The sequence below is a fragment of the Paenibacillus sp. JNUCC-31 genome, from assembly GCF_014844075.1.
Lineage (GTDB): Bacteria > Bacillota > Bacilli > Paenibacillales > Paenibacillaceae > Paenibacillus.
Window position 1 is genome coordinate 7,033,787 of sequence record NZ_CP062165.1, and the last position, 461,373, is coordinate 7,495,159.

Genomic DNA, 461,373 nt, shown 5'->3' on the forward strand with positions numbered 1-461,373 from the left:
GGTGTGGTGACGGGTACAGCGATTTCACTGCAACTGGCCCTGGTGTGGCCGAATTTTATGAAACTGGCAGGGAATGTAATTGCACTCCCACTATTCATGGAAGTGTTTGCGTTCTTTTTTGAAGCCATCTTCCTGGGCATTTATTTGTATACGTGGGATCGATTCAAAAATCCGTATATTCACTGGCTGCTGACGATTCCAATCGTCACCGGGGCAGGCATGTCGGCTGTGTTTATTACAACAGTGAACGGATTCATGAACCAGCCTGGAGGCTTCGTCATGGAGGCAGGCCAATTCACAGCGGTTAACCCGGTACAGGCGATGATGAATACGGCAACGTTCTCCAAGGTGTTTCATGTATTAAGCTCGGCCTATTTAACAGGAGCTGCCCTGTTAGCAGGAATTGCAGCCTTTGCACTGCTGAGAAAAGGGGCTTCTGCCTACCATAAAAAAGCTTTAAACCTCATGATGGCAGTGGTTTTGCTGTTCGGCTTGCTGAACACGTTAGCAGGAGATGTGTCCGCCAAGTTCTTGGCAGAGCATCAGCCGGAGAAGCTTGCAGCGGCAGAATGGCATTTTGAGACGGAAAGCGGCGCGGATTTAATTTTATTAGGCTGGCTGAATGCAGAGCATGAAATTATAGGAGCTCTTCACCTGCCGAAACTGCTTAGCTTCCTGGCCTTTAGTGACTTTAATGCAGAGGTAACCGGACTGGAGGAGTTTCCGAAGGACGAATGGCCGCCGCTGCTCGTTCACTACCTGTTTGATTTAATGGCCGGAATCGGATTCGCTCTGCTCTCCATCTCGGTTCTGTATTTCCTGTTTGTGTTCTGGAAAAAGCGCAATGAATTGAACAAGTGGCTGCTTGGAATCATTGCCCTGGGCGCACCAATGGCTTTTCTCGGGGTTGAGCTGGGCTGGTTCTATGCTGAACTTGGACGACAGCCGTGGATTATCCGGGGATATATGCGTGTAGAGGAAGCCGCCACTTCATCACCCAACATAAGAATGATCTTTTTCTTCTTCCTGCTTCTCTACATCGTTCTGGGAGTCATGTGTGTTCTCGTGTTAAGACGGTTGTTCAACAATAATCCGGCAGAAGTCGAGATGGAGAAATGGATGAGGGAAAAGGAGAAGGAGAAGAGCAATCAGTCTACAGAAAAGGGTGAGCGTACATGATGAGTTACGAGCTGATTGGCATCTCGGTACTCTGGCTGTTCCTGTATGGCTATTTAATTGTAGCCTCCATTGATTTCGGAGCGGGCTTCTTTGCCTTCTATGCACGCTTGACGAAACAGGATCACCTGATTAATCGTCTGATCTCCCGTTATTTATCACCGGTATGGGAGATTACGAATGTATTTTTTGTCTTTTTCTACATTGGGATTGTTGGATTCTTTCCGGACACGGCCTATTACTACGGATCAGCACTGCTCGTACCGGGAAGCATTGCGGTCATTTTGCTCGCCATTCGCGGGTCATTTTATGCTTTTGAGAACTATGGTTCCAAAAATAACATTGTGTATCTGTTTCTATATGGAGCTTCGGGTTTGCTTATTCCAGCCTCATTATCAGTGGCGCTAACGCTGTCGGAAGGCGGCTTTATCGTGAAGGAGGGTTCGACGGTTTCTCTGGATTACTGGACGCTGTTCACCAATCCGTTATCGTGGAGCATCGTGGGATTGGCGATTGTGTCTGTCTTGTTCATTAGCAGTTCATTTCTGGCCTTTTATGCATCCCGGGCAGAGGATCATTCTGCGTTGAAACTGGTGCGGACCTATGCCCTGTTCTGGAGTACACCGACGATTATCATCGCACTGACTGCATTTATTTATTTGGGACAGCACAATGAGCGACATTTTCAAAATATGATGGATTTATGGTGGCTGCTTGCACTTTCCGTTGCGTTCTTCATGATTGCGATGTGGCTGATCTATAACGGACGACGCTACGGATTAGCTTTTGTATGCATCATGCTTCAATTTTTCAGTGCCTTTTTCGCATACGGAATTGGACAATATCCGTATATCCTTGATCCGTACATTACGATTCAAAACAGCGTCACCTCACCAGCGATGGGCTTCGCACTGGTTGTTGTGTTTATCGGTGGCATGTGTATGTTGATTCCTTCTCTGATTCTGGTCTTCAGACTGTTTCTGTTTGATGCGGATTATGTAAAGGGAAAAAAATAAATTGAATACATTTATGCGATGTAAGGGAGCAATCTCATAAGCATTCATAGAAAGGAGGGGAGTTTGCATGAAGAGGAAAACAAGTCTGATCTCTCAACAAATGTCTGGCCAGCGAAAACGTCTCGTGCTCCTGGCGCTCATTTCACTCGCGCTGGGTGCAGCCATTGTGAGTCAGGCCGCACTGCTTGCTGAAGCAGTCCAACGGATTTTCGTGGAGAAGGCCTCCCTCTCGTCGGTCGTCATGCTGCTCGGGCTGCTTCTGGCTGTCATGGTCGTGCGCACAGGGCTGTCTTATGGTAACGGGAAAGTTGGTTTGCATATGGCTGCCAGTGCCAAGACGAATATGCGGACAGCTGTACTGCAAAATTTGACCCATGCGTCGATGCGTTCAACTCTCCGCGGACAGACCGGGGGAAAGGTCAGTGTTGCTCTTGATGCTGTGGATGAGGCTGAAAGTTATTTTAGTCTGTATATGCCGCGCATGATGGAGGCAGCCATCATTCCGATTCTGATTTTGGTGGTAACGTTTATGCAGCATGCCAATTCAGGCTTCATTATGCTGTTTACGGCCCCGTTTATCCCCTTGTTTATGATTTTAGTGGGACTAAAAACGAAAAACAAATCGGAGGAGAAATATGCCCAACTGGCCGAGTTCTCCGGTACGTTCCTGGATTCTCTTCAAGGGCTGGTAACGTTGAAAATATTTGGACGGGCTCATCGCCAGCAGCAGGAAATTGAACGAAGCAGCCTCGGTTACCGTGATGCCACGATGGGCATTTTGCGCATTGCGTTTACGAATACGTTCATGCTTGAATCGATCGTAATGCTAAGCATCGGAGTTGTGGCTCTCGAGCTGGCCATCCAGCTGCTTGTTTTCAAATCGATGGCGTTCCACACCGCATTTCTCGTTTTGCTGCTGGTTCCCGAGTTCTACAGTCTGTTGAAAAATACGGGAACTGCCTTTCACAGCGGGCGTACAAGTATGGGAGCAGTTCGTAAGGTAGAGCAGATGCTTGAGGAAACGGTTGTGGAGAGCAAGTCGGTAGATGGAAAAGAGGGACAAGGTACATCCGTTGGGATTGACGAGATCAATAGCATGGATGATCGGATTGCACGGAAGGCCAAGGAAGGCACATTGCAAATTCCTCGTTCTAATGATCGTTCCATGCCGCCATTCATTACATTGGACCATCTCCATTTTCGTTATGCGCCGGATTCATTCAAGCTTGAGACTGAACGGGTGCAGCTTCGTCCGGGAGAACACATTGCCATTGTAGGCAAAAGCGGCTCAGGGAAAACGACGTTGCTCCATCTGATTGCAGGTTTGCTGAAACCGACTTCGGGAGAAGTTCTGGTGAATGATCGCCCATTACTGCAATACGGTGAGACCGCTTGGTTCGAACGTATAAGCTACATTACACAGCATCCGTATATCTTTGCAGGCACACTTGCTGAAAATATTGCGATTGATGCGGGGCGGAACGTGTCCAGAGCTGAAATGGAGCAGGCAGCAGACGAAGCTGGACTTACTGCATTAGCCGCTCAGTTGGAGGACGGATTTGATACCTTGGTTGGTGAAGGAGGCCGTGGCCTGTCTGGTGGGGAAAAGCAACGACTTGCCTTGGCACGCGCATTTTTGAAGCGGCCTGCCGTTATTTTATTTGATGAACCCACAGTGGGACTGGATCTGCATACGGAGCGTGTTCTCCAGCGCTCCATTGCCACATTGGCAAAAACAGCAACGATGATTACGGTCGCTCACCGATTGTATACGATACAACATGCCGACAATATTTGGTTTATGGACCAAGGTGTATTAGTTGATTCAGGGCGGCATGAGGAACTTCTGGAGCGCCTGCCCCAGTATGCCGAGATGATTAATATTCAACGAAAAGGAGGCTTAGCATGAACGAGCTGGCGATTTTGTCCAAAGCAATGATTCAGGAGCGGAAGGATATTATTCTTTCGATTCTAGGTGGGTTTATTGCCGGCATAGCTGGCGTGGCTCTCTTCTCGGCGAGCGGCTATCTGATTTCGCAAACGGTATTTGCTCCACCGCTGTATACCTTAATTGTACTCACCTCACTGGTTAAGCTGCTTGGTCTGCTTCGGGCAGCGAGTCGTTATGGAGAACGCTTGTATTCTCACCGGGCGACGTTCTCCATGCTTAGCCGTTTGCGTACCTCCTTTTTTGCCAAGCTTATTCCGTTAACGCCAGGTATATTGAACAAAAATCGAAGCGGAGATTTGCTTGCGCGGATCGTCGGCGATGTGGAAAGCTTGCAACATTATTTTTTGCGCGTTGCTTATCCGCCAATCATTGTTGTCATGGTCTTTTTGGCGACCATGTTGTTTACTTCTGCTTTTTCCTTCTGGATTGCGGGTCTGTTTGCACTAGGAATGCTCATAACCGCATTGGTTGTGCCGGGAATCGTCCTAATTGGGCAGCAGAAAATACATGGCCGTGTTCGTCAGCAACGCGCATTACTTTCCACAGAAGTTACCGAAGTGTTGTATGGTTTCCGGGATTTGAAAATATACGGCCAACTGGCACAGCGGGAGCAGCAGCTTCAGCAGGCTTCCGCTGCATTAACAGAGGAGCAGCAACGGGCAGCCGCTCACTTGCTGCGCGGGCAATCCATGCACGCTCTGGTTACATTCCTCATCTCCTGGGGAGTGCTGGTGCTTGGAGCCTATCTCATTATCGACGGAGCACTTGCTGGCGTATTTCTTGCGATGCTGGTCATGGCCTCGCTAACGGTATTCGAAGAAGCAGCGGCAATGGCGACATTACCCTTGTATAAACAGGATAGCGAACATGCAGCCAAACGACTGTCGGAAACGGTACAGACCGAAACCATCCAGACCACTGATGTACATGTTCCTGCTAAGAGGAATTTTGATTCCAGTGAGGTTCTCTCTGGTGACAAAGGCGTTTCCCTTGAGCTTTCCGGTGTTACCTTTCAATACGATGGGGAGTGGAAACCTGCTTTGAAGGATGTTTCGCTGCATATATTACCAGACTCCAAAACAGCGATTGTCGGACCGAGCGGGTCAGGTAAGTCAACAATAATTGAATTGCTGCTTAAGCTACGTGCACCAACGACAGGCGAACTCCGATTAAATGGTGTTTCGGTGGAGGAACTGGATGAGCAGAGCATTTGGCAAACAGCCAATGTGGTGTTACAGCAAAGTCATTTCTTTCGGGGAACGATCCGGGATAACCTCATGCTGAATGAAGAAGAACATTCGGATGAACAATTGCTGGATATTCTGGTTAAAGTGCAGCTGCCCAATACCTCATTGACCGATGTCGTATATGAAAAAGGAGAGAATCTATCAGACGGCGAAAAGCAGCGGTTGGCTCTGGCACGGGCGATGCTTCGCAAGGGACGGTTATGGCTACTGGACGAACCTACATCCTCACTGGACTATGTTACAGAAGATCGTGTGTTGAAACATCTCTACGCGCAAGCTGCCGAAGATACCGTTCTCCTGATCTGTCATCGTCTAACCGGCCTGGAAGAGATGGATCGCATTATCGTTATGGACCAAGGAAGGGTAGTGGAAGCAGGTTCCTATGCAGAGTTAATGGAGCAAAAAGGCTATTTTTATGAGATGAAAAGCATCGAGGGACAACTGATTGGAGAAATTAGAGCGTAAAAACAAGAAATAACTTTAAACGGATGATTAAGAAAGGTGTTTAATCTGGTCTAAGAACGGCTTCTGGTGAAATAACGAGGCCGTTCTTGGGCCTTTTTTGCCATTTAACGAACTAAGCGTACCCTCTTGGACCCCATTTTACAGGTTCAGCATTGTAACGAATCGTAGGCGCTTTATTTCCTCGCTGTATGCCTTCATTAGCTGGAATCTGCGGGAATCTACCCGAATAACGTCGTTCAACTTATCGAGATCTGCAACAAATCTGTCCAGAAAGTCTGGCAGCTCCCCTGAGTTACCCAATTAAAGAAATTCAACGAGCCGATTACGGTTCTAGCAAAATGATGGCAGAAGTATCGAAGGAGTCTTCCAGAAACGAAGCTTGTTTGTTGTTCATCATTTTAGTGTTGATGCGTTCATGCTGGGCATAAGCGTTGTATCCGTCCGCAGGGCGGTTTTTTTTCGGTGTATCATTCTCAAAGGAAAAGAATAGCTCGGCAGGACTTCGCTTTTGTTTGACAAATCTGCCCGGAGAGATTCCGGCGACCTTGGTGAAACTGCGAATGAAGTTGGCATAGTCGCTGAATCCCGACTGAAAGCAGGCATCTGTAATGCTCATCCCGTCCGACAGGTAATATCTGGCGAGCTCAATACGCCGATTCAGGATGTAAGAACGAAGCGTCAGTCCGGTATGCTTTTTGAACTGCCGGCTAATATAGGTACTGTTCAGATAAAACGTCTCGGCAAGCTTCGGAAGTGTAATCTCCTGCGTAATATTCGCTTCAACATAATCCATCGTTTGACGAACAATCTCTGGCATGATGTCCGTAGGAATGAAGGTTGTATCGTGAAACGACTGATTAATCAGTACAAGCAGCTGCGCAATCGTTGCGTTGATTTTGATGTCCATTCCATACGCGTCCGAAGCAAGAGCATACTCCAGCTCTTCAGCCAGCTGAAGGAACTGCTTCATTTGGCAATCATGCAAATGTACGATATTTCCTTTTCCCTTTGGACGGTAATCAAAACATGCGGACAGATTTGTTGCTGTAGTGGAGAGCCGTTGCAAGTATGATTTCTTGAGATTAATGGTAATTCGTTCATATTCGGATTCGTCCATGATAAAAGAACGGTGCATTTCTTCCGGAGAAATGACAAGCAAATCGCCCGGTTCCAAATGGTAACAGCGATTCTCAATATAAAAGTTAACGTTACCACGAAGGAAAAGGTAGATCTCATAGGCATCGTGGCGATGATAAGAGGTTTCCAGCTTATATGTGGTCACGCGGTGCAGATATAAGAGTTCCGGCTGGATGGGATCATACAAATAAAGTCCGTTCACAAAACACCTCGTCCTTTCACGCAATAAACAGAGCAGAATATGCAATGAAAATGCACTCGGTTTACCTTAAAATGTAATCATCCTATCATGATGCTCCCATTCTTGCAAACGGTTTCTTATATAACTTGTACCTGAGACAAGGATAATGCAGCTCTATTCATGGGTCATACATAACTTTTAATGGAGGAATCTTTCAATGAAAAATAATTCGGTTTCAAATGCCAGTGAACAAACGGAAAAAAGCGAACAGTCTACCTATGTGTCAAGTATTAAGGCAGCTATCGGTAAAATGCCTCAAAACGGAAATCCACTGGTTGCCCATAAGTTTGGAGCCGATCCCTATGCCTTAGTGTTTAATAATCGGGTCTATTTGTATATGACAAGTGATACACTGGAGCACGATGCGGACGGACTTCCTCAGAATAACAGCTTCAAATCCATCAATCGGCTTACCATCATCTCCTCAGATGATTTGCTCAACTGGATCGACCACGGCGAAATTCAGGTTGCCGGACCGCAAGGTGCAGCTACATGGGCTACGCAATCCTGGGCGCCCGCTGCTGCCCATCAAATCATGGATGGTGAGGACCGATTTTTCCTGTATTTCTCCAATAATGGAAGCGGTATTGGGGTGCTGTCTGCTCCAAGTCCGGTAGGACCCTGGACAGATCCTATTGGTAAAGCACTCATTACCAGCGAGACTCCGGGGGTTGAAGGTGTGCCGTGGGTATTCGATCCGGCCGTGCTTGTCGATGATGATCACAGAGCTTATATCTATTTCGGGGGTGGAGTTCCGGAAGGAAAAGCAGAGAGGCCCGACACGGCAAGAGTCATGCCATTGGGAGAAGATATGACCAGTGTAGTAGGCCGGGCCAAGGTTATCCCTGCGCCGTACATGTTTGAGGATGCGGGGATACACAAATATAACAACATTTACTACTTCACGTACTGCTCCAATTTTCACGAAGGCATCCGCCCAGAGGGCAGTCCGCCGGCTGGTGAAATTGCTTATATGACAAGCGACCAGCCAATGGGACCTTGGACGTATAGAGGAAGTATTCTCAAAAATCCGGGGCACTTTTTTGGCGTCGGCGGCAATAACCATCATGCCATTTTTCAATTTGCGGAGCACTGGTACATGGCTTATCACGCCCAGACTTTATCCCAAGCTCTGGATGTCCCTGACGGCTATCGTTCCACACATCTGAACCGAATTCACTTCGGTGAGTCTGACGGACACATCTATGAGATGGATGCAGATTATCAAGGGGTTGATCAGGTAAAGCTGTTTAACCCATTTCAGCGCGTAAATGCTGCGACCATGGGATGGAGTGCGGGAGTGAAGACGGTGAGAGTCAACTCATATGGTACTGAATCTTCCCGTGATGAATCGGAGGTTATCGTCACGGATATGGAAAATGGCAGCTGGATCGCTCTGTCAAAGGTTGATTTTGGTCATGAAGGAGCAGCCAGCTTTAGCGCAACGATCTCCAATAGCGGTACCGAGGGTTTTGTAGCCCTTCACCTGGATCATCCTGACGGACCATTAATCGGACAGCTTCTCATCCAAGCATCAGACATGAACCATACGTGGCAGGAATACTCAGCCCCAGTTACAGGCGCACAGGGCGTTCATGATTTATATATTGTGGTTGGTGGAAGAACGAATGAGAAGCCTCTCATTCACATGAGCCAATGGAGATTTGATCAAAAATAAGATTGAACTTGACCATGGTTCCGCCGGCAATGAGCTTCCGGCGGAATTTTTATGTCGATTGAAGGAGGATATTCTGCAAGCCCTTTAGGACGGAGACATGATGGATCTGCGATAACTGCGCGGTGTACAGCCGACCACTTGTCTGAATTGCCTGGAGAAATGCTCCACATTCCGATAACCGCAAAGTTCACTGATGTCTGAAATTCTGGACTGGCCATGGATCAGTCTTTCTTTGGCGAGACGAATTCTGGATTGAATGACATCTTCCATACAGGAGATGCCAAATGTGGTCTTATATAATGATTGCAGATAGCCTGGACTAAGATGAACATAGTCAGCCATGATAGAAACGCTCCATTCCAGGCCCGGATTGTGGTTAATGGCTTTCCGCAAATGAAGAAGATCCTGATAATGAGGCTTATTTTCGATGGACTGAGAGGCTTCCAGAAGCTTGTTAAACATAATCCGAAACAAATAATCAATGGAGAGCTCACGGTAGTCACACTGAAGAAAATTTTCGGTAGCCAGCAATTGAAACAACTGATGACAATAACCGGGATCCGGAAGAAGAATGGGAGTGCCCAACGGGATAGCTGTTTCCAGTACATACGATTCATCGGAAAGAAAACGAACCCAGTCATTCACGTATTGATCCGAGCATGCACGATACATGATTTTCTGATAAGGCGGGTATAAGACGGCACAATTGGCCGGATATGCTTTTATCTCACCGTTTACCCAGAATTCTGCTGGAGTCTGTGTAAGAATGAGAAGCCAGAAATCATGACCTTCGGGTATGTCATAAATGAAATCAGCAGGATGAGCGGCATCGTAACCGACATAAAAAATAGTATTCATAAGATTCTCCAATCTTGGAATAGATCAATTTTGCGTTAGCATATATCATTCTTTGAACGGCACTTCTATTCTATAATTTTAAGGGAAAACCATTAAGAAATCATTCATTAATCAGTAGAACCTTACGGCTATATCGACGGATAAGTCTTTGAAATGATCAATAAAGGGGACATATTATGATAATATCAGAAGTGGAAAAGGAAAAGGAGTATCACTATATCCTCTCCTATACCCGTTCTCCTCAAGAAAAAAAGATCTACGCACCCAGGCTTGCCTACAGCATGCACCTTGCCTACAGTGAAGATGGATCAAATTACCGTGCGCTCAACCATAACTCAGGTGTATTGTTTGCAAAGGCAACGGAAAATGAGAATGGCACCTTGAATGCCAAAAGTTTGCATAATCCATATATATTCATTCTTCAAGATGGTACATATGGCGTTGTTGCAGTGCGAACAGAAGCCGAAGGACAACACGATACAGAGAGCAAGGGAGCTGTGTTGTTTTTTCATTCATCTGATCTGCTGCATTATAGAGAAATCGGTCTAATTGACCTGAAAGGCGGTGTACATGTCCATGACGTGATGTGTGAATATAATGAGTTAACCCATTCCAATGTGATCCGATGGAGAGATGAGCATGGCTGCTTTTTTCAAAATACGATGCAGAATCTCTTTCGCCTAACAAGTGCTTCCACCCCGACAAGGACAGAGGCATTTGTACTGACATCGGCATCCCCGGATATTGAAGGAATCATTCCGCGCAATGTGCTTCGGGTTCCACGTCAAGTTGCACAGCGCGCAGTCCACCGACTAACACCGCCTGCTAATATAGCGATCCAAGTCCCGGACCGTATCATAGCCACATCCACTGAAGATTTGAAAGCGCTTAAGGCAATCGCAAAATACAGCGATGGTACGACTTCCCTCAAGAAAGTGGATTGGAATGGGGACATGGTAACGTGGGAGGAGGAAGGCACTTATCTTGTGACAGGTACGGTTGTACAGGAGCATTATGCATTTCCCATCGCTGCCAACCGTGCAGATCCCTGCATTACAAAATGGAAATCCAAGTACTATTTTGTAGCAACAAATGATGAAGATCATAACCAAACGCTGTATATTCGGGAATCGGATACGATAGCGGGTCTCGTTGAAGCCCGGGAAACCTTGATTCTGGACACCAGCACATATGACGATATTAAAGGTTTGTTGTGGGCGCCTGAGCTGCATATCATTGCAGATGAGTTATACCTTTTTCATGCAGCTACCTCGGGTGATTTTCTGAATGAAGAATGCCATGTGATGAAACTGAGAACTGGTGGTAACCCAACTCATGCAGCGGATTGGTCCAGACCCCAGCGCGTGCTTCGAAATGATGGAACCTATCTGTGTGAAGCCGGAAAAGTAATTTCCCTCGACATGACGGTTTTTAAATGGAACGATGAATATTATGCGTCGTGGTCTGAGCGCCAGTTTGTACCTGTAGATCGTGGAGCATGGCTTTACATTGCCAAACTTGATTCCAAAGAGCCATGGAGGTTGAGCAGTGAACCCGTCTTGTTGTCCAAACCGGATTACGGCTGGGCAAACAATCACACGTATGTCGATGAAGGGCCGTTCGCCCTCATCCGAAACGGCAAGCTGTTTTTAACATTTGCGAGTGCAGCTGTAGACGCCACCTATTGTGTAGGGCTTCTAACCCTGAATACAAATGGCGATTTGCTGAACCCGGAGCAATGGACAAAATGGAATTATCCTCTGTTAACTTCCAGGAGTGTTACAGGAGAATTTGGACCGGGACACAATTCCTATGTATTGGATGATGAAGGGATTACATGGAATGTTTACCATGCCAGACCCGGCTTGGATGCACCTCGTGCTTGCGGAATTCGCCGTGTCCATTTTGACATCGATGGATATCCGGTTCTGGATTTAACCGAGGATCGCGATCTAAAACGAGAATTTGTTAATGTATCTGTTGAGGTAGTGGTGAAACATGACTAGAAAGGGGAGAACAGAAAATATGTTTGCAAACCCGATTATTTGGGCTGATTATCCGGATCTGGATGTGATTCGGGTCGATGATACCTATTATATGGTCAGTACAACGATGCATATGATGCCAGGCTGCGTCATCCTGCGATCCTATGATTTGATTCATTGGGAGACCGCTACTTATGTGTACGATAGACTTGATGACACACCCGCCCAGCGTTTGGAGGAAGGCCAGCAGATTTACGGCAAAGGCATGTGGGCTGCCTCGCTTCGACGCCATAACGATACGTTCTACGTCATTTTTGTTGCCAATGATACGCAAAAGACATATTTGTACACTGCCCAGGAAATAACGGGTCCATGGACGAAGCAGTATGTGGAAGGTTTTTATCATGATTGCTCGCTGTTTTTTGACGATGATAATCGAGTTTACCTGATTCATGGAAATGCCGAGATTTATCTGACTGAATTAAGTTCCGATCTCTCTGGACCCAAAGAGGGCGGAGTACATCGCATGATCGTAAAAGACAAACAGCCTTATTTCCTTGGCTATGAAGGTGCCCACTTCTATAAAATTAACGGGAAATATGTTGTGTTTCTGATCCACATTTCCAAGGCTTCCGGCAGAAGATCACAGGCTTGTTATACGGCTGATTCACTGGAAGATGAGTTTGTTGGCGGGGAAGTATTCAATGATGATATGGGGTATTTCAATTCAGGGGTAGCCCAGGGAGGAATCGTAGATACGCCGGTCGGAGACTGGTATGCCATGCTGTTTCAGGATCATGGTGCCATCGGACGCATACCCGTGCTGGTCCCGCTGCACTTCGAGAACGATATTCCGGTGTTTGCCAAGCAAGCGCCGAAGCAAATCCTGATTCCGAGCACGAGACCGGATTATACATACAAACCTCTGGTTGGGAGCGACAGCTTTTATTATGAACCCGGCGATGACGGAAGTGTACGACTGAATGATTTTTGGCAATGGAACCATAGCCCGCACGATGACCTCTGGTCCGTTACCGACAAACCGGGCGTTTATCGAATTCAATCCGGTCATATTCGTCCCAATCTGACCTTTGCTGTTAATACGCTGACGCAGCGCGCAATGGGACCCGTATGTGAAGCCATTGTCACACTGGATGGAAGCGGCCTGAAGGACGGTGATTATGCAGGACTGTGTTTTTTGATTGGCACATATGGTTTGATTGCACTTACGAGGAATGAAGGCCGTTTTTATCTGGTCATGCTGGCAAGAAGCAGTGAAGATTCAAGCATCTTCGGTAATCTGATCGATGCGGAGCCAGCCACCGAATACGCAAGAATCCCTATAGGGGAAACAGAAGTTAAGCTCAAGGCCATTGGGAATTTTGTGGACAATCAGGACGAGTGCACGTTCTTCTATCTGGAAGGCACGGAGTGGAAGCCGCTGGGTATCACTCACAAGATGATTTATAAGCTGGATCATTTTATGGGATGCCGGATCGGGTTGTTTTTATATTCGACAACAATGATCGGGGGAATGGCTGATTTTTCGAATTTTGAATATCAGGTGCTGCTGCCGGATAAGCAGAATGAATAGAATTGAAGTCGCCGAGCTGGCGACTTTTTTTAACAATATATTGACTCTTTCTGCTTCGGTGAAGCTATTTCATGTACAATGAGAACAGATTCCAGTATCAGGAAAAAGCGTTTATTTCAGCCGAATAGGGGTGCATCATATGCGCATCACTGTATTAACCAAAACAAAATTGGTCGTCATTCTACTGCTCAGCGCATGCATACCAACAGGACATACGCGTGGATATTCGCAACAAGACTTTATTGGTATGGATGTGCAGGCTGCGGATCATGAGCCGAATTTTGGAAAATACAGCTCTCCGGTGCAGGTATCTTTTGTCAGAGAAACAGGGGACGATCTGGAACAAATGATCAGCCAGCTGCCCGGGGAGACAATGCTGGACAATCGCTGGACCAGGTTATATGAGCAGGAGTTGGGGATTCAGCTTCAATATGACTGGATTGCCAAAGGAGATGTGTACGGACAGAAGCTGGGCGTCTCTCTTGCTGCCGGACGTATTCCTGACATTGTCAGGGTAAATCCATACCAGCTAAGGCAGTTGAGTAATGCAGGGCTAATTCAGGATCTGTCCGAAGTGTACCAAACCTATGCCTCTCCTCTTGCGAAGAGCATATTGGAAGCAGAAGGAAGTGGTCCGTTTGACGCGGCAACCATTGATGGCAAGTTGATGGCTATACCTGAAACGGCATCCTCCATTGAAACAGCCCAGTTCTTGTGGATCAGAACGGATTGGCTTAAACGCCTGCAACTTCATCCGCCTGTATCAATAGAAGACGTGCTTGAGATTTCGAAAGCGTTTACAGATGGAGACCCCGACGGTAATGGTCAACGGGATACGTACGGACTTGCTTTAACGAATCATTTGTGGGACCCGGTCATGGGAGCTGCCGGCCTGATGGCCGGGTATGATGCATATCCGAATATTTGGATTAAAGATGCGGAGGGCAAGCTCGTATACGGAGGCATACAACCTGAAGTTCGAAAAGCGCTGCAAGTCTTGCAAAAAATGTACCTGGAGGGCCAGATTGACCCCGACTTTAGTTATAAAAAAGGAACAAATGAAGCACGCCTGATCCAGAACGGAAAAATCGGCCTGCTTTATGGTGAACAATGGACTCCTTTTATGATCCAGTCGAGTCGGGAGAGCGATCCAAAAGCCGAATGGCAGGCTTTTCCCATCCCAGCAGCATCCGGTAGATTGGCCAAGGTGCCCCTTCGCACCAATACCTGGAAGTACTTCGCCGTTAGAAAAGATTACGCTCATCCTGAAGTCATCATGAAGCTCATGAATTTGCATTTGGAGACCAACTGGGGCGATCAGGCAGAGTACGAAACCTACTACAATGACGATTCCAAGGCCGTGTGGATGCTCTCGCCAGTCACCCCTTTTCCAGGAACCAAAAACCTGGACGCCTATCGCCAAATTCAGGAAGCGAACCGCTCAGGGGATCTTTCGGTCCTCCAAGAGGAAGCATTGGCTATTCAAAAAAGAATTCAAGCTTACATCCATGAAGACGTGGAGAGCGGTTGGGGATGGAATCAAACCTATGGGTCGTCTGGAGCGTTCAGCATTGCTGATGGCTACGAAAGAAACGAACAGCTGCTATACGATCAATTCACGGGAGGAATTACAGATACGATGATTGATCGACAGATGATACTGAATGATCTCCAGCTTGAAGCCTACCTGAATATTATTTTGGGCAGACCCATAGAAGAGTTCGATCAGTTTGTGACCAATTGGAAAATGTTGGGCGGAGATCAGATCACAGCGGAGGTTAATGCGTGGCACGATACCAAAAATACAAAAACGGCATTGGAACGTTAAATCCCTCCTCAAGGGTGCGTTCAGGCAAGAAGGCAATCCGTATGCTGGAGGGGATGAGTTGATTAAATTCCCGGCCCAATCATGGCGCAGCAGCATCTTCGCACGACTGGTCGTGACCTATCTGATCTTTGTTCTTCCGCTAATCCTGTTAGGGACGTATCTGTACAACTGGAGTTATGACAATGCCAGCCAGGAAATATCATCATCAACGGAAAGACGGCTTGCCCGTTATCTCGAAGAACTGAATCGAGAAATGGAATGGATGGAGTTGCAGCAGTTTGACATTGTAGAAGACAGAAAGCTGAACAGGCTTGCCATTCTTTGGAACATGATGGATCAGGTAGATCGTCGAGAAACACTGAACTATCTGGCCGAAAGGCTGGCTACATTTAAAAATAGCAGTGTCTATATCAAGAATGTCCATGTGCATATTCGCACGATTGGCAAAAGCGTCTCTGCTACCTACGGAATTGATGATTACAACAGCGATTCCTATAACTACTTCAGCTCAGGCGACCAGGGGAAAGGAACCCGTTTTAGAATAAAGGACGGTGGAATGAACCTGAGTGCCGTGAAGCAGGCTGGAAAAAAGGGAGAGGCTCCGTTATTCGCGGTCCAGGTTGAGCTGGATACAGAACAATTTCAACATGCACTGACCCAGCTTAATCTTTACTCTGACAGCGGTTCTTTCCTGATGGAGGAAAAAACGGGTCTTATCATTACAGACCTTTCGCAGCATGATTTTATCCTCTCTGAATATCGCGACCATATAGCCAAGAAAGACTATGGTGCATTTCAGGTGAAGGTGGATGGCATACGCTATTATGTCAGTCAGAGCCGTATGGAGCCTCTCGGCTTGTCTGTAGCCACGTATTTGCCGGAAGAGAGTGTGAAGAGGCCACTCAGCAAGTTCTATCATTGGGCCTGGTTGTTTGCCATTACATCATTTGTTGCTATTTCGGCCTTCCTATATTCCAGTTATAAGCTCATCCACATTCCTCTGCTTTTGCTCGTCAAAAGGTTTAAAAAAATGGAGACCGGGGTGCTGGATATTCCTATCGTGCACGAGCGTAAGGATGAGTTTGGCTTCCTGTATACCCGTTTTAATCAGATGCTTGAGAAGCTTCAGTTGCTGATCGATCGGGATTTCAAACAAACGATGATGACGCAGCGTGCCGAATTGAAGCAGCTTCAGTCCCAGATTAATCCCCACTTTTTATATAACAGTTTCTTTATCCTCAATTCACTTGCAAGAACAGGGGATACGGAGCGAATTGAACAATTCACCAACATGCTTGGCGAATATTTCAGGTTTATTACCCGGAACGAAACGGATCAGGTAAGGCTGGAAGAAGAGGCATCCCATTCACGGATTTATACCGAAATCCAGAAGCTGCGTTTCTCCAGACGCATACAGGCAGATTTCGGGGATTTGCCAATGACAATGGAGCGCATTCGTGTTCCCCGATTGATCATACAACCAATCATTGAGAATGCTTATGAGCACAGTCTGGAAAAAATGACCGATCCGGGCATGCTTCGAGTTCGGTTTGGCATCAAGGAACAGATCGCAGAGATTAGTGTGGAGGACAATGGCCATGAATTGGAGGATCACCATATTGAGGCGCTTCAACGACGTATACTGGAAAAAAGCGACTCGGATGAAATGACCGGTTTAATAAACATCCATCGACGCCTGGTGCTGACATACGGGGAAGAAAGCGGGTTGTTTTTGACAAGAAGTGAACTGTCGGGATTAAAGGTCACAATCCGAATTCATTTGGAAGGAAGGGAAGATGGATGTATCGACTTTTGATAGTGGATGATGAGGATATTATTACGGATGCTCTATATGAAACCTTTGCAAGATATATGCCTGACCGCCTTGATGTGTGCAAGGCTTATTCAGCGAGTGAGGCATTAGCCTGGCTGGAACGCTCCAGAATAGATATCGTTTTGACCGATATTCGCATGCCAGGTATGAACGGTCTTGAGCTGACGGAGCAGGTTCAGGCCTATTGGTCGCACTGCCGCGTTATTTTTCTAACAGGCTACAGCGATTTTAACTATGCTTACAGGGCTTTTCAGATGCCCAATGTCCGTTATTTGCTCAAAACAGAAGGTTATGACAAGGTGTTATCCGTTGTGAAGGAAGTAATGGAAGAAATCAGGAAAAGCCACCACATGCATGAGCTGCTGGAGAAGTCATACGAGATTACTTGTAAGCTGGATCTGCTTCAGCAGGAAGAGTATCTACGGAATCTGCTGCAGAACAGCCAGGCGTATGAGAGCTCTACTTGTGAAATCCAAAAACAATTGGATCGCTGGGACCTTGGGATGCATACTTCTTCCCTCGTATATGTTGTGCTTGGCCGGATTCATTCCAGGGATAAATATGCCCATACGGAACGCGCCAACATTCAGGCATCGATGCAATTGATCGTTTCCTCCCTGATGGATGAGCAGACTCATCACGTGAGCGTACCGGACCATTACGGGGATATGGTATGGCTTATTCAGCCCAAGCAGATGGAAACCGAGCCGAGCAGTTCCCTTGTCCGATATCTTGAGGGTACATTGGAATTGGTCCAGGAAGCATGTATGAATTCACTTGACATAGCTGTGGCATTTGCATTGGCTGGAAACAGTTGTTACTGGTCCGGAATTCCACGACAATACGAGAGGTTGAGACAGCTTCATTGGATGAAGATTGGCGATGGAATTTCCATGGTGCTTCGGGATTATGATGAGGTTTTGCCGAATCAGGGCCTAAAGGAGCTCACACGGGTCAGTAACCGGATCGATCTGATGTCAGGGTATTTGGAGACGGGGCGAATCCAGCAATTTTACGAAGTGTTTGAGGAATTGGCTAATGAACTGATGCAACAGGATGTCACCTTGGAGAGGGCTATGGAAACCTACTATAATCTGGCGCTTCATCTGTATTCAACCATCAATCGTTGGGGTCTGCATCAGGATATACCCGATCAGCGCAGACTGCTACATCTCAATGAGTATACGTGTATGAAGGATGCGGTGCAGTTTCTGTACCAGGCAGCCGACCAACTGGTTCGCTTCAAAAGCTCGAATGAAAAGGATCGGGCAAATGCCGTAATTCATTCCCTCTGTACTTACATCACAGAACATCTGGAAGAAGACCTTTCCCTTGTCAGACTGGCAGAGCTTTATCATTTCAATCCATCGTATCTGTCCCGTTTCTTCAAACAGGAGATGGGTATTAACCTCTCCGAATTCATAGACGAGCTGCGAATACGAAAGGCGAAGGATCTGCTTCGGAATGCGGATTTCATGGTTCGTGAGGTTGCACTTCAGGTCGGCTATGAGGCAGCTCATTCTTTTACCCGTTTTTTCAAAAAGGTGACAGGTATGACTCCCCAGGAATTCAGGGAATCTTTAATGGTTCGTTAATGAGGAAGAGAAGTAAGGTCACGGGCTTGAATCTCCAGTGGCCTTACTTTTCTTTTGGTTTAACGGCTGGCTAAGGTAATTTTCCCAAATTAAGCGGTGAACGTTTTTAGTTTACGATAGGCATTGGGACTCACGCCTGTGTAAGCCCTGAACTTTTTATAAAACCAGTCTGTATCCATATATCCGACCCCGGCTGCAATTTCATAAATCCGCAAATCGGTGGATTTCAGCAGCAGTTTGGCTTTTTCCATTCGTTGCTGAAGCAAGTAATCATTGAAGGACATGCTCTCTTCCAATTTGAATTTTTGCCCAAGGTATGCACAGTTAAAGTGAACCATATCGGAAATTTTTTTCAATGTGATATCCTCACTCAGATGATCGAGGACATAAGCTTTGATGATCTTGACCACCTGAGCGGAATGCACCTGTTTACCCTCAAGTTGAATGAGTGATCTTATTGAGGACAGATTTCGTTTGGGCTGCTCCGGCTCAAGTCTGAAGCGGAGTCTGTTGAGACTATTGAGGAGGGCAGAGGCATTGAACCGGCCGGGCAGATAATCGCTTACCTGATAGGCTAGTGCTTTACGGACAAGCTGAAAATGATCATGGCCTCCCATGATCAGTATGGGAATCTGGCTAATTTTTCGAATGTGTTGACATACCCACAACCCTGCAGCAGCACATCCTCCGGTGCTTATGAGCACTACAGTGAACTGCTGCTCAGACAATGCAGATACCGCAGACTGGGCAGAATCAACACAATCTCCAATGATATATTCAGAGTTGCTGCGGCGCAGCAGCTGTTGAATATCCCCGAACACACAGCGACTAAAATCCACAAGCAAGATGTTATGCATGAAGCAATCCCTCGCTTTCAATTGATATATACCGACTCCCCGCTCCTCAATACCTGAATGACAAATGTCTTAATTTCATTATGAGAAAAAAAGAAAGCGCATACAATGTGCATTTATTTGCAGAGGGAGCAATTGTTTACCAATTAAATAGGTAAATGCTTCAATCTGTATTCAAATTGCCAAAACCTATAATTTGCCAGGGTAAACACCTGTAATTAGACATGTTGTTTGCGCTTTCATTTAAAAGCTACACTTTGATGGAAAACGACTAAACCACATTCAGGGGGGACAACAATGAGAAAAAACATGTTCATGCTGATGAGTCTGCTTCTAGCAGTCATGCTGTTGATGAGTGCTTGCAGCAACGGCCCCAGCGCCCAGACAGAGCCAGAAACAAAGGCACCGCAGGAGGAGCAGGCCACGAACGAAACAGAAACGGAACCAAAGAATGAGAAATCTACCCCAGAGATGGATTTTGACATGGGGGGAAGAACCATCAAGGTGGTTGCCTGGTGGGATATGAAAATGACAGATAGCAACCCCGACAACATTCAGCGAATCGAGAATTTGGAGGCGTTGAAAAAGAAGCATAACTTTGACATCGAATACATTTCGATTGATTTTGGTGAGTATCAGGAGAAGGTCGTGGCTTCCCTGATGGCAGGTGAGCCGCTGGGTGACATTGTGCGGCTGGGCAAAGACTATGCCATTCCGGCACTGACCAAACAGGACCTGTTATGGCCCATTGATGAATACACCAAGAATGATAAGGTATTCAACCAGAAAACGACGAACCAGTACATGCAGTATGAAGGCAGAGGTTATGGATTCACTGAAGATCAATCTTCATTTATCAGTGGAATCTTTTACAATCGGACACTCATGCAGGAGCTTGGCATGAAGCCGTTGCAAGAATATGTGGACGAAGATCAATGGAACTGGGATACGTTCGTTGAAGTAGCCAAAAAGGCGAACAAGGATCGTAACAACGATGGAAAACTTGATACGTGGGGATTGGCCCAAACGGGACTGCTTGAGCCTGTACTGTATTCCAACGAGGCCTCTCTGACCAAGGCTGACAAACAAAATTTGGAGGACCCAAAAACAAAAGAAGCGCTAAGCTTTGTTTCCAAATTGGCGACAGAAAAGGTAGGAAGACCTACGGAGGGCGGAGACTGGACGGAACCGGCGACCTTCTTCCGTCAGGGTAATACGCTCATGTATTCGGGAGCCATGTATGAGATCGAAGGCATTCGTACAGATATGAAGGACTACGATATCGGTTTTGTTCCTTTTCCAAAAGGACCAAGTGCTACAGCGTACCACTCCGGGGAATCGCGTTATCAGGCGCTGACAATTCCGAAGGCAGTCGAGCATCCGGAACAGCTGATGTATATCTGGGAAAAAATCAACGAGATTGACTCCATATACGATTACCCGAGTCAGTCCACCCTGGAGACTCACCTGACGGAAGAAGCCGACATTGAAAATGCCAAAACCGTTGCCGAAGGTATGCTGGTGCTGGACCACAATACGTTCCCGTCACTGCCATTCTGGGATTTCAATGGTGAGCTGCTTGAAGGTGTATCCGTATCAACGGTCATTGAAAAATACAAGGCACCTTTCCAAGCTTCCATTGATGAAGTCTACAAATAAGCGTACTTAGCTGCTCTCTCGGGACGAAAACGCGTCTCAGGCTTAGGTCCCGAGAGGCCATTTCTATCTATAACATTCATACTCCACGGCAGAAGGAAGGGGGACGTATTCGAACATGCGGTCACGAAAGAAAAAGGCACTGATCCTGCTGCTCGCCATGGTGATGATCCTCTCATTATGGAGCATTTACTTTACAAGGGATCGTGGTCCCGGCATCGTTCAGGCACGCGAGGATTTCGAAGCGGTATCCGGTACAGAAGACTCTCGCAGCTATGAGCATTACCTTTCCGTTCATGCTGACGCAGACAAGCCGGAGCAGAAAATACGGATTGAGGGAGAGTCGTTCACCCAGGCTGTGAACGGGGAGTTCGAGATCGTCAATGCGTATGCCGGTTTGGACGGGAAAGCCGTCGTCACTCCGGAATCCGGCACCATCAGTTGGGAAGTTCCTGTTCAAGCCAGCGGGTTATACCAGTTACGAATACATTATTATCCTGCAACAGGCAAAAGCTCAGGGATTGAACGGCAGTTGGCGCTGAATGGAGAGGTTCCGTTCAGAGGAGCCGATGTGCTGTTATTTGACAGGGTATGGGGGAATCGCGATGACAATGTTCGCAGGGATGATCGCGGCAACGACCTCCGGCCACGGCAGGTTGAGCAACCAGCCTGGCAGCTTGCTTCTTTTAAAGACAGTGCGGGTTACTTCGAAGAGCCATACCAATTTTATTTTGAAAAGGGAACACAAACATTGTCGCTGACTTCGCTGCGCGAAAGCATGGCGATCGATTATATCGAGCTGTACCAGGAAGAGAGCATTCCAACCTACACAGAGCTTCAGGCTACTTATGAAGCAGCAGGTCTGAAGCCGGCTGATCCTGTCATGATCAAGGTACAGGGGGAGCAGGCAGTGAGTAAATCCTCGCCAACCCTCGCCCCGATCTCCGATCGTTCAAGCCCGTCTTTGGAACCGTATGATGTATCCAAAATCCGTGTCAATGCCATTGGGGGCATCAACTGGAAGCTTCCTGGTGAATGGATCGAATGGGATGTGGATGTACCGGAGGACGGCCTGTACCAAATGGGGCTCAAAGTAAAACAGGATCAGCTTCGCGGCGTGTATGCCACACGAAGTTTGACGATCGACGGCAAAATTCCTTTTGAAGAAATGAAGCGCATTCGATTCAACTACAGCCCGGAATGGCAGACAAGGGTGCTAGGCCCGAGTGAGAGTGAGCCATACCTGTTTCATTTGGAAAAAGGAACTCACCGTTTGCGCATGACCGTTACGCTCGGCGATATCGCTCCACTGCTGCGTACAGTGGAATCAAGCGTGCTGGAGTTAAACGAAATGTATCGCAAAATTCTGATGATTACCTCCAATAAACCGGACCCGATGAGGGATTATCAACTGGAAACTCGGATTCCGGAGATGATTGAGGTATTCAAGCGGCAGGCAGGCATTCTTCGATCGGTTGCTGACTATTTGGAGAAGGCGACAGGTGAACAAAGCGACAAGGTAGCCATTCTCCATGCCATGGTTATTCAGTTAGAGGACATGGCGGCAAGGCCCGAAACCGTGCCCAAACGTCTGGATACTTTTAAGATCAATGTGGGCGGGTTAGGTACATGGATTCTATCCGTACGTGAACAGCCTATCTCACTGGATTACGTCCTGGTATCCTCACCGGATCAGGAGATGCCGAAGGCAGAGGCGACCATGCTGCAGCAGATGAAACATGAAATGGGAGCCTATGTCGCTTCTTATACGGAGGATTATGACAGCATCGGAAACGTTGAACAGAATAAGGATTCCATCACGGTATGGATTACAACGGGACGCGATCAGGCACAGGTTCTGAAAGGTCTGATTGATGATTCCTTTACACCGGAAACGGATATATCCGTTCAATTGCGCCTCGTTCCGCCTAATATTCTGCTGCCTGCTACGCTTGCCGGGGAAGGACCGGATGTAGCCATGCAGATGGGCGAAGATATTCCGGTTAATTATGCCATGCGGAATGCAGCGGCTGATCTGAGCCAATTCCCGGATTTTGAGCAGGTTGCAACCCGATTTCGCGCAAGCGGACTGACGCCTTACCAATTCAATAACGGAGTGTATGCCCTGCCGGAGCAGCAGCATTTTCCGATGTTGTTTTATCGAAAGGATATTCTGAATGAGCTTGGCCTGGAGCCGCCAAAAACGTGGCAGGATGTGTATAATGCCATTTCGGTGCTGCAAAAGCACAACATGGAGTTCTACCTTCCGATTGAGGATACGACGAACAATGCCAACATGGTACCTAACGCGACCTTTGCCATGCTGCTCTACCAGAACGACGGCGAATTTTATTCAGAAGATCAGAAGGAAAGCGCATTGAATTCGGAGATTTCCATGGATGCATTCAAGCGTTGGACGCAATTTTATACCAATTACAAATTCCCTCTCAAAGCTGACTTTCCAAACCGCTTCCGTACCGGGGAGATGCCGATTGGCATTGCGGATTACACCACCTACAACATGCTGACGGTCATGGCACCGGAAATTCGCAATCTTTGGGATTTCACGATCGTTCCCGGCACGCAGCTGGAGGACGGGTCCGTAAGGCATGAGGTGGCAAGTGCCACGAGTGCGGTGATGATGCTGGAAAACGCCAAGAACAGAGAAGCTGCCTGGATGTTCATGAAGTGGTGGACCGACAAGCAGACTCAGATCGATTATGGCAGAGAGATGGAAGGACTCATGGGGGCAGCGGCGCGTTATCCGACTGCCAATATTGAAGCGCTGGAGCAGCTGCCATGGCCAGTTAAGGATTATCAGAACCTGAAGAAACAATGGGAGTGGGTAGAGGGCATTCCTCAAGTTCCCGGCGGATACTTTACGGGCCGACATCTCGATAACGCATTCCGCAAGGTGGTTAATGCCAATGAGAATCCGCGTGAAGCCTTGGCTGATTATGTCCTGTACATTGATGATGAAATCGAGCTCAAGCGCAAGGAATTCAATCTGAAGTAGAGAGAAGGGAGGGTAACGGTTGCACGCAGAAACCACCAAGTCATCCACTGCTCCTGCCATCAACACAAGGCAGAGCAGCTGGTGGTCCCTTTTGAAAAGGGATTTATACCGAAGCAGGCACTATTATGTGCTGATGGCACCGTTTATGCTGATCTTTTTCATGTTCACTGTCATTCCGGTGGGCATCTCGCTGGGCCTCAGCTTTTTTCACTTCAACATGCTGGAGCTGCCCCGATTTGTCGGCTGGCAAAATTATTCACGGCTGTTCCTGAACGATGATGTTTTTTTGATTGCACTTAAAAATACGCTGCTGTTTGCCGTGATTACGGGGCCAGTCAGCTATATTGCCTGTTTTTTGTTTGCATGGATTATTAATGAGCTGTCACCCAAAATTCGTGCAATCATGACACTTGTCTTTTATGCACCATCCATTTCAGGAAACGTTTTTTTCATCTGGCTAATCGTTTTCTCGGGAGACAGTTACGGATACATGAATGGTTTTCTAATGCGCCTCGGCGTTATTCTCGAACCGATTCAATGGCTGTCGAATGAGAAATACGTGCTGGCTATCGTCATCATCGTACAGCTGTGGCTCAGTCTCGGCACAAGCTTTCTTGCCTTCATTGCCGGACTTCAGACCATCGATCGTTCCCTGGTGGAGGCGGGTACGGTGGACGGTATCAAAAACCGGTGGCAGGAGCTTTGGTATATTACGCTGCCTTCGATGAGACCACAGCTGATGTTTGGTGCTGTCATGCAGATTACAGCCTCGTTTGCCGTGGCCGAAATCTCCATTGCACTGGCTGGCTTCCCGAGCGTTAACTATGCAGCACATACCGTAGTAACCCATTTGATGGACTTTGGAACCATTCGGTTCGAGATGGGCTATGCGTCCGCAATCGCAACCGTTTTGTTTGTCCTGATGCTGGGAACGAACGTGCTGACACAAAAAATGCTTAGAAAGATAGGTGAATGACAATGACCAGCAAGGTACGTGCCGTTTTCGGCATGCCGAGAAGACTTAATCGGTCATTTACCGTCAGTCTGATGTTGTTTGCACTGCTGGGTCTGTTCGGGTCATTTATGGTATTGCCATTGATCTATACGATCAACAATGCCTTCAAACCTTTGGATGAGCTGTTTATTTTTCCGCCGCGATTCTGGGTGAACAATCCGACGATGGAAAATTTTGCGGATCTGATCAATCTGATGGGCAACTCCTGGGTTCCTTTATCCAGATATATTGCCAACACGCTGTTAATTACGTTGCTGGGAACGGCAGGGCATATCCTTCTCGCTTCCGCAGCGGCTTATCCGCTGGCCAAATACCGATTTCCCGGCTCAAATGTACTGTTTACCATCGTCATCCTGTCGCTGATGTTCTCACCGCATGTTACGGCAATTCCGAACTACATGGTGATGTCCTGGCTTGGATGGATCAACACCCATGCGTCCATCATTGTGCCTTCTCTCGCATTTTCTCTTGGGCTGTTCCTGATGAAACAGTTCATGGAGCAGATTCCGGATGCGCTGCTGGAGGCCGCCAAGATCGACGGGGCGAACGAATACCGCATATTCTGGAGCATCGTCATGCCTAACGTGAAGCCTGCTTGGCTCACGCTTATGATTTTACAATTTCCAGCATTATGGGGAACAGACGGCGGAAGCTTCATCTACAGTGAAAACCTGAAAACGCTGCATTATGCGCTCAGTCAGATTATCCAGGGGGGGATCGCCCGGGCAGGTGTCGGTGCTGCGGTAGCTCTGCTGCTCATGATCGTGCCTATTACCCTGTTTATCATCTCTCAGAGCAGTGTCATGCAGACGATGGCAACTTCCGGAATGAAAGAGTAGAAGGGGGGCAGCAACATATTGAACAGCGTGTGGAAAAAAAGCGGATGGCTCACCCTGGGTCTTGCCTGCCTCCTGTGCTTGGGAAACGCAGCGTCAACGGCTTTCGCCGACGGTCAGACGAATGCGTACAATTATTCCTACTGGGGAGATGCGGTTCGTTCTCCTGCCGCTTATGAGGCGACGGGAATTGTTACGGGCAAGGAACTGGATATTGGACCATTTAAAGAACCGAACGATATGCACGTCACTGCTGATCAGCGGGTGTATGTGCTGGATTCGGGCAACAGCCGTATTGTCGAGCTGAATCAAGAGATGAAGCTGACAAGGGTTATCGATTCTTTTGATCATGATGGAACGAAAGACAAATTCAAACTTCCGCAGGGATTATACGTATCGGACAGCGGGCAACTGCTCATTGCGGATACGGGTAACCAGCGGGTTGTGCATCTGGATAAGCAAGGTCAACTGATCAAAATTGTGGAACAGCCACAATCCGAGCTGCTAAAGCCAGACTTTCAGTTCAAACCACTGCGCGTTGTTATGGATAAAGGCGAACGGATCTATGTCATGGCCGAAGGCGTATTCGATGGTTTTATGGAATTTAATTCTGATGGAACCTTTGCTTCCTTCATTGGAGCCAACAGAGTCCAGGTTGACCCGGTGGTGTACTTGTGGAAACGGTTCGCAACTCGGCAGCAGCGCAGCCAGATGGTCATGTTCACACCCACCGAGTTCACCAATATGGACATGGACGGAGAGGGCTTCATCTATGCAACCAGTGGAGACAAGACCGGATTACCCATCAAAAAACTGAATGCACAGGGCTTGGACATTTTGAGAAGAGAAGGATATTATCCACCCCAGGGTGATTTGCTGTACAGCAATGAAAAGGGGCCTTCACGTCTCATTGATGTCGACGTTGGAGACAGCGATATGTATTCCGTACTGGATGCCAATATGGGACGGATCTTCACCTATAACGGGGATGGATATTTGCTGCACATGTTCGGAGGTATCGGAAATCGGCTTGGACAATTCAACACCCCTGTTTCTCTGGAGCGTGTGGGGGATCGTATGCTTGTTCTGGACAAAGCGCTCGGAGAAATCACCGTTTTTCAAACCACAGAATACGGACGTACGCTTCATGAAGCTGTACGCAGTTATTTCAATGGGGACGAGGAGGGTTCTGCGGCGAATTTTGCCAAAGCAGCAGATATGAATGCCAATCTTGAATATGCCTACGCAGGTATCGGAAAAGCGCTTTTGCGTCAGAAGGATTATGCGGAATCCACGCAATACTTTAAGCGAAGCATGGAACGAGAAGGGTATTCCAAAGCGTTTCTCCTGTATCGAAAAGAACTGCTCCGCGAGCATTTTTCATGGATCATGTCCGGACTGTTACTGGTCATTGTCATGGTGGTGATCGCATTCATAGTCCGCAGGCAGAGAAGGGGGAGCACACATGCAAGCATCAAGTAGACAGCTGATCCAATATCCGCTTCATCTTATTTTTCATCCATTTGACGGGTATTGGGAACTGAAGTATGAACGAAATCAGAGAACAACACTGATGATCGCATGGATCATTCTTGCAGCACTCATGGTGACAACGATTCTTCAGGCCCAATACAGCGGTTTCCTGGTCAATTTCAACAACCCGAAACGACTCAACAGTCTGATGGAAATGGTCTATGTCATTGTCCCGGTGCTGTTCTGGTGCACAGCGAATTGGTCCTTAACCACACTTATGGACGGCGAAGGCAAATTTTCAGAAATCTTCATGTCCACCTGTTTCGCACTGGTTCCGCTGATTCTGGTACAGTTTCCCTGGATTTGGCTAAGTCTGATCATTTCCAATCAGGAAACCGCCTTTTATTATTTCTTTAACATGGCTGCCACGGCCTGGACGGTATACCTGTTATTTGTCGGCAATATGACGGTGCATCAATACTCACCCGCCAAAACGGTGCTGACCATGCTGTTGACGCTGGTTGCCATGGCATTCATGGCCTTTCTCTGCCTGCTGTTCTTCAGTCTGGTGCAGCAGATTGTGTCCTTTGCAGCCACCATCTATCAGGAACTTGTACTCCGGGGCTAAGGAAGGAGAATGGAGATGAACTATGACATGGTCAAAAAAATGATCGTGATCCTGCTCGTGTTCGGCCTGTTTCTTGGCGGATGTCAATCCGATTCTGCGCCGGTAACCAGGATGTCGACGAATACAGATGAGCAAGCGGAAGTGCCTGTGCTTCCACCTGGAGAGAAGCTGGCATCGTCTTTCAGTGTTGCCCGTCTGCCGGATATGCTCGGTCTAGCTCAGAATGATGAGCTGCAGCTGCTCATCCAGGAGGATACAGCCGAGATTGCGGTGGTTCACAAGCAAAGCGGGCAGGTCTGGCGCAGTAATCCCAAAGAGCGAAATCTGGATGCGCTTGCGACAGGAATTAACAAAGACCTGCTGTCGGCGCAAGCTAAGCTCACTTTTTATAACAGCTTGGGACAGAGCAACTCGGTCAATTCCTATACGGATAGTGTATCCCACCAGCAAGTAAGCTACGAATCATTGCCAAACGGCGTTCGGGTGAATTACCAGTTTGGAAGCGATGAGCGCTCGATCGATGATCTGCCTGTAAAAATCAGCAAAGAGCGTTTCGAGCAGAAGCTGCTTGCTACGCTCGACAAGGCTGGGCAGCGGGCTTTGAAGATTGGATATGCGCAAGATAAGAATGAAGATGTTTATGTACGAATCGACAAGGCGATGCAGGGGCTTCAGCTAACGCGTGCTTTGAAGGCTTTTGAGACAGCCGGATACACCTCCGAGGACCTTGAACTGGACAATGCCGAGAACGGTGTTGAACAGGAGAAAAGCGGCCCCCGAATGTTCATGGTTTCCATCGAATACGAGCTGGACGGGGAATCCCTGGTTGTACGTGTTCCAGCAGCAGGCATCCATTTTCCAGAGCAATATCCGATTAACAGCATTTCAGTACTGGATTACTTTGGGGCAGGTACAGCAGATCAGGAAGGGTCTTTGTTTGTACCTGACGGGTCAGGAGCGCTCATTCATTTCAACAATGGAAAGGTTCAATACCCTTCTTATCAGCAGGACGTGTACGGACCCGATCTAACGATGAAGCTTCGTGAAGTGGACTCTTCCGAGGAAAGAGCCAGACTACCGGTATTTGGTCTCATTCGTGAAGGCGGCGCATTTCTGGGCATTATTGAGGAAGGTGCAGCAGCGGCCGTTGTGAATGCAGATATCAGCGGAAAGCTGAATAGCTACAACAATGTGTATCCAAGCTTTTACGTTGTAAACAAGAGTGATGTCACACTTCAGGCCAGCGATATGGTACGGACACTTCCCAAGTTCCAGAAGACGCCGACCGCATCCGATTTTGTCGTTCGTTATGCTTTTGCTGGAGAAGAGAAAGCCTCTTACTCTGGTCTGGCTTCCTTATACCGTGACTACTTAATCAAGACAAATGGCCTTCCAGCGAAGCAAATGGCTGAGGGGGACAAAGACATTCCGTTTTACTTGAAACTTATCGGCGGAATGACGACCCAAAAACATATGCTGGGCATTCCTTACGACTCCACCGAAGCGTTGACCACCTTTGATGAAGCCCAGCAAATCTTGTCGACCCTGAAGGAAAAACAAGTATCCAACCTTCAGGTTCGTTATGCGGGATGGTTTAACGGGGGACTTCAACACCAGATGCCGGATTCCATTCATGTGGATGGAGCGATTGGAGGACGAAAAGGCATGCAAGCGTTCAGCGAGTACACACATGAGGAGGGAATTGGCTTTTATCCCGATGTTGCTGTACTAAATGTACACTCCAAGAAAGGGTTCAGTCCTTCCAAGGAGGCTTCACGTACCCTGACGCAGGAACCGGCGCTTCTGTATCCCATGGACCCGGCAAGATTGCGGCGTGATCGGGACCGACTCCCGTCCTATATCTTGTCTCCACGTTTGCTGAGTGATGTGACTCAAGACATGCTGGAAGCACTCCAGCCCTTTCAGCTAGGTGGATTATCGCTGCGTGATCTGGCTGAGCAGTTGAACAGTGACATGAATCCGAAAAAACTGCTGGATCGTACAGGGGCGCAAGTTGCAGCCACCGAAACCTTGAAACAGATTGCACAGCAAGGCATGCCCGTTGTCGCTGAAGGAGGCAATGCTTATGCCCTGCCATATGTGACAGGTCTGACGGATGCACCCATGTCCAGCAGCCGCTTCAAATTGGAGGATGAGGAAATTCCGTTCTTCCAACTGGTGACACATGGGGGAATCAGCTATACGGGAGCAGCCTATAATCTGTCCACGTATACCGACGCGAGACAATACGTGCTGAAACTTGTAGAGTACGGGGCAAGTCCTTACTTCACTTGGTTTAACGCGCCGAATCATGTTGTGAAGGAAACGGATTACGATTATCTGTATGCTGCACATTATGAGCAGTGGCTGGATCTCGCAGCCGAAATGTATAAAGAGGTCAATCAGGCGAATCGTGCATTCGCAGGATCTCACATGATATCCCACGAGAAGCTTGATGAAGGCGTGTTCCAAACGAGCTATGAAAACGGCGGTTTTGCGGTTGTGAATTATAACGACTTTCCGGTTCAGGCAGCAGGTCAAACCGTAGAAGCCAAAAGTTATGTGACAGGTGGTGAGCAACTCTGAAAGCGCTATTGAGAGGGAAGTGGGGACGTCGAACCTATGCCCAGCAGAAGGCCGCATGGGGAGTCATTTATGTGCTTCCCTGGCTTATCGGGTTTGTACTGTTTTTCTTTGTTCCGCTGCTGGCTTCTCTGCGTTACAGTTTGAGCTCCATTCAGGCAAACGCAGAGGGCATAACTATCCAGTTCACAGGTCTTGCCAACTACATCCAGGCATTGACGGTTAATACCAGCTTCAACCGGGCGCTTATTGAATCCATTACGGATGTTTTAGTCAATGTGCCGCTGATCGTTATCTTTAGTTTGTTTCTTGCTGTTATTCTGAATCAGAAGTTCCCGGGTCGGGCGATCGCGCGGTCCATCTTTTTCCTTCCGGTCATTCTGGCATCAGGGGTCATTATGTCACTGGAAAGCACCAGCCTGATCGAGGCTGTAAATCAGAGCAGTACCGGCGGCAGTGCCTTGGGCACATTTGCGCTGGAAAACCTGATGCTGGACGCCGGGCTGAGCGAGTGGGTTGTGACGTATTTAAGCGGGGCGGTAGACCGCATTTATCAGATCGTTAGTCAATCGGGTGTGCAAATTCTGATCTTTCTGGCCGGAATCCAAACCATATCACCCCAACTGTATGAGGCCTCCAAAATGGAAGGGGCCACCGGCTATGAAGCCTTCTGGAAAATTACATTTCCGATGGTCAGCCCGCTTATTTTTGTCAACGTCATCTATACCATTGTGGATTCGTTTGCCAACAATGCCATGACAACCCTTATTCGGGATACAGGTTTTGTCAAATTCGATTTTGGATTAAGCTCAGCCATGGCGTGGGTGTATTTCGTGGCCATTGCTCTCATTTTGGTGCTCGTGTCCCTCATTTTCTCCAAACGTGTCTTCTATCAAGATTAGAAAGGGGGTTGTTCGGATGATAATATCCAGACTGTTTTCACTTGAGCAGTGGAAAAGCTGGCTGTGGTCCATCGTGCGATTCACACTGATTGCCGGGCTATCCTTCGTGATTCTGTTTCCCATATTTCAGAAAATATCAACGTCCATCAAGGATAAGAGTGATTTGTATTCAGCTGTTGTGGTCTGGGTTCCACAGAATTTCTCCTTCGATAATTTCCGGGAGGCTATTCGTGTCATGGATTACTGGGCAACGCTGTTCAATACGTTTGCGTTGTCCGCAACAACGACCATTTTGACAACGCTTTCCTGTGCGCTTGCCGGATACGGGTTTGCCCGTTTGAAATTTAAAGGCAGCAACCTGTTATTCGCCGGGGTTATCCTGACGATTCTGGTTCCACCCACCACAATTCTGATTCCGGTGTATCTGAATCTGAAAAGCTTTGATCTCATGGGACTGATGAGTCTTCTGGCTGGTAAACCCGTGAATTTGCTGAATACGTACTGGCCGTTTATCCTGACCGCTCTTACAGCGAATTCACTAAAGGCGGGCTTATATATTTTCATTTTCCGCCAGTTTTTCAGAGGTATACCCAAGGAGGTAGAGGAGGCGGCTTACGTCGATGGTGCAGGCATCAGCCGTACATTTGCACGAATTATGCTGCCGAACGCCATTCCGTCGATCGTTACGGTGCTGCTCTTTTCCTTTGTGTGGCAATGGAATGACAGCTTCTATACGACAACGTATCTGACATCCAGCAAAGTCATGTCAACCCAACTGTCTTCCCTTCCTTACAATCTGGCCCAGCAGGTAAGCGATGGTGCATCCAAAGCTGATCCATTTTACCTGAGCATGATTCAGGATACGGGAATTCTATTGGCCATCTTGCCACTGATTATCATTTACCTGTTTGTACAGCGCTATTTCGTTGAAAGTGTTGAACGTACCGGCATCGTTGGATGATGATTTATTGTGTAAAAGTTTAGTAGAACAGATATAGGAGAGGAGGTGATGCCGTCTGTTTCAACGCTTCACCAATTAAAACAGGAGGGATTATATTGAAAAAGTGGTTGATATCATTGAAATTCATGCTCGTTCTTGCTTTGCTGTTGTCCATTACACCACTCGGACCGGGACGCGCGGAAGCATGGGTCGGCATGCCGATGGACAAGCTTCACGTAAGTGGAAAGAATCTGGTTAACAGCAATAATCAGCCAGTCTTACTAAGTGGTTGGCATCAGCCCTCAGGTGCTTATTGGACATACCAGGACAGCAAATATTATCTAAATCTTCATGGCAACAACCGCCATGCTGCCACATTGGCTTATCTGAAAGACATTACGGATACGTTCACAAGTACAAGTCCAAAATACGGAAGCAGCCACGGTTGGAATATGAATCAGATTCGTCTGTTCATTGACCGTGAGGACATGGGTGACGTAGCCGCAGGTACTTACAATTTTACAGGTTTACAAACGGTAACGCAGAATGTCATTATTCCTTATATCCAATATGCAAAAACGAAAGGCGTCTATGTCACGCTCGGCCTTGACTTCACACTGAAGGATGACCAGGGGACTACTGCAGCCAATCTGCAAAAGTTCAACCAAATCTGGGGTTATCTCGCTTCCCGCCCGGAGATCAAAAGTGCAGACAACGTACATTTCGAGCTGATCAACGAACCGATTAAATCGTATGCCAACGGCCATTGGGGTGGATATAATGGCGAGAACGACTTTGTGGATCACTGGAACGATCTGCGGAATTTCCAGAATTCCATTATCTCTACCATCCGGAGCCAAGGTGCAGATAACGTCATCTGGGCCGCCGGACTGGGATACAATCAATTCTACAGCCTGACAGCAAGCCATCCGTTGACAGACCCACTGAACAATTACGGTTATGCGGTTCACTGGTATCCGGGGTATGGTGCGTATGACAACATGTCGATTTTGCAAAATCAGTGGAATACCAATGTGAAGGCAGCTGCCGATAAATATCCAATCAATATCACCGAAGTAACGTGGTTCAAAAAGAAAGCAGGCGATTCCGCATATTGGGATCTGTTTAACGGCAGCAATGAAGGCTTTGGCAACAATACAAAGACCATTTTCAACGCGGCAGGCAACGTGAGCATTGCGGCTCACATGAATGGATTTATTCTCGATGCTGGGCAGCGGAGCTCCTTCGCCGATCCGACGGCTGGCCTGAAATGGGACGGCGATGCTTCACGGAGCGCGATGGGCAGATTCCTCTTCAACTGGTTTTATGAACGTGCTCAGAACTACCCGGACGGGGGCACTCCATCAACCGGTTTGATCTCAGGTGTAACATACAAGATTTTGGCCAGACATTCGGGCAAGGTGATTGATGTGCCGGGTGGGGTAAATGAGAATAATTTGCAGCTACAGCAATGGTCTGATCTGGGAGGAAATCCTCAAAAGTGGGTCCTGAACCAGATTGCTGGTGGTAGCTACAGTCTGACGAGTGTGAATTCACCCGATAAGGTCATCGACATTCGAAATGGAACCAGCAACAACGGAGAAGCGGTTCAGCTTATGAGCAATTTGAATACCACAGCGCAGCATTTCAAAATCAATGATCTGGGCAATGGGTACTGGAGCATAATAAATGTAAACAGCAATAAAGCCGTTGAAGTAGCAGGTTCTGCGACGACAGACGGTGCAAAATTGCAGCAAAATACCTTTACCAATGCGACCAACCAGCAATGGAAGTTTGTTGCTGTCAATTAATAAACATGTACAAGCAGGACCTCCCAAGCCATAATATGGCCGTGGAGGTCCTTATTTGTATTGAGGAGTGGAAATCAGCAAAAACATGAAAAATTAGTATACGGATCAGACGCAGCGGTTCTATTCTATTTAACGATATGGGGTCTTGTCATGGGTTTTTAAGGATTTGTACCAAAAAGAAGAAGTTGTACCTTCACCTTGTGCAAATGAAAGGTGTATCATTAACAGAACTGATTTGTAATCGCTTACGAAAGAAGGAGGTACATATGCAGCGCTTATGGTCCAAATTCTCGCCGTTGTTTCGCAGATTCATGATTTCTTATCTTATTATTCTGATGATTCCTCAAATTGCCGGATATGCCTCCTACAGAGCATCCATTGAAGCAGCGAGGACAAGTTCTATTGAGAACAGCTTAAAATCACTCAATCTTGGCAAGGAAATTATTGAACGAAATCTCATGCAGGTCGAGGACTTCACGAGACAATTGGCCATTAACCAGGATTTATACCGTTTAATAGCCGATCCCAAGCCGCACGACGCTAATAATGTCTACGGTTTGAGCCGCATGCAGCGCAGTCTGTCCATGTACAGCAGCACCAATGATTATTTGTCTCATTTCTTCATCTACATTCCGAACTATAATGTCATTATTACGCCTACGACGGTTTACTATCGACCAGAACATTATTTTGCTGCCAATCGGCTGGAAGGCATGACGTTCGAAGAGTGGAAAGAGAACATATTAAAAAAACCGCATTTAAACGAAATCATTCCCCTGCAAAACTATAAGAAGGAGATACGCAGTAATGTGCTTGTGGACGCTCCTGCCATCACGTTTCTTCAATCGCTTCCATTAAACAGCTTTAACAAACCACAAGCTACAATCGGCGTCATGATTGATGAGAATAAGATGGCGAGCCTGACTCACCATATTGTGGAGCAATATGGAGGATGGACACTGGTGACAGACTCCAATGAGAATATCATTTTTTCGCGGGGTCTGAATAAAGACGAGGCAAAGAACTTAAAGGTTATGACTGCCAGCAAGGAAGATGAAGCGAAGCCTATGGGCGACGGTCGTCTGCTGATTTCCATTCGCTCCGAACAAAACGGCTGGAATTACATGGCTGGCATCCCCGAACGTGCGCTTATGGTCAAAGCAGACCAAATCAAGCAGGTTACCTTTACCTTTACGCTAGCAACGCTTGGTTTCGGATTGTTAATCGGGCTTCTGCTCGCTTATCGAAACAGCGCTCCGATTCATCGGCTTCTGTCCGTGTTCAGGGAACAGGATATTGGGCTGCCTGGAAAGACAAGCAATGAATACGACTTTTTGGCCAGCAACATTACGAGTCTCATTACGAACAACGATCTTCTCAAAAACGCATTAAATGAGCAGCTCCCGATGCTGCGGGACGGGTTCATTAAACGTTTGCTTACCGGAGAGTTTTACACAACGCGCGAGCTGGAGGCCATCTCCTCCCAGACAGGCATTTCGCTCCACACCAGCCGGGGGTTTGTAGGAATTCTAAAGGTAGACGGTTATGGCAGTCCAGATAGTGAAGAAATTATTCAGGAGTTAAGCGTTGCAAGGCTCATCGTGCGGGAAGCCATGACGGTATGGAATTCCGAAGTATTGGTAACAGACTGGGGAACGGATCAGATTGCTTTTGTGTATCCCCTTAGCGGAGATTCTTTGGATAAAGCCCTGCGTACATGTGAAGCTGAGCTTGAAAAACTGACGCATGCTGTATACCGGGATTACCGGGTATCGACCACTATTGGAACGGGCTCTTCTTATGATGTATGGAATGATGTTGGTCGTTCGTTCAACGAGGCAAGACACGCGCTGGAATATGCCATACACACCGGAAAGGATCACATGATGAAATTCGAGGACGCGGTGAAGGAAACGGAACTGTACTACTATCCGATTGAGTCCGAACAACGGCTGCTTAATACGCTCAAGGCGGGAGAAATGGAAGAGTCCAACCGTATTTTGGATCAGTTGTTCAGCCGAAACTTTACTGAGCGTGAGCTGTCGTATGACATGACACAGCAGTTCATTATGGAATTGAAGGGAACATTTTTGAAGCTGGAACCTAAAATTATGCTGGACGAATCGCTTGTGGAGGAGCTTAAGGATCGGGTTTCGGCGATTCATGTGACGGATAAGGTTGCCATACTTCAAAGCAAGTTCCATCATCTGGCGAAAGACGTATGCCAAGACGTTCAGCGTAAAAAATGCAACATGCATGCCGGATTTGTTAACGAGACGATTGCTTATATCCAGGAACGTTATGCTGATGCAAACTTGACGGTGTACCGGATTGCAGAACATATGGGCAAACCGGAAAAATATATATCTCAGTTATTCAAAGAGCATACCGGGGAGAACCTTTCCGATTATGTGGAAGTGGTGCGAATCAACAAAGCCGCTGAGCTGCTGCGGGAGAGTCAGCAGACGATTGATGAAATCGCACTATCAACCGGATATAACAGTGCGCATTCGTTCCGAAGAGCCTTCAAACGGGTTCGAGGTGTCTTGCCTAGCGCATTTCGACAGATGCATGATCAAATTTAAATCAAACAGGAGGCATCCATCTTGATAAAACAAAGCGAAAATCACAGGGAAATCCCGGCGTAGTTCAAGGGAATATCAGGCCTCCCAGCCTTCTTGACTGGAATCGTACCTCATTTTGTAAAGTGTACCTTTACGCAACCGGGTATGCACTCTTATGATTACGAGCAAGAAAGCGCTATCAAATTGGGAAAGGCTTATTTCCGATAGGCCACCTACTGGGGGGATGACTCTGAGAACGACAATTTCGAATGGCAAAACGGTTGTTAAAGAAGGCAGGCGATCCGCATTGAAACTGGCCTTGTCCAAGAGTTGGAGGAGACACTGGCAGCTTTACTTGCTGATTATTCCTCCCGTCGCATACTTTATCATTTTCAAGTATGTGCCTATGGTTAACGCAGTGCTCGCTTTCAAGGATTACAACGTGATCAAGGGAATATGGGGAAGTCCGTGGGTAGGTACCAAATATTTTGAATTGTTATTCCAAAACCCCGCATTCGCTACCCTGATCAAAAACACATTGTACATTTCGTTCTACAGTTTAATTGTCGGGTTTCCAGTTCCTATATTGCTGGCGCTGGCACTGAACGAAGTGAAGAACGCCAAATTCAAGAAAACGGTACAGATGGTTACTTATGCACCTTACTTTATTTCTACGGTTGTGATGGTATCCATTATCATGATGTTTCTTTCCCCTCGACTTGGCATTGTTAACACCATTGCAGGTGCGCTGGGTTTTGAGGCCATCAATTTTCTTGGAGAGCCGGGCATGTTCCGGTCCATCTATGTATTTTCTGATGTTTGGCAGAGCATGGGATATTCGGCGGTCATCTATTTGGCAGCCTTATCGGGCATTGATCCTTCATTGTACGAGGCTGCCAAGGTTGACGGTGCCAATCGATTTCAGAAAATGGTGAACATCGATCTGCCCGGCCTGCTGCCAGCGGCGGTTATTATCCTGATCCTGAGCGTTGGAAACATCATGGCAGTCGGGTTCGAGAAAATCTATTTGTTGCAAAACCCGCTGAACCTGTCCGCTTCGGAAATCATCTCCACCTATGTGTACAAGATGGGATTGCTTAACGCCAATTACAGCTTTGCTACCGCTGTTGGCCTTTTCAATTCGCTTATTAACCTGATTCTGTTGTTAACAGTCAATGCTGCCGCCAAACGTCTATCCAATACAAGCCTGTGGTAATACGGCAAAAGGGAGGGGGTTCATACGATGAGCAAGTTGTTATCCCAAGCCAACCGTTCGACGGGTAATCCGAGAAGTACGATCAGGGAATCTTTTGGGGACCGTGTGTTTATGGCTATCATTTACCTTATTCTGACGGTGGTCTTGATTGCTGTACTTTATCCGCTAATCTATATCGTAAGCTCATCTTTGAGCAGCCCGGCAGCGGTTTCTTCCGGAAAAGTGTGGCTGTGGCCCATTGATTTAACACTGGACGGCTATAAGTCGGTATTGCGCAACGATCAGGTTATCATGGGTTACGGCAATTCGTTATTTTATACCGCTATCGGAACACTGATTAGTGTAGCACTGACCATTATGATCGCTTATCCACTATCCAAAAAAACCTTTGTTGGGCGAAGCCCTCTCATGATGTTCGTAACATTCACCATGCTATTCTCCGGCGGATTAATCCCAACTTATCTGGTAGTCAAATCCATGGGAATGATCGATACTCGCTGGGCCCTGCTGATTCCAAATGCCGTTTGGGTGTGGCAAGTGATCATCGCGCGCACCTTTTTTCAAAATTCAATCCCGGAAGAGCTGTCCGAGGCAGCTGATATTGACGGATGCAGCGATATTCGTTTCATTTTCAGCGTCATTCTGCCTCTGGCCAAACCTATCGTTGCCGTTCTGTCGCTGATGTATGCGGTTGGACAATGGAACGCATATTTTGATGCCCTGATCTATTTAAAAACGCAATCGCTCTATCCGCTTCAGTTGATTCTCCGCAGCATTTTGATTCTGAGCAACGGCACGGGAAATATGAATTTGGGAGAGATGGTGAAACAGCAGCAAATGGCCGAGTTGATGAAATATTCACTCATTGTTATGGCCAGCTTGCCCGTACTTGTTATTTATCCGTTTGTTCAGCGATATTTCGTTCAGGGCATGTTGATTGGCTCCGTTAAGGGCTAGTTCATTACAACCATTCATAAGGGAGAGGGTCTATTTGAGAAAAACAGGGTCATTTGTACTTGCTTGCTTGCTGTTTCTGTCTGCAGTACTGGCGGGATGTTCATCCTCAAGTCAAGGCAGCGGGGAAAAGGGGGATGGTGCTTCATCGGGGGACAATCTGTCCATTAACGTGTTTGCGCATCAAAGCTCGGATACCAACCTTCAGACGAACAAGTTTACAAAAAAAATGGAAGAGAAGTTCAACATGAAGATAAACTGGACGACGGTTCCTTTTGACGGTGCAGCTGAAAAGAGGCAAATTTCACTGGCTTCGGGTGACTACCCGGACCTGTATTTACTCATTCCATGGGTGGACCGTTTTTCTCAAACGGACTTGTTGAAATTTGGGCAGCAGGGTGTCATTGTGCCGCTCAATGATCTGATTGACCAATATGCGCCAAATATTAAAAAGGTGCTGGACAGCAGTGAATATTATAAAGCGATGAATACGGCGCCCGACGGCAATATTTACGGTCTGACGGGCTTGAATGAATGTTTTCACTGTTCCTATCCGAACAAGATGTGGATGAATACCAAATGGCTGAAACAACTCGGATTGTCCGAGCCTACAACGACAGAGGAGTTTAAGGAAGTGCTGAAAGCATTCAAAACAAAGGACCCGAACGGCAACGGTAAAGCCGATGAAGTCCCGCTTAGCGGTTCCATTGAAAATTTCGGAGTACACATCATTCCGTACTTGATGAACGGGTTTATCTACGACGATGACAGAACCTATCTCATTGCAAAGGATGGCCGGGTTGAGACGGTTGCAAGCAAACCGGAGTGGAAGGAGGGACTTGCCTATATCAAGTCGCTATATGATGAAGGTCTGATCGACCCGGGTGCTTTCACACAAAATGTCGGGGCCTTCAAAAAGATCGGAGATAACGCGGATGCGCAGCTTCTTGGCGCAGGTGCGGCCATGCACCCTTCTCTTTTTGTAAACACTGCCGAGGATTCTCCTTATGGGAAAGATTACAATCCGATTCCTCCGTTGAAGGGGCCGCATGCCAATTATGCGACCTACAACTATCCGATCGATCCCGGAGCTTCTTTTGTACTGACAAACAAAGCAAGTGAAGAAACACAGATTGCAGCCATAAAAATGCTGGATTATCTCTACACAGAGGAAGGAGCGATGAGCTCTTATCTTGGTGAGGAGGGCACAAGCTGGCGCAAGCCGCAAGAAGGAGAGGTGGCTCTGAATGATCAGGTACAGCCACTCTACAAAGCCATTCCGCTCCCAACTGGAGCGGAGCCGCGCAATGACAGCTGGAGTGCGCTGAGTCAGTATAATCACCACAGGGCATACCGTGATGCCGAAGTTCAGGGCAAGGACATCTATGCAGGTGATGGATATGAGCGCCGACTTTATGAGGCAACACTCCTGATGGAAGGCAAAGAACCCGATGAAGTTTTTCCGCATTGGGCACTATGGGTGGACCCGGCAAACGCTGATGAAACAAGCATGATGCAGACGAATCTCAAGGATTATATTGACCAGAATGCTCTGCAATTCATTACAGGAGCGAAGAGTTTGGATAAGGATTGGGATGATTACGTAAAAGGGCTGGAGGGCTTGAATATCAAGCGTTACCTCGAAATTATGCAGGCCTCCTATGATTCCTCGTCCATTTCCAAGTAAGAAGAACTGGCCGGAATGTAGTTGTACCCTTCTTATGTATCTTTATGGACAGGAGGTAATCCAATATTGTTTGTAAACTTTGGCCTGAATGAAGTGCAGTTGAATGAAGATGACTTCACTACCCGAAGGTAGCTCGTCAAATCGTACATGACTTCATTTGATATTAACCGGCTTATGCACACATTCAGAATTAATGCGGGGACTGCTTCTCATGCCGAGCCGTTGGGAGGCTGGGAAGCTGAGGATTGTGCCTTGAGAGGACACTTTGTGGGACATTTTCTGTCGGCTTGCGCCAAGTTTGCCTTTGCTGATCAGGATCAGGCACTCCACAACAAAGCCAGAGAGATTGTTGACATTATGGAATCCTGTGCACGTTCTAACGGATATGTGAGCGCATTTGGGGAAGATCAGCTCGATCTGTTGGAGAACGAGGAGAAGCGGAAAGTATGGGCTCCATATTATACTTTGCACAAAATCATGCAAGGACTTATAGATTGCCATGTGTACCTGAATAACTCGAATGCACTGAAGGTTGCCGTGAACCTGGCCCATTATATTCATGGGCGGTTCACGAAACTTTCCTTCTGGAAGATTGACGATATTCTGCGCTGTACCAGATTGAACCCGATGAATGAGTTTGGAGGCATGGGAGACGCATTGTATTCCCTGTACGACCTCACACTTGATGCTAAATTGCTTGAGCTGGCAAGTCTGTTCGACAGGGATTATTTTATCGGTTCGCTTGCAAGGGGTCAGGACGTGCTTGAGAATCTGCATGCTAATACCCATCTTCCGATGGTTATCACAGCCTTGCATCGTTATGAGACTACCGGCGAGGAACAATATAAAACAGCCTCACTACATTTCTACAAGTATGTGCTAGGGAGAACGTTTGCGAACGGTAATAGCAGCTCAAAGGCGACCGCCTATATAGAAGGTGGCGTTTCCGAAAAATCGGAGCATTGGGGTAAAGACGGAAGACTTGAGGATGCATTGACAGGCGGTGAAAGCGAGAGTTGTTGCGCGCATAATACAGAGAGAATACTGGAAAAACTGGTGGGGCTGTCCGGGGCGGTAAAATACCTGGATCATATGGAGCAGTTGAAATACAATGCTATTTTGAACAGTGCGAGCTGCAAAACAGGGCTTTCACAATACCATCAGCCAATGGGAAGAGGCGCATCCAAAAGCTTCAGCACCCCGTACAGCGATTTTTGGTGTTGTACCGGGAGCGGGGTGGAAGCTATGAGCGAGTTGCAAAAGAACATCTGGTTCAAAAGTGAAAATATGCTGCTGCTGAATGCATTTATTTCATCTACGGTGTTATGGGATGAACAGCAAGCCCGAATTACACAGTATACCGATTTTCCTGATGGACTTGCGTCTACACTTCTGATTGAGCTGGATGAGCTAGCCCAGCCTGTGACCTTTGCATTGATTTTAAAGGAAAAGGCTGTCAAATCGGTGAAGATTAACTCTGTTCCGGTTCATGTCCAAAAGGAAAACGGATATATCATTATTCAGCGTGAATTCCAACATGGAGATATACTCGACATCGAAATCAATGCGTATTTGCATTTGGTTCCACTCCAAGGCTCAAAGAACATAGCAGCAGTGATGTATGGTAGCATTCTGCTGGCGCAGTTGGGGGAGGCTGAACTGCCGAAGGGAATATCCGAAGATTATTTTTGCGAGAGAATGAGCAGACTTCCCCAGCATGAACTGGCGTTCAGCATAGAGGATGCAGAGGGGGTTCCAGTGAAATTTATCCCATTGTTTCGGGTGGAGGAAGAAACGTATTCCGTCTATTTCAATTTGGATAATCGTTCTTCTGAAGCCAAGCGGTTCTCGCTTGCCGAGGTGGGCAGGGGTGACATCCAACTGCCGGGGCTGTAATAACCAAACGTTCCCGGTTCGCAGGAAAGGCATGCGAACCGGGAACGACGTATTTAGGAATGTAATAGGTGGAAAAGGTGGCATTCACTTCATTTAATAGATACGATAATTACCGCTCAAAGCCAGCAGACTGAAGAAGTACAGACAGTTGTCATAGTATCGACGCTCACCCTGGCGCAGTGGAGTGTTCCAAAACTGGTGCACAAACTGGCTGGCATGTGGACCGTCCGCGGCCAGAGAAGCCATGGCATTGGTGGCGAGAAGTCCAACCGGATGCAGTGATGGTTCGTCGAAAGGTTCACCCTCGATCGTGTAACGACGATAATCGGATACTTCAATGTCACTGAAAAATGCCTGTATGCGATTGGACTGCTCTACTTGCCAACGATCTTTGGCGAACCATTCCCAGTCAAGGGCTATGTTGGCCGCAACTCGGTAAGCGTCACTGTAAAAATGTCTGAAATCTCCATGACGTTGAGGCGGTGCGGGTGTGCCGTCAAAATTGGCGTACTCGGGTGAGAGTCCAGTCACCGGGTGACACGCTTTGTGCAGATACGCCCGGCTGGTTGCCGCAGCCTCTTTCCAAAAAGCTTGATCGCACTCATCTGCGTATTTCGCGAACAGTTCATAAAAATGGGGCAGATGATAGGAAGGGTCACTAAATGGTGATTCCGGTATGAATTTGATTAATTTCGTTTTCGGGTCCCACATCGGATCGCCCTCACCGTTTTCTCCTTGATGCACGCAGGCGTGCAGTATTGTTCTCGCTTGCTCCGCATAATCATATGGAGCAGGACCGTCCCCCCAGCGATTAGAGGCAAAAAAGAGGGCCATGGCAAAAAATTCTTCCCCGTCTGGAGCAGGTCCTTGTGATATCCGCGTGCCGTCAGGTTTGCAATGCCATGCAAAATAATCCTTGTATCGGCCATCGGTATGCTGCATGAACGTTTTCGAGAAAATCCAGAGTCGATCGAATTCTTCTTTTTTGTCCATTTGCACAGCCATCATCATGCCATAGGACATGCCTTCTGAGCGAACATCGAGATTACCGGTATCCAGGAAATATCCTTTGTCCTCATCCATGGGGTAATATATTCGCGTATCGGGGTCACCGTAGAACAATTCGGTCCAAGTGTCCTCGATTTTCGCTCTAATTTCTTCGTCGGTGTAGCCGTTTTCCAAAAAGAGATTTCTGTATTTGGAAGTATTGTAAGCGCCTTCAAATGGGTGTGACAATTTTTTTTCCTCCTTAGTCGATCATACTCGCTACAGTATATCATGCGAATTAGTGATCAAATTAAAGCCTTATCCCGAAAAATTATAGTATATCCGCATGAACGATTGGCTTGAAGAAAAATATGCGCAATAATCCAAAGGTGTCATATCGAAGTGGATTTTCCAATGAATCATCTCTATCGACTCTACACGTCATGAAAGAGTACTGATCTGCTGGAATACGTCATTTTCTTTCCTTATTTGGATGTTTAAAATTAGATCAAACTCTTACAAATTTCATCGGATATTTTATTGGAGGTGCACAATGAAAGAGTCGATTCAAAGAGATCATCGATTATGGTACAGCAAACCTGCGAAGGTGTGGAACGAGGCTTTGCCAATCGGGAATGGTCGTCTCGGTGCAATGATATTTGGAGGCGTAGCTGAGGAACGCTTGCAGTTGAACGAGGACTCGATGTGGTATGGTGGGCCACGTGACCGTAATAATGAAGATGCACTGCCTAATCTGCCGCATATCCGCAAGTTAATTACGGAAGGGAAACTTCGTGAGGCTGAAGAGCTTGCGTCCATGACGATGGGCGGCCTTCCGGAAGCGCAGCGACATTACCTGCCACTTGGCGAACTGCAGTTATCATTCGGCCATCATGATGGCCCTGTCGAGGACTATGTTCGGGAGCTTGATTTGGACAGGGGTGTCTCCAGAGTTAGCTACCGAATCAATGAAATCCGTTATACACGCGAGTTGTTTGCCAGCTATCCCGATCAAGCCATCATCATTCGAATTTCTGCAGATCAGAAAAATGCCGTATCGATTAAAGCCCGATTTAATCGACAGAATTGGAGGTATTTGGAGAAAACAAAAAAGTGGGAGCAGAGCGGACTCATCATGCGTGGTGAATGCGGCGGTAAAAATGGTAGTTCGTTTGCAGCTGTTTTGAAAGCGATACCAAATGAAGGTGCCTGCCGGCTCCTTGGCGAGTACCTGCTGGTGGAGAACGCGAGCTCGGTCACGCTGATGCTTGCTGCGGGAACGACTTTCCGTCAGGAAGATCCGGAATTATACAGTAAATATCACGTGGAAGAGCTTAGTCGGACTCCTTATGATACGTTGCTTGCACGGCATACATCGGATTATGGTGAACTGTACAACAGGGTTGCATTGAATCTGACCAAAAGGTCTAATCACAATGATCTTCCGACGGATGAGAGATTAGAACAGTTCCAAAAAGGAGAAGACGATCCTGGATTGATCGAATCCTATTATCAGTTTGGTCGCTATCTGCTCATTTCCTCCAGCCGGCCCGGGTCTTTGCCTGCAAATCTACAAGGCATATGGAATGACAGTTTTACACCGCCATGGGACAGTAAATTCACCATAAATATTAACGCACAAATGAATTACTGGCTGGCCGAAAACTGTAATCTCTCCGAGTGCCACGAGCCATTGTTCGATCTGATTGAGAGAATGCGGGAGCCAGGTCGAATTACGGCCCGGGTTATGTATAATTGCCGAGGTTTTACGGCGCATCACAATACGGACATATGGGCAGATACGGCTCCTCAGGATACCTATCTTCCAGCTTCCTTCTGGCCATTGGGTGCTGCTTGGTTATGTTTGCATTTATGGGAACATTATCGTTATAGCCAGGATCGCCTATTTTTGGAACAAGCTTATGAAACCATGAAGGAATCTGCCCAATTTCTTCTGGACTATCTGATCGAGGATGCAGAAGGCCGCCTCATTACCTGCCCATCCGTCTCTCCCGAGAACAGTTACAAGCTGCCAAGCGGTGAAATTGGGGTGCTTTGCGCAGGTGCATCGATGGATTTTCAGATCATAGAAGCTTTATTCACTGCTTGCATCCGCAGTGCCGAATTGATCGGTAGAGACCATTCATTCCAGAAAGAACTGGGTGCTGCCCTGAAGCGAATTCCGAAGCCGCAAATCGGCAAACTCGGGCAAATTCAGGAATGGATGGAGGATTATGAAGAAGTGGAGCCGGGACACCGCCACATCTCGCATCTATTCGGGCTGTATCCAGGAGAACTGTTCACTCCAGAACAGACGCCGGAACTCGCGAAGGCTGCACGTACCACGCTGGAACGCAGGCTGGACAATGGTGGGGGACACACAGGCTGGAGCCGGGCCTGGATCATTCATTTCTGGGCAAGGCTTCAGGATGGTCAGAAGGCTTATGAAAATGTCAGGGCTCTCTTGGAGCACTCCACGCTGCCCAATCTGTTTGACAATCATCCGCCGTTTCAGATTGACGGTAACTTTGGTGGATCATCGGGAATTGCCGAGATGTTAATGCAGAGTCACACCGACGTGATCCGGCTTCTGCCTGCCTTACCTTCCAGCTGGTGTGAAGGGAGTGTCAAGGGGCTCAGAGCCCGAGGTGGCTACACACTTGACTTCTCCTGGATGATGGGGAAAGTGACGGAAGTCACCGTAAAAAGTTCAACTGATGGACTTTGTCAGTTGGAAGGCCCTGGACTTGAGAATATTTCCTTCAATGCAGAAGCCGGACAATCGTATACTTTTGCGTAAGCCAATTTCGTTCAACCTGTTGTCATTAGGCCAACTATCAAATGATTAAAACTATACTTTGTCAGGTAATGACATAGCATTTATCAGGTTGTTGAGTTCAACTGTGAGCGTTACACTTTGATTAGCCAAATAAAATTTCACTTGAGTATATGACATGACTCTTATTGATGGGGGAAAGGATGGTTTTCCATGCAAGGCACCAGTGAGCCTCATTTGGACTTTGAATCACAAGCTTATCGTGAGTTTATTTCGAAATCGTTGTTGAATAAAGGGCATAACGCCAGACTGAAAAGGGCTATTGAGAAAACAAAACGAGGTGAGCCAGTAACGATTGCTTACATCGGTGGCTCTATTACCCAAGGTGCCGGGGCTGAACCGATTCATACGAATTGTTACGCTTACCGATCCTTTGGCCTTTTCAGGAACATGTTTGCTTCAACAAGCAACGTTCCTTTACGTTTTATTAAAGCTGGTCTAGGCGGCACGCCTTCCGAGCTTGGAATCATCCGTTATGATCGGGATGTCCTTAGAGAAGGAACAATCCTGCCAGACATTGTCATTGTGGAGTTCGCGGTGAACGATGCCGATGATGAGACCCAAGGAACGTGTTATGAGAGTCTTGTGCTCAAAGCTCTTGGAGCTGACAATGATCCTGCTGTCATACTGCTGTTCAGTGTGTTTGAGAACGACTGGAATTTGCAGGATCGACTGGCGCCTGTAGGTTGGCATTATAACCTCCCGATGGTAAGTGTGAAGGATGCTGTTGTGGATCAGTTTCAACTTACGCCAGAGGATGGAAGGATCATTTCCAGAGAGCAATTCTTCCACGATATCTATCACCCGAGCAATGCCGGGCATCACATCATGGCCGATTGTCTAAGCTGGTTGTTCGATATAACGAATCATTCTGACCTGGACAAAGAGAGTCATGTAATAGATAAACCACCGCTAATCGGGAATGAATTTGTGGATGTGAAGCTCCTGGATCGACTGAATGAAGATAGTGTAGCCCACATCGAGGTGGGCGGCTTTGGGAGAACGGATACGGATTTGCAAATGGCAGAGATGGATGATGACCCCTTTGGCACTCCTCATTTTCCTAATAATTGGATGCACAAGGGAAAGCGAGAGAGCGGTGATGGCAGCTTTAAGATGATCCTGCGGAGCAAACGCCTTATCCTGGTCTATAAGGACTCTGGGAGTAACGAGTTCGGGATCGCCAATATAAGAGTGGATGGTAAGCTGGTAAGAATAGCTGACCCAAGTCAAATCAACTGGACACACTGTCATGCCATGCTCCTGTTTGATGAGAAGCATGCCAGAGAGCACACCATCGAGATTGACATGGCTGAAGGTCACGAGGACAAATGGTTTACAATTCTCGGTTTTGGTTATGTCAATTAAACGCTGAATTAAGGCAAAACAGTAGATGCAAGTGCGGAGGAGGAGAAGTAGTATGTTAGCAGCAGCACCACAAGGATATGACCAATTTAGGGAGAGCATACCACGCGGAATCATTGAATTGGTGGAATACTCTTCGGCAACGGTTGGAAATACGCGCAAAGCGATGGTGTACACACCCCCCGGATTTTCTTCGGCAAATACGTATCATGTCCTTTATCTTTTGCATGGAATAGGAGGAGACGAAGCAGAATGGTATACCCATGGCGCTCCACAGATCATTCTTGATAATCTGTATGCTGATAACAAACTTGAGCCAATGATTGTCGTTTTCCCCAATGGTCGTGCCATGCCGAATGACAGGGCAGAAGGAGATCTGTTTGATCCTGAAAAAATACAAGCATTTGAACGTTTCGAGCTAGATCTGATTAACGATTTAATACCTTTTATCGAATCGAACTATCCGGCACGAATAGGGCGGGAAAACCGGGCAATTGCAGGTTTATCCATGGGCGGAGGCCAGTCCTTGAATATCGGATTGAATCATCTGGACCGGTTCGCATGGATTGGCGCCTTTTCTGCTGCTCCAAATACTCGAGATCCGGGGTTGCTCGTTTCAAATCCTGATGAAACTGCTGCGCGAGTAAGGAAGCTTTGGCTGTCCTGTGGGGATGAGGATAATCTCAAGCATATCAGTGATAATGTGCACGCTTATTTGACTCAGCAGAACGTTCCACATATTTGGCAAGAGGAAAACGGAGGGCATGATTGGCCCGTATGGAAAAGCGGTCTGTATCAGTTTTCTCAACTCCTTTTCAAGGATGATATAAATGAATTCTCACAAGTGGATTGCAACGGAAATCTACATAACACAATTAATATTATGTAAACTTATAATTGCGAATTTTAGGATAACGTTCTGAATTGGCCATGTTGAACGGTACTAAATCTTTCTTTGTTTAATTATTTGATGTTGAATCACCGCTAGCACACGCTGGCGGTTTTTCTATTGATTAGATAGAAATAAATCAACATCAGTTTGACAGCAATATCGTTATATCGTAATATTGTAATATATTGATTTGGGAGGAATGAGTTTGAGTACTTCTGCATTTGACAGTGACGATTTAAAACAGTTTGACGAACCGGCTAATCTACTGAAAGCTCTGTCTCACCCCATTCGCCTGTGCATTGTTCGTGGGTTGATGCGTAAAAAGAAATGTAATGTTTCATATATGCAGGAGTGCCTGGGTCTTCCGCAATCAACGGTGTCTCAGCATCTTCAGAAACTACGCAGTGCAGGTGTCGTAGCCACCGAACGCAATGGCCTTGAAGTGAATTATGTGCTGGCTGACGAACGGATTGTACAGATTATACCTATTTTATTTGGAGAGGAAGATTGTGAATCATGAGCAAAAAAATACTGATTGTTGGAGGAGTAGCAGGTGGTGCATCTGCCGCTGCACGTTTGCGGCGTCTGGATGAACATGCCGAAATTATTATATTTGAGAAAGGACCTTATATATCTTTTGCCAATTGCGGCTTACCTTATTATATTGGAGGCGCGATCGCTGACCGCGAGCGCCTTCTGGTACAGACACCTAAAGGCATGGCTGACCGTTTTCGTATTGATGTGCGAACAAAGAGCGAAATCATGGCTATTGATCCGCATAATCAAACCGTTCAGGTACAAAACCAGGAGCGGGGTGAATATGTAGAAAGCTATGACGAGTTAATTTTGTCACCGGGTGCACGTCCGATTATTCCCCATTTGCCGGGTGCAGACCATCCCCTTATTTATACCGTCCGAAGCGTACCTGATATTGATCGCATCAAGGAGCAGATAAATGCATCTAACAACCAATCTTCAATTGTTATAGGTGGAGGGTTTATCGGTGTGGAAATGGCAGAAAACTTAAAGGAGGCTGGACTGGACGTAACGCTTATTGAAGGCAATGAACAATTGCTAACTCCTTTTGATGCCGAACTGGCAGCAGGATTGGCACAGGAGATGGAGCAGCAAGGGGTTAATCTGCTATTTTCACAGCGTGTTCAGGGCTTTCGTACGGTCGAGAAGGGCATTGGGGTTGAACTTGCAAGTGGTGAGGTTCTATCCGCAGATTTGGTAATTATTGCCATTGGGGTGACTCCTGATACAGCCTTTCTGAAAAGTAGCGGCATTCTGCTAGGCGAACGTGGGCATATTGTCGTTAACGAAGCGTTAGAGACGAGTCTCCCACATATTTATGCTGTTGGTGATGCAATTGAAGTGATGGATTACATTCATGGAACAAAGACGGCCATTCCGCTCGCAGGACCTGCGAATAAACAGGGTCGAATTGTTGCTGATCGTATTGCCGGACTACATTCGACTTATAAAGGAACTCAAGGCACATCCATTATTAAAGTGTTTGGACTGACTGGAGCTGCAACTGGCAGTAATGAAAAAACACTAAAGCGTCTCGGCTTGGAGTATCAGACAGTGATCGTACATCCTAGTTCTCATGCATCGTATTATCCGGGTTCCAGTGCAATTACACTTAAACTGTTGTTTACACCGGCTGGTAAAATTTTGGGTGCTCAAGCGGTCGGTTATGAGGGTGTTGACAAGCGGATTGATGACATTGCCGTAGCCATTCATTTTGGAGGACATGTTAGTGATCTGACAGAGCTTGAGTTAAGTTATGCGCCGCCTTATTCCTCTGCCAAAGATCCGGTTAATATGGCTGGTTATGCAGCTGATAATATCATTTCCGGTCGTGTGCATGTGTACAGTTATGATCAGTTATCGTTACGCAAACCGGAGCAGTCCATATTGCTGGACGTGCGAAGTGATCTGGAACACCAAAATGGACATATTCCTGATTCATTATCCATTCCGGTCGATGAGCTTCGTCAAAGACTAGATGAATTAGATTCTTCCAAAGAAATCTGGGTTTACTGTCAAGTCGGTCTACGCGGGTATACTGCTTCGCAAATTTTGCGTCAGCATGGTTACAATGTCAAAAATTTAAGTGGGGGTTATAAAACATACCGTCAAGCGCAATTCCGACCAACACCAGTACAACCCATGAAGCACGAAGATAAAGGCCATCCGGGTCACAATGACCAGAGACCAGCATTAATAGGAACCTCTTCAGAACAATTAGCGTCCGGGAAATCGCTTCAAGTTGATAAAGAACTGGATGTACGTGGTTTAAGTTGTCCAGGTCCGTTAATGCAAGTCAAAAAAACCATGGATCAATTGACGGAAGGACAGGCATTACGGGTAACAGCTTCCGATCCGGGATTTTATGAAGATGTGAAAGCTTGGGCTACAATGTCAGGTTCCCCGCTGCATCAATTAGTGCGAGGAAAAAATGGAACTATTGAGGCCGTCATGTCCAAAAAATCAAAGGATGCTCCGGTCTCAACAGTGGAGACTGTTAACGCAGAATCTGCGAGCACGATGGTTGTCTTCAGCGGGGATCTGGACAAAGCAATTGCTTCCTTCATTATAGCTAATGGTGCAGCTGCAAGTGGACGCAAAGTTACCATGTTTTTTACATTTTGGGGTTTGAACATTATACGCAAGCCTCAAAGGCAAGCAGTCTCCAAAACGATAATAGGCCGTATGTTTGATACAATGCTGCCTCGCGGCAGCCGCAAACTTGGCATGTCCAAAATGAATATGTTTGGTATTGGCCCAAAAGTGATCCGTGGGATTATGGGGAATAACAACATCGCTTCTCTCGAAGAGCTCATTCAAAGTGCAGCAGAGCAGGGAGTTGAAATGGTTGCCTGCCAAATGTCAATGGATTTAATGGGCATTCAACACCAGGAATTAATGGAGCAGGTTAAGATTGGTGGCGTAGGTTATTATTTGGGACAAGCAGATTATGCCAATCATAACCTCTTTATATAAAATATAGTGCGCTGAATGTATATTTGACACAAAAAGGGACAGGCGAAGCGCCTGTCCTTCCTTTATTGAAGCAACTTTCAGTAGAGGTTTTCTCATGGGTTTTGTCCTTGTATGCGGTTACGAAATAATATGGAATTGGATTTTTTTTGTGGGTTATCCAGGAAATGCATCCTTATTTAATTTAACTGTGCTACGAATGTCGTAACACTTTGAGAAGGAAGTTGGGCAGTAAAAGTATTGCCTGTCATGTTAATTGAAGAGCCGGCTGCCAGATTCCTTGTACTGTCTGTAATCCAGGAAGATACGTTTGACGCGTTTCCGTTCTGCAATACAAACTTTTGGTTTACAGCGGAAGTTCCTCGGTTGATTGCTACGATCACTACTTTGTTGTCTCCTTTATATGCGGAGATAAACGTTTGAGTATCCGGATTTTTAGTCGCATCCACTCTTACAAAGCCTGGCCGAACAAACTTGGAGAAATGGGCCATATTATATCCCCGTTTGCTGATGGTGCCATCCTCTTTCATGGGACCGTATTGTCTACGAATATACCACCATACATATGCCTGGAAGTCTGCCTCTACCATTGCATTATGGATGTGATAGGAGACATCCAACGCTTCAGGCCAAAGATCTGCCGAATTTGCATTACTATTGGGGTAATATACCTCTGACATCCAAAGTTCCTTTCCAGCACCTTTTTGTTTAAAAAGGGGGTAAGGGAAATTACTGAATTGCGTACCATACGTATGGGCACCCAGAATGTCCATGTTGGCTAGAGCTTGCGGATCATTCAGTATGGGGTCTGACATTTCTTTCAGGTAAGAGAAGGATTCGGGCGCCATTACTTTCGTACCGGTAATGGAGCCGGCATAATCTTTCATGAATCGAAGCATTTCCTGAGGCGTCCACCACGTCCAATCATGCGCATAATCCGGTTCATTCTGTACGGAGATTGCATAGAGATTAACTCCGTTGGATTTCATGTAAGAAACAAAGTCGTTCAGGTGCTGGGCATACGCAGCGTATTTGTCGTATTTAAGTCGCTTAGCCGCAGTGTCTCCATTGCGATTGAATGTTTCAACCATATCACTGGGAGGATTCCATGGTGAGGCAAAGACGATGGCGCCTTGTTCAATGGCTCGTTTTGCCGTTGGTATTTCTTTATACCAATTGTTCTTGTTATCATCAATATACATGCGCAGGATGGAAAACCCCAGCTGATTCTGTCCATTACCAAAAGCTGTATCTCTTTGTGAAGACGTCAAATCTCCGATCCAGGCGGGGTGATTAATTCCTCCAAATCCCTTGATCAGCTGCTTTTGAGAGGATAAGTTTACAGTAACATCGCTTGCGGCCGAGACTTGGATCGGCGTCAACATAAGCGGCAGGGCAGTAAGGCAGGCCAAAAGAATATTGATCGATTTCTTCAACTTGAATGACAACATGTACATCCTCCTCTTAAAATGAATTTATCAATCGGACAAGCAAATGAAATGAAATGATATGATATGCTTGTTTTGGACATTGACTTGCTTTTAATCACCTCCTTTCATACTTGGAAGAAAATTTCGCATGATTTATATTTTTTTGTATATTTATGAATTTAATTCTATTAAAAAATACAAGGAAATTAAACCGGATAAATTCCAGTTGTTTGTGTAATGCAAAAGACCACTTATTTTCGTAATTCCCTTGGGAGAAGGAGTTGAATTTCAGGAAACTAAGGGGATTTCTTCGAGAAGAGGGGAACTTCCATTGTCATACAGAGGAAGATTCATAGAAGATGTTACAGGCAAATCAGGAGTGAGCAAATGAAAGGAATAAATTTATTTTTTTTGATCCCTTGATTTTTTTTAAAGTATCTGATATCGTAAGACCTGTGATTTTGGAAAGCAGATATATCGACATTAATCAGGTCTTTCCAGCAGATAATTTTTGACCACTCCTTCCAAGGAAGTTAAGGCCATACGGACAGCCGGGTCAAACGCCGATTGGCAACTTATGTTGCCTTATTGATTGAGTTAAAAGCTCAAATTTTATAAGTTGGTTACTTTACAACCAGTGCATCTGCACATCAACTTGTGAAACGGTCAATAAGAGTGGTAAAGGCGAATTATTTGCTATATAGACTCTGATCTGATATTGATATACATGATGAAGCTTTCCACTAGAGGGGTTCTTTTGAACTTTTTTAGTTATGGAGACTTTGCGTCTTTTTTATGATGTATATCGACAAGCAAGTGTGATGATGCGCGATTGTGGCATTTTTCACCTTGCTTTTTTTGTTGGTTCAGAACGGGCGGAAGTTGAAAAATGAGAAAAATAATGAAATTAATTTAAAAAAATTCATATTGGGTTAGGAGAATGGAAAATGGGAAAAGCACTAATCATCGGCGCCGGTGGCGTAGCTTCAGTAGCGGTTCATAAATGCGTTCAAAACAGCGAAGTATTTGAGGAAATTTGCATCGCAAGTCGTACAAAATCCAAATGTGACGATCTCAAAGCCAAACTGGACGGCGGCAAAACAAAAATTACGACAGCTCAAGTGGATGCTGATAACGTTGACGAACTGATCGCCCTCATCAACGAAGTTAAACCGGATATCGTCATGAACCTGGCATTGCCTTACCAAGACCTGACAATCATGGATGCTTGCCTTGCAACTAAAACCAATTACATGGATACAGCGAACTATGAGCCAGAAGATACAGCGAAATTCGAATACAGCTGGCAGTGGGATTACAAAGAGCGTTTCGAAAAAGCGGGTATTACGGCACTGCTCGGCAGTGGATTTGACCCAGGCGTAACTGGCGTATTCTCTGCTTATGCTTTGAAACACTATTTTGACGAGATTGAATATATTGATATTCTGGACTGCAATGGCGGCGATCACGGATACCCGTTCGCAACCAATTTCAACCCTGAAATCAATATCCGTGAAGTTTCGGCAAACGGAAGATATTGGGAAAATGGTGAATGGATCGAAACAAAACCGATGGAAATTAAACGTGTCTATGACTTCAAGGAAGTTGGCGAAAAAGACATGTATCTGCTATATCATGAAGAGCTGGAGTCTCTGGCCAAAAATATGCCTGGTCTGAAACGCATTCGTTTCTTCATGACATTTGGCCAAAGCTACCTGACACACCTGAAAGCACTTGAAAATGTGGGCATGACTTCGATCGAGCCTATCGAATTCGAAGGCAAACAAATCATTCCGCTGCAATTCCTGAAGGCGGTACTGCCAGATCCGGCGTCTCTGGGACCACGGACTGTAGGCAAAACGAACATTGGTTGCATCTTCAAAGGCAAAAAAGACGGCCAAGACAAAACGTACTACGTGTACAACATTTGCGATCACCAAGAATGCTACAAAGAGGTTGGTTCCCAAGCGATTTCTTACACTACTGGCGTTCCGGCCATGATTGGTGCAGCAATGGTGATGACTGGCAAATGGAACAAACCAGGCGTGTACAACGTGGAAGAGTTCAACCCGGATCCGTTCATGGAAGAATTGAACAAATGGGGACTTCCATGGGTTGAAGATTTCAACCCGGTACTCGTTGACGAACTGCCGGAAGAAGTCAAGGAATCGGAGCTTGTTCGTTAAGATGCGTTTCGAGCAATTACCGACGCCATGCTTTGTTGTTGACGAGGGACTTATCGAGAGAAATCTCAAAATTCTGAACGGTGTCATGCAACGTACAGGAGCCAAAATCGTGCTGGCTCAGAAAGCTTTTTCCATGACCACGATGTATCCGCTCATTGGAGAATACCTGAGCGGTGCAACGGCGAGCGGGCTGTATGAAGCCCGCCTGGGTCATGAGGAGATGGGCAAGGAGAACCATGTTTTTGCCCCGGCTTATCGCGAAGATGAGATTGATGAGATTCTCTCGATTTGTGATCATATTATTTTTAATTCATTCTCCCAACTGGAGAAATTCAAGGACAAAGCACTTCAGGCTGGCCGAAAAGTGGGTCTCCGTATTAATCCTGAATGCTCGACTCAGGAGGGTCATGAGATTTACGATCCATGTTCTCCTGGTTCTAGGTTCGGTGCCAAGCACGAAGATTTCCGGAAGGAGCTGCTGGAAGGTGTATCCGGACTACACTTTCATACATTGTGCCAACAAAATTCCGATGATCTGGAAACGACGTTGAATGCAGTAGAAGAGAAGTTTGGACAATGGCTGCCTCAAATGGAGTGGATCAACTTCGGCGGCGGTCACCATATCACACGCGAAGATTATGACATTCCAAGACTGGAAGCATGTATCAAACGGATGCAGGAAAAGTATGGTCTGGAAGTATATCTGGAGCCTGGCGAGGCCGTTGCGCTCAATGCGGGGTTCCTGGTAACTTCCGTACTTGATTTCCATAAGAATGGAATGGATATTGCCATTCTGGATACCTCGGCCACTTGCCATATGCCAGACGTACTTGAGATGCCATATCGCCCACCACTTATCGGTTCGGGAGAAGCAGGGGAGAAAGCCCACCTGTACCGACTTGGCGGTCAAACCTGCCTATCAGGTGATGTGATCGGCGATTATTCATTTGACCAACCACTGATGACGGGTGACAGGTTAGTATTTGAGGATATGGCGATTTATTCCATGGTCAAAACGAATACGTTCAACGGCATGCCGTTACCAGCTATTGCTGTGAAAAGAAAAGATGGCGATTGCGAAGTGGTTCGTGAGTTTGGCTATCAGGATTTTAAAATGAGATTGGCATAAATGATTAAACACACAACCGGATTCGATACCAGAATCCGGTTTTTTGTGCTGTAGAGCAGCGATCAAACAAGCAAAGCATAGTTACATTTTGAATTTCATGCATAAGTAACACGCTCTTATGGAAAACTTCAGTAGTGCGTATAAATAGCATGATTCCATTTATGGGAGGTGACAAATATGAGCAAACCGGATAATCGTAAGGATAATGTAGAGCACTTGCAAAACGCCGTTCAAAACACGATCGAAAATTACCGGGAAGCGAAAGATTATCTCGAGGAATTCGGAGATGAAATTCCAGGACAGGAAAAAGCGCAAATCGAGGAAAAAAATGAACGCCGTAAACATAGCATTTCCGGATTCAGAGAAGAAATTCAAGATGAAGCCAAACACCAGCAAAACTCATAAATATGATTTCTTGGAGGTTAACATATGCCAGACCAAGATCCGCAGGAGCTTCTTGAGCAAAAACACGAACTGGATGAGCAAAAAAGGCAGTTCACCAATTTTTCACGCGTTGTTTCTGGTCCAGGTGAGGTAGAAGCAGGTCAGGAATTTAGTCATGACCACGTGCCTGATGATCAAAACCGTATGAAATCTGTCGAGAACAAACGTGCTTGATCCCAAATAACTAAAATAAGGCTATATGAATAAGCTGATCCTTTTCTGGATCGGCTTATTTGTTTTACTTGAAACTAATGACGATTAATTTGCAAACGTAGTGACAATTATTATAGACTATTTCCTATCGGTTAAATGTCCAAGGGGGAAAAGGAATGAATCAAAGGAACACGCAAAAATCAAACAAACTGAAGATCATCTCGAAAGTGTTATTGATTATGATTGGGGCTTTTATAACCTCATATGGTCTTGAAGCCGTATTAATTCCCAACAATGTCTCAGATGGTGGTGTAACAGGCCTGAGTATCGTTGGTTCTAAACTGTTTGGTTTACCGTTAGGGATGCTGATTGGTGTAATCAACATTCCATTTGTCTGGTTAGGCTATAAACAAATAGGTAAAAGTTTCGCGATTTATTCCATTATCGGTATTGCTTCGCTAGCCGTTGGTACAAGCCTTATGCACCATGTGCCAACGATTATACAAGGAGATACCTTGTTAATTACCGTCGTGGGCGGGATTATCATCGGTTTTGGTATGGGTTTGGCATTGCGTAATGGTGGGGCTTTGGATGGAATAGATATGTTGGCTGTACTGCTTTCACGAAAATTACCTTTTGGAACCAGTGATCTAATCTTATTCTTGAACATGTTTGTCTTTATTGTCGTTTCGACCGTATTTGGTCTGCAAGGGGCTATCCTGTCTGCACTTGCATATTACATCGCTTCCAAAGTGATTCATATTGTTGAAGAAGGATTGAGCGGCTCCAAAACCTTTAAAATCATCACAAATCAACCTGAAATCATGGTGGAAACCATTCGTGACCGTTTGGGTCGTGGAGCAACCTATACTGATGCTTATGGTGGTTACTCCAATGAACAATTCAAAGAAATTACTTGTGTAATCAACCGTATGGAAGAAAGCAAGATCAAAGATATCATTCATGAAATTGACCCCAATGCTTTTATTGTAGTCTACGATGTAGCCGAAGTTAAGGGCGGTAATTTTAAAAAGAAAGATATCCATTAATCACTAAAATAATGCGTTGGCAGAGAAGTTCTCTCGTCAGCGCATTATTTATTGAATCTAACATGAGGCACACAGATGAATTCCAAAATTAAAGATGCTTCTATTGAAGAGTACCTGATCGTTCACTTCAAATAATAAAAGATAACTTCTTAATTTTTGTTGCAAACTATACAATTATAGGATAGATTTAATATATAATTTTGTTGTATTTACAACAAAAAAAGCATGGCGGTTTCTTTTCACACAAGTATGAAAAGTAGCCTAGAGACATCATGTAATTTGTTAAAGGAGAGATACCCATGAATGTAAGAGTGGTACGATGCAGTCCTGAAGATTTACAAAAACTCCAGGAAATCAGTATTGAAACATTCAAAGATACATTTCAAGCACAGAATTCCCCTGAAAACTTGAAGGGCTATATGGAAAGAGCGTTTAACAATACACAGTTGGAGGGGGAATTATCCAATACCCATTCAGAAATCTATTTTATCTATTTTGATGAAGATCTAGCTGGATATTTAAAAGTAAATATAAATGAAGCTCAAACCGAGAATATGGGGGATGATTCGCTGGAGATTGAAAGAATATATATCCAAAACAAATTTCAAAAACATGGGTTAGGTAAATATTTGCTCAATAAAGCTATGGAGATAGCCATAGAACATCACAAGAAGAACATTTGGCTTGGGGTCTGGGAAAAAAATGATAATGCTATAGCCTTTTACAAGAAAATGGGATTTATTCAAACTGGCACACACTCATTTTATATGGGGGATGAAGAACAAACGGATTTCATTATGGTCAAAAAAATTTAGGGAATACTGCTTAGTATCAACGGAAAAATGAGTTTAAGTCACTGATCTCAACTGATTAGTGACTTTTTTATAGTTCAATTGCAGATTGTAGTTGACCTAGAGTTGAATCGAGGTTGTACGGTAATCATGTTCAAGTCTTAAAAAAACATTGAAGGGTGATATGATAATGAGTAAAGACATCTTTGAAAGAGATCGTTCAGGTGAAGTCGTTTCAATTCACGATCCGGAGTTTTATAAAATTGGTGTAGCTATTGAACATGCACAAAAGCTGATTGCAGGGTTGAATACGGGGTATCATAATGCTGCCAAAGTTAGAGACCTGTTCAGCCAATTAACAGGAGAAATTGTGAATGAGACGTTTGAGTTGTTGCCACCGTTTTATACGGACTATGGTCAAAATATCCGAGTGGGTAAACACGTATTTATCAACCAAGGCTGCACGTTCATGGATCGAGGTGGCATAACTATTGAAGATCATGTTTTGATTGCCCCCAAAGTCAATCTCGTGACGATTAATCATCCTGTCGCGCCCTCCCAAAGAAGATCCACCGTTTCCACTCCCATTGTCATCAAAAAAGGGGCCTGGATTGGCATCGCGGCAACCATTATGCCCGGTGTAACCGTCGGTGAAAATTCCATTATTTCGGCAGGGGCCGTCGTGACAAAAGACGTACCTGCCAACACCATTGTGGCTGGTATACCTGCAAAAGTGATCAAAACAATTGAAGAATAACAAACTTAATCAGAAGCCTAAAGTCAACAGACTTTAGGCTTTTAGTAGTTAGTATGCAGTAGTTAACTGGTAACAAAGTTCCCGATTCTATTGGTTTTATGAATTTCTTCCGTTCCAGCACTGAGTGCAGTCTTATAGTAGGAACATTTATGTTCGATGACTTCCATGGTCTTTTTCAGCTCTTCCATCTGTGCTTCTACACTAGCCTTGCGTTCCGTAAACATATTATATCTTTCCTGTAAGGTGGAATCGCCCTCGGAGCACCATTCAATGAAATCTTTGATATCCTTGATCGGCATCCCCGTAGATTTTAGACATTGAATGATTTTTAAAAAGTCGATATCTGATTCTTTAAACTTTCGCGCTCCGCTAGGGGTACGTTCTACAAATGGCATGAGTCCTTCCTTGTCGTAGTAACGCAAGGTATACACGGTAAGATTCAATTCCTTTGCAACTTCGCTGATTGAATACGTCATTCATTGTCTCCTTTTCATAGTAGCTAGACTTCGAGTTAACTCTAGGATCTTTCGGGATTTTACCACGTTGCATAAGGGATGTCAAAGTAGACATACACCATCCCAAACATATATTCATTTGATTTCAAAGCCTCCTGTACATGAATTTTTTATAAAAATAATTGACCTAGAGTTAACTAGAGGGATTAAGATTGTTTTACAAGAGAAGATGCTGGGATGAATTCAGGCGAAATTCGAATCGGGTCATGACCTTGTACCCTATGAGTCAATTCTCTTGGAAAACGAAACTTTAGGAGGCTTTTTTTATGATAACTGCAAAAGCACGAGCTGTAGACGGTCCGGACCAATCGTTCCGGGCGGCTGAGATTAATCGACGCGATCTTGATTCTCATGATGTCCTGATCGAAATTAAATATGCTGGCATATGCCACTCTGACATCCATACGGCACATGGCGAATGGGGCCCAGTAAATTATCCCCTCGTACCTGGGCATGAGATCGCAGGAATTGTCACAGAAGTGGGACCCGAAGTTTCAAAGTACAAGGTTGGTGACCGAGTAGGAGTCGGATGCATGGTTGACTCCTGTGGTGAATGTGAAAACTGCCGCCGAGGAGAAGAGCAATACTGCCTCAAAGGGAATATTCCTACCTACGCAGGTGTGGACAAGTACGGCGAACCTACACAAGGAGGGTATTCCACTCACATTGTCGTTACCGAAGGCTTCATCGTTCGTATTCCTGACAACATCGAGCTTGATGCGGCTGCACCCCTACTTTGTGCAGGGATTACAACATACTCGCCGCTGCATCATTGGGGAGCTGGACCAGGTAAGAAAGTAGCTGTAGTAGGAATGGGCGGTCTTGGTCATATGGCGGTCAAAATTGCGCATGCCATGGGTGCAGAGGTAACGGTTCTGTCACAATCATTGAAGAAGAAGGAGGATGGCTTGCAATTTGGAGCAGATCGTTACTATGCTACTAGTGAGCCAGAAACCTTCGAAAAACTCGCTGGCTCCTTTGATTTGATTATTAACACCGTGAGTGCGAATATTGACATCAATGCTTATTTTGCACTACTTACTCTGGATGGTACTCTGGTTAACGTGGGTGCTCCCGGGGAACCGTTGGCCGTAAACGTAATGTCCCTTATCGGTCATCGTCGTTCGTTCGCAGGTTCAATGATTGGCGGCATCCGCGAGACGCAGGAAATGCTTGATTTCTGTGCAGAACATGACATCGTGCCTCAGATCGAAGTTATTTCAGCTGACCAAATTGACGAAGCATATAAACGTGTATTAGCTTCCGACGTGAAGTACAGATTCGTAATTGACACTAGCACAATTTAAATTACAGTGGCTTTTCGTAATTCAAACAGCCAGCTAAATGGATTACACCATTCCAAGCACTCGTTAGTTGGCGAGGTATGAACACCCGTTATTATAATATGCTTGATCAGTCGGTGTTGAAATACTGCCATGAAGCAGATTTAAAGCTTGATGTATGCTAATTCAGCATGCATCAGGCTTTATCCCTTAACGTTACATGAGACATGTCCGAAAGACTACGAGGGAAATGGAACTATTGAAACGAAAGGGCTTCATGTTGCAACTTACTTGACAGCATATATTTTTTACGTTAAATTACATGCATGCGCATGCTTTTATTTATTTGCTTTTAATCCATCGACTTAATCCGGCGTTAACAGAAGGCTTGTGGATGAAAGTTTTACAAGGAGGGGTTCGCTATGGGGCGAAAAACAGGCGAAGATGCTCTGGTGAGGGTTTCGGCATGTTTTGGTTGATATTTTTATCCGTTATTATTATTTTTTTCGTAGTTGGACGTCAATTATGGCCTGTACCAAACCTTAAACATCTGGATTATAAAGACTTTATGAGCAGAAGAGATGAATTTGGTGATTACAAGATCTTGGATATCCGGGATGCATTGGAGTATTGGACTGATCCTACGGCCGGAACTATCAATATCTCGCTGGGACGTCTTCCATACGTTTGGGGGAACCATCTTATACCCGAGGATCATGTAATGATCTTGTCTACTGGGCTGCTCAGATCCAAAAAAGCGGCGCGAATTTTACGAAAGCAAGGATTCCAATTTATCTATGTCATCAAGTGCAGTTTATAATGACTATATTCAGATCAACTTAACTCCATGATAATAACCTATCCACTACATACTATGATATAGAACAGGTGAAACGTGATGAATACCGATATTGATAACAAACTTTTGAATCATTGGCTAAGCTTTAGCGACATTCAAACAAAGATTAATAACCGGTTGGAAAGTGCCTTAGAAGAGAAGTACAGCCTGTCATTAAAGGAATTCTATGTTCTTTATTATCTATCTCAAACCAGTGATAAGCAACTAAGATTGCAGCAGTTGCAGGACTTGGTCGGCCTTAGTCAGAGTGCCATATCACGACTTGTCGTGAGAATGGAAGCCAAAAACTGTGGTGCCTTACAACGGCATGTTTGTGAAAATGATCGAAGAGGGGTCTATACTTGCTTAACAGACCTAGGGGAAAATAAATTTAAAAAAGCTTTGGTTACTTTTAACGAAACCATTCAATCGGCTTGCCTGGAAGACGGGCTTCAAAAAGAACTTCATGCATTGATTCAGCGAAGTACAATTGAATGATGATGTCTGTACAGCAAAACAATCGTTTCTTGGTATGTCACCTCGGAACGATTGTTTTATTATTTAACCTCTGATTGGAGTTCTTTTTCTTTCATTTTTTCGGTATGATATACAGCCTCCCATCCCCTAGGTAAGCGAGGGCAGTCCAAACGGCCAATGTAAATATGAGATGAGTTACTTTTACTTGGTCGTCATAGAGCGTATTTCCCACAATTTCACTTAGTACTAATGAAGATAGGAAGTCTAACGGTGTAAGTTGACTTAACGTTTTTCTACCCGTGATAAAAGTGATGGCCCAGAGACCGAAAAAGCTAATCACGAGCTTGATAGTTAAATCCATAAACATATTGATATCCCCTCCATTAAAACAAATCCATGATGAACAATTACCCTGTCGATTAGTAAAAAAAACATACATAACTTTGAACGTGCAATTCATCCAGAAGTCCAGAATACGACGCTTTATAAAATCAGTCGAAACATTTGGAAGGCTATTTAATGCAAACGGTCACTTTTTTTAAACGAAATTTAAGTTGCTCATTAAACCAGTGTAAGGTTGGCCGACTATACTTGCATCAGTGCTTCAAAAAACATTCGAGGGAGAGATTTATATCATTCATTCACGTTCATTAACATCAAATCGAATCAGAATAACAGCCATCAGTGCACTCGCTATGATTCTGACCGCATGCCCAATAATAAGTATGGGAAGTACTGCCGCTTATGCAGCTCCTGAATCTACTATTTCAAAGGCCACAGCGGATATTCAGACTCAAGCGCCTATCCAATACCAGATTCAAGCTAGGCTGGACGAGAAGAATATGACAATAGCGGGGAGTGAATCCATTACTTATCGAAATACAAGCAAAGATACATTGAAGCAACTGGTTTTTCATACTTATGCGGATGCCAATCTTTCGAAATCAACACAGACGACCATGTTTGAACGTTCCAATGAAGAAATAAGCAAAAATAGCCCTGATAAGAAACCAGAGGACTTTCTTGGCGGGATTGATATTCAACGAGTGACGAACGGGACTAAAGCTCTTGATTTCAGTAATAAAAACCAGGCCTTGACGGTGAAATTGGAGCAGCCCCTTCAGCCCGGTGAGACCGTCTCTGTTCAAGTGGGATTTGATGTGAAGATTCCATACGGCTCACAACGCTTATCGTATTACAAAGATATAATCAATGGAGCTCACTGGTTTCCAGTAGTGTCTGTCTATGACGAGACCAAGCATGAATGGGATACCAAACCCTATAGTCCAACCTTTGAAACGGATTACTACACTTCCGCAGATTATGAAGTTCAGTTCGATGTTCCCGAACAATATCAGGTCATGATGCCTGGTACGATAACAACACGGAATAATGTCGAAATTGGGCGCAAAGTGGTGTCAGCTGTGGCCCAGAATACGAGGGAGTTTGTTTTTTTTGCCAGCCCGAACTTCAAAGTGGACAGCGTAACCCGTAATGGGCTTACAGTGGAGTATTATTATTTTGATAATCAACCGGGAAAGAAAAAGATTGTTGATGGGTATATTGATCAGGCATTTAAAGTCATTAATTTTTACAGTGACAAATATGGTAAGTACCCTTATCCGGAATTCCGAATTGTCGAATCATATGTGGAAGGTGTGGCCATCGAGTATTCAAGGGTCATTCAAATGGGACAAATCGGCCTAAATTCCGATCCGGAACAGGATACCGTATTTGTTCATGAAATTGCACATCAGTGGTTCCATGCATTAATCGGAAATAATTCAGAGACAGAGTCTTTCCTGGACGAAGGTTTTGCGGATTTTTCCATGGTATATTTTGCTGAGAAACATGGAGATAAGCTAAAAGGTTTTAAATCCATCCAATTTGACGATTCCACTATAGATAAAGCTATAGCTTCGACCAATGAAGAGGTTGGAGACTTGGCAAGTCCCGTCTTTTATGAGAAAGGTCGCCAGGCGATATATCAACTGTACCGATCCGTCGGAGAAGAGAAATTTGATACATTTATGAAAGCCTATTTTAAACGTTATGTGTACCAAAACGCTACGATTGAAGGACTTCTTCAGACGATAGAAGATGTATTAGGGGCAGAGGCTCGAAATGATATGAAGCAGGCGCTATATCAGCCTAATTTTGTACTGAAGCCTGAATATCAACTGTCGAACGAGGAAAAAACCGCATATCTTCATGATCAGTTTCAATTGCTGTATGAATCAGCATTAACGCAGGTCCCGAATTTGCCTTTTGAAACGATGAGCCGTGTGATGGATAAAGCCCTTCAAGGTGAGCCATTAGCCATTGTGCTCAGTGATCAGGTGAGCAAGTCAGCGAGCAAACAACAGGAATTCATGGTTAGCCAACTGACAACTCTTTTCGATTTGAGTGGACTGAAGTATGATGTGATCCGGGATCGTCAGATCTTGAAGCAAAAAATGAAAAAGGAGCTGGCAAGCAGCAATGTGATTGTGATTGGTAATGCGCAATCGAACGGTTGGGTTCAAGCGTTAAAGTCCAACATCATGGACCGAGCAGATAAAATCGGTTTTCAATGGAAGAAAACCATGAGTCAGCCATCTGCTAATGGAGCCTACGTTATCAAACATCCGTATAATCAGAATCGCTTGATGCTTCACTATTACTGGAATGAAGATCATCTGAATAATGGAGCACTTGAATCATACTTGATGAAAATGCAGGAATCCATCGGATTCACCAATGCTTATTATCAGTACTATGTGTTGGACAAGAATGGTAAGGTAACAAGAGATAAAAAAGTGGACAATCCACTTTCGAAATTTTTCGCCGAGGAATAACCCTAGTCGCCTAAATGGCGACTTTTTTTGATTTGAGATCATTTCTGGTTTGTTTGGCTGCTTGACGGGTAAGTATAACGTGGACAATGAAGAATGCGGGGAAAAGCATTGATTGTTAATATACTGCAAATAATAACAATATAATGTGTGAAGACACCTAAAAATGTACGACAGTAACATCAATGAAAATGATCAGTAGTATTCGGAGAACACCGAGATGAGGAGGACATATGAAAACAACCAAGGTCTCATTTTTTGTACTATCACTAATTCTGCTGCTAGTGGCGGGGTTATCCGGATGGTCGGGGGATGCGAGTGCAACTTCCAATGCAGGCAAAACATATGTGATCGGCACGGACATTACATTTGCACCGTTTGAATATCAGGATGAAAATGGTGATTATGTAGGCATTGATATGGATTTGTTGGATGCCATCGCCAAAGACCAGAATTTCAAGTATGAAATCAAAGCCCTGGGATTTAATGCAGCAGTGCAAGCGCTTGAGTCCAATCAGGTGGATGGCGTCATCGCCGGGATGAGTATTACGGATGAACGAAAACAAAAGTTTGATTTCTCAGAGCCTTATTATCAATCAGGTGTAGTGATGGGGATTAGTGCCAATAATGATACCGTAAAAAGTTATGAAGATCTTCGCGGTAAAAAGGTCGCAGTGAAAACGGGAACAGAAGGGTACAGCTTTGCTGAATCCATCGCCTCAAAATATGGTTTTACCATTGTTCCATTCGACGACTCTTCACAGATGTATGATGATGTGAAAACTGGTAATTCGGTTGCATGTTTTGAAGATGAACCTGTTTTAAGATTCGGGGTGAACCGAAATATTGGTCTAAAGATTGTTACCAAGAAAGAAGAGGGGGCTCCTTACGGATTTGCGGTCAGCAAGGGACAGAATCAGGAACTTATGAAGATGTTTAATGACGGCCTAACGAATATTAAGGCGAGCGGGGAATATGAACGTATTACTGAGAAATACCTTGGTAAAAATGCCACTGTCACAAACCAGGGTCGCTGGGAATTAGTCCAAAAATCTCTGCCTGCCCTGTTCAAAGGTCTGGGAAAAACCCTTTTATATACGATCATTTCACTGTTTTTTGCTTTCATTATCGGCTTGATTTTTGGCTTTATGAAAGTGGGACAAAATAAATTCCTTCGTGGTGTTGCTACGGTCTTTGTAGATATCTTCCGCGGAATTCCGTTGATTGTCCTCGCGTTCTTTATCTATTTCGGGATTCCGCAGGCCATGGGCTTTACGATGCCGCTGTTCCTCGCCGCTATTCTGACACTAAGCCTGAATGCAGGGGCCTATGTCACAGAAATCATTCGTGGGGGAATTCAATCGATTGACCGTGGACAGATGGAAGCCGCGCGTTCACTGGGTTTACCTTATCGTAAAGCCATGATGAAGATCGTAATTCCTCAGGCCATACGGGTTATGATCCCATCATTTATTAATCAGATGGTCATTACACTGAAAGATACGTCAATCCTGTCTGTCATTGGCCTGGTGGAGTTGACGCAATCCGGTAAAATTGTCATCGCAAGAACGTTCGCCTCTTTTGACATTTGGTTAACTGTTGCGGTCATGTACCTGATTGTCATCATCACATTGACTAAAATTGCTGACTATCTGGAGGTGAGAGTTCGTCGTGGGTAAAATCAAAGTTGAAGGATTAAAGAAAAGCTTTGGCACGAATCAGGTTTTGAAGGGGATCGATATGTCGGTCATCGAGGGTGAAGTGGTCTGTGTCATCGGGCCGTCCGGTTCGGGTAAAAGTACGTTTTTACGCTGTATTAATCAGTTAGATGAGATTACAGCTGGACGGGTTATTGTAGATGACCGGGATCTGAATGATCCCAAAACGAACATTAACAAAGCACGCGAAAATATCGGCATGGTGTTCCAGCATTTTAACCTGTTTCCTCATTTCAGTGTGCTGAAAAACATCATGTTTGCCCCCAGGGAACTTGGGATATTAAATGAAAAGGAAGCGCGGGACACCGCGCTCCGATTACTTGAGCGTGTCGGATTGTCTGATAAAGCAGATAGCTATCCAAATCAACTGTCAGGTGGACAAAAACAGCGGGTAGCTATCGCTCGTGCACTTGCCATGAATCCGGACGTTATGCTATTCGATGAACCGACTTCGGCGCTTGATCCCGAGATGGTAGGTGAGGTTCTTGGGGTAATGAAGGATCTCGCGAGCGAAGGAATGACGATGATCATTGTCACCCATGAAATGGGATTTGCCCGTGAAGTGGCTGATCGGGTTATCTTCATGGACGGTGGTTATATCGTAGAGCAAGGCACTCCTGAGGATATATTCGGAAATCCAAAACATGAGCGGACGATCAGCTTTTTGGAAAAAGTACTCTAAAGTTTCGACCGGGTAAGAACATTGAAAGTCGCTAATATGGCGGCTTTTTTGCTTATGGCTTTACCCAGTGGAGTGCGTAAAACGCGCGAACCCGAAATTCCTGCTTATCCAGCATTTTGGAAAATCCATTTATGATCGCTCACGGACACTGCATTAATCCAGTGATTTATTCGATCCTGCCCGTTCAATGATGACTTTCCAGTCGTCCTCTTCTACAAAAAGTGCCCTATCCTCATCCTCCGGTCCACCGATTCGGGCCTCAAGAATGACCATCCTGGTTTCAGCCAAAATAGAATATAGGCCCTTCAAAATAATCGCGAACTGATTGCCTGCAGTCACCTGCATGATCTCTTCATTGATAAACACCTGACCACTGCCTGAAAGGATAGTCCACGCTTTGCATCCTGACCGATGCTGGCGCAATCCGATATGTTTGCCAGGTAGAAGTATGATGCTTGATGTAGTTACGGTTGTATTTTCGTCTTCCAATGCTCTCTCCATAACACGATAGCTGCCCCAGGTTGCTTCACCGTACATCGATTGTAGTGGCTCACTGCCCAATTGCTCTTTAATTTCATTTGAATTTTTTTTGTTCGCAATGAGAATGCCGTCTGTACTTGCGGCTGCGATAATACCCGGGACTCCGATGATCTGGATCGGGTAGGGCAGCACGTTCACGATATGGGAATCCGAAGATTGTCCGGATATTCCCCCTTTTCCGAATACATTGGAATCCAACTGGGCGCACAGCGCACCCCAGCTCCCGATATCCTGCCATACTCCGTTATAAGGAAGTACAACAGCCCGTTGTGTTTGTTCAGCAACTTGTTTGTCAAAACTGCGTTCAGGCAGCTGTTCATACAAGGTTAGTAATTGTTCATAATGAACAGGAAGCCCGGATTTTTCAATATGGGATAATATAAACGCGAGTGAGAAGGCATACACCCCGGAGTTCCATAGTGCGCCACGCCGTATCAGGGCTTCAGCAATACTCGCGTCCGGCTTCTCTATAAATTGTGTTACTGCCGAATAAACATCCTGTTCTTTCTTGTCAGGCAGGATGTATCCATATTGTTCAGAAGCATGTGTAGGCCTTGTCCCAATCAAAGCGATATCGGCATCGGATTGCTTCAATATGTCAGGAAGCAACCTGAAGCTGCTGAAAAATTCTTCGCTTGCGAACACATCCGCCGGCACGATACAGATCATATCGTCTGCTCCAGCTAGGCCGAAAGATTGCAGATACAATGTCGCCAAGGCAGCTGCAGTAAAGGTTCCCCGCTTAAATGGTTCCCCGATAACGGGTATCTTGCCTTGGGTATGCCGGGTTGTTATGTTGACCTGATCCTGGTGTGAGATAATGATTGTTGAATCGAGCAAGTGCAAGCTCTCCAGCTGTCGGCACACTCTGCCCATCATGGACTCCCTGCCACCTGCAGGTGAAGGAAGTATATCAACGAACAACTTGGAGCGAAGCTCATTGGATAGCGGCCAGAGTCTTTTGCCAGAGCCGCCGCACAGCAGTACGATATGCATGGGCTTCCTCCTTAAGCTTTGGGAGCTTTACTGTAGATTTTACGTTTGTGAAAGGACAGAGAACGGTATTTAAGCGCCAATTTGCGGATTTCTTGCTCTTTTAACGAAGAAGCGTTGATACTCAGACTTTTATTCATTGAACTTTTGAGGATCATGCTCCCCGGGCTCTTCGTGTACATAAAGTTGGCATAGGTCTCGTACTCGGAGAAGCCAAACTGTTTCTTTTTGTTGATATTGGAAATAACCGCTTTGTACCACGGCAGATGATGGATGGCTTCGATTTTCTTTTTCAAGGCAGAGAGCTTTGACTTCTCGAACAGCATATAATGGGTCACAAAAGAGCGGGGACGGGGCGCTTTCTTGCCCAACAGCTTACGATAGGTGTTGAAATATTCCGGCTGGCTCCAATCGCGGCAGTAAAATACAGTCTTGTTTCCAACCGTAAATGAATGTGGCTTAATCAGGACGGTATCCGCATCCATTACCAGGAAGTGCTTCGCTTTTACAATATGATCTCCGTTCATTTTAAGCAGTTGTTGATACAACCAACCTGACCGATTCCAGCGGGAAGAATGATAATGTATATCGTTTTTGGTGATCGGCAGAACTGTCCGTTCATTCACAAAAATACAATTTTTCCGGGAACAGAGTTTTCTGATTTTGTTGCTGGCAGGCGAAACGATATAAATGCGTCCAATCGGATGCTGTACATAACGGCGAATGTTATCAATGACGAGAGGAAGAGTGCTCAAATCTTTTTCAATAGCAGGTATTAGAACATCGATCATAGGCGCACTTTTGATCTGTACTCCGCGCTGAACTCCCATTTCCTCAACTCCTTGCACATTTGATTACGTCTTGTTCATGGTATGTGTGCGAAGGTGGTTTGGTCAGGGCATGCGCCAAAACAACATTTTTTTGTGAAAAGGGCCTTAGTTTAGGATTGTTTTATCCATACTGCATATGTTGCATGATCTTGATGAAACAGCAGGAGTTGATTCTTTGCTGAGGAAGAGGTGTGCTATGGTGATAGATAAATTGAAACCGTTAAGAAGCAAATGGTTAAAAACAAAGGTGATTCTCAAAAACGATCTCATCAAACCGTATATCCCTGACACACAGAGATATAACAAAACCAATCTAAGATCGATGATCAAAAAATACGGTATGGTCTATATTAAACCGGAAAGCGGCACGTATGGAATGGGTGTCATTAAGGCGGAGATGGAGAGTGAACAGAACTTTGCTTATCAGATTGAACAAAAACGCCTGACGTTCGACAGCTTTGAGTCGTTTTATACAAGTCTGGCACGTCTGGTGCATAAAAGAAGTTATCTGATCCAGAGAGGAATCCACCTGCTTAAGCATAACAACAGACGTTTTGATATCCGAGTCATGATCCAGCTAAGCCCGAAAAATAAGTGGGAAGCGACGGGGGTCATCGGCCGGCTTGGCCATCCGAAAAAAATCGTGACCAATTATCATAGCGGTGGGAAGCCGATGGATGTTCATGAATTACTGAAATCCCATGCATCTTCTAAGCGCAGGAATGAACTGGTTCAGGAGATGAATGAGCTTAGTCTGCGCATTGCCCGTCACATGAAAAAAAAATACCCGCACCTGAAGCAAATCGGCGTGGATATTGGGCTGGACCGAAGTCTGAAGCCCTGGATTATTGAAGTGAACGTCAAACCGGACCCCTATATTTTCAATCAACTAAAGGATAAAACGATGTATCGCAGGGTGATTCAATATTACCGTCACACTGCCAAAAAAAAGATATAACGTTCCACCTTTTGTAGGAACACCTGCTGGGAAACTCGATGATTTGACTCGCTCCTGATTTAATGTACGAGCAGACCCAAAACCCACCTAACAATGATGGGTTTTGGGTCTGTTATCATGCGAAGTTACCACAGAACTAACAACAGAAGTTTACGCCAATATTGGCTTCCGCTTCATGTCCAAGAATGGGGACTTCAAAGCACTCATTTTATTTACCCTTTCACTGCACCTGCAGTAAGTCCGCTGACAATGTATTTCTGACCAAACAAGTACAGAATAAAAACAGGCAATGAAGTAAGCACCAGATTTGCAAAAATGAGATTCCAGTCCCGGCTGTATTTTCCGTAAAAGTTATAAATCGAAAGCGGCATCGTCCAGGTGGAGCTGTCTGTCAGGAAGTAAACCGGAATCGTGATGTCATTCCATACGGACATGAAAACCATGATAGCGACCGTTGCATTAACTGGCAAAATAAGCGGCGTGACGATGCGGAAAAATACGCCGAAGACACTTGCGCCTTCCAGAAAAGCCACTTCATCAAGGGCTCTTGGAATTGTTTTAATAAATCCGCTGTACAAAAATACACTAAATGCCGTGTTGAGGGCAGCGTAGATCAGAATAACACTGCTGATGCTGCCATAGAACCCTAAACCTTGCACAACCCGGATCGTCGTAATAATTGACATTGGTGCAATCAAGCCCATGAAGAAATACATGTAAATCGTGCCTGAAACTTTAGTTTCACGTCGTGCCAGAATAAATGATGCTGCCGAAGAGGCAATGATGTTGATGATGGATGAAACCCCGGTGATCCAGATGCTATTCAGGAATGCCCTGGATAAGCCACCTTCCTGAAATACGCGAACATAGTTGGAAAACTGCCACGTCTCCGGCAAGCTTAAGGAGAAGCTAAGTACTTCTGCGCTTGTTTTGAACGAACCCAGAATCAGGACGACCAACGGCAATAGAACGAGCAGGGAGGCCAGAATCAGGAAGCCTTCAACAACATAGTTGCGGATGGTGATTTTGCGTGTATATCCCATGTTATTCAGTAACCTCCTTACGCCGCATAAAAATCAACAGCGGAATGGCAATGATCGTGACGACCACGAACAGAAGTGTATTAACTGCCGTACCCAGTCCCCAGTTGCCTTCTCCAAAGGAGCGCAGAATAATCGTGCCGACCACCTGTGACGCGTTGCCTGGTCCTCCACCGGTCATGACATACACTTCCGAGAATACTTTGAGACCACCGATCAGCGTCAGCATCAGGTTAATGTTGATCGCTGGCAACAGCAACGGCAATGTTATTTTAAAAAAGCTTTTCCATGAACTTGCGCCGTCAATTTTGGCGGCTTCATAATACTCTTGAGAAATGGATTGCAAACCGGCCAGATAGATGGCCATTTGAAACCCGGCGCTCTGCCAAATGGAGACAATGGCAATGGTCCAGATGACGATGGACGGATTGGTAAGCCACGCCTGACTTAGCGAATGTAATCCCACAGCTTCCAATAAGCTGTTAATCGTCCCTTCCGTGCGGAGCATCGGTGTGAACAGAATGCTAATAACGAGAATACTCAGAATCGAAGGGGAATAGAAGATGGCACGCAGCAGGTTTTTGGTTTTTAATCTCATATTTAGAGCCACGGCAAGCAGCAGACCAATGAGGTTTTTGCCAATGACCGTGACAATCGCAAAAATCGCCGTGTTTTTAAGTGCCAGGATAAGTGTTTTATCCGAGAAAATTTTCTCGAAATTGGCCCATCCAACAAACTTCAGATCAATTCGATCCAGCCGCCAGTCTGTAAAAGAGTAGTAAAAAGCTGCGATAGCCGGGACTACAAAAAAGATGGAGTAGATAAGCAGTGCCGGAAATACCATGTAATACGAATACAAATTTTTTGCCCTTTTCATGTCTCACGCTCCGTTATGGCCAGACAGCATATCATTCAAGAATGACATGCTGCCCTGTATTTCACTGCTTAGAAACCGGAAATGCCTTTATCCTGCATCAGTTGACTGAACTTCTCATCCCAGGATTTGAGGACTTCCTCCGGAGTCATACCGCCAGCAAATTGATCCTGCAGCAGCCTGTATAGCTCACTGCGATCAACCAGCATGTAAGCATCTGTCGTCAGCACGGTTTTCTTGGGCGTGATGTAATGGTCCACGATATCTTGCTTGTACGCAGGTAGTTCCGGAGTCGTAACATCGTTAAGATTGGATACATAACCCTTTGAATCTACGATCTTCTGCGCGATTTCCTTGGAAGCGATAAAGTCCAGGAACTTTTTGGCTTCTTCCAGATGTTTGGATTTTTTCGGAATGAACAGTTGTCCACCGAGCGGGCTTGCCCCCAGGCTTGCATTCTCTGAGGAAGGAATCGGGAATACGCCAAGCTCCATGCTAGGGTCCTGCTCCGCAACCCCTTCGATTAACCAGTCTCCCATAAACATCATTGCCACTTCTTTGTTCAGGAATTTGCCTACCGCCATATCATAGCTGTCGCTAAGCACGTCTGTATTGGTATACCCCTTGGTATATACTTCGTACTGCTGCTCCAGGAATGTTTTGAATTCCGGAATATCGGACCATTTTCTCTTGTTGCTATTCAGATCATCAAAAAAGGTAGGGTCATTTTTTGCAGTGAAGTCAGCAAAGGCAGCAGCGGGCCAAATGTTCGCGGCCCAGGCATCTTTATAAGGCATAAAGACGGGAGTAATACCGCTCGCTTTGATCTTTTCGCATATCGCCAAAAATTGCTCGTAGTTTGTTGGAATGGACAAGCCGAGCTCCTCAAAGATCTGCTTGTTATAAACAACCCCTTGCATACCCGTATCCTGGCTGACATGGAAGCTGTAGAGGTGCCCGCCAGAGGACAGCACATCTTTGTTTACAATTCTGCTGGCCCAGGGCTCATTATCCAGAATCTCGAAATTGCGTTCAAGATTCAGATCCGTAATCGCGCTGGCCAAATTATATTGAATGATGTCGGGCGTTTCATCCACAGCCAGCTTGGTTTGCAGCACGGTCGTTGTTTGCTCAGCCGGAATGAGCTGCAGATTGACAGTAATATTGGTCTGTTTCTCAAATTCATCGAGAACATCCTGTTGAATAAAAGCGGAATCCTGAGAGCTCTTGGAAATGGCTAACTCCAGTGTGACCTTGGCGTTCTTGTTGTCACTGCTTGCAGACGTGCCAGAATCAGTGCCTCCTGACCCGCAAGCGGTCAACGAAATGGACAACAAGCTGGCCAGAACAATAGATGCTGCTTTTTTTCTTTTATGCGTTTTCAATGCAAATCCCCCTCTAAACCATGTAATGAATCCGTTTGCAAGTCCAATTATAGAATCTTAATCTTCTCCGGTACATGTCTGTGGTTGAACATTTATGTGTAAAATACTGAACTTGAAATCGCTATCATTTCATTCAGACGCATGATACAGTAAGACGTGATACAGCTAAGTTTCGTAGCATAATAGAACAGGAGGCTTCTCAAAGAATGGTCAAATTCATACATAGAGCTACACAGTTCAGCTTGCAGACCAAAGTATTTTTAACTTTTCTGGCATTGCTTTTGTTCGTGCTGGGCTGTTTTATTGTTTATGTAAACCTTGTCGTTATCCGGCCGCTCAAACAAAAAACAGAGGAGGATACACGGGTCACGGCCACAAAAGTGCGAGAACAGGTCGACTTATACGTAGAGCAGCAAAACCAGATGTCCCAGCGCATATTGTCTAATAAGGATATCTTCACAACGATGGACAAGAGTTCCTCGGCTCCAAGCAATTATGAAAGATTGAAACAAATCCGGAAGCTAAAAGATATTATGTTCCAGGCTATTGGCCCCAGCATGAACATCAAGGACATGTCTATATATGATAAACAAGGCGTACTGCTCACATCGTATCTTGGTTCAGAACATCCCCCGACGATCCTAAGCACCATGATGGAAAACAGCAAAAGTGGACGAGAGTGGAGCGGGAACGGTTTTATCCTGCTCCGTCAGACAGATACCATCTTCTTCGTCCGCACGGTCAACGATCAAAATGGCAAGTTATATGGATATCTTAGTATTCAGATGGATCAGGCCTATATTCAAAACCTTACGGAAGGAATAACCGCAGGGGATGTTTTTATCCTGAACAAGCAAGGTGAGCAAATGACTGGCTCCGAACTGAAAGGGAATATATTGGAATGGACAGAGCCTGTAACCGATGAGGGGCTGGCCGTCGACGAACAAAATAATTACGTTACCCATTCCACATCTCACAAAACGGGGTGGATAACGTTTATCGTAACACCGAAAAACTCGGCTTTAGGCTCGATCCACTCGGTACAAAGCATGTCCATTTTGCTGATTACTGCCTTGATCCTCATTTCTTTTGTTTACATTTTCTTCTCTACACGGAACCTGTTGCTTCCCATTCGCAAGCTTCGCAGTCAGATTTGGCGCATCAACTACAGCAATATGAAGCTGAAAATCGATGATCGGCCCAAAAATAACGACCTGCTGCTGCTGAATGAAGCTTTTCAGGATTTGATGGAGCGATTACAGGAGTCCATTGACCGCGAGAAGAAGGCATTGCATGAAGAAGTCACCGCACGGAATTCCGCACTGCAAGCTCAGATTGCTCCTCATTTCCTTCATAACGTTCTTTATTTGATCAGCATTGCTGCTCAAGAGGGGAAAACCCGGGTCGTGTCGGATATGTGCAAGCATCTGTCAGACAGTTTGCGGTATATCGTTTCATCTCCTTATGCGCATGTGACCATGACGGATGAGCTTGAGCATACGAGACATTATTTGTCGTTGGTACAGCAAAAGTATGAAGATGATTTGGAATGGAACATCCATGCGGATGCATTGACGAGTGAAATTCGGCTGCCGCGGTTGGTCATCCAGCCATTCGTTGAAAACTGTATTGAACATGCATTTTTCAACACGACTCCTCCTTGGCGTATCCAGATTACGGTGAAGCAGTATAACGGATTATGGGCTTTGGAGATCAAAGATAACGGAGAGGGCTTCCCACCAGATAAAATTAAGGAGATTTTGTCCAATATTCAGAGTTCCGAATCGGGTATGAATCAACCTGCTAATCGCCAGACAGCTCTTGGCAACATGGGGATCGTCAATAGTGTTAATCGACTTAAACTGATGTATAGCAATCGGCTATTTTTTAATATATACAACAATCATTTGGACGATGAAAAAGGGGCAACCATTCAAATCATCGGTTCGATGACGAAGGATTTTTACTGAGCACAGGAGGAATATACCATGTACAATATCATGATCGTTGAGGATAGCAAACCGATATTACGCAATATCAAAATGCTTTTGGATAAGCTGAACTTTCCAATTCACGTGGCTGTTACGGCCACGAATGGGGAAGAAGCGCTGACAGCGCTTCAGAAGCATCCCATTGATCTTCTGTTGACCGACATACGAATGCCCAAGATGGATGGCTTGTCCCTAATTGAGCAGGCGAAGCTTGCCCAACCGGGATTGAAGGTCATTCTACTTAGCGGGTATAGCGATTTTGAATATACGCGAAAAGCATTAAATTTGCAGGTTTTCGACTATTTGCTGAAACCTATCGAGCTAGAAGCTTTGGAAGAAGTCATGGGCAGAGTTATTAAACAGCTTGATAACCAAAGATCAAGGAACTTTCATGAATTGCAGGAGATTGTTGATCCCCATGATTATGCTGAACTCAAGCCAGAAGAACATTCTGCTTTTTTAAACCAAATGATGATCGTTCTGCGGAGGCAGCCTTTTACCCCGGAACGGGAACGATGGGGGCAAAAGACGTTACAAGCTTCATTGGAGGATTTTTTTGCTCCACGCCCATGTAAAGTGTTTTTGAGCCAAACTCCGCAGCAATACATCGTTTTTGTGAACAGGAGCATTCTCGATCTGTATTCTTCTGTACATGAATGTCTCGAATCGTTGCGGCGGCATCTGTATGCACAAGGTATGGATACAACCATCGGGGGACAGCTGGCATGGTCGGAAACCGACGATAATCTGTCTGAACTTTATCACCAAATATCGTACATTTTATCGACACATCAGCGATTGAACAATGGATTGGTGCTGGACACCGGAAATTCAGTCACCATGACAAGAACCGAAGCAGGCTGTCTGGATTCCATAAGTGAATCGGCTTTTGTCCATATGATACAAGCTCATCAGAAGGAACAGTTCGCCCTCAAGCTCTCCGAGTTGATGAATCAATGGAGGGAGGAAAACGTGCATGTTAAGGAAGTGGAACGATTTATCGGATTAGTAGTGGATACATTCGCATATTTGATTGAAGAACAGGGTTCGGGAATTAGGCTTGGTCTGGATCTCAGAGCAAAAAAGCTGTGGGATGGAGAGACTTATGGCGATTTTTGCCGTGAATTAACGGAATGGATCGGACAATGTTTTGAAATGCTTCAATCCCATGGACGGAAGAGCAGAGAAGTTCTATTTGAGCAAATGGATGAGTACATCCAACGGAACAAGTATACTCAAATATCCATCAATGACATTGCCATGAAGTTTCACGTCAGTCCTTCGTACGTCAGCAGAGTCATTAAAAACGTAACGAAAGTCACATTTGTTCAGTATTACAGCAAGCTTAGGATTAAGGAGGCATGCAGACTCATGGAGTGCCAGCCTGAGATGAAGTTTAAGGAGTTATCGGATTTGCTTTCGTTCAGTGATCAGCATTATTTCTCCAAGGTGTTTAAGGAATATACGGGACTCAGCCCGACAGAATACAAAGAAAGATTGTATAATCGGTAGTGGTCAATGGATGGGAATGGTCGTATATTAATAATATGTGGTTATCTGGACAAACACGGATCCACATTGTGCTATAACTAGCGATTCTACATAAAAGGACGGGGAAACATGGACTTTAAACCACTTGCTTCATTTATGGACCGCATCACATCCTGGAGAATTCCGTGGGCAGAGGTGCTGGTAATGCATCAAAATGATACCGTTTTCCATTACCGTAACGGTTTCGCCAACCTGGAGGAGAAAACGCCGATTGGCGATGGAGCGATCTTCAACCTTTATTCCATGACAAAGATCATGACCTGTGTGGCAGCGCTTCAACTTGTGGAAAGAGGGCAAATATTGCTAAGCGATCCGGTATCCGACTATCTGCCGGAGTATGCCGAGATGCAGGTGAAGAAGACACTGTCGAACGGAGAAGTCAGGCTGGAAAAAGCAACAAAGGTGATAACAGTACGCGATTTGTTTACGATGACTGCCGGTTTTTCCTATGACGTTGGATCACCGTCTATTCAGGAAGCGGTGAAGAGCACAAACGGTACATTATCGACACGGGATTTTGCGAAGGCGCTCTCCAATGAACCCCTTCTGTTTGAACCAGGTACACATTGGAACTACAGCATGTGTCATGATGTTCTTGGAGCCTTGGTAGAGGTCGTAAGCGGCAGACGCTTTGGAACGTATCTGCGGGAAGAAATCACGGGACCGCTTGGCATGAATGATACAGCATTTGATCTTAATGATGAGCAGCAGGCTCGTCTAATACCGCAGTACGTGTACAATGATGAGCTTGAAGAACCCGTACGTATGGACGGGAACGGATTCCGTGTAGGTACGGAATTGGAGAGTGGAGGCGCCGGACTATTGTCCACCGTTAGCGATTATGCCTTGTTCCTGAACGCCCTGACTGGGCGCGGTACCAGTCCGGAAGGTGTGCGCATTCTGTCGCAGGCTTCAGTGGATTTGATGCGTACGGACCATCTGAACGACATGACCCGTAGTGATTACTCATGGGATCATATGAACGGATACGGCTATGGGCTGGGTGTCCGTACTCATATCAGCAAGTCAGGCAGCGGCTCGCTAAGCCCTCTCGGGGAATTTGGATGGAGTGGGGCTGCCGGATGCATGGCCATCATTGACCCGGACTCCAAGCTCACCGTTATGTATGCCCAGCACTTATTGAATAATCAAGAGCCATATATTCATCGACGCTTGCGCAATATTGTCTACTCCTGCTTGTAGTCATTTTTACAATGAAAAACAGGGACGCGAACATGACCTGCACCTCCAATTGTTGATAATGTCTAACAATTGGGGTGCAGTTCAGCAACGCAGCCCTGTATTTATTTTTTTTTCTTGAATTGAGATTCGAGGGTATTGCGACTATGTAAAGGGTATTCGATTAACCAAGTAGATACCGATCGACACGAACAGCAATGCAACTAGATTTTTCAATTCCATAATCGTTTCTCCCAGAAACAACGCTGATAATAACGCGCCAAACACAGGGATAAGAAAGTTAAATACAGACACTTTCCCCACTTTGTTATATTTAAGTAGTAGATTCCACAAGCAAAATGCGGTTGCTGACAATAAAACCAAATAAATTAAGTTACCCGTAGACTCCAACGTAAAATGCGTAACACTCCCACCAAGCAAGAATCCCAGGAGGGTAAGCACCATACCGCCGACAAACAGACTAAAACCCGTTATGATCAAGACATCGATGGAGGTTGTTAAATGTTTGGCGTAAATGGCTGTAATGGAAAAAATAAGAGAAGCCATGATAACGAAACCTTCCCCGGTGAACGAAAACGAAAATGCCAGTAGGTCTGAATGGAAATTAACAATGATTACGCCAATGAATCCAAGCAAACAGCCAACGACTTTATTTTTGCTGAGCTTATCATTCTTATAAAGAAAATGGGCTAGAACCACACTGAAAAAGGTCGCTGTTGCATTCATGATTGAGCCTTTGACGCCCGTTGTATTGGATACACCCACGTAAAAAAACATATACTGTAATCCAGTTTGCAATACGCCAAGCATGGTTAGACCTGCCCATTGACGTCTGGACAATCCGAATTTCTTCTTTCTTACGATATGAAACAGGATCAAAAGTAGTAAGCCCGCCAATATAAAGCGATATCCAGCAAATACAAACTTTGACGCAATATCTTCTGGCATTATGCCAAAGGCAATATACCCAAGCTTAATAGAAGGGAATGCACTCCCCCATAATAAGCAGCAAAAACTTGCGATTAGTGTTACGAATAATGGATTACTGAATTTGTTCGGTTGTTCAATTGCTTTTATCTCGTTCACGGTCATACTTCTCCTCGCATTGGTTACATACGTACATGTGCTTATAGCACTTCCTCAAAGACCATATCACAAACTGTCACCGCTTGTAATAAAAAATCATGAAACGTAATAATATGGGCAAAAAAAAGAACCTGAATCGTTTATCAGGTTCTTTTTTATTGCATATAAAAAGGCACGATGATATAATCAGATCGCTCCTAATTTATTTATTAAGTTATATATATCTTATCCTATATCTTAATATTATCATGCCGCGAAACTCTTGTCAAAAGTTTTTTTCACAATTTAATGGTTAGGGGAGATACGGAATGAGTTCTATGGTTCTCGGTTTGCACGAAATGGAAAAGACGCAACTTTTTCTCGTGGGTGGAAAAGGGCTGAATCTAGGGGAGTTATCCAAGATTAAAGGAATACATGTGCCCGAAGGATTTTGTATTACAACCGCTGGATATCAAAAAGTCGTTGAACAAAACGAAGCATATCACGCTTTGCTCCATCGACTAACGATGCTAAAAGCAGAAGATCGAGCTCAAATTGGTGAAATCAGCAGAGAGGTTCGACAACTCATTATGGAAGTTGAAATTCCCTCTGATGTAGTGAAAGCAGTTGCTCACTATCTCTCCCAGTTCGGCGAGGAGCATGCTTATGCAGTGCGTTCGAGTGCGACTGCTGAAGATTTACCCCATGCGTCTTTTGCGGGTCAACAAGATACGTACTTAAATATCGTTGGCATAGAATCCATCTTGCACCATATTAGCAAATGTTGGGCATCCCTGTTTACAGATCGCGCGGTTATCTATCGTATACAAAATGGGTTTGAACATAGTCAGGTTTATTTATCCGTTATCGTTCAAAGGATGGTTTTCCCGCAGGCTTCAGGCATTTTATTTACCGCTGATCCCGTTACCTCCAACCGAAAGTTATTGTCCATCGATGCCAGTTTTGGCCTTGGAGAAGCGTTAGTCTCAGGCTTGGTATCTGCCGATTGTTATAAAGTCCAGGAAGGGGAAATCGTCGATAAGAGGATAGCAGCCAAGAAGTTGGCGATCTATGGATTGAAAGAAGGCGGAACAGAGACCCGGCAGATCGATCCTGATCAGCAACAGGCTCAAACACTTACTGAGGACCAAATTTTGGAGTTGGCACGTATCGGAAGACAAATCGAAGCTCATTTCGGCCACCCGCAAGATATTGAATGGTGTTTGACGGATGATACCTTTTATATTGTCCAGAGTCGTCCAATTACGACTTTATACCCGATTCCTGAAGCGAATGATCAAGAAAATCATGTTTATTTGTCCGTTGGGCATCAACAAATGATGACGGACCCCATTAAACCATTGGGATTGTCTTTTTACCTGTTAATTACTTCTGCACCTATGCGTATAGCCGGTGGGCGGTTGTTTGTTGATGCTGCACCTATGTTGGCTTCACCTGCCAGAAGGGAACCTTTTTTAAATGCCATGGGTTCCGATCCGCTCATAAAAGGCGCACTCATGACCATAATAGAGCGAGATTTTATAAAATTGTTACCCAATGATCAGACCGCACCGGTTCCGAGCAGAAGTCATATAGATGCACCGGCACCATTCGAGAACGATCCGACCATCGTTTCTGAATTGATCAAGCGTAGTCAAACATCGATAGAAGAATTAAAACAAAACATCCAAACGAAATCAGGATCGGATTTATTAGATTTTATTCTGGAAGATATCCAGGAATTAAAGAGAATTTTATTTGACCCGCAGAGTACGGCTGTATTTATGTCTGCAATGAATGCTTCATCCTGGATCAATGACAACATGAAAGAGTGGTTGGGCGAACTAAACGCAGCTGATACGCTTTCTCAATCTGTGCCAAACAATATTACTTCGGAAATGGGTCTGGCGCTATTGGATGTCGCAGATGTGATTCGTCCTTATCCAGAAGTCATTGCTTATTTACAACACGTAAAAGATGATAACTTTTTAGATGATCTGGTGAAGTTTGCTGGTGGGCAGGAAGCTCAGGCTGCGATCTATGCTTTTCTCGGGAAATACGGAATGCGATGTTCTGGAGAAATCGACATCACCAGAACCCGTTGGAGCGAAAAACCAATCACACTTGTCCCGTTAATTCTGGGCAACGTCAAGAACTTTGAGCCTAACGCCAGCCAGCGAAAGTTTGAGCAAGGGCGACAGGAAGCTTTGGCGAAAGAACAGGAGTTATTAGATCGGTTAAAGCAATTGCCAGATGGTGAACAAAAAGCAAAAGAAACCAAACAAATGATCGACCTCATCCGGAATTTCATCGGTTATCGGGAATATCCGAAATATGGATATATTAATCGCTTCTTCGTTTATAGGCAGGCTTTACTGAAAGAAGCCGAACTACTTGCACAAGCGGGTGTTATCCATAACAAAGAAGATGTGTATTATCTCACTTTTGAAGAACTTCGCGATGTCATACGCACCAATAAACTGGATTACCAGATCATTAGCAAACGAAAAGACGATTACAACGTTTTCGAGAAACTAACTCCACCACGCGTTATCACGTCTGATGGTGAAATCATTACCGGTAAGTACAACCGGGAAAATTTGCCGGCTAATGCGATTGCAGGTCTACCTGTTTCTTCCGGTGTGGTAGAAGGAAGAGCGCGTGTCATTTTAAACATGGAGGATGCCGACCTGGAAGATGAAGATATCTTGGTCACTTCTTTTACTGATCCTAGCTGGACACCATTGTTTGTATCCATAAAAGGTCTGGTCACTGAAGTTGGCGGTCTGATGACCCATGGAGCAGTGATTGCACGTGAATATGGCTTACCCGCAGTTGTCGGAGTAGAGAATGCGACCCAATTGATCCAAGATGGACAACGCATTCGTGTGCATGGAACAGAAGGGTACATTGAAATATTGGAATAGCATGCTAGAAAGGATAAGTAAAATGGTGTCCATGGATTATATTGCTCCGACACACCTCGCAGGATGCCGCCGAAAATGGCGGCTTTTTGTGTGCGACGGACATTGTTCACAAGATAACATCGTAGGTTTTTATCCCTTGACATAAAATGTCATTAAAAAGATAATATTTGTAAATTCATAAGGGGGAGGCGCTTCTACATCAGACTTAGTTTATCTATGTCATCTACTTAAGCGTAATAATATCAGTTGTCCCCTCACGCCATTATTTCTTTAAAGGAGTGTAGTCATGTACGATAAAATCGTAGACATTTTGTGCGCGATCAAAGAAGACCAACCCGAACTTCGTCCATTGTTATCCCCGGCAACAGATCTCAATAACGATATAGGTCTCGATTCACTGCAAATGATTCAGTTTATGTTAAAGGTTGAGGATCAGCTGAATGTTGTCATTGATTATGACCAATTCGATTATGAGCACCTTCAGTCGATCGACACATTTATGACTTTTCTGAAAAGCTGCCAGACTCAGGAGCAATCATTGTACGAAGATGTCCAGAAGTGAGGCTGGTGTGAATCCAACCGTCGTTATGGGTACATTTGATCCCGAAACGCGTTGGAGGGATCCGAACTTGGCAAAGTTACCCGCTATGCCTGATAAGGACCGGGAATCCATTGTCTTATGTATGGACGAGCTGTTATTCCCATTCTGCGGGCCCGACGATATTCTCTACAGCCGCTGCAAAATCGATTCTAAGCTGTACGATTACCTGAATGGTTTAGGCTTTTCTTTCCGAAGCCGTTTTCACTTTGATCTAAACGATGAGACCAAGTCTCTTCCTGGACCGGACATTTTCAATCCGTGCATATTCAGTCTTGCTGCTGACGGGCTACAGCCTGAAGCGTTATTAAGCCACAATGTACAATGTCTCTCTCCTTATGCTGTTACGGCTGATACGGAAAAGTATCTGCATGGAACCGGACTGATGGGTTCTTTGCCGGACCTTGAGACGGTTAAGCGTGTAAATTCGAAATTCTACTCCAACCGACTCCTGAGCAGAATCGGAGTGAAGTGCTACGGCATGGAGGTGAATAGTGCAGTGGAAATGGAGGCTGTCGGAAATACGCTTCTGAAGCGAGGGGCCTATTTGTTGAAAGACCCCTTCGGTGTATCGGGCAAGGGAAACCTGCTCATCGATAGCGAAGCCATGCAGCGAAGGATAGCAGAGCATCTGGTAAAGCAGGAGAGAAGAGGATTGCGCTCACAATTCCTGCTGGAGCCACTGCTGAGAAAAGAGATTGATTTCAGTTCACACTGGTTCATTCGAAAGAGCGGTGAGAAAGATTTTATTTCCGTTCAGCAGATGGTGAATCAGCAGCAGAATTACGGCGGTTCTATACGAGCGGAGGAAGAGTTGATCCTTCAGCTGAAAAATGTCGGTTATTTCGACGTGATTGAAAAAGCACTCCAGATATTGGCGGACGATGGTTATCACGGCTTCGTTTGCTTCGACTCCATGATGCTGGAGGACGGAGAGGTCGTCCCCATTGTAGAGATCAACGCTCGCAAATCCATGGGCCTCATTAACGCTTATCTCGATAAAGGCTTGGAAAATCACGGCCATACCGGCCTACTCACTTTCCTGTCCATGGGTCTGCCTGAAGGCTTCGCATTCGGAGAACTTCTTGATGCTCTGCATGTATCGGGTCTTCTATTTACAGGCAAAGGCGGATACGGAATTTTACCACTTTCGTCTAACACCGTAATGGTGAATTATTTCATAATCTCTCGGCGTATATTGGAGGGATTCCAAAGCAATCGGGGCATGCCGAAGGGACGTCTGTATTTCTCGGTGGTGGGGCGTAACGATATACATCGTAGTGAACTAATCGTGTGCCTGAGGAACATACTCGCCGACTTGGGCATTAAAGTGTACAACTAATCTGGAATGCGGAGGCTGCGCATGAATTCATTTTCGGTTACCCTGCTTGCGTCGGGCAATTCGCTTGGGGCATACATTCCGGCAATGCATCTTGATACGTACCTGCGAGATAGAGGTGTTAGAACAGACGTTCATGTTCTGGAGAACCTGTATCACGAAGAAATCAGGTGCAAGATTCTTTCCACCAAAAAAGCATTCCATGCCGATTTCTCCGTTGCTCTTATGGGCCATAAACTGGCCAAGCCTGTTGATTCCTCCCTGAATGAGGCGGAGGTCCAGCGACTGTTGGACTCCTGGATACGTGACGGTGTATGCCGCTTTGCTGTGTTTACCGGTTTTTGGCTCCCGATCCTGGAGCGTTACAAAACCATGGCACAGACGCCTCTGGATATTCAACTGATCCGGTTGGATGCATGCGATACACCATCGTTTAAGGTACACAAGTCCTTGTATCCCGACTACAATAACGTCTGGCTTTACGAAGCTTCGAGGCTATCTCCAGAAGGCTATATTGCTTCAGATGATATGGAACTCCTGCCTTATGAACAGCGTGCGGGACGCATTCTGATCCATGGCGGCGGCTGGGGAATCGGGACGTATGCAGCAACGATCTCAGAGCTTCGTCAACTCGGTTACCCGTTGGATGTGATCGTGTACGATCCTTCCGAGGTGGAGGAGGACGATGGGAGTACACGGTACTTCGGAACAGATGTTTCATGGAACCCGTGGAGCCGGAATGCCCAGGGGTGGCATACGTTTCCGCCAATGAACCGTTATGTCCGTGAAGATGGGATTCTTCGGGAAATTCCGCTTGGTGATTACTCCGCTTATACGGACCTGATGCGCAATTGTGCTGCAATGATCAGCAAGCCGGGTGGAGCGTCACTGAACGACTCGCTGTCTTACGGAATCCCTTTTGTCATGTTAGAGCCGTTCGGTGACCATGAGCTTCAGAATTCAAATTATTGGGAGTCCTGCGGTTTCGGCATCCGATTTGCGGAATGGAAAGCCCTGGATTACTCGGAACAACATCTCGAAGAAATGTACAGACGTTTGCTGAAGCAGCGTTTAAAAATCAATCACTTGGGGAGGAAAACACATGCAGCCGAAAACAGCAGTTACGTTTGACCAGCTGACATTCCAAAATATGAAAAGAACCCTCGTTCCACTGGCGGAAACGGGAAGGAAACGCCGGGAAGACCCGACGTATGCAGCACCCGTACCTTATGAGATCGGAATCAAGCTTAATAACGGCTGCAACCTGCGCTGCAAGCATTGTTTTGAATGGAATCCAGACGGTTTCCATCACGGCTTTGCCAGTGAAGTGAAGAGAGACGAAATCGAGATTCCTGTCGTGGAGAAACTGTTGGCCGAAACGAGAGAACGCAAATCACGTGTGTTCCTGTGGGGCGGAGAACCGCTATTCTACTCCAAGTTCGATGAACTGGCAGAACTACTGGCTAAGGAAGATCGGCACACGACCATTTGTACGAACGCGATTCTCATTGAACAAAAGCTGGATTCCATTTTGAAAATGTCAAAGAATTTGGTCATGCTCGTCAGCCTGGAAGGTTTCGAGAAAGAGAATGACGCGATCCGGGGCAAAGGCACGTTCAAGAAAGTGATTCACGCCATACAGCTGCTGTTGGATCTGCAAAAGCAGGGCTTGTACCAAGGCAAAGTGTCCGTAGCTCTGACTGTAAATGACCAGATGGTTGACCAGCTTTATAACTTGATGGAATTCTTTGAAGAGATGGGCGTGGATTCCGTTTACTTCTGCTTCCCATGGTATATCCCTTCCGATACAGCAGAAAAAATGGACACCTACTTTGATGCCCACTTTCCGCATCTTGCCTCCCGCTTTGCGAGCGACCACAAGAACAGCTGGCATTCTTTCACGTTCCACATCTCGCCGGACCGTTTCGACACGCTAATAGAGGAATTTAAACGAGTCAATTCACGTGTGTGGAATGTACGTATCCGCTATCAGCCAGCGTTGGAGCCCGAAGAGGTAGAAGGTTTTATTCGCGGTAGTGAGAAGCCGGCGATGAATCGGACCAAGTGTTTCTCGATCTCGAATCGGATGGATGTAATGCCAGACGGTAAGGTTAATCCATGCAAATTTTTCCCGGAATTCAGTGTTGGTAATTTGTACGAAGAAAGTGTGGCCGATATTTTCCATGGTGAGGATCTGCGAAAACAGCGGGAGATTCTGGCCTGCGGTCTGACACCGATTTGTTCGAAATGCGTGCTTCTGTATAACAACGGAGTTTAATCGCTTTAACTTTAAGCCGCCCGATTAGGGAAAACATGCAATCATTCAGGAGGAGCGGGGATGGACTTTATCCGTGTACGGGACCTACACAAATCGTTTGTGTATTACCGGAAAGAAGCAGGACTCAAACATTCATTAAAAAACTTGTTTGCACGCAAATCACTTGTGAAGGAAGCGGTTAAGTCCGTTTCCTTCGATATCGGTCCAGGCGAGTGCGTTGGATTTCTGGGTCCCAACGGGGCAGGTAAAACCACGACGCTCAAAATGTTATCGGGCATTCTGTATCCCACAAGCGGAAAAGCTGACGTACTTGGCTATGTGCCTTGGGAGCGAAAGAACGAGTTCAAACGCCTTTTCTCCATTGTAATGGGCCAGAAAAATCAGCTTTGGTGGGACCTTCCCGCCAGTGACTCGATTTATTTGAACAAATGTATATATGACGTGGAGGACGGACTTTATCGTCGAAATCTTGCCGAACTATCGGAAATGCTTGATGTGCAAGACCTCCTGGATGTACAGGTACGCAGGCTGTCCTTGGGTGAACGGATGAAAATGGAGCTGATCGCCGCTCTGATCCATCGACCGAAGCTGCTGTATCTCGACGAGCCGACGATCGGCCTGGATTTTCCCTCTCAGAAGAGGGTGCGGGAGTTTCTGAAATACTATAATGAGCAGTTTGGCGCAACGATCCTGCTGACGAGCCACTACATGAAGGATGTGGAGGACCTGTGCAAACGGACGATTATCATTAACGAAGGAAGTCTTCTGTATGACGGAGATCTTTACAAAATTAACGATCTGTTTGGTGAGCACAAAATTGTGAAATTGCAATTCTCGGAGCCGGTTGCCGAGCAGCGGTTGGCCAAATTCGGGAAAATAATCAGCTCAGACGACTACAGCGTTGTTCTGGAGCTGCCCAAACACCGCTTAAAAGAAGTATCACGAGCTGTACTCGATTCGTTTCCGATTGTTGACTGGACGATTGAGGATGTGCCGATCGAGGAGAGTATCTCCATGCTCTATCAAAAGGAATCCGTCGGATGAATGGACGCAAATTGTATACGGCTGTTTTTTCGATGGGTGTGCAGCAATCCATGGAATACCGATTTCACTTCTTTCTCGGTCTTCTCGGAGCCGCGTTTCCGATTCTGGTCCAGTATTTTATATGGACAGCGGTGTATCAGCATTCTGGAGAAGCGGCGCTGTTCTCGTATTCATACAATCAAATCATATTGTATACCATCTTGGCGGGCTTGGTATCCAAGCTGATCGCTACCCAGTTCGAGCATCAGATTGTCGACGATATCAAAAACGGCGGCCTCAACAAGTATCTGATCAAACCGGTCAGCTACTTCGGGTATCGGCTAGTATCCTTTTTTGGACAGAAGGCGATCTATTATGGAGTTACCGCTGTGCTGCTCATCGGGATTATCTGGATCGCATCTGCCGGGGGCGTACTTGAGTTTCAGGTCATACGGCTGATCTTGTTCGCCGTTACGCTGACGGGTGCGCTTCTGCTCAATTTCCTGATTGCCTATTGCATCTGCGCGAGTGCTTTTTATCTGAATGAAATCTCTTACTTTTTCGTTATTACCAGTCTGCTCGTCAATATTTTGAGCGGAGGGATGTTTCCGTTGGAGATTTTCGGGGATTCAATTGTGGAGGCACTTCAGTACACGCCATTTCCATATACTATTTATTTTCCAGTTAATGTCCTCAGCGGCAAAACGGAAATGGCGGCCATGTATCAGGGATTGCTCATCCAGTGCGGGTGGATACTCCTGTTCTTATGGCTATCCCGTCTAACATGGCGGATATCCATGAAGAAATATTCGGCGGTTGGGGGGTAGCGGGCATTCCATATGTTTAGAACCATGAGAAAATACGCACATTTGTACGGCATGTTCATCAAAAATTGTCTCATTGCCCAGATGGAGTTTCGAGGAAATTTCATGATGAGCCTGCTGGTGGAATCCGTCTACCTGCTTGCCAAACTGTTATATGTGCTCGTTGTGTTCCGCACCGATCTTCACGTCGACGGCATCCCTCCTGAAGGGCTGCTTCTATTTATAGGCATGCACACTGTAGTAACAGGTGTGTATGTCGGTCTGTTTTTCACAAATTTCACGAAGATCCCGGAATATATTAAGGACGGATCGCTTGATTTAATGCTGACAAAGCCGGTTTCTCTCCAGTTTATGGCTTCTTTGCGTTATGTCGATCTGGCACTGCCCATTCCTGATATACTGGTTGGTCTCGTCATGATTGGCATCGGATGGCATGCTATGGATATACCGTTGACGCTACTGCAACTTGCCGGGTTTATGCTGCTGCTATTCGTCTCTGTTGTCATCACATACTGTCTGATGATTATCCCTGCATTACTTTCATTTCGGTTCGTTCAGACGGGTTCAGCATCCGAGATCGCCCATTCCGCCTGGGACGCCAACAATTTCCCAATGGCAATATACCCGACTTGGGTCCGACGGATCGGCACCTTCATCATCCCGCTGTTTCTGATTACCAATTTCGGACCCATGTTCCTGCTGGGGCAACTCGGCTGGCTCTATACAGGACTGGCGCTGGTCGGTTCACTTATTCTTTTCACAGCTATACGAGTGCTCTGGAAACAGGCTGTGAAGGGATACAGCAGTGCAAGCAGTTAAGGCAAATTCTCAGACATAAGGTGAAGCAGCCCAACAACTTAGAAATCAGAAGGGGGAGAAAAAATGAATGAATGCAGTTCAGCTACCCGTGTTGAATCCGCCGCTTAAAGGATTTCTGCGGTGGGCTTACACACTTTCGATTACCAGTGCACATGAGGAAACGATTCCTTGGTATTACAGCAATTTCATTCAATTGTCCTGCAAGAAAACCTTTCTGGAGGATGGTAGACAGTTTTATATCGATTTCTTCCGGGGCCAGCCCAACGAACTGAATTTTAACAATCCGTTTCTGCTCACATGCTCCGTCAATTATACGATTCTGGAGCATTTGGCTTTGGACGCCTGGCCCCAATTTTTCGCGGATCAGATTCGCAGCGGCTATTATTGTGTCGTATTTTTGGACGAGTCCAGGTTATCTCCAGCGGCTGCCTATCAAAAAGAACCGTTTCCTCATCATCTTTTTCTGTATGGTTACGATTGGGACAAACGTATTTTTGATGCTTCCATGTTTGACCATACAGGAGTATATCGCAATGTACAGATTCCGTTCACGGAGTTCCTGGATGCTGTCCATTCCATGAGACATCTGCTCAGAGAGGAACTCACCGCGGATCATCATACTTATTTTTACAAATACGAGCCGCATTCTCCGTATCCATTCGATAGAATCGTAGCGCTCGACCAACTGCATGATTACCTGAATGGAGAGACCCATCTGAACCGCATTAATTACAATCCTGACGAAGAACAGGCTTTCGGAATTCACGTCTACGATTATTTGCAAATGTACTATGATGCTGTAGAGAGCAACGATCCCCGGCTTGGCGACCGTAACGATGTGAGGCATCTTCATGTGCTCTGGGAGCACAAAAAAATGATGAGTGAACGGATTGCCTATTTGATAGAAGAGGGGATAATCCCATACGACGAAGAACTTGTGAATGGTTATCAGGATATAACTACCAGGGCAATGAAGCTAAGGGATCAATATATCCGTCATGAAATTCGTGAAGACAAGGCAGTGTTTGAAAAGGTGAGGCAACGATTGGAGGAATTCCGCAAGGAAGAGCCTGCTCTCCTGCAAAGACTGATTTCATTGCTCGAAAGTTGAACTAACCCCTCTCTGAAATTGTTGCGGAATCAGCAGTCCAGCCTCATTCGAGGATGGACTTTTTTCTGTTAACTTTAGCCCTACGTCTTACGCCAGCAAGTACGTACGTCTTTTTCTGACCGACTTGGATATATTTCCAGTAACAAAAGGATTGTCAAACTAAACGAAATATGATATTTTCATATCTGTAACCGGTTACACATAGGAGTGAACGTTCATGACAACCATTAAAGATGTAGCTCAACTGGCTGGGGTATCAGTAGCCACTGTATCACGGGTCATTAATGAAAGAGGTTATGTTCATGCAGACACGCGCAAGAAGGTGGAAGAAGCGGTCAAGCAGCTTAACTTCTCTCCGAATGAAGTGGCCCGCTCTTTATATAAACGTAAGTCCAAGCTGATCGGCCTGCTGCTTCCGGATATTGCAAACCCTTACTTTCCGCAGCTTGCACGCGGTGTAGAGGACCGGATGCAGGAACAGGAATTCAGACTGATTTTCGGAAATAGTGATGAGGATGAACAAAAGGAACGAGATTATATTCAGACTTTTGTCCAAAATAATGTGGTGGGCGTAATCTCTTCAACAAACTACCCTCATTCTTCAATATATGAAAGCTTGAAGATCCCTGTGGTGTTTCTGGACAGGACACCGCTGGACAGTCCCTCCGTATATGCGGATGGGAGAGAGGGCGGGCGCTTGGCTGCAAGGGAGATCATCAAGCGTGGAAGTCGCCGAATTACGGTCATGCAGGGACCAGCACATATCAAACCTGCGCAGGACCGTTTTGAAGGCGCAATCGAGAGCATACGTCAGGCTGGTCTCGATTACCGCGTAATTCAAACGACATCTTTCTCCTTTAATGATGTTGGGTTATGGGCGGAAGAGCTATTCAGCAAGTACGGTGATACTGACGGAGTCATTGCCAGTAATGACATTGCGGCCATGGCGGTACTGCACGAAGCATTGCGAATCGGAATCAAAGTTCCGGAGGATATGCAAATTATCGGCTTCGACGATATCCCAATGAGCAGCTTGTTATCGCCTGCCTTGTCGACCATTCGCCAACCGGCATATGAGATGGGGAGAGAAGCCGCCGGATTGCTTATTAAACTTGTAGAACAAGCACCAATCGAAAATAAACACATACAATTGCCTGTCAGTTTCATTGAACGAGGCACAACAAGAAAGGTGAATTCGAATGGCTAAAATTTGTGTTATTGGCAGCAGCTCCATGGATCTGGTTGTCACTTCATCAAGACGGCCGGGGGCGGGTGAAACCGTCCTTGGAGACAGTTTCAAAACAGTTCCAGGCGGCAAAGGAGCTAACCAGGCAGTCGCTGCTGCAAGGCTTGGGGCCGAAGTTGTGATGATTGGCCGGATAGGCGATGATGCTTTCGGTACGGACATTTTAAATAATTTCAAAGCAAATGGTGTAAATACGCAAAATGTGAAACCGGTTACACATATGGAGAGCGGTACGGCTCATATCGTTCTGGCAGAAGGTGATAATAGCATTGTAGTCGTTGAGGCGGCCAATCGCGAAGTAACACCTGCCTATGTTGATGAATTGGCAGATGTAATCCAAAGTGCCGATATCGTGCTAATTCAGCAAGAGATTCCGGAGGAAACGGTTGTTCGTGTCAGCGAGATTTGTGCTCAAAGCGGAACCCCTCTGTTATTGAATCCGGCTCCGGCCAGAACAGTGCCAGATGAGGTCATCGATAAAGCTGCTTATATCACGCCGAACGAGCATGAGGCGGAGATATTGTTTCAGGGCATGACTCCGGCAGAGGCGCTGCGCAAATATCCAAACAAGTTGTTTATTACAGAGGGCAGCAACGGAGTTCGTTACTTTGACGGGGAACAGGAAATCGTTGTCCCTGCTTACAAGGTGGAACCAGTGGATACAACCGGAGCGGGTGATACGTTTAATGCCGCATTTGCAGTCGCTTTGGCGGAAGGTAAGCCGCTGCAGGACAGCATTCAATTCGCCAACCGGGCTGCATCGCTATCCGTGACCAAGTTCGGAGCGCAAGGTGGCATGCCGATGCGGAATGAAGTGGAGGAAAGTCTGACATGAAGAAACAGGGAATGTTGAACAGTCATATTTCCAAGGTGCTGTCTGATCTGGGCCATACGGACATGATTGTCATCGCAGATGCCGGTCTTCCGATTCCGGAAGGAGTACCCAAAATTGATGTGGCCCTGAAGTTGGGAACACCGGGTTTTCAAGAAATCGTGGAACTGATTGAGGAGGATATGGTTGTCGAGAGAGTGATTTTGGCGGCCGAAATCAAAGCAGGAAATCCTGCAGCTTTGCAGTTTATTACCGAGAAATTCGGGGATGATGCTATTGACGTTTCCCTCAGTCATGAGCAATTCAAGGCGTTGACCCGACAAGCCAAAGTGGTCATTCGCACGGGCGAAGCCACACCATATGCCAATTGCATATTACAATCAGGCGTCATTTTCGGTTAAAAGGAGGACGACATTATGCATATACAGATGCAAGGCATATATAAAGCGTTTGGCACCAACCAAGTGCTGAGCGGAGTGGATTTCAATTTGAAAGAAGGCGAAGTTCATGCCCTGATGGGGGAGAACGGGGCCGGAAAATCCACGTTAATGAACATTTTAATCGGTCTTCATGGGCGGGATCAGGGGACCATCTCCATTGACGGCAAAGAAACCTATTTTTCCAGTCCAAAGGAAGCCGAGAAGATGGGGATTGCTTTTATCCATCAAGAGTTGAACGTTTGGCCGGAAATGACCGTGCTTGACAATCTCTTCATCGGCAAGGAATTAACTTCGACTTTCGGATTACTGAACACACGACAAATGAAAGCGCTTGCCACGGAGCAGTTAGCCAAGCTTTCGGTGCAGATTCCGCTGGACCGTCCTGCCGGGGAATGCTCTGTCGGTCAGCAGCAAATGATTGAGATTGCCAAAGCACTAATGACCGATGCCAGAGTTATCATTATGGACGAACCAACGGCGGCACTTACAGAGCGTGAGATCCAGAAGCTGTTTGGCGTAATCGCTGCTCTCAAGAAAAATGGAGTGTCCATCGTATACATTTCGCACCGGATGGAGGAAATTTTTACGATCTGCGACCGGATTACGGTAATGCGTGACGGCAAAACGGTGGATACCAAGTCGATCCCGGAGACCAGCTTTGACGAAGTAGTACGGAAGATGGTCGGTCGGGAACTTACGGAACGGTATCCTGTACGGAATCCTTCATACGGTGACGTGGTTCTGGAAGTTCGTGACGCAAGCAGCACAGGATTGTTCCAGAATGTCAGCTTCACAGTGAGAGCAGGCGAAATTCTCGGCTTCTCAGGGCTAATGGGCTCGGGACGTACCGAAATCATGCGGGCGATCTTCGGATTGGAAGCACTGGATAGTGGAGACATTATGATTCGAGGCAAGAATGTTCACATTCGGAAGCCAGCAGACGCAGTAAGACATGGGATTGGATTTATTACTGAGGACCGGAAGGATGAAGGTTTGGTATTAGATTTCTCCATACGTGAGAACATGGCTTTACCGAATTTGTTCAGCTTCTCAAGTAAAGGTTTCATCTCGACTCAGAAAGAACAGGAATTCGTCGATACACTCATCAAACGTTTGCAAATCAAGACGCAATCCTCCGAGACAGCGGTACGAAACTTGTCAGGAGGTAACCAGCAGAAGGTCGTTATCGCCAAATGGGTCGGCATCGGTCCAAGCGTGCTCATTCTGGATGAGCCTACACGCGGAGTGGATGTTGGAGCCAAACGAGAGATTTATCAGTTGATGAACGAGCTGACGGACCGCGGAGTTGCAATCATTATGGTATCTTCCGAGCTGCCTGAAGTGCTCGGCATGAGTGATCGAATCGTGGTTGTGCATGAGGGACGCATTACTGGCGAACTGACGAAGGACGAGGCAACACAGGAAAACATTATGACATTGGCTACAGGGGGACAGTAATATGACAACTTTGCAGGAAAACCAACCCGCCAAAAGCGGCTTCCGTTTAACAAATCTGACACAGAAATTGGGTCCGTTATTAGGGCTGATCATACTGATTATTATCGTATCCGTATTAAATCCAAGCTTTTTAGAACCGCTTAACATTTTAAATCTATTACGACAGGTTTCGATTAACGCACTGATAGCGTTTGGCATGACGTTTGTTATTCTAACTGGCGGGATTGACTTGTCGGTAGGCTCCATTCTGGCTTTATCGAGCGCCTTTGTAGCCAATATGATGTTGTCCGGCCTGGATCCCATTCTCTCAATCATTATTGGGGTCGCGCTCGGCGGTGTTATGGGTATGGTAAATGGACTGATGATTACGAAAGGCAAGATGGCTCCATTTATAGCAACATTGGCGACGATGACAGTATTCCGGGGATTGACACTCGTGTATACGAATGGTAACCCAATTACGGGATTGGGTGACAGCTTGATGTTCCAGCTGTTTGGACGCGGTTATATGCTTGGCATTCCAGTGCCGGCCATCACCATGTTAATTACTTTTGTAATTCTCTGGACAATCTTGCACAAAACAGCCTTCGGTCGCAAAACGTATGCGCTTGGTGGCAACGAGAAAGCTTCCATCATCTCAGGTATTAAAGTGCATCGCGTGAAAATCATGATTTACTCACTGGTAGGTATGCTATCAGCACTGGCAGGCGCGATTCTGACCTCCCGTCTGAATTCTGCGCAGCCTACGGCAGGTACTTCATATGAACTGGACGCCATTGCTGCTGTTGTTCTGGGTGGAACAAGTCTGTCGGGCGGCAGAGGACGGATTGTCGGTACACTAATCGGGGTCCTGATTATCGGCGTGTTGAACAATGGCTTGAACCTGCTCGGAGTGAACTCATTTTATCAAATGGTTGTGAAAGGCGTCGTTATTGCCATCGCTGTCCTGCTGGACCGCAAGAAAACGGCTTAAGGAGAGAAGCGAACATGAAAAAACTAACCATATTGCTTGTAAGCGTAATGATGATCGTTCTGGCGGGATGCTCCCTGGAGCCTCCGGGCTGGGCCAAGCCCGATTCTGCCGGAAGCAATGGACAGAAAAAAATCGGCCTGTCGGTTTCTACGTTGAATAATCCCTTCTTTGTATCCCTCAAAGACGGGGTAGTTGCAGAAGCCAAAAAACAAGGAATTCAGGTCATCGTAGTTGATGCGCAAAATGATTCGGCCAAACAAACCAATGATGTGGACGACCTGATTCAACAGGGCGTGGATGCTCTTCTGATTAACCCAGCGGATTCCGCGGCAATCTCCACGGCCGTTCAGTCTGCCAATAGTGTGGGCATTCCTGTGGTTACACTGGACCGTTCGGCGGACAAAGGGGAAGTGGCAGCGTTGGTTGCATCCGATAACATCAAGGGTGGACAGATGGCAGCAGAATATTTCGTAGAACACCTTGGCGAGGGAGCAAAAGTGATTGAACTTGAAGGTGTACCTGGAGCTTCCGCAACAAGAGAGCGGGGGAAAGGTTTCCATGAAGTCGCCGACCAAAAACTCGATGTGGTTGCCAAACAGTCTGCCGATTTCGATCGCTCCAAAGGTTTGAATGTGATGGAAAACCTGCTGCAGGGCAATCCAGACGTACAGGCGGTATTTGCCCATAACGACGAGATGGCACTAGGCGCAATCGAAGCGATCCAAAGCTCGGGCAAGGACATTCCCGTGATCGGATTTGACGGCAACGATGATGCGATCAAATCCATTCAGGAAGGAAAGTTGACGGCCACCGTGGCACAGCAGCCGGTACTGATTGGCCAGCTGGCAGTGCAAGCCGCTCTGGATGTGCTTGGCGGCAAGCAGGTAGAAAAATCAATTCCGGCTGAATTGAAGCTGGTAACCAAGGAAAACGCCAATAACTAAATATTCTTGTACATCCCGCTCTGGACCAAGCACCAGAGCGGGATTTTTCGCTTTGTATTCAACCATTTCGGAGACGACCCAGTTACGGACTTACAACTTTACAATGTGGACTTCCAGACATAATATGTAAGAGAACGAATGAGCGGAATAAAATCACAGATAAGAAGAGAGGTCTGTAATACATGGATAACGTATCTACTGAAGTTAAAATGGAATCATTCCAAGCCTTTCAATCGGTAATCCGTAAATCGGAAAATGCCCTGGCTAATATGGCTCAGAAAGGAAGTAACACCACCTTATTAGATAAACGCCTCAAAGCGTTGTACATCGGTTTGGCGATGCTGGAAGCGGCTTGGAATCTGAAACCTCATCATTACAGTGAGGCAGATTTAACGGAAGCTCGCCATGTTTTGACTGGTTTATTCCCATTACTTGAGAAGATGGAGGGTAAGTCAAAAATGGGTAGCCCTCAAAAAACGCTTATCGAACGAAGAATTAAAGCATTTGAACTTGCTGTTCAGGCTATGGATGAGCTTGTGAAAAATTCAAATTAACCATCTCTATAATTAGAGATGGTTAATTTATTCTCATAATAGGCCTCATACATAGTTACTTAATCATCTGAATAAACGGTTGCATTGAAACTCTCAGGACCTAAACGAACGTTACTCACACTATAATTTGGATTATAGGAGAATATGGCGTACGCTGAGTAGACAATCTGTCCATTACCTGGTGGTGGCACATTGAAATCCGAACCGGTAAAGCTTAATACGCAAGGACTGAAAAACGGGTTGGCCAACACAATTGTACCCGTCGCATAAACAAGCTGTTGCGAACCACCCAATCCCCGGTACACTACGATCACCAGATCCCCGTTAACAGGCAACTGACTTGCTGTTAATTCGACTATCCCTGAAAAAAGAGTCCTGATCCCCGTGCCCGGGTTGCTGACTTGCAGTCCAACTTGGGCAAACAATAGCGGAACGCCATTCGTGAAACTGGGCGTTAACACTTGCTGCCCGTTGGAGCCTTGGGAAGTTCGTGCATCTAACGTTTTAACCATGGGATATGCCTCCTTCCGTCCTTTTCATAAAAATAAGTTAGTCGTCGCTGTATGCAACCGCATTGAAGCATTCCGGGCCAACACGGCTGGCTTGTTCTGATGGGGATGCCGGAACAAATGTCACAAAACACGAATAGATAAGCTGCCCGGTAGGCGGAGGAGGCACATTGAAATCAGAGCCCTCGAAGCTTGCCAGTATGCTTCCCACAGAAGGATATACGGGTTGGGAAACGACATAAATTGGTGTGCCTGTATAGGTCGAGCCTCTGAAAATTTCGAACCGAATGGAAGAAGGTTGAGAAGACAAATTAGAACCCGAAATTCGATAAGTTCCATTGAACTGAGTACGAATAACTAAACCTGGATTGACAATGTTCAGTCCAAGAATCCCCACCAAGGTAGGGGTGTTTGGCGCAAGAGGGATATTAAGCGGAGTAGTACCGTTAGAACCGAGAGAAGTACGAGCGTCAAGCGTACGAACCATAGCAATTCCTCCAATCTATTATTTGGTACATCTTATGTAGATAGTTTCAAAGAGTTGTCAGCTAAATGGCAAGCATTTTCTATATTTTTGAAAACCAACCTTATTGCCGCTGGGACAAGGCGTGTTTCCCAATCGTGCACTTAAATGTATAATGATTATTCGAGGTGATGAGGATGGCAAGATCAAAAGAATTTGAAGTAAATGAAGTATTAGATAAAGCAATACATCTGTTCTGGACACAAGGATATGAGAAAACTTCAATGCAAGACCTCGTTGAATATATGGGCATTCACCGAAGAAGCATCTATGATACGTTTGGGGATAAGCATGCTCTATTTATGAAAGCACTTGAACGATATGAAACAAAGCAATTGAACAAAATGAGCTTTTTGGTTCATACACAAAAGCCGGTCAAAGAGATCATTCGGGCTTTGTTTGAGTCTACAGTAAGAAATGAAGGAGAGCCTTTAGGGTGTTTTCTTGTAAATTCAGGTGTGGAACTGGGTGTACTCAATCCTGAAGTTGCATCCTTAGTGAATGAAAGTTATTTACGAACCGAGGAATTCTTGACCAACCTTCTTTTGGCAGGTCAACAAACGGGTGAAATCAAGGCAGATTTCGATCCAGTAGTTACTTCTCATTATTTAATGAATGCATGGACCGGACTACGGACATTGGTTAAGACTACATCGGATCAGCAAAAATTAAACAATATTATTCATGTAACACTATCCATTTTAGATTAACGCGCAATTACGGCATGACGGACAAAGGGAGTCTCATCAATCGTGGACTGTTTGTTATAGTGATACAGAATCAATCCAATGTATTTCACTGCTCGATAAAACGTGGGAATGATGTCTGTTCACATAAATTAAATACCGTGAATGAAAGTAATTCATAAATGACATCATAGTGAAGTAGTATACACTCTAATTTTGCCAGAGGAGGAGATCTTTTATGGCTCGCCAGAAGAAAAGGCAGGAAGCTGCCTGGAAGTCACGAAAGCAAGAACAGCATCCTCATGGTAAAATCAAATCGCTTAAAGAATTATCAAGCGAATATGAAGAGAAACATACTACGTTTTAAGCGAAAGACTGCCGGGTAAATTTCCGGCAGTCTTTCGCATGAATGTCACTGACAAAAACATTGTTTATTGAAAGCCGCTAAATAGCGGTTTTTTTTCTATTTACATAAGTACGATAACTTTTTTTCGTCCATATATTTGCAAAACTTGATACATATGCTATGTTTACAATGAAAGCGCAACCATGAATGGACAGATCGAACAATTCTTTCTCATATTTCACTTGGAGAGGAAAATGAAAATGGAAAATTTGTTCAAAAAGGCAAGCGCAATGATGATGGGATTCATTCTGCTGCTCGGATTGATGACAACGCCCGTTCAAGCAGTAACCCCGCTTTTTACGATTGAAAGCGAAAACGCTTTACTTTCCTCCGATCTTCAAGTAGTGACTGAAATTTACGGTCAGCCCAAGCCCGGATTCTCCGGGAGTGGATTTGTGTGGATGCAAAATTCCGGAACAATCACCTACACAGTGACTGTCCCGGAAACCGGCATGTATGCAATCTCAACCCGTTATATGCAGGAGCTAAGTCCTGACGGCAGACTTCAATATTTATCCGTTAATGGTGTGACCAAAGGTTCCTATATGCTGCCTTACACGACCACATGGAATGATTTTAATTTTGGCTTTCATAAGCTGAATCAAGGAAGCAATACGATTGAGCTGAAGGCAGGCTGGGGATTTGCTTATTTTGACACCTTCACTGTGGATCATGCAGTTCTAGATCCCTTGGATGTACAACCGGTGCTCACCGATTCTGGGGCCACACCTGAGACTCAACTGCTGATGAATTATTTAACAGAGGTTTACGGTAACCACATTATCTCCGGTCAGCAGGAAATTTATGGAGGCGGGAATGACGGCAATACAGAGTTGGAGTTTGATTGGATTTATAATTTAACCGGAAAGTATCCTGCGATCCGCGGCTTTGATTTTATGAACTATAATCCGCTCTACGGATGGGAAGACGGCACAACGGATCGGATGATCGATTGGGTGAATAACCGGGACGGCATTGCTACAGCTTCATGGCACATCAATGTGCCTCGAAATTTTACCACCTATCAGCTTGGAGAACATGTGGATTGGAAGGAGGCCACCTACAAGCCAACAGAAACTAATTTTAATACAGCCAACGCCGTGATTCCTGGTACGAAAGAATATCAATACGTCATGATGACTATCGAAGATCTAGCGGAACAATTGCTGATTCTGCAAGATAACAATGTGCCGGTTATTTTCCGTCCTTATCATGAGGCGGAGGGCAATGGCGGTTTGAATGGGGAAGGTGCGTGGTTCTGGTGGGCTTCAGCAGGTGCGGACGTATACAAGCAGCTTTGGGATATGCTCTATACCGAACTTACAGAGACATACGGTTTGCATAACTTGATCTGGACATACAACAGCTATGTGTATAACACTTCTCCTGCATGGTATCCTGGCGATGATCAGGTAGACATTGTTGGCTATGATAAATACAATACGATCTACAATCGCAATGACGGTTTGTCTGGCGTACCTAATGAGGATGCCATTACTTCGATTTTCTATCAGTTGGTTGACTTAACGAACGGTACGAAAATGGTGGCCATGACGGAGAACGATACGATCCCAAGCGTTCAGAATCTGACAGAAGAAAAATCAGGATGGCTCTATTTCTGCCCATGGTATGGCGAACATCTTATGAGTTCCGCATTTAATTATCCGGCCACTCTTACAACACTTTATCAAAGTGATTATGTTATCACACTGGATGAGCTGCCCAATTTAAAGGGTAACCACCCTAATACAAGCGCATCCATCACACCTGCAACCGTTGAATTTGACAAATATGCACCCAATCAAAGTGACAAAACCATTTCCCTGAATCTAAACGGAAAAACATTAAACGCTCTCCGGGTAGGGACCCATACATTAACCGCGTCTCAAGATTATATTTTAAACGGAAGTATGCTGCTGCTGAAAAAAGAATTTTTGGCCGGGCTGCCGGCTGGTGATCATTTGATTGTCTTTGATATGAATCAGGGTCAAGATCCTGCATTAAAAGTTAAAATCGTCGATTCAACACCAAGTGCTTCGATTTCGCCCGTGAATGCGACATTTGATAAAGCCGTGAATCTAGGGAAGGATATTTCCGTGTCTCTTACCTTAAACGGGAAACAGCTTACCAGCGTAACGAATGGAAATTATACGCTTGAATCCAGTCAGGATTATGTGGCATCCAACACTAGTGTCGTTCTGGGTAAATCCTATCTTTCCACGCTTCCGCCGGGCCAGAATGCGATAACCTTTCATTTTAACGGTGGAAATAATGCTGTTCTTACTGTAAATGTTATAGACAGCAGTGTTCCTATGCCCTCGGATGGCTTGGCAATTCAGGCTTTTAACGGAAATACAAGTGCGTCCACCAACGGTATCTCACCTAAATTCAAAGTAGTGAACAACGGTAATTCGGCGATTCAATTGAGTGATGTGAAAATAAGGTATTACTATACGATTGATGGGGAAGAGGCACAGAGCTTCTGGTCTGACTGGGCCAGCATCGGAAGTGCAAATGTAACCGGCACATTCGTTAAATTGGCAACGCCAGTTACCGGAGCGGATTATGCTTTGGAAGTTGGATTTTCGAGTTCGGCTGGAACGCTTAGTCCTGGACAGAGCGCAGAAATTCAAACCCGATTCTCCAAAAATAACTGGTCCAATTACAACCAGGCTAACGATTACTCGTTTAAGGCATCCGCCAGTCAGTTTGCAAACAATGAACAAGTCACCGGGTATATGAACGGCCAGCTTGCATGGGGGATTGAACCGTAAGAAGAGGGGAATAGCGGGTTGGGCTGGGGAATTTACTCTGTCCCGACCCCTTTACTGTGGGGGGTGAACGTTTGGAGACAACTATAGGGTTCCATTGAGTCGCTATTTTAGCGGCTTTCGTATTATTAGGTCAGCCAGAAATTTTCTGGTTGGCCTATTTTTATGGGTGTTTTACGATGGTGGTAGCCGGGAGAACGAGGGCGGCTTAGGGACAAAGAACCCGTACAAAAAACTGTTCTCTCACTACCTTCCAACGACCATGTTTGAGCTGGTTGAGGCTATGACCTCGTATCACAAGCGAAGCTATGGGTTTGGAAACCAGGTGGGAATGCCGGTAAATCGAATTAGGGAGGTTTTTATGCAACCCGTTGTTGGAATTGATGTGGCGAAAGGATGTAGTGTTATTCAGGCCTTCAAAAAGCGTAACGAACCATATGGAAGGATGGAGACCCTTCACCATAGTGAGGAAGGTTTCGAGCGGCTAGGGGAAGTGCTCAGCATACTGAGAGAGACAAGTGGTGTGGAGCCTGTCGTTGTCTTCGAGGCAACCGGACATTATCATCGAGGTTTGGCAGGATATCTGAAACGTAGCGGATGGATTCACTACATCATCAATCCTTTGCAAGCGAAACGATCCAAAGGCACACAACTTCGAAAAGTGAAAACCGATGCAGCAGATGCCTGGCATTTGGCCGAGATGTATTACCGTGGGGATGTTAAAGCGCATCGCGAGTGGAAGAGTCCTACAGTGAGCTTCAGCACTTGACTAGGCAGCATGAGTTTGTGACCGCTATGTATGTGCAGGCGAAGCTAAACAGCAGAGCATTGCTTGAGCAGGTGTTTCCTGATTTCATCGGAGTCTTTGCAACTTGTGCGACAACGTCCCTAAAGTGCTGCAAAGATGCTTGGAGAATAAGACTGAGAATGTGAACGTCTAATTCAGGAATGTGTGGGTAGATCTCATTCGAAGCGATGGATTGCAGAAAAAACGGAACGATTGAGGGAACTTATGGAAGGCTGGAACAGACAAAGAAGAAGCCAATCTCAAACCGTAGCACTGGCCAGCATGGTCGTGTTGCTGCTGGAGTTTGACAAGCAGTTAAGCCATTTGGAACAGCAGATGGAAGCACTGGCGATGGAACTGCCCGAAGTAGGTTTGGTTAAAAGCATACCAGGCATAGGAGGCAAACTAGCCGCTGCCATCGTGGCGGAACTCGGGAATGCAAGTCAATTCCAGGATGCGAAGCAGCTCGTCGCGTATGCAGGGTTGGATCCAGGGATTTACAGCTCAGGGAAGTTTACAGCGACAAGCAGCCGGATTACGAAGCGCGGCTCCAAGAGGCTTCGACGAGCGTTATATCTGGCCGTACAGTGCGGAATTCGAAAAGCAGACAACCGAAGGTTAAAAGAGTATTACGACAAGAAAAGAAAAGAGGGCAAGCCTTACAAGGTGGTCGTGATCGCTTGCGCCAACAAGCTTCTCCATCACGTATACGCCATCTTGAAAAAGGGCGAGCCCTATACACATTAATACCCATAATTATCCAAATAACCTCCACGCCAATGGAGGTTATTTGGGGTACAGAGAAAATTATATCAGTTTCTTGTAGTCCAGCCAAGACAACAAGGCTTGACAAACATTAGCTGGTTTTTTTTGTTATGATGGGTAGGATGCTAAAAGCTCAGAAGGAGATTGATTATTAACAATGTATTTCAAAAAATGTTTAAGTGCTATGCTTATTATTCTAGCGACTATCTTGTTTACGGGATGTTCACTCGAAACGGCTTCATTAAATGACTCATCTCAAGCTAGTTCACCTCTAACGCAATTTGATGAAGTAGCTGCGTATATTTCGGAGCATCATGAACTGCCAGAAAATTATATAACCAAAAGAGAGGCCAGGGAACTAGGCTGGGAGCCGAGCAAAGGAAATTTGGAGAACGTGGCCCCAGGCCAAAGTATAGGCGGTGATGTATTTCAAAATCGAGAAGGGTTGTTACCCAAGAAAAAGGGAAGGACTTGGTACGAAGCAGACATTAATTATTCAGGAGGAACGCGAGGAAGCGATCGGATCCTATACTCCAATGATGGCTTGATCTATAAAACAACCGATCATTACCGTACGTTTGAACAAATGGAATAGTGAAGGGGAGATATTATGAAAACCATTGTCATCCAAGGAAAGGACATTCATGGCCAAGAAGAGTTACATGACGTTCTTCAGGCAAGACTTGAGTTAGGGCCCTCCTACGGCCGGAATTTGGATGCATTATGGGATTGCTTGACTGGCTTCGTCTCCATGCCACTTACCATTCAATGGATTGATTTTGATACAAGCAGGAAGTACCTTGGAGAATACGCGGATCTTTTATTAGACTTAATGCAAGAAGCGGAAGAAGAGTTGGAAGAGTTTACATTTGATTTAATCATATAATGGCCATATGGTGGACAAGAAAATGAAGTAGTTTCCTTCTTGGACACCCGGTCCATTCAGCTAACGGTATATGACAGAAAATAAGAACCAGCAGCCAGTAAGTGGCTGCTGGTTCTTATTGTGATATCCAAACAAAATCAAATCATAATAATACGCTACATCAAGACTTGGAATGTTCATTTTCTTTGGCATTGAGCGTAGCAATCAGCTTCTCACCTTCGACATCAAGGTTCGGCAGAATGCGGTCCAGCCATTTCGGAAGTGCCCAGGATTTGTCACCGAAAAGAGCCATAATGGCAGGAACCAATCCCATCCGAATGATGAAAGCATCGATCAGAATTCCTACAGCTAATGTGAAACCAATCTGTTTAATCATGACGTCATCCGTAAATATAAATCCTGCAAATACAGAGACCATGATCACCGCAGCGGCTACAACGACACGACTTACCTGGTTGTACCCATGAACAACGGATTCTATCCCCCTGTGGCCATGAACGTAGGATTCCCGCATAGAACTAACAAGGAACACCTGATAGTCCATCGCCAGCCCATACAAGATGCCGGTCACGATGATTGGCATAAAGCTTAGCAGTGGACCACCGGTATCGAAGCCAAAGAGAGAATGCAGCCAGCCCCACTGAAATACAGCTGTAGTGATCCCGAATGTAGCCAGAATGCTGAGCAGGAAACCGATCGTTGCTTTAATTGGAACGATGATTGAACGAAATACAAGCAGTAGAATGATAAGCGACAGCAGGATAATAATTCCTACATAGATAGGGAATACCTGTGCCAATTTGGATGACATATCAATGTTAACGGCAGTGAGTCCAGTAACACCAAGCTTAACATCATTCGTCTGTGCGATGTTCGATTCGGTAGATCGTAAATCGTTCACCAGATCTTTCGTGATTTTATCGTTAGGACCTGTTTTCGGAATGAGACTAAAAATAGCCAGATCCTCTGTCATGCCCAGCGGGGTAACCTGTGCAACATTATTTTGGCTTTGGAGCTCCTTCATGAGATTGCCTAAGAGTTCCGGAGTAATCTGAGCAGAAGAATTATTAGGTTCTGCGACCAGAATAAGCGGGCCGTTAAACCCATCTCCGAAGCCTTCGGAGATGGCATCATAACTTTGTCTTGCGGTTGTATCCAGGTTCGCTGAGGATGCTCCCGGGATGCCCATTTCCATTTTGGTTATAGGCGTTGCTGCTACACCAAGAACGACGATGATGGCGATAATTGTGATCCAACGATATTGGATAACGAATTTTACCCATCTGTCAGCAATCCCGTGGCCACCCTCTTTAGAATCTTTCGTGCTTTTCTCGCGGGCTTTGGGCGAACAAATGCGTTCACCTACCAATCCAAGCAGAGCTGGCAACAGGGTTAGAGCAACAAACACGTTGATGAGAACGGTAGCAGCAGCGACCAAAGCCATCGTGGATAAGAACGTGAGTCCGATGACAAGCATACCGCAAAGCGCAATAATAACGGTCAAGCCGGCAAAAAATACAGCGCTGCCGGATGTGCCAATCGCTCTTGCCGCAGCCTCTTGTGCGCTCAAGCGTTGATCAATAATCATTCGACGTTGGCGATTGACAATGAATAGAGCGTAATCGATCCCCACAGCCAATCCAACCATCAGAGCCAAGACGGAAGTAACACTGGGCATTTCTATAAATTTGGAGATGGAGAAGGCCCCACCTACTCCGATGCCAACACCGAGAAGCGCAGTGACAAGGGGAAGACCTGCTGCAACGACGGAGCCGAGTGTTATCAGCAAAACAATTACAGCAATGATTAGTCCAACAATCTCTGCCGAACCAACACCGATGGATACCGTTTTGAGAGTTTCGCCAGGGAGCACGGTAATGTTGGTTCCATTCTCAACGGTCATGACGGAATGAATAACGGAATCAAATACATCTTGCGTAATTGCAGATTGCTCGATGGTAAACTGAAATTGAAACAGTGCAATTTTGCCGTCAGAAGAAATTAGGACACCAGGAACAGGCACACCCTCCACAATCAGAGGCCCATAGGGAGGAGGAGAGGATGTTGCTGTTTGCTGCATCTGGGCAGCTTGAGCCATGTCAGCGGCAGCACCCGAACTGCTTGCCTCAGCTGCATAATCGGCAGGGTTTATCACATCGTTCAACCCGTATACTTCACTAACACCCTTCATAATTGCAGCCAAGCGTTCAGGGGTATCCAAACGCTCGTGATCAGGGGCTTTGAATACTACACTTCCTTGACCACCAGAGGCCGCAGGAAGTTCTTTTGCTAACTGGTCCAGAACCTTTTGCGACTCAGTACCTTCAATCTTCATTTCGGAACTGATGTGAATCCCATTAATGCTGATCATCGAAATGACGATCCCCAAAATTAAAATCCAGCCAATGATGAAATACGCGGGTTTGCGAAAAGCAGTCTTTCCCAGTTTGTATAATAATGTAGACATTTCTCTATTTTACACTCCCTCTAAGGTGAATATGGATTGTTAGCGCATTAGAATCCTTTGCGCAAATAAATAAACATGGTTTCTAAAAACTCGTCGAACGTTACAGCCCCAGCCCTTTGGTGATCACTCATGCTTTGTCCAGGCAGCAATACGTTAAGTCTTCCGTCAATCAAAGGAAGAACGATCCCGTATACCGCATTTATTAGAAGATAAGTATATACCTCGTCATCGTTTCCGTCTGACAAGTCCAACAATGTTTCTTGAGCAACCGTTTGCATATGGTGCAGTACCCTGAGGAAATGTGGTTCTAGCACAGGATATTTTTGGGAAAGTAATAAAAGTTCACGCAATCTTCCGATAAGATCCGTTGTAAGCTGCATCTGGATTAGTTGATACAGAACGTCAAGCAAAGAGGCATTTGGGGGGATTTGCGTGAGTAAATTCTCGAACTCAGCAGTGTTATGAACTGCTGTTGATCCCATCGCTACTGCTTCTTCCTTGCATGTGAAATAATTTGCGAAGGTTCTTCTGGAGTAACCGGCTTTTTGCACAATATCTTCAACAACCATGCCGTCCAATCCATGTTCAAGCGCAAGTTCGAATGCCGCAATGGCAAGCGATTGCTCTGTCGCTTCTTTTTTTAAATGCCGCAAGGTTTGTTTCGCCATCATTTTCCGCTTATGCGTACAGCTCCTTTCTCATCTAAAGGTGTTTTTGAAAAGCACATCATTACAAAGCACTGAAAAAATGAAATATTTATTCAGAGATATAATGTTCTAGGGATTATTTTAACTTTAATTTGCCCAATGGGCAAATTTGCTCAAAGTGAAAGTATTTTAGAAATGTATTCTTTATAAAAAATCATTATAAAGGTAGTATATGAAGTATGGCTTTCAGCTAATTTCGTGCAAGGACAAGATAGAGGGAAATCATTTTTTATGATTGGCTATCTTAGGCGTGTCTCATTTCGCTTATTATGTAAGGAAGAATCTATAACGGGAGTTGATAACATGACTGAAGAAGAACGAATTTTTGAGGGGATTTTATTTAGTCCAGGTCATCCTGACCTTAAGGCCATCAAGCTTCGCTCACACAATCTTAGTAGTCAATACAGTCGTACCTTTGAGGATCAAACAGAGGAACGCGAAGCATTACTTATGCAGATCTTGGGCAGAAAAGGTTCGCATTGTTTTATCCAAGGTCCCATTTTCTTTCATTATGGCATTCACACAGAAATTGGTAACCATTTCTTTGCGAATTACAATCTGACCGTCCAGGATGATGCCAAAGTTACGATCGGTGATCACGTCAGTTTTGGACCTAATGTTACCATTGTTACACCGATTCATCCTTTTATTGCTTCAGAACGTCGACAAATGCTGGACCCCAACGGTGAACCCAAGATCCTCTGCTACGCCAAGCCTGTCACGATCGGAAATGATGTTTGGATATCAGCTAACGTTACCGTGTGCGGAGGTGTTACGATTGGCGACGGATCTGTCATTGGCGCTGGTAGCGTAGTGACCCAAGATATCCCTGAGGGCTCATTTGCAGCGGGTGTTCCCTGCAGAGTCATTCGTCCGATCACAGAGTCGGACAGCATGCGCTATAAACCGGATGTCCTGGCCGATTGCAGCGTAATTGAATAAAAACAAACAAAATGAGCAAACCGTCCCTAGACATGGGAACGGTTTGCTCATTTCGATTCGTACATCTTTGTTTAGTGGGAAGCTATACTATGTTTTTACTGTACGAAATGATCCAATTCCGGCTGCAATTTATTCCGCAGAACATACAGCATGATGGCCCCAACAAGGAACGCGGCAACATCGGCAATAACAAGCGACCACACCACCCCATGAAAGCCGTTCAGTCGGTTAGCGATATAGAGCACAGGAATTAGAGTAATTCCTTGAATGACTGACATAATGAAGGCGGCTGTACCTTGCGCTGTTGCTTGGAAAATCCCCACAAACAACGAGGTCATGCCTGTAATAAATAAGGATAAGAACGTGACATGCAGAATATAGCTGCCCATTTCAATTAATTGCGGGTCATTTGTAAATAAACCAATTAAGTGGTCGGATATCAGATAGACGACAATGCCGAACACAACAGCTAACGCTAAAATGGCTTTGATCGTAAATCCAATGGTATGCTTCATACGTAATTTATTCGCTGTAAAAGAGAAGGCAATCAACGGCACAACTCCCTCGCATAAGCCCATCAGAATAAACTCAGGAAATTGCAACAAACGTGATGAAATTCCGTACCCCGCTACGGCCTGATCTCCATACTCGACAAGAAAATGGTTCAAAATGAGCGACATTGCACCCAAGAAGATACTCATTATAAAAACGGGAACTCCGATTTTGAAAACATTGCTCATAATTTCCTTGGAAGCCTTGAACCATTTTACGGAGATGGTCAAAAATTGGCTCTTATATCCCATATGGAATGCGTAAAAAACACTTGCAATCAAGTTAGAGATGACCGTAGCAGAAGCAACGCCGATCACACCCCAATGGAAGATGAAGACGGCTACAGCATCAAGAATAATATTTACAACCACACTGAGAATCATACCGACCATCGACGTGATCGCTGAACCCTCGGAGCGCACAATATTCTCCAGTGTGAAAAATAAGATGACGAATGGTGAACCAATAAGCATAATCGTGACATAGTCCTTCGTAAATCCAAAGGATTCAGGCGTTGCTCCCAAGCCATGAACGATTGGATCGATCATTGGGAGGCCAATGGCTATCACGATAAGGCCAAGTACTAAACTGCTGTAAAAGGCGAATGAAGACACATGTTTCAGATCATCATATCTTTTTTCGCCCAGCAAACGGGAAATGAATGTACCGCTACCCATACCAATCAAGTTACCGAGCGCCATAATCACAGCAAATAACGGCAAGGTTAGAGCAAGGGCGGTTAACATGGCCGTATTGCCCAGTGTACCCAGGAAATAGGCATTCAAGATGGAATAGATGACACTCATTGACGTGCCTAACATCATTGGTACAGCAAAGTGGGCTACGGCTTTTGCAATCGGTGCTTTTTCAAAATAATGGAGGTTTTCAGCATCCATGTGGATCACTACTTTCTTCGTTTATTTTAGTCTTGAAATGAACTGGAATGATGGAATTCAGAATTCGATCTATATATCCAACTCACAATCTAACAGTGTTAGTTTGTACCTTACAGTGTTAGATGGTATCATGAACCTATGAAACTGTAAAGCATAAACTTACACTGTTAGATAAAAGGGCGGATATGGATGAAAAAACAACAGCCTCAGATTTCAGAAGATATGATTTTGGAAACCTCGTGGAAGCTTCTAGGGGAAGAAGGCATTGAAAAATTCAGCATGAGACGATTGGCCGATCGGCTTGGTATTCAGGCTCCCTCTCTGTATTGGTACTTTAAAAGCAAGCAGCATCTTTACCAGCATTTGGCCAACCAAATATCAAAGATAATTTTGGAAGAGTTCCAATCGGAGGGGGATTGGAAAGAGCAAATGTCGGGACTTGCGGTAACGATACGAAGTGTGCTCCGTCAGTACCCCTGTTCCACGCAGCTCATGATGCTCACACTGCCCCACGAGCCGGACATGATTCGTTTCACCAACCGCATGTTGCTCTGCATGGAATCGACGCCACTTGAGCAAGAGCAAAAATTGCAAGCAGTTCTTACGCTTGTGAACTATGTTTTCTACTTCGTTCTGGACGGATATCAGCATCAACGTACAGTTTCCGTTATCTCCAAAGACCAAGGGGGGCTTTCCAGCGGGGAGATGATGCACCTTTTGGACTCCATGAGCGAGACGGAAGTGGGACTGTTCCGGAGAATGTATGGGAGCGGGCTATTTGAGATGATGGGGACAGATGGGGCGTTTGAGTTCGGGTTGAAGTTGATTCTGTTGGGGATTGAACACGTGATAAAAGAGCGGGAGAAGTATGATGCAATATGATTAAATGAGGGGAGCTAGCAGAAATGAGTTTATACCTGGAAATCCCGGAACTTGACAAACGACTTCCGTTTCGGAGCTTTATTCACAAAGGGGATGTGCTTTGTTATCCTCACTGGCATAAGGAAATCGAAATTATTTATGTGACTCAAGGAAGCTTGGATCTGGGGATGAATGATAAGGTGATCCGCCTGAAGCAGGGGGAGGTTCAATTCATTAATGGCGGGGACGTCCACTTTTTTTTGTCATCCCCGGATAGCGAACGAATCGTTATTCAATTTGACCTGATTCTTTTCCAGGACGTATCCACACTAATTTACGATGACCGGTCGCTTCGAGACATCTTTACTGAGATGGAGCAATCAAGCTGGAACTGGCCTCATGAAACGGTAACCAAACTTATTCCTCTTCTTCAAAGCATAAGCACAGAAGATATCGAGCGCAAAGAGGGCTATGCTTATATGATCAAGGCCAAGCTTTATGAAATGTTGGCTTTTATTCTAAGAGAAATACCGAGGAGTATGGAGCAGCATTGGCACCAGAGTTCAGAGAATACCTTGACTCCGACCAAGGAGATGCTTATGAAACTGGAACGAATCTTTGAATATGTAGAAAACCATTATCAAGAATCAATTACCCTAAAGGATGTTGCCGACTATATAGGGTTCAGTCCTTATTATTTCACTAAGTTTTTCAAAAAGAATACGGGAATGACCTTTGTAACTTTTCTAAATGAATATAGAATTAATAAAGCCAAATGGATTTTGCTCAACGAAAACTATTCGATTACCGAAGTAGCTGAGGAGGCAGGTTTCAGCAGCGTAAAGACGTTTCATCACTTTTTTAAGGAAGCGACGGGCACATCGCCTTTAAAGTATCGCATGACAATATCCGGGAATAAAACAGCAAGAATATAGGAAGATAGTCTTTAATCAGACTTGTATGATAAGGGTGGAAACAAGTTGGGGGCTAGAGTTCTTTGCATTTTTGATATCATCGTTAAAATGTGATCAGCTGCTCAACTTTTTTACATATACCAAAACCAAAACAATTAAAGTTCATACAAAAAGAGAGGAATGTTACGATGAAACTGGGCGTTTTTGATCCGTTATTTTCTAATTTGTCGTTAGATGACATGCTGGATAAGTTAGTAGCTGCCGGTTTGGATGCCGTTGAGATCGGTTCCGGAGGCAACCCGGGAAATGCGCATTGTCCTACAGATGAATTGCTTGCGAGCGAAGAGAAACGAAAGGCTTATCTTGAAAAGTTTGAGCGACGCGGTTTGATCATCAGCGCTTTTAGTTGCCATAACAACCCGATTTCTCCAGATCCTGAGGAGGCCAGGGAAGGCGACGACATTTTGCGTAAATCAATCAAGCTGGCTTCACTTATGGGCGTACCTGTCGTTAATACATTCTCTGGTACTGCCGGAGACAGTGAGGATGCGAAAGCTCCAAACTGGCCCGTTATTCCATGGCCAACTGTATACAGCGATGTTAAGAAATGGCAGTGGGAAAATAAGCTTATCCCCTATTGGAAGGAAATCGGTAAGCTGGCTGAAGAGCATCATGTAAAAATAGGAATTGAACTACATGGCGGATTTTTGTGCCATACACCCTATACGATTTTGAAATTACGAGAAGAGACCAATGATGCAATTGGCGTAAATCTGGACCCTAGCCATTTATGGTGGCAAGGTATCGATCCGGTAGGTGCCATTAAAATATTGGGCAAAGCCGGCGCGATCCATCATTTTCATGCCAAAGACACTTATCTGGATCAGGATAACATTAACATGTACGGATTGCTCGATATGCAACCATATGGGGATGTGCAAACTCGCTCATGGACTTTTCGCTCTGTAGGCTGTGGTCATAGCCTGTCTGAATGGTCCGACATTATAAGCGCTTTGCGAACTTACGGGTATGACTATGTTATAAGCATCGAACATGAAGACCCTCTGATGTCTACTGAGGAAGGATTCAATCGTGCTGTTACCAACCTGCAATCTATCTTGATTCGCGAGCAGCCTCACGATATGTGGTGGGCCTAGTCAGAATAGGGAAGGATGATAAAAATGAATAACCGAGTCTATAATGTAGCAATTGTTGGATATGGAGGGATGGGCAGTTATCATGTCCAGTTGATTGAGCCTGTATCTCAGATTTCAGTAATCGGTGTATATGATACCGTTGAATATCGGATGGAATTGGGAAAGGAAGCCGGCTACAAAACGTATGAAAGTCTGGATGCCGTTCTGGCAGATGAGCTTGTGGACGTGGTCTTGATTGCTACACCTAACGATGTTCATAAAGATATAGCGATCCAAGCCCTTCAGGCTGGTAAACATGTCATTTGTGAAAAACCGGTGACGATAACCAGTACGGATTTTAAGGATATCGTCAAGGTAGCGAATCAGGAGAATCGTGTGTTTACGGTGCATCAAAATCGTCGCTGGGATGAAGATTTCCGGATTGCCAAGGACCTCATCGACAAGAAGACCTTGGGAGAACTGTTCCACCTGGAATCCCGGGTTCAGGGAGCCAATGGTATCCCTGGTGATTGGCGTCAACTGAAGGATTACGGTGGAGGTATGTTGTTGGATTGGGGCGTGCATTTGCTAGACCAATTGCTTCTGGTTACGGACAGCCAAATTGAAAGCGTGACAGCTACTCTAAGTTATATTTTGGGAACCGAAGTGGATGATGGATTTACCAGTTATATTACGTTTAAAGATGGCTTGACGGCACTTGTTGAGGTGGGAACGACCAACTATGTGAAGTTACCGAGATGGTACATCAAAGGGACGGAAGGTACGGCGGTCATTAGGGACTGGGATTTGAGCGGGGAGATCATCACCCGGAATCCGGATGTTGCTCATGTGGAGCCGAAACCCATCAAAGCGGGGCAGGGATTGACCAAGACGATGGCGCCGCCGTCCGAAGAGTCCACGCTAAAGTTTGCAATAGAGAAGCCGGATTTAAAACCGCAAAGCTTTTATGAAAATTTTGTCTCTGCAATTGAAGGGAAATCTGAACTTGCAATTAAGCATGATGAAGTTCTCAGAGTACTTGTGCTGATTGAGACCATTTTTGAGGCGGCAGAGACCAAAAGTGTGATCCATAGAAGTATATAATATGCTTTCTTTGTTTCTTTTGAGCACCTTCTTTGTCAAGTAGACCGTCTTTAAAAGCAGACTTGAACAACCTTATTTCGGTATTTCAACCGGACTAAGGTTGTTTCGTTTTTGTGCTATGCAAATGTATAATGAGAGCTTGAAGGGGGAGGAACGCCATGACCATCGAAGCCAGCTTCCGCAGGGCCAATCACATATGCAATCGTTATATTACCAAAGTGGAGCAGTCAGGGCTTTCATTGTCCATTTTATATTGGGGATTCATGCCCGATCATTTCGACAATGCCTTCCATCGGCATTCCTTTTTTGAAGCGTGTTATGTAGTAGACGGTGAAGGAAGCTACATCGAACAAAATCAGCATTATGTATTAAATAAAGGCACGGCTTTTCTATCTCTTCCAGGTGCTTGGCATCAAATTCGCAGCCAGACTGGTCTGACACTTTGTTATGTTGCTTTTGAGCTGGATGAAGCCCATACAGATGTCTATTATACCGAATCCTTCCGACGTCTTGCCGAACTTGGGCAAAGCGTTGCCCAGCATGCGGATCTTACGGCGACTGGTCATTTATGGCAAGCGCTTATCGCTTCTGTTGACTTGCCCGGGGCAACTCTTCCTCTTGCTGCAAAACAAATTTCGGCTTCCTTGCTGTTATCCATAGCGGATTTGCACACTCCAGCCCCAACAAACTCGGCCAGCACGGGAGAGCAACCCGTAGAATCGAATACGCTGTTCCGTCAGGCTAAACGTTATATTGATGATAATTTGATCAATGAGCTTACGCTTATGACGGTGTCAAGGCATCTCCATATTTCTTCCCGCCACCTGACACGGTTGTTTCAGGAAAATCTGGGGCAGTCCTTCGTCCACTATATTCAGGAACGGCGCGTGCAGCATGCCGCATGGCTCCTGTTAAATGAGCAGACTCCAATCAAAGATATCGCCATCCAGTGCGGGTTCCAGTCTGTGCATTATTTTACCCGGGTCTTTACCCGTGAACGTGGTGTTTCCCCGGCGAAATTTCGCCGCATTCAGTTTGCTGAAGGCCGTTCTGGCAAAATGCACTATCCGCCCCAAATGTCCTGATTGTACAAAAACATAGCTTGATCGTTTAAATACAGCACCTCCAACTCTCTATACAATAATGAACATAAATCGATATAGAGTTGGAGGTAAATCATGCCCCGAATAACCCCTTTGACCTTTCATCCCAAGCCAGTCAATTTCATACAGCTTCCGATCGACCAAGAGACAGAATCAGGGATCTGGAATGGGTACGAAGAATGGTTTGATCACGTTTGGTCCGACTTCGTACGGAGTAATCCGCTTCCCTTTTATATGGTCATTGATGGTACGCATGGCGCCGCATTCAGCGAATGTCTGGAAAGCCTCCGGTCGCGCTGCCGCCGGGAAAACAGGCTTTTAATTGAATTAGATAGCACTGATTATTTGAAACCTACAGCAGATTTGCTGAAGCAATTTCACCCTTATCTGACGGAAAACCGCACTTTTGGCGTTGTAGCCTCGGACGTAAGCGTCGAGGATTATTTCCGGCCACATGCTCAGGAAGCGTGGTTCAGTGATGTGGAGCATCAGTTGCGGCTTTGTGATTCCGTTGAAAATGGAGAGGCCCAGTTGCCGATAGCAGATCAATCCGCCCCCATCGTTGTAACCTTTGGGCCTGGCTCTGGTTTCCTTTCGGCAGCATGGAGGGCGGCCGACGTTTCTCTTTTTTGTGACTTATCCAGAGAAGCTCAGCAAAACCTGCACCAGCAGGGGATGGGTTCCCTGGGATTAGGCCCTTGCCGGGATACGATCGAAACCTACAAACAGTGCTTGTTCCTGGAGTGGCCCGTCTGGGAGGAGTATCGCAAACGCCGCTTGTACGATGTCGACTACTATGTGGATACGAACAACGGGGAAAGGCCCGTTTTGGTCACCGTCCCCATGCTGCACCGACTTTTGGCTATGGCAGCCCGGCAGCCTTTCCGGGTAAAGCCATTTTTTGCACCCGGGATTTGGGGCGGACAGTATTTGAAAAGGCTGTGCGGCCTGCCCCGGGAATGGAATAACTGCGCCTGGGGTTTTGAACCTGTCGCTCCGGAGAACACTCTTCTCATCGGCTATCGGGATTTTATTCTGGAGCTTCCCTTTCCGCTGCTCTTGTCAGCTCATCCTGAAGCAATTATGGGGAAGCGCAATGTCCAGCTGTTTGGGGACTACTTTCCGATCCGGTTTAATTATCTCGATACAATAGATGGGGACCATCTGTCTTTGCAGGTCCATCCCCGGCAGGATTACATTGAGCAGACTTTCAATGAAACGATGACGCAGCAGGAATCCTATTACATTATGGAGCAGAAGGAAGGGGTTAAACCTTTTGTGGGTCTGGGTTTCACCGAAGGAACGACCGGGGAAGAGCTGCTTCAGGCGGTTGACTCTGCACATACTTCGGGAACACCGCTAAAGATCGCAGCATATGTGAACATTTTGGACGCGAATAAGGGCGATCTGTTCTTAATTCCGCCGGGAGCCGTACATTTTTCGGGCAAAAACAATCTGGTGATGGAGATTTCTTCGACAACATGGTGGTATACCTTCAAAATTTACGACCATTTGCGGCTCGACAGAGACGGGCGTCCGCGGCCAATTAACGGCGATCATGCGAGACCCAACATGCAGGACCAGTATGACATCCATTACGTTCAGGAATATTTGATAGCGGTTCCAAAGGAAGGTCGGGTACAGGGAGCCAGCAGCGAAGAGTTGCTTGGTGAACGGGAGGATCTGCTTTTCCAGATAAAAAGATTAAAGCTGGACGGGGCGTGGATCGATGATACGGCAGGAGAATTTGTCATGTTCAACCTCGTAGAAGGCGACCGCGTGCGGCTCACTCCACTTGATAATGATGCAGCGGCCGTGGAATGGGGCTACGCAGAGGCTTATATCGTTCCTGCCTCCGTCGGTGGTTTCCGTCTAGAGTCTTTGGGAGATCACTCGTGCACCCTGATCCGGGCACAGGTTTCGCCAGAATGGAACATCCCCCTGCTCCCACATCACTGGAAATCTGGTGAGGGCGTATGAATACTGACGTCACCATTGCCATTGATGCCGGCGGGACTTTTTTGAAGGCTGGCGTCCTGAGAGGCGGGCATCTTCTGCCTCAACTCTATGTCAAAAAGTCGTCCCTATCCAATGGCAGCGCCTACGAAATCGCCGCCAATCTGGCCGACGTAATCCAGAAGCTTGCCGCGGCATACATTGCCCATATGAAGTTGCTTAATTCAAATATAGACAACGCGGCAAGCTATCCCAAATTTCATATCGGTTTTGCTTTTCCCGGCCCCTTTGAGTACGAAACAGGCGTATCCCGTATCCAGGGATTGAATAAATACGATCAGCTATATGAACACAATTTAAAAACGCTGCTGCGGCAAAAATTAATCACGCTTGCGGCAGAACGCTCCGCCCCAATATGGATGACACGCCTTGCCGCTGCAGACATTTGTTTTGGCAATGATGCCGTCATGTTCGCTTTGGGGGTCAGCAGGCTATTTCCGAAGGACCGATTAATTTGCCTTACCCTGGGAACGGGCCTCGGTTCCGCTTTTGTTGAGAACCGGTCCATGGTCAGCGGAAAATGGAACATTCCCGACTCAGGCATGTTGTATGCTGAGCAATACAAGGGAGATACCGTGGATGATTTGTTCGGAAGCCGAGGAATTTTGGCCTTGGCGGACAGCCTTGATGCTCGAAGGGAGGGTGAAGATGTATATCACCTGGCTATAGAGGCTCGAAGGGGAAATTCTTCCGCCGTCCAGGTATGGAAGCTTTACGGACAGAGACTCGGGGATATGCTGCGTCCGTACGTGGCAGCGTTCCGCCCCTCATGTCTGATCCTGGGTGGACAGATTGCCGACACCCAAGATTTATTTGGCGGCACACTTTTGGAAGCACTTTTGCCCGAGAGGATCTCGCTGCATGTTGAGAAGCAAATGCAGGAACATGTGTTTCATGGGATTTCCCAGCTTGTAAACAGTACTTAATCCATCAGTGAAGGAGAAAATAAATATGACACTCGAACGACAAATCAAGCAGGCCGCCATCCCGACGCTTAAACGAAAATGGAAAATATACGTCATTCACCATTCCCATACCGACCTTGGTTATACGGACCGTCAGGAAAAGATTGAACAATATCATATCGATTTTATCCGACAGGCGCTTCGAATTGTTAATAATGCCCATAACGGATTAAAACCCGAATGGAAAGGGTTCCGCTGGACCTGTGAGACCTTCTGGGCCGTGGAACAATTCCTGAAGCAGGCCGGGGACGAGGAGAAAGTTGCATTTGCCGATGCCGTGAGGCGCGGCGATATCGAGCTGTCCGGCACGTACCTGAATATGACCGAGCTGCCCGACCTGCAACTGCTGAACAAAATCCACAGTAAAGCTCAGGCCTACGCCACCTCGATCGGTCACCCATTAGACAGCGCGATGACGGCGGATATCAACGGTTACAGCTGGGGATATGCTGACAGCCTGCTGAATAACGGAATCCGGCATTTATTCAGCTGCATACATACCCATCACGGCATGTATGCGCTGGGCCGCAAACAGTCCCCTTTCTGGTGGGAGGCGCCAAGCGGGGAACGCCTGCTGGTCTGGAATGGAGACCACTACATGCTTGGCAACGAGCTCGGCTTCTGCCCAGGTGCGCTTGGCAAATACATGATTCGTGATGAATTCGGGCATAGGCTTGTAGAACCGGGGGACATTCACGATCCAATCGCCAACATCCGCATCCACAGGTATTTGGCCGAGCTTGAGAGGGAACGGTATCCGTATGATTTCGTGCCGGTGATGCTGTCTGGACTGCCCACAGACAACGGATCGCCCAACAGAGCGATCATGGAATGGATCGATGCATGGAACCGTCAAAATGGAGGGGGAATTTCCGTGCAGATGATCACCTTGAGCGGTTTTTTTGCCCGGCTGAAAGAGGAAGGAACGGATGACTTACCCGTGCATAAAGGGGATTGGCCGGACTGGTGGTCGGACGGGGTAAGCTCTACGCCGATGCACACCCAAATTTACCGAGATGCACAGCGAACACTCCGTAAGGTGGAAAAGCTCGATCCCGACCAAAATAGCGTCAGTCTTCAGGAAATCGAGGCAGTGGAGCAGGCGCTTGCTCTGTATGCCGAACACACTTGGGGTTATCATTCCTCCGTGTTTGAACCGTGGCACAAAAATGTGCAGCTGCTCGAAGTCCGCAAGACGGCCCACGCCGCAGAGGCAAGCAGGCTTGCTTATCGCGCGCTGGATCAGGCACTGCTGGCCGATAACGCCGCCACCTTATACCCAGGGCGTCCTTACCGTTTCAAGGTTACGAACCTGTCGGAACGAGAGGTAACCGAGTTGGTTGAGCTGAAGCTCGAAGGATGGGAACCAGATGAGCTGTTGAACGGAGTGGAGGTGATCCGGGAAGACTCAGGAGAGGTACTGATCCAACAGTCAACCCATCCGCAGACGATTATAGCGGAGCTTAAGCTTCAAGGGATGGAGAATTGCATACTGATCCTGCGCCCACTCCTGGCCGCGCAGCAGGATCATTCTTGCTTAACGTCAACCTCCAATTCAAAGCTAATCGGCGCTGATCAGGTTTACGATATGGAGGATATGTATTCCTTAACTCCTGCTGGACTGCAAGCACCAATCTCCGTTTCCCAAAATGGGCTGGAGTCCCCTTTTGCACGCTTGACTTGGTCGAAAGAGCGAGGCATCGTCTCGTGGATCGATAAGGAGACAGGGCAAGAATTGTTGAAAGCGGATGATCCGTATGGCGCCTTCACACCTATCCATGAGGTGACGAATCCAGCAAACCCTGCCGATGCTTCCCAGGTGTGGAGTATCCGTTCAAAGATGGGGCGCAACCGTAAAGGGCTGAACGTGGAGCGTTCGGTTGGTCAACTCATCTCCGTCCGTGCGGTGGAGAATGGACCGCTGTACGCTACCGTAGAGCTTGGCTTTCAGCTAAAGGGCATCTCCTATTTTTCACTGTTCCTGCGGATATATGCTTGTCAAAACCGGCTGGATATTTCGGCACGGTTCCATAAAGAGAGCGTTTGGAATCCGGAGAATGTTTATCTGGCCCTGCCGTTTACCCCGGGAGGCACAGGGCCAGTCACCCTATTTGCCGACAAGCCGGGCGGCCTCGTTCGCCCCTGGAAGGATCAGATTCCCGGAACCTGCCTGGACTATTCCTGTGTGCAGGCAGGCATTGCCTGGGAGGATAACGACCGCTGCCTTCTGCTTGCTGTTCCGGACACGCCGCTTGTCCAGTGGGGAACACTAGATTACGAATCCAGAAAGGTACACACCCAGCAATCGCCTGACGCTCAGCCGGAAGCCTATGCCTGGGTGATGACGAATTACTGGGAAACCAATTTTAAGGCAACCTTGGGTGGCTTCTATGAATTTCAATATCATATTTCGGTCGGCGACAGACTTTCGCCTGCCGATATGGCCGCCGCTCTGCAGGCGTTGAACGAACCATTTGTAGTTACTAGAGTCAATGAAAAATAAACTAAGCCGATGCACACTGCCCATGTAGATGAATAATAGACGGAAACACGTTTCCCATATAAAAAGTGGTTTCTTTAACCCGCTGTTCATAATAGTTGACAAAATATTCCTTAATCCAATATAGTAAATTTAATTAATTTCATTTAAATGCGATGAAGAGGACAAGTAGATATGGAAACGCCGTTCAGAGAACTGCCGGTTGCTGCGAGGCAGCGGATATCCTTATCAAAAATCGCCTCTGAGCAGGCCTCCGAACTAATAGTAGACGGGCCCGGGATTCTGCCGTTACCAAGAAGCATCGTTGTTGGGCGATGGCGAGTGGGTGTATTCATTCATACACCAATCAGGGTGGTAACGCGGAGATGACTCCGTCCCTTATGGGACGGAGTCTTTTTTGTGTTATAGGGTCAACCGAGGAGGAATTAAGATGCTGCAACAATTGGATTCGAACGATCGAGTACTCAGTCAGAAAATGTTTTTAGCCAATGAAGTTCAATACAATCTCTTTCATCGTATTTGCGAATCAAGAAACTCTAGATGCCTAAAAACAACGGATGAACAGATGATCTTTGCCCAATCAGAAGGCCAGAACGCTTGGCTATGGATTTCCAAAGAACTCTCAGAAGATAAAAAGCACAAAGTTTGCCAAGAACTCGTAAGGTTACTCAGCGGAACGGCATTGCCAGGTGTATCTGGAGATCCAGCGATGGTAGAACACTTTGCACAGGTGTATTCCGAGACAAATGATATTCAATACTTTTCTCATATGATCATGGAATCCTATTCTTGTTCAAAAGTAAAAAAACCACACAACGTACGCGGGACAATGCATCAAGCGAAGAAACATAATGTGGAGACCGTAGCAGCGTTTTTGGCTGGATTTTCAGAAGAAGCTTACGGGCTTTCAGTTGATCCGGATAGTCAGATTCCAGCAGCTGAGGAAATGATCAAGGCAGGGAATTTATATCTCTGGTATATAGATAGGCATCCTGTTTCAATGGCTAACATTGCACATCGTTCTCCCAGACATGCAAGAATTAACGCAGTCTACACTCCATCCGTCTTCCGTAAGAGAGGATTTGCAAGTGCAGTGGTGACTGAAATATGTTCGGTCCTTGAATCAGAGGGCTTACAGCCGATGTTGTATGCTGATTTGAAAAACCCAGATTCAAATAGGGTGTATCAGAACATAGGTTTTCAAGAAAAAGGAAAAGTTGTTGACATCAAATTCAAGTAGGATATTTTTGTGTTCCATACTATAGCAAGGAGGAAATTGCCATGGGAGAAGCGATTTACTTAATCACAGGTGTTATGGCTTCTGGAAAGTCAACGGTAGCCGAGCTGCTGGCTTCCAAACTGGTAAAGGGTGTTCATCTGCGTGGCGATGTCTTCCGTCGCATGATTGTAACAGGACGTGAAGAAATGTCCGCTGAACCATCCGCTGAAGCAGTTCGTCAATTATATTTGCGTTACCGGTTAGCCGTAAATGCCGCAAAGACCTATTATGAAAATGGTTTTTCTGTTGTATTGCAAGACAACTACTATGGAGCGGAGCTATCCTACATGATGGAGCAGTTAAAAGAGTACCCGGTTCAGTTAGTTGTCCTGTGTCCCAATGTAGACGCAATTAATGAGCGTGAGCAATTAAGAGGAAAAGTCGGGTACACTGGTTTTACGGTAGAACATTTGTATTCAGAGTTTATAAGGCAAACGCCAAAAATCGGGTTTTGGCTGGACAGTTCGGAGCAGTCACCAGAGCAATCGGTGGAAGATATTTTACTGCACTTTGGAAAAAAGGAGGAAGACTGACAAGATGAAAAGGTGGCCTAAAGACACCATTGCGGCGGGTCGTCGACATACCGTAGGTCTCATATCGGACGGCACGGTGAGGGCCGTCGGTGATAATAATTATGGTCAGTGTGATGTAAGCGGCTGGTGCGATATGGTGGCGGTTGCAGCTGGCAATGTACATATGGCGACAAACACAGGTAATGCTCATACCATTGGTCTTACATCTGACAGAACGGTAGCGGCTGTGGGTTGGAATAAGCATGGCCAATGCAATGTGAACGACTGGTGCGATATTGTTGCGGTAGCGGCGGGTTGGCGTCGTACCGTCGGACTGAAGTCAGATGGCACAGTAGTTGCTGTGGGTCGGAACAATGAACGTCAATGTGATGTAAGCGGCTGGCGTGATATGGTTGCGGTAGCGGCGGGTGACTGGCATACCGTCGGGCTTAATGCAGATGGAATAACGGCGAGTGTAGGGAATAATCAGTATGGCCAATGCAATGTAGGCGACTGGTGTGAGATAGTGTCGATCGCGGCGGGTTACCTTCATACGGTCGGTCTACAATTGGACGGATCGGTGCTTGCCGTGGGTGGGAATAAACATAGCCAATGCGATGTAGGCGACTGGCGCGGTATTGTAGCGATTGCAGCGGGTAGTCATCATACCATCGGGCTTAAATCGGACGGAACGGTAGCGGCTGTTGGTGGCAATAAGTATGGCCAATGCAATGTAAGTGGCTGGCACGATATTGTGGCGGTGGCCGCGGGTTGCGCTCATACGCTCGGTCTTAAATCAGACGGAACAATGGTTGCTGTGGGTGATAATGAATATGGCCAATGCAATGTAAGTGGCTGGCGCGGCATTCAACTGCCTGTGAATTAGTTATATCGTATGCGTTAATCAGATTGGTCCATCCGAACGATTTGTACGATAAATTTTCTCAACAAAATGTGACCAAATGCCGACCTTAGGAGTGTTAGAGGGGATATATAACATCTGACTTAACAAGATGGATAAACTCGATGTAAACTTAAGAAGAACCCAATCTACTGAATGAGGAGAACATATCGATGCCTATTCAATTAAACAGTAAGCTCTGTGAAAGCTTCAATATTCGTTATCCAATCGTTCTTGCGGGAATGGCGGGTATTGCAAGCATGATACCACTAGTCACTGCAGTTTCTAATGCAGGTGGGTTAGGTACTCTTGGCGCTGCGTATATGAGTCCTGAAGAACTAAGAAATGCTATACACGAGATCAAGAAACGGACTCACGCACCGTTTGCCATAAATATTTTTGCTCATGTTGGACCGGATCAATATATGAATTTTGATGCGGTAAACAGAGAGTTGATTCCAATTCGAGAGTCTTTGGGTGTGGAGCAGCGTACGGAAGACGAAATACGTACACCGAATCATTTTGACGAACAGTTTGGCATGTTGTTGGAAGAAAAAGTTCCCATTATTAGTACAACTTTTGGATTACTTTCTGATCGTCATATGGAGAAGGCCAAAACGTTAGGAATTAAAGTCATTAGTAAGGTCACAACGGTAGAGGAAGCTGTTCAAGCGGAGAAACGCGGATGTGACGTGATTGTTGCACAAGGCAGTGAAGCAGGAGGGCATCGAGGAACTTTTGATGTATCATCTCAGCCCAGTGGAGCAAATATCGGAACCATGGCACTTGTCCCGCAAATTGTAGATCACGTCCATATTCCTGTTCTTGCTGCTGGCGGAATTATGGATGGCAGAGGGCTCGTGGCTTCACTCGCTTTGGGAGCACAAGGTGTACAAATGGGGACACGTTTTTTGACATCAGCTGAGTCTGGCGCACATGATGTATATAAACGTGCGTTACTTGAGAGCACGGAGGAAAGCACCGTAATTACTAATGCATTTTCTGGACGACCAGCGCGTGGAATAAAGAACGACTTTATACAACATTGGGAAGAATCCCGAATCAAGCCGCTAACATTCCCTACCCAAAATACATTAACACGAGAGATTCGAAATGCTTCTGCGCGACAAAATAATCCGGAATATATGGCTCTCTGGGCAGGTCAGGGGACGAGAATGTTAACAGATAACCAATCTGCAGGCGATATCATTAATCAAATCGTAGAAGAGGCCAGAACAATCATTCAGTGACTTCCAATGCTGTCCTTTGGTTTTAAATGACCATACCCTCAATAATTATTCCACGTTAACGTTGGAAAGGGATGCAGATTCAATAACTTTTGAGAAGTAAAGTATAAGGAATCGACTTAAGTGTTCATCTTCAGGAACGAAAAAAACTTTGATCCTTCAAAGAACGAAGGTTCAAAGTCTGTCCGGTAGCATAACACGAATGAAATGTTAAAAAAGGCCGTGTCAATTTTATTTCACATTTACAGCATATCGATTGCGAAGAACAGACAGATGGTGCAGCTCATGTCCAACCAAAACATAGGCGATGGATCGAGCCGAAGCAGGGTTATCACTAACGCTCCCTCTGCAAAGCCAAGCCTCCGGCGTGAGGCGACGGAGCATGAGAATGGTCGAACGGCGTGTGACCGTATATTCTTCGTTTAAATCGGCCACGGTGTACGCATCGAAGGGATGGTTTTGCATAAGCACGTCCTGATCGTAGCCAGGATGATTCGCTTTGTCCCCTCTGGCGATGCGAAGCAGGCGGCTGCTCATGATGCGTTCGTTATCCATAAGATGGCCAATGACCTCCTTCACGCTCCATTTGCCTTCGGCGTAACGATAATTTGCTTGCTCTTCTGTCATTGTGGAAAGCAACGTTTGTACGATGTTGGACTGGTGCTCCATCAGTTCAATGATGTTCCCTTCGGGAACAAGTTGGATGTACCTTTCATAAAAAGCTGCATATTCCTCTGAAGTTGGTCTTTCAACCATGTCAATGCCTCCTCTGGTATTCATAGCTTGGAATTATATTGTAGCATAGGTGGATCTTGGAGGAAGCAAAAAGAATTGAAGCCTTGCTTGCTGAAATGTAAATGGCTCTCCGTATTTTGGGTGGAAGGGCCATTTCATGTGAAATGTTTGTTCCATTTTCAAACCGTACGTCATATCCCCTTTTTTTGGACAAACTTCTTCAAAACCGAAAAATCCTCAGTCACTTTTTTGAACGGCAACGTTTCAAGCACCTGTTCCCGGTAATTTTTTTTAGCCGAGGCGCTGAGGCGGGAGTCAAGGATGCTGAGTACGCCAAGGTCTGTTTCACTGCGAATTAAACGTCCGGTTCCTTGCCGTAACCGGAGAAGCATGTCCGGTACAAACACCTCCATAAACGGATTCTCCGTTACAGCTGCCTTATATTCATAAATAGGATCCGACGGAACAGGAAAGGGCAGACGGAAAACAATGACTTGCGACAGATCGGGACCCTCGATATTCACGCCTTCCCAGAATACACCAGTACTCAGGAGCACGCCTTTACTTTCCCGGAATTCGGCGATCACACCGTCCTGGGAAGATCCCTCTTTTTGAACATGAACAGCCCATGTATAGTCACTAGTCCCGGAAATCAATTTCTTATGAATGAACTTCATGTCATCCTTCGCTGAAAAAAGGACGATAGTTCTTCCTTGTGTTAAATTACAGAGTTGAACCATTTCTTGGTAGGCTGCTTCAAGATAAACTTCGCGCTGCTCATGATGGTAATGTGGAACCTTGCTGGAGATGTACATCATGGCATGGTTGGTATAGTCAAAAGGCGAGGATTTGCGATCCATAAAATCACCCTTATAACCGAGAGACTGCGTTAAATAAGAGTATTGTTCCTCCAGCGTATCCCCGCCTTGGCACAGGGTTGCCGAAGTTAGAATGACAGATGTCTTGCTGTTAAACAACGTGTGTTTTAGAAACTGGCTTATATCTTTGGGACAGATGCTGATCGTGACTGCTCGCAGGGAATTGCTTGCCCACAAGAGATAGTTGTCTTCTATTCCGGCCAATACATTTAAGAGGGTAATAAGTCCGTTTATTGCTTCAAAAGTGTCATCGATCTCTCGCTCATGGCGGGATGTCAAAATGGAAAGTCGAAGACTGAGATCTTTCAAATCGTTCGCAACTTGGCTTAATGGGATTCCTTTGATCTCTGAAACTTTTATACGGTCGCTATCCTGCTTGGCATGGTGGAGCAGATCCGCATTTATTTGTGTAAAGATACCTTCAATGCTTCTTTTTATAAACTTGGATTGTGAGAGGAGACGCTTATCTCCGGACTGCTTCGTGAGAAGCTGCTCTGTGGTATCCAGAATGCGGAAAATCCCCCGAAAAGTGAACTCGAGCGTTCTTGCGTCTCGAACTTTTGCTTCCAGATTATGCGCTTCATCAATGACGATCAGAGCCGGCCGTTCCGAGATGATGCTCCTGGTTCCTTCTTTTTTCTTCATCAAATCCCGTATGAGTAGATCCTGATTCACGATAATAAAATCAATCTCGTGAGCCTTTGCATTCAATTTCGCTCTCATATCGTAAAACAAGCATGCATTTTTATGAGGGCAACGTTCAAATGTGCAATCATTCACGGACACATTGGACCATTCGGCATCACTAATTCCACCTTTAATATCTGCTCTTTCATCAATTTCATAATCTAACACGCGCTGGGCAAGGGCAGACAGTGAGGAGTTCGGATCATCAGGCCTGGACAATTCCGCTGCTCTGCTTCGGCAGGCATACTGGCCCATTCCTTTTCCCACGACGGAGCGAACCGTTGTGAAACCGAGCCGGCTACCAATGACCCTTAAATCTTTATGTATCTGTTCCGAAAGCTGAATGGAGGATGTTGCAATAATGATTGGTTGCTGTGACTTCTGATTAATGAGCAGACTGGGAATGAGATATCCAAAAGACTTGCCGATTCCCACCCCAGCTTCAATCATGGCGTTACGTCCGTTAATATAGGCATCCGTTATATCCAAAGACATATCCTGCTGTCCTATCCGTTCTCGAAGGCCAATCCGGGGAAACCGGTCATAAACCCGAAAGATGGCTTCAACCAAGGAGCGTTCGAGGTCCTTTTTCGGGTCACGCTGCTGTGATTTATAGAGTTCATTTAACCAATTCATGACGATCACCTCACTTTATGGATATTTTTAGTGAAACTATAATTATCTTTAAAGCTGCGATATCAGTCAAGTGTTCGGTTACAAGCGCAACAAAAATGTTGATGCCTGATATTAGGCAGGCAGGTCACAACATTTACGCACAAGGAATCAGACAATCTTCCATAGATAATCTGGACTTCTTCGTGAAAAATGGGATAGGAAGGTAGGTCTTATCATTTTCGATGCGCTCACCATGAAAGCGGTTGATTAAATCACGCAAATAACCATCGGTGTCTCGATTGGATAATTATGACATTGACATCTACAGCTATTTTCAAAATAATAGAGTGTAATTGAATACTGGTACCTTTAATTCAGTCCAGAGAGGCTGGCAAGGGCAGCGGATTATTATAATCACGCGTGAATCAGGGCATATCCCGTCAGGGATGCTCTGCGTCTTCGCGCGGATTATGATGCAAAAAGAGGCTACTTGTCAGTGTAAAACTTGACGAGTAGCCTCTTTTTTCTGCTTTTTTGGTATCAGGACACTTTAAGTTGGAGGTATTCTGATGAGCACACAAGATCAAGAGTTTTCATGGCAGGAAGTGCCAAAAACGCAGAGAAACCATTTTTGGAAGACGTTGTCCGTGATGTTGGGATTCACTTTTTTCTCGGCAAGCATGCTGGCCGGAGGAACGCTTGGCGTCAGCTTAACGTTCATGGAGTTCATTGGCATTGTGCTTGCGGGTAACTTGGTGCTGGGGATCTATACTGGAGCACTGGCACATATCGCGGCGAAAACAGGCTTGTCCACACACTTGCTGGCCAAATATGCCTTCGGTGAGAAAGGTTCGTATCTGCCTTCGTTCCTGCTCGGCTTTACGCAGGTCGGATGGTTCGGTGTCGGCGTAGCCATGTTCGCGATTCCAGTCGCCAAAGCGATGGATTGGAACGTGTACATGTTAATCATCGTGTTTGGTCTTGCCATGACGGCATCAGCCATTTTCGGTATGAAGTCACTTGTCATTTTAGGTTATATCGCGGTTCCGGCCATTGCCATTCTCGGGGGTTACTCCATGTTCGAAGGAGCAGGATCGCTGGGCGGTCTGCAAGGATTGCTCGATTACACGCCAGCACAGTCGCTTACTGCAGCAGCGGCACTAACCATTTGTATCGGATCATTTATCAGCGGCGGAACGTTAACGCCTGACTTTGCCCGGTTTTCCCGTACGTCACGCCAGGCCGTTACCGCAACAGTCATTGCATTCTTCCTGGGTAACTCGCTCATGTTCCTGTTCGGTGCAGTTGGCGCGATGGCGTATAATCTGGCAGATATCTCAGAAGTCATGTTCCTGCAAGGTTTGCTCATTCCCGCGATCATCGTTCTTGGACTGAATATCTGGACAACGAACGATAATGCCCTTTATGCTTCCGGACTGGGTTTTGCCAATATCACTAAAATTTCAAAAAAATTCTTCGTCATCGTCAACGGCATCGTGGGTACCATCTTTGCTATGTGGATGTACAACAACTTCGTTGGTTTCCTGAATGTGTTGGGTGCAGCGATACCGTCCATTGGGGCCATCATCATTGCAGACTATTTCTTCGTGAAGCGCAGAAACTATAAACCATTTGCCGATATGAATTTCAAGACGGTAAACTGGGTAGCGATGGTGGCTTGGGCCATCGGCGTGGCATTCGCCCAGCTGGCCCCAGGTGTAACACCATTAAATGCACTAATCGGTACGGCGGTGGCCTACATCGTGTTGATGCTGATCCTTCCTATGAAAGAATCCAACAAAGAAAAGGGGAAAATGAATGATTATACAGAACGCAAAATTGCGGGGTAAAGAAGGTCTGTGGAATATTGTCGTGAAGGACGGGAAGTTCGAACAAATTACACAGGAGCAGCAAGCAACTGCAAGTGAGGAAGTACTTGATGTCAATGGTTCACTTGTACTGCCGCCGTTCATTGAGCCTCACATCCATCTAGACACAACGTTAACGGCTGGCGAACCGGAATGGAATCTGAGCGGTACGCTGTTCGAAGGTATCCAGCGCTGGTCGGAACGCAAGGCATTCCTAACACATGAAGACGTTAAAACACGATCCAAAACGGCACTCAAATGGCAAATGGCCCAGGGAATCCAGCATGTACGAACACATGTGGACGTTACGGATCCTAGCTTGACGGCGGTCAAAGCGATGCTTGAAGTAAAAGAAGAAATGGCTCCCTACATCGACATTCAGCTTGTGGCTTTTCCGCAGGAAGGCATTCATTCCTATCCGAACGGTGCAGAATTGCTGGAGGAATCGCTGAAAATGGGGGTTGACGTGGTCGGCGGCATTCCGCACTTTGAATTCACGAGAGAATACGGTGTCGATTCAATGAAGGTCGCGTTTGACCTCGCCGAAAAATACAACCGTCTCATTGACATTCATTGCGATGAAATCGATGACGAGCAGTCGCGCTTCGTGGAAGTCGTTGCGAAGGAAGCCTACGAACGCGGACTGGGCTCCCGTACGACGGCAAGTCACACGACGGCGATGGGGTCATACAATGACGCATATACGTACAAATTATTCAGATTGCTGAAGATGGCTGACCTGAATTTTGTCTCCAATCCGCTGGTGAATATTCACCTGCAGGGACGCTTCGATACGTATCCGAAAAGAAGAGGGCTGACTCGCGTCAAAGAGCTGCAGGAAGCTGGTCTCAACGTGTGCTTTGGTCATGATGATATCTTCGATCCATGGTATCCGCTAGGCACTGGTAACATGCTTCAGGTGCTGCACATGGGCATCCATGCTTCGCAGCTTCTCGGTTACGATCAGATTGTGAATTCGGTTGATCTCATTACGAAGAACAGCGCAAGAACGTTGCACATCGAGGATGTATACGGCATTGAAGAAGGAAAGCCTGCCAACTTCATCGTTCTTGAAGCAGAGAACGAATATGAGGCTGTTCGCAAACAGGCTGGTGTACTCTACTCGTATAGAGCTGGCCGCAAAATTGCAGAAACGAAGCCGCGGGACACGTCCATCATTTTGGAGAGTGGTACAGAGAAGGTTACTTTCAATAAATAATGAAGAAATATAACCCATTAAAAGTCGCTATTTTAGCGGCTTTTTTTATTTTAGAAGATGAGGTGGAAATAGAGGGAAATCAAATGGAGGACATGGTACAAACTGGGATGGCTTCGAATCAAGTACTGGAGTTCGCGACAGAGTTATAGTTGAAATTTTGGAAAGATTTAACGTATATTTAGGATTGATCTTTATGCTATAGACAGAGGTGATTAATTGAGCACATCAAAAAAGCGCTTCCAAATAATTGATGGACTGCGCGGATTCAGTCTAGCCGGTATCGTGCTGGCGAATATGCTGGCTTTCCAATACGGAATGTTCGGCCAGAGTAAACCCCAACTATTCGGGATAGCTGGTGTAAACCAGGCATTTCTCTCGTTTCTGCAGATCACTGTGGTAGGTAGTTTTATGCCGATCTTTGCATTCATGTTCGGCTTCGGTATGATCAAACTGTCAGAAAGCCTTCAATCGCGAGATTTACGACCAAAGTGTCATCTTGCTCGACGTTTTCTATTACTGTTTGGTATCGGATTGCTGCACATAACCTATCTTTGGGAAGGGGACATCCTATCCTTTTACGGTGTACTCGGTTTCTTTCTGCTGATGTTCCTGAATCGAAAGCCAAAAACGCTGCTCATTTGGGCAGTACTGCTACTTGTCGGAGCAGGGCTGCTTGGTTTGCCGGCATCCAATCCGATGAATCCGCTATCTATTGAATCCACTCATATGGATAACTACATCATTCAAAGTCAGGATGTATACGGTAATGGCAACTACGAGGAGATCAGGGATTTCAGCAATAACGGCGATCCATTCGGTGGGGATTTGGATGTGTCATTTGCCTTGTTGGCCCTGGTATTAGCCCCGCTAATGACGGTACCGATGTTTCTGCTTGGTATGCACGCTGCCAGAATTGGCACGTTTAGCGATCCTCAGGCAATGAGACATATGTATTTACGTCGTGCCTCGTTGTTGATTCCAGTTGGTTTGATACTCAAAGCTTACAGTGTATTGGCGCCACAATTTGGTGCGGAAGGTTGGCCCGGAATCGGAATCGGCGGGACGCTCGGGGGAATGTTGCTTGCACTCGGATACATTTACGCATTTGCACTGTTATACGCAGGAAGACGCCGTTCTAGCCTGATGCGCAGGTTTGAGGCGGTCGGCCGTCTCTCACTGACGAATTACCTGATGCAGAGTGTCATCTGTACGACTATTTTTTATGGTTACGGTCTGGGTCTGTTTGGGCGTGCTGGTGTATTCATTGGAGCAATTATTGCACTTGCTGTCTATGGTACTCAATTATGGCTCAGTCCGTTATATCTTAAGAAATTTAGCAGTGGACCAGTCGAGTACCTCCTTCGGATCTGGACATATCTGTCTTGGAAAGGACAGCCAAGACAGAAGAACAGATCGAACACGAAGTTGCAAGATAGTGCTCCTAGAGTGCACTGAGCATACAACGTTGCTTCAAACCCTGGAATAAGACGCCTCAGACTCGTTAACGCTCGCTTCATGCTATGTTTCAACCGCGAGCTGAGAGGACAACCCCTAATCCATCTCGGAGCGAAGCTTATTATTGAAAGAGAGAAAACCGCTTGTATGGCATCTCGACATCTTGTCCGCACGTGAACCACACATTTGCACATTCAGAATGCAGCGAGTCTAATACATAAGCTAACTATTATAGTGCGGGCAGCGTTAAGGTATACAAAATGAAAGATGCAGCGTATACATCCGACTGTTTCCACCCGGACTTGAAAGGATCGTTATTGTGCTAAAAATAATTAATTTTCTTCTATTATTGCTGATCATTTGGGTAGCAATCCTGTATCCTTTTCGTTTTGCTTGGTTTGAAGGCTTAAAACAGATTCCTGAAGATCTTCATGGTGTTTATTTACTTTTCTTGTTCTTTGGATATCTTATATGCTCATCTGGTATGGGACTTATTGTTGGAAAGATGTGTTTTAAACGAAAAGAACAGTAAACGTTAGAGGAAACCTTTCGTATTCAGCTAGGAAGGCAATGGTTGTAACTTAGTGAGCGCATCAGACTAGCTGAAGTTGGAGGGAGGGGCAGAGGTCCTTTTCAGAGTTGCCTCTCAAATTCGGAAAACTTGAAAAGCTCGACAATACTCCCTCTTCCAAATGTTGCATCTTCTTATACTGCATTTATGAGACGAGTGCCCTTACAATGCAGCTACGACGGCATTTTTTAATTTGAATACGCCTTCCTGTAATTGAACATCTGACAAATGTGCAAATGATAAATAGATACCATACTTCGTACCTTCAGACGTTGAACTGCTGACCTCTGAGTATACAACCCCTTCCGATCTAGCCGCTGCCCGAAAGACTTCAAAAGTGGTCGCATCACCTCGCCACCAGCCAAACACGTGCAGACCCGCTTCATTTTCCACCCAATCAAACCATGTTGAGAGTTGCTGGTTCAAAAGTTTGAGTAACAGATGGAATTTGCGACTGTATAAACGATTCATCCTACGCAGATGACGCTCATATTGGCCGCTTGTCATAAATGCAGCTAATGCCCGCTGCTCGATTAGATTGACGGGTCTTGGCTCGTATAATGCCTGTGCTTTTCTAAAGGTATCTGCCAAAGTGGGGGGGAGAACCACATAACCAAGCCGTACTTCTAAAGGCAATGTTTTCGTGAAGCTGCCGAGATAGATTACGCGTCCCGCTTTATCCAATGTTTTTAGCGGTTCAACATGCATTCCACGATATCGGAATTCACTATCATAATCATCCTCGACAATCATGGCATCCTGACGATGTGCCCAGTCCAGCAAAGTTTGTCTACGTTCAAGGCTGAGCATTTCGCCGGTAGGAAATTGTCGTGATGGCGTGACAAACAACATACGTGCTTCCCAGTTCTGGGGAACAACTCCCTGACCATCTAGATTGGCTTCAATCAACTGTGCACCCGCAGCCAAAATCGCTTGAGAAATCCCGACATAACAAGGACTTTCCGTTACTACACGATCCCCTGGATCTGCAAGTAATTGAGTGAGTAGAGCGATAGCTTGCATAGAGCCTGCAGTCACTGCAATATGATCTGCATCGACTTGAATCCCTCGCATCCGCCGAAGATAGGCAGCAATGGCTTCTCGCAATTTCGGCTCCCCAGTTGAACTAACAAGAGCGGTGGTTGTTTCTATGTGATGCTCGCGATTCCGTATCTCTGCATACAATCGATTGTTCCATTCATCGTAAGGGAATTTGGAAAAATCAGGCTGGTATTTGCTAAAGTCAATTACTTCGTCACGCTCTATTCTGGAATCACTTGTTTGTGCATTTGTTTGTGAATTCCTTTGAGTTGTCTGCTGTTCAAACTGCTGAATACGATTCCCCCAGGCTGATAAGTGATGAGCGTAAGCTTTCACGGTGGATGCATCATTGCTTAAATCCAACTGATAAGCAACAAAGGTTCCTCTTCCATGCTCTGATTGAATGTAACCTTGAGCAGTCAACGTATCGTATACCTGATTTACTGTGCCTCGGGAAATGTGATACGTCGCAGCTAACTCTCTCGTAGATGGTAACTTTTCGCCATACACCAGATTACCTTCATGAATAGCGTCACGAATCGCATGATAGAGAGCCTTCATCTTGGTATATTTTCGGTTCAAATATGAACTGTAAGCTACATGAAATTGCATATGCCCTCCAGAAGTTAATTTAGAAGTGGTACAATAAAAACCGAAAATATTGGATCTTTTTAGTTGTCCATTTTCATTTTATACTAATTCATAGGATGAAGTGAAACAATAAATTTAATTAGGGGGAATACAATCATGCAAACAGGTACAGATCGTGTAAAAAGAGGAATGGCTGAGATGCAAAAGGGCGGCGTCATTATGGACGTCATGAATGCAGAACAAGCTAAAATTGCTGAGGCGGCAGGTGCAACAGCTGTTATGGCTCTTGAACGGGTACCTTCCGATATTCGCGCAGCCGGCGGTGTAGCTCGTATGGCAGATCCAACCATCGTTGAAGAGGTTATGAAGGTTGTATCTATTCCAGTTATGGCCAAAGCACGTATCGGTCATTACATAGAAGCCAAAGTGCTTGAATCCCTAGGTGTGGACTATCTCGATGAAAGTGAAGTTCTTACACCTGCAGATGAAGTGTTCCATATTGATAAACATGAGTTTACTGTACCATTTGTATGTGGAGCCAAAGATTTGGGAGAGGCTCTTCGCCGTATTGGTGAGGGTGCATCGATGATTCGTACAAAAGGTGAGCCTGGAACGGGCAACATTGTTGAGGCAGTTCGTCATATGCGTCTGATTAACAGCCAGCTCCGTAAAGTGCAAAACATGTCCAAAGACGAGCTGTACGCTGAAGCAAAAAATTTGGGTGTAGCTTATGAATTGCTGCGCGAAGTTCATGAAAATGGAAAACTTCCTGTCGTTAACTTTGCAGCAGGCGGTGTAGCTACTCCGGCGGACGCAGCATTAATGATGCACCTGGGAGCAGACGGTGTGTTTGTAGGATCGGGTATCTTCAAATCCGATAGCCCTGAGAAATTCGCTCGTGCAATCGTTGAAGCTACAACACATTACACAGATTACAAACTGATTGCCGAAGTATCCAAAAACTTGGGTGCCCCTATGAAAGGGATCGAAATTTCTAAATTAGCTCCAGAAGAGCGCATGTCCAACCGCGGATGGTAAGAATGAACGAACAGAACAGCGGTTTTAAAGTAGTGTTACGATTCTACACAGCGCTGTAAATGAGCATTAAGATTGAATAGAGTATAAATAGATATTAGACAAAGCCGATCAGTGGAGCAAATTGATCGGCTTTGTTGTTTGTTATTTTTGACAATAATGAATTGAAATGCAATATATGTGGAAAACAGAGAAGAGAGGGAAGCTGAACATGGTTTATGGACAGTATAAGCTTAATCTCTCTTGTATACCGTTTAGGATTTCTTCCGGAATCTCCTTGACCTTGATATCTTCACCTAGAAAAAGCAACCAATTAGTGATTTCGGTTAATTCTTCTAAATGATAAACATTGATACATGTCTTTATAATCGCTGTGGTTTGGTAAGGATTTGTATAAGCAAGTGAACAGTTTAAAGGATGGTATTTTTTGAACTGAGCAATCGCCTTTGGGCCAAGTTCAAGGACAAGGTTGATTACCTCTTCCTGCTTGCTTAGTTGTTCTAAAATCTTTTTCTTACTTACCCTTTTTTTCTTTGGGTATGGTTCTATTTGTGTGAGATTGTCGACGGATATAATCCGTCTCTTCTCTTCTTCTAAGTCAAAGCCTCCAATTAGCCATAGACATTTCTCACGATACAGGTGCAAAAGATAAATGGGATAAGACTTTATTTCTCGCTCTTCTTTGACAGTAACCATTAAATAATTCTCTAAGAGAAGAATCTGAATGAGTTTTTCCAACATAGGGTGGGGCAGGTCTGACAGATCAAGCAAATCGGGATTATGAGGGTTAGTCCCTTCAAAGAGCAATATTTGATTTAACAGGACCAGGTCATCCTGCTGATTTTCTGAGATGAGGCCCAATAATTTTTCTGTTAAAGACTGACGACTCTTCAGATAAGGGAGTTGTTGATTTCTGGTGGCCATAAAGGCGATAAACAGAGCTTTGATTTCATTATCGGTAAACCGGACAGTGGGCAGGATAGAGTTATTCATGACAGAATAACCCCCGTCTCTCCCGACTTCAGCGACTAGCGGCATGCCCATGCCTTCAATTTCTTTAATATCACGAATAGCTGTCGAACGAGAAATGTTGAATTCTTGCATGATTTCAGAGATGGTAAAGTGGGCGCGGTTGTTGATATAGCGCATGATGATATTAATCCGTTCAACTTTTTTCATTGGGCCCCCTAAACAGTATCATATTTTGACATGATTTAAGGTTATTATAAACCCATCAAGTGAAAAGACAAATCCATTGATAAATTTAAAGAGGACGGTGTTCATGATGAGTAATTATAATTTTGAAGAAAAAGACAGCTTTATCGTTTTAGGAATTGGAACTGAGCTTAAGAGCCCCTACACAGACTTTGCTGGCATCAACAAAGAAAAGGCGGATTTTTGGTCGACTGTGAAACAAGATGGAAGCCTAGACACTTTAAAAGCTATAGCGACAAATGACTACATTTTTGCCGTGAACGAAGCGGTGAATAACAAGATGATGCATTATGCTGGCGTTATGACAGAAGCATCTCTGCCAGAAGCAACCCGAGTGATCCAATTCCCTAAGGGAGAATACCTGGTTGTTAAGGGTGAAGGGGAAACGGCTGAGGAGTTGAGTAATCACCTTACTGGCATTGCTTTTGGTCAAGTCCTGCCACAAGAAGAGAGCTATGCCTATGTTGGTGGGCCAAATGCAACGGTTGAGATGGGGCAGCGTAACGGCTTGGTATTTGGTGAAATGTGGATTCCGGTTGTTAGGAAATAACGAGAAGGAGGATGGGAATGTCGTATATCGTTGATTTTAAAAATGTCTCTACGGTTGGTTTGGAGTCTTCACCGGTAGCAGAGGCGCTTGCTGGTTTGCGTGCGAATGAAGCCCGTTATTTTATGAACAAATATAAACATGAATTTACGGTTGTATCAGCCAGCGAAAGTCAGGAGACCCTTGATTATGTAAAGCGAATTTTGAAAGAAGAACGTGATATTGAGTTTGCGGCCAAGCCTCTGCAAACGTCGTCTTTTCAAGTGGAAAATATTCAATTTTCCTATGTCTTTTATGAAGATGGTCTTGGTCTCAATGTCATGTATACAGTTGATGACCCTAAGAAGCGGGCTGTTGGTTTTAAGCTTTCTGAGGGGATGGAGGTACCAAAAGAGTTAGAAGGAAAGTTTAAGTTCGCCAGACAGAAATCTAAATTAGCTGGAACCATTAGGGGGTCGTTTTTTGTAATTAAAGGAGCGTATTAACGTAAACAAAAGTGTATGTGAAGGGGAATACCTATGAAGACATTAGGGTCAATGAATGTGGATGTTATAACGTTATTTGTGGAGGACTTGCTCAAGGTGAGGGCATTCTATCAAGACGTATTTGGATTGTCCGCTGTATATGAAGACGATGTTTCTGCGGTATTCAACTTCGGAAATATGAGTATCAATCTCCTGAATATTTCCGAAGCACACGGTCTGATCCATCCTGGAACAGTCGCAAGCCGAGAATCCGGATCTCGTTTTCAGTTTACCATCCGAGTGGAAGATGTGGATGCAGTGTGTAACGAATTGAAACCACATGGCGTTGCTCTGCTTAACGGTCCAGTAGACCGACCTTGGGGAGTACGTACGGCCGCCTTCACAGATCCGGCAGGACATGTCTGGGAGATTGCACAGCAATTAACTTAGAGATCATGTATGGACATTAACTTATATCCACAGCCAATTTAGATGATGTGTCTAATGTTGATTAATACGGATAAGGCGACAAGATTATACACGATTAAAAGCCGCATTGTTGCGGCTTTTTTGAGTTTTAACGCTATATGTCCTTGTCCAAATCGTAGTGACAAACACAGAAGTTAATTCAACAGAGTATTTTATTCGAAACACTACCTTGACAGTCATAGTAGTATATCGTATGATGCAGATGTGGAGGTGCTTACATGAGCGATAACAAAATCACATCCGACCTGCTGCGCGGCCATACCGACACAATGATTTTACGACTTTTATCCGAAGCTGACCGGTACGGCTATGAAATTGTCAAGCTGATTGGCCAGCGCTCGGGTGGAGAGTATGAATTAAAAGAAGCCACGATGTACTCCAGCGTACGTCGGCTTGAGGCCGACGGTGATATCGAGTGGTATTGGGGCGATGAATCTCAGGGCGGAAGGCGTAAATATTTTAGGATTACCGAAAAGGGCAAAGTGGCTTATGCCCGCAACAAAAGCAACTGGGAGTATGCAAAGCGTGTGCTTGAAAATTTATTATAAGGAGAGTTGATGTAATGAATGACAAATTGAACAACTATTTGAACGGCGTGTTCGCACCTTACGATGGGGTAAAAAGTGTTACCGAATTAAAGGCTGACCTGCTTTCCGATCTGCAGGAGCGGTTCCATGAACTTAAAGCCGAGGGCAAGGACGATGAAACTGCGTTTGAAATGACCATTGCAAGCATCGGCGACATTGAGCAAACGGTACAAGAGGTGGCTAACCTTTCCCGATCGCTGGAACGACAGGTGGTAACCAATTTAAGCGCGAGTAACCTGGTGAAGAGTGACTTTGCGGGTGTCATCGCGCATAAAGGGAAATTTGAAGGGAGTGCGTTACCGGGCTCTGACTTTACGGGTGCTGACTTGACTGGTAGCACATTTGCGAGCAGTGATGTCCGCGAAGCTATTTTTGACCAGGCCAATCTGACGGATTGCAACTTTTCCACCCTTGACCTATCGCATGCGAGCTTCCATAAGTCCATACTTGTACGAACCAATATCAGCAAATCGGGGCTGGACGGAGCAAAATTCAAAGATGTAAAACTGACTGACGTTAAGCTGACCATGAACGACCTCAGAAAAACCATCTTTGAAAACTGTATCTTTGATGGCGTGGAGTTCAAATCTTCCGATCTGGGAGGGGTGTGTTTTGACGGGCAAACCTTCATCGGCGTCAAGTTTGACAAATCGGCGCTAAACAACGTTTCGTTTAAGGACGCTACCCTCAAAAATGTGTCTTTCCCTGTGTCCGTTCTCTCCAAGAAGTATTACCGTGCCATCAAAACCATCTGCTTTGATGGCGCAATGATGGATAAACTGACCTATGCCGCCCTTAAAGGCATGGATGCCGATTTGTCAAAGGTTACCGTTATTTAAGGAGGGGAAAACATGCAAATCAAGTCGATTCAAGTGAGTGGGCTGCAAAAGTCCTACAAGCAGCTGCAAGTCCTAAAGGGCGTAGACTTCGAGGTGGATAAGGGAAGTATTTTTGCCCTGCTCGGCTCCAACGGGGCGGGCAAGACAACGGTTGTCAAAATTCTCACCACGCTGCTCAAACCAGACAGCGGAACTGTCACCGTAAACGGATTCGACGTTGCATCCAAGCCGGACAATGTGCGGCAGGAGATCAGTCTGACCGGGCAATTTGCCGCAGTGGATGAAATGCTGACCGGACGGGAAAATCTGATCATGATTGCCAAGCTGCGTTACCTCAAAAATCCGCGTCAGGTTGCAGACGATATGCTTACACGTTTTGGTCTGACAGAGGCTGCCGAGCGCAGGGCGTCTACGTATTCAGGGGGTATGCGCCGCAGGCTCGACATCGCCTTGAGTCTCGTGGGAAAACCACAGATCGTTTTCCTCGACGAGCCGACCACTGGGCTTGACCCCGAGTCACGCATCGAGGTTTGGAAGATTGTCCAGGAGCTTGCCGCCGGAGGTACGACGATATTTCTCACTACACAGTATTTGGAGGAGGCTGAGCAGCTTGCCGACCGAATTGCCATTCTGCACGAAGGCAGGATTATCGCGAATGGCACGCTCTCGGAGCTGAAAAAGCTGTTCCCACAAGCCAAGGTGGAGTATGTTGAAAAGCAGCCGTCATTAGAGGAGATATTCCTCGCAATCGTCGGTAAGAAGGAGGCCGTGTAAATGGAAGCCGTAAAGAAACACTTTTTTAGCGATATGGGTGTTATGCTCGGGCGCTCCATGCGCCATATTACCCGCAGTATGGACACCATCGTCACCGTCACCATCATGCCGATCGCAATGATGTTGCTGTTCGTCTATGTGTTAGGCGGCGCCATTCAAGCCGGAACGGATAACTATGTGAATTACCTGTTGCCCGGCATTCTGCTGATTGCGATTGCCAGCGGAGTATCCTACACGGCTTTCCGTCTGTTCACCGATGTGCAGCGGGGCATAATGGAGCGATTTCACACCATGCCGATTTCACGTTCCGCCGTTCTGTGGGGACATGTGCTGACCTCGCTGGTATCCAACGCCATTTCGGTCATTGTCATCATTCTCGTCGCGCTTGTTATGGGCTTTCGTTCATCGGCAGGGATTCTGCCATGGCTTGCGGTAGCCGGCATACTCTTGCTGTTTACGCTGGCATTGACTTGGGTCGCAGCAATCGCAGGTCTGTACGCTAAAACGGTGGATGGCGCAAGCGCCTTTTCCTATCCGATTATCTTCCTGCCATTTATCAGCTCGGCGTTTGTGCCGACCGAGTCGATGCCATTGGTTGTTCGCGCCTTTGCCGAAAACCAGCCGGTGACGGCGATCGTGGAAGCCATTCGTGCGCTATTGTCAGATCAGCCGGTTGGCAATGATATATGGATCGCTCTTGCGTGGTGTATTGGGATTTTGCTCGTAGCGTACTTTTTTGCAATGAGGGCGTACAAAAAGGGAATAAGAACTAACTAAGGAAGCATTTAAAAGAAAATGCCAGGCCGGGAGATATACTCGCAGGCTTGTGTTGAGGGGCAAAGAAACATTATCCCATTAAAAGTCGCTATTTTAGCGGCCTTTTTGTTTTATGAGGATACGTTTTTAGGGGTCCAGCATTTTAGGGTCTGAATAATGCATTTCATCCCATATTCGCTCCGAAACCTATGATAAAATAGTATATTCGAGAGTGAAATTCAGAGTCGATGTCAAAGAAGGGCGGATGTTCCCACATGTTCAATGTTGCAATCTGTGATGACGAGGAGAAACAAAGAGAACTTGTAAAAATGATGCTAATCTCCTTATCCCTAAAAACGAATATTGATTTCCAAATTACATTATTTGCATCCGGTGAGCAGCTCGTCTCTCATTATAAAAACGTGGGGGACACGTTTCATGTTCTGATCTTGGATGTAGAGATGAGTGGAATGAATGGAATCCAGACAGCCAAAGAAATCAGGAATATGAAGTATCTGGATGTACAAATCATGTTTCTGACCAGCTACCCCGAGTATATGGTGGAGAGCTTTGATGTAGTAACTTTTCAATATCTGATCAAACCAATCCTGCCGGATATCTTCGAGGAAAAAATGATTAAGCTGTGCCAATATTTTAAAGCGCTGGACAAAAAGTATGTACTGATTAAGTCAGATTATGAAGAACTTCTATTGAAATACGATGATATTCTCTGGATTGAAGTCATGAAAAGTTTGACGATCAAGAACAAATTAAAATTTGTGACTCAGGAGAATTCGCATGAGAGCAAAGGCATCCTTTCCAGTTATGCCACCGCCTTGAAAGACCATGGTTTCCTGCAGATTCATCGTTCAATTATCATCAACCTGCTGCATGTTCAGAAGTTTGCGGGTACCCAGGTCGTCATGTTAAATGGCACCGTGTTGCCTATAGGGCGTTCCAAAGTCAAAGAAGTCAAGGATGCCTACACCAAATTTATGATTATGAGGATTCAATGATATGGATACTTATATGATCTTGTCCGTCATCGGGATTCCCTTACTTATGGCATTCCAGGTGAGTTTTTATTTCGATTCAGTGCTAGGCAAGACTAAACGAAAACCATATAGAGCAATCTACTTCATTGTATTTGTCGTGCTGGGTTATTTCTATTTGGCATCTTCATTTTCACCCGTCGTTTCGTCCGCTTTTGCATTGTTATTCATCTTCAGCCTGGCACAATCCTATAAGGTGGAATTTATAATAAAACTTGTTTTTACTATCCTCTATGCAGTACTGCTCACAACGGTAAATTACATTGCCGTATATATTATGAGTGCGATCGACTCCACGGATTATAGCATATGGGATCATTTCGACGTGGAATATCATTGGGTGTTCTCCAAAGTGATGCTGCTTGGTTGCAGTATCATGTTCATTGTTATCCAGATTGTTCGTTTGATTGCCAAACGGAGAAGTTTCGCTATGCATTATCGTTATTATTTCTTGTTTCTGATCGTACCCACCATTACGATCTATCAGATCAATGTGGCCTCGACTTATAGTGAAAAAAACATATATTACGTCGTCTCCGTACTGGGCTCCCTTTTTCTCAATGTGTTCATTGTTTATATATTCGATAATATGGTAGAAAAGGTTCAGCTCGCGAATGAAAATGCCCAGTTGCAGCGTCAGATGGATTATCAGGATGCCAATTATGAGAAGACGGTGCACAGTTTTAAAAATGTGAAAAGCATTATTCACGATATCAATCAGCAGTTCCTATACATTGATGAATGCATTAAGCAAAACAAGCTGGATTCGGCAGGAGATCATATTAAACTCACATTGAATAAGATTGAAGGAGCATACCAGCGGGTGAACTCCGGCAATCTAGTCATCGATGCGCTTGTTACGAATACCATTGCTCTAGGGCAGGCAAACGGGATCAAAATTGATACCCGAATTCAGCTCCATTCACAACATGTCCTCATTGATCGATATGACCTGTGCGTTGTACTCGGTAACATGCTGGATAATGCCATCGAAGCTTCCAAGAAAGTAAGACATGCCGAAGACAGATATATCCTGATCGCGATTCATTCTACAGCGTCAGCTCTTGTCATCCAGATTCTGAATCATGTGGAGCAAAAACTGGCTCACTTAAAGACGGAGAAACCCAACCCGGAGTATCATGGGATCGGTCTGACCAATATATCGAGAATGTGCGAAAAGTATGGTGGACATATGAGTATTGAGAACCATCATCGAACATTCAATAACATGGTCGTGCTTCCTTTTGACATGAACAATCCCTGAACATACCGTTCAGGGATTGTTTTTTTCCGTTCACGGCTCATTATCGTTCTAAATGCCTCTTCCCGGATATGATGAATGCAATCATACAAGCAGCATCATAAGGAGGAAGTTATTAAATGAAAAAATTAATCAGTATGTTATGTACAGCTGTGCTTGTGATCACACCCATGACACATGCCATGGCAGAGTCGAACAAGGGCTCAACGATTGAAGATCAGGCCAACAAAATTGCCACAGAGATGGTGCAAAATTATGGGGTTACAGGACTCCAATATGCCATCAGGGATGAAGGGAAGATCATTTTGTCGGACAGTGTTGGATTTCATGACAAGGCATCCCAAAAACCAGTCGACAAGGACACGATGTTTGGCATAGGCTCGGTTAGCAAAATGGTTGTTACGGCTGCCACGATGATGCTGGTCGATTCCGGTAAAATAGATCTGGATCAGCCTCTTACTTCGTATATCAAAGACTTCGAAATGGCCGATGCCCGATATACTCAAATTACGCCGCGCATGCTGATGAACCATTCATCCGGGCTCTACGGCACACATTATGGGAACAGCATGTTGTTTGACGATAATGATACCCGCAATCATGATGAATTATTTCTCAAACTGAAGTCAGAAAAGCTTAAATCTAAACCGGGAGCCTATTCCGTTTATTGTAATGATGGCTTCCAGTTGCTTGAGATATTGGTTGAACGGGTGAGTGGATTAAGCTACAGCGAATATATTGCCAAGTTCATCAGCAATCCGTTACAGCTGGAAGCAACCAAGACCCCTCTTGATTCTTTTGATAGAAACCGACTATCAGAAACATATTGGCCTACGATTGAAACAAAACTCCCTATTGAAAATGCCAATATTATCGGTACAGGTGGTATCTATTCGACTGCAGAAGAATTGAGCCAATTCGCTGAAGTGTTGATGGGGAACAGACCCGACATTCTGTCCAAATCTTCGGCAGAGTCCATGCAAAATCATGAATATCGTCATGGAATCTGGGTGCCTGAAGAAAGAAATACCTTCAACTACGGTCTGGGTTGGGATGCTGTTGCACTTGCACCGTTCAGCGATTACGGCGTTACTGCACTTACCAAAGGTGGAGACACCATGCTGTATCATGCCTCGTTAATCACTATACCTGAACATGATATATCGATGGCGGTTCTTTCTTCTGGCGGATCTTCCATCTATAACCAGATGTTTGCCAGCAAAGTTCTGTTGGAGGTTCTGGAGGATCAGGGTATCATTGAGGAAATCAAACCCGATCAAACGTTCTCAGCACCCGTCAAAGTGAAAATGCCGGCAGAGTTGACTGCATATTCCGGCCTTTATGGCACGGTAGGTACAACGCTGAATATAGACATTAAAAATAGCGAGTTCAAACTGCCGGCTTTACAGGGAGGACTTATTCCGGAACAGAAATATGTGTACACAGGTGAAGGACAATTTACGAGTTCCGATGGAAGTGTGAAGGTCCGTTTTGAAAAAGAACGTAACGACAAGGTGTATGTTAATGTTCAAGCGAATATAACGTTACCCGGTTTAGGCCAAACGGTGATGAATACCTATGATTATCAAAAACTGGAACAAAATCCATTGGACGTAACAACGAAAGCGAAATGGGAAGCACGCAACGGCTCGAAATATTACGCGCTGGATGAAAAAATAACGTCGATCTTCTATCTGCTTCCTTCGATGCTGATCAAGAACCTGTCCGTCGATACGGAGAATGGATATACGAATGGCACAAAAGTCATTGATCCGAACAACGCAAAGAATGTGGTTGAGATTCCTGTTATGAATGGAAGAGATGCATTCGACTTGCAACTCCACACAAAGAATGGAGCTGAAGTTTTGATTCAGGATGGACAGGAGTACATCGCAGAGGATGCCATAACACCGATCTTTGGCGGCAAAACAGGAGTTACCACCATTCCGTCAAACGGGCAAGCCCGGTGGTATGCTATCGACTCCCGTTCCGCGAACAAATCGTTAACCGTTGATTCTCCGGAGAGCGGAGGGTATGCCGTGTATAACGATAAAGGTGAAGTGGTTCACTTTTCCGTAGCGACCCATCAACAATCGACGCAGCTTCCCAAAGGTGGTTATATCGTTTTTGGTGGTGAAGCCGGAGATAGCTTTAAAACCCACTTAAAGTAAATTGCTGCTTAACTATTTTAAACACAACTGACGCAGAAAAGTGAGCTTATTCCACTTTCGTTCATGCAAAAAAGAGCCCTTCCCTTCGTATTGAAGGGAGGGGCTTGTCGTGTTTTGAATATCTTGCCCTTTTTTATTCACAGCCTTGTCAAATTAATCGAAACTGAATAATCTATCACATACCACAAAAGAGGGGGAAGAAGCATGAGTGAAGTAGGAAATAGAAATGTAGGAGGACTTGGTGGAGGATACGGTAGTTTCACGTCCATCGGTGCAATTCTGGTTCTCTTTATTTTGTTGGTCATTATCTCCAAAGCTTTCTTAGTTTAATATTTAGCTTGCAATTTGGGAAAAGAACAATGTTCTCTTCCAAGCCGCTAATATAGCGGCTTTTTCCATTTCATCAAATATGATTTCACGCCAGATCATCTGTTGTTTTCATCTACCATTGCTTTCTCTGCAAATACAAAAGTATATGGTTGCCAAAGGCCCTAATATATGAGGTAATATTGGTTGATAAGAATGGGATTCAATGGTGTTTTGGAGAAAAGGACATAACTAATGAAAATTGGAGGATCGCATGTATAAACTGATGATCGTAGATGATGAATTACTCATGCGGGTTGGAATTCGTTCCATGCTGAGTTGGGAAGAGTACAATTTCCATGTAGTTGGTGAAGCCGGGAACGGAAAAGAAGCGTTGGACCTTGCGCTTGAAGTGAATCCCGATCTGATCATTACGGATATCAAGATGCCGATCATGGATGGGCTGCAACTTATACAAGAGGCTTCGATCGTACTGAACACCTGTAAGTATGTCATTCTTAGTAATTTTGACGAATTTCATTATGTGAAAGAGGCATTAAAACTGGGTGCCTCAGACTACTTGATTAAAAGCGAGATTACCGAAACCTCCCTTATCGATCTCCTGATCGCCATTGAACAGAAATTGCAGAGCGAACAGGTTAACCCGACAAAAATCCCCTCTATGGCATATGATTATTCAAAGAGTCTTAGACATTTAAAGGATAGCTTCTTTCAAGATGTTGTAAGCGGATTCATAAGTGGAAAGGATACGGTCACCAAAGCTGAAGAATTGAATTTGCGGATCAGATCGGATCAGCTGGTTGTCATCAAATTCATCGTAAACTATTACGAGGATGCAAAGAAAAAATATGTGGAAAAGGGGGAGAAACTTCTCCGATTTTCCATTCTTAATATGATGGAGGAGATCATTCCGTCCAAATGGGAGAAGGAGATTTTCGTTGAAAGTTCGTCTGAGTATTGGATTATTGTCAATGTCTGTCCTGAGAGTGGATCAGTACACACCGATCTAAATAAACGATGTACTAAGCTTCTTTCCTCGATTAAGGACTTTATGAATCTATCGCTTACAGCGGGTGTAAGTACAATCGTTTCCGGTTTCCATTGTATTAGAACGGCATGCCAAGAAGCGGAATTCGCCCTAAGGCAGGGTTTCTTCACAGGCAGCAACCAGGTACTGTATTACGAGGACGTGATTCGAGCTCCAGCTCGGAAAGAAGTGAACGGAATGCTGACCTCCCAGCAAGAACGAGATTTTCTAAAATTGTGGGTAAGTAAAGACTACAAAAAGGCAGAGGATTTCCTTGAAGGAATACGATCTAATCTGGAGACGCTGCAAGCGGATGAGAGCAGTATCCGCAAGCAGTATATTATGGTGATGGAAACCATACACTCCCATTTATCACGGGCTGCAGAAAGAGGCAAACCTTCTTTTAAGGAGAGATCCCCTTATGAAATCGTTCTGAAGGCAGAATATTGGGAGGATATTCACCAAGATATGCTGGCTCATATTACGTATTACTTTAAAGCCGATTTCCAGATTATGCAGGAACGTACCTATACTGACCTCGCCATTGAGTTGATCGACAAGTATTACGCCGAGGATATTTCATTGCAAAGTGTAGCTAACCAAATTAATGTCAATCCCTCGTATCTCAGCCGATTGTTCAAGCAGGAGAAGGGAGAGAACTTTATCTCTTACTTGACACGAGTTCGGATCGAACATGCGAAGGCATATCTACTCAGCAGGGAATTGAAGGTATATGAAATTGCAGACAAGGTAGGTTACCATAACTACACCTATTTCAGTAAGATTTTCAAGAAATCTGTAGGGCTGACACCTGAGGAATATCGAGAATTGCAGCAGAGAATCATGTAATCCGTGAATAGAGGTGCATCTTATGAGGCGTCCCCAACTCTTTCGAATCCAGTACAAAATTATGATCATTTGTATAATCGTCATTATCCTTCCGGTATTTGTGATGACGATCAATTCGTATTACTCCTCTGAGCGGTTATTGGCACAGAATTACACGAAGCTGCTTGGCGATCTGGCCAAACAGACGAATATTCGCATTGACGAATTTCTAAAAGAGATTGAGAAAATCTCACTGCTGGCCAGTAATGGACTAAGCAACAATCTATCTGCGACACATGAAGGAAGCTTTCCGATCCAGGATTTCCTGCGCGATGGGGACAAGCAGCATGAGATAGCTGCCTATAATATTTTGATGAATTATATCATGATGAAGGATCGCGTATTCTCGATCTACCTTTACAATTTGAACGGGGGGGAAGATCTGTTCGTCAGTCCTCATCAACCCATTGACCCTAACTTTAAAGTGGCAAACGAGTTGTGGTTTAAAAAGTTCATGCATGACGATGATCGTACCATTACCCTGACAACCCGAATGGATGAGCAATTGAAGAATAACATTCTGGCAGTCTCGCATGCGCGAAAAATTCATGATGTCACAAGCGGGAAGCTGCTTGGCGTGATCGTCGTCAGCATTGATATCAAATTCATCGAAATCGTTAATCGTAACTTGCAGGAAGGGCTACGCTCCAGGTTCATGATCATTGATGAGAATGACAAGATTGTATATAACGTGAATGAGCGTTTGATCGGAACACTATTCCGGGACAACGTTCGCCCATCCGAAACAATGAATGTCGTGGTGACAAGCCCCCTTAGTCAGCAAAAATGGACAACATACTTATATATGCCTATGGATGAGCTGACTGCTGATGGCAAAATATTGGGCCGTAATCTGGTAACGCTGGCCTTGGTCATGTTTCTTTTTGCTGCGATAATATCCATCTTTTTGTCTCATGTCATCACAACCCCCATTAAGAAACTGCTGCGCAACATCGCCTTGGTCGAGAAGGGGCAGTTTGAACAAATCGAACATATTCGCTCGCGAGACGAGATTGGACATTTATCCATTCGATTTAACAAGATGTCGCATGAATTGAAGCGTTTGGTCGAACGGATACAGCAGGAAGAAATAGAGAAAGCCCAAGCCGAGATGCGTGCGCTCCATGACCAGATCAAACCTCATTTCCTGTATAACACACTTGGGTCGGTGAAATGGATTGCCTCCATGCAACAAGCTGACAAAATCGTGGAAATGACAGATGCACTCATCTCTATGCTCCGCTATGCGACAAGATCCGATGGAACCCTCGTAACGATTCGTGAGGAGATCGATAATATAACCAATTATGTGACCATTCAGAACGTCAGGTATTATGGTTGTATTCAGATGAGATATGAAATTGAGGATCGACTGATGGGTTACCATATGCCCAAAATGATCCTTCAGCCTCTAGTGGAGAATGCGATTTTTCATGGTCTGGCCGAACTCGAAGAAGACGGAGTCATTACCATTCGCATACAACCGAGGGACAGTGATATTACGATCGAAGTCTGTGATAATGGAGTCGGTATGGATCATCATGCGATCCAGAACATTATGGAGAAAAAGCTCGAGGCGAGTTCCGGAACCACGGGAATCGGTCTGCAGAATGTGCAGAGGCGTATTCAACTTCATTTTGGCAAGCCCTACGGCATACAGGTAGCCAGTCAAATGGGAGAAGGTACGATTTTTACTATTCTGCTGCCTGCCATATCAGACAACAGGTAGTATTGTTGGTAGTATTGTTCATGGGTTAACAGAGGTTGAATAACTTAAAAGGCTTGCAGTCAATACTGCAAGCCCTTTCATCTACCCTTTAACGCTACCGAGCACCAAACCTTTGGTGAAGTACTTCTGGAGGAACGGATACACGAGCAAAATTGGAATGGCCCCCAAGAACATTTGAGCAGCGCGTCCAGTTCTGGCATTCATCATGGATAGCAGTTGGGTATAATCGGATCCTGATTTCAGCATGATTTGTTCAAAGCTCTGCAGAAGGGTCTGCAAGTAGCTTTGCAATGGGTAATTCTCTGGATTGTTCATATAGATAATGCCATCGAACCACGAATTCCAATGGCCGACGATGCTAAATAAGCCGACAGTTGCGAGAGCGGGCTTCAGTAGCGGAAGTAGAATACGAAGTAATACCTGTACAGGCCCGGCACCGTCAATAATCGCCGATTCTTCGATTTCTTCTGGCAGCCCCCTAATGAAATTCATAAGAATAATCATACTGAATACGGGAAGAGCACCGGGCAGGATCAGAGACCAAATCGAATCAATTAGTCCCATTTTGACGACTACCAGATAAGTGGGGATTAATCCTCCACTAAACAACATGGTTACGATGAAAAATCCCATATAAATATTGCGACCCATCAATTTTTGTTTCGATTTGGAAAGTGGATAGGCAGTCAGCACGATCAAAACAAGATTCACAAGCGTTCCGAGAACCGTTCGTTGGACAGCAACCCAGAGAGAGGAAAAGAACGACCCTCCAGTTAAAGCAAATTCGTAGGCTTTTGTCGTGAATTCAACCGGCCAGAACGTTACGCTACCGGCTGATACAGCCGAACTGCTGCTGAATGAAACAGCCAACAGGTTGATAAACGGAAGGATGCAGAGTAGAGAGATTAGAAGCAATATCGTGTAGTTTATAATATGAAACAAGCGCCTGCTCATACTTTTATCATGAATCATAACGACAGTCCCTCCTTAGAAGATACGATAACCAGCTACTCTGTAGGCCAGGAAGTACGATACGGCCACCAGAACACTAGAAATGATGGATTTGAATAAACCGACTGCGGTTCCGATCGAATACTGTGCCTGCTGAATTCCCAGACGGTATACATAGGTATCAATGATATCACCGGTTTGGTAGACGACAGGGGAGTAGAGATTATAGATTTGGTCGAAGCCTGCGTTGAGGACGTTACCCAGTGATAACACCGTCATTAAGACAATCGTCGGCATAAGCAGAGGCAAAGTTATATAAATGGTCTGCTTCCATCGTTTGGCTCCGTCAATCACCGCTGCCTCGTAAAGTCCCGGATCGATGCTGGTTAGGGCTGCTAAGTAAACAACCGTGCCAAAGCCGAATCCCTTCCAGATGTCACTCACGATCATCGTCCATGGGAATATGGATGGTGTGCCAAGAAAGGAGATAGGCGCAATCCCGAATACGCCTAGAAATGTGTTGATGATGCCATCGGAGCTAAGTATATCCAGCATGATGCCGGCCATAATGACCCAAGAGAGAAAATTCGGTATATATACCAGAGTTTGAAATGTGCGTTTGATTCCACTATTCAGTACTTCGTTAAGCAATAATGCGAAAATAACGGGCACGATAATGCCACCGATAATCTTGAAGACAGACATGTACAGTGTATTCCAGATAGTTCTTACGAAATTCGGCTGATTAAATACATGCGTAAAATTATCCCATCCTACCCATGGTGAGTTGAAGCCAAGGCCTGGATTGTATTTCTGAAATGCAATAATAAGCCCGTAAAAAGGGATGTAACTGAAGATGAAAACCAAGACCAGGCTTGGGATCAACATTAGATGATAGGGACTCTGCTGCTTCCATTTTCTCAGCATTCATATTCCTCCGTCCTTGGTGTGATAAAATTGTAACCGCTATAAGAAAAGTTTCTGATCGAAGCACGATCGGTGATGATACATTCGTTGTTTGGCGGTTGCTTTTCTTGCGATGATCGATCCTTCAGCTCCGCTGAAAACGTATACATTCTATAATCTTCAAAAAGGGACGAGAACTATTCCCGTCCCCCTCTTGGCAATTGCATTTTATTTTCCGTAGGCCTCATTGACTGCCTGTGTTGCGTCATCGCCCCCGGCTGCTCGCCAATTCTGGACAACTACATCGAAATAATCGATACTTTCGCTACCCATAATGATCTTGGTGAAGCCTTCTGTCAGGATATCATCCAAGGTTGTGCCGTAGCTCGACAGAATCTCTGGTGTAACACCCCATAGAGCCGTCTTTATATAGTTCTCACTGTCGAGGACTTTTTTGGCAAGACCATATGCATTTTTGGGAGCACCTTGTTGCAAATAATCACCGACTGCTCCTGGTGTTGCATTTTTCATGAACTCAACACTGTTGTTATATTTTTGCCACATTCCCGAAGTCGTGAGTCCACTGGTATCCTTGGATTGAAGGGCTGCTGATACAGCCTCAAACTGCTCGTAGTCGGAGTTCGGATTAAGTACACGGAACGCTCCAACAACATGAGCAATATCGTTGTCCAGCAAGGCAGACAATGTTTCTGTGGATTCCTTGCCATTGCCTTCATCCACGATATAAGCATAGTCATTCAAAATCTTGATCACTTCTTGCGGGCTCTTGAATCCCTTTTTCATCACTATATAGTTGTTGTTGGCAAAGAAGATGGATTGTTTCGCTTCCTTTCCATCGATGGTCGGAATGATATAAGGATAAAAGATCGCGTCCTTACCCAGATTGGATACCGTATCGACACCCGGATTATAACCCCACCACTGGTAATAAGGCTGCATGCCTACTTTGCCGGCTACGATATCCGCGTTCATTGCATTAAAGTCTTTGATTGCAAATTCCGGATCAATGATGCCTCGCTTGTACCATTCCGACCACTCAGCCAGTGCATTCTTCATCTCAGGCTGAACTGAGCCATACACCAGTTTTCCACTGTTATCCTGCATCCACATATCCGGATGTGCATTCCATGCAATGGCGAGCAAGTTGAGGTAATCCAACGTTTGATCTACCGCTATACCATAACCGCCGTGCTTTTCCATAAATTTTAAGGCAATATTCTTGATGTCCTCCACAGATTTCGGATCCTGGAGACCCAGTTCTTCTTTCCAATCGTTCCGGATCCAGATGAAGTCTGGCTGTTCAATTAATCCCCAGTGCATCTGCGGAATACCGTACAGCTTACCGTCTTTCTTTCCAGACTCGTAACTGTCTGCATCTGCTTCCATGTAACCTTTGAGACGGTCTGAAGCGTTTTGCTCAAAGACATCGGTAAGGTCCATTACCATATCCGCTTCGACCAACTGCCTCAATTGTGAAGGATTGACCCTGAACACGTCGGGAAGATCGCTGGACGCTATTGCCAAATTCAGTTTGGTATCGTACTCATCGCTGACCCAGTCTGTTTTGACATCGATATTAAACTTCTCCTTGTATCGCTTAATCCACACATTGTTTGTGATATCATCGCCCTTTGGATATTTCGCAGAAGAGTATTCAGACGTTACCGTGTGAATGGTTGTTGTTCCGCCTTCGTTGGCATCCGAATCTGTATTGGTCGAACTTTGCTCGTTACTACTTCCATTTGTACAGGCTGCGAGTAATAAGGTCGACATACATAAAGACAACATCAAGGTTTTCGTTTTCTTTTTCATATTGCTCCCCCTTTTTCTCGATAGTTAATGGTGACTTGCTTAAAATATTGTAAACGAGAAAAGAAGCAGGTGATATAGACGTTATTGACGAGCAGCAGTAAGTTTTTTTACTTTCAATTCACTGGAGAGAAACGAGAAAGGAGGATCATGCACTTATTTTACTTCGAACCTATCCTTTTTTTACTCGCAGTGAGCTTGACTATAAAATAGGGAAACAAAATGGGCTTGGTAGCGTCTAATGATCGAACACAGAACATCAACAGGAGTGAAGCAGATGCATATAAAACGGATGACAATGATTGCTACCGTTCTCGGTTCTATGCTCTTATGGGCAGGAAGTGCAGCTGCGGAAGAACGATTTGTCGATCTGCAGCATTCAAAATGGGCAGAAGACGGTATTTCATATATGGCAAAACGGGGAACTGTGGCTGGATACGGCAAGGGGATATTTAAGCCCGAGGGGTTTGTAACCCGGGCACAAGCCGTCACGTTCATGGTGCGTGAGCTTTATCCTCAAGAGCTTCAGCTATCAGCGAAAGGAACGACATATTCGGATGTTCCGACAACCCATCCGTTTTATCGCGAGATCGCCATTGCTGCAAAGCATGGACTTGCCAGTGGGTTTCCTAACGGTACCTTCCAGCCGGATGCACCGATTAATCGCGCAGAGACTGCAGCATTCCTAACACGCGCATATTCACTCGTGGAAGGCAGGCATCCCGTAAGTTTGACTGATACGGATAAACATTGGGCGGCTGCGCCTATTCGTATCATGAGCTCAAACGGATTGGTAGGCGGTTATTCGGATAGTACTTATCGCCCGGCTCGACCTGTCACACGAGCGGAATTTGCCGTATTCATGGCGCGAGTGATTCGCTTCGAACGTGATGCAGCCATTCAGGCACACGATTGGGATCAGCTCATTTCATATATGACCATCAACGAGCAAGTCGGTCAGATGCTTATGCCTGACATCAGGCAATGGAACGGTAAAGTGACAACGACCATTAATGAAGGACTGAAGCACAGTATTCATAACCAAGATTTGGGCGGATTTATTCTTTTTGATAAAAATATTGTAGACGCTAGGCAGGTTACAACGCTTACGCATGATCTGCAATTGGAAGCAGGCGACATTCCTTTGTTTCTTGGCATCGATCAAGAAGGTGGTGTTATTAAGCGAATTCCGGGCGGGACGAATCTGCCAGGTCAAATGGCGCTTGGGGCAACCGGAGATGCGACGCTGGCTGAAGCGGCTGGACGGCTGACAGGGGAGGAGCTGAAAGCACTTGGGCTGCAGATTAATTTTGCCCCAGTACTCGATATTAACAGCAACCCTGACAATCCGATTATCGGTATGCGATCATTTGGCTCGGATGCGGATTTGGTGACGCGGCTGGGCCTTGCAACGATCAAAGGGCTACGGCAATCGGGGATGATCGCCGCAGTCAAGCATTTCCCGGGGCATGGCGATACGACGGTAGATTCCCATCTTGGAATGCCGGTGCTAACCCATAACCGAGAGCGGCTTGATGCAGTGGAACTGAAACCTTTTCTAGCTGCGATCAATAATGGGGTAGACATGATTATGACCGCGCATATTGCTTTCCCTGCTGTAGACAACGAACATGTTACTTCACTCCACGACGGAAAAAGTGTGCCGATCCCTGCCACGTTATCCAAAAAGGTATTGACTGGGCTCCTCCGGGAAGAGATGGGGTACGAAGGTCTCATCATTTCGGATGCCTTCACCATGAACGCGATCGCAGAGCATTTTGGGGAAAATAAAGCGGTAGAACGCGCGGTTTCCGCTGGCGTGGATATCATCCTCATGCCGCAAGATTCGGCAGCTGCCCATCAAACCCTTGTGAACGCCGTTAAAAAAGGGACTATCTCGGAGGAAACCATCCATGCGTCCGTAAAGCGAATTTTGGAGATGAAATCCAAATATGGTTTGTTTGAACGCAGCGAGTCGCTTGCAAGCAAGCTATCCAAGCTGAAGGATGTGATCGGTTCGGAGGCCCATCGCATGGTCGAACAGAGCATCGCAGAGCGAGCGGTCACCTTATTGGCAAGCCGTGAAGGTGCGAAACCAGATCCAATCCACCAAGGCGACCGGGTTGTTATTGTTGCAGCTGAAGAAGAACAGGGGAACCAACTAGAGAAGCAACTGGTGCAAGCCGCAAAGAGCCAGTCGATAAAAACAGAGGTTACCGTTATGCTTCCAGGGAAGATGAATGAAACGCTCCAGGCGATGACTCATGCAGATTACGTTATCCTGGCTTCCTACCAATTCCGTAATGTAGCCAGTCAGTTCGGATGGACAGACTATCAAACCTTAATTAATGAGATGAACAGACGTAATCAGCGATACACGCTGTTATCGCTCGGTAATCCTTACGAGATGCTCCATTTACAGAACGTACGTTCAGGGCTTGCCGTGTACGGAAAGCAGGAGCCAAATACTTCAGCTGGAATTAACGTGCTTCTCGGGAAACTGGAAGCACGCGGCATGCTCCCAGTGAAAACGGATCAAGGTATCGTACCGATTAAGTGAAACACCATGGGCGTTTATGACATCGCCGTAGACGTGTGAAAGAAAAAGCCAGAGTGTCCTTGAACAATTAAATGTAGCAGAGAACACTGGAGTACCCGGATATTTCATCACTACAAATGAACACAGAGCAATGAAAGTCGCTATTCTAGCGGCTTTTTTGTCTTCCATAGCAAGAGCAGCTCCACGATTCGCACGTACTGATTCATTCGAATTGTTAGCTGAAATAAAGAAAGAGATCTGTTCTGATAGAACAGATCTCTTGAAGCATTGTATGTTTAGACAAACTCATAGAGGCGCACACCATGCGGCGGTACAGTCACATGTAACAATGTCTCTCTGAACTCGGCTGGTTCTCCGCTCCACAGTTCAGTACCTTCGGTTATACCGCAGATTCCAATTTCCTCTATGTTCAAATCCAGTGGAAGATCGCTATCCCCAATGTTGAATACAGCAGCGTAAGTGGACCCTTCAGCATGCTGAGCTGTCCATACTACAAGATCACCTTTACGAACAGCTTCTCTGGCTCCAAAACTCTCTCGGTGCATGCGCAGAACTTCACGGTTGGTTAACAGTGACAGCGTCCAGTCATCGTTGTCTCGCAGTTCACCACCAAAGATGAGCGGGGAACGGAAAATACTCCACAGTGACATCATAGTCAACTGTTCATCACGCGTAAATCGGGTCCAACGATCCGCGCCTCCGCCATCCACAGAACGGATACCGATGTGTCCCAAAGGCAGCATATCACAATCCGGCCAACAGCCTTTCCGGGGAACACCCTCCCATGTCCGGCAGCGGTCAAACATATCCAGTAACAATGGCCAAAGGTCCCAGAAGTCGTCAGTGACACGCCACATGTTGGCATGTTCAGCGAAAAACGCAGCGTATTCTACCGGAGCTGGTCCTGGGGACAGACTCAACACCATTGGCCGGCCGGAGCGCTCAATGGCTTTAGAGATCATTTCAATCTCCGGATGATGGGTATCGTATAGTCTGGAAGCGGCAATATCGTCTACCTTCACCAGATCAACGCCCCATTGAGCATACAGTTCAAAGAGGGAATCGTAATAAGCCTGTGCTCCTTCTTTTGATGAATCCACACCGTACATATCCGTGTTCCATGGACAGATAGAGTTCGTATGGGCAATATCACGTGCAGTTGCGACTGAGCCCAGGATCGGGGTAGCCGCGTGAACCGCTTGCCGCGGAATGCCGCGCATGATATGAATGCCAAATTGTAACCCAAGACTATGTACATAATCCGCTAACGGCTTAAACCCTTGTCCTCCTGCGGCAGAAGGAAAACGGTTCTCCGCAGGCATAAGACGGGAATATTCATCCATAACCAGCGGAACAAATGGACGGTATTGCGAAGAATTTGCATGAGGTTCATACCATTGAATATCGACAGTAATGTAGCTCCAGCCAAATTCTTTGAGATGTTCTGCCATATATTCCGCGTTACCACGGATTTCGTCTTCAGTTACGGCCGCGCCATAGCAATCCCAACTGTTCCAGCCAAGCGGTGGCGTTGATGCTGTAAGTGTATGATTCATGGTAATACTCCTTTACTGATTAATTATTGCTCTTACTAATTTCATCATAGTATAGGAGTTTATTAATAATCCACAGTAATCTTGAAGGTGAAATAGCATAATATTGCGGTTAGTCGAAGAAGAGCTTGCGATAAGCCAGACTTTCTCCGCCACTGCGGAATTCACCCGGGGTAAGCCCGGTCAAACCGCGGAATGCCTTGATAAAATAGCTTCCGCTGGAGTAACCGACCCGTTCGGCGATGGCTTCAACGCTAAGGGACGTCCCTCGAAGCAGTTCCATAGCCTTTTCGGTACGTACGCGGGTCAGATAAGCTCCTGGTGTCAAGCCCGTGCTGGAGGAGAACCGACGGATAAAATGATATTTTGATAGGGAAACATGCTCAGAAAGTTGATCAATACTGATCATCCTGGAATAGTTATGCTCTATAAATTCGGCTGCACGTTGTATGTTATATGACCAGCTTTCCCTGTTCCGTAGCGTTGTTTTTTGTAATCTGACCAGTTCTGTCATGAACTGATAGACGCAAGACGAAGCGATCAGCGGATCGGTGATCCTGCCTGCTGCCGCATCGGTCACAATCATCCGCAACAGCCGGACTGGGGTACAATCGATGGGGAGATAAGGAACCTCCCCCGCTTCACGATAGAACTTTTGCCAATGGGGCAGAATCAGCTTGGGCCGGAATAGCAGGAACAGGAACTCCCACGGTTCTTTCGATTCCGAGTCATAATAATAGCGATGCGGGCCTGGAATTTCGGCCAAAAAAGCCTGTCCTGTAGTGACATGGTGAATCTTGCCTTTCGATTCAAAAACACCTTCACCGGAGAGCGTATACTGGAATAACAGCAGGGGGCCATCCGTACGTTCCAGTCCATCCCAGCGATAAGTAGGGTCGGTTATCGAATCACATCCTGCTGCAAATAAAACACATAGCTGGAGCTCCTTATCTTCGGCGAACCGAAAACCATAGGTACCTCTTGGAATGTTCATAGATGTCCTCCTGATGATCGTAAATAGGCTCACTGGTCAGAGTCATGATCGTTATTCTGTGACTATGGTACCTTTTTTTGTTATAAGGAGTCCAGTTCTTGTGCCAAACTTCTGCCAGTTCGATATTGATGAAAATTATTCGTCTACACTATACGCCAACAATTGTCTCAGGCTGTCCTCAATATATTGATTATCCACGTTGTTCATACCGCGACCGGCAAAGTGTCCCCAGATCGAATCAACGGGACAAAACACAGCATTAGGCATCCGCTGAGCCTCGTATTCATTATCGGCCGCCGTGCAAAAGAGGTCGGTGGACCCAGGCATGATACACGCGCGCGCTGTAATACTTTGAAGGGCCTTATCGAAATTTCCGTTATACAACGGGTTAACACTAATATCTGCGAATTGGCCTGTCCATAACATCGCCAACACATTGTGAGGGTCCATTTTCATAAACGCCTCTTCCCAGAACCCAGCTACGAAATCCGCCAATGAATCATATCCGATCCCCCGATAAAGTTCCTCTCTGTAAAACGCCTGTGACAAACCCCATCCCGCATAGACACGGCCTACAGCGCGTAAGTCGGCAGAAGTTAAATGGTCTCGTTTGCTAGCATCAAAGCGAGAGGCAGCCATGAGGGGAGCGATTACCCCGCTCAGGACAACAGACGTATGTGGCCAGGTCTTCGCCATGCCGGCAATGGGCGCAATTCGTTCCACCATGTCTGGATAACTTGCTCCCCATTGAAACGCTTGAATGCCTCCCATGGACCATCCAACAACAAGTGCAATCTTCTGAATGCCGAATTTTTCGGTGACCAACCGATGTTGAAATGTAACGTTGTCATAGATCGTGACCTGCGGAAAGTTCGCTCGGTCGAATGGAGGCGGCGTGTTACTGGGAGACGAAGATAACCCGTTGCCCAGCAGATTCGGAACGATAATGAAGTATCTTTGCGTGTCTAATGCTACGCCGTCGCCAATCAACCATTCATTCTGAACATGCTGGTCTCCAAATGCGGTCGGATAGATGATGACATTATCTTTCTTTTCATTTAATGTTCCATACGTTTTATAAGCCAGAAAAGCGTTAGGAAACGTTACTCCGGATTGCAATGTCACATCACCCAAATTAAAAATTTCATAATCCATTTTGTTTCTCTCCCTTCAAATAGAAAACCACATCAGTGGCATGTGATTTCTTGTTGTCAGTATAGACCTGTGGTACTCTCAGTAAAAGTGAATAGAATTCAACGCCGTATTCAATAAAATTGAAAGTAAAAGGGGGACTGCAGTATGGAACTACGCCAACTGAAAACATTTCGCACAGTTGCAACCACATTAAATTTTACGCGGGCTGCGGAAGTGCTGAATTATGTTCCCTCGAATGTCACGATGCAAATCAAAGCATTGGAGGATGAACTTGGCGTTCGTCTTTTTGATCGCCTCGGCAAACAACTTGCGCTTACAAATGCGGGTATACGATTTTTAACGCATGTCCAGGACATTCTTAACCAGTTGGACGAAGCTCGCAGCATGGTTCTGGACGATGAGAATCTAAGCGGTACTCTGACCATCAGTGCCAATGAGGTTCTATGCGCTTATCGACTTCCTGTTGTCTTTCATCTGTTTCGTTCGCGTCATCCGGGAGTGCGTCTCATTTTTCGTTCCGTTCCCAATCAACAGCTTAAGCAAACGCTCTTTGATGGCACTGCGGATGTCGTCTTTATGTTGGATGAATCCATTCGTTCAGGCGGCCTGACCGTGGAACCGTTGGTAGAAGAAACGTTCCGCCTTTACGCTGCTCCGGACCATCCGCTCACGAAACGAAGCGTGCTGCAACTGGAGGATTTTCATAGCGAAGTGTTCCTGACAAATGAAAAGGGCTGTACGTACCGCACCATGTTTGACCGGGGATTCGAGAAAGAAGGTATGGATAGCATTACGTATTTGGAGTTTCAAAATGCTGAGGCTATTAAACAATGTGCCATAACGGGAATCGGCATCGCCTTTCTTCCTGAAATGACAGTAAGTGCTGAAGTTGCACGGGGCGAGCTTGTTGCGCTTCCGTGGGAAATACCGGACTTGCATGTGCATACTCAGATGTTGTGGCACAAGGACAAATGGATCTCGCCAATCATTTTGTTTTTCATAGAAGCAGCCAGGGAAGTTATTGGTGTGACAGAACATCATTGAATTTTTGAATCATGGAATATGATCAGAATATATATTGGAAAAGGAGACGATTGTGGCATGCAGGAACCCATCAAAGTATACAACACTGCAGTCGAGGCTCTTCTTGATGTAATTGGCGGCAAGTGGAAGCCAGTTATTCTATTCCATCTTACTTTTGGTAAGAAGCGTAATGGGGAATTGTTGAAGCTGATCCCCGCCATTACACAGAAGATGTTGACACAGCAACTCAATGAATTAATAGAGGCAGGAATCATCTTACGCATCTCACATCACCAAATTCCGCCAAAGGTGGAGTATGAATTAACGGATTATGGGTGGAGTTTGAAAGAGATTCTTCATCTCATGTGCAGATGGGGGGATATGCATGTGGAAAAAGTTTATGGTGATCGAGGGAAGATTCTATTCAAGCCTCCAACCTCTAATGATTGAAAAACAATAAGTCATAGCCGATTCCAGACAGAGGAATCGGCTTTTTCATCATATTTTCATTACGGAATGATCTTGCGTTCTCTTAAATTTGTAAATATATCCATAAACATCGTTTCTGTGTCAATGAATTCATGAAAGCCGAACCGGCGCGCTTTGGAGCCATCTGCGAAGAAATCATAATCCCATGAGAAAACAAAGTCACCGAATGCCCATGAAGAGACGGATTCATAGGAATTATTCATTAAGCCATACTTCTCAATCATCGAATTCCACAGGACTTCTTTATCGGCCATTACGGTTGCAAGCGAAAGGGTCAATGGAGGGGCTGTTTCCAATTCGAAAAAGTCGGCAATTTTGGGCCAGAGTTCATTCCAGCGAAACAGATCGCCGTTGGTAATGTTAAACGCCTGATTGGCACAGCGCGGACTGGTTGCTGCCCAGACGGTCGCCCGAGCGAGCAGCGATGCATCGGTCATTTCGAGCAAGGAATGGTAAGCTCCCGGTTTTCCGGGAAAGCGAAGCGGCAAGCCAAGCTCTTTCGAGATAGAAGCATACATTCCAATTACCATCGCAAGGTTCATTGGATTACCAAGAGCAAATCCGCATACAACAGAAGGGCGCAAGGCTGACCAGGTCCAGTTGCTTGCTGGCTGGCGTTCCTCAAGAAACCGTTGCTGATCCACATTGAATTCAGGCGGCATATGATAAGCATCCGTTTCCCTTGCAGGTGTTTTGAAGGGGCCTAGATGTGCGCCATACACCTTATAACCCTGCATCAGACTGATATGTTGCAGGTTGGGGGCGATTGGTTCAATTGCATTGACCACATGGACGAGCATCGCCAGGTTCGGTTCCACCAATTCGGCCCAAGTCGGGCGATCCTGATAAGCAGCATAGAAAATATGAGTAACCGTCGTTAAATCGCTCAGTTTTGCTTGAGTATCCGCTTCGTTCAGTAAATCGGCCGAAATATAACGTAAACCTGAAGCATCTTTGCCTCCACGGCGGGATACGCCAATGATATCCCATTCGGGAAGGGTCATAAGATGATCAATCAGATTTCTTCCAATGACTCCTGCAGCACCGATGACAAGGGCAGTATATTGGGGAACAGATTGTTCGGGTTTCATTGGGCATTTCTCCTCTCTTCTTCTGTTCATTATTGTGACTCAGAACCAGAAAGATGAGAAGTACGCACCTTAAAGTTCCATACGTACTTAAAAGTAAGATATGGCTGTTATATGGGATTAGAGGAGTAAGTGGGAAACCCTCTATGTACAAGTCGTTGATTCTAAGTGAATCAGCGGCTTTTTTTACGCAAGTTCATAATCTCCTTGTCTTTTCGCGCAATAAATAAAACAATCTGTGCAATGAAATTGCAAGGGGGAACCTATAAAATGGTAGCATTCTGACAGATTCAAACAGAATTATGCAAACGTTTTCCAGTCGTGGGTATGCAAAGCCATTGGCGGTGCTCATATCAATAAGAAGTTACAGCATGAACCATACTGGATTCCGCCGATAGGAGAACATGCTGCCGGCGGTTTATTTTCGTTTGAGGAAAGGGGTCGAAAGGATGTTAAAAGTACTTTTGGTAGACGACGAGATGTATGTTCGAAAGGGGATGCATGAACTCATTAACTGGGATGAGCTTCATATGGAGATTATCGGAGAAGCAGAGAACGGACTTGAGGCACTGAATATGGTGGAATGCCTGCAACCTGACGTAGTCATTACGGATATACGGATGCCAATTCTGGATGGACTGGAACTTATACGTGCCGTAGAGAAATTGCCACATCTGGAGCCTGTGTTCATTATCATTAGTGGTTATCATGACTTCAAGTATGCCCAGCAGGCCATCAAGTACGGCGTTCATGACTATATCCTGAAGCCCATTGATGATGAAGAAATGACGGCGACGTTACAGAAGTCGGCTCAGATGATATGCAATAAAAGAAAACATATCCTTTTGGCAGAGGAACAGGCCTGCAGCATCATGCTGGTAGACATAATCAAAGGTCAGGTCCGGAAGGAAGATGAACATCGGTATGCCGAGGTGCTCGGGATCAATCGTAAATCCAGTCTGCTCATGGCTCTTATTGAACTTCAGACGGGATTAGACAAAAGAAAAGTCACCATTGAACAACTACGTGAAGCGCTGCATGCTCTGGAGGATGATTACTCCACTATGTTCGTTATTGAGCAACAGCGCGGCAGATTTCGCCTGTTGCTGCTGTGGAATGAGCATGAATACGACGGTGAGAACCCAGTGCTCAGGGACAAGCTTCTTGGCATTCATCTGGCGCTGAGCGATCGACTTAAACTGGACATCGGTCTTTACGCAGGGACCCTTGTAAAAGAATTAGGCGATGTCCCGCAATCCAATCAGGAGGCAGAAGAAGCGGCCAGGCATAAATTTGCAGAAGAGGGTGGTGTCGTGCAGTATGCGGAGATCAGGGATAAACCGCTGTACGTTTTCAATGTATATCAGGACGAGGTAGATCAATTAATCTTGAGCTTGGAAGAAGGGAATCGGCCTGCTTACCATAAGATTGTAGAGGATAAGTTCAAATTGTTTCAAGTTAATCGATTCTCACCTCAGGCTGTAACTGGGTCTCTTATGCGCTCTATAACGGGCATTTTGGCTGTGGCCAAAGAAATGGGCGGGAATGATGAAGGGTTGCAGCAACTGAAAGAGTTGGCGCAACAAAGTCATGAAGGCTGGAATTTACGGTTATTGAAGGATGCTTTTCTAATCGCACTCGAGGAAGCCGAGAATTATATCTCCCTTTTACGAAGTGAGCAGTCCAAAGGGGATATTCACAAGATCAAGCGATATATTGATGCACATTATACCGAAAACATCAGTCTCAAAAGCATTGCTGCGCTGTTCTACATGAATCCCGTCTATCTTGGACGATTATTTCGCAAAAGCTACAACTTTTATTTTAATGAGTATCTGCTCAGCCTGCGCATCCAGGAAGCGAAGAAATTGTTGCGCCAGACGGACCTGAGAATGTACGAGGTCGCTGCACGTGTAGGATTTCAGAATGCGGATTATTTTGTAACGCAGTTTGAGAAGCTTGTTAAGTTTTCTCCTACAGAATATCGTAATCGGATTAAGGGAAATGACCAGCGAGGTGCACGATGAAACGATGGAACCTGAATTATATGAAGCTTCGGGACAAGCTACTGCTCATGTACGTCCTGTCCGTGTTCATCCCTATCGTCGTCACCAATGTGGTGTTCTACAACGTGACCACGAATAATATTCGCAGTCAGAAAACCCGTGATGCCGGCATGGCCTTAAACAATCTGAAGAACGACCTGCGCGTAACCATTGATCAGGGTGTTGGCTTGACCTATTCGTTATATGCTGATCCTGTATTCAATGACACACTCTCCCGACAGTTCCAAAGTCATTTCGAGTATATCACTGCCTATAATTCGTATCTAAAAGGGGAATTCTCCGGTCAGTTGAGTGAGGGAATTCGCTGGTATCAAGTATATACCGATAATCCGACCATTTTATCGTCCGGTTATATTGAACGCTTAAATGATGCCGTTCGAAGCTCCAACTGGTATGTCCAGTTTCAGGCAAACTCCGCGCCTTACCCGGCACTGATTGCAGCGGATCAGATGTTAAGTCTGATTCAACGAATGGACAATTTTGATACCGGTGATGTAGAGCAGTTGCTCAAAATTGACCTGAACATGGATTTGATCAAAGAACACTTTCACAACAGTGGTTTTGACGGAAACGTGTATTTGCTTGATCCGCAAGGGCACATCCAGCTCTCAAATGATCCGACAGCAGAACAATCCCAGATAGGGAAACGTTACAGCGAGATCCAGTTTCCGAACAAAACGATTCCGTTTGAACTTACGTATACAGGCATTAACTATCTGGAGGGCTGGTCGTTGCAAGGGGTCATGGATGAAGAGATTGTATTACAGGAGGTTCGCAAGTCCCGCTCCTTTGTCGTATGGCTTGCTTGCATTAATTTTGTCTTGCCTACCGTCATTATCGCGGCCATGTCCAGATCCATTCATGTCAGACTGGTGCGGATTCTTAAACATATGAAAAAAGTGAAAACACAGAATTTTCAGACCATTCCCCCTGAAGACGCAAGAGATGAGATTGGTCAGCTCACGATGGAATTCAATCGAATGACCGAGACGATCCATAACCTGATCCATGAGGTATATCTGACGGACATTCAGAAGAAAGACTTGGAGTTAAAACAACAGCAAGCACAGCTTCATGCACTCCATAGTCAAATCAATCCGCATTTTCTATTTAATACCCTTGAATCGGTACGGATGCGGAGTCTCATCAAAGGCGAGAAGGAGACAGCTAAAATGGTGCACAACATGGCCAAAATGTTTCGCAAATCGATCAGCTGGAACCAGAATGATGTGACGGTGAAGGAAGAATTGGAACTCATTGAGAGTTTTTTGCAAATTCAGAAATACCGCTTTGGAGAAAAACTCCAATACAGCATTGAAGCAGATCCTGCGGTACTGATGTGCCTGATCCCCAAGATGGTTATCCTTCCATTTGTTGAGAATGCAAGTATTCATGGCATTGAATCATCTCCGGGGGTAGGCGTAATTCATCTACTCGTTTCTATTGAACATGACCAGCTCCAAATCAGACTAACAGATAACGGTATAGGTATGTCACCAGCCAGATTGGAAGAGTTGCTGACCTACCTGGCTCAGGACACAGATATGGGAGAGCATGTCGGCATGAAGAATGCGTATAGTCGCTTAAAGCTATGCTACCAGGATCGCTTTTCTTTCGAAATCCAGACATGGGAAGGAGAAGGAACGCATATCCAGATTAAGCTGCCGCTTGATCATGGGGCACTGCAAGACGACTGAAGCGAAGGATATACTTTTCAAAGCAGAAGGTACATTTTCATGGGTAACGTTGAAAGCGCTATCTTGATATATTGAGAAGGCTTACAAATAAAAAAACATACGTAAAGGGGGCATTTGCTACATGTTTAGAAAAAAAGCCTTTGTAACAAGTCTAGCAATCTTACTCGCCGTAACGCTGGCAGGTTGCAATAAAGCCGGCCCGGAATCGAGTACTCCTGACAGCAATGATAACACCCCAGTCACCTTCAAATATTTCACGTTTGGCGGGGGCAAGAAGGACATTCTCGCAAGCAGTACGACTATTGGCAAGAAGCTACAGGAACAAACAGGCGTTGACTGGAAGATGGAATATCTGGTCGGCGACGGTGCAACCAAGGCAGGCGTAATGATTGCGAGCGGAGATTACCCTGACATTATTGACTCCAGCGGGGAAATGGCCAAGTTGATGGATGCAGGATCTTTTATCCCGTTGGATGAACTGATCGAACAATACGGGCCTAACATCAAGCGAGTATACGGTCCTTATATGGACAAATTCAGACAGGAAGATGGGAAGATTTATTTTTTACCGTACACTGCAAACATCGGTTATGTGTCAGAGCCTAACTTTCAGACCGGCTTCTATATTCAGCGTGCTGTGTTGAAAGAGTTTAACTACCCCAAGATCAAGACGCTGGACGAATATTTTGACTTGATTGAGCAATATAAGCAAAAGTATCCGCAGATCGATGGAAAGGAGACCATCGGCTTCGCGACACTTGCGGGTGAATCAGGCAGCTTTTTCACCCTGCTAAATCCCGCCATGCATCTGGCTGGTTATCCTAACGATGGCAGTGTGATGGTGGATATGCAGAGCCATGAAGCCAAACTGGTAGCCGGGTCTGATTATCAGAAACAATGGATTCAAAAACTAAGCGAGGTTAACGCACAGGGAATGTTTGACCCGGAATCTTTCACAATGAACCAGGATCAGTATCTCGCCAAATTGACGTCCGGTCGGGTGCTGGGATATTTCAGTTATTCCTGGCAGGTTGGAGATGCAACGAACAACCTGAAGAAGGCCGGTATTGACGATAAGCGTTACGTGTCGCTGCCGATCGTCTTTGACAACAATGTCAAAGACCAGTATCTCGACCCACCGGGCTTTGTGAACAACTATGGTATCGGAATTACCGTAAATGCCAAAGATCCGGTGCGGATTGTTAAATATTTTGATAACCTGCTCAAGGAAGAAAACCAAATTCTGGTTCAATGGGGCATTGAGGACGAGACGTATAGTGTTAATGAAAAAGGCCGTTTTTATTTCAAAAATGATGACCAACGCAAGGCACATGAAGATCCGGAATTAAGCCGAAAATTCGGCTTTGACTATTTTAACTACAGTTGGCCTCGTTACGGCAATAACTCCATACTGGAGGATGGCAATGCCTATGGGCCAGGCAATCAACCAGAGGTGGCTACCTATAGCTACACGGATGGTGACAAGCTGTTGTTAGAGAAATATGGCGTGGAGACATTTTCGGAATTATTCAGCACACCGGATGAGCGTCCTTGGTCTCCTGCATGGTCCATTGCACTGGAGCAGGGTTCTCCTGAACAGATTTTCATCACAAAGGCGGAAGATCTGCAAAAGAAATACTTGCCCAAAATGATTATGGACTCACCTTCCACTTTCGAGAACACATGGAACGAATATATGAGTCAAATGAGTCAATTGGACAAGAAAACATATGAAGAAACGATAACACAGGCCGTGAAGGATCGTGTAGCAGGAAAATGGTGAGGGAAGTCAAGTCAGCCAAATCGAAAGGGGGGGACTTTCACATGTTGAAATCAAAATTTAAAACAGCAGGTTTAGCTGTACTCCTGACAGCTCTGTTAGCTGGGTGTAGCCAGAATAATTCATCCTCAGCGCCCACAAGTGATGATGAGAACAGTCCAGTCACGTTCTCATATTACATGTTCTCTTCGGGTAAGAAGGATACCCTGGCAAGTGAAACAACGATTGGTAAAGCATTGCAAGAACAGACGGGTGTGGACTGGAAGTTGGAGTATCTAGTAGGCGACAGTGCCACGAAAGCTGGTGTCATGATTGCCAGTGGAGACTATCCTGATGTCATTAGCTCCAGTGGTGAGATGTCCAAGCTACTGGATGCCGGGGCCTATATTCCGCTGGATGATCTGATTGAGGAATACGGTCCCAATATCAAAAGGGTATACGGACCATACTTCGACAAAATGAGAAATGCAGAAGATGGAAAAATCTATGCACTGCCCTACACTGCTAATCAGGGTGAGTATTCCGGTAGTCCAAATATAGGCGGAGGGGCCTTCTGGATTCAGCGCTCTGTGCTCAAGGAGTTTAACTATCCCCAGATCACTACACTGGATGAATACTTTGATCTGATCGAGAAATACAAGGAAAAGCATCCAACTGTGGATGGTGCGGAGACGATTGGATTTGTCTCACTTGCCGGTGTGGCCAATAACTTCTTCACCTTGCAAAACCCAGCGATGCATCTCGCCGGCTACCCGAACGATGGAAGTGTCATGGTGGATATGAATACCCATGAAGCAAAAGTAGTTGCCGGAACAGATGCTCAGAAAAAATGGATTCAGAAGCTGAATGAAATCAATGCTAAAGGCATGCTTGATCCTGAATCCTTTACGATGAACAAAGACCAGTATTTGGCCAAGCTGACCTCGGGTCGTGTTCTCGGGTACTTCAATTATGGCTGGCAGATTGGAGACGCGTCCAAAAACCTGCTCTCAGCAGGCATTGATGAGAAACGTTATGCAGCGCTTCCGATTGTGTTTGATGAAGGAATTAAGGATCAATATATAGATCCGCCTGGATTCGTCAACAACTACGCCACAGGCATCACGGTCAACGCCAAAGACCCTGTTCGTATCATCAAATATTTTGATAATTTGCTGAAGGAAGAGAATCAGATTCTGGTCCAATGGGGAATCAAGGACGAGACGTACAGTGTCGATGAAAAGGGAAGATTTTATTTTGCGAATGAGGATCAACGCAAAGCCCATGATGATTTGGAATTGAGCCGCAAATTCGGGTTCACTTATTTTGGCTCAGACTGGCCGCGTTATGGCGGTGAATCCACGCTTTCCGATGGTAACGCTTATAGTCCTGGCAACCAGCCGGAAGTAGCCTCTGCCTCCTACACAGAGGGGGATAAGAAGTTTCTTGAGGCTTACAACATCCAAACCTTTAGTGAATTATTCAACAAGCCGGAAGAGCGTCCATGGTTCCCGGCATGGTCCATCGCGCTCGAGCAAGGTTCACCTGAACAGATTTTCACCACCAAATCGGATGATTTGCAACGTAAATATTTGCCGGAAATGATCTTGGGAACACCATCGAATTTCGATAAGCTGTGGGATGCCTACATGGCTGAATTGAACAAATTGGACAAAGCAGGCTATGAAAAAAACATTACCCAAGTCGTTCAGGATCGTGTCGCTGGAAAGTGGTAATACGAACGCTTTAAAACAAACTGTTACATGCAGAGGGGAAGACGAACGCTCAAGAAATCATTCTTCTCCTCGCATGAATAACAGCATAGGAAAGGAGCCGGTTCACCGTGGAGAAACCTAATGTCTCCCTTAATTCGCTGCCTCCAGCCTTGAAGCCAAAGGGGAGTAAAACAAACTCGTTCTTCAAACGGCTTGTGCAGCAACGAACGCTTGCCTGGATGTGTATTCCTTTTGTCGTCTGGGCTTTTATCTTCAAGTACCTGCCGCTATGGGGATGGACGATGGCATTTCAGAACTTCAAACCGGCAAGATCCTTCTCGGATCAACAGTGGGTAGGCTGGCATCATTTTCGTATATTGTTTGAAGACAATACGTTCTACCGGGTTCTGCGAAATACGCTCGTCATGAGTTCTATTAAACTGGTATTGGGATTTGTTACAGCGATCACATTGGCTCTATTGTTGAATGAACTGAAAAATGTGATTTTTAAACGTTTTGTGCAAACGGTCAGTTATCTGCCTCACTTTATTTCGTGGGTTGTCGCTTCCAGCATCGTATTAACGGTTTTGTCACCAGACGGAATTATCAATCTGCTGCTGATGAAGCTTCACCTGATTGACAGCCCGGTGCTGTGGATGGGGAAAGGTGAATACTTCTGGGGCATTCTGGGAGCAACCGAGGTGTGGAAGGATGTTGGCTGGAACACCATTATCTATTTGGCAGCGATTACAGCCATTGATCCTGCACAATATGAGGCTGCCGAGATTGATGGAGCCAGCCGTTTCAAGCGGATGTTATATATCACACTACCTGGTTTGAAGCCGGTTATTGTTATTTTGTTAATCATGAACATGGGAAGCATCCTGGAATCCGGTTTTGAACCGCAATATCTGCTGGGCAACGGGATGAATATGGACTATTCGGAAAACTTGGATATCTTTGTACTGAAATATGGTTTGGGAATGGGGAATTTTTCCTTGGGTACCGCAGCAGGCATATTCAAAACCGTCGTCAGCTTTATCTTCCTTTTCTCCGCCAACTATATTGCGAAAAAAATGGGAGAGAGCAGATTATTCTAAGAGGAGGCCTATGCCATGCGTAAAGGAAAACCATCCCGCTTGCGGAATAGCAGTACCGGGGATCGAGCGTTCGATACCATAAATATCATCTTCATGGTGTGCCTGATGATTGTAACGATCTATCCCTTTATTAATATGATAGCCGTGTCCTTTAATAATGCTAACGATGCCATCCGGGGTGGAATATATCTGTGGCCGCGGCTATGGACGCTGGACAATTACAAATACATTTTTGGCGAATCTGATATCTATCACGCGACTCTGATTTCGGCGCTGCGTACGATCATTGGAACCGTGGTGTCCGTCTTCTGTACAGCGATGCTCGCGTATACGCTCAGTCGTCAGGAGTTTGTACTTCGCAAGTTTGTTACAATGTTTTTTGTATTCACAATGTATTTCAGCGGGGGGTTAATCCCGGGTTATCTGTTGATTCGTGACCTCGGATTAATCGGTTCCTTTTGGGTATATATCATTCCGGGTGTGATTGGTGTCTTCAATATGATCGTCATCCGGTCCTTTATTGAAGGTCTTCCTGAAGGCATTCTGGAGTCAGCCCGTATTGACGGGGCAGGGGAGTTCATGACATTTATCCGTGTTGTCCTGCCGCTGACGATTCCCGCAATGGCAACGGTGTCTCTCTTTGTAGCCGTGGGACAATGGAACTCCTGGTTCGATGTATTCCTGTACAACTCTTCCAATAAAGAACTAAGCACCCTGCAATACGAATTGATGAAGATTCTGCAAACCTCGACGACATCAGCGACTTCATCAGCAAGCGATGCTTATCAGTCTGCCGAGAGCAATGCAAGGGCGGTCACGCCAACCTCGATTCGAGCGACCATGACCATTATTGCAAGTGTTCCTATTCTGATGGTGTATCCATTCTTGCAAAGATACTTCGTACAGGGCATGACGATTGGAGGTGTGAAGGGATAGGTGATCCTGCAGGGATCAGCAAGCCGTTAGGACGTTAGCGAAATATAAAAGCCCATATTCTCTCGATTGCTTTAAAGAGAGAATTATGGGCTTTATTAATAGTAAATCGGTATATTCCTGGCCAATTGGCAAATGCCAATGGATAACAGGCCAGACAAGCCTCAGCCATTAATTGTGTGAAAGATCTATTGGAAGACGGTTATGTTGGAAATGTATTGTCTGCCAATCAAAGAATCTTTATTGATGGAATGGGTGGCGTGGGTGATAAGTCCACTGTATGAGTGTTATGTTTATTATTTTATTCGTGAGTTGAAATTCTCAATCAGCATACGCCAAAAGAGATTCAGCGAAGGTGTAAGAAGCTTGTTACGGTGACGAACAGCATATATGGTCCTTACAGGGTTCCAATCAGGAATGGAGCAGGATTTCAATTCTCCCTTGACAAGTTCTTGAAGGATTGAAGCTTGGGACACCATGCCTATGCCCATGTTAAGACGTACCATTGATTTCAATGCTTCGGAACCTGACGATTCCATCACCTCTGTAAATTGAATATCATTGTTGGCAGCCCATTGATCGATAAGCTGGCGACTAGTAGAGCCTCTTTCATGAGCAATGATGGGGAGCCCTGCTAAATCTTTCGAGGTGATATTTGTTCGAGCAGCAAGGGAATGATCTGGATGATAGATAATCACCAGATCATCTTTCATTAATGGCTCATAGATAAAATCAGTATCATCTGGCTCCGCAAGCGAAATGACTCCGACATCCAGGTCATAATGTTTAATCTTATCCAAGATTTGGGCTGCAGGCTTTACATCGATACTCAAAAAAAGTTGATGTTCCTGTCTGATTTTGGACAACAACTCAGGAAGGATATATGTAGCAGGGGTATGTGTACTTCCAATTCTCAAACGCCTGGAAGCTGTTCCCCTCTGTTCTTCAAGCGTGCGAAGCATCTCCTCGTTTAATGCAACCATTTGTGCAGCGTAATGATACAGTGATTTTCCAGCTTCAGTCAATTTGATAACATGATAGGTTTTCGTATGGAACAAAGCTACGCCGGCATCATCCTGAAGCTTGTTTAGATGGAACGTCACTGTAGGCTGCGTAATATTAAGTTTGTCCGCAACCAAATATAATTTCTGCATTTCCACAACATGTACAAACACTTTTAACTGCTGCAAGTTCATATGCAGGGCCTCCTCTTGTCCAAACATAGATAATATCTATCTTATTATATAATTCATTAATAATATTTAAAATAAGTTTAACTCTAGCATAATATGAATCTTCAAGATCCCCGTTATGATGATTAAAGGCTTTAAAAATATTATCTAGGGGGATAAACATGAATTTTAGTTGGAGAAAACGTTTGAGTGGAATCAGTCTATTGCTTGTATTGATCGTGGCAGGATGTGGCGGGGGAAACGTCACGGGCAGCAACACAACTTCGGGGGGATCCGAAACGTCAACAACATCGTCCAAAGGGGAGAATGCCAGCTCTTCCAATGAAGATACGGGGGAGACCATTTATTTATATGGTAATGATTTTGTGGATATTGTAGCTCCCGAGTTTGCCAAGCAGACTGGCTTCAAAATTGAAGCAGTCCATTATGGTGGGGGAGAGGCGCTGGCCAAGATTGAAGCGGAACAGGGCAACCCCCAATGGGACGTAGTTATGATGGATGGTCACGGTTCCATTCGAAATCTTGCAGATCGAGGATTCCTCATGACGGATTGGGTACCGGATAACATCGGAAACCTTAGCGATTATGGAGCATCGCTTATTCCTGAAGACCACGCTTATACGCCTATCACTATTCATGCTTCGGCTGTCATTGCATATAACACTAATCGTCTTACCAAAGAACAGGCACCCAAGTCATGGGATGACTTCTTCAAGTATGACGGCAATGCAGGCCAGGCTGATCCTGCGGTTGCAGCGCCTGCATATCCGCTCGTTTCTTCCCTGTTCCACCACTGGGGAATTTCCGATGCAGAGCAAAAGTATAGTCAAATGATGGATAAGGGCTTACGAGTATATCCCAAAAACGGTCCTTTAGGAAGTGCTCTGGTTTCGGGAGAAATTGATATTGCCGCCCTGCAGGAAAGCAATGCTTATGACCTCAAGCTATCCGGAGAACCAGTGGATATTATTTGGCCGGAAGAAGGGGCCCCAGGAAGCCTAAGAGTCGCTGCGATCAGTAAACATACCAAAAACCCGGCTGCGGCAAAAGCCTTTATTGAATTTATGCTCAAACCCGAAACTCAACAAATGCTGACCTCTCTGGACTCTTCCGACAGCTTCTTCACACCACTTGTGCAGGGCGTTGAACCTCGGAAAGACCGTGAGCTGAACCCAACATTCATGCTTCCACCAGCCGAATGGGCTGCGGAACACGAAGTGGAAATTAAAACATGGTTTGCAGACCAAAACGTAAAATAAGGAATTATCTATGAAAAATTCAGGTACTCGTTGGGGATTGGGCATTGCAATTCTTTTATTCATCGTCATCTTTCTCCCGTTGCTGGCTGTTCTGTTAAATGCCTTTTTGCCTGGCATATTTTTTGGAAACATACATTTTCAGGGGTTCGGATTACTTGGCGAGATTTTTCAACGTCCGTTATGGCGCCAATCATTATTAAATTCGTTATGGCTAGGCCTTGGAACTGCCCTATTAGGAACTGTGCTCGGTACTTGCCTTGCCATGATGAGAGCACGTTGGCAGTATGCAACAGGGCGTCTATTGGATGCAGGAGTATGGCTTTTACTCATTACACCCTCTTTCATGCTGGCACAAGGCTGGGTGCTTTTCGGTGGGGCCGATGGAATTGCAAGTCGTTTACTTGGCATGGAATGGTTAACATCGTTCTTGTTTCAACCCGTCGGGCTAATGGTCATTATGGCTTTGAGCAAGTTCCCCTTGGCATATCTAGCGGTGCTTGCTTCAGCAGAATGGAGTGTTAGTCATTATGGACATGCTGCTCGCATGAATGGTGCAGGTCCTTGGACGGTATGGCGTACTGTAGAGCTTCCGCTTGCGGTACCATCGATCATCGCTGGAGCTACGCTTGTATTTATTGATACAGTAGGGGATTTTGGGCTGCCGGCGGCACTGTCGACAGTGTATCGTTTTCCAACGCTAACCTATTCAATTTATTCAGCGATTTATCAATCACCGGTCCGATTTGATATGGCCGGCGTGCTTGCTTTCTATTTAGTAGTTTTATTAAGCCTGGCGATGTTCATTCTTATGATGAGTCTGCGCAAATCCAGATTTGATTTTCTGAGTGCTAAGGCAACCAAAAGCGTGAAAACAAAGCCCCAAAAAAGCTATTTAATTAATGCGATTACAATGGTTTCGATAGCAATAAGTATTGGCATTCCTTTAGGAAGCAGCTTGTGTGTGTCCATCATGAAAAGGATAGGCGAAGGCTTCACGCTTCCAAACTTAACAATGGATCATTATCTTTCACTCTTTTCGAAAGCTGCAGCAGATCATACCCAGCTCAATTTTATAGAAGGAATGGTCCATTCGCTCGCCATAGCGGCACTTGCAGCAGTTCTCAGTATTATCATCGGTTTCATAGTCGCGTACGTGCTTACGTTTACCGAATCGAAGATGAAGGGGGGACTTCAATTATTTTCTATCGTCTCTCTGGCCGTGCCGGGAATTGTTATGGGCATCGGTTATATCTTCGTCTGGAATCAGAAATGGCTTGAATACTTGCACCTGCATCTATATGGCACACCTGCCTTGCTTGTCATTGCAGTTATAGCGGGAGCTATTCCTTATGCCGTTCGCGTTCAATTGGGATCGTTCGGAACCATCTCGCCATCTGTATTAAATGCAGCAGCTGTACAAGGAGCCGGAACAGTTGATCGAATGGTACATATCGTACTGCCGTTGGTGCGCAGATCATTGCTCCTTGCGATGCTGGCTGCTTTTGGAACAAGTGTGTTCGATTTGGCTTTAGCTTCCATGTTGCAGCCAGCAAATTATGTTCTCATGCCAATCGTAATTGACCAAGCCTTTGAATTCGGTCGATACGGATACGCAACAGCAGCTACAGTTCTAAGTGGAATGACGTTACTTCTTCTCATCCTCCTGATTCAGTTTGCAGGGGAATCCATGTTTCGATGGAGTGACAATCGCCGAAGCAAGCGTACGGAGATGACCATTCCAACAGAAAACCAACGAATAACACATGGAGGTTCATCATATGAATTCGATTCTTAAACTCGAGGGAATTCACAAGTCCTTTGACAAACAGGAGGTTCTTCGCCCCTTATCTTTTGCATTGAACCATGGCGAAAGAATCTGCATTCTCGGTCCTTCGGGATGCGGAAAGTCCACTTTGCTACAACTCGTCGCCGGGTTACTGAGAGTAGATGGGGGAGTAATCGAAATGGATGGCAAATGTGTGGATAGCCTGAAGGATTTTACGCCTCCAGAGAAACGGCCGGTCAACATGGTGTTTCAGGATTACGCATTATGGCCGCATATGACAGTTCGCCAAAACATTGAATATGGCATGAAACGATCCAAAACGGAATCAGCTATGCGAAAACAAAGGCTTGATCACCTCCAAACCATGCTGCAATTGGAAGGTTTGCTGGATCGATTGCCATCCCAATGCTCAGGGGGACAGCAGCAGCGAATCGGGATGGCGCGCGCGCTTGCAACAGAACCCTCCATCCTGCTGATGGATGAGCCGTTGTCTAATCTGGATGTGAAGCTGCGCACCGAAATGCGCAGTGAGTTGGCCTCCCTTTTGTCCGATCTTGAAACAACCGTGCTTTACGTTACTCATGACATGCTTGAAGCTTTTACGCTGGCGGATCGAATCATGGTTTTGAGAGACGGAGGAATCGATCAGTTCGCTAAACCCCATCAGCTATTCAATCGCCCAGCAACCCCTTGGGTTGCCCAGCTTATGGGTTATCACAACAAACTTTTCGGAAGCTATACCATAGATAAATCGGTAGTTATGGCAGAAGGCCAGTGCATTACCGGGCAAATCATGGACCATGGAATGGGTGGTCAACGAGCAGTTGTTATGGTTCACCCACAACATATAACAGTTGGTAGCGAGCCGGAGGATGGTTCTTTTAATCAAGTTCAAGTTTGGGTAAAACAATCCATTTTTGAGGGCATTCATTGGAGGATCATTATGCAAACCAAGGATAATCAAAGTGTTCATGCTTTCAACACAGAATATATTGAACCCGGATCTGAGCGTTGGCTGCAGTTTCGTTCAGAGCAAACTATGATTTACCGAGGAGGAACAGAACCGGAAAATGGGTAGACTTCTTGCTGTGTCCGATATCCATGGATATGGACATCTTTTAAAAGAGCTTTTGAATGCTGCGGGATATCGCGCATATCGTGACCAATTGGTTTTGCTTGGGGATTATGTAAATAAAGGTCCCGACTCCTGGGGAACTCTGCAGTTGGTAGATGAACTAACCCAACAGGGAGCGATTGCATTACAAGGGAACAATGAACGTAAGTGGTTGAAATGTATGCACAATTCGGATTCAGTTAGTCCGGATAAAATTCAATTTTATCGGAACTTTCTGGATCGCCTGCCACTTTTCTTTATAAGTGAATCATACTTGTTTGTGCATGCCGGAATACGACCAGGTGTTCCTTTGGGCTTTCAGACGCCTGAAGATCTGACCGAAATTCGACAACCGTTTTTGGAAAGTCCAATGGACTCAAGGTATACTATCATTTTTGGTCATACGTCAACATTCCGGTTTCACATCCCTCCGTGGCAGATATGGTCAGGCGATGGAAAATTAGGTATTGATACTGGGGCGGGTCACGGGCACTTTCTCACCCTCGTGGATCTTACGAATCAGGTACGTTGGTATGTTTCCGTTCAGCAACCTTTAAACATTCAGTTCGATTCTTTACTTGGAAATGAGTCGGTATAACTCAACAAGGCTGACGTAGATTGAGTAGCTATTTTACATGATCTAATGAATGCGTGGCTGAGGTTACGAACGGTGCGAAAACAATAGGGGGATCAGCAAAAATCAAAAAAATATATGCGAGTGCGAAAACAATCTAGCGATAAAAGATAAGAAGGCCTGACTTCTTTTAATAGAAGTACGGTCTTTTTTGCATTTACAGAATATTAACACGATGCAGATACGCGCCTGATTTTTCACCCGTAACATAAGGAATAGATGTGGGAACGGTCCCACATTCAGCAAAAAGTGCATAACGTAAATCATCAAGATAACGCAAAAATGAAAGGTGGTGCGATCAATGAAGCTGCTGGATCTACAAGGCCATGCATCTCCGGAGGATTCCAAGACGCATATCCGCATTCCTTTTGAGTTGGACGAGGGCTGTGGGAAGCTGAACCTGCGATTACAATATGCGCCGAAGACGCTTGAGAATCGGGAGAAGGCGATACAGCTACTCAAGAATAGTTACGACCTATATATCTTGCCGGAAAATCGGGAATACGCAATGGAGAACGCCGACCGGCATCTTCCCCTGAAAAATTTGATGACACTCTCCCTGGACGACACGCGGGGATACCGCGGAGCGTGCCACCGCCAAGACGAGTTGCAGGAGCTGTTCGTATCAGAGCGAGAAGCTTCACCCGGCCTGACGGCGGGCGAGCTGGTTCCCGGATCTTGGAGCGTCACACTCAGCCTGCATTGCATCGTGACGGATACCTGTGATTACCACCTGCAAATCTGGACGACGGAGGAGGACGCGATATGAAATGGCTCGCCTGCGAACTGCATACGCATACGCTGCACAGCGACGGCAGTCAAACGCTGGAGGAGTTGGCGGCAGGAGCGGCCAATCTGGGCTTCGACGCCATCGCGCTGACCGATCACAACACGATGTCCGGCCTGATCGGCAAAGAAGAAATCGAGCGGATATACGGACTGCTAATTATTCCTGGCATGGAGTGGACGACCTTTTATGGTCATATGGTGACGATTGGCTTGAGCGCTTTTGCCGACTGGCGTCAAGTAGATCGGGATAGGATCGATGTGGGTATTGAGTCCGTGCATCGTCTCGGCGGAATCGCCGGGCTTGCCCATCCGTTCCGCATCGGCAGTCCGGCCTGTACCGGTTGCTTCTGGGAATACGAGATCGGAAATTGGTCCGCCGTCGATTATATCGAAGTCTGGTCCGGCACGTTCCCTTCCATACAGACGAACAATCGGCGGGCATTTGATCTGTGGACAGACAAGCTGAACGAAGGGTATCGGATAGCAGCCACTTCAGGCAGGGACTGGCACGCGCAGGGAGAGACGGACGAGCCAATCTCGGTTACGTATCTGGGCATTGAGGACGACGCAGTGGCAGAGAACGGGGATGAGGCAGCCCTGTCGATCCATGAAGAAACACTGATTCAGGCGCTGCGGGAAGGGCGCGCATCCGTAACGATAGGTCCTCTACTGACCTTGAAGCTGAACGCTGATGATGTAGACTATCCAATCGGCTCCACGGTTCCATCAGTAGTCGAGAGACCGGAAGTCGCAGCCCAACCGATCTTGGTGAACTTGACGCTGGACTTCTCGGTCCGCGTCGGACTATGGGCGCTGCCGAAGCAGATCTGCAGATTGAAGCTGTGCTCCAATCTGGGCGAGGAACTAAGCTTGGAAGTCCCCTCTTCATCGGACGGACAGATGATGCAGTTCGAAGTCCAACTAACGCAGTCCGCTCCTGATATTCCACGCAGGTGGATTCGCTCCGAGCTGTGGGGAACCGTACAGGGCGCTTATGTACGTGTCGCCTTTACCAACGCGATCTATTTCGAAGAAGGAGGGTACCCGCGATGAACAACTTCCCGTTGATCACGGCCCATACCGGCTGCATGGGTCATCCCGATCATTCGTTCGAGTCGCTACAGGCGGCCCTGACACTTGGCGCGGATATTTACGAAGACGATATTCAGTTGACTCGGGACGGCGTACCGGTGCTCGCACACGACGAAGATATTACTTTGGCGGACGGCCGCCGCGGCAGCCTTGCAGAAATGACGCTGAAGGAGTTAAACGGCAGCATGTCGGCACCAATTCCGACCCTTCAGGATGTGCTAGAGCAGATCCGCAAGGCCGGTAAAATCATGAATCTCGATATCAAAACGGACAGCGCTCTGGAGCCCGTATCCGTCCTGGTTGAACGGATGGGTATGGCGGAGAGGGTGTTCCTCAGTGGCTGCGAATACGGGATGGCAGTCAAAGCCGGTCGGTACGCTCCGCACATCCGCAGGTTGCTTAATGTGAACATTCAGAGCTTCGAAAGTCTGCGCTACGACGAGGCCATGCTGCAGGCATGTGCAGAAGGCCGCGAAGCCGACTGTTTCGGGCTTAACGTGCCGTATCAGGTGGTGCGGCCAGAACTAATAGAAGCCGTGCGGCGGTATGGTTTGGATCTCTACGTCTGGACGGTTAGGGAGGCAGACGACATGCGGCGACTTGCGCAGTGGGGCGTCCATTCGATAACAACCCGCGATCCGGGGAAGCTGATCGCCGTCCGGGGAGAAATGGAGTATGCAGAGGAGAATAGGGATTGGACAATAAGCTGAATCATAGTTTGCGGGAGCTGGCACAGCTCGCTGGTGTATCGAAATCGACTGCTTCCCGGGTCATCTCCGGAAACGGCTACGCGAGTCCCGAAGTTCGGGAACGCGTTCTCAAGGCGGTCGAGCAGCTTCGCTACAAGCCAAGCGCCGTCGCCCGGGCAATGGTCGCCAAGCGGACGCACAACATCGGAGTAATCGTTTTTCGTGACAGGCTGCCGATCGTGTCCCACACGCTGTATGGCAGAATCATCGACGAAATTCTGATGGCCGCTGAAGCGCTGGGCTACTCGATCTTCCTGAAAACCGACCGGGAGATGTCACTGCGCTCCACCGATTATATGCTGGAGCAGCGGGTTGATGGACTCATTCTGGTTAGCCGGCTGCAGAAAAACGTCATCGACTACGTCAAAAACTTCAATATTCCGTACCTGATGGTGAACGGATCGACGGAAGATCCGGACGTGGTGCATCTCGTGAGTAACGACGAAGCTGGCGGAGAACGGGCTGCAGAGCATCTGTACGCATGTGGACATCGCAGATTCTTTATTATCGCCGGGCCGGGAGAGCATCGGAGTCACTCACTGCGACTGGGGGGCTTTCGCAAACATCTGGCATCCCTCGGTATTTGTTCCGGCCAGGACGGTTTTACCATCGTTGAGTCATCGGAATCCAGCTTCGATTCTGGCCGAAAGCTGATGGAGGAGCATTATGCGGCATTCCGGGAGGGACGATACACCGCCCTGTTCAGCACCAATGACATGCTCGCACTGGGCGCCATGAAAGTGCTGCTGGAGCGCGGCGTCCGCATTCCGCAGGAAGTGTCTGTTATGGGTTATGACAATACCGAAGTGGCCGATATGTATCACCCGTCGCTGACTACCGTCAGCGTGGATGCATCTGGAATCGGCCGAGACGCGGTATCCATTCTGGACCGTCTGATCAGCGGCGAGGGGAGCGTGCCGCGCCTGATCGAATACGAAAGCGAAGTGATCGTTCGTCAATCGACGAATAGCAAGGAGGAAGAGACATGTTTTGGTACTGGAAACACATAGGCCTGAGAAGAATTATTGAATTTGTGCTGCTGACCGTGTTCGCTGTTTTTTTTGCGGGTCCGTTGGTCAACCTGCTTGTGCTTGCCTTTAGCGAAAAATGGAATTATCCGGACATTTTGCCCCAAGTATGGGGCTTCAAATGGTGGGAGTTCGTGCTGGCGAAGGATGATATCGTCTCGTCGATCTCGCTGTCGTTCCTCATTGCCACCCTCGTGACCCTGCTGTCCATCGTGGTCTGTATTCCAGCAGCGTACGCCTTCGCAAGACTCCAGTTTCCGCTGAAGCGGATGTTCCTGTTTTCGTTCCTGCTGACGCACGCCTTTCCGAAAATGGGCTTATACGTCTCCATCGCGGTCCTTTTCTACCGGATCGGACTAATGAATACACTGCTTGGCGTTGTACTGATCCATATGATCAACGTGTTGATGTTCATGACCTGGATTCCAACCTCCGCTTTCCGTAACGTGCATCGAGCGCAGGAGGAATCGGCGCGGGACGTCGGGGCGAGCCCGTTCAAAGTGTTCCGCAGCATCACACTGCCCATGGCGATGCCGGGCATCCTGGTCGCTTCGATCTTCACGTTCCTCAATTCACTTGACGAAGCGCAGGGGACTTTCCTGGTCGGCATTCCTGATTACAAAACGATGCCAATCGTCATGTACTCCATTATTTCCGACTTTCCGAGCAGCGCCGGGGCTGTATTCTCAATCATCCTGACGCTGCCAACCATCATCCTGCTGGTGGCAGCCCAGCGGTTGGTAAGTGCGGACGTGCTGGCGAGCGGTTTTCAAATGAAATAGAAATGTTTCGGTCTACATACCGGGGCAAAGGGAGGCAGAAGCATGCAGTTGTCTGTACGAGAGTTAGCCAAACGCTACAAAACCGGTGACGGGGTCAGCGGCATCAACATTGATATCGAAAAAGGCGAGCTGGTCACTCTTCTGGGTCCTTCGGGGTGCGGGAAAACCACCGTGCTACGGAGCATCGGCGGTTTTCTCGAACCGGACTCCGGTGACATCTTGATCGAGGGCAAGAGTGTCATTCAACTTCCACCGGAGAAACGGCCGACCTCAATGGTGTTCCAGAGTTATAATCTGTGGTCGCATATGTCGGTATACGACAATCTGGCGTTCGGCCTGAAGATTCGCAAAATGCCAAAGGCGGAGATCCGCACGGCGGTGGAGGATGCGCTCAAGCTGGTCCGGCTGTCGGGCTTCGGGAAGAAGTATCCGGCCGAGCTTTCAGGCGGACAGCAGCAGCGGGTTGCGCTGGCTCGGTCTCTGCTGCTCAACCCGGCGGTACTGCTGTTGGACGAGCCTTTCTCGGCGCTGGACGCCAAGCTGCGGCACGAAATGCGAGAGGAGCTGCGTGAGATCCAAATGAAGACCGGACTCACGATGGTCTTCGTCACGCATGATCAGGAAGAAGCACTGTCGTTATCTGATCGTATTATTGTCATGAATCACGGGCACATCGAGCAGATTGCTCAGCCGCAGAAGATTTACGATGAGCCAGCTTCATTGTATGTCGCCGGTTTTATCGGAAAAATGAATTTCCTGAAGGGGGTGGCGGAAGGGGAGAGTATACACATTGGAAATCTCCGCCTGCCGAACGAGAAGGGCTTAAGCGGCCAGGTGACGGCGGCGGTTCGCCCAGAAGACGTTCAGGTGAGTGGTACTACGATGGGTGAAGGTATTTTGGCAGGCAAGGTCAAACAGGTGATGATTCTGGGACATTACGCGGAAGTTACCGTGGAACTGCTGGAATTCGGCATCATACGTGCTTTTCTGAACAAGGAATTCGTGGAGCAGCTGCAGGTAGGAAAAGACGTCGGTATCTCGATAGCAAAAATGACCGGATTTCCGGTTGATGAATCGAACTGAGGAGGATGAATGATATGCGTTTGAAGAAGCCATTTGTATCATTGTTGACTGTTGTGGGATTGTCCATGTCACTGCTGGCCGGGTGTGGAAACGGAAGCGAGAATACAAGCAGCTCCACCGGGGGGAACGCTGCGGCATCAGGCGATCCGGTATCTTTTAACTTCTATTTTACTGGTTCGCAAAACGTCAAGGACCTATGGGATTCCCTGGAGCCGATGTTTGAGAAGCAGCATCCGGATATCGACGTGAATCTGGTCTACATCCCATCCGGTACCGGCGCTGAGCCGACCTACGACCGGATCGTGGCCGCTAAGAAGGCGGGCAAGGGCTCAGGAGGGATCGACCTGTACGAGGACGGCATCACCTCCGTCGCGCAGGGTACGAAAGATGGTATCTGGGCGCAACTGAATGAGAAGGACGTTCCGAACCTCAGCAAAGTCAACGCGGACACGATGAAGGATGTGGATAACTTCGCGATTCCGTATCGTTCGTCTGCCGTGGTTCTGGCCTATGACAGTAGCAAAATCTCTAATCCACCAACTACACTGGACGAGCTGCTGAAGTGGATCAAAGCCAACCCCGAGCAGTTCGCCTATAACGACCCGTCAACGGGCGGTTCCGGAAGCTCGTTCGTTCAGACGATCGTCTATAAAGATCTGCCGGAAGAAGACATTCATAACTCCGATCCGGCAATCATGGAGAAGTGGGATAGCGGCTTCAGCACCATCAAAGAGCTTGGACCGTATGTCTACGGAAAGGGCATCTATCCGAAGAAAAACCAGGGCACGCTTGATTTGCTGATGAACGGCGAAGTATCCTTAATTCCGGCTTGGTCGGACATGGTGCTGCAGCAACTGAACGAAGGCCTGCTGCCGGATACGATCAAGATGCAGCAGATTACGCCGGGCTTCAACGGCGGACCGACTTACCTGATGGTCAACCAGGAGTCGGACAAGAAGGAAGCGATCAACGAATTCCTGAATTTCGTCCTGTCCCCTGAAGCGCAGGAAGTCATTGTCGACAAAATGAACGGCTTCCCGGGCATTGAGCTCTCCAACATGTCTCAGGATATGCAGAATAAGTTCGACGGTGTAGCCGAAGGCTTCCGCACATTCAACATCGGGGATCTGGGCACAGAGATTAACAAACGCTGGCAGAGCGACGTTGCCGCGCAATGAGTAAGGAAACCAGACAGTCAATTACGGGTCTGGCGATGGTGCTCCCCTCCTTCGCCATCCTGTTGATCGTCGTCATTATCCCGATCATCCAATCCTTTATCATGAGCCTGAGCAACGGTTCGGGTGGATATGATCTGAGCCGCTATATGTATCTGTTCACGGATAAGGGGATGCAGAGCAATATCGTATTTACGCTTCGAGTGACCGCCATTACGTGTGTTGCGGTGATATTGGTCAGCTACACGCTGGCGATTTACATGCGCTTCAACCAGGGGCCAATAGTCAATCTGATTCGTAAAACGTACATGATCCCGCTGTTCATCCCTGGCGTCATTGCCACCTACGGCCTGATCAATCTGCTTGGCAACCACGGCTGGCTTGCCCGTATGCTTGAGGTGGCAGGAATCACGCTGCCGCGCATCATTTTTGACGAAAAAGGAATCATCATCGCGAACCTATGGTTCAACATTCCATTTACGACGATGCTGCTCAGTTCCGCATTGTCGGGCATTCCTTCGTCGATCATTGAGAGCGCAAAGGACGTGGGTGTTGGCAAACTGACACTGTTTACACGGTTTATTTTCCCGCTGTCTTACAAGACATTTCTTGTCGCCCTGACCTTTGTCTTCATGGGAGTCATTGGCTCGTTCACCGCGCCCTACCTAATCGGAGCCAACTCTCCGCAGATGCTGGGTGTTTCCATGCAGCAGGTGTTCAGCGTCTTCCAGGAGCGTGAACAAGCCGCGGCGATCGCGTTCTTCTCATTCCTTCTCTGCTCGGTACTGGGTGCTTTTTACATCCGGTCGATGGCAGAGGAGGAGAAGGCAAAGATTTAAACGGGGATGTAAACAGCACGCCAGAGTGATGAGAAGCATTTGGGAGGGTCGCGTCTTTTGGCGAATGTCTTGGACTCTCCACGAATTACCCCTCTGCTGTTGGATTATTTTGATTGTGGAAGGTTTTGAAAAAGCTAAAGCGCTCCTTTATAGGGAGCGCTTTTTTTGATGAAAATACATGAACCTTGTATGAGAACGGTCCACAAACTCGGAAGGTTTATATTAATAATTTTCCCCGCGATAATAACGCTCCAATTTTTTGTCCAAATGAACGAGCTGTGCCTTTTTCTCCTCGATATCTGCCAACAGCTTTTGCCTTTGATCTTGAATCAGTTTGGTTCTTTCCGGCAGGGTTGAGGTGCCTTCATTTACTTTGTCATAATACGTTTTGATGTCCTCCACACTCATACCGGTTTCACGAAGACATTTGATAAATACCAGCCAGTTCAGATCATCATCCGAATAAAGACGGTTATTCTGCTCGCTTCGCGCAGCAGGTTTCAGCAATCCTTTTCTTTCGTAAAAGCGGATCGCTCCGATCGTGATCTCGACTTTCTTTGCCACTTCTCCAATCGTTAACATGCTAACCCTCTTTTATCAAAATTTATTGTTGACCTACACTAAGTGTAGCATAGTAATTTATACATTGTTAATGAAAATCAAATTAGAGAAAGAAGGATTCGCATGAAAAAGACCGCTTTTGTAACAGGAGCCAATAAAGGAATCGGATTCGAAATCGTAAAGCAGTTAGGTCAAGCCGGCTGGAAAGTTGTCCTTGGCGCACGCAGCGCCGAACGGGGTGAAGCAGCTGTTTCCGAGTTAACTTCCATAGGGTTGGACATCGAATTTGTACAAATCGACATGGGTGAATTAAAAACCATCGAACAGGCAGCCGCTGCGATTACCCGGAATTATCCGAACTTAACCCTTCTAATCAACAATGCTGGTATGCCTGGTGCTTTCTCTCGTTCTTTTACCGATACCAAAGAGGAGGATCTGAGAAACGCTTTCGAAGTTAACTTTTTTGGAACCTTCCGTTTGAACCAGCGTTTGTTCCCGTTGATTAAAGACAACGAAGGCACAATCGTCAATGTCTCGACCGACATGGCTTCTCTGGATCATATGCAAAATGCAGGATTTGCTTTAAACGCATTCGATTATAACTCATCCAAAACGGCCAACAATGCCATGACTGTTTCGATGGCTTATGAACTGAAAAGCAGCAAGGCTCAAGTGTTTGCGGTAACGCCTGGATTCACAACAACAGATCTTAACGGTAATGCGGAAGGCGGCAAATCGAAAGAAGCCGCCGCTGCGATTATAGTGGGCTATGCAACAGATGGCAAATATCATAATGGTGAATTCTTGGATGAGAAAGGCATTTACGCCTGGTAAAATTAGTTCATATTGAAAACCGCACGCTTATAGATAAAAAAACAAGATGGCAGCCGATCAGAACATGATTGGCTGCTTTTGTTAAACTTACGAGCTGGAAGATTGAAGAACGTGATGCCAGATGATAATGTGAAATAACGGCGAGTCTTCCGAATTGGGAAGTATACTATTAGAATCGAGGGTCTCAACATGCGGGTAAAACGGATTGTTACCAATATTAATACGCAGAATACGTCGGCAGCAAAAAGCTTTTATCAGGAAGTGCTTGAACTTGATTTATTAATGGATCATGGTTGGATTGAGACATATGGCTTGCTCGGGGAGGAGAACGTTCAAATAAGTTTCGCTTCACAAGGCGGCTCCAATACACCTACGCCTGATCTTTCGATTGAAGTTGATGATGTCGATGAGGTGTTTGAACGCATGAGGAGTGCTGGATACACGATAGAATATGGTCCTGTAGATGAACCTTGGGGGGTTCGTCGATTCTTTGTCCGCGATCCATTTGGTAAACTTATTAACATCCTTGCACATGAACACTAGAACTGCGGCCAGAAGCCATGCCCCCAGCAGAGGAGTGGCTTAACACCCTGATACGGGGATGAATTTGCGGTGTTATATAGATATCATTGTTTTTGATGAACTGACCTATAGTCAATACCGCACGGATGTCCCATTCGCACAGGCAAGCAGTCCAGTTATCGCGTAAACTGAAGTAAATCAGTGGAGCGAGGTGAAATTCAATGGCTAAAACCAACGAAATACGCCTAAAGGCAAAGCGGTATGAGGCCCGGCCCGTCTGCGTGACTCTTCATAGTGGTGAAACATACATCGGTTACATCACTGACGTGAATAATGGAGGCGTGGTGCTTTCCGGGGGAGGAAAGGTATCGCAAACGGTGAAAACTGGGGTCAGTTCCCGTTCTTCCAACCGAAAGGCTGCTTCAAGCAGCAAGGGTGGTTGTTCTCAGAACCGGAAACGGGTAAATGGCACGCGCAAGTCGTCTACTCGTTCGCGTCCCGTGCCGCGCGCACAGGTTTCATCCTTTCTGCCCATGATGGGGTCGCTGTTTGGCGGACTTGGCGGTGCAGCTTCAGTTGGCGGCATGCTTGGCGGCGGCATGCGGCTATTCGGCATGATCCAGCAATTTATGCCGGTAGTGAAAATGGGTTACGGCATGATTAAGTCCATTCACCCGTTTATGGGTGCCGTCAAAGGTCTGATGGCACCGCCTAGCCAGGCCGAAGAGGAAGAGGCCTGACCCGATGTTTTGTTTCAGCCCCTTTAAGACATAAGGGGCTTTCTTTTTTTTGAAGGCAAGGATAAGGACTTGTTTCGATACCGATTACTTAATAAACAGGCACCTTATCACCACTAAGAGCAAACACAGCTCAACCTGTCTGTTAGATTTTCATAGTCACGACGTTTATAAAAAAGTTGCGAAGCTTTGCACCTTTGGATATGATTATCTAATGGGATGTTTTTGGATCGAAAAGAAAAAGAACATCTAGAATCGAAAAGTGGATTATACAGGTTTTAATTGATGATAAAAGATAGTGAGGTCAGACAAAATGATTGCAAAAACAGAAGAAGACTTTAATGGTTTGAAGGAAATCGGCAAAATTGTTGCATCTATTAGAGATGAATTGGTACAAAGAACCATTCCTGGCATAACGACTAAAGAACTGGATGATATAGCCGGAGAGCTTTTTGAGAAAGAAGGCGCAGTTTCAGCCCCAAAAAGTGAATATAATTTTCCTGGCTATACTTGTATTAGTGTTAATGAAGAAGTGGCACATGGTATTCCCGGAAATCGGATTATTCACGAAGGGGATCTAGTAAATATAGATGTTTCTGGTTCAAAAAACAGTTATTTCGCAGATACAGGGATTTCGTTTGTAGTAGGCGAGGGAGCAGAAGTGTTAACGAAAATATGCGCCGTGGCTAAACAAGCATTTGAGGCTGGGCTTAAGAAAGCAAAACCTGGTTCCAAAAAAAGTGGAATCGGAAAAGCGGTATTCCTAACAGCGAAACAGCATGAATTAACGGTTATTAAAAACCTTACAGGACATGGTGTTGGACGTGCAATACACGAAGCACCTGACCACATTTATAATTATAATGATACATCGGATGATGAGTTGTTGAAGGAAGGTATGGTTATCGCATTCGAACCATTTATCTCAACCTTAGAAGAAGAAGTATTCCAAAAAGAGGACGGTTGGACCTTTGCTACAGAAAAAAGTTATGTAGCTCAATTGGAACATACCATAATTCTTACTAAAAATGGTCCGATTATTGTTACACTTTAATGTCGAAGGACAAGAACATAATCCATGGAAAGTCGCTCTAGTAGCGACTTTTTTTTGTTATGGCTTTAGCCAGTTGAGTGCGTGAAACGTGCGAAACAAAAACCAGCTAATGTTTGTCAAGCATTTCTTGTTGGGTGAGTTCTCTTTTCGTGGTATACTTTTTCCGACCAACACGAATAACCTCCACTGCTATGGAGGTTTTGGTTAAATATGGGTTACGATTGGTAGGGCTGGCTCTTCTGCAAGATGGCGAAAATGTGATGCAACAGCTTGTTTGCGCAGGCGATCACGACCACCTTGTAGGGCTTGCCCTCTTTTCTTTTTTTCTCGTAATACGAACCAATTTTTGCATTCACATTCTTTCGCATTCCGCATTGTACCGCTAAATATAGCGAACGTCTGAGCCTTTTAGAGCCTCGTTTCGTTATTCGTGTGCCTGTTGCTGTAAACTTCCCTGAACTGAAAATTCCCGGATCAAGACCCGCAAACGCCACGAGTTGCTTAGCGTCCCTAAACTGCCTGACATCACCTATTTCAGCTACTATGGCTGCAGCTAGTTTCATTCCGATTCCCGGGATGCTTTTCACGAGTTCGACTTCAGGTAGATTGGTCGCGATGTCCTCCATTTGCTTTTCCAGCTCGTCCAATTGCCGGATCATCGTCAGCAATAACTTAACCATCCCCAGCAGTGCTTGGCGTTGTGATGGGCTACGCCGAGCTTCTCTCCAGTCACCCAGCACTTCCTCCAGTTTTCTGACTTTTTCAATGACCCATTGCTTGGAACGAGACTTTCCTGCGCTACCCTGAATCACTTCAATCCAATCCGCTGTACCTTCTTCTAAACAACAAGCCAGTACCGTTAATGACGTTGCGGAAAATACATTCGAAAATAACCCTTCGTACTCCGGAAACACTTGCTCAAGTAAGGCTCTGCTGTTCAGTTTGGCCTGTACAAAGATTCCTGTAACAAATTCATGCTGCCGGGTCAAATGCTGCAGTTCCGTAAACGTCTCATCCCAAGTTCGGTGTGCCTTCACATCGCCTCGGTAGTACATCTCAGCCAAATGCCAGGCATCCGTTGCATCCGTTTTCACTTTGCGTAACTGCGCTCCCCTGGCTCGCTTGGATTGCAAGGGATTCACAATGTAATAGGTGTATCCACTCTGATCCAGACAGCACACCAAGGCACGATGATAATGCCCTGTCGCTTCCAAAACGACCACTGGAGCAACGCCTGTTTCGGCTTGAAGCGCGCCTAACATCTCCGTGAATTGGTCGAATCCGCTTGGTTCATGCACAATGTCTATGGCTTTGCCAAACGGCTCATTTCGTTTTCGAAACGCCTGAACCACACTTGAGCCTTTAGCGACGTCTACACCCACAACAGGTTCCATTTCTTCACTCCCTATCTTTCGTTACGCCGGCCCTTTCCACGATGGTTCCAAACCCATAGCTTCGCTTGTTATACGGGGTCGACTGCCCCAACCAGCTCAAACATGGTCTTTTGGAGGTCGTGGGAGAACAGTTTTTGTTACGGGGTCCTAGCCCCTAAAACCACCTCGTTCTCCCGGCTCCCCCATCGTAAAACGACCGCAAAAAAAGGCCAACCAGTAATTACTGGCTAACCTGATAATACGAAAACCACCCGCTATGCGGGTGGAGGGATTGAAGGTTTGACCACGATGACCATTCCAATACAATTGAGATGTTCAGGCTCAAAAGAAAGGAATGGTCATTCATGGCAACCAAGAGCTACAGTCTAGCTCACACAAAGTGGATGTGCAAATACCATATTGTGTTCACCCCGAAGTATAGACGGAAAGAAATCTATAATCAAGTGAGAAGAGATTTAATCGAAATCTTCAAACGTTTGTGTAAATACAAGGGAGTAGAGATTATAGAAGGTCACATGATGCCCGATCATGTCCATATGTTGGTAGCAATTCCACCAAAAATTGCAGTTTCAACGTTCATGGGATATTTAAAGGGGAAAAGTTCTCTAATGATATTCGAAAAGCATGCCCAGTTGAAGTATAAATACGGGAATCGTAAGTTTTGGGCTGAAGGGTACTATGTGAGTACAGTGGGGTTAAATGAAGCAACCGTAAGAAAGTATATTCGTGAGCAAGAAGCACATGATCAAGCGGTAGATAAGCTGAGTGTAAAAGAATACGAAGATCCATTTAGCAGTAACCGGAGCAAAAAGAAGTAGGACCAGTTTCACTGGTAAGTGAAAGTGACAAAAACATTGAGCCTGAACGTATTTGTGGTCAGGCTAGCGTCTTTAGGCGCAGTTTGGCAACAAGGGGTTATACCCCAAGAGCAAACCACCCGTTGGACGGGTGGTCCTGATTTTGTTGTATCGGAACAATGTTCTCTTCCCATAATTGAGAGCATGTTCGAAACTGAGCAAAAAACGGGACCCGTTCGAGGGCGCTTGGACTATGTTGCAAGATAACCAAAGTCCGAGAGAGTTACTACGAAATGGTCGTCGCTTCGGCTTGCTGAATAAAAACTGCTGTACGATTGGAGAGCAGGAAATCTCTGGGACGTTATTAAAAGGTAATTACGATGAGTTTTCCTTGATAAGAAATAAAGATCATCCTGTCATGGCTTGTTATTTGCAAGCCGATGTTTTATATTGACATTATAGCAGGTCAAAAAAAGAGGTGAACAGACGAGATGACTCCACGCACAAAAGAACAAAACGAAGAGATCCGGCTGCGACGTCTGGCACAAATCCGTAGAGCAGCTGCCGATGTGTTTTTGAAAAAGGGGCCCTTACTGGAAATTCGCGATGTAGCCGCACAGGCAGGACTCGGCTATGGTACGGTATACCATTATTATAGCAATAAGGGTGATTTACTCCACGATTTACTGTGGGACGCGTTGGAGCGGGCATCGGGTTGGCTGGAGCAACCGCGTACTTCGGCTTCGGGGGAGGCATCGGTGGATGGATATTTGGAATCGGTTGCTGCGGATTTCAAAGGCGGCAGCCGTGAAACGACCAATGCTTCAGTGCTGGGTCCCGTCGCCGTTGCCAGCGTCCGGCTGCTGCAGATTTGGGCGGAAGACCACGCCTTATACCTGCTGCATAAGCTAGCCATTGAGGGCTTTTCCTCGCTGCCTGAAGCTCGCTCGACCACACTCTCGGCCGCCTTTCACCAGGAGATGATCGTGCCATTTGCCACGCTGCTCGAAACCGGGCTTGCGGTGGACCATGCGGCCACTTCCGACGAAAACGCGGGAGCAGCGCTGTATTTGCTACAGCGTGCGGAAATGCTGCTGGCTGCATTGGTCGGCTGCGCCTCGCTTTCGCTTCGCCGCGGAAAGCTGCACGAGGAAGCCCGGGATATTGTCCTATTTTTAAAATTATAAATGGATGGGGAGCGTACAACCAAAGATGATCATTTTAAAATCACCTAGGGAAATCGAAGAGATGAAGCCGGCGAGCCAAATCGTTGCAGACTGTTACCGCAAGGTGACCAAACTGATCGAGCCTGGGATCACGACAAGGGAAATCAATGACTTTGTTGCCAGACATATCACCAAGCTGGGCGGCAAGCAGTTTACGAAGGGGTATAACGGTTTCCCGGCAGAAACCTGCATTTCGATCAATGATGTGGTGGCCCACGGCATTCCGTCGGACCGGGCACTTAAAGACGGTGACTTGGTGAAACTCGACATCGTCGCGGAATATGGCGGCTGGTTCGGCGATTCGTGCATGAGTTATGCGGTGGGCAATGTTCGGCCGGAAGTGCAAAAATTAATGAAGGTGACCAAGGAATGCTTGGAGTTGGGGATCGCCCGGGCGCTCCCCGGTGGCCGGCTTGGCGACATAACATCGGCGATTCAACAGCATGCGGAAGCAAACGGATTTTCGGTCGTACGTGATCTGTTGGCGCACGGGATCGGGCGTAGCCTGCACGAGGAGCCGAACTACGAGCATATCGGCGTAGCCGGTAAAGGTATTCGTTTAAAGGAAGGCATGGTGTTCACGATTGAACCGATGATCAATGAAGGTACGTTCCGCATCACGATCGACGATGATCAATGGACGGCAAGAACAGCTGACGGCAAGTGGTCGGCTCAATATGAGCATACGGTCGCAGTCATGTCGGACGGACCGCTGATTTTAACAGCCCAGTAAAGAATAGAAGCGAACGAATTTCGTAATTCGAGACGATGAAAAAGGCGAGGGTAACTTACAATGCATTATGACGTAATTGTAATTGGAGCAGGTTCGATGGGGATGGCGGCAGGCTATTTTTTATCCAAGAGTGGGAAAAGCACGTTATTAGTAGATTCCTTCGACCCGCCCCATAATAAAGGGAGTCATCACGGAGAAACGAGAATCATTCGGCATGCGTATGGTGAAGGTGAAAAATATGTTCCGTTAGCGCTCAAGGCTCAAGAATTATGGAATGACTTGGAGAAAGTGACGGGAAAACAATTATTTCTCCAAACCGGGGTACTAAACGTGGGTTACGAGAAAACAAAATTTATCCAAAATATTATCTCAAGTTCAAATACCTATTCATTGCCGCTCGAGATTTTAGGTTCAATTGAAGTGAATAAACGTTGGCCGGGAATCACATTACCGGAAAACTACATTGGGTGCTTCGAGCCAACATCAGGAGTGCTGAAATGTGAGGAATGCATTGACGCATATCGAGAACTCGCAAAACAAAACGGAGCTGCGATCATAACCAATAGTAAGGTAAAAGAAATAAAAGTTCATGATAAAAGAGTTACCATCAAGACCGATGATCATGCGTATAGTGCTGATGCGTTAGTGATTTCAGCAGGGGCATGGTCAGGAAGTCTCCTTTCCATGTTAGATCTAAATCTTCCTCTTAATCCAGTAAGGAAAACATTTGCCTGGTTTGATCACAATGAAGATTTATATCATCATAACAATTTTCCGGCCTTTTCGTTTGAGACCTCTGAAGGAATTTATTATGGTTTTCCAAGCATCGACGGTTCCGGATTAAAAGTAGGCCGACATGATGGAGGACATACAATCAATCCAGATGAGGCCATCCTGGAATTTGATGAACTGGAGCAAGACACGACAGATTTAAAACAATTTTTACATCGCTATATGCCTTCTATACAACAATTGAAGTACGGAAAAACCTGTATGTATACAATGACTCCTGATGAAGATTTCATTATCGATACACATCCTGACTATTCAAACGTTGCCATTGCATCAGGTTTCTCAGGACATGGCTTTAAATTTAGCAGTGTAGTTGGACAAATTTTAAGCGAGTTGATTATATCAGGGGAAACGGAACATAACATTTCTCCTTTTTCACTCAATCGGTTTTAATAAAGAATGGTCAAGAAACTTCTCGGCGCATGTCGAGGAGTTTTTGTTTTGAATGGCCTTATTTTCTGATGACGAATTGACAACGGACAAGTTGTCCTCTATAATAAACCTCGAACGGACAAGTTGTCCGAATTTATAGTATGAAGGGTGAGACTGGATGTATGTCAAGAAGCTGTATTTTTTACCTGTAGGTGAATGTTTCCTAGATCAATCGGCAGTTAATCGAACCCTTGCCCCCGGAAAATTAGTCGGAATGCCTGTGTGGTCTTTTCTGTTGGAAACGACCAGCGGGCCGATACTCATCGATACGGGAATGCCAGACGCTTTTATCAACAATCCCGATTACTACAAGGGGACTAGACGTGAAGGGCGCGTCGTCCCCAACATGTCAGAAGGCGATTCGATCGTGAATGTGTTAAAGCGTGTCGGTTATCGACCTGACGATATTCAGATGGTCATTAGCTCCCATTTACATTTGGATCATTCTGGGGGAAACGGGCATTTCCGCAATACGCCGATCCTTATTCAAAGGGCAGAGTATGATGCGGCCATAGGCAACGAGGATTACTCTCCTCTAGAGTGCAGGCTGCCCGATTTACAATATCAAATCATTGAGGGTGACCATGAATTGATGCCGGGAGTTCAAATTTTCTTTACTCCAGGTCATTCCCCTGGCCATCAATCAGTCCTCGTCACAACGGAAAAGTCAGGCCCAGTGCTTCTGACGATTGATGTTGCTTATACTCGGGAGAACTTCGAGAGTAGCGTACCGTTCTTGACATTCGATCAAGAGATGGCTGCCAAATCGATTACTCGCATGCAGGAGTTGATTGAGGATGTTCGGCCGTCCTATGTTTTCTTGGGACACGATAGAGATCAAGCGCAAACATGCCGCACCTTTCCTGACTTCCTGTAATGGAGGAATAGGCTATGGATACTCAATCAATGGCTTTATCCGGTAATGAGCGGAAATTAATGGGGACACTTTGCTTACTCATTATTTTCGGAAACATCAATATGACCATGTTTAACTTGGCTATACCGTCGATTTCCGCTGACTTTGCTCTGACCTCCTCGCAAGTAAGCTGGGTCATGGTCGGATATAGCATTTTGATGGCCATCGGCGCCGGTACTTACGGCAAGTTAACGGAGTCCTTTTCCTTCCGTCAGCTGTATGTCATTGGTTTAATCCTTTTTGCTTTCGGCTCTATGATCGGCTTCTTTGCAGCTTCATACTTGCAAGTCATTATTGGGAGATTAATGCAAGCAGCAGGGGCTTCGTCCATCTCGCCCCTGTCTTATGCGGCAGTAACCCTATATTTTAAGCCTGCCGTCAAGGGACGGGTACTGGGAACGTTGTCCGCCACAATTGCCTTTGCTTCCGGCTTCGGGCCTGTGTTCGGCGGTTTCGTGGAGCAATACTTTGGCTGGCGCGCTTTGTTCATCGTGTCCAGTCTAAGCCTATTTGTTATCCCTTTGGTATTCAAATATGTCCCAAGCAAGAAACACGACCGCGGTTCATTCGATATTCTCGGAGCTGTTTTGTTCTCCGCCGGACTGGCGTTTGTAATGCTAGGGGTTACGAACTATTGGTTTATGCTCATTGCAGGAGCAGCAGTTCTTCTATGGTTCGGTACTCATATTCAGAAAAAAGAACATCCATTTATCGATGCATCTTTCATGAAAAATGCTCCTTACCGACGAATTCTAGGGATTGGATTCCTTACCTTCGTATGCAACACGGGGTTAACCTTTACTCTTCCTGTCATGATGAAGAATTCCTTTCATTTACCAACTAGTAAAATCGGTCTGCTGATGCTTCCCGGTGCCGCCTGTGCAGCCTTGCTCGGATCCCGGATCGGAGGTTGGACGGATCGTTTCGGAAGCTCCCGCGTGCTTGTCATATCGCAAAGTCTCGTCATCAGCGGATTTATACTACTGGGGGTATCCGTGCATTTGCCGCCATGGATCGACGCTTTATTGATCATTATCCTTATGATTGGATTCAACGGTGTCCTCACCTCTAGCAGCAATTTAGTTTCGACGACACTCCGTTCGGCTGAGCTGGGTGTGGGGATGGGTATTTTCACACTGGCCTATCTCCTAGGCGGAGCATTCGGCCCTGCGCTGGTCGGCCGACTGATTGATCTAAAGATGCCCTTTTCCGTTGTTTATTTTACCATTGCCCTGTTGGCAATCCAGACATACTTATTAGCAAGAAAAGCAAATCCTAGCGGAAGCTATGGTAATTAGTTTGGTAGACTTACGACATGTCCGAAAGATACGGAGGATGAATAGATGAGTAAATTAAATTTCCAACTGTCCTTTGCTGCTATTCATGAGCTGGCCGAGGGGATCCGATCAAGGGAAATATCCCCGGTAGAGATTACAGAACATGCGCTTCACCGCATCGAACGTTTGAATCCGAAACTGAACGTTTTCGTTACCCAAACGTCCGAACTGGCGATTGAACAAGCGAAGCAATCGGAACGCGATATTATGCATGGTCGGTACAAAGGGCCCCTTCACGGGATTCCCATCGTTCATAAGGATCTATATTACACTAAAGGGATCCGAACAACTGCCGGTTCAAAAATATTGAACAGCTTCGTCCCCGATTACGATTCGACGGTTGCAACTAAGCTACATGAGGCTGGAACAGTTCTGCTAGGCAAAGTACAGACTCACGAGTTCGCTGCGGGATTGACAACAACTAGCCCGCACTTCGGTCCTTGCCTCAATCCGTGGAACACTGAACTTGTAACGGGAGGTTCAAGCGGCGGCTCGGCTTCTGCTTTGGCGGCTGGACTTGCTTATCTGGGCACAGGCTCGGATACCGGAGGTTCGATCCGCATACCCGCTGCATTGTGCGGCGTCGTAGGAATGAAGCCGACGTACGGTCGGGTCAGCCGGTATGGTATCATTCCAATGGCCTGGTCATTGGACCACTCGGGTCCGTTGACCCGAAGCGTCATGGATGCGTCCCTGTGCTTGGATGTGATGTCAGGCTTCGATCCGAAGGATGAATCGACGGTCGACCTGCCTGCGCCAGGTATCAAGATGTATCCGAATGGTCTCAGGGGTGTACGTATCGGATTGCCGACAAGCTACTATTACGAGGATTTGATGCCGGAAGTGGAAGCTGCGATGAAGGCCGCTATCAATAAATTCCGAGAACTGGGAGCAGAAATCATCGAAGTTAGCCTGCCCCTGATCAAACATGTTAGAAGTGCGACGATGGCCATTATGATGGCGGAAATGTACTCGTACCACGAGAAGTGGGTTGAGTCAGAATTGGAACAGTATGGACCGGACGTCCGAATGTTTCTTGAAAGCAGTAGAGATATTCCGGCTTCCATTTACCTTCAGTCTCAGCGGGCCCGGCAACTAATTGTCAATGATTTTTTGAATGCATTGTCCGGAATCGATATCTTGTTGACGCCGGCAACACCGATCACTGCGCCGCGTGCAGATGATGATGCTAGTGTATTCAGATTGAACTCATTTACGGTTCCGACCAATTTGACTGGCTTGCCTAGCCTGAGCATGCCTTGCGGCTTCTCACCTTCCGGTCTGCCGATTAATATGCAATTGATTGGCCGCCCCTTCGAAGAAGCGACAGTACTAGGTATCGGCAATACTTATGAGATGAATACCGACTGGCACAAGAGACATCCGGATTTGTAAGCCTGACTATATTTGATGGAGGGTATCCTATGGAACAGAAGCAACTCGACTCTGAAGTTAACAGGAAAGCATCGACCGTAACCGGAACAGATACGGCGAGCGACAACAAAAAAACGTACGAGCAGTTTATTCCTACGATTGCAAGTTTGAAGGAACTGGACCTAACGGGCATTGAACCGCTTTTGCCTCCCATTCACAAAAGGTACTATACCAACAAATAAAAAAAGTACATCGGTCCCCCAAATGAATGTATTTTTAATTTTTCACGAAATGTATTATAATATGATTTAACGGACAACATGTCCAATACACGAGAGACGGACATATCGTCCGTTTTTCGTATTAAATAAGAGTTAATTTAAGATGAAGGGAGATGTTTATAGTGAATTCAGAATCGCAACCTGCCTCTCTGAAAATTCCCAGAGAGGAGTTAAACCGAAGACGAATTTTAGCGTCAGCTAGAGAACTTTTCATCAAAAACGGTGTTGACAATGTCAATATGCATCAGATTGCGAAGAATGCTGGAGTCGGACAAGCAAGCTTATACCGCCGCTACTCAGATAAGGGCGACATCTGTCAGGAGATCGCACGTGAAGAATACCAACCCTTGTTTGATGAAGTTCAAGCATTTCTTGATCGACCCCCGGAAACCGCTGCCTTGGACCGACTCTACCACGTAATCGTAAGATATGTTTCTTTTTTAGAGGCGAAAGTTCCTTGGCTCTGTGAGGTCAGTCGGGCCTCAACCGGGCATCGTCCGCTACAATCTCCGTTATGCCAATGGATGCGCAATATAAGTAGAAATCTGCTAAATGAGGCGGTTGAACGAGGAGACGTATCCGGGGTGGACATTCCATATACCATTGAAGCCCTGCTGGCCGTGCTTCACAATATCGATTACCATCTCCAAGATGAAGGCTTTACGAGCCAACGAGTTCTTGATGGTTTACAACGTATATTTATTGAGGGTTTAAAAGCTCATAGACATTAATTGAGGGACTGGCCCAAAGCCACACAACATGCAGAACTACGTAGCTCACAATGACGAAGGAGAAGGCATTGGTCATGATCTAGAGTCAGTTGTTACGTCATGATCAACCCCCTAGCAACGTAAGGCTAGTCGTTACGGTTACGGGGAATTCAGTAACTTTTATGGGAGATGTAGAAAAGGCAACCTATTACTCTGCATCAGAACCAGCTTTATTGAAGAAAACGCTGACCAAAGATGAGACATTTATCGTGGTAAACACGAGCTCACAAAGTGAAACCATTCAATACGTAGGTGGTGCGAAAAAGAAATTCAGCTACCATATTTTTAACAGTGATGGATCAGTCAGTAAACAGGCTGTCGATACCACGCCTTCCCAACCGTATAAAGTGAATGTTTGTTATCCTCCCTCTGTCCACTGCGATAGACCCTTTCACATGCCGCTATTCACTTTTCCCCGTTGCTCCCAGATCACGCACAGTTGCACTTTTTTCATCCATTTTCCCCATGTTGTTATAGGCTGTATCGGACGATGCGCTACGTATCGTATATAATAGTAGTAACGATTGCAGGGTTACTTTATTACCCAACAGATACCGGTAATTCCTTTAACTCAGGAAAAACCGGCTTTTTATTGGACATTACATACAAAATCCCCATTTATACTGTTCGCGGTCTCTGAAAAAAGTGATCAAATGGAACGGGCTTTTGAAGATTTTTTCCAATGATTACTTTGCGGGTGGTGTCAGCTACGCTGATACTACCCCTTATAAGAATCAAATATCTATTGAAAGGGCTCAGAACTTTGCCAGCTGTGATCACTTGAACACAAAAGTGTAGACAACAAAAGGGATATAGTTTAGGCTGCTTCATAATCGAGACACGTTCCATCCTTTAGCTGCCCGTGCAGTATCGAGTTTGATCGCTGTGATGAACCCGGAAACGATTGCTTTGACAGGTGATTTAATGAGCACGGGGGATGTTGAGTTAATTCGAAATGAATGTCTAAAGTATATTCCAGAGATACATATGCCCCATTTAATATTGCTGGATAATCCAGATGAGGATTATATGTGTGGATTAATCAAAATGACACTGGAAAGCCTTTCTTATTCTCTGCAGCTAGTAGAGAAGAGGAGGTGAGGCTCACTTTGATATTTAACACAAATCATCCCAAAATTACGCGTAATGTCTTGCTTTTTCTCTTTATTTTACCTGGAATTTCTTCTGTACCTTGGGTCTTACTAATGCCCTGATTCTTGTACTCAGAAAGGATAAAAACGACTATGAAAACAGAAAAACAAAAAATGATTGATGGAGAATTGTACAAGTCTTGGGATCCAGAACTTACACGTGACCGGGCATATGCCAGACAAATGACACGAATGTATAATCTGACCACTGAAACGGATGGTGAACGAAGAGTAGAAATACTTAGAAAATTGCTCGGATCTACAGGCGAACACTTAGGTATGGAACCCAATATTCGTTTTGACTACGGTTATAACATCCATGTGGGTGAACACTTTTATACTAACTTTGATTGCACAATTCTGGATGTATGTGAGGTTCGAATCGGTAATCATTGTATGTTTGGCCCAGGTGTTCATATATACACGGCTACACATCCGCTGGATCCCATGGAAAGAAATAAAGGACCGGAATATGGAAAGCCAGTAAACATCGGAAATAATGTATGGATCGGTGGTCGAGCAATCATCAATCCAGGTGTAACCATAGGTAATAATGTCGTCATTGCCTCTGGAGCAGTTGTAACTAAGGACGTTCCGGACTACATGGTAGTTGGTGGCAATCCGGCGAGAGTAATTAAACAAATTGAAGAGACTCATGCTGTTTAAAGCTTTGATTAAATCCATGGTTCAACGATGTATTGTCCAATATTTATTTATTGAAATGAGGCATTAAGAAATTCTAGATTCACTTGGTTATGGCGGAGCAGTCTAAAACTGCTCCTTTTTATCTAGTCAAACAATTCTTGATCCATTAAATTCCGAAATGCTAAACTTCATCGTGATAGATTATATATTAATAAATTATTATACTTATCTGCGTGTTTTTGTTCGTCGGTAATAATACCCCACAGGGTATCTTTATATATGCCCTGCGGGAGTCCGAACCAAATACTTCTGTACTTCTCAATTGCGGCTAATTCACCTTGAAAAGCTTTTTGTAATCCCAAAATATAAGATTCAACTGGCTCCGCTTTTTCATTGCTCGCTTCCATAATTTTTTGTCCTGTGAAATCCGTATACATTTGTCGAAACATTTGATTGTGCCCACGTTCATCATTTCTAATTCCTTCGATAATTTCGGCTTGATAAGAATTTGGGGCAAGTTTGATTAGAGAGTCGTAAAACAATTCATCGTTCCGTTCTCCTTGAACGGCCTCCTTAATCAATTCGATGGCTTCGATTGTGGATATGGCCCAAATGGGTGTAAAGGGGGATCTGTAGTAATAGGGATAAGATAAATACATATAAAAAAACCTCCAACTTAAATAATAAGCCAATATATGCGCATGCGCCTATAAGCGTTACCCCTACATAAAAGGTGAAAATATATCGACAGTGGAAACAAAGAGGAATCATTGAGCAAAAGTTTATTCTCTTACTGAACCTTTTTCTCTACGGGAGCGAATTAAGGATTGTAACACGTTCAGGAGGGGCCCCTATGAATGATAAAGAGTTAATTCCGTGGCTTGAAAAAGCGGTGCAAGGCGACGAGTCGGCTTTTCAGCTTGTCTATCAGGCGACTCACCAAGACGTCTATCGTACAGTAGCTTTTCTCGTCTACAACAAACAGGAAATTGAGGATATTGTGAGTGAAGTTTACATGCGCATGTGGCGGTCATTTCACAACTACGACCCGAATCGGCCGTTTCGGTTATGGTTGCACGGAATTACTGTCCGTCTTGTCCAGGATTGGAAACGAAAGACCTGGCGGCGAATGCGTCTCTTTGAACGAAACCGCCAGATGACTTGTGAACCACAGTTCGACTGGACGGACAAAGCTGTCCTGCAGTCTGAAATGCAGCATGAACTGTTCAACCTTGTCCGCCAGTTGTCTTATAAACTACGTGTCGTCGTCATCCTGCGCTATTTTCACGACTATACTCTGGAAGAAATTGCAGACATGCTGCAGATTCCCGTGGGCACAGTGAAATCCAGACATCATCTTGCGCGGAAAGAACTCCGTAAACGATTCGAATTGACGGGAGGAGACGCGTATGTCCATTGATAAGGAGTTGCGTGAAGAGCTTCGCCAGGTGGCGGATTCGATGCATTGCCCACCCGAGTTGTATCGACGCGTCGAACAGTCCTATCAACATTATGTGAATGATAAGAGAGGTAGATTACCGATGAAAAAACGCATGCTCGCAGGTATTGCCGCAGTAGCAATCCTGATTCCGTCTGCCGCCTTCGCTGCTTCCTATCTGGCCGATGATATTTTTGGTTCTTCTACGACCATTGAACAGCACGGTGGTACACAGGAAGAATATCAAGAGATTGAAGGTATGCTTCAAGCAGCCAAAGGTAAGCTTACGGAAGACGAATTCAAGGAATTTATGGAACTAACCAAGCAGGTGGTGCAATTAAAGCTGAAGATTACTGATGAAAAAGGAGTCAAACATGAAGAGAAGTTGACCAAAGAAGAACAGCAGCAGTTTGAACAACTTTCCTCCAAGCTGGCCCCGTACTTTGAGAAAATTAACAGTCATTAAAAGGAACCGTTTCTGTATAATACCACTGGCTCTTGTTTGGGGTGCTTGCACCTCATGTGATTACGTTCTCAGCAGATGATTTTAATCCACCAGTATTCCTCATTTAACGTATACTTCGGATGAATAAAAAGGGATCTGAAATTACAGAAATAAGAATATATATCCCCCTTACATTACCAGTTTTTGTAACTGGTAATTTTTTTGTCTTGAGGAGCTTCTTCCTATCCATAATAAAGCGTTCTTTATGCTATGCTTAATTCAAATACTTGAGATACAGGAGACAAAGAATGCCTAAAATATTGATCGTGGACGATGAAGCAGATCTTCGCAAGCTGCTGACCGATTATTTTGAAATCAACGGATATTCCGTCATGACGGCCAAGGACAGCCGGGAAGCCCTAAGGAAAGTTGAACAGCAGCCTGATCTCATTTTGCTGGATATCAACATGCCTGAACAGAACGGTCTTCAATTGTGCGAGAAAATCCGGGAGTTTGTCACTTGCCCGATCTTATTTTTAACAGCTCGAATCGAAGATGCCGATAAAATTGCCGGATTTCGAGCTGGAGGCGATGACTATATCCTGAAACCTTTCAGCATTCGCGAACTGGGGGCCAGGGTCGAAGCGCATATACGCAGGGAGCAGCGAATCCAAAGCAAATCCTCGGTGAAGTTTAACGAGGATTTGGTAATTGACTATACGGCCCGGGAGCTTTATTACAGGGAAAGACGCATTCCTCTGGCCAAAAAGGAGTTCGACATTATCGAACTGCTGTCCATGCATCCCGGCATGGTGTTTGAAAAAGAACGCATGTACGACACGATATGGGGCATGGACAATCAAGGCGACAGCAGTGTGATCGCGGAGCATATCCGGCGTATTCGCTCCAAATTAAAGGAATACAGCTGCGATAACCGAATCGAGACCGTTTGGGGAGTCGGATACAAATGGCCAAGCTCATGAATAGGCTGCTGCTAAAGCGGTTTACCTTACTGCAATCTTTTATCCTATTGTGCGTGGTCACGCTCATTGTTGTGCTGGCCGTCATAACCATGGAGTTTGCTTGGGCGGAGAATCTGCGGCTGCGTTTCGGAGAGACGGATTGGGTGCTGCCTTCCCTGGTCACGGCGGTGCTGCTAACCGTGGCCGCTGGCATTGTCACCATGGCGGTTCTATTTTACAGATGGAAACTAAAACGTCCGCTGGAACTATTAAAACAAGCATCCGAGAACATTTCGGCCAACGATCTAGGCTTCCGCATTTCCTATGACAGCCGGGATGAAATGGGCGAGCTGATTGCGGTATTTGAAAACATGCGCTCACAATTGGAGAAAAACGTAAAGACGCTCTGGCGTTCGGTTGAGGAGCGCAAGCAGATCAATGCAATTTTTGCCCATGATTTGAGAACACCCCTGTCGGTGTTGAAAGGAAACGCCGAGCTTCTCGCCACCTATCTGCCCGAGAAGAAGTTGTCGGAAGAAAAGGTGCTCGACCTAATTCATACCATGAACCTTCACATTCAGCGTTTGGAGAGCTATGCAGAGGCCATGAACTCCATTCAGAGGCTGGAGGATGTCCCGTTGAATTGCCAGTCGATGGATACAATCTCATTAGCAGCTTTGCTGAACGGCAGCGCCGAACAAATCGCAAGGCAGTTCGGTATACGCTTCGTCTCTTCCTTGGAATATGATAATGCCTCAATACATGTAGATCCCTATCTCGTCATGCAAATTTTCGAGAATATGGTGGCTAATGGGGTGAGATACGCAGCCAGTCAAGTTAACGTTCACTATGTCATTCAAGAAGGTACCATGAAGATTACCGTTTCAGACGACGGTCCAGGTTTCTCGCACGAAGCCCTAGATAAAGCTATACTTCCTTTTTACCGAGGCGAGGTATGGGATGCGACTGAACATCGCGGGTTGGGACTTTACGTTTGCAAGGTGTTTTGCGAAAAACATGAAGGCAGTCTCCGGGTTGCAAACGGAACTCACGGCGGCGGAAGCGTGACAGCAAGTATTGGGACCCAAGTTGATAAATAGTTGAAAATGATCTGATAACATCTCCTTATCTTGAATTCAAGGAGTGTTATCATGCTAAAACTGAAAAAAAGAATGTATATCACAATCACATGCTTATTGTTGTTATGTAGCGTGTGGGCAAACCCCGTGTCCGCCAATGAAATCCGAGACAGGGCAGAAGTCCTGCAGGATATCGACGATTATATGAATCGGAGCATGCAGGCCAATCACATCAAGGCTGCTTCATTGGCAATTTCCAAAAACGAAGAGGTCTTTTACGCAAAAGGCTACGGGACATTCGCGGATGGGCAGAAGGTTACGGGTGACACCCTTTTTCCCATTGCTTCGTTAAGCAAGTCCTTTACTGCATTGGCCGTTCTACAGCTGGTGGACAAGGGAGAGATCGACCTGGATACTGCTTACGCTTCCTATTTTCCCGAGCTTTCTCCACAGGATCCTCGTGTTCTAGACATCACGGTCCGTCATTTATTGAACCAGACCAGCGGTCTCAATGACAAAGCAAATCCGGATATGACGAGGACTCCGCAATTCCATACCTTGCATGAGGCCAACCGATTATTAAACAAGGTTCAGCTTGCCCATACCCCCGGAACCGCCTACAGCTATCATAATCCCAATTACGTGCTGCTGGCGAACCTCGTGGAAAGCGTCAGCGGGGAGCTCTTTTCGGATTACCTGAAAAAATATATTTTTGTACCGCTGGGAATGAACCATACCTTCAGTGTCAGTACGACACAGCAAATCATTGAGAACAAAATGATACCCCTGGGACATTACTTGAGTTTGGGACGTTCCATAGGTCAATCGGAACCACTTTGGTTCATAGACGGCCCTGCCGGCATCGTTTCAACTGCAGAGGATATGTCGCTATGGATGCTTGCCCAATTTCAGGGCCAACTCATTTCCCCCGCGCTGATGAAACAATATCATGCAGCAGGAGCTATCGGTCCGTACGGCATGGGCTGGCTTGCAAACCAAGATGAGTCCAGCGGTCGAACGATCTCCCATAGCGGCATTTTCTGGACCTACAAATCTGAAGAAGTGGTTTATTTGAACGAGCAGCTGGGCATTGCATTGATGTTTAATTCGGGTATAAACGCTTTTGTTAATTACGCATCATTTATTGATGGGATTACAGATATCATGAGAGGGGAGAAACCCGAAACCTCTTTTCTAAACGGCCGTAATCTGGAAACGTTCATGGTTGTGCTGACCCTCGCTACACTTGCATGGGGCATGTTCGCTTATTTTCGCATCCGTCGGAAGAACAAACGCCTAACGATCAGCACATTAATTCTGATAACTGCCGGAAGACTGATCCCGATTCTAATTCTCTTATCCCTGTCCCCGCTTGTAACATTTGTAGGGGGAGGACGCGTGCTGCCTGCGTTTGGTATCTGGACTACCCTGTCGTCTCCAGTCATATGGCTTATTGTATGGTCACTTGTGAATTTCGTGCATTTGGCTTGCTATTATTATGTCTACATTCAGAATACAAAAAAAGCTTTTGTAAAGTAATTAAATACAGATTTTCCTGCACGAAAATCTTTAAAAATGAATATTCATTCTTTAAAGTTTGCTATAGTTAGTCGGTACACATCCATATAAAATGGAAACACCAACCATGTAAGCGATATACAAGTAGGTTATGGCAAGAGAATTTACCGGTTCTACGGCGAATCACTTGCCTCAACTCTTACATGGTTGGAATCATTCATGGAGGTGTATGATGAAAAGGAAGTCTTGGTACACATTGGTGGTAACGGGTATTGTTGCTTTGTTCTTTTCGGTAAGCGCTTTCGCAGGGTATGTGTTCTGGGAACCGTTAAGCTACTTCAACTCAAGTACGTGGCAAAAGGCAGATGGTTACTCTAACGGAGGAATGTTTAACTGCACCTGGAGGGCCAACAATGTTAATTTCACAAGTGATGGCAAACTCAAGCTGGGCTTGACCAGTTCTTCTTTCAACAAATTTGATTGCGGGGAATATCGCTCCACCAATAATTATGGGTACGGCTTGTACGAAGTCAGCATGAAACCTGCCAAGAACACCGGCGTAGTCTCCTCCTTTTTTACGTACACCGGGCCTGCTCATGGCACACAATGGGATGAGATTGATATTGAATTTTTGGGAAAAGACACAACGAAAGTCCAGTTTAATTATTATACAAACGGGGTTGGTAATCATGAGAAGATTATTAATCTCGGCTTTGATGCATCACAAGGGTTCCACACCTATGCTTTCGACTGGCAGGCAGGGCATATCAAGTGGTACGTTGATGGCGTATTGAAGCACACCGCAACCAGTAATATCCCGAAGACACCTGGTAAAATCATGATGAACGTATGGAATGGAACAGGGGTAGATAGCTGGTTAGGTCCATACAACGGAGCGAATCCATTGTATGCAGAATACGACTGGGTTAAATATACGAGCAATTAATTAATATACAGCCATCGCAAGCAGCCGTTTAACGGCTGCTTTTGTTTTGTGACAGCCCATAGTTGCATTTATTTAATATAGGTATTCAATTTCCAATATCCTAAATTAGTGCAATAAATGTTGCAAAATTAGTATGGGCATAAATATCATTCCTTCATTATTATTAATCTGTAAAGCAACATTACATAGACTGGGGGAATTGAGTTGGACACAAGTAAAAAGAGACGAATAGGCAGCCTGGTATTGGTAGGTGTATTGTCCCTGTCAGCACTCTTGAGTGGTTGCAGCAGCAATGGGGGGAGTAAAGAGGCAGAACAGACCATTCCAGCCAAAGCGTTGGAGCTGAAAGACGGGAAATATGAACCTCCGGTAACGATTAGCTATTTGCGGCCTTGGGGGCCAGACGTCAAATTCAAACCAGGCGAAGACCAGGATAACAACGTTCATACCAAATGGGCCAAGGAAAAGCTGGGAATCGAGCTGAAAAATCAGTGGATATCTCCATCCACCAACAATGCCTTCGAGACCAAGCTGCGTCTGTCCCTTGCATCCAATGCGGAGATGCCCGATATTATCTCGTATCGTGGTGAATTCAATCTGGTGCGTGAATTGATTGAATCCGGAAAGTTTGTGGATGCAGGCGAGTTATTTGATACGTATGCTAGCGATACATGGAAAAATGCTGTAAATGAAGACCCTTCGGTATGGTATCCATATATGCAGGATGGCAAACGAATTGGTATTCCTATTCTGGATTATGCCTATAACGGTGACCCTGTAATGTGGATTCGTGAAGATTGGCTGAAGAAATTCAATCTGAAAGCCCCCCAAACTTTGGATGAGCTTGAAGTAGTCATGGAAACGTTTACGAATCAGGACCCGGATGGAAACGGAAAGAAGGATACGTATGGACTGACCATCGGCTTCAAAAACTGGCTGAACACATGGATGTCTGAAGCCGGATGGGTCTTTGGCGCATATGGAACGATGCCAAACCAATGGAATCTGACGAAAGAAGGAACTCTGGAATACGGTTCCGTGACACCAGGAGCAAAACAGGCCCTGGAAAGATTGCAAAGCTGGATGGGCAAAGGCTACATACCGGAGGAAGCAGGCGTATATGATGAGACGAAGGCTGCAGAAGAATTCACTGCTGGCAAGGCAGGGATTGTGGTTGGCCCTCACTGGATGCCGTCTTGGCCGCTGGAAGACGTGAAGAAAAACAATCCAAACGCGGAATACAAGGCTTATCCTATTCCTTCCGGTCCTGACGGTCAGGCAGGCAGACACGGTACATCAAATGGAAATGGCGTAGTGCTCATCAACAAAGACATGAAGAATCCGGAAGTCTTTTTCACTTATCAGAACGAACTCTTTGATCATTATGCTAATCCCAAAGAGGGTGATGAGTTCGAATTCGGATTTGCCGAAGGATACGATTGGGTTATGGTGGACGGAAAACCATCAACCGATGCAAGCCTTACAGGCGGTATTGCTCCCGAGAAATACACATTGACCTTTGACGGTGCGCGGATTCCAAGTCTGAGCATGACCACATTGGCGAAGCTCGCAAGCGGTGAAGCTCCAACGACGCCTTTTGAAAGAAAAATCAAATCTGGCGTACCGACACCTATGCTTGATGCAGCCAAGGTGGTTCTGGATCAAAAGGATATCGTTTTCAATCAGATGTTTACAGGCGCACCTACGATGACCATGCAAATGAACAATGACATTTTAACGAAGATGGAAAAAGACACCTTCTCCCAAATCATCTATGGCAAAACCTCTGTTGATGCGTTTGATTCATTTGTAGAAAAGTGGAAATCATCTGGCGGGGACCAAATCACCAAAGAAGTAAACGAATGGTACCAATCCGTGAAAAGCGGAAAATAACAATGGGTAGGCCGATGAATATATTATTGCGGCTCCAATATCAAAAAAAGCATTGCGGGAGAAATTCTCCTGCAATGCTTTTTTGAACAAATGGAATACGGGGAAAAGAGGGAAGAAGGCCAGAAACTAAGCTTTGAAACAAAGGCCGGTTCATTTATACAGGCAGTTTTTCCCGATATTCTTGTGGAGTAACATCATAGAATTTTTTGAATACACGGATGAAATAGGCGGTATTGTTGTAACCGACCAGTTCGGCGATCTCAAAAACCTTTGTTGTGGACGTACGTAAATAATATGCTGCCTTTTCCATTCTTAATCGATAGACATATGCAGTAAGTGCTTCTCCAGTCTCCGCCTTATACACCTTGGACAAGTATACAGGATGCAGATGCACGTGGTCGGCAATTGCTGGCAGCGACACGTCTGATGCCAAATGCAAATCCACAAAACTTTTAACGCTGCGAACAATGGTGCTGTGGTTGTCCTTCAGCTCTTGATCAGCGTCATCACGTATGTAATGTAGTGTACGGATGGACCATTCCTGCAATTGCTGTGCGGTAGAGTAGTTGGGAGCTTGAAAGTAGCGATAGGATTCCATCGGCAGTACAGAAGATATTTGCTTGCCATTTTTATGAATGATGTAAGCAAACGCACCAGCCAAAGCATAATACACCTCAATCGTTGACTCTGCGATATCATGCTGTTCGCCCGAATGCAGGAGTTCCTCAAAAATAATTTCGATTTTCTGCTCGATATCCTCAAAACGGCCTGCTTCCAACAGGCTTATTAACGTTGGCGGCTTATATAGGGATCTGATGGCAGGAAGAGGATGGATATCGGTTTCATCTGAAGCTGTCACGAACAAACCCTGAGTCTGTCCCATCCGTTTGCGCATCGACATAACCGCACGTTCATAAATCTCTTCTATTTCATAAGGGAATTCCCCCCAGTTGGACACGGAAATGGAGATTGCACCCTTCAAATACGACTGCACATTCGTTTGAATCTGAGCCGCATAATGCTCAAGCAACGTTTGAGGCTTCTCGTCCTTCTTAAGGCTCATCTTGCTTGCAGGCTTCATCGTGACCAGGACAACAATGTAATCGTGAACATCCCGTGTATGCCAAATATGAAAATGACCCTGCATGACTTCGCTGATGATATTACAAATGGCATATTCCATCAAAGCAAGGTCGCTCTGTGCCATCTCGGACAGATGTTCCTCCATGCGAATGACCAGCATACCCAGATCCTCCCCGACGGAATAGGGTAGTTCCAGCAAATCAAGCTTCTCTGACAGCGTCTTCTGATCATAGATTTTCCCTGTCAGCAGCTCATGCAGCATCGTGGATCTCAGCAATGGCAAATTATCCTGAAAGACGTGCAAGGCCCTTTGGTAAGAAGCAGCCGATTCCCATTTTTCCTTGATTCGGTTGACGACGCGCTGGACCGATTCGATGAGATCTTCATCACTAACAGGCTTCAGCAAATAATCAAAACTTTCCTGAGCAATCGCCTGCTTCGCATATTCAAAATCAGCGTGACCGGATAATAGAATAGTCTGCACATGCGGCCATTTTTCGTGGATGGCTGTAATAAGTGCAATACCTGACATCTCGGGCATGCGTATATCTGTGATAACAATGTCAATGTCGTGATTTTCCATGATTTCGAGCGCCACCGCTCCGGATAATGCTTCATGGACGGTGCCGATCCCGCAGCTTTCCCACGGAATCGTTTCGGCTAGCGTCTCCACAACTGAACGTTCATCATCCACAAGCAATAATTGCAGCAAGGGAGTTCACCTACTTATCTGTATTCTCGTGCCATATGATATTGACTTTAACGCCACCTAATGAAGAGTGATTATAGGCCAGTCCTGCCGCCTCACCATACATAAAGGACAATCGCTGATGTACATTCCATGTACCGCAGCCCATATCCTCATCCAGCGGTTTAAGCAGATCCGATTTCAGTTGATCCAACTGTTCATCCGTCATGCCAAGTCCACTGTCTTCCACGGTAATGGTATACATATCGTCCTTGCAGTCGGCATAGATTCTGATCTCGCCATCCTCGGACCGGGGCTCAAGACCATGAATAATAGCGTTTTCAATGATAGGCTGAAGTGTCAATCTGGGCACTGTTTTATCTAAAATAGCATGGGGCACGTCAATTGTAAAATGCATTCGCTCCAGTCTAAGAGACTGAATCTCCAGATAATTTTTGACCATGGTCAATTCTTCACGAATGGTTGCCAGGTCTTTTTCAGACCTAGTTATGTATCGATAATATTCTCCCAGATTAAGTGCCATGGCAACTACAGCTTTTTCATTTTTCATCCTCGCCATATTTTTGATATAAAACAGGCAGTTATACAGGAAATGGGGATTGATCTGGGATTGCAGCTGTTTTAGCGTAGCTTCTCTACTTCTTAATTTCTCCTCGTATACATTTTCAATCAGCTCCTGAACTCGCTGCGCCATGATGTTGAAACGGGCAAACAGTAGGCTGAATTCGTTGCGGGCCGTGTACTTCAGGCGAACGGAAAAGTCCCCGGTGGATAAGCGGTTCGTTCCTCTTACAAGTTGGAGAAGAGGGAGCTGCACACTTCGATAGAGTGTATACAGAACTATAACGCTCATCACAATCAGAACAGCAATGGATGCATAGAAGAGATTTCGACTGCTTGTAATTGGCCTCAGGATTTGCTGCATCGGCACATAGTCTACATAATACCAGCCGAGGCTTTTGGATTGTATGTACGAGACATAATACTCCGTTTGATTCAGTGTGGTTGTGAATCCTCCATTGGCCTGCAACTTTGTATCTTTCAACGAGGACTGGATAGCTTTCAGTGTATCCATTCCGGAGCTGTTGCTGATTAAGCCATAATCAGGATGAAACATGAATGGATCACCTTTGTTATTTAGTTTGTTTTGATTGAGCAGAGATACTAAATGGTGAACCGGAAAACTGATTTTGGTAATTAATTTCGCTTTATCAGGTTTGGCCATCGCAGTCGTCGGATCAGTCGTGTGCCAGATAAAATGATTGTCGGCATAGGTCCAGGATTGCGACAGCGGTTCTGTAAATTCATTATCACTGTATGGAATGTAAGTATAATAATCGGTTGATATCACTTTTTTCATTCGGGGGAAGTAGAGGGTAATGGTCGAATGCCATTTACTTGCTGCATTATACAGATTCATCTTCTCCAGAATGGCACTCCCTACTTTGACACGCTCATAAGGAACATCTTTATAGTCCGGACGCTGATATTCCTGAATGCTGGAATCCTGTCCGATCGACATTCCGTAGAGAGACAATTGGTAAATGTTGGATTCTACAGAGTCGGCAAACGTTGATAGATGATTCATGGTGTTGTTCTGGATTTCATGTTCAATAACTCGCACACTTTCTCTGTTCGAGTAGGTGTAGAGAAACAGCACCAGAATAAGCAGCATCACAAATAACAACGTTATTTTGGTAAATACATTCAAACGGCTGAGCAAAGTGAAACCTCCTCAATCTCATTAAAATAGTGATATCGTTGTTGCAATATTAGGATATAGATTGCAAATTTCGATTGCTATAATTTTAATATACAAGTTCACGATGACTTGTAAAATACAAATTTATAGACATGGGGGATGTAGGGGTGAAGGAACATACTTTAGAAACGACTCACAAGCGGCGTTCTACCAGGGTGAAGCAGCGCTGGAACATGCAAAGGAACTGGACCTTGCATATGATGCTCGTTCCGGCTGTATTGCTGGCACTGGTGTTTCAGTACATACCGATGGGTGGCATTGTGATTGCTTTCCAAGATTTTAAGCCTTACCTTGGATTTTCAGAGTCTAAATGGGTAGGATGGGATAATTTTAAATATTTGTTTTTATATCCCGATGTAGGTCAAGTGATCTGGAATACACTGGTCATTGCTTTTTTTAAAATTGTTGCAGGGCTTCTTGCTCCTTTTTTGTTTGCCATTTTATTAAACGAAGTACGTCTGGTTGCTTTTAAAAGAGTGAGTCAGACGCTTGTATATCTGCCGCATTTTCTATCATGGGTTATCCTCGGTGGAATTTTGCTCGATATTCTGTCACCGCAAGGGGGCATGGTTAACCAGCTGGTCGTTGCATTTGGAGGGGAGCCTATCTTCTTCCTTGGAGATGGAACATGGTTCCGGATCACACTCATTGTCAGTGACGTCTGGAAGGAATTTGGTTTCGGGACAATTGTGTTCCTGGCTTCTCTATCAGGGATCAATCCTGCGCTTTATGAAGCGGCCGAAGTCGATGGGGCCAATCGGTTCAAACAAACGCTGCATATTACGATTCCGGCATTGATGCCAATTACGATTGTACTGATGACACTTTCCATCGGCAATATTCTGAATGCCGGCTTTGATCAGGTATTCAATCTGTATAATCCACTCGTTTATGACAAAGGGGACATCATTGATACCTTTGTATATCGACTGGGGATTTTAAACGGAAAAATGAGTTTTGCCACAGCAGTAGGATTGTTTAAATCGGTTGTCGCTACAATTCTGATTGTCGTATCGTATAGAATGGCTTACAAACTGGCCAATTATCGAGTTTTTTAGAGAGGAGAAAAGGGCTTGTATTACAAAACTAGAGGATATCGAATATTCAGCAATGTTAACTACACGTTTCTTGGTATTTTATCATTACTCTGCATTTTGCCTATCATTCATATATTAGCTGTTTCATTCAGCAGTATGGCGCCCGCGTCCTCCAATCTGGTCAGCTTCTGGCCCATTGGTTTTACAACCGACGCTTATGTAAAAACGTTCGGAAATTCGAACTTTATTAACTCCCTTCTCGTATCTGTCAAGCGGACAGTAATTGCTACCGTCATCGGTATGGTCATCATGCTGATTACAGCTTTTCCATTGTCTAAGGAAGATATCAGTTTCAAAGGGCGTTCATTGTACACCTGGTTTTTTGTTTTTACCATTTTGTTCAGCGGTGGATTGATTCCCAGTTATATTCTGATACAGAAGCTGGGTTTAATGAATACGATCTGGGCGCTTATTCTGCCGGGAGCTCTGTCGGTATGGAACGTCATTCTCATGATGAATTTCTTCCGGGGATTGCCCAAAGAGCTTGAAGAAGCCGCCTATTTGGATGGAGCAGGCCATATCAAAACATTGATTCTGGTATACGTTCCATTATCGCTTCCGGCAATCGCTACGCTTTCCTTGTTTACCATGGTATATCAGTGGAATTCCTGGTTCGACGGCATGATCTACATGTCTGATATTAAAAATTATCCACTTGCTTCCCTGCTCCAGACGATCATTGTTCAGCAGGATCTCAGCAAAATCAATGTGGACCCTTCTATGCTGGAGAATATCTCGCAGCGGACGGTACGCGCAGCACAGATTTTTATCGGTGCACTTCCGATCCTGCTTGTCTATCCATTTCTGCAACGCTTTTTTGTCAAAGGAATCGTTATTGGGGCAGTTAAAGAGTAGAACAGCAAGCACCACCAACAGAGCTAAGGGAGGATGTAAGATGAGAAGAGGATTAGCAAGTATGGTTGCAGGGTGTTTAGTGGCTTCACTCGTTTTGCCATCATTCGCTGGAGCAGAACGTTTACAGGGACAAGTGGGGACGGGGGACTTGCAGGCGAAAAGCCTGCAATCCTCTGTTCCGTATAAAGACCTCACGGGTCACTGGTCACAATCCGCTGTTATGCGGATGCAAGAGTTGGCTTTACTGCAAGGGTACACAGACGGTACGTTCAAGCCAAATCAGGTGATTAGCCGGGCTGAATTTGTTTCGATTCTGGATCGGGTTTTTGGCTTTGCAGGCGGACCGTCCAATTCATTTGCAGACATGGCAACAGAAGCTTGGTATTATGACGCGTTAACACGTGCAAACGCTTCCGGAATTATACAGGGAACTGATCCTGAGCATCTTTCTCCAGAAGAACCTATAACCCGGCAGGATGCAGCGGTCATGGTGGATCGCGCTTTTCAGCTTTCGACGGGTACCGAAAAGGAAAGCGAACTATTGAACTTTGATGATGCGGATAATGTTTCCGGTTACGCTAGGAAAGCGCTTACTTATTTGGCGAGTGAACATATTATGAAAGGATACCAAGGCAAATTAAATCCCAAATCCCCGATAACTCGCGCAGAAACGGCACGGCTGTTGTCCGCCATGATCGCAAATGTCGAAGCTTCACCTGGTACATATGAGTCCCAGGTGGATGGCAACTTGATTGTACGGGCATCCAATATTAACTTGAAAAATACGGTTGTAAATGGGAATCTGCTGCTTGCGGAGGGAATTGGCGATGGCTCAGTTGTGCTCCAGGGGGTAACTGTAACTGGAAGCGTCATCGTTAAAGGTGGTGGCAGTCATTCGATCGACATCACCAACTCCAAGCTGAATCGCATCGTCATTGACAAACGCGGGGAACCTGTCAGAATCGCCGTTGCGGAAGGAAGCAACATACAGGAGATGATCGTAAAGCAGAAAGCGATCATAGAACTATCTGCAAATAACTTGATCGATTCCCTGACCGTTCTACAGGAAGCGAATCAAACTCGGATTGACACTAAGGGTAAAATTAAAAATCTAAGTGTGGATGCGAGCGATGTTGTGATCAATGGCGAGAAAGTAAAATCAGGATTGCGCACATCCATGACGGGAGAAGAGAAACAATCCGCTTCCTCTCAGCCTGGTGATTCAACGAATGCAGGAAATACCCCAACGCAATCAGCTCCGAGTGGGCAACCCCCAACTACACCATCAACACCAAGTAATCCGTCCGGTGAAAAGCCGATTCCTGCAACAACGATCCCCCATGATCAATGGGATCTTGTGTGGAATGATGAATTCAACGGGTCAGCAGTTGATTCTTCCAAATGGACTGTGCAGGATACGGGATTGGTCTATAACAACGAATTGCAATATTACAGTCCGGATAATACACGTATTGTAAAGGATCAGAATCGAAGCGTGCTGCAAATTGAAGCGAAACGCGATCAGAAAGACGGTAAAGATTACACCTCTGGCAAAATGATTTCCAAGGGGAAAGGTGACTGGACCTACGGCAAGGTGGTTGTTCGTGCAAAGCTTCCTGTAGAAAAGGGCATGTGGCCAGCCATATGGATGATGCCGACAGATGAAGCGCATTATGGAGGATGGCCTGCGTCTGGAGAAATTGACATTATGGAGCTAATCGGTGGGAAAGAGAACAGCAACAAGGTATACAGCACATTGCATTATGATGCTGTTAAGCCTGATGGTTCTCATGGACACAATCAGGGCAGCCTCACGCTCCCCGAAGGAGAATCCTTCGCTGACGATTATCATGATTTCCAGGTAGAGTGGCTTCCGGGCATGATTCGTTTTTATGTCGATGGCAAGCTGCATCATGAAGTAACCAACTGGCAGACCAAGGCTGCGGGTCAGCCGGAATATTTTACTTTTCCTGCACCATTTGATCGTCCATTTTATCTGATTCTGAATTTGGCGGTTGGAGGAGACTGGCCGGGATCGCCGGAAAGCGATTTTACTTCTGAAGCGATGAATGTTGATTTTGTGCGTGTCTACTCATACAAAAATTTAAACCAATGGCCTGATGTAACCACGAATCCAATTGAGCCTGAATCACAACGTGAACCACAAGCCGATGGAAATCAGATCTACAATGATCAGTTTACGGAAGGTTCTGCTTCCAACGGTGTCCCTTTTCAATGGCAGTTCATTACAAATGCTGGGGGAGCCGCTGAGGTTACCGTTGTTGAGAATGAGCAGAAAGGTAAAGCAGCGATGGTAAGCATTGCGAACGCCGGAACTGAGAATTATTCGGTTCAGCTCACACAGATGCCGATCTACGTTAAGAAGGATAAAAAATACAAGATACAGTTTGATGCCAAAGCATCTGCAGATCGTACCATACGTTCCAAATTAACCCAATTTGAAAAAAGCTGGACGAATTATTCGGGAGAGCAGTCCTTTGCACTCACGACAGATTGGCAATCCTACGAATATACATTCAACATGCGGGATGGCTCCGATAATAATGCCAGATTCGAGTTTAATTTGGGGCTGGATGACAAAACCGTTCTGCTTGCCAATGTTCGACTGATCGAGATCGGTGAGGCAGATCCGTTGATTGCAGAGCGTAAAGCATTGCCTGATGGTAACTTCATTTTCAATGGAACGTTCGATCAAGGCAAGGAACGTCTGGGATTCTGGTCCAGCAGCATTCTGGAAGGTGCTGCAGCCAAGATTAGTGTAAATAACTTTTCGAAATTCCCGATTATGGAGCGCCAACTGGTTGTTGATGTGACGCATACGAATGGTGAGCCTGAGCAGGTTGCGGTAACCCAGCCGGATATGAAGCTTGAGGCGAATACAACATATGGCTTTTCCTTTGATGCTAAGGCAGATACCTCGAGAAGCATGGACATGGATCTGGTCAGCGCGGAAGGACATTCTGTTCAGGTGCATCAGGGCCAAAATCTCCAGCTTGGACAGGAGATGAAGACGTATACGGGAGAAATCACGATTGGCGATGGAGTGCCCACCGTGAATGCTAATCTTAGACTACTGTTTGGCAGCTCCAAGGGCACAGCTTATGTAGACAATGTTCGTCTGACGAAACGCGGCAAACCTGTATCGGTCAATGGCTACGCACACGTGCCTGCAACTGAAGCCTGGAATATGCAAGGCTTGCAGCTGGAGAATTCCGACGAAGGAGGCAAGCATGTTAGCTACATGGATAAAGGTGATCTGCTGCAATACAAGATCGATGTAGCGAACGACGGCGTTTACGCCCTGTCTGCCCGTATGGCAAGTGGAAAAAGCGATTCGAGCGTTCGTTTCAGCATCAAAGACGAACAAGGGATCTTTGTCGCAAAATCTGGTCTCAATCTCGGGGATACAGGTGGATGGCAGACCTACAAAACAGTCTATTTCCCGGCAGTGTCCTTAGCAGCAGGAAAGCAATATTATATTAATTTTGAAGGTGAAAATTATAATACTCGCTGGGTGGATATTTCAAAGAGTAAAGTTCAAAATGGAGAACTTGCAGCAGACGGTAATCATTGGGAGCTGATCCCTAATGTTCTGACAGCCACCTATTCAGAGAATGCAGGCGTGACGATTGACTTGCCTGACACGAGCACGAATTGGTGGGATGCCTTGCTGCAACAAAGCCAAATCGAGCTTGGAGCAGGAAAAACATATCGGCTTACATTTGAAGCATCGGCATCCAGTCCCAAAAAAATGCAAACCGTAATCTCGCAGAACGCTGGAGATTACACAAAGTATATGGATCAGGAAGTAGAGCTAACCGATAGCAAACAGCAGTATGCTTATACATTTACCATGGGGGATACCTCAGATGCCGCAGCAGTACTTGCATTTGGCTTGGGTTCTCCGGCAGCCGGCCCACATAACATTTCTATCCAAAACGTGCTGTTATTTGAGGTTAATCAGAACGCAGAACAAGGGGGACAGCCTGTTCAAGTCAATCTGATCCCGAATGGCGACTTTGCGAAAGGTGGCGAAAGCTGGTTTAAACACGCGGATGGAAACGCCGAAGATCTTGTGATTAACGTAGCGAACCAGCAGCTCGAAGCCCAGATCGGTCAAGCAGGGAACAATCCGTGGGATCGACAGGTCATTAATGAAGGCTTTGGGATGCAACAGGGTTATAAATATAAACTTACTTTCAATGCCAAAGCGGATAAACCACGTAAAATGGGCATTGGCATCGGCTGGGTCGACGTTCCAGCAGGCTACGCTTGGCACGGATTCTTTGGAGAGCGAGTGGACCTGTCCACAGAGGAACAGGAGTATACCTACACGTTCGAAGCAACGGAGCCAAGCTATACGAACAGCCGAATTGTGTTTGACATGGGTAACATTGCTGGAGCCTTAGACGGTAACACAACGATTACGTTGTCTAATGTTAGTTTGATTAATATGGGGCTTGCCAAATAACCTATGACCCTATTTGACTAAAGTATCATTAGGAGTAATCATTTCACACCAGTTCGATTAAGCCCCACAACAGTCTGGATATCACAAGTGCTGCTTGTGTCTGGAGGCTAGGGTCGTGCATTTTTCAATAAATAATTAATGAAGCCTTAAATGCTTTGACCAGAACCAGCGTCTTTGAGTGTAATCGTGAAGGCACGATATAAAACTCAAACTAAAGAATAGTAAGCTATTTCGGGGGACATCCACAGTCCTGCGGAATAGCTTTTTATTTTTTATAAAACAAAATGTGACCAAATGCCGTCCGTAAAAGTGTTAAGGATATAAAGGAGGGCAAAACAACCATGCAGCGATCAGTGCCCAAGCCGGGCAATCATGTGATGAACATCTATGAGACATACGCAGATACGCTGTTCCGGATTGCCATGGTGCACCTCGGCAGACGAGAGGATGCGGAGGAAGCGACTCAGGATACCTTCATCAAACTTATTGAAAAAGCCCCCACGTTCAACGATGCAGAGCATCAAAAAGCATGGTTGATTCGGGTAATCACCAATCATTGTAAATCCTTGTTAGGCAGAGGCTGGCGCAAACGGGAAGTCAAGCTGGAGGGTATAGAGCCGCTCATGACGGATAACCCCGAAGATCAGGCTTTGATTGAGCTGGTGCTGTCATTGCCTGTGAAGTATAGAGCGGTGGTTCATCTATATTACTACGAAGATTATCCAATCCGAACCATCAGCGAGATTCTGCAGATTAGTGAGTCAGCGGTAAAGATGCGTTTACAGCGGGGAAGACAGCTGTTAAAACTGGAGCTTGAAGGGGAGGAGCACCCATGAACGAAGAACGATTCAAACAACAGTACAAGAAAGCGGTGGATCATATGAAAACAGACGATCTAATGAAAAAACGGGTAGAGCAAAGACTGAATACACAGCGTCAACAACCTAAACGCCAGCGCAAACCGCTATACATCGCAGCAAGCGTCGTTGTAGCTGCAAGCATAGGGCTTGCTGCACCAAGCGTATGGCAGCAATGGAATAACCCGATAGGACCTGAGACAGAAGTGGCAACGAACGGGACAAATACTCCGAACGGATCGTATGATCCGGTTGTCATTCCGAAGACCGAATTGCCGGTTGCGAAGGGCAAGGGTGCCATGGCTGACATGATGCAACTGGTGGTCTATCAGGGTAACGTCTACACGCAATCGGCTACATCGCTTGAAGGTGCAGATGCACTTGCCCTGCGCGGTGAGAAGCTCGGGACCACGACCGGAGGCATCGATGAGTTCAGCAAACAGGATGAGTACAAGGAACTGGCTTCCAATATTGGCGAGGCAGATATCTATGCAGTAAATGGTTACGGCACAGATTTTCGCATTATGTCCTATACCGAGATCGACGGGCAAGTGTATGCCCAGTTGTTCGACAAGACCAACGATATGACAATCAGCAGTGGTGCTGACCTGATCGGCAAGTTGAATATTGAAGGCCACATCACTTCGGCAAAATGGGAGACCTTTGACAGCTGGAACAACGGATTGCAGCAAATGCGACCGCTATCGGCAGACAAATCCCTTAACAACTTCATCTCGGCGATATATGAGGCGAAACCGATCGCACCGAGCCCTGAACTACAAGAAAGTCTTTACAGTAAGGAAGATCGCAAGATGATCTACCTGACGCTGGAAGACAAAACCCAGGTTTCATTGTTTCTGTTTGGTGAAGGTTTGGTTCGTTACGGCAATGTACCGGCATTTCTTAAAGTTGAGCAAGGTGCCTTCCAGTCCTTCTGGAACAGCCTGAGCGAATAAAACAAAACCAAGATTGAAGAATACTAACTTCCGATCCTGAGCCGCTAATTATAAGGGCTCTTTTCGTTTTCTTCATCTTTATCTCCGCTCTTGCGACAGGTGTACACATACACGGGAGGGAAGTTCAAGGGTATCCACTCAATATTTTCGGACCGCAATAATACAATCCAGGTGTTGGACCTGCTCCTCATATATTCTTTTCAACAAATAGGAGGCATTTCTCATCCTCTGGTCTCTATCAAACAAAAAATCAGTTGCGGAAGCTGGTAAATGTGCTGACATGAGTCTTGTGACGGCACCTGTTCCGGGACCAAGCTCTGCGATTTTTTGAATTTCATTCCATCGGACAGACTGGATTATTTTTGTTGCCAGAAGTTTGGAGCTGGGCAGAATACTACCCACTCGTTTTGGGTTTTTCAGAAAAGCTTGCAGAAAAAGAAATGATTTAGATCGGTTCACTGATATGTCCTCCCTTGTTGTATGACTGGACCTGGGAAGGCAAATTTAACTGAAACGTAAATACGTTATGGATATGCTGAAGTGTTAAGCTGCCTTGATGTAACTCTGCAATATTCCTCGCGATGGAGAGGCCCAGGCCAGACCCCGTTTGTATGCCTTCGCTGCTCCTTGAATAATCAACCTTATAAAATCGCTCAAACAGCTTATCTTTCTGTTCTTTCGTAAGAGGTGTTCCTTTATTCTCTATCTCAATCGTAATATGTTCAGGGTGCCTGTTCATTCGAATGTAAATTGTTCCTGGCTTCAATGAATATTTGAGGGCGTTCATTAGGAGATTATCGATGGCACGTGCAATCTTATCACTGTCCATGAATGCCATGACCGGATAATCGCCGATATTTTTCTCGATATGAATGCCATTCTCCAGGGCCAAGGGCTCGAATTCAAATAATAACTGGTCCAAAAGTTGAAATAAATCAATCCTTTTTAGATTTAACTGGGTATCGGCAGAGGTAAGCCGTGTATATTCGAATAGATCATCCAGCAATTTTTTCAGATGTGTTGCTTTGTTATGCGCGTTTTCTACGAACCGGGTATATTCCGCTTTATCTTGAAAGGAATCTGTTCTCAGAAGCTCAATATAGCCAATAATACTTGTCAGTGGTGTACGCAGATCATGTGAAATGCCTGTGATCATATCCATCTTGGATTTCTCCAATTCACGTTCCTTCACAATCTGTCGTTGTAATTGTTCAGTCATGTGATTGATGTTGGACGCGACTCGCCCCAATTCATCCTGACGATTAACGGATACCCGGTAGTCCAAGTTCCCTTCTGATATGAGCTGAAGTCCTTGCTCCAATGAGATCAGATCTCTTACAATTTTCCGAGTAGATATCAAAAAAGTAAACGTAAAGATCAAGATAAATATGGGTGTCAGCACATAAGGGAAGATGTTGAGAAGCCATCGCCACTCCAGCCCTTCACTGATTTTCGAAAAAATCGTTATAAGGATATTATTGATCAATACAGAGCCAACAATTGAAATGATAAAACTAATCACCATTCGATTGAGAATATGAAGCTGTATTTTTTTCGTCTGTTTCGATTGGGTTAATGGTTTACTCAATTTTATACCCAACTCCCCACACGGTCTTAATATATTGTGGTTCTCTTGGATTCATTTCCAGCTTCTCCCGCAGATTACGAATATGGACCATTACCGTATTATCCGAGTACCCATAGGGTTCTTTCCATACGGTTTCGTAAATCTTTTCTGAACTAAATACTTGTCCGGGATGACTGGACAGTAGAACCAGAATGGAAAACTCCAGAGGTGTTAGTGGAATGTCGTTCTCTTTCAGCTTCACGGAATGTTTACTTGTATCAATCGCCAAGTCCCTAATCAAAATGAGTGAATTGAATTCTGCTTTTCCAATTAAAGATTGACGCCGAAGTTGAGCCTTAACACGAGCCAGTAATTCTAACGGATTGAACGGTTTAACCATATAATCATCGGCTCCCGTTGTGAGGCCAGTAATTTTGTCAATGTCCTCTTCCTTGGCAGATAGCATAATAATGGGAGTGGACGAGATTTCTCTTATTTTCAAACAGGCTTTGATTCCGTCCATAATCGGCATCATGACATCCAGAATTACGAGGTGAATCAGGGTTGTTTGTATGACACGCAGTGCTTCTTCTCCATTGGCTGCTTCAATGACGTGATATCCTTCGTTACGCAAATAGACATGGATGACGTCCCGAATATCGGGTTCATCATCGACAACGAGTACAGTATGCATTAATCAACGCTCCTTTAATCTAAGTGTAAACGATAGCCGAAGAATGTTTAAATTGTTTCCTTTTTGCGACAGACATAAACAAACGCAGGAGGGACGTTCAAAGGCTCGAAATCAATTGTTTCAATTATAAAATGTTCAGATAACAGCTTTTTCATCTGAAGTGAATATTGAAAGGCGATGAATAATCCTCCAGGTTGCAATGCCTTATAGACCTGATCTACCAAGGTATTTCTTAATTCAGGCTCAAAATTGAAGAATGGCAATCCGCTAAAAATAAAATCCAGCTGATGAACGCCTTCTTGCTTCATGGATTCTACTAAGTGAGCAGCATTCGGATAACAGGAGAAGCTCGGGTATGCGCCCTTCAGATTATTTCTCATGATCTCATCCATCTCAAACAATAACACTTTCGTTGAATCCTGTACTTGTTGACGAATACGCTGAGTGATGGCCCCGGTGCCTGCACCCAATTCGGCGACAGCTTTAGCTTCGGGCCATGGTGCGTGACCAACCATTCTGCTGGCTAGAAATCGAGAACTGGGGATGATACTACCTACATTTTTGGGATTGTGAAGAAAGCTTTTTAGAAATAATATCGTTTTATTGGAATTCATGTTTCTGCCTCCGTGGGATAAGTATGATGTCAAAATGGATTAAAACTGAAATAAATGAAGTGCAGCTAGAAGGGGATATCCCAAATAGGTGCCTGCTATAAAATAAGTTATGGTCCACAATAAAGCGCTGGAATAGGAAACAAGAGCAAATTTTCTAAATTGCACACTGCTTATACCAATCACTAATGGAAGAACATATCGCAAGATGGGAATAAACAAACTGACACACATCGCCCAATTGCCGTATTGGTCCAATAACCGTTCAGCCTTGATGAATTGCTTATTATGTTGAAATCTGCATTTTAACTTTGGCCCAAATAATGATCCTGCAAAATAAGCAATCGTAATGGCCGTTAAAAGTCCCGATAATATACACAAGTATGTGATCCAGCAGTTGATAACACCGGTGTGACTCAGAATGGCTCCGCTGATAATCGTGATCTCGTTTGGAATCGGTATTCCGAAAGGCCCCAGGGAGAAGGCAAAATAAAAAATCAGATAGCCATACTGGTTAAGCAGTTCCAAAATCGTATTACTGATCATTGTTTTACCTCCTCTCTTGTCGATATTGAAATCATAATGAAAAAAAATGAGGAATTAATGCGTATAAATCTGAAGAAAAACTAAAGATTACATAAATAAAGCCAAACAAATACGTCAAAAAAAGCCTTGCCAATTGGATGGCAAGACTTATGGTTCCGGCAATTCATTGCTGTATCAATGCAGTTATCTGATCTGTTTGACTCCAGCCTGCTTGGTTTTAAGTCGAATGACGTTCCACGATGCTTTGTTCAAAACGGATTGGACTTTTCCCTGATCCAACTTCGTATGTCCGCCGTTGTGCGGAACTACATTATTTGGATTCGACTTGGTGTTGACGGCTTTCAGATCAGGACTTTCGAGTACAATATGCTCGATGAAGGTAGTTTCCCCGAAGGAACGAAGATCTACATTGAGTTCCATCTTTTCGTCGAGATGTCTATTGACCGCAAAGATGGTGATCACGCCATTCTCTTCATCATGAACGCTGATGGCTTCCAGATAAGGCACATCGGTGAAGTCTTTGGAATCATATTTTGGTGAAGAGACAATGGAATGAAGCACAGTCCCACGTCCGAAGTTGGATGCATGCATAAACGGGAAATACGTGGTCTGGAACCAGATTGCTCCGTTGTTTTCGGTCATGATTGGTGCAATAACATTGATCAGCTGTGCAAGACAAGCCATTTTTACACGGTCAGCATGCTTGAGAAGGGTAATCAGGTAACAGCCCACTGCCAAAGCATCTTCGTGTGTGTATACATCTTCAAATTCCGGAGGTGCAATCTGCCAGCGTTCTTCCATACGGCTTGTACCAATAGAGTTCCAGACGTTCCATTCATCCAGGGACAGCATCAATTTCTTTTTGCTGCGTTTCTTGGCTTGCACATAATCACAGATTGAGGCAACGCTGTCGATGAATTGGTCCAGATCCAGCGATGTAGCCAGGAAATTGTAGGTGTTGTCTTTGTTATTGTTGTAGTATGCGTGCAGGGACAGGTAATCCACATTCTCGTAGGAGAGATCGAGGACTGTCGCTTCCCAATCGGCAAATGTACTCATTCCACGGCTGGAACTGCCGCACGCCACGAGTTCAATATTCGGATCAACCCATTTCATCGCTTTGGCCGTTTCGTTGGCAATACGTCCGTACTCATGTGCGGTCATCGCACCGATCTGCCAAGGTCCGTCCATTTCATTACCCAGGCACCATGTTTTGAACTTATGCGGGTCTTTGTAGCCGTGAGAGATACGCAGATCACTCCAATAAGTTCCCGAAGGATGGTTGCAATATTCCACCAGATTTCTTGCCGCGTCGATACCTCTTGTACCAAGGTTGACTGCCATCATGACTTCGGTTCCGACGAGCTTGGCCCAATCCGCGAATTCGTTAGTGCCGACCGCATTGGTTTCAATGGTCCACCAGGCAAGCTCAAGTCTGCGTTTCCGTTCTGCTACCGGGCCAACACCGTCTTCCCAATTGTAACCGGATACAAAATTCCCGCCAGGGTAACGGATAATGGGTACGTTCAGTGCTTTAATGGCTTCAATCGCGTCCTGACGAAAACCTTGTTCATCCGCTGTCGGATGACCCGGATCGTAGATGCCACCATAAACGGCACGTCCCAGATGTTCAACGAATGAACCGTAAAGCCGCGGATCAACTTCAGCGACATGAAAATCTTTATCGATAAGCATCTTGGATGTAAGCAAAATAAAAACCTCCATAGAATTAATTAGTTGTATTAAACATAACTGTCAAATCGAATTGAATTCGCCATAAAGCGAAATCAAAATATTGATTTGTTATCTAATGTGTATCATAATGCCAATATAGGAGCAAGTTTATTTTATAGGGTTTGCTAAATAACGAATTCAAAAACAGAAGGGACATGGAGTCAATGATGCTTGGTACGGATGCATCTTCACTCATTATATATGAGGCGCTTGCAAGCGAAGCACGGTTAAATATCGTTCGTCTCTTGCTGCAAAACCGGGAAATGCATATCAATGCGCTTGCCCAAGAGCTTTATCTGAGCAAAGCTATCGTAAGTACCCATGTAAGCAAGCTGCAAAAGGCCGGGATTGTAGGCAGCCGAATGAAGCGGGAGAATGGTGGAACTTATAAATATTGTTATATTCTGCAAGAGTTCATGATGATTAATCTGTCACCGGAACTAAACGATGTATCATTCCACGAGGTGTCCATTCCGGTAGGGCAATACACCGATTACGAAGCGTGGCCAACTTGCGGCATAGCGACGACAACCCGGATGATCGGACAATATGATACGCCGGCCTGTTTCATGGACCCGGACCGGGTCCATGCCGGAATACTCTGGTTAGCACGCGGATTTCTCGAATATAAAATCCCTAATTATCTGTATAAAGATCAGGAACTAAGGGAGATTGAAATCTCACTGGAGCTTGGCTCAGAGGCTCCGCAAGTCAATGAAAACTGGCCGTCGGACATCCGTTTCTCCCTTAATGGTCACCACCTCGGAACCTGGACAAGCCCCGGTGACTTTGGCGACCGCAAGGGCAGACTTACACCGCAATGGTGGAAATCCGACGTCAACCAATATGGTGTGCTGAAAGTGCTGCGTATCAATCGGGAAGGTGCCTTCATCGACGGCCAGCGCATCTCGGATGTCCGCATTCATGATCTGGATCTCCACGAGGCCACATATTGGACCTTTGGATTAAGTCCGGAAGAAGGAGTGCCGGGGCGGGGCGGACTTACGCTGTTCGGAAAGGGCTTCGGTAACTACGATCAGGATATCTTGATCCGGTATTATTATGATGCCCCGCATCATCAATAACAGAAGGCAATGAAAAGGAGATTCTTAATCTTTTTGATCTCAAGAATAGGATGTAATTTTTATGTCAATCCAAATAAAGACAGGAGATTTAGAAGTATATAACTATTCCAGAACAATGGTATTGACAACGATTACATAGCTGTTATAGAATACAGCTAATAAGGAGTGTCACTGATTCGATCAGGCACCACCACAGTCTGGAATTCACAAGTTTGTTTAAGCTTGTGTTCTGGACAATGGTGGTGCTTTTTGCATATTGGGGGGGTGAAAACATCATGAGGTTTAAAAAATCGCTTAACAACAACATCGCCCTGGCGGAAGACGCCGAAGGCTGTGAGGTCATTGTGATTGGGACAGGAGTTGGCTTCAAAAAAGCAAAGGGGCAGTGGATTGAACGGGACCAGATTCAGAAAACGTTCAGAATCGGATCGAATGACAAGTACCAGCGATTGGAGCAGTTTTTCAACGATATACCGCTGCACGTCATTGATATTACCGATCAGATCATTGAAGCAGGACAGACTATCATTGGAAAAAAGCTGAATGACTCCATCCTGTTAACGCTCGCTGATCATATTCACTTTGCCCTGGATCGCTATAATAGCGGCGTGGAGGTAGGAAACCCGCTGCATTGGGATATCCGCCATCTGTATCCTGCAGAATACCGCATTGGAGAATACGCCGTGGAACGAATCAACGAAGCTTTTCAAGTATCCTTGCCTTCTAGCGAAGCAAGCTCCGTTGCCCTTCATTTTGTGAATTCACAGTTCGATTCTGGCAGCATGAACCAAACGATCAAAATCACTAAAATAATCAATGATTGCCTGGAGATCATGTCCCATCATTTCGGCATCGCGCTGGATCAGGAGTCTGTGAACTATTCCAGATTCATCACTCATTTGCGCTACTTCATCGTCCGCCAAATGAACCGGGAGGTACTATCGTTCAAGGATCAGCATTTCTTGTTTGACGTGCTGTCGGAAAGGTACCCTTCAAGCTTCCAATGTGCGCAAAAAATAAAGGAGTTTATGGAACGGCAGCATGAGTTCAATATTACTCCTGATGAGATGGTTTACCTAATGATTCACATCGAGAGAGTGACGTCGCATTCCGATGCGGACTGAGCATCACGTTTGAATAAATTGAATATGGAGTGTTACTGATTCGATCAGGCACCACCAAATGTTACCGACTCTGCACATGCAGCGGACCGGTTTAGCATTTGGTTTTTTTTTCGCCAAAAACAGAGGAGGAATCAGCATGAACCACAGGGATCTGTCCACGGAGATCATCCAATTAACAGGAGGAGAAGAAAACATCATCCAGGCCTGGCACTGCATCACCAGACTCCGCTTCAATGTTAAGGATGAGAAGAAGGTTCAACTGGAGCAGATTAAGAAACTGAATGGTGTCCTGGGTGCCCAGTTTCAGAACGATCAATTCCAGGTTGTCATCGGAAATAACGTCGCTGCGGTATATGAGGAATTGGAGGGACAGCTGAAGCAGGGCGCTTCCACGGAGCATAAAGAAGAACAGAAATCCCGCTCCAGAGGTCTCAATGCTGTACTGGATACCATCTCCGGCATATTTACACCGATCCTTCCGGCTATTGTGGGGACAGGTATGCTCAAAGGGATTCTGGCACTCCTGGTTACGTTAGGACTTCTGCACGAGAATAGCGGCGAATATCAGGTGCTAGCGTCCATCGGTAATGCTGCCTTCTATTTTCTGCCTTTCCTGTTAGCCGTATCGTCCGCTCGCAAATTTAAGGTGAACGAGTATATCGCTCTGACGCTTGCCGGCACACTGTTATATCCGACCATTCTGGATGCTTTCAATGCCAATCATCTTGAACCGATTCGTTTCCTTTCGCTCCCGGTGTCGATCGTGAATTACACGCAGTCCGTCATTCCAATTATCCTGGGTGTGTGGTTGCTAAGTTATGTGTACCGCTGGGTAGACAGGATCATTCCAGGCCCGGTAAAAGTCATTTTCACTTCGATGATTGTGCTGGTAATTACGGTTCCGGTTCTGTTGATTGCCATCGGCCCGTTAGGTACTTTCATCGGCACTTATTTGGAAATGGGTACATCGTGGCTCTTTGCCCATTCCGGTCCTCTGACAGGAATTATCCTTGGCGGCTTGATGCCATTAATCGTCATGACGGGTATGCACTATGCATTTTTCCCGGGCACGCTGCAAAATTTGAGTAAACTTGGTTATGATGTGCTTTTGTTACCCATCAATTTGATCACGAACATGAGTCAGGCTGGCGCGGTAATGGCGGTGTTTCTCAAAACGAAAAACCCGAACATGAAGTCGATTGCACTGTCGAGTGGAATTTCCGCCTTACTGGGCATTACAGAACCTGCATTGTACGGAGTTACGCTAAAGTTAAAAAAACCGTTCTACGCATCGCTCGTTGGCGGAGCCGCAGGCGGCGGATTTATAACAGCAGTTGGCCTGAAATGTTTTGGCTTTGCTGTACCCGGATTGCTGTCACTGCCGTTATACATCGACCCGAAGGGGGGAATGTCCAACTTCTGGTATGCGTTGATTGGAGTCGCCATTAGTTTCACCGTTTCGTTCGTCTTGACCTTGATGCTGAAATGGGATGATTCCGAGCCACAGCCATCGGCTGCATCAGACTCCCCACTGATGGAATTGAGGCCTGAACCACTGCGTGAACAGAACGAAATGCCACTAACGGTTCGTTCCATCGAAGAGAAGAAAGGTGAGGTACAGAGCCCACTTACCGGAGAACTTGTTCCACTTGCAGAGCTCCCAGACAAAACATTTGCGGACGAGCTGACAGGTAAAGGGATTGCAATCAGACCGACAGAAGGCAAAGTGACCGCACCTTTTGACGGAACAGTCACGATGGTGGCCAAAAGCAAACATGCCATTATGCTTCAATCCACGGACGGGATTGATATACTCATCCACATCGGACTAAATACGGTCTCGCTCAAAGGGAAGTTCTATGATGTCAAAGTGGTGGCGGGACAAGAAGTCCGCTCGGGTGAAATACTCGTTGAATTCGATTTGGAGAATATCAAGGCTGTAGGACTGGACATCGTTTCACCCGTCATTGTGACGAATACACCGGATTATCTGGATGTTGTGCCAGTACATGTGAAGGGGGTGATTTCAATGAATGAATTGCTTCTTCTCACCGTTCGCTAAATGTTTTTCACATTTACCATAGGAAGTCATCTTATTTTATTTCAAACTATTGTATAAAAAGGAGCACAACCATTATGACAAACCAAGAGAACAAACAAGTATTTCCAGCCGGGTTTTTATGGGGAGGCGCAACAGCAGCCAATCAGTTGGAGGGCGCATTTGATGCTGACGGGAAAGGGTTGTCCACTTCGGACATGGCTCCATTCGTACCCAAGGAACTTCGCAATGGCAAGGATTTTACCTTTGATGTCAATTCTGTTGAGCTTGAAGAGTTCCTGGGAGGAAACACCGATGTGTATTTCCCGAAACGCAACGGAGTAGATTTCTTTCATCGTTATAAGGAAGACATTGCCTTGTTCGCCGAGATGGGATTCAAAGTATTACGGATCTCCATGGCATGGACACGCATTTTCCCTACAGGGGAAGAAGAGGTGCCTAATGAAGCGGGCCTGGCGTTCTATGACAATGTGCTGGATGAACTCTTGAAGCACAACATCGAACCACTCGTGACCATCTCCCATTACGAAATGCCTATACATCTAACTCAGAAATACAATGGTTGGGAAGACCGTAGACTCATTGACCTGTATCTAAAATTCGCCAACACCCTGTTTGACCGTTATAAAGACAAAGTGAAATACTGGATTACGTTTAATGAAATGAATATGATCCTTACAAGCCTGTATACGGGTGGCGGTATCCTTGAGGATAAAATCAAGGGCAGCAAAGAGCAGGTTGCCTACCAAGCGACTCATCACCAGTTTGTAGCGAGCGCACTGGCTGTAAAAAGCGGTAAAGAGAAGATGCCAAACGCCCAAATCGGCTGTATGATATGCCGTCTGGAAACGTATGCTGCATCAAGCAAACCAGAGGACGTCCTGCAAACACTGAAGGAAGATCAGATGAATCTGTTCTATCCGGAGGTTCAGGCACGGGGCGAATACCCATCCTACATGAATAGATATTTTGAAGAGAACGAGATCGAGCTGGTGAAGGAACCTGAGGATGATGCAATTATTAAGAATAACACGGTCGATTTTATTGCATTCAGCTATTACATGACCTACATCGGAAAATACGACCCCAATGATAACAGCAATTCCGGTATGCTGGTAAGTCAAGTTAAAAACCCTCACCTGGAAGTTACTGAATGGGGTTGGCCAATCGATCCAATCGGTCTTCGTGTTGCGCTGAATCGTTTGTACGACCGTTACCGGATGCCTTTATTTATCGTAGAGAATGGTCTTGGTGCTACCGACAAGCTGGAGGAAGACGGCTCCATTCATGATACCTATCGAATTGACTATCTGCGTCGCCACATTGAGCAAATGAAAGAAGCAGTCGCAGATGGTGTGGAGTTGATGGGTTTCACTAGCTGGGGACCTATCGACATTATTAGCTGTTCCACATCTGAAATGGGTAAACGTTATGGCTTCATTTATGTAGATCAAGACAATGCCGGGAACGGTACGCTGCGAAGATACCGCAAAGACTCGTTTGACTGGTATAGACAAGTCATTGAGAGTAATGGGCAAATCTTATAACAAGCATAAAATATCTGTACAAAACAGCCGATCCATGGATCGGCTGTTTTTGGTTTGAGGCTATTATTCTTTCTAATAAACGAATGAATATTTAATATCATATCTGTATAGTTCGTAATTAACTGTGAACAGATGGGTTGATTCGTTGACAATCCGTGTTATTTTTATTAAAATACGAAATGGACATCAGGTTGAAACAGATATGAGTATCCTTATTTTTGGTTTACAAGCTTTAGCTGTTAAATCCTAATGACGAATATAGGAGCGATAATATCACATCCTATATTAGATTAGGATTTTTTTTGTTTTTACCTTTGGAGAATAATTTGAAAGTTGGAGGATGGCTTTACCATGGACAATTGGTTCAAACTAAAAGAACGAGGCACGAGCGTTTCAACAGAAATCATTGCAGGGATCACGACATTCTTTACGATGGTATACATCGTTATCGTAAATCCAGGAATACTCAGCAGTACGGGGATGAACTTTAACGGCGTATTCATTGCTACAGTGCTGGCGAGTATTGTAGCGACTCTGATTATGGGGATATGGTCCAATTATCCGATCGTCTTGGCACCTGGTATGGGCCTGAATGCATTCTTTGCCTATAGTGTAGTCTCCGGATATGGCGTATCTTGGCAGGTTGCACTTGGAGCGGTATTTATAGCCGGGCTTTTGTTTATTATTTTATCACTGACTTCATTTCGTTACATGCTGCTTGATGCCATACCTGCAAGCTTGAAACATGCCATAACAGCAGGGATTGGACTCTTTATTACAACGGTAGGCTTGCAAAATTCCGGGATTATTGCCGATTCAGAATCGAATTTGATAACCCTCGGAAACTTGGCAGAGCCGATGACTTACCTGACCCTTATCGGATTGATTATTACGGTTGTGCTGATGGCTTATAATGTAAAAGGTTATCTGTTCATCGGAATGGTGATAACAGCGATACTTGCCTGGATTTTGGGTATATTTCAAATGCCTGAATCGATTGTATCCATGCCGCAAGGCCTTACGACAACTGCTTTCCACCTCGATCTGGCAGGCGTATTTTCCAATGGCTTGTATACGATTATATTCACTTTCCTGCTAATTACACTGTTTGATACGACCGGGACGATGCTCGGCGTAGCTGAACAGGCAGGATTGCTGAAGGATGGTAAATTTCCGCGCTCACGTGGCGCGCTACTGGCGGATGCCGTAGGGACAACCACTGGGGCGTTACTCGGGACGAGCCCAACCTCGGCTTATATCGAGTCCAGCACAGGGGTAGCTGCCGGAGGAAGAACCGGACTGACGGCAGTAACGGTAAGTGTACTGCTTGCTCTTACTTTGTTCTTCACACCTATCGTAAGTGTGATATCAGGCATCCCGGCGATCACTTCTCCGGCACTGATCATTGTGGGGTATTTTATGATTAGCGTAATCAGCAAAATCAATTGGAAGGATCTCGAAGAAGCATTTCCTGCCTTCCTGATTATCATACTCACTCCGTTAACACACAGCATTGCGACAGGAATCGGTGTAGGGTTTATCTTCTATCCTGTACTCAAGCTGCTCCGCGGAAAAGGCAAGGATGTTCATCCGATATTCTACATTTTTGCAGTGTTATTCTTCATTCAGCTTGTATTCCTCGACCACTAAGAACTGTTAAGAAACTGTCTAATCAAAGGGGCTTTTGAAAAGCCCCTTTTCATATTAGCGTTTCGGCATTTTGCTCTCATCCATGTACAGCAGGTTCCAGCGGTGACCGTCCAGGTCGGCAAATCCAGCTCCGTACATCCAGCCATCCACTTCACTCGGCTTGCCAAAGATCTTTCCTCCGGCAAACTCCACTTTCTGAATAAAGGCATCTACTCCTTCTCTGCTTTCAGCACCAATGGAAAATATGACCTCTGCGCTATGGGAGGTATCTGCGATTTTTGAACCTGTAAATTTCTCAAACGCCGCCTCCGGGAACAGCAGAATCGTTGTTTGGCCTATGACAAGGCTGGATCTCTCGTTACCGACGCTCACTGCATGGAATCCAATCTCATTGAAAAAGGCGGTTGACCTCTCAACATCTTTGACCGGCAAGTTAATCCAAATTTCCTGTGACATGGCTGTAGCCTCCTGGAATATATTTTTTACTAATTTTACTATACTCTAATTCTCGCAGAGGAAGCGAAATCTTTTAAAAGAAACTGCAAGGAAGACATATTTACACCAATGAACCAAACCTTTGACACTTGTCTATGGAAACATTTATTATAACTTTAGTATTTTTTGTTTCTATCAGGTAGTAAATTCCATTAGAAAGTAGGTAGATATTACATATGATTCCATTAGTATATGACCAGATTAACCACTGGGGAAGAGACGATGAATTTTTCTTAGCACTGCTAAAGAAATTAAATGTAGAGTATATAGCGGACCTAGGCTGTGGAACAGGGAGGTGGACTACTCATCTTGCCCAAAACGGTTACATCATCACGGCTATAGACCCTAATGAAGAAGCGATTGATGTGGCAAAAAGTAAAGATCATCCAGGCAATGTAAATTGGATTGTAGGTGATAGTACAGATTTACCAATCAATACGTATGACGCGGTGATCATGACAGCCAATGTTGCACAGGTGTTTCTTACAGATGATAGTTGGGAGCAAGTCATTTCAGATGTCATTCAATCCCTAAAAGTTGGAGGTCACTTTATTTTTGATACAAGAAACCCTTTAGCAAAAGTATGGAAAGAGTGGGAGAGGGACAAGACTCCTGACTTAGCAAAAGACAGACTTAGTGGAGATTCTCTAGAAATCTATACAGAATATGAAGGATTTGAGGGAGATGTTTACACTTTCTATGAAATTATAAAAAATACAAAGACAGACGAAGTCCTGATTCATGAAAAAATGCAGCTAAGGTTTCGAACTCAAGAAGAATATGATGAGTCGTTAAAACAAATCGGATTTACGCAAATTGAAACGTATGGTGATTGGGAATTTAAGCAAGCGAATTCTTCTGAAAATAAATCGTTTATTTATCATTGTGTGAAATAGAGCAGCATGAGGCTCCACTCGAACCTTAACGAGGCTAATCATGGGTGGGATTGCACTTCTACTATTTTAGTAGGAATGCTCCATTATTTTTATGTTCACGTCCAAGCAAACGAGTTACCTATGAATATATTATATTATCTTCGTGATAAGGAGGTAACACTATGACAACGTTTTTGGATGCGAGAACATCGCAAAATGCAAGTTTGGCAAACTCGATCGCTATACCCATCCTGGTAATTAACACACCACAATTGTTTGGTCAGATTGGTTTGCAAACAGCAGGGGCTGGAGCTAACCCTAGAGTGCAATTAAAAGGAACCGTTTCTGTATCATTACCGCTGGCTCTTGTTGGAATCACAATTACAATTGTACGCGGTACAGTGGCAACAGATCCGGTGATCTATTCGGCGACGTCCACATTTAGTTTGAGCGTGCTTGCACCTCAAGTGATTACGTTCTCGGCAGATGATTTTAATCCACCAATTACTCCTCAATTGACGTATACTGCTTTTATCAGTTCTAACTTGCTTGGTACAATCCGTGTAGGACCTGAGAACTTCGATGGATTTGTTGTATCGGACTAATCAAAGGGTCTGAAATTATAGATATAAGAAGATATTCAACTTTATTATACCAGTTTTTATACTGGTATTTTTTTGTCATTCCGTTCAGTTTGGCTGCAACGAATGCTTCCAAGGAAACTATTGAAATTCTATTAAAATGAAATCATGAAGGCAGTCGATCAATGTGATCGCCTGCCTTCTTATTCGAATTCATTGTACAGGGAAGTCGAATCGATTAACCCAGTTGCTGCACCCCATTGAACCACACTGATTGTATCGACAAGGTATCTGAAATATGAGTGGTTGGATCGCCGTCTACAAGAATAAGATCAGCGCGTGCACCTTCAATAATACGACCGCGGTCATGAAGACCAAAGCAACGAGCCGGTTTGGCAGTAGCCGACTGAAGAGCTTCGATCGGAGTGAACCCGGCCTTCACCAGCAGCTGCATTTCGTGGTGGACACTGGCACCATGAGCAAGGCCGCCAAGATTCGGAACGGGAACCGGCGCAACATCCGTCCCTACCAGAATATCAACTCCGGCACGGTGCAGATCCATCACATTCTGAAAGCTGTTCTCCATATTACCTTGCGGAAACGTATTGAAGCTTGAGTTCAAAATATCGATCCAGTCTGGACTTAATTTGGAATGAACACGTGGATCTTTCGCCAATTCCGATGCCGGATTTCCAATAATCGATGAATTCAACACCAAGCACGGTATAACAAAAGCGCCTGAACTCACTATGGACTTCACTAAGTCGGATGTGTACTCGGGTCTGTCGATAAACAAATGACCTAAACCGTCGACTCCAAAATCGATAGCTTCTTGCGATGAAAGAGCTGTCAAGACGTGGGCAATGACCAGCTTATCCAACTTGTGGGCTTCTTTCACGGCAGTTTTTAAAATCTCGTCACTTAGCACAGGCAGGCCAGGTGCCCCCATGACCGTTCCTTCTTCAATCATGACCTTAATATAGTCGGCTCCATTATCCACCTGGGTATGCACATGCTTAATCGCTTCGTCCACTGTTGTCACTTGCGGTATTTCTTCGTGATCGTGAGCGTATGCGGCCAACATTGCTTCCCGATCTTCCTCGGATAACTTCTCTAGCTCCTTCAATACGAATTCCGGTATTTCATCTCCATCGGGCAGTAACTCATCTGGGTGTCCACCCGGAGCGCTGATCGCTGTGCCGGCAGAACGGACATCAGCGACGTCATTTACATTTTTCAACTGAATCTCGCGACCTCTTTGAGTAAAATCGCCGTTCATTTCGAGTTCGGTTGTAACGCCGAATTTTAAGGCATCTCGTAATCCTCCGATCGAGGTGTGAACATGTGCATCAATCAGACCAGGCAGTAGAGTCGCATCTTCTCCATCGATAATCGTTGCATCTTCCGGAAGGTCTCCGCCCACTGAAATAATGGAATCCCCTTTAATGACAATATGTCTGGGAGCAATAATTTGATCTCCATCAAAAATACGTACATTTGTAATCGCCGTAACTTGTTCTAACGCATGATTTTGAATGACCTTCTCCATGTGAATTCCTCCAAGTGTTTGTTGTTTAACAATTAGAATGTTAACTGTTAGATTTCTAACTGTCAACAAACTAATTTTTATTTGACAAGCATGTAGGATCACCGTATAGTTAGTTTACTTACAATTAGATTTCTAACAATGACAGGGAGGTCAATCATGAAGTCCCCAAAGGATACACTTTATCTGGATTTGTTTCAGATTATTGGTCTCAAGTTAAAGAAGAGAGCAGACGAGAGTATAAAGGAGCTCGGGTTAAACGCTCAACAAGGGAAAGTGATCGACTATATTTATCAGAACCAAGATAATCATATTATTCAAAAGGACCTTGCAGATCGGTTTCATCTACGTGGGGCCAGTATCACTAGCATGCTTCAAGGTCTAGAGCAAAAAGGATTCATCGAGCGCAAAATTCCTACCGATAATGAACGGCAAAAAAATATATATGTATTGCCAAAAGCGATTGAACTGATTGAAGACTTTCAAGAATCATTCCAAAAGGTGGAGGAAGAAATCGTTCAAGTCCTTACCGACGAGGAGAAGCAAGTTTTAAAGAAATTGTTGATCAAAATCAATGAGCGCATATGAAAAAAAAGGTGAGTTTCTATCCATTTTTGGAGAATTCTTCAAATGAATAGGTACCTGTCACAACTAGTAGAACGAGAGATGTCCCAATAAGGTTTATGATGGGAACGAACGTTTTTTTCTATGATCAAAATTGATTTGATGTCAAAGGAAGAGATTATAACCCATTGAAAGTCGTCATCTTTAGCGCTTTTTACGTATTATCAGGTCAGCCAGTACTTAGTGGTTGGCCTTTTGTGGTTGTTTTACGATGAGGTACGTGAGATTTGTAGGTTGGGGAAACAAAGCATTAATGGAGTGACTGAATATGAATATAAATGATGATACTAGGATCGTGGTCAACTCCCCTGGACGGGTCAGATCATGTTTATGGCGGAACGAATTGGTTAATGTAACTTTGAACATATCAGTCCATGCAGACAGGAGGTAATTAGGATGTATACGGATCTTCAAGGACAGACAGTTGTCATTACGGGAGCGGCTACCGGCCTGGGAGAAGCAATGGCACTGCGTTTTGGTAAGGAAAAAGCAAATGTTTTGATCAATTACTACAGTAGTAATCAGAACATACAGCCCCTCATTGAAAAAATTAAATCGTACGGTGGGCAGGCCATTGGAGTAAAGGGAGATGTCTCCAAGGAAGAGGACGTAAAGGAGCTGGTGCAGGCGGCGCATGAACATTTTGGCTCCCTGGATATTATGATCAACAATGCCGGCATTGAGAACGAGGTTCCGTCAGAGGAGCTGAGTTTGAAAGACTGGAAACGCGTCATTGATGTGAATCTAACTGGAGCGTTCCTCGGTTCAAAGGAGGCCGTGAATTACATGCTGGAGCATGATATCAAAGGCCGAATCATCAATATTTCCAGTGTACATGAAGTTATCCCATGGCCGCATTTCCTTCATTATGCCGCGAGCAAGGGCGGGGTCAAGATGATGACTGAGACGCTAGCTCTGGAGTTTGCGCCAAAGGGAATTCGTGTGAACAGCATCGCACCGGGTGCAATCAACACACCCATTAACGCAGTTAAATTCGCCAATCCCAAACTGCGAACATCGGTTGAGGATCTGGTGCCGCTCGGTTACATCGGAAAGCCGGAAGAAATTGCAGCGGCTGCTGTATGGCTCTCCTCTTCGGAATCCAGCTATGTTACAGGTATTACCCTGTTCGTTGATGGAGGCATGACAAAATATCCTTCCTTTCAGGGAGGCCGTGGGTAAGCGACAGACTCAAACGAAGCATTTGCAGACCGAGCAGCAGTTAGAATGTTACAAACCAGCCTACTATGTATTTTTAATAGGGGCTGGTTTTTGTTACTTGATGAAGGGAAGAAACTACATAAACAAAAAAATGAATCGCATGACCATTTTGATAAACATTGGCTTGATGCAATTCATGATGAAGTTTGTAGGAAAGGGGAAGGATTTGAGGAGAAGCAAGTTGTCCCTTAAAATGTATCCCAGGTGCTATCCGAGGAGTTCTTTGGCTCCGTTCATCATTAAGGGCATTGTCTGTTTAACGAATGCTTCCGCACTTAATTGACACCCTTCATTGTTCCAAACGTAAGCGGCCCCATACATCCCCCAACTTAACATGATAGAAGATGTATTTATTAATAAGTACGCGTTTGGACTTGATAGCATCTTGTCTTTATCTATAAAGGATAGGAGAATCGATTGGATTTTTTCCTTTATTTGAATTTCGAATACAGATCCAAGCGATGTATACCTTCTTTTGCACATTGTGCTTAAACCCTCGTGAAAATCGCATACACCCAGAAAAACACTCTGAATAGTTTCTTCATTTAATACTTCGTGACCGTTTATTCTGCGATTTATGATTGTCATGAATGATTCCATTAATTTTGCTTCCAGAATCTCAAATTTATCGACAAAGTGCGCATAAAAGGTCGCTCTGTTAACCGTTGCACGCTCTGCAATATCCCTAACGGTTATCGATTCAAAATCTTTTTCTTGAGTTAATGAAGCAAAGGCGTCCTGAAGGAGTCGCCGTGTACGTTTCACACGAGGATCAGCATCATTTTTTTTAATTGTCATCGTTAAGATCCCCCCTAATAAAACGACATTATAGAAGTTGTGTTGTCTATCCAACGGTTTATGTTTATTGATGATTGCGTACCATTCGGTCGGTATTATACCATATAAATACAACAAGTGTTGTTCAATTTATGTTGTATTGAAAGAAAATAAAGAATGCTGCTTTTCAAAAGGGAGGAAAGAAACATGTCGGTTTCACAACCATCTGTAACAATGGGGCATCAACTTTTTTTTGATGTTATTGGAGAACGCCGTTCGGTTCGTAGTTATAATGCCGAAGCCAAGATTTCGCGGGAGGAATTGACCGACATCTTGCGACAAGCCACGTTGGCTCCTTCAGCCGCTAATCTGCAGCCATGGCGTTTTCTCGTTATCGATTCGCCGGAGCTGAAGCAGAAGCTGCTTCCAATCGCATTCAATCAACAGCAAGTCGTCGAGGCTTCGGCAGTCATTGCGGTACTCGGAGATTTGGAGTGTTATACATTGGCCGAGAAAATCTATGGAATGGCTGTCGAAGCGGGTTACATGCCTGCAGAAACAGCTAAATCGTTCGTGGAACGCTATACTGGGATGTATTCGAGCATGCCACCCGAGGCTATCCACGAAAAAGTGTATACCGACGGGGGGCTAGTATCGATGCAGCTCATGCTTGTCGCCCGTGCTAAAGGCTACGACACGGTATCGATGGGCGGCTATGACAAACAAAAGTTCAAGGAAGCTTTCCGCATATCAGAACGCTATATTCCGATTATGTTAATCGCCATTGGCAAGGCTGCGAAGCCCGGACATCCGACGGTGAGGTTGGCAGTTGATGATGTAGCTTTCTTTAACGAAATGCCTAACGAATAACAAAATGTAAAAGACCCTGGCGCCCGCATAAACAACGGCAAACTATGGTCTTTTACAGGTTAAGCCCTCACGGAGGATACTCCCACATCTACGTTATACAGGGAGGACTTGTGGGCAGAATGGTTTGACTATAAAAATGAACCAATCGATACTTCATTGATACTAATGGAAACACTTCACAATCACTTTATCACGTTACTTCGTTCATTAAGCACAATTGAATCCTCAAAACAATTTCTAAGTCCTACTCATGGAATCATGAGCTTAGATGTTGCAAAAATCAACTTAAAAATCGAATGAGTGGGTTGTCTAGTTAACAAAAGGGGCAGGCGTATGAGGAACTTCTTCGTTATGGCTCCCTTTATAAAGTATACTCATGCTGGCAATGGACAACGCTTAAGGTAAAATACGATATTACGCGGGAGGTCTTCGAGCCTTGAAGTTTGAATTAGGACGTTGCTTACTGAATGAACGATTGATGGAGTCCGGAAAGTCAGCGGAATGGCTGGCTAAAGACTTGCTTTTTAAACCGGAACGAGTCTACGACTTTATCGAAAACAAAAGAGTGATGCCACTCAAAATTGCCATATCGATCGCCGATTCTATCGGTTGTGATGTTCGTGCCTTGTATGAATTAATTCCGAACGATAACTAAATTACATCAAGGAGGCAGCCTGCCAAGTGAACTGCACCCCATTTGTTAGACAAAAGAATGGAGGTGCAGTTTATGAATCAGGCTGCTCTTTTATTGGGGACGCGACGGATCGACCTGCGAGCAATATTGGGGAAATGGGTTCGTTCAACATACACTTGAGCATAGAACTATACATATACTAGCAAACTCTCCCGTGATAACTTTTCACAGGAATTTATTCTTTGCATGACAGTTGTCATATTGACTATAGAAGGTGATCGGATTAATATTTAATTAAATGATAGTTAAAGCTATCAAATTGTATAAAAAAGTATCAACCCAATGAACTTAATGAGCAAAATACATTGTCGTGAAGGAGGACAAACATGTTGATCAAACGCTCTATGGGTACGATCACTTTCTCTAAAATCGGTGAAATCCACATTACAGTTGAAGGATTCACTCTTTCTTCCAAACCTTTAAATTTCAAATCAATCCGATGAACAGGAGCATTAATAAATGACAACAATTTCAATCGACAAAGCCAGTTCTTATTCATTACTCGGAGCGAAGCTTCATGTAATGGCAATTGGCAATATGGCTCACACCATCGCAGGTTCAAATAATCAGAACGTAGTCGATGCTACATTCAGAAAATTATGGCAGACGAAAAACAATCGTTTCAGTCATCAGTATGCATATGAAGCAAAATTAGGAGAAAAAATCTATGGAATGATCTCATGTTTGCCAATCACAGTGCTCGATCAATTGACCGGGTCTACGATGAAACAATTGTTTTTGCTTAGAAAAATGGGACTGGTTTTGTACAATTTAGTTCGCCCAATGGGGTTATTTTCCACCTTAACACTAAAAGAAGGATTTCAAGGTGAATTCCATATTGCTTCACTGGCAACGATGCCTGAAAGCAGAGGCATGGGTATAGGTTCCCAGCTTATTCATTTCGCTGAGGAGGAAGCTATTTCACGAGGTTATGCAATCAGTTCCTTAACAGTGAAAAAGGAGAATCATCTGGCAGCTAGATTATATGCAAAACTCGGCTATGAAATTACCTCAGAAATTAATAAACCCACGATGTCGTTTTACAGAATGGTCAAGAAACTGAAATGATTTGATGATTTGTTGAATTCCAAACCTGTGCTGCATTTGGTCTGTTGTATGAGCAGACGAATCATTGAATTTTTGAATTGCAAATGTCGATTTGTATACGGGAAACACCAAAAGATCTCTTCACTAAGTGAAGAGATCTTTTGGTGTACAACAACTTTTAAAAAAAATCACATTACAAAATATAACGGATGAGAGCGTGAATCTGCTTGCATGGCACGGTTATGGAGTCTATTGTCCACCTGTATTGGAAGCCCAGACAGGATACCACCCCAAAGCCGGATTTTCATTGTTGTACAGTACCAGATTGCCATCAGTTTGCATGATCAACACATTGCCTCTAAGATTGGCTGGCACATTGTCTGCTCCATACCATGCCTTAGCCCACGCCAGGTTATCCGATGTCCAATAAGGTGTGTTTTGCGGATCGGATATGACCAACTTACCGCTGAAATAATTAATCTGGAGTTTATGTATTCTCGGGTCTTTAGTCTTGGAGTTCCATATCATCTTGCGAGACTTGACGTCCCAGATCTGCGCATCACCATAATTATCAAATTGAAACGAAAACCTGTTATTGTTTGACACTAGCCCTCCACCAGCGACATTATACATGATGTCATAAATCAGCCGATCTCCACTCGCGGCGGTAGTCACAGGGGAAAATGGAATCAAAAACATGAGCATGGCAAGACAAGATAAAAAGACTTTTTTCATATAACATCCTCTTTTCCTGAATACGTTTTAAGTTGCTTGTCAAATATATCATATATTTTTCTTTTATGGATAAAAATTCAATAAATAAAAGGACTCATACTGGATCGGAAAGAAGAAGGAGATTCGGTTCAATCCTTTAAAGAAGAATTCTTCTTAAGATTTAATACCTCAAATGCTTCTTTTAAAAAATCCATGGTATGCTTAGGCACCAACGACTCATAGGGTTTTACGTTTTTATACAGTTCTTCGTTATTTACCTCGTCATTGAAAATCAGATTACGTAATGGAGTATCTGTTACTATGTCATGCAACTGCTGCTGTATAACAGGATGATCTGGTTTAAGATCGTTTACGATCGCTCGTTGGACAAGCAATAACAAATGGTAGAGTTGTCCATCCAAGTACGTTTGCTTAGAGATATCCTCTGGAAACACCTTATCAATAATATCTTTAGAGACATACTTTTGAAGCAGTTTTTTTTGAGCCTCCTCAACACGCATGGAATTCATAAGTAGCATGAGTATCTCTGAGTTTGATTCATGGAGTTGATCTTGCTCGGTTAACCAATTTATTCGTTCAATTAACGCTAAAGAGCAATCGATTGCTTCTCTCCTCTGTTGAAGGGATTGTTCTTGAAATCTAATTATTTCATTGAAAGAATATTTCGGATCTTCCAAACAGGCTTTAATTTCGTTTAATGAAAGACCCAGACTTTGCAATAATTGAATTTCATGAAGCCTTTTAAAATCCTCATTTATATATACATAATGGTCATTTTCATTTTTTTGTGAGGGCACTAAAATTCCAAGTTGTCGATAATGTCGTAACGTACGAACCGTTGTGTCTGCTAGCTTTGCAAATTTACTCACCGTTAATCTCATCTAATTTCCTCTTTTCAAGAAATCATTTTTTGTATTTTTTCGCCAGAATAATTCCAATAGAAGTATTATAAATCCCATGGGCAAGCATGGGCGGGATTAACGACCCGGTAAAATAAAAGAGTAGTGCAAAAATCAACCCATTTACAAACACACCTATAAGGATACCGGTTGCACCTTTATATTGTGGAACATGTATTACCCAAAATAGAAAAGTACTTATTAGAATGACTAGCCAATCCACTATTAAAGAGTATCCAATAAATAATCCGATCAGGACACCTCTAAAAAGGAATTCTTCAAATACACCGCCACCTATTGCAGATACAGCTACACCACTTGGTTTGATCATTATTTTTTTAATCATATCTGATCCCTCGGTTTGGGGTAGTTCTGTTCTTGTTTTAATGAATGTAACTAGAACAATAGTCGTTATAAACAAACTGGAAATAAGACCAATGAGTATTGCGGATAAAATACTAATCTCGTTTGGTATAAATAAGGAAGCTATAAATGGTAACATTTCTCCCCGTTTAACTATCCAAATAAGAACCAATCCAATAAAAAGAAAGGTTGTTAGCGTTAGTGATGCTCTCAACAGTATTTTGTACTGTTCCTTTGCCTTGGTTTCAGTCATAATGAACGCTCCTTTTATCACATTTTTTTCATTATAGATTGTGACGTAGCGTCCCAAGCAACAATAGCTTTTTGTTCAGAAAAAAGCTCGACGCTTGGCGTGTTGACCGTCCATAGAAGGAAGTAGATATATATTCGAAAGTTTCCCTAATTTCACTAATACTTAATAACCGGTTGTGCCTTCCGTATAAAATGGATGGCACAGCCGGTTTGTCTATAGGTATAATACGATACGGCTCTCCTATATTTTCATTGAAAAGTATCAAGGTTAGAAGGGCCTAGACTATTCCCTTGTCCATTGCTTTGCCGATCAGTGTAGCAAACAAACTGTTGGACCAGGCAAACCATTCACGTGAATAATCGGAGGGATTATCCGGGTGAAAGCCTTCGTGCATATATCCGGTATTCGCATCAGTCCGAACAAGCATATCAATTAATTCTTTGACCTCCTCATCGTTATCTGCTGTCAGCGCCTGCATGGACAATGCCATATGCCACACATAACCTCCAGGGGTATGCGGACTGCCGATGCCTTTGGCATGTTTACCCTCGAAATAGAACGGGTTATCGAAGCTGAGGGCAAAGCGGCGAGTGTTCTGATAAATTTCATCCTCCACACCCACATAACCAATATAAGGAATAGATATCAGTCCTGGTGTGCCGGCATCGTCCATCAGAGAATAATTACCGTATCCATCCGTTTCGTAGGCGTAAATTCGGCCGTATTTAGGATGATTCACAATTCCGTAGGTCCGGATGCCAAAGTCGATCTCCTTGCGCAGCTTCGCTGCCCGGGCCGCCAGTCTTTCGTCCTTATAGATGACGCTTGCGATCTCGCGAATATAGTCCAGAATCACTACAGCGAACATATTGGAGGGAATATTGTAGCCGAACTCACAGCTGTCATCACTCGGACGGAAGCCCGACCAGCTCATGCCGGTGTAATTAACAGGCATGCCGCGTCCGTTATTGTGCAAAGTCTCCGTATCCTGAAGCGTCTCCCGGATGAAATGGTACGGTGATTTCTCTCCGTGGTACTGTTCCGTTTCGATAACGTTCACGATGGAGGTCAGCGCCTGGTAGCAGGCCGTATCAAAGATATCAGTCTGCTCCGCTTCCTTCCAATACATATAAGCCAGCTGGACAACGAAGCAGAGGGAGTCCAGCTCGTATTTGCGCTCCCACATCCACGGGTTTAGATTACAGTCATCCGTAGCCCGATAATGTTTGTCATTTGCCGTTTCGTTGAAGGCATTGGTGTATGGATCAATATTGACATAGAACATCTGGCGGGCGATCAGGCCGCGGAGAATCCGCTGCAGCGCAGGGTCATTTTTGGCAAAAGGGATATAATGGCGCACTTGCTCCGTAGAATCCCGCAACCACATGGCCGGGATATCCCCCGTAAATACAAAGGTGGTACCGTCTTCAAGCAGCTTGGTTGTTGTCTCCAGCGTATTCGGGAAGCAGTTGCGGAACAATTGCTGTAATTTCGGGTGATGCGCGAGCCGTTCATCGGCTTCATTAAGATAAGTAGTAATGGAAGCTGGCATGTTCATAGTCTAACTCCTCCTGTAAAGTTAAGATTACGGTCGTACCACCGCAGGACAATATCTTAATTTGGTTGGCATTCGTAGCAAATGTTTGCATACCTTTCCGATGATCACAATATGTGACTTATGAAGTGTGATAGTAGGTTCATAATTGACATATTTGCAGCCATGTTCCATCTGAAAATATTCACATCAAGGCAGGCAGGAAAATACCACAGCAACGCGGTTTTACACGCTCTTAACATGACAATGCAGAACCTACATATTTACGGTGTCAACTTTGTTTCACTACACTTTGAATTGTAAGCGTTCGCAGTAAGGGGATGAGCATGAATGCGAAGCGGATACATTACATTATGTAACGAAAACTACCATAGAGAGGAGTGGGAGAATGAAGGGGAGTCATGCTGTAGTATCCGTAAATCCTTCATTGAAGAACAAATCCCTTGGCAAAAGAATCTGGAAAAATTGGGAACTCTATCTGTTCATGCTTCCCGTGTTATTGTATTTCCTCGTTTTTCATTACGGTCCGATGTACGGTATTCAGATTGCTTTTAAGAATTTCGTACCTTCGAAAGGAATTACGGGTAGCGAATGGGTCGGTTTTGACCATTTTGAACGGTTTTTCAATTCCTATTTTTTCTGGGATTTGCTATGGAACACGTTCAGCATCAGTTTCTATGAACTTGCTATCGGTTTTCCGCTTCCGATCATTCTGGCACTGGCTTTCAATGAAGTCCGCAACGGCCCGTTCAAGAAATCGGTTCAGACGGTAACCTATGCGCCGCATTTCATTTCTGTCGTTGTTATGGCAGGGATGATCATTACTTTTTTATCACCCTCTAGTGGCATGATTGTCCGGTTCATCGAGTTCCTGGGCCTACAACCAGCGGCGTTTCTGACTGATCCGGCCTGGTTTAAGACAGTGTATGTCTTCTCGGGCGTCTGGCAGAGCACAGGGTGGGGAACTATTATTTATCTCGCGGCTCTGTCAGGCGTAGATCCCCAGCTGCATGAAGCGGCCATTATGGATGGAGCAAGCCGGTTTAAACGGATGCTGCATATCAATCTGCCGACGATCGTGCCCACGATAACGATCATGCTGATCTTGAATATGGGTAATATACTGGGCCTTGGCTTCGAGAAGATTCTGCTGCTGCAGAATTCGCTCAATATGGAGGCTTCCGATGTAATTTCCACCTATGTATACCGCGCGGGCCTTGTGAACGCCCAGTACAGCTTCTCAACAGCTGTAGGATTGTTCAACTCGGTAGTCAACGTTATTTTGCTTGTTACTGTTAACCAGATCGCCAAGCGCACCAGTGAGAATAGCCTCTGGTAGAAAGGAGTTGAAGTCAGTGGTTACTGCCATGAAAGAATCCAGGGGGGACAAGCTGTTCCTGATTAGTACCTATATCTATTTGGGCCTTGCACTGCTGGTGGTTCTCTATCCGCTAATCTATATTCTCAGCGCTTCAATCAGTTCACCGCAGGACGTCAATTCGGGAGCTATGTGGCTATTTCCGAAGAATGTGACACTGGATGGCTACAAGCTTGTATTTGAGAACCCGAAGATATGGAATGGTTACTGGAACACGATCATTTACACTGTAGTGGGGACTCTGGTCAATCTTGCCGTTACTCTGCCGGCCTCGTATGCACTAAGCAGATCTGATTTTGTCGGGCGCCAGTTGTTTATGGGTCTCATTCTGTTCACGATGTTCTTCAGCGGCGGAATCGTGCCGACGTATCTGCTGGTCAAGAATCTTGGCCTCATTAACAGTATGTGGGCATTGATCCTGCCCGTGGCCGCTTCGGTTTGGAATATTGTCGTAGCCCGCACCTTTTTTCAGACGACCATCCCAAAAGAACTGCAGGAAGCGGCGCATATTGACGGTTGTACGAATTTAAAGCTGTTTATACGCATTATTCTGCCGCTGTCGGCACCGATTGTGGCCGTTATGGCCCTGTTCTATGGAGTAAGCCATTGGAACAGCTACTTCCCGTCCCTGATCTATTTGAATGATGAAGCCAAGTATCCGCTGCAGATGGTTCTGCGCCAGATCCTTGTCCTTCAGGAAATGTCGGCCGAAACCACAGGCGCTTCGATCAATGGCGAGGTGGCGACCGCTATGAATAATAAGGCAGAAACAGCATCGCTGATCAAATACGGTGTCATCGTTGTCTCCACACTGCCCATCGTTGCAGTCTATCCGTTCCTGCAGCGTTACTTTGTACAGGGGGTCATGATTGGCTCTGTTAAGGGCTAAACGATTAGAAAGTTTATATAACAAGGGAGGAATTATTCATGCAGACCACACGCAAACCATGGAAGCTTCTGCTGTCTTCGGCTCTAGTTCTTACACTGCTGGCAGGATGCAGCAATTCAAATGAAGGTGCAGCAAATAAAAGTACCGGAGACGTTGCTGTGAATAAAGAAGGTTTCCCGATTGTCAATGAGTCCGTTACTCTGTCGCTTATGGCGCCGGATGTAGGAATTCAGAACTGGGAGAACATGGTGGTGCTTCAGCAGATGCAGGAGAAGACCGGCATTAAGCTGGAATACAAGAATGCACCGAAGGACAGCTTCGAGACCAAAAAGAATTTGGTACTCGCCAGCGGGGATTACCCGGATATCCTTTATGCTGCCGGTCTGACGACCGCAGAGCAGATGAATTATGGAGAGCAGGGTATCATCATACCCCTGGAGGATCTGATTGAAGAATACGCTCCCAATTTCAAGTCACTGCTGGAGGAGAATCCGGACGTCCGTAAATCAATTACAGCACCGGACGGGCATATCTATTCCTTGCCAGTAGTAGAACTTAGCCAGCACTGGTACCGCAATCCGATGTGGTATAACGGGGACTTCCTGAAGGCTCTGAATATCGACAAGCTTCCCGAAACGACGGAAGAGCTGTATACCTACCTGAAGCGTGTGAAGGAGGAAGATCCAAACGGCAATGGCAAAGCCGATGAAATTCCGATTTCCTCAGTGACAACACCAGCTGCGAACCTCCGCGATATCCGTACCTGGCTGCTTGGCGCATTCGGTATTTATGAAGAAGAAATTTATGTGGACGATGCGGACAAAGTGCATTATACACCGCTTGAAGAAGGTTATAAGGAATATTTGACCTATATGAACCGCCTGTGGTCCGAAGACCTGTTGGATCACGAGAGCTTCTCGCAGACAGCAGAGCAGAAGAAGGCCAAAACGCAGAATAATCAAGTTGCCCTCTTCTCAGACTGGCATGCCTACATGTCCAAGGGCGGAGAGCCTTCGACGGCAGATCCGATGTTTGCGCCCGTCCGCAGTGAATCCATTGCTGCTCCTGCGATTGCAAAGAACAGAGGAATCACAACTGGCGCATTTGCCATCACGGAAAGTAATCCCGCACCGGAAGCATCAATGCGCTGGGTGGATTATCTTTATTCCTATGAAGGTGCGATGTTCTTCAATAAAGGGCCGGAGGGCATTCTCTGGGAATACACTGACAAAGAGAACCGGGTTAAGAAGTACTTGCCGGTACCGGACGGCAAGGAAATGGAAGATTACCGGGCAACACTGACGCCCAACTACGGCATTCCTGCTCCAACCCTGTCCATGGATGATATTAGTAAGGGGCTGAAGACAGACTTTGACGTCTGGGTAGAGCAGGAAACCAAGCAGAAGCTTCTCGATAAAGGTGCACGGATTCCGTTCCCGACCTTGTTCTTCACCGTGGAGGAGCAGACCGAAATCAGCAGCCTTAATTCTGATTTGAGAACATATGTGAATCAGATGGAAGCGAAGTTCATCACCGGTGCCGAGCCGCTTACGGGTTGGGACAATTATGTGGCGACCGTCAAGAAAATGGGCGGAGAGCGTGTGGCCGAAATCAACCAAGCTGCCTATGACCGGTGGAAATCCAACTAATGCAGGAGGGATAGATATGCAAATTACGAGACATCCGGATAATCCTATTGTCGTTCCGGGCGGCTATGAATGGCGAAAGGTTACGGTCTTCAATCCTGCAGTCATCATTGATAACGGCAAATTTTATATGATTGAGCGCACCGCAGGGTCCCTGACGCCATGTAAGAATTACCTGGGGCTGCTTGAGAGCGAAGATGGCGTAAACTTTACCCATGTGAGGGATGAGCCGATTGTGACGCCCGATATGCTGGGTTTCCCTTATGGCAGTGTACAGGACCCGCGAATTGTCAAAATCGAAGGCACATTCTATTTGAACTACGCCCTGCGCCCTTGTGCAATGAGCTATTATCCTACTGGGGCAGGTGTTCCCTTGCGCTCTATTCCGGAATATCCGGACGGATGGGGGGAAGAGGAGGGGCATTGGCTGACCCGATCCTCTATTCTAAAATCGGATAACCTGTTGGATTGGGAGTTTGTGGCAGACACGACACCACTTGATATCAATGACCGGGACAACATTCTGTTCCCCGAGAAAATAGGCGGCAAATTCGTGCTGCTTCGCCGTCCCGAGGAATATGTGGGAGAAGCTTATGGAACAGATAAAGCGGCCATGTGGATTACCTACTCCGAGGATCTTGTGAACTGGGAAGAGCCCAAGCTGCTCGCCACCGCCGGAAGCCTGTCCTGGGAATCGCGGAAGATTGGAGGCTCCACGCCACCGGTACGCACGGACAAGGGCTGGCTGGTACTCTATCACGGCGTTGATGAGGACATTGTCTACCGCGTGGGGGCGATGCTGCTGGATTTGGAGCAGCCGGAGAAAATTATTGCCCGGACAGCGAATTTTATTATGGAGCCGGAGACGTATTATGAGAAGTTTGGGTTCCAGATTCCGAATGTCATCTTCCCAACCGGAAATGTGGTCAAAGACGGACTGCTCTATATCTATTACGGGGTAACGGATACAGCGATTGCGCTCGCAACGGTTCCTTTGGATGAGCTGGTGGAGCATATTCTCCAGGAAGCGTAGTAGCAAAATAACCACAAAATGAAGCTTAGCTTCAAGCATAAGGATTTATGTGCTTGGCGTTGTAATGTAAGCTTTCCAGAAAGGGCGGAAGGTCCGCCAACTTAAACCGGTCTTTTCGCGGCAGCCCCCTTCAAGGCATGTTCCTTGCGGTACTGCCCTGGCGTCAGACCGGTTTCTTTTTTGAACTTGCGAATGAAATTCGGCGTATCCAAATAACCGACCTGTTCAATTATTTCTTTGAGCGGTGCACTAGTGCTCTGTAGCAGCCGTATGACCTCATCCACACGCCGCTGCCAGATATATTGTGAGAAATTGCTGCCGGTTTTATCTTTGAAGCTACGGCTTAAATAAGAGGTTGAAATGGCAAACTTAAGCGCCACATGCTCCAGGCTGAGGGTGTAGTCTGCGAACTGCCTGTCCACATAAGCCAGAATGTCTTCCATTAATGAAGGCTCGCTTGTCTCCTTATTCTGTTCGACCTGCGCGCAGATAGCAGAAGCCAAAGAGAGCAGACGGTTCTCAAGCTCTTCGAGGGTTTCAAAGGAGGTCAATTCCGGCATGTTGGCGAACACTTCGTTCATGCCAAACTCAGAGGCTGTGCGCAAAAAAACGTTCAGCAAATCGAAGCAGATGCAGCGCAGCAAATGCACCTGCAGCGGCTCGTCTTTGATTTTATCAATGTTATCAGCAATCATCTGGGCGGCTACCGATTCATTGCCCTGCTTCAGACTCTGCTCCAGCTTCAGCATGGATTTACGCGGAATCCAGAAGCTCTGAGCAGCGGAAGGAACCAGTTCAGCGAGCTGCTCGAAGTAAGACACCTGCCCGCTGCGCCGGATCATCCGGTGCTCCAGAGCTGCCGCGGCTTCGATGAAGGATTGATTAAGGAGAGCCAGATCCCGATAGGCCGTACCAACTCCGATACTCAGAGACAGCTGCGAGTGTTTGCGGATTACCTCAAGAATGGCTTCAATAACCTGCTCCATCCGTCTGTGAACCGGTATATCCATATCGTCGGCAAGCGAAATAATCAGGGCAAACTGGTCCTTAACCGAGAATTCCACACCGAAGATCTGTGCATCGGGACCGGACAGACATACATTGCTCAGTATTTCCTGCAACAGATGGCGTTCCTGCCAGAACTTGTCGCCTGGCAGAGTTTCATCCCAGGATAGGATTGCCGAGAAATAGAGACCTTTTCCTTGAGGATGCTTGAAGCCTGCGCTGAGGATCATCTGCTCAATTTCAGGATCATCCGGCTTGCCGTGCTTGAGCAGCAGCAGCATGCACTGATTCCGGACGAAGGGTTCCTGAAGATCAATTCTGGCACTGTAATCGTGGAGAGTCTGCCGTATCCATTCCCATTCATTGCGGAGCTTGGGAGCATCAGGGCCACTTCCTCTCAGCTTCGCGAATTCCATTAGATCCCTAATTGGATGGTACTGTCGTTTGGCCAGCAGCAGTGCGGCAGCTATGCCGGTAATGACTGTTATACAGAAGACAATCAGAATCAGGGTCTGGACATGGGCGACACGACTGAAAAACTGGAAGCTTGGCATCGTTGTCACATAGGTCCAGCCATTTTCTTCAGATTGTACGGAAACGACGGAGTATGATTCCCCGTCCAGCTCCAGGTTATGAATACCTGGTTCAAGTGCGGATAAATTTCCAAGCTCGTCCTGGGGGAGGCTGACGCCATGGTTGTTCGCTGTTAGCACCTCTCCGGAGGGACCAAAAATATAGCTGCTGCCCGAAAAATCACTCAGAATTGAATCCATGACCCCGGTAAGATTGGATTCTTTCATTAAATAGAGAACGGTCCCGTATGGATACGGGTCATTCGGTTTAATGGGTACGAGCATGACGAGCATCGGATCCTTGCGGGAATTGACCGTTACATTCTCAGCGGGACGTACCAAGGGCTGCCGGGTTTCATTCAAATCTCGTCGCAATTCTTCCGAGGTCCAGTGCTCGAACTGATAATAGGAATCAAAGGTGACATGAAGATTAGCCAGACCGCGGTATGAATAGATGTTGGAATCGCCATGAAAATAGAGAAGCAGATCCTCTGCTATGTTGCTGCTGGCTTTGTAATTCGCCAGTGTCTGAATCGCCTCCAGGCTGTAATAGGGATGCCGTACCATATAGGGGGTCAGATGCCTGTCATAGGCGATTCTCCCCGCTAGTTCCTGAAGCTCCTTCATACGGGTATCAATGGTGCTCTTCACCTGATTGAGCTGATTGACATTGGATTGTTCAATTTCGACACGCAGGCCCTTGACAGCGTTCTCATAAACAAAAATGGTTACACCAGTTAGAGGGATAAGAAATATTAAGATGTAGGAAAATGCATATTTCAGCAGAAGCCTTGATTTGAAATGATTCCAGCTGAGCCGGAACCTTTTGAGCAAGGATGGCTTGAGTGCCGGATTTGCCATAAAACAGTCCCTCCAGAGTTAAATATTCGGATGATAGATCTTGGGATTATAAATCACTGTTCTCTTCTAGATTACACCGTGCTAATATAAACATTATAACATTATAATCTTTAAAGTGGAGCAGCTCACCACGTTTATTATTCAATTTTGAGATGTTTTGCTTCAAAGACACTAATCATCTTTTTGAATTTTTTCTGTATACCGGGGTTGAAGAAGGAGATGGGATGAGTGGGCACAGAGAATGTGCTGCGCAATTTGCAGCTTGTGGATGGGCGAATAATGGATATAGCCATTCAGGATGGGATTATCACCGCCATTACACCGGCAGCCCACGCGGAAGGAGAGAGCGGGCTAGACTGTACAGGGTTATATGTGTCCAGCGGATGGATTGATTTGCATGTGCACGCCGTGCCGGAGCTTGATCCCTATGGCGATGATATCGACGAAATTGGAGTGAAGCAGGGAGTAACGACACTGGTGGATGCCGGAAGCTGTGGTGCAGATCGAATAGGAACTTTGTATACCGCAAGTCTGAAGGCTGATACCCGAGTGTTTGCTCTGTTAAATATTTCGAGAATCGGGCTTGAACGGACAGATGAATTGTCTCAGCTGGAATGGATTGACCGGGACAAGGTTCTGGAGGCGGCAGTGACCTATCCTGAATTCATCGTCGGTCTGAAAGCCCGCATCAGCCAGAGTGTTGTCAAAGACAGCGGTATACAGCCGCTCAAGCTGGCACGCACTCTGTCGGAAGAAACGAAGCTTCCGCTCATGGTGCATATTGGCTCTGCTCCGCCCGCGATATCCGAGGTGCTGGAGCTGCTGCAACCGGGTGATGTAATCACCCATTACCTTAACGGCAAGTCCAACAATCTGTTCCACGCGGACGGCACTCCCCTGCAAGGGTTGCTGGATGCAGCTGCCCGAGGAGTTCATCTGGATGTAGGGCATGGCACGGCGAGCTTCTCCTTCCAGATTGCAGAACAGGCCAAGGCGGCAGGCATTGCGCTGAATACCATCAGTACGGATATCTACCGCGGCAATCGTCTTAACGGACCGGTGTACAGTATGTCAAATGTGCTGACAAAATTTTTGATTCTCGGCTACAGCCTGGAAGAGGTCATCCAAGCTGTAACAAGCAGCGCAGCGAAGTGGCTCGGCAAGCCGGAGCTTGGAGAGATAAGGGTGGGACAGCAAGCCAACCTGACTTTGTTTGCACTGGAAGCAGGTGAGAAGCAGCTTAAGGATTCGGAAGGCGATGTTCGGGTTGCGCAGTACTATATTGAGGCTAAAGGAGTCTTTACGAATGGGTCATTCATTACAGGCTAGATATGGATTGAAACGGGTTATTAATGCCAGTGGAAGAATGAGCATCCTTGGTGTTTCCGCACCAACAGATTCGGTCATGGAGGCAATGAAGCAGGGCGGACAGCAGTACGTGGAAATTGCGGATCTTGTGGACAAATCCGGAGAATATATTGCACGACTGCTTGGTTCTGAAGGGGCGGTTGTCGTGAACTCGGCATCCAGCGGCATTGCGCTGTCGGTGGCAGCCTTTGTGACTTCCGGAGATCCAAGGCTCAGCCTTCGACTGCATCAGGAGCCGGTATTGAAAAATGAGATTATTATGCTGAAGGGCCATAACGTGCAATATGGAGCGCCGGTCGAAACCATGGTATTTCTTGGCGGAGGCAGAGTGGTGGAAGTTGGATATGCCAATGAAGGCCGCAAAGAGCATATTGAACAGGCGATTGGTGAACGCACCGCAGCCATTCTTTATGTCAAATCCCACCACGCCGTCCAGAAGAACATGATTTCTGTAGAGGAAGCGTGGGAGGTTGCAGTGCGCAGAGGAGTGCCACTGATCGTCGATGCGGCAGCGGAAGAGGATCTGCGCAAATATGTCCAGTATTCGGATCTGGCGATTTACAGCGGATCAAAAGCTATTGAAGGCCCTACCTCAGGCATCGTCGCCGGCAAAATGAAATATGTCGAGTGGCTAAAGGTACAGCTGCACGGGATCGGGCGCAGCATGAAGGTCGGCAAAGAGACCACCTTCGGGCTGCTTCAGGCTTTGGATGAATACCAGGACAAAGCCGACAACAGTGAACGGGAGAGACACGCGCTGGAGGCTCTTCAGCCGCTTGAGGGGCTTCCTGGAGTTTCAATCCGCATCGTGCAGGATGAAGCGGGCAGAGCGATTTTCCGTGGGCGCATCCAGATTGATTCCTCTGTTGCCGGAGTGGATGCGAGGCATGTTAATGATCGGCTGCGTGAAGGCGTAATTGCCGTATACACCAGGGATTATGGGGTTAAGCAGGGGTATTTCGATATTGATCCAAGGTCGCTTCAAGGTGATGATCTTCAGGTCATCGTCAGCAGAATACATGAAATCGTGGGGGGAAACAAGAATGAGTAATATTCTGCAGCGTCTATATAAGAACAGAGCCGCACTTAATGTACTGGCAGGCAGTATCGAGAACGCGAAGGAAGTGTACGAGGCTGCGGAAGGATATATTTTGGTAGGTGTGCTTTCCAAAAATTATGCTACGGCGGAGGAAGCGGCAGCCGCGATGACCCTATACGGTCAGACGATCGAGGACGCTGTATCCATCGGACTGGGGGCCGGAGACAATCGACAGGCGGCAGTTGTGGCGGAGATTGCCGCAAGTTACCCGGGAAGCCATATCAATCAGGTTTTTCCAGCAGTGGGGGCAACTCGTGCCAATCTGGGCGCCCGAGACAGCTGGATTAACAGCCTGGTCTCTCCCTGCGGGAAGCCGGGTTATGTGAATATATCGACCGGTCCCGTCAGCTCGGGGGCGGAGGAACAGGCCCTTGTTCCGGTTCATGCCGCCATTGCGCTGGTTCGTGACATGGGCGGCAATGCGCTGAAATATTATCCCATGCAGGGGTTGCAATTGGAGGAGGAGTACCGTGCTGTTGCCAAGGCCTGCGGGGAAGCCGGATTTGCCCTGGAGCCTACGGGCGGAATCGGCTTGGATAACTTCGGACCCATTTTGGAGATTGCACTTCAGGCTGGGGTGCCCCAGGTTATCCCGCATGTGTATTCATCTATTATTGATCCGCAGACGGGAAGTACGAACGTCCAGGATGTGGTCAGATTGCTTGAAACGATGAAATCTCTGGTGGACCGGTATGCCTAGGATTGCGGCTTTTGGTGAAGTAATGATGCGGCTGCAGGTCCCGGGCCATGAAACGCTGGTCCAGAGCAACAGGCTGGAGTATTCTTTTTCCGGCAGCGGGGTTAATGTAACGGCAGCACTGGCTGGGTACGGCCATAACGGTTCGCTTATTACTACCTTACCGGAAACACCGGTTGGCGAAGCGGCAATTGCTTACTTGCGTAAACTTGGGGTGGATACCTCACTAATTAGCCGGGGAGGCAAACAGCTGGGCATGTACTTTCTGGAGAATGGCTTTGGAGCCCGCCCCGGCAGAGTCACTTACACAGATCGGCTGGGCAGCAGCTTCAATACCGCGGAGGCAGGCAATTACGATATGGTTGCTCTTGCCTCCCGGATCGACGTTCTTCATTTATGCGGAATTACGCTGTCTATGAATGATGGTGTGCGCAAGCAAATGAAACAGCTTGCTGCGGAAGTGAAAAGAGCCGGGGGCAAAGTTGTTTTTGACTGCAATTACCGTCCAGCATTATGGGGAGCGGATGGCTATGCCAAGGCCCGCCCGCATTATGAAGAACTGCTGGAGCTGACGGACCTGGTGCTGATGAATGAGAAAGATGCACTGTTTATCCTTGGCTTTGGAGCTGGAGGATATGATAGAATGACACAGTTGAAGCAGGCGATTCCCGAAGTGGTTGAGCGCTTCGGAATCGGAACGGCAGCGGGAACCCACCGTGAGATTAACGCTGACCATACGCATTCCCTGACAGGATATATCTATCATCAAGGTACGTTTCTGTTTTCTCGCAAGCTGACTTTCCCGGTGTATGACCGGATCGGTGCCGGTGATGCCTTTGCCAGCGCCATCATTCATGGGGAATTGCAGCAATATCCGCAGCAGCAGACGGTCAATATGGCAGCGGCAGCAGCAATGCTGGCTCATACCACTCAAGGTGATACAGCGCTTTTTACCGAGAACGAGGTACTCCGAGCGCTGTCGGACCATACCTTAGATGTTGAAAGGTAGTGAACAACGAGTGTCTTTGAAACGCAAGCAAGGCCCTTTATATCAGCAAATCCAGAAAATACTCAAAGACCGGATTTTGCATGGCGTATATCCTTTAGGGAGCATCATCCCCTCCGAACCGCAGCTGGAGAAGGAATTTGGTGTCAGTAAAATGACGGTCCGCGGCGCGGTTCAGGAGCTTTCCCAGGAAGGTTATGTACAGAAGAAAAGCGGTATTGGAACGATTGTCATGCGCAATACCTCCCATCAGAAGCTCTCTAAGGGCAAACGGTTTACAGAGCTGCTCGTAGAAGAGGGACACAAGCTGGAAAAGAAACAGCTGAAATCCCAGTTAATTTCGAATGATGCCGGTACGGAGGAATATGACCGATACGGGCCGTATTGTCAGCGAATTGAACGGCTCTATATTTTGAATGGACAGCCTTATATTCATCTGATACACTTCTTGGCTGCAGCTGCATTGCCCGGTGGAGGTATAGCAGAAATGGTCACAAACATTCAGTCGCTGTATGACTCACTGGAGGAGAACGACATTGCGCTGGAAAACTTCAGAGACCGTTTCTTTGTAGAGAAGGCAACTCCTGAGGTGTGTCAGTTGCTGGAGATCCCACCAGGGACGCATGTGCTCAAACGCCTGCGTAACTCTTTCGATGGGGAAGGCAGACTCATTGAGCACAGTATCGGCTGCTATAACACAGAGCTTCATCACTATCTGGTCAATTACGATACTTGAAGCCGATTAAGCAGTTGCCGGATAGTTCGATAAGCAGCAGCCGTGTGGTTTGAAAGATGGCGTGTGAGCGGGGCATTGCAAACGGCTTAGTACTTTAGGGGAATTAAGGTTGGCCTGAATTGAGGCTTACACCAGCAGTAAACCACGGAATCCCGTGGTTTTTTTATTTTATCCGTAAAAGCTCTTGTTACGTAATACGGTTCGATATGAACATGTCTGGTACTAAATCCACAATTTACAAATTCACTAGAAACTTTTTCCTGAAACTAGCGTCTAATACTATGACTTTTTATGTAGGTAAACATTACTTGGGAGCAGAAGGAGCCAAAGACAAAGCATGAATCTGAAGAAGAAATTGTCCATTTTTACCGCTTTAGCCGTTATTCAAGCATTTGCAGTCGGTTCTGTGAGTGCGCAATCAACACCGCAAGATGACACAGCGTCAGTAAATACAGCCACAACAGAATCGGTTGAGGTGCTAAAGCAAGAGCAACCAATTGCAGAGCAAGAAGTGAAAACGGGTAGCAGTAACGCATCCAGCAGTACTCCGTCCACTAAGGTAAAAGAAAACGCAACTTCAGCAGCCACTGAGGCAACACCTAAAACAGATATCGAAAAATCCGCCATTGATGGCGAAGAGGAAGCTACTACAACCGAAACTAAAACGGGATCTACGATCCAGGAAGGAACCACTGAGGATGCTGAAACTCAAGCTACACCTGCTCAAATAGAGCAACCATCCATTGATGGAAATTCTGCCGTAGCAGCAGGTGGCAATCTGACGTTGTACATGAATAGCAACAAAATGGAGCAGGATGGCAAAACGTATCTTGCTGGCCAGCCAATGACTGTAAAAAACGGTGTATCCTATGTTGCGATCCGCGCACTCGTGGACCGTGTGGGATACGGGGTCAAATACGATAACAAAACCAAGGAAACCATCATCATCAGTGGTGCTAATGAGCTCCGATTCAAAACCAACAGCACGGTCTATACCGTAAATGGAGAGTCCAGAACGATGAAGGGCCCTGCTTATCAGCAAAAAAATACGTTTATGGTGCCGTTAACTTCCATTACTCAAGCTCTGAACATCACCTATAAAGTGAATCAGTCCGCTAAAACGGTTGTGCTGAATCTAAATACTAAACCCGTAGCAAGCTTTGTGATTTCCCAAAAGGAAATTTTTGTGGGCGATAAGGTGGACTATATAACTTCTTACGTTTCTCCAAATGGACTGAAGATCGTTGACGAACGCTGGACAGGTCGTCAGGAATCGTTTGATCAAGCGGGTACATATACGATTTCATATCAAGTTCAGGATTCAAGCGGCCAATGGAGTGATCCCTATACCATTACGATTCAAGTTCTGAGTCCTAATCTTCCCCCTGTAGCCATGTTCACAACCGACAAGGAACAATATAAAATGGGCGAAAAAATAACGTATATTGACCAGAGTACAGATGATGAAAACAGCATTGAAAAAACGGTATGGGAAAACAATTCGCTGGCCTTCTTTGAACCCGGTCCCAAAACGGTGACACTCACCGTTACTGACAATCACGGCGCGACGAACACGTACTCCAAAGTTATAACTATAACCAATGAGACATTATATTCATTTTCCGATTTTAATTTACTCTTCACGCCGGTAGGACAGAAATTTACCTTTAACGGTGGCGAAGTGACTTCTATGGAAAAAGTACCTTATACGTACACGGATGAGCCAAGTCTGCTGATCCGCAGCAACAGTCCGGAAACGGTGAATACGGAAGGCATCGTATATAAAGAATCGTCTTCGGGTCAGACACGTTTCATGATTCATCATGTCAACAATACAGGCAAAAGAGTAAAAATGTACGTTATTGTAACAAATAACAATCCAAATATAGCAGTATTCGAGCAACAAAATATGGGTTTTGCAGGACCTACTCCTTATGCTACTGTAGCTGGAAAACTGTCTATTGATAAATGGTTTAAGTCGATCCAGACCGGAGCCGATAAAAAGAAAGAGGTTATTCAACCTGGAGAAAGTAAACTGATTTTGACCGAACTAAATAAAACTCCGATGAAAGAAGGACAAGTGATCTCACTCTATTCGGATGCTTACAGTGATTATTCCCTGGACTATAACGTTATTCTGGTCGAAGAAAATAAAGATCCGTTCGAGGCTTTGCCTATGCTGCCTGTGCTTGATCGTGACGGTGTGCACAACCGTGGAACGTACCCGAATGCGACTCGTATCATAACGTATGATCAGCAAGTGGGAGCCAAACCAGCTCGTCTTCCGCTTGGTGATAACGCAAGCGATCCCAATCTGGTTGGAACCGATCCAATGGCTTATACAGATGCGTCCAATGCGGGTAATTTCGGCGTATTATACAAAATCACGTTGAACAATGTCGCTCCGCGTACACTAATCTCATTTAACCCTCGTGGAGGGAAGTACTCAGGCGTTGCTCTAGTGAACAATCAGGTTATATCCATTGCTGATGGTAACGCTGCTGTTAGCAATTCAAGTGAACAAAGCGTTCTTTACCGCACAGGGGCATATGGAGAGAGCGTAACGATTCTTTTCTCTGCTGCGCCAGGAAGCAACCTGCCGGTCAATCTGCTCTTTACACCGCTCCCATCGGAGAAGTAATGTAGTTGACTCTCAAAAGCTAGAGCGGGAACGAATTGAGTTGGCTGGCGTGTTAACCATCGAAAGAAGAGACTCCATAAGGGAGTCTTTTCTTTTCACTGGGCAATATGAGGACATACGGAACAGATGCCGCTTAAAGAGCCATATGAGCTGCTACATATAGATTTTTAGATCAACTTGGCGAATACGAGCTTACGATTTAAGTCATTTCTTACACTTATTTCTACCGAGGAGGAATCAAATTCCAATGAATGTAATCGTCAAGTTGATACGTGAATTCAAAGAACGCGACACCCGGCGTTTGTTGAAAGATTATCGGGACAAAGTGGAGCTTATCAGGAAACGGAATTTGGAAGCTTGGGACGATCAGCGGCTGCAGGCGGAATCCCTTCGGCTGCAAGAAGAAGCAAGATCAGGCACGCCTTTGGATGAGCTGCTTGTCGATGCTTATGCGTTAGTCTGCGAGGCGGCGAAGAGGACTCTCGGATTACAGCCTTACGATGTCCAAATCATGGCTGCTATCGCTTTGCACGAGAGATATTTGATCGAACAGCATACCGGTGAAGGAAAAACACTCTCTGCTGTTATGCCTGCTTATCTCAACGCGTTGACAGGCGAAGGCGTTCATGTGCTGACTTTTAACGACTACTTGGCAAATCGAGATGCGGAGTGGATGGGCCCGATCTACCGCTTCCTCGGGTTAACCGTAAGTTCGGTTCAAGCCGGCATGAGCCTGTTCGAGAAACGGGAAGCGTACGCCAAGGACATAACCTATGTTACGGCTAAAGAAGCTGGGTTCGATTATTTGCGCGACACAATCGCATTAAATGAAGCTGATACCGTACACCGTCCTTTCCACTATGTCGTCGTCGACGAAGCGGACTCACTTCTTCTTGATGAAGCGCGGGTGCCGCTAGTCATTAGTGGCGATTCGAGTTCTTCCAAGAGTGATGGTGTTCTTTTCGCAGAAGTGGCCCGGCAGCTCCAGCCAGTTGAGCATTACGATTTTGACGAGTTCCAGCGGAACGTTTACTTGAATGATGCGGGTGCTGCGAAAGCGGAGCTGCTGCTGGGATGCGGCAATTTGTACGATAGCCATAATAGTCATTTGTTAACGTCATTGAATTGTGCGCTGCATGTGGAATCGTTATTAAAAAAAGACGTCGATTACATCGTCCGGGACGGTGAAATTGAGCTAATCGAAGAACATACCGGCCGTGTGGCCGAGAACAGGTATTTGCCGGACGGGCTGCAAGCTGCGCTTGTGGCGAAAGAAGGGTTGCAGTGGAAGGCCGGTGGTAGAATTCTCGGTACGATCACCATTCAACACTTCATTAGCCTGTACTCAGGAATTTGCGGAATGACGGCTACGGCGCACGCTTCAGCAATGGAATTCGAGGATATCTATGCGCTGCAGGTCGTGCAAATTCCGCCGAACCAGCCAAATATACGGATCGACCACCAGCATCGGATTTACACTCATAAAGAAGCCAAATATAAGGCTCTTATACAAGAAATCTCTTCTGTCCATAGGGTGGGACGCCCCATTCTTATTGGTACGTCAAGCGTCGAGGAGTCTGACATGCTGGCGGAGGAACTTGCGGTTGCCGGCGTACCTTGCCAGGTTCTCAATGCAAAAAACGATGCGAAAGAAGCCGAAATCATCGCCAAAGCGGGAGAAATCGGGGCCGTAACGGTATCTACGAATATGGCAGGGCGCGGCGTCGACATTCGTCTCGGCGGCGGTAATCCCGCTCAGGCAGAAGTGGTTGCCAAGCTGGGCGGATTATACGTGATAGGTACACATGTGAACGAAAGCATGCGGATAGATAACCAGCTGCGCGGGCGCTCTGGCCGCCAAGGTGACCCGGGAGCTTCCGTGTTTTATATAAGCCTGGAAGATGAGTTGATGCTTCGGTTCGGCATTCATAGACTGTTTCGCGCTCCCAGGAAGGACGAGGTTCTTGATGATCCGGGGCTCCGCAGCAAAATCGAGCATATTCAGCGCGTTATCATAGGTCAAAACTTCGATATTCAGCGGGAATTGAACGGTTATTCGGATATGGTGGAGGGTCAGAGGCGAATCCTATACGAAGAACGGCTCGGAATATTAAAAGGCGAGAGACCGATGAGCCCATCAGAGCAGCGGGTACGGCTTTTTTATATCGACGAGTTCTGGGCTGACCATCTGGCATACGTTTCTTACATTCGCGAAAGCATCCATCTTGAGAGCATTACCAGTCGCAACCCGATCGATGAGTTTCATACGCAAATTACCCAAGCATTCGAGCAAATTCCGGCTAAAATAGATCATGAGTCGGCGAATATGCTTAGAAAACTTGGAGGTTCGAATGATCCGGCGAAATGGGAAGAGTTCGGTCTGAAGAGTCCTATTTCGACTCGGACTTATATGATCAACGATCAATACAGCCAAGATAAGCGCAGCTCATGGACCGGAACGACGGTATTTGCTTTTTGGGGACGCGAGATTTTGAGGTTGGTACTGTGGCCGGTACATCGGCTGTCAAAATATTGATGGGAGCGTGACGATCGATGAACAGTAGAGAAAGGTTCATTGGTTCAATTCCCAGCCGAGGTGGCTCGGGGTGTTTTAGAGGATCTGGATTTACTGCGCAGCTGTGCAGCTACTTCAGACGGCGTTATTCATCTGGCATTTAACCACGATTTCTCTAATTTCGCAGCATCACTGGCAACTGATCTAGGCGCCATCGAAGCGATGGGAGAGGCGCTTGTCGGCTCCGGTAAACCACTTGTTATTACAGCACATGCGAATGGTAAAACATCGGAGGATGCGGCACTTGCGTTTATAGAACAAGGCGTGAGAGCATCGATCGTCTCGCTTGCACCTTCCGTTTATGGAGAAGGAGATAAAGGCTTCGTGCCGGAATTAATCCGGATCGCTCAGGAAAGAGGCTCTTCGGCATACATTGGAGACGGCTCTAACCGTTGGCCAGCGATTCATCGCTTGGATGCGGCAGTTTTGTTCCGCCTCGCTGTAGAATCTGCGCCTGCAGGCTCACGACTGGATGGCGTGCATGATGAAGGCATTGCGTTCAGCGACATTGCCGCAGCTATTGGTCGTTATGTGGATGTGCCGGTAATCAGTATCCCTCCTGAAGAAGCGCAAACCATCTTCGGTTTTCTAGGCATGATTGCGTCGCTTGACTTAGCAAGATCAAGTGAAGAGACGAAGGAACTGCTTGGCTGGAAGCCTGTCCAACATGGACTTCTCACAGATCTGGAGCAAGGACATTATTTCTCAAAATAGCTAACCGGAATGAAACAAACGTCTTGCTGTCGATGTTATATTTAACAAAAAAATCATCGTTGCCTAAGTACTAACTAGGTAACGATGATTTTTTTGTTTTTTTAAATTTTTATCAACCTTCATCTAAACTATCCAAGAAGGCTAGTTTTCGCGGTACAAGTCCAAGATAAGCAATTAATCAACTGTTCGGTACTGACCACAAAAGGGGATGGCACACTTACTTAATATCTTGTAAGAAATTCTTGAAATTTCAGAAATTTATCCGATAGGGGGGTGCTAATATACAAATACAAACCAAGACGAGGTGATGATATGCAAACAAAATTGGCAGCGGACGCCATTCCCCTCTCCAAAAAGCGAAAGTCATGGATAAGGACGATCCAAAAATATAAAGTGATGTATGCTCTCTTATTACCAGCCTTAATTTACTTTGCCGTATTCAAATACATTCCTATGGCAGGAATATTGATTGCTTTTAAAAACTACAACCTGGCTTTGGGAGTATGGGATAGCCCGTGGGTGGGATTCAAAAATTTCACGGATTTTATGAACGGCGTTTATTTCTGGGACATCATGAAAAATACGATTGTTATATCGCTCTATAAGCTGTTGTTCGGTTTCTCCGCTCCCATCCTACTTGCTTTACTGCTCAATGAAGTTCATACCCAATGGTTTAAGAAAATCGTTCAAACCATTACTTATTTACCCCACTTTCTGTCTTGGGTCATTGTGTATGGATTGATGGTAGCATTATTAGCCCCAGGCGATGGCCTTTTTAATATGATTTTGAAAGAAAGTGGTTTTCAGCCCATTTCATTTCTAACGGAGCCTGCTTGGGGAAGACTGCTGGTCATCGCATCTGAAATATGGAAGGACATTGGATGGGGAGCGATACTATACCTCGCCGCATTAGCAGGTATTGATCCAAGCTTATATGAAGCGGCTCGAATGGATGGCGCTTCCAAATGGAGACAGCTCTGGCATATCACTTTACCAGGCATTCGAGGAGTCATTATTCTGATGCTGATTCTTAAATTAAGCCATATTCTGGATGCCGGCTTTGACCAAATATTCATGTTTGCCAACACCTTTAACCAGGAGAAGATCGACATTATCGACACATGGGTATACCGTGAAGGGTTGGAGCGTCTTAAGATTGGCTTGGCTACTGCTGTAGGATTGTTTAAAGCTGTCATTGGATTTGGTTTAGTTTTAGCAGCGAATAAGCTCGCCAAAAAATTCGATGGGCAAATCTGGTGAGGTGGTTAACAAAATGATCAATTTGACAATCGGGGAAAAAGTCTGGCAATCCGTCGTTTATGTTATTCTTATTTTTTTATCACTACTTTGTTTACTGCCCTTTCTATATGTGATTGCTGTCTCAGTGACGCCAGAATCAGAAGTATTAAGAAGAGGGATTGTGATTATACCAGAATCTTTTACCTTTCTGGCCTATAAAGAAGTATTCGTTTCTCATGGGATCTGGCAGGCGTATAAAATTACGTTGTTTCGAACGATTGTAGGTACGATGCTTAATGTGCTTTTTACGGTTTTAGCAGCTTATCCGTTATCCAAAAAGTATTTGCCGGGACGCAGTCCGTTTTTACTATTCATTGTGTTTACCATGATGTTTAGTGGGGGGTTAATTCCGACTTATCTACTAATTCGCTCTCTGGGGTTGCTAAACAGTCCGTGGGTATTGGTTATTCCAAATCTCATTAGTGCATTTAATCTGGTGATCATTAAAGGCTTTTTCGAGCAATTGCCTGGTGAAATCGAGGAATCAGCGAGGGTTGACGGTGCAAGTGAACTTCAATCGTTATGGCGGATCATTTTACCACTGTCTTTGCCCGTCATTTCCACCATTTCTTTATTTTACGCAGTGGGGCATTGGAACAGTTATTTTGATGCCATTGTTTATATCAATGATTCCAACTTCATGCCGCTTCAAGTCGTCTTACGCAACATCCTGCTTAACGTCGCAACACAAAGCGCTGAGTCGCTCGCCAATTCCGGAACGGTGAGTACGTTCGCTGTCCAGATGGCTACCGTTGTTGTGACTACGGTTCCGATTTTGATCGTTTACCCATTTTTACAAAAGCATTTTACCAAAGGTGTGCTCTTGGGATCCGTTAAAGGTTAAAAGGTGTTCCAACCTAACTTATTACGGGGAAACCGTGATAATATACAATCAAAGGAGAGGTCAATATGCAGCGTAAGAAGTTATCATATGCTATTCTGTCGGCAATCTTAGGACTGGGAACGCTACTGTCAGGATGTGGAGGAAACGAAGAGGTTACATCAACAGCTTCTAGTCATTCGCCAGGGCAGTCTGGTCAGTTTGAAACCAAAATGAAAATCTCGATGTTTAACCAAGGTACTTTCAATGCTGCTGCTCCAATCCCTCCACGGGATGAAGATATTCAACGCCAGATGTTGGAGAAAGAGATGAACATCGACTTGGATATGATGATTCCTCAAGCTGGGCAAGCAACAACCAAACTGAATACGCTCATTGCTGGTGGAGATATTCCAGATTTGATTTTCTTAAAGAGCCGGGCTGATCTCGCTCAATATTATGACCAAGGCGTTCTTGCAGATTTGACACCGTATCTGGATCAATTCCCTGAATTGCAGAAACGATTTGGCGACGACTCCTGGGAGGCAATGTCCTATCAAGGAAAAACGATCGGAGTTCCAGGCTATGATAATGTTAACGGTATCAGCCGAAGTTTCTTCATCCGCAATGATTGGCTGAAAAAGCTGAATATGGATGTGCCAACGACACCTGATGAGCTGTTCGAAGTTATGAAAGCCTTTACAGAGCAAGACCCGGACGGTAATGGCAAAAACGATACGTACGGATTTATCGGCGGTATGAATAAAGAAGGTAATCTGCAAACCTACGGCTTCGATAGCTTGATGTGGATGTTTGGCGTCAATCCTCCTTCGGCCGTTGAAATAAAAGATAATGAACCGATCTTCCTGTTTATCGATCCCAAAATGAAAGAGGCGCTCGCTTACATTAACAAAATGATGGCAGCTAAAGTGGTAGACCCAGACTGGGTGACGATGAATTCGCCTGATCTGTTGGACCAAAAGATGTTTAAGGGTAAAGTTGGCTTCATGATCAGAGATGCCCGCAGACTGGAGCCGGATTATCAGCAGAAAATGAAAGAAATTAGTGGCGAGGTGCCGGAATGGATTGTCATTCCTCCGATGAAAGGTCCTTACGGTGATCAAATTGTAGAGAGAAAATCGTTCCAAGGCAATTCATGGGCTATTTCTGCGAAAGCGGATAAGGACAAAATCATTCGAATCCTGTCCATGCTGAATTATCTCTTTACGGACGAAGAAGCCTATCCGAACTTTGCATACGGAATTAAAGGTATTCATTGGGATGTGGTGGACGGCAAAATCAAAAATAAAACCTCCGAATTATCGAAGGAAATGAAAGAGAAGTACCTGTGGGTCGATCATTATAGAATGCCGCGCCGTGGTGATGATGCGGAGTACTTCAGCTTCCAGAATCCGAAGACGGCAGAGGCATTCAAGAATAATCAGCAATATGTGGGGCCAACGTTGCCCGGAAATTTATTGACCCCAGACCCAAGCGATACCTTGGATGCTGACCGCCAACGTTTCATTAATGAAAGCTTGGTTAAATTTATGACGGGCAAAGATCCTCTTTCCAACTGGGACAATTTCCTCCAAACCTTGGATACCAAGTTTGACATGCAGAAATATAAGGATTCAGCAATCAAGCAATTTAAAGAAGCCGGCCTTATCAAATAAAATATAAACGAAGAGAGTGGCTATTCGTAGCCCTCTCTTTATTGTCATATGCTATTCTTAGTTTACTACGGAAGTAAAAGGAAGATGATCGATGCCAAGAAGGTTCAGCTTGCCCTTAAAATTATTTTTTATCGTATTTGCATTTGTATTAAGCTGCATCATCTTGATAAGTCAATTGTCTTATCGCTATGTCCAAAAGGAAATACGAACCAATGACCTTTATTACACCAACCAAATACTTGAAAAGGTAGACCAGTATTTCACCGTTAATTTTTCCTCCTTTCAGACGATCCTGTTCTCGGTCGAAACATCAGTGAAAGCCAATATTGAGAATACGGAAGTGATCAAAAAGCAATTAAGAGAGCTCTATGAACTCAACAGTAATTACGTCAGTAATATTTATTTGATCAAAAGCGATTTATCCATTCTGGGCGGAAGTACAGCTACCCGGATATTCGATGAACCTTTATCTGAAAGGGAACCTTTGTTTGATGCGGCTGAGAAGAACAGAAGGACCACCTTTGTTAGTGAACCTTACAAATCGAAGTATTCCGGCTGGACCGTTACGATGGTTCGATATCTGAACAGTGCTCCGTTTCCTATGGCCATTGCGGTTGATTTGGATCTAAATGCCATTGAAGAAACCTTGTTCAAGATTAATAAACAAGAACAAATGAATCTGGCTCTAATTACCGCGTCAGGTAAAATCATTGCCGGATTCTCTGGAAATAAAGGACTACTGAATATTCAAGATCATACGTTTTCAATCGGGGAAACGTCAGCGGAACAAATCCTGGATACGACAGAAACAAGCCTTCAACTGCATACCAAGGATGGCATTCCGGTCTCCCTTCTGAAAAAACCGACGGAGAAATTCAACTGGACCATCATCTCGATCAACGATGAATCACGCTTGAAATCAGCTTTGTCCAGATTGGAAACCTATTATATTGGGCTTCTAGCTGCGGGTTTTCTGTTAAGTTTGTTCATTTCTTTTTTGGTTGCCAAATATATAAGAAAGCCACTCTATACGCTCAAAACAAAAATGAAGCAGGTGGAGCAAGGTTTCCTCACAACGACAATAACGATTAATCGAAACGATGAGTTTGGAGACCTTTCACGAGCATTCGATCGTATGCTGCAGCAAATTGTGGAACTGATTCGGCGAGCGGAGCTTCATAATGAACTTGAGCGAAAGCTGGAAATCCAGGTGCTACAGTCTCAAATCAATCCTCATTTTCTGTATAATACACTTGGTTCGATCAGCAATGTTATACGTCTCGGCCAAATAGAGAAAGTAGATGTGGTGATTGGATCGCTCATTTCATTATTGGAATACGGAATAGACGATGCCTCAGAGAAGGTTTCCCTACGCCAGGAATTACGAAATGTAGCGGACTATATCGAGATCCAGAACATTCGGTATAACCGAAACTTCCACTTGATTGAACATATCGAAGCAGGGTTAATGGATTTTCCGGTTTTTCGAATGCTGCTGCAGCCTCTTGTGGAGAATAGCATCTTCCATGGTTATAACGGAGGGGGAATTGAGGGGCCTATTACGATTCATGCGTACAGGGAGGACGGTATCGTCATCATAGAAGTTGTTGATCAAGGCGAGGGAATTCCAGCTGAGAAATTAAAGCATATTTTAATCTCAGAACCGAGTGAAATGGAAGTGAAAAGGAAAAGAATCGGGCTGAATAATATTCATGGCCGAATAAGACTTCACTACGGAGACCAATTCGGACTGCAAATCATTAGCATACCTAAGGAGATAACCCGTGTACGCGCATTATTCCCCTCAGAATTACAAAAAGGAGATGCATAATGATGAGAGACTATACCTGTTTCATTGTTGACGATGAAGACCTGATCATACAAAGATTGGAATTGTTTTTTAGTGAGCTCTCTTATAGGGATAAGCGATTTGTTCTCGTGGGAAAAGCAAATAATGGGCTGAATGGGATCGAAGAGATCATAAAACTTAAACCGGATATTGTCATATCCGATATCGTTATGCCGCGAATGGACGGAATCTCCATGATTGAGCAGCTCAAGGCTGAGCTCCCCCATACCCAGTACATACTTTTGACCGCCTATTCATCCTTTGAATACGCCCAGCGAGCGATTCAAGCCAACGTATTGGAGTACATTGTAAAGGTTCCGCTGAGGGAAGCGGATTTGAATCGAGCTTTGGATAAGGCTGCCGGAATTTTAAATGAGTTTAAGAAAAAAGAAGCAGAATTTCAATCGTTAAACGTATCCGTGCTTGAAAATAAATATAGAGTCCGCAAGCAATTTTTTAACGAACTGATCAGAGGCGAAATTCCTTCTCATCGTGCATCAGATTTTGCCAATCGCATGCAGTTTCATTTCTTTCAAGCCAACTATTGCTGCTTCATCGTTGAAATGAATACGTATGAAAGTTTCCGAAACGAATACGCAGCCGCTGATCAAAACATATTGAAATATGCGATTACGAATGTAATTGAAGAAACGGTGATGAATGGTGGCAGCGGCGTAGCTGCGGATCTGTCCGATAATCGTTTTATTGGTTTTTTATCCTGGGAAAATAACCGCAGTGATATGGAAACGGAATATGCTTGCCAATCCTTGGGAGGGCAGATCGTCTCCCACTTACATCAATATTTGAATCAAAGGGTATCCGTCGCTTTTGGAGGTCCGTACCGAGGTTGGGAATCGATCAAACAAGCGTACACGGAAGCTAAAAATGTGAGTGAGGATTTCTATTACCATACAGAGAAAGTCGTAAAAACACCCATGCATCGGTTCCAATACCATAATGACAAAAAAGCAGACTTTCAGCAGAAGCTGGCTGATTTTCTGTTATCGGTGAAAAGGAAGATTTCCAAGGAAGAACTGGACAATGCAATCGCCGATCTGAACCAATTTGTTACGGATTATAAAATCCACAAGTCCATCATGGCACCGATGATTAGAGACTTATACAGGGACATTACCAAGAAGTTTAAATCGGGGAACAAGCTGTACACGGAAGCAGCAGAATTCCCCATGGAATTTATGGCATTTCAGGAGCAGCTCGCCTATATTGGCGACTTCACATTCGAATACGTACACGCGGGCCAACTATTACATCGTGCAGAAATCATGAGTGCTATGCATTTTATAGAGAAAAACCTGAAACAGCGTTTAACGCTGGAGGCTATTGCTGAGGAAGTGAATTTGGCACCATCCTATTTTAGCAGTTTATTCAAAAAAACAATGAACGAAGGCGTGATCAGCTACATCAACCGAAAAAAAATCCAACTAGCTCTCGAACTATTAAATGCTAAGGATTATTCTTTATTGGAATTGTGCGAAGAAGTAGGCATCGTCAATGAAGGTTACTTTTGCAAACTGTTTAAAGAATATACGGGAGATACGCCCAAGCAATACCGGATAAAAATGACACGGTACGAATCCAAATAAGGATGCAAAAAATGTATGATTTTTTCGCGAAATCCTGTAAAAAAAAGAGGACCCCAACCATTACCATGATAGAAGCATCTAATCATGGAGGTTATCAAAATGGAGCTTATGAAAGCAGATGTAACCGTCGTAGGCGGAGGTATTGCTGGGATATGCGCTGCCATTGCTGCCGCACGCCAAGGGCTGCAAGTTTCACTTATTAATGATCGGCCGGTCCTTGGGGGAAATGCGAGCAGCGAGGTCAGGGTTCATATCAACGGGTCGGCATATCTCGGAAACAGTCCATCCTATTATGCACGCGAGGGGGGGGTGGTGGAAGAACTCAAGCTGAAGATCTTTCATTATAATCCGTTATATAACAAGAAGCTTATGCTCTCGCTCTCGGATACGGTCTTGCTCGACATGGTTTATGATGAGCCTAACATTTCTCTATTCCTGAATACATGCGTGCATGAAACAGGCATGGAGAACGGCAGAATTAAATGGGTGGAAGGCCTTCAATTGGCTTCCGAAAGAAAATTTCGTTTTGAAAGCCCAACCTACATCGATTGCTCCGGCGATGGAATTGTTGGATACCAAGCAGGGGCTCACTTCCGATGGGGAAGAGAGGCGAAGCATGAATACAACGAGGAGTTAGCTCCTGAAGTGGCGGATCATTATACCATGGGTGATACGATTCTGTTTCAAGCCCGTGACGTAAACTATCCCGTTCCATACAAAAGACCAGGCTTTGCATATGACATTACGAAGTTGGCCTTTTTCGATAGTATCAGAAAAGGCTTAAACCATCGGTCTTTTCCAAGGAAAATCAACGGGCTTGGCGGATTATGGTGGCTGGAATACGGCGGACATATGGATATTATCAAGAATAATGAAGAGATCGCATTGGAACTGCGAAAATTGGTTTATGGAATATGGGATTATATCAAAAATAGTGGCGAGTTTGATGATGTGGACAATCTCATCTTGGATTATGTATGCCCGATTCCGGGAAAGCGGGAGTCGAGGCGGTTTATAGGGGAGCACATGCTGTCTCAGAACGATCTTACAACAAAGCCCCATTTCGAAGATGCGGTATCTGTCGGAGGCTGGTATATGGATCTGCATGCGAATAAAGGCATTTACGATGAGGGGCCGGCTACAGCCTGGAATTTCGTGCCGGGATTGTATAATATCCCTTTCCGCAGCTTATTTTCACGCAATATTCCTAATCTGATGTTCGCTGGCCGTAATATAAGCGCTACCCATGTGGCTTTTGGATCGACAAGGGTCATGGCAACTTGCGGTTGTATGGGGCAGGCGGTAGGAACGGCTGCTGCGTTATGCTTGAAATACGAGGCAGACCCCGCGACCATCGTCAAAGCCCATATGGGTGAGCTTCAGGCGCAGCTGCTTCGAGACGGGCAAACGATTGTAGGGCTTCAAGAGCAGTTGGATCCTTATTTCGCTGACGGATTGACGATTCGTGCCTCGTCTCAGCGAAGCTATGAACATCTTCATCCAACCGAAGAGATATCCTTGGACAAAGCGTTATGTTTGGTCTTGCCGATTCAGACATCTGTGGCTGAAAGCGTGCGAATTAAAATTAAAAACAGGTCCGAGCAATCGGAGAATTTGCAAGTGAAGCTGTTTGGAGGGGAGCGCAAGGAAAACTATATTCCCACCAGCGAGCTGAAAGAGTACCACTTGGTTATTTCAGCGGGTCACGATGACTGGATTACACTGGACCTGGGCTGCGAGAAACCGGCTGATGACAAAATCTATATTGTTTTGGAAGGCCCGGGGAGCCTTGCCGTACACGGAAATGAAGAGAAGTTGACAGGAGCGGTCAGCTTCCTTTATAAACCGGAAGAGCCGTCCAGGCTGAAGAAATTCAATAGGAGCATTTGCTTCAAAGATCTGAACCCATCCCAGGATATGTATAATCCCGCGAATGCCGTTAACGGATACTCCAGACCTTATGGTCTGCCAAACAGCTGGATTTCTGAACGTTCGGAAGGACAGGAATGGTTGGAATTTGGTTTTGCAAGCCCCAAGAATCTGGATGAAATCCATCTTGTTTTCAATTCGCAGCTGAATTTGGAGCATTTCGACGATCCGATCGAACCCTTGATTCAAGATTATGATGTGACCTTAACCTTAGAAGACGGAACTGAGAGTCAAATGAATATCCGTGGGAATTATCTTTCATTGAATAAACATCTAGTGCATGCAAAAGGGGTAACTCGAATTCGGCTTGATTTCAGTGCTACGTATGGTTCTCCTTATTATGAAGTGTTTGCTGTAAAATTTTTTGCTTCTAAAAACGCTAAGTGAGGTCGGGTGAAGTCGCGATGAAGGAATTTTTCCCTCGAAGAGGGCTCCCTAATGTCATTCACAAGTTGGAAAATGGGGAAACTGTAACTATTGTCTATTTCGGCGGCAGTAATACGCGTTCTAAAGGATACAGAGTTATGACGGCAGAATGGCTTCGAGGGCAATATCCCAATGCGGATATCCACACTGTTAATGCAGGCATTGATGGGACAGGATCGGACCTCGGCTGCGCCCGTTTGGAGACAGATGTACTGAGTCATCAGCCTGATCTCGTATTTGTTGAATTTGTTGGAAACGATGGGGGAGTTCCTGAATCCAAGGCGCGAATCGAAGGAATTGTCCGACAGATCCGCAAGCGGAGCCGTTTTACCGATATTCTGTTCGTATATACGGTTAAGGAGCGGGATTTGACCTCATTTCAATCCGGCAAATACCAGAAGGGAGCTCTTATGCAAGAGGAAGTCGCCGACTATTACGGCATTCCTTCGATTCATCTGGGTGTAGCGGTCTGTCAATTGGTTTCAGATGGAAAGCTTATTTTTACTTCAAGGGAAGACGTGTCCATTCCCGGAGCCGTTATTTTCACACATGATTCCATCCATCCAACGATTCCCGAAGGACATCAGATTTACACAGATACAATCACCCGGTCGTTTGAGAAAATCAGAGAACTTCGAGATCACGTGGGAAAGGTCGAACAACACTTGCCACAGGAACCTTTGATCCTGGCCAATCCTTGGGAGTATGCAACCATGCTGCCACTGGATATTTTTACTCATTTTTCCTCAGGGTGGACTTACATGACCCCAGATGATTTTCCTTTAGTGCGCGAGTACGATTGGTTGTTCCCCGGTCTATGGCGAGCAGTCGATCCCGGAGAGACGATCACAGTGGAGTTTGAGGGAACCCACATCGGATTATTCGATATCGGGGGGCCGGATTCAGGCAGATTGAAGGTAACGGTGGATGGAGGGGAGCCCTTTCTTATCGATCGATTCACACCTTATAACGATCATAATCGTAATCAGTATGTTTTCTTACCGGAGCTACCGAACGGGAAACATACGGTTCGCTTCGAAATCGATAACAAGAAGACAGACAAAGCGGCCGTGTTTGAGGCAAGTGGCAATGAGAGAAGTATGGAACATGTTCGGCAACATCCCGCTTGGTATGATCAAACGGTCATCCAGCTTGGAAAGTTGCTGCTGGTGCAGCCTCCATTATAATGGATTGGTCCACTTGGAAGACCTACATTCGAACTGACTGCAATGGAGCAATCAATTAGGATGTAGGTTTCTTTTTTACTTAAAATCGTATAAGAAATTCTTAAAATGAAAGAAATTTCACGGTGATGTGACATGCTAATATAAAAACGACAGAGCGGGATTAGCCAGAAGGAAAAGGTTGATTGCATTTTTGCGATCGATTGAGCAAAGGAACATCATTTCTTGGAAGCGTTATCATTAAGAGGAGAGGCTGTGATTTGTATGATCCAAAGGAAGCTGTTTTTCTTCATCGTTTTCATGTTGACGATAGTAATTCCTTTCAGCCTGGTCGAAATAAGGACCGCTTATGCGGAAACCTTACCGTATCAGACGATTATCATCGATGACGGGAGCATCACGATCAATGATGTTGTGACACCTGATGCGGGTAACGCGAATAACGGGTTCTCCGCTCCTTATTGGACCACAAGCGCAGGAGTGAAGGGATACAATAATTCCAGTTCCAAATATACGGATGCCGTAGGTAGAAGTATCACATGGAATCCACGCTTGGAAGCAGGGACGGCGAGAATATCATTCTATAAGCTTGATTGGGCAGATAAAGCAGATAGTAATGTAAAAATTGAGATTGTTCATAACGGGATTACAGATGTCATGTTTATGGATCTTAGACCTTCATCGGGTCCATCGGCCGGATGGGTGGATTTGGGGGAGTATGAATTCAGTGGTGATGATACCGAATTTGTCAGGCTGACTCGAACACAACCTACGACGGGCAAGATTATTACTCGGGCCGATGCAGTCAAGTTCGAAGGGAATATCCAGCAGCAAGCACCGCCATTACCCCCGCTGCGGAGCCGCACATTAGCTAATCTCAGTTACACGGAAAAAGGAAGCATCGAAAATGCAGAGTATAAGGCGACCTTCTATGAGGCAGCATGGGATGGGGGCAAATCCATCGTTCGTGACATGTTCTACAAGAACACGGACACGGGAAACTGGGTGCCGATCAATACTGTGGCGGAAAGACTTGAGGAGCAATGGGTTTTATTGGATGGGAATGCGGGGAGCCTAACCAATTACTACGATACGATGAACAAACGCTGGATTACATTCGACGGGATCACTTTTCCCGACAACCACACGGCGGTATTAACTGATTCCTCTCATGGCAGTGATTACGATTTTGAAGTGAACTGGTCCATGGCAGGGGAGAAACCAGATGTTTCCTTCGCCTTTACACCTCGTCGCAATGGCAATTATGTGATTGGATATCAGTCCTTCACAACAGAGATAGTCTCGGGCATCAATGAAGTGTTAAGTGGATTCAGGTCGCATGCAAAAATGGTAGGTACGGTGGAATCAACAAGCTTGAGGGAGCTGAGCGCCCCGATGAGTCTGATTGAGAAGAATGACGGTTCAGGGAATCCTTTGACATATGGGGTATTTGTAGCATCAGAAGAGCTTCCGGTTGAATTTGAACCGACGGGAGGCGTTACGAAACAACGGCTTGGCATGAGCCTTGTCAACAACGAAGGCAGCGTGCAGCCCATCCTGTATGCGCCTCAATTAGATACTTATTCGCAAATGACCGCGGAAAGCACCTATCAATTTCATATGGGTCTAATCGCTCAAAAAGGCAATCTGTATGAGTCCTACGCGGATATTCTTCGCAATGAGTACGGATATTCGGCATACCGGGAAAATGTCTCTGAACAATCGCTTACTGACGCGATGTTCAATATGATCGATCTGCTTAAGATAGAGCCGCAAGGGGATGACTCTGTTGATTATGTCCCGTCACCCAGCGGGTGGTGGAGCCGTGCCAAGGGCTTTATTGATATCGAAAACGAAGATAGCGTTCGAACAAGTTCGAATGCGGTTCTTCTGGGGGCTTACTATTTGACCGGGGATGACCAGCTTTACGATACGAGAGCATTGCCGTCCGTCCAATATGGCGTATCGCGAAATGGTATCGGATGGTCGCCGACGAAGAAGACCGTGTACGGCGTGCCTTCGTTATGGAAAATGGCCACCCTGCCGTTCGATGTTTCAAGCGTAGCCGCTGTGAATCAGATGATGGGCACTACGGCAGGAATTGGGGCGATGGCACAGGAAGAGTACCTTATGCGTGATCCTGACCAGAAAGACAGGGGTCCTGTCATTCAGCCTCTGATGATGTATCGTATGACAGGAGATGCGCAGTATTTGCAGGCTGCCAAGGATGCAGCCGACAGCTATATCCTGCAGCATATCGATACGCCTGCATCCGTGAATATAAGTAAAAATGAGTTCATTTATTATTATAGCAAACTGTGGATGGAGATCTTGGAGCTTTACGAGGAAACGCAGGATCCCAAATACTTGAATGCCGCTTATAAGGAAGCCAAAAGGTATGCCACCATGTTTGTTGCTCGTCCGGTTCCTGACGGTAATGTTACGATTCCGCAGCCCGAGACATATAATTACGCGGAGTCGTTCCATTGGCCGGAGAGCGGTAAATTTCAATATCCTAGGCTCAAGCTTCCAGAAGATATAGCCGGAGGCGTTCAAGCGGATCGCTCGCTTGTTTCACCGAGCGGATTGACGTTTGAAGCAGGAAGTACAACCGGCTATTATCGGATGAATGCCCAGGAAGCTCCATTCATGCTGAGATTGTCGCTCTATACAGGGGATAAACTGCTGCAGGATATTGCTCATAATGCGGTTATTGGTCGATATTCCAGTTATCCAGGTTATTACTATAAAGGCTTCGCCGTTAGCCAACTTGAACCGGACTTTCCTCTGGAAGGCCCAAGCGGGGCTACATCCATCTATTATCATCATATCCCGGGGCAGCTCGGGCAAACGATGGATTATTTGATCAGCGAACAATCATTGAAGTCGAATGGGAGTATTTCATTTCCTTCCGTATTCGAAACGAATTTTTTATGGTTCAAATATCACCTCTATGGGAATAAACCAGGCCAATTTTATGGTAATTCCGACGTTTGGCTCTGGATGCCCAAAGGAATTATCCAGACAAACGATCCTCAATTGAACTGGATAACAGGAGAGAGCGGAGATAAATTCTACATCGGATTAAGCAACGTATCGTCAGATGAAGTTCAGACTTCAATCGAATTGAATGAACAAATCATTGGGTTCAACCCGGCACAAGATTATACCGTAACGATCATCCGCGATAATGGCACACCAGAACAAGCGGTTATGAGTGGCGGAATCATCCAAGCCACGGTTTCAAGCAAGGGCATCACCGCTATCATTGTAGAAGGACTCCACATTGATGTGCCGCTGCATCAGGTCAGAACTGCGGATACATCGGATGCTAGCTATTTCTTCGATACCCACAGTCCAATCGATGCGGTTAAAGGCATGTTGATCGTTAAGCCCGACGAAACGGTTTATGATGCTTATGTGCAGGCCAAAACGACAAAACCAGCGACAATCCATTATTCCTTGGATGGCGGAGCTACGTATACGACCATCCCGGATACGATCTATCCGATGGAATGGTCGGTACGGGTGAACGATTTATCCCAAACCTTCACGTATTATGTGGAATCGGAAGGGAAACAGACCCGCAAGCGTACACTCTATCTGCCTGATCAGGTAACGGAAACTCCAGTCCAACCCGATGATGGGCAGGATGGTTCATCTATCATTGTAGATAATACGGAGGCGGAGACAGAAGGGGTTTGGATAAGGGATACGACGGCTAACGACTATTACTATGATAACTATGTGTATGCCAAATCGACAGCCAGCACAGCGACAAGCAAAATGAAATGGCGGCCGGAGCTGCCGGAAAGTGTTACTTACAGTGTGTATTACAAGCTTCCGCAGATAACGGCTGCGACTGAAAATTGGGCAACGAATGCCTCATTTACCGTTTATTATAGCGGGGGCTCCGAGACAGTTACCGTTGATGAGACAACGGCCAATGGTACTTGGGTACACCTAGGTGACTATCCTTTTGCTGCAGGCGATAGTCGCTACGTGGAACTAACCAATAAGGCCAACAAGTCAAGGGTAGTAGCCGATGCGATCATGTGGGTGGATTCGAACAGGATACCGCAATTGGAATCGGCGGTGATCCTGTCCGATCGGAACGAGTTGCAAATGACTCAAACCGCACAACTGAGCGTAACCGGCTATTTGGATAACGGTTTGATCGGTGATCTGTCACAGGCCAATGTGCAGTATTTCGTTGACCGTACGGATCTGGCTGAAGTGGATAGCAGCGGTAGGTTAACCCTTCTAAATCTCGATGCGGGAACGGATCACATTGAGGTATGGGCCACGGTCACGATTGACGGGGTGACCTTAACAACTCCTTCTTTGTCCATAACGATCAAGGACCTAACGGTTATCGTCGACAGTACAAATACAACGGGGTTGTACACGACAGAAGGGTCTTGGAACCAAAGCAATCTAGCTGGATACAAAATTGGGGTTAAGTCGCGTTACACTACAGTACAAGGATCATCAGCAACGTGGAAAGGCCAGTTTCCGGAGGGGAAATATACGGTCTCCATCTTCAAGCTCGTCCATACGACGGCAAACGATAATCATGTCAAAGTGGAAGTGAAGCATAAGACGGGTACCGAGGTCACGTATATCGATGCAACGGTCGGCTCATCAGGTTGGGTTAATCTGGGCACGTTCGACTTTACGGGAGACGGCAGTGAGTATGTTCGTTTAACCAGGGAGACTCCTACAACGGTAGACCCGCCAACGCTTCCTGCCGATATGATCTATACAAGGGTTGATGCAGTTATGTTCGAACGTCATTCCGATGATTCAGAGCTGCTTGCAAATGAGGTGCCAGATGAACCGACACTTTCTGAATAATAGCGGTGTTGAGGTGGCAAATACGCAATTTTCGGGAAAAGCTCCTGACATTGATCAAGAGTACATGAATGGAAGTGGAATAACGGTCAGTGATGTTATACAAATTATTGTAAAATAACCCTAAGGGCTGAGTGGATGAGAACCATCCATTCGGCTTTTTTTTTCAAGAGAGAAGAACTTGTTTCGCCCACTGTTGCCATAAACATAATCAAGTATCTCCTGCTGGCTGAATAGTTATAGATGGTTTGCTGTACTACAACCAGGATTGGGCACGTGAAGATGCGGTATATTTACGATTCCGAGAACAGAAAAATAGGGCATAACGCATTTTGTCGGTGCTTATTTTTGTTAACTAAGAAGGGCATTTAACAGTGGGATGTAGTGTAAATATCTGGTATGATATAGCTAAAAATTATGGATGTGAAGGTTGCATGGCTAAATATTCTCAGTGTCGATGCGAACGAAAAATATGTGATCGACCCGGCCGTACCGCGGGGACTCCCTCTGGAGTTCCATGCCGATGAGGGATGCTGCGGAGGGTCAGCAGAAGTACGGGCAGCAGGAGCACATCGAGACGCTGCCACTATTCTCCACCATGGACAAGGGCGGACGGATGACGGCGCTCCGGCCGGGACGTCGCGTCGGACGCGCGGCTCCGCTGCTGCCGTGGTTGCTCGCAGCCGCTGCACTGTGGGCTCTGACAGGCTCCGTGCCGTTCGGCGCCCTGCTCGGCCTAGCGCCGACAACGTCGATCAGCATGCTCCTCGGTCATCCGATCACGGTGAGCGTCGCTGTGGTGCTGCTGTACGTCGCGATCACTGCGACCGTCACACTGTACTCGCGAGCGATCGAGCAGTTCGGACAGATCAGGGTCGCTGGCCTGTTTGCGACGCTCGCGGTCACAGGAGGGTTCGTCGCAGCCGCGGGAGTCCTGCTGCTGTGGACGCTGACAAGTGATCCGTCGCGATCCTTTGACCTCGAGGCCATCGCGACGTCGCCGACGATCCCGCCAGAGCTTGGCGCAGTCGTCGGGGCCAGTTTTGCCCTTTGGGCCACCATCGCGCTCCTGCGGTTGCTCGGCTCAATCGCTCACGCCCGGCGACGTCAGGCTGACATCGAGCGCCTCCGCATTGAGGGCTCGTTATTCACCGGGACGCTAACCGCCGTGAGCTTCGAGAACAGCTGGCTCTTCGATTTCCCGATGTTCACGGTCGAGGTAGTTTACATCGTCGACGGTGCTCCTCGTGTCGTCTCTGCACACATGCGCACCAGGGCCGACCGCGTCCCCGTCGTCGGCTCGCGTATGCTCGTGCTGACCGATAATCGCGGAACCAGCTACATGGAGCTGGACCCGTCCATTGGAGCAGCAGGATTCGAGCCGGACGTGAGGAAGTACGCCGCATCGGATCAAGGATGAAACGTATACGGAGCTGCAGCATTTGACAATGCAGCATGAGTTCGTCACGGGAATCTTTATGCAGCCGAAGCTGTACAGTAAATGCTTTACTGGAGGAAGTGCTTGCTCATTGGAACTTTATTGCTAACGATAATCCAGGAGGAAATGGCGGCAAGCTTGCCCGAAGTCAAATTCGTGAAAAGCTTCCCGGGAATCGGAACGAATCGGGCCGCAACTATTGTAGCTGAAGTAGGTGATGTGTAAGGGGGCAAGAACTTGTTCAGATTACCGATAAGATAAATGTCTAACTGAATTTTACAATTTCGCCTACCCGGCTGCCCCTTAACTGTCAAAAGAGTTAAGTAGATGGCCGGGCGGTCAAGGGGAGCATAAGAGGGAGAAGAGCAAACAGAAAAGAAAAATGAAGTTTTTGTTAGGTGCGATCACGATCGGGAGTTCACTTCAAACATATCTCTTTTTTATAATTGTTTCAATTGTTTAACCATAGCAGTCCAAATTCTTATACCAGTCACCCATAGCGTCAGAGCAGAACTGAAACCGATAAAAGTAGATGTCACAATCAGGGATACATGGCTAACAGTAGCATTTATTGGTAAGAAGAAAGTAATCACGCCTAAAATACAGAGTGTTATACCTGTACCATAATAAAACTTTTCTCGAAACAATCGAGCTAAAGGAAAAAAGTGGATACCAACAATGATTGCCATGATAGGAAAAAAAACTTCAAAATAATTAATCATGTTACATATTACACTTGCAATAAAGATAGCAAGCCCTTCCAGACCAAAGACCCAACCAAATTTTCGATTTATGTTTCTCCTCTGTTCTATCTCTTCTGGTGTTGCAGCATGGTTCATATTACGAGCTTTACCAAAAAGTGATATCGCTCCGCCTAGTAAGATTAATGTCACAATACCTGAAAGAACAAGGGACCAAGGATCTCCAAGTCCATGTGAACCAATAATACCAATGGAAGCCCAAACAGCCCCAAAAAAAGTCATGAACATCACACCATTTGCAGCACCAAAGACCGCAGCTTTCGGTAATTTTACTATGCTCATTAGTTCACGACTCCTTGATCGAATTTTATATTTGTACTTATATAACCATCCTTCCTCCTTATTGTCTAGTTTTTTTAATTGTTTTCTACGCACATTATTACTGGTTTTGTTTCGTCCCACTATTATGGATGGAAGAAGGGGAACGTTCAATATATTGCAGCATGGTACTAGCAAAACAACAATCATGAATAACTTAACAGATAGGAGAAGACCAAAATGAAACTAGACGAAATCGTAGAATACTGTTTGTCTTATCCAGCCTCATATGAGGATCATCCTTTTGGAGAGGGTTGGACAGCCATACGCCACAAAGGAAACGAGAAGATCTTTGCGTTAATATTTGAAAAAGATGATCATCTTTGCGTTAACTTGAAATGTGATCCTGATCGCTCTGATTTCCTTCGAAACGCATTTGAAGAAGTTAAGCCCGGATATCATATGAGTAAAGAACATTGGAATACAATCATCCTGGATGGAAACCTTCCAGAGGATGATCTTCACGATATGGTAAAACATAGTTTCGACCTGACGAAACCCAAACGTAAAGTGAAAAAATAATTTATAAACCGATTAGGCAGGTACCCAATCAATTTAGCCTTGTCCAATTAAGAATTTCTGAATAATTTAAGACTGTTAGCTTCGCAAACGTTTTGCTGATGTGCGGAGCACGATTGTTTTAAACTTTTACCCTTCATAGATTCAAAATTGCCCCCCCCCCTAGAATTCCATCGGTTAAACCCAGGGGTTTTTCCAGTGTCTATTCTAAGGGCCTGCGGTGCATAGCACGCAATACACAACGGCGAGCTAAGGTCTTTTACACGTTCTACGCATCAGATTCTAACAAGTCATACAGTTATATAGCTGGATGGTGCTAGACTCAAAGGGTATAGTACTGGTGCACAAGAGAATGGAGAGTTCAGGTGACATCATCAGTCACTTGCACTTCTTGCCCATATGCCTCGAATTGTGTAAGTGCAGGGAACAGAGCCGGGTCATTGGATTGAATCAACTCACTCAGTTTTACCCATTCCACTTGCTTCGGCTCCAGCAGGATCGTTTGTGCTTTACCTGACTTCACGAGAGATGCCATCTGAGAACTGCCATCGGAAAAATGCAGGGTAACCTGTTCCCAGTAATTATCATGTGGAAAATCAGCCCTCAGGTACAATACAATCTTGTCGATCTCCACAAGGCGGCCAAAGTGAACGGTAAATTCTGCGTCTTTCCGCTGATTAATACCCCATGACTCAAATGGCCAACCTCCATGTGAATACGTTACCGTATTGCCGTTAATCGCATTTCTGGCAGCAAACACTGCCTCACCACGAGTTTCGACATTGGCCGAAGCGTGAGGGTACAACGAGAGGTTGGTATGATGATCGTACGCATTGGCAGCAACATTTTTGTAAGAAGTAATCTCATGGAGCGCTGCAACTCTGGCAGTCAGCAGATGCATCTTACCTGTAAACGACTTTGGTGAGTATGAGGCTTTCTTCTCATCAAAAGGGATGCTAAGGCGATACTCCTGCCCGGAATAATAGACAAATGCCGGATTTATAGCATCATCCAACTGGATGTACAAATAAACATTGGCCTCAGAGCTTCTCAGAACAATCGAATCTCCCGGTTGGTATGGATATTCATATACCAGATGGGTATGGTTCGTATCCGTATGTTCGGCGAGTGTAATCCCATCTTTGCTTTGCACTTCAATCGTTAAATGAATCATACATACACCTCAATCTCAAAGATATAGAAACCCAGTGAAGATGGACAACAGTAAACCGCTTTCAGTATATCATCTCATAAGCCCGAAAAATCCAGCTTAGTCAGACAAAAATAACGTTTTATTTCACTCTTGATGAGCGACAATTTCATGGTTGTCTTGCTTGGTATTCAACCTGTACTTCAAAGGTGTATTACAATGGGTCTTTTTGAAGCTGGAGATAAAATGGGAAACATTCTGAAAACCGACTCGATTGCTAATGGTTTCGACAGACAGCGATGTTGTCTCAAGCAAGTGAGCCGCAACTTTTATCCGCTTGGCGATGAGATACTCGCTCAGATTGCTGCCAGTTTCTTTTTTGAACAGACGCGACACATAGGATCTGGTCAGATGAAGTTCATTAGCCAGCTTGTTCAAAACATCAGACTCCATATAATGAGTCTCAACCCAGTGCATCATCATTTCCGAATACTCTTCCTTGCGCCGTGGCAATGGGGAGACAGTATCCGCTGGTGAAACAAGTTTTTCCATCGCACTGAGCAGCCGAAGCATAAACACGGTAATTTCCTCCTGCGAAGCCCCGCGATCCGTATGTGCGATTCGCTCATAATCCTCCACACATTGGACAAAAAGCTGCCAATGATCCCCGAAATCAAATGCACGCTCACGATCATTGGCATAACATAAACGGTCAAACCACTCGCGCCGACGTGGGAAACCACTCAAATACTGATCAATAACCGTATGATTCAAATGAATCACCGCTCTTTCGTAAACGCAATCGTCCGTAATCTTCGCATACACTTTATGAATCTCAAAGGGTTGAAACACAAACAGCATGCCTCTCCTGATGTCATAAGTCTGGTTATTCATCACGACAATGCCCGTACCCCCAAACACAATTAACAATTCGCAGCATTGATGCCAATGATAGAACTCAATGTTCGGTTTACTTGTAACATGACGGTCCGTCCATACTACAGGTTGTCCATGAAAAGGAACAGCTTCAAAACCGAGAGCCATAACACCACTCCAAATCCATTGTTTTCAAAATTGTAGCATTGCAGCTTCTGCACCGACAAGTGAAATAAAACGTGATTTTTGTTATACAGAACAAAACTTTTGATATGATTCACATGCTATACTGAAAACGCTTAAACGGATAGAGGAGCAAGATGTTCAACAATGAAAACAATCTATATGGAAAGCGGGAACGTATGTATGCTGACAGTAGAAAAGTCCAATGTTTGGTTACAGGATGTCATTCGAAAAATTACGGATAAAATGGACTGGGTTAGTGAAAAGTCCAAACACAAAATTCCCTATACAACGATCCATGGTGTGCATGATGATAAATCTGTGTCGAATTCCAATGCGGGGAGCGGTGATGGAATCAGCTGGTGGACCAATGGTTTCTGGGGCGGCATGATGTGGCAGATGTACCACGTCACGGGTCAGGAAAAGTATAAGGAATTCGCGAATCTTTCTGAGAACAAATTGGATGCGGGCTTGCAGCAGTACTATGGTTTACATCATGATGTCGGGTTCATGTGGCTGCCCACCAGTGTGGCCAATTACAGGATTACCCGGAATCCGGAATCCCGCAAAAGGGCGCTGCACGCCGCTAATCTGCTGGCAGGTCGCTATAATCCGGCAGGAGAATTCATTCGGGCTTGGAACGATCTGGATGGAGAAGATACCCGCGGATGGGCCATTATCGACTGTATGTTTAATATACCAATTCTCTATTGGGCAACGGAAGAAACGGGTGATCCACGCTTTATGCAGATTGCCATCAAACATGCGGATACCGCAATGAATACATTTGTACGACCTGACGGCTCTGTCAATCATATTGTTGAGTTTGATCCTTTCCATGGCGGGGTGGTAAAAACATATGGTGGACAGGGGTATGAAGAAGGTTCCTCCTGGACGAGAGGACAGTCTTGGGGATTGTATGGATTCATGATGAGCTTCATTCATACAGGCAAAGAAGAATATCTCCATACCGCTAAGCGGATTGCGCACTATTTTATCGCCAACATTCCGGAGAATGGAATCATTCCAATTGATTTCAGGCAGCCCAAGGATCCAGCTTATGAAGATTCAACGGCAGCAGCGATTGCAGCATGTGGACTCATTGAAATTTCCAAGGCTGTTGGAGAACATGAGAAAGACCTCTATCTCGGGACAGCATTGAAATTGCTGAAAGTACTGGACGAACTTCGAACAGACTGGACCAGGGACTGTGACTGCATTCTCAAGAATGGTTCAGCCGCGTATCATGCCAAAGAACACCATCAATCAATCATTTACGGAGATTACTACTTTATGGAAGCGATCTTCAAATTGAAGGGGAATGACTTGTACTTGTGGTGAGCGATCATATCTGATGTGATCAAAGAAGGAGCCGCCGGCGTTACACCCAAGAAATATCGAAGAAATACACTGGAACAAGGAATTACAACAGAACCGACGGGTGAATGCAAACTGTGGCCAGGTCAAACGGTGACATTTCAGGTTGCACACAAATAGTGATTCGCCTATATATTGTTGAATGAGAGGAGATGGCGAACTGTGTTTAATTATGGTCCTTTTCATTACTATCCTGCTTTTCGACAAAGCGATCACTTAATGTGGACGCCAAAAAGTGTGGATTTAAACAGGTAGTTAAGAACACTGTGGGAACAACATGTTTACTGGACGAGATTAACGGTGAATAGTATCGTCGATGAGCTTGATAGTGTCCAACACACAACCGAAAGACTTCTTCGGAACCCTAGTGATTTTGCGACTGTTCTGGCACCGATTTACGGCATAACTATTGCCAATGGATTTGAAAAATTGCTCAGAGATCATCTATTGATCGCAGCAGAACTTGTCACCGATCTGAAGTCAGGCAACTCTAACGCAGCAAAAGATGCTCAGAAAAGATGGTACGCCAACGCGGATGACATTGCAGATTTTCTTGGCAGAATCAATCCATATTGGTCCAAAGAAGAATGGCAACGTATGCTTTACGAGCACCTAAGACTTCTTAGTGAAGAGGTTGTTACTCGTATAGCGAAAGACTATACGAGTAACGTCGCAATAAGTGATCCCATTGAACAACAGGCATTAGAGATGGCTGATATGATGACAAGCGGAATTGTTCAACAATTCCCTCAGATATTTCTTAGTTAATCTAATGTTAATCGCGATGTTCTCAGTTTCACTACTATCCACCGACACAGGGATGATCAATCAGATGCTTGGCCTGTTCGGAGTCGAACCGATTTCCTTTTATAACGAGCCGGGATACTGGCCTTGGATTCTGGTGATCATGAAAATATGGCAGGGTGCCGGCTTCGGTTCCATCGTCTATCTGGCTACCATTACGGGAATCAATCCGGATATCTATGAATCCGCTTCCATTGATGGGGCAAGCCGTTGGCACAAAATCCGATTTATCACATTGCCTTTGCTGAAGTCGACGATCATTTTGATGCTGCTGTTGGCTATGGGCGGTATTTTCTATGGCGATTTCGGTATGATCTATGCGCTGGTTGGGCGAAACGTGGCGTTGTACCCCACAACGGACGTAATCGACACCTATGTCTATCGCGCCTTGATGGATCTGGGGGATATGAGCATGGCGGCCGCTGTTGGTTTCTTCCAATCCCTGGTCGGGTTCATATGCAGATCGTCTAAAACTACTGAAAGTATTGCCATAGGGAGAGAATAAATTTGTACAAAAAATAGAAGGAGAATCCGATTAAAAGTACTCCTGCGAGTGCAGAGACAAGCTGGATCATTTTCTGACTCATCATTTTTCGTGTAACAGAAACGATGGTGAGCAGGCCCAGATCATGTATGAGAATGCCGCACAATACACCCAATGCCGCAATGACAAAACTCAATTTGCCTGCTGAATGATATGAATCAGACAACACGACTCCGAATACGGATATCCAGAAGATTAGATTCCCCGGGGAGATGGCAACCAATAACCCGTTCCGGTATGTTCTCCAAAATGATTTTTTGATTTTATCATCAGTTGTCGTTATATTCAGTTCTGCATTTCGAATCGAATCATAACCCAGATAAGCCAAAAAACCAGCACCTGCAAGCCATAATGGAATCTGGATATAAGGGAGCGATAACAGGGAGGCAAACCCGAAATACATTGCAAGAATTAAACTCATATCTATGGTCATTCCACCAAGACCGACAGCCCAACCATGACGGAATCCGTTTCTCAATCCCTGTTTGGTCATTTCAACGGTGATCGCTCCGACAGGCATAGCGATGGCAAGACCGATTAGTATGAATTTTAGATAGATTTCCATAGTCATTTCCCTTTCATTTGAGATGAGATTCTGCATAATCTAGGGGGTTGTCCACTATAAGTCACGGCTTGTACATCAAAGCAAGGATTTACCGATCTCAGGTTGATTGAGGTAAACAAAACTAAATCCCAGGTTTATGTATTTCTCCGACCTTGAAGTTGAGTGCGCTCCTCCCATAAACTGATGGTATACAGCTTATTCGGAGGAGAGCCCTTTTAGAATGCGGCTTTGTACTAACCCTTAATTTTATCCAGCGGAAGTGAACGCAGAAACGGACAAGCAGAGAGAGAGGTATCATCATCTCGCAAAAAATACTGTTTATACTCCAGATTTCCCTGAGCTCCATATGGTTTGAGTTCAGGATGGGCAGGGACGGTGTCGTACGCGGCTAATCGTTCACGAATTTTTGGTGCGATGGCTGCTGCTTTTTGAGGTTGTGCATTCCATATATCGAGCACCCAACGTGGTGTCATCGCCAACATGAAGTAAGGGAAATATCGACTCTGACGTGAAGTATGGGCAGGCGTACCGCAATAGACGAAATAACGTTCGTCACTGAAACAGAATTCCCACATGGGTTGCTCCGGATCTTCAGGAATACCTTCTGGCCAAGATTTGTCGTCCAAACTTCTCATCTGACTTAGTAAACTCCAGAATAGTTCTTCATATCGTCTGACATCGAGGATCTCTTGCTCCTTTTCGAAAAAGACAACCAATGATGAATATTGACCAAAGGAACGCGAAGATTGACCATATTCCTTAATGATATTCGATAATGTAAGGCCGGCGGATTCGCTTCCAGGGGAAGCAACAAAACCATATCGGAGGTGACCCAGAGCAAAGGCTTTTGTAGCCGGTATGCAGGGGAACCGGGCTTCTCGATTACTCATTTTGGTGGAAAATAAATGATATGCATCTCTCTTCCAGGCCTCAAGATGAACTTCTTCATTCTCCATTTCACAAGATGAAAACAACAACGACATGAGCAGTCCTCCTTTACCTATAGGATATAACCCAAGGGCAAAATGGTGACAGTCCACATGAGTTCCTTCAAAAAAGAAACATCAGCGCAAAAATTACATAAATTCATGCTAATCCTCCATTCTTAAGTTTATTGCTATTCTAGCTTCTACGATCTTCCTGATCATCATGCAATTTTTCTTTCAAAGCAGTAATTTTCGAGGTAATGCAGGGGTGAACGGTGCACCACTGGATGAAGTGGTCAAACTAAGTCTTTTCCTATAACAACAAAGTTAAACTAAAAAAGGAACCCTTTTTAATATAAAAGGATTCCTTTTTTAGTGTTTTCATGCAGCTATTGGGGGCGATGCTGATTCGAATAAGTTCCGAATGATTGGCCCGCAGAAATATTGGGGTTGTTGTTATATGGCTGTTCTAAGTAGGAAACTTGCTGTGTAGAGGTATTGACAATTTGTTGTGCAAGATTGGAGATTTGTTGCAGTTGCTGTATGGCTGTCTGGTGTCCTTGCAGAGCTGTTTGGATGATATGCGCAGCTTGTTGCTCCCGTTGTGCCAACTGTTCGAGTTGTTGAGCGTTGCTCTGTTCTTGTCTCAGAAGTTGTTGATATTGCATTGAAGCCTGTTGTGTCTGTTGCGTGAGCTGTTGCGCAAGTTGAGTGATTTGTTGGGTCTGTGAGAATTGATTCATGTGTAATAAACCTCCTGTATGTGTTGGATTTACCTGTTGTAGTATGCAATGAGCTCAATATAAATATTCAAACATCCAATTTCCATGAAATCTGCTATGCTCTACAAGCTGCATCTTCAAGTCAGGACAAATGGATGAACATGTTTAACTCTGAATTGGGAAGGCTACCTAAAGAAGCCTAAAATGATACAGAAGAGGAATGACAACATGAGCAAAGCATCAACACGTTCAACAGAAGAAAAGAAACTGAAATGGTGGCAATTAAGTCTGCTGGGTGTGGCGGGCACGATTGGCACCGGATATTTCCTGGGTTCCAGCCTGGCCATCTCTATTGGAGGACCGGCTGTATTGCTAGCCTATGTCTTTGCTGCTTTAGGTACATATGTAGTTTTTGATGCTTTGGCGAGAATGACTTCTGATCACCCGGAACAGGGGTCCTTTCGTTCCTATGCGAAGAAAGCGTTTGGAAGTTGGGCTGGGTTTGCCAGCGGTTGGATGTACTGGTTCTCGGAGCTACTCATTATGGGAAGTCAGCTAACGGCTTTGTCCATCTTTTCTCGCTTTTGGTTCCCATCGGTTCCACTATGGATCTTTGCTGCGGGATTCGGTATTTTAGGGCTGTGCATTGTGTTCTTTGGTAACAAAGGATTTGACCGGGTTGAGAATGTGCTGGCCATTATTAAAATCGCAGCAATCATCATGTTTTTGGTTATTGCTGTCGCACTTCTGGCAGGGTGGATTGGGGGAACGAAGTACGAGCATAAAGTACCAATGGACATGGAGACTATTTTTCCAAAGGGTGGAATCGGCCTGTGGTCTGCATTTCTTTTTGCGTTCTATGCCTATGGAGGGATTGAAGTGCTTGGAATTATGTCCTACCGGCTTCAAAAACCGGAGGATGCCCCGAAGGCCGGGAAAGTCATGCTCATTGCGCTATCAACAGTATATGTGGTGTCCATTGGACTCACGTTGGTCATGGTTCCGTTGAAGGCATTCAATCCCAAAGAGAGTCCATTTGTGCTGGCCCTAAGTAGTGATCATTTGGCGTTTGTTCCACATTTGTTCAATGGTGTACTGATTGTGGCTGGATTTTCGACGATGACGGCTTCTCTCTACGCCGTAACCTCGATGATCATTACCCTGGCACAGGAGAGAGACGCTCCGCAGTTATTCTCTCGAAAATGGAAGAAGAAGTATCCGTTAAGTGCCCTCTCCCTCATTGGTTGTGGGTTAATTGGTACCATTATTATGTCTCTATTACTCCCAGGAAAAGTATATGAATACATTACGACTGCAGCAGGTCTGATGCTTCTGTATAACTGGTCGTTTATTTTGCTATCCTCCGGCAGACTGCTGAAATCAGGAAAGTTCGATTACGTCAAGCGATGGATCGGATTATTGCTAATCGCAACTGCGATAACGGGGACGCTTTTTCATACACTCAGCAGACCAGGATTCTATATAAGCTTACTGCTTGTCTCTCTGATTGCCATTAGTGATGTCATTGTACAGCGTACTCGCAAGAAAAAGTCCACGACTAAAACATCCAACACCCTAACGGAAGAAGAGGACGAAGATGAACACGTCGCAAAGGATCTGTCGGGTTATCACAGCACAGGTATTCGGTTACGCAAAAAAAAGCAAACTTAAATAAAGAAAAGAAATTGGAGCCAAAAATGACTGCACCGCTATAAATCAACAATTGGTTCATAGGAGAATCATTCACAGCCTTAGCCAGAACAGAACCGTAAATTCCAGAACATGAACAAAATTCTTTAAAGTGCATTTATAGGACACATAGGAAGCGGTTACAAAAAGCAGTGTGAAGATTCCTAAAAGGAAATGAAGGCCATATGCTGGTCATAAAGAGTCCCGCATGAGTATTATTCACATAGTATTGAATCAAAAAAACGACTCATTCAGACACTGAGTCGTTTTTTGATAACCAATGTAGTTGTCACATCTCATCCAGCAATTTCAAGCCGTATCTGACTTCTCCAAAAATAGGCTATTGAACTATTTATCGCTCGATTTCCCATCCAGATCATGGTGAAGTTCTGTGGCAGGGATAACAGGTTCATGAATCTGTCCCTTTGGGACAGGATTGGAGATGTATACATAGTCCCCGGTTCCATCAGGAGCACTTCCTGTCGCCCATAGCCCTTCACTGGATTCAGTTCCCTCGGACAAATTCCAGAACTCATATGCCTGTGGCTGAGATTCTTGTTCTGCCTCAGGAGGGAAGGAAGCAGGAACAACGACTCCGTTCTTTTCCTCCAGTTCCTGAATGGCTGCCATCCATTGATACTGATGATAGCGGTCGCGTGCCAGCATTTTACGGAAAGTTGCCCGAACGCCCTCATCGGTTGTCATATGGTACAGCCTTGCTACCTGAAGGCGGCCCTGACTTTCGGCATGAAGGTTAGAGCGCATGTCTGCAAGCAAATTACCGCTTGCCACGATATAGGCTCCATTCCACGGAACACCGTTTGAGTTGGTAGGTAAACAACCAAGACCACTGACCAGCAGATGTTGCGGATTAATACCACCCATAATGGCAGCTGTCACAGGATCTTCAGCAGCTTTTTGCTGTTCGGCAGGTGTTGCACCATCGAGTAACTGGCTAATTAATGAGCAGAGCATCTCGACATGTCCAATTTCTTCGGTGCCAATATCCATGAGCATATCCTTATATTTTTCCTCACCTCGACAATTGAATCCTTGAAAAAGGTACTGCATCATGACTGTCATTTCGCCAAATTGTCCTCCCAACACTTCTTGAACCTGACGTGCAAACATGGGATCAGGACGATCTACTTTGACTTCAAATTGCAACTCTTTCTGATGTCGAAACATGTGAACCCCTCCATATGAATATCTATTAAATTCAAAATAAATTCAAAATTAATTAACCTGATCATAGGAAATTAAACAGAAGAATAAACAAAAAAGACCAAGAAGAAGAATCGACGATTCTTCTTCTTGGTCTCATAAATTCACTACAAAATGAGTTAGGTCACCAGACTTTAGTTACTCCGAATCCGGTCTTTTAACTTGAAGCGGTGGGGGAATAAGCCAGCCTTTTTCTTTGGTCAATTGAAGAATTCGAACCCCTAAAGCCGTTTTGGTTGCATGATATTTGGCGAACAGAGCACCGATATCTTCTCTGATTGATTGACCCATCGTTTGGCTTGCAGCAACCAGACCCAACGATGTATCTGCTGCCACTATTGCAGCAATCTCTGGATCCGTGAATCTTGCGCCTGCCGGAATATCTTCCAACTTAACAGGAGGTCTTTCCGGAAGCGTTGGAGCGGGAGCGATGCCATTCTCGGTTAATAGCGCATCGCATTCTTTAATTTCGAGTTTGGCCTGGTCGATCAGGTCATCCAGAATTTTTTTCAAGTCTTTGTCTCCAGCATGGTTCGTGAAGGCTTGGTAGCAAGATACAGCGCCTTTGGCTACCATGGAACATTGCCACACACTATAGATTTCTCCATAATGCATAGGCTCATTTTTGGGATTGCCGCTTAGAATACCCATGATTGATTTTCCTCCATTAGGTTGATTTTTCACCGACTTATGATCTCCTATATGCCAAGATCTTATACGTAGGAAAGAAAGGGTAGGGTATCTTAATCTTAAAATTAACGTCATAATTATTATGTAAACCATTACTGAGATCTATTCCTTTTACGATTTAAAATTAAACAAGCCAGCAGTACAGGTCTGCTGGCGAGATCGTGGCGTATTGAGTATTTATGCTGGAAACAACGGATTTCCGTTCATCCCGATCCAGAGTTCTGAGGCTTCAAGCTGGCCAGCCAGATGGAGCAGCCAATCTTCACGTCCTTTGGTCGCCATCACTTGAACCCCCATGGGCAAGCCTTCTGCAGTTGTATGAAGTGGTACACTCATAGCAGGTTGTCCTGTGAGATTGGCGAGTTGAGTGAACGGTGTATACGTGAGACTGGGCTCAAACATCTCGTATATTAATTGCTGCTGCTCGTTATTGTTCAATTCGCTGATGCGCATCAGGTTCTGAATCTGTTCGTCATGAGGCGTCAATTCTCCGACCTCGGGCGCAGGAAAAGCATTGACGGGGGTCACAAAGAAATCATAGCGCTCAAACAATGTAGACATCTGAGCTGCAGCAACATCCCATTCGGCGAGACTGTGTACGAATTCCGCAGCAGATACTTTTTTGCCGGCTTCAGCCAGAACCCAGGATTCAATCTCCATGTCATCCGATGTTAGCACTCTGCCCATGGATCGCTCCATGGAAGAAATCATCGCAGCCATTTCGCCGCTATTCATCATGTAATAGTTCTCCATCAGCTTGACTCCATTGACCGGACTAAGCATTTCTTCAACGTGATGACCTTGTTCTTCCAGCCAGCGAATAAGCTTGTAGACGGCTTCTTTGGCTTCTTCACTAACAGGTGTGTCTACGGGTGAATCTGTCGTATATGCAATCTTCAGTTTACGTTGATGTGGATAATTCATATCAGCAAGGTAGCTCCCTGGGAAAAGAGGAGTATGAAACGCTGCCTCAGCCTGAATGACTTGCAGCGTATCAAGCAGCGCAGCACTGTCCCGAACAGAACGGGATAGGGCGAAGTCAATAGATGCCCCCTGCCATTGACGGCCAACACCGGGGCCCACGGGTGTGCGCCCACGGGTGGGCTTTAGTCCAAACAACCCGCTGAAGGAAGCGGGAATGCGGATTGAACCGCCGCCGTCACTGGCCCCGGCTAGAGGAACAATGCCTGAAGCTACAGCGGCAGCGGCACCCCCGCTTGAACCGCCGGGTGTGTGATGGATATTCCAGGGATTCCGACTTGGGCCATGCAGGCGGGGTTCGGTAATATTTTTCAAGCCAAACTCCGGTGTATTGGTGTGCCCTATGATGATAAATCCTGCTTCACGGAGTCTAGTGACATAATTCGAATTGCGGATTGCGCGATGCTTGCTGAACAGTTGGGAGCCTGAAGTCAGGATTTCTCCCTCCAGGGATTGAGAAATATCTTTTAAGAGCAGGGGGACGCCGGCGAATGGTTGTTCCCCCGGACGAACAAGGCCTGCTTCCCGACGTGCTCGTGTCTCATATGTACGTACCACCGCATTAACCTGAGGATTTACTTCTTCCATGCGTACAAACGCCGCTTCCAGTAATTCAACGGGGGAAACCTCCCGGGATCGAATCAGTTCTGCCAAACCTACGGCATCGTAGGAAGTATATGAAAATGAAGACATGATGATCGTTCCTCTCTGAATATAATTCATCTATATTATCCATATCTCATCGTACCATTGCAGTTGATAAAAACATACAGAAAAAAAGAATCTGAGATTAGTTCATATACTCATATATCGAAAAGCACCGTTCATCCATTCGGACGACCAGTGCTTTTGTCTTTAGCTTTTACTATATTTACGTTCTATATATGATGCATTCAATCTGTACGAAGCTTTGGTGCAGCGTCAGCCGGAGTCGATGAGCGTTCCTGCTGTTTGGAGATGGCGAACAGCGCAACCCAGATGAGAATGAATCCAACCAACTGCTCCCAGGTAATCAATGTACGGAAAGCAATCCAGTTAACCAGCACCCCAGCCATCGGGAAGCTAAGTTCCGCGAGCGTGGCAACAGAGGCTTTGGTGGAAGAAAGCCCTTTGTAATATAACAGAAGACTCAGTAACCCTGGCAACAATGCCTGGCCCAGAATATTGAGTGCCACAGCTGCCTGTTCGCCTGTTCCGGAAGGGAAGGTCCATGCAGCGCCCTCGTTCCATGTCATAAAGATCAGCAGTGGCAAGGCTACGACAAATCGCAGGGAGGTGACCGTTTCATAACGGGTTTGTCCCAGCATCAACCTGCCCATAACAGTTGAACCTCCCCATAAGGCAGCAGCGCCCAGCGAGAGCAGACTGCCTGCATGAACCCAGTTGTCCCAGTTCCCAAGAGGAAGGGTGAATCCGAACGTCAGTAGATATGTTCCTGCAAGTGCAATGATAAACAGTCCGCCAAAGCGACGTGGTAATGTTTCCTTCAACAGCAGCTTTGCCAGAACAATCGCAAATAGCGGCTGCATCTTTTGCAACAATAAAACGGTGTTGGGATCATTATGTGTGAGCGCTAGTGTGAATAATACCGTGGCGAGCGCTGATCCACCCCAGGAGATAAAAATCACGGCAATCCAGTGGCGGGCACGCAGGTTTTTCAGATCGGCCCGAAACTTCCACAGCACGGGAATCGCCACCAGGCTGACAATGATATGTTCCACAAGCACAATCTGAGTGGAAGTCATCGTTTTGAGCAAAATAATGCGGAATAACGGATCTACACCCCAAAGGGCAGCGCCGAGAACAACCAGCCAAAATCCGGTATTACTTCGTTCCTTACGATAAATTGTTGATGCAGATTGGGTCTTTTCCATATTCAGGACTCCTTCGTCAGAACACGGAATCTTCAGTTGGCAAAATCGACAAAAGCCCCCGTTTTGGTATACACCAAATAAACGGGGGCTCAATCATGGACATGTCGTAAGGAAATAAGACTTCCCGTAAAGGCATGCCAATGTGTTGATCTTCTCTCATCCGGACTGTACCGTCGGCCTTGGAGTCACACCAAGTCAGTCGCTGAATATGCAAAGTCTGTTCAAACAGCGAGTCGCGGGCTGGTTCTATAAGAACATCACCGCCGGTCGGGAATTGCACCCTACCCCGAAGATCCTATTCAATTATATAGTGTATTGAACAAGCTGTAACATTAATAAGTTCATCTTATTCCTGTAAGCGCTAGCAGTTCAAGTGTTTTTTTAGAATATAATATTCCAACTTCCTTGTTGCCTACGCAGCAGTACAATCTGGCCAGCATGATAGGCATCGTGTAGGACCCAGCGGGCAAGTGCATGTGACCATTTTTCATCGGAGTTCATGTAAGGAGCTTCGAGATCGGATTCTTGTAATGTAGCAAGCTGATCACGGAGCTGCCCTGCTAATTGAGTTGTGTCTTGCATAAGTTTACTCCAGCCTTTGATATCGGAAGGGTCCCCGGGATCACCGAAGGTGGACTCATTGTTTTCGGCAGGTGTACCAGAGGGGGTTACACCCTGAATGCGATTCAACAAGCGTTGATTATAATAGTACATATGGTTAACCAACTGCCAGATACTTAATCCACCGGATGATGGAACCCAGGCTGCTTGTTCAGCAGTTAGTCCTTCGAGCGCCTTGGATAAAGGCACAATCCAATTACATTGATCCCAGGTGTCATCTTTCTGAATGAGCAATAGATCTTTTGCCGTTGTAGTCATTGATTTTCCTCCCTAAAATGAATTTCGTAGTAACTAGCTAAAGTACTTGAATGTGGTTACAATTAATATAACCCAAATTTGATTGGTTGTAACTATCTTTATTCATTTAAATGGTTACATTTTAGTGGAGGTACGTATGGATAGACTATGGACTGATTTTGTGAATAGTGATTATCATGACTGGCGTGGTGGGGATCGTTCGGAGGACAGGCTTGGCAAAAAAGAGTGGCAGCAACGTTTTCTGGAACAATGGAAAATGAGCGCATCTATACCCGCAACTCCTGAAGAAGAGAGTGTCATGAGAATTTTCAGAAATGAATTGCAGACGCTTGCGACTCGTTTATCTGCCGGAGAATCTTTAACAGACAAAGATCAAAAATGGCTTAACGGCAAGATGGCTGAAGGACAGGTGATCCGAAGACTGAACTCTGCAAATGAAGGACTCGAACTTTCGCTAATTCCTGTACAAGGTCATTGGCAGCAGGTCATGGCAGAGGTCGCTGCTGATTTTGCCATCACCGTGGTTGAAGGGGATGGGGGAAGAATTCGGATCTGCGATAATACGGATTGTCGCTGGATTTTCTATGATGATACGCGCAGTCGCACCCAGAAATATTGTGATGATAAGATGTGCGGCAATTTAATGAAAGTTAGAAGGTTTCGGGCGAAAAAGAAGGTGGCTCAGCAGAAGGAGTAAGATGATGTACCAGAAAGTAAGGTTTTTTGTTCGTTAAGCAAGGAGAACACTTGAATTGAGCCAGAAACATGCTGGAATGGAAATATTCAACTTCAGAAATTGAATATTTCCATTAGTTTCTATATAATGTATATGTACTTAAAATATTTCAGTTTGTTATTCAGGTAATAACCGTATTTCAAGCGTATATCCAACAAAAAAACAATGATTGGAGATGTGTCTTGTGAGGACAAGTTATCTACTGAAGAACGGTTGTGTACTGTCTATGGATTCGTCGGTGGGTCAGTATAAGAGGGCGGACGTTCTGATTGAGGATTCTCTTATTACTGCCATCCAGCCCGACCTGAATTGTACGAAAGCGGAAGTGATAGATGCATCAGAGATGATCATACTCCCTGGATTCGTCGACACTCACCGGCATATGTGGGAGTCGCTTGTCAAAACAGCGGGCACCAATTGGTCACTGCCGGTCTATCTGCAAAATCTCTACTATGGAGCGATGGGAAGCAAACTCCGGCCACAAGACAGCTATATCGCCAATTTGCTGGGTTCTTTGGAAGCGCTTAATGCTGGAGTGACCACGGTACTTGACTGGAGTATGCCGTATTCCCCAGAGCACACAGATGAACTGATTCGCGGACTTCAGGATGCGGGCATTCGATCGGTTTTCGCTCATGGCGTACCGGGGGAGACACCCTACTGGAACAGAGAAAGCCATCTAACCTACTCGAATGATGTGAGAAGGGTCAAGGAACAGTATTTCTCCTCACAGGATCAGTTACTTACGTTCGGTCTTGCCATTCGTGGTCCGGAGTTCAGCCATTGGGATACCACTGTGAAGGAAATTCAGCTGGCTCAGGAACTGGATGCGATATGTTCAATGCATGTTGGATTTGGCAGCTGGGGATCTGTAGATCGTTCGGTGAGTAAATTGTATGAGGCTGGTTTACTGAGCCCCGCTCTGAATATAGTCCACGGAAACACGATGGAAACGGATGAGTATAAAATGTTGGCCGATAGCGGTGCCTCACTGTCGGTCACACCGGAAGTGGAAATGATGATGGGGCATGGATATCCCGCAACGGGTTATTTTCTTGAACATGGGGGAACCCCAACGCTTGGAGTCGACGTTGTAACATCAACAGGCGGGGATATGTTCTCCCAGATGAAATTCGCACTTCAGGCAGAGCGTTCCAGAATGAATGAACAGCTCTTGCGAGAGGGTGAAATGCCGGGGGAGCTGAACTTGCAGTCCAGCCAGGTTCTGAGGTTTGCAACGTCAGCTGGGGCACAGGCTCTGGGGCTTGAGCGGAAGATTGGCTCACTTGCGCCCGGTAAAGAGGCAGATCTGATCATGATTCGTACCACCGATCTTAACTTGTTCCCGGTACATGATCCGGTTGGAGCCGTCGTTCAATTTGCCAATCCGTCGAATGTGGATACCGTATTTGTAGCCGGTCGGCCAGTGAAGCGTGCAGGCAAGCTGCTGCATGTCGATCTGAACGAGGTCCGTCGTAAAGCGTTGGAGAGCAAGGAATATCTACTATCCCAGTATCGGATGTCGGATGCGGAGCGAATTATATTTTCTTAAGTGTTAATGAAGCATGGTGAAAAGGATGGGACTCGTTTCTGTTTCATAGATTCATATCGTTTTAAAGGATGAAGGGCCGCATAAGGGTATGCGGCCCTTTAATATGCCCTTTTACCGAGGGATAAGACAAAATTAGCAAAGGACAGACAGCGAAAAAAGGGGAAAAGGTCCCTCATTTCAGGAAGTACATATAACAACGAAAATATGATATTTTAGTCCGGAAAAAGACCATTAAAAAACTGCGCATAATATAAATTATACGCAGTTTTGTTTTAAATCCATTTTTATATGGAGCCCTGTCCAACAGATCATGATATTTTTCGTCCGAAAAGTACAAAATAAAACAACATAAGAAATAAATTTAATCAAGCAACGCGACAACGTGTAGAAATTGATAGTTTTTTATAGGTGTTCGTTAAGATAGAACAAACGACTTTTTCATAGAACAGATGAACCGAATGATCCATTGAAGCAAAGCGTCAGACCGTTATCATTTTCATTACGAGAGGAAATTGGGTATGAACCAAAACCAGGAACGAACTTCAGTGTTCAGAAAAAAGCCGATTGATACGGGAGGCAGTGAAAGCAACATGCTGAAAAGAGTGCTGGGTCCACTTGACCTGATGACTCTCGGGGTAGGGGCAATCATCGGTACGGGGATCTTTGTCCTAACAGGCGTTGCTGCTGCCACATATGCAGGACCAGGATTGGTACTGTCTTTTCTGCTGGCAGGTATAATCTGTGCCTTCGCTGCATTATGTTACTCCGAGTTTGCATCCAGTGTTCCTGCATCAGGAAGTGCGTATACGTATAGTTACACCGCTTTTGGTGAAGTCATTGCCTGGATTCTCGGGTGGGATCTTATCCTGGAGTATGGATTTGCAAGTGCAGCGGTTGCCAGTGGCTGGTCGGGATATTTTCAAACGTTATTGTCAGGATTCGGATTGGAACTGCCACATGTGCTCACTAGTGCATTTAGTCCTGAAAAGGGAACCTATTTTGACATCACCGCAGCGGTCATTACGTTAATCATAACGTTCCTGCTTACTCGAGGGGTAAAAGAGGCTGCGCGAGCCAACGGAATTATGGTAGCGATTAAAATTATTGTGGTGTTGATCTTTGTTGGTGTAGGTGTGTTCTATGTGCAGCCAGCTAACTGGCAACCGTTCCTTCCGTTTGGGATCTCGGGTGTAACTGCAGGAGCGGCAACGGTATTTTTTGCTTACATTGGATTTGATGCTGTCTCTACAGCTGCGGAAGAAGTGAAACGACCACAACGGGACTTACCGATCGGAATTATTGCGTCCCTTGTGATCTGCACCTTTCTATACATCGTCGTATCGTTGATCCTGACAGGGATTGTACCTTATCACATGTTAAATGTGAGTGATCCGGTTGCCTTTGCGTTTGAATTTGTGCAGTTAAAAGGATTGTCCTGGATTGTTTCGCTTGGGGCGATTACTGGCATTACTACGGTGTTGCTTGTTATGATGTATGGTCAGACACGTCTGCTCTATTCCATGTCACGGGATGGACTGCTGTCCCCGGTATTCTCCAAGGTCAGTGGCAAACGCCAAACACCGGCTATAGGGACTTGGGTGGCAGGGATCATCATAGCACTATTCTCAGGGTTTATTTCACTCGGCCATCTGGCGGAATTAACTAACATCGGGACATTGTTTGCTTTCGCGGTTGTAAGTCTGGGGATTATCGTATTACGTAAAAATAACCCGGAACTGAAAAGGGGTTTCCGAGTGCCTCTCGTTCCATGGATTCCTATACTCAGTGCCGTTGGCTGCATGTATCTCATGACACGGCTTGCCGCGTTAACCTGGATTACGTTCTTTGGCTGGTTGATTATAGGTTTAGTGATTTATTTTGCCTATGGTCGTCATCACAGTCATCTGAATCCGGCACGACGCATATCGGACAGCTTCAGAACGAAGGGGAAATAACAGTATATATAGAAGTTCAACTAATGTTTATTTAACGGGTACTCTGATGATAGAACAACCTTTTTAGCTTCGCTTCTTCGGGTTATTTCAGGGTTAACGAAGAATCGATATCGATTGGGTTGACCGTAAATCAAGTGAAATGGTGAAGTAAGATGAATTTGCCCCTATCGTGATTCGCCAAGGCGAAGCGGTGAGGGCTTTTTTTGTGGAAGCAGATCATTGATCCGCGCAAAACGAGTTGGTTTAGGCGGTAAATGGGTATGTAATAAGGGATGCGTCAGTCCTTGTGATCGGAACCGGGGTTGCGGTCAGATCAAATATGAAATATATTTGGGGATGTGACATGGCATCAGACATAGGAGAGGGGATGTATCATGAACACACCATTACATACGAATCCAGATCACGTACATTCGCATTTTGGCTTTGCATTAGCTGATTCAACCGTGCTTGCCGAGACAAAAGTAATCATTTCTAATCCAGAGGACACCCAAGTTGTTCAACTGGATATCGATCCAGAGCGTCGCTTGAAGGATGGGCGAAAAGTATCGGTTGTGGCGCAACAGATGAATGCACCGCTGCATCGAAAAGAGGCAACAATCTTATATGGTGAGGAGTTTGGTTTTGTACAATATACAGTGAATTTGCGACCAGAGAGTACATTTACCCTTGCTCCCATAGAAGGAATAGACCAGTCCATTCAATTGCATTGGGCGAACTTTGCAGAAGGGGAGTACGAACTGCGGATTTCCTTGCATATTAAAACACCCCGGATCGCAGAAGGGCCGCTGGAGCCCGAGCAGCATGCGATGGTAAAATATGCTCAGGTCGTAACTGTAGCCATCTGTCTGTTTCCAGCCGATGCTGTGCAGAGGAGCACAGAACCCGAAGCGGTGTGGACACGGGAGAATCATGTGTTTGACTCCTACGGTAGTGGCGGCTTTATTCTCGCTGATTTGCCTCGCATGGCCAAACGTGTGGAAGCGTTGATCGGACCCGGAAACCATAATCTGATCGAACAAATCGCTGAGGGCGACCTGTCGGATACCTTGCTGGATGAAGGGCTTATGGCGATGGCATGGGGGTTGAGCCCATGGTGTTATTCGATCTATTCGGCACCTGATGAAGCTTCCGGTCTGAAACTTTCGGTGGACAAGCTGGGAGATGAACCGCTGACAATCGGTCTATATCGCCTGAATGCGGAAAGTAAACAATTAAGCATTGTGCCGGTGAACGAGTTAGCGAACTGGCCTGCCTGTGCGGAGAAAGCATGGCCTGTCATTAATGTTGCAGGTGAAGGGGAGACGCTGCGCATGGACCTGTATGTTCAGATCTGTGAATCGGTGAATGGGCTGCACGAGAATCCGTTGCCTTCCTTTGTACTTACTCGCAGTGAGGGCCGTCCTGAGGCAATTGTTCCACTAATCGACGTTGTGGTCGTTGACTAATAATAAATAGAATCGTGGTGACGAATACAGATGATGACCGAGGAGATTCAGGAGCAATACGCCGATGAGCTTGAAGCTTTTCACATATGGATGAAGGATGCCGGTTACACAGGACATACGGTGAAATCATACACGGGTGACGTTGCAGAATTTCTCATCTCTATTCAAGGAAAGTCACTGGATCAGGTCAAAAAACTTCATGTGTTATCCTTCCTGTCCCGAGCCCGGGAACGCGGGGTCAGTGATGCAACGCGAAATCGGAAACATGCAGCGGTAAACTGTTTTTACAAATCACTGATTGAACTTGAATTGTTGACGAATAATCCGGCATTTGGGATCAAGAAATCCAAAACCGAACAAAACCGGGCCCCCGTCTTCCTGGACGAAAGCGGTCTGGAACGATTTTTACAATCCGTCGAGGGCAAATACCGGACACGCAATCTGGCTGTTTTTCTGCTAATGGGATACATGGGATTGCGGGTTGGAGAGGTGCATGCCTTGAACTGCAAAGATTATAATGCGGAACGGCGTACACTGGACGTATTCGGCAAGGGCCGAAAATGGCGTACACTGCCTGTACCGGAGACCGTTGCTGAACTGTTGTCCCAGGCGATCCAGGAACGCTTGTCTCCGTGGCGTGCGAAGGAAGAAGCATTATTCGTCTCACAAAAAGGAAAGCGTTTATCGATTCGCAGCATCCAGCTCATATCAACCGAAACCTTTGAACGCTTTCAGCGGGAGTCGCCTTCCAATCAGCGTTTGAATTACTCCAGCCATAAGCTGCGCCACTCATTTGCCACCATGATGCTCAGACGTGGGGCGGATCTGCGAACCGTTCAGGAACTGCTGGGTCACTCTTCCATTCAAACCACGACGGTATACACTCACGTAACCAGTCGGGAGAAGGAGGAAGCAATGGCCCTGCTGGATGTCAAACTTCCCGCGTTTGTGGCTGAAGTATGATGGGAACGTTAATTTTGACCAATATTAAAGTTGACTCCATCAAAAACAGGATTTGTGAGAATAAATTCGACTTTAATGAAACAGAATATTTATTATGTAAACCAAAAATAGAATCTTATTTATATCTAACCCGAATGTATGTCTTTCAGGATATCGCTCATCCTATTTATAATAGGACCAAAGAGCCACGTGCATCTTCTTTAAAGAAGAAACATGTGGCTCTTTGGTTGTGCAATCTTGATAAAAGATGTTAAGAAATAAGGTGTAAAGGTGTATCCTTTAAACGTTTGGGGATTTACTCCAGTCCGGCAATTTGTTCCTTCAATTTGTTCGCAGATGCCTGGAAAGCAACTTTCTCCGTCTCATTCAAAGGAAGCGGCAGAATTTCGCGTACGCCGTTGCGATCGACTACACATGGAACACCCAGATATACATCCGATACGCCATTGTAATCTTCCAACAATGTGGAAACGTTCAATACGGAACCTTCGTTACCCAGAATGGCAGCCACGATGCGGTCCAATGCAAGCGCAATTGCATAGGACGTGGCTCCTTTGGCATTAATAATCTCATAAGCTGCGTTTTTGGTCCGGTCAAAGATATCCTGCTGCGTTTCTTCATCCAGCTCCAGATCCGTACCTGCCACATTCGCAAGACTCCATACCGGTACTTCTGAATCACCATGCTCCCCGATAATATGAGCGTGAATGCTGCGTGGATCAATGCCTTTGTTTTTACCAATAAGATAGCGGAAACGCGCACTATCCAGTAAGGTACCTGAACCAATGACCCGGGAAGCCGGCCAGCCGCTTTGTTTCCATGAAGTATAGGACAAAATATCTACTGGATTCGTAGCAATCAACAAAATACCATGGGAATTAACCTCAGTAATACGTTCAATGATTTCTTTGAAAATGCTTGCATTTTTCTTCAACAGATCAATTCGTGTCTCACCCGGTTTCTGGGAAGCACCCGCCGTAATGATGATGATATCTGCGTCCTTGCAATCCGAATAATCGCCTGCCCATACTTTCACGCCTCCGGTAAATGGAAGACCGTGGTTCATATCCAGCATTTCGCCGGTAGCCTTATCATGATTCACATCCACAAATACCAACTCGGACGAACGCTGTCTTAACATCAGCGTGTATCCCGTTGTTGTTCCTACCGCACCCATGCCTACAATAACGACACGACTTGGTTTGAGCGCTGCACTGTTTACCATTTTCATATCCTCTCCTTTTTGGGGTATACTTCCATCCATATTAAGGGATACGTGTCCGAAAAGCGAGCGAAGTCTATAAACTTTTTCACATTCCCTGTCTATTTGCGGAATATTTCGTCGAAAACAGGGTTTTGATTCATAGAGAAAATAAACGCTGCAAGCAGATCGCTTCCTACTTCCAGGGTGGAGAGGAGCCTTTTCGACATGGTTTGTGTTAGAATAGGAGCAGTGGATTCAGATGAATCGTAAATACAACTTGAATGGACAGGCATGCGCGCCTGCTTATTGGATGAGAGAGGTGGAAACCACTTGCGTTCGCAATGGATCAAAATCGCGCAGACAGCATTGCTGTCTATCGGTATAGCCGCTTTGCTGGCAGCTTGTACGGATTCAGGACCGACACCGGTAGCAAAGCCGCCGCAGGAGCAAGAAGATAGCGGGAATGTGGGCCAGACATTAACAGTGGTTCCCCCCGCAAACAGTACACAATCTGCAGATACTGCCAAATATCAAATTCAGACCCGGTTAACCGATTTTCAGCTGCTTAATGGGAATGGTGGATTAGCCTGGGGAGTGACGCGAAACGCCTTGCGTCTGTATTACACTCAGGATCAGGGAAGCACTTGGACCAACATTTCTCCATCGGAGAATGTACAGTTCCCGGCGAATCCGCAATACGGACAAAGCATTTATTTTGTAGATAGTACACATGGATGGATCGTTCGTGAAGGGATGGGCGGAACGGATACGATGGTCCTCCGCACGAACAACGGGGGAGTGAGTTGGAGCTTATCTTCTTTGTCGAAGACCGATAAGGTGACCGCCATAACATTCGTATCTCCTGAGAAAGGTTGGATACTGACCACGGCCGATACTTCCATTGGCAAACAGGATAAGAAATTGTATCTGACCGAGGATGGTGGCATTACCTGGAATGAGATGTCATCGAGTGATGTGGAGGGCAAGCCGGCCACGACGGAGATCCCAACAGGGGGATATACTACAGGCCTGACCTTTTCGGATTCAAACCACGGGTTCCTGACAGCGCTGGAGTTCGGTACACCAAAACTGTATGTCACAACGGATGGCGGCGAACATTGGAAGTCGGGACCGTCTTTCTTTGACCGAAACAAATTTAACGGATGTGGCAATTTTAATATCAGCTCGCCACAATTTTTTGGAAGAGAGGCTCAGGGAGCCTGGATGTCCATGTCATGTTCTCAAGGAGAAAGCACGAAATTTAATGGCTTCTTTACAACAAATGGTGGACAGAACTGGACTCTGTCAACGTTCAGTCTGAACAAACAAACCGGCATTAATCGTAATCTGGCTCCTTCATTCCTGAACCCCTTAGAAGGTTGGGCCATGCAAAATGGAAAAACCTATTATACCAAGGATGCCGGTAAAACATGGAAGGCACTTCCTGTGAGTAAAGTATTGGAAAGCATTCATAAAGACTACCCGGAAATTGTTAAGCTTCAGATGGTTTCCTCGAAGTTAGGCTGGATTTTAGTGGAAAATACGGATGCCAAACGATCACTCTTACTCCAAACCGTAGACGGTGGGGTACACTGGAAAGTACTATAATGCGGTGGAATTGAAGAGCTTAAGAAGAGGAACCTGCGGGTTTCTTTTCTTTCGAACTATTTTGTGAAATAAATCACAATAAATCACTTCAAAAGATGTTATATTGAATTCAAGAAGAGATGGGAGTGATGAACATGAGAACGAATGAACAAGCTCAATTCACGCAGGCGGACGAGTTAACCAGATACATGCTTCAATTATGCTATACATGTGACGATGCCAACCGTTGTACAACCGAGGAAGAGGTCAAAGCTTGCATGGCCAAACATGCACAGGCTAACGAGACGGAGCAGGTTGAGGGTGGAGAAGTAACACGCGGGTTCATGGACCTGATGTACGCTTAAACTTATAAGAAGAGTGTAAAGCATACAGTGATCTGAATATTGAAGATAAGTCATCAGGGAACGACTCCAAATGGGGGCGTTTCTTTTTTTTGCATGTTAAATAAACATAATACTTGAGTTGTACATTAGCCTCTTTTTCCTAAATATAGGTTGTAGTTTAGTTGACTATGGTTTGTCGTCCATACACCAAACTAACCACATACGTACGTTAAACTATATCTGTAGGGAGGTGTCCACACAATGAGCAGTTCAGAAGAGAACAAGCGGTCTAAGAGAAAAAAGGTAGTGACATTTCCTTGTAAAGCTAAAAGAAAAGAAAGCAAAGTGAAGATGGCTAAAAAAGTAGTTCGGGTAAAATGTCCGCCACCTAAAGTAAATATTATTACGCCTACGGTTACGGGTCCAACTGGACCGCAAGGGATTCAGGGGGTACAAGGTATTCAGGGCGCTCAGGGAAATCGGGGTCTGCAAGGGGTACAAGGACCAACCGGAGCGCAGGGGCCAGCCGGAGGCCCTCCAGGGCCTCAAGGGCCTCAAGGCCAACCCGGACCAGCGGGAGCCATGGGTCCACAGGGGGTGGCTGGTCCAGCTGGACCGATGGGCGTGCAGGGTCTCCCTGGGGAACAAGGCTTGGTGGGTCCACAAGGCCCGCAGGGTGTGCCGGGTCCGGTTGGCGCTATTGGACCGCAAGGCTTTCCTGGTGCGACTGGGGCCACGGGTGCTGCAGGAGTAGCAGGTCCAGCGGGGCCAGCGGGGCCAGCGGGGCCTGCCGGAGTGACAGGTGCAGCTGGCATTGCCGGTCCAGCGGGTGCCACCGGAGCCACAGGTGCTGGAGTAGCAGGTCCAGCGGGGCCTACCGGAGCGACAGGCGCAGCCGGCGCTGCCGGTCCAGCGGGTGCCACCGGAGCCACAGGTGCTGGAGTGGCAGGTCCAGCGGGGCCTGCCGGAGCGACAGGTGTTACCGGAGCTACAGGTGCAGCCGGAGGTGTTCTGGGATTTGCTGATTTCTTTGCGCTGATGCCTCCTGATAACGCAGCAACAGTTGCTCCAGGTACGGATGTAAGCTTTCCAGAAAATGGCCCTACGAGTGGAACAACAATTACTCGAACAGGACCTAGCTCATTCAATCTAGCTGCAATAGGCACTTATCAGGTGCTGTTTCAAGTGAGTATAACTGAAGCCGGTCAACTTATTCTGACCCTCAATGGAGCTGATCTGGCTCCCACGGTAGTTGGTAGAGCAACAGGAACGTCTCAGATTGTTGGGGTAGCCTTAGTACAAACGACCGTTATTAACTCAATCCTGACCGTACGGAACCCTGCCGGTAATTCAACGGCATTAACGATTACCCCTCTTGCAGGCGGAACACGACCTGTATCCGCACATCTTGTCATCACACAATTAGCTTAAACTAGATCAAAAGCTAAATTGCTTGTCTGGGATCTGCTTAGATCGCCATTCAGAATGATGACTTCGGTTAGCTTTGACTGAGATAGCGGTCTTTCATCAGGCTGTTATCTCAGTTGGAGCCAACGTTGGATCTTTAAGGAAAGCTGAACGAGATGATCTGGCTACATACCTGGCTTCACTTGGTTTGACAAAGACTTATAGGTTAATCAGATCTCGCGTCAATTTGAATCCGAATAACAAGTTCCCTGTTCATGCGCATATATATTACAGGAGACGGGTCAAGACTCCGGCTGTCCTAGGTTTGATGAACGGAGGGGAGAGACATGGGCATTGAATCATCCTGGATGTTTGATTTTTTTGGAACCGTCTTTCCGGTAGTATTTGTCCTGATTATAGGTATTGTTCTCTTGTCGGTTGGGAAGGAAGTATGGAGATGGGGGCGGAACAACTCGGAGCCGCTGCTAACCGTACCTTCACGGATTACCAGCAGGAGGATGCAGATGAGTCAGTCGCACTCCGAACCAGGAAGCACAGCCCGTACGCTGTATTACATCACTTTTGAAGTGGAGAGCGGGGATCGTCTCGAATTCAAAGTGAATGGTGATGAGTATGGCTTGTGTGCCGAGGGAGATGAAGGCCGACTCTCTTTCAAGGGAACGCGTTATGTAGGCTTTGAACGCTACAATCGTTTGTATTCAGAGCGTGTACGCGGATAAACCGGCGGGCTTGCGCCACAGTGGCGTAAGCTTTTTTTTTTATCTTTTGTGGACAGGCGTTTCTTAATGGGGTTAACGTGTTTCTATATAAGAAGAGACTTTATTCAATTTATGGTCATATTCAGTGAGTTGTATGTCGACTTATGTGCTGAAGGGGCCATCCCAATAGAGGAGGCAATAAAGATGTCATTTACTGATCAGGTCGTGGTTGTAACGGGAGCAGCCCAAGGTATCGGACGGAGTGTGGCTGAGGCCTATGCGATTGCAGGGGCTAAAGTCGTACTTGCCGACTATCAGGAAGCCGAGGGGGCCGCTGCGGCAGCTTCCATTCGCAATGAAGGGGGAGAAGCCATCTTTGTCCATTGTGATGTACGTCAGGAGAAGGATATAACGAACCTCATTCAAACTGCGATGGATGAATTCAAACAGATAGATGTGCTCGTAAACAATGCAGGTGTCTCCAGGTGGAAGTCTCCCTATGAGCTAACGCTGGAAGAGTGGGACGATATACTCAATACCAATGTGCGAAGTTGCTTTCTCGCAAGCCGGGAAGCGGCCAAACATATGAAGCATAATGAAGATGGAGGAGCGATCATCAACATGGCCTCTACGCGTGCCTTTATGTCTGAACCCGAAACAGAGGCTTACGCTGCATCCAAAGGCGCTATCGTGGCGTTGACACATGCCATGGCGGTCTCCCTGGGTAAGGATCAAATTCGGGTCAATTGTATCAGTCCGGGATGGATTGAAACTGGTCATGTCAAGGAACTGAAGCCAGAGGACCATGAACAGCACCCAGCAGGCCGGGTAGGTGTTCCTTCGGATATCTCCCGTGCTTGTTTATATTTGTCCGATCCAAGCAATACCTTTGTCACAGGGACTAACCTGATTATTGATGGGGGCATGACCCGAAAAATGATATATGAGGACTAGTACCGGGATTTATGCGGCCGATTGTAAACTTTTGAAAACATAGCAGAAATAAGCCCAAGTTAAGCACTTGGGCTTATTTGTTTTTGATAACTCGGTTGCTATAATAAATGTGATTTACCACAGTACAGGAATGGAGGGAGAATATGTTCGGGAAACCATCCCGGAAAGTGTTTTGGCTATTACTGTTGATTGGAGGGATTATAATGACAGGCTTCGAATCTACTGCAAAAGCTGATGCAGATATACGAGCAGCCTGGGTATGGCAGGCCAAGTCTGTCAGTGACGGAGGAGATGAGCTGCTGGACAACGCAGCTAAACATAAGATAAACAGACTATATGTGAATGTGGATATGAATCTTTCAGAGGAGGTCTATCATACATTTATAGCCAAAGCCAGTGAAGCTGGAATTGCCGTGGAAGCTCTTGGCGGAGATCCGTCATGGTCAGTGAGTGGTCGTGAAGGACCGATGCTCAAGCTGGCATCCTGGGTGAGCAATTATAATCTGGCTGCCGAGCCGAATGAGCGGTTTGACGCCATACACCTGGATATCAAACCTTATGTACTGCCACAGTGGAAAGAAGATGCCAAGCCGCTGGTTCAATCCTGGGTTGCCAATATGAAGCTGTTGCTGGAACAGGTGAAACAGACCGGGGCAATCGAAGTTAATATCGACATGCCTTTTTGGTTGGATTCTTACACCGTGACAGGCAGCAAAACGGCTGAAGATGCGGATAACGAGTCATTGTCACACTGGTTTATCGGACAATTTGATCATATTACGTTGTTAGCTTACCGTGATAGCGCCCAAGGAAACAATGGAATTATACGTTTGATTGAACAAGAAATGATATGGGCTGACGCCAGAAATGTGTCGGTTACCATTGGAGTCAATACCAAACCTATGCCTGGTGAAGAGTTCACCACTTTTGCCGGGAAAGGTACAGCACAACTGGAGAATGTCATAAAGGAAGTGGCATCCGCATTCACGGACCACACCTCCTACGCGGGCTCGGCTGTACATGACATTGTATATTGGGGACAGCTGGAGCCGGATGAGCAGCCTTTGCCGGAGAATCCAGCCAATCAACCAGAAATTCGGGGTACGTATATCTGGCAGGCCTCTGAGGTTACGGATGATGGTGGAGATCACATTCTGGAGTTTGCTAAAGAACAAAAAATTAACTGGCTATACGTCAGGCTTGATTTGGATCAACCGTACTCCAGCTACCGGAGTTTTGTGAAACGTGCTCAGGCTCAAGGTATTGAGGTTCACGCCATGGGAGGCCATCCCATCTGGGGCAAAAAGGAGAACCGACCACGGATCCAGCGTTTGATCGATTATGTGAAAAATTATAATGCCGAATCTGAACCAAACGAACAATTTAAGGGGATTCACCTTGATATTGAACCCTACACCTTACCGGAATGGGAAAATAATCGGGATATGCTGCTGACCGAATGGGCTGCGAATATTGCTTATTTCCAGGAAGAGACGAAAAAGGATAGCCATTTGGAAACGAGTGCAGATCTGGCTGTTTGGCTCGATACGTTCCCGTTACCCGGAAGAGACATGTCTGTCAGTGAATACATGATATCGACACTGGATCACGTATCTTTGATGGCCTTCCGTAACATTGCCGAAGGCTCCAATGGAATTGCCAGCGTAGTCAGTCAGGAGATGGCCATTGCGGATCGTCTGGGTAAACGACTGCTCATCTCGGTGGAGATGAAAGAAAATTTTGAAGGGAATCATATTTCCTTTTACGATAAGGGAGCTGCGGAGATGGAACGACAATTGGCCCTGCTTCCAGATCTCCTAAGTGAGTATAATGCCTATAAAGGCAATATCGTTCATGCTTATGATTATTGGATTGAAGCCAAGCCCTGAAGAACGGGGTATATAGGAAATCATTTTTCTCGGGACTTCACCTGCAGTGAGGTTCCGGGCTTTTTTTTACGCCAAAATGTGAAATGGTGTCACCGAATGGGCGTCTGCACAATACGATGTACGGTGAAGAAGAGATTCAACAAGGGAGGAAACAGGATATGGCTGTAATTAAAGCCAACTCGGGAGACGTCAGGTTACTCGCAAGGCTGATGAGGGCCGAAGCTGAAGGTGACGGCGAACAAGGCATGCTGCTTGTGGGTAATGTGGGTGTAAACCGGGTGCTGGCTGATTGCCTGGACTTCGGCGATATTCGGGACATTAATCGAATGGTCTTTCAGAATCCCGGTGGCTTTGAGTCCACGCAAAAAGGATACTTCTACCAACGGGCAAGACAATCGGAAATACGCTTGGCACAGCGCGTCATCAATGGTGAACGTATATGGCCAGCCAGTAATTCGTTGTGGTTTTTCCGACCTGTAGGGGAATGTCCGCCAACCTGGTATAACCAGCCTAATACAGGCCGTTTCAAAGCGCACTGTTTCTTCAGTCCGACAGGTGAAGACTGTCCGAGTGTATATTAAATTTTGGGAGGAATCGCAATGATTAACCAGCCTTATCAACCAACACAAGTTATGGGCCAACAGGCCAATTCGCAAGTACAAGGGACTTCTTACAAAATCGGTAACGGTATGCCAATGATGTCTCCAACACCAGGCATGGTATCACCTAGTTCCACAAGTGTCCCCCCGCTCGTATCGAGCGGTGCTCCAATGACTCCGGCGGGTGGAGTTGTAACAACAACTGCACCACAGTTTGAACAATCCTATATTGAGAATATCTTACGGCTCAACTTGGGGAAATATGGAACATTCTACATGACTTATGAAGGAAATAAAGAATGGAATGCTCGCATTTTCCAAGGTATCCTGGAAGCAGCAGGTCGTGACCATATCATTATCAGTGATCCGAATACTGGAAAACGGATTATGCTTTTGATGGTCAATTTCGACTACGCTACATTCGATGAGCCATTGTTGTATCAATATCCTGGTGTGATCGGGAACTATCCGCAAGCACCAAGCAGACGGTAATCGTAGTGGAAAATAGAACATAATAGAACTTGCCCTTACACAGGCTGTCTCAAATGTGGATATTTTTCCGCATTCGGGACAGCTTTTCCTATAATATAAAAGTAACCTTTTCCTCAAATCAGGGCACTTAAAGATAAATACATCATGCAGCAAGCGCACAGGAAGGAGCCGGACATATTGAAGACATGGATCGATGGAGCAATCCAGGGGGAAGCTGAGGCTTATGAACAGCTGGTGAAGCAATTTCGGGGGATGGCACTGGCTGTCGCCTATCAAAAATTAGAGGACATGTTTCTGGCCGAAGATGTGGTTCAAGAGGCATTCACCGAGGCCTTTGCTAATCTGTCAAAGCTGGAGAATCCCGATGCTTTTCCCGGGTGGTTCAAAGTCATCGTGGAAAGACAATGTTACCGTCAAATGAGGCGTAAACAGCATGCCACCGTTCCAGTCCTGGAAATTCAGGATCTCATTCAAGAAGAGGATGAAGCTCACAATCCTGAGGAACAGGCTTTGAAAAGAGAAGTGCATCGTCTCTTGCGAGACTCAATTGCCATTTTACCTTCTTCCATGCAGCTTGCTGTGGATCTGTTTTATTTTCAAGGCTATTCACTCAAGGAAATGTCAGAGTTCCTTGGTGTCAAGGTTCCGGCGTTGAAGAAACGTCTATATGATGCCAGGTCCAAACTCAGGAGATCACTGCCTGTGGCAGATGTCATCTCGGTATTTAGCGATCTATATGAAGGGGGAAAAGGAATGCTTCACATTATGAATGGTGACCATGCAGCTGATCGGTTAAGACAAAGCGGGATTCAAGGTGACATTTTGGTCTGGCGAGAGCTCTATACATTTGGACCAATAACGAGAAATATGAGGAATGAGAAGGCGAGAAGTGGACGTGCACAATATTTGGAGCAGCATTTGGGCATTCCGCAGACTGAATATTTGAAAATTAAAGAACTGGAGCAGAGGTTAAGCTCATTCCATCAATACAAAGAGATCGTTCTGTGGTTTGAGTATGACCTCTATGATCAGTCGATGCTATCGTACTTGCTGCACTATTTTAAGGAACAGAACCTAAAGGATACGAGGTTGAATCTGTTATGTATTGATTCTTATCCGGATATTGAGCATTTTCGGGGACTAGGACAGCTAACCCCTTCGCAAATAGGACGTTTATCCGGTACTTGGCATGTGATGGAATCAGAAGAAGTCGAGGCTGGTAGCGAGTTTTGGGCTGCCTACGCATCGTCTGACATTCAAGATCACCAGGACTATTTGCGGGGAGATGCATCGGTGCTCCCTTTTGCACACGCTGCATTCAAGGCCCACCTGTCCCGTCTGCCTTCTGTATTCAATGGACTGAGCATAATTGAACAAACCACGCTGGAGGCTGTAAGCGAGGGTGTGGATCACCCCTATCCATTATTCAAGCATGTTGGAAACCAACTGCATACCTTGGGGATGGGGGATCTGGAGTACTGGGCTCATCTGAAGAGAATGACAGAGGAACCTCATGCCTTACTTCAATTAAGCGGTGTACAAGCCTTTCCTGATTTCCAGGAGCAACATGAGGATTTCCGTCAAAGTGTCCTTTCTCTGACCGAACTAGGTATTCAGGTGTTGAACGGAGAAGTGGATTGGGCGCTAGTAAGAAAAGAAAGATCATGGGTTGGCGGTCTTTCGGTCGAAAAAGGGGAAGCAGCTCCATGGCGTTGGGACACGGATAATGAGAACGTAGTGATACAGTAGCGATACAGTAGCGATACAGTAGGGTGCTATAGTGAAAGAAAGTATTTGTAGTAAAAGGAGTAACGCATTAAAGGGAGTAACGCATTAAAGGGAGTACAGTAAGTGGGCGTACTAGCCATGCCTTATCCATATATCGTGAACAAAGAGTATCCCCGCCATGCCTGAGCATGAGGAGGATACTCCTTTTTTGCCTAACGTTATTTTACTTGGACGCATCCAATTTTAATGCGGTTACCATCTTGCGGAACACATCCGTATTATCCAGATAACCGGAGAACAGGCGGGACCCAGGGCCTGAGGCATTGATTGGCACATCGTCGAATGTGTGGACTTCCTGGCCTTCATCATGAGGCAGGTTACCCGTATAGTGGACACCGTCCGGATCTTTATCCGGGTTAGCGATATACCATGTTTTGTCCTTCACATTAGGGTCCTGAATCGTAGGACTGATTGGCACCGGATTGGAGAGATAATCCTCATTGTTGTCCGGCATATTGCCCCAGCCAACGGCAATCTTCCACTCCGAATCCGGATTGTCCGGGAAGCCATCTCCGTTTGCATCCACATATGTCGGGAACTTGGAATCCGCATATGTGCCGATCAATTCACGGAGTTCGTCGCCCGATTTACCTTTGGCGGCTTCCGTGTTATATGTTCCGTTTAGGGTAAGGGAATGACCATGGTCGGATGTGACGATAACGAGCGTACCCGGGTGTTCCTTCGCATATTCCTTAACCCGACCCACCGATTGATCGAATTCTATTGCATCCCATACGGAGCGTTCAAAATCCATGGTGTGAGCCTGTTTATCAATCGATGCGCCTTCGACCATCAGGAAAAATCCGTTCTTGTTCTGTTCCAGGACCTGAAGGGCTGTGTCCGTCATTTCCATCAACGTTGGCTGATCGGTATCCTTGCCCACGATTTCTGTGTTGTTGGGCTGAGTATATTCCCGATCATAATATACACTCATGTTGCCTTTGCGGAATAATCCAAGCAAGGATTTGGTAGAGGAAGACTTGTCCAGATTCGTTGCATCTGTAACGTAGGTATAGCCTTCTTTTTTGAACTCCTCCACGATATTGCGTCCGTCTTTGCGTTTTCCACCATCCTTCGCTGGAAGGAACCACTCCAGTCCACCGCCCAGAATAACATCCGGACGATTGGCTTCATTCAGATACATACTTGCAATTGCTTCTTGCTCCCCGCGTTTACGCGTGTGAACGGCCATCGCTGCCGGCGTCGCATCCGTCACATCCGCAGTCGTTACAAGGCCCGTAGCCATGCCACGTGTCCGCTTAACCAGCTCAACGATGTTTTCCACCTTTGGATCGTCAAAAGGATCAGGTGTATTATCCGGGTAGACCCCTTCGGCATTTACGGCCGTTTTATGACCGGTTGCATAAGCGGAAGCACTATTGGCTGAATCGGTGACGATGGAATCCATGCCAGACGTGGTGACCATGCCCATGGAATCCATTTGTTCCATCTCCAGCCAGCCATTGAATTTGCCTTCGTGAATACCCTTGGATACAACGCGAGCGGCGGTGCGAATATTGGCACTCATGCCATCGCCGATCATCAGAACGACATTTTTGGCTTGCTCACCGTTTGTTAGTAGGGCCGTATCTTTGGAAGGATCAAACACTTGGTATACGACCCTTGAATATGTACGCTTGCCTGTAGCAATCGTTTCCGCGGTTACCACAATGGAATCACTCTCTTTAAAAGTAACATCCCGAATGGTGTATTCCGTGCTCAAGTCGTTGCTGCTTGTCCACGTTCCGGACTTGCCGAAGTATTTGTCCGGAGACAAGCCATTAACCTGGATTTTAATATCATTCGATTTCAGCTTGGCACCATTCAGCTCAACCCGGAAATCAAGCTTCTGGCCTGCCAGAATCTGAGCACGGTCAATAGGTAAAATGGTAAATGCGGCAGGGGCCGTCTGTTGCTGGGCAGATACGGGTTCAGCATTGACCTGCCAAGGCACGGCTGTCATCGCAACAGCCGCGCTGAGTAGTAAAGCATTCCATTTCATAGCATGATGGCTTTTCATGAACATACCTCCGAGATCAATTTGTTGTTCTATTTGGAAGTATATAGCTGAATGATTAACTGAGCGTAAGAGAAAAGTTAAACCGCAAGCAAGAAGATGCATATATTTGTTAGTAAAACGTAAAAAAAACGGAGTATTCAATACATTTGTTAACGAAATAGCCCGTATGCATCATTTCGTTGTCATAGGACACGGATTGACTGTGTAGTGTAGAATTATATAATAAAAGAAGCATATCCTTGTTATTCGACAGAAAAAGGTGGAGGTGAACGCATTGGGAAGTTGAAACTGCATATGAGCGGCAGAATGGCAAATATCCTACATTTTCGAAGGAGGTGGACCTATTTGCCGAAGAATGACGGCGAATAGGATGATAATTTGAGTGACCCCTTACCGAGTATATTAAATTTATTTTTAATTGCTTTGCTTGTATTGATGAATGGTTTCTTTGTCTCGGCAGAATTTGCCATGGTCAAAGTTCGTGGCAGCCGGATTGAAGCTTTGGTGGAGACAGGTAATAAAAATGCGATTTATGCTTCCAATATTGTACGCAACCTGGATGCTTATCTGTCCGCGTGCCAATTGGGTATAACGCTTGCTTCACTTGGACTCGGGTGGCTGGGAGAGCCAGCGATTGCTCACCTGTTAGAGCCCATGTTTACTGCATTTGGACTGGGTCCGGTATACGTACACGGCATCTCCATTGCGATTGCTTTTGTTATTATTACGATTTTGCATATTGTACTCGGGGAACTTGCTCCCAAGACGATGGCTATCCGCAAATCAGAGACGATCACGTTATGGTCTGCGGCGCTGCTTACGTTCTTTTACAAATTAATGTATCCCTTCATATGGGCATTGAATGGTATGGCGAACAGCCTGCTGAGAGTATTTCGCATGGCACCGGCCTCGGAGCATGACTCGGCGCATAGTGAAGATGAAATACGCATTCTGATGAAAGAAAGCAATAAGAGCGGTTTAATTGACAATACTGAATTGGCGCTTGTTGATAATATATTTGATTTTACGGCAACAACCGCCCGTGAAATTATGATTCCGCGGACGGAAATGATCTGCCTGAATGCCAATCAGTCCATGCTGGAGAATCTGGAAATTGCCAGTGAAAGCATGCGTACCCGTTATCCGGTTTATAACGGTGACAAAGACCATATTATCGGTTTTATTCACATTAAAGACCTGATGCGATCTCAGCTTACAGATACCATCTCGGTGATTCGGCCGATTCTCGCCGTACCCGATTCTACCCCGATCAGTGACCTGCTCAAGCGGATGCAGCGCAGCAAGACACAGATTGCGATCCTGATTGATGAGTACGGAGGAACCTCCGGCCTTGTAACGCTTGAAGACATCATGGAAGAGATCGTAGGCGAGATTCAGGACGAATTTGACCAAGAGCGTCCGGCGATTGAGAAAGTGGATGAGATGGAATACTCCATTGACGGCCTCATGCTGATTGAAGAGGTTAGTGAGCGCTTTGGTCTGGATATGGACCGGGCGGACTATGATACGATTGGCGGCTGGTTATACTCCAGAGTAGAGGCCATCCCACCAGAAGTGGGGCAATCGGTAGAGTATGGTGGATATGTCTTTGTTATTCAGGAGACCGAACATAAGCGGATTTCCCGTGTGAATGTGATTAAGCTGGATCTGATGGTTGAAGGCGAAGGCGCCTAATCCAAAGTATTATTTTTGGAGACAGGAGATTCCGGTCTATAGAGAAGCCGTGCGGTGGATGATTTCACTGTGCGGCTTTTGTCTATTCTATAATCGTAGCATGCACGGCTGCAAACAGGGTATAATGGAACAACTTTGCAAGATAGGAGAGGTTGAGATTGAGCTATCGCATTGAGGTGGGATTTACGCCCGTATTTGAATTCATGGCCAGTTTGCATACATATATTTGCCGGAAATCACATAAAAAGATTGATTTATCCATAGCTTGGGCGCAAGGTACAGAAGAGCAGCTAACCCCTGAGCTTGCTGCTGTTTTGCAAAATATGAACGTGGATGATGATTGGAAATGGATGTATTTGCTTGTCTGTTTGCGAATGGAGGCTGAGGAACCGGAGGATTTTATTGAATGGTTCAGCCAACGAACAGTGCCTGAGCTTCGTGACATTTTTGCCCGGTACAGTTTCCCGTATACGGATGATATCGCTGCCTTTCAGACCAAGATGACCTATGTCTTAACCGGGTGGAACGAGCAATATTTTCGCTTATTGGATCCCGTAATCCTACAACATCTGCGCCAAGAGGTTCTGAACCGTAAGGAACAGTTAAATCAATCTCCCCAGGAAGAGGTACTCGACGATGCGACCAACGGGTTGATGTTCCGGGACATGAAGGGGCTGGATAGACTGCTGCTTGTGCCACAATTTCATTTTCAGCCGCTAAATGTCATCCTGCATTTTGGGGATACGCTGCTGTGCCATTATTCCTCCAGATTGTATATGGGAGATCATGAGTATATTCCGACCCATCATTTGCGTGTAATCCGCAGCTTGGGAGAGAAGAACAGACTGAAAATCATGCGTTTTCTGCATCAGGGACCACGTTCATTTATAGAAATTGTTCGTCACTTGAAGCTCTCCAAAGGAATTACTCATGACCATCTATCCAAGCTTCGTGGGGCAGGGTTGGTCTATGCTCATTTTGAAGGAGAGAGCCTGGTTGAGTATTCACTTCGTCTTCATGCGCTCGAGCAAATTTTACCGAATGTCATGAATTATTTGGAGCAATAACGTTTATCAAAATGTGGTTTTTAGAAAAAAAGTATACCTTCGATACAGCCGTATGTTTGTTGTGGCCGAACTGAAATTTATTCAGGAAATCCGCGCAAAACATACGGCTATTTTAGCGCTTTAAAGTGGATATTAATGGGTTTAATATAAATATTTTTTTGTGGTTCTCTATTTACAGAACCAAACGCAGTTCTTATAATAGGGCTTATCGAACTTATACCTTACTAATTCCATAGGAATTATATATATTCTGGATTATTTCGGGAATTAGGAACGGCTGAGCGAGAAAAATATGGATCATTTATGAATTGGGGAGGATTTTATGAGAGTGAAAGGTTTATCCGTGGCATCGTTAATCATCAGCAGCGCAATTGTGTTATCGGCATGTGCTGGAGGTGGGGAAGCAGAGACCACTACTGCTGGAAGCGGAACAACAAATTCGGGCACTCAAGCGACTCCGGTTTCAGCAGCACTGGATGCACCATATCAGGCAACAGACCTGAATCAATTACCTGAGACGGCAAAAAAACGAACGGATACGGTGATTGTGGGACTTACGGATCCCAGCGGGGCTTTCACACCATACTTCCATCAAAGTGGATATGATGGCAACGTGGCTTCATTGCTATTTGCTTCACTTGTAACCGTAGATGAGAAAGGTTTACCTGTTCCTGATCTCGCTGAAAGCTGGGATGTGTCCGACGATCAGCGTACATACACGTTTCATCTAAAAAAAGATTCCAAGTTCAGTGACGGCTCCACGCTCACCGCAGATGATGTGGCTTTTACATGGACCATTCTGCATGACAAGTCATATGACGGTGGATTCGATATTTTCTCCACCAAGGTGAAAGGAGGCAAAGCATATACCGAAGGAAAGGCAGATCACATCGAGGGTATTAAGGTCATTGATCCGTTAACGATCTCGGTCACACTGGAACAGCCAAACGCAACTGCTCTGCTTACATTGGGCTCAGAGGTGTTGTCCAAAGCCTACTACGGCAAAGACTATCAATTCGGAAAGCTTGAATACATTAAAAATCTTCATGCAACACCTGTAGGCAATGGCCCTTACAAACTCGAAAAATTTATTCCGGGTCAGGAAGTACGATTTGTTGCCAACGAATTCTACTACAAGGGCAAACCGAAAACTGAGCACTTCATATATAAAACATCGGAAGGAGACACCTGGCAGTTTATTGAGACCGGAGAGATCGACTTCACTTCGTTCACGGCTACCCAGGAGAATATTGATAAGCTGAAAAACATCCCATACCTCAACCTACTGCCTTACACACCAAGTACATACGGATATTTACAGCTCAATCTGGAGCATGAACAGCTTCAGGAAAAAGAAGTACGGCAAGCCATCACCTATGGCCTGGATCGTCAGTCCATCTATGTGGACGCCAACCAAGGGGCAGGCGCTGTTGCCAACATTCCGACTTCACCTATTTCCTGGTCATATACGGAAGAAGGCATTAATCCATACGCCTATGATCCAGACAAAGCCAATCAATTGCTGAACGACGCAGGCTGGGTACCTGGAGCGGATGGCATCCGTGAGAAAAACGGGAAGAAGTTGTCCCTGCATTTCCTCGGAACGAAAAGTCCCGCCACGGATATCTTCATTGCTGTAGCCAAAGAAAACTTTGAAGCAATTGGCGTACAGTTCCAGCCTGAAGTCTTCGCTGATTTCAACTCGCTTGTCTCCAAAGTGGAGAGCGGCGATTACGACATGGCTTCCTTCTCCACACCGATGCTAACGGATCCTGCGGACGGGGTACTGCAATTTGTGGATGGTGAGCTGAAAGGGTACGACAATCCCAAAGTGAAAGAGCTTTACAACAAAGGCCTGGCTACGACAGACATTGAGGAACGCAAGGCAGTATACAAAGAGCTGTACCAGTTGCTCAATGATGAGCTGCCTGTCATTTTCACCAGTTACAAAAAAACAGTCTACGCCTATAACGGGCGGATCGATGGGCTCTCAGTCAGTCCATACCGAGGGATTGCAACCAGTGTGCCGGAATGGTCTCTGAAATAAGTGGTGGCTTAAATCCTAAAATATATACCGAAATAAACAAACGTCCCTTGCGTTTGCGATGTCGCAGATGCAAGGGATGCATTGATAAGGAGCCTGATATGAGCACTTACATTGTGAAACGGATGACATATATGGTTCTTATTTTGCTGGCCGCTTCCGTTCTGATTTTCAGCTTATATGCACTTACTCCTGGAGACTATATCTCCAGCAACATTAAACTGAGTCCTGAGCGCAAGGCCGAGCTGCGCGAATTGTACGGGCTGGACAAGTCCGTTATCGAGCGGTATCTGATCTGGATGAAAAATGCTGTACACGGGGATTTTGGATATTCATTGGCCCAGCAGAAGCCCGTGCTCGCGCTGTTCAACGAATATATCTGGAATTCATTCCTGCTGGCTGCCGTGACCACGTTTCTGACCTGGTTCATTGCGGTTATTATCGGTGTGATTGCCGCCTACAAGCAGTACTCGTGGTTCGATACTTTCGTGATGATAGGCATATTTGCAGCCATGTCCGTGCCATCCTTTTTTATCGGATTGTTTTTGATTAAACTGCTGGCGGTTGACTTAAAATGGTTGCCACCGGGCGGCATGATGACCACTGGAAGTAATGCTACCGGTCTGGCATATGTCAAAGAGGTGATTCAGCATATGACCTTGCCTGTAATTGTTATGACCCTGCTCGGAGTAGGCTCGCTTACCCGTTATTTCCGCAGCAACATGATTGATGTGATCAAGCAGGATTATATTCGAACAGCACGAGCCAAAGGGTTAAAAGAAAGCAAAGTGTTATATACTCATGCTTTACGTAATGCTCTTTTACCCGCGATAACATTGATTGGCTTCGAGCTGCCTTCCTTGTTCGGCGGTTCACTGATTATTGAGAAAATATTCAGCTGGCCCGGTATCGGTCAGTTATATATGCAATCCTTCTCGTTGCGGGATTACCCGCTGCTGATGGGCTTCACAATGTTTATCGCCATCCTGACTGTCATTGGAACGCTGCTGTCTGATGTGCTCTATCACATCGCAGATCCGCGTGTCCGCTTGCAATAAGGGGGATATGAAAATGACAATCTCTTCATCGTCTGTAACGAGAAGTGCCGCAGAAGCTGCCTCACCTATAAAGGTTCCGGCCAAATCTTCTTTATGGAGATTATCGCTCCGAAGACTGCTCAAAAACAAACTTGCCGTTGGCGGATTCATCGTGGTTTTGTTGATGTTTGTAGCCTGCTTTATTGGACCGCTATTCTCACCTTACACCAATAACAAGATTAATATGGCAGCGATGAAACAAGGTCCAGGCATTCATCACTGGCTTGGTACGGATGCGTTAGGCAGGGATGTGCTTACCCGTGTGTTAATGGCTGGTCGTATCTCGCTCACCGTTGGTTTAGCTTCCATGGTTCTATCCGTATTTATTGGCTCCTTGCTTGGAGCTATTGCCGGATATTATCGAGGCATTGTTGATCAGGTCATTATGAGGATTGCCGACTTGCTGCTTACGATCCCGGGACTGCCGCTGCTGTTCATTTTCGGCGCGTTGTTATCGGATTGGAAAGTTCCGCCGGATTCCAGAATGTATATCGTCATGCTGATGCTCAGCTTTGTCAACTGGCCCGGTATGGCCCGGATGGTACGTGGACAGATGTTAAGCTTGCGGGAGCGTGAATTCATGCAAGCTGCTGTTGTTCTTGGGTTACGTGACCGTCGTAAATTGTTTCACCATCTTCTGCCCAATATCGTACCGCTTCTCATCGTCATGGCGACTCTGAATATCGGAGGGTCCATTCTCAGCGAGTCGGTACTCAGCTTTTTTGGACTCGGTGTCATGCCGCCAACGCCTACATGGGGCAATATGATCGATGCGGCCAACAACATGATTGATTTTCAGCAGCATCCTTGGCTATGGATTCCGCCAGGGCTGTCCATTTTCGTGACCGTTATTGCCATTAACATTTTTGGTGATGGTCTTCGAGACGTATTAGATCCCAAACAGAAGAGAAGGTGAGCACGCCTCATGCAAAATATGATTGAAATTGAACAACTTGAAACTCATTTTTACTCGGAAGAGGGCAGTGTCAAAGCCGTTGACGGCGTAAGCCTGAATGTACGTGAAGGGGAGACGGTGTGTATCGTTGGTGAATCAGGCTGCGGTAAAAGTGTAACTGCCATGTCGATTATGGGCTTGATCGAGGAACCAGCAGGCAAGGTGGTAGGCGGTGCGATTCGTTTTGATGGACGGGATCTGCTCCGTGAAAGTAAATCCTCGCTGCGTGCCATCCGGGGCAATGACATCTCTATGATTTTCCAGGAACCGATGTCCTCGTTAAACCCCGTGCTGAAAATCGGTGAGCAATTGATGGAGCCGCTGATTGTACACTTGAAAATGAGTAAAAAGCAGGCTCGCGCACGAGCAATTGAACTGATCGCCGAAGTTGGTATTTCACGCCCGGAACAGATTGCGAACAGCTATCCGCATGAGCTGAGTGGGGGCATGCTGCAGCGCATTATGATTGCCATTGCCATCTCATGTAACCCGAAACTGTTAATTGCGGATGAACCAACCACCGCACTGGATGTGACCATTCAAGCGCAGATACTGGATATGTTGCAGCACATCAAATCCCAGTCAGGAACCTCCATTCTGATGATCACACATGACCTTGGAGTTGTAGCCGAAATGGCGGATTATGTTGTTGTGATGTATGCAGGCAAAGTGGTGGAAGAGGGGGAAGTTGTGCAATTGTTTGAGTCTCCCAAACATCCATATACTCAGGGATTGCTTCGGTCCAAGCCAATTATCAATCAACGGCAGGATGAATTGTATTCGATACCCGGACATGTACCTGATCCACTATCCTTGAAAGATTCCTGTCATTTTGCTGATCGGTGTGAGCACTGTATGTCGATATGCACCACACAAATGCCGATGCTCAAGCAGCTTGGACCTGGACAGAAGGCTGCATGCTGGCTGTATGAGGAGGCATTAAGTCATGTCTGAACCTTTATTGGAAATCGAACATCTTAAAACCTATTTTCCAGTGCGTAAAGGCTTATTGAATCGTACAGTAGCCCATGTAAAAGCGGTCGATGATATCAGCATCACGATCCATGAAGGCGAGTCATTTGGATTAGTGGGTGAATCCGGCAGCGGCAAGAGCACCGTTGGAAGAACCATCGTACGCTTAACAGAGAAAACAGAAGGACAGATCCGTTTTCAAGGTGTAGACTTGCATCATTTGTCTATGCAGGAAGTGCGGAAGATCCGTCCACAGCTTCAACTTATTTTCCAGGACCCCTACAGTTCACTGAATCCGCGCATACGTATTGGTGATGCGATCGGGGAGGCTGTACTGGATCACGGATTGGCGACCGCAAGCGAGGTGCGTGATCTCGTCAAGGAGGTGCTCGGGGCCTGCGGATTGTCATCCTACCATATTGATCGTTTTCCCCATGAGTTCTCTGGTGGACAGCGACAGCGGATTGGGATTGCACGAGCTTTGATCTTAAATCCAAAGCTGATTATCGCAGATGAACCGGTATCTGCATTGGACGTGTCTATTCAGGCTCAGATTATCAACCTGTTCAGACGGCTTCAGCAAGAGCGTGGCCTTGCTTATTTGTTTATTTCGCATGATCTGAGTGTGGTGGAGCATCTGTGTGACCGTATTGGCGTAATGTATCTGGGTTCCATGGTCGAGACGGCTTCCAGAGACGAGTTGTTCGGCAATCCACTGCATCCGTATACGAAAGCCTTGCTGTCTGCCGTACCCGTACCAATTCCCAAATTGAAACGGGAACGAATTGTGCTTAAAGGGGATATCCCAAGTCCAGTGAATCCGCCAACTGGCTGCAAGTTCCATACCCGTTGTCCATGGGCAGAAGATATCTGCAAGCAGCAAACTCCAGCGTATCGGAACGTTGGAGCGGATCATTTTGTAGCCTGTCATTTGGTCTGAACATCGTTATTGCGAAGATGGAGCATGAATGATGAGGTCGGCATAAAATGACGGTGTATTTATTTGGATTGATGTATACGCAACTTCAAAACCTTTTTTTATTTGGCATTTTACGTACCCGGGTAATTGATTTGACTATAGCTTTTATGCAAACATCTCCATAACTCTACTGTACTATTTTAAAAAGGAATTTTTTTGAAACCACATAGTTTCATATTGCGTAAACACCTATGAATATCCATAATATGAAATTGGAGGAATGAACTAAATGATGAAAAAGAGTTTGAAGCCCGTCTTAAAGGTGACATTAGCAGCCGCATTAACTTTACCTATGATCTTCGCAATACCTGATGGAAAAGTCGAAGCTACTCCAGATATTTCGAGTGTTAAACCCGTAGCCTTGACCGCACCACCACCGGAGAGCCAAAGCATTCAGAGCTTGGCTCAATTCGAGAACATTTATCAAGCAAGTGGCAATGTTATTCCTGTAGGAGGACTTACTGCATTGGTGAATACAACGACAACAACTTACACCAAAATGAACAGTATAACGGTACAGTATAGTCTCCAACGATGGACAGGATCCGCATGGGTCAACTATCAATCGAATTCTGTCACGCAAAATAATGTTTCGGCATTGAATGCAAGCTCCAGCTGGACAGTTATAACTGGTTACTATTATCGTGTGGTGAGCATTCACAGCGTAAATAATGGCTCAAAAACTGAAACAAGCACACATACATCATCAAATGTGCTATTCTAGTCAACTTTAATGACTGTTCCAAGGAAACCTTTGATTCTGAAGGTTATTGGCAATGGATAACATCTCTTCTTCGCTGAGAGTACCGAACAAGCTGACGTTGGTTGAACCCATCATCCATTGAAAAGTGTTATAGCGAGGGCCAATTGACATAAACGCCTCGCTACCATCGCCCAGTTTAACGAAACTTGTCTCTCGAAGTAAAGGACCTTCAACTACTTCACCAGGATGGATCCAGGCATAATCAAATTGTAATATTTCTTCTTGTCTATCTTTGATTTTACCAGTGTAGAGTACTCGCATATGGGTTGATTTAATATTACTGTCTATAGGGAGCGGCAACTCTGCATCAAGCATCAGCTCGAACTTGATGTCGGTAAATCGCTCGGGGATTACATTTGAAAGTAGAAAGTCACCAATAAACCCCGAGCGTGCTTCTTCCTCAGTTACTTCAACAGGAACCAAAATTTGTGTTGAATCTATATCGAATTCATAGGGATTGTCATCATAATTTTCAGTAGAAATTTGAGGAGCGTCCTCGCTACCAGGCTCAGGTGGTGCAGACGTCTTTGCTGCTAAAGGATCCAATCCAACTATTTCGTTTGTACGGTCTTTAATAATAATGGATTTCATTCCATTACCCCAATCCTTGATCGTTTGCACAAAAGGGGACACTGCCTGTGTGTTCGTAGGAACACTGAATAAAACTGCACCTAAGGCGACTGAAGCGGCGATAACGAAAGAAAGCCGCAAGGTCCGCCTTCTTTTTTTGCGTGCGTTAATCTTATTAATTTCATATTCAACTTTAAGCCAGGACTCATGCATAATTTGGAAATTTGTGTTATTTGGATCTAGGGGAGCAGATACAGCCTGATGGAAGGCTTCGTCAAAAGCCATATCAAACGCGGCATCGAAAAAATCGTCTTCTAGCTCTGAATCGAATGAATCAATATGCTTATCGGACTTGCCTTTGCTCAATACTTCCACCCCATTCCTTATGTAATTTTTTCTTGATACTTCCGCGGGCTCTGAACAAACGTTGCTTCACAATTTCTTCAGATGTATCAAGCAGATCGGCCATTTCCCGATAGGAAAGACCCTCTTTCCAGCGCAGCTCTACGAGAACACGATATTCCGGTTTAAGCTGTTCCAGGTAGAACTCGATGGATTCCTGCATCATTTGTGTCTCCACTGTGCTCTCCACGGAAGCTGCCGTCTGATTCATTGTCTCCATATCTATAAAAACACTATCCGTATCCAGTTGGTTACGGTTATTTTTATTTTTTCTCAGATAATTAATGGCGGTATTCCGTGTGACTACCTTCAGCCAGGCTTTCAGTTTGACCTCGTTGTCGAAGAGAGGTTTGTTTTTAATGATTTTGATAAAAGCTTCCTGGATAATATCTTCTGCTGCTGCACGTTCTTTGATGATGTAAACGATGAGACCATGTACCATATTATAGTATTCGTAGTACACTTCTTCTTGAAGTTGCGGGCCCAAATTATGGAAATCCGAGGCTAAAAGTAATTGGAGCCGATTGGCCATGATGTTCTCCTTTCTGGTGAACAATCCACAAACATTGGTATCATTTCATTTTACAACATTATATGGAAGCGATACAATGGGAGGTTAGTCCGACAGAAGAAGGGAAGTAGATTCTAAATTAGAGAAAGGCCGCCTTACTAACCTCTAAAAATGATGGTCAGTAAGGCAGCCTCTAAATGATGTTTAATAATTATTGGGATTATCAGATTCAACTCGTTTCAGAAAGCCCAGTCGCCTTTTAGGAAGATGGCTTCACGCTCGCCATTCGCTGTCACGCCGTAAATGTTCGTTTCCGGCGAACCCATCATGAAGTCCACATGAGTAATGCTGGAGTTCATGCCGCGAGCTGCAAGTTCCTCGGTTGACATGGTTTTGCCACCATCGATATTGAAGGCATAGGAACTGCCGATCGCGAGGTGACATGAAGCATTCTCATCATATAACGTTGTGTAATAGAGAATACCGCTTTCCGAGATTGGTGAATGGAAAGGCACCAAAGCAACCTCACCGAGGTAATGGGACCCTTCATCCATGTTAATGAGCCGTTCGAGTGTATCTTGCCCTACTTCGGCATGAAAATCAATGATGCGCCCCTTCTCAAATGTTAGGGAGAAGCGATCAATGATACTTCCGCCATAACTGAGTGGTTTGGTACTGGTCACTTTACCGCTCACTCCGTATTTGGCTGGGGCAGTGAATACTTCCTCTGTCGGAATGTTGGCAACAAAGTGGGTACCTTGTTCGTTAATGCTTCCCGCCTGCGCCCAGATATGTCCTTCAGGAAGCTCAACGGTAAGGTCTGTTCCAGGTGATACAAAATGCAAAGCTTTATATTTTTTGCTGTTCAGGGCAACTGCTTTGTGCTCTAAACGCTCAATATGCTGCTCCCAAGCCGCTACAGGATCATCCAGATCGGCTCTTACAGCAGCAAAAATGGCTTCCCAGAGCTGTTTCATCTGCTCGGCAGGTGAAAGGTCGGGAAACACTTTCGCAGCCCAATCCGGTGAAGGACAGGCTACTCCTGTCCAGCTCATTTTGTCGGCCTGCTGATATTGACGATATTTGGACATCGCCTGACCGTATGTACGCTGATGGGTGGAAATGCGTTCAGGATCGATGCCTTTCAATAGGTCCGGGCTGGAGGACAATACGGTCAAGAATGCAGCATTGTTCGCTGCCAGCTCCTCAAGTTCAGCAGCATGCCATTTCGGTGGGTCCTGGAAGGAATCCTCAGGCGCCATTTCAAAACGCAATCGATTGACAGTCTCGTCCCCGTGTTTGACGATGACTTTCTTAGCTCCGGCCTCGTAGCCTTTGCGCACCAACAAACGCACGAATTCAGCTGTATCAATCATGGCGCTGATGACGAAGATTTGTCCGGGCTGAACGTTGGCTCCAACTTTTACGGCCAGTTCAGCATAATGATCCAGTTTTTGTTCAAAACTCAACATATCGTGTTCCTCCATATCATGAATGCCCCGCTTACGCAGGAAAAGAGAGGAGTGACCCTCTCTCTCATTTACATCGTTTAAATTAGAAAGCCCAGTTTCCTTGCAGGAAGATCGGTTCTTCGCTGCCTTCGGAAGTGACACCGTGAATGTTCATTTCTCCTGATCCAATCATGAAATCCACATGAGTGAGACTGGAGTTCATGCCATGGCTGATCAATTCATCCTTGGACATCGTTTTGCCACCTTCCAGACAGAAGGCATAGGCGTTACCGATCGCCAGATGGTTGGATGCATTTTCATCAAAGAGGGTGTTGTAGAACAAAATATTCGTATCGGAAATTGGCGATTGATGTGGAACGAGAGCTACCTCACCCAGATAATGTGCGCCTTCATCCATTTCGATCAGGCTTTTCAGTGTATCGAGTCCTTGATCAGCAGTATAGTCTACGATCCGACCATTTTCGAAAGTCAGGGAGAAACCGTCAATCAGGTTTCCGCCATAGCTCAGTGGTTTCGTGCTACGCACAGTGCCGTTAACTCCGGTTTTGAGTGGAGCGGTGAACACTTCCTCTGTAGGCATATTGGCAACGAAGACATGTCCTTGTTCATTGATGCTGCCACCGGACACCCACAGATGTCCTTCGGGAAGCTCAATCGTAAGGTCTGTGCCAGGGGCAGTATAGTGAAGCTTTTTGTATTTTTTTTCGTTGAGCAGATCGGCGCGGGAATCGAGATTCAGCAAATGCGTTTTCCATTCTGCGACAGCATCCTGCTCACCAATGCGAACGGTTTTGAATATAACATCCCACAATTTATCGATTTGCTGCTCTGCCGGAAGATCAGGGAATACTTTGGCTGCCCATTCAGGAGAGGGAACTGCTACAATGGACCAACTAAATTTGTCTGCCATTTGATAGGAGCGATATTTCTCCATTGCTTTACCGCGAACTTTCTGACTCGTCACGATCCGTTCCTGAGGAACACCCGCAAGCAGGTCCGGATTTTCTGCAATAACGTGCAGAATGGCGGCACCTTCTTCTACGAGTTCAGTCATTTCACCTGCAAACCATTTTGGTTCAATGGAGAAGGATTCCTCTGGTGCGAGATCATAGTGAAGACGTGTGATGACTTCATCACTCCAGTTTACTTTGACCAGCTTGGCACCTGTGCCATAAGCGGCTTTGACAATCAGGCGCACAAAATGTGCTGCCGAGATTGGTGCGTTCACGACGAGAGTCTGCCCAGGATGGACATTGACACCGACTTTGACAGCCAGTTCGGCATATTGTTGTAAATTCGTTTCGAAATTGTTCATGCTATTTTTTCCTCCCGTTTGGTATAATATCGTAGCTGTTTGTTATTATAGTCCTCATTACAGGTATGTAAGGAGTCAGTATTGTTCCCTCATTGAATAAGGTATACGTTGCTACGATATATATTGTACAATTAACCAATAATAATTACCAAACTAGGTTTACCATAAATTGTGGAGACCCGCAACAGATGAGAGATTAAAGGAGAGAACGAGTGTGAATATTGAGATTATTCGTGCAGAGATGCGTCGTGAAGACGAAAAAAATTATGTGGGTAATACCGTTTTTCGTGCAGAAGGCGAAAAGTCAGTATATGAGATTACGTTCATGAGCAAGAACGGCAAGGATTGGGATTATAGTCTGCATTTCACCGAACAGTCCGGTGATGAAGAGGAATTGCTGCGCATGGACCAACTGCTGGAAAACGACGACGATATGTACAATCAGTTGCTTGATGCAGCACTGGATGCTTACCCGGCGTAATTTGTCCGAGATGTTCTTGTTCTAATATGGAATGTAGCTGATTATACTAGACGGTGTATGCCTGAAACAGGGTGTACATCGTCTATTTTATTGGAAGTAAGGAATAGATGCTCCAGAAAAGGGAAGTCTATGACAGATGAATGGAACCAGAGAGACAATCCGCCTGAATGGGAGGTAACCGTGAATGGCATCTGACAATCTGATTACAGCAGGGATGACGGGACTCGAAGAAGTCGCGCACGATATCCTCAGTCTGCGTACACTGTTCGTTAATGTTGTGTTTATCGGTGAGCCGGGAAGCCGGAACTGGGTGCTCGTGGATACAGGAGTAGCGAGTTTCACCGATCAGATCCTTCATGTTGCATCTGAACGATTTCCTGGTCCTCCGTCTGCTATTATTTTGACACATGGTCATTTTGATCATGTAGGGACCGTCATCGAATTGGAACAATTCTGGGGTGTCCCGGTGTATGCACACTCGCTGGAACTGCCTTATTTGACAGGTGCGAAGGATTACCCTCCAGCGGACCCTTCCGTAGGTGGTGGTTTGATGGCACGGTTGTCATTCACGTATCCCAATGAAGCCATTAATCTGGATGATCGGATATTCAGTCTGCCGGATGACCATTCCATTCCGGGAGTTTCGGCTTGGAGATGGATTCACACCCCTGGTCACACGCCGGGACATGTTTCACTATTTCGTGAAGAAGATCGTATCCTGATTGCCGGAGACGCGATTGTCACGGTAAAACAGGAATCGCTCTGGAATGTGCTGCTTCAGGACAAACAGTTACACGGTCCGCCCGCATACTTCACGACAGATTGGAAGGCGGCTCATCAATCCGTACATCATATTCGCCAATTGCAGCCGAAGGTTGCTGTTACAGGGCATGGACATACCTTAACCGGCGATATGTTGAGGGATTCGCTGAAGCAACTCGATCTGGATTTCGAAGAAACTTCCGTTCCGGATCATGGCAAATATGTGGACTGAATGAGCCGAAGTTATGAATACATTTCAAGGAATTACGGAATGGTTTTTTGCGGTATCATGTGCCTGTAGAGACAGCTGCGTAGCTCCGTGGCTGTCTTTTTTGTCTTTCCATCATGAATTTGTTCTCTATCATAGATTGGTATTTTGTGCATGGGCATGATATAGTCGAGCCGTATAATATAACCTTAGTATGCAGGAGGTACATATAACGATGACACAGCAAAATGCAGCTTTTGAAGAACAATTTGGAGGTATACCCGCTGTCTGGCTTCACTTTGATCAGTTTGAAGCGGCTGTCATTCCAAGCGTGGGTGCCAACCTTGTCGCTTTCCGCGATACAGAGCGGGGATTCCGCTATTTGCGGGAGCCAGATCAGGAGCATATGGACGATTTTATGGCTGCTCCTGCCGTATATGGAATTCCGATTCTTTCTCCACCAAATCGCTATGAGGATGGTCGTTTTCCCTGGGATGGCAAAGTCTATCAATTGCCTATAAATGAACCAGCTACAGGCAACCATTTGCATGGGTTCTTGCACAATGTTGAGTGGAAGGTTGAGGGTTATGGATCTGATAAGCTGGAGAGTTATGTCGTACTTAGCCAGGAAGTCAAGGAAGGACATGTGTTCCATCAATACCTGCCATTCACATTTACTGTGACGCTTCGTTATTCGCTAAGCAACCTTGGACTTCAACAGCAATTGAATGTTCGCAATAATGGTCAGGAACGTATGCCGAATCTGTTTGCATTCCATACAGCAATCAGCGTTCCATTTGCACCGGAAAGCCAAGCATCCGATTATACGGCCAAAGCAACCATTGGACAACGCCGGGAGTTGAATGAACGTTCCTTGCCTACGGGACAATTTCAACCGCTTACACCGGAAGAAGAACAGTTAAAAGGTGAAGGTGTCAGTCCGTTTTTTGCAGCCATGGATAATCACTACACGGCAGAACCTCAGAATGGGCGTAACTATATGGAACTGACTGATCATCGTACCGGCGACAAGCTGGTGTATGATGTAGGGACTTCCTACAAGCATTGGATGATCTGGAACAACAACATGGCGGGCGACTTCTTCTGTCCTGAACCACAGATGAACCTGGTTAATGCTCCGAATGTACAGGGCTTACCTGCTGAAGAGATCGGTCTTATTGGTCTTGAGCCTGGTGAAATATTCGAACAATCCAGTCGTTTGTACCCGATCAAGCCACAAAAATAAACATTTGCACATTTTGCGTCACGCTTACAATTTTGTCGAAAAGGTGAAAACCTGGCAGGCAATCATGTATAATATGACAAGATACACAAGCTTTTCTCAAAAGAGCATTTTGCATAAATCACAAAGATCACATTGGAATCAACAAATGCAAGATGCTGTGAAGCAAAGAATGTATGCGTATTTTGTAGAGACACAAACCATCTTTTTGGAGGAGGAGAAGCAAGTGGAATACCGCATTGAGAGAGATACGTTAGGTGAAATGAAAGTACCAGCCGACAGGCTGTGGGGAGCTCAAACGCAGCGCAGCAAGGAGAACTTTCCGATTGGTCGCGAGCATATGCCGATGGAAGTCGTACGTGCTCTTGCCATTTTGAAAAAAAGCGCTGCTGCAAGCAATCATAAATTGGGTAAACTATCGGCTGCCAAATCAGATGCGATCGCTTATGCCGCTGATGAAATTATTGCTGGCCGGATTGATGATCATTTCCCGCTCGTGGTATGGCAGACGGGTAGCGGAACACAGTCCAACATGAACGTGAACGAGGTCATTGCCAATCTGGGTAACCAGTTGCTTGAACAAAAGGGCAAGGAAGAACGTCTGCATCCGAATGATGATGTCAACATGTCTCAGAGCTCGAATGATACATTTCCAACCGCTCTGCATGTTGCGGGTGTGCTCGCGGTTGAAGATCAGCTCTTGCCGGCAATTGCGGTGCTGAAAGCTACTTTTGCAGACAAGTCGGAAGCCTTTAAGGATATTATCAAAATTGGCCGTACTCATCTTCAGGATGCGACTCCAATTACGCTTGGTCAAGAGATCAGCGGTTGGGAAGCGATGCTCGACAAGAGTGAACGCATGATCCGGGATAGTGTTCAGTATATGAAGGAACTGGCAATCGGTGGTACGGCTGTTGGAACCGGAATCAATGCACATCCCGACTTTGGTGATTATACAGCCAAGGAGATTGGTAAACATACAGGTAAGGATTTTGTATCCGCTCCAAATAAATTCCACGCCCTTACGAGCCATGATGAAGTCGTTTATGCTCACGGCGCCGTTAAAGCGCTTGCAGCTGACTTGATGAAAATTGCCAATGATGTACGCTGGCTCGCGAGTGGCCCACGCAGTGGTTTAGGAGAGATCCGGATTCCGGAGAACGAACCGGGTAGCTCCATTATGCCAGGTAAAGTGAATCCAACCCAGAGCGAGGCGATGACCATGGTCGTTACGCAAGTGATGGGGAACGACGCAGCGATCGGCTTCGCGGCAAGTCAGGGTAACTTCGAGTTGAATGTGTTCAAACCGGTTATTATCTATAACTTCCTGCAATCGGTTCAGCTTCTTGCGGATTCCATCGTTGCATTTAATGATAAATGTGCAGTCGGCATTGAACCTAACCTCAGCCAGATTGAACACAATCTGAATAATTCGCTTATGCTGGTTACGGCTCTCAATCCCCACATCGGTTATGAGAATGCAGCCAAAATTGCCAAGCTCGCGCATAAGGAAGGGTTGTCTCTGAAAGAAGCAACATTGCAGACAGGTCTGCTTACGGAAGAGCAATTCGATCAGTATGTTGATCCAGCGAAAATGATAGCTCCGAAAGCCTAATTCATTCGGATTGAAAACATCGTAATCCTTAAGAAGACGACCTGCCCCGAGCAGGTCGTCTTTGGATTGGAACAATGACCATATAAATGCTTGTCAGACTATACATATACGTATAAACTACAGATGCACTCTTTGCTAGGTTTGGGAATTGTTTATTTCATTGGAGGTTTCAGCGTTGTCGAAAAAGAGAAGATTTACGATACGCTCCAAAATTCTATTGGGCTATCTTATGGTGGTGCTGCTATTTGGTGCCGTCTTACTGATTCTATCAGCTCAAATCAATGTATTGCAGAAAGAAAATGATTTTATCAGCCACCACGACCTTGAAGTGCACAACCTGACCAACACGATTGAGAAAAATGTGCTGGACATGGAAACAGGACAGCGTGGATACATGATTACAGGGGATGAAAGCTACCTGGAGCCGTACAGACAGGGGCTTGCGCAGTGGAACTACAACTATGACCAGTTATTTGCATTAATAAGTGACAATCCTTCTCAGCAGCGGAGTTTGCAAAACATCAAAACACATATTACACGGTGGATTGAAATTGCTGGAGAACCGTTGGTGGAACTGAAGAAACAAGGGGATCAAGCGAAGGTCATTGCGTTTTTTCAATCCGATCCAGGCAAAAATGAAATGGATTTGTTGAGGTCTCAGCTTGATGCCTTTCGGACCACAGAGATTGCTCTGACCGAAACGAGGGTAAACGAACTGGCTTCACGAAGTTCCGCGTTACTTACAATCATGTACACATTATGGGGAATTATTGCTGCATTGTCCATTACGGCAGCCTTTGTTGTATCAAGTAATATTGTTAAAACTTTACGAGACGTAATGCACACGATCACTGATATATCCAGAGGGGGGAATCTAACGCAGCGGATTCATGTACGAACACATGATGAAGTAGGTGATCTTGGGCGAGAGACCAATAACTTGCTTGATACGGTCCAGGAACAGAACCGATTGAAAAGCAAGATTGCCGATATAGCCACTCTGCTGCAAAATCCAAATCATTTGGAGGGGCTGTCACGGCTGTTCCTGAATCAAATCGCAATTCTGTTGGAAATTCCTTATAGCGTCTTATATTACTGGAAGGATAATCGACTGATTCGTATTGCGGCATATGCGGCTGATGGAGAAAACGAACGTTCACTTGGTAAAGTATCAATCGCACCCGGTGAAGGCCTTGTCGGTCAAAGTGCTATCGAGAAACGGATTTTGTGTATGAATGACCTGCCGCAAAACTATATTCGCATTTCCTCAGGTCTTGGACATACAACAGCTACGTCGGTAACGGTTGCTCCAGTCATATTTGAAGGTAAAACAATTGCTGTGATTGAACTCGCCTCTATGAAATCATTGCAGGAGAATGATATGAAGATGCTTGGCGAATTGATTGAAATTTTCAGTGTCTCCCTGCATTCGACTGCTACCCGCATGGAATTGCAGCAATTATATGATGAGTCTCAGGTACTCAATGAAGAATTGCAGGCACAATCTGAAAAACTTCAGCTTCAAACCGAAGAGATGGTATCTCAGACGGAAGAGTTACATATGCAGACTGAAGAACTGCATATACTGAACGAGCGTTTGGAAATACAGAAAAATGCGGCAGAAACTTCTGCCGGGGAGCTCGCCAAAGTAGCGGATCAGCTGCGGACCAGTTCCGGTTACAAGTCTGAATTTCTCGCGAATATGTCGCATGAACTGCGTACTCCGCTCAACAGTATGCTGATTTTATCCGAGATTTTGGCTAAGAACAAGCATCAGCACTTAAACAGTGAAGAGCAGAAATATGCTTCGGTGATCCATGCATCAGGCAAGGACTTGCTCAACCTGATTAACGACATTCTCGACCTTTCCAAAGTGGAAGCCGGGGAGATGGAAGTGGATTTTGATGATGTGTATCTTGAAAGTCTGCCCGAAGTGATGAATCAATATTTCCTGAAAACGGCTGAACAAAAAGGAATTGACTTCCGGATTCAGCTTCAAAGCCCTTTGCCGGAAACGATTGTTTCTGACGAGATGCGGTTACACCAGATTTTGCGGAATTTGCTCTCCAATGCATTCAAGTTTACCAATGAAGGTGAAGTGGCATTAACGATCTCCAGAGTGAGTCTGGCCAGTCCTGAAGGGAACAGGATGGAGAGGGATGCTATTGCCTTCTCGGTTAGTGATACGGGAATTGGCATTGCTGACAACAAACTGTTACAGATCTTTGATGCGTTCAAGCAGGCAGACGGAGCTACGGCCCGAAAATATGGTGGAACCGGACTGGGACTGTCGATCTCCCAATCCCTTGCCAATCTGTTGGGCGGATCCATCTCGGCCACAAGCCGTGAGGGACAGGGAAGTGTTTTTACCCTGTTCCTCCCGCTGAGAACGGAAGAGCCAGAGGTTATGCAGACTTCCAGATTGTTCTTGAACGAGGTTGCAGTCACGGCTCCTGAAACAACTAATACTTCAGAATTGACTTCAACAAACGTCGAGACATTGCTGACTCCACTGGAAGAATCGTTACTGAACGGGCGTCAAGTGCTTGTGGTGGACGACGATATTCGAAATGTATACGCCTTGGCGAACGCCCTTGAACAATATGGCATGAATGTGATCACAGCTCAGAATGGATACGAATGTCTGGAGATGCTGGAACGTGGGGAGGCGAAGCCGGATATTATTATGATGGACATCATGATGCCAGAGCTGGATGGGTATGAAACTACTCGCCAGATCCGTGAGAGATTGAGTCTCAAGCAGCTCCCCATTATAGCTCTAACTGCGAAGGCTATGAAAGAAGATCGTGACAAATGTATAGCAGCAGGAGCCTCGGATTATATTAGCAAACCGCTGAATATGAAAGAGGTACTGTCCCGAATGAAATTATGGCTGAGTCATGAAACATTGGGAATCTGATCTTCAGTACCTGGATAAACCATATTGAAACTAAAATTGAAACCTATGCCAGTTGCGCAATGATTGCTGCAATGGTGTCATAGGTTTTATTTTTTTCTCATGTAAGCTTTAAAAAACGAAATGATGTTATAATACTTAACAACATTCCAAGTGGATTTCAAAATATGGACGAAAATAAGTGTAAATCCTTGGTTGTGTCCAAGAAAACCGCTATAAGTGTTATATATATGGGAGGTAATGTCCATGCAGCTTACAGTTAAAGAGGCTTTAAAGGTATATCCATTGTCTGAGGCCAGACTGGTTGCGGGTGGGGAAGGGACTTCGCGGATGATGAAATCCGTTAACGTCATGGACGCTCCAGATATAGCGGATTGGATCAAATCCGGAGAATTGCTGTTTACAACAGCGTTTATTATGAAAGATAACGAGACGGATGCACTCCGTTTGATGCGCCGCCTGAATGAACGCGGTTGTGCCGGACTTGGCATTAAATTGGGCCGCTTCTGGCAGTCCATTCCGCAAGGAATCATTGAGGAAGCGGATCGACTGAGGATGCCCCTGCTCGAGCTGCCGTTTCAATTTACGTTTTCCGACCAGATGAATGCGTTGTTCAAGGCCGAACATGAACGCAGCAATCGGTTGCTCCATGAGGTAGTACAGAAACAGAAAAAATTGATGCAGTTTGCACTGCAACAACAGCATCGGAATGTATTTGCCGAACTTGCCACTGTTTTGAATTACCCGCTTACGGTGATTGGCTCTCGAGGACATGTGCTCTATGGAAGCGATGGTATCGCCGGAGACGCGGTTGTACAGGGTTGGCCCTGGAAATCCGTCATGCACCGGGTGAAGTGGAATCAGGGTAGTTGCCACCGGGTGCCCATCAAGCAGAATGATGAAGAATACGGTTTTTTGCTCGTCTTTACAGACGCGGCCCTGTCTCTTAGAGCGGAGGAAGAATTATTCCAGCAGGCTGCGGATGTTCTGGCATTCTATATGGATATGACCTATCGGGAACACATTAACCCGACCGTTCAGGATGAGATGCGTACGCTGCTAACCCAGTATCTGGATAACAAAATGACGGTAGATGAACTATCCAGGCTCAGCGAGAATAAAGGTGTTCACCTGTTTCAGGGGACCTATCAGTGCGTGTTGATCACATTGGAACCGTCTGTTTTTGCCGAAGGAAAACTGCTGAAGCAGATCCACCGTGAGTTGCAGTACAATCCGCTGATGCAGTTCACAGCCTCACAGCATTTTCAGATCGAAGATGGCATTTTGTCCATCTATACCTGTCCAACGGGACGGGATTATGGAGAGGAGTTATCAGCTTTCCTGCTGAATCGGTTCGGTGATGTTCTTGCGGCTCAGGAAGCTAAGGGGGAACCTGCTCCGCGGTTCTGGATCAGCAAAATGAAGCATGAGCCAAAATCGTTGCGAGAAGCTTATCAGGAATGCCTGGATACCCGTCAATTGGCTCGTCGATTCGGCATGAAGGATCGGGCTCTCCAGTTCGAGATGTTGGAATTTGCCTATGTATTCCAACATGTACCGGATAACATCATGGAAAATTACTGCAACAAAGTACTTGAGCCATTATTGGCCAGGGATGGTGATCCCAATCAGGTGCTCATGAACACGCTGGAATCTTTTATCGAGAATGATGGACTCATTAACGAAGCTGCGAAGCAACTGTTTGTGCATCGGAACACCGTTACCTATCGGATGGAGAAGGTCGGAAGTTTGCTGCAAATGGACTTTAAGAAGACGAATGATCTGCTGAAATTAAAGCTGGTGTTCACCTTCCGTAAGTTTGTTCGTGACCAACCATCGGCAAAACCGCATTCGCAGCAGCATTAATCTGACGGCGGGCCCGTATACTTATATCTTTTAGGATGATCATCAGTATCCTGAACAAGTGTTGTGCAGCATAACAATGAAACAGCCAAGTTAGATAAAACCGTATTTCCCTTGAGGGAATGCGGTTTTTTTAGGTTTTTATTGCATTAGAGTAATCAAATCCCGTGCATTGCAAACAAATCACATCTCTGATGTTATGTTATATTACAAAATTGCGTGATTATTGTTGCCGCTGTGCAGAGCGACACTTAGAATGAAGAACAACAATCTACAAAAGACCGGAGGTTCTAACATGACCGACTTCATTAAACTCGTTAACAGCTGGTCTATCACACAGTTCGTGCATACGTTTGGCGGACTGTTCGAAGAATCACCCTGGGTAGCAGAGCGTTCCTGGCCTTCACGGCCATTTGCCTCATTTGAACACATGATGAATGTAATGAAGGACGTAGTTCAGACATCCGATGAAAAGATGAAATTGCAGTTGCTGTGCAATCACCCGGATCTCGGAGCGCGAATCAGCATGAGTAACAATTCCGTGCAAGAACAGGCGGGTGCAGGGCTTAATTCACTCTCACCGGAGCAATATAACGAATTTAGCAAATTAAACCAGGAATATACAAGCCAATTCGGCTTTCCTTTTATATTGGCCGTGAAAGGGCACACAGCTCAGTCGATCCTGGAGTCCATGCGGCAACGCAATCAGCGAGGCAAGGAGGAAGAATTCCATACCGCTCTGAAAGAAGTATTCAAGATCGCTTCTATTCGATTGGAGCAATGGCTGGTGCAGGTGGGTCATGAACATGAACATAAATTTGAGTTTATGCCATTCGAAGTGAAGCAGCGGACCATGTTTTACGGGAAAGGGGATGTATGGATGTATCGTTCATACGTCAAACCATTGACTGGCATCCAGTCCATCCCGGAATCTTCATTTACCGGACGCAATAATATCCTGTTCGGATTGAACATTAAAGTAGCCGTTCAAGGCGACGAATTTCTGCCTTCTTTTATCGAAGGAGATAATTCCCGTGTCGTTGCGACGGATTCAATGAAGAATTTTATTTTGAAACACGCTGCGGATTACGGAGGAGCTACCGTTGAAGGCTTTCTCGCTGCCATCAGCAGGCGTTTTCTGGAAACATATCCTCAGATGACCAAGGTCCAGATGACGGCAGATCAGATTCCTTTTGAAGATGTACCTGTTGGCGGGCAGGGGGGCTTTCGTGCAAGCGAGCTGGTATTCCGTTGTTCCCAGAATGAGCGGGCGACGGCTGCAATTGAAGCGCAGCGAAAAGGAAATCAGGTTGAGCTGAGCAATCATTTCAGTGGTGTCGCAGATATCAGGCTTATTAAGGTCAAAGGCAGTGAATTTGCCGGGTTCGTCAAGGATGAGTACACCTCCTTACCCGAGACATGGGACCGTCCACTGTTCATTTTCCTAAATATCAATTGGCGTTACGAGGACCCGAGAGATGGCATGGACGATCAGCGCGGGCGTTATGTAGCAGCGGAGCAGGTAAGAGATGTAGCTGCTGCCGTGTTCCATGCAATTCGTTCCGCCTCCATTCAACATCTGATTTATCAGATTGGATTAAGGCTTTTGAAGCGATTTGGACAGCTCAGTGAAGTTTCCTTCGAGTCCAATAATCGGACTTGGGAGATGGTGCTGGATGAAGTGAAAGAAGGAGAAGGCAAAGTATTTACCGAGCCCAGACCTCCTTATGGATTCCAGGGCTTCTCGATGACAAGGGACGATCTAGAGGCTGACAGTAGTCGCTCGAAGAAAGAAGGGGAGGCATGATGTCGGTGGCTGGAGGACGGATCACTACGCATGTGCTGGATACATCCAAGGGTGTACCGGCTGTAGGCGTGCGGATTGAACTCTATGTATTGCACAGGGACGGCGAGAAGGAATCCAAAAGGAAAGTTGCTGAATCGGTGACGAATAGCGATGGACGTCTGGACGCCCCATTGCTGGACAGTGGGAAGCTTGAGCAAGCGGTATATGAGCTTCAATTCAACGTTGAGGGTTATTACGCGGAGCGATCTCTTGAGGAACTGGGGCAGGCGTTATGGACGGTTGTACCAATTCGTTTTGCCGTATCCGATACTGCAAGCCACTACCACATTCCTTTATTGATTGCTCCAGGAGGTTACAGTACATATCGGGGAAGCTGAAATACATGAATCCGGTGCTGATCAGAGGAGGGTCATCCATATGACAAGATTAGATACGATCATCCGGGGGGCCCGGGTTGTATTGAGAGATAGCGTCGAAGAACTGGATATTGGGATTACAGGTGAAAAAATAACAGCTTTGTCCTCACAGCTGGTGGGTGATGAAGACACTGAAATCATAGAAGCAAAGGGGGTTACCGTGATGCCGGGGGCGGTGGACATTCATGTTCACTTTAATGAACCTGGACTCGCGAGTTGGGAGGGATTCAAGTCGGGATCAGCATCACTGGCTGCTGGCGGAATTACCACGTATGTCGATATGCCGCTCAATAGTGTCCCCCCAACAATTAGACCGGATGCGTGGGATCTGAAAATGAAAGCAGCCGAAGGTCAATCCTATGTTGATTATGCGTTCTGGGGAGGACTTGTTCCCGGCAATCGGGCTGAGCTTGCTCCATTGGCCCATATGGGGGCGGCCGGATTCAAGGCATTTATGTCCGAACCCGGCGGAGAAGGGGAAGATATCTTCGCGAGAGCCGATGACGATACACTTTTGAATGGAATGTATGAAATTGCAAAGCTAAACCGCGTGTTGGCGCTTCATGCCGAAGACGAAGTAATGGTTGGCGAACTGGGGTCCAGAAGTATCGCAGTTGGACGAACCGGACCGATGGATTACGTGCAATCTCGTCCAGCAGAAGCAGAAGTTCGGGCGGTGTCCCAAGCGCTGCAATATGGGGAGCAGACCGGATGTGCACTGCATTTTGTTCATATCAGTACACGGGAAGCGCTTGATCTGATTGCAGAGGCGAAACAGCGCGGACAGGATGTAACTTCGGAAACATGTCCGCATTACCTGACTCTGACTGATCAAGATGTTGTTCGGCTGGGGGCCGTAGCCAAATGTGCACCGCCATTGCGGAGTCAGACGGAGCAAGATCAGTTATGGGATGCGCTCGAAGCAGGCCTGATTGATATTATCGCCTCCGATCATTCTCCTTGTCCGCCATCGATGAAACAATCGGATAATTTCTTCGACATCTGGGGTGGCATCTCCGGGGCGCAAAGCACGCTGCTGCTTATGTTGGAAGAAGGGCATCTCCAGCGAAATATAGCCCTTCCGTTGCTCGGAAGAGTTCTGTCTTTGCAACCTGCCAGAAGGCTTGGACTGGAGAGCAAAGGTGAAATCGCCATCGGCAAGGATGCGGATCTGGTACTGATTGATTGGGAGAAGAGTACTACTTTGAATACGGATGAGCTGCTCTACACACATAAGCAGAGTCCCTATGTAGGGCGCACGTTTTCCTCCAGCATTGCAGACGTGTTCTGTCGGGGCGGGCGAGTATACAGCTCAAAAACAGGATTATCTGATGAGCCCATCGGACGGTTTGTCCATACCAACTCATCTGTTCAAGCTGTAGAGGAAGGAACGGAGGGAATATCATGACGGACTTTGAAGTACATACAACGTCGGGTACGGAAGATCCCATCCAGCCTTTGCCGCAATTGGAGCAGGTGGAGCTGCAAGCTTTTCTTGACTGGTTGTCCACTTATGGAGCTGATGCCCAGGGGGGTGTGACACGTTTGTTGTATGACCAAGCATGGTGTGAAGCACAGCATGCACTTGCGGCAAAAATGAAGGAGAAAGGGTTGGCTCCTGAATTTGATCAATCGGGCAACCTGTATGGCACGCTGCCCGGTACGGGGGCGGGAAAAGGAACAGGTATGGAAGAGGCGCCGATTGTTACAGGGTCCCATATTGATACGGTCGTCCATGGTGGAAAGTATGACGGCGCATATGGGGTAGCTGCGGGAGTGCTTGCACTGGAGTATCTGCAAACTCAATTCGGGGCACCGAAACGAACACTTCAGGTGGTATCGCTCTGTGAAGAAGAAGGCAGCCGATTCCCTTTCGCTTATTGGGGATCGCGGAGTATAACGGGTGTAACCGGACTGGAAGAAGTCCAGCATTTGAAGGATCAAGAGGGGATCACCTTTGCAGAGGCGATACGGGATGCAGGTTTTGGATTAGACCGTAAATATAAACCCGCAGCGAAAAAATACGGCACCTTTATCGAACTTCACATCGAACAGGGCCAGGTCCTGGAACGGTTGGGACATTCCATAGGTATCGTAACGGATATTGTCGGCCAGAAACGTTTTAGTATCACCGTAAGTGGCGAAGCCAATCATGCAGGGACGACACCGATGTCCTGGCGCAAGGATGCACTTGCAGGTGCAGCCGAGATGATCACAGCCGTAAGAAGCATTGCGCTGGAAGCGGGAGAACGGCTTGTAGCGACCGTGGGACGAATAACAGCTGCTCCGGGCGTCGGCAACGTTGTTGCTTCGCAAGCGGTATTCTCACTGGATATCCGGCACATCAGGCAAGAGAGCATTGACCGATGCTGGCAAGACATGCTTCAGAGCTTTAGCCGGATTGCAGCCGAGCAGCAACTTGGACTGAACTGGGAAGAACACTTGTCTGTCACGCCTATTCCGATGAATGAACAGATTATCGCAGACATTCGTGATATCTGTGAAGGCGAACAACTCTCCTATATGTACATGCCAAGCGGCGCAGGCCATGATTCCCAGATCTTTCAGCCGACATGTCCTACAGCGATGATCTTTGTACCCAGCCAGGATGGCATTAGCCATAATCCCCTTGAATATACAGCTGAAGAGGACCTGATGAAAGGTTTCCGGGTTCTGGTCCAGCTACTCTATAAATACGGTTACGGGAGTTGAGTGAAGATGTCCAACTATAAAGAATTGTCCCCTTCCTTGCGGACGATCATGACACCGGGGCCAGTTGAAGTCGACCCTAGAGTTCTGAGGGCATTATCCTTCCCGATTCTGGGGCAGTTTGATCCAGAATTCACTTCCCTGATGAATGAGACGATGGCGATGCTGCGTGAACTATACATGACAGATAATGAGTGGTGTTATCCGGTCGATGGCACATCCCGTTCCGGTATTGAAGCTGTGCTGGTCAGTCTGATCCAGCCGGGAGACAAGGTGCTTGTGCCGATCTATGGACGTTTCGGGCATTTGCTTGTGGAAATATCGGAGCGATGTGGTGCCGAGGTTATCTTTTTCGAAACAGAGTGGGGAACGGTATTTGATCCCGAAGAGGTAATTAAAGCCATTCATGCCCATAAGCCGAGTCTGGTCGCGATGGTTCATGGTGAGACATCAACCGGGCAAATGCAGCCTCTTGCCGAGATTGGCAAAGCCTGCCGTGAACTCGATATTTTACTCGTGGTTGATGCAGTTGCCACAATCGGAGGTACACCTGTCGAGACGGATGCCTGGCATCTGGATGCGGTGATGGGAGGTACGCAGAAATGTTTGTCCGTTCCGTCCGGGATGGCGCCATTAACATATAACAGCCGTGTAGAGAAGAAACTGATAGGCCGTAAAACCGTCGAACGTGGGCTTCGGGACACGACAAGTGCTAGAGCCGAAGGTTGTACGATTGCCAGCAATTATTTTGACCTAAGCCAATTGCAGGATTACTGGAGTTCGGCACGGTTGAACCATCATACGGAGGCCACCTCCATGCTCTACGGTCTTCACGAAGGGTTGCGTATTCTGCTTCAGGAAGGGCTTGAGGCCCGTTTTCAGAGACATCGGATCAATGAACGAGCGCTGGTCGCGGGGATTCAGGGTATGGGACTGCAATTGTATGGAGAGTTGTCCAGTAAACTTCCGGTGGTCACTTGTATCCAAATTCCAGACGGTGTGGATGGTGAGTCGGTACGAAGCATGCTTCTGAACGATTTCAGTATTGAGATTGCCAGTTCATTTGGACCACTGAAAAGCAAGATTTGGCGCATTGGTACGATGGGATTCAGTTGTCAGCGGAAAAATGTACTGCATGTGCTTGGGGCACTGGAAGCTGTTCTGCTTCGTCACCGCCACGCATTACCAGCGGGTGAGGCGGTGCAGGCAGCGTTGGATGTATACGCCGGGAAGGAGGGCGTCTTATGTTGAACCAGATGCCGATATCCAGAGAGGTGATGGTTACCTCTCCTCATTATTTAGCGAGTGCGGTTGGAAGTTCAATTCTCCACCAGGGTGGTAACGCTTATGATGCAGCGGTTGCGGTTAGTGCAGCACTAGGTGTGGTGTACCCACACATGACAGGGCTTGGCGGCGATTCGTTCTTCTTGATCCACGATGGAACAAGTGGTGATATAACCGCCTACAACGGCAGTGGTCGTTCAGCTGCGGGAATTCATGCCGATACATTCAAAGCGATGGGCATGAGTTCCATTCCTCAGCGGGGTGTGTTGAGTGCCATAACCGTTCCGGGAATGGTGGATGCATGGTGGGAGGTATGGTCTCGCTATGGCAAATTGAAATGGGAACAGCTGCTTGAACCTGCAGCGCAGTATGCAGAAAAGGGATGCCCTGTATCCCGGAATCTGCGACTGTGGCTGGAACGGGATGAGGATTTCATTATGGGGCATACGCCGCTGCGAGCGGTATTTGCCCCTTTTGGTACACTTTTGCAGGAAGGGGAGCTGCTCCTACAACCGGACTTAGCCGGATCTATTCGCCTTATTCAGGCGGGAGGAAGGGATACTTTTTATACAGGAGAGCTTGCCGATCAACTGACATCGGCTATTCGTGAAGATGGCGGCATGCTTGCACCAGCGGATTTTGCGAGTCACAAAGGGGAGTGGGTGAAGCCGGTCAGCACGAACTACCGTGGTTATGAAATTCACCAGATGCCCCCTAACTCCCAGGGTTTCTCGATGCTGATGATGCTTAATATGCTGGAGCATATTAACCTGTCCTCTGTGGCCCGTACGTCCCCCGAGTTCTACCACCTGATGGCTGAAGTCGTGAAAAAAGCTTTTCGCGATCGTGACCGTTATCTCACAGATCCGGAATTCAGGGATATTCCATTAAACCATCTGTTATCCAAGGTATATGGAGATGAATTGTGGAATGAGATTCAGTCTGCTCCGCCTGTGGCACAGCCTTTTCTGTCCAAAACGATGGGGCAGGATACCGCTTATGCTGCGATTGTGGATAATGAAGGCAATGCCGTTTCATTTATTCAAAGCCTGTATTTTGATTTTGGCGCAGCCTATGTGCCTGGGGATACGGGTGTAATCATGCAAAATCGCGGTTCCTTTTTCTCACTTGATCCGAAGGACGCCAATGTGCTGGAGCCGAATAAACGCTCTTTCCACACACTGATGCCGGGTCTTGTCACTCGTAACGGAAAACCTTATATGCTTGTGGGCACGCAAGGTGGAGAAGGCCAACCCCAGACACAGTTATCGGTTCTTACCGGTGTGCTGGACTATGGTCTGAACATTCAGGAAGCGATCGGTCTGCCGCGTTGGGTGTATGGGCGCACCTGGGGCGAAGAAGACGACATAATGCGAGTGGAGAACCGTTATCATGACGACGTATGTGACACGCTTGCCCAATGGGGGCATAACGTCGAAGCCAGAGCGCCGTGGGACGGCATTATGGGGCAATCGCAAGGGATCGTCATCCGTGAAGATGGCATGATCAGCGGCGCAGCAGACCCCAGGGGAGATGGCATGGCTATCGGGTGGTAGCGTAATTCGTGTAGACCTTTATGGTTAGATCCTAAGAGTGAATTCAATGTGCAGGATCATAGAACTAGTGAAATGTACGCAGATAGATACGGATAGGGGAGATTATCATGGGAACGATCCTGCTGAAAGGCGCACAGCTCGTCACAATGAATGAGGAAGAGGATGTATTTACGGGGGATCTGCTGATCGAGGATAACAAAATCAAAGAGATTGCAGAGCATGTTGACGTTCAGGCTGATCAGGTCATTGATGCTCGGGGCAAAGTGCTGCTGCCAGGTTTCATCCAGACACATATTCATCTGTGTCAGACTCTTTTCCGCGGACGTGCGGACGATCTGGAGCTAATGGATTGGCTCCGTCAACGTGTTTGGCCGCTTGAGGCAGCGCATGATGAGGAATCTGTCTATTATTCTGCAATGCTCGGCTTGGGCGAATTGATCTCTAGCGGGACAACGACCATTCTCGATATGGAGACGGTGCATCATACCGATTCGGCTTTTCAGGCGATGGCACAGAGCGGGATTCGGGTGATTTCCGGTAAGGTGATGATGGATCACGGGGATGAAGTTCCTGAACCGCTGCGTGAAAATACAGCCACCTCGTTGCAGCAAAGTGTCGACTTGCTGGAGAAATGGAATGGGTTCGGCGGGGGGCGCATTCAATATGCGTTCTGTCCACGCTTCGTCGTCTCGTGTACGGAGGAATTGCTGGTTGAGGTGCGCGACCTGTCGAATAAGTATCATGTGAAAGTACACACCCATGCCTCCGAAAATCGCGGCGAAATTGAACTTGTCGAACACGAGCGCGGCATGCGCAACATTGTCTATCTGGATCATATTGGCTTGGCTACCCCAAGACTGGTGCTTGCTCACTGTGTATGGCTGAGTGAGGAAGAGAAAGAGATCATTCGCAAACGCGGCGTGAAAGTGACTCACTGTCCTGGATCGAATATGAAACTTTCCTCTGGCATAGCGGATATTCCTGATCTATTGAATCGCCAGATTGCAGTAGGGATTGGTGCTGATGGCGCGGCGTGTAACAACAATCTGGATATGTTCCAGGAAATGCGTCTGACCGCTCTTATGCAAAAGGTGCCGCATGGCCCAACAGTGATGGATGCCCGGACGGTGCTGCGCATGGCGACAATGGGTGGAGCAGAAGTGCTTGGAATGTCCAAGGAAATCGGCAGTCTGGAAGTGGGTAAAAAGGCAGATATGCTGCTGCTGGATCTGGATGATTTCCATACATATCCTTCCTATGAGACGGATGTGTACTCCCGGGTCGTCTACTCTGCAACTCGCAGCTGTGTAGATACCGTTATTATTGATGGAAGCATTGTACTCAATAACCGAAAGATTCAAACGATTGATCGTGGCATCGTGCTTCGTGAATCGGATAAAAGTATTGCAAGATTGATGAAACGCATCTAATGAATGCAGCCGGATGAAGTTTACCCGGGCAAATGTCTGAGCAGAAGTTGGGTATTCAGCCCTCACAGTAAAGCTCTGATTCACTTCTTCGGATCTTAATCCCTGAAAGGACGGAGACAATGATGGAAATGCATGATCTGTGTGCAATGGCAGCGAGGGAAGCGCGCTGTGTACTCGCAACAGCGATCAAGGTAGAAGGTCATGCTTACCGTAAGCAGGGTGTCTCTATGCTTTTGACCGAAGAAGGGGGGATGTATGGCAGTATCAGTCCGGGATGTCTGGAGAGTGATCTGCAGGCCAGAGTGGATCGGGTGCTGGATACGGAGCAGCTGGAGTTCGTGGAGTATGATATGCGACCCGCAGATGATCTGTCCTGGGGAGAAACAATTGGCTGCGGCGGATTGATTATTGTTCTGCTAGAGCCGGTTTGTGGTGAACTCAGATCGATCTTGTCCCATATGCATACGTATTTTCAATCTGGATCAACGGTGGAGCTAACCCGCTCATTCTACCATCAATACACAAGGATTCATTATGTAATTAAAGTCCTTATTCATCCGTCTGAATCTGCTGCTGCCGCTACTGATTCTGGTTTTGGTTCTGGGAAGAGTGAGTTTCAACGGGAGGGAAGGTCCGAAGCAGAACGTTGGGATATTCCGCTACAGATCTCAACGAGATATGTCCCCAAACCCCGTCTGATTATTGTCGGAGCCGGAAATGATGTGATTCCTGTAGCCCGTCTGGGCCAATCAGCAGGATTCCGCGTGGTTGTAGCCGATTGGCGAGAGACTTTGTGTACCCCTGAACGGTTTCCGGGTGTTGAGCTTGTCCAGGGTTTCCCTCGTGAGATCATCTCTGTACTGGATATCCAAGGTGGGGATTATATCGTATTGATGAGCCATCAATTTCCGAGAGAACGGGAATTTCTTGAATTGCTTGAGGATCGGAATTATGCATATCTTGGCATTATGGGGTCCAGAACACGGACAGCACGTTTGCTGAACGATCTCCCTCCAATGAAGCATGTGCATTCACCCGTCGGCTTGACCATTGGTGCCAATGGTCCAGAGGAGATCGCGATCAGTATCGCAGCAGAACTTATTGCCTGTAAACGTGCGGCTTCTGCCAAAGAGCGTCACAACCTACAGAGGGGGAATGCACATGCGTCTGACGGGCATCGTGCTGGCAGCAGGTAAAAGCAGCCGACTGGGTCGGGATAAACTGTCTGTTGTCATGCCTGATGGAAGGTGTTTAGCCGCATGGACCCTGGAAGCTGCCTTGAACTCCGATTTGGACCAGGTTATTTGTGTGGTCAAACCTGAGGATTCATTGGCGTGGATCCCTGCCGTCCGCCTCAATGAAGTTTCTTATGGCATTATTCCAGAAACGGAGACGAGACTACAGATTGCAATCTGTACCGATTACGCATATGGCATAGCCATGTCTCTTCACTGTGGTCTTCTGACTGCTATGCCCCACCAACCTGAAGGTGTGATGGTGATTTTGGCAGATCAGCCGTTATTACAGCCACGGGATATCAACAGGGTTGCTGAGGCATTAGCCGCCAACAAGCTGTGTGATTATGCAGCAGCTACGGATGGGAGAGGAGGCAAGCCACCTGTAGCCTTTCGGGAGCATATGCTAGGGCCTCTTTTGTCGCTCAGCGGAGACGAGGGGGCGCGAAAGATCATGCGCAATGCCAAGTATGCAGGAACGTATGTATCGTTGTCCGATTCCTGCTTCTGGGATGCGGACAACGAACCAGAGCTGGAGCGCATTTTGGATTATGTGAATGGGATAAGGTGAATGAAGAACTCAGCAGAATGAGCGGATCACTTGTTATCTTTTCCTGATTTCGTCAGGTCAGCCAGACCGTCTGGTTGGCCTCTTTATTGTTTTTTAATGGTGAGGAATGAATGAGCTTGTGTTCGCTTTTAGGAGTGATTAATGCATCAGGCACAAATTAAACCACGTATTTATACATTTATCCAAAATGATGTGAAGATAATTGACGTTACCCTTGCCGTCTCATATGATTTGAAGAATTATTATGTGGATCATTCGGTCATATCCAACGCCCCACAGATTCAATATGGAGAAGGGAGATGAAACGATGGCCATGCCGGCATACGGTACTGGAGCGCAGCCAACGGTTTGGCAGCCAGATAATCTGGAAGAACTTCAGGCTTTGAAGAGTAAACTGTTCGGGAAGTATTGTTATGCAGCAGGGGGGACACTATTACGCACTCAGTGGGAAGGTGGCCTTGTTCCTGTACCTGAGCATATGATCAGCCTTGCTCGTATTCCAGGTGCAGGCAGCGTGTATGTGGATGGAGATCATCTGGTCATTGGAGCACTGACGCGATTGAATCAATGTGCCACACACGTTCAACTGCAACAACTGCCCTTACTGCAGTCCGCAATGAATGCTATAGCTGCTCCTTCGATTCGGAATATGGCGACAATTGGCGGAAACATCGTATCCGGAGTGGGTGACTCCATACCCGCACTGCTGGTCTACGATGCACAGCTGCATTGGATAACGGACAACGGCTCTGAGATCAGCAGTCTTTCGTCCTGGCTGAACGGTGAGCATGACGGCAGTCGCAATCCGAATGATGTGTTAATTGCTATTCATATTCCAATGGCGAACACGGCTTTCCCATATTCCCATAGCAAACAGTCCTCAGTTTCGCGTGAAATTTCATTTTACCGCAAGTTGGGACGGCGGGAGACCTTCACGGCCTCGCTGGTGACGATAGCTTTTCACGGAGAACTCGGATCGGATGGGCGTTGGAAGAAGTTAGCGATAGCTGCAGGGGGAGGTTCAGGGATGGCAATGCGTCTTCCCGAAGCGGAAAAGATGCTTCTTGGCAGCGTGGCTTCTGCTATGCAGGCTTCAACTCTGGCTGTTGCGGTTCGATCGGAATTCGAGACTTATAGTGATGCATTCACATCGGAACAGTACCGCAAACAAACAGCAGGTAATATGATAGGTGCCGGACTGTGGGAAGCACTTTGCTCATAGAAGACTACAGATGAAGAAAAGGGAGAGAGTCCATGCTGCTGAATCGGGAACAAAGCGGAAAACGCTGGCACCTGCGGCCGGATGGGGTGGGCAAAGTGACAGGAAAGCTTCAATATCTGACGGACATGACTTTGCCTGATATGATCCATGGAAGAGTTTTGCGCAGCTCCTACCCCTATGCCCGTATAGTATCCATCGATATTACCGGAGCTGAAGCCATGGAGGGTGTATTTGCCGTACTCACCTCCAAGGATGTACCCGGATTGAACCGCTTCGGCATTGCAACTCCAGATCAGCCTGTATTTTGCGAGGATGTCGTTCGTTATGTCGGTGATGCCATTGCCGCGGTTGCTGCGGATTCCCCGGAACGTGCGGCACGTGCTCTGGAGGCAATCCGGGTAGAGTATGAGGAATGGACTCCGATGGACAGCACAGAGGCTGCATTGGCACCCGGTGCACCAGTGCTCCATGAACATGGTCCCGGTAATGTGCTGCACCGTACCGAAATCAAGCGTGGGAATGTAGAAGAGGCTTTTGCTGCATGCGAGCATATCGTGGCGGAAACGTATTATACTCCGCGCCAGATGCATGCTTATATGGAGACAGAAGGCGGGTTGTTTGTTCCTGAAGAAAACGGGAGACTCCATGTCTATGCGGCTACACAGCATGGTTATAAGGACAGAATGCAGCTCTCCCGAATAATCGGGTGCTCCGAAGAGGATATCAGGGTGGTCTCATCTCCGATTGGCGGTTCATTTGGCGGGAAAGATGAGCTGAATGTACAGCCTTATGGCGCACTTCTTGCTTTGAGAAGCGGACGTCCTGTGAAGATGCACAATTCACGTAAAGAATCTGTACGGGCAGGATTGAAGCGGCATCCAATGAAAATTGAAATGCAGACTGGCATCAGCCGTGAAGGGATGATTCAGGCACATCGAGTTCGAATTACCGCAGACACAGGGGCTTATGCCACGCTGGGAGCGCCTGTCCTGAATTTTTGTACAGAGCATTGCCTTGGGCCTTATTCCATCCCGCATGTAGATGTGGAAGGCATCTCGGTGTATACGAATAATGGAGTGTCGGGAGAGTTTCGCGGATTTGGCGGCAATCAGGCGATCTTTGCTATGGAGGGTCAGATGGATCGACTCGCCGAGATCATGAAGATGGACCCATGGGAGTTTCGGAGACGCAACATGAGGGAAAAGACTGATCCTGGACCCTTGAATCAACGGATTCTGGGCACGGATGGACTGTCACAAGTATGGGAGGCAATGGACCGTTCGGAGTTATGGCAAAAACATCAGCATCTCCCGGCAGATCCTTCTCTGCCTCCCTGGATTAAACGCGGTGTCGGTGCAGCTATCGCGATGCACGGGGCAGGGCTGGGTTATGGCATTCCCGATCCGGCAGGGGGGCGCCTATCCCTGAATGCCGAAGGCAAGATTGAAGTGGCATTCAGTTACGAAGAATTCGGTCAGGGTCTCATTGCCACCCTGGAAATGATGCTCTGCGATCTGTTCCACTGCTCCACATCCGATCTGAGTATCATTATTGGGGATACGGATCGAGTGCCGCACAGCGGTTCAAGTACGGCTTCGCGTTCAACGACAATGGCCTGGATGGCTCTTCAGCGATTACAGACACCATTCCGTTCCAAAATTTTGTCGGTAGCCTCTACCTTGTCAGGAATTCCGGCTGACGAACTGATTACTGGAATAGGGGGAGTATGGCGCAAGGGACAGCTGCCTCCAGCAGTTACAGCGAATGATACGACGATTGATTCCAGAGTTGTTGTTTCTTACGCAGATCTGGCGAAGGATGGGGAAGCGGAAGAATGGACTTTTGATACTCATTTCGAATATCCGACCACGCCGGACAATGTTGTGGGCGGGCATTATCTATATACGTATGCGGCAGTAGCCGCAGAGGTGGAGGTAAACACGCTAACCGGGGAAGCCAAATTGCTGGATACAAGGCATGTGGTGGCGGCTGGCCCTGTCATCAACCCAATGGGATTCATCGGACAGATTGAAGGCGGGAGTGTAATGGCTCTGGGTTTTACGTTGACCGAAGACGCCGTTATGCAAGACAGTCGCTATATAACAACCAATCTGGACACCTACCTGATACCGACGATTCGGGATATTCACACCCACCTGGAAGTCGAGGCGATTGAAGAGCTACCAGAGGGTGATCCGTATGGACCTCGGGGAATTGGCGAGATTGGTTCGGTAGCGCTTGCTCCGGCCATAACCGCTGCGATTCATCAGGCTACAGGGGTGTGGGTTAATCGTTTGCCCGTTCCGCGAGATCAACTGATCAAACCACTGGACGTACCGCTTCAGGAAGGAGTGAATCGATCGTGAGTGAACCGTTGGAGAACCTGTGGGCAGCTGTGGTGAATGGCGAGGAGAGGAAATTGCAAATCGCCCAGTCAACCCGTCTTGTGGATGTACTGCGGACGCATTTGAATCTGACCGGAACGAAAGTCTCCTGCGAAGTAGGCCGTTGTGGTGCATGTATGGTACTGATGGATGGAGAGCCGGTCAATTCTTGTCTCGTTATGGCTTATCAATGTGTTGGCAGTGAGATAACAACAATAGAAGGGCTACATGGTGAAAAGGAAGATGAGTTGCATCCGATTCAGCAGGCTTTTGTGGAAGAGGGCGGCTTCCAATGCGGATATTGTACTCCGGGAATGGTGATTTCCACCAAGGCATTGCTGGATCGCTATCCACAGCCTAGTCAGGAACAGATTGAAACGGGATTATGCGGCAATCTGTGCCGCTGTACCGGGTATGGAGGGATCATTCGTGCAGTTCGAACCGCAGGAGAAAACTGTGTATCCTCATTCACTTTAATCACAGGAGAGAAGAAAGTGAATGACCTGTAATTGGATAACGGAATTAAAGAAGACCGGGTGCTGGAGTGCATTATCTCCGTTTCGCCCGGTCTTTGTTAACGATTAATATTTGATAATGTACCATCCGCCCCAAGTCGAATAATTCAGGCCATTTCCATAATTACGATCAGCTGTTTGTGGATTACGAATCGAATTGCCGCTGGCATCTCTAAAATCAATAGCTGTTAGTCCACGTTTATGTGACCAGCCACCATCAGCATCCTGTCTGTACCAATGATAATCATAGTTTGGTGCAATAACAAGTGCTACCTTATACTCTCTGTACCCCGGAACTTCACTATATGTAGAAGTCCGTAAGGATTTATTTAAATATGGCATGTCAAGCTTAGAAGCACTAATGATGCTCGAAGAAGTTAAACTTGTAAATACATTTCCAGCAAGTTCACCGGGTTGTAATTTATGTCCAGAATATGTGGATGTATTTAACATGTATGCATAGCAATTAGCTTTATCAGTCAAATTTTCCCATGCACTTGTTGAATATGGGTGTTCATAACCACCTGTAGGCATTGTTTCAAGAGCTTGAAGAGTTAATTGATCATTTGAGTTTGTTTTGGAATCGATAGTCTGGTTATTGTATTGGGTTTCATGAATAGTGACTTCTGTTTTATTCAATGTGACGAATTCAGCAGGTCGGTAATTTACCTGTAATTGTTGTTCTTCTGTTAAACTGTTGAACCAATTCAACCATTCTTTAGTATCTGGAGCGAAAGAAGCTAATGGATCTACATTGGATAACGTTAAATGGGTATTCTCGTCTAAAGATATTAATTCAGCTGGTTTGTAATTTACTTTTAATTGATCTTCTTTAGTGAGTTTGTCAAACCAATTCAACCATGTTTGAGTTTCAGTTGTAGGAGAAGTATCCCTTTTGGTATTGTTTGATTCAGCTAATACAGGTAACGCGAGTGTGAATAACAAGATCACCGCAAATAATGATGATACTAATTTTTTCATTGTTACGTTCCTCCTGAAATTTGAATAAATTTTTTGATTACAATGGCGATAAACTTTGTTTAACCAACTAAAATCCTTATGATTGGTCAATACCCCCCTCGAATTAAATTCAAAAAAATGTAATATACGGTAATTATGCTATGGTATAATAGTGATAATTGCAAGATAAAAATTACAACTAATTCCATATTTGATTTTGAGGAGGAAGCCTAGTGCCAAAATTTATTCCTAGTAAACTCGGTTTAGCATTGTTACTTTTGGTTACATTTTGTTCAGGTTGTCAGACAAATAATGGTCAGGAAGAGTCGAGTTCATCCATTCCATTAAAGGAATTGAGAGCTCTGGCTGAGAAAGGAGAAAGCCTTTCATGGAATGATTTTAAAGCGTACCCTTATGAAGATGAAGGATCAGGACTATACATCCGAAAATACAACGTGGAAGGGGGACACCAATTGATAATTAGTGGTAAAAGCTTAGACAATAAGCCAGATCATATTTATGTAGTGAATAAAGATGGAGAAAAAATCGACCTTTCAAAAGAAAATATTAAAGATTTGAATTTTTAACTACGTAATAATTATTATGTAAACTTATTATTCTCGATCACTTCCAAAAGCTGTATCTATATTGCTTGCTAACTATCTCTAAGGGGCGGATAGAGCAGGATGATTACAACGACCTTCATAAGAATTTTATAGACCAACTTATGCTCAGCGGGTTGGTCTTTGTTGTTCAATAAAATATCTTACGAAAAGAGTGGACACGGGCACAGTGAGAATTTGTTAGTCAGAATGCTTTTCATTTGTCCATAGGTTACTTATAATAAATGTCCAATGAAGATGGTGTAATGGATATTACATACAAGGAGGGGTGGTTCTTGAACAAATCAGATCGTATGCTGGCCATCGTACTTGAACTGCAGCGAGGTAAGGTTCAACGTGCGGAAGATTTAGCGCTCTTGTTTGAAACAAGCGTTCGAACCATATACAGGGACATTCAGGCGTTATGTGAGGCGGGTGTTCCTGTCGTGGGAGAACCCGGAGTAGGCTATTCACTTATGGAAGGATACTTTTTGCCTCCGATCAGCTTTACCGCTGAAGAAGCGGTTACACTTTTGATCGGACTTGATTTTGTAGAACAGCGCTTCGATAACGATTACAAGAGCACATCTCTTACGTCCCGTTCCAAAATTGAAGCAATCCTGCCTGGCCCTCTTCGGGAAGAGGTGGGACAGATACAACAGGGTATCCGTCTCCTTCGTTCAGCGGACAGTGATGCACGCGAGCGAGAGATAGAACATATGGGAGTCATCCGAACCGCAATGCAGCATAAGCTCAAAATCCGCTTTCATTACCATAAGCCTGGCACTGTTAATGAAAATGTGCAAAGGACCGTTCGTATGTCCTCTCCTTACGGGATGATTTGGATGCAGGGTTCATGGATGCTGATTGCCCGATGCGATTTGCGACAGGAGATTCGTCATTTCCGTATATCCCGCATGAGCGATCTGGAGATTAGCACAGATCCGTTCGATCTTCCTCCGGGTTTTAGTATTCATAGCTACTCACCACCTGACAACCGTGATGTATATGTCCGTGTATGGTTTCATGGTCGAATTGCAGACAGAGTAATTGAGGCGAATAATTACTACATGGAAAAAGCAGAACTGCAAACGGATGGATTATACGCAGATTTTCGTGTAAGGCATCCTGAGGACGTGCTGCGTTGGATACTTGGCTGGGGAGCCTCGGCTCTGGTTTTGGAGCCTGAATCATTGAGAATCCGTATTCGCGAGGAAGCAAGCAATCTTCTTAAACACTACTGACATAACGTTGTCAGTAGTGTTTGTGTATGATCGGTTTATAACCGATTGAAGGAGCTGTGTATTTGTATGGAAACGACAAAAACAAGAAACAACGATGAGATTCGGCATCATTTTGAAAAGTCACTGGCGCTTTATTTGCAGGAACTGGAGTCGATGAGCGATGCTCAGTTAAGTTATAAACCCAGTGAGAATGAGTGGTCGGTGGGCCAGATGTACCAGCATTTAATTCAGTCTGCGATGAAAATGCATTTAGCCAATGTTCGACTTTGTATAAGTGCAGACGAGATGGCAGTCCAGAAGAAAGAACAGGGCAAAACTGAAGCAGGCGAAGCTGTTTTTGCGCAAGCAAGTTTTCCGCCGATACGTATCCACGTTCCTGCTTCTCCTGAGTATACTCCACTTCAACCGGATGGAAGAGAATCCATAATTCAAGGATTCAATGAGGTAAGGGATGAGATGCGGAGAGTAGAAGTGCTGCTGGAAGGAGCAACGCGGGAATCTACGGTGCCACATCCCAGATTCGGCGGTTTGAATGCAGAGGAATGGTTTGCATTGGTGGAGATGCATTATCGTCATCATTTTTTGCAGCTTGAGCGTCTGAAGATGGCATGGGAAGAACGTGAGCAGAGATGAATGAGCAGTCAAAACATGATTTGCTGGCGAACAGCAAAGAAATTCAGCAGAGTTACACGAGAGAGCACTTGTCCCAACAGTTAGATGTCGAAACAGTATCGGAAGAAGGTAATCGCTACTGGATCGGCGTTGTGTCCGCCTCACATGTGGAAAAAGGGGTGGAAGGAGGCTTCGCCCAGCTCTGTCATGGCAAGGCAGCATCTCTGCGCAAAATGAATGCAGGAGACTGGCTGATCTATTATTCGCCGCGAACAAGCCTGCAAGGAGGCAAGGTACTTCAAGCTTTTACTGCGATAGGACGTGTAGCAGACAATCAGGTGTACACGTACCGTATGTCGGATTCCTTTGTACCGTATCGGAGGAATGTCCAGTATTTCCCTAGTCAAACGGTGAGTATCGCCGATTTGCTGGATCAATTGATCCTCACTCGGGGACAGCCACGTTGGGGATATCGTTTTAGATATGGACATTTGCAGATTCAAAGAGAGGATTTCCTGACGATTGCAGCTGCCATGTTGGGAGCTGAGATAGAAAATATAAAGGATTTGAAATTTGGATAACGTAAAATTTATTATGTAAACTTATTATTTTCGATGACCTCCATAAGCTGTATCTATATTGCTAACCATGTCTAAGAGGTGGACAGAGCAGGATTTAAGTCAATCTTCAGTTGGAATTTTAGGAGGGAATCCCCCTTTTAAGTGTCTTCAAAATTGCTCCTTCGTCAGTGCAGGGCAGTTCTATGGACCTGGTTGTAAATCGTTTTCGATAAATGTGAGACTGGATGATATATTTCGCTGTTGAAGTAGGTTCTGTTTTATAATGGCGTTGTTATAAGAAATATACTGCACTATTATGTTCCTTTTATATTCTCCAGGCCATAAAAATGGAAATATGAGAATTATAAGATGGTGAAACTGCTTCCAACCCTGATATAACTCGTTGAAATCGACCCTTAAATGAGTGCTTAAAGCGTTGTAAACTTATTCATTTGGGGATGTGGATAGGGATGGGCAATCTTTCCAATATAGGCCTCCTGCGTCTGTTTTAGATCAATTTCATATGGATTTGCGATGGATTTAGTACCGCTTTCAATGTATGCTTTTGGAAACTGGAAAGGAAGTGGGAAAAATGGAACGCGAACTGGCGTTGGAAATTGTCCGAGTAACAGAATTGGCTGCGTTAGCTTCAGCACCCTGGATGGGGAGGGGCGACAAGAATAGTGCAGATGAGGCGGCTACTTTGGCCATGCGCGCCATGTTCGATTCCGTGTCCATTCGCGGCACGGTAGTAATCGGTGAAGGAGAAATGGATGAAGCACCCATGTTGTATATCGGCGAGGAAGTCGGCAACGCGGAGGGACCCGAGGTTGACGTGGCTGTAGATCCATTGGAGGGTACAGAGATCGTAGCCAAGGGCCTGAACAATGCTTTATCGGTTATTGCAGTGGCGGGAAAAGGAAACCTGCTCCACGCACCGGATATGTACATGGAAAAGCTGGCTGTTGGGCCGGCTCTGGTGGGCAAGGTCAGTATCGAAGATCCGGTTGAGGTGACATTGGAGAAAGCTGCTGAAGCATTGAACAAAAACATCTCAGATTTGACCGTTATGATTCTGGACCGTGTCCGGCATGAGAGCACGATCAAAACGCTGCGCAAAGTTGGAGTGCGCATCAAGTTCCTCAGTGATGGAGATGTTGCGGGCGCAATGGCACCTGCCTTCCCGGAAGCGGGGATTGACCTGTATGTCGGATCAGGCGGAGCACCGGAGGGTGTGCTTGCTGCAGCTGCACTGTCCTGCCTCGGCGGGGAGATTCAAGGCCGCCTGATGCCTGCGAACGCAGATGAATTCCAGCGCTGTTTGCAAATGGGGATCGATAATCCCTATAAAGTATTAACGATGCAGGATATGATCGGCACGGAAGACGTCATTTTTGCAGCAACTGGCGTTACCCCGGGTGAGATCCTTGGCGGTGTGCGTTACCTCGCAGATGACCGGGCAGAGACCGATTCCATTGTCATGCGTGCCAAAACCAAAACCATTCGTTTCATCCGTTCTCAGCATTTCCTTCCGAATAAGGAAGTGCTGCATAAAGTGCGGCAGCTTCAATCAACACCCGAGCCTTCGGATCGCATTTCAGGCCAGGTCCCCATTTTGGAACAGGCTGAGTTCATTCAATCATCTGTCAGTAACAGTGTGACGACTTAAATAGAAGAGGCCTGTTGTTGGCTTGGCTGGTCCATGCTAACCTATGTGTAGCCAACTGAATCGGCAGAGGTCATTGGACAAGTTACAAGGAAATGGCGTACGTATAAGATGGGGAATTTGTTTACACAAATCCTCATCTTTTTTTGTGTTAAAAGCATTGACAACGGTTACAGCACATGAGAAAATGTACGCGCGTACATAAATATTATTTTTTAAACAAATTGCATCTGTTTGGCATGGGTTCAGGTAACGTGAAGGAGGTGAATTCCATGGCATCCCGTAAAGAAGTGGCTGAACTTGCTGGTGTATCCGAAGCTACAGTGTCACGAGTTCTTAATGGCGTTGGTCCTCTTAAAGAGGAAACCCGTCGTAAAGTGCTCGAAGCTTCCGAGCAACTGGGGTACGTGCCCAGTGCACTGGCCCGCAGCTTTGCGAGAAGTAAAAGTGGTAACCTCGGCGTCGTGTTACCCTACGTTCCGAAGGCGCACTTATTCTCGGCGTATTTCTTCTCGGAAATGTTGAGCGGCATTGGGAGCAAAGCCAGAGACAGCGGCATGGACCTGCTGGTCATGTTCAGGACACCAGATGAAGTGATGAATTATACGGATCTGTTTCGCCGTCAGAAAGTGGATGCTTGCATCATTCTCGGCGCGCGAGATGATCATGGGGAAATGGTTGCCTTGCAGCAGCTTCAGCAGGCAGGACATCCTTTCTGCATCATGAACCAGCATTTTGCAGGAGAATCATTCATGGAAGTGGATGCCGATCATGTGGAGGGCAGCAGGCTGGCAATACGCCACCTTACCGATCAGGGATACCGAAATATTGTTTTTCTTAATGGTCCGGACAGTTATTCCAATAGTCAGGAGCGGCTTCAGGGCGTTCGGATCGGACTGAATGAAGCCGGAATGAATGTGGATTCCAGTCTTTTGCTGGAGGGGAATTACAGCAGACGAAGCGGGGTGGAGGCGGCAGCTGCCATCGCGTCTCGGCTTGACGAGATCGATGCTGTATTTGCAGCGAATGATCGGATGGCGATCGGTGTCATGCATGGCTTGCGTGAGCGAGGGATCAAGGTTCAGGACTTCCCCGCGTTCGTGGGATACGATGACTCCGATGCGGCTGAGATGGCGGTTCCGCCGCTGAGCAGCGTCAGAGTTCCCTTTTATGAAATGGGAGAACTGGCTGCATCCAAGCTTATCCATGAATCATTGGGGGCAACAGCTTCAATTGCGAGTTCCGAAGTTTCCTCAGAAAATGCAAGGCAATTATTGCCTACAGAACTGATTATCCGTGCATCTTCAATCCGTAATTAATACATTGCTGTAACCTGAAGAAGCGAAGCGTTCGCCTGAAAGCTTTCTGAAAGAAAGCTGCTTCGGAAGCATACGCTTATCCCCGGATTTCCCCTTCTGAAAAGGATATCAAAAAAATCTGGGGATAACAGCGATCGGAAGGTTGTTCTGTCATCGGAGTGGCAAGTGTAAATATTCTTTAATTCAACTTGTATAGTTAGATTCCAAAGGAGGAAATGACCATGTCAAATCGTCTTCATGTCGGAATGGTTGGATACAAATTTATGGGGAAAGCCCATAGCAATGCTTATCGCAGTCTGCCCATGTTTTTCCCGTCAGCTCCGCTACAGCCAGAGATGTCGGTTATCTGTGGACGTAACGAAAAGGGAGTTCAGGAAGCCGCCAGCCAGTTCGGCTGGTCTGAGAGTGTAACAGACTGGCGTGAACTGGTGCGACGTGATGATATCGATCTGATCGATATTAACGCGCCAAGTGATGCCCATAAGGAAATCGCACTGGAAGCCGCTCGTCAGGGTAAACATCTGTTCTGTGAAAAGCCGCTGGCTCTATCGCTTGCTGATTCGCGTGAAATGCTTCAGGCTGCGGAAGAAGCAGGCGTCGCGCATATGGTCGGATTCAACTATCGTTTCTCTCCGGCTGTGCAGCTGGCCAAAGAATTGGTGCAAAGCGGACGTCTGGGCAAAATCTATCATTTCCGCGCGTTCTTCCTTCAGGACTGGATTATGGACCCTTCATTCCCGCTGGTATGGCGTCTGCAAAAGGAAGTGGCAGGTTCCGGCTCGCATGGGGACCTTGGCGCACACCTGATTGATCTGGCACGCTTCCTGGTGGGTGAATTCAAGGAAGTGATCGGGATGAGCGAAACGTTCATCAAAGAGCGGCCACTTGCCTCTGAAATGACCGGACTTAGTGCCAAAGGCAGTTCAAATGCAGATGCGCCGAAGGGCGAAGTGACCGTAGATGATGCTACATTGTTCCTGGCACGATTCGAAGATGGCGCATTGGGAAGCTTCGAGGCTACGCGCTTTGCAGCAGGTCATCGCAGTACCAATTCATTTGAGATCAACGGCAGTCTGGGCAGCGTTCGGTTTGATTTCGAACGGATGAATGAACTGGAAGTGTATTTTACGAAGGACGAGGAAGACGTGCAGGGCTTCCGCCGAGTTCTGGCGACGGATCCGGCACACAAATATGCTGAAGCCTGGTGGCCTGCGGGACACACGATTGGATTCGAGCATACGTTCACACATGAAATGCTGGAACTGGTGACTGCGATCTCTGAAGGACGTCAGCCTCAGCCGAATTTCCACGATGGCGTTGCGTGTCAAGCAATACTTGAGGCAGTGGAACGTTCCGTTACAGAGCGCCGCTGGGTGTCGCTGGAAGAGATGTAAGTGTCCACAATTACTACATTGTGAAGTGGATGTCATGTGGGCACTCTTTTGAAAGATATGAGCTAGATATAAGCCAGGATGTTGAACTTGAAGAGATCTTGAATTGGTGTAAGGTCCGACAGATGGACAATAACTTAATTTTCGGAAAGCGAGTGATGGGTGATGAGCAAAGCACTAATCGTATGGGGCGGCTGGGATGGACATGAACCGGAGCAGGTAGCAGCAATTTTTGAACGCATTCTGAAGGAAGAGCAATTTGAGGTTGAAGTATCGGATACACTGAATGCTTATGCGGATGCAGAGAAACTGATGGGTCTGGATCTGATCGTTCCGCTGTGGACGATGGGGCAGATTGAGCAGGAGCTGGTCAATAACGTATCTGCGGCTGTTCAGAGCGGCGTAGGTCTTGCGGGCCTTCATGGCGGGATGTGTGATGCGTTCCGCAACAACGTTGACTGGCAGTTCATGACGGGCGGCCAGTGGGTTGCGCATCCGGGGAACGACGGCGTGGAGTACACGGTAAACATGAAGCGCGGTTCCAGTCCACTCCTGGATCATATTGAAGATTTCCAGGTGAAAAGTGAACAGTACTACCTGCACGTGGACCCTGCTGTGGAAGTGCTGGCAACAACACGTTTTCCTGTTGTAAATGGTCCTCATGCAGCGAACGGCCCAGTGGATATGCCCGTCGTTTGGACTAAACGCTGGGGTGCAGGCCGTGTGTTCTATAATTCGCTCGGACACCATGCAGATATCGTGGAGATGAAACAAGTTACCGAGATGATGCGCAGTGGTTTCAAATGGACTGCCGCAGGCAAAGCGCTCGCGCAGAGCCGCACCGATGCAGTCGCTGAGGTTTACACAGGAATGGCAGATAATCAGAGTCATTAGTTTTTATTCATACTAAATCCAAATTGAATCCGTTGAGATAAATATATACACCCACATAACCGCGTTCTAATGATTGTTATGGAAGCGCTATATCAAGTGGGAATGCGAAGGGAGCCCAGGCATGAAAACAATGAAAGTAGGCATTATCGGCTGCGGTAAAATCAGTGGTATTTATATGGAGAATTGTCACCGGTTTGAGGTGCTTGATCTAGTTGCGGTTGCAGACCTTGACCGGAATAGAGCAGAGGAGCAGGCAGCGGCCTATAATGTTCCTAACGTATATACGGTAGATGAAATTTTGGCAGACCCCGAGATTGATTTGATTATCAATCTGACCATTCCTGCCGTTCATGCGGATGTATGCTTGCGGGCACTTGAAGCAGGTAAGCATGTCTATGTGGAGAAACCACTCGCTGTCACACGAGAAGAGGGTCAGGCTGTGCTTGAAATGGCCAAACGCAAAGGTTTGCTCGTAGGCTGTGCGCCTGAGACATTCTTTGGATCAGGCATTCAGACTGCGCTCAAGCTGGTGGAGGAAGGTGTAATTGGTAAACCTGTGGCGGCTACCGCATTTATGATGGCTCGTGGGCATGAACACTGGCATCCTGATCCGGAGTTTTATTATGCCGCTGGCGGTGGTCCGATGTTCGATATGGGACCTTATTACCTCACTGCGTTGGTGCAGCTGTTGGGACCGATCCAGGCCATTGCAGGCATGACGGGAAAAGCCATGGAAGAACGAACCATTACCAGCGAGAAAAAGAGAGGGCAGACTATCCCAGTCGAAATTCCGACGCATGTGGCGGGGTTGTTGCAGTTCGAACAGGGTGCTATTGGTACGCTGATTACGAGCTTTGATATTTTTGGCGGTAGCACGTTGCCGCCGATTGAGATATATGGCACACATGGCACTTTGCAGGTGCCTGATCCGAATACCTTTGGCGGTCCGGTTCGATACCAATTGATGGGTGAACGGGAGTGGACGGAAGTACCTCTTCTTCCAGGGTACCAGGAGAATACACGCGGCATCGGTGTCGCAGATATGGCTTATGCAGTGAACAGCGGTCGCGCTCACCGGGCGAGTGGAGAACTGGCCTACCATGTGCTCGAAGCCATGTGGGCGTTCCATGATTCGTCGGAAGAACAGACTTTCTATAAAATGAAGAGCACATGTCAGCGTCCTGCTGCATTGCCGGCCGATCTGCCCTTGTATACGCTGGATCAGTAATTGATCCATTTTTACTGTAATTAGACTATAGCCCTGTCTCCCGGTACGAGGGAAGCAGGGCTATTTCATTTTATAGCCAAATATGATTAAGGTTCGAATCCAGCTTGGCTAATCCAGATTTCATTTTCTGCAAAATGCGCCTTCATTCGTTGGACTACCTTTTTGTACGCCTCGGGGCTATACCAATCCTCCTGCCCCACTTGCTGATAAAGCGATTCCATGCCAAGTCTGCGGGTGCGCTTGCCTTCACTGCCATCTCCCATAAAATAATCGTCAATGCATACCCGCTGGACGAGCGGTCTCAGGACGGCTGCAAATTTTTCGCTGCTGGGCAATACGGGTGCAATAGCAGCCTGTGTGGGGATACCGGCATCCCGTAGTTGTTTCAATGCTCGCAATCTGCCAGCAATTGGTGGAGCTGCTGGACTGAATTGCTTGCGGATATCATCCAGATCCGTTTCCACGGTCATGCTGACACGCACACGGTTACCCAACTTTTGCAGTAGATCGATATCTCGGGTCACCAGTGGACTGCGGGTTTGAACCAATATAAATTCGGGTGGATATTCAACCATGACTTCAAGCAAAGACCGCGTAATCTGCTCCTTATATTCAACCGGCTGATACGGATCAGTGCTGGATGACATAAAAATGGTGACTTTCCCTTTCGTTTTTGCGCGTTTCAGCTCTTTGGCGAGCACTTGGGCGGCTTCCTGTTTCACATCAACCCAGCTTCCCCAGGGTTCTTTGCGAAATAAAGATACGGGCATTTGCCTCACATAACAATAGGAACAGCCAAAAGCACAGCCTGTATAGGGATTTAGCGTATGCGTATAGCCATCAAGGAACCCGGTTCCTTTGTTCAGCAACGTTTTGGGTACTTTGTATACCAGGCCGGTCTTCATCATTCATCACGCCTTTGTTCACGGTAATTGGCAGGTGTACATCCTGAATGTTTGCGAAATACAGTAATAAAATACGTTGGATTGGCTATACCAACCTGACGGCCGATATCTGTTACAGTAAGCCCGGTGCTTTCAAGCAATTTCCGGGCTTCGGTGACACGTTTTTCCTGAATATACTCTACCGGGGTTAGGCCAGTAATCCGTTTGAACACCCGATGCAGATGATATGGACTGCCGTGACTAACGTTCGCAAGAATATCAAGAGTTAGGGGGGCGGCAAAATGATGTTCTATATAGTCCGTTACAACGGAAATCCACTCCTGATCAGGGACACGCTCGCCCGTTGGTTTACATCGTTTGCATGGACGGAAATGTCGCGCCAATGCTTCTTCAGGGTTGTTAAATATAGAGACATTCTCATATTTGGGCGCTTTTGATTTGCAGGAAGGTCGGCAAAAGATACCTGTTGTTTTGACACCGTAATAGAATTTTCCATCAAAGCTGCTGTCGTTGTGGATAATGGCATTCCACTGTTTGTCTTCTATAGGAACAGAATCTGGTTGATAGGAATTGGGACTTTCCAAAAGAATCACCTCAAGTCTCATTATACCCCTGATTCATAGAGATCGAGGGATTTCCATTTAAAAAAGCAAGATATCAATATGTTGGAAAACGACCTCCCTTCATTCTGAATGAAATATAAGCTACAATGTACAGGATGACAAGCTGTTTAAGCGTGAAATTTATTTACGAAAGAGGTAGGTAGAATGGTTCGTTTTGGAGTGGTAGGTACCAACTGGATTACTGAGAGGCTTCTTGAGGCCGCTGCACAAGTCGAAGGATTCGAATTGACGGCCGTTTATTCAAGAACTGAAGATAAAGCTAATGCATTTGCAGATCAATATCAGGCTGCGCTTCGATTCACTAACCTGGAAGAGATGGCGACGAGTGATGGTCTTGATGCCGTGTACATCGCTACACCGAATACCTTTCATGCCGAACAGGCTGAATTGTTTCTGAGAAACGGCAAACATGTCTTGTGCGAAAAGCCTTTGGCTGCCAACGCGGCAGAGGTCCGTCGTATGATTGATACCGCGCGAGAACATGAAGTTTTGCTCATGGAAGCCATGAAATCAACCCTTGTTCCTTCGTTCAAAATGGTACAATCTCACCTACATAAAATTGGCCCTGTACGTAAATATGTGGCGAGTTACTGCCAATACTCTTCCAGATACGACAAGTATAAAGAAGGAATCGTCCTGAATGCGTTCAAACCCGATCTCGCTAATGGTGCATTAATGGATCTTGGGGTATATTGTCTCTATCCATTAATTACACTGTTTGGTGAGCCTAACCAGGTTCAGTCCCAAGCGATGATGCTGGAATCAGGGGTAGACGGACAAGGCAGTGTCATTCTGAAATATGAGGAGATGGAAGCGGTAGTGACATACTCCAAAATCTCCAATTCTCATATTCCAAGCGAAATTATGGGCGAACGAGGCAGCATCATCATTGACAAAATTGGTTCACCCGAACATGCGGAGATACGCTACAATGATGGTACGGTGGAAAAACTCACTGCCGAGCAAATTCATCCGTCGATGTATTATGAAGTGGAGGAGTTTGTCAATCTGATTCAGCAGGGCAAAAGGGAATCGGATATGAACACATATGAACGTTCCTATGTTACCATGCAGGTGATGGATCAGATCCGGCAGCAGATTGGTCTGGTTTTTCCTAACGATTAATTCAGGAAAGTGAGCTGAGACGAGATGAGCAGAGATGAGCAGAAGAGCAAAGCAGCCGGGCTTGAGCTGGCGCAGATTATATTTATTGGGCGAACTTTCGAGGAATATATGAAGATGTTCAACCTGACCGTGGATGAAATTAAGGGGAAATCCATTCTCGATTGTCCGGGCGGGGCTTGTTCTTTCAGCAGCCATGCGCGAGGGTTGGGTGCCGATCCAGTGGCAGCGGATATTGCTTATGAATACGAGAGCGACCAACTGGAAGTGAAGGGATTTCAGGATATTGAACATACGATGAAGCAAATGGAACAGGTACAAGACAAATATAGATGGGATGATTTCGGTTCGATCCATGGTCTGAAAGAAGAACGTAGACGTGCAATCACCGATTGTGTAGCGGATATGAGACGTTTTCCTGACCGTTATGTGGCCTCTGTACTGCCGGAGTTGCCGTTTGCCAATGAACAATTCGATCTGACATTGTCCGCACATTTCCTGTTTACCTATGCAGATCGTCTGGATGTCGATTTCCATCTTCAGACCATCCTGGAGCTGTTGCGTGTGAGCAAGCGGGAACTGCGGATTTTTCCAACAGTAGGCTTGTCTGGCAAACGTTATGAGCATATGGATGAACTAAAGGCTATACTGGAAGAACGCGGATATATTACTACTGAAGAGAAAACCTCATACGAATTCCAGCGGGGAGCACACACGATGCTCCATATTGTGAAACCCCGATAAAAACACCTGAATTGCAACAACACAAGCAGCACTTTTCATGAAGGTTTAAATAAGGTACGCATGATAAAAAGAGGTTAGGAGGTCTTATCGGATGAAAAAAGTACTTATACTTGGTGGGACACGTTTCTTCGGCAAACGTCTGGTTGATCACTTGCTTTGGGAAGGAAAGTCTCAGATCACGGTCGCGACTCGCGGCAAAACAGATGTAGACTTCGGAACTGAGGTGAACCGGATAAAGATGGATCGCGAAGACCCGCAGTCTCTCGCCGATGTGGCGCAGATCGACATGTGGGACATTGTCTACGACAACATCTGTTACTCGCCAGATGCGGCGAAGTCTGCATGCGAAGCCTTTGCGGGGCGCACCCAAAGATACATTTTGACATCAACGCTCTCAGTATATGGAGATCCCAAACCTGGGTTTAAGGAAGCGGATTTCGATCCGTACACCTATCCGGTGCAATATGGAAGCCATGAGGATTTCTCCTATGGAGAAGGTAAACGGCTTGCGGAAGCTGTATTTTTCCAGAAAGCGGACTTCCCGGTGGCAGCGATGCGTATTCCGATTGTACTCGGAATTGATGATTATACGCGAAGACTTCATTTTCATATTGAACATGTGCAAAAAGGAAAACCCATCGGCATGCCAAATCCGGACGCCGAGATTGGTTTCATCAACTCCACAGAAGCTGCTCGATTTCTCGCCTGGCTTGGACATTCATCCATTACAGGACCTGTGAATGCAGCGTCCAAAGGGGCTATCAAACTCTCTGCCATGATGAAACTGATTGAAACGGTAACGGGTATGCAATCCCAGGTACTGACCGAAACGATCAAAGAAGACATGTCACCCTTTGGAATCTCGGAATCCTGGACTATGGATACTTCCAAAGCAGAGCAGGCGGGATATACGTTTGAAGCATTGATGGATTGGTTCCCTGGACTGGTTCGCGAAGTGGCCCTGGCGCTTCAATCCGAAGGCTAAAATCCATATCTATACTTGAGTCACCTTTCATACAAAGAAAACAGGACGCAGTCAGAGAGAAATTCTCCGATGCGTCCTGTTTGCAATTGCTTCAACAATAGCGTTTCTTCCGAGTCAGGTTTGATCTTCAATTGATTTCACTGTTTATCTGGAAGGCACAGTGGCCGACGCTCGAATACGGAGTTCAGACGGCATGATGACAGTCTGTGGTTCCTCAGGAGCCTTGCCTTCAATACGGTCGATCAGCATCTGCATACCGATAGCACCGAAGTCGTAGGCTGGCTGTGCAGCGACGGTAAGAAAGGGGTCAAAGGCGGAAGCCAGATCCAGATCATCAAAACAGACGACCGAGATGTCCTCAGGCACTCTCAGACCTCGTTTACGCAAAAGACGAATAACGCCAATGGCGAGCATATTATTTGCCGCAAATATGGCTGTAGGTTTGTCCTGATGTGCAAGCAATCTGTCGATCCCTTCTTCATCGCTGAAATCCCGATATCCTGTTCGAAGGATTAAACCTGAATCAAAAGGAAGCCCGGCTTCCCTAAGTCCTTCCACATATCCGTCTTCTCGCAACCGTGCAGTCGAAACTTCGGAAGAGCCATTGACCAGAGCTATGCAGCGATGCCCCAGACTGGTCAGATATCGAATCAATTGCAATGCACCATCCCGGCTGTCTCCGGCAATAACATCGGATGTAATCCCGGGTACGGTTCGATCCAAAATGACAAAAGGAATATTACGCTCATGCAGCTGCTTCAAGTGATTCAGTGAGCGATCCCCTGCAGGTGCAAACAGTACACCATCGACGCGGGTAGACAGGATCGTGTCCACATAATTTTTCTCTTTCTCGTAATCCTCATCACTGTTACTGAACAAGAGGCGATAACCGCGCAGATTGGCTGCGTCTTCAGCCCCCCGGGCCAGTGTCGTATAGAATGGATTAGTGATATCCGTAATCAATAGTGACAGCATCTGGGTCCGTTGCAGAACAAGACTGCGTGCGTTGGAGTTGGGAATGTATCCGAGTTCTTCAATGACTTGTTGTACACGTTCTCGTGTAGCCGGACTGATCCTGCCTGTTTGATTAATAACTTTGGAGACGGTCATGGCCGAGACATTGGCTTTTTTGGCAATATCATAAATGGTAATCAATGGGATCTAACCTTTCCGCAACATAGTCTTTCCATTCTATAGGATAATGCCGATTGACAGCAACATAGGCTCATGCTATGTTAGGGTTACCGATAACCCAGATGATAAAAAAAGTAATTTTCTCTGTCTAACCGCTCTTCATTTTTGCTCACATCGCTGCCTCCATACTTCAATACAGGCCAGCATAACGGAGTCGATAATTAGAGCGGTTTATTCAATTTACTAATTGTAAACGCATTCAACAGGAAGGGAAAAGGATTGCCGCTTGGCATGAATCGATAGTGTTTTCCCTCGGGTATCGGTGAACAGAAGGAATAGAATCCTTAATTTGCCCCATCAAATCACTTACGGACAAGTCACAAGTCATTCGTACCTATTCTATGAGACCATTGAAGGAGGACGTTTTAGTATGACACATCAGGATTACCGTTATAAACAGGCATTTCCCAAGATTGGTATTCGTCCCACGATTGACGGAAGACGCAAGGGTGTTCGCGAATCATTGGAAGAGCAAACGATGCGCATGGCGACGTCCGTTGCCGAGCTGCTCGCAGCTGAACTTCGTTATCCCGATGGATCGCCGGTTGAGTGCATCGTTGCCGAATCCTGTATTGGCGGCGTGAACGAGGCGGCGGCAGCGGCAGAACTATTTAACCGCTCCAACGTGGGTGTGACCATTACTGTTACACCTTGCTGGTGTTATGGAACAGAAACGATGGATATGTCTCCTTCGATTCCTACAGCGATCTGGGGCTTTAACGGGACTGAACGTCCGGGTGCGGTATATCTTGCAGCAGTACTCTCTGCACATGCACAGAAGGGGATTCCGGCATTTGGCATCTATGGCGAGGATGTTCAGGATGGCGGAGATACAGCAATTCCTGATGATGTTCGTGAGAAATTACTTCGCTTCAGCCGTGCGGGTCTTGCCGCTGCAACGATGAAGGGACGCGCCTATCTGTCCATCGGTTCGGTATCCATGGGTATCGCAGGCTCGATTGTGAACGATTCTTTTTTCCAGGAGTACTTGGGCATGCGCAATGAATATGTGGATATGAGTGAATTGACACGCCGCATAGAAGAGGAGATCTACGATCCCGAGGAGTATAAGCTGGCACTGGCCTGGGTGAAGGAGAACTGCAGTGAAGGACCGGATAACAACCCTGCCCATCTGCAGACCGACCGCAAACGCAAAACGTATGAATGGGAAACGGTTGTGAAAATGACCCAGATCGTACGCGACCTGATGTCGGGCAATCCGAAGCTGGCAGAGCTGGGATTCACAGAGGAATCCATGGGCCACCACGCAATTGTGTCAGGGTTTCAGGGACAACGTCAATGGACGGATCATTCACCTAACGGAGATTTCCTGGAATCCATCCTGAACTCTTCCTTTGACTGGAATGGCAAACGCTCGCCTTATTTAGTGGCAACAGAGAACGATAGCCTGAATGGTGTGTCAATGTTATTTGGTTCCCTGCTTACGCATACGGCGCAGATCTTCGCTGATGTACGCACCTATTGGAGCCCGGATTCAGTGAAACGGGTGACGGGCCATCAGTTGGAAGGAAACGCGAAGGACGGTATTCTGCATCTGATCAACTCCGGTTCAGCGGCATTGGATGGTACGGGTCAACAGTCAAGAGACGGTGGGCCTGCGCTCAAACCTTTTTGGGAAATCACGGATGAAGAAGTTCAGAACTGCCTGAAAGCAACCTCATGGAGGCCGGCATCTGTGGAATATTTCCGGGGAGGCGGCTATTCGGCTGACTTCCTGACCAAGGGCGGCATGCCTGTTACAATGACGCGATTGAATCTGGTTAAAGGACTCGGTCCAGTGCTGCAATTGGCTCAGGGTTACACCGTCGATCTGCCTGAGGATGTGCATGATACGCTGGATCAGCGTACCGATCCGACTTGGCCATCCACCTGGTTTGCACCTATTCTGACAGGGTCAGGTGCTTTTACCTCGGTCTATGAAGTGATGAATCAGTGGGGCGCGAACCATGGCTCCATCTCTTATGGACATATCGGAGCGGATTTGCTGACACTCGCCTCCATGCTTCGTATTCCTGTGAGTATGCATAATGTGTCGGAATCCGAGATTTTCCGTCCACGTGCATGGGGACTCTTCGGTACAAGCGAACCGGAAAGTGCCGATTACCGGGCTTGCAGCGTCTTTGGACCTTTGTATCGTTAACATCCAAACGGCTTGTCGCGAAAGCGAAGGAGGCATGAGAGATGGGAACCCAAGCAACACATGTGCTTGCTGCCGATTACGGTGCCGGAAGCGGTCGGGTCGTCCGGGGGACTTTTGATGGGAGTAAGCTCTCGTTACAGGAAGTACACCGATTCAGTAATGATCCTGTACACCTGGGAGATGGATTGTACTGGGATTTCCTGCGACTTTTCCACGAACTGAAACAAGGGATTGTAAAAGGCATGCAAGGCATCTCCCAACCGGTTCGTTCCATCGCTGTGGATACATGGGGAGTCGACTATGGAATAGTGGACGGGGAGGGAAGATTATGCTTCAACCCCCGCCATTACCGGGAGGCACGCAATGCACAGTGGATGGAAGAAGCTCTGCACCTTGTGAAAGAAGAAGAACTGTATGCCATGTCCGGCGTTCTGCCGCAGCAAATCAATACGGTATTTCAACTGCTAGGAAGTGTACGAGATCATGCAGAAGGTTTGCGTCCGGATATGCGCATGTTATTTATGCCGGATTTATTTCACTATTATCTATCCGGTCAGCAGGCTTGTGAGTATACGATTGCAAGTACGAGTGGGCTGTTGCATGCAGGCGAGGCGCGTTGGAATGAACATCTGATCGGACGTCTCGGTATACCGGAAACATTATTTCCAAAGCTCGTTCAGCCTGGTACCGTGCTGGGTCAGTTAACGGATGACTTGTGTGCGGAGTTACGGACCGGACCGATGCAGGTGATATCGGTAGGTTCGCATGATACAGCATCTGCGTTGGCAGCCATCCCTGCAACAGGTTCGGAATTTGCTTTTATTAGCTGTGGTACCTGGTCTCTCATGGGTGTGGAACGCGATACACCAGTATTGGATCATCGGAGCCGTGAACTGGGGTTCACCAATGAGGGAACGGTAAGCGGCAAGGTGCGAACCTTGAAGAATCGTTCAGGTCTGTGGCTGTTGCAGGAATGCAAACGACAATGGGAGCGAGAGAACCAACGTTTTACCCATGAGGAACTGGTCCAGCTCGCAGCTGTGGCATCCGCTCATCAATGTTATGTATCGCCAGGAGATGGAGTATATTTGGCGCCAGGAAATATGCCTGAACGAATCAGGCAACAATGCAGCGCCAGCGGGCAAGCAATACCTGAAACGATCGGAGCGGTTGTACGCAGTATTCTGGAAAGCCTGGCGCTGGAGTTCAGACAGACTCTGGATGAACTGGAGCTAATTACAGGAGCACGGCCTCGTATGATCCATATGGTTGGTGGCGGCGTACACAATCGTTTACTGTGCCAATTTACCGCAAATGCAGCCGGTGTTCCTGTCATAGCTGGCCCTGCAGAGGCAACCTCAGCGGGCAATTGTATGCTTCAATTCATGGCACATGGCGAAGTGAACAGCCTGTCTGAGGTCCGGGAAGTCATGAGGTCTTCCTTTTCTCCCGAAATCTATGAGCCAGAGGACAACGCAAGATGGCAGGAAGCTTATGAAGTCTATCAACACCTGAATCAGACGTTGGCGAACAGACCAGTTAGATGAGCACTTTGCACTTGAGCAATCAAAATCGAATTCGGCAAATTGCTAAAATAGAAGAAGTCTAAGGAGTGGAGAGGATTATGTCTGAACAACACGTAAGAGAAGAGCTGACGAAATATGCTCGCAGGGCAGTTGCCCAAGGACTGGTGGTAGGACCAGGTGGGAATCTGAGCGCACGCTCCGAGGATACGATGCTGCTTTCGCCGAGTGGTTATGCACTAGAGGATCTGGAGCCCGACGAATGGATCGCCATTGATATTGCAACAGGAGAGACACGTGCGGGGTCGACACGTCCTTCTTCCGAAGTATTGATGCATCTATACAGTTATCGCGTAAATCCTGATATTCAGGCTATTGTGCATACGCATCCGGCATACACCATTGCACTGAGTCTCGTTTTCGATGAATTGCCACATTTGTTCCCTGATCAATCGGCACTTGTGGGCGATATCGGCTTCGTTCCTTATGTTCTGCCTACGACCAAACTCCTTGCCGATGCAGTAGCTGCCAAGGTTGAAGAACATACAGCGCTTATTCTGGTCAATCATGGATTGGTGACTACAGGCAAAAATCTGCGTGAAGCCTACTACCGCACTCAGGTAGTCGAGGAAAGTGCCAAAGTATATATGATCGCCAAGACTGCAGGGGAGCCCAAAGTCCTTACTGCGGAAGAATACAAGGAGATCCAGTCTCTTGAAAGTGAAGCCTACCGCGTACAGCTGCTGCAACAACTCAAGTCCTGACACCTTATTTGACCATTAATGATTTTAAATATTGCTATGTTAAGGGCAGATTGCATCCTCCAGTTAAACGCTGGAATAAAGGATGTGAAATGCTCTTTTTTAATTTTAATGTTGAATTGAAAAGGCGAAGAATGTAGCTGGGGGAAATAATTCATACTAATTTGATGAGAATTATTGAAAATGAGATGATTAGAAGTTATACTATCGTTAATCATCAATGAGTAACAACTATGAGATAGAAGATAAAAAAACAATTAAGTATCTAAGAGGGGTGAAATTCAGTGGGTCCTGAGCTAAACGAAATGGAGTTGGAATACGAACTGCTGAAGCAGCTTCGAGACGCGAGCGCTCCCATCGGGGCTAGTACGTTGGTTCATACTTTGGGCAAAACGTATGGTCTGAGTCAGGCAACCATCGGAAGAAGACTAATGGAGATGGATGTTGAAGGTTTTACAGTTCTGGAAGGACGCAAGGGAAGGACTTTGACCGAACAGGGTCTGGATCGAATGAAGACGTTGGAAAGAGATTTGCAGCAAAAAAGCGTGAATTCACAGTTAATTCAGATGCTGAACCATTCGGGGGAAAAGGCTCTATTGGATGTTCTCGTTGCCAGAAGGGCACTTGAGCGGGAGATCGCTTCCCTGGCAGCACAGCGTGCCTCGAAAGAATACATATTACTGTTGCAAGCATCGATTGCGAGCCAGCATGAATTGCTTTCCAAGAATATTATACCATACGAGGAGGACCGGGAGTTTCACAGATTGCTCGCTTATGCTGCGCAAAACCAAATTCTTCTGCACGCGGTTGAACTGGTATGGGAGACAAGCCGCGATTTTCTGGAAACAGCGTATATTCGCCGGAGAGTAGGAAGTGAATTAGTTGTAGATCATCAGCAGATTCTGGATGCTATAGTAGCGGGCTCTCCGGAGCAGGCTGAAGCGGCAATGGTGAATCATATCAACCAGATGATTGATGATGTCAAACGTTATTTCGCCATGCAAAACCAATAACATTCCTTATAATGAGACCTGTACTAAAGGAGTTGATTTTGTGGACACAATCTACCGTTTAGGCATAGATATCGGAGGTACTTTCACGGATGCGCTGGTGATGGACCATCAGGGCAGCGTGATTGCGGCGCTCAAGACGCCATCGATTGCAACAGCTCCGGAACAGGCAATTTTTAACGCACTTGATCAACTTAAGGTGAATGGTGTGAACATTCGTGAGATTGATCTATTTGTGCATGGAACAACACTTGGCGTCAACACGTTAATCGAACGGAATGGTGCAGTTACAGGTCTGTTGGTCACTAAAGGATTCCGCGATATTCTTGAAATCCGGCGGTTGCGACTTGAGGATACAACCAATCTGTACGGTGACAAGACAGATGCGTTAGTACCGAGACATCGTGTCAAGGAAGTTGATGAACGGGTGATTGCAAGTGGGGGGATACTTCAGCCACTGAATCAGGAACAGCTGCTGCAAGCGGTGGATGAGCTGGTGGAAGATGGCGTTACTGCTTTGGCGATCAGTTTTTTACATGCTTATGTGAATCCTGCTCATGAACAACTTGCGGAAGATCTGATCAGGGAACGTTATCCGCAACTGTTCATCTGCCGAAGCAGCGCCATCTGGCCACAACAGCGTGAGTTCGAACGAACACTCGCAACGGCCATGAATGCTTATGTGGGTGAACGAATGGGGTCTTACTTTCTGCGTCTGCAAGAAGGGATTCAGGCATACGGCCTCAAAGCCAACTTGCTGTCGACCATGTCCAACGGTGGAATGATGACTGCTGCCAGAGCGGCTAATGAGCCGGTACGTACGCTTCTGTCCGGGCCTGCTTCCGGTGTAATCGCCGCGACCCATATCGCTGAACGAGCTGGGATTCATCAGGTCATCACATTTGACATGGGTGGGACAAGCGTGGATGTTGCTCTCATTGACAAAGAACCGGCCTATTCATCCGAGAACAAAGTTGGTGATTTTCCTGTCATCATTCCTGCTGTTGATGTGACGGCTATAGGAGCAGGTGGTGGTTCAATTGCCTGGCTTGATTCCGTCGGCGTACTCAAGGTGGGACCACGCAGCGCGGGAGCCAACCCCGGTCCGGCCTGTTATCAGCGTGGGGGAGAAGAGCCGACAACCACAGATGCTTATCTACAGCTAGGTATCCTGCACGCTGACCGTTTCCTTGGCGGACAAATGCGTCTGTATCCCGAACTTGCAGAGCGTACTCTTTCCAATCTGGGAGAGAAGCTTGGTCTGAAGGCTGAACAGACTGCGCAAGCCATTCTTGATGTGGCAACCGCTAATATGTATGCCCAATTTTCTCCCCTAATGGCTCGCAAGGGTGTTGATCCACGCGATTTTACGTTGCTCGCATATGGTGGAGCTGGACCGATGCATGCTTTTCTGATGGCACGCGAGGTAGGCATTGGCAGAGTGCTGATCCCGCCATCTCCGGGAACATTGTGTGCCATGGGGTGCACGGTTGCCAATCTCCGCAATGATTTCGTTCATACGTTACACAAAAGTAACCAGACTCTTGGGCCCGGTGAGTTAAGCTCTCTTTTCACTGAATTGGAAAACCAGGGACGTAGCTGGGTCGATGAGGAAGCTCGTGGTGGTGTCAAGCTAGACAATATTTATTGCCTATATAGTGCGGATATGCGCTATGAAGGACAGGCCTTTGATCTCGAGGTCACGCTGACATTGGAAGAAATTGAAGATCCCAAAAAGGCAGGGATGAAATTCCATGCGTCCTACCAAAACGTGTTTGGCATTAGTCAGCCAGAGGCAGAAGTTATGTTTGTAAGTCTCAGAGCAACCATCGTTGGTGTTTTGCCTACCCATAACACGGTAACTCCGGCAAATTTGCCATTCGATGAGAGTGAAGCGGAAGAACGGATCATCACCTTTGACCATGTGCAGCAGACAGCGAAGGTACTGAAAAGGGGACAGATTCCATCGGTGGATGCTCCCATCCCCGGACCCATTATTGTGGAGGAATACGATACAACAATCTTTATCCCGCCTGGATTTAAGGTATACCGGGATGTCCACGGGAACGTGATTGGGGAGGTGAAAGCATGATCGGCGACAAGGTCTTTCTTGAGATTTTCAACAACCGGATTCAGGCTGCCGTGGAAGAAATGGCAAATGTCGTTCTGCGCACAGGATTCACCGCTTTTGTCAAAGAAACGGGCGATTTTGGAACCTACCTCTTATCTCCATCTGGGGAAACGTTCGGGTCGCCGCTGGAGACGGGTTACAATCTGTCCCTGGGCATTCCTGCCGCTGCGACCATTAACAGCATAGAAGACTGGAAAGAAGGGGATCTCGTCATATGTAATGATCCTTATTCCACCAAAGGCATGGTCACACACCTTCCAGACATTCATCTCATCAAGCCTTATTTTCACGAAGGGCGAATTATCGCATACGGCATGTGCTTTGTTCATTCTTCTGATGTGGGTGGCAAGGTACCGGGGAGTGTATCTCCCAGCGCCTACGATATTCATATGGAAGGCATTCGAATTGCACCAGTCAAGCTGTATGAAGCCGGTGTTCTGAACGAGCAGATCCTGCGCATGTTTCTGGACAACAGCCGAATTCCGGAGCAAAATCTCGGTGATCTCAAAGCGCTTATGGCTGCGTTGAACCGGGGAGAGCAGAGGCTTGAGGAACTCATTGCACGTTATGGCGTAGAAAAAATCCAACAGGGCATCGAAAATTTGCTGGAGTATGCCGAGCTGAAGGCCCGTGCGATCGTGCAGGATATCCCGGACGGTTCCTATGACTTCTGGGACTATCTGGAGAAAGGACCAGGGGGATATCCTATCCGGTTGCGCTGCAAAATGACGGTCGCAGGCAGTGACATTCATCTGGATTTTAGCGGCACCGATCCTCAGGTCAGGGCTTCATTCAATATTCCTACCCACAATCAACAGGGACATTACATGCTGGTACCCGCACTCATTCGTTATTTCCGTACACTCGATCCGACCATTCCGTGGAATTCGGGCATGATTCGCATGGTGCGAAATTACGCGCCGCCCGCTTCCGTGCTCAACCCGGAGCCGATGGCAGCTGTGGGGGCTCGTGCTGCGACCTTTATCCGGCTGATGGATGTTATCACGGGAGCTCTGGGGAAAGCTCAGGGTAGTATGGTTCCCGCAGCAGGAGCTGGACAAGCCTGCATCGTCATGATGGCGATGACAGATGCATCCGATGGCAAGAAAAAGGTGGGCGTAATTCAGCCGATCTGCGGAGGTTCGGGAGCAAGGCCGATGAAAGACGGAATTGATGGCATGGATTTTGCGGTCGGTCATCTTCGAAATATCCCTGCGGAAACGGTGGAATCTGAAATGCCTGTGTTGATTGAGCATTATGGTCTTCGTGCCGACTCTGCAGGTGCAGGTACCTTCCGCGGTGGAAGCGGGATTGACCTGTGCGTCAGAATTCTAACACCGGATACCGTGATGACGGCCAGAAACATGGAGCGTATGGAGTTTCAGCCTTGGGGCAGGCTCGGTGGCGGTGTAGGTTCACATGGAGAAGCGATTCTTAATGCTGGACGTGCAAGTGAGGATAATCTGGGAAGAATTGATGAGTTGCTGCTTCAGCCTGGAGAAACGGTTACGTTCCTTTCGCAAGGTGGAGGCGGATATGGCGATCCATATGAGCGTGATTCACGTCTGGTTCTGGAGGATGTAAAAAGAGGGCTGGTATCCACGGAGAAAGCCCTTGAGTTATACGGTGTTGTGATTGATGGCCTGGAGCTGAACGAGAGCGATACCGAACACCTGCGCGCCGAGCGATCACGGCAGCAGGAGGAATTCGCTTATGGCAAGGCAAGGGAGCAATTTGAAGACATATGGAGCGATGAAATGCAGGTATCGCTGAATCAGGCATTGCTGAATGCTCCGCTTGCACTGAGAGACTACCTGAAACGTCAGACCATGGGCGTTGTAGAGGAGAGGTATAAGGACTCCCTCTCTGTAGATCCAGGGGAGATATCCGACATTATGGAAGAATTACGCCAGCAAATAGGGTTGTATTGATCAAGTGTACGGAGACTATCTAGTTCTGTCTTATCGATAAAACCAACTACATGGATGGGGGAAGTTGCATGTTTAAATCAAACAAAAAACGCTTTCTCAGCCTCGCCTCTCTGACACTGGCCGGTACATTGGTGCTTTCCGCCTGCGGTGGAGCAGGCAGCTCAAGTAATACTGCCGGAGAGACCGACTCCTCAGGAGCAAGCGGAGACAAAGTTAAGCTGACGATGTTTATCTGGGCTGGTTCCAATCAAGACGTCGTTCCGAAAGAAGTGGTTGCCGAGTATGTGAAAGAACATCCCAACGTTGAAGTCACTTTTGAGGAATCCTCCAATTCGGTAATGTATCCAAAGATGGTGGCTGGCAAGCAGGCTGATGCCAACAATCCGGTGGTTAACTTTGGTTACTTCAATGCAGATGCGACGGCAAAAGGCTTGAATGATGACATGTGGGAGCCGCTGGATACAAGTATCGTGACCAATATCAAGGATATCCCGGAGTCCTTCCACAAGCCTGATAATAAAGGTGTGGTCTGGGGCGTTTCGAGCTTCGCCCTGGTGTATAACAAAGACCTGGTGAAAACGCCGCCTACCAGCTGGAACGATCTATGGGATAACGAGGAGTTTAAAGGAAAAACTGCGCTTTGGGACTACATGTTCTATTCCTATATCTCTCCACTGATTGCTACCAAAGGTCAGGAGATTGGCGCATCTTATGATAATCCAGAGCCAGCCTTCCAGTTCTGGGCAGATCACAGTGACCAGATTGGCACATTGGTTTCATCCAATGATCAGCTGAAGGCATTGCTGGAGGCAGGTGATGCTCTCATTGCCCCATTCAGTGCACAGGTTGCGCAGACATGGATTGATGGAGGTTCTCCACTCGCTGTAGCGTATCCGAGTGAAGGTGCCATCTCCTTCCCGTACACACTTCAGGTCGTGAAGGGCTCGACACCGGAGCAGGCACGTGTTGCAAACGAAATTATTAACGAATTGTTGAGCGCAGAGGCGCTGTCACAATACGCAGAAGCAACGGGTACGCCAGTAACCAGTACGACAGCAGCAGTTCCGGACAAGTACAAGGATGATCCTTCCTTCTCCGTCGAAACGCAAAGTAACGGCATTAATCCAGACTGGGATGTGCTTGCACAGAACAGCTCTTCTTGGAAGGAACTATGGGACCGACTCGTGAAAACAAAACTTCAATAAAAGGATTGTTGCCAGGCACACAACGATTCCGGGTTCTGCTCTGAACCCGGAATGGATGGGAGGGAATCAGAGATGAGCAGCGGACAAGAGACCATATCTATTGAAACAAGGGAAGTCACGAAGACCTATGGTGAACGAGCCGCAGTTGATCAAGTAACACTCCAAGTGAAAAAGGGAGAATTCGTTTCCTTGCTTGGTCCGAGTGGTTGTGGCAAAACCACACTGCTGCGCATGCTCGGCGGACTTGAGCAGCCGGATCAAGGCACCATTATGCTGGGAGGCCGGGATGTTACCGGCATTCCGGCCTATGGACGGAACAGTAACATGATTTTTCAGCAGCTTGCGCTTTTCCCTCATTTGGATGTATTCAACAACATTGCCTATGGGCTAAAGGTGAAGAAGTTACCAAAAGCCGATATAAAACGGCAGGTAGGTGAAATGCTTGATCTGGTCCAGCTCGGAGACTATGGCAGGCGTGCTGTATCCGAGCTGTCCGGGGGTCAGGCTCAACGCGTCGCCATTGCTCGCGCACTGATTAACAGACCGGAAGTGCTGCTGCTTGACGAACCTCTCTCTGCATTGGACATGCAGCTGCGTCTCGATATGCAGCGCGAACTAAAACGCATTCAGCGCGAATTCGGCGGAACGTTTATCTTTGTGACGCATGATCAGAGCGAAGCCATGAACATGTCTGACCGAATTGGCGTCATGCGCGCCGGAAAGCTGCTGCAATATGCAACCCCTGATGAAATCTATGAAAGACCTGCAGATAGCTTCGTAGCCAAGTTCATTGGAGATACTAACCTCTTTGAGACGGAAGTGTTAGGGCATGATGCCAATGGAATTCGGGTAGATTGCTTCGGCCATTCATTGCTGGTGAAAATCATCGATGGCAATGCTGTACCGAAAGCGGGAGCACGACATTCCTTATCGATTCGCAATGAGTATATTCGACTCGGAGAAGATGCATATCATTGTCAGAACAAGCTGAATGGACATGTGATTGAAGCGGTGTACGGTGGAGCAAATATTCGATACAGCGTGCAGATTGCTGAGGGTTTTCTGGTTCAGGCCAGTGTGCTGCATCAGCGGGGAGCCTCACGTTATAGTCCAGGCGACCCGATACAAATTGGCTTTGATCCAGAGGACGCGCTTTTGTTATCTGAACCCATGCATGACCATGTACAAGGTGCAGGAATATGAACCGGATCGCGGAACGGATCGTGAATTTGTATTCCTTTGGAAATCGCACATGGGTAACCCGGTTGCTGCTTCTGTTGCCTGCACTTGCTCTGATGGGCATCGTGTATCTGGGCGGGTTGTTGATCTTTGGCAGATATAGCTTCGATATGTATGAGAATGGAAAGCTTATTCGCGGCTGGGATTGGGGGGCCTATCGTGCTTTTTTATCTGATCCTTACTATTGGAAACTGATTGGCACGACATTTCGCATTGCCTTCAAGGTTACGCTATGGAGTCTAATGCTTGCCTATCCACTGGCCTATTGCATAGCGGGTCTTAAGAAGCCTGGCATGAAGCAATTGTTGCTGCTGCTCACGTTTCTACCGCTACTGGTCAGTGCGGTTGTGCGTTCTTACGGATGGCAACTTTTATTGTCGAAACAGGGCTTCATGAACTGGTTGTTCATCCGGCTGGGGCTTACCGAGGAAGGATTCAGCATGATATACAACGAGACTGGTGTTGTTGTTGCGCTTGTCCATATTTTCCTGCCATTTATGGTCTTTCCCATCCTGAACGTATTGTCCCAAAGTGATGCTTCCTTAAAGGCAGCTGCTCAGGATCTGGGGGCGGGCAGCTGGCGAACGTTCCTGACCATTACCCTGCCTTTATCGGCAAGAGGTATTGCAAGCGGGGTACAGATTGTGTTCACGTTATGTCTCACCGCCTTCACCACACCTCAACTGATTGGCGGGGGAAGAGTCATGACACTTCCGGTATTTATATACCAGCGTACCTTGGATACCAACTGGCCGATGGCTGCGGTTGCCAGCTTGTTCTTGCTTGTGTCTTCCATCGTTGTCTCGTTGCTTGTGAATAAAGGAGCAGAAATGTTGATGTTTCGTCGTTCCCGTAAGGGAGGTCAGGCGTATGGTTAAGTCGAACAGGGGCACCAAGCTGCTGCTCTATATCTTTGTGGGCGCGGTAGCGATTTATTTGCTGCTGCCACTGCTGATGATTATGTTGACATCTGTAGGCTCTGGTTCAGCCAGCAAATTTCCGCCCGAAGGTCTAACCTTGAAATGGTATGCCAATCTGAGTGAGCAGACCCAGTTTCTCGCTGCATTCAAGAACAGCCTCATTGCTTCGACAGGAGCGGTTTTGCTGGCTTTGATTACGGGTACACTTGCTGCGCTAGCGATCGTGCAGTATCCTTTTCCGGGTTCTGGCATCTTAAGGGGATTTTTTGGTTCTCCGATGGTTATGCCAAAAATTACGCTGGGTATCGCATATCTGATTTTATTCTCGAAAATGCATATTGCTGGCGGACTGTTTGCACTTATTTTGGGTGAAGCGGTCATTGTGCTTCCATTCGTGCTGACACTTGTGGGCAGTGCATTGGCCAATCTGCAACCCGCACATCGAGAGGCTGCAGCAGACCTTGGAGCAGGGCCACTGCGTATCTTTTTTACAATCACATTGCCACAGCTTAGACTATCTCTGCTCCTTTCAGGGTCAATCGCATTTGTCTTCACTTTTGACCAGGTAGAGGCTGCACTACTGCTGCTTCGTCAAGACAGCTACACACTTCCGATACAACTTTTCCTGTATATGGAGAAATGGCAGGACCCAACGATTGCGGTTGTATCTGTCGTACTTATCGCTTTTGCACTGGCCTTGTTCATGATCATCAAGCTGGTACTGCGCTCAGTACCCGGACTTGAGAGTTTGTTTGGGGGCAGGAAAAACAAAAGGAGGTCTGGATCATGATAAATTCACATCATATATCCCACAGTTCTGGTCTAAACCGGGACCGAGCGGAAGATGTAATGAAAACTCAAGGACTTAGTGCCCTGATCGCAACCACCCCGGAAAATATTCATTATGTCATTGGCTCCCAGCTACGCGCGAGCAACTGGACCATGCAGATTTACGCCATTCTGCCTGCCGACCGATCCGTTCGGCCATGTATCGTCATTCCGACGAATCGTTTGGGCGTTGTGGCTCAATTCGGTATCACGGGAGTAGATATATTTGCCTACAGTGACTTCTTCGTGGAAGGTTCGATCAAAGGCAAACCTTCTACGGATGACATTGATCTGTTCTACTCTCTGCTACAAACGACAGTCATTCATCCAGGGCCGATAGAAGCACTTAAGGCTGCACTGAAAAAGCTCGACATCGAGAATCAACCGATTGGAATCGATGAGATGCGAATTGCTCCTGAACTTTTAGCACGGGTCAAGGAGGATACACCTCAAGGAGCGGTTGTTCCCGCGTACAAGCTATTTCGCCAAATCCGTTTGGTTAAGACGCCTTTCGAAATCGAGCAACTCCGACAGGCTGCACAGGTGAATGAGAGGATTGAGCAAGAGCTAATTGATCTGATTGCAGCTGGCGTTCATGAGAAGCACCTTGCCGACCATTATCGACTGGCAGTGATGAGAGCAGGTGGGACTCCTGCAATGACTGCGGTAGGGGCGGGTCCGCGCAGTGCGCTGCCACTCATCGAAAATTATTTTCATACCATCGAGTCAGGGGATCAGATCCGCTTTGATCTGTGCTTGCAGTTGGAAGGATACTGGGGAGATACAGGACGTACCGTTGTGGCAGGAGAGCCAACTCCCTGGATGACAAAGCATTTTAATGCAGTAAAAAGCGGATGGGAGACTGCACTTGAAACCGTGCGCCCTGGCGTCAAGGCTTCCGACGTATTTCATGCAGCTGTGTCTCGTGTGCAGCGTGAGGGAATTCCGCATTACCGACGTCAGCATGTTGGTCATGCCATTGGCTTGGAACTGTACGACGACATGACTCTCTCTCCTGGTGACCAGCGCATACTGGAGCCCGGCATGGTACTGTGCGTGGAGGTACCATATTATGAGCTCGGCGCTGGTGGCTTCCAAATCGAGGATACGGTTGTTGTAACTCCAGATGGATATGAGTTTTTGACTCATATGGAGCGTAAACTATTCATTAAATAACGATTAATGGAAGGCTTCAGCCAAGCGATCAGTCAGCAGCCGATCATGGAGCTTTCCTGCCGAGAAAGTTGGAATATCATGATTCAGCAGGGAACTAAGACGTTTCGTAACATTAGCCTTGCGCTGTTTGCCGGAGGTTTTGTGACTTTTGCGTTACTATACAGCCTCCAGCCCCTGATGCCCGAGATTAGCGATGCATTTGCGATCTCGCCTGCACATTCCAGTCTTACCCTCTCAGTTACAACGATTGCCATGGCACTGACCATGTTGTTCATCGGTTCCTTATCCGATTCATTGGGAAGACGTTTCATTATGACAGCTGCTTTAGTTGTCTCATCTATTATTACTATGATTAGCGCGTTTAGCTCTGGATTTACTGAGCTGCTTCTGCTTCGCATTCTTCAGGGAGTTGCACTTGCCGGGCTGCCCGCGACAGCTATGACATATCTGTCTGAAGAGATTGAGCCTTCCAGTCTAGGGTATGCCATGGGCCTTTATATCAGTGGAAACTCGATTGGAGGTATGGCTGGTCGTTTTATCAGTGGCGTGATCACAGACTGGATCAGTTGGCGTGCTGCAATTGGTTTTATCGGTATTCTTGGCCTATGTGCGGCTGTTATCTTCTGGCTTGTCATCCCGCCATCCCATCATTTCGTCAAAGCGACTCCTGGATTCAAAAAGATCATTCCTCTTTTGTGGTCACAGTGTCGAAATCCACGTCTACTTTGCCTGTACGGACTGGGCTTTCTTCTGATGGGGGGCTTCGTGACGTTGTTCAACTACATCGGATTTGAGTTGACTGGAGCACCATATCATCTTAGTCAATCTGTCGTTGGTAGCCTTTTTGTAGTGTACCTTATGGGTACATTGAGCAGCACCTGGATGGGCAGGCTTGCAGATCGGTATGGAAGATCGAATGTCCTTGGAATCGCGCTGGGTATTATACTGTCTGGTGCAGTTTGTACCATTCACCCAGATCTTTGGGTCAAAATAATTGGACTTGCCCTGTTTGCCTTTGGTTTCTTTGGCGGACATTCCATCGCAAGCAGCTGGGTTGGACTCGTGGCGGATCAGCATAAATCCCAGGCCAATGCCCTGTATTTGTTTTTCTACTACGTGGGATCAAGTGTCAGCGGAACTGGAGGGGGCATACTTTACAGTCACCTGGGTTGGATTGGCATTGTGGGCTTGATTGGTGTGTATGTGGTAATCGGCTTTATATTGTGTCGGTTGCTTATAGAACGGGTACAAGAACATACCAAGCTTACTTTTTAACTAAACATAGATCGAAAGTTTGTTCATAAAAAGCACTCATTTTGGCCCATAATCATCCAATAGTCCCTAATACAAAAATCAACTTTTTCCGACAGGTATTGCATATCCTGAATTACCGAGTATAATACTGGGTAAATAGATGCAAAGGGGATGCAATAAACGATGAAAACACATGCTGAATTGAACTCACTTCTTGTTGACGATTATCTGGATCTCCTGAACATAGCGAAACAGCTGGATGATGAGGAATGGAAACAGGCCATTCTGCAAGCATTGAAAGAAGAAGTGGATGCTAATCATCATCTGGATTCAACAGAGGTAAGGCAGGATCTTTGGAGTCAATTTGAAGGTATTAATGAGCAGATGCATGATTTGTTGATTCAACTGAAGCATGCCGATCATCCGGATGAGAAAGAACAGATTATCGAAGCTATCTGGGGACTAAAAGTGGATCGCAATGCAATCACACGCAAACTTGAAACCATGAGCCGTGCCAGTGCTGGACAGCAATAAGCTCTTCGGTTGATTATACAAAATAGAAACCCGCGTGCTGGCCTAAGATATCATCTTGGGTTAGCACGCGGGTTTTGTGTTTGTTGCTGCTGTACCAATTTATTTAAAGGTTAAAATTGTTTGGCGAATGTTCTTGCCTGTTCCATGGCTTGCTGTTTGATCTCACCTGCACGTTCCTTATATTGGTTATGGCCTTCCACAAAAATACCTTCAAGCTTCGGAACACCCAGAAAAGACATAATAATGCTCAAATAACGATGGCCCGATTCCATTTGGGCTGCGGGTCCTTCAGAATAAATGCCGCCTCGGGCCTGAATGTGCAATGCTTTTTTGTTGGACAACAGTCCGACCGGACCCTGTTCGGTATAACGGAATGTTTTGCCAGCCACGCAGATGGAGTCGATATAAGCTTTCATAATAGGCGGAAAGGAGAAGTTCCACATCGGTGTCACAAAAACATATTTGTCGGCAGAGGCGAATTGATCGGACAATTCATTCAAACGTTGTACTTTGGACTGTTCTCCAGAAGTCAATTCGCTGCCGGATTGAAGTTTGCCCCAACCGCTGAACACATCAGCATCAATATGAGGAATGTCAGATCGATACAAATCCAGGTGGACGACCTCGTCAGAGGGATGACTTTCACGATATGCATCAACAAATGCTTTACCTGCAGCCATACTGAAGGAGGTTTCATGATCATGAGGATGGGCAGTAATATACAATAATGTAGACATGCTTTTCTTCCTCTCTATGATGTTTTTTTGCAAAAAAGGTCCCGCATTAGTAAGCGACCGGTGTAGTATGCATCGTTTTTAACGTTTTATACCTGCATAGTGACCTGGTCCTCAATCATGTATAATACTATTGATGTAAGGTGAATTCGAACGATAACAGGAATGAGTGAGATGAGCGCATATGGGAATGGATCTGGAGAAACAACGATTAAGCATTGAAGCAGCGAAATTGTATTATCAGTCGGATTACAGTCAGCAAGATATTGCGGTCAGACTGGGGGTATCGCGTCCAACGGTATCGCGGTTACTCCAGTATGCCAAAGATCGTGGATACGTTCGTATTGAAATTATGGACCCTCTGGAGGATATCGACATTATCGCCGGCGAGCTCAAGGCCAAGTATAACCTGGATACTGCGCTTGTCTGTTTTGCCCCGTTGAAGAGTGATGAAGAGATTTTGAAACATATCAGCAAAAGAGCGGCAGATTATTTACAGGATACGGTTCAGGATGCAGACATTATTGGCGTTACCTGGGGAACAACGATGAATGCCGTAGCCCGTCAACTTCGTCCCAAGCAGGTCAAAGGAGTCGAAGTTGTTCAACTAAAGGGAGGCGTAAGCCATTCCCATGTGAATACGTACGCGGCAGAGATTGTTCATTTGTTTGCTGAAGCTTTCCATACGGTTCCCCGATATTTGCCTTTGCCCGTGATCTTCGACAATATTGAAGTCAAAAAAATGGTGGAAGCGGACCGACATATTGGCAGAATTGTGGAGCTTGGGCGACAGGCTAACATTGCGATGTTTACGGTAGGCACAGTGAAGGAAGATGCACTTTTGTTCAGATTGGGGTACTTCAATGATGAAGAACAGCAATTGTTGATGCATTCAGGTGCGGGTGACATTTGTTCACGTTTTTTTGATGCCGAGGGTCAGTTGATCAGTGAAGAGATTAACAACAGAACTGTCGGAATTGATCTGGCTGAGCTGCGAAATAAGGAAAAATCCATCCTCGTGGCTGGTGGGCACCGTAAAATAGAAGCTATTCATGCCGCACTTAAAGGTCATTATGCGAACATTTTGGTTACAGACCAATACACAGCTCAGGCTCTGCTACGATTTTAATTGGATTGCATGACAACATCTGCCACGTGACATGGGCGGATGTTTTGCTTTCTTAGGCAGAAAATATACAGGTGATTACATCCTGGGAAGTCATTTCTTTAATGAAATCACCTTGAATTGCGTCATGATTCAAACTTGAACAAAAGTTCATATTGATTTTTACATATGTTCATGTTAGGGTAGGGATATAGAAAATAACTTGTTCAGATAAGGGGAGATTCAATTGACAACACCACAATTAGCCAAAATGATAGATCATACCTTGCTTCGTGCAGACGCTACACAAAGTGAAATGGCCAAATTGACAGAAGAAGCAAAGCAATATCAGTTTGCTTCGGTATGTGTTAACCCGGGCTGGGTTGCTTACGCGGCTGAGCAGCTTCAAGGTACTGGCGTAGATATTTGCACCGTTATTGGTTTCCCTCTGGGTGCTTCCACTTCCGAGACCAAAGCGTTCGAAACCAAAGACGCTATTGCTAAAGGTGCTACTGAGGTGGATATGGTCATTAACATCAGTGCTTTGAAAGACAGCAAAGATGATGTTGTGGAACAGGATATTCGTGCAGTTGTTGAAGCCGCAGCAGGCAATGCATTGGTGAAAGTCATTATTGAAACTTGTCTGTTAACGGATGAAGAGAAAGTACGCGCATGTCAGGCAGCCGTGAGAGCTGGAGCTGATTTTGTCAAGACGTCCACAGGGTTCTCTACAGGCGGAGCAACACCAGAAGATATCGCTTTGATGCGTCGCACTGTAGGTCCTGACATTGGTGTGAAGGCTTCCGGCGGCGTGAGAAGTCTGGAAGATATGCAAAAATTGATCGAAGCAGGAGCAACTCGGATTGGCGCCAGTTCTGGTGTGAAAATCATGCAGGGCCAACAGTCTACATCGACTTATTAATACGAGTTGTTGGACGTTTCAATTGAATTGAGTTAAAGATCTACAGGAGGAACTTGTTCTTCATATTCCGTGGGAAGCGGAGGTGGAGAACAGGTTCTTGTCCTGAAGATTCTATTCCGTTTTTTTATCAAAAAATATTCCTTAAAAAGACCGAATTTGTTGTAAGCGCTTTACTTGTTTTCTGAAAGGATAATTCATCACATACATGGTAAACCTTTGAGCTGAATGAACATCCGGCTTAACTACCTTCAAAGGAGAGATAGAATGAAATTCCTAATTGCCCTTCTTGGTATACTTGTTGTCTTTGGACTAGCCTATCTGGTCAGCAACGGTAAAAAGAAGATCCGATATCGTCCACTAATCATTATGGTTGTTTTGCAAGTTATACTGGGATATGCATTGTTAAACACGGAAGTGGGTACCTTTTTGATTGGCGGTTTCGCGACCGTATTTGAAAGTTTGCTTGCCTATGCGAATGAAGGTATCTCATTTGTGTTCGGCGGTTTGACTACCGTAGGGGCAGAAAGTGGGGGCGCGCCGTTCTTCCTCAGTGTCTTGATGCCAATCGTCGTCATCTCAGCGCTCATTGGGATATTGCAGTATATCCGAATCTTGCCTTTTGTTATAAAATATATTGGTCTGGTACTAAGCAAAATCAACGGAATGGGCAAACTGGAATCATATAACGCGGTTGCTTCGGCTGTATTGGGGCAATCTGAAGTGTTCATTTCTGTGAAAAAACAAATTGGGTTGTTGCCTAAACATCGGCTGTACACCTTGTGTGCCTCAGCGATGTCCACGGTATCGATGTCGATTGTCGGTGCCTATATGTCCATGATTGATCCAAAATATGTGGTTACGGCTCTCGTGCTGAACCTGTTTGGCGGTTTTATCATTGCTTCCATCGTGAATCCTTATCAGGTAACGGAAGAAGAAGATATATTGGAAGTGCAGGAAGAGGAGAAACAGTCCTTCTTCGAAATGCTGGGCGAGTACATCTTGGATGGATTCAAAGTTGCCATCGTCGTTGCTGCGATGTTAATCGGTTTTGTTGCCTTGATCGCGCTCGTTAACGGGATCTTCAGTGCGGTGCTCGGCATTTCGTTCCAGCAACTGCTTGGTTATGTGTTTGCACCATTTGCCTTCATTATGGGTGTTCCTTGGAAGGAAGCGATTCAGGCGGGAAGCATTATGGCTACCAAAATGGTATCCAACGAATTCGTTGCTATGCTTGATCTGACGAAACAGACTGCATTGTCTGCCAGAACAACAGGGATCGTATCCGTCTTCCTCGTATCGTTTGCGAACTTCTCCTCCATCGGTATTATCGCCGGTGCAGTGAAGGGACTTCATGAGAAACAAGGTAACGTGGTGGCCCGCTTCGGTCTGAAGCTGCTTTACGGTGCATCGCTTGTCAGCGTACTGTCTGCGATCATCGCCGGACTGTTCTTATAAGCCGGATTATTGGAAGGAGTGCTTAAGTTATGTCAACTTTTAAAAGAGTACATCTGATTGTTATGGATTCCGTAGGAATCGGTGAAGCGCCGGATGCGGCTGAATTCGATGATTTCGACGTCGACACCTTTGGTCACATTGCACGTGAACGCGGAGGGTTGAAGATGCCTCATATGGCCAGTCTTGGACTGTCCAATATTAAGGAAATAGAGGGTGTCCCTGTAGCGGATGCACCAAGAGCCTTTTACACCAAGATGCAGGAAGCATCCAGAGGCAAAGACACCATGACGGGTCACTGGGAACTGATGGGCCTGTACATTGATACCCCTTTCCGTGTGTTTCCAGACGGATTCCCGGATGAATTGATTCAGCGCATTGAGGAAAAAACAGGTCGCAAGGTGATTGGGAATAAACCGGCCAGCGGAACGGAAATCATTGATGAATTGGGCGAAGAGCATGTGAAAACAGGCGCCCTGATTATATACACATCTGCAGACTCGGTTCTGCAGATTGCAGCTCACGAAGATGTTGTTCCTTTGAAAGAACTGTATGAGATCTGTGAGTTCTGCCGTGAGATTACGCTTGATGATCCCTACATGTTGGGACGTATCATTGCCCGTCCATTTGTAGGTGAAGTGGGTAACTTCAAACGTACAGCCAACCGTCATGATTACGCGCTTAAACCGTTTGGCCGCACTGTGATGAATGAACTCAAAGATGGCGGATTTGACGTAATTGCCTTGGGTAAAATCGCAGATATCTACGATGGCGAAGGTGTAACCAAGTCCGTTCGCACCGTCTCCAACATGGATGGCATGGACAAATTGTCCGAAACGATGGATGAAGAATTCACTGGACTCAGCTTTTTGAACCTGGTTGACTTCGACGCCCTGTACGGCCATCGTCGTGATCCACAAGGCTATGCTCAGGCGCTTGAAGATTATGATGCTCGTCTGCCTGAGATTTTCAGCAAAATGACCAACGATGATCTGCTTCTCATCACAGCTGACCATGGTAATGATCCAACCTACCGCGGTACGGATCACACACGGGAGTATGTGCCACTGCTTGTCTACTCGCCACGCTTCAATGGAGGTAAAAAACTCGAGCTGCGCAGCACGTTTGCAGACCTTGGAGCTACGGTAGCTGAGAACTTCGGGGTGAAACTGCCGGAATACGGCACAAGTTTCCTGAAGGACCTGAAGTGAGATACACGCTTTTAACGGCACACGGGGAATAGAAGTTATATTTTTTATGAAAAAGTAGGACAGGACAACGACTGGGGCAGTGCTGCTGCTCCGGTCCTGACCTTCATTCAATCACATGGATAACTGGAGGAGATTAATTATGAGTACACATATTGGAGCTAATCCCGGAGATATCGCAGAAACGATCCTTTTGCCAGGAGACCCATTGCGAGCAAAATTTATTGCGGATACGTATCTTGAAGATGTCGTTTGTTACAACGAGGTTCGCGGCATGCTCGGATTCACGGGTACATATCAGGGACATCGTATCTCGGTGCAAGGTTCCGGCATGGGGATTCCTTCGTTCAGCATTTATGCTAACGAACTGATCAGCGAATATGGCGTAAAAAACCTGATTCGTGTAGGGACTTGTGGGGGCATGCAAGAACATGTTCATGTCCGTGATGTCATTCTCGCTCAAGCTTCTTGTACAGATTCCAGCATGAACAAGCTTGTATTTGGTGGATATGACTTCTCGCCGATCGCTACGTTCTCCCTGCTCAAAGAAGCGTATGATCGTGCAACTGCAAAAGGCATGAAAATCCATGTCGGTAACGTATTCAGCTCCGATTCCTTCTATCGTGACGATCGTTCCGTGACTGAGAAATTGATGCAGCACGGCGTACTGGGCGTTGAGATGGAAACAACGGCATTGTACACACTCGCAGCCAAATTTGGCGTAAACGCACTGACCATCCTGACGGTAAGTGATCACTTGCTGACAGGTGAAGAAACTTCCGCCGAAGAACGCCAAAAAACGTTCAACGACATGATGGTGGTAGCCCTGGAAACAGCAATCACGCTGTAATTGTTGCATTTTATATTCAATAATCAATTGATTGTATCGAAACTTTTGTTCTGAGCACGTAGTGGAGGAACCGGAATCGATTCTGAAGAAGCGAAGCGTTCACCTTTGTCTCCGTGTTTTCTCCATTACAAAATGGATTAAAAAAACTTGGAGACAACAGCGATCAAAAGAACGATCCGGGGCCGGAACGAATGCAACACAAAGTGTTCTTTTTAACAAACTATCAATTGATTGTATCGAAATTTTTGTTCTGAGCACGTAGTGGAGGAACCGGAATCGATTCTGAAGAAGCAAAGCGTTCGCCTTTGTCTCCGAGTTTTCTCCATTACCAAATGGATTAAAAAACTTGGAGACAACAGCGATCAAAAGAACGATCCGGGGCCGGAACGGATACAGCACAAAGTGTTCTATATAATCACCTACAACGAAGGAGAGATCATCATGAGAATGGTAGACATTATTGCCAAGAAACGCGACGGAAAAGAACTGACAACAGCTGAGATTGATTTTGTTGTACAAGGATACACACAAGGTGAAATTCCGGATTACCAAGTCAGCGCATGGGCGATGGCAATATTCTTCAAGGATATGACCGACAAGGAACGCGCGGATTTAACTATGTCCATGGTAAACTCAGGCGAAACAATCGATTTGTCCGCAATCGAAGGCATCAAGGTAGACAAGCACTCCACAGGTGGTGTGGGTGATACAACAACGTTGGTACTCGCACCGCTCGTTGCTGCTCTGGATGTTCCTGTTGCCAAAATGTCCGGACGTGGATTAGGTCACACAGGTGGTACAACAGACAAACTGGAATCCGTTGCAGGCTTCCATGTGGAGCTGGAGAAAGAAGAGTTCATCCGACTCGTGAACGAGTACAAAGTTGCTGTTATCGGTCAGAGTGGCAACCTTACGCCAGCAGACAAAAAGCTTTATGCTCTGCGTGACGTTACAGCTACCGTTAACTCCATCCCACTGATCGCCAGCTCCATCATGAGTAAGAAAATTGCAGCAGGTGCTGATGCCATCGTACTGGATGTCAAAACAGGTGCTGGTGCATTCATGAAGACTAAGGAAGATGCGAAAGAACTGGCACATGCCATGGTAAGCATCGGTAACAATGTTGGACGTAAAACGATGGCTGTCATTTCCGATATGTCCCAACCTCTGGGTCTGGCTATCGGTAACGCGCTTGAAGTGAAAGAAGCCATTCTTACACTGCAAGGTAAAGGACCGAAGGATCTGGAAGAACTGTGTCTGGCGCTTGGACGTCAAATGGTATACCTTGCTGGTAAAGCAGACTCTCTGGAGCAAGCTGAAGAGAAATTGAAAGAAGTGATTCAGAACGGTAAAGCGCTGGAGAAATTCAAAGATTTCCTGGCAAACCAAGGTGGAGACGCTTCAGTAGTAGATCACCCGGATCGCTTGCCACAGGCAAAATATCTGGTGGAAGTACCAGCGGATAAAGACGGATATGTAGCTGGCATCGTTGCTGACGAAATCGGTACTGCGGCAATGCTGCTTGGCGCAGGCCGTGCAACGAAAGAATCCGAGATCGATCTCGCCGTGGGGTTGATGCTCAACAAAAAAGTGGGTGACCCGGTTAAAGCTGGCGAATCCCTCGTAACCATCCATGCCAATCGTGAAGACGTGGCAGACGTAATCGCGAAGATTAAAGAAAACATTACGATTGCGGATCACGCCGATGCGCCTGTATTGGTTCATGATATCGTTACTGAATAATATATCAAGCAAACAAGGTTTAACCTTATGCCTGAATTAAATTCAAAGCCCCGAAGGCTATGCACTCCATAGCTTCGGGGCTTTTCTTATTTATTTTGTAGCTTATCATATGCCTTTACCGAATCTGCATTCGTGTAAATGTAAGGGGTGGATGGCTGCTCGACAGGTGTTACCTTTTCTGCTCGAATCTCAATGGTATCTTTACCATTCACCTGAGCCGATCCAATTGTGCCATCGATTTGTACCCAACTGTCTGTTGGAAAGCTGTCTGCATTCGGGACATGAATCATCACACCAAAGGGAGCAGCGTCTGCGGGGCAGCACATCACCAGAAATCGCCCTAATGCAAAATGAGATTCCTGATCCATGCTTTTATCTCGATATACAAACCCTGTCAGGGAGATGTCCTTGCCTGCAAATTGTCGTTGGAACATGTCGATGGAGCCCAACGTCTCGGAGAAGATTTCGGGGAATACCTTGATGACCGATTCGGCATTTAATTTCTCTGCCAGTTCGGCAAATTCACGACTGTACTCGTCCGGGGGAACGAATTGTACTTTTGCGGCTGGCGCAGATAATTCAACAGTTGCAGTTTTTTTGGATAGATCTTTAATGTCCAGCTCTGCTGTATCAGGTAAAGGTTCCTTTCGACGAATCTCCGGAGGTCCATAGGAAAGTGACATGCCTTTTTGACTGGCCATGGAACTGCCTAGCGCCTGATCGGGCAAAAGAAAACCAAGTACTAAAGGAATGGCAATCAAGCCATAGATCAGCGTGCTGCGTGCCCATCCCGAAGGAGGCGGATGCTCACAGTCACAATGGAGGTGGTTATTGCCAAACAGTCCGTGCCAGGCCATGATAGCGGCAATAAATAAAAAGGGAACAGGACAGCAGAGAAGCAATCGTTGCATCGTTGGTGCCAGATAATAATGAAGAGAATCGCTTGTATTCAAATGAATGATGTATACAGCCAGCCCGCCGATCCACAACGCACGAATCAGGTTATGCCATTGGATGGGTGGGGATTTGGAAACAGGAGCTTTGGACATCGTATAACCAGGATGGTTCATATAATCACCTCTTTATTCAGATCATGACTTCGTGAATGCTTTCTCGGATAAGCGGGATAATGAACGAGCCCATAGTAGCCAAAATGAAAGTTCATACACTTAATAATTAATGTCATTAAACATGTTCATCAATGTTCATGCCAAAAGGTTAATCAACCACGACCCGGCGAAAACCAACATAATAATGGCCAGGCTCAAACCAATAACGAACCGGGTTCGGAAGGTGGAGAGCAGCATCAATGTGCTTTTGAAATCTAGCATTGGACCGAGAACGAGAAAGGATAACAGCGGCCCTAATGCAAACGTGTGAGAGAAGGCAGAGGCTACGAATGCATCGGATGTCGAACAAAGAGACAATACATACGCAAAACCCATCATGAATGCATAGGAGGCGACAGGGCCGTTGCCCAGAGAAATGAGATCACTGCGGCTGATAAAGGTTTGAATGCTGGCTGTAATGAGAGCGCCAATCACCAAATATTTGCTCATATCGACGAATTCGTCACCGGCATGAATGAAAAAACTGCGCCAGTTCTTATCACGCGCGTGATCATGGTCGACAGCGTGCGAATGAGGCTGTGCCATTTTAAATCCAGGATGTGTCTTGACCTCCGTCACTATAGCCTTCGGCTTACGTAGAGGATTCTGGCGGACGAACATATAGACCAGACCACCAATGGAAGCTGCAACAGCAAAGGCCAGTCCCATACGGGCAATCGTAATTTCAGGATGGGAAGGAAAAGCGAGCAGAGTCGCGGTAAAAACAATTGGATTTACAACAGGGCCGCTAAGAATAAAGGTCACCGCGATATAGGGCGGCATGCCTTTATGCATCAACCGACGTACGACCGGAATCATGCCACATTCGCAGATGGGGAAAATAATTCCCAGCAGACCAGCGACCAGAACACCTCCGACGGGGTTCTTGGGCGTGAGTTTACGAATCATTTCCTCCGAAACAAACCATTGCATTAGCGAAGACAACAACACCCCTATGAGCAGAAATGGAGCCGCTTCGAGGAAAATGCTGATGAATATCGTTTTCATATTTTGTAAGGCTTCACTGTTCCATGCTTCTTTCAGATCAGAAGCCATTGTGATTAACACGGGAACAAGAAATGCACAGGGAATAAGGAATGACAGGAGCTTTAGATTAGCTGCCATTTTCATCGGAACAGACCTCCAGAACCGGACTTTGGTGAAATATATGCTTGTACTGTCCGCATCATACACATTCCCTTCAATTAATCAACATTTTTACGATTTACAGGTCCAAGTTGCCGTTACTTTATATTTGCTCTGAACAGAGTTATTTTCACGTAAGGGATAATGATCCCCAAATTCGGTTTCGATTTAGAGCCTTTAAAAACTTGTAATGTTGACAAAAGAAAAAGCATAGGCTAATATCATTAAATAGTAATGATTACGATTAAAAACCAGAGGAGGCCATATCTATGAGAGTCATCGTAACTTTAGCCTGCACCGAGTGCGGAGATCGCAACTATACAACAACCAAGAACAAGCGTAACCATCCGGAACGGATCGAATTGAAGAAATATTCACCACGATTGAAGAAAATGACGATTCACCGGGAAACCAGATAATTTTTTTTGTTATTTTTACATCGTAATATTTACGAAAAGAGGAAAAACCATGATCTTATCTTCCATGCGTGATGTGGTATTTGGATACGCCAAAGAGCCTGTCATTGACCAATTGTCGCTGGATATCCATGTTGGGGAGTTTGTGGGCATTACAGGCCCCAACGGTTCTGCGAAAACAACCATGTTGAAGTTGCTGCTGGGGCTTTTACAGCCCTGGAGCGGCACGGTACATATGAATGCACAGTCCATACGTGGCAGCAAGCTGAACATTGGGTATGTACCCCAACAGGTCGCATCGTTCAACAGTGGATTTCCCAGTACGGTAATCGAACTGGTGCGCTCCGGATGTTACCGCAAACTCGGCTTGTTCCGCAGATTCACATCCGAGCAGGAAGCGATTGTGGAGCGCAGCTTACGGGAAGTTGGCATGTGGGAATACCGCAACGCCCGGGTTGGCGAACTGTCGGGTGGACAAAAGCAGCGGATCTGCATTGCCAGAGCCTTGGCAGGCGAGCCGCAGGTACTTGTGTTGGATGAGCCGACTACAGGCATGGACCGACGCAGTCGTGAAGGGTTCTATGATCTGATGCGCCATTATGCCGACGTTCATGGGCTAACTATCGTTATGGTAACCCACGGACTGGAAGAGATGGGCAATCGGTTAGACCGGACGATTACCCTGGAGCGGCAAGAAAGTGAGGAATGGCAGTGTTTGAGTACGAATTCATGCAGCGTGCTTTCTGGGCAGGCGGACTGATCGGAGTCATTGCTCCAATTTTAGGAGTCTATCTAATGCTTCGACGCCAAGTACTGATGGCGGATACGTTATCCCATGTTTCATTGGCTGGGGTTGCTCTGGGTTCCATCATGAACCTTGATCCGGTGATCTGTGGATTTGCGATTGCGATTATCGGCGCATTGCTGGTAGAACAACTCCGGCGAAATTACCTGACGTATAGCGAGGTGCCTGTAGCGATCATTATGACATCGGGGCTGGCCCTTGCTGTGGTGCTCATGAGTCTGAAAACCAATCTGTCCAAGACATTCAGCTCCTACTTGTTCGGTTCCATCGTTGCAGTTAGTGATATGCAGTTATGGATTATGGCTGCTGTGTGCGTCATTGGACTGATTTTTTTCATCGTGCTCCGCAGACCCTTGTACAATTTGACGTTTGATGAGGAGACAGCTTCCATTGGAGGCATTCAGGTTAAAAGTTTATCATTTGCATTTGCTGTTCTGACAGGGATGACTGTAGCTTCAGCCATGCCGATTGTCGGCGTATTGCTTGTCTCTGCATTAATCGTACTGCCCGCTGCCCTGGCACTGAGATTGTCACGCAGTTTTGCAGCAGCGATCCTTATCGCTATCGTCACCGGATTAATCGGTATTTTTAGCGGACTGACAACCTCTTATCATTTAAATACACCACCGGGAGGAACGATTGCTCTTATCCTGCTCGTCTTTCTATTGATTGGAATATCGGCACAGAAGCTGATTGGACGATATAACCGTAAACGTCATCGTAAAGAGAGAAAACAACAACGTGCGACTCTATTCATACATTCAAGGGAGAATACAACACATGAAATTCAATAAAAGTTCAGCTCTTGCACTATTATTCAGTCTTACACTCATCGTAGCGGGTTGTGGACAAAAACAGGCAACTTCCGAATCCAGTACCACCCCGGCTAACAGGCCAGTACCCGCAGAGACCGAAGAAGCCAAACTGAACGTTGAAGTCAGCTTCTATCCGATGTACGAATTCACCAAAAATGTGGCTGGTGATCTGGCCAATGTTCATACACTTGTTCCTGCCGGTATGGAACCCCATGACTGGGAACCGACACCACAGGATATGGCAAGCATCGAGAAAGCGGATGTACTTGTTTATAATGGAGCGGGTATGGAGTCCTGGATCGGTCAAGTTACGAATAGTCTGACCAATGCCAAACTCATTCAAGTGGAAGCAAGCCATGGGATCGATTTGCTGAAAGGTTCAGAAGAAGATGAGCATGATCATGAACACGAACATGCCGATTCATCGGACACGCATGACCATGCGGATGAAGCCACGACAGAGGAGCATGATCACGACCATGATGCAGGAGCAGATGCAGGCCATACACATGATCACGATCATGGTGGACTTGACCCCCACGTATGGTTGTCACCTACACTTGCCGTGAAGGAAGTACGGAATATCGAGGCTGGACTCACACAGGCTGCACCTGAACATGCTGAACAGTTTAAGCAAAATGCCGATGCCTACATAGCCAAACTGGAGGCGCTGGATCAGGACTTCAAGGCGGCTGTGGCAGACAGCAAACGTAAAGATTTCATCACACAGCATGCTGCATTCGGTTATCTTGCACAGGAATATGGTCTGCAGCAGGTACCGATTGCCGGGCTGTCTCCTGACCAGGAACCTTCGGCAGCACAAATGGCATCCGTTATTAATTTTGCCAAGGAGCATCAGGTCAAGACGATTTTCTTCGAAACGCTGGTTTCATCCAAAGTGTCTGAGACCATCGCCAGTGAAGTAGGGGCCAAAACGGCTGTATTGAACCCGATTGAAGGGTTGACGGAAGAGGAAATCGCAGCAGGAATGGATTACATCGGTGTAATGCGCCAGAATTTGGAGGCACTGAAACTGGCATTGAATGAATAGAGCCATTGCTTCGTCAGGAAGCTGAGTACATGTAAAAGATTAACCCATTTGATGCCTGTCATCGAAAAAGGTACAATAATACAACATGCTGAGGAGTGGCTGTGCCATTCCTTTATCTTTTGCCACGCAGAGAGCACAGGGATGTGCTCTTTTCGTAGTTCAAGGTGATCGGAGATTACGCAGGGAACGGGAGGAAGTGCTTATGGATTTAAATGAAGAACAGGAAGTGCTGTTAAGCCAGCAGCCTGCCCATCTATGGAGAAGACGCAAGCTGGAGTTAATGCACTGGACGGAACGCGAGAAGCAGACGGTCGCAGAGAAGAGAACGGAGATCTGGAACGGTGTTGAAGTGGATGCTGAGCTTGTCGATGCCTTGACTTTGCTTCATAAAGCAGGCGTAAGCACCGAGTTTTCTTGTGCAGGTGTAAGCCCGCTGGACGAACCGGTAGATCATTCCCTGTATGCCTATGTTACACTTGTACAAAATGAGGCAGCCGATCAATTTGTGACTTATGCGCTGACGCGGATGCGCAACAGATTGCTGGTCACATTGGAGACAGGAACGGGTCGTTATGATCTGTCTTCTTTTTTCATCGGTCATAATCGGAGTTTTTGTTGGTGGATGCAATATTGCGCAGCACATTTTATGGATCGAAACGATTACAATGTAGCGACGTAGTATACAGACAGGCAGTTTTACTTGATGGCAAGGGAGGTAGGACCGGATTGAATAAATGGCTCAAAACCATACTGTTTCTGATGGGTTCAGCGATACTGACCCGTTTTATCCCGTTTTCTTCATTGTTTCGTAACCTGGATACAATGATTCACGAATTTGGCCATGCGCTGGTGACATTGTTGTTATCCGGCAAAGTATTGCGTATTGAATTATATGCTGATCACAGCGGTGTAACCTATTCGTCCATGCTGACACCAAGCAGATCCATAGTGGTTTCCCTGGCGGGTTATATAACCGCATCCCTCTTTGCATGGTTGCTATTTTATCTATATCGAAAAGGACGGCACATGTGGGGACTCGGCATCATGACAGGTGTAGCTCTTGTGTCGCTTCTCTTCTATGTAAGGGGAGAATTCGGGATGTTGTGGCTTACAGGCTTCATTGCCCTGAATGTCGTGATTATGATTTTTGGTGCCAAAATTGCGAAATTCTATTATTTGTTACTGGCTTTTCTTACATTGGAAGAGTCCGTTGTCAGTGCAATGTACGTCGGGCTGATGTCCTGGACACAACCTTCGCGGGCAGGGGATGCGGCGAATCTGGCTCAGCAGACATTCCTCCCAGCGCTTTTCTGGGGAACGCTATTTGCACTGTTTGCATTGTGGTGTGCGAAGGGTGCGCTTACGCTCTTTTTCCGAAAGGAAAGCACGGCCCGCACGCCAAAATCCCGTGGATTACGTGGGCGTAACGTTTAACAAAACAGAGAAGGCACTTCCTTTAATCTATATTAAAGGAGAGTGCCTTTTGTTTGTCTCAGGGTCAGTCGCCAAGATTATCCCATAACACATAAAAGTAATAAATTTCTTCCATAATCGCCTTATCATCTTCTGCAGCAACACCGCCTTTGATCCTTGCCAGGGTACCGAGAATATCGTAGATCGTCTCACGCTCCACACTGAACTGGATGCGATTGACGATTTTTTCCCAGGCATTCATTGCATAATTAACTTGAGATTTGGCTTCCGTCCATTGTTTGCCTTCGACCTGCTTTTCCAGTTTGTGTATAGACTCAAGCAAGCGATCATCAGCGCCAAAGGGTTTCTTGAGAAAGGTCCCGCTAACCATAATCGCTGTGAACACAAGCAAGAGGCAGATCGGAAGCACATACAGCAACCAGAAACGCGTTTTCATTCAACCGCCTCCTTCATGTAAAGAGTTAGAAAGGCCCCTCATAATCGCCCATATCGATTTTATCGGTGATCTTATCCTCGAACAGATCAATATACAATTTATCGTTAGGCAATATGGCGGCAAAAGCAATATCCTGTATTGTTACTTTTTGTTTCTTAAGCTGCTCACTGAGCCAGGTGGTATCCTTGTTTCGTTCCTTCAGATTTTGCTTAATCAGGACGCCGTCAATGATAATCTCGGTCATCAGCTTGCTCTTGGCAGGATGCATATGCATATCTTTTGCCGTTACCGGTTGGTTTTCCGGTTTCAACACCACAGAGAGACTGCCGTCCGGTTCAAGAATGGCATAATCCAGCGTAGTGATGTCGAATACATCCTTTTGTCGCAGCATCATGGTCAATTCGTCGAATTTCACACGCATTGTATGCAGGTTCTGTTCAAGAATTTTACCGTTCTGAATGACCAGTGTAGGATCAGAGTCCATCAGTTTGGAGATCGTACGATTTTTCAGCGTAATATACTGAAAGACGATCGTGATGATTGTGAAAATGGTCAAGGCTACAAAATGAATCCACGCTTTGGAAGATAGATCCGTCGCAAATGTACCTGCAAGGGAACCGATCGTTATGCCGTTAATGTAATCAAAATACGTCAAGTTGCCCATTTGCTGTTTGCCCAGCACCCTTGTATAGATGATCAGGGTCAAAAAGGCGATAATAGACCGTACAGCAACAACCCATGTTTCTTCCATCATGAATGTATCACCTTCCTTCACTTCGCCATACGATATGTGAAATCTTGACGCTGGAGTCCAATCTTTCATGTACACTCCGGTTTAGCGGACTAATACAAGCTTTTCCTACGCTGGATATTCTTATTCTTGAACGCAAAAAAAACGAAACCTGGATAGTAACCCAGGCTTCGGATGATGATGAGGTACATCGATTTGATTTAAATGATTCATGAAATAGAACAGAGGTTATACACCCGAGTAGGCCATGAACCCGCCATCCACAGGTATAACCGTACCTGTAACAAAACCGGATTGACGTTCATCAGCCAGCCACATCAGCGTACCCAGCAAATCTTCCGGTTTGCCGAAACGCCGCATAGGCGTGTGTGCAATGATCTTGCTTGAACGCTCTGTCGGCGAGCCGTCGGGCTTAAGCAGCAGATTACGATTCTGCTCAGTCAGGAAGAATCCTGGTGCAATGGCATTTACCCGGATTCCCGATTCTGCCAGATGTACCGCCAGCCATTGCGTGAAGTTGTTAATCGCGGCTTTCGCTGCACTGTACGCAGGAACTTTGGTCATGGGCGAAGGGGCACTCATCGACGAAATATTAATGACGGTAGCTGGTACGTCACGTTCAATCATTTGTCTTGCGAAAATCTGGGTAGGGATGAGCGAACCGACAAAATTCAGATCCATGACTTGACGGAATCCCTCAACACTTACATCAAAAAAAGTAGTAATACCCGGTTGATCCAGATCTTCCTGTCTGAAAATTTCATTTGTAGTATTAGCGCTGGCATGGTTGCCGCCCGCTCCATTAATAAGGATGTCGCAGGGGCCCAGCCTCTCCAGAACCGTTGCTGCTGCAGCTATGACGCTGTCAGCCTGGGTCACATCACAAGCTACAGCGATCGCTTTCCCGCCGGCAGCTTCGATTGCCGCAGCGACTTCTTCCCCTTTGGATACGGTACGGTTCAGAATCGCTACACTTGCGCCATGGCGCGCCAGCTCTTCAGCCATGGAACGGCACAGAACGCCTGCCCCGCCAGTAATTACGGCTGTTCTGCCTTCCAGACGTGTCGATCTTTCTTTGGCAAAGTTATTCATGATTTTGACCTCCTTTGCAGGGAATCCCAGACGCCCCACAGATACATAATTCCCAGAGCCCGATCATAGAGTCCATATCCCGGCCTGCAATGTTCCCCCCAGAGATGGCGTCCATGGTCCGGTCGTGCATAACCTTCAAATCCAATATCGTGATAGGCCTCTACAACACCCGCAATATCGACATTACCATCCTGACTGCGGTGGGAGGTCTCAATAAAGTCACCATTATCATAAATTTTAACATTACGGATATGTGCAAAAGGAATTCGGTCCCTGAACTCATGGATCATGCCGATAATGTCATTATTCGGATTGGCACCAAGTGAGCCACTGCACAGCGTCACACTGTTGTAAGGGCTGTCATAAAGATTCAGATATCGGCGAATATTGTCTTGGCTGGTAATAATCTTCGGCAGACCGAAGATTGGCCATGGCGGGTCATCCGGATGAATAGCCATTCGAATACCTAATCGTTCAGCAGTAGGAATGATCTCCTGCAGGAAATAACGGGCATGTTCCCACATATGATCCTCAGTTACATCTTTATAAGCTTCGAACAGACCTGTTAAATACTGCAATCGTTCCGGCTCCCAGCCAGGCATCGTTAATGCGGAATTTTCGGTAATACGTCGAACCAATTCCAACGGTTCAATATCGGCGATTTTGCTTTTCTCATAAAAGAGGGCCGTAGAGCCATCTTCCATCTCCTTATGCAAATCGGTTCGCAGCCAATCGAAGATCGGCATGAAGTTGTAACAGATGACTTTAACGCCTACCTTGGCGAGTTTTTCCATCGTTTTTTTGTAATTGGCAATATATTGGTCACGTGTAGGCAGACCGAGTTTGATATCTTCATGAATATTAACACTTTCAACGACATCCAGATGTAATCCGGCTTTGTCGGCTGCAGCTTTCACTTCCAGGATTTTGTCCATGGGCCATTCCTCACCTGCCGGAACATCGTGCAGTGCCCATACAATGCCTTCTACACCGGGAATTTGACGGATGTGATCAAGCGTTACAGTATCATTGCCTTCACCAAACCAGCGAAAAACCATTCTCATCTCGTTCACCTCATCAAGATTAATATAAAGAACAGATCTATCCATCATTGAAAATAGGAAGGGTATGTATCCCGCAGGACAGCCAGATCCGTGACGGTTAAGTGCAGATGCTCCTGCATGATGTGCTCCGCCGTTCGGGCATCGTGCTCCTGTATGGCCTGAACCATGGATCGGTGCTGTTCAATCAAGTGATCCCAATGATGATCCGAAGACAGGCGGAGCATCCGGCTCCGGTTCAGATGCACGTTCATATGTTGGATCACGGACCAGGTATTACTTTTGTTGCAGCCTGCAAAGAGAGTACTATGGAATTCCTCATCCAATCCGAACATCCGTTCATCATCCGGTTCAAGTATGCATTCCTGCTGCTGTGCAAGGTTCTGCTGCAATATCTTCAAATGTTCATCCGGGAATTGCACGCAGGCAAGCCGTATAACGGCACGCTCAAGCTGTTCACGCATGAATCGTGCTTCTTCCACGAGATCAACCTGAATCAGAGATACATAGGTACCCCGCTGCGGATATACTTCCAGCAACCCTTCCTGTGCCAATCGGACAAAGCTTTCTCGAACAGGGGTCCGGCTCACATTGAACTCAAGTGAAATCTCTTTCTCCGAGATGGCGGTCCCGGGAGGCAGCTTCAAGCTCAAAATTAATTGCTTCAACGTCGTATAGACCGCGTCACGCGAAGAGAGAGTCTGCTTTTTCAGAGAAGACGGGCTTATTAAGGATGATAATAAATCGGCTTTGGACGAAGACCTAGGGGGGTATTCCATAACTTCAACTCCTTCAAAGATATACTACCATACTTGTATGGTAGTGTGGAAGCGCTTTATACAATTTGTTATCAAATTATTGGGCGCATCTTGCTGTTGACAGAGGAATGGAGTAAAATACATCTCATAGGTTTAAATGTTTAAACCTAAGAACGTGGCAATATACTATCTGTAGACTGCATAGAGGTGAAACCAATGGGTCAAAAAGCGATATCCATTTTTCAAAGTTGTATCCCCTTATTTCAGGTCCTTAGTGACAACCATCGTCAGGCTATTTTACTTGCTCTCAGTGAGAAGGGCAGCATGACGGTTAATGAAATTACAGACCAGTTCAGCTTATCCCGGCCAGCAATATCCCATCATCTCAAACTGTTGCTTGAGAAAGGACTCATCTCCGTGGAACAAAAGGGAACACAGCGATATTATTCCGCTTCATTAACGTCCTCAGTGGCACTATTAAAGGAACTGGTGACCGCGATGGAAGAGGAATGCTTATAGGCAAGAATGGTTTACATGCCTAGGCATGTAGGCTATACGTTCGTATGTTTAAACGAATCATCATTAACTCGAAGAGGAGTTGGATTATATGAGTATCATGCAGGAATTAAGCGAACATGAAGTGGAAAAGATTTTACTGCAGCAACGGCAATTTTTCCGCTCAGGGGCTACACGTTCGCCCGAGGCTCGAATTGCACATTTAACCCGGCTGAAACAGGCGATCCAGAAGTATGAGTCCCGTCTGACTGAGGCGCTCTATCAGGATTTGGGCAAGAGTGAGTTCGAATCGTATACCACAGAGATTGGATTCATGCTGGATAGTATCACACATACCATAGGGAAAGTGAGAAAATGGGTCAAACCGGTCAAAGTTAAAACCCAGTTCGCGTTGGTCGGGTCCAAAAGTTATATCATTCCTGAGCCTTATGGTGCGGTATTGATTATCGGGCCCTTTAACTATCCATTCCAGCTGTTAATTGAACCCCTCGTTGGCGCGTTGGCAGCCGGCAATACGGCGATCCTCAAAGCATCAGAGAACACACCGGCTGTCTCCGCAGTTATTCGGGAGATGATTAGCTCCGTCTTCGAACCAGCTTACGTTCACGTGGTAGAAGGAGCCAAAGACACAACTACAGCGCTCATTAACGCGCCGTTTGACTATATCTTCTTTACAGGCAGTGTACCGGTGGGGAAAATTGTCATGGAAGCAGCTGCCAAAAATCTCGTTCCGGTTACACTGGAGCTTGGCGGTAAAAGTCCGGTTATCGTGGATAAGCATGCAGATCTTAAAGTGGCTGCACAGCGGATTATATGGGGGAAACTGCTCAATACGGGTCAGACCTGCATCGCACCGGATTATCTGCTTGTTCATGAACAGGTGAAAGATCTCTTGATTACTGAAATGAAAGCAGCGGTGGAGTCATTCTTTGGTACGGATATTCAGCACAATCGGGACTATGGGCGAATCGTTAACAAAGCTCATTTCAAACGTCTTACCACGCTTATCGAACGTGATCAGGCTCATGTCATATATGGTGGTCGCTCCGATGAGGAAGATCGCTTTATTGAACCTACGTTTATTGATGTGGAATCCTGGGATGCCGCATCAATGGAGGACGAGATTTTTGGGCCGATTCTCCCATTGATCAGTTATACCCATATTGATGAGGCGATTGAAGGCATTGTAAAACGGCCCAAACCACTGGCGCTGTATCTCTTCACGTCCGATACACAGCTACAGGATAAAGTGATGCGCGAGGTTTCTTTTGGAGGCGGATGCATTAACGATACGATTACCCATGTGGCTAACCCGCGTCTGCCATTTGGCGGTGTAGGACATTCAGGACTGGGTGCATATCATGGGCGTTACAGCCTGGAGACATTCTCCCATATGAAAAGTGTGCTCAAAAAGAGCACCAGATTGAACTTGTCTATTTTATATCCGCCGTACGATAACAAACTTAAGACGATTAAACGTCTGTTGAAATAAAGAACCAATGTTAAATTGCATACCAATTCAGTTGCCACACGAGAATGAGGTTCAATGAATGAAGCTCATTCGGGAGCAGGCTGTTCCTGTCTGTAGCGTGATGGGGAAATACCGGACCAGCGCTTAAATTGACGGCTGAAATGGGCAATATCCTTATAACCAAGCATGGAAGCGATGTTCTGAACCGATAATTCGGGATTACCCAGCAGAACTTTGGCTTCATGCAAAACCATTTCGGACAGATAGACACGCGGAGACTGACCATACACCTGACGGAATACACGGTTACAATGGGAAGAACTGATACCCAGTTCCGCTGCAATATCATCTATGCCATAGTGGCTGTCGGACTCACGCCCCTGTTTGAATTGTTGACTCACAAGGCTTTGCAGCCGATTGCGGATTTGGTGAGCCAATTCAATTTTCTCATATCCATCTGTGAACAATTGAGCTGCCTCCTGAGAGACCGCTTCCCACAAATGACCGAACAATTCAAACACGGCCGATTGCAGCTGCATACGCTGTACCATTGTACTTGCCGCCCGATTGTCAGCAGAAGACATTAATTTGCAAAGTACAGGCTCGATCTGGCGGGTAACCGGACTTTCTGCATCGAACAAAACCTGCTTGATTCGTGCAAGCAAGGAGAGAAATAACTGATCGTCGATGTCAAAATGCATGCAAAAATAGGTGAACCCCTTGCCCTTATGGCTTTGGCTGGAATGAATGCTTCCTGGAGGAATCAGGAGCAATTCGCCAGCCTTTTGAATATACTCCTTACCGTTCACGGTCATGCATTGTTCACCTTCTGTTACATAATTCAGTTCATACTGCGGATGTTCGTGCGCGGGATAATCCCAATCTGCTCCGACACTGCGCAAATGAATAGCGAACAGATTCACCGTTGTTTGTACATCCGGGTAAAACACTTCATGCACACTTTCTCCCAAAGCGGGAGGCAAATAGGTGGAAGACATGGAAGACCCCCTTTATCATCTATGGCTGTTCCTTACGGAAGTGATGGAATACGATAAAACATAAACGGATGTAACCGCCTTCATTATATTATAGTCTATCAGCTTGATTTGGGTAAATATCCGATTGATTTGACCATGGTCTATGGTGGAATGCCCATGGTAGGATGGGGCTAATGAAAACGCATGCAAACCATTTTGAGAGGGGTCATCATTTATGAGTACATCCAAAAAATCCATTTTTTATAATGCCCATCACTCACCGATCGGAGCTTTCGCCAGTTTCACGCTTGGTTACAAAGGAGCTAAAGGCGGCCTGGGACTGGAGCTTGGCAAGCCAGCAGATCAGAATATATATATCGGTTTACAGTCTCGCGACAGTGAGAACTACGAAGCATTACCATTTTTCGAAGCTGTTGAGGATGCGAGTGTTCGGTATGATGTCGAGAAAGTGGAAAATTCGGATTCGGATCAGGCATCGTCGACCTCAACGGAAAGTGAAGAGAGCACACCAGCTGGAGTTGGAGTGCAGATGTCGGGTTCGCTGATTTCAGCGTTTCGTGATGAAGATATTACCCGTGAATTTACTTTGGGCACAGATACGTGGACGGCGGGTGATCTGACCTTCCGAATTTACTCACCTGTGCGTCCTGTACCGGAACCGCTAAGTGGCGATCGTGAAGCATTAATGGATGCGCTTGTGCCAGCAGTGCTGGTGGAGATGACGATTGATAACACGCAAGGACAGAAGCCGCGCAAAGCGTATTTTGGTTATCAGGGTAATGATCCTTACTCCGCCATGCGTATCATCGGAGGACCGGAGGGTGGAGCATTAACGGGGGTTGGACAAGGACGCTTAACCGCCATTTTGTCTGCGGATGAGGGACTATGGCCTGCGCGCGGATTTACACTGGAAAAGATATTACAGGAGAAACATCGCGAGAACCTGGCTTTCGGATTAGGCGAAACAGCTGCATTATTGATGGACGTTCCAGCGGGAGAGAAGCGTACGTTCCAATTTGCCGTATGTTTCTATCGAGGCGGGATTGTTACTTCGGGTATGGACACGACCTATTGGTATACCCGTTATTTTGCGGATATCCTGGAAGCTGGGCAATATGCGCTTGACCGTTTTAGTGAGTTGACTGCTTCCTGTCAGGAAGTTGAGCAACGTCTTGGCGTATCTGCTTTGAGTGAAGATCAGTCCTTTATGCTTGCCCATTCCATTCACAGCTACTATGCAAGCACACAACTGCTGGATGCGGACGGCGAACCGTTCTGGATCGTAAACGAAGGCGAATACCGGATGATGAACACACTTGATCTGACTGCAGATCAGCTGTATTTTGAATTAGCTTTGAATCCCTGGACAGTGCGTAATGAGCTGGAGTGGTTTGTGAAGCGCTACAGTTATACAGACCAAGTGCGATTCCCGGGTGAAGAAAAGGAATATCCGGGAGGCATTACGTTTACTCATGATATCGGCGTAGCCAATGTATTCTCGCGTCCGGGACACTCGGCATATGAACTGGTGGGCATTGATGACTGCTTTTCGCAAATGAGCCACGAGGAACTGGTCAACTGGCTCTGTTGTGCAGCGGTATATATTGAACAGACGCAGGATCGGGAGTTTGTCAAGGAGATGCTTCCTGTCATCCGTGATTGCTTCGAAAGCATGTTAAACCGGGATCATCCGGATGAACAACAACGCAATGGCCTGATGGGTCTGGATAGCAGCCGTACCAAGGGCGGAGCCGAGATTACCACGTATGACAGCCTGGATGTGTCTCTTGGACAATCCCGGAATAACATCTACCTGGCAGGAAAATGCTGGGCTGTCTATGTTGCACTGGAGAAGCTGTTCGCAGCAGAGAAGCTGGGTGACCTGTCCCATCATGCAGGCCGTCAGGCGGATCGCTGTGCAGCCAGTATTGCAGCCCAGTTGACCGATGGGGGTTATATTCCGGCCGTTATCGCCGAAAATAATGATTCCCGCATTATTCCAGCCATTGAAGGTTTGGTGTTCCCTTACTTCACTGGCTGTGAAGGTGCGCTGGATGTAAATGGCCGTTTTGGTCCTTACCTGCAAGCACTTCGAACTCATCTTAAAACTGTTCTTGTACCTGGTACCTGTCTGTTTGAAGATGGAGGCTGGAAGCTGTCCTCAACAAGTAATAACTCGTGGCTCAGCAAAATATATCTGTCCCAGTTCATAGCGAGAGAATTACTGGGCGTGGCTTGGGATGAAACAGGGAAGGCATCTGATGCTGCCCATGTAAACTGGCTGTTGCATCCAGAGGAGTCCTACTGGTGCTGGAGTGACCAGATTCTGGCGGGCGTCGCGGTCGGAAGCAAGTATTATCCGCGTGGTGTAACATCGATTTTATGGCTCCTGGAAGGCAAAGGTACTCGTCTGGAGCAAATCTATGCCAGCAAGGAGGCGGCGGTGCAATGAGCAACACCACCCTTAAAACGCATATTTCCGGGCCGCAATATGATGCGTGGCTTGGTTATCTCCAAGGTCAGTCGGGGGGGAAGGGAGCTGCCAGAAAGGCAGCTCCAGTCTGGAGCCATACCGTGTCGGCGGAAGAAGATCAAGAACTTCTATCAACAGCCATAGCTGAACTGACTCAGGGGCTTGATAAGCTGTTTGGGATAAAGCCGAAAGTTAATCATGCAGCTTTCAGCCAAGCGAGTGAGCCGGATTTGGCTCATCAGGCGGCACAAGGGGTATGGCTGGGTACCTGGAAGGGTTCGAAAGCCGTAGCTCAAGCATTCAGCGACACGGAGCGCTCGGCTGTACACGGCGAAGGTTATATCATTCGCCAAGATACGGAACACGGCAGGTTATTTATTGGTTCTGAAACTCCTCAAGGTGTTCTGTACGGTACTTTTCATCTGTTGAGAGAACTGGTGCTGGACCAAGCAAGCTCAACTGAAGCGGATACTGCCACGGAAAGACTAAGTTATATTACCGAGCAACCCGTTAATGCCTTACGCATGATCAATCAGTGGGATAATGTGGACGGCAGCATCGAGCGCGGTTATGCCGGCAAGTCCATTTTCTATGACAACGGAGAATTCACGAAGGACCTTGGGCGTATCCGGGACTATGCCAGACTGCTTGCTTCCACAGGCATTAACGCGATCTCGATCAATAACGTAAACGTGCATAAGCGTGAAACCTTGTTCCTGACGGAGCGTTTCCTGGGTGATGTCGCCAAGGTTGCTGCAGCATTCAGAGCGTATGGCATTCGATTGTTCTTAAGTGCCAACTATGCAAGTCCAATAGAGATCGGCGGGTTGCTTACAGCAAATCCGCTGGATGAGCAGGTCCGTGAATGGTGGAACGTTCAGACAGCGAAGGTGTACGCGGCAATCCCGGATTTTGGCGGCTACCTGATCAAAGCGGATTCAGAAAATCGCCCAGGTCCATTTACGTATAACCGGGATCATGCCGATGGAGCCAATATGCTGGCCGAGGCTCTTCGTCCATTCGGTGGACTGGTGATCTGGCGCTGCTTTGTCTACAATTGCAAGCAGGACTGGCGTGACCGCTCTACAGATCGCGCGCGTGCGGCCTATGACCACTTCAAGCCACTGGATGGCCGATTTGCGGATAATGTCATTTTGCAGATCAAGAATGGACCGATGGACTTTCAGGTTCGGGAGGCCGTATCCCCGTTGTTCGGGGCCATGGAGCAAACAAATCAGGTATTGGAGTTCCAGATTACACAGGAGTATACGGGCCAGCAGCGACATTTGTGTTATCTGGTTCCACAGTGGAAAGAAGTATTGGATTTTGATACGTTTGCCAAGGGTCAGGGCTCTGAAATCAAACGTATCGCTGACGGCTCTCTGTACAACAGGCCCTATAGCGGCTTTGCCGCAGTCTCCAATATCGGCGCAGACGCTTGTTGGACGGGACACCCACTCGCTCAAGCGAATCTGTACGGATATGGAAGACTGGCCTGGAATCCGGAGCTGTCATCGGAAGAGATTGCGGAGGAGTGGGTCAGACTTACGTTTGGACATGACGAAGAGGTGGTTCGTCTCATCTCTGGCATGCTTCTGGATTCGTTGGAAATCTATGAAAGTTATACGGCACCGCTCGGTGTAGGCTGGATGGTCAATCCGGAGCACCATTATGGGCCTAATGTAGATGGCTATGAGTATTCCAAGTGGGGGACGTATCATTTTGCCGATCGTGATGGTATTGGCGTGGACCGGACAGTGAGCAGTGGAACGGGATATACATCGCAATACCACCGGGAAAATGCCGAAAGATATGAATCTGTAGATACCTGTCCGGATGAGCTGCTGTTATTTTTCCACCATGTCCCATATACCCACGTCCTGCATTCTGGCAAAACGGTCATTCAGCATATTTATGATACACATTTTGATGGAGCAGAGAAGGCAGCGGCGTTAGCCGAGACTTGGGGACAGCTGGAAGGCAAGATTGATCCGACTGTATTTAATAAGGTGGCTTCGTTACAGGCAGGGCAGGCGGAACATGCCAAGGAATGGAGAGACATGATCAATACGTACTTCTATCGCAAAAGCGGCATTGCAGATGAACAAGGCAGAACGATATTTTAACTTGGATTCTGGGGATAACAGCGATCGGAAGATGGTTCTGGCCGCGCAGCGGACAAGTGCTATAATCATTCGTTTAACTTTTATAGAACAGTCGAATCTTCTTCAGAGAAGAGCATAACGTTGGCAACATGAGAAGGAGGACATATATGGGACATCATCAAATACCCGAGACTATGAAGGCTGCCGTCATGACAACACCTGGGAACATTATCATGGAGGAACAGGCTGTACCCCAGCCTGCTGATGACGAAGTACTTATTAAGGTAATGGCGGTTGGCGTCTGCGGATCGGATGTGCATTATTTTGAACATGGCAGAATTGGCCGATTTGTGGTTGAGAAACCGATTATACTCGGACATGAATGTGCAGGTATCGTAGCATCTGTCGGCTCGAAAGTATCACGGTTGAAAGAAGGAGATCGGGTAGCCATTGAGCCTGGGGTAACCTGCGGACGATGCACGGCTTGTAAAGAAGGCCGATATAATCTGTGTCCCGATGTGCAATTTCTGGCGACACCTCCGGTGGATGGGGCATTTGTGCAGTATATGACAATTCGTGAAGATATGGTCTTTCCCATCCCGGATCATCTATCTTTTGAAGAGGCGGCGATGAACGAACCTTTCTCGGTAGGCATTCATGCTGCAAGACGCAGTAAACTGGCTCCTGGAACAACACTTGCCATTATGGGCATGGGACCTGTTGGACTGATGGCTGTGGCAGCTGCCAAATCGTTCGGTGTGGAACGCATCATCGTAACCGACCTGGAGGAAGTGAGACTGGAAGCCGCTCGCCGCATGGGCGCCACCCATACCATTAATGTACGGAATGAAGATGCACTGGCTGTGATCCGTGAGTTAACGAATGGTGTCGGTGTAGATACGGCGTGGGAAACAGCAGGTAATCCAAAGGCGCTTCAGTCTGCATTATATTCGCTCCGTCGCGGGGGCAAGCTTGCCATTGTAGGATTGCCTGCACAGGACGAAATTGCACTCAATGTTCCTTTTATTGCCGACAATGAGGTGGATATATACGGAATCTTCCGTTATGCCAATACGTATCCTGCGGGAATTGAGTTTCTGAGCTCAGGCCAGCATAATGTGATGTCCCTGATTACCGACCGTTATTCACTTGAGGAGACACAACAGGCTATGGAACGGGCATTGCATAATAAGAGTGGAAGTCTGAAAGTAATGGTATATCCGAACGGGAAATGAATCCATTTCAAGGGAGCCCTGATGTTCAGGGTTTCTTTTTTTGTATTTTTCACCATAAAAGGATTAAACAAGCTTCCATAACGTGGTATAATGCTTGAAGATTTTAATATATAAAATCATACACAACAAAATAGGTTGAACAGCAACTTAGCGAAAGGAACTGAAGGTTGTGAGAACACATGAATTTATGATTCACTCCGATTTCCACCGGGATGATCTGATGTCTGTATCTTCTCAAGCGGCGCGTTTTTCCTCGGATATATCATTGTCATTTACGGATGCTGATCATGAGCATCGTGTAGATGTCAAAAGCCTGCTCGGAATGGCGCTTCTTCCCATTCGACACGGGAGTGTGGTGAGATTACAAACCCGGGGAAGAGATGAACTTGAAGCATTGGAATACATGCTAAACGTACTGGAGAAAGACATAACTTGAACTTTGAAATCTGTGCAGATCAGTGTGAATTGTAAAATAATTATCGTTTTTTCAATTCCGACTGGTACTTCGTCCAAAAAAAGAGTATAATAAAGTTTAGTTCTATTCTAGGAAGTACCCATATTAAAGGAGTGTAAATAGATTATGCCAAAAGCTGACATCCATCCCAAGACACAAACTGTAATTTTCTTCGATGCAAGTGCTGATTACAAATTCCTGAGTTCTTCGACTAAATTCTCGAACGAAACAATGGAATGGGAAGATGGCAACACTTACCCGGTAATCCGTGTGGACACTAGCTCCGCATCCCACCCATTCTTCACAGGTAAACAAAGAAACGTGGACATCGGTGGACGTGTTGATAAATTTAACCGTAAATACAACATCAAATAGTTTGTCCTACCATTACAAGAAAACCTCGGGGATTTATCCCCGGGGCTTTTTTGTGTTTTGCCTGCCTAATAACCCATAGTTAACATGAGATAGCTTTCGGTGTCCAGATCAGCGACGACAAATAAATAATTGCATACAATTATTGCGCTTACATATCAAACGGAGGTACACTAGGAAGCAGAGTGAAATCATACTTGAGGAGGAAATAGAGATGAGTAGCATCAAACATATGGTAACGTTTACACTTTACGCAGGCAAGGGTACACCTGAAGCTGAGGCATTTTTGAAAGAAAGTGCGGATGCACTGACGAAGATTCCAGGTGTGGAGCAATTTGAGGTACTGCGTCAGGTAAGCGAAAAGAACGAGTTTGATTACAGTTTCTCGATGGTCTTTGCCGATCAGGCTGCGTATGATGCCTATAATGATCACCCCGTTCACCGCAAGTATGTCGAAGAACGGTGGGAAAAGGAAGTTAGTCGCTTCCAGGAAATCGATCTGATTCCGCACGGAAAGTAATAAACCGATGGATCACCATGAATAAAACAGAATAATAGCCAAGTACCGAAATCGTTTTCCATCTTATTATGGAGTCCAATCTTTTTCGAATACTGCTTTCTTCATTGCTGAATTTCGTTAATACACATGTAGTATAAAGGAGGGGACCTATCCCTATGAAATTAGATCTTACAGGTAAAACGGCGCTGGTGACTGGAGCAACCGGCCAATTGGGAAGGGTTATCGCTCGTACGCTGGCAGACTGTGGTGCAAACCTCGCGCTGCATTACATAAATAATGAAACGAAGGCCAGAGAGCTTCAAAGCGAGATTGAAGCTCTCGGTCGGAAAACGGTCATTGTTCAGGGTGATATCACCAAACAAGAAACGGCATTTCAGATGCGTGATGTAATTCAATCCGGCCTCGGCGATGTGGATATTGTGGTTGCCAATGCGGTTATCCAATATGCCTGGACAACCGTGCTGGAACAATCACCGGATGATTATATAAGCCAGTTTGAATCTTGCGTGATGCAGAGTGTCTATCTTGCAAAAGCATTCATTCCAACGATGAAGGAAGCAAGAGCTGGTCGATTTATTGGAATCAATACGGAATGTGCGATGCAAAATTTTGCTACACAGTCTGCATATACGGCGGGAAAACGCGGGATGGACGGTTTGTACCGTGTGCTGGCGAAGGAGGTAGGCGAGTATCAGATTACGGTCAATCAGGTTGCGCCAGGATGGACAATCAGTGAACGTGATCGGACCAGTGAGCCGGGATATGATGAGGGTTATATTCAAACGGTGCCGCTGAAGCGCAGAGGTGAAGATCAGGAAATCGCCAATGCGGTAGCTTTTTTGGCATCCGATCTGTCCTCTTTTATCACTGGAGCTTATATCCCGGTCAGTGGCGGCAATGTGATGCCAGCTATCTAAATCTGCTGATGGATGTGCATGAATTCAAGTATGAAATAAAAGGGAATATAAATTATTGTAGAACCATGATCCGCTTGTCAGTCCATGACCAGCGGTTTTTTTGCATTTTATATATCTATAAATACATATGATTTGTTTCGGGTTTCAAAAGATTGGGGTATAAGAATAGGTATATTAACACGGTGGAAACCTAACTCAAAATAAGTAAAAAAAGGAGACCCGACCTGATATGAAAAAAACAATAGCAGACGTTCTGGTCGAAGCATTATTGAACGCAGGCATCAAACGCATATATGGCATTGTTGGTGACTCCTTAAATGCGGTCCTCGATTCCATCCGCCGTTCGGGTAAAATTGAATGGATTCATGTCCGCCATGAAGAAGTGGCTGCTTTTGCGGCGGGGGCAGATGCCCAAGTGAGCGGAAGTATCGCAGTATGCGCAGGCAGTAGCGGACCAGGAAACATGCATTTAATTAACGGTTTGTATGACTGTCATCGGAATCGTGTGCCAGTACTTGCCATCGCAGCACATATTCCTAGTGATGAGATCGGAAGTGAGTATTTTCAGGCGACACATCCGGAGTATTTGTTTCAGGAATGCAGTCATTATTGTGAGGTGATTACAACGGCAAAACAGATGCCGCGTTCTTTTACGATGGCAATGCAAACCGCGGTTGCGCGATCAGGTGTTTCCGTGATTGTATTGCCTGGGGACGTAGCCGCCCTGGAAGCGGCTGATCTGCCCGTACCGGAGCATGTGTATCATGCCACCCAGCCTGTGGTACATCCTTCCGAACCTGAACTGTTGAAACTGGCGGGGTTCCTGAATCAAGGCAAAAACATTACGTTGCTGTGCGGAGCAGGCTGCGCTGGTGCGCGTGAACCTCTCATGCAGCTCTGTGATCGCTTGAAATCCCCAATGGTTATTGCTCTGCGAGGCAAGGAATATTTGGAGTACGATAACCCATACTCGGTGGGCCTTACCGGATTAATCGGGTATTCCTCCGGTTACCATGCCATGATGGATTGTGACGTGCTGTTGATGCTGGGAACGGATTTTCCGTACCGTCAATTCTACCCTAATGATGCAGTGGTACTTCAAGTGGATATTCAGTCATCTCATCTTGGTCGTCGTACGAAGCTGGACTATGGGGTATGTGGTGACGTGAAAGCTACGATTGAAACTTTATTGCCTTATCTGACGGAAGAGCATAGTGACAAGCATTTGCATAAAAGTGTGGAACGTTACGAAAAAGTGCGTAAAGAATTGGATGAGCTTGCTGTAGGAAAACCCGGGAAAAAGCCGATTCATCCTCAGTACTTAACCAAGCTCATCAGCGAAGCTGCAGCGGACAATGCGATCTTCACCTGCGATGTAGGTACTCCAACCGTTTGGGCAGCTCGCTACATTGAAATGAGTCGCAATCGCCGCTTGCTGGGTTCATTCAGTCATGGTACGATGGCGAATGCTCTTCCGCAGGCCATTGGGGCTCAAGTGTCAGATCCGGGACGACAAGTGATATCCTTGTCCGGTGATGGCGGGATTGCCATGCTGATGGGTGATCTTCTGACGCTTAAACAGCATAATCTTCCAATTAAAGTTGTCGTGTTTAACAACGGAGCACTCAGTTTTGTTGAACTGGAGATGAAGGCTGCGGGTTTGCTTGAATCTGGAACCGAGCTGGTAAATCCCAATTTTGCCATGGTAGCCCAAGCGATGGGCCTGGAGGGAATACGTGTTGAGGATCCGGGTGAACTGAAAGGGGCTATAGAGCGTGCATTGCAGCATGATGGTCCTGTACTGATCGACGTCGTGGTGAACCGGCAGGAGCTGTCCCTGCCTCCGAAGATTAATATGAAACAGGCCGAAGGCTTCACTTTATGGATGATGAAGGCCGTATTGAATGGGCGTGGCGATGAGCTGATCGAGCTGGCAAAAACCAATTTGCTGAGATAAGTATTATGTTCGTTTAGTAATATCGGGCCGTGTTAAACTGTTGATCTGACAATGTATTGCATAAAATTAATCTGTACATCTCACCCAAAAGAAGGAGACCTCTACCCGCTTTTATTAAGGACTCTCCTTCTTGAGGTGTCTGGCATGTGATACATATTATAATAACAGTTATATGATATGAATTGTTTTAAAGTCATAACTCCATTAAAATAGGTATAGCCAGCAGGCTTTAATTTTTTTCCCCTACATAGGTTACATACCAATGCAAGACCGCTTCATATCGAATGAACCGATCCGATGACAGATGACGAACACACACATGGAGGAGATCAGAATGAGTCACAAAGGAAAAGTAGCAATTATCACTGGAGCAGGAAGTGGATTGGGCCAAGCGACCGCACTGAAGCTGGCTGAGAAGGGCGCGTCTATTGTGGTCGTTGATCTCAAGGCAGAGACCGGTCAGGAAACTGTAAAACAGATTGAGCAGCTTGGTGGTAAAGCGATTTTTGTTCAAGCGGATGTTAGCAAGGCGAACGAGGTAGAGAATTATGTGAACAAAACGATCGAGCAATTCGGCCGAATTGACATGTTCTTCAATAATGCCGGGATTGCTGGTCCTGGAATCAAATTAATTGAGCATACCATCGAGCAGTTTGACCAGATCATTGATATTAACTTGAGAAGTGTATTTTACGGGTTGAAATACGTCATTACTGAAATGCTCAAAACGGGCGGTGGTTCAATCGTGAATACCGCATCTACAGCAGGAATTGTTGGTGTTCCGGCAGTTGCGCCATATGCAGCGACGAAGCACGGTGTAGTTGGACTGACACGAACAGCTGCCATTGAATATGGCAAAGAAAATATTCGCGTGAATGCCATTGCTCCAGGCACGATTGAGACACCAATGGTGGTTCAGTTTGGTAAGGATAACCCGGAAGTGTTCAAAGCGACTATGGACAGTATTCCGTCTGGCCGTCTAGGCAAGCCTGAGGAGATTGCCAATCTGGTATCCTTCCTGCTTGGAGATGAAGCTCCGTACATTAATGGCGCTGTTTATCCAATTGATGGTGCGGTAACTGCACAATAAGACATGAGTCCGAATGAAGAAGAAAGAGAGGATACTGTAATGTCACAGTACCTCTCTTTTTGCATATTACTATTTTTATTCTTGAGCTTATGCTCCATCAGGCCACATTGGAAGAATTGGTTTCAGCCACAGCGGCATCTGTCTGGCGATAGACCAGAGTGATAATGATCATTGCAATGGCCACCCCTGCAGCTCCAATCCAGGTGATGGATGACAACGAAACTGCGCTGACGGCAATTCCTCCAATACCGGCGCCGGCAGCCATCGCCAGCTGCATAACCGAACTGTTCAGACTCAGCATAATCCCGGACGATTCCGGGGCCATCGTAACCAGATGGTATTGCTGTGTTGGACCGGAAGACCAGGCGGCGAAGGACCACAGAATCAGTACAATGAAAATAGTCACTCCCGAATGGGCGGTAACATTCAGCAGGATCAGGCTTACGACATGCAAAGCCATTCCCATGAGGAGTGTTCTTTTTACTCCCAAACGATCGGCGCTGAATCCTCCGGATTTGGAACCAATGAGACTTGCAATACCAAAGGCCAGCAAAGCAGAACTTAACAACGTTTCGCTCATGCCTGCAATAGATACCAGGTAAGGCGAAATATAGGTATAGGCAATGGAGTAGCCTGCTAACCAGAAAAAGGTGACAAGCAGCGCAAATCCGATGCGAGGTTGTTTAAGCAAGGCTAGTTGTTTTTTCAAAGGAACCGGCGCTTCCCCTTCTGATGATGGGATTGTAGATGCGATAACCACCATGGCGATGATACCCAAAACCGCGATGCCTGCAAATACAAGTTTCCAGTCCCAAGCCGCAGCAACCATTCTTCCCAAAGGAACCCCCACGATCAATGAGGCGGTAAACCCGGTAATGACCGTTGCGATGGCGCTGGCCTGTTTGCCCTCAGCGGCTATCTTGGCTGCGACGGTCAAGGCTGTAACAACGACGACTCCGGCTCCAAGAGCCATCAGGACTCGTGCAGCGATAAAGAGCCCATATCCGGGCAACAGGTAGGCCAAGACGTTACCTGCAACAAACAGACCCAGAAAGTAGAGCAACAGCTTGCGTCGATCCATGCGGGAAGTTAACGCGATGATTATGGGTGTTCCGAGTGCATAAACGAGTGAAAAGATCGTAATCAGTTGTCCCGCAGCAATTAAAGAAATATTCATGGTGTCCGAGATCCGGTCCAGAATACCGGCAATGACATATTCGGAGGTCCCTACAAGAAAGCTGACCAAGGCGAGAACATAGATTTTCCATGTGTTAGACATAAGCTTGTAACCTCTTTTCCATTATAATTATTATATTTTTAGAAATATAGAAATAAAGACGAGAGAAGGGGAAAGCAAAATGATTAATTTATCAACGCATTGATGATATTTTCGTATTTCTAGTATCATCGAAATAATGAACAAAAATTTTATTTTCCCATCAAATAAGGGACAAATCTCTGCACAACGTCCGTATTCAGGCTGTAGTAAATATACGTACCTTTCTTCTGTGATGTCAGCAAACCACAATCGGATAGTTGCTTCAGGTGATGAGATAACGTGGAGAGCGCGACGGTTACCAGGCGATTTTCCAGATCAGCAGGACACAGATTGCTCTCACCCGCAAGGATTTGGATGATTTTATATCTCGTATGTTCACCCAGTGCTTTATGAATTTTGACGGCCTGTTCAGCATCTTTCGAATGGGGTTGCATCAATATCGCTCCTTTCGTCTTTATTTCTTATTTCTATAAATATTGAAATAACTTTATCATGCCTTTGGCAAAAAGTAAACTCCCTGCAAGACTATTGCATCCAGTCGAAAACGAATCAACTGAAATCAAAAGCCTTCAGGGAGTTGGGGATTCGATAAACACGAGGATCATGAATTACAGTCGTTCAAGAGATTCAACATAGTCTTTGGCATCTTTAAGAGACAGATTTCTGGCTTCACGAGCCTTCTTGATCGCTATTATTTTTTTGCCCTGTTGTGCAAGTGCCTGTAATTCCCTATCAAGTTCGGTCCAATCAGCCGGATTCGGTGGAGATGAAGAACGATTCAGTGGAGGTGAGTTATAGCTAAAAGAGGACTGCGCAGTACTGCCTGCCCCATTCTCCAACCGCTCTACATCCCTTTTCAGTTCATTCAATTGAGCCTGAAGACTGGTGATTCGAAACAATAAGATAAGGATAAGAAGTATAAAAACGATCAAAACAATAGTGTTGATTTCCATCTAGTTGATTTCCTCACTCTCATGACTCCAATTGAACACTTATTTAAGCCGGATCGGAATTTCCTTAACACCTCGAACAATCATACCAGGTCTCCATTCAAGTTCATTAACATCAGCCTGAAGCTGCATCTCGGGAAAGCGGCGAAGCAGCGTGCTGATGGCAATCTCGCCTTCCAGTCGCGCAAGAGGTGCTCCCAGACAAAGGTGAATGCCTTTGCCAAAAGCCAGATGCGAACTTTTCTCGCGAGTGATGTCAAAGACATCCGCATCCTTAAATTTCTCTTCATCCCGGTTGGCTGAATCCAGCGCAACGATAACAAGTTCGCCTTCAGCTATGTGATGTCCATGAAATTCGATATCTTCTGATGCCCAGCGAGACGTACTGAATTCAACAGGACCGTTATAACGGAGCATTTCCTCCACAGCATTATGAATTAATTCAGGCTGCTTGATCAGCAGGTCGCGTTGATCGGGGTGCTCCAAAAGGGCAAGTACGCCATTGCCGATGAGATTAACCGTTGTTTCGTGTCCAGCGATGATCAACAGAGCAACAACACCAAGCAGTTCCTTTTCGGATAGCTTTTCTCCTGATTCCTCTGCCACGACAAGCTGACTGATCAGATCGTCGCCCGGCTGCTCGCGTACTTTGGCGAACCAGGCATTCAGGTAATCAATGAACTCTTTGGCATGCTGATTAAAGACTTCGTCATTCTCCTCACTTGTCGCATCGATAATGGAGTTGGACCATAACCTGAATTTGTCCTGGTCTTCAAGTGGTACACCGAGGATCTCGCTAATGACAATAATCGGCAATGGAAAAGCGAACTCATCAATCAGATTCATTTTGTCCTGAGAATTAAGATTATCCAGAAGATCGTTGGCAATATCCTGAATATGGCTTCTCATGCCCTCAATCAATCGGGGAGTAAAAGCCTGCTGTACGAGTCCACGCAATCGGCGATGGTCGGGTGGATCTGAAAAAAGCATGTTATGCACGAAGATATTCTGCTGATCTGGCCCGTACCGTTTGACTACATCCTTACTGAAGCGGTTGTCTTTCAATACTTCGACTGCATTCTCATATCGTGTGATCATCCAGCCCAATTCGCCATGAGGGAACATGACTCTGAAGACCGGATCACTTTCTCTAAATTTTTCATAAACAGGGTAGGGGTTATGGGTAAACTCCTTGGTGAAGAACTCAGACTGTGAAGTTTCATTTGTACTCAAAATGTTGATCTCCTCTCATCAAAAGCTCCTAATGTCATGCGCTTATCTAAGGGATCATATGTTAATTTCGGTGGCTTCATACGAAAAAGCCTGCACCATCTATATATTCAATATTAGAATGATTGAAACCTTGCTTTCAATGAACAAATATGATACGAGAGACCAATAAAACCAGAATGGCTTCAATTTAAAAATGAACTCGGGAATAATATAGCAGGTAAATATAGGGAGGGTAAAGAAGAAACAGGATAGGAAAGAAATTTGATAAATAAAAAACCGAGGAGAGTGCGTTATGTCCATATCACAGCTGCCCCTGCACCATCGCCAGATTCCAGCTAGTCCGCTTGTGCTTGGTTGTATGCGTTTCGGAGGCGATTGGGATGGCATGCCGATTACCGAAGATCTCGTATTGGAAGGTCATAAAGCCGTGGAGGCAGCCCTTGAGATAGGAATTAACCATTATGATCTGGCGGATATTTACACACGAGGTAAAGCAGAACATGTCATGGGCCGCGTACTATCAGAGCGGAAAGGCCTAAGAGAGCAGATCATCCTGCAATCCAAATGCGGCATACGTCTTGTTGGTGATGACGAAGGCCCTCAACGGTATGATTCTTCCGGTACACATATTTTAGCGAGCGTGGATGGTATTCTTACGCGTTTGGGCGTTGAGTATCTGGACATTTTATTGCTTCATCGTCCTGATCCGCTTGCGCATCCGCAAGAGATCGGGGAAGCACTAGCGAAACTGCATCAAGCTGGCAAAGTCCGTCATTTTGGCGTGTCCAATATGGGTTCCGAACAGATTCGTCTTCTTCAACTGCATAACAGCGTGCCCTTGATTGTCAATCAGCTTGAGATGAGTTTGGACAAAATCGGTTTTGTCGAGGCGGGAGTCACCGTTAATCGACCCCAATCCAAAGACAATGTCTTTCCTTATGGGACGATGGAATATTGTCAGGCGGAGCATATCCAATTGCAGGCATGGGGACCGCTCGCGCAGGGTCGATTTACAGGCAGGGTTGTTGAAGGACAACGCCCCGAAATTGAGCACACAGCCCAATTGGTGGATCGGATGGCGAAGGAGCGAGGGGTTACCCCGGAAGTGATCGTATTGGCTTGGTTAATGAAACATCCGGCAGGTATTCAACCAGTGATCGGTTCGATTCGTCCAGAACGTATTCTGGCCTGTCGGGACGCTGCCAAAACGGAGTTGACAAGGTATGAATGGTACGAGCTGTATTCCGCATCATGTGGAAGAAGAATGTAAGGGAATCGTGTAGATCAATGTGAAACGCAGGCTCCTATAACCAAAGCACTTTTTAAACAACAAAATGAATTTCATTTCTATCCGTATATATCGCCATAAACTAAAGGGGAAAAGAATTTCACAATTGTGCTAAGAACCATGTCCATGTGCTTATGCGAAATGCTGATAAGAAGGACGTTTCAACCATTTTTATCGATTTCTGCGTTCGTTGAAAGGCCCCTGTGATAAGATACTACTAATAAGAACATACGATCTGTTTGTATGAAAGGAGAAAACTTGACGATGGAGATGCTTAAGCCACCCGCCGAGACATTATATGACACAGAATTAAGGGCCTTGCGAGAAGAAGATACGGGAAAGCGTCCTCCAAACTGGCTGCTGTCCCCGGCCTATGTCAGAGATTTTATTATTGGCAGAGATAAGCCCGCCATACTGGACGGAGAAGAGGTTCCCATTACGCGGAAGTTTTATGGCAACGATGTACTGATTGAACGAGCGGTGGTGACTCTGGCAGGCAATCGGGGCTTGATGTTGGTAGGGGAACCCGGGACAGCCAAGACCATGCTTAGTGAATTGCTGACCGCCGCCATTTCCGATACCAGTCTGAACACGATTCAGGGTACAGCAGGTACAACCGAAGACATGATCAAATATTCATGGAATTACGCCATGCTGCTGGATAAAGGCCCCTCTGAAGCGGCACTTGTACCGTCGCCGCTATATAACGGGATGAAGAAAGGGATTCTTACCCGTTTTGAAGAGATTACCCGTTGTCCTGCTGAAGCGCAGGATAGTCTGATCAGTATTCTGAGTGACAAGGTGATGAGTATTCCTGAACTGGATGGCGGTGTGCTGTTTGCCAAACCGGGGTTTAACGTGATCGCTACGGCGAACATTCGTGACAAGGGTGTCAATGAAATGAGTGGTGCGTTGAAGCGTCGTTTCAATTTTGAGACGATCAAACCGATCAGCAGTGTGAAAATGGAAGCCAAAATTATTGAATCTCAGGCGCGCAGCCTGTTATTACATAGTGGGATCGATACCGAAATTAATTCGGATGTGGTTGAATTGTTGGCCACGACATTTATGGAGCTTCGCACGGGAATGACGCGGGAAGGTTACAAGCTGGATACTCCCCAAGCGTCCATGAGTACAGCTGAAGCCGTATCAGTATATGTACAGAGTGCAATGACTTCCTATTATTACGAAGACAAGGGAATTGCTTTGGATCGGCTGGTGCAGAACATGCTGGGGACTATCGCGAAAGAAAGCGACAAGGATCTGTCCATTCTCAAAACCTACTTCTCCAAGGTCGTGAAGGAGCGTTCCAGAGAAGAGGGGATCTGGAAGGATTATTATGAGGAGAAGAAATGGATCGGTTAACAGGAAAATCGAATCTGGATGTTGCCCAGTTACAGACGCTATTTGAGTCTCAAGTGTATAACCTGAACAAAGGCACGCTTTATTTTCCCATACGTCATCACAGCCCGGCCTGTTCCTATCATTTGCTGCGATTGATTGAAGAATACAAGCCTGACAGCATTCTAATCGAAGGGCCTGAAAGCGGGAATCCGTTGCTTCCAGTTCTGGCTGATGAGGCAACAATACCTCCTGTCAGTCTTTACTACACCTATGAGAGTGAAGATGAGAGAGCAGCCTGTTATTATCCGATGCTTCGTTACTCTCCTGAATATGTAGCTCTCAAAGAAGCAGCTCGGCTGAGCATCCCTGCAACATTTATCGACCTGGACTATCATCATTTCTCTAAGTTCGGCAAGGCAGAACAGCGGGAGATATCCATTCAAGACGAAACATTACTTGCAGGGTCTGAGTTTATCCAACGTTTATGTCAAAAAACAAACTGTCGAAGTTTCGATGAATTGTGGGAGAGCGTATTTGAGATTGGTGGTCTGGAGAAGTCAACGCAGGCATTTGTACAGGATGTATTCACATACTGCACCTTATCCCGGATGTGTTATTCAGCGGAGCGGTTGAACAGCACAGGTGATCTCGCAAGAGAAGCACATATGAGGAGACGGATTGAGCAAGCCGGGCAGGAGCATGAACGTGTGCTTGTAATCACCGGCGGATTTCATACCTATGGACTGCTGATATCCGAAAATGATGGGACGGACTCAGAAGAGTGGACGATGGATAAGCAAACAAAGGCTCAGCATTCGGTACATCAGCAGATGTATCCCATGGTCTACACTTTTGCCGAAGCGGATCGACTGAATGGTTATGCAAGTGGAATGCCTTACGTGAATTATTATGAACTGATCTGGACCCAGCTGCTTCGGCAAACGGGCTCCGTGTATAATTTGACTGCTTTGGACTTGTTATCCCGACTAACCCGCAAGCTGAGGGAAGGGCATGAACATGTATCAACCAGCGACGCCATTGAGGCGTATAGCATGGTTCAGGGCCTCGCAGGACTGAGGGGAAAAAGGGAAGGCGGTGTCTATGAGCTGATGGATGCAACACGTTCTTCCTTTGTTAAGGGGGAACTTATGTTAGCTTCGGATAAACCGCTGCAAGAACTGCACAAATTGCTAACCGGGGATGTCATAGGAAAAGTAGCCCCGAACCCATTAAGTATTCCGATCGTTGAGGATTTCAAAGAGCGCTGCACAGAGTCCAAACTTCAAATTCGTACTACAGGCCAGCATAAAAAAGTGCTTGATGTATATGCCAAACCAGATCATCGTCGGCAAAGTCAACTGTTTCAATGCATGATTTATCTCGTTCCAGAGTTTGCGAAAAGGCAATCAGGACCCGATTGGATTGCACAGCGTGACATGAACCTTGTTCGGGAGACGTGGGTATACACCTATTCCTCCAGAATTGAGGCTCGATTAATCGAGAATTCACTATATGGAGGCACCATTCGGGAAGCTGCCACGCGAAAGATGGAAGAAGAGATGCTGGGGATACCGGATCATCACAGTGGTGACCTGGCCAAATCCATGCTTCAAGCTCTGCTCATGGGTCTGCAGGATACAGCAATGAAGCTGTATGAACAAGTGAGGTCAGCGCTTCGAAAGGATGGGAATTTCCTGTCGTTGTGTGGAAGCCTCCATCTGTTGAACCGAATTCTGCAGCACCGCAGACTTCTTGGGTTGTATGAAGAAGAGCAGCTCCTTAACCTCGTATCCGAAGCCTATAACAATGCTGTTGACAAACTGATGCAGCTCTCAAGAACGAATTCGGATGAACATGAAGCAATTGTTCAGGGACTGAAGCTGCTTGCCATGCTGGCAGAGTCGTCCGAAGAGCATTTTCGCGATGAGACTTTCAGGGCACACCTGAATGAACTTCTGTCAGACAGCCAACTTCCGGCACAGCTGGAGGGGGTATGTATTGCCATATCTTCGGGACTTGGGGACAGGCTTAGAGAAGAGATCGTGGATCGGGCACGTGCATATATCCGGGGATCGCAGGAACAGACCCGGCAGACTGCGCTTTATCTACAGGGTGTGTTCTCTGTAGCACGGGATGCTTTTTTGTATGAAGATCAGCTTTTATCAGAATTGAATTATATGATTGAGCAGCTTGATTATGAAGAGTTTATTCGCATGATTCCTGAACTTCGCTTGGCGTTTACCTACTTTACACCAATGGAGACAGGCCTAATTGCGGATCGGGTTGCGAACCTGCATCAGGCAGAGGCCGAAGAGATATCATGGTCTTCCGTGGACGAACGATTGCTGATTCAGACGAAAACATGGGATGAAGCCCTTCGGAAGGAGTTTGATGCATGGAAGCTGATCTGAATGAGCTGCATACAACCAAGGAAATTTTGATAGATAGTTCAAAACTTAACCGGGCAGAAACTTTAAACCGTTGGCGCCTCATTCTGGGCGAATCTGCCGAAGAAGGGTTGTCCAATGCAGATGATTACTCCCCCGATGATTTTAAATATACCGAAGTCGATGAGATTCTGGGATATCTGTATCATCGCGAATACGGTGAAGAGCAGGGTTATAGAAAAGGGGGAGGACGAGGGAGTTCGGATCTGACCGTTCCCAAATGGTTGCATAAAGTCAGGGAATTGTTCCCCAAATCAACGGTGGAGATTCTGGAGAAGCAGGCACTTGACCGTTATGGCCTAACGGAATTGTTAACGGACAAGAAGCTGCTGGAGTCACTCGAACCCAATATGAACCTGCTCAAAAATATTATGCAATTCAAAGGACGAATGAAAGGCGACGTGTTGAATAGCGCCAAGGAAATCGTACGAGTCGTGGTTGAAGAGCTTCGACGCAAGCTCGAATCTCAGACCAGAGCGAGCATTATAGGGAAACGCAGCCGCTATGCATCGAGTTCGGTGCGCTCCTTGCGTAATCTCAATTTCAAGCAGACCATTACCAAGAACTTGAAGAACTATGACAAAACCAATCGCAGATTTGTCATTGACCGTCTTTATTTTGACGGAAATATCCAGTCTCATAACAAATGGGACATCATCATTGGTGTGGATGAGAGCGGAAGCATGCTGGATTCAGTGATATACAGTTCGGTGATGGCCAGCATTTTCTATCGCCTGAATGCACTTCGTACGAAATTGTTTATTTTTGACACACAGGTTGTCGACCTGAGTGACAGGCTGGAAGACCCGGTAGATGTGCTCATGAATGTGCAGCTTGGCGGGGGCACGCATATAACCAAGGCACTCCGTTATGGTGAGACGTTAATCGAAAATCCTGGAAAAACGATATACATTCTCGTTAGCGATCTGGAAGAGGGTTATCCGATCCAACACATGTACAAGGCATGTAAGGATATTCTGGATACGGGCTGCAAGTTGCTTGTGCTGACCGCACTCGATTTTAACGGAGATACGGTGTACAACAAACATGCTGCGCAGACGTTATCCAATATGGGTGCACATGTAGCTGCGATTACACCCAATGAGTTGGCGGACTGGATTGGCGAAATTATTACTTGAGCAGCGAGATGAATCGAATGATCCAAAATGCTTACTTAATTGATTGGTTATATACAAAATCATATTTAAACTCATATTCAAGGAGGAATGTGTAATGCTTACCGCAGACCGTGCAGTGGAGGCTTTGGTGGAGAAGTTTGCAGAGATGTGTTCCAACGAATATTCGTTGAAAACGGACCGGAGTTCGGAAATCATCGATTATGTGATGGGAACGACGGACAAGTTCCCTGATATGCTGGGAAGTTCCACCCATTATGCCTACCAGACGATCGATGTACTCATGAAACTGGCCAAAAAAGATGACGGAGACATATTCTTTCGGGCTGGAGCCATTGTGATTCATATGGAATCCAATTATTCCAGAAGGAATTCGTGGAGAACTGATGGTTTTACGCTCTGTCTCGGGAACGACTCGGAAGCTTATGGACTGAGTGGAAAGAGCAAAAACAATGATCGTATGGCCGGGTTGCTGTACCGGTTGGAGAAAATCAATCGGTTTGCTGGAGAAAAGGAAATTCTGGATGAATTAAAGAGCAGACTGAAGGGCAATTTCCAGGATGTAATCAATGGGATGATGCTCCTTCGACTGTATTCAGATCTCAATGATAGCCCTGCTCATCTTGCCCAGGTGCAAGAGTTCACTCAATCTCTGCCTGCACTGTTTCAACATGTGATGACAAAGGATACAAGAAAGCTGCAGAATGAACTGCATACATTGATTGAGCCTCTGGTAGTTTACAATTTTCAAACCAAACATAACAGATCTGCATATGAATTGAATGCTGAATTCCTCCTGGAGAAGCATAGTCGGGTTATCGCTGAGAACTATTCGAATACTTCTCTTTCCAAAAAGGAACAACTCTCATACAGTGAGTTCGACAAAACGATGATCCTTCTGAGCAGTGCTTTGTTGTATATGGTTAACATCAGTGGGGGAAAACAACGTTTCCTAGATGACAAGAGTGAGACCGGTCGCATTTTGCTCGAAGCCATAAACCAATTACATGAGATCTATCCCCTTGAAGTTCGACGCTACTTGTTAAACATGGACCCAAGAACGAAAAATGCCAATGAGCTGTTGTCTGGGCTGATTCCTCTGGATGAGCCTTATCAGCTGATTGAAATGTTGCGTACTGAACTTGAAGCGTACACCATACCATGGAATTTTCTACAAACAGCAATTGTGAACGAACCGCAGCAGGCCATTCGTGCATACCACATATTAAAACCCCCATTCCTCAAATTGTGCATTCAAAAAATGATGGAGGACCGTGGAATCGCTCTACCCGATGCGGATGAAACTATCGAACAGGCGGTGTTCAGTGCGCTTCGGCATCCGTTAGATGGAGGGAGACAAGGGCTTGCGATTGCGCGATATTTGAACGGGGAAAGCTCACTTGAAGAATACTGGGAAGATCCGAATAGTCGTGGGCTGTTTAATAACCTGAATCGGGACAAAAGACGCGTTCATAATCTAATCAGCATTAGTTTCTTGCCCTTGGATTCGGAGGCAATGCGTCGGTTCGTGATTCTGACCACATATCCCGAGTGGACATTGGATATTGTCTCAGATATGTATCAATCTTACGCGTTTAGCGGAGAGCAGCTGCTCGAACGTTACGGCCAAGATCCAGAGGTGAAACAAGATAAATTGCTTTCTAGCCTAATTTCGCTCAATGGCATGACCGATTACAAGTACAAATCGATGCCTCAGGATGAGTATCGCCGGATCATTCAACAGAATTTGGACTATGCTATTGGCCAGTACAAGAAACTGCCAACGGATACACGCATTCTTGTTTTGGAAATTACCTTTGAACAACGTCATGAACTCTCGACCAAACAAGTAGCCGAAGCGATTCGTGCTGGCTTGCAAGATTCATCCAAAAAAGCAAATGGCGTGGCGTTATCTGAATTCAATCGGATTCCTGATCAGGACTTATATACCGCCATATATCGTTCAGAGAAAAAAGCGGGCGTGAAAGAAATGGCTCTGAGTGCTATTCGCAGTTTGGATCATAGCAAAGATATCTATAGTGAGCTTCTGAAGGGTGAAAAGTCTGCAGATTGGAAGAACCTGATTCAAATTCTGCTGGATACCGCGGATCAAAGCCCAGAGTATGCTCATGCGGCGCTTGCCGATCAGGCAGATGCCAAAAAGCTGTCCAGACTAGGCTGGTTATCTCTAAAGGATCTGCCTTCTCTTGTGCGTTCCACTGACAATCAACCATTAGATGACCAAATCAAGCAATATCTCTTGGTGCAATCGATAGATCATACTTCTGCGCCGAACGAAAGACTGAATGAACTACGCGAGTATGCAAGCGAAGGATCGTTGGCACGGTTTGCTAGCGAACTGCTCCAGTTATGGATACAGGATGGTGCTATCGCAAAAGAGAAATGGGTAATGTACCTCTCGGCACTCTTTGGCGATAATCAAATTGTAAGTATACTGGCTCCAGAAATTAGGGAATGGACAGAAAACAGCCGCGGCGCCATTGCAGCAGATGCTGTAAAAGTATTGGCCTATCTTAAGGAACCATCCGCTCTCATGGCGATTGACAAGATTAAACGTACCGTAAAGAACCGCCAGGTTAAGGGTGCTGCTGAAGAAGCGCTGCAGCTTGCAGCTGAAAATATGGGACTTACCTCGGAACAGTTGGAAGACCGTCTCGTCACGACGCTTGGTTTTGATCAGAATGGAACGATGCAGCTTAGCTATGGGGAGCGTTCATTCCTGATTAAAGTCAATGGAGATCTGCAAGTCGTTGTTGTAAATGAAGAAACGGGAAAATCAGTGAAAAGCCTGCCAGCCCCTGCACAGAAAGATGATGCTGAGCTTGCCGCACAGTCCAAGGCACGTTTCACACAACTGAAAAAAGATCTCAAAACAATGGTTACGATTCAAGCACAGCGTCTGGAAGAATCACTGTCCAAGCAACGTCTGTGGGCGGCTGGGGAATGGAAAGCACTGTTTGTTGAAAATGTAATCATGCGGAAATTTGCGGTAGGTCTGATCTGGGGCACGTATGAAGATGGTCAGCTGGTTAACACCTTCCGTTATATGGAGGACGGCACGTTTAATACCGTCGATGAGGATGAATATGAACTGCCTTCAGATTCGCTGGTGGGACTGATACACCCACTCGAACTGGACCAATCTACGCTCGAAGGATGGAAAACACAGCTGGAGGATTACGAGATCAAGCAGCCGTTCGAGCAGCTGAATCGACAAATCCATGAACCTGAGGATGAAGACAAAAACAAGGTTGAATATGAGCGCCTGCCAGAGTCTGAGTTCTCTCCAACTGCCTTCCCCAAAGCGCTGGAGAAATACGGCTGGGTCAAAGGTCCGGCGCAAGATGGCGGCTGGTACCATGAATTTTACAAAGAGTACGGAGATCTTGTCGCAGAACTGCGTTTCAGTGGGACGAGTATCACGTATTACGAAGGGTTGGAAGAAATTACGCTGGAATCGTTGCATTTCTTTAAGCCTGGCAGTCAGAAACACTATTATTATGGCGATCACAAGGCTATTGCCTTGGGTGAAGTCGCAGGTCGTGTGTTCAGTGAGACCATCTATGATATTTTAAGAGCGTCAGGACGTTGATCACGTGAGTGGATTTGAACCAAAATTTCGGATATTTTCGATGCTGTGTACGGAGGATTATTTGATTCGATATGCCAACAAGGGATTGTATAAACGATCTCTGAAAGAGCTGGACAATGGCGTGACTGTGCAATACACCTGGAATGAAGCATCCGTGAGTTGTCAGTTGAGTGATGGTATACAATGCACGCTAGAAAATACGCTGGACCAATGGAAATGCTCCTGTCCGGCAGATCATATCTGCAAACATATATTGATATCCATAGTATATTATCAACGGGAACACCATGCAGAAGATACAGTGAATCAGGAGGAAGAAGCTTCATCATCAGACTTCGATCCTTCGTCTGATGTGGACGATCATGAGACAGTTCAAATTCAAAATACACACTCCCTGGTAAGGGAATCCCGCTTCCGCTGGATGATTGAATCAGATCTTGCTCCTTTGGTTAAATCGTATAGTTCTTCCTTGATCGAAGAGGTTTTGTTCCGATTAAGGTATCCAGAACAGATTGAAGTATTGGAAGATTCTCTTCTGACGGTACGTCTGGTGAAACAAGAAATTGAGGTTTCGTTTACAGAGGAAGCTAGTCTTGCCAAGGCCCTGTGCAAAGTAAAACAAACTGCCGGAAATATGGCCAAGCTTGAGGCACTGCTGCGGTATCGGATGCAACAAGGTTTGGATGATACGGAAGCCATAAGTGGAAGTGTCCATGACGCCAAGTTTTCAATTCAAACCGTGCGGGAATGTCGCTCCGTGCTGGCCGATCTGTTAAAAACGGGACTTGCTCGTCTACCGCAGTCCTATATGGCCCAATTGGAAACACTGGCGATTGCGGCACATAGTGGTCAACTGCCTGACGTGGAGCGGAGTTTACGCGGGATTCAGGGAGAATTGCAATTGTTTTTTAACAGACATGTACGCTTCTCCATGCAGTCTATGCTTGATCGGGTGACTACATTGTATCTTGCTCTTCAGGTGCTTGAAGAAGATAAGGTATCTGCATTCAAGCAGAGCCAGCTCATTGGCCGTTTTCGTAGTAAATATTATGCGGTTCCTGCGCTGCATCTGTATGGATTGGGTGCTGATGCGTGGGAGACACGCTCCGGTTACCGTGGAATCACTTATTATTTCTATTGTTTTGATGATGAGGAGATGTATACGTACAGCGATGTGCGGGCGGTATACTATGAAGATGATCAATTCTCATATACAGAGCATTACGGTTCTTTCACTCCATGGATGCCCAATCTGACTTTTCGTCAATTTGCCGGGGAAGAGGTTCAGTTTCGTTCGGTGAAAGTAAATGAAGAGCACAGGCTGTCCTCGGGGGAAGGCGCGAAGCTTACGCTGTTGCCCCGAACAGGAGTGGAAGAGGTGAACCTGGGCAAGTACATGAAAGATGTAGCCTCTGTACTCGCAGAGGATTCACTCCCATTTGAGTTGTTTTCCGTTCCAAAAGAGCGACTGGCGATAATTAAGGTTGCCCGGGTTGTAGAACATCGCTTTAATAAGCAATCACAGGACCTTATTCTTACGATGGAGAGTGACAATGGTGAGACGTTGGACCTGACTCTTCCTTATTCAACGGAATGGCAGACCATGATCAAACGACTGGAGTCGGGTTATGGAGCAGGAACACTCGAACATTTTTATGCTTTTGTGCGTATAGAGCAACAACGGATATACCCGATCAGCTTCCTGAAGGGTCAAACTGTGATCAGTCTGAAACTGGATGCGGGCTATGGAAGGACGGGGAGATTTGGAAGACTATAGTCAGTTGATGCAGAAGATCAGCAGCTGGTCGGAAGAACTGTTGCTTCGCGGATTATCCCAATTTACACTGAGAGATATCGAAGTGCTGGAACAGCTGGTTGTGGAGACTGCGAGGTTCCAAATGACTTTTCTTCGTGAAATGTTGGAACAGATGATTGAAGAGGGTCGAAAAATTGCTTTGGGAAATGGCGATGAGGAGCTTATGCTGTTTCATTACTGCCGCATCACACAGTATGTGCAGCTCAGCATTCAGGAATCTTCCTGAATCGATACACACTTAAAGAATTGCAGAAGCGTACGCCTCTGCAATTCTTTTTTATATGTATTGAGTAAATTGAGTTTTTGGATCGAATCTAATATAGAGTTACGTTTTAATGGAGATATCCGTAGCTTACTAACTCGTATATCACTCTATATGGAAGGGAGGGTAAGCATGAAGGAAGATCAGATCAGGAAAGCCGTTGCAAGGCGTGACCATGAAGCCATGGAATGGGTGATGAATCAGTATGCCGGATTGTTGTGAAAGATATTCAACGTTCCAGAGTTAGCGGTTATATTCGCTCCGAAGTCATATCCCTGCTTAGGATGCATATCCATACATTAGGCGAATGCTGTCTTAAGGAGGAAATAGGCATGTCCATGAGCGAACCTCTGTTAATCCAAATTGTCAATCAACATATCCCGGCTGACGCGACTGTTGTCACCATTGATAAACCGGTCAAACATCCGGCCATTTACGCTTCAGATCTGACCGGAGACGGAATGCCGGAAATTGCTGCTGTATATCAGCAGGGTGGAGAATTAATACTGCTTGTTCTGAAATTTTACCAGGGTCACTGGATCAAAATGTCTTTGACCAAAGGTTTGGGATATGGTGTTACTTTGCTGACAGCGGCATCTGTGACATCCACGGCGAGAAATAATCTCATTGTGGGTTGGCAGATCGGTGCAATCTGGTCGAAGCTGGCTGTATACGATTGGACGGAATCCGGACTGGCAGATTTGGCACCAGAAGATTTGTATTACAGCTATGCAGAAATCATCGATATGCCGGGTCACCACGGCAGAGACGGTAAAGTGGAGATTGCACTCTGGATTCATGACACAGGTGAAGCCTACCGGGTGGAGATCATCCGCTGGCAGAATGGGAAATGGGTTCAAGCAACAGATGTATACCCGTATTACTTTCCTAAGGTCGTACAGTATTACGAACAATTGGCAGAACAACATCCAGATTATATGATCTATTGGTACTATCTTGCGGACGCGCAATATAAAGCCGGATTATTTCCTGCTGCACTCGTTTCTGTTCAAAAAGCATTAAGCTTCAATGCCCCATACCCTTCACGGGAAGTTCTGCTTGAACTGGAAAAGAAGATTAGGCAGACCATGGGCACAGAGGGTCATGCACGTGAAACGACGTGGTTATTTCCCATCTCGGTTAGAACAACAACAGGAACCCGGTGGGGTTATATGGATGCCCAAGGTCGTATTCGACTTGAACCAATACTTGACGATGCCGAGAACTTTCAACCCAACGGGCTTGCTGTTGTGATCACAGACAGGAAGGCTGGGGTCATCAATCTTAACGGCCAATTTGTCGTTCAACCTGTATACGATTCCATTAACTCTTTTGCAGAAGGCCGGGCCATCGTTATCGATTCCCAAGGGTTCAAGATGATTGATGAACAAGGCACAGTTCTCACCAAGCGGGCGTATCCGTTTATTGCCAATGTGAAGGACGGCCGAGCGCTGTTTTACCTTTCAGACAGCAGTCAGGCAGGCGGTGAGATCAGTCGTTACGGTTATTTGGACACCTCTGGAAATGAGGTGATCCGGGCTCAGTTCGCTTCAGCGAACGATTTTCAAGATGGCAAGGCCGTTGTGCAGATCAAGGAAAATGAATTTGCGTTAATCAACCGAAATGGTCAGCGATTGGCGACGTATCCGTATGCCTATGTGGGGCCTCAGGGTGACGGATTACTTGCTTTTCAACAAGAGACATCGGGTAAATACGGGTATATCGACGAAAGTGGTCATATCCGAATTCAGCCTCGCTTCACCTCGGCATTTCCTTTCAGTGGTGGTCACGCTATCGTGAATACAGCTGAGGATTACAACTCCATCTATGGCGTGATTAATACACAGGGCTCATTCATCATCCAACCGGCCTACAATGATATTCGGGATCTGGGAGAGCATCGGCTGGCACTGGGGCAAGCGATTGACCCCAAACAGTCTTTTTTGGGTTCTGTGTATGCAATTGCGGATGAAAGCGGTAGAAGGCTTACGGATTTTGTATATACGGATGTATCGAATTACAAGGGAGGGCTGGCTTCAGCAACGAATGGAACGCAAACCTTCTTTCTGGATCTGAGCGGGCGACCTGCATCGGGATTTCCCATTGTTGAAGGCTCGGGCACACTTGAAGTGGTAGCTCCAGATCTGATTAAGGCATATGTAGACCAGCGTGTATCCTATGTAAACCGGGCGGGGCAGATCATTTGGAGGCAAAATACAATCGTTCCACTTCACCCGCCTTATCGTGTACGTGAAGAGAAGTATAAACCCAATCCGGACTACCTCGTGTATTACCCGCAGGTGGAAGGATTATCGGATCAAGCCGTTCAACTTGGAGTAAACGCCAAATTGAAGGCATTATCTCAAGTGAAGCCCATCCCTGCCGACCAGAAGCTGGATTATACGTACACGGGGGATTTTGATATTACGTTCTATCAGCAGCAACTGCTTCAACTCAAACTCACGGGTTATAACTACCCGGCTGGTGCAGCACATGGGATGCCTACGCTGATCTATGCGATCATTAATCTGAGCAGTGGCCAGATGTATGAACTCAAGGATTTGTTTAAACCAAACAGTGATTATGTAAAGGTACTCAGCCAAATTGTAGGTGATCAGATCAAGAATGATCCGCAGTATTCTTATGTTTTTCCAGACACGTATGAGGGAATCAGCCCCGATCAGCCGTTTTTTGTCACAGCGGATGCACTGCATCTATACTTTAGCCCTTATGAAATCGCGCCTTACGTGGCAGGATTTCCGACATTTACAATTCCTTTTGCCCAAATCAAGGATATCATTAATACAGAGGGTTCATTCTGGAAAGCTTTTCATGCGTAACTGAAATGTTTCATCTTAGTGAGGCCACGAACAGACTTCACATAAAGGTGGATGAAAGCGGCTTTACCTCGCGTATTATAAACATTTTTTGGCTCTATACCACAAAAGTACCCCATAAAGAGACTTTTATGAAGTGTCTAACTACAGGGTACGGTTTACTGCATCAGAGTGATGACTCTTTTGCGATTTCAAAATAAACGATTTCACATAATCGAATGTGATGCTTTTTTCCAAGAACATCAAGAGTTGCGTGATCAGTGGAAACATCATCCAGAGTGCCTACCAATTTGCCGACAGTTGTCGTGATGACAATCTTTAATCCTATGTGTTGGAATAATAGCTCGGTAAATTTGGGCTCTACAGCTGCTGTGTACATCACATCATTCGGTAACCCCAAAGTTTCCGTGCGTTGTGCATCTCTATTCCGATAATATTGCGGAGCTGTGGATAAGGCATAGTCCTGCGGATCTCCATAGTACTTGAATCTATACATGTGCTTCATCCTCCTTTGTCATAAATTGAATGATAATACCTAACGTGTTCCATGCCGGCCTTCAACTGAAAAGTGTTAGACTTGGTTTCAATGGTGTAATCCAGCAGTGATATGAATAGTATATACACCCATATAGGTGAGGGTGAATTCCAGTTCGCCATGAGTTTCTCAACCCATGTTGAGTTAGAACAAATTTATGAAAGGAGTTAGAAATAACGTATTTATTAGTCTTTGTAGTAAAGAAAGTTTGGAGGAAACATTATGTATAAAGCAGGTTTTTGGATAAGGTTCGGTGCCAGTATTCTGGTACGGTAGAACGATAGGAAAACGCATCTGCGGAATTCGAATTCGAAAATACGATACACATGAGCCCCCTGGCATTGGAGCCATGTTGATGCGAGTTGTTGTGGCAGGAATTGTGTATGCCATAACGTTGGGCATTGGTTTCATTGTAAGTGTCATCATGGTTGCTGTACGAGAAGACAAACGTGCAATACATGATTTTATTGCAGGTACAGAAGTCGTATGGGACTGAAAATGACAATTCGAGCTCTGACGCAATAATCCCTTATATTTCAATCAACTCATATTCACCCACGTTACAGACTATGAACAATGTTCATGGTCTGTTTTTTTGTGATGTCTGAAGAACAGTCCCAAACCCGCGCCAGCACAGCTAATTCAAGACAGTGCAGATGAGGATATAGAGAATTTGTTTATTGCTTTGGCTAAATGATCATTTGGTTCTGACGAAATCAACATGTCATTTGATCTTTTGCGGATATCGCTACAGTGACCTCTCCCTTAATCTGAGGTAGAGCACAGACATTCCCAAAAGGTGGAGGATAAGGTCCATGAGAAGAAAAGTGTTATCTACGAGTTTGATGATCCTGTTATTAGGTACAACGATCCTGGGGTGTTCGTCCGGAGACAGTAAAACGGGCGAAACTGATAAAGGCACACCAAGCGGATCAACGGAAGCAACAACCTATCCGATTCAAACGGATAAGACGCTTACGTACTGGGGTGAAATTAACGGAAACCTGATCGGGGTCAAAAATTCGCACAGCGAAATTCCATTCTTTCAAAAATGGCAGGAAAAAACCGGCGTGCCACTCAAATTCACGGCACCACCGACAGGTCAGGTCAGAGAATCCTTTAACGTGATGCTGGCGTCTGGAGATTTGCCGGACATGCTGGAGTACAACTTCATCGGAGATTTTCCCGGTGGACCGGAGAAAGCCATCAATGATGGTTACATCCTCAAGCTGAACGATCTGATTGACCAGTATGCTCCGAATCTGAAGAAATACCTGGAGGAAAATCCGGACATCGACAAGATGGTCAAAACGGACAGTGGTAGCTACTATGTATTCCCGTTCGTTCGGGGAGATGAGTATCTTCGTGTCTTCCAGGGACCCATCATTCGTAAGGATTGGCTGGATGAGCTGGGACTGCCGGTTCCGGAAACGATTGATGAGTGGACCACAACCCTGAGAGCTTTTAAAGAGAAAAAAGGCGCATCCGCTCCGTTCTCTGTTGTAAGTAAGCCACGATTCTTTAATGATTCCGGTAACGGTGCTTTCCTTGGCGCCTTCGGTGTAAACCGCGGATTCTATCAGGAAGACGGACAGGTCAAATTTGGCCCGTCAGAAGAGGGATTCAAAGAATACTTGACGTTATTCCAGGAGTGGTACAAAGAAGGGCTGATTGATAAAAACATCTCAACAGCGGATACCAAATCCGTTGACGGTAACCTCGCTTCGGGTGCTACTGGCGCCAGTGTCGGTAACGCAGGCGGAGGTATCGGCAAATGGCAGCCGCTCGTAGAAGCCAATGATCCGGATGCCGTTCTGGTCGCCGCACCATATCCGGTGCTTAACAAAGGTGATATTCCTAAATTCGGCCAGCTTAACCAGGGTTATGCCTCGGAAGGCACGGTTGCCATCACAACGGCAGCCAAGGACCCGGAACTTGCCGTTCGCATGCTGGATTATGGCTACAGTGAGGAAGGGCACATGTTCTTCAATTTCGGTGAAGAGGGTGTCAGCTATAACATGGAGGGCGATTATCCGAAATTCACGGATTTGCTGCTGAAGAATCCGGATAAACTCGCTCCTGCACAAGCAATTTCCCTATATGCCCGCAGCAGTTATAACGGTCCATTCGTTCAAGATAAACGTTATGCCGAGCAGTTCTTTGCTTTGCAGACCCAGCGCGATGCGATTGATGTATGGAAGAATACACAGGCTGCAAAATATAATCTGCCTTCAATTACGCCTACACCTGAAGAGAGCTCCGAATACGCGACCATCATGAATGATATCAACACGCTCGTCGATGAGATGACCATCAAGATCATTCTCGGCAACGAATCAGTGGATCAATTTGAGAGCTATGTCGCGAAAATGAAATCGTTACATCTGGATCGAGCGATTGAGATTCAAACAGCAGCACTCGAACGCTACAACAACCGGTAATTGTAAAAGGGGAGGGCACTGGCCCTCCCGATTGAAAAGAGGTGAAAAGGTACATCATGAGCAATCGTCAATCCTTTAGAAGCCGGTTCGTACGGGACTTCATGATGAACAAGTATTTATACATCATGATGATTCCTGTTATTGGATATTATTTAATATTTCATTACGGTCCGATGTACGGCGCAATTATTGCCTTTAAAGATTATTCTCCGATGAAGGGCATTTTGGGGAGTGATTGGGTTGGGCTGAAGCACTTTGAGGAGTTTTTCAACAGTTATTATTTCTTGCGGGTTCTGAAGAACACCCTTCTTATCAGTTTGTATACACTGCTCTTTGAATTCCCCGCACCAATTATTCTGGCGCTGCTCATCAATGAAGTGCGCAAGCGCACATTCAAGCGGGTCGTTCAGACGATAACGTACATGCCTTATTTCATCTCTCTTGTTGTTATATGCGGTATTATTACGGACTTCACGAACGCAGATGGATTAATTAACCGGCTCATCATGATGCTTGGATATGACGGTCAGGCGATGCTGCAAAAGCCGGAGCTGTTCCGTCCGATCTATGTCCTGTCTGAAATATGGCAGCGGATTGGTTGGGAATCCATTATCTATATCGCTGCGTTGATGAGCATTGACCTGGAGCAGTATGAAGCGGCGAAGATCGACGGAGCAAGCCGTCTCAAGCAAATGTTCCACATTACACTGCCGGGATTACTGCCTATTATTACAATCATGTTCATTCTCCGGATGGGGAATATGCTGAATGTCGGGTTCGAGAAAATCATTCTCCTTTATAATCCGGTGACCTATGAAACGGCTGACGTGATCTCTTCCTTCGTATATCGAAAGGGATTGTTGGAGTTCGGATGGAGTTACAGCTCGGCAGTCGGTCTATTTAACTCAGTGATCAATCTCGTTCTTCTGATTTCGGCGAACTATATCAGCCGCAGAGTGAGTCAAAACAGCTTATGGTGAGGTGGTAACTTTGATTAAGGAAAGCGGTTGGTTTGACCGAATCTTTACGATCTTCAATTATACATTTCTAATCCTGCTTGTTATCGTCACCTTGTATCCGCTGCTCTACGTGTTATTTGCGTCCTTAAGCGACTCGGCGCAGCTGTTAGCGAACAAGGGTCTCCTGTGGAAGCCGGTGGGCTTTAGTCTGGAAGCTTACAAGAGCGTGCTTGCCAATCCAGGTATAGCCACAGGGTTCCGTAATACATTATTTATTCTTGTATTCGGCGTCATCGTTAACCTGTTCATGACAGCGCTTGGTGCGTATGTGCTGTCCCGTAAAAACGTGATGTGGAACAAGGTGTTTATGTTTTTTATCGTGTTCACGATGTTCTTTGGCGGCGGGTTGATTCCACTGTACCTGGTGGTAAAAGGCGTTGGCCTGTTAGATACATTGTGGTCGACCATTCTGCCCTTTGCCATCAGCACGTTTAATCTGATCATCATGCGAACGTCGTTTATGGGTATCCCGGACAGTCTCGAAGAATCAGCCAAGATAGATGGAGCCAATCACTTCACCATTTTGTTCCGCATTATTATTCCGTTGTCCATGCCCGTCATTGCCGTGATGATTCTGTATTACGCAGTAGATAAGTGGAACGGGTGGTTCTATGCGTCTGTCTTTATCAAAAGCCGAGAGCTGTTCCCGCTGCAATTGGTGCTGCGTGAGATTCTGATCGCCAATTCTACGGAGAGCATGTCGGCAGGTGCATCGGCTGGGGATCGCTTCCAGATCGGGGAAACCATCAAATATGCGACTATTATGGTAGCGACGATACCGATTCTGTGCATCTATCCGTTTTTGCAGCGGTTTTTCGTAAAAGGTGTCATGGTTGGTTCATTGAAAGGTTAGATCAGAGAATTGAAGAACGGTAAGGAGGTATGAGGTTACATGAGCGTATTAAATGAAGTGAACAAGGACGTGTGGGATCAGATCAAGAGCAAAACCGATCAGATGCTTGCATCCATAGGTGATAAGTCTCCGCATGTTGCTGGAACCAATGGCATCTATGACGACATGAGAATCGATTGGTGGACCTCGGGATTCTGGCCGGGCTTGTTATGGATTATGTACGATATGACGGGTGATGAGAAATATAAAGAAGCTGCATGGAATTGGGATCAACGGCTATCGGAACGGTTTCTTGAAAATAACTACTTCGATCACGACGTGGGCTTTCATTTCCTGCCCACGGCCGTTATCAAATACAAGCTCACCGGAGATGCCGATGCAGCTAGACGTGCTTTATTTGCTGCCAACTTCCTGGCTGGGCGCTTCAATACCAAAGGCAGCTTTATCCGGGCCTGGAATGGAAACATGTTGGGATGGTCGATCATTGACACCATGATGAATCTGTCGTTACTCTTCTGGGCATCGGAGGAGAGTGGAGACCCCCGTTTCAGCCATATCGCCAAGGCTCATGCGAATATGGTCATGAAGCATTTTGTCAGGGAAGATGGTTCTGTGCATCATATTGTTTCATTTGATCCCAAGACAGGTGAACGTGCTGAAGCGATAGGGGGACAGGGAGCGGCGCCGAATTCGGCATGGAGTCGTGGAGCTGCGTGGGCTTTATACGGATTAACGAATACGTATCGTTATACAGAAGACCCGGCATATCTTGATGCTGCACAGCGTGTGGCGAACTTCTTCATTTCCAACTTGCCTGAGGATAGCGTTCCGCATTGGGATTTCCGGGCTGAGTCCGAAGAAGGAGAAGAGATTCCACGGGACAGCTCCGCGGGTGCAATTGCTGCTTCCGGATTGCTTGAGCTTGCAGATGTACTAACTGATCCTGAAGGCAGGCTATATGCTACCATTGCCAAACGTATCCTGAATTCCTTGCGGGATCACTATGGAACATGGAATCTTCCTGATCACGAAGGTATGCTTCTGAAGGGAACCAGTCACAAACCGGCGGGTCAGAACGTGAACGTCTCGCTCATATACGGTGACTATTTCTACGTCGAAGCGAGTGCAAAATTAAACGGTTGGAAGCATCGCATTTTCTAGAAATGTTCTAAGTACATTTTTGAAATAGACTCATCTATTCAAAAATTGAATGACCATACATTGATGTTTTGATACCGAATGCCCGATAGACGAAATTAGTCTATTCGGGCTATTTGTGCTTGATTTGACGGGGAAAATCGGTGGTGGCTACCCTTTTTGTCAATCGAATTGAACTTTTTATCTATATCCCAATTGCGCTCTTACCGTTATAATAAATTCCTGATCCAAACATAGATAATCTACGAAGAGTTGGGTGATGAGTTGTTGCTAAACATTCGATATTTGTGGCAAAAACGAGAAAGCATAATTGTAACCTGGCTTGTCTCTTACAGTGCTGTTTTGATTGTGCCGATTCTGATCAGTTTGGTTATTTACATGCAAGCAAATGAGACTTTGAAGAGTGAAATACATCGGGCCAACGATTCTTTATTGAAGCAGATGCGTTATACGATCGATACACAAGTTGATCTGATGAAACGGTTAAACATGGAAATGACGTGGAGCCCAAATCTGCAAACGTTGATGTATTCCAATCAGCCGGCCAAAGAGGCGCCGTATACGGCATACCAACTGGTAAAGGAACTCCGTCTCTATAAAACATCCTACGCATCCATCGATGAATTCTACGTCGTGTGGAAAAAAGATCAATCCATTCTCCGTTCAGGTAATATTCGGGATATGCGAACGGCATTTCATACCATACATAACACAGGTGCAATGTCTTTCGAAGCGTGGCGGGATCAGATTCTGGGTACAGAGACGAATCAATTCGTCATACTGCCACATCAGAATGCAGCTCCGGCGGAGTCTTCGATTGCGTACATTACACGTCTGCCTGATGATTTGAATGGTCAGGAGACCGGCACGGTTGTCGTCATGGCGGATACGCGAAGATTCCAGGAAGCAATTGAGAGCATTTCGGGTTTTAGTGATGCCACACTGCTGATTCTGAACCAGAATAACGAGATTCTGATGAGCAATCATCCGGGGTCAGAGGAATTGAAGCCATTCATGAATGGCAATCAGGTTCAATTGGATAACGCCAAGGTAGGCAAGTCGGAGATGTTCTACATGGACTCTGCGGTATCCGATCTCAAGTACGCATTGATTATTCCCAGCAGCCTATATTGGGAAAAGGCAGTGTATGTCCGCAATTTTACGTATATCAGCATCGTAGTGAGTCTCATTAGCGCGGGTGTACTGACCTGGTTCTTCATGCGCCGGAATTACTCCCCAATCCAACAGCTCGTGGAATCACTAAAAGACAAAAATAGTCAGAACGAACCTGCTGATCGGAACGAACTTCGGTTTATTCAGAAGGTCATCATGAACACACGTTCAGAAAAGAATGAGATTGCCCAGCAGTTGCAGAAACATCAGCAGGTGCTGCGCTCCAATATGATTAATCGGCTTCTCAAAGGCAAACAGGATACGCTTGTGCCTTATGAAGATGCATTCCGTTCATTCCATATGCCGCTGTATTCAAGTGAATTTGCTGTGATCCTATTTGTTATCGAGAATGAAGAGAATCTCTATGGAAAGCTGCCAGGTATTGATATCAACGAACGAAACAAGCTAATCCATCTCATTATTTCCAATGTGGTTGAAGAACTGGCTTCAGAGCGTCAGCACGTCGGATATGTGGCTGAAGTTGATGATATGATGGTCTGCCTTGTAAATATGAAAGCGGATTCTTCGGATTGGAACCAGGATCTTCATCACATTGCGGCAGAAGCGCAGCGATTCCTGGAACGTTATGAAATGGAATTGACGATCTCCATCAGTGGACGCCATACGTCGTGGATTGGTATCGCCGAAGCATACCAGGAAGCTGTAGACGCGATGGAATACAAAATGGTGCTTGGCAAAAAAGGTATCATTACCTATGGCGATGTCCGCAGCGATGCGATGGCGGATGACCCGTTTGGCTACTACTATCCGCTTCAGGTGGAACAGCAGCTTCTTAATTTCATCAAAGCGGGAGATACCGACCAAGCCAGCGCTTATATGAACGAGATTACAGAGCGAAATTTTGATAAACCGATTATGTCGCTCACACTTGCACGTTGCCTGATTTTTAACCTGGTAGGTACAATGATCAAGGCTATCAATGATCTGGGGGACAGGGATAACCATACGTTAACCCAATACCCGAATCGGATTGATGACATTATTGCCGGGGATACCATCCAGGAGATGCAGGAGGCTTTGCAGAATTTGCTTGAGGAGGTATGTTCCTATGCCGCTGACAAGCGCGCAACGAATGTATCACAAGAACGTGAGGATTCCCTGCGTCATCTCAGTAGCCAAGTCACACAGTATATTGAGAGTAACTATACAGACGTGAATTTGAACGTCAACGCCATTGGTGAGCATTTTGAGCTGAAGGGCAGTTACTTGTCCAAACTTTTCAAGAATCAGACCGGCGAGGGTCTGCTGGATTGCATTCATAAATGCCGTATCCGACAGGCCAAAGAAATGATGGAGCATAAACAGGAATCCATTACCGAAATATCCCGATTGGTCGGGTATAATGATGCAGCCACTTTCATCCGGGTATTCAAGAAATACGAAGGCATTACCCCCGGTAAATATAAAGAAATCAGTTGATTTGAAAGGAGACCGGAACATGAACGTAAAGAAAATGTTGGCATTCATAACAAAAGTAACAGGATTTATCCTGCTGCTTGGCATGCTGACAGCTTGCGATCAGAACGGGTCAGATTCGGATGCCGCGATGGATGAACGTTCCGGCTCGTCAGAGTCTAAGACCGTCTCCATCGCCGCTCCCGATGACGATGGGAGATTAACCTACTGGGCTGAATTGAACGGCAATGCAGCGAGCATCAAGTCCAGCTTCAATGAAGTTCCTTTTTTTCAGGAGTGGCAGCGGAGAACCGGAGTCAACCTTCAATTCATCCGGCCTCCCGCCAATCAGGCCAAAGAAGCGATTAATGTGCTGCTTACGTCCGGAGAACTGCCAGATATGATTGAATACGAGTGGAGCAATTATCCCGGTGGGCCGGAGAAAGCGATCAAAGACGGATATATTCTGAGATTAAACGATGTTATTGATCAATACGCACCTCATCTGAAGCAGTACCTGACGGAGCATCCAGACATTGATATGCAGATTCGAACAGCGAACGGAAGTTATTACGCGTTTCCTTTTATTCAGGGAGATGATAAGCTGCGAACCTATCAAGGGCCGATTATCCGGAAGGACTGGCTGGATGAACTTGGACTTGACGTGCCAACAACGATTGACGAATGGCATACGATGCTTCAGGTATTTAAGGACAAAAAGGGAGCTGACGCTCCGCTTACTTTTCTAGGTGTTCCGAATCCGTTGTTTGGTATCGAAGGCGGCGGTTTTATTGGCGCTTTTGGCATTAAAAAGGGGTTCTACGTGGAAGATGGCCACATTAAGTTTGGGGCACAAGAACCTGAATATAAAGCGTTTCTCTCCTTATTTCGTGAATGGTATGCGGAGGGACTCATTGACAAGAATCTGGCTGCCGTCGATTCGGAGACTCAGGATACAAACATGACCACAGGACGCAGCGGCGCGAGTATCTGGAATGCAGGGGCGGGGATTGGTACATGGCTACCCATCTTGCAAGAGACAGATCCCCATGCAAAGCTTGTGCCAGCGCCATATCCTGTCATGAACAAAGGAGATCGCCCGAAATTTGGTCAACTTGCTCCCGCGATCGGTTCCAGTGGAGTCGCCATATCCAGCAACAGTCATCATGTAGAAGAAGCAGCACGAATGTTGGACTACGGGTATGGGCCTGAGGGACATTTGCTGTTCAACTTTGGTATTGAAGGTGTTAGTTTTAAGATGAAGGACGGGTATCCGACGTATACCGAGACTATTTTGAAAAACCCTGATAAGTGGTCGCCGGCGCAAGCGCTTGCGATGTACACGAGAGCGAGTTATTTCGGTCCATTTGTACAGGATACGCGATATATGGAACAATATTATATTTTGCCGGAACAGAAAGAGGCGGTGCAGTTATGGTCCAGTACGGACGCTGTTCTGCATCAGGTACCAACTCTGCCCAAAACCGAGAAAGAAAGCACGGAGATGTCAGTCATCATGCAGGAAGTGAACAAAGTGGTGGACGAGATGTCGCTTAAAATCATTTTTGGCATTGAGCCGTTGGATGCATTCGATACGTATGTCGAGCAAATCAAGTCATTACAGATTGATCGTGCGATTGAGATTCAACAACAGGCGTTAGAGCGATATAATCGCGCTGTGTCCTCTAAATAAACCCTTATATTGTATAAAATAGGCATTAAAGTGTCGTTTTTGTTAATGTAATTCCGTTCCCTCGTGCTCTACAATCGGTTATGACATGCTGAGTTGGCATGCACATGACTCTTGCTTCAGCAGGATCGGAGGTGACTATAGGGTTTCTTGAAACCGCTCACATACTCTGGAATCCAAAAGGAGGAGAACGAAAGCATGCGTAGAAAGTGGCCTTTTTTATTGTTGGCATTTACGTTGACCATTGGATTGTCTGTACCTGGAACCCAGGAGGTTCGAGCGTCAGAGGGTGACTCACAGCCATCTATTGATCGTGCGGGTGAGAATCTATCTCTGGGTACGGATGGCAGAAGCAGACTCTATCCAAACGATTGGTATCCAGGATTTAAAGATGAACAGGGAAGGTTTCTGCATGACTTTTCGTATGCCGGTTACCGGCGTGGGGAAACAGAACTACCTAAAACGGCGAAAAACAAACGTATCGACGTTACCAAATCACCTTATTTTGCCGATCCTTCAGGGGGCCGTGATGCAACACAGGCTATTCAAAAGGCAATTGATGCTGCTGTTGCGTTAGGTGGGGGTGTCGTGTATCTTCCCAAGGGTACATATCAGGTTAACCCTCAGGACGGCAAGGATTATTCACTAAACATTTCTGCAAGTCGTGTGGTCCTGAAAGGTGACGGGATGAACAAGACTCATATCTATAATGCACAGCAAAATATGAAAAACAAGGATATTATCCGGATCAGTAACGGAGATTGGAAGAAAACCGGAATTTCCACGAAACTTCGCAAGTCGGTTGCTGATCCAACCGTCCTGCTGCCCGTTGAAGATACAAGCGGATTTGCGGTGAATGATTACGTGGTCATTTCATTCGAAACGACGCCGGGTTTTTTACGTGAACTTGGCATGCAAAACAAGTGGTCGTCCCGTCTCGGTAAAGTAGAACCGTTATTCTATCGCCAAATCGTGGGCGTAGATTCAGAGAACAAAACGATTACGCTAGACATTCCGACGCGTTATCCAATGAAGCTCCGCGATGATATTACGATTAGTCAGACCGCAGATCCGATTGTCGAGGTAGGGTTGGAAGATTTCTCGATCTCAAACATTCAAAATGCGAAGTCGGGCCTTGGTGAGGATGACTTCAAAGTCGTTGGGACTGCTGGGTATGAAGCTGATAATGCCAAAGCGGTCAATGTGATTGCAGTGGCGAACAGCTGGATTCGCAATGTTAACACGTATAAACCAGCTGGCAATACAGATTATCATCTGTTATCCAAAGGTATTATTCTGGACCGTACAAAGAACGTCACTGTGGATCATGTAACCATGCAGTACCCGCAGTATCGTGGAGCGAACGGGAACGGTTATTTATATCAATTTATAGGCAATGATAATCTCATTAAGGATAGTAAGGCAATAGGAGCTAGACATAGCTTCACATATGCCAACTTCTCTGCGAACGGGAATGTGCTGCAAGGTTCGTATTCGGAGAATCCTTCATTATTGACTGATTTTCATATGTACTTGAGTATGGCGAATCTGATCGATAACCTGGTCGTTAACGGGGACGGAATCTCTGCCATTACGCGGGATTATGGATCATCCGAAACGAACCGTCATGGGGTCGTTTCGACGGAAAGTGTGTTCTGGAATACGACCGGACAGGCTGCACACCCTAGTAAATCCGGCGTTATTGTAGAATCAGAACAATTCGGGAATGGATATGTCATTGGAACAAAAGGAAAGGACACCGGCGTGAACGTCAACATTGTTGGTTCCATTCCGGATGCGAATACGCAGCCATTTGATATGGCGGAAGGCATTGGGCAGGGCGATCGTTTATCCCCGCAAAGTTTATATCAGGATCAGAGCAAGAAACGAATCAAAGATCTTCATCTGGGGCTTCAATCCCTGTTGGTGAATGGCGAAGCTATAGGGGGTATGCAGTTCTTAAGAACGGATTACGTCCATACTTTGCCTTATGGCACAACAGAAACGCCGATCATCTCTGCGAAAGCTTATGCGAAGGATGCCAAAATTAAAATTAAGCAGCCGCAAGGAATTAATGGAACTGGAGAGATCACTGTATCGTATCGGGGTCATACCCAGAACGTGCGCGTAAAATTCAAAGTAGCAGATACACCGGTACTTCCAGAGAATATCTCCATCAGTCCTAATAAAACGCTTCCAGGATGGAGAGTTGCAGGCAATGCGATCAGCGCAGGAGCGAGCGGCGAATTATCTTCTTTTGTTACATTAGATAATGGTGAGATCGTGAACATTGCAGAATTGGATGTTCCTGTCACGTATACGTCAACTGATGAAACTATCGGATATACGAAAGGGACTACCTTCCATGCGGTAAAAGCCGGAATTGTAGACATCATTGTGAGCTGCGTCTTTAATGGAGTACCGGTCGAGGCACGAGAGAAATTTGAAGTCAAAGAGCCTATGGCCGAACCGGAAGGACCGTTTGCAGTCGTAACCAAGGTTACGGCAAGTTCAGATGACGGCAATCTGCCGATCCATACGATCGACCGTGATCCAGACTCCAGATGGTCCGCAGATGGAAAGGGACAATACCTGCAGTTGGAGCTCGAGCAACAGACCGAAGTAGGGCAGGTAAGCATTCAATTCTATAATGGGCATACACGGTCCAATTATTTTGATTTGGAAGTATCAGTTGATGGTATTAATTACCAAAAGGTGTTGAGTAGTGTGGCTAGTCAAAAACAGGCTGCTTATGAAACTTTTGAATTTGAACCGGTCCAGGCGAAATTCATTCGTTATGTCGGGCAAGGAAACGAATCCAATACCTGGAACAGCATTATTGAATTTTGGGTACACGAGAATTAAAAATGACGTAGGATAAAATTAAAAGAAATTCGGTAATCAAATATAATATGCGCTCATTTATAAAGCTATAATGGGCGCATATTATATTTGGATAGCATATTTATCCATACGAAATTAAAAATATCTCGGGGGTTATAAAAAGAAAAAGCCACATTTATCCATGGGGTGTAAATGTAATGAGATGATGTAAAATCCAAAATTATAATAACTGTTTCACAAAACTCGTATTTTGTACATATGTATAACGGGATCAAGAAATTGTGGTGTACATTGACACAAAGTTCCCTACTACCTAAAAATCATATCATAAAAGGATAAGTACGGATTGATTTTGAATAATGTCACAATACTCTCATTATATCTACCGTCTTGTTTTATCGAGCAGTGATTGTAACTGAACTATTCTTTGGCTCTTACTTAGGAGAGAGTTTATTTGAGATAGCTCATTAATAAAATTTTTCGTCTTATTAACTACCTCTGTGATAAACTTCTCACTATTGACCTGGATATCTCTCCATTCGGGATAAACTCGATTTGCTAAAGGATTGGTAATGAGATATTCACTAATGAGGCAGTCAGACTAAACCACACTCACTAGTAAGTCATTATCAGCATAAGTAAACTCAATCCATGTATTATAGGATTCCGTATCCTTTATCGCTACATACTTAGTATCATCTATTAACAGACATACTTCTAATAAATTTGATAACCAAGTTGAAATAATGTCAAAACCTTCTTCACCCTCGCCCAGTTCCCTATTATGGTAATAGCCATAATCAACGGAATGCAGGTTTAGTTGAAAGAAACCTTCAATTCCCCCTTCTTTTTCAAATTGCTCTAGGTTCATCGTTTTCCAGTAACTCTTATCAATAATAATACGGTAATTTATCTCAAACAATTTTGACTACCTCCCGAAATCACCCAGAGTTAACTTAGGTTGGCCAAACGCAGTATCAAATTTGACATCTTTGAATAGTCTCGCTCTTATAAGAGTAACTATAATAGCCAGCCGCTCTTTCAAATATTAAGGAATACCAAAACACCTAGAAAAGATTAGTCCTAGATATATCTCAATAAAGGATAAAAAAGTCCTTATAAGGCATTTAACAAATCAAGGTCTCTTCCTCAGGTACTACAATAATTAACTTCTCTCTACACTCGAAACCCAATTTTTGAAGCAGTCGAGTACTTCTTCCAAATTTGTTGCTCCACCTGCACCGTGAAACACTCTATCCCTCACAATACAATAGAACCAATCTTCTTCATTTCTCTCTTCTTCGATCATATCAAACGGAACATCCTCTAAAAAAGTATCTTTCAAATCGATTCTGACAGACCAACCGGGATTATCCACAGTATCAATTTTAACACCGTATGAATGCTCCCAATCACCATTACAGTTTTCAAGATACCAGTTTTGAAGCCATTTTAATGTGTTCATCATCTCTACCTCTTCTGCGGAATTTCATCTTTTCCTTTCGGTCTAACTCCCCCAGGCATTGATTTGTCTTTAACACGAGGTGTTGGTGCATCTTGTTTTGTTAAATTGTTGATATGTCCCTTCCCTTTTCCATTAAGTGGGCATGGTTATCTGTATTTCTGCTCTATATAGCCGAAACCAAATCCTTAAAAAGCTAAAGGACCATTCCCCGGTGGTATGCCGAGAAACGGTCGCAGTTTAAATTTCGTGTTTTTTGTCTACTTGAACAGGGTTATTAACATAAATAGCGACATTCACTGAACTAATTATATTGTCCTTATACAATTATAATTAGTGTTCTATGGCTACCAAATACTTTTCATTTCCTTTTTTATTGATCAAAGCAACTTCAAAATCAGATTCCCATTTAAGTTCGCCTAAATGCTTAGCATAAGCAAATTCATCTGGTTGTTCTGATATGACCTTTTCTGAAAGCACTTGCGTACCATCACGTTGTAAAACAGATATGAATATATCCATGCTTTCTACATTATGATGGCATATAACTTCAGCATTGTACTTCTTATTAGGACTCTTTACTGTTTTTTTCCAAGTCCATTCATTTACATAACCTAACTCTTCTATTTGTAATGCTATTTCTCTAAATGGATCAATCTTCCAACCATTACGTAGAGCAAGTTTTTCGATCCCGTCCATGAGTAGTCGAAGCGTAACCTTTTTTTTCTCCAACTCATTTTTTGCACGAAAGTCATCCAAATTAAATTGGATTGGCGCCGAACATACACCTGAATCATTAACAATTCTTTCGTCCGAAATGTTTTCTACACATTCTATTAGGACTTTCCAACAATCTTTCGTTTTGTATTTCCCAAATAAACGTTCAAACATCGCTGTAATACAGCGAGTTTCCAATCTAAATGAACGTCTTTTCCATTTCCAATTCAATTCATAATCTAATTTTGTTGCTTCGTTGTACTCACATTTTTGTGTTTTCATTATAGATTCAATTTTTTCATCATTCGCAATATATGGTAAGTCTAAGTCAAATTCTTTTAAAAACATCTGATTCTCTCCTAACTTTATTCCCATGGGCGTGGTCTTTGATGTTTACTCATTGAATTTCCCTTGTCCCATAGTTTTTGAGCATTCTTTTTTTCCCATTCGAGGGCTTGTTGTCTGTTACGCATTTTAGATTTAACTACTCTTGCTTCATACTTATTAGTACCAGCATTTTTATTCCATTTGTTGACTTGACTGTTTGCTCGTGGAGAAGTCCCATTTTTATTTAACTTTTGTCCACTAATCCCTGTTTTCACAACATCTCCTGTTGATTTCTCTGATATTTCATATCCATGCTGTGTTTTTTTACTTGCTTTACTATTACCATGAGTTGCTTTTTTTATCGCTTTTCCGGCAGCCTTTTTAGCAGTCTTCTTAACAGCAGCTTTGACTACTTTTTTAACGACTACCTTTACAACAAAGACGATAACAAATATTATAAATGGATTATTTCCATCATCATCCACAAATGCAACTGGATTATTTAATCCATAACTATATCCATTCCGATTCAACGGATTATCCAGATCCATATCTTGTTCTGAATCCAGAGAAATAAAGGAACCTAGTTGCGGATTGTAATTTCTGGTCATCAGATAATATAAGCCAGTTTCTGTATTGTATCTATAACTAGCATAACGGTATGGATTTTCATCCGCAAGCGAGCCACTCTGATTTACAATATTCCCCCATGCATCATATTCATACTGGACTACTTCGTTACCAGTTTGATCCGTTAAACTAACGACATCTCCATGACCGTTCAAGTGGTAATAATAGGTATGCCCATCTTTAGTCATTGCTACCGGACTTCCACTATCATCCCACGTATACTCTCGAAGTGTTTTGTTATTTCCATCCGTTTCATAGATGACTTCATCGCCATCATAGAAGAAATTTGTCGTTCCGGACTGACCAATGGACTGGATACGTCGCCCTTGTTCATCATAACTATAGTGTTGTATTCTCTGACCAGATTGATCTTGCACTTCAATTAATTGATCCAGTTCGTCATATATATACGTTTGTTTTCCATCGTTTAATAGGTTTCCATTATTGTCATATTGATAAGATTGTCCATTAACAGAAGTTAATTGATTGGCGTTATTATGCTCGTATACAGTGGTTTGCTCCTGCCCATTGGTGACAACGACTTTTTGTGTCCGATTACCCACGTCGTCATATTGGTATTTAATTGTTGTCCCATCGGGTAGAGTTTCTTGTTCGAGTTGGTTAAGCGTATCGTACTCATACGCTGTATCACCTAATTCTGAATGAATTGTCTTTACATTCTCATTAGAGTCATACGTGTATTCGTACTCGCGAAGTACACTTCCTGTGCTGGAGTAATCACCGTAAGTGCGCAACTGTTCCCCCGTATCGTAGTCAGCCTTGGTTACAATTCCGTTTGCTCGATCGGCTTGTTCCATTGCACCCATATCATTGTACTGATAAGAAATGAGGTTTTGATTATCTTTGGAAATACTTTTTACTTGATCTAACTCCGTGTAATCATAATTTACAGTAGACGAATGTGCACCAGTTGAATATGAGAGCTCCTGAAGTCCACTATTCGCATTATAGTCATACGACTTTTGATGTCCTCTATCTACCTCTGTTTCAGGCAATCCGTCAGACTTATACGTGAAGGAACGGGCACCATTATTTACATTGACAAGTAACCCATTCTCATCATATTCGTAAGACCACTTTTGTTGCCCATCTATACTTATAGTTTTGAGTTGATCCAAGGCCGTGAAGGTTGAAGAGATTGTGTTCCCATTAGGAGTCGTGGTCTCCATTAGGTTGCCATTTGAATCATATTTGTTATCAGTCACCTTGCCAATGGCATCGGTCTTTTTCATTAACTGATTTTGACCATTGTATTCATACTGAACTACAGCCTGTTTTGGATTAATCGTTTTAGTCAAGTTTCCGGCTGTATCATACTCATACGTTGTCTCTTTTTGCTTGGGATCAATTACTGATTTCAGGCGATTTAACTTATCATAATGGTAATCAGTACGATTGTTATTTCCGTCGGTATTTGCGGTCATATTCCCAACCGCATCTGTTGTTACTGTTGTTGTGTTCCCTGCTGCATCAATTATCGATTTGATATCGTTACCTTTATCATCGTAGCTGTACGTTTCTATTGATTGGTCTGGATACGTCGTCTTTTTTAAGTTTCCATAGGCGTCATATTCATAACGTGTAACCTTTTGCTTGGCATCCACGATGGTTTCCAGATCACCAGCTGCGGTATACGAGTAATTGGTCACATTTTGGCTAGGATCAATTTCTTTGAGAACATGATTCAAGTCGTCGTACTCATAAGTTGTAACATTTCCAACCTCATCGATTTGAGTTAGAACATTACCTTTACTATCATATGTCTGCTCAGCAACAGTTCCATCTGGATTGGTTACTTTCTTGACATTATAGTTTGCATCTAGGACAAACTGAGTGATTTCACCCTTGGCATCTTGGATTTTCTCCGCCACAAAGTTAGCGTTCAGCGTATAGTTTGTCGTATGGCCGTTTGCATTTGTTACGTCTGCTGTACGTGCAGTGGTGTCATATTTGTACTGGGTTGCCGGCCGGTCACTTGCATCTGTAACCGAAACGGTTGAAGGTTCCTGCACTTTAACCAAGTACTCTTGATCATAGGTATACGTGGTTAATCGATTATTCGGGTCAAAAATGGTTTTAATGTAATTTCCACCATAACTAAACTGAGTTCGGCTATAAGTGCCATCCTCACTATACTGATCTACAGTGACTAACTTTCCATTCTGATACGTATAATCCGTTTTCCGCCCTTCTAGCATGGCATAATCAACTAACCCATCTGAAGTATATTCAAATGCAATGGTACGTCCTGATGGGTCCTCTATACCCGTTAGTGCTCCGTCCCCATTCCGTTTATACGTAATTCGGTTTCCATGCATATCTTGTTCATAACTGAGTTTGGCTTGAGTGATGCTTACTTGATCATCGTTAGAAACCGTATCGAAATGCATCAGGTATCCATGTTTGTCCGTTAAGTCATAACCCGTCGTGGCCCCTGAGCTACTTTTCACCTTGTTTAGTGTCAGATATTCGCCCGCTGAAGGCGTATACGTATTGTTTGATGCGTTATATTTGAATTCATAAGCAGATCCAGTGTGGTCTGTAAACAATACGTCTCCGGTTTTGTAAGCATCTACGATGGTTTCACCACCCGTATAATACCATCCGTAGCCAAACGGTGAAGACTCGCTAGATTTTGAATTATATGTCCGCATGAAGTCTACGGAGGTATCTCCTCTACCTGTTAAGGAATAATCATTAAACTGGATGATATTGTTCCCCGTGCCCAAATTGGTATAACTAGTTCCGTTAGCTATCGGATGACTATCATATGTCCAATAATCTTTTAGACCAAGTCGGCTAGCAGAGGTGTATGTCACGCTTAAAAGCGGCGTGTAATCTGGATTGGCCGTGTCATCACCGGATATAAACTTCTTGTAGCTGTTAGTTGTTTCTGAATTGCTTTTCAACATAAAACCTTTGTTTGTTGTAGGATCATTTATCCACTTTTCTAACATATTCGCAGGCAAAGACCACTTATAATTTGCTGCAAGTGAGGTTAACGGTCCAACTGCAGTTGTAGCGACTTGCGAAGCATTGAAATCTCCACCCTGTTTACTCCACAAGTTCGTAGCATCTGCATACATCCAGGATGCAGAGTATTCTGTCCATGCTTTATTGACACTATTTAGTGTGATATCTACATTAGTATTATTTGAAACGGAAGCTAACCAGAGGTTCAAGTCAGCCGTTAACACCTTTGCCCCCTGTGGGATGGTCGATGTATCAAACTGAATGAGAGAACGGATGACATTAGAGCTAGTAGCGTCTTTATATAGACCAACACCTAGTGTCGTATCGGTTGCTCCGGTTTGTTTGGGAAAAGCACTACGTATATTGGTATCCGCTAAGCGGTATGTCGGTTGAAATTTAACAATCGTCGGATCGATGGTGACTGGGTATACACGAGATGCATCATTAAGCCATGCGATACTTGGGATCACGTCAATGTATAACTGTCCCTTTTTCTCTTTCAATTCATAGTGAATATCGTAGGAAAGAGATTCTTCAGGGTAAGCATTAACTCCCTCTACCTGCTGATAACCTTCGGGTATAAAAGAGTCATACATTAACGGTTTATCGATGATATATTCAATATCGCCAGTAGATGGGTTAATCAAGGAAACGGAGCCATCCTGTTCCTGGCGATAATCCAAATTACCCAGAGTTAAGGAAAAGGAGTAAATCACTGACTTTTTTCCTGTCGGCTTTTTGCTGAGTTTAAGCTCTTCTTTGAGTCTATCGTTTCCCAGGGTATAAATTAAATCAGTATCGGGATAAAGCCCCTTATACGTCATTACATTATTCTTAACAATCCCTGCCGGCTTTGTGCTAGAGATGCTTTGCGTAGTTGTTAACGTATTTGTTTCCGCTATGGGGTTTAGACCAATGCGGAATTTATCCTCTTTGATCTCTATCAAATTATCAGAAACAGAATGCTTCTTGTTCATTTCTACTTTGAATTCATGATCGTTATTGTAAGCCGTTTGACTCGTCGTGTTTAAACGGTTATCAATCGGCTTCCACTCTTGATTTGAGGGATCTTGATAGTGAATGGGAGTTTCAGAAATTTGAGTTGTGTACGTTCCATTCTCATTTGCGAATGTCTTCGATTTTTCACTTCGGAGCGAAGCAATCTCTTTTGGGGTGTTGTTGGACGACAAGTTAGAATCGTCTGAAGTGTTGCTTTCTTGAAGTGTTGATCTTTCGGCTGAGGGGCTCCCCCAAGCAGTGGTATTATTTAGCGATGATGTAGAAATCAAGGAGCCAGCAATAATTAAGCTGATCACCTTATTCCAAAATTTGTGTTTCTTTCTCATGTTGTATCCCCTTGTCTATTTTTTTTACAGCAAGAAGAGTTATACCATATCATTGGAATACTTACTAAATGAAAAATTTGCTAAATGTCATCCGTTCCTCAAATACTTATTGCATTTTGAGCTATACTTACTCATTATTTATAAAACATACATCTAATCGTAAGTTGGATTGTGTTCTTGTCCTCAACAGCTAGTTTCAGACCGATATTTCGCCTTTTTAATACCTAGCCAACCCGTGTTTAACCTCTCATCGTGTCAGTTGTCCATAACAATGTGAACATTTTCATGTTTTACGCTTACTTAATGAGGTTTTAAGTTGCATGTGCACAACGTTTAGATATACATCTAATCGGAAATCGGACTATGTTCTTGTCCATTCCGGCAATCGGTACAAGTTCTTGTCCTTGGCTCGGGACAAGAACTTGTACCGATAAAATAAAAAAGCCGCTATAATAGCGACTTTAATGGGAATATGTTCTTGTCCCTCGACAAAAATTGACACAAAATTCCCTACCAAAAAATAAAAAAACCTTATTATATAAGGGATTTCATGGTTGGTAACTTTATGTCATTCTACATGTGGCAATGTAGCCAAACCTTTAGCACTCTTCTGAGTGAAACGTTCTTTTAGTCATAACTGCCAGTACCGGTTCTCTACTCTTCTTCATTTACTGTTCCAAGAAGGTAGTTGTAACTAACCTTTGTCAGCATCAATTTATTTATACTATGAACTTTTACTTTTCCTTCGAGTATTGGTCGCCCAAAGATTGCTATATTTTGTGCCACCTTAGAGTGTTCTATTGATTGAAATTGAGGTATTCGTCTATTAGATATTCCATACACTAATGCTTGATGTGGCATTAACCCTTTGCGAGCATTACTGAAATATGATGGATATACTATGCCGTCAAATCCAGCATTTTTTGCTGCTAAACTGATTTCATGAGTAATCTCATATGCATGTTTCCCAGCAAGAAAAAGCATATTCACTGCAATATCCAAACTCTCGAAATCAGTAATACTTTCGTTTTCTTTCAGTATAATTGATAGGTCCAAAAAGTTTAAAGATCCTTCTGGAATACTTGCTCTAAACATTTATCGGACACTTAATATGATAGTAATCATCGACTAAATATCCCCTCCATATGTGACACATTATATAAGGTGTTTATAATTTTATATTATATTTTAGATATTATCTACTAAACATTACACTGTATTTTGTACATATATCCCCCTATTACCAATGGATGCCTCAATGATCTTGTCTATTTCGGCAATAGGTCGCAGCCCTCGTTCTTCCTATTCTTCTCCTCCTGAATCGTTTTTCCATACCAAACATAAAGGCCTGAAGCTGCGCCAATAGGATGGCTACCTCGGGCCTATTCGATCAACTTTTCGGTGTATACAAAAACTCAAACAAATATTAAATAAGAATAGCAAGCGTCTCGTATTAAACGGGAGATGCATATGTTTGCAAAGCGGCAATTGTCACATCAAGAATCGCAATATTGTACATAAAACAAAATTATAAATCATTTCCAC

General features: G+C 46.0%; 380 protein-coding genes, 2 pseudogenes, 1 riboswitch and 1 other annotated feature (1 of these 384 running past the window's edge). Of the genes and pseudogenes, 293 read left to right on the forward strand and 89 right to left on the reverse strand.

Features of this window, described 5'->3' with window-relative positions:
* The 4 genes from JNUCC31_RS30875 to cydC form a co-directional block, all read left to right on the forward strand.
* Window positions 1-1,179: the 3' portion of a cytochrome ubiquinol oxidase subunit I gene (locus JNUCC31_RS30875; protein WP_192267101.1), read on the forward strand. 198 nt of this gene lie to the left of the window's left edge; only the last 1,179 of its 1,377 coding nucleotides appear in the window; its start codon lies off the left edge, out of view; its stop codon occupies window positions 1,177-1,179.
* Complete coding sequence (locus JNUCC31_RS30880; RefSeq protein ID WP_192267102.1) at window positions 1,176-2,192, forward strand: cytochrome d ubiquinol oxidase subunit II; 1,017 nt, start codon at window positions 1,176-1,178, stop codon at window positions 2,190-2,192. The genes JNUCC31_RS30875 and JNUCC31_RS30880 overlap by 4 nt, the downstream gene beginning before the upstream one ends.
* A gap of 67 nt (window positions 2,193-2,259) precedes the next feature.
* The gene (cydD, locus tag JNUCC31_RS30885) at window positions 2,260-4,101 is read left to right on the forward strand and encodes a thiol reductant ABC exporter subunit CydD (protein ID WP_192267103.1); all 1,842 of its coding nucleotides are present in this window, start codon (window positions 2,260-2,262) and stop codon (window positions 4,099-4,101) included.
* Window positions 4,098-5,855 carry a thiol reductant ABC exporter subunit CydC gene (gene cydC, locus JNUCC31_RS30890; RefSeq protein ID WP_192267104.1) on the forward strand — a complete coding sequence of 586 codons (1,758 nt, stop codon included), beginning with the start codon at window positions 4,098-4,100 and terminating at the stop codon, window positions 5,853-5,855. Before cydD ends, cydC begins: the two co-directional genes overlap by 4 nt.
* Before the next feature lie 322 nt (window positions 5,856-6,177).
* Here cydC and JNUCC31_RS30895 read toward each other — a convergent pair whose 3' ends face one another.
* Window positions 6,178-7,194: an AraC family transcriptional regulator gene (locus JNUCC31_RS30895; RefSeq protein ID WP_192267105.1), complete on the reverse strand. Its 1,017-nt coding sequence runs from the start codon at window positions 7,192-7,194 to the stop codon at window positions 6,178-6,180.
* 196 nt (window positions 7,195-7,390) lie between these two features.
* Here JNUCC31_RS30895 and JNUCC31_RS30900 point away from each other — a divergent pair, with 196 nt between their 5' ends.
* A complete protein-coding gene (locus JNUCC31_RS30900) occupies window positions 7,391-8,911 on the forward strand; it encodes a glycoside hydrolase family 43 protein (protein ID WP_192267106.1) in 1,521 nt (506 codons plus the stop codon).
* Window positions 8,912-8,995: 84 nt separating this feature from the next.
* Here JNUCC31_RS30900 and JNUCC31_RS30905 read toward each other — a convergent pair whose 3' ends face one another.
* Window positions 8,996-9,769, reverse strand: coding sequence for a helix-turn-helix transcriptional regulator (locus JNUCC31_RS30905; protein WP_192267107.1), 774 nt, complete (start codon window positions 9,767-9,769; stop codon window positions 8,996-8,998).
* A gap of 176 nt (window positions 9,770-9,945) precedes the next feature.
* Here JNUCC31_RS30905 and JNUCC31_RS30910 point away from each other — a divergent pair, with 176 nt between their 5' ends.
* The 5 genes from JNUCC31_RS30910 (at window position 9,946) to JNUCC31_RS30930 (ending at window position 18,605) form a co-directional block, all read left to right on the forward strand.
* The gene (locus JNUCC31_RS30910) at window positions 9,946-11,775 is read left to right on the forward strand and encodes a family 43 glycosylhydrolase (RefSeq protein ID WP_192267108.1); all 1,830 of its coding nucleotides are present in this window, start codon (window positions 9,946-9,948) and stop codon (window positions 11,773-11,775) included.
* A gap of 19 nt (window positions 11,776-11,794) precedes the next feature.
* Window positions 11,795-13,348 (forward strand): glycoside hydrolase family 43 protein, encoded by a 1,554-nt coding sequence (locus JNUCC31_RS30915; RefSeq protein WP_192267109.1) that lies wholly within the window; start codon window positions 11,795-11,797, stop codon window positions 13,346-13,348.
* Window positions 13,349-13,487: 139 nt separating this feature from the next.
* Entirely contained in the window at window positions 13,488-15,176 is a 1,689-nt protein-coding gene (locus tag JNUCC31_RS30920; RefSeq protein WP_192267110.1) for an extracellular solute-binding protein, read from the forward strand.
* 58 nt (window positions 15,177-15,234) lie between these two features.
* On the forward strand, window positions 15,235-16,992 hold the full coding sequence (locus JNUCC31_RS30925) for a sensor histidine kinase (RefSeq protein WP_192267111.1): 1,758 nt from the start codon (window positions 15,235-15,237) through the stop codon (window positions 16,990-16,992).
* Window positions 16,993-16,994: 2 nt separating this feature from the next.
* A complete protein-coding gene (locus JNUCC31_RS30930) occupies window positions 16,995-18,605 on the forward strand; it encodes a helix-turn-helix domain-containing protein (protein WP_228469799.1) in 1,611 nt (536 codons plus the stop codon).
* A gap of 89 nt (window positions 18,606-18,694) precedes the next feature.
* Here the strand turns inward: JNUCC31_RS30930 and JNUCC31_RS30935 are convergent, their stop codons facing one another.
* A complete protein-coding gene (locus JNUCC31_RS30935) occupies window positions 18,695-19,462 on the reverse strand; it encodes a response regulator (protein WP_192267113.1) in 768 nt (255 codons plus the stop codon).
* A 294-nt stretch (window positions 19,463-19,756) separates the two neighbouring features.
* Here JNUCC31_RS30935 and JNUCC31_RS30940 point away from each other — a divergent pair, with 294 nt between their 5' ends.
* From JNUCC31_RS30940 to JNUCC31_RS31010, 15 genes are all read left to right on the forward strand, one after another.
* Window positions 19,757-21,118, forward strand: coding sequence for an extracellular solute-binding protein (locus JNUCC31_RS30940; RefSeq protein WP_192267114.1), 1,362 nt, complete (start codon window positions 19,757-19,759; stop codon window positions 21,116-21,118).
* Window positions 21,119-21,233: 115 nt separating this feature from the next.
* The gene (locus JNUCC31_RS30945; RefSeq protein WP_192267115.1) at window positions 21,234-24,131 is read left to right on the forward strand and encodes an extracellular solute-binding protein; all 2,898 of its coding nucleotides are present in this window, start codon (window positions 21,234-21,236) and stop codon (window positions 24,129-24,131) included.
* Between the two features lie 58 nt (window positions 24,132-24,189).
* Window positions 24,190-25,107 carry a carbohydrate ABC transporter permease gene (locus tag JNUCC31_RS30950; RefSeq protein WP_228469800.1) on the forward strand — a complete coding sequence of 306 codons (918 nt, stop codon included), beginning with the start codon at window positions 24,190-24,192 and terminating at the stop codon, window positions 25,105-25,107.
* Between the two features lie 2 nt (window positions 25,108-25,109).
* On the forward strand, window positions 25,110-25,985 hold the full coding sequence (locus JNUCC31_RS30955; RefSeq protein WP_192267117.1) for a carbohydrate ABC transporter permease: 876 nt from the start codon (window positions 25,110-25,112) through the stop codon (window positions 25,983-25,985).
* A gap of 15 nt (window positions 25,986-26,000) precedes the next feature.
* Entirely contained in the window at window positions 26,001-27,464 is a 1,464-nt protein-coding gene (locus JNUCC31_RS30960; protein WP_192273489.1) for an NHL repeat-containing protein, read from the forward strand.
* Entirely contained in the window at window positions 27,448-28,083 is a 636-nt protein-coding gene (locus tag JNUCC31_RS30965) for a Yip1 family protein (RefSeq protein ID WP_192267118.1), read from the forward strand. Before JNUCC31_RS30960 ends, JNUCC31_RS30965 begins: the two co-directional genes overlap by 17 nt.
* Before the next feature lie 15 nt (window positions 28,084-28,098).
* Window positions 28,099-30,669, forward strand: a complete 2,571-nt coding sequence (locus JNUCC31_RS30970) for a DUF5696 domain-containing protein (protein WP_192267119.1) — start codon at window positions 28,099-28,101, stop codon at window positions 30,667-30,669.
* Window positions 30,666-31,568, forward strand: a complete 903-nt coding sequence (locus tag JNUCC31_RS30975; RefSeq protein WP_192273491.1) for a carbohydrate ABC transporter permease — start codon at window positions 30,666-30,668, stop codon at window positions 31,566-31,568. The genes JNUCC31_RS30970 and JNUCC31_RS30975 overlap by 4 nt, the downstream gene beginning before the upstream one ends.
* 16 nt (window positions 31,569-31,584) lie before the next feature.
* Complete coding sequence (locus tag JNUCC31_RS30980) at window positions 31,585-32,529, forward strand: carbohydrate ABC transporter permease (protein WP_192267120.1); 945 nt, start codon at window positions 31,585-31,587, stop codon at window positions 32,527-32,529.
* Between the two features lie 95 nt (window positions 32,530-32,624).
* Window positions 32,625-34,319 carry an RICIN domain-containing protein gene (locus JNUCC31_RS30985; protein WP_192267121.1) on the forward strand — a complete coding sequence of 565 codons (1,695 nt, stop codon included), beginning with the start codon at window positions 32,625-32,627 and terminating at the stop codon, window positions 34,317-34,319.
* Between the two features lie 266 nt (window positions 34,320-34,585).
* Window positions 34,586-36,904, forward strand: a complete 2,319-nt coding sequence (locus JNUCC31_RS30990; protein WP_192267122.1) for a helix-turn-helix domain-containing protein — start codon at window positions 34,586-34,588, stop codon at window positions 36,902-36,904.
* 340 nt (window positions 36,905-37,244) lie between these two features.
* Window positions 37,245-38,099: an ABC transporter permease gene (locus JNUCC31_RS30995; protein ID WP_416234473.1), complete on the forward strand. Its 855-nt coding sequence runs from the start codon at window positions 37,245-37,247 to the stop codon at window positions 38,097-38,099.
* Window positions 38,100-38,126: 27 nt separating this feature from the next.
* A complete protein-coding gene (locus JNUCC31_RS31000; RefSeq protein ID WP_192267124.1) occupies window positions 38,127-39,056 on the forward strand; it encodes a carbohydrate ABC transporter permease in 930 nt (309 codons plus the stop codon).
* Between the two features lie 34 nt (window positions 39,057-39,090).
* Window positions 39,091-40,740 (forward strand): ABC transporter substrate-binding protein, encoded by a 1,650-nt coding sequence (locus JNUCC31_RS31005; RefSeq protein ID WP_192267125.1) that lies wholly within the window; start codon window positions 39,091-39,093, stop codon window positions 40,738-40,740.
* 147 nt (window positions 40,741-40,887) lie between these two features.
* Window positions 40,888-42,636, forward strand: coding sequence for a beta-L-arabinofuranosidase domain-containing protein (locus tag JNUCC31_RS31010; RefSeq protein WP_228469333.1), 1,749 nt, complete (start codon window positions 40,888-40,890; stop codon window positions 42,634-42,636).
* A 93-nt stretch (window positions 42,637-42,729) separates the two neighbouring features.
* On the opposite strand, the gene JNUCC31_RS31015 is transcribed toward JNUCC31_RS31010, so the two are convergent.
* Window positions 42,730-43,872, reverse strand: a complete 1,143-nt coding sequence (locus JNUCC31_RS31015; protein ID WP_192267126.1) for a family 8 glycosyl hydrolase — start codon at window positions 43,870-43,872, stop codon at window positions 42,730-42,732.
* 304 nt (window positions 43,873-44,176) lie between these two features.
* Between JNUCC31_RS31015 and JNUCC31_RS31020 the strand changes: the two genes are divergently transcribed.
* The 5 genes from JNUCC31_RS31020 (at window position 44,177) to JNUCC31_RS31040 (ending at window position 51,728) form a co-directional block, all read left to right on the forward strand.
* A complete protein-coding gene (locus tag JNUCC31_RS31020) occupies window positions 44,177-46,423 on the forward strand; it encodes a glycoside hydrolase family 95 protein (RefSeq protein ID WP_192267127.1) in 2,247 nt (748 codons plus the stop codon).
* A 189-nt stretch (window positions 46,424-46,612) separates the two neighbouring features.
* Entirely contained in the window at window positions 46,613-47,827 is a 1,215-nt protein-coding gene (locus JNUCC31_RS31025) for an SGNH/GDSL hydrolase family protein (protein WP_192267128.1), read from the forward strand.
* Between the two features lie 52 nt (window positions 47,828-47,879).
* On the forward strand, window positions 47,880-48,713 hold the full coding sequence (locus JNUCC31_RS31030; RefSeq protein WP_192267129.1) for an alpha/beta hydrolase: 834 nt from the start codon (window positions 47,880-47,882) through the stop codon (window positions 48,711-48,713).
* A 202-nt stretch (window positions 48,714-48,915) separates the two neighbouring features.
* Window positions 48,916-49,236, forward strand: coding sequence for an ArsR/SmtB family transcription factor (locus tag JNUCC31_RS31035; protein ID WP_192267130.1), 321 nt, complete (start codon window positions 48,916-48,918; stop codon window positions 49,234-49,236).
* Window positions 49,233-51,728 carry an FAD-dependent oxidoreductase gene (locus JNUCC31_RS31040; protein ID WP_192267131.1) on the forward strand — a complete coding sequence of 832 codons (2,496 nt, stop codon included), beginning with the start codon at window positions 49,233-49,235 and terminating at the stop codon, window positions 51,726-51,728. Before JNUCC31_RS31035 ends, JNUCC31_RS31040 begins: the two co-directional genes overlap by 4 nt.
* A 176-nt stretch (window positions 51,729-51,904) precedes the next feature.
* Here JNUCC31_RS31040 and xynC read toward each other — a convergent pair whose 3' ends face one another.
* A complete protein-coding gene (gene xynC, locus JNUCC31_RS31045; protein ID WP_416234339.1) occupies window positions 51,905-53,176 on the reverse strand; it encodes a glucuronoarabinoxylan endo-1,4-beta-xylanase XynC in 1,272 nt (423 codons plus the stop codon).
* Between the two features lie 926 nt (window positions 53,177-54,102).
* Here xynC and JNUCC31_RS31050 point away from each other — a divergent pair.
* The 7 genes from JNUCC31_RS31050 to JNUCC31_RS31080 all read left to right on the forward strand — a co-directional run bounded on the left by JNUCC31_RS31050 (window position 54,103) and on the right by JNUCC31_RS31080 (window position 59,664).
* A complete protein-coding gene (locus JNUCC31_RS31050) occupies window positions 54,103-55,341 on the forward strand; it encodes a saccharopine dehydrogenase family protein (RefSeq protein ID WP_062319327.1) in 1,239 nt (412 codons plus the stop codon).
* 1 nt (window position 55,342) lies between these two features.
* Entirely contained in the window at window positions 55,343-56,470 is a 1,128-nt protein-coding gene (nspC, locus tag JNUCC31_RS31055) for a carboxynorspermidine decarboxylase (protein ID WP_192273495.1), read from the forward strand.
* Window positions 56,471-56,647: 177 nt separating this feature from the next.
* The gene (gene tlp / locus JNUCC31_RS31060; protein ID WP_192267132.1) at window positions 56,648-56,875 is read left to right on the forward strand and encodes a small acid-soluble spore protein Tlp; all 228 of its coding nucleotides are present in this window, start codon (window positions 56,648-56,650) and stop codon (window positions 56,873-56,875) included.
* Window positions 56,876-56,899: 24 nt separating this feature from the next.
* Entirely contained in the window at window positions 56,900-57,088 is a 189-nt protein-coding gene (locus tag JNUCC31_RS31065) for a hypothetical protein (RefSeq protein ID WP_192267133.1), read from the forward strand.
* Between the two features lie 155 nt (window positions 57,089-57,243).
* Window positions 57,244-58,116, forward strand: coding sequence for a YitT family protein (locus JNUCC31_RS31070; RefSeq protein WP_062319334.1), 873 nt, complete (start codon window positions 57,244-57,246; stop codon window positions 58,114-58,116).
* Between the two features lie 299 nt (window positions 58,117-58,415).
* Window positions 58,416-58,931: a spermidine/spermine N(1)-acetyltransferase gene (paiA, locus tag JNUCC31_RS31075; RefSeq protein WP_192267134.1), complete on the forward strand. Its 516-nt coding sequence runs from the start codon at window positions 58,416-58,418 to the stop codon at window positions 58,929-58,931.
* A 166-nt stretch (window positions 58,932-59,097) separates the two neighbouring features.
* The gene (locus tag JNUCC31_RS31080) at window positions 59,098-59,664 is read left to right on the forward strand and encodes a sugar O-acetyltransferase (protein ID WP_228469334.1); all 567 of its coding nucleotides are present in this window, start codon (window positions 59,098-59,100) and stop codon (window positions 59,662-59,664) included.
* A gap of 62 nt (window positions 59,665-59,726) precedes the next feature.
* On the opposite strand, the gene JNUCC31_RS31085 is transcribed toward JNUCC31_RS31080, so the two are convergent.
* Window positions 59,727-60,140, reverse strand: a complete 414-nt coding sequence (locus tag JNUCC31_RS31085; protein ID WP_192267136.1) for a MerR family transcriptional regulator — start codon at window positions 60,138-60,140, stop codon at window positions 59,727-59,729.
* Between the two features lie 305 nt (window positions 60,141-60,445).
* Between JNUCC31_RS31085 and JNUCC31_RS31090 the strand changes: the two genes are divergently transcribed.
* The 3 genes from JNUCC31_RS31090 to JNUCC31_RS31100 all read left to right on the forward strand — a co-directional run bounded on the left by JNUCC31_RS31090 (window position 60,446) and on the right by JNUCC31_RS31100 (window position 62,798).
* Window positions 60,446-61,486, forward strand: coding sequence for an NAD(P)-dependent alcohol dehydrogenase (locus tag JNUCC31_RS31090; RefSeq protein WP_192267137.1), 1,041 nt, complete (start codon window positions 60,446-60,448; stop codon window positions 61,484-61,486).
* Between the two features lie 442 nt (window positions 61,487-61,928).
* Window positions 61,929-62,282 carry a rhodanese-like domain-containing protein gene (locus tag JNUCC31_RS31095; RefSeq protein ID WP_192267138.1) on the forward strand — a complete coding sequence of 118 codons (354 nt, stop codon included), beginning with the start codon at window positions 61,929-61,931 and terminating at the stop codon, window positions 62,280-62,282.
* A gap of 78 nt (window positions 62,283-62,360) precedes the next feature.
* Window positions 62,361-62,798 (forward strand): MarR family winged helix-turn-helix transcriptional regulator, encoded by a 438-nt coding sequence (locus JNUCC31_RS31100; protein WP_192267139.1) that lies wholly within the window; start codon window positions 62,361-62,363, stop codon window positions 62,796-62,798.
* Window positions 62,799-62,889: 91 nt separating this feature from the next.
* Here the strand turns inward: JNUCC31_RS31100 and JNUCC31_RS33985 are convergent, their stop codons facing one another.
* Window positions 62,890-63,237, reverse strand: a complete 348-nt coding sequence (locus JNUCC31_RS33985; RefSeq protein WP_323374354.1) for a DUF421 domain-containing protein — start codon at window positions 63,235-63,237, stop codon at window positions 62,890-62,892.
* 265 nt (window positions 63,238-63,502) lie between these two features.
* Here JNUCC31_RS33985 and JNUCC31_RS31105 point away from each other — a divergent pair, with 265 nt between their 5' ends.
* The 3 genes from JNUCC31_RS31105 (at window position 63,503) to JNUCC31_RS31115 (ending at window position 68,011) form a co-directional block, all read left to right on the forward strand.
* Complete coding sequence (locus JNUCC31_RS31105) at window positions 63,503-65,614, forward strand: M1 family metallopeptidase (RefSeq protein WP_228469335.1); 2,112 nt, start codon at window positions 63,503-63,505, stop codon at window positions 65,612-65,614.
* A 230-nt stretch (window positions 65,615-65,844) separates the two neighbouring features.
* Window positions 65,845-67,290: an amino acid ABC transporter substrate-binding protein/permease gene (locus JNUCC31_RS31110; protein WP_192267141.1), complete on the forward strand. Its 1,446-nt coding sequence runs from the start codon at window positions 65,845-65,847 to the stop codon at window positions 67,288-67,290.
* Window positions 67,283-68,011 carry an amino acid ABC transporter ATP-binding protein gene (locus JNUCC31_RS31115; protein WP_192267142.1) on the forward strand — a complete coding sequence of 243 codons (729 nt, stop codon included), beginning with the start codon at window positions 67,283-67,285 and terminating at the stop codon, window positions 68,009-68,011. Before JNUCC31_RS31110 ends, JNUCC31_RS31115 begins: the two co-directional genes overlap by 8 nt.
* Window positions 68,012-68,164: 153 nt before the next feature.
* Here JNUCC31_RS31115 and JNUCC31_RS31120 read toward each other — a convergent pair whose 3' ends face one another.
* Together JNUCC31_RS31120 and JNUCC31_RS31125 are read right to left on the reverse strand one after the other, a co-directional pair.
* A complete protein-coding gene (locus JNUCC31_RS31120) occupies window positions 68,165-69,547 on the reverse strand; it encodes a sugar phosphate nucleotidyltransferase (RefSeq protein ID WP_192267143.1) in 1,383 nt (460 codons plus the stop codon).
* Between the two features lie 11 nt (window positions 69,548-69,558).
* The gene (locus JNUCC31_RS31125) at window positions 69,559-70,374 is read right to left on the reverse strand and encodes a DUF6492 family protein (RefSeq protein WP_192267144.1); all 816 of its coding nucleotides are present in this window, start codon (window positions 70,372-70,374) and stop codon (window positions 69,559-69,561) included.
* Between the two features lie 196 nt (window positions 70,375-70,570).
* On the opposite strand from JNUCC31_RS31125, the gene JNUCC31_RS31130 reads away from it, so the two are divergent.
* Complete coding sequence (locus JNUCC31_RS31130) at window positions 70,571-71,332, forward strand: YheC/YheD family protein (RefSeq protein ID WP_228469336.1); 762 nt, start codon at window positions 70,571-70,573, stop codon at window positions 71,330-71,332.
* A 212-nt stretch (window positions 71,333-71,544) separates the two neighbouring features.
* On the opposite strand, the gene JNUCC31_RS31135 is transcribed toward JNUCC31_RS31130, so the two are convergent.
* From JNUCC31_RS31135 to JNUCC31_RS31145, 3 genes are all read right to left on the reverse strand, one after another.
* Window positions 71,545-72,375 (reverse strand): carbohydrate ABC transporter permease, encoded by an 831-nt coding sequence (locus JNUCC31_RS31135; RefSeq protein ID WP_192267145.1) that lies wholly within the window; start codon window positions 72,373-72,375, stop codon window positions 71,545-71,547.
* 1 nt (window position 72,376) lies between these two features.
* On the reverse strand, window positions 72,377-73,249 hold the full coding sequence (locus tag JNUCC31_RS31140) for a carbohydrate ABC transporter permease (protein ID WP_192267146.1): 873 nt from the start codon (window positions 73,247-73,249) through the stop codon (window positions 72,377-72,379).
* 68 nt (window positions 73,250-73,317) lie between these two features.
* Window positions 73,318-74,631, reverse strand: a complete 1,314-nt coding sequence (locus JNUCC31_RS31145; protein WP_192267147.1) for an ABC transporter substrate-binding protein — start codon at window positions 74,629-74,631, stop codon at window positions 73,318-73,320.
* A 206-nt stretch (window positions 74,632-74,837) separates the two neighbouring features.
* Here JNUCC31_RS31145 and JNUCC31_RS31150 point away from each other — a divergent pair, with 206 nt between their 5' ends.
* The 3 genes from JNUCC31_RS31150 to JNUCC31_RS31160 all read left to right on the forward strand — a co-directional run bounded on the left by JNUCC31_RS31150 (window position 74,838) and on the right by JNUCC31_RS31160 (window position 79,376).
* On the forward strand, window positions 74,838-76,601 hold the full coding sequence (locus JNUCC31_RS31150) for a cache domain-containing sensor histidine kinase (RefSeq protein WP_192267148.1): 1,764 nt from the start codon (window positions 74,838-74,840) through the stop codon (window positions 76,599-76,601).
* 18 nt (window positions 76,602-76,619) lie between these two features.
* Window positions 76,620-78,134, forward strand: coding sequence for a response regulator transcription factor (locus JNUCC31_RS31155; protein ID WP_192267149.1), 1,515 nt, complete (start codon window positions 76,620-76,622; stop codon window positions 78,132-78,134).
* 108 nt (window positions 78,135-78,242) lie between these two features.
* Window positions 78,243-79,376 carry a serine hydrolase domain-containing protein gene (locus JNUCC31_RS31160; RefSeq protein WP_192267150.1) on the forward strand — a complete coding sequence of 378 codons (1,134 nt, stop codon included), beginning with the start codon at window positions 78,243-78,245 and terminating at the stop codon, window positions 79,374-79,376.
* Between the two features lie 141 nt (window positions 79,377-79,517).
* Here JNUCC31_RS31160 and JNUCC31_RS31165 read toward each other — a convergent pair whose 3' ends face one another.
* Window positions 79,518-80,459, reverse strand: coding sequence for a DMT family transporter (locus JNUCC31_RS31165; RefSeq protein ID WP_228469337.1), 942 nt, complete (start codon window positions 80,457-80,459; stop codon window positions 79,518-79,520).
* 308 nt (window positions 80,460-80,767) lie between these two features.
* On the opposite strand from JNUCC31_RS31165, the gene ppsA reads away from it, so the two are divergent.
* From ppsA to JNUCC31_RS31245, 16 genes are all read left to right on the forward strand, one after another.
* On the forward strand, window positions 80,768-83,365 hold the full coding sequence (gene ppsA, locus JNUCC31_RS31170) for a phosphoenolpyruvate synthase (protein WP_192267152.1): 2,598 nt from the start codon (window positions 80,768-80,770) through the stop codon (window positions 83,363-83,365).
* Window positions 83,366-83,651: 286 nt separating this feature from the next.
* Entirely contained in the window at window positions 83,652-83,927 is a 276-nt protein-coding gene (locus JNUCC31_RS31175) for a phosphopantetheine-binding protein (RefSeq protein ID WP_192267153.1), read from the forward strand.
* Window positions 83,914-85,305: a hypothetical protein gene (locus JNUCC31_RS31180; protein WP_192267154.1), complete on the forward strand. Its 1,392-nt coding sequence runs from the start codon at window positions 83,914-83,916 to the stop codon at window positions 85,303-85,305. Before JNUCC31_RS31175 ends, JNUCC31_RS31180 begins: the two co-directional genes overlap by 14 nt.
* 21 nt (window positions 85,306-85,326) lie before the next feature.
* Window positions 85,327-86,433, forward strand: a complete 1,107-nt coding sequence (locus tag JNUCC31_RS31185; protein WP_192267155.1) for a glycosyltransferase family protein — start codon at window positions 85,327-85,329, stop codon at window positions 86,431-86,433.
* Window positions 86,405-87,580, forward strand: coding sequence for a radical SAM protein (locus tag JNUCC31_RS31190; protein WP_192267156.1), 1,176 nt, complete (start codon window positions 86,405-86,407; stop codon window positions 87,578-87,580). The genes JNUCC31_RS31185 and JNUCC31_RS31190 overlap by 29 nt, the downstream gene beginning before the upstream one ends.
* Window positions 87,581-87,640: 60 nt before the next feature.
* On the forward strand, window positions 87,641-88,624 hold the full coding sequence (locus JNUCC31_RS31195; RefSeq protein ID WP_192267157.1) for an ABC transporter ATP-binding protein: 984 nt from the start codon (window positions 87,641-87,643) through the stop codon (window positions 88,622-88,624).
* Window positions 88,621-89,430 (forward strand): ABC transporter permease, encoded by an 810-nt coding sequence (locus JNUCC31_RS31200; RefSeq protein WP_192267158.1) that lies wholly within the window; start codon window positions 88,621-88,623, stop codon window positions 89,428-89,430. Before JNUCC31_RS31195 ends, JNUCC31_RS31200 begins: the two co-directional genes overlap by 4 nt.
* A 24-nt stretch (window positions 89,431-89,454) precedes the next feature.
* Entirely contained in the window at window positions 89,455-90,246 is a 792-nt protein-coding gene (locus JNUCC31_RS31205) for an ABC transporter permease (RefSeq protein ID WP_228469338.1), read from the forward strand.
* A gap of 67 nt (window positions 90,247-90,313) precedes the next feature.
* Window positions 90,314-91,357, forward strand: a complete 1,044-nt coding sequence (locus JNUCC31_RS31210; RefSeq protein ID WP_192267160.1) for a hypothetical protein — start codon at window positions 90,314-90,316, stop codon at window positions 91,355-91,357.
* A gap of 217 nt (window positions 91,358-91,574) precedes the next feature.
* Complete coding sequence (locus JNUCC31_RS31215) at window positions 91,575-92,564, forward strand: LacI family DNA-binding transcriptional regulator (protein ID WP_192267161.1); 990 nt, start codon at window positions 91,575-91,577, stop codon at window positions 92,562-92,564.
* Window positions 92,557-93,438 (forward strand): ribokinase, encoded by an 882-nt coding sequence (gene rbsK, locus JNUCC31_RS31220; protein WP_192267162.1) that lies wholly within the window; start codon window positions 92,557-92,559, stop codon window positions 93,436-93,438. The genes JNUCC31_RS31215 and rbsK overlap by 8 nt, the downstream gene beginning before the upstream one ends.
* Entirely contained in the window at window positions 93,435-93,836 is a 402-nt protein-coding gene (gene rbsD, locus JNUCC31_RS31225; RefSeq protein WP_192267163.1) for a D-ribose pyranase, read from the forward strand. The genes rbsK and rbsD overlap by 4 nt, the downstream gene beginning before the upstream one ends.
* Window positions 93,837-93,851: 15 nt before the next feature.
* A complete protein-coding gene (locus JNUCC31_RS31230) occupies window positions 93,852-95,333 on the forward strand; it encodes a sugar ABC transporter ATP-binding protein (protein ID WP_192267164.1) in 1,482 nt (493 codons plus the stop codon).
* A gap of 1 nt (window position 95,334) precedes the next feature.
* Entirely contained in the window at window positions 95,335-96,306 is a 972-nt protein-coding gene (locus JNUCC31_RS31235; protein WP_192267165.1) for an ABC transporter permease subunit, read from the forward strand.
* Between the two features lie 14 nt (window positions 96,307-96,320).
* On the forward strand, window positions 96,321-97,250 hold the full coding sequence (gene rbsB, locus JNUCC31_RS31240) for a ribose ABC transporter substrate-binding protein RbsB (protein WP_192267166.1): 930 nt from the start codon (window positions 96,321-96,323) through the stop codon (window positions 97,248-97,250).
* 182 nt (window positions 97,251-97,432) lie between these two features.
* Window positions 97,433-97,804 carry a hypothetical protein gene (locus JNUCC31_RS31245; protein ID WP_192267167.1) on the forward strand — a complete coding sequence of 124 codons (372 nt, stop codon included), beginning with the start codon at window positions 97,433-97,435 and terminating at the stop codon, window positions 97,802-97,804.
* Between the two features lie 59 nt (window positions 97,805-97,863).
* Here JNUCC31_RS31245 and JNUCC31_RS31250 read toward each other — a convergent pair whose 3' ends face one another.
* A complete protein-coding gene (locus JNUCC31_RS31250) occupies window positions 97,864-98,316 on the reverse strand; it encodes a hypothetical protein (RefSeq protein ID WP_192267168.1) in 453 nt (150 codons plus the stop codon).
* Between the two features lie 37 nt (window positions 98,317-98,353).
* Window positions 98,354-98,800, reverse strand: coding sequence for a hypothetical protein (locus tag JNUCC31_RS31255; RefSeq protein WP_192267169.1), 447 nt, complete (start codon window positions 98,798-98,800; stop codon window positions 98,354-98,356).
* 173 nt (window positions 98,801-98,973) lie between these two features.
* On the opposite strand from JNUCC31_RS31255, the gene JNUCC31_RS31260 reads away from it, so the two are divergent.
* The 6 genes and pseudogenes from JNUCC31_RS31260 (at window position 98,974) to JNUCC31_RS31280 (ending at window position 105,137) form a co-directional block, all read left to right on the forward strand.
* Window positions 98,974-99,546, forward strand: a complete 573-nt coding sequence (locus JNUCC31_RS31260; protein ID WP_192267170.1) for a TetR/AcrR family transcriptional regulator — start codon at window positions 98,974-98,976, stop codon at window positions 99,544-99,546.
* A 214-nt stretch (window positions 99,547-99,760) separates the two neighbouring features.
* Window positions 99,761-99,889: a DUF6254 family protein gene (locus tag JNUCC31_RS33650; RefSeq protein ID WP_228469339.1), complete on the forward strand. Its 129-nt coding sequence runs from the start codon at window positions 99,761-99,763 to the stop codon at window positions 99,887-99,889.
* A gap of 239 nt (window positions 99,890-100,128) precedes the next feature.
* Window positions 100,129-102,702: a glycosyl hydrolase gene (locus JNUCC31_RS31265; RefSeq protein WP_192273499.1), complete on the forward strand. Its 2,574-nt coding sequence runs from the start codon at window positions 100,129-100,131 to the stop codon at window positions 102,700-102,702.
* Window positions 102,703-103,060: 358 nt separating this feature from the next.
* Window positions 103,061-104,233 (forward strand): annotated as a pseudogene (locus JNUCC31_RS34230) (IS110 family RNA-guided transposase).
* A 175-nt stretch (window positions 104,234-104,408) separates the two neighbouring features.
* A complete protein-coding gene (locus JNUCC31_RS31275) occupies window positions 104,409-104,846 on the forward strand; it encodes a ribonuclease (protein ID WP_192267171.1) in 438 nt (145 codons plus the stop codon).
* A gap of 15 nt (window positions 104,847-104,861) precedes the next feature.
* Complete coding sequence (locus tag JNUCC31_RS31280; protein WP_192267172.1) at window positions 104,862-105,137, forward strand: barstar family protein; 276 nt, start codon at window positions 104,862-104,864, stop codon at window positions 105,135-105,137.
* 160 nt (window positions 105,138-105,297) lie between these two features.
* Here the strand turns inward: JNUCC31_RS31280 and JNUCC31_RS31285 are convergent, their stop codons facing one another.
* Complete coding sequence (locus JNUCC31_RS31285) at window positions 105,298-107,604, reverse strand: MMPL family transporter (RefSeq protein ID WP_192267173.1); 2,307 nt, start codon at window positions 107,602-107,604, stop codon at window positions 105,298-105,300.
* Window positions 107,605-107,651: 47 nt separating this feature from the next.
* The gene (locus JNUCC31_RS31290; RefSeq protein ID WP_228469342.1) at window positions 107,652-108,275 is read right to left on the reverse strand and encodes a TetR/AcrR family transcriptional regulator; all 624 of its coding nucleotides are present in this window, start codon (window positions 108,273-108,275) and stop codon (window positions 107,652-107,654) included.
* 339 nt (window positions 108,276-108,614) lie between these two features.
* Between JNUCC31_RS31290 and JNUCC31_RS31295 the strand changes: the two genes are divergently transcribed.
* On the forward strand, window positions 108,615-109,253 hold the full coding sequence (locus tag JNUCC31_RS31295; RefSeq protein ID WP_192267174.1) for a sugar O-acetyltransferase: 639 nt from the start codon (window positions 108,615-108,617) through the stop codon (window positions 109,251-109,253).
* A 95-nt stretch (window positions 109,254-109,348) separates the two neighbouring features.
* On the opposite strand, the gene JNUCC31_RS31300 is transcribed toward JNUCC31_RS31295, so the two are convergent.
* Entirely contained in the window at window positions 109,349-110,701 is a 1,353-nt protein-coding gene (locus JNUCC31_RS31300; protein WP_192267175.1) for an MATE family efflux transporter, read from the reverse strand.
* A 189-nt stretch (window positions 110,702-110,890) separates the two neighbouring features.
* On the opposite strand from JNUCC31_RS31300, the gene JNUCC31_RS31305 reads away from it, so the two are divergent.
* The 12 genes from JNUCC31_RS31305 to JNUCC31_RS31360 all read left to right on the forward strand — a co-directional run bounded on the left by JNUCC31_RS31305 (window position 110,891) and on the right by JNUCC31_RS31360 (window position 125,242).
* Window positions 110,891-111,583 carry a TetR/AcrR family transcriptional regulator gene (locus tag JNUCC31_RS31305; protein WP_192267176.1) on the forward strand — a complete coding sequence of 231 codons (693 nt, stop codon included), beginning with the start codon at window positions 110,891-110,893 and terminating at the stop codon, window positions 111,581-111,583.
* 23 nt (window positions 111,584-111,606) lie between these two features.
* Complete coding sequence (locus JNUCC31_RS31310; protein WP_192267177.1) at window positions 111,607-112,497, forward strand: AraC family transcriptional regulator; 891 nt, start codon at window positions 111,607-111,609, stop codon at window positions 112,495-112,497.
* Between the two features lie 167 nt (window positions 112,498-112,664).
* Window positions 112,665-113,633, forward strand: a complete 969-nt coding sequence (locus tag JNUCC31_RS31315) for a sugar phosphate isomerase/epimerase family protein (protein WP_192267178.1) — start codon at window positions 112,665-112,667, stop codon at window positions 113,631-113,633.
* Window positions 113,634-113,648: 15 nt separating this feature from the next.
* A complete protein-coding gene (locus JNUCC31_RS31320) occupies window positions 113,649-114,716 on the forward strand; it encodes a Gfo/Idh/MocA family protein (protein ID WP_228469343.1) in 1,068 nt (355 codons plus the stop codon).
* A gap of 158 nt (window positions 114,717-114,874) precedes the next feature.
* Window positions 114,875-115,801: a helix-turn-helix transcriptional regulator gene (locus JNUCC31_RS31325; RefSeq protein WP_192267179.1), complete on the forward strand. Its 927-nt coding sequence runs from the start codon at window positions 114,875-114,877 to the stop codon at window positions 115,799-115,801.
* Between the two features lie 93 nt (window positions 115,802-115,894).
* Entirely contained in the window at window positions 115,895-117,799 is a 1,905-nt protein-coding gene (locus tag JNUCC31_RS31330; RefSeq protein ID WP_192267180.1) for a class I mannose-6-phosphate isomerase, read from the forward strand.
* The gene (locus tag JNUCC31_RS31335; protein ID WP_192267181.1) at window positions 117,796-118,761 is read left to right on the forward strand and encodes an ROK family protein; all 966 of its coding nucleotides are present in this window, start codon (window positions 117,796-117,798) and stop codon (window positions 118,759-118,761) included. Before JNUCC31_RS31330 ends, JNUCC31_RS31335 begins: the two co-directional genes overlap by 4 nt.
* Window positions 118,762-118,786: 25 nt before the next feature.
* Window positions 118,787-121,303: a glycoside hydrolase family 38 N-terminal domain-containing protein gene (locus tag JNUCC31_RS31340; protein ID WP_192267182.1), complete on the forward strand. Its 2,517-nt coding sequence runs from the start codon at window positions 118,787-118,789 to the stop codon at window positions 121,301-121,303.
* A gap of 143 nt (window positions 121,304-121,446) precedes the next feature.
* Window positions 121,447-121,682, forward strand: a binding site (T-box leader).
* A gap of 48 nt (window positions 121,683-121,730) precedes the next feature.
* Complete coding sequence (locus JNUCC31_RS31345) at window positions 121,731-122,540, forward strand: GNAT family N-acetyltransferase (RefSeq protein ID WP_192267183.1); 810 nt, start codon at window positions 121,731-121,733, stop codon at window positions 122,538-122,540.
* 41 nt (window positions 122,541-122,581) lie between these two features.
* The gene (locus tag JNUCC31_RS31350; protein WP_192267184.1) at window positions 122,582-123,112 is read left to right on the forward strand and encodes an AAA family ATPase; all 531 of its coding nucleotides are present in this window, start codon (window positions 122,582-122,584) and stop codon (window positions 123,110-123,112) included.
* Between the two features lie 4 nt (window positions 123,113-123,116).
* Window positions 123,117-123,977: an RCC1 domain-containing protein gene (locus tag JNUCC31_RS31355; protein WP_192267185.1), complete on the forward strand. Its 861-nt coding sequence runs from the start codon at window positions 123,117-123,119 to the stop codon at window positions 123,975-123,977.
* A gap of 188 nt (window positions 123,978-124,165) precedes the next feature.
* Window positions 124,166-125,242 (forward strand): NAD(P)H-dependent flavin oxidoreductase, encoded by a 1,077-nt coding sequence (locus tag JNUCC31_RS31360; protein WP_192267186.1) that lies wholly within the window; start codon window positions 124,166-124,168, stop codon window positions 125,240-125,242.
* A gap of 228 nt (window positions 125,243-125,470) precedes the next feature.
* On the opposite strand, the gene JNUCC31_RS31365 is transcribed toward JNUCC31_RS31360, so the two are convergent.
* Both JNUCC31_RS31365 and JNUCC31_RS31370 read right to left on the reverse strand, forming a co-directional pair.
* Entirely contained in the window at window positions 125,471-125,995 is a 525-nt protein-coding gene (locus JNUCC31_RS31365; protein ID WP_192267187.1) for a DinB family protein, read from the reverse strand.
* Window positions 125,996-126,165: 170 nt separating this feature from the next.
* Entirely contained in the window at window positions 126,166-128,175 is a 2,010-nt protein-coding gene (locus JNUCC31_RS31370; protein WP_192267188.1) for an ATP-dependent DNA helicase, read from the reverse strand.
* A gap of 548 nt (window positions 128,176-128,723) precedes the next feature.
* Between JNUCC31_RS31370 and codB the strand changes: the two genes are divergently transcribed.
* The 4 genes from codB to JNUCC31_RS31385 all read left to right on the forward strand — a co-directional run bounded on the left by codB (window position 128,724) and on the right by JNUCC31_RS31385 (window position 132,696).
* Window positions 128,724-130,004 carry a cytosine permease gene (gene codB, locus JNUCC31_RS31375; RefSeq protein ID WP_192267189.1) on the forward strand — a complete coding sequence of 427 codons (1,281 nt, stop codon included), beginning with the start codon at window positions 128,724-128,726 and terminating at the stop codon, window positions 130,002-130,004.
* Window positions 129,973-131,241, forward strand: coding sequence for a cytosine deaminase (locus JNUCC31_RS31380; RefSeq protein WP_192267190.1), 1,269 nt, complete (start codon window positions 129,973-129,975; stop codon window positions 131,239-131,241). Before codB ends, JNUCC31_RS31380 begins: the two co-directional genes overlap by 32 nt.
* Entirely contained in the window at window positions 131,241-131,390 is a 150-nt protein-coding gene (locus JNUCC31_RS33665; protein ID WP_228469344.1) for a hypothetical protein, read from the forward strand. The genes JNUCC31_RS31380 and JNUCC31_RS33665 overlap by 1 nt, the downstream gene beginning before the upstream one ends.
* Before the next feature lie 67 nt (window positions 131,391-131,457).
* The gene (locus tag JNUCC31_RS31385; protein ID WP_192267191.1) at window positions 131,458-132,696 is read left to right on the forward strand and encodes a DUF418 domain-containing protein; all 1,239 of its coding nucleotides are present in this window, start codon (window positions 131,458-131,460) and stop codon (window positions 132,694-132,696) included.
* A gap of 733 nt (window positions 132,697-133,429) precedes the next feature.
* On the opposite strand, the gene pdxR is transcribed toward JNUCC31_RS31385, so the two are convergent.
* Window positions 133,430-134,890, reverse strand: coding sequence for a MocR-like pyridoxine biosynthesis transcription factor PdxR (gene pdxR / locus JNUCC31_RS31390; protein ID WP_228469345.1), 1,461 nt, complete (start codon window positions 134,888-134,890; stop codon window positions 133,430-133,432).
* Window positions 134,891-135,055: 165 nt separating this feature from the next.
* Here pdxR and pdxS point away from each other — a divergent pair, with 165 nt between their 5' ends.
* The gene (gene pdxS, locus JNUCC31_RS31395) at window positions 135,056-135,937 is read left to right on the forward strand and encodes a pyridoxal 5'-phosphate synthase lyase subunit PdxS (RefSeq protein WP_036671277.1); all 882 of its coding nucleotides are present in this window, start codon (window positions 135,056-135,058) and stop codon (window positions 135,935-135,937) included.
* A gap of 213 nt (window positions 135,938-136,150) precedes the next feature.
* Here the strand turns inward: pdxS and JNUCC31_RS31400 are convergent, their stop codons facing one another.
* A complete protein-coding gene (locus JNUCC31_RS31400) occupies window positions 136,151-137,113 on the reverse strand; it encodes a helix-turn-helix transcriptional regulator (RefSeq protein ID WP_192267193.1) in 963 nt (320 codons plus the stop codon).
* 106 nt (window positions 137,114-137,219) lie between these two features.
* Between JNUCC31_RS31400 and JNUCC31_RS31405 the strand changes: the two genes are divergently transcribed.
* The 13 genes from JNUCC31_RS31405 (at window position 137,220) to JNUCC31_RS31460 (ending at window position 150,060) form a co-directional block, all read left to right on the forward strand.
* The gene (locus JNUCC31_RS31405; protein WP_192273505.1) at window positions 137,220-137,699 is read left to right on the forward strand and encodes a GyrI-like domain-containing protein; all 480 of its coding nucleotides are present in this window, start codon (window positions 137,220-137,222) and stop codon (window positions 137,697-137,699) included.
* A 17-nt stretch (window positions 137,700-137,716) separates the two neighbouring features.
* Window positions 137,717-138,181 carry a DUF8821 family protein gene (locus JNUCC31_RS31410; RefSeq protein ID WP_192267194.1) on the forward strand — a complete coding sequence of 155 codons (465 nt, stop codon included), beginning with the start codon at window positions 137,717-137,719 and terminating at the stop codon, window positions 138,179-138,181.
* Window positions 138,182-138,214: 33 nt separating this feature from the next.
* Complete coding sequence (locus JNUCC31_RS31415) at window positions 138,215-138,610, forward strand: VOC family protein (protein ID WP_192267195.1); 396 nt, start codon at window positions 138,215-138,217, stop codon at window positions 138,608-138,610.
* Window positions 138,611-138,867: 257 nt separating this feature from the next.
* Window positions 138,868-139,197 carry a PadR family transcriptional regulator gene (locus JNUCC31_RS31420; RefSeq protein ID WP_192267196.1) on the forward strand — a complete coding sequence of 110 codons (330 nt, stop codon included), beginning with the start codon at window positions 138,868-138,870 and terminating at the stop codon, window positions 139,195-139,197.
* A gap of 14 nt (window positions 139,198-139,211) precedes the next feature.
* Window positions 139,212-140,075: a pentapeptide repeat-containing protein gene (locus tag JNUCC31_RS31425; RefSeq protein WP_192267197.1), complete on the forward strand. Its 864-nt coding sequence runs from the start codon at window positions 139,212-139,214 to the stop codon at window positions 140,073-140,075.
* Window positions 140,076-140,087: 12 nt separating this feature from the next.
* Window positions 140,088-140,849 carry an ABC transporter ATP-binding protein gene (locus JNUCC31_RS31430; protein ID WP_192267198.1) on the forward strand — a complete coding sequence of 254 codons (762 nt, stop codon included), beginning with the start codon at window positions 140,088-140,090 and terminating at the stop codon, window positions 140,847-140,849.
* Window positions 140,850-141,626, forward strand: coding sequence for an ABC transporter permease (locus tag JNUCC31_RS31435; RefSeq protein ID WP_192267199.1), 777 nt, complete (start codon window positions 140,850-140,852; stop codon window positions 141,624-141,626). It abuts the gene before it with no gap.
* Between the two features lie 254 nt (window positions 141,627-141,880).
* Complete coding sequence (locus JNUCC31_RS31440; protein ID WP_192267200.1) at window positions 141,881-142,621, forward strand: LytR/AlgR family response regulator transcription factor; 741 nt, start codon at window positions 141,881-141,883, stop codon at window positions 142,619-142,621.
* A gap of 1 nt (window position 142,622) precedes the next feature.
* Window positions 142,623-143,921, forward strand: a complete 1,299-nt coding sequence (locus JNUCC31_RS31445) for a GHKL domain-containing protein (RefSeq protein WP_192267201.1) — start codon at window positions 142,623-142,625, stop codon at window positions 143,919-143,921.
* A 116-nt stretch (window positions 143,922-144,037) separates the two neighbouring features.
* Complete coding sequence (locus JNUCC31_RS31450) at window positions 144,038-146,089, forward strand: serine hydrolase domain-containing protein (RefSeq protein ID WP_192267202.1); 2,052 nt, start codon at window positions 144,038-144,040, stop codon at window positions 146,087-146,089.
* A 204-nt stretch (window positions 146,090-146,293) separates the two neighbouring features.
* Window positions 146,294-146,419 (forward strand): YjcZ family sporulation protein, encoded by a 126-nt coding sequence (locus tag JNUCC31_RS33670; RefSeq protein WP_228469346.1) that lies wholly within the window; start codon window positions 146,294-146,296, stop codon window positions 146,417-146,419.
* Between the two features lie 250 nt (window positions 146,420-146,669).
* Window positions 146,670-148,292, forward strand: a complete 1,623-nt coding sequence (locus JNUCC31_RS31455) for a helix-turn-helix domain-containing protein (protein WP_192267203.1) — start codon at window positions 146,670-146,672, stop codon at window positions 148,290-148,292.
* Between the two features lie 61 nt (window positions 148,293-148,353).
* Complete coding sequence (locus JNUCC31_RS31460) at window positions 148,354-150,060, forward strand: cache domain-containing sensor histidine kinase (protein ID WP_228469347.1); 1,707 nt, start codon at window positions 148,354-148,356, stop codon at window positions 150,058-150,060.
* Window positions 150,061-150,141: 81 nt separating this feature from the next.
* On the opposite strand, the gene JNUCC31_RS31465 is transcribed toward JNUCC31_RS31460, so the two are convergent.
* The 3 genes from JNUCC31_RS31465 to JNUCC31_RS31475 all read right to left on the reverse strand — a co-directional run bounded on the left by JNUCC31_RS31465 (window position 150,142) and on the right by JNUCC31_RS31475 (window position 153,750).
* The gene (locus JNUCC31_RS31465) at window positions 150,142-151,032 is read right to left on the reverse strand and encodes a carbohydrate ABC transporter permease (protein WP_192267205.1); all 891 of its coding nucleotides are present in this window, start codon (window positions 151,030-151,032) and stop codon (window positions 150,142-150,144) included.
* A gap of 15 nt (window positions 151,033-151,047) precedes the next feature.
* Window positions 151,048-151,938, reverse strand: a complete 891-nt coding sequence (locus JNUCC31_RS31470) for an ABC transporter permease (RefSeq protein WP_192267206.1) — start codon at window positions 151,936-151,938, stop codon at window positions 151,048-151,050.
* Window positions 151,939-152,145: 207 nt separating this feature from the next.
* Window positions 152,146-153,750, reverse strand: a complete 1,605-nt coding sequence (locus JNUCC31_RS31475) for a type 2 periplasmic-binding domain-containing protein (RefSeq protein WP_192267207.1) — start codon at window positions 153,748-153,750, stop codon at window positions 152,146-152,148.
* A gap of 289 nt (window positions 153,751-154,039) precedes the next feature.
* Here JNUCC31_RS31475 and JNUCC31_RS31480 point away from each other — a divergent pair, with 289 nt between their 5' ends.
* Window positions 154,040-156,307 carry a glycoside hydrolase family 3 N-terminal domain-containing protein gene (locus JNUCC31_RS31480; protein WP_228469348.1) on the forward strand — a complete coding sequence of 756 codons (2,268 nt, stop codon included), beginning with the start codon at window positions 154,040-154,042 and terminating at the stop codon, window positions 156,305-156,307.
* A gap of 275 nt (window positions 156,308-156,582) precedes the next feature.
* Here JNUCC31_RS31480 and JNUCC31_RS31485 read toward each other — a convergent pair whose 3' ends face one another.
* The 3 genes from JNUCC31_RS31485 to JNUCC31_RS31495 form a co-directional block, all read right to left on the reverse strand.
* On the reverse strand, window positions 156,583-157,863 hold the full coding sequence (locus JNUCC31_RS31485; RefSeq protein WP_192267209.1) for a glycoside hydrolase family 27 protein: 1,281 nt from the start codon (window positions 157,861-157,863) through the stop codon (window positions 156,583-156,585).
* A 109-nt stretch (window positions 157,864-157,972) separates the two neighbouring features.
* Window positions 157,973-158,854, reverse strand: a complete 882-nt coding sequence (locus tag JNUCC31_RS31490) for an AraC family transcriptional regulator (protein WP_192267210.1) — start codon at window positions 158,852-158,854, stop codon at window positions 157,973-157,975.
* A gap of 135 nt (window positions 158,855-158,989) precedes the next feature.
* Entirely contained in the window at window positions 158,990-160,009 is a 1,020-nt protein-coding gene (locus JNUCC31_RS31495; RefSeq protein WP_192267211.1) for an alpha/beta fold hydrolase, read from the reverse strand.
* Between the two features lie 144 nt (window positions 160,010-160,153).
* Between JNUCC31_RS31495 and JNUCC31_RS31500 the strand changes: the two genes are divergently transcribed.
* Both JNUCC31_RS31500 and JNUCC31_RS31505 read left to right on the forward strand, forming a co-directional pair.
* Window positions 160,154-161,053 carry a LysR family transcriptional regulator gene (locus JNUCC31_RS31500; protein WP_192267212.1) on the forward strand — a complete coding sequence of 300 codons (900 nt, stop codon included), beginning with the start codon at window positions 160,154-160,156 and terminating at the stop codon, window positions 161,051-161,053.
* Window positions 161,054-161,110: 57 nt separating this feature from the next.
* Window positions 161,111-161,482: a winged helix-turn-helix transcriptional regulator gene (locus JNUCC31_RS31505; protein ID WP_192267213.1), complete on the forward strand. Its 372-nt coding sequence runs from the start codon at window positions 161,111-161,113 to the stop codon at window positions 161,480-161,482.
* Between the two features lie 59 nt (window positions 161,483-161,541).
* On the opposite strand, the gene JNUCC31_RS31510 is transcribed toward JNUCC31_RS31505, so the two are convergent.
* Window positions 161,542-162,612: an SDR family oxidoreductase gene (locus JNUCC31_RS31510; RefSeq protein ID WP_192267214.1), complete on the reverse strand. Its 1,071-nt coding sequence runs from the start codon at window positions 162,610-162,612 to the stop codon at window positions 161,542-161,544.
* Window positions 162,613-163,058: 446 nt separating this feature from the next.
* On the opposite strand from JNUCC31_RS31510, the gene JNUCC31_RS31515 reads away from it, so the two are divergent.
* From JNUCC31_RS31515 to JNUCC31_RS31540, 6 genes are all read left to right on the forward strand, one after another.
* Window positions 163,059-164,636: a response regulator transcription factor gene (locus tag JNUCC31_RS31515; protein ID WP_192267215.1), complete on the forward strand. Its 1,578-nt coding sequence runs from the start codon at window positions 163,059-163,061 to the stop codon at window positions 164,634-164,636.
* Window positions 164,633-166,372 carry a sensor histidine kinase gene (locus tag JNUCC31_RS31520; RefSeq protein WP_192267216.1) on the forward strand — a complete coding sequence of 580 codons (1,740 nt, stop codon included), beginning with the start codon at window positions 164,633-164,635 and terminating at the stop codon, window positions 166,370-166,372. Before JNUCC31_RS31515 ends, JNUCC31_RS31520 begins: the two co-directional genes overlap by 4 nt.
* Before the next feature lie 121 nt (window positions 166,373-166,493).
* On the forward strand, window positions 166,494-168,155 hold the full coding sequence (locus tag JNUCC31_RS31525) for an ABC transporter substrate-binding protein (RefSeq protein ID WP_192267217.1): 1,662 nt from the start codon (window positions 166,494-166,496) through the stop codon (window positions 168,153-168,155).
* A gap of 41 nt (window positions 168,156-168,196) precedes the next feature.
* Complete coding sequence (locus JNUCC31_RS31530) at window positions 168,197-169,867, forward strand: ABC transporter substrate-binding protein (protein ID WP_192267218.1); 1,671 nt, start codon at window positions 168,197-168,199, stop codon at window positions 169,865-169,867.
* 107 nt (window positions 169,868-169,974) lie between these two features.
* Window positions 169,975-170,946 (forward strand): ABC transporter permease, encoded by a 972-nt coding sequence (locus JNUCC31_RS31535; protein WP_192267219.1) that lies wholly within the window; start codon window positions 169,975-169,977, stop codon window positions 170,944-170,946.
* A 15-nt stretch (window positions 170,947-170,961) separates the two neighbouring features.
* A complete protein-coding gene (locus JNUCC31_RS31540; protein WP_192267220.1) occupies window positions 170,962-171,882 on the forward strand; it encodes a carbohydrate ABC transporter permease in 921 nt (306 codons plus the stop codon).
* A 293-nt stretch (window positions 171,883-172,175) separates the two neighbouring features.
* Here JNUCC31_RS31540 and JNUCC31_RS31545 read toward each other — a convergent pair whose 3' ends face one another.
* On the reverse strand, window positions 172,176-173,075 hold the full coding sequence (locus tag JNUCC31_RS31545) for a LysR family transcriptional regulator (protein ID WP_192267221.1): 900 nt from the start codon (window positions 173,073-173,075) through the stop codon (window positions 172,176-172,178).
* A 158-nt stretch (window positions 173,076-173,233) separates the two neighbouring features.
* Here JNUCC31_RS31545 and JNUCC31_RS31550 point away from each other — a divergent pair, with 158 nt between their 5' ends.
* From JNUCC31_RS31550 to JNUCC31_RS31605, 12 genes are all read left to right on the forward strand, one after another.
* Window positions 173,234-174,331, forward strand: coding sequence for an ABC transporter substrate-binding protein (locus JNUCC31_RS31550; protein WP_192267222.1), 1,098 nt, complete (start codon window positions 173,234-173,236; stop codon window positions 174,329-174,331).
* A 10-nt stretch (window positions 174,332-174,341) separates the two neighbouring features.
* Window positions 174,342-176,126: an ABC transporter permease gene (locus tag JNUCC31_RS31555; protein ID WP_192267223.1), complete on the forward strand. Its 1,785-nt coding sequence runs from the start codon at window positions 174,342-174,344 to the stop codon at window positions 176,124-176,126.
* Entirely contained in the window at window positions 176,110-177,195 is a 1,086-nt protein-coding gene (locus tag JNUCC31_RS31560) for an ABC transporter ATP-binding protein (RefSeq protein ID WP_192267224.1), read from the forward strand. Before JNUCC31_RS31555 ends, JNUCC31_RS31560 begins: the two co-directional genes overlap by 17 nt.
* Window positions 177,188-177,829 (forward strand): metallophosphoesterase, encoded by a 642-nt coding sequence (locus tag JNUCC31_RS31565; protein ID WP_192267225.1) that lies wholly within the window; start codon window positions 177,188-177,190, stop codon window positions 177,827-177,829. The genes JNUCC31_RS31560 and JNUCC31_RS31565 overlap by 8 nt, the downstream gene beginning before the upstream one ends.
* 337 nt (window positions 177,830-178,166) lie before the next feature.
* Window positions 178,167-178,634, forward strand: a complete 468-nt coding sequence (locus tag JNUCC31_RS31570; RefSeq protein WP_192267226.1) for a hypothetical protein — start codon at window positions 178,167-178,169, stop codon at window positions 178,632-178,634.
* On the forward strand, window positions 178,631-179,707 hold the full coding sequence (locus tag JNUCC31_RS31575) for a CehA/McbA family metallohydrolase (RefSeq protein ID WP_192267227.1): 1,077 nt from the start codon (window positions 178,631-178,633) through the stop codon (window positions 179,705-179,707). The genes JNUCC31_RS31570 and JNUCC31_RS31575 overlap by 4 nt, the downstream gene beginning before the upstream one ends.
* Window positions 179,704-180,456 (forward strand): glycerophosphodiester phosphodiesterase, encoded by a 753-nt coding sequence (locus tag JNUCC31_RS31580; protein ID WP_192267228.1) that lies wholly within the window; start codon window positions 179,704-179,706, stop codon window positions 180,454-180,456. The genes JNUCC31_RS31575 and JNUCC31_RS31580 overlap by 4 nt, the downstream gene beginning before the upstream one ends.
* A gap of 8 nt (window positions 180,457-180,464) precedes the next feature.
* On the forward strand, window positions 180,465-181,505 hold the full coding sequence (locus JNUCC31_RS31585; RefSeq protein ID WP_323374404.1) for a LacI family DNA-binding transcriptional regulator: 1,041 nt from the start codon (window positions 180,465-180,467) through the stop codon (window positions 181,503-181,505).
* Window positions 181,481-182,305, forward strand: a complete 825-nt coding sequence (locus tag JNUCC31_RS31590; RefSeq protein ID WP_192267230.1) for an ABC transporter permease — start codon at window positions 181,481-181,483, stop codon at window positions 182,303-182,305. The genes JNUCC31_RS31585 and JNUCC31_RS31590 overlap by 25 nt, the downstream gene beginning before the upstream one ends.
* Window positions 182,306-182,347: 42 nt before the next feature.
* Window positions 182,348-183,388 carry an ABC transporter ATP-binding protein gene (locus JNUCC31_RS31595; RefSeq protein WP_062325143.1) on the forward strand — a complete coding sequence of 347 codons (1,041 nt, stop codon included), beginning with the start codon at window positions 182,348-182,350 and terminating at the stop codon, window positions 183,386-183,388.
* A 14-nt stretch (window positions 183,389-183,402) separates the two neighbouring features.
* The gene (locus JNUCC31_RS31600; RefSeq protein WP_192267231.1) at window positions 183,403-184,566 is read left to right on the forward strand and encodes an extracellular solute-binding protein; all 1,164 of its coding nucleotides are present in this window, start codon (window positions 183,403-183,405) and stop codon (window positions 184,564-184,566) included.
* Entirely contained in the window at window positions 184,563-185,402 is an 840-nt protein-coding gene (locus JNUCC31_RS31605; protein WP_192267232.1) for an ABC transporter permease, read from the forward strand. Before JNUCC31_RS31600 ends, JNUCC31_RS31605 begins: the two co-directional genes overlap by 4 nt.
* Before the next feature lie 222 nt (window positions 185,403-185,624).
* Here the strand turns inward: JNUCC31_RS31605 and JNUCC31_RS31610 are convergent, their stop codons facing one another.
* Window positions 185,625-185,984: a MerR family transcriptional regulator gene (locus JNUCC31_RS31610; RefSeq protein ID WP_192267233.1), complete on the reverse strand. Its 360-nt coding sequence runs from the start codon at window positions 185,982-185,984 to the stop codon at window positions 185,625-185,627.
* Between the two features lie 102 nt (window positions 185,985-186,086).
* Between JNUCC31_RS31610 and JNUCC31_RS31615 the strand changes: the two genes are divergently transcribed.
* The 4 genes from JNUCC31_RS31615 to map (JNUCC31_RS31630) all read left to right on the forward strand — a co-directional run bounded on the left by JNUCC31_RS31615 (window position 186,087) and on the right by map (JNUCC31_RS31630) (window position 189,110).
* Window positions 186,087-186,797, forward strand: a complete 711-nt coding sequence (locus JNUCC31_RS31615) for an SDR family NAD(P)-dependent oxidoreductase (RefSeq protein WP_192267234.1) — start codon at window positions 186,087-186,089, stop codon at window positions 186,795-186,797.
* A 189-nt stretch (window positions 186,798-186,986) separates the two neighbouring features.
* Window positions 186,987-187,340, forward strand: a complete 354-nt coding sequence (locus JNUCC31_RS31620) for a VOC family protein (protein ID WP_192267235.1) — start codon at window positions 186,987-186,989, stop codon at window positions 187,338-187,340.
* 200 nt (window positions 187,341-187,540) lie between these two features.
* The gene (locus JNUCC31_RS31625; protein WP_192267236.1) at window positions 187,541-188,059 is read left to right on the forward strand and encodes a hypothetical protein; all 519 of its coding nucleotides are present in this window, start codon (window positions 187,541-187,543) and stop codon (window positions 188,057-188,059) included.
* A gap of 310 nt (window positions 188,060-188,369) precedes the next feature.
* Window positions 188,370-189,110, forward strand: coding sequence for a type I methionyl aminopeptidase (map, locus tag JNUCC31_RS31630; RefSeq protein WP_192267237.1), 741 nt, complete (start codon window positions 188,370-188,372; stop codon window positions 189,108-189,110).
* Window positions 189,111-189,325: 215 nt separating this feature from the next.
* On the opposite strand, the gene JNUCC31_RS31635 is transcribed toward map (JNUCC31_RS31630), so the two are convergent.
* Window positions 189,326-190,504: an IS110 family RNA-guided transposase gene (locus JNUCC31_RS31635; protein ID WP_192266634.1), complete on the reverse strand. Its 1,179-nt coding sequence runs from the start codon at window positions 190,502-190,504 to the stop codon at window positions 189,326-189,328.
* 344 nt (window positions 190,505-190,848) lie between these two features.
* Here JNUCC31_RS31635 and tnpA point away from each other — a divergent pair, with 344 nt between their 5' ends.
* From tnpA to JNUCC31_RS31685, 10 genes are all read left to right on the forward strand, one after another.
* Window positions 190,849-191,322 (forward strand): IS200/IS605 family transposase, encoded by a 474-nt coding sequence (gene tnpA / locus JNUCC31_RS31640; protein ID WP_138227108.1) that lies wholly within the window; start codon window positions 190,849-190,851, stop codon window positions 191,320-191,322.
* A 232-nt stretch (window positions 191,323-191,554) separates the two neighbouring features.
* Complete coding sequence (locus JNUCC31_RS31645; protein WP_192267238.1) at window positions 191,555-191,755, forward strand: hypothetical protein; 201 nt, start codon at window positions 191,555-191,557, stop codon at window positions 191,753-191,755.
* 37 nt (window positions 191,756-191,792) lie between these two features.
* Window positions 191,793-192,488: a TetR/AcrR family transcriptional regulator gene (locus JNUCC31_RS31650; RefSeq protein ID WP_192267239.1), complete on the forward strand. Its 696-nt coding sequence runs from the start codon at window positions 191,793-191,795 to the stop codon at window positions 192,486-192,488.
* 25 nt (window positions 192,489-192,513) lie between these two features.
* A complete protein-coding gene (gene map, locus JNUCC31_RS31655) occupies window positions 192,514-193,260 on the forward strand; it encodes a type I methionyl aminopeptidase (protein ID WP_192267240.1) in 747 nt (248 codons plus the stop codon).
* Window positions 193,261-193,320: 60 nt separating this feature from the next.
* Window positions 193,321-194,445 (forward strand): N-methyl-L-tryptophan oxidase, encoded by a 1,125-nt coding sequence (gene solA, locus JNUCC31_RS31660; protein ID WP_192267241.1) that lies wholly within the window; start codon window positions 193,321-193,323, stop codon window positions 194,443-194,445.
* A 157-nt stretch (window positions 194,446-194,602) separates the two neighbouring features.
* Window positions 194,603-195,361: a quorum-quenching N-acyl homoserine lactonase AiiA gene (gene aiiA / locus JNUCC31_RS31665; protein ID WP_192267242.1), complete on the forward strand. Its 759-nt coding sequence runs from the start codon at window positions 194,603-194,605 to the stop codon at window positions 195,359-195,361.
* A gap of 14 nt (window positions 195,362-195,375) precedes the next feature.
* Window positions 195,376-196,698: an MFS transporter gene (locus JNUCC31_RS31670; protein WP_192267243.1), complete on the forward strand. Its 1,323-nt coding sequence runs from the start codon at window positions 195,376-195,378 to the stop codon at window positions 196,696-196,698.
* A gap of 45 nt (window positions 196,699-196,743) precedes the next feature.
* Window positions 196,744-198,132, forward strand: coding sequence for an amidase (locus JNUCC31_RS31675; RefSeq protein WP_192267244.1), 1,389 nt, complete (start codon window positions 196,744-196,746; stop codon window positions 198,130-198,132).
* A 29-nt stretch (window positions 198,133-198,161) separates the two neighbouring features.
* Window positions 198,162-198,353, forward strand: coding sequence for a hypothetical protein (locus JNUCC31_RS31680; RefSeq protein ID WP_192267245.1), 192 nt, complete (start codon window positions 198,162-198,164; stop codon window positions 198,351-198,353).
* A gap of 152 nt (window positions 198,354-198,505) precedes the next feature.
* Entirely contained in the window at window positions 198,506-199,123 is a 618-nt protein-coding gene (locus JNUCC31_RS31685) for a TetR/AcrR family transcriptional regulator (RefSeq protein WP_192267246.1), read from the forward strand.
* 440 nt (window positions 199,124-199,563) lie between these two features.
* Here the strand turns inward: JNUCC31_RS31685 and JNUCC31_RS33675 are convergent, their stop codons facing one another.
* Complete coding sequence (locus tag JNUCC31_RS33675; RefSeq protein ID WP_228469349.1) at window positions 199,564-199,710, reverse strand: hypothetical protein; 147 nt, start codon at window positions 199,708-199,710, stop codon at window positions 199,564-199,566.
* 696 nt (window positions 199,711-200,406) lie between these two features.
* Here JNUCC31_RS33675 and JNUCC31_RS31690 point away from each other — a divergent pair.
* Entirely contained in the window at window positions 200,407-200,979 is a 573-nt protein-coding gene (locus tag JNUCC31_RS31690) for a sugar O-acetyltransferase (protein WP_192267247.1), read from the forward strand.
* 167 nt (window positions 200,980-201,146) lie between these two features.
* Here JNUCC31_RS31690 and JNUCC31_RS31695 read toward each other — a convergent pair whose 3' ends face one another.
* Complete coding sequence (locus tag JNUCC31_RS31695) at window positions 201,147-201,617, reverse strand: ferritin family protein (protein ID WP_192267248.1); 471 nt, start codon at window positions 201,615-201,617, stop codon at window positions 201,147-201,149.
* 194 nt (window positions 201,618-201,811) lie between these two features.
* Here JNUCC31_RS31695 and JNUCC31_RS31700 point away from each other — a divergent pair, with 194 nt between their 5' ends.
* From JNUCC31_RS31700 to JNUCC31_RS31730, 7 genes are all read left to right on the forward strand, one after another.
* Window positions 201,812-202,378 carry a sigma-70 family RNA polymerase sigma factor gene (locus tag JNUCC31_RS31700; RefSeq protein ID WP_192267249.1) on the forward strand — a complete coding sequence of 189 codons (567 nt, stop codon included), beginning with the start codon at window positions 201,812-201,814 and terminating at the stop codon, window positions 202,376-202,378.
* Entirely contained in the window at window positions 202,368-202,862 is a 495-nt protein-coding gene (locus tag JNUCC31_RS31705) for a DUF3600 domain-containing protein (RefSeq protein ID WP_192267250.1), read from the forward strand. The genes JNUCC31_RS31700 and JNUCC31_RS31705 overlap by 11 nt, the downstream gene beginning before the upstream one ends.
* Before the next feature lie 287 nt (window positions 202,863-203,149).
* Window positions 203,150-203,824 (forward strand): response regulator transcription factor, encoded by a 675-nt coding sequence (locus JNUCC31_RS31710; RefSeq protein ID WP_192267251.1) that lies wholly within the window; start codon window positions 203,150-203,152, stop codon window positions 203,822-203,824.
* Window positions 203,809-204,903 carry a HAMP domain-containing sensor histidine kinase gene (locus JNUCC31_RS31715; RefSeq protein ID WP_192267252.1) on the forward strand — a complete coding sequence of 365 codons (1,095 nt, stop codon included), beginning with the start codon at window positions 203,809-203,811 and terminating at the stop codon, window positions 204,901-204,903. Before JNUCC31_RS31710 ends, JNUCC31_RS31715 begins: the two co-directional genes overlap by 16 nt.
* A 51-nt stretch (window positions 204,904-204,954) precedes the next feature.
* Window positions 204,955-206,421, forward strand: a complete 1,467-nt coding sequence (locus JNUCC31_RS31720) for a serine hydrolase domain-containing protein (RefSeq protein ID WP_192267253.1) — start codon at window positions 204,955-204,957, stop codon at window positions 206,419-206,421.
* A gap of 211 nt (window positions 206,422-206,632) precedes the next feature.
* Window positions 206,633-207,346 carry a beta-glucanase gene (bglS, locus tag JNUCC31_RS31725; protein WP_192273507.1) on the forward strand — a complete coding sequence of 238 codons (714 nt, stop codon included), beginning with the start codon at window positions 206,633-206,635 and terminating at the stop codon, window positions 207,344-207,346.
* A gap of 204 nt (window positions 207,347-207,550) precedes the next feature.
* The gene (locus JNUCC31_RS31730; RefSeq protein ID WP_192267254.1) at window positions 207,551-209,239 is read left to right on the forward strand and encodes an extracellular solute-binding protein; all 1,689 of its coding nucleotides are present in this window, start codon (window positions 207,551-207,553) and stop codon (window positions 209,237-209,239) included.
* A gap of 154 nt (window positions 209,240-209,393) precedes the next feature.
* Here the strand turns inward: JNUCC31_RS31730 and JNUCC31_RS31735 are convergent, their stop codons facing one another.
* Window positions 209,394-211,034: a response regulator gene (locus tag JNUCC31_RS31735; RefSeq protein ID WP_192267255.1), complete on the reverse strand. Its 1,641-nt coding sequence runs from the start codon at window positions 211,032-211,034 to the stop codon at window positions 209,394-209,396.
* A 10-nt stretch (window positions 211,035-211,044) separates the two neighbouring features.
* Window positions 211,045-212,754: a sensor histidine kinase gene (locus JNUCC31_RS31740; protein WP_192267256.1), complete on the reverse strand. Its 1,710-nt coding sequence runs from the start codon at window positions 212,752-212,754 to the stop codon at window positions 211,045-211,047.
* 212 nt (window positions 212,755-212,966) lie between these two features.
* Here JNUCC31_RS31740 and JNUCC31_RS31745 point away from each other — a divergent pair, with 212 nt between their 5' ends.
* The 5 genes from JNUCC31_RS31745 to JNUCC31_RS31765 all read left to right on the forward strand — a co-directional run bounded on the left by JNUCC31_RS31745 (window position 212,967) and on the right by JNUCC31_RS31765 (window position 221,050).
* A complete protein-coding gene (locus JNUCC31_RS31745; protein WP_228469802.1) occupies window positions 212,967-213,851 on the forward strand; it encodes an ABC transporter permease in 885 nt (294 codons plus the stop codon).
* 15 nt (window positions 213,852-213,866) lie between these two features.
* Window positions 213,867-214,745, forward strand: a complete 879-nt coding sequence (locus tag JNUCC31_RS31750) for a carbohydrate ABC transporter permease (RefSeq protein ID WP_192267258.1) — start codon at window positions 213,867-213,869, stop codon at window positions 214,743-214,745.
* A gap of 40 nt (window positions 214,746-214,785) precedes the next feature.
* Window positions 214,786-219,237: a carbohydrate binding domain-containing protein gene (locus JNUCC31_RS31755; RefSeq protein WP_192267259.1), complete on the forward strand. Its 4,452-nt coding sequence runs from the start codon at window positions 214,786-214,788 to the stop codon at window positions 219,235-219,237.
* A gap of 341 nt (window positions 219,238-219,578) precedes the next feature.
* Complete coding sequence (locus JNUCC31_RS31760; RefSeq protein WP_192267260.1) at window positions 219,579-220,073, forward strand: RNA polymerase sigma factor; 495 nt, start codon at window positions 219,579-219,581, stop codon at window positions 220,071-220,073.
* Window positions 220,070-221,050: a hypothetical protein gene (locus tag JNUCC31_RS31765; protein WP_192267261.1), complete on the forward strand. Its 981-nt coding sequence runs from the start codon at window positions 220,070-220,072 to the stop codon at window positions 221,048-221,050. The genes JNUCC31_RS31760 and JNUCC31_RS31765 overlap by 4 nt, the downstream gene beginning before the upstream one ends.
* Before the next feature lie 445 nt (window positions 221,051-221,495).
* Here the strand turns inward: JNUCC31_RS31765 and JNUCC31_RS31770 are convergent, their stop codons facing one another.
* From JNUCC31_RS31770 to arfA, 5 genes are all read right to left on the reverse strand, one after another.
* Window positions 221,496-222,638, reverse strand: a complete 1,143-nt coding sequence (locus JNUCC31_RS31770; protein WP_192267262.1) for a sensor histidine kinase — start codon at window positions 222,636-222,638, stop codon at window positions 221,496-221,498.
* Window positions 222,631-223,311: a response regulator transcription factor gene (locus tag JNUCC31_RS31775; RefSeq protein ID WP_192267263.1), complete on the reverse strand. Its 681-nt coding sequence runs from the start codon at window positions 223,309-223,311 to the stop codon at window positions 222,631-222,633. Before JNUCC31_RS31775 ends, JNUCC31_RS31770 begins: the two co-directional genes overlap by 8 nt.
* Window positions 223,312-223,358: 47 nt before the next feature.
* Window positions 223,359-223,925, reverse strand: coding sequence for a class I SAM-dependent methyltransferase (locus tag JNUCC31_RS31780; RefSeq protein ID WP_192267264.1), 567 nt, complete (start codon window positions 223,923-223,925; stop codon window positions 223,359-223,361).
* A gap of 39 nt (window positions 223,926-223,964) precedes the next feature.
* Window positions 223,965-224,468: a DedA family protein gene (locus JNUCC31_RS31785; RefSeq protein ID WP_192267265.1), complete on the reverse strand. Its 504-nt coding sequence runs from the start codon at window positions 224,466-224,468 to the stop codon at window positions 223,965-223,967.
* A gap of 183 nt (window positions 224,469-224,651) precedes the next feature.
* Complete coding sequence (arfA, locus tag JNUCC31_RS31790; RefSeq protein ID WP_416234474.1) at window positions 224,652-226,163, reverse strand: arabinosylfuranosidase ArfA; 1,512 nt, start codon at window positions 226,161-226,163, stop codon at window positions 224,652-224,654.
* A 203-nt stretch (window positions 226,164-226,366) separates the two neighbouring features.
* Between arfA and JNUCC31_RS31795 the strand changes: the two genes are divergently transcribed.
* From JNUCC31_RS31795 to JNUCC31_RS31815, 5 genes are all read left to right on the forward strand, one after another.
* On the forward strand, window positions 226,367-227,287 hold the full coding sequence (locus tag JNUCC31_RS31795; protein WP_192273511.1) for an ArsR/SmtB family transcription factor: 921 nt from the start codon (window positions 226,367-226,369) through the stop codon (window positions 227,285-227,287).
* 275 nt (window positions 227,288-227,562) lie between these two features.
* Window positions 227,563-228,411 (forward strand): BglG family transcription antiterminator LicT, encoded by an 849-nt coding sequence (gene licT, locus JNUCC31_RS31800; protein ID WP_192267266.1) that lies wholly within the window; start codon window positions 227,563-227,565, stop codon window positions 228,409-228,411.
* A 136-nt stretch (window positions 228,412-228,547) separates the two neighbouring features.
* Window positions 228,548-230,473, forward strand: coding sequence for a beta-glucoside-specific PTS transporter subunit IIABC (locus tag JNUCC31_RS31805; RefSeq protein WP_192267267.1), 1,926 nt, complete (start codon window positions 228,548-228,550; stop codon window positions 230,471-230,473).
* Between the two features lie 74 nt (window positions 230,474-230,547).
* Window positions 230,548-232,017, forward strand: a complete 1,470-nt coding sequence (locus JNUCC31_RS31810) for a glycoside hydrolase family 1 protein (protein WP_192267268.1) — start codon at window positions 230,548-230,550, stop codon at window positions 232,015-232,017.
* Window positions 232,018-232,368: 351 nt separating this feature from the next.
* Window positions 232,369-233,667, forward strand: a complete 1,299-nt coding sequence (locus JNUCC31_RS31815; protein WP_192267269.1) for an NCS2 family permease — start codon at window positions 232,369-232,371, stop codon at window positions 233,665-233,667.
* A gap of 54 nt (window positions 233,668-233,721) precedes the next feature.
* Here the strand turns inward: JNUCC31_RS31815 and JNUCC31_RS31820 are convergent, their stop codons facing one another.
* Complete coding sequence (locus tag JNUCC31_RS31820) at window positions 233,722-234,123, reverse strand: VOC family protein (protein ID WP_192267270.1); 402 nt, start codon at window positions 234,121-234,123, stop codon at window positions 233,722-233,724.
* A gap of 215 nt (window positions 234,124-234,338) precedes the next feature.
* On the opposite strand from JNUCC31_RS31820, the gene JNUCC31_RS31825 reads away from it, so the two are divergent.
* On the forward strand, window positions 234,339-235,058 hold the full coding sequence (locus JNUCC31_RS31825; protein ID WP_192267271.1) for a class I SAM-dependent methyltransferase: 720 nt from the start codon (window positions 234,339-234,341) through the stop codon (window positions 235,056-235,058).
* A 161-nt stretch (window positions 235,059-235,219) separates the two neighbouring features.
* On the forward strand, window positions 235,220-235,642 hold the full coding sequence (locus JNUCC31_RS31830; RefSeq protein WP_192267272.1) for a hypothetical protein: 423 nt from the start codon (window positions 235,220-235,222) through the stop codon (window positions 235,640-235,642).
* 214 nt (window positions 235,643-235,856) lie between these two features.
* On the opposite strand, the gene JNUCC31_RS31835 is transcribed toward JNUCC31_RS31830, so the two are convergent.
* On the reverse strand, window positions 235,857-237,167 hold the full coding sequence (locus tag JNUCC31_RS31835; RefSeq protein ID WP_192267273.1) for an amidohydrolase family protein: 1,311 nt from the start codon (window positions 237,165-237,167) through the stop codon (window positions 235,857-235,859).
* 156 nt (window positions 237,168-237,323) lie between these two features.
* Between JNUCC31_RS31835 and JNUCC31_RS31840 the strand changes: the two genes are divergently transcribed.
* From JNUCC31_RS31840 to JNUCC31_RS31850, 3 genes are all read left to right on the forward strand, one after another.
* Window positions 237,324-237,752, forward strand: coding sequence for a MarR family winged helix-turn-helix transcriptional regulator (locus JNUCC31_RS31840; RefSeq protein WP_192267274.1), 429 nt, complete (start codon window positions 237,324-237,326; stop codon window positions 237,750-237,752).
* Between the two features lie 432 nt (window positions 237,753-238,184).
* Window positions 238,185-238,970 (forward strand): glucose-1-dehydrogenase, encoded by a 786-nt coding sequence (locus JNUCC31_RS31845; RefSeq protein ID WP_192267275.1) that lies wholly within the window; start codon window positions 238,185-238,187, stop codon window positions 238,968-238,970.
* A gap of 45 nt (window positions 238,971-239,015) precedes the next feature.
* Complete coding sequence (locus JNUCC31_RS31850) at window positions 239,016-239,201, forward strand: hypothetical protein (protein WP_192267276.1); 186 nt, start codon at window positions 239,016-239,018, stop codon at window positions 239,199-239,201.
* A 15-nt stretch (window positions 239,202-239,216) separates the two neighbouring features.
* Here JNUCC31_RS31850 and JNUCC31_RS31855 read toward each other — a convergent pair whose 3' ends face one another.
* A complete protein-coding gene (locus JNUCC31_RS31855; protein WP_024629908.1) occupies window positions 239,217-239,807 on the reverse strand; it encodes a TetR/AcrR family transcriptional regulator in 591 nt (196 codons plus the stop codon).
* A gap of 186 nt (window positions 239,808-239,993) precedes the next feature.
* On the opposite strand from JNUCC31_RS31855, the gene JNUCC31_RS31860 reads away from it, so the two are divergent.
* From JNUCC31_RS31860 to JNUCC31_RS31870, 3 genes are all read left to right on the forward strand, one after another.
* A complete protein-coding gene (locus JNUCC31_RS31860) occupies window positions 239,994-240,656 on the forward strand; it encodes a nitroreductase family protein (RefSeq protein WP_192267277.1) in 663 nt (220 codons plus the stop codon).
* 436 nt (window positions 240,657-241,092) lie between these two features.
* Complete coding sequence (locus tag JNUCC31_RS31865) at window positions 241,093-241,311, forward strand: XRE family transcriptional regulator (RefSeq protein WP_192267278.1); 219 nt, start codon at window positions 241,093-241,095, stop codon at window positions 241,309-241,311.
* Between the two features lie 498 nt (window positions 241,312-241,809).
* On the forward strand, window positions 241,810-242,418 hold the full coding sequence (locus tag JNUCC31_RS31870) for a GNAT family N-acetyltransferase (protein WP_192267279.1): 609 nt from the start codon (window positions 241,810-241,812) through the stop codon (window positions 242,416-242,418).
* A 228-nt stretch (window positions 242,419-242,646) separates the two neighbouring features.
* Here the strand turns inward: JNUCC31_RS31870 and JNUCC31_RS31875 are convergent, their stop codons facing one another.
* The 4 genes from JNUCC31_RS31875 to JNUCC31_RS31890 form a co-directional block, all read right to left on the reverse strand.
* A complete protein-coding gene (locus tag JNUCC31_RS31875; RefSeq protein ID WP_192267280.1) occupies window positions 242,647-243,132 on the reverse strand; it encodes a hypothetical protein in 486 nt (161 codons plus the stop codon).
* A gap of 128 nt (window positions 243,133-243,260) precedes the next feature.
* On the reverse strand, window positions 243,261-244,013 hold the full coding sequence (locus JNUCC31_RS31880; RefSeq protein WP_192267281.1) for a MerR family transcriptional regulator: 753 nt from the start codon (window positions 244,011-244,013) through the stop codon (window positions 243,261-243,263).
* Window positions 244,014-244,035: 22 nt separating this feature from the next.
* A complete protein-coding gene (locus JNUCC31_RS31885) occupies window positions 244,036-244,647 on the reverse strand; it encodes a CPBP family intramembrane glutamic endopeptidase (protein WP_192267282.1) in 612 nt (203 codons plus the stop codon).
* A 277-nt stretch (window positions 244,648-244,924) separates the two neighbouring features.
* On the reverse strand, window positions 244,925-246,205 hold the full coding sequence (locus tag JNUCC31_RS31890; RefSeq protein WP_192267283.1) for a glycoside hydrolase family 125 protein: 1,281 nt from the start codon (window positions 246,203-246,205) through the stop codon (window positions 244,925-244,927).
* 385 nt (window positions 246,206-246,590) lie between these two features.
* Here JNUCC31_RS31890 and JNUCC31_RS31895 point away from each other — a divergent pair, with 385 nt between their 5' ends.
* The 4 genes from JNUCC31_RS31895 to JNUCC31_RS31910 are packed head-to-tail and all read left to right on the forward strand — an operon-like array spanning window position 246,591 to window position 251,148.
* The gene (locus JNUCC31_RS31895; RefSeq protein ID WP_192267284.1) at window positions 246,591-247,541 is read left to right on the forward strand and encodes an ABC transporter permease; all 951 of its coding nucleotides are present in this window, start codon (window positions 246,591-246,593) and stop codon (window positions 247,539-247,541) included.
* Between the two features lie 16 nt (window positions 247,542-247,557).
* Window positions 247,558-248,469, forward strand: coding sequence for a carbohydrate ABC transporter permease (locus tag JNUCC31_RS31900; protein WP_192267285.1), 912 nt, complete (start codon window positions 247,558-247,560; stop codon window positions 248,467-248,469).
* Between the two features lie 38 nt (window positions 248,470-248,507).
* Window positions 248,508-250,118, forward strand: a complete 1,611-nt coding sequence (locus JNUCC31_RS31905) for an extracellular solute-binding protein (RefSeq protein ID WP_192267286.1) — start codon at window positions 248,508-248,510, stop codon at window positions 250,116-250,118.
* Between the two features lie 16 nt (window positions 250,119-250,134).
* Window positions 250,135-251,148: a glycoside hydrolase family 130 protein gene (locus tag JNUCC31_RS31910; protein WP_192267287.1), complete on the forward strand. Its 1,014-nt coding sequence runs from the start codon at window positions 250,135-250,137 to the stop codon at window positions 251,146-251,148.
* 101 nt (window positions 251,149-251,249) lie between these two features.
* On the opposite strand, the gene JNUCC31_RS31915 is transcribed toward JNUCC31_RS31910, so the two are convergent.
* Window positions 251,250-253,586 carry a helix-turn-helix domain-containing protein gene (locus JNUCC31_RS31915; protein ID WP_192267288.1) on the reverse strand — a complete coding sequence of 779 codons (2,337 nt, stop codon included), beginning with the start codon at window positions 253,584-253,586 and terminating at the stop codon, window positions 251,250-251,252.
* Between the two features lie 279 nt (window positions 253,587-253,865).
* Here JNUCC31_RS31915 and JNUCC31_RS31920 point away from each other — a divergent pair, with 279 nt between their 5' ends.
* The 18 genes from JNUCC31_RS31920 (at window position 253,866) to JNUCC31_RS32005 (ending at window position 281,726) form a co-directional block, all read left to right on the forward strand.
* Window positions 253,866-254,915 (forward strand): amidohydrolase/deacetylase family metallohydrolase, encoded by a 1,050-nt coding sequence (locus JNUCC31_RS31920; protein WP_267132533.1) that lies wholly within the window; start codon window positions 253,866-253,868, stop codon window positions 254,913-254,915.
* Entirely contained in the window at window positions 254,893-256,005 is a 1,113-nt protein-coding gene (locus JNUCC31_RS31925) for a DgaE family pyridoxal phosphate-dependent ammonia lyase (protein ID WP_192267290.1), read from the forward strand. The genes JNUCC31_RS31920 and JNUCC31_RS31925 overlap by 23 nt, the downstream gene beginning before the upstream one ends.
* The gene (dagF, locus tag JNUCC31_RS31930) at window positions 255,998-256,753 is read left to right on the forward strand and encodes a 2-dehydro-3-deoxy-phosphogluconate aldolase (RefSeq protein WP_192267291.1); all 756 of its coding nucleotides are present in this window, start codon (window positions 255,998-256,000) and stop codon (window positions 256,751-256,753) included. Before JNUCC31_RS31925 ends, dagF begins: the two co-directional genes overlap by 8 nt.
* A complete protein-coding gene (locus tag JNUCC31_RS31935; protein ID WP_192267292.1) occupies window positions 256,746-257,759 on the forward strand; it encodes a sugar kinase in 1,014 nt (337 codons plus the stop codon). The genes dagF and JNUCC31_RS31935 overlap by 8 nt, the downstream gene beginning before the upstream one ends.
* A gap of 10 nt (window positions 257,760-257,769) precedes the next feature.
* A complete protein-coding gene (locus tag JNUCC31_RS31940) occupies window positions 257,770-258,492 on the forward strand; it encodes a GntR family transcriptional regulator (protein WP_192267293.1) in 723 nt (240 codons plus the stop codon).
* 337 nt (window positions 258,493-258,829) lie between these two features.
* Complete coding sequence (locus JNUCC31_RS31945) at window positions 258,830-261,133, forward strand: copper amine oxidase N-terminal domain-containing protein (RefSeq protein WP_192267294.1); 2,304 nt, start codon at window positions 258,830-258,832, stop codon at window positions 261,131-261,133.
* A gap of 247 nt (window positions 261,134-261,380) precedes the next feature.
* A complete protein-coding gene (locus tag JNUCC31_RS31950) occupies window positions 261,381-263,669 on the forward strand; it encodes a preprotein translocase subunit SecA (RefSeq protein WP_192267295.1) in 2,289 nt (762 codons plus the stop codon).
* A gap of 39 nt (window positions 263,670-263,708) precedes the next feature.
* Complete coding sequence (locus JNUCC31_RS31955) at window positions 263,709-264,422, forward strand: Rossmann-fold NAD(P)-binding domain-containing protein (RefSeq protein WP_228469351.1); 714 nt, start codon at window positions 263,709-263,711, stop codon at window positions 264,420-264,422.
* A 312-nt stretch (window positions 264,423-264,734) separates the two neighbouring features.
* Window positions 264,735-265,682 (forward strand): ABC transporter permease, encoded by a 948-nt coding sequence (locus JNUCC31_RS31960; protein WP_192267296.1) that lies wholly within the window; start codon window positions 264,735-264,737, stop codon window positions 265,680-265,682.
* 13 nt (window positions 265,683-265,695) lie between these two features.
* A complete protein-coding gene (locus JNUCC31_RS31965) occupies window positions 265,696-266,565 on the forward strand; it encodes a carbohydrate ABC transporter permease (protein ID WP_192267297.1) in 870 nt (289 codons plus the stop codon).
* A 65-nt stretch (window positions 266,566-266,630) separates the two neighbouring features.
* Window positions 266,631-268,217, forward strand: coding sequence for an extracellular solute-binding protein (locus tag JNUCC31_RS31970; RefSeq protein ID WP_192267298.1), 1,587 nt, complete (start codon window positions 266,631-266,633; stop codon window positions 268,215-268,217).
* A 91-nt stretch (window positions 268,218-268,308) separates the two neighbouring features.
* Window positions 268,309-270,048, forward strand: a complete 1,740-nt coding sequence (locus tag JNUCC31_RS31975; RefSeq protein ID WP_192267299.1) for a sensor histidine kinase — start codon at window positions 268,309-268,311, stop codon at window positions 270,046-270,048.
* On the forward strand, window positions 270,048-271,670 hold the full coding sequence (locus JNUCC31_RS31980; protein ID WP_192267300.1) for a response regulator transcription factor: 1,623 nt from the start codon (window positions 270,048-270,050) through the stop codon (window positions 271,668-271,670). The genes JNUCC31_RS31975 and JNUCC31_RS31980 overlap by 1 nt, the downstream gene beginning before the upstream one ends.
* Before the next feature lie 99 nt (window positions 271,671-271,769).
* Window positions 271,770-273,986 (forward strand): FAD-dependent oxidoreductase, encoded by a 2,217-nt coding sequence (locus JNUCC31_RS31985; protein ID WP_228469352.1) that lies wholly within the window; start codon window positions 271,770-271,772, stop codon window positions 273,984-273,986.
* Between the two features lie 65 nt (window positions 273,987-274,051).
* On the forward strand, window positions 274,052-275,212 hold the full coding sequence (locus tag JNUCC31_RS31990) for an SGNH/GDSL hydrolase family protein (protein WP_228469353.1): 1,161 nt from the start codon (window positions 274,052-274,054) through the stop codon (window positions 275,210-275,212).
* Between the two features lie 297 nt (window positions 275,213-275,509).
* Window positions 275,510-280,066: a golvesin C-terminal-like domain-containing protein gene (locus JNUCC31_RS31995; protein WP_228469354.1), complete on the forward strand. Its 4,557-nt coding sequence runs from the start codon at window positions 275,510-275,512 to the stop codon at window positions 280,064-280,066.
* 520 nt (window positions 280,067-280,586) lie between these two features.
* Complete coding sequence (locus JNUCC31_RS32000) at window positions 280,587-281,483, forward strand: hypothetical protein (RefSeq protein WP_192267304.1); 897 nt, start codon at window positions 280,587-280,589, stop codon at window positions 281,481-281,483.
* Between the two features lie 120 nt (window positions 281,484-281,603).
* Window positions 281,604-281,726: an IS110 family transposase gene (locus JNUCC31_RS32005; protein WP_228469355.1), complete on the forward strand. Its 123-nt coding sequence runs from the start codon at window positions 281,604-281,606 to the stop codon at window positions 281,724-281,726.
* A 215-nt stretch (window positions 281,727-281,941) separates the two neighbouring features.
* Here the strand turns inward: JNUCC31_RS32005 and JNUCC31_RS32010 are convergent, their stop codons facing one another.
* A complete protein-coding gene (locus JNUCC31_RS32010) occupies window positions 281,942-282,544 on the reverse strand; it encodes a DUF7010 family protein (RefSeq protein ID WP_192267306.1) in 603 nt (200 codons plus the stop codon).
* 216 nt (window positions 282,545-282,760) lie between these two features.
* Between JNUCC31_RS32010 and JNUCC31_RS32015 the strand changes: the two genes are divergently transcribed.
* Window positions 282,761-283,102, forward strand: coding sequence for an MmcQ/YjbR family DNA-binding protein (locus JNUCC31_RS32015; protein WP_192267307.1), 342 nt, complete (start codon window positions 282,761-282,763; stop codon window positions 283,100-283,102).
* A 358-nt stretch (window positions 283,103-283,460) separates the two neighbouring features.
* Here JNUCC31_RS32015 and JNUCC31_RS32020 read toward each other — a convergent pair whose 3' ends face one another.
* Together JNUCC31_RS32020 and JNUCC31_RS32025 are read right to left on the reverse strand one after the other, a co-directional pair.
* The gene (locus tag JNUCC31_RS32020) at window positions 283,461-284,273 is read right to left on the reverse strand and encodes a carbohydrate-binding protein (RefSeq protein WP_192267308.1); all 813 of its coding nucleotides are present in this window, start codon (window positions 284,271-284,273) and stop codon (window positions 283,461-283,463) included.
* A 123-nt stretch (window positions 284,274-284,396) separates the two neighbouring features.
* Window positions 284,397-285,293, reverse strand: a complete 897-nt coding sequence (locus tag JNUCC31_RS32025; RefSeq protein WP_192267309.1) for an AraC family transcriptional regulator — start codon at window positions 285,291-285,293, stop codon at window positions 284,397-284,399.
* Between the two features lie 198 nt (window positions 285,294-285,491).
* Between JNUCC31_RS32025 and JNUCC31_RS32030 the strand changes: the two genes are divergently transcribed.
* From JNUCC31_RS32030 to JNUCC31_RS32040, 4 genes are all read left to right on the forward strand, one after another.
* The gene (locus JNUCC31_RS32030; protein ID WP_192273513.1) at window positions 285,492-286,649 is read left to right on the forward strand and encodes a glycoside hydrolase family protein; all 1,158 of its coding nucleotides are present in this window, start codon (window positions 285,492-285,494) and stop codon (window positions 286,647-286,649) included.
* A gap of 15 nt (window positions 286,650-286,664) precedes the next feature.
* Window positions 286,665-286,805, forward strand: a complete 141-nt coding sequence (locus JNUCC31_RS33680; RefSeq protein ID WP_228469356.1) for a hypothetical protein — start codon at window positions 286,665-286,667, stop codon at window positions 286,803-286,805.
* Between the two features lie 180 nt (window positions 286,806-286,985).
* Window positions 286,986-287,453 carry an acetylglutamate kinase gene (locus JNUCC31_RS32035; RefSeq protein ID WP_228469357.1) on the forward strand — a complete coding sequence of 156 codons (468 nt, stop codon included), beginning with the start codon at window positions 286,986-286,988 and terminating at the stop codon, window positions 287,451-287,453.
* A gap of 4 nt (window positions 287,454-287,457) precedes the next feature.
* A complete protein-coding gene (locus tag JNUCC31_RS32040) occupies window positions 287,458-287,994 on the forward strand; it encodes an ABC transporter permease subunit (RefSeq protein ID WP_323374405.1) in 537 nt (178 codons plus the stop codon).
* On the opposite strand, the gene JNUCC31_RS32045 is transcribed toward JNUCC31_RS32040, so the two are convergent.
* The 3 genes from JNUCC31_RS32045 to JNUCC31_RS32055 all read right to left on the reverse strand — a co-directional run bounded on the left by JNUCC31_RS32045 (window position 287,963) and on the right by JNUCC31_RS32055 (window position 290,267).
* Complete coding sequence (locus JNUCC31_RS32045) at window positions 287,963-288,598, reverse strand: LysE family translocator (RefSeq protein WP_192267310.1); 636 nt, start codon at window positions 288,596-288,598, stop codon at window positions 287,963-287,965. The two genes, JNUCC31_RS32040 and JNUCC31_RS32045, sit on opposite strands and share 32 nt — an antisense overlap.
* A gap of 233 nt (window positions 288,599-288,831) precedes the next feature.
* Complete coding sequence (locus JNUCC31_RS32050) at window positions 288,832-289,581, reverse strand: YqcI/YcgG family protein (RefSeq protein WP_192267311.1); 750 nt, start codon at window positions 289,579-289,581, stop codon at window positions 288,832-288,834.
* A 332-nt stretch (window positions 289,582-289,913) separates the two neighbouring features.
* The gene (locus tag JNUCC31_RS32055) at window positions 289,914-290,267 is read right to left on the reverse strand and encodes an AMP-dependent synthetase and ligase (RefSeq protein WP_192267312.1); all 354 of its coding nucleotides are present in this window, start codon (window positions 290,265-290,267) and stop codon (window positions 289,914-289,916) included.
* Window positions 290,268-290,474: 207 nt separating this feature from the next.
* Between JNUCC31_RS32055 and JNUCC31_RS32060 the strand changes: the two genes are divergently transcribed.
* The gene (locus JNUCC31_RS32060) at window positions 290,475-291,917 is read left to right on the forward strand and encodes an amino acid permease (RefSeq protein ID WP_192267313.1); all 1,443 of its coding nucleotides are present in this window, start codon (window positions 290,475-290,477) and stop codon (window positions 291,915-291,917) included.
* Window positions 291,918-292,283: 366 nt separating this feature from the next.
* On the opposite strand, the gene JNUCC31_RS32065 is transcribed toward JNUCC31_RS32060, so the two are convergent.
* The 5 genes from JNUCC31_RS32065 to JNUCC31_RS32085 all read right to left on the reverse strand — a co-directional run bounded on the left by JNUCC31_RS32065 (window position 292,284) and on the right by JNUCC31_RS32085 (window position 297,583).
* Window positions 292,284-293,123, reverse strand: coding sequence for a manganese catalase (locus JNUCC31_RS32065; RefSeq protein ID WP_192267314.1), 840 nt, complete (start codon window positions 293,121-293,123; stop codon window positions 292,284-292,286).
* A gap of 174 nt (window positions 293,124-293,297) precedes the next feature.
* On the reverse strand, window positions 293,298-293,810 hold the full coding sequence (locus JNUCC31_RS32070; protein ID WP_192273517.1) for a DUF3231 family protein: 513 nt from the start codon (window positions 293,808-293,810) through the stop codon (window positions 293,298-293,300).
* A 216-nt stretch (window positions 293,811-294,026) separates the two neighbouring features.
* The gene (locus JNUCC31_RS32075; protein ID WP_192267315.1) at window positions 294,027-295,523 is read right to left on the reverse strand and encodes an amidase; all 1,497 of its coding nucleotides are present in this window, start codon (window positions 295,521-295,523) and stop codon (window positions 294,027-294,029) included.
* A 200-nt stretch (window positions 295,524-295,723) separates the two neighbouring features.
* Window positions 295,724-296,704, reverse strand: a complete 981-nt coding sequence (locus tag JNUCC31_RS32080) for a DMT family transporter (RefSeq protein WP_192267316.1) — start codon at window positions 296,702-296,704, stop codon at window positions 295,724-295,726.
* A 144-nt stretch (window positions 296,705-296,848) separates the two neighbouring features.
* A riboswitch (FMN riboswitch) is annotated at window positions 296,849-297,002 on the reverse strand.
* An 83-nt stretch (window positions 297,003-297,085) separates the two neighbouring features.
* Complete coding sequence (locus JNUCC31_RS32085) at window positions 297,086-297,583, reverse strand: DinB family protein (protein ID WP_192267317.1); 498 nt, start codon at window positions 297,581-297,583, stop codon at window positions 297,086-297,088.
* Window positions 297,584-297,719: 136 nt separating this feature from the next.
* Here JNUCC31_RS32085 and JNUCC31_RS32090 point away from each other — a divergent pair, with 136 nt between their 5' ends.
* The 5 genes from JNUCC31_RS32090 (at window position 297,720) to JNUCC31_RS32110 (ending at window position 304,237) form a co-directional block, all read left to right on the forward strand.
* Window positions 297,720-298,280, forward strand: a complete 561-nt coding sequence (locus JNUCC31_RS32090) for a CGNR zinc finger domain-containing protein (protein ID WP_192267318.1) — start codon at window positions 297,720-297,722, stop codon at window positions 298,278-298,280.
* A gap of 214 nt (window positions 298,281-298,494) precedes the next feature.
* Window positions 298,495-299,871: an amidohydrolase family protein gene (locus JNUCC31_RS32095; RefSeq protein ID WP_192267319.1), complete on the forward strand. Its 1,377-nt coding sequence runs from the start codon at window positions 298,495-298,497 to the stop codon at window positions 299,869-299,871.
* A gap of 518 nt (window positions 299,872-300,389) precedes the next feature.
* A complete protein-coding gene (gene bcaP / locus JNUCC31_RS32100; RefSeq protein WP_192267320.1) occupies window positions 300,390-301,826 on the forward strand; it encodes a branched-chain amino acid transporter BcaP in 1,437 nt (478 codons plus the stop codon).
* Window positions 301,827-302,200: 374 nt separating this feature from the next.
* Complete coding sequence (locus JNUCC31_RS32105; RefSeq protein ID WP_192267321.1) at window positions 302,201-303,274, forward strand: hypothetical protein; 1,074 nt, start codon at window positions 302,201-302,203, stop codon at window positions 303,272-303,274.
* 30 nt (window positions 303,275-303,304) lie between these two features.
* Window positions 303,305-304,237 carry a tyrosine-type recombinase/integrase gene (locus JNUCC31_RS32110; protein WP_192267322.1) on the forward strand — a complete coding sequence of 311 codons (933 nt, stop codon included), beginning with the start codon at window positions 303,305-303,307 and terminating at the stop codon, window positions 304,235-304,237.
* 295 nt (window positions 304,238-304,532) lie between these two features.
* Here JNUCC31_RS32110 and JNUCC31_RS32115 read toward each other — a convergent pair whose 3' ends face one another.
* Window positions 304,533-305,462: an L-lactate dehydrogenase gene (locus JNUCC31_RS32115; RefSeq protein ID WP_024632045.1), complete on the reverse strand. Its 930-nt coding sequence runs from the start codon at window positions 305,460-305,462 to the stop codon at window positions 304,533-304,535.
* Between the two features lie 309 nt (window positions 305,463-305,771).
* Here JNUCC31_RS32115 and JNUCC31_RS32120 point away from each other — a divergent pair, with 309 nt between their 5' ends.
* The 9 genes from JNUCC31_RS32120 (at window position 305,772) to JNUCC31_RS32160 (ending at window position 315,181) form a co-directional block, all read left to right on the forward strand.
* On the forward strand, window positions 305,772-307,049 hold the full coding sequence (locus tag JNUCC31_RS32120; RefSeq protein ID WP_192267323.1) for a WD40/YVTN/BNR-like repeat-containing protein: 1,278 nt from the start codon (window positions 305,772-305,774) through the stop codon (window positions 307,047-307,049).
* Between the two features lie 134 nt (window positions 307,050-307,183).
* Window positions 307,184-307,393, forward strand: a complete 210-nt coding sequence (locus JNUCC31_RS32125) for a hypothetical protein (RefSeq protein ID WP_192267324.1) — start codon at window positions 307,184-307,186, stop codon at window positions 307,391-307,393.
* Window positions 307,394-307,633: 240 nt separating this feature from the next.
* Window positions 307,634-308,803: a collagen-like protein gene (locus JNUCC31_RS33990; RefSeq protein ID WP_192267325.1), complete on the forward strand. Its 1,170-nt coding sequence runs from the start codon at window positions 307,634-307,636 to the stop codon at window positions 308,801-308,803.
* A 323-nt stretch (window positions 308,804-309,126) separates the two neighbouring features.
* Window positions 309,127-309,519, forward strand: coding sequence for a DUF2500 domain-containing protein (locus JNUCC31_RS32135; protein WP_062319566.1), 393 nt, complete (start codon window positions 309,127-309,129; stop codon window positions 309,517-309,519).
* A gap of 183 nt (window positions 309,520-309,702) precedes the next feature.
* On the forward strand, window positions 309,703-310,452 hold the full coding sequence (locus tag JNUCC31_RS32140; RefSeq protein ID WP_192267326.1) for an SDR family NAD(P)-dependent oxidoreductase: 750 nt from the start codon (window positions 309,703-309,705) through the stop codon (window positions 310,450-310,452).
* A gap of 203 nt (window positions 310,453-310,655) precedes the next feature.
* On the forward strand, window positions 310,656-312,341 hold the full coding sequence (locus JNUCC31_RS32145; RefSeq protein WP_228469359.1) for a hypothetical protein: 1,686 nt from the start codon (window positions 310,656-310,658) through the stop codon (window positions 312,339-312,341).
* A gap of 158 nt (window positions 312,342-312,499) precedes the next feature.
* On the forward strand, window positions 312,500-312,922 hold the full coding sequence (locus JNUCC31_RS32150) for a cell wall hydrolase (protein WP_192267328.1): 423 nt from the start codon (window positions 312,500-312,502) through the stop codon (window positions 312,920-312,922).
* Window positions 312,923-312,940: 18 nt separating this feature from the next.
* The gene (gene gerQ / locus JNUCC31_RS32155) at window positions 312,941-313,432 is read left to right on the forward strand and encodes a spore coat protein GerQ (protein WP_416234343.1); all 492 of its coding nucleotides are present in this window, start codon (window positions 312,941-312,943) and stop codon (window positions 313,430-313,432) included.
* A 177-nt stretch (window positions 313,433-313,609) separates the two neighbouring features.
* A complete protein-coding gene (locus JNUCC31_RS32160; RefSeq protein ID WP_192267329.1) occupies window positions 313,610-315,181 on the forward strand; it encodes a sigma-70 family RNA polymerase sigma factor in 1,572 nt (523 codons plus the stop codon).
* 202 nt (window positions 315,182-315,383) lie between these two features.
* Here the strand turns inward: JNUCC31_RS32160 and JNUCC31_RS32165 are convergent, their stop codons facing one another.
* Complete coding sequence (locus JNUCC31_RS32165; RefSeq protein ID WP_192267330.1) at window positions 315,384-317,240, reverse strand: alkaline phosphatase; 1,857 nt, start codon at window positions 317,238-317,240, stop codon at window positions 315,384-315,386.
* Between the two features lie 378 nt (window positions 317,241-317,618).
* On the opposite strand from JNUCC31_RS32165, the gene JNUCC31_RS32170 reads away from it, so the two are divergent.
* The 8 genes from JNUCC31_RS32170 to JNUCC31_RS32205 all read left to right on the forward strand — a co-directional run bounded on the left by JNUCC31_RS32170 (window position 317,619) and on the right by JNUCC31_RS32205 (window position 326,773).
* A complete protein-coding gene (locus JNUCC31_RS32170; RefSeq protein ID WP_192267331.1) occupies window positions 317,619-318,935 on the forward strand; it encodes a hemolysin family protein in 1,317 nt (438 codons plus the stop codon).
* 158 nt (window positions 318,936-319,093) lie between these two features.
* Complete coding sequence (locus JNUCC31_RS32175) at window positions 319,094-320,002, forward strand: ArsR/SmtB family transcription factor (protein WP_228469360.1); 909 nt, start codon at window positions 319,094-319,096, stop codon at window positions 320,000-320,002.
* Between the two features lie 322 nt (window positions 320,003-320,324).
* Window positions 320,325-322,049 carry an ABC transporter substrate-binding protein gene (locus tag JNUCC31_RS32180; protein WP_192267332.1) on the forward strand — a complete coding sequence of 575 codons (1,725 nt, stop codon included), beginning with the start codon at window positions 320,325-320,327 and terminating at the stop codon, window positions 322,047-322,049.
* A gap of 98 nt (window positions 322,050-322,147) precedes the next feature.
* Window positions 322,148-323,104: an ABC transporter permease gene (locus tag JNUCC31_RS32185; protein ID WP_192267333.1), complete on the forward strand. Its 957-nt coding sequence runs from the start codon at window positions 322,148-322,150 to the stop codon at window positions 323,102-323,104.
* A 13-nt stretch (window positions 323,105-323,117) separates the two neighbouring features.
* Window positions 323,118-324,059, forward strand: a complete 942-nt coding sequence (gene opp4C, locus JNUCC31_RS32190) for an oligopeptide ABC transporter permease (RefSeq protein WP_192267334.1) — start codon at window positions 323,118-323,120, stop codon at window positions 324,057-324,059.
* Window positions 324,060-324,068: 9 nt separating this feature from the next.
* The gene (locus JNUCC31_RS32195; RefSeq protein WP_192267335.1) at window positions 324,069-325,052 is read left to right on the forward strand and encodes an ABC transporter ATP-binding protein; all 984 of its coding nucleotides are present in this window, start codon (window positions 324,069-324,071) and stop codon (window positions 325,050-325,052) included.
* Entirely contained in the window at window positions 325,045-326,010 is a 966-nt protein-coding gene (locus JNUCC31_RS32200; RefSeq protein ID WP_192267336.1) for an ABC transporter ATP-binding protein, read from the forward strand. The genes JNUCC31_RS32195 and JNUCC31_RS32200 overlap by 8 nt, the downstream gene beginning before the upstream one ends.
* Before the next feature lie 268 nt (window positions 326,011-326,278).
* The gene (locus JNUCC31_RS32205; RefSeq protein ID WP_192267337.1) at window positions 326,279-326,773 is read left to right on the forward strand and encodes a hypothetical protein; all 495 of its coding nucleotides are present in this window, start codon (window positions 326,279-326,281) and stop codon (window positions 326,771-326,773) included.
* A gap of 6 nt (window positions 326,774-326,779) precedes the next feature.
* On the opposite strand, the gene JNUCC31_RS32210 is transcribed toward JNUCC31_RS32205, so the two are convergent.
* The 4 genes from JNUCC31_RS32210 to JNUCC31_RS32225 all read right to left on the reverse strand — a co-directional run bounded on the left by JNUCC31_RS32210 (window position 326,780) and on the right by JNUCC31_RS32225 (window position 331,082).
* A complete protein-coding gene (locus tag JNUCC31_RS32210) occupies window positions 326,780-327,748 on the reverse strand; it encodes a hypothetical protein (protein WP_192267338.1) in 969 nt (322 codons plus the stop codon).
* Window positions 327,726-328,316 (reverse strand): RNA polymerase sigma factor, encoded by a 591-nt coding sequence (locus JNUCC31_RS32215; protein WP_192267339.1) that lies wholly within the window; start codon window positions 328,314-328,316, stop codon window positions 327,726-327,728. The genes JNUCC31_RS32210 and JNUCC31_RS32215 overlap by 23 nt, the downstream gene beginning before the upstream one ends.
* 218 nt (window positions 328,317-328,534) lie before the next feature.
* Window positions 328,535-329,767 (reverse strand): aminopeptidase, encoded by a 1,233-nt coding sequence (locus JNUCC31_RS32220; protein ID WP_192267340.1) that lies wholly within the window; start codon window positions 329,765-329,767, stop codon window positions 328,535-328,537.
* 82 nt (window positions 329,768-329,849) lie between these two features.
* Window positions 329,850-331,082: an aminopeptidase gene (locus tag JNUCC31_RS32225; protein ID WP_192267341.1), complete on the reverse strand. Its 1,233-nt coding sequence runs from the start codon at window positions 331,080-331,082 to the stop codon at window positions 329,850-329,852.
* A gap of 214 nt (window positions 331,083-331,296) precedes the next feature.
* Between JNUCC31_RS32225 and JNUCC31_RS32230 the strand changes: the two genes are divergently transcribed.
* From JNUCC31_RS32230 to JNUCC31_RS32315, 18 genes are all read left to right on the forward strand, one after another.
* Window positions 331,297-331,563 carry a hypothetical protein gene (locus JNUCC31_RS32230; protein WP_192267342.1) on the forward strand — a complete coding sequence of 89 codons (267 nt, stop codon included), beginning with the start codon at window positions 331,297-331,299 and terminating at the stop codon, window positions 331,561-331,563.
* A 184-nt stretch (window positions 331,564-331,747) separates the two neighbouring features.
* Window positions 331,748-332,557, forward strand: coding sequence for an MBL fold metallo-hydrolase (locus JNUCC31_RS32235; RefSeq protein WP_192267343.1), 810 nt, complete (start codon window positions 331,748-331,750; stop codon window positions 332,555-332,557).
* A gap of 211 nt (window positions 332,558-332,768) precedes the next feature.
* On the forward strand, window positions 332,769-333,779 hold the full coding sequence (locus JNUCC31_RS32240; protein ID WP_192267344.1) for an aldose 1-epimerase: 1,011 nt from the start codon (window positions 332,769-332,771) through the stop codon (window positions 333,777-333,779).
* 223 nt (window positions 333,780-334,002) lie between these two features.
* Window positions 334,003-335,391 (forward strand): class II fumarate hydratase, encoded by a 1,389-nt coding sequence (gene fumC, locus JNUCC31_RS32245; protein ID WP_192267345.1) that lies wholly within the window; start codon window positions 334,003-334,005, stop codon window positions 335,389-335,391.
* 175 nt (window positions 335,392-335,566) lie between these two features.
* Window positions 335,567-338,311 carry a CHASE3 domain-containing protein gene (locus JNUCC31_RS32250; protein WP_228469361.1) on the forward strand — a complete coding sequence of 915 codons (2,745 nt, stop codon included), beginning with the start codon at window positions 335,567-335,569 and terminating at the stop codon, window positions 338,309-338,311.
* 243 nt (window positions 338,312-338,554) lie between these two features.
* Window positions 338,555-340,174 carry a PucR family transcriptional regulator gene (locus tag JNUCC31_RS32255; protein ID WP_192267346.1) on the forward strand — a complete coding sequence of 540 codons (1,620 nt, stop codon included), beginning with the start codon at window positions 338,555-338,557 and terminating at the stop codon, window positions 340,172-340,174.
* Between the two features lie 292 nt (window positions 340,175-340,466).
* The gene (gene pucL / locus JNUCC31_RS32260) at window positions 340,467-341,978 is read left to right on the forward strand and encodes a factor-independent urate hydroxylase (protein WP_192267347.1); all 1,512 of its coding nucleotides are present in this window, start codon (window positions 340,467-340,469) and stop codon (window positions 341,976-341,978) included.
* On the forward strand, window positions 341,975-342,355 hold the full coding sequence (uraH, locus tag JNUCC31_RS32265; protein WP_323374355.1) for a hydroxyisourate hydrolase: 381 nt from the start codon (window positions 341,975-341,977) through the stop codon (window positions 342,353-342,355). The genes pucL and uraH overlap by 4 nt, the downstream gene beginning before the upstream one ends.
* Before the next feature lie 40 nt (window positions 342,356-342,395).
* Window positions 342,396-343,802, forward strand: a complete 1,407-nt coding sequence (gene allB, locus JNUCC31_RS32270) for an allantoinase AllB (protein ID WP_192267348.1) — start codon at window positions 342,396-342,398, stop codon at window positions 343,800-343,802.
* Window positions 343,799-345,106, forward strand: coding sequence for a Zn-dependent hydrolase (locus JNUCC31_RS32275; protein ID WP_192267349.1), 1,308 nt, complete (start codon window positions 343,799-343,801; stop codon window positions 345,104-345,106). The genes allB and JNUCC31_RS32275 overlap by 4 nt, the downstream gene beginning before the upstream one ends.
* A gap of 6 nt (window positions 345,107-345,112) precedes the next feature.
* Window positions 345,113-346,354, forward strand: coding sequence for a pyridoxal-phosphate-dependent aminotransferase family protein (locus JNUCC31_RS32280; RefSeq protein WP_192267350.1), 1,242 nt, complete (start codon window positions 345,113-345,115; stop codon window positions 346,352-346,354).
* Window positions 346,348-347,943 carry a gamma-glutamyltransferase gene (gene ggt / locus JNUCC31_RS32285; RefSeq protein ID WP_192267351.1) on the forward strand — a complete coding sequence of 532 codons (1,596 nt, stop codon included), beginning with the start codon at window positions 346,348-346,350 and terminating at the stop codon, window positions 347,941-347,943. The genes JNUCC31_RS32280 and ggt overlap by 7 nt, the downstream gene beginning before the upstream one ends.
* A gap of 107 nt (window positions 347,944-348,050) precedes the next feature.
* The gene (locus JNUCC31_RS32290) at window positions 348,051-349,373 is read left to right on the forward strand and encodes a 5'-deoxyadenosine deaminase (protein ID WP_192267352.1); all 1,323 of its coding nucleotides are present in this window, start codon (window positions 348,051-348,053) and stop codon (window positions 349,371-349,373) included.
* A 119-nt stretch (window positions 349,374-349,492) separates the two neighbouring features.
* The gene (locus JNUCC31_RS32295) at window positions 349,493-350,569 is read left to right on the forward strand and encodes an XdhC family protein (RefSeq protein WP_192267353.1); all 1,077 of its coding nucleotides are present in this window, start codon (window positions 349,493-349,495) and stop codon (window positions 350,567-350,569) included.
* The gene (locus JNUCC31_RS32300; protein ID WP_192267354.1) at window positions 350,535-351,179 is read left to right on the forward strand and encodes a nucleotidyltransferase family protein; all 645 of its coding nucleotides are present in this window, start codon (window positions 350,535-350,537) and stop codon (window positions 351,177-351,179) included. Before JNUCC31_RS32295 ends, JNUCC31_RS32300 begins: the two co-directional genes overlap by 35 nt.
* Before the next feature lie 307 nt (window positions 351,180-351,486).
* On the forward strand, window positions 351,487-352,401 hold the full coding sequence (locus JNUCC31_RS32305; protein WP_192267355.1) for an FAD binding domain-containing protein: 915 nt from the start codon (window positions 351,487-351,489) through the stop codon (window positions 352,399-352,401).
* A 32-nt stretch (window positions 352,402-352,433) separates the two neighbouring features.
* On the forward strand, window positions 352,434-354,767 hold the full coding sequence (gene pucD / locus JNUCC31_RS32310; RefSeq protein WP_192267356.1) for a xanthine dehydrogenase subunit D: 2,334 nt from the start codon (window positions 352,434-352,436) through the stop codon (window positions 354,765-354,767).
* Window positions 354,764-355,294 (forward strand): (2Fe-2S)-binding protein, encoded by a 531-nt coding sequence (locus JNUCC31_RS32315; RefSeq protein WP_192267357.1) that lies wholly within the window; start codon window positions 354,764-354,766, stop codon window positions 355,292-355,294. The genes pucD and JNUCC31_RS32315 overlap by 4 nt, the downstream gene beginning before the upstream one ends.
* Before the next feature lie 72 nt (window positions 355,295-355,366).
* Here JNUCC31_RS32315 and JNUCC31_RS32320 read toward each other — a convergent pair whose 3' ends face one another.
* The gene (locus tag JNUCC31_RS32320) at window positions 355,367-356,281 is read right to left on the reverse strand and encodes a hypothetical protein (RefSeq protein WP_192267358.1); all 915 of its coding nucleotides are present in this window, start codon (window positions 356,279-356,281) and stop codon (window positions 355,367-355,369) included.
* A 212-nt stretch (window positions 356,282-356,493) separates the two neighbouring features.
* Between JNUCC31_RS32320 and JNUCC31_RS32325 the strand changes: the two genes are divergently transcribed.
* The 9 genes from JNUCC31_RS32325 to JNUCC31_RS32365 all read left to right on the forward strand — a co-directional run bounded on the left by JNUCC31_RS32325 (window position 356,494) and on the right by JNUCC31_RS32365 (window position 365,776).
* A complete protein-coding gene (locus JNUCC31_RS32325) occupies window positions 356,494-356,847 on the forward strand; it encodes a hypothetical protein (protein ID WP_192267359.1) in 354 nt (117 codons plus the stop codon).
* Between the two features lie 311 nt (window positions 356,848-357,158).
* Window positions 357,159-358,106, forward strand: coding sequence for a helix-turn-helix transcriptional regulator (locus tag JNUCC31_RS32330; protein ID WP_192267360.1), 948 nt, complete (start codon window positions 357,159-357,161; stop codon window positions 358,104-358,106).
* Between the two features lie 66 nt (window positions 358,107-358,172).
* Window positions 358,173-358,739, forward strand: coding sequence for a DinB family protein (locus JNUCC31_RS32335; RefSeq protein ID WP_192267361.1), 567 nt, complete (start codon window positions 358,173-358,175; stop codon window positions 358,737-358,739).
* Complete coding sequence (locus JNUCC31_RS32340) at window positions 358,736-359,299, forward strand: EVE domain-containing protein (RefSeq protein ID WP_192267362.1); 564 nt, start codon at window positions 358,736-358,738, stop codon at window positions 359,297-359,299. The genes JNUCC31_RS32335 and JNUCC31_RS32340 overlap by 4 nt, the downstream gene beginning before the upstream one ends.
* 571 nt (window positions 359,300-359,870) lie before the next feature.
* Window positions 359,871-360,947, forward strand: a complete 1,077-nt coding sequence (gene glpX / locus JNUCC31_RS32345; protein WP_192267363.1) for a class II fructose-bisphosphatase — start codon at window positions 359,871-359,873, stop codon at window positions 360,945-360,947.
* 269 nt (window positions 360,948-361,216) lie between these two features.
* A complete protein-coding gene (locus JNUCC31_RS32350; protein WP_192267364.1) occupies window positions 361,217-362,263 on the forward strand; it encodes a LacI family DNA-binding transcriptional regulator in 1,047 nt (348 codons plus the stop codon).
* 221 nt (window positions 362,264-362,484) lie between these two features.
* Window positions 362,485-363,657, forward strand: a complete 1,173-nt coding sequence (locus JNUCC31_RS32355) for a Gfo/Idh/MocA family protein (RefSeq protein WP_192267365.1) — start codon at window positions 362,485-362,487, stop codon at window positions 363,655-363,657.
* A gap of 162 nt (window positions 363,658-363,819) precedes the next feature.
* Entirely contained in the window at window positions 363,820-364,548 is a 729-nt protein-coding gene (locus JNUCC31_RS32360; RefSeq protein WP_192267366.1) for a ThuA domain-containing protein, read from the forward strand.
* Window positions 364,549-364,669: 121 nt separating this feature from the next.
* Window positions 364,670-365,776, forward strand: a complete 1,107-nt coding sequence (locus tag JNUCC31_RS32365) for a Gfo/Idh/MocA family protein (RefSeq protein WP_192267367.1) — start codon at window positions 364,670-364,672, stop codon at window positions 365,774-365,776.
* An 86-nt stretch (window positions 365,777-365,862) separates the two neighbouring features.
* On the opposite strand, the gene JNUCC31_RS32370 is transcribed toward JNUCC31_RS32365, so the two are convergent.
* Window positions 365,863-366,681, reverse strand: a complete 819-nt coding sequence (locus JNUCC31_RS32370) for an SPL family radical SAM protein (protein WP_192273525.1) — start codon at window positions 366,679-366,681, stop codon at window positions 365,863-365,865.
* Window positions 366,681-367,286, reverse strand: a complete 606-nt coding sequence (locus JNUCC31_RS32375) for a bifunctional transcriptional activator/DNA repair enzyme AdaA (protein ID WP_192267368.1) — start codon at window positions 367,284-367,286, stop codon at window positions 366,681-366,683. The genes JNUCC31_RS32370 and JNUCC31_RS32375 overlap by 1 nt, the downstream gene beginning before the upstream one ends.
* Window positions 367,287-367,448: 162 nt before the next feature.
* Here JNUCC31_RS32375 and JNUCC31_RS32380 point away from each other — a divergent pair, with 162 nt between their 5' ends.
* The 3 genes from JNUCC31_RS32380 to JNUCC31_RS32390 all read left to right on the forward strand — a co-directional run bounded on the left by JNUCC31_RS32380 (window position 367,449) and on the right by JNUCC31_RS32390 (window position 370,155).
* Window positions 367,449-368,429 carry a Gfo/Idh/MocA family protein gene (locus JNUCC31_RS32380; protein WP_192267369.1) on the forward strand — a complete coding sequence of 327 codons (981 nt, stop codon included), beginning with the start codon at window positions 367,449-367,451 and terminating at the stop codon, window positions 368,427-368,429.
* 24 nt (window positions 368,430-368,453) lie between these two features.
* Entirely contained in the window at window positions 368,454-369,170 is a 717-nt protein-coding gene (locus JNUCC31_RS32385) for an SAM-dependent methyltransferase (protein WP_192267370.1), read from the forward strand.
* 91 nt (window positions 369,171-369,261) lie between these two features.
* Window positions 369,262-370,155, forward strand: coding sequence for an NAD-dependent epimerase/dehydratase family protein (locus JNUCC31_RS32390; RefSeq protein WP_192267371.1), 894 nt, complete (start codon window positions 369,262-369,264; stop codon window positions 370,153-370,155).
* Between the two features lie 144 nt (window positions 370,156-370,299).
* On the opposite strand, the gene JNUCC31_RS32395 is transcribed toward JNUCC31_RS32390, so the two are convergent.
* Window positions 370,300-371,310: a LacI family DNA-binding transcriptional regulator gene (locus JNUCC31_RS32395; protein ID WP_192267372.1), complete on the reverse strand. Its 1,011-nt coding sequence runs from the start codon at window positions 371,308-371,310 to the stop codon at window positions 370,300-370,302.
* A 409-nt stretch (window positions 371,311-371,719) separates the two neighbouring features.
* Here JNUCC31_RS32395 and JNUCC31_RS32400 point away from each other — a divergent pair, with 409 nt between their 5' ends.
* The 13 genes from JNUCC31_RS32400 to JNUCC31_RS32460 all read left to right on the forward strand — a co-directional run bounded on the left by JNUCC31_RS32400 (window position 371,720) and on the right by JNUCC31_RS32460 (window position 388,022).
* The gene (locus JNUCC31_RS32400; protein WP_192267373.1) at window positions 371,720-373,510 is read left to right on the forward strand and encodes an L-fucose isomerase; all 1,791 of its coding nucleotides are present in this window, start codon (window positions 371,720-371,722) and stop codon (window positions 373,508-373,510) included.
* Between the two features lie 41 nt (window positions 373,511-373,551).
* Window positions 373,552-375,057: a rhamnulokinase gene (locus JNUCC31_RS32405; RefSeq protein ID WP_192267374.1), complete on the forward strand. Its 1,506-nt coding sequence runs from the start codon at window positions 373,552-373,554 to the stop codon at window positions 375,055-375,057.
* A 77-nt stretch (window positions 375,058-375,134) separates the two neighbouring features.
* Window positions 375,135-375,797 (forward strand): class II aldolase/adducin family protein, encoded by a 663-nt coding sequence (locus JNUCC31_RS32410; RefSeq protein ID WP_192267375.1) that lies wholly within the window; start codon window positions 375,135-375,137, stop codon window positions 375,795-375,797.
* A 281-nt stretch (window positions 375,798-376,078) separates the two neighbouring features.
* Window positions 376,079-376,807 (forward strand): FCD domain-containing protein, encoded by a 729-nt coding sequence (locus JNUCC31_RS32415; RefSeq protein WP_228469362.1) that lies wholly within the window; start codon window positions 376,079-376,081, stop codon window positions 376,805-376,807.
* Window positions 376,808-376,847: 40 nt separating this feature from the next.
* On the forward strand, window positions 376,848-378,896 hold the full coding sequence (locus JNUCC31_RS32420; protein ID WP_192267376.1) for a hydantoinase/oxoprolinase family protein: 2,049 nt from the start codon (window positions 376,848-376,850) through the stop codon (window positions 378,894-378,896).
* Window positions 378,893-380,866 carry a hydantoinase B/oxoprolinase family protein gene (locus JNUCC31_RS32425; protein ID WP_192267377.1) on the forward strand — a complete coding sequence of 658 codons (1,974 nt, stop codon included), beginning with the start codon at window positions 378,893-378,895 and terminating at the stop codon, window positions 380,864-380,866. Before JNUCC31_RS32420 ends, JNUCC31_RS32425 begins: the two co-directional genes overlap by 4 nt.
* A gap of 68 nt (window positions 380,867-380,934) precedes the next feature.
* Entirely contained in the window at window positions 380,935-382,071 is a 1,137-nt protein-coding gene (locus tag JNUCC31_RS32430; RefSeq protein WP_192267378.1) for an ABC transporter substrate-binding protein, read from the forward strand.
* A gap of 72 nt (window positions 382,072-382,143) precedes the next feature.
* Window positions 382,144-383,274 carry an ABC transporter ATP-binding protein gene (locus tag JNUCC31_RS32435; RefSeq protein ID WP_192267379.1) on the forward strand — a complete coding sequence of 377 codons (1,131 nt, stop codon included), beginning with the start codon at window positions 382,144-382,146 and terminating at the stop codon, window positions 383,272-383,274.
* Complete coding sequence (locus JNUCC31_RS32440) at window positions 383,271-384,188, forward strand: ABC transporter permease (protein WP_192267380.1); 918 nt, start codon at window positions 383,271-383,273, stop codon at window positions 384,186-384,188. The genes JNUCC31_RS32435 and JNUCC31_RS32440 overlap by 4 nt, the downstream gene beginning before the upstream one ends.
* A complete protein-coding gene (locus JNUCC31_RS32445; RefSeq protein ID WP_192267381.1) occupies window positions 384,181-385,020 on the forward strand; it encodes an ABC transporter permease in 840 nt (279 codons plus the stop codon). The genes JNUCC31_RS32440 and JNUCC31_RS32445 overlap by 8 nt, the downstream gene beginning before the upstream one ends.
* Window positions 385,017-386,234, forward strand: a complete 1,218-nt coding sequence (locus JNUCC31_RS32450; RefSeq protein ID WP_192267382.1) for a M24 family metallopeptidase — start codon at window positions 385,017-385,019, stop codon at window positions 386,232-386,234. The genes JNUCC31_RS32445 and JNUCC31_RS32450 overlap by 4 nt, the downstream gene beginning before the upstream one ends.
* 78 nt (window positions 386,235-386,312) lie before the next feature.
* A complete protein-coding gene (locus JNUCC31_RS32455) occupies window positions 386,313-387,509 on the forward strand; it encodes an MFS transporter (protein WP_192267383.1) in 1,197 nt (398 codons plus the stop codon).
* Between the two features lie 162 nt (window positions 387,510-387,671).
* Window positions 387,672-388,022 (forward strand): hypothetical protein, encoded by a 351-nt coding sequence (locus tag JNUCC31_RS32460; RefSeq protein WP_192267384.1) that lies wholly within the window; start codon window positions 387,672-387,674, stop codon window positions 388,020-388,022.
* A gap of 110 nt (window positions 388,023-388,132) precedes the next feature.
* Here JNUCC31_RS32460 and JNUCC31_RS32465 read toward each other — a convergent pair whose 3' ends face one another.
* The gene (locus JNUCC31_RS32465) at window positions 388,133-388,759 is read right to left on the reverse strand and encodes an FMN-dependent NADH-azoreductase (RefSeq protein WP_192267385.1); all 627 of its coding nucleotides are present in this window, start codon (window positions 388,757-388,759) and stop codon (window positions 388,133-388,135) included.
* A gap of 187 nt (window positions 388,760-388,946) precedes the next feature.
* On the opposite strand from JNUCC31_RS32465, the gene deoR reads away from it, so the two are divergent.
* The 6 genes from deoR to JNUCC31_RS32495 all read left to right on the forward strand — a co-directional run bounded on the left by deoR (window position 388,947) and on the right by JNUCC31_RS32495 (window position 396,036).
* Window positions 388,947-389,885: a DNA-binding transcriptional repressor DeoR gene (deoR, locus tag JNUCC31_RS32470; protein WP_192273529.1), complete on the forward strand. Its 939-nt coding sequence runs from the start codon at window positions 388,947-388,949 to the stop codon at window positions 389,883-389,885.
* Window positions 389,886-390,132: 247 nt separating this feature from the next.
* Window positions 390,133-390,783, forward strand: a complete 651-nt coding sequence (gene deoC, locus JNUCC31_RS32475; protein ID WP_192273531.1) for a deoxyribose-phosphate aldolase — start codon at window positions 390,133-390,135, stop codon at window positions 390,781-390,783.
* Window positions 390,784-391,047: 264 nt separating this feature from the next.
* On the forward strand, window positions 391,048-392,238 hold the full coding sequence (locus tag JNUCC31_RS32480; RefSeq protein WP_192267386.1) for a NupC/NupG family nucleoside CNT transporter: 1,191 nt from the start codon (window positions 391,048-391,050) through the stop codon (window positions 392,236-392,238).
* 29 nt (window positions 392,239-392,267) lie between these two features.
* Window positions 392,268-393,446 carry a phosphopentomutase gene (gene deoB / locus JNUCC31_RS32485; RefSeq protein WP_192267387.1) on the forward strand — a complete coding sequence of 393 codons (1,179 nt, stop codon included), beginning with the start codon at window positions 392,268-392,270 and terminating at the stop codon, window positions 393,444-393,446.
* Window positions 393,447-393,585: 139 nt separating this feature from the next.
* Entirely contained in the window at window positions 393,586-394,293 is a 708-nt protein-coding gene (gene deoD, locus JNUCC31_RS32490; protein WP_192267388.1) for a purine-nucleoside phosphorylase, read from the forward strand.
* A gap of 441 nt (window positions 394,294-394,734) precedes the next feature.
* The gene (locus JNUCC31_RS32495) at window positions 394,735-396,036 is read left to right on the forward strand and encodes a pyrimidine-nucleoside phosphorylase (RefSeq protein WP_192267389.1); all 1,302 of its coding nucleotides are present in this window, start codon (window positions 394,735-394,737) and stop codon (window positions 396,034-396,036) included.
* Window positions 396,037-396,122: 86 nt separating this feature from the next.
* Here JNUCC31_RS32495 and JNUCC31_RS32500 read toward each other — a convergent pair whose 3' ends face one another.
* Window positions 396,123-397,106 carry a TIGR03943 family putative permease subunit gene (locus tag JNUCC31_RS32500; protein ID WP_192267390.1) on the reverse strand — a complete coding sequence of 328 codons (984 nt, stop codon included), beginning with the start codon at window positions 397,104-397,106 and terminating at the stop codon, window positions 396,123-396,125.
* A 135-nt stretch (window positions 397,107-397,241) separates the two neighbouring features.
* Entirely contained in the window at window positions 397,242-398,276 is a 1,035-nt protein-coding gene (locus JNUCC31_RS32505; protein WP_192267391.1) for a permease, read from the reverse strand.
* A 284-nt stretch (window positions 398,277-398,560) separates the two neighbouring features.
* On the opposite strand from JNUCC31_RS32505, the gene rpmG reads away from it, so the two are divergent.
* The 6 genes from rpmG to JNUCC31_RS32535 all read left to right on the forward strand — a co-directional run bounded on the left by rpmG (window position 398,561) and on the right by JNUCC31_RS32535 (window position 402,812).
* Window positions 398,561-398,710: a 50S ribosomal protein L33 gene (rpmG, locus tag JNUCC31_RS32510; protein ID WP_024631975.1), complete on the forward strand. Its 150-nt coding sequence runs from the start codon at window positions 398,561-398,563 to the stop codon at window positions 398,708-398,710.
* Window positions 398,711-398,759: 49 nt separating this feature from the next.
* On the forward strand, window positions 398,760-399,467 hold the full coding sequence (locus JNUCC31_RS32515; RefSeq protein ID WP_192267392.1) for a metal ABC transporter ATP-binding protein: 708 nt from the start codon (window positions 398,760-398,762) through the stop codon (window positions 399,465-399,467).
* Window positions 399,413-400,306 carry a metal ABC transporter permease gene (locus JNUCC31_RS32520; protein ID WP_192267393.1) on the forward strand — a complete coding sequence of 298 codons (894 nt, stop codon included), beginning with the start codon at window positions 399,413-399,415 and terminating at the stop codon, window positions 400,304-400,306. Before JNUCC31_RS32515 ends, JNUCC31_RS32520 begins: the two co-directional genes overlap by 55 nt.
* Window positions 400,293-401,378, forward strand: coding sequence for a metal ABC transporter substrate-binding protein (locus JNUCC31_RS32525; RefSeq protein ID WP_192267394.1), 1,086 nt, complete (start codon window positions 400,293-400,295; stop codon window positions 401,376-401,378). The genes JNUCC31_RS32520 and JNUCC31_RS32525 overlap by 14 nt, the downstream gene beginning before the upstream one ends.
* Window positions 401,379-401,580: 202 nt before the next feature.
* Window positions 401,581-402,057, forward strand: a complete 477-nt coding sequence (locus JNUCC31_RS32530) for a hypothetical protein (RefSeq protein WP_192267395.1) — start codon at window positions 401,581-401,583, stop codon at window positions 402,055-402,057.
* A 47-nt stretch (window positions 402,058-402,104) separates the two neighbouring features.
* Entirely contained in the window at window positions 402,105-402,812 is a 708-nt protein-coding gene (locus JNUCC31_RS32535; RefSeq protein ID WP_192267396.1) for a M50 family metallopeptidase, read from the forward strand.
* A 64-nt stretch (window positions 402,813-402,876) separates the two neighbouring features.
* Here JNUCC31_RS32535 and JNUCC31_RS32540 read toward each other — a convergent pair whose 3' ends face one another.
* The 5 genes from JNUCC31_RS32540 to JNUCC31_RS32560 all read right to left on the reverse strand — a co-directional run bounded on the left by JNUCC31_RS32540 (window position 402,877) and on the right by JNUCC31_RS32560 (window position 406,931).
* Window positions 402,877-403,248, reverse strand: coding sequence for a DUF4363 family protein (locus JNUCC31_RS32540; RefSeq protein WP_053780601.1), 372 nt, complete (start codon window positions 403,246-403,248; stop codon window positions 402,877-402,879).
* A 25-nt stretch (window positions 403,249-403,273) separates the two neighbouring features.
* Window positions 403,274-404,002 (reverse strand): DUF421 domain-containing protein, encoded by a 729-nt coding sequence (locus JNUCC31_RS32545; protein ID WP_192267397.1) that lies wholly within the window; start codon window positions 404,000-404,002, stop codon window positions 403,274-403,276.
* Between the two features lie 225 nt (window positions 404,003-404,227).
* Window positions 404,228-405,091 carry an SDR family oxidoreductase gene (locus JNUCC31_RS32550; protein WP_192267398.1) on the reverse strand — a complete coding sequence of 288 codons (864 nt, stop codon included), beginning with the start codon at window positions 405,089-405,091 and terminating at the stop codon, window positions 404,228-404,230.
* The gene (gene uxuA, locus JNUCC31_RS32555; RefSeq protein WP_192267399.1) at window positions 405,088-406,155 is read right to left on the reverse strand and encodes a mannonate dehydratase; all 1,068 of its coding nucleotides are present in this window, start codon (window positions 406,153-406,155) and stop codon (window positions 405,088-405,090) included. Before uxuA ends, JNUCC31_RS32550 begins: the two co-directional genes overlap by 4 nt.
* Window positions 406,156-406,199: 44 nt before the next feature.
* Window positions 406,200-406,931 (reverse strand): GntR family transcriptional regulator, encoded by a 732-nt coding sequence (locus JNUCC31_RS32560; RefSeq protein ID WP_192267400.1) that lies wholly within the window; start codon window positions 406,929-406,931, stop codon window positions 406,200-406,202.
* Window positions 406,932-407,126: 195 nt separating this feature from the next.
* Here JNUCC31_RS32560 and JNUCC31_RS32565 point away from each other — a divergent pair, with 195 nt between their 5' ends.
* Window positions 407,127-407,429 (forward strand): ArsR/SmtB family transcription factor, encoded by a 303-nt coding sequence (locus tag JNUCC31_RS32565; protein ID WP_192267401.1) that lies wholly within the window; start codon window positions 407,127-407,129, stop codon window positions 407,427-407,429.
* A 97-nt stretch (window positions 407,430-407,526) separates the two neighbouring features.
* Entirely contained in the window at window positions 407,527-408,918 is a 1,392-nt protein-coding gene (locus JNUCC31_RS32570) for an aldehyde dehydrogenase (RefSeq protein WP_192273533.1), read from the forward strand.
* Window positions 408,919-408,983: 65 nt separating this feature from the next.
* Here JNUCC31_RS32570 and JNUCC31_RS32575 read toward each other — a convergent pair whose 3' ends face one another.
* Window positions 408,984-409,895 (reverse strand): AraC family transcriptional regulator, encoded by a 912-nt coding sequence (locus JNUCC31_RS32575; protein WP_192267402.1) that lies wholly within the window; start codon window positions 409,893-409,895, stop codon window positions 408,984-408,986.
* 214 nt (window positions 409,896-410,109) lie between these two features.
* On the opposite strand from JNUCC31_RS32575, the gene JNUCC31_RS32580 reads away from it, so the two are divergent.
* The 9 genes from JNUCC31_RS32580 (at window position 410,110) to JNUCC31_RS32620 (ending at window position 421,018) form a co-directional block, all read left to right on the forward strand.
* The gene (locus JNUCC31_RS32580; protein ID WP_192267403.1) at window positions 410,110-412,347 is read left to right on the forward strand and encodes a glycoside hydrolase family 52 protein; all 2,238 of its coding nucleotides are present in this window, start codon (window positions 410,110-410,112) and stop codon (window positions 412,345-412,347) included.
* Window positions 412,344-414,494, forward strand: coding sequence for an alpha-glucuronidase family glycosyl hydrolase (locus JNUCC31_RS32585; protein ID WP_192267404.1), 2,151 nt, complete (start codon window positions 412,344-412,346; stop codon window positions 414,492-414,494). The genes JNUCC31_RS32580 and JNUCC31_RS32585 overlap by 4 nt, the downstream gene beginning before the upstream one ends.
* A 146-nt stretch (window positions 414,495-414,640) precedes the next feature.
* The gene (locus tag JNUCC31_RS32590; RefSeq protein WP_192267405.1) at window positions 414,641-415,708 is read left to right on the forward strand and encodes an NAD(P)-dependent alcohol dehydrogenase; all 1,068 of its coding nucleotides are present in this window, start codon (window positions 414,641-414,643) and stop codon (window positions 415,706-415,708) included.
* Between the two features lie 187 nt (window positions 415,709-415,895).
* On the forward strand, window positions 415,896-416,144 hold the full coding sequence (locus JNUCC31_RS32595) for an HPr family phosphocarrier protein (RefSeq protein WP_192273535.1): 249 nt from the start codon (window positions 415,896-415,898) through the stop codon (window positions 416,142-416,144).
* Between the two features lie 144 nt (window positions 416,145-416,288).
* Window positions 416,289-416,537, forward strand: a complete 249-nt coding sequence (locus JNUCC31_RS32600) for a type B 50S ribosomal protein L31 (protein WP_062319704.1) — start codon at window positions 416,289-416,291, stop codon at window positions 416,535-416,537.
* A 211-nt stretch (window positions 416,538-416,748) separates the two neighbouring features.
* Window positions 416,749-417,054: a Dabb family protein gene (locus JNUCC31_RS32605; RefSeq protein WP_192267406.1), complete on the forward strand. Its 306-nt coding sequence runs from the start codon at window positions 416,749-416,751 to the stop codon at window positions 417,052-417,054.
* 155 nt (window positions 417,055-417,209) lie between these two features.
* Complete coding sequence (locus JNUCC31_RS32610; RefSeq protein WP_192267407.1) at window positions 417,210-417,971, forward strand: SDR family NAD(P)-dependent oxidoreductase; 762 nt, start codon at window positions 417,210-417,212, stop codon at window positions 417,969-417,971.
* Between the two features lie 229 nt (window positions 417,972-418,200).
* Entirely contained in the window at window positions 418,201-419,928 is a 1,728-nt protein-coding gene (gene poxB / locus JNUCC31_RS32615) for a ubiquinone-dependent pyruvate dehydrogenase (RefSeq protein WP_192267408.1), read from the forward strand.
* Window positions 419,929-420,262: 334 nt separating this feature from the next.
* Window positions 420,263-421,018 (forward strand): SDR family NAD(P)-dependent oxidoreductase, encoded by a 756-nt coding sequence (locus tag JNUCC31_RS32620; RefSeq protein WP_192267409.1) that lies wholly within the window; start codon window positions 420,263-420,265, stop codon window positions 421,016-421,018.
* A 97-nt stretch (window positions 421,019-421,115) separates the two neighbouring features.
* Here JNUCC31_RS32620 and JNUCC31_RS32625 read toward each other — a convergent pair whose 3' ends face one another.
* The 4 genes from JNUCC31_RS32625 to JNUCC31_RS32640 form a co-directional block, all read right to left on the reverse strand.
* Window positions 421,116-422,297 (reverse strand): MFS transporter, encoded by a 1,182-nt coding sequence (locus JNUCC31_RS32625; protein ID WP_192267410.1) that lies wholly within the window; start codon window positions 422,295-422,297, stop codon window positions 421,116-421,118.
* A gap of 149 nt (window positions 422,298-422,446) precedes the next feature.
* Window positions 422,447-422,731: an ArsR/SmtB family transcription factor gene (locus JNUCC31_RS32630; protein ID WP_192267411.1), complete on the reverse strand. Its 285-nt coding sequence runs from the start codon at window positions 422,729-422,731 to the stop codon at window positions 422,447-422,449.
* A 174-nt stretch (window positions 422,732-422,905) separates the two neighbouring features.
* Window positions 422,906-423,250, reverse strand: a complete 345-nt coding sequence (locus JNUCC31_RS32635) for a ribosomal L7/L12 family protein (RefSeq protein WP_192267412.1) — start codon at window positions 423,248-423,250, stop codon at window positions 422,906-422,908.
* Window positions 423,251-423,289: 39 nt separating this feature from the next.
* Window positions 423,290-424,480 carry a cytochrome P450 family protein gene (locus tag JNUCC31_RS32640; RefSeq protein WP_192267413.1) on the reverse strand — a complete coding sequence of 397 codons (1,191 nt, stop codon included), beginning with the start codon at window positions 424,478-424,480 and terminating at the stop codon, window positions 423,290-423,292.
* A gap of 292 nt (window positions 424,481-424,772) precedes the next feature.
* On the opposite strand from JNUCC31_RS32640, the gene JNUCC31_RS32645 reads away from it, so the two are divergent.
* From JNUCC31_RS32645 to JNUCC31_RS32680, 8 genes are all read left to right on the forward strand, one after another.
* A complete protein-coding gene (locus JNUCC31_RS32645) occupies window positions 424,773-425,750 on the forward strand; it encodes an aldo/keto reductase (protein WP_192267414.1) in 978 nt (325 codons plus the stop codon).
* A gap of 282 nt (window positions 425,751-426,032) precedes the next feature.
* Window positions 426,033-427,133 carry an ATP-binding protein gene (locus JNUCC31_RS32650; protein WP_192267415.1) on the forward strand — a complete coding sequence of 367 codons (1,101 nt, stop codon included), beginning with the start codon at window positions 426,033-426,035 and terminating at the stop codon, window positions 427,131-427,133.
* Window positions 427,121-429,523: a DUF5682 family protein gene (locus JNUCC31_RS32655; RefSeq protein ID WP_192267416.1), complete on the forward strand. Its 2,403-nt coding sequence runs from the start codon at window positions 427,121-427,123 to the stop codon at window positions 429,521-429,523. The genes JNUCC31_RS32650 and JNUCC31_RS32655 overlap by 13 nt, the downstream gene beginning before the upstream one ends.
* Window positions 429,508-430,698 (forward strand): VWA domain-containing protein, encoded by a 1,191-nt coding sequence (locus JNUCC31_RS32660; RefSeq protein ID WP_192267417.1) that lies wholly within the window; start codon window positions 429,508-429,510, stop codon window positions 430,696-430,698. The genes JNUCC31_RS32655 and JNUCC31_RS32660 overlap by 16 nt, the downstream gene beginning before the upstream one ends.
* A gap of 94 nt (window positions 430,699-430,792) precedes the next feature.
* Window positions 430,793-434,308, forward strand: coding sequence for a DUF4132 domain-containing protein (locus tag JNUCC31_RS32665; protein WP_192267418.1), 3,516 nt, complete (start codon window positions 430,793-430,795; stop codon window positions 434,306-434,308).
* Between the two features lie 4 nt (window positions 434,309-434,312).
* A complete protein-coding gene (locus JNUCC31_RS32670; RefSeq protein WP_192267419.1) occupies window positions 434,313-436,085 on the forward strand; it encodes a hypothetical protein in 1,773 nt (590 codons plus the stop codon).
* Window positions 436,072-436,350 carry a hypothetical protein gene (locus JNUCC31_RS32675; protein WP_192267420.1) on the forward strand — a complete coding sequence of 93 codons (279 nt, stop codon included), beginning with the start codon at window positions 436,072-436,074 and terminating at the stop codon, window positions 436,348-436,350. The genes JNUCC31_RS32670 and JNUCC31_RS32675 overlap by 14 nt, the downstream gene beginning before the upstream one ends.
* 368 nt (window positions 436,351-436,718) lie before the next feature.
* A complete protein-coding gene (locus JNUCC31_RS32680) occupies window positions 436,719-439,226 on the forward strand; it encodes a WG repeat-containing protein (RefSeq protein WP_192267421.1) in 2,508 nt (835 codons plus the stop codon).
* A 163-nt stretch (window positions 439,227-439,389) separates the two neighbouring features.
* On the opposite strand, the gene JNUCC31_RS32685 is transcribed toward JNUCC31_RS32680, so the two are convergent.
* The gene (locus JNUCC31_RS32685) at window positions 439,390-439,719 is read right to left on the reverse strand and encodes a DUF2642 domain-containing protein (protein ID WP_192267422.1); all 330 of its coding nucleotides are present in this window, start codon (window positions 439,717-439,719) and stop codon (window positions 439,390-439,392) included.
* 292 nt (window positions 439,720-440,011) lie between these two features.
* Between JNUCC31_RS32685 and JNUCC31_RS32690 the strand changes: the two are divergent.
* The 8 genes and pseudogenes from JNUCC31_RS32690 to JNUCC31_RS32725 form a co-directional block, all read left to right on the forward strand.
* A pseudogene (locus JNUCC31_RS32690) lies at window positions 440,012-440,254 on the forward strand (RDD family protein); the annotation flags it as partial.
* Window positions 440,255-440,573: 319 nt separating this feature from the next.
* On the forward strand, window positions 440,574-442,199 hold the full coding sequence (locus tag JNUCC31_RS32695) for an extracellular solute-binding protein (RefSeq protein WP_192267424.1): 1,626 nt from the start codon (window positions 440,574-440,576) through the stop codon (window positions 442,197-442,199).
* Window positions 442,200-442,255: 56 nt separating this feature from the next.
* A complete protein-coding gene (locus JNUCC31_RS32700) occupies window positions 442,256-443,179 on the forward strand; it encodes an ABC transporter permease (protein ID WP_024631937.1) in 924 nt (307 codons plus the stop codon).
* A gap of 10 nt (window positions 443,180-443,189) precedes the next feature.
* Window positions 443,190-444,071 carry a carbohydrate ABC transporter permease gene (locus JNUCC31_RS32705; RefSeq protein WP_063563855.1) on the forward strand — a complete coding sequence of 294 codons (882 nt, stop codon included), beginning with the start codon at window positions 443,190-443,192 and terminating at the stop codon, window positions 444,069-444,071.
* Between the two features lie 102 nt (window positions 444,072-444,173).
* The gene (locus tag JNUCC31_RS32710) at window positions 444,174-445,232 is read left to right on the forward strand and encodes a glycoside hydrolase family 88 protein (RefSeq protein ID WP_416234475.1); all 1,059 of its coding nucleotides are present in this window, start codon (window positions 444,174-444,176) and stop codon (window positions 445,230-445,232) included.
* A gap of 375 nt (window positions 445,233-445,607) precedes the next feature.
* Window positions 445,608-447,842: a helix-turn-helix domain-containing protein gene (locus JNUCC31_RS32715; RefSeq protein WP_228469364.1), complete on the forward strand. Its 2,235-nt coding sequence runs from the start codon at window positions 445,608-445,610 to the stop codon at window positions 447,840-447,842.
* Window positions 447,843-447,861: 19 nt separating this feature from the next.
* Complete coding sequence (locus JNUCC31_RS32720) at window positions 447,862-449,511, forward strand: extracellular solute-binding protein (protein WP_192267427.1); 1,650 nt, start codon at window positions 447,862-447,864, stop codon at window positions 449,509-449,511.
* Between the two features lie 195 nt (window positions 449,512-449,706).
* Window positions 449,707-452,373: a discoidin domain-containing protein gene (locus tag JNUCC31_RS32725; RefSeq protein ID WP_192267428.1), complete on the forward strand. Its 2,667-nt coding sequence runs from the start codon at window positions 449,707-449,709 to the stop codon at window positions 452,371-452,373.
* Window positions 452,374-452,953: 580 nt separating this feature from the next.
* Here JNUCC31_RS32725 and JNUCC31_RS33690 read toward each other — a convergent pair.
* The 5 genes from JNUCC31_RS33690 to JNUCC31_RS32750 form a co-directional block, all read right to left on the reverse strand.
* Window positions 452,954-453,274, reverse strand: a complete 321-nt coding sequence (locus tag JNUCC31_RS33690; protein WP_228469365.1) for a hypothetical protein — start codon at window positions 453,272-453,274, stop codon at window positions 452,954-452,956.
* Window positions 453,275-453,517: 243 nt separating this feature from the next.
* A complete protein-coding gene (locus JNUCC31_RS32735) occupies window positions 453,518-453,820 on the reverse strand; it encodes an immunity 53 family protein (RefSeq protein ID WP_228469366.1) in 303 nt (100 codons plus the stop codon).
* 327 nt (window positions 453,821-454,147) lie between these two features.
* Entirely contained in the window at window positions 454,148-454,879 is a 732-nt protein-coding gene (locus tag JNUCC31_RS32740) for a hypothetical protein (protein WP_192267429.1), read from the reverse strand.
* Between the two features lie 17 nt (window positions 454,880-454,896).
* Window positions 454,897-459,828, reverse strand: coding sequence for a DNRLRE domain-containing protein (locus tag JNUCC31_RS32745; protein ID WP_192267430.1), 4,932 nt, complete (start codon window positions 459,826-459,828; stop codon window positions 454,897-454,899).
* Between the two features lie 654 nt (window positions 459,829-460,482).
* Window positions 460,483-460,923, reverse strand: coding sequence for an RES domain-containing protein (locus JNUCC31_RS32750; protein ID WP_192267431.1), 441 nt, complete (start codon window positions 460,921-460,923; stop codon window positions 460,483-460,485).
* Window positions 460,924-461,373 lie beyond the last annotated feature (450 nt).

Excerpts from the sequence above, each read along its gene's own strand:
- JNUCC31_RS30880 (WP_192267102.1), top strand. The coding sequence starts at position 1,176 with ATGATGAGTTACGAGCTGATTGGCATCTCGGTACTCTGGCTGTTCCTG.
- cydD (WP_192267103.1), top strand. The coding sequence starts at position 2,260 with ATGAAGAGGAAAACAAGTCTGATCTCTCAACAAATGTCTGGCCAGCGA.
- cydC (WP_192267104.1), top strand. The coding sequence starts at position 4,098 with ATGAACGAGCTGGCGATTTTGTCCAAAGCAATGATTCAGGAGCGGAAG.
- JNUCC31_RS30900 (WP_192267106.1), top strand. The coding sequence starts at position 7,391 with ATGAAAAATAATTCGGTTTCAAATGCCAGTGAACAAACGGAAAAAAGC.
- JNUCC31_RS30905 (WP_192267107.1), bottom strand. The coding sequence starts at position 9,769 with ATGAATACTATTTTTTATGTCGGTTACGATGCCGCTCATCCTGCTGAT.
- JNUCC31_RS30910 (WP_192267108.1), top strand. The coding sequence starts at position 9,946 with ATGATAATATCAGAAGTGGAAAAGGAAAAGGAGTATCACTATATCCTC.
- JNUCC31_RS30915 (WP_192267109.1), top strand. The coding sequence starts at position 11,795 with ATGTTTGCAAACCCGATTATTTGGGCTGATTATCCGGATCTGGATGTG.
- JNUCC31_RS30920 (WP_192267110.1), top strand. The coding sequence starts at position 13,488 with ATGCGCATCACTGTATTAACCAAAACAAAATTGGTCGTCATTCTACTG.
- JNUCC31_RS30935 (WP_192267113.1), bottom strand. The coding sequence starts at position 19,462 with ATGCATAACATCTTGCTTGTGGATTTTAGTCGCTGTGTGTTCGGGGAT.
- JNUCC31_RS30940 (WP_192267114.1), top strand. The coding sequence starts at position 19,757 with ATGAGAAAAAACATGTTCATGCTGATGAGTCTGCTTCTAGCAGTCATG.
- JNUCC31_RS30945 (WP_192267115.1), top strand. The coding sequence starts at position 21,234 with ATGCGGTCACGAAAGAAAAAGGCACTGATCCTGCTGCTCGCCATGGTG.
- JNUCC31_RS30955 (WP_192267117.1), top strand. The coding sequence starts at position 25,110 with ATGACCAGCAAGGTACGTGCCGTTTTCGGCATGCCGAGAAGACTTAAT.
- JNUCC31_RS30965 (WP_192267118.1), top strand. The coding sequence starts at position 27,448 with ATGCAAGCATCAAGTAGACAGCTGATCCAATATCCGCTTCATCTTATT.
- JNUCC31_RS30970 (WP_192267119.1), top strand. The coding sequence starts at position 28,099 with ATGAACTATGACATGGTCAAAAAAATGATCGTGATCCTGCTCGTGTTC.
- JNUCC31_RS30980 (WP_192267120.1), top strand. The coding sequence starts at position 31,585 with ATGATAATATCCAGACTGTTTTCACTTGAGCAGTGGAAAAGCTGGCTG.
- JNUCC31_RS30990 (WP_192267122.1), top strand. The coding sequence starts at position 34,586 with ATGCAGCGCTTATGGTCCAAATTCTCGCCGTTGTTTCGCAGATTCATG.
- JNUCC31_RS31000 (WP_192267124.1), top strand. The coding sequence starts at position 38,127 with ATGAGCAAGTTGTTATCCCAAGCCAACCGTTCGACGGGTAATCCGAGA.
- JNUCC31_RS31010 (WP_228469333.1), top strand. The coding sequence starts at position 40,888 with ATGACTTCATTTGATATTAACCGGCTTATGCACACATTCAGAATTAAT.
- JNUCC31_RS31020 (WP_192267127.1), top strand. The coding sequence starts at position 44,177 with ATGAAAGAGTCGATTCAAAGAGATCATCGATTATGGTACAGCAAACCT.
- JNUCC31_RS31025 (WP_192267128.1), top strand. The coding sequence starts at position 46,613 with ATGCAAGGCACCAGTGAGCCTCATTTGGACTTTGAATCACAAGCTTAT.
- JNUCC31_RS31030 (WP_192267129.1), top strand. The coding sequence starts at position 47,880 with ATGTTAGCAGCAGCACCACAAGGATATGACCAATTTAGGGAGAGCATA.
- JNUCC31_RS31035 (WP_192267130.1), top strand. The coding sequence starts at position 48,916 with ATGAGTTTGAGTACTTCTGCATTTGACAGTGACGATTTAAAACAGTTT.
- JNUCC31_RS31040 (WP_192267131.1), top strand. The coding sequence starts at position 49,233 with ATGAGCAAAAAAATACTGATTGTTGGAGGAGTAGCAGGTGGTGCATCT.
- xynC (WP_416234339.1), bottom strand. The coding sequence starts at position 53,176 with ATGTTGTCATTCAAGTTGAAGAAATCGATCAATATTCTTTTGGCCTGC.
- JNUCC31_RS31050 (WP_062319327.1), top strand. The coding sequence starts at position 54,103 with ATGGGAAAAGCACTAATCATCGGCGCCGGTGGCGTAGCTTCAGTAGCG.
- nspC (WP_192273495.1), top strand. The coding sequence starts at position 55,343 with ATGCGTTTCGAGCAATTACCGACGCCATGCTTTGTTGTTGACGAGGGA.
- tlp (WP_192267132.1), top strand. The coding sequence starts at position 56,648 with ATGAGCAAACCGGATAATCGTAAGGATAATGTAGAGCACTTGCAAAAC.
- JNUCC31_RS31065 (WP_192267133.1), top strand. The coding sequence starts at position 56,900 with ATGCCAGACCAAGATCCGCAGGAGCTTCTTGAGCAAAAACACGAACTG.
- JNUCC31_RS31070 (WP_062319334.1), top strand. The coding sequence starts at position 57,244 with ATGAATCAAAGGAACACGCAAAAATCAAACAAACTGAAGATCATCTCG.
- paiA (WP_192267134.1), top strand. The coding sequence starts at position 58,416 with ATGAATGTAAGAGTGGTACGATGCAGTCCTGAAGATTTACAAAAACTC.
- JNUCC31_RS31080 (WP_228469334.1), top strand. The coding sequence starts at position 59,098 with ATGAGTAAAGACATCTTTGAAAGAGATCGTTCAGGTGAAGTCGTTTCA.
- JNUCC31_RS31085 (WP_192267136.1), bottom strand. The coding sequence starts at position 60,140 with ATGACGTATTCAATCAGCGAAGTTGCAAAGGAATTGAATCTTACCGTG.
- JNUCC31_RS31090 (WP_192267137.1), top strand. The coding sequence starts at position 60,446 with ATGATAACTGCAAAAGCACGAGCTGTAGACGGTCCGGACCAATCGTTC.
- JNUCC31_RS31095 (WP_192267138.1), top strand. The coding sequence starts at position 61,929 with ATGTTTTGGTTGATATTTTTATCCGTTATTATTATTTTTTTCGTAGTT.
- JNUCC31_RS31100 (WP_192267139.1), top strand. The coding sequence starts at position 62,361 with ATGAATACCGATATTGATAACAAACTTTTGAATCATTGGCTAAGCTTT.
- JNUCC31_RS33985 (WP_323374354.1), bottom strand. The coding sequence starts at position 63,237 with ATGAATTGCACGTTCAAAGTTATGTATGTTTTTTTTACTAATCGACAG.
- JNUCC31_RS31105 (WP_228469335.1), top strand. The coding sequence starts at position 63,503 with ATGGGAAGTACTGCCGCTTATGCAGCTCCTGAATCTACTATTTCAAAG.
- JNUCC31_RS31110 (WP_192267141.1), top strand. The coding sequence starts at position 65,845 with ATGAAAACAACCAAGGTCTCATTTTTTGTACTATCACTAATTCTGCTG.
- JNUCC31_RS31120 (WP_192267143.1), bottom strand. The coding sequence starts at position 69,547 with ATGCATATCGTACTGCTGTGCGGCGGCTCTGGCAAAAGACTCTGGCCG.
- JNUCC31_RS31125 (WP_192267144.1), bottom strand. The coding sequence starts at position 70,374 with ATGGGAGTTCAGCGCGGAGTACAGATCAAAAGTGCGCCTATGATCGAT.
- JNUCC31_RS31130 (WP_228469336.1), top strand. The coding sequence starts at position 70,571 with ATGGTGATAGATAAATTGAAACCGTTAAGAAGCAAATGGTTAAAAACA.
- JNUCC31_RS31135 (WP_192267145.1), bottom strand. The coding sequence starts at position 72,375 with ATGGGATATACACGCAAAATCACCATCCGCAACTATGTTGTTGAAGGC.
- JNUCC31_RS31140 (WP_192267146.1), bottom strand. The coding sequence starts at position 73,249 with ATGAAAAGGGCAAAAAATTTGTATTCGTATTACATGGTATTTCCGGCA.
- JNUCC31_RS31150 (WP_192267148.1), top strand. The coding sequence starts at position 74,838 with ATGGTCAAATTCATACATAGAGCTACACAGTTCAGCTTGCAGACCAAA.
- JNUCC31_RS31155 (WP_192267149.1), top strand. The coding sequence starts at position 76,620 with ATGTACAATATCATGATCGTTGAGGATAGCAAACCGATATTACGCAAT.
- JNUCC31_RS31160 (WP_192267150.1), top strand. The coding sequence starts at position 78,243 with ATGGACTTTAAACCACTTGCTTCATTTATGGACCGCATCACATCCTGG.
- ppsA (WP_192267152.1), top strand. The coding sequence starts at position 80,768 with ATGAGTTCTATGGTTCTCGGTTTGCACGAAATGGAAAAGACGCAACTT.
- JNUCC31_RS31175 (WP_192267153.1), top strand. The coding sequence starts at position 83,652 with ATGTACGATAAAATCGTAGACATTTTGTGCGCGATCAAAGAAGACCAA.
- JNUCC31_RS31180 (WP_192267154.1), top strand. The coding sequence starts at position 83,914 with ATGTCCAGAAGTGAGGCTGGTGTGAATCCAACCGTCGTTATGGGTACA.
- JNUCC31_RS31185 (WP_192267155.1), top strand. The coding sequence starts at position 85,327 with ATGAATTCATTTTCGGTTACCCTGCTTGCGTCGGGCAATTCGCTTGGG.
- JNUCC31_RS31190 (WP_192267156.1), top strand. The coding sequence starts at position 86,405 with ATGCAGCCGAAAACAGCAGTTACGTTTGACCAGCTGACATTCCAAAAT.
- JNUCC31_RS31195 (WP_192267157.1), top strand. The coding sequence starts at position 87,641 with ATGGACTTTATCCGTGTACGGGACCTACACAAATCGTTTGTGTATTAC.
- JNUCC31_RS31200 (WP_192267158.1), top strand. The coding sequence starts at position 88,621 with ATGAATGGACGCAAATTGTATACGGCTGTTTTTTCGATGGGTGTGCAG.
- JNUCC31_RS31205 (WP_228469338.1), top strand. The coding sequence starts at position 89,455 with ATGAGAAAATACGCACATTTGTACGGCATGTTCATCAAAAATTGTCTC.
- JNUCC31_RS31210 (WP_192267160.1), top strand. The coding sequence starts at position 90,314 with ATGAATGCAGTTCAGCTACCCGTGTTGAATCCGCCGCTTAAAGGATTT.
- JNUCC31_RS31215 (WP_192267161.1), top strand. The coding sequence starts at position 91,575 with ATGACAACCATTAAAGATGTAGCTCAACTGGCTGGGGTATCAGTAGCC.
- rbsK (WP_192267162.1), top strand. The coding sequence starts at position 92,557 with ATGGCTAAAATTTGTGTTATTGGCAGCAGCTCCATGGATCTGGTTGTC.
- rbsD (WP_192267163.1), top strand. The coding sequence starts at position 93,435 with ATGAAGAAACAGGGAATGTTGAACAGTCATATTTCCAAGGTGCTGTCT.
- JNUCC31_RS31230 (WP_192267164.1), top strand. The coding sequence starts at position 93,852 with ATGCATATACAGATGCAAGGCATATATAAAGCGTTTGGCACCAACCAA.
- JNUCC31_RS31235 (WP_192267165.1), top strand. The coding sequence starts at position 95,335 with ATGACAACTTTGCAGGAAAACCAACCCGCCAAAAGCGGCTTCCGTTTA.
- rbsB (WP_192267166.1), top strand. The coding sequence starts at position 96,321 with ATGAAAAAACTAACCATATTGCTTGTAAGCGTAATGATGATCGTTCTG.
- JNUCC31_RS31245 (WP_192267167.1), top strand. The coding sequence starts at position 97,433 with ATGGATAACGTATCTACTGAAGTTAAAATGGAATCATTCCAAGCCTTT.
- JNUCC31_RS31250 (WP_192267168.1), bottom strand. The coding sequence starts at position 98,316 with ATGGTTAAAACGTTAGATGCACGAACTTCCCAAGGCTCCAACGGGCAG.
- JNUCC31_RS31255 (WP_192267169.1), bottom strand. The coding sequence starts at position 98,800 with ATGGTTCGTACGCTTGACGCTCGTACTTCTCTCGGTTCTAACGGTACT.
- JNUCC31_RS31260 (WP_192267170.1), top strand. The coding sequence starts at position 98,974 with ATGGCAAGATCAAAAGAATTTGAAGTAAATGAAGTATTAGATAAAGCA.
- JNUCC31_RS33650 (WP_228469339.1), top strand. The coding sequence starts at position 99,761 with ATGGCTCGCCAGAAGAAAAGGCAGGAAGCTGCCTGGAAGTCACGAAAG.
- JNUCC31_RS31265 (WP_192273499.1), top strand. The coding sequence starts at position 100,129 with ATGGAAAATTTGTTCAAAAAGGCAAGCGCAATGATGATGGGATTCATT.
- JNUCC31_RS31275 (WP_192267171.1), top strand. The coding sequence starts at position 104,409 with ATGTATTTCAAAAAATGTTTAAGTGCTATGCTTATTATTCTAGCGACT.
- JNUCC31_RS31280 (WP_192267172.1), top strand. The coding sequence starts at position 104,862 with ATGAAAACCATTGTCATCCAAGGAAAGGACATTCATGGCCAAGAAGAG.
- JNUCC31_RS31285 (WP_192267173.1), bottom strand. The coding sequence starts at position 107,604 with ATGTCTACATTATTATACAAACTGGGAAAGACTGCTTTTCGCAAACCC.
- JNUCC31_RS31290 (WP_228469342.1), bottom strand. The coding sequence starts at position 108,275 with ATGATGGCGAAACAAACCTTGCGGCATTTAAAAAAAGAAGCGACAGAG.
- JNUCC31_RS31295 (WP_192267174.1), top strand. The coding sequence starts at position 108,615 with ATGACTGAAGAAGAACGAATTTTTGAGGGGATTTTATTTAGTCCAGGT.
- JNUCC31_RS31300 (WP_192267175.1), bottom strand. The coding sequence starts at position 110,701 with ATGGATGCTGAAAACCTCCATTATTTTGAAAAAGCACCGATTGCAAAA.
- JNUCC31_RS31305 (WP_192267176.1), top strand. The coding sequence starts at position 110,891 with ATGAAAAAACAACAGCCTCAGATTTCAGAAGATATGATTTTGGAAACC.
- JNUCC31_RS31310 (WP_192267177.1), top strand. The coding sequence starts at position 111,607 with ATGAGTTTATACCTGGAAATCCCGGAACTTGACAAACGACTTCCGTTT.
- JNUCC31_RS31315 (WP_192267178.1), top strand. The coding sequence starts at position 112,665 with ATGAAACTGGGCGTTTTTGATCCGTTATTTTCTAATTTGTCGTTAGAT.
- JNUCC31_RS31320 (WP_228469343.1), top strand. The coding sequence starts at position 113,649 with ATGATAAAAATGAATAACCGAGTCTATAATGTAGCAATTGTTGGATAT.
- JNUCC31_RS31325 (WP_192267179.1), top strand. The coding sequence starts at position 114,875 with ATGACCATCGAAGCCAGCTTCCGCAGGGCCAATCACATATGCAATCGT.
- JNUCC31_RS31330 (WP_192267180.1), top strand. The coding sequence starts at position 115,895 with ATGCCCCGAATAACCCCTTTGACCTTTCATCCCAAGCCAGTCAATTTC.
- JNUCC31_RS31335 (WP_192267181.1), top strand. The coding sequence starts at position 117,796 with ATGAATACTGACGTCACCATTGCCATTGATGCCGGCGGGACTTTTTTG.
- JNUCC31_RS31340 (WP_192267182.1), top strand. The coding sequence starts at position 118,787 with ATGACACTCGAACGACAAATCAAGCAGGCCGCCATCCCGACGCTTAAA.
- JNUCC31_RS31345 (WP_192267183.1), top strand. The coding sequence starts at position 121,731 with ATGCTGCAACAATTGGATTCGAACGATCGAGTACTCAGTCAGAAAATG.
- JNUCC31_RS31350 (WP_192267184.1), top strand. The coding sequence starts at position 122,582 with ATGGGAGAAGCGATTTACTTAATCACAGGTGTTATGGCTTCTGGAAAG.
- JNUCC31_RS31355 (WP_192267185.1), top strand. The coding sequence starts at position 123,117 with ATGAAAAGGTGGCCTAAAGACACCATTGCGGCGGGTCGTCGACATACC.
- JNUCC31_RS31360 (WP_192267186.1), top strand. The coding sequence starts at position 124,166 with ATGCCTATTCAATTAAACAGTAAGCTCTGTGAAAGCTTCAATATTCGT.
- JNUCC31_RS31365 (WP_192267187.1), bottom strand. The coding sequence starts at position 125,995 with ATGGTTGAAAGACCAACTTCAGAGGAATATGCAGCTTTTTATGAAAGG.
- JNUCC31_RS31370 (WP_192267188.1), bottom strand. The coding sequence starts at position 128,175 with ATGAATTGGTTAAATGAACTCTATAAATCACAGCAGCGTGACCCGAAA.
- codB (WP_192267189.1), top strand. The coding sequence starts at position 128,724 with ATGAGCACACAAGATCAAGAGTTTTCATGGCAGGAAGTGCCAAAAACG.
- JNUCC31_RS31380 (WP_192267190.1), top strand. The coding sequence starts at position 129,973 with ATGATTATACAGAACGCAAAATTGCGGGGTAAAGAAGGTCTGTGGAAT.
- JNUCC31_RS33665 (WP_228469344.1), top strand. The coding sequence starts at position 131,241 with ATGAAGAAATATAACCCATTAAAAGTCGCTATTTTAGCGGCTTTTTTT.
- pdxS (WP_036671277.1), top strand. The coding sequence starts at position 135,056 with ATGCAAACAGGTACAGATCGTGTAAAAAGAGGAATGGCTGAGATGCAA.
- JNUCC31_RS31400 (WP_192267193.1), bottom strand. The coding sequence starts at position 137,113 with ATGAAAAAAGTTGAACGGATTAATATCATCATGCGCTATATCAACAAC.
- JNUCC31_RS31405 (WP_192273505.1), top strand. The coding sequence starts at position 137,220 with ATGAGTAATTATAATTTTGAAGAAAAAGACAGCTTTATCGTTTTAGGA.
- JNUCC31_RS31410 (WP_192267194.1), top strand. The coding sequence starts at position 137,717 with ATGTCGTATATCGTTGATTTTAAAAATGTCTCTACGGTTGGTTTGGAG.
- JNUCC31_RS31415 (WP_192267195.1), top strand. The coding sequence starts at position 138,215 with ATGAAGACATTAGGGTCAATGAATGTGGATGTTATAACGTTATTTGTG.
- JNUCC31_RS31420 (WP_192267196.1), top strand. The coding sequence starts at position 138,868 with ATGAGCGATAACAAAATCACATCCGACCTGCTGCGCGGCCATACCGAC.
- JNUCC31_RS31425 (WP_192267197.1), top strand. The coding sequence starts at position 139,212 with ATGAATGACAAATTGAACAACTATTTGAACGGCGTGTTCGCACCTTAC.
- JNUCC31_RS31430 (WP_192267198.1), top strand. The coding sequence starts at position 140,088 with ATGCAAATCAAGTCGATTCAAGTGAGTGGGCTGCAAAAGTCCTACAAG.
- JNUCC31_RS31435 (WP_192267199.1), top strand. The coding sequence starts at position 140,850 with ATGGAAGCCGTAAAGAAACACTTTTTTAGCGATATGGGTGTTATGCTC.
- JNUCC31_RS31440 (WP_192267200.1), top strand. The coding sequence starts at position 141,881 with ATGTTCAATGTTGCAATCTGTGATGACGAGGAGAAACAAAGAGAACTT.
- JNUCC31_RS31445 (WP_192267201.1), top strand. The coding sequence starts at position 142,623 with ATGGATACTTATATGATCTTGTCCGTCATCGGGATTCCCTTACTTATG.
- JNUCC31_RS31450 (WP_192267202.1), top strand. The coding sequence starts at position 144,038 with ATGAAAAAATTAATCAGTATGTTATGTACAGCTGTGCTTGTGATCACA.
- JNUCC31_RS33670 (WP_228469346.1), top strand. The coding sequence starts at position 146,294 with ATGAGTGAAGTAGGAAATAGAAATGTAGGAGGACTTGGTGGAGGATAC.
- JNUCC31_RS31455 (WP_192267203.1), top strand. The coding sequence starts at position 146,670 with ATGTATAAACTGATGATCGTAGATGATGAATTACTCATGCGGGTTGGA.
- JNUCC31_RS31460 (WP_228469347.1), top strand. The coding sequence starts at position 148,354 with ATGATCATTTGTATAATCGTCATTATCCTTCCGGTATTTGTGATGACG.
- JNUCC31_RS31465 (WP_192267205.1), bottom strand. The coding sequence starts at position 151,032 with ATGATTCATGATAAAAGTATGAGCAGGCGCTTGTTTCATATTATAAAC.
- JNUCC31_RS31470 (WP_192267206.1), bottom strand. The coding sequence starts at position 151,938 with ATGCTGAGAAAATGGAAGCAGCAGAGTCCCTATCATCTAATGTTGATC.
- JNUCC31_RS31475 (WP_192267207.1), bottom strand. The coding sequence starts at position 153,750 with ATGAAAAAGAAAACGAAAACCTTGATGTTGTCTTTATGTATGTCGACC.
- JNUCC31_RS31480 (WP_228469348.1), top strand. The coding sequence starts at position 154,040 with ATGACAATGATTGCTACCGTTCTCGGTTCTATGCTCTTATGGGCAGGA.
- JNUCC31_RS31485 (WP_192267209.1), bottom strand. The coding sequence starts at position 157,863 with ATGAATCATACACTTACAGCATCAACGCCACCGCTTGGCTGGAACAGT.
- JNUCC31_RS31490 (WP_192267210.1), bottom strand. The coding sequence starts at position 158,854 with ATGAACATTCCAAGAGGTACCTATGGTTTTCGGTTCGCCGAAGATAAG.
- JNUCC31_RS31495 (WP_192267211.1), bottom strand. The coding sequence starts at position 160,009 with ATGGATTATGAAATTTTTAATTTGGGTGATGTGACATTGCAATCCGGA.
- JNUCC31_RS31500 (WP_192267212.1), top strand. The coding sequence starts at position 160,154 with ATGGAACTACGCCAACTGAAAACATTTCGCACAGTTGCAACCACATTA.
- JNUCC31_RS31505 (WP_192267213.1), top strand. The coding sequence starts at position 161,111 with ATGCAGGAACCCATCAAAGTATACAACACTGCAGTCGAGGCTCTTCTT.
- JNUCC31_RS31510 (WP_192267214.1), bottom strand. The coding sequence starts at position 162,612 with ATGAAACCCGAACAATCTGTTCCCCAATATACTGCCCTTGTCATCGGT.
- JNUCC31_RS31515 (WP_192267215.1), top strand. The coding sequence starts at position 163,059 with ATGTTAAAAGTACTTTTGGTAGACGACGAGATGTATGTTCGAAAGGGG.
- JNUCC31_RS31520 (WP_192267216.1), top strand. The coding sequence starts at position 164,633 with ATGAAACGATGGAACCTGAATTATATGAAGCTTCGGGACAAGCTACTG.
- JNUCC31_RS31525 (WP_192267217.1), top strand. The coding sequence starts at position 166,494 with ATGTTTAGAAAAAAAGCCTTTGTAACAAGTCTAGCAATCTTACTCGCC.
- JNUCC31_RS31530 (WP_192267218.1), top strand. The coding sequence starts at position 168,197 with ATGTTGAAATCAAAATTTAAAACAGCAGGTTTAGCTGTACTCCTGACA.
- JNUCC31_RS31540 (WP_192267220.1), top strand. The coding sequence starts at position 170,962 with ATGCGTAAAGGAAAACCATCCCGCTTGCGGAATAGCAGTACCGGGGAT.
- JNUCC31_RS31545 (WP_192267221.1), bottom strand. The coding sequence starts at position 173,075 with ATGAACTTGCAGCAGTTAAAAGTGTTTGTACATGTTGTGGAAATGCAG.
- JNUCC31_RS31550 (WP_192267222.1), top strand. The coding sequence starts at position 173,234 with ATGAATTTTAGTTGGAGAAAACGTTTGAGTGGAATCAGTCTATTGCTT.
- JNUCC31_RS31555 (WP_192267223.1), top strand. The coding sequence starts at position 174,342 with ATGAAAAATTCAGGTACTCGTTGGGGATTGGGCATTGCAATTCTTTTA.
- JNUCC31_RS31560 (WP_192267224.1), top strand. The coding sequence starts at position 176,110 with ATGAATTCGATTCTTAAACTCGAGGGAATTCACAAGTCCTTTGACAAA.
- JNUCC31_RS31565 (WP_192267225.1), top strand. The coding sequence starts at position 177,188 with ATGGGTAGACTTCTTGCTGTGTCCGATATCCATGGATATGGACATCTT.
- JNUCC31_RS31570 (WP_192267226.1), top strand. The coding sequence starts at position 178,167 with ATGAAGCTGCTGGATCTACAAGGCCATGCATCTCCGGAGGATTCCAAG.
- JNUCC31_RS31575 (WP_192267227.1), top strand. The coding sequence starts at position 178,631 with ATGAAATGGCTCGCCTGCGAACTGCATACGCATACGCTGCACAGCGAC.
- JNUCC31_RS31580 (WP_192267228.1), top strand. The coding sequence starts at position 179,704 with ATGAACAACTTCCCGTTGATCACGGCCCATACCGGCTGCATGGGTCAT.
- JNUCC31_RS31590 (WP_192267230.1), top strand. The coding sequence starts at position 181,481 with ATGTTTTGGTACTGGAAACACATAGGCCTGAGAAGAATTATTGAATTT.
- JNUCC31_RS31595 (WP_062325143.1), top strand. The coding sequence starts at position 182,348 with ATGCAGTTGTCTGTACGAGAGTTAGCCAAACGCTACAAAACCGGTGAC.
- JNUCC31_RS31600 (WP_192267231.1), top strand. The coding sequence starts at position 183,403 with ATGCGTTTGAAGAAGCCATTTGTATCATTGTTGACTGTTGTGGGATTG.
- JNUCC31_RS31605 (WP_192267232.1), top strand. The coding sequence starts at position 184,563 with ATGAGTAAGGAAACCAGACAGTCAATTACGGGTCTGGCGATGGTGCTC.
- JNUCC31_RS31610 (WP_192267233.1), bottom strand. The coding sequence starts at position 185,984 with ATGTTAACGATTGGAGAAGTGGCAAAGAAAGTCGAGATCACGATCGGA.
- JNUCC31_RS31615 (WP_192267234.1), top strand. The coding sequence starts at position 186,087 with ATGAAAAAGACCGCTTTTGTAACAGGAGCCAATAAAGGAATCGGATTC.
- JNUCC31_RS31620 (WP_192267235.1), top strand. The coding sequence starts at position 186,987 with ATGCGGGTAAAACGGATTGTTACCAATATTAATACGCAGAATACGTCG.
- JNUCC31_RS31625 (WP_192267236.1), top strand. The coding sequence starts at position 187,541 with ATGGCTAAAACCAACGAAATACGCCTAAAGGCAAAGCGGTATGAGGCC.
- map (WP_192267237.1), top strand. The coding sequence starts at position 188,370 with ATGATTGCAAAAACAGAAGAAGACTTTAATGGTTTGAAGGAAATCGGC.
- JNUCC31_RS31635 (WP_192266634.1), bottom strand. The coding sequence starts at position 190,504 with ATGGAACCTGTTGTGGGTGTAGACGTCGCTAAAGGCTCAAGTGTGGTT.
- tnpA (WP_138227108.1), top strand. The coding sequence starts at position 190,849 with ATGGCAACCAAGAGCTACAGTCTAGCTCACACAAAGTGGATGTGCAAA.
- JNUCC31_RS31645 (WP_192267238.1), top strand. The coding sequence starts at position 191,555 with ATGTTGCAAGATAACCAAAGTCCGAGAGAGTTACTACGAAATGGTCGT.
- JNUCC31_RS31650 (WP_192267239.1), top strand. The coding sequence starts at position 191,793 with ATGACTCCACGCACAAAAGAACAAAACGAAGAGATCCGGCTGCGACGT.
- map (WP_192267240.1), top strand. The coding sequence starts at position 192,514 with ATGATCATTTTAAAATCACCTAGGGAAATCGAAGAGATGAAGCCGGCG.
- solA (WP_192267241.1), top strand. The coding sequence starts at position 193,321 with ATGCATTATGACGTAATTGTAATTGGAGCAGGTTCGATGGGGATGGCG.
- aiiA (WP_192267242.1), top strand. The coding sequence starts at position 194,603 with ATGTATGTCAAGAAGCTGTATTTTTTACCTGTAGGTGAATGTTTCCTA.
- JNUCC31_RS31670 (WP_192267243.1), top strand. The coding sequence starts at position 195,376 with ATGGATACTCAATCAATGGCTTTATCCGGTAATGAGCGGAAATTAATG.
- JNUCC31_RS31675 (WP_192267244.1), top strand. The coding sequence starts at position 196,744 with ATGAGTAAATTAAATTTCCAACTGTCCTTTGCTGCTATTCATGAGCTG.
- JNUCC31_RS31680 (WP_192267245.1), top strand. The coding sequence starts at position 198,162 with ATGGAACAGAAGCAACTCGACTCTGAAGTTAACAGGAAAGCATCGACC.
- JNUCC31_RS31685 (WP_192267246.1), top strand. The coding sequence starts at position 198,506 with ATGTTTATAGTGAATTCAGAATCGCAACCTGCCTCTCTGAAAATTCCC.
- JNUCC31_RS31690 (WP_192267247.1), top strand. The coding sequence starts at position 200,407 with ATGAAAACAGAAAAACAAAAAATGATTGATGGAGAATTGTACAAGTCT.
- JNUCC31_RS31695 (WP_192267248.1), bottom strand. The coding sequence starts at position 201,617 with ATGTATTTATCTTATCCCTATTACTACAGATCCCCCTTTACACCCATT.
- JNUCC31_RS31700 (WP_192267249.1), top strand. The coding sequence starts at position 201,812 with ATGAATGATAAAGAGTTAATTCCGTGGCTTGAAAAAGCGGTGCAAGGC.
- JNUCC31_RS31705 (WP_192267250.1), top strand. The coding sequence starts at position 202,368 with ATGTCCATTGATAAGGAGTTGCGTGAAGAGCTTCGCCAGGTGGCGGAT.
- JNUCC31_RS31710 (WP_192267251.1), top strand. The coding sequence starts at position 203,150 with ATGCCTAAAATATTGATCGTGGACGATGAAGCAGATCTTCGCAAGCTG.
- JNUCC31_RS31715 (WP_192267252.1), top strand. The coding sequence starts at position 203,809 with ATGGCCAAGCTCATGAATAGGCTGCTGCTAAAGCGGTTTACCTTACTG.
- JNUCC31_RS31720 (WP_192267253.1), top strand. The coding sequence starts at position 204,955 with ATGCTAAAACTGAAAAAAAGAATGTATATCACAATCACATGCTTATTG.
- bglS (WP_192273507.1), top strand. The coding sequence starts at position 206,633 with ATGAAAAGGAAGTCTTGGTACACATTGGTGGTAACGGGTATTGTTGCT.
- JNUCC31_RS31745 (WP_228469802.1), top strand. The coding sequence starts at position 212,967 with ATGCAAAGGAACTGGACCTTGCATATGATGCTCGTTCCGGCTGTATTG.
- JNUCC31_RS31755 (WP_192267259.1), top strand. The coding sequence starts at position 214,786 with ATGAGAAGAGGATTAGCAAGTATGGTTGCAGGGTGTTTAGTGGCTTCA.
- JNUCC31_RS31760 (WP_192267260.1), top strand. The coding sequence starts at position 219,579 with ATGCAGCGATCAGTGCCCAAGCCGGGCAATCATGTGATGAACATCTAT.
- JNUCC31_RS31765 (WP_192267261.1), top strand. The coding sequence starts at position 220,070 with ATGAACGAAGAACGATTCAAACAACAGTACAAGAAAGCGGTGGATCAT.
- JNUCC31_RS31775 (WP_192267263.1), bottom strand. The coding sequence starts at position 223,311 with ATGCATACTGTACTCGTTGTCGATGATGAACCCGATATTCGGGACGTC.
- JNUCC31_RS31780 (WP_192267264.1), bottom strand. The coding sequence starts at position 223,925 with ATGAATTCCAATAAAACGATATTATTTCTAAAAAGCTTTCTTCACAAT.
- JNUCC31_RS31785 (WP_192267265.1), bottom strand. The coding sequence starts at position 224,468 with ATGATCAGTAATACGATTTTGGAACTGCTTAACCAGTATGGCTATCTG.
- arfA (WP_416234474.1), bottom strand. The coding sequence starts at position 226,163 with ATGCTTATCGATAAAGATTTTCATGTCGCTGAAGTTGATCCGCGGCTT.
- JNUCC31_RS31795 (WP_192273511.1), top strand. The coding sequence starts at position 226,367 with ATGATGCTTGGTACGGATGCATCTTCACTCATTATATATGAGGCGCTT.
- licT (WP_192267266.1), top strand. The coding sequence starts at position 227,563 with ATGAGGTTTAAAAAATCGCTTAACAACAACATCGCCCTGGCGGAAGAC.
- JNUCC31_RS31805 (WP_192267267.1), top strand. The coding sequence starts at position 228,548 with ATGAACCACAGGGATCTGTCCACGGAGATCATCCAATTAACAGGAGGA.
- JNUCC31_RS31810 (WP_192267268.1), top strand. The coding sequence starts at position 230,548 with ATGACAAACCAAGAGAACAAACAAGTATTTCCAGCCGGGTTTTTATGG.
- JNUCC31_RS31815 (WP_192267269.1), top strand. The coding sequence starts at position 232,369 with ATGGACAATTGGTTCAAACTAAAAGAACGAGGCACGAGCGTTTCAACA.
- JNUCC31_RS31820 (WP_192267270.1), bottom strand. The coding sequence starts at position 234,123 with ATGTCACAGGAAATTTGGATTAACTTGCCGGTCAAAGATGTTGAGAGG.
- JNUCC31_RS31825 (WP_192267271.1), top strand. The coding sequence starts at position 234,339 with ATGATTCCATTAGTATATGACCAGATTAACCACTGGGGAAGAGACGAT.
- JNUCC31_RS31830 (WP_192267272.1), top strand. The coding sequence starts at position 235,220 with ATGACAACGTTTTTGGATGCGAGAACATCGCAAAATGCAAGTTTGGCA.
- JNUCC31_RS31835 (WP_192267273.1), bottom strand. The coding sequence starts at position 237,167 with ATGGAGAAGGTCATTCAAAATCATGCGTTAGAACAAGTTACGGCGATT.
- JNUCC31_RS31840 (WP_192267274.1), top strand. The coding sequence starts at position 237,324 with ATGAAGTCCCCAAAGGATACACTTTATCTGGATTTGTTTCAGATTATT.
- JNUCC31_RS31845 (WP_192267275.1), top strand. The coding sequence starts at position 238,185 with ATGTATACGGATCTTCAAGGACAGACAGTTGTCATTACGGGAGCGGCT.
- JNUCC31_RS31850 (WP_192267276.1), top strand. The coding sequence starts at position 239,016 with ATGTTACAAACCAGCCTACTATGTATTTTTAATAGGGGCTGGTTTTTG.
- JNUCC31_RS31855 (WP_024629908.1), bottom strand. The coding sequence starts at position 239,807 with ATGACAATTAAAAAAAATGATGCTGATCCTCGTGTGAAACGTACACGG.
- JNUCC31_RS31860 (WP_192267277.1), top strand. The coding sequence starts at position 239,994 with ATGTCGGTTTCACAACCATCTGTAACAATGGGGCATCAACTTTTTTTT.
- JNUCC31_RS31870 (WP_192267279.1), top strand. The coding sequence starts at position 241,810 with ATGACAACAATTTCAATCGACAAAGCCAGTTCTTATTCATTACTCGGA.
- JNUCC31_RS31875 (WP_192267280.1), bottom strand. The coding sequence starts at position 243,132 with ATGAAAAAAGTCTTTTTATCTTGTCTTGCCATGCTCATGTTTTTGATT.
- JNUCC31_RS31880 (WP_192267281.1), bottom strand. The coding sequence starts at position 244,013 with ATGAGATTAACGGTGAGTAAATTTGCAAAGCTAGCAGACACAACGGTT.
- JNUCC31_RS31885 (WP_192267282.1), bottom strand. The coding sequence starts at position 244,647 with ATGACTGAAACCAAGGCAAAGGAACAGTACAAAATACTGTTGAGAGCA.
- JNUCC31_RS31890 (WP_192267283.1), bottom strand. The coding sequence starts at position 246,205 with ATGAACATGCCAGCTTCCATTACTACTTATCTTAATGAAGCCGATGAA.
- JNUCC31_RS31895 (WP_192267284.1), top strand. The coding sequence starts at position 246,591 with ATGAAGGGGAGTCATGCTGTAGTATCCGTAAATCCTTCATTGAAGAAC.
- JNUCC31_RS31905 (WP_192267286.1), top strand. The coding sequence starts at position 248,508 with ATGCAGACCACACGCAAACCATGGAAGCTTCTGCTGTCTTCGGCTCTA.
- JNUCC31_RS31910 (WP_192267287.1), top strand. The coding sequence starts at position 250,135 with ATGCAAATTACGAGACATCCGGATAATCCTATTGTCGTTCCGGGCGGC.
- JNUCC31_RS31915 (WP_192267288.1), bottom strand. The coding sequence starts at position 253,586 with ATGGCAAATCCGGCACTCAAGCCATCCTTGCTCAAAAGGTTCCGGCTC.
- JNUCC31_RS31920 (WP_267132533.1), top strand. The coding sequence starts at position 253,866 with ATGGATATAGCCATTCAGGATGGGATTATCACCGCCATTACACCGGCA.
- JNUCC31_RS31925 (WP_192267290.1), top strand. The coding sequence starts at position 254,893 with ATGGGTCATTCATTACAGGCTAGATATGGATTGAAACGGGTTATTAAT.
- dagF (WP_192267291.1), top strand. The coding sequence starts at position 255,998 with ATGAGTAATATTCTGCAGCGTCTATATAAGAACAGAGCCGCACTTAAT.
- JNUCC31_RS31935 (WP_192267292.1), top strand. The coding sequence starts at position 256,746 with ATGCCTAGGATTGCGGCTTTTGGTGAAGTAATGATGCGGCTGCAGGTC.
- JNUCC31_RS31945 (WP_192267294.1), top strand. The coding sequence starts at position 258,830 with ATGAATCTGAAGAAGAAATTGTCCATTTTTACCGCTTTAGCCGTTATT.
- JNUCC31_RS31950 (WP_192267295.1), top strand. The coding sequence starts at position 261,381 with ATGAATGTAATCGTCAAGTTGATACGTGAATTCAAAGAACGCGACACC.
- JNUCC31_RS31960 (WP_192267296.1), top strand. The coding sequence starts at position 264,735 with ATGCAAACAAAATTGGCAGCGGACGCCATTCCCCTCTCCAAAAAGCGA.
- JNUCC31_RS31965 (WP_192267297.1), top strand. The coding sequence starts at position 265,696 with ATGATCAATTTGACAATCGGGGAAAAAGTCTGGCAATCCGTCGTTTAT.
- JNUCC31_RS31970 (WP_192267298.1), top strand. The coding sequence starts at position 266,631 with ATGCAGCGTAAGAAGTTATCATATGCTATTCTGTCGGCAATCTTAGGA.
- JNUCC31_RS31975 (WP_192267299.1), top strand. The coding sequence starts at position 268,309 with ATGCCAAGAAGGTTCAGCTTGCCCTTAAAATTATTTTTTATCGTATTT.
- JNUCC31_RS31980 (WP_192267300.1), top strand. The coding sequence starts at position 270,048 with ATGATGAGAGACTATACCTGTTTCATTGTTGACGATGAAGACCTGATC.
- JNUCC31_RS31985 (WP_228469352.1), top strand. The coding sequence starts at position 271,770 with ATGGAGCTTATGAAAGCAGATGTAACCGTCGTAGGCGGAGGTATTGCT.
- JNUCC31_RS31995 (WP_228469354.1), top strand. The coding sequence starts at position 275,510 with ATGTTGACGATAGTAATTCCTTTCAGCCTGGTCGAAATAAGGACCGCT.
- JNUCC31_RS32000 (WP_192267304.1), top strand. The coding sequence starts at position 280,587 with ATGAGGGATGCTGCGGAGGGTCAGCAGAAGTACGGGCAGCAGGAGCAC.
- JNUCC31_RS32010 (WP_192267306.1), bottom strand. The coding sequence starts at position 282,544 with ATGAGCATAGTAAAATTACCGAAAGCTGCGGTCTTTGGTGCTGCAAAT.
- JNUCC31_RS32015 (WP_192267307.1), top strand. The coding sequence starts at position 282,761 with ATGAAACTAGACGAAATCGTAGAATACTGTTTGTCTTATCCAGCCTCA.
- JNUCC31_RS32020 (WP_192267308.1), bottom strand. The coding sequence starts at position 284,273 with ATGATTCATTTAACGATTGAAGTGCAAAGCAAAGATGGGATTACACTC.
- JNUCC31_RS32025 (WP_192267309.1), bottom strand. The coding sequence starts at position 285,293 with ATGGCTCTCGGTTTTGAAGCTGTTCCTTTTCATGGACAACCTGTAGTA.
- JNUCC31_RS32030 (WP_192273513.1), top strand. The coding sequence starts at position 285,492 with ATGCTGACAGTAGAAAAGTCCAATGTTTGGTTACAGGATGTCATTCGA.
- JNUCC31_RS32040 (WP_323374405.1), top strand. The coding sequence starts at position 287,458 with ATGTTAATCGCGATGTTCTCAGTTTCACTACTATCCACCGACACAGGG.
- JNUCC31_RS32045 (WP_192267310.1), bottom strand. The coding sequence starts at position 288,598 with ATGGAAATCTATCTAAAATTCATACTAATCGGTCTTGCCATCGCTATG.
- JNUCC31_RS32050 (WP_192267311.1), bottom strand. The coding sequence starts at position 289,581 with ATGTCGTTGTTGTTTTCATCTTGTGAAATGGAGAATGAAGAAGTTCAT.
- JNUCC31_RS32055 (WP_192267312.1), bottom strand. The coding sequence starts at position 290,267 with ATGAATCAATTCTCACAGACCCAACAAATCACTCAACTTGCGCAACAG.
- JNUCC31_RS32060 (WP_192267313.1), top strand. The coding sequence starts at position 290,475 with ATGAGCAAAGCATCAACACGTTCAACAGAAGAAAAGAAACTGAAATGG.
- JNUCC31_RS32065 (WP_192267314.1), bottom strand. The coding sequence starts at position 293,123 with ATGTTTCGACATCAGAAAGAGTTGCAATTTGAAGTCAAAGTAGATCGT.
- JNUCC31_RS32070 (WP_192273517.1), bottom strand. The coding sequence starts at position 293,810 with ATGGGTATTCTAAGCGGCAATCCCAAAAATGAGCCTATGCATTATGGA.
- JNUCC31_RS32075 (WP_192267315.1), bottom strand. The coding sequence starts at position 295,523 with ATGTCTTCATTTTCATATACTTCCTACGATGCCGTAGGTTTGGCAGAA.
- JNUCC31_RS32080 (WP_192267316.1), bottom strand. The coding sequence starts at position 296,704 with ATGGAAAAGACCCAATCTGCATCAACAATTTATCGTAAGGAACGAAGT.
- JNUCC31_RS32085 (WP_192267317.1), bottom strand. The coding sequence starts at position 297,583 with ATGACTACAACGGCAAAAGATCTATTGCTCATTCAGAAAGATGACACC.
- JNUCC31_RS32090 (WP_192267318.1), top strand. The coding sequence starts at position 297,720 with ATGGATAGACTATGGACTGATTTTGTGAATAGTGATTATCATGACTGG.
- JNUCC31_RS32095 (WP_192267319.1), top strand. The coding sequence starts at position 298,495 with ATGTGTCTTGTGAGGACAAGTTATCTACTGAAGAACGGTTGTGTACTG.
- bcaP (WP_192267320.1), top strand. The coding sequence starts at position 300,390 with ATGAACCAAAACCAGGAACGAACTTCAGTGTTCAGAAAAAAGCCGATT.
- JNUCC31_RS32105 (WP_192267321.1), top strand. The coding sequence starts at position 302,201 with ATGAACACACCATTACATACGAATCCAGATCACGTACATTCGCATTTT.
- JNUCC31_RS32110 (WP_192267322.1), top strand. The coding sequence starts at position 303,305 with ATGATGACCGAGGAGATTCAGGAGCAATACGCCGATGAGCTTGAAGCT.
- JNUCC31_RS32115 (WP_024632045.1), bottom strand. The coding sequence starts at position 305,462 with ATGGTAAACAGTGCAGCGCTCAAACCAAGTCGTGTCGTTATTGTAGGC.
- JNUCC31_RS32125 (WP_192267324.1), top strand. The coding sequence starts at position 307,184 with ATGAGAACGAATGAACAAGCTCAATTCACGCAGGCGGACGAGTTAACC.
- JNUCC31_RS33990 (WP_192267325.1), top strand. The coding sequence starts at position 307,634 with ATGAGCAGTTCAGAAGAGAACAAGCGGTCTAAGAGAAAAAAGGTAGTG.
- JNUCC31_RS32135 (WP_062319566.1), top strand. The coding sequence starts at position 309,127 with ATGGGCATTGAATCATCCTGGATGTTTGATTTTTTTGGAACCGTCTTT.
- JNUCC31_RS32140 (WP_192267326.1), top strand. The coding sequence starts at position 309,703 with ATGTCATTTACTGATCAGGTCGTGGTTGTAACGGGAGCAGCCCAAGGT.
- JNUCC31_RS32145 (WP_228469359.1), top strand. The coding sequence starts at position 310,656 with ATGACAGGCTTCGAATCTACTGCAAAAGCTGATGCAGATATACGAGCA.
- JNUCC31_RS32150 (WP_192267328.1), top strand. The coding sequence starts at position 312,500 with ATGGCTGTAATTAAAGCCAACTCGGGAGACGTCAGGTTACTCGCAAGG.
- gerQ (WP_416234343.1), top strand. The coding sequence starts at position 312,941 with ATGATTAACCAGCCTTATCAACCAACACAAGTTATGGGCCAACAGGCC.
- JNUCC31_RS32165 (WP_192267330.1), bottom strand. The coding sequence starts at position 317,240 with ATGAAAAGCCATCATGCTATGAAATGGAATGCTTTACTACTCAGCGCG.
- JNUCC31_RS32180 (WP_192267332.1), top strand. The coding sequence starts at position 320,325 with ATGAGAGTGAAAGGTTTATCCGTGGCATCGTTAATCATCAGCAGCGCA.
- JNUCC31_RS32185 (WP_192267333.1), top strand. The coding sequence starts at position 322,148 with ATGAGCACTTACATTGTGAAACGGATGACATATATGGTTCTTATTTTG.
- opp4C (WP_192267334.1), top strand. The coding sequence starts at position 323,118 with ATGACAATCTCTTCATCGTCTGTAACGAGAAGTGCCGCAGAAGCTGCC.
- JNUCC31_RS32195 (WP_192267335.1), top strand. The coding sequence starts at position 324,069 with ATGCAAAATATGATTGAAATTGAACAACTTGAAACTCATTTTTACTCG.
- JNUCC31_RS32200 (WP_192267336.1), top strand. The coding sequence starts at position 325,045 with ATGTCTGAACCTTTATTGGAAATCGAACATCTTAAAACCTATTTTCCA.
- JNUCC31_RS32205 (WP_192267337.1), top strand. The coding sequence starts at position 326,279 with ATGATGAAAAAGAGTTTGAAGCCCGTCTTAAAGGTGACATTAGCAGCC.
- JNUCC31_RS32215 (WP_192267339.1), bottom strand. The coding sequence starts at position 328,316 with ATGGCCAATCGGCTCCAATTACTTTTAGCCTCGGATTTCCATAATTTG.
- JNUCC31_RS32220 (WP_192267340.1), bottom strand. The coding sequence starts at position 329,767 with ATGTTGAGTTTTGAACAAAAACTGGATCATTATGCTGAACTGGCCGTA.
- JNUCC31_RS32225 (WP_192267341.1), bottom strand. The coding sequence starts at position 331,082 with ATGAACAATTTCGAAACGAATTTACAACAATATGCCGAACTGGCTGTC.
- JNUCC31_RS32235 (WP_192267343.1), top strand. The coding sequence starts at position 331,748 with ATGGCATCTGACAATCTGATTACAGCAGGGATGACGGGACTCGAAGAA.
- JNUCC31_RS32240 (WP_192267344.1), top strand. The coding sequence starts at position 332,769 with ATGACACAGCAAAATGCAGCTTTTGAAGAACAATTTGGAGGTATACCC.
- JNUCC31_RS32255 (WP_192267346.1), top strand. The coding sequence starts at position 338,555 with ATGCAGCTTACAGTTAAAGAGGCTTTAAAGGTATATCCATTGTCTGAG.
- pucL (WP_192267347.1), top strand. The coding sequence starts at position 340,467 with ATGACCGACTTCATTAAACTCGTTAACAGCTGGTCTATCACACAGTTC.
- uraH (WP_323374355.1), top strand. The coding sequence starts at position 341,975 with ATGATGTCGGTGGCTGGAGGACGGATCACTACGCATGTGCTGGATACA.
- allB (WP_192267348.1), top strand. The coding sequence starts at position 342,396 with ATGACAAGATTAGATACGATCATCCGGGGGGCCCGGGTTGTATTGAGA.
- JNUCC31_RS32275 (WP_192267349.1), top strand. The coding sequence starts at position 343,799 with ATGACGGACTTTGAAGTACATACAACGTCGGGTACGGAAGATCCCATC.
- JNUCC31_RS32280 (WP_192267350.1), top strand. The coding sequence starts at position 345,113 with ATGTCCAACTATAAAGAATTGTCCCCTTCCTTGCGGACGATCATGACA.
- ggt (WP_192267351.1), top strand. The coding sequence starts at position 346,348 with ATGTTGAACCAGATGCCGATATCCAGAGAGGTGATGGTTACCTCTCCT.
- JNUCC31_RS32290 (WP_192267352.1), top strand. The coding sequence starts at position 348,051 with ATGGGAACGATCCTGCTGAAAGGCGCACAGCTCGTCACAATGAATGAG.
- JNUCC31_RS32295 (WP_192267353.1), top strand. The coding sequence starts at position 349,493 with ATGATGGAAATGCATGATCTGTGTGCAATGGCAGCGAGGGAAGCGCGC.
- JNUCC31_RS32300 (WP_192267354.1), top strand. The coding sequence starts at position 350,535 with ATGCGTCTGACGGGCATCGTGCTGGCAGCAGGTAAAAGCAGCCGACTG.
- JNUCC31_RS32305 (WP_192267355.1), top strand. The coding sequence starts at position 351,487 with ATGGCCATGCCGGCATACGGTACTGGAGCGCAGCCAACGGTTTGGCAG.
- pucD (WP_192267356.1), top strand. The coding sequence starts at position 352,434 with ATGCTGCTGAATCGGGAACAAAGCGGAAAACGCTGGCACCTGCGGCCG.
- JNUCC31_RS32320 (WP_192267358.1), bottom strand. The coding sequence starts at position 356,281 with ATGAAAAAATTAGTATCATCATTATTTGCGGTGATCTTGTTATTCACA.
- JNUCC31_RS32335 (WP_192267361.1), top strand. The coding sequence starts at position 358,173 with ATGGAAACGACAAAAACAAGAAACAACGATGAGATTCGGCATCATTTT.
- JNUCC31_RS32340 (WP_192267362.1), top strand. The coding sequence starts at position 358,736 with ATGAATGAGCAGTCAAAACATGATTTGCTGGCGAACAGCAAAGAAATT.
- glpX (WP_192267363.1), top strand. The coding sequence starts at position 359,871 with ATGGAACGCGAACTGGCGTTGGAAATTGTCCGAGTAACAGAATTGGCT.
- JNUCC31_RS32350 (WP_192267364.1), top strand. The coding sequence starts at position 361,217 with ATGGCATCCCGTAAAGAAGTGGCTGAACTTGCTGGTGTATCCGAAGCT.
- JNUCC31_RS32355 (WP_192267365.1), top strand. The coding sequence starts at position 362,485 with ATGTCAAATCGTCTTCATGTCGGAATGGTTGGATACAAATTTATGGGG.
- JNUCC31_RS32360 (WP_192267366.1), top strand. The coding sequence starts at position 363,820 with ATGAGCAAAGCACTAATCGTATGGGGCGGCTGGGATGGACATGAACCG.
- JNUCC31_RS32365 (WP_192267367.1), top strand. The coding sequence starts at position 364,670 with ATGAAAACAATGAAAGTAGGCATTATCGGCTGCGGTAAAATCAGTGGT.
- JNUCC31_RS32370 (WP_192273525.1), bottom strand. The coding sequence starts at position 366,681 with ATGAAGACCGGCCTGGTATACAAAGTACCCAAAACGTTGCTGAACAAA.
- JNUCC31_RS32375 (WP_192267368.1), bottom strand. The coding sequence starts at position 367,286 with ATGAGACTTGAGGTGATTCTTTTGGAAAGTCCCAATTCCTATCAACCA.
- JNUCC31_RS32380 (WP_192267369.1), top strand. The coding sequence starts at position 367,449 with ATGGTTCGTTTTGGAGTGGTAGGTACCAACTGGATTACTGAGAGGCTT.
- JNUCC31_RS32385 (WP_192267370.1), top strand. The coding sequence starts at position 368,454 with ATGAGCAGAGATGAGCAGAAGAGCAAAGCAGCCGGGCTTGAGCTGGCG.
- JNUCC31_RS32390 (WP_192267371.1), top strand. The coding sequence starts at position 369,262 with ATGAAAAAAGTACTTATACTTGGTGGGACACGTTTCTTCGGCAAACGT.
- JNUCC31_RS32400 (WP_192267373.1), top strand. The coding sequence starts at position 371,720 with ATGACACATCAGGATTACCGTTATAAACAGGCATTTCCCAAGATTGGT.
- JNUCC31_RS32405 (WP_192267374.1), top strand. The coding sequence starts at position 373,552 with ATGGGAACCCAAGCAACACATGTGCTTGCTGCCGATTACGGTGCCGGA.
- JNUCC31_RS32410 (WP_192267375.1), top strand. The coding sequence starts at position 375,135 with ATGTCTGAACAACACGTAAGAGAAGAGCTGACGAAATATGCTCGCAGG.
- JNUCC31_RS32425 (WP_192267377.1), top strand. The coding sequence starts at position 378,893 with ATGATCGGCGACAAGGTCTTTCTTGAGATTTTCAACAACCGGATTCAG.
- JNUCC31_RS32430 (WP_192267378.1), top strand. The coding sequence starts at position 380,935 with ATGTTTAAATCAAACAAAAAACGCTTTCTCAGCCTCGCCTCTCTGACA.
- JNUCC31_RS32435 (WP_192267379.1), top strand. The coding sequence starts at position 382,144 with ATGAGCAGCGGACAAGAGACCATATCTATTGAAACAAGGGAAGTCACG.
- JNUCC31_RS32440 (WP_192267380.1), top strand. The coding sequence starts at position 383,271 with ATGAACCGGATCGCGGAACGGATCGTGAATTTGTATTCCTTTGGAAAT.
- JNUCC31_RS32445 (WP_192267381.1), top strand. The coding sequence starts at position 384,181 with ATGGTTAAGTCGAACAGGGGCACCAAGCTGCTGCTCTATATCTTTGTG.
- JNUCC31_RS32450 (WP_192267382.1), top strand. The coding sequence starts at position 385,017 with ATGATAAATTCACATCATATATCCCACAGTTCTGGTCTAAACCGGGAC.
- JNUCC31_RS32455 (WP_192267383.1), top strand. The coding sequence starts at position 386,313 with ATGATTCAGCAGGGAACTAAGACGTTTCGTAACATTAGCCTTGCGCTG.
- JNUCC31_RS32460 (WP_192267384.1), top strand. The coding sequence starts at position 387,672 with ATGAAAACACATGCTGAATTGAACTCACTTCTTGTTGACGATTATCTG.
- JNUCC31_RS32465 (WP_192267385.1), bottom strand. The coding sequence starts at position 388,759 with ATGTCTACATTATTGTATATTACTGCCCATCCTCATGATCATGAAACC.
- deoR (WP_192273529.1), top strand. The coding sequence starts at position 388,947 with ATGGATCTGGAGAAACAACGATTAAGCATTGAAGCAGCGAAATTGTAT.
- deoC (WP_192273531.1), top strand. The coding sequence starts at position 390,133 with ATGATAGATCATACCTTGCTTCGTGCAGACGCTACACAAAGTGAAATG.
- JNUCC31_RS32480 (WP_192267386.1), top strand. The coding sequence starts at position 391,048 with ATGAAATTCCTAATTGCCCTTCTTGGTATACTTGTTGTCTTTGGACTA.
- deoB (WP_192267387.1), top strand. The coding sequence starts at position 392,268 with ATGTCAACTTTTAAAAGAGTACATCTGATTGTTATGGATTCCGTAGGA.
- deoD (WP_192267388.1), top strand. The coding sequence starts at position 393,586 with ATGAGTACACATATTGGAGCTAATCCCGGAGATATCGCAGAAACGATC.
- JNUCC31_RS32495 (WP_192267389.1), top strand. The coding sequence starts at position 394,735 with ATGAGAATGGTAGACATTATTGCCAAGAAACGCGACGGAAAAGAACTG.
- JNUCC31_RS32500 (WP_192267390.1), bottom strand. The coding sequence starts at position 397,106 with ATGAACCATCCTGGTTATACGATGTCCAAAGCTCCTGTTTCCAAATCC.
- JNUCC31_RS32505 (WP_192267391.1), bottom strand. The coding sequence starts at position 398,276 with ATGAAAATGGCAGCTAATCTAAAGCTCCTGTCATTCCTTATTCCCTGT.
- rpmG (WP_024631975.1), top strand. The coding sequence starts at position 398,561 with ATGAGAGTCATCGTAACTTTAGCCTGCACCGAGTGCGGAGATCGCAAC.
- JNUCC31_RS32515 (WP_192267392.1), top strand. The coding sequence starts at position 398,760 with ATGATCTTATCTTCCATGCGTGATGTGGTATTTGGATACGCCAAAGAG.
- JNUCC31_RS32520 (WP_192267393.1), top strand. The coding sequence starts at position 399,413 with ATGGCAGTGTTTGAGTACGAATTCATGCAGCGTGCTTTCTGGGCAGGC.
- JNUCC31_RS32525 (WP_192267394.1), top strand. The coding sequence starts at position 400,293 with ATGAAATTCAATAAAAGTTCAGCTCTTGCACTATTATTCAGTCTTACA.
- JNUCC31_RS32530 (WP_192267395.1), top strand. The coding sequence starts at position 401,581 with ATGGATTTAAATGAAGAACAGGAAGTGCTGTTAAGCCAGCAGCCTGCC.
- JNUCC31_RS32540 (WP_053780601.1), bottom strand. The coding sequence starts at position 403,248 with ATGAAAACGCGTTTCTGGTTGCTGTATGTGCTTCCGATCTGCCTCTTG.
- JNUCC31_RS32545 (WP_192267397.1), bottom strand. The coding sequence starts at position 404,002 with ATGATGGAAGAAACATGGGTTGTTGCTGTACGGTCTATTATCGCCTTT.
- JNUCC31_RS32550 (WP_192267398.1), bottom strand. The coding sequence starts at position 405,091 with ATGAATAACTTTGCCAAAGAAAGATCGACACGTCTGGAAGGCAGAACA.
- uxuA (WP_192267399.1), bottom strand. The coding sequence starts at position 406,155 with ATGAGAATGGTTTTTCGCTGGTTTGGTGAAGGCAATGATACTGTAACG.
- JNUCC31_RS32560 (WP_192267400.1), bottom strand. The coding sequence starts at position 406,931 with ATGGAATACCCCCCTAGGTCTTCGTCCAAAGCCGATTTATTATCATCC.
- JNUCC31_RS32565 (WP_192267401.1), top strand. The coding sequence starts at position 407,127 with ATGGGTCAAAAAGCGATATCCATTTTTCAAAGTTGTATCCCCTTATTT.
- JNUCC31_RS32570 (WP_192273533.1), top strand. The coding sequence starts at position 407,527 with ATGCAGGAATTAAGCGAACATGAAGTGGAAAAGATTTTACTGCAGCAA.
- JNUCC31_RS32575 (WP_192267402.1), bottom strand. The coding sequence starts at position 409,895 with ATGTCTTCCACCTATTTGCCTCCCGCTTTGGGAGAAAGTGTGCATGAA.
- JNUCC31_RS32580 (WP_192267403.1), top strand. The coding sequence starts at position 410,110 with ATGAGTACATCCAAAAAATCCATTTTTTATAATGCCCATCACTCACCG.
- JNUCC31_RS32585 (WP_192267404.1), top strand. The coding sequence starts at position 412,344 with ATGAGCAACACCACCCTTAAAACGCATATTTCCGGGCCGCAATATGAT.
- JNUCC31_RS32590 (WP_192267405.1), top strand. The coding sequence starts at position 414,641 with ATGGGACATCATCAAATACCCGAGACTATGAAGGCTGCCGTCATGACA.
- JNUCC31_RS32595 (WP_192273535.1), top strand. The coding sequence starts at position 415,896 with ATGATTCACTCCGATTTCCACCGGGATGATCTGATGTCTGTATCTTCT.
- JNUCC31_RS32600 (WP_062319704.1), top strand. The coding sequence starts at position 416,289 with ATGCCAAAAGCTGACATCCATCCCAAGACACAAACTGTAATTTTCTTC.
- JNUCC31_RS32605 (WP_192267406.1), top strand. The coding sequence starts at position 416,749 with ATGAGTAGCATCAAACATATGGTAACGTTTACACTTTACGCAGGCAAG.
- JNUCC31_RS32610 (WP_192267407.1), top strand. The coding sequence starts at position 417,210 with ATGAAATTAGATCTTACAGGTAAAACGGCGCTGGTGACTGGAGCAACC.
- poxB (WP_192267408.1), top strand. The coding sequence starts at position 418,201 with ATGAAAAAAACAATAGCAGACGTTCTGGTCGAAGCATTATTGAACGCA.
- JNUCC31_RS32620 (WP_192267409.1), top strand. The coding sequence starts at position 420,263 with ATGAGTCACAAAGGAAAAGTAGCAATTATCACTGGAGCAGGAAGTGGA.
- JNUCC31_RS32625 (WP_192267410.1), bottom strand. The coding sequence starts at position 422,297 with ATGTCTAACACATGGAAAATCTATGTTCTCGCCTTGGTCAGCTTTCTT.
- JNUCC31_RS32630 (WP_192267411.1), bottom strand. The coding sequence starts at position 422,731 with ATGCAACCCCATTCGAAAGATGCTGAACAGGCCGTCAAAATTCATAAA.
- JNUCC31_RS32635 (WP_192267412.1), bottom strand. The coding sequence starts at position 423,250 with ATGGAAATCAACACTATTGTTTTGATCGTTTTTATACTTCTTATCCTT.
- JNUCC31_RS32645 (WP_192267414.1), top strand. The coding sequence starts at position 424,773 with ATGTCCATATCACAGCTGCCCCTGCACCATCGCCAGATTCCAGCTAGT.
- JNUCC31_RS32650 (WP_192267415.1), top strand. The coding sequence starts at position 426,033 with ATGGAGATGCTTAAGCCACCCGCCGAGACATTATATGACACAGAATTA.
- JNUCC31_RS32655 (WP_192267416.1), top strand. The coding sequence starts at position 427,121 with ATGGATCGGTTAACAGGAAAATCGAATCTGGATGTTGCCCAGTTACAG.
- JNUCC31_RS32660 (WP_192267417.1), top strand. The coding sequence starts at position 429,508 with ATGGAAGCTGATCTGAATGAGCTGCATACAACCAAGGAAATTTTGATA.
- JNUCC31_RS32665 (WP_192267418.1), top strand. The coding sequence starts at position 430,793 with ATGCTTACCGCAGACCGTGCAGTGGAGGCTTTGGTGGAGAAGTTTGCA.
- JNUCC31_RS32680 (WP_192267421.1), top strand. The coding sequence starts at position 436,719 with ATGTCCATGAGCGAACCTCTGTTAATCCAAATTGTCAATCAACATATC.
- JNUCC31_RS32685 (WP_192267422.1), bottom strand. The coding sequence starts at position 439,719 with ATGTATAGATTCAAGTACTATGGAGATCCGCAGGACTATGCCTTATCC.
- JNUCC31_RS32695 (WP_192267424.1), top strand. The coding sequence starts at position 440,574 with ATGAGAAGAAAAGTGTTATCTACGAGTTTGATGATCCTGTTATTAGGT.
- JNUCC31_RS32700 (WP_024631937.1), top strand. The coding sequence starts at position 442,256 with ATGAGCAATCGTCAATCCTTTAGAAGCCGGTTCGTACGGGACTTCATG.
- JNUCC31_RS32710 (WP_416234475.1), top strand. The coding sequence starts at position 444,174 with ATGCTTGCATCCATAGGTGATAAGTCTCCGCATGTTGCTGGAACCAAT.
- JNUCC31_RS32715 (WP_228469364.1), top strand. The coding sequence starts at position 445,608 with ATGCAAGCAAATGAGACTTTGAAGAGTGAAATACATCGGGCCAACGAT.
- JNUCC31_RS32720 (WP_192267427.1), top strand. The coding sequence starts at position 447,862 with ATGAACGTAAAGAAAATGTTGGCATTCATAACAAAAGTAACAGGATTT.
- JNUCC31_RS32725 (WP_192267428.1), top strand. The coding sequence starts at position 449,707 with ATGCGTAGAAAGTGGCCTTTTTTATTGTTGGCATTTACGTTGACCATT.
- JNUCC31_RS32735 (WP_228469366.1), bottom strand. The coding sequence starts at position 453,820 with ATGATGAACACATTAAAATGGCTTCAAAACTGGTATCTTGAAAACTGT.
- JNUCC31_RS32740 (WP_192267429.1), bottom strand. The coding sequence starts at position 454,879 with ATGTTTTTAAAAGAATTTGACTTAGACTTACCATATATTGCGAATGAT.
- JNUCC31_RS32745 (WP_192267430.1), bottom strand. The coding sequence starts at position 459,828 with ATGAGAAAGAAACACAAATTTTGGAATAAGGTGATCAGCTTAATTATT.
- JNUCC31_RS32750 (WP_192267431.1), bottom strand. The coding sequence starts at position 460,923 with ATGTTTAGAGCAAGTATTCCAGAAGGATCTTTAAACTTTTTGGACCTA.